Source organism: Mesorhizobium sp. AR10, from assembly GCF_024746795.1.
Taxonomy (GTDB): domain Bacteria; phylum Pseudomonadota; class Alphaproteobacteria; order Rhizobiales; family Rhizobiaceae; genus Mesorhizobium.
In genome coordinates this window covers 1405534-1850546 of the sequence record NZ_CP080524.1, presented here as the reverse complement: position 1 = coordinate 1850546, position 445013 = coordinate 1405534, and the positions used below count along the sequence as shown (strand labels likewise).

At 62.0% G+C, this 445013-nt stretch carries 441 protein-coding genes, 3 tRNA genes, 1 other RNA gene, 7 pseudogenes and 2 riboswitches (2 of these 454 only partly in view); of the genes and pseudogenes, 199 read left to right on the top strand and 253 right to left on the bottom strand.

What is annotated here, in order from left to right:
- Both LHFGNBLO_RS12475 and LHFGNBLO_RS12470 read left to right on the top strand, forming a co-directional pair.
- On the top strand, positions 1 to 111 hold the final stretch of the coding sequence (locus LHFGNBLO_RS12475) for a YqaA family protein (RefSeq protein ID WP_258607622.1). It extends 477 nt beyond the left edge of the window; only the last 111 of its 588 coding nucleotides appear in the window; its start codon lies beyond the left edge, outside the window; it ends in the stop codon at positions 109 to 111.
- A gap of 93 nt (positions 112 to 204) precedes the next feature.
- Positions 205 to 723 carry a disulfide bond formation protein B gene (locus tag LHFGNBLO_RS12470; RefSeq protein ID WP_258607621.1) on the top strand — a complete coding sequence of 173 codons (519 nt, stop codon included), beginning with the start codon at positions 205 to 207 and terminating at the stop codon, positions 721 to 723.
- A 152-nt stretch (positions 724 to 875) separates the two neighbouring features.
- On the opposite strand, the gene LHFGNBLO_RS12465 is transcribed toward LHFGNBLO_RS12470, so the two are convergent.
- On the bottom strand, positions 876 to 1433 hold the full coding sequence (locus LHFGNBLO_RS12465; RefSeq protein ID WP_127259847.1) for an HNH endonuclease: 558 nt from the start codon (positions 1431 to 1433) through the stop codon (positions 876 to 878).
- A gap of 129 nt (positions 1434 to 1562) precedes the next feature.
- Positions 1563 to 2204 carry a DNA-3-methyladenine glycosylase family protein gene (locus LHFGNBLO_RS12460; protein ID WP_258607618.1) on the bottom strand — a complete coding sequence of 214 codons (642 nt, stop codon included), beginning with the start codon at positions 2202 to 2204 and terminating at the stop codon, positions 1563 to 1565.
- A 91-nt stretch (positions 2205 to 2295) separates the two neighbouring features.
- Between LHFGNBLO_RS12460 and gluQRS the strand changes: the two genes are divergently transcribed.
- Positions 2296 to 3171, top strand: coding sequence for a tRNA glutamyl-Q(34) synthetase GluQRS (gene gluQRS / locus LHFGNBLO_RS12455; protein ID WP_258607616.1), 876 nt, complete (start codon positions 2296 to 2298; stop codon positions 3169 to 3171).
- Here the strand turns inward: gluQRS and LHFGNBLO_RS12450 are convergent, their stop codons facing one another.
- Positions 3172 to 3459: a hypothetical protein gene (locus LHFGNBLO_RS12450; RefSeq protein WP_258607614.1), complete on the bottom strand. Its 288-nt coding sequence runs from the start codon at positions 3457 to 3459 to the stop codon at positions 3172 to 3174.
- A gap of 161 nt (positions 3460 to 3620) precedes the next feature.
- Between LHFGNBLO_RS12450 and LHFGNBLO_RS12445 the strand changes: the two genes are divergently transcribed.
- On the top strand, positions 3621 to 4499 hold the full coding sequence (locus tag LHFGNBLO_RS12445; protein ID WP_258607612.1) for a DMT family transporter: 879 nt from the start codon (positions 3621 to 3623) through the stop codon (positions 4497 to 4499).
- 113 nt (positions 4500 to 4612) lie between these two features.
- Here the strand turns inward: LHFGNBLO_RS12445 and LHFGNBLO_RS12440 are convergent, their stop codons facing one another.
- Positions 4613 to 5473 carry a YihY/virulence factor BrkB family protein gene (locus tag LHFGNBLO_RS12440; RefSeq protein ID WP_258607604.1) on the bottom strand — a complete coding sequence of 287 codons (861 nt, stop codon included), beginning with the start codon at positions 5471 to 5473 and terminating at the stop codon, positions 4613 to 4615.
- Positions 5474 to 5521: 48 nt separating this feature from the next.
- Here LHFGNBLO_RS12440 and LHFGNBLO_RS12435 point away from each other — a divergent pair, with 48 nt between their 5' ends.
- From LHFGNBLO_RS12435 to LHFGNBLO_RS12405, 7 genes are all read left to right on the top strand, one after another.
- Positions 5522 to 6388 carry an SDR family oxidoreductase gene (locus tag LHFGNBLO_RS12435; RefSeq protein ID WP_258607602.1) on the top strand — a complete coding sequence of 289 codons (867 nt, stop codon included), beginning with the start codon at positions 5522 to 5524 and terminating at the stop codon, positions 6386 to 6388.
- A 24-nt stretch (positions 6389 to 6412) separates the two neighbouring features.
- Positions 6413 to 6604, top strand: coding sequence for a twin transmembrane helix small protein (locus tag LHFGNBLO_RS12430; protein WP_120016344.1), 192 nt, complete (start codon positions 6413 to 6415; stop codon positions 6602 to 6604).
- Between the two features lie 21 nt (positions 6605 to 6625).
- On the top strand, positions 6626 to 7207 hold the full coding sequence (locus LHFGNBLO_RS12425) for a cob(I)yrinic acid a,c-diamide adenosyltransferase (RefSeq protein WP_258607599.1): 582 nt from the start codon (positions 6626 to 6628) through the stop codon (positions 7205 to 7207).
- A 27-nt stretch (positions 7208 to 7234) separates the two neighbouring features.
- Positions 7235 to 8035 carry a rhomboid family intramembrane serine protease gene (locus tag LHFGNBLO_RS12420; protein ID WP_258607591.1) on the top strand — a complete coding sequence of 267 codons (801 nt, stop codon included), beginning with the start codon at positions 7235 to 7237 and terminating at the stop codon, positions 8033 to 8035.
- A 261-nt stretch (positions 8036 to 8296) separates the two neighbouring features.
- The gene (locus tag LHFGNBLO_RS12415; RefSeq protein WP_258607589.1) at positions 8297 to 9046 is read left to right on the top strand and encodes an electron transfer flavoprotein subunit beta/FixA family protein; all 750 of its coding nucleotides are present in this window, start codon (positions 8297 to 8299) and stop codon (positions 9044 to 9046) included.
- Positions 9047 to 9070: 24 nt separating this feature from the next.
- Positions 9071 to 10000, top strand: a complete 930-nt coding sequence (locus LHFGNBLO_RS12410) for an electron transfer flavoprotein subunit alpha/FixB family protein (RefSeq protein WP_258607587.1) — start codon at positions 9071 to 9073, stop codon at positions 9998 to 10000.
- A 117-nt stretch (positions 10001 to 10117) separates the two neighbouring features.
- Complete coding sequence (locus LHFGNBLO_RS12405) at positions 10118 to 10996, top strand: 3-hydroxybutyryl-CoA dehydrogenase (RefSeq protein ID WP_258607585.1); 879 nt, start codon at positions 10118 to 10120, stop codon at positions 10994 to 10996.
- A gap of 28 nt (positions 10997 to 11024) precedes the next feature.
- Here LHFGNBLO_RS12405 and LHFGNBLO_RS12400 read toward each other — a convergent pair whose 3' ends face one another.
- The 3 genes from LHFGNBLO_RS12400 to LHFGNBLO_RS12390 form a co-directional block, all read right to left on the bottom strand.
- Complete coding sequence (locus tag LHFGNBLO_RS12400; RefSeq protein ID WP_258607582.1) at positions 11025 to 12974, bottom strand: PAS domain S-box protein; 1950 nt, start codon at positions 12972 to 12974, stop codon at positions 11025 to 11027.
- 210 nt (positions 12975 to 13184) lie between these two features.
- Positions 13185 to 13823, bottom strand: coding sequence for an NrsF family protein (locus LHFGNBLO_RS12395; RefSeq protein WP_258607580.1), 639 nt, complete (start codon positions 13821 to 13823; stop codon positions 13185 to 13187).
- A 1-nt stretch (position 13824) separates the two neighbouring features.
- Positions 13825 to 14367, bottom strand: a complete 543-nt coding sequence (locus LHFGNBLO_RS12390; RefSeq protein ID WP_258607570.1) for a sigma-70 family RNA polymerase sigma factor — start codon at positions 14365 to 14367, stop codon at positions 13825 to 13827.
- A 203-nt stretch (positions 14368 to 14570) separates the two neighbouring features.
- Here LHFGNBLO_RS12390 and LHFGNBLO_RS12385 point away from each other — a divergent pair, with 203 nt between their 5' ends.
- From LHFGNBLO_RS12385 to LHFGNBLO_RS12375, 3 genes are all read left to right on the top strand, one after another.
- A complete protein-coding gene (locus tag LHFGNBLO_RS12385; RefSeq protein WP_258607563.1) occupies positions 14571 to 15578 on the top strand; it encodes an iron ABC transporter substrate-binding protein in 1008 nt (335 codons plus the stop codon).
- 171 nt (positions 15579 to 15749) lie between these two features.
- Positions 15750 to 17336, top strand: coding sequence for an ABC transporter permease (locus LHFGNBLO_RS12380; RefSeq protein ID WP_258607561.1), 1587 nt, complete (start codon positions 15750 to 15752; stop codon positions 17334 to 17336).
- A complete protein-coding gene (locus LHFGNBLO_RS12375; protein WP_258607559.1) occupies positions 17333 to 18415 on the top strand; it encodes an ABC transporter ATP-binding protein in 1083 nt (360 codons plus the stop codon). Before LHFGNBLO_RS12380 ends, LHFGNBLO_RS12375 begins: the two co-directional genes overlap by 4 nt.
- Positions 18416 to 18465: 50 nt before the next feature.
- Here LHFGNBLO_RS12375 and LHFGNBLO_RS12370 read toward each other — a convergent pair whose 3' ends face one another.
- From LHFGNBLO_RS12370 to tlpA, 5 genes are all read right to left on the bottom strand, one after another.
- Positions 18466 to 19527, bottom strand: coding sequence for a sn-glycerol-3-phosphate import ATP-binding protein UgpC (locus LHFGNBLO_RS12370; protein WP_258607557.1), 1062 nt, complete (start codon positions 19525 to 19527; stop codon positions 18466 to 18468).
- Between the two features lie 7 nt (positions 19528 to 19534).
- The gene (gene ugpE / locus LHFGNBLO_RS12365) at positions 19535 to 20383 is read right to left on the bottom strand and encodes a sn-glycerol-3-phosphate ABC transporter permease UgpE (RefSeq protein ID WP_258607555.1); all 849 of its coding nucleotides are present in this window, start codon (positions 20381 to 20383) and stop codon (positions 19535 to 19537) included.
- A gap of 9 nt (positions 20384 to 20392) precedes the next feature.
- Positions 20393 to 21277: a sn-glycerol-3-phosphate ABC transporter permease UgpA gene (gene ugpA, locus LHFGNBLO_RS12360; protein ID WP_258609696.1), complete on the bottom strand. Its 885-nt coding sequence runs from the start codon at positions 21275 to 21277 to the stop codon at positions 20393 to 20395.
- Positions 21278 to 21355: 78 nt separating this feature from the next.
- On the bottom strand, positions 21356 to 22666 hold the full coding sequence (ugpB, locus tag LHFGNBLO_RS12355) for a sn-glycerol-3-phosphate ABC transporter substrate-binding protein UgpB (protein ID WP_258607547.1): 1311 nt from the start codon (positions 22664 to 22666) through the stop codon (positions 21356 to 21358).
- Positions 22667 to 22885: 219 nt separating this feature from the next.
- On the bottom strand, positions 22886 to 23572 hold the full coding sequence (gene tlpA / locus LHFGNBLO_RS12350) for a thiol:disulfide interchange protein TlpA (protein ID WP_258607539.1): 687 nt from the start codon (positions 23570 to 23572) through the stop codon (positions 22886 to 22888).
- A 35-nt stretch (positions 23573 to 23607) separates the two neighbouring features.
- Here tlpA and argH point away from each other — a divergent pair, with 35 nt between their 5' ends.
- From argH to LHFGNBLO_RS12325, 5 genes are all read left to right on the top strand, one after another.
- Positions 23608 to 25008: an argininosuccinate lyase gene (gene argH, locus LHFGNBLO_RS12345; RefSeq protein ID WP_258607536.1), complete on the top strand. Its 1401-nt coding sequence runs from the start codon at positions 23608 to 23610 to the stop codon at positions 25006 to 25008.
- 69 nt (positions 25009 to 25077) lie between these two features.
- Positions 25078 to 25284, top strand: coding sequence for a hypothetical protein (locus LHFGNBLO_RS12340; RefSeq protein ID WP_258607535.1), 207 nt, complete (start codon positions 25078 to 25080; stop codon positions 25282 to 25284).
- A 19-nt stretch (positions 25285 to 25303) separates the two neighbouring features.
- The gene (gene lysA / locus LHFGNBLO_RS12335) at positions 25304 to 26572 is read left to right on the top strand and encodes a diaminopimelate decarboxylase (protein ID WP_258607533.1); all 1269 of its coding nucleotides are present in this window, start codon (positions 25304 to 25306) and stop codon (positions 26570 to 26572) included.
- Between the two features lie 47 nt (positions 26573 to 26619).
- Entirely contained in the window at positions 26620 to 27561 is a 942-nt protein-coding gene (locus LHFGNBLO_RS12330; RefSeq protein WP_258607532.1) for a threonine/serine dehydratase, read from the top strand.
- Positions 27562 to 27776: 215 nt separating this feature from the next.
- The gene (locus LHFGNBLO_RS12325; protein WP_258607531.1) at positions 27777 to 30383 is read left to right on the top strand and encodes a TIGR02302 family protein; all 2607 of its coding nucleotides are present in this window, start codon (positions 27777 to 27779) and stop codon (positions 30381 to 30383) included.
- 29 nt (positions 30384 to 30412) lie between these two features.
- Here LHFGNBLO_RS12325 and LHFGNBLO_RS12320 read toward each other — a convergent pair whose 3' ends face one another.
- Positions 30413 to 31312: a LysR family transcriptional regulator gene (locus LHFGNBLO_RS12320; RefSeq protein ID WP_258609695.1), complete on the bottom strand. Its 900-nt coding sequence runs from the start codon at positions 31310 to 31312 to the stop codon at positions 30413 to 30415.
- Between the two features lie 237 nt (positions 31313 to 31549).
- Here LHFGNBLO_RS12320 and LHFGNBLO_RS12315 point away from each other — a divergent pair, with 237 nt between their 5' ends.
- A complete protein-coding gene (locus LHFGNBLO_RS12315) occupies positions 31550 to 32497 on the top strand; it encodes a DMT family transporter (protein ID WP_258607529.1) in 948 nt (315 codons plus the stop codon).
- A gap of 6 nt (positions 32498 to 32503) precedes the next feature.
- On the opposite strand, the gene LHFGNBLO_RS12310 is transcribed toward LHFGNBLO_RS12315, so the two are convergent.
- The 3 genes from LHFGNBLO_RS12310 to LHFGNBLO_RS12300 all read right to left on the bottom strand — a co-directional run bounded on the left by LHFGNBLO_RS12310 (position 32504) and on the right by LHFGNBLO_RS12300 (position 34145).
- Positions 32504 to 32875: a response regulator gene (locus tag LHFGNBLO_RS12310; RefSeq protein ID WP_258607527.1), complete on the bottom strand. Its 372-nt coding sequence runs from the start codon at positions 32873 to 32875 to the stop codon at positions 32504 to 32506.
- Between the two features lie 64 nt (positions 32876 to 32939).
- On the bottom strand, positions 32940 to 33482 hold the full coding sequence (hpt, locus tag LHFGNBLO_RS12305) for a hypoxanthine phosphoribosyltransferase (RefSeq protein ID WP_258607525.1): 543 nt from the start codon (positions 33480 to 33482) through the stop codon (positions 32940 to 32942).
- 24 nt (positions 33483 to 33506) lie between these two features.
- Positions 33507 to 34145 carry a hypothetical protein gene (locus LHFGNBLO_RS12300; protein WP_258607524.1) on the bottom strand — a complete coding sequence of 213 codons (639 nt, stop codon included), beginning with the start codon at positions 34143 to 34145 and terminating at the stop codon, positions 33507 to 33509.
- A gap of 192 nt (positions 34146 to 34337) precedes the next feature.
- Here LHFGNBLO_RS12300 and ftsE point away from each other — a divergent pair, with 192 nt between their 5' ends.
- The 3 genes from ftsE (at position 34338) to LHFGNBLO_RS12285 (ending at position 36822) form a co-directional block, all read left to right on the top strand.
- Positions 34338 to 34997: a cell division ATP-binding protein FtsE gene (gene ftsE / locus LHFGNBLO_RS12295; protein WP_258607522.1), complete on the top strand. Its 660-nt coding sequence runs from the start codon at positions 34338 to 34340 to the stop codon at positions 34995 to 34997.
- Positions 34990 to 35979, top strand: coding sequence for a cell division protein FtsX (locus tag LHFGNBLO_RS12290; protein ID WP_258607520.1), 990 nt, complete (start codon positions 34990 to 34992; stop codon positions 35977 to 35979). The genes ftsE and LHFGNBLO_RS12290 overlap by 8 nt, the downstream gene beginning before the upstream one ends.
- A gap of 126 nt (positions 35980 to 36105) precedes the next feature.
- Positions 36106 to 36822 carry a YdcF family protein gene (locus LHFGNBLO_RS12285; RefSeq protein WP_258607518.1) on the top strand — a complete coding sequence of 239 codons (717 nt, stop codon included), beginning with the start codon at positions 36106 to 36108 and terminating at the stop codon, positions 36820 to 36822.
- A 15-nt stretch (positions 36823 to 36837) separates the two neighbouring features.
- On the opposite strand, the gene LHFGNBLO_RS12280 is transcribed toward LHFGNBLO_RS12285, so the two are convergent.
- Complete coding sequence (locus tag LHFGNBLO_RS12280) at positions 36838 to 37464, bottom strand: pyridoxamine 5'-phosphate oxidase family protein (protein ID WP_258607516.1); 627 nt, start codon at positions 37462 to 37464, stop codon at positions 36838 to 36840.
- Positions 37465 to 37575: 111 nt separating this feature from the next.
- Here LHFGNBLO_RS12280 and LHFGNBLO_RS12275 point away from each other — a divergent pair, with 111 nt between their 5' ends.
- Both LHFGNBLO_RS12275 and LHFGNBLO_RS12270 read left to right on the top strand, forming a co-directional pair.
- Complete coding sequence (locus tag LHFGNBLO_RS12275; RefSeq protein ID WP_258607509.1) at positions 37576 to 38487, top strand: LysR family transcriptional regulator; 912 nt, start codon at positions 37576 to 37578, stop codon at positions 38485 to 38487.
- Positions 38488 to 38600: 113 nt separating this feature from the next.
- A complete protein-coding gene (locus tag LHFGNBLO_RS12270; protein ID WP_258607507.1) occupies positions 38601 to 39395 on the top strand; it encodes a lysophospholipid acyltransferase family protein in 795 nt (264 codons plus the stop codon).
- A gap of 13 nt (positions 39396 to 39408) precedes the next feature.
- On the opposite strand, the gene LHFGNBLO_RS12265 is transcribed toward LHFGNBLO_RS12270, so the two are convergent.
- Together LHFGNBLO_RS12265 and LHFGNBLO_RS12260 are read right to left on the bottom strand one after the other, a co-directional pair.
- The gene (locus LHFGNBLO_RS12265) at positions 39409 to 40356 is read right to left on the bottom strand and encodes an aldo/keto reductase (RefSeq protein WP_258607505.1); all 948 of its coding nucleotides are present in this window, start codon (positions 40354 to 40356) and stop codon (positions 39409 to 39411) included.
- A 131-nt stretch (positions 40357 to 40487) separates the two neighbouring features.
- Positions 40488 to 41023, bottom strand: a pseudogene (locus LHFGNBLO_RS12260) (gamma-glutamylcyclotransferase).
- Positions 41024 to 41146: 123 nt separating this feature from the next.
- Between LHFGNBLO_RS12260 and LHFGNBLO_RS12255 the strand changes: the two are divergent.
- Together LHFGNBLO_RS12255 and LHFGNBLO_RS12250 are read left to right on the top strand one after the other, a co-directional pair.
- The gene (locus LHFGNBLO_RS12255; protein ID WP_258607503.1) at positions 41147 to 42145 is read left to right on the top strand and encodes a DUF2125 domain-containing protein; all 999 of its coding nucleotides are present in this window, start codon (positions 41147 to 41149) and stop codon (positions 42143 to 42145) included.
- 9 nt (positions 42146 to 42154) lie between these two features.
- Positions 42155 to 43078 carry a sugar kinase gene (locus tag LHFGNBLO_RS12250; RefSeq protein ID WP_258607501.1) on the top strand — a complete coding sequence of 308 codons (924 nt, stop codon included), beginning with the start codon at positions 42155 to 42157 and terminating at the stop codon, positions 43076 to 43078.
- A 5-nt stretch (positions 43079 to 43083) separates the two neighbouring features.
- Here LHFGNBLO_RS12250 and LHFGNBLO_RS12245 read toward each other — a convergent pair whose 3' ends face one another.
- Entirely contained in the window at positions 43084 to 44019 is a 936-nt protein-coding gene (locus LHFGNBLO_RS12245; RefSeq protein WP_258607499.1) for a prephenate/arogenate dehydrogenase family protein, read from the bottom strand.
- A gap of 4 nt (positions 44020 to 44023) precedes the next feature.
- Positions 44024 to 45133: a histidinol-phosphate transaminase gene (gene hisC / locus LHFGNBLO_RS12240; RefSeq protein WP_258607497.1), complete on the bottom strand. Its 1110-nt coding sequence runs from the start codon at positions 45131 to 45133 to the stop codon at positions 44024 to 44026.
- Positions 45134 to 45286: 153 nt separating this feature from the next.
- Positions 45287 to 45364: riboswitch (SAM riboswitch) on the top strand.
- An 88-nt stretch (positions 45365 to 45452) separates the two neighbouring features.
- On the opposite strand from hisC (LHFGNBLO_RS12240), the gene metX reads away from it, so the two are divergent.
- Together metX and metW are read left to right on the top strand one after the other, a co-directional pair.
- Positions 45453 to 46622 (top strand): homoserine O-acetyltransferase MetX, encoded by a 1170-nt coding sequence (metX, locus tag LHFGNBLO_RS12235; protein ID WP_258607487.1) that lies wholly within the window; start codon positions 45453 to 45455, stop codon positions 46620 to 46622.
- On the top strand, positions 46619 to 47233 hold the full coding sequence (metW, locus tag LHFGNBLO_RS12230) for a methionine biosynthesis protein MetW (protein ID WP_258607476.1): 615 nt from the start codon (positions 46619 to 46621) through the stop codon (positions 47231 to 47233). Before metX ends, metW begins: the two co-directional genes overlap by 4 nt.
- A 23-nt stretch (positions 47234 to 47256) precedes the next feature.
- On the opposite strand, the gene LHFGNBLO_RS12225 is transcribed toward metW, so the two are convergent.
- Positions 47257 to 47577, bottom strand: a complete 321-nt coding sequence (locus LHFGNBLO_RS12225) for a DUF1330 domain-containing protein (RefSeq protein WP_258607474.1) — start codon at positions 47575 to 47577, stop codon at positions 47257 to 47259.
- A gap of 352 nt (positions 47578 to 47929) precedes the next feature.
- On the opposite strand from LHFGNBLO_RS12225, the gene LHFGNBLO_RS12220 reads away from it, so the two are divergent.
- Positions 47930 to 48865: a glycosyltransferase family 2 protein gene (locus LHFGNBLO_RS12220; RefSeq protein WP_258607472.1), complete on the top strand. Its 936-nt coding sequence runs from the start codon at positions 47930 to 47932 to the stop codon at positions 48863 to 48865.
- Between the two features lie 57 nt (positions 48866 to 48922).
- Here LHFGNBLO_RS12220 and LHFGNBLO_RS12215 read toward each other — a convergent pair whose 3' ends face one another.
- The 3 genes from LHFGNBLO_RS12215 to LHFGNBLO_RS12205 form a co-directional block, all read right to left on the bottom strand.
- Positions 48923 to 49723, bottom strand: coding sequence for a DUF1194 domain-containing protein (locus LHFGNBLO_RS12215; protein WP_258607470.1), 801 nt, complete (start codon positions 49721 to 49723; stop codon positions 48923 to 48925).
- Positions 49724 to 49785: 62 nt separating this feature from the next.
- Positions 49786 to 51606, bottom strand: a complete 1821-nt coding sequence (locus tag LHFGNBLO_RS12210; protein WP_258607468.1) for an ABC transporter ATP-binding protein/permease — start codon at positions 51604 to 51606, stop codon at positions 49786 to 49788.
- A gap of 122 nt (positions 51607 to 51728) precedes the next feature.
- Positions 51729 to 52511 (bottom strand): class I SAM-dependent methyltransferase, encoded by a 783-nt coding sequence (locus LHFGNBLO_RS12205; protein ID WP_258609694.1) that lies wholly within the window; start codon positions 52509 to 52511, stop codon positions 51729 to 51731.
- Positions 52512 to 52615: 104 nt separating this feature from the next.
- On the opposite strand from LHFGNBLO_RS12205, the gene gloB reads away from it, so the two are divergent.
- Both gloB and LHFGNBLO_RS12195 read left to right on the top strand, forming a co-directional pair.
- The gene (gene gloB / locus LHFGNBLO_RS12200; protein ID WP_258607466.1) at positions 52616 to 53383 is read left to right on the top strand and encodes a hydroxyacylglutathione hydrolase; all 768 of its coding nucleotides are present in this window, start codon (positions 52616 to 52618) and stop codon (positions 53381 to 53383) included.
- Positions 53384 to 53443: 60 nt separating this feature from the next.
- Complete coding sequence (locus tag LHFGNBLO_RS12195) at positions 53444 to 53884, top strand: cupin domain-containing protein (protein ID WP_258607459.1); 441 nt, start codon at positions 53444 to 53446, stop codon at positions 53882 to 53884.
- On the opposite strand, the gene LHFGNBLO_RS12190 is transcribed toward LHFGNBLO_RS12195, so the two are convergent.
- From LHFGNBLO_RS12190 to LHFGNBLO_RS12180, 3 genes are all read right to left on the bottom strand, one after another.
- Positions 53859 to 54530 carry a lysoplasmalogenase gene (locus LHFGNBLO_RS12190; RefSeq protein WP_258607457.1) on the bottom strand — a complete coding sequence of 224 codons (672 nt, stop codon included), beginning with the start codon at positions 54528 to 54530 and terminating at the stop codon, positions 53859 to 53861. The two genes, LHFGNBLO_RS12195 and LHFGNBLO_RS12190, sit on opposite strands and share 26 nt — an antisense overlap.
- Positions 54527 to 55414 carry a DMT family transporter gene (locus LHFGNBLO_RS12185; protein WP_258607449.1) on the bottom strand — a complete coding sequence of 296 codons (888 nt, stop codon included), beginning with the start codon at positions 55412 to 55414 and terminating at the stop codon, positions 54527 to 54529. The genes LHFGNBLO_RS12190 and LHFGNBLO_RS12185 overlap by 4 nt, the downstream gene beginning before the upstream one ends.
- An 88-nt stretch (positions 55415 to 55502) precedes the next feature.
- On the bottom strand, positions 55503 to 56309 hold the full coding sequence (locus LHFGNBLO_RS12180; protein WP_258607442.1) for a DUF3108 domain-containing protein: 807 nt from the start codon (positions 56307 to 56309) through the stop codon (positions 55503 to 55505).
- Positions 56310 to 56565: 256 nt separating this feature from the next.
- Between LHFGNBLO_RS12180 and rpmB the strand changes: the two genes are divergently transcribed.
- The 3 genes from rpmB to LHFGNBLO_RS12165 all read left to right on the top strand — a co-directional run bounded on the left by rpmB (position 56566) and on the right by LHFGNBLO_RS12165 (position 58309).
- Positions 56566 to 56862 (top strand): 50S ribosomal protein L28, encoded by a 297-nt coding sequence (gene rpmB / locus LHFGNBLO_RS12175; RefSeq protein ID WP_258607440.1) that lies wholly within the window; start codon positions 56566 to 56568, stop codon positions 56860 to 56862.
- Between the two features lie 88 nt (positions 56863 to 56950).
- Positions 56951 to 57631: a queuosine precursor transporter gene (locus LHFGNBLO_RS12170; protein ID WP_258607428.1), complete on the top strand. Its 681-nt coding sequence runs from the start codon at positions 56951 to 56953 to the stop codon at positions 57629 to 57631.
- A 3-nt stretch (positions 57632 to 57634) separates the two neighbouring features.
- Positions 57635 to 58309 carry a hypothetical protein gene (locus LHFGNBLO_RS12165; RefSeq protein WP_258607420.1) on the top strand — a complete coding sequence of 225 codons (675 nt, stop codon included), beginning with the start codon at positions 57635 to 57637 and terminating at the stop codon, positions 58307 to 58309.
- Between the two features lie 13 nt (positions 58310 to 58322).
- Here the strand turns inward: LHFGNBLO_RS12165 and LHFGNBLO_RS12160 are convergent, their stop codons facing one another.
- The 4 genes from LHFGNBLO_RS12160 to LHFGNBLO_RS12145 all read right to left on the bottom strand — a co-directional run bounded on the left by LHFGNBLO_RS12160 (position 58323) and on the right by LHFGNBLO_RS12145 (position 63043).
- Positions 58323 to 59348 (bottom strand): esterase-like activity of phytase family protein, encoded by a 1026-nt coding sequence (locus tag LHFGNBLO_RS12160; protein WP_258607419.1) that lies wholly within the window; start codon positions 59346 to 59348, stop codon positions 58323 to 58325.
- Complete coding sequence (gene cobT / locus LHFGNBLO_RS12155) at positions 59345 to 61243, bottom strand: cobaltochelatase subunit CobT (RefSeq protein ID WP_258607417.1); 1899 nt, start codon at positions 61241 to 61243, stop codon at positions 59345 to 59347. The genes LHFGNBLO_RS12160 and cobT overlap by 4 nt, the downstream gene beginning before the upstream one ends.
- A 60-nt stretch (positions 61244 to 61303) precedes the next feature.
- On the bottom strand, positions 61304 to 62290 hold the full coding sequence (gene cobS / locus LHFGNBLO_RS12150) for a cobaltochelatase subunit CobS (RefSeq protein ID WP_258607406.1): 987 nt from the start codon (positions 62288 to 62290) through the stop codon (positions 61304 to 61306).
- Between the two features lie 123 nt (positions 62291 to 62413).
- The gene (locus LHFGNBLO_RS12145; protein WP_258607396.1) at positions 62414 to 63043 is read right to left on the bottom strand and encodes a J domain-containing protein; all 630 of its coding nucleotides are present in this window, start codon (positions 63041 to 63043) and stop codon (positions 62414 to 62416) included.
- Between the two features lie 135 nt (positions 63044 to 63178).
- On the opposite strand from LHFGNBLO_RS12145, the gene LHFGNBLO_RS12140 reads away from it, so the two are divergent.
- Entirely contained in the window at positions 63179 to 63481 is a 303-nt protein-coding gene (locus tag LHFGNBLO_RS12140; protein ID WP_258607394.1) for a BolA family protein, read from the top strand.
- A 7-nt stretch (positions 63482 to 63488) separates the two neighbouring features.
- Here LHFGNBLO_RS12140 and LHFGNBLO_RS12135 read toward each other — a convergent pair whose 3' ends face one another.
- From LHFGNBLO_RS12135 to LHFGNBLO_RS12125, 3 genes are read right to left on the bottom strand one after another with little or no spacing between them, the layout of a single operon-like run.
- The gene (locus tag LHFGNBLO_RS12135; RefSeq protein ID WP_258607392.1) at positions 63489 to 64382 is read right to left on the bottom strand and encodes an HlyC/CorC family transporter; all 894 of its coding nucleotides are present in this window, start codon (positions 64380 to 64382) and stop codon (positions 63489 to 63491) included.
- Positions 64379 to 65536, bottom strand: a complete 1158-nt coding sequence (gene aroB, locus LHFGNBLO_RS12130) for a 3-dehydroquinate synthase (protein WP_258607390.1) — start codon at positions 65534 to 65536, stop codon at positions 64379 to 64381. Before aroB ends, LHFGNBLO_RS12135 begins: the two co-directional genes overlap by 4 nt.
- Entirely contained in the window at positions 65533 to 66144 is a 612-nt protein-coding gene (locus tag LHFGNBLO_RS12125) for a shikimate kinase (RefSeq protein ID WP_258607381.1), read from the bottom strand. Before LHFGNBLO_RS12125 ends, aroB begins: the two co-directional genes overlap by 4 nt.
- A 201-nt stretch (positions 66145 to 66345) precedes the next feature.
- Here LHFGNBLO_RS12125 and LHFGNBLO_RS12120 point away from each other — a divergent pair, with 201 nt between their 5' ends.
- The 5 genes from LHFGNBLO_RS12120 (at position 66346) to LHFGNBLO_RS12100 (ending at position 70246) form a co-directional block, all read left to right on the top strand.
- Positions 66346 to 66498: a histidine kinase gene (locus LHFGNBLO_RS12120; protein WP_126058048.1), complete on the top strand. Its 153-nt coding sequence runs from the start codon at positions 66346 to 66348 to the stop codon at positions 66496 to 66498.
- A 27-nt stretch (positions 66499 to 66525) separates the two neighbouring features.
- The gene (locus LHFGNBLO_RS12115) at positions 66526 to 67443 is read left to right on the top strand and encodes a site-specific tyrosine recombinase XerD (RefSeq protein WP_258607366.1); all 918 of its coding nucleotides are present in this window, start codon (positions 66526 to 66528) and stop codon (positions 67441 to 67443) included.
- A gap of 99 nt (positions 67444 to 67542) precedes the next feature.
- The gene (locus tag LHFGNBLO_RS12110; protein WP_258607364.1) at positions 67543 to 68493 is read left to right on the top strand and encodes an acetyl-CoA carboxylase carboxyltransferase subunit alpha; all 951 of its coding nucleotides are present in this window, start codon (positions 67543 to 67545) and stop codon (positions 68491 to 68493) included.
- Between the two features lie 216 nt (positions 68494 to 68709).
- Positions 68710 to 69999 carry a L,D-transpeptidase family protein gene (locus LHFGNBLO_RS12105; RefSeq protein WP_258607353.1) on the top strand — a complete coding sequence of 430 codons (1290 nt, stop codon included), beginning with the start codon at positions 68710 to 68712 and terminating at the stop codon, positions 69997 to 69999.
- 10 nt (positions 70000 to 70009) lie between these two features.
- Complete coding sequence (locus LHFGNBLO_RS12100) at positions 70010 to 70246, top strand: sulfurtransferase TusA family protein (RefSeq protein ID WP_258607351.1); 237 nt, start codon at positions 70010 to 70012, stop codon at positions 70244 to 70246.
- 147 nt (positions 70247 to 70393) lie between these two features.
- On the opposite strand, the gene LHFGNBLO_RS12095 is transcribed toward LHFGNBLO_RS12100, so the two are convergent.
- Positions 70394 to 71494: a CobW family GTP-binding protein gene (locus LHFGNBLO_RS12095; protein WP_258607341.1), complete on the bottom strand. Its 1101-nt coding sequence runs from the start codon at positions 71492 to 71494 to the stop codon at positions 70394 to 70396.
- Positions 71495 to 72661, bottom strand: a complete 1167-nt coding sequence (locus LHFGNBLO_RS12090; protein WP_258607332.1) for a D-alanyl-D-alanine carboxypeptidase family protein — start codon at positions 72659 to 72661, stop codon at positions 71495 to 71497.
- A 217-nt stretch (positions 72662 to 72878) separates the two neighbouring features.
- On the opposite strand from LHFGNBLO_RS12090, the gene LHFGNBLO_RS12085 reads away from it, so the two are divergent.
- The 5 genes from LHFGNBLO_RS12085 (at position 72879) to LHFGNBLO_RS12065 (ending at position 79694) form a co-directional block, all read left to right on the top strand.
- Entirely contained in the window at positions 72879 to 74042 is a 1164-nt protein-coding gene (locus LHFGNBLO_RS12085) for a M20 aminoacylase family protein (protein WP_258607330.1), read from the top strand.
- Between the two features lie 141 nt (positions 74043 to 74183).
- A tRNA-Arg gene (locus tag LHFGNBLO_RS12080) sits at positions 74184 to 74260 on the top strand.
- A gap of 1202 nt (positions 74261 to 75462) precedes the next feature.
- On the top strand, positions 75463 to 76443 hold the full coding sequence (locus LHFGNBLO_RS12075; RefSeq protein WP_258607328.1) for a hypothetical protein: 981 nt from the start codon (positions 75463 to 75465) through the stop codon (positions 76441 to 76443).
- Positions 76440 to 78575 carry a hypothetical protein gene (locus LHFGNBLO_RS12070; protein ID WP_258607326.1) on the top strand — a complete coding sequence of 712 codons (2136 nt, stop codon included), beginning with the start codon at positions 76440 to 76442 and terminating at the stop codon, positions 78573 to 78575. Before LHFGNBLO_RS12075 ends, LHFGNBLO_RS12070 begins: the two co-directional genes overlap by 4 nt.
- A 189-nt stretch (positions 78576 to 78764) precedes the next feature.
- Positions 78765 to 79694, top strand: coding sequence for a hypothetical protein (locus LHFGNBLO_RS12065; RefSeq protein ID WP_258607324.1), 930 nt, complete (start codon positions 78765 to 78767; stop codon positions 79692 to 79694).
- Between the two features lie 984 nt (positions 79695 to 80678).
- Here the strand turns inward: LHFGNBLO_RS12065 and LHFGNBLO_RS12060 are convergent.
- The gene (locus LHFGNBLO_RS12060; protein ID WP_258607322.1) at positions 80679 to 81638 is read right to left on the bottom strand and encodes a glycosyltransferase family 2 protein; all 960 of its coding nucleotides are present in this window, start codon (positions 81636 to 81638) and stop codon (positions 80679 to 80681) included.
- 342 nt (positions 81639 to 81980) lie between these two features.
- On the opposite strand from LHFGNBLO_RS12060, the pseudogene LHFGNBLO_RS33650 reads away from it, so the two are divergent.
- The 3 genes and pseudogenes from LHFGNBLO_RS33650 to LHFGNBLO_RS33640 form a co-directional block, all read left to right on the top strand.
- Positions 81981 to 82124, top strand: a pseudogene (locus tag LHFGNBLO_RS33650) (dTDP-4-dehydrorhamnose 3,5-epimerase family protein); the annotation flags it as partial.
- Between the two features lie 67 nt (positions 82125 to 82191).
- Positions 82192 to 82401 carry a dTDP-4-dehydrorhamnose 3,5-epimerase family protein gene (locus LHFGNBLO_RS33645; protein ID WP_413774679.1) on the top strand — a complete coding sequence of 70 codons (210 nt, stop codon included), beginning with the start codon at positions 82192 to 82194 and terminating at the stop codon, positions 82399 to 82401.
- Positions 82328 to 82555, top strand: a complete 228-nt coding sequence (locus LHFGNBLO_RS33640; protein WP_413774678.1) for a dTDP-4-dehydrorhamnose 3,5-epimerase family protein — start codon at positions 82328 to 82330, stop codon at positions 82553 to 82555. The genes LHFGNBLO_RS33645 and LHFGNBLO_RS33640 overlap by 74 nt, the downstream gene beginning before the upstream one ends.
- Before the next feature lie 436 nt (positions 82556 to 82991).
- Here LHFGNBLO_RS33640 and LHFGNBLO_RS12050 read toward each other — a convergent pair whose 3' ends face one another.
- The gene (locus tag LHFGNBLO_RS12050; RefSeq protein ID WP_258607321.1) at positions 82992 to 83780 is read right to left on the bottom strand and encodes a hypothetical protein; all 789 of its coding nucleotides are present in this window, start codon (positions 83778 to 83780) and stop codon (positions 82992 to 82994) included.
- A 62-nt stretch (positions 83781 to 83842) separates the two neighbouring features.
- Positions 83843 to 84445 (bottom strand): glycosyltransferase, encoded by a 603-nt coding sequence (locus LHFGNBLO_RS12045; RefSeq protein ID WP_258609693.1) that lies wholly within the window; start codon positions 84443 to 84445, stop codon positions 83843 to 83845.
- Between the two features lie 266 nt (positions 84446 to 84711).
- Between LHFGNBLO_RS12045 and LHFGNBLO_RS12040 the strand changes: the two genes are divergently transcribed.
- The 6 genes and pseudogenes from LHFGNBLO_RS12040 to LHFGNBLO_RS12010 all read left to right on the top strand — a co-directional run bounded on the left by LHFGNBLO_RS12040 (position 84712) and on the right by LHFGNBLO_RS12010 (position 90344).
- The gene (locus LHFGNBLO_RS12040) at positions 84712 to 85131 is read left to right on the top strand and encodes a hypothetical protein (RefSeq protein ID WP_258607319.1); all 420 of its coding nucleotides are present in this window, start codon (positions 84712 to 84714) and stop codon (positions 85129 to 85131) included.
- Between the two features lie 72 nt (positions 85132 to 85203).
- Positions 85204 to 86556 carry an oligosaccharide flippase family protein gene (locus tag LHFGNBLO_RS12035; protein WP_258607317.1) on the top strand — a complete coding sequence of 451 codons (1353 nt, stop codon included), beginning with the start codon at positions 85204 to 85206 and terminating at the stop codon, positions 86554 to 86556.
- Positions 86557 to 86582: 26 nt separating this feature from the next.
- Positions 86583 to 87370, top strand: a pseudogene (locus LHFGNBLO_RS12030) (WecB/TagA/CpsF family glycosyltransferase).
- A gap of 69 nt (positions 87371 to 87439) precedes the next feature.
- Complete coding sequence (locus LHFGNBLO_RS12020) at positions 87440 to 88939, top strand: hypothetical protein (protein ID WP_258607313.1); 1500 nt, start codon at positions 87440 to 87442, stop codon at positions 88937 to 88939.
- Positions 88936 to 89328, top strand: coding sequence for a hypothetical protein (locus LHFGNBLO_RS12015; protein ID WP_258607311.1), 393 nt, complete (start codon positions 88936 to 88938; stop codon positions 89326 to 89328). Before LHFGNBLO_RS12020 ends, LHFGNBLO_RS12015 begins: the two co-directional genes overlap by 4 nt.
- A complete protein-coding gene (locus LHFGNBLO_RS12010) occupies positions 89328 to 90344 on the top strand; it encodes a glycosyltransferase (RefSeq protein ID WP_258607309.1) in 1017 nt (338 codons plus the stop codon). The genes LHFGNBLO_RS12015 and LHFGNBLO_RS12010 overlap by 1 nt, the downstream gene beginning before the upstream one ends.
- 142 nt (positions 90345 to 90486) lie before the next feature.
- On the opposite strand, the gene LHFGNBLO_RS33635 is transcribed toward LHFGNBLO_RS12010, so the two are convergent.
- From LHFGNBLO_RS33635 to LHFGNBLO_RS12005, 3 genes and pseudogenes are all read right to left on the bottom strand, one after another.
- The gene (locus LHFGNBLO_RS33635; protein ID WP_413774718.1) at positions 90487 to 90690 is read right to left on the bottom strand and encodes a DUF535 family protein; all 204 of its coding nucleotides are present in this window, start codon (positions 90688 to 90690) and stop codon (positions 90487 to 90489) included.
- A gap of 140 nt (positions 90691 to 90830) precedes the next feature.
- Positions 90831 to 90989 carry a DUF535 family protein gene (locus LHFGNBLO_RS33630; protein ID WP_413774677.1) on the bottom strand — a complete coding sequence of 53 codons (159 nt, stop codon included), beginning with the start codon at positions 90987 to 90989 and terminating at the stop codon, positions 90831 to 90833.
- 129 nt (positions 90990 to 91118) lie between these two features.
- Positions 91119 to 91400, bottom strand: a pseudogene (locus LHFGNBLO_RS12005) (ABC transporter ATP-binding protein); the annotation flags it as partial.
- 413 nt (positions 91401 to 91813) lie between these two features.
- Between LHFGNBLO_RS12005 and LHFGNBLO_RS12000 the strand changes: the two are divergent.
- Both LHFGNBLO_RS12000 and LHFGNBLO_RS11995 read left to right on the top strand, forming a co-directional pair.
- Positions 91814 to 92782, top strand: a complete 969-nt coding sequence (locus LHFGNBLO_RS12000) for a lipid kinase (protein WP_258607308.1) — start codon at positions 91814 to 91816, stop codon at positions 92780 to 92782.
- Between the two features lie 86 nt (positions 92783 to 92868).
- Positions 92869 to 93144, top strand: a complete 276-nt coding sequence (locus tag LHFGNBLO_RS11995) for a hypothetical protein (RefSeq protein WP_258607306.1) — start codon at positions 92869 to 92871, stop codon at positions 93142 to 93144.
- Here the strand turns inward: LHFGNBLO_RS11995 and LHFGNBLO_RS11990 are convergent.
- The 6 genes from LHFGNBLO_RS11990 to LHFGNBLO_RS11965 form a co-directional block, all read right to left on the bottom strand.
- Positions 93120 to 94124, bottom strand: coding sequence for an asparaginase (locus tag LHFGNBLO_RS11990; RefSeq protein WP_258607304.1), 1005 nt, complete (start codon positions 94122 to 94124; stop codon positions 93120 to 93122). The two genes, LHFGNBLO_RS11995 and LHFGNBLO_RS11990, sit on opposite strands and share 25 nt — an antisense overlap.
- A gap of 22 nt (positions 94125 to 94146) precedes the next feature.
- On the bottom strand, positions 94147 to 95625 hold the full coding sequence (locus tag LHFGNBLO_RS11985) for an aspartate ammonia-lyase (RefSeq protein WP_258607302.1): 1479 nt from the start codon (positions 95623 to 95625) through the stop codon (positions 94147 to 94149).
- Positions 95626 to 95671: 46 nt separating this feature from the next.
- Complete coding sequence (locus LHFGNBLO_RS11980) at positions 95672 to 96421, bottom strand: amino acid ABC transporter ATP-binding protein (protein WP_258607293.1); 750 nt, start codon at positions 96419 to 96421, stop codon at positions 95672 to 95674.
- A gap of 7 nt (positions 96422 to 96428) precedes the next feature.
- Positions 96429 to 97115, bottom strand: coding sequence for an amino acid ABC transporter permease (locus LHFGNBLO_RS11975; RefSeq protein WP_258607291.1), 687 nt, complete (start codon positions 97113 to 97115; stop codon positions 96429 to 96431).
- Positions 97116 to 97128: 13 nt separating this feature from the next.
- Positions 97129 to 97878 carry an amino acid ABC transporter permease gene (locus LHFGNBLO_RS11970; protein WP_258607289.1) on the bottom strand — a complete coding sequence of 250 codons (750 nt, stop codon included), beginning with the start codon at positions 97876 to 97878 and terminating at the stop codon, positions 97129 to 97131.
- 126 nt (positions 97879 to 98004) lie between these two features.
- On the bottom strand, positions 98005 to 99015 hold the full coding sequence (locus LHFGNBLO_RS11965; RefSeq protein WP_258607287.1) for a transporter substrate-binding domain-containing protein: 1011 nt from the start codon (positions 99013 to 99015) through the stop codon (positions 98005 to 98007).
- Between the two features lie 36 nt (positions 99016 to 99051).
- Between LHFGNBLO_RS11965 and LHFGNBLO_RS11960 the strand changes: the two genes are divergently transcribed.
- The 5 genes and pseudogenes from LHFGNBLO_RS11960 to LHFGNBLO_RS11940 all read left to right on the top strand — a co-directional run bounded on the left by LHFGNBLO_RS11960 (position 99052) and on the right by LHFGNBLO_RS11940 (position 105438).
- Positions 99052 to 100059, top strand: a complete 1008-nt coding sequence (locus tag LHFGNBLO_RS11960; protein ID WP_258607285.1) for a LysR family transcriptional regulator — start codon at positions 99052 to 99054, stop codon at positions 100057 to 100059.
- 475 nt (positions 100060 to 100534) lie between these two features.
- Positions 100535 to 100691, top strand: a pseudogene (locus tag LHFGNBLO_RS11955) (sugar phosphate nucleotidyltransferase); the annotation flags it as partial.
- 182 nt (positions 100692 to 100873) lie between these two features.
- Positions 100874 to 101374 (top strand): flavin reductase, encoded by a 501-nt coding sequence (locus LHFGNBLO_RS11950; RefSeq protein WP_258607283.1) that lies wholly within the window; start codon positions 100874 to 100876, stop codon positions 101372 to 101374.
- Positions 101375 to 102313: 939 nt separating this feature from the next.
- Complete coding sequence (locus LHFGNBLO_RS11945) at positions 102314 to 103081, top strand: LuxR C-terminal-related transcriptional regulator (RefSeq protein WP_258607274.1); 768 nt, start codon at positions 102314 to 102316, stop codon at positions 103079 to 103081.
- A gap of 1490 nt (positions 103082 to 104571) precedes the next feature.
- A complete protein-coding gene (locus tag LHFGNBLO_RS11940) occupies positions 104572 to 105438 on the top strand; it encodes a hypothetical protein (protein ID WP_258607272.1) in 867 nt (288 codons plus the stop codon).
- A gap of 241 nt (positions 105439 to 105679) precedes the next feature.
- Here the strand turns inward: LHFGNBLO_RS11940 and LHFGNBLO_RS11935 are convergent, their stop codons facing one another.
- Genes LHFGNBLO_RS11935 through LHFGNBLO_RS11920 form a run of 4 tightly spaced genes read right to left on the bottom strand, consistent with a single transcriptional unit; the run spans position 105680 to position 109044 of the window.
- Positions 105680 to 106429 (bottom strand): helix-turn-helix transcriptional regulator, encoded by a 750-nt coding sequence (locus tag LHFGNBLO_RS11935; protein ID WP_258607270.1) that lies wholly within the window; start codon positions 106427 to 106429, stop codon positions 105680 to 105682.
- On the bottom strand, positions 106426 to 107193 hold the full coding sequence (locus LHFGNBLO_RS11930) for an SDR family NAD(P)-dependent oxidoreductase (protein WP_258607268.1): 768 nt from the start codon (positions 107191 to 107193) through the stop codon (positions 106426 to 106428). The genes LHFGNBLO_RS11935 and LHFGNBLO_RS11930 overlap by 4 nt, the downstream gene beginning before the upstream one ends.
- A gap of 8 nt (positions 107194 to 107201) precedes the next feature.
- Positions 107202 to 108794 (bottom strand): GMC oxidoreductase, encoded by a 1593-nt coding sequence (locus LHFGNBLO_RS11925; RefSeq protein ID WP_258607267.1) that lies wholly within the window; start codon positions 108792 to 108794, stop codon positions 107202 to 107204.
- The gene (locus LHFGNBLO_RS11920; protein WP_258607265.1) at positions 108784 to 109044 is read right to left on the bottom strand and encodes an acyltransferase family protein; all 261 of its coding nucleotides are present in this window, start codon (positions 109042 to 109044) and stop codon (positions 108784 to 108786) included. The genes LHFGNBLO_RS11925 and LHFGNBLO_RS11920 overlap by 11 nt, the downstream gene beginning before the upstream one ends.
- A gap of 554 nt (positions 109045 to 109598) precedes the next feature.
- Here LHFGNBLO_RS11920 and LHFGNBLO_RS11915 point away from each other — a divergent pair.
- Together LHFGNBLO_RS11915 and LHFGNBLO_RS11910 are read left to right on the top strand one after the other, a co-directional pair.
- A complete protein-coding gene (locus tag LHFGNBLO_RS11915) occupies positions 109599 to 110345 on the top strand; it encodes an acyltransferase family protein (protein ID WP_258607263.1) in 747 nt (248 codons plus the stop codon).
- Between the two features lie 6 nt (positions 110346 to 110351).
- A complete protein-coding gene (locus LHFGNBLO_RS11910; protein WP_258607261.1) occupies positions 110352 to 110621 on the top strand; it encodes a hypothetical protein in 270 nt (89 codons plus the stop codon).
- A 21-nt stretch (positions 110622 to 110642) separates the two neighbouring features.
- Here LHFGNBLO_RS11910 and LHFGNBLO_RS11905 read toward each other — a convergent pair whose 3' ends face one another.
- From LHFGNBLO_RS11905 to LHFGNBLO_RS11895, 3 genes are all read right to left on the bottom strand, one after another.
- Entirely contained in the window at positions 110643 to 111119 is a 477-nt protein-coding gene (locus LHFGNBLO_RS11905) for a VanZ family protein (RefSeq protein WP_258607259.1), read from the bottom strand.
- On the bottom strand, positions 111113 to 111754 hold the full coding sequence (locus LHFGNBLO_RS11900; protein ID WP_258607257.1) for an oligosaccharide flippase family protein: 642 nt from the start codon (positions 111752 to 111754) through the stop codon (positions 111113 to 111115). The genes LHFGNBLO_RS11905 and LHFGNBLO_RS11900 overlap by 7 nt, the downstream gene beginning before the upstream one ends.
- Positions 111755 to 111884: 130 nt before the next feature.
- Entirely contained in the window at positions 111885 to 118379 is a 6495-nt protein-coding gene (locus LHFGNBLO_RS11895) for a type I polyketide synthase (protein WP_258607255.1), read from the bottom strand.
- A gap of 353 nt (positions 118380 to 118732) precedes the next feature.
- Between LHFGNBLO_RS11895 and LHFGNBLO_RS11890 the strand changes: the two genes are divergently transcribed.
- Positions 118733 to 123352: a MupA/Atu3671 family FMN-dependent luciferase-like monooxygenase gene (locus LHFGNBLO_RS11890; RefSeq protein ID WP_258607252.1), complete on the top strand. Its 4620-nt coding sequence runs from the start codon at positions 118733 to 118735 to the stop codon at positions 123350 to 123352.
- Complete coding sequence (locus tag LHFGNBLO_RS11885; RefSeq protein ID WP_258609692.1) at positions 123352 to 124074, top strand: 4'-phosphopantetheinyl transferase family protein; 723 nt, start codon at positions 123352 to 123354, stop codon at positions 124072 to 124074. The genes LHFGNBLO_RS11890 and LHFGNBLO_RS11885 overlap by 1 nt, the downstream gene beginning before the upstream one ends.
- Here the strand turns inward: LHFGNBLO_RS11885 and LHFGNBLO_RS11880 are convergent.
- Entirely contained in the window at positions 124060 to 124860 is an 801-nt protein-coding gene (locus LHFGNBLO_RS11880; RefSeq protein ID WP_258607243.1) for a WecB/TagA/CpsF family glycosyltransferase, read from the bottom strand. The genes LHFGNBLO_RS11885 and LHFGNBLO_RS11880 overlap by 15 nt on opposite strands.
- A gap of 294 nt (positions 124861 to 125154) precedes the next feature.
- Here LHFGNBLO_RS11880 and LHFGNBLO_RS11875 point away from each other — a divergent pair, with 294 nt between their 5' ends.
- Together LHFGNBLO_RS11875 and LHFGNBLO_RS11870 are read left to right on the top strand one after the other, a co-directional pair.
- Positions 125155 to 126345: a glycosyltransferase family 2 protein gene (locus tag LHFGNBLO_RS11875; protein WP_258607241.1), complete on the top strand. Its 1191-nt coding sequence runs from the start codon at positions 125155 to 125157 to the stop codon at positions 126343 to 126345.
- Between the two features lie 180 nt (positions 126346 to 126525).
- On the top strand, positions 126526 to 127869 hold the full coding sequence (locus LHFGNBLO_RS11870; RefSeq protein WP_258607239.1) for an exopolysaccharide biosynthesis polyprenyl glycosylphosphotransferase: 1344 nt from the start codon (positions 126526 to 126528) through the stop codon (positions 127867 to 127869).
- A 173-nt stretch (positions 127870 to 128042) separates the two neighbouring features.
- On the opposite strand, the gene LHFGNBLO_RS11865 is transcribed toward LHFGNBLO_RS11870, so the two are convergent.
- On the bottom strand, positions 128043 to 129080 hold the full coding sequence (locus tag LHFGNBLO_RS11865; protein WP_258607230.1) for a glycosyltransferase: 1038 nt from the start codon (positions 129078 to 129080) through the stop codon (positions 128043 to 128045).
- Between the two features lie 120 nt (positions 129081 to 129200).
- Here LHFGNBLO_RS11865 and LHFGNBLO_RS11860 point away from each other — a divergent pair, with 120 nt between their 5' ends.
- Together LHFGNBLO_RS11860 and LHFGNBLO_RS11855 are read left to right on the top strand one after the other, a co-directional pair.
- Positions 129201 to 129449, top strand: a complete 249-nt coding sequence (locus LHFGNBLO_RS11860) for a hypothetical protein (RefSeq protein WP_258607223.1) — start codon at positions 129201 to 129203, stop codon at positions 129447 to 129449.
- 268 nt (positions 129450 to 129717) lie between these two features.
- Positions 129718 to 131088 (top strand): glycosyltransferase, encoded by a 1371-nt coding sequence (locus LHFGNBLO_RS11855; RefSeq protein ID WP_258607221.1) that lies wholly within the window; start codon positions 129718 to 129720, stop codon positions 131086 to 131088.
- Between the two features lie 406 nt (positions 131089 to 131494).
- On the opposite strand, the gene LHFGNBLO_RS11850 is transcribed toward LHFGNBLO_RS11855, so the two are convergent.
- The 7 genes from LHFGNBLO_RS11850 to LHFGNBLO_RS11820 all read right to left on the bottom strand — a co-directional run bounded on the left by LHFGNBLO_RS11850 (position 131495) and on the right by LHFGNBLO_RS11820 (position 139352).
- Positions 131495 to 132331 carry an ExeA family protein gene (locus tag LHFGNBLO_RS11850; protein ID WP_258607211.1) on the bottom strand — a complete coding sequence of 279 codons (837 nt, stop codon included), beginning with the start codon at positions 132329 to 132331 and terminating at the stop codon, positions 131495 to 131497.
- 67 nt (positions 132332 to 132398) lie between these two features.
- Complete coding sequence (locus tag LHFGNBLO_RS11845; protein WP_258607210.1) at positions 132399 to 133175, bottom strand: hypothetical protein; 777 nt, start codon at positions 133173 to 133175, stop codon at positions 132399 to 132401.
- Between the two features lie 38 nt (positions 133176 to 133213).
- Positions 133214 to 134746: a GumC family protein gene (locus LHFGNBLO_RS11840; RefSeq protein ID WP_258607208.1), complete on the bottom strand. Its 1533-nt coding sequence runs from the start codon at positions 134744 to 134746 to the stop codon at positions 133214 to 133216.
- Positions 134743 to 135978, bottom strand: coding sequence for a polysaccharide biosynthesis/export family protein (locus LHFGNBLO_RS11835; protein WP_258607206.1), 1236 nt, complete (start codon positions 135976 to 135978; stop codon positions 134743 to 134745). Before LHFGNBLO_RS11835 ends, LHFGNBLO_RS11840 begins: the two co-directional genes overlap by 4 nt.
- Positions 135979 to 136389: 411 nt before the next feature.
- Positions 136390 to 137781, bottom strand: coding sequence for a chromate efflux transporter (gene chrA / locus LHFGNBLO_RS11830; protein WP_258607197.1), 1392 nt, complete (start codon positions 137779 to 137781; stop codon positions 136390 to 136392).
- The gene (locus tag LHFGNBLO_RS11825) at positions 137778 to 138596 is read right to left on the bottom strand and encodes a chromate resistance protein ChrB domain-containing protein (RefSeq protein ID WP_258607189.1); all 819 of its coding nucleotides are present in this window, start codon (positions 138594 to 138596) and stop codon (positions 137778 to 137780) included. The genes chrA and LHFGNBLO_RS11825 overlap by 4 nt, the downstream gene beginning before the upstream one ends.
- 219 nt (positions 138597 to 138815) lie before the next feature.
- The gene (locus LHFGNBLO_RS11820; protein WP_258607186.1) at positions 138816 to 139352 is read right to left on the bottom strand and encodes a TetR/AcrR family transcriptional regulator; all 537 of its coding nucleotides are present in this window, start codon (positions 139350 to 139352) and stop codon (positions 138816 to 138818) included.
- A gap of 151 nt (positions 139353 to 139503) precedes the next feature.
- On the opposite strand from LHFGNBLO_RS11820, the gene LHFGNBLO_RS11815 reads away from it, so the two are divergent.
- A complete protein-coding gene (locus LHFGNBLO_RS11815; protein WP_258607184.1) occupies positions 139504 to 140784 on the top strand; it encodes an efflux RND transporter periplasmic adaptor subunit in 1281 nt (426 codons plus the stop codon).
- Positions 140781 to 143864, top strand: a complete 3084-nt coding sequence (locus tag LHFGNBLO_RS11810; protein WP_258607181.1) for an efflux RND transporter permease subunit — start codon at positions 140781 to 140783, stop codon at positions 143862 to 143864. The genes LHFGNBLO_RS11815 and LHFGNBLO_RS11810 overlap by 4 nt, the downstream gene beginning before the upstream one ends.
- Positions 143865 to 144002: 138 nt before the next feature.
- Here the strand turns inward: LHFGNBLO_RS11810 and LHFGNBLO_RS11805 are convergent, their stop codons facing one another.
- On the bottom strand, positions 144003 to 144461 hold the full coding sequence (locus LHFGNBLO_RS11805) for a L,D-transpeptidase (RefSeq protein ID WP_258607175.1): 459 nt from the start codon (positions 144459 to 144461) through the stop codon (positions 144003 to 144005).
- Between the two features lie 350 nt (positions 144462 to 144811).
- Between LHFGNBLO_RS11805 and LHFGNBLO_RS11800 the strand changes: the two genes are divergently transcribed.
- Together LHFGNBLO_RS11800 and LHFGNBLO_RS11795 are read left to right on the top strand one after the other, a co-directional pair.
- Positions 144812 to 145156 carry a hypothetical protein gene (locus tag LHFGNBLO_RS11800; protein WP_258607173.1) on the top strand — a complete coding sequence of 115 codons (345 nt, stop codon included), beginning with the start codon at positions 144812 to 144814 and terminating at the stop codon, positions 145154 to 145156.
- A 17-nt stretch (positions 145157 to 145173) separates the two neighbouring features.
- Positions 145174 to 145341 carry a hypothetical protein gene (locus tag LHFGNBLO_RS11795; protein ID WP_258607171.1) on the top strand — a complete coding sequence of 56 codons (168 nt, stop codon included), beginning with the start codon at positions 145174 to 145176 and terminating at the stop codon, positions 145339 to 145341.
- Positions 145342 to 145348: 7 nt separating this feature from the next.
- Here LHFGNBLO_RS11795 and LHFGNBLO_RS11790 read toward each other — a convergent pair whose 3' ends face one another.
- A complete protein-coding gene (locus LHFGNBLO_RS11790; protein ID WP_258607169.1) occupies positions 145349 to 146035 on the bottom strand; it encodes a response regulator transcription factor in 687 nt (228 codons plus the stop codon).
- Positions 146036 to 146081: 46 nt separating this feature from the next.
- Here LHFGNBLO_RS11790 and LHFGNBLO_RS11785 point away from each other — a divergent pair, with 46 nt between their 5' ends.
- Positions 146082 to 146864 carry a response regulator gene (locus LHFGNBLO_RS11785; RefSeq protein ID WP_258609690.1) on the top strand — a complete coding sequence of 261 codons (783 nt, stop codon included), beginning with the start codon at positions 146082 to 146084 and terminating at the stop codon, positions 146862 to 146864.
- Positions 146865 to 147032: 168 nt separating this feature from the next.
- Positions 147033 to 149123: a hybrid sensor histidine kinase/response regulator gene (locus tag LHFGNBLO_RS11780; RefSeq protein WP_258607167.1), complete on the top strand. Its 2091-nt coding sequence runs from the start codon at positions 147033 to 147035 to the stop codon at positions 149121 to 149123.
- Positions 149124 to 149334: 211 nt separating this feature from the next.
- Here LHFGNBLO_RS11780 and LHFGNBLO_RS11775 read toward each other — a convergent pair whose 3' ends face one another.
- Complete coding sequence (locus LHFGNBLO_RS11775; RefSeq protein WP_258607160.1) at positions 149335 to 149745, bottom strand: hypothetical protein; 411 nt, start codon at positions 149743 to 149745, stop codon at positions 149335 to 149337.
- A 508-nt stretch (positions 149746 to 150253) separates the two neighbouring features.
- On the opposite strand from LHFGNBLO_RS11775, the gene LHFGNBLO_RS11770 reads away from it, so the two are divergent.
- A complete protein-coding gene (locus LHFGNBLO_RS11770) occupies positions 150254 to 151456 on the top strand; it encodes an aromatic ring-hydroxylating oxygenase subunit alpha (RefSeq protein ID WP_258607158.1) in 1203 nt (400 codons plus the stop codon).
- 68 nt (positions 151457 to 151524) lie between these two features.
- On the opposite strand, the pseudogene hisC (LHFGNBLO_RS11765) reads toward LHFGNBLO_RS11770, so the two are convergent.
- Positions 151525 to 152590: pseudogene (gene hisC / locus LHFGNBLO_RS11765) on the bottom strand (histidinol-phosphate transaminase).
- 220 nt (positions 152591 to 152810) lie between these two features.
- Complete coding sequence (locus LHFGNBLO_RS11760; RefSeq protein WP_258607157.1) at positions 152811 to 154229, bottom strand: aminotransferase; 1419 nt, start codon at positions 154227 to 154229, stop codon at positions 152811 to 152813.
- Between the two features lie 269 nt (positions 154230 to 154498).
- Here LHFGNBLO_RS11760 and LHFGNBLO_RS11755 point away from each other — a divergent pair, with 269 nt between their 5' ends.
- Genes LHFGNBLO_RS11755 through LHFGNBLO_RS11745 form a run of 3 tightly spaced genes read left to right on the top strand, consistent with a single transcriptional unit; the run spans position 154499 to position 157348 of the window.
- The gene (locus tag LHFGNBLO_RS11755; protein ID WP_258607156.1) at positions 154499 to 155416 is read left to right on the top strand and encodes an ABC transporter permease; all 918 of its coding nucleotides are present in this window, start codon (positions 154499 to 154501) and stop codon (positions 155414 to 155416) included.
- Positions 155413 to 156237 carry an ABC transporter permease gene (locus tag LHFGNBLO_RS11750; RefSeq protein ID WP_258607155.1) on the top strand — a complete coding sequence of 275 codons (825 nt, stop codon included), beginning with the start codon at positions 155413 to 155415 and terminating at the stop codon, positions 156235 to 156237. The genes LHFGNBLO_RS11755 and LHFGNBLO_RS11750 overlap by 4 nt, the downstream gene beginning before the upstream one ends.
- Before the next feature lie 37 nt (positions 156238 to 156274).
- Positions 156275 to 157348, top strand: coding sequence for an ABC transporter ATP-binding protein (locus tag LHFGNBLO_RS11745; RefSeq protein ID WP_258607153.1), 1074 nt, complete (start codon positions 156275 to 156277; stop codon positions 157346 to 157348).
- On the opposite strand, the gene LHFGNBLO_RS11740 is transcribed toward LHFGNBLO_RS11745, so the two are convergent.
- The 5 genes from LHFGNBLO_RS11740 to LHFGNBLO_RS11720 all read right to left on the bottom strand — a co-directional run bounded on the left by LHFGNBLO_RS11740 (position 157312) and on the right by LHFGNBLO_RS11720 (position 162442).
- Positions 157312 to 158622 (bottom strand): flavin monoamine oxidase family protein, encoded by a 1311-nt coding sequence (locus LHFGNBLO_RS11740; RefSeq protein WP_258607151.1) that lies wholly within the window; start codon positions 158620 to 158622, stop codon positions 157312 to 157314. The two genes, LHFGNBLO_RS11745 and LHFGNBLO_RS11740, sit on opposite strands and share 37 nt — an antisense overlap.
- Positions 158619 to 159695, bottom strand: coding sequence for an extracellular solute-binding protein (locus LHFGNBLO_RS11735; RefSeq protein WP_258607149.1), 1077 nt, complete (start codon positions 159693 to 159695; stop codon positions 158619 to 158621). Before LHFGNBLO_RS11735 ends, LHFGNBLO_RS11740 begins: the two co-directional genes overlap by 4 nt.
- Positions 159696 to 159807: 112 nt before the next feature.
- Positions 159808 to 160887, bottom strand: a complete 1080-nt coding sequence (locus LHFGNBLO_RS11730; RefSeq protein WP_258607147.1) for an ABC transporter substrate-binding protein — start codon at positions 160885 to 160887, stop codon at positions 159808 to 159810.
- A gap of 31 nt (positions 160888 to 160918) precedes the next feature.
- A complete protein-coding gene (betI, locus tag LHFGNBLO_RS11725; RefSeq protein WP_413774675.1) occupies positions 160919 to 161635 on the bottom strand; it encodes a transcriptional regulator BetI in 717 nt (238 codons plus the stop codon).
- Positions 161636 to 161641: 6 nt separating this feature from the next.
- On the bottom strand, positions 161642 to 162442 hold the full coding sequence (locus tag LHFGNBLO_RS11720) for a class I SAM-dependent methyltransferase (protein ID WP_258607144.1): 801 nt from the start codon (positions 162440 to 162442) through the stop codon (positions 161642 to 161644).
- A 199-nt stretch (positions 162443 to 162641) separates the two neighbouring features.
- On the opposite strand from LHFGNBLO_RS11720, the gene LHFGNBLO_RS11715 reads away from it, so the two are divergent.
- The 4 genes from LHFGNBLO_RS11715 to LHFGNBLO_RS11700 are packed head-to-tail and all read left to right on the top strand — an operon-like array spanning position 162642 to position 167321.
- Positions 162642 to 164261 carry a phytoene desaturase family protein gene (locus LHFGNBLO_RS11715; RefSeq protein WP_258607143.1) on the top strand — a complete coding sequence of 540 codons (1620 nt, stop codon included), beginning with the start codon at positions 162642 to 162644 and terminating at the stop codon, positions 164259 to 164261.
- Entirely contained in the window at positions 164248 to 165810 is a 1563-nt protein-coding gene (locus LHFGNBLO_RS11710) for a phytoene desaturase family protein (protein WP_258607142.1), read from the top strand. The genes LHFGNBLO_RS11715 and LHFGNBLO_RS11710 overlap by 14 nt, the downstream gene beginning before the upstream one ends.
- A gap of 3 nt (positions 165811 to 165813) precedes the next feature.
- A complete protein-coding gene (locus LHFGNBLO_RS11705; protein ID WP_258607141.1) occupies positions 165814 to 167073 on the top strand; it encodes an aminomethyltransferase family protein in 1260 nt (419 codons plus the stop codon).
- Positions 167074 to 167075: 2 nt separating this feature from the next.
- Complete coding sequence (locus tag LHFGNBLO_RS11700) at positions 167076 to 167321, top strand: hypothetical protein (RefSeq protein WP_258607140.1); 246 nt, start codon at positions 167076 to 167078, stop codon at positions 167319 to 167321.
- Between the two features lie 8 nt (positions 167322 to 167329).
- Here the strand turns inward: LHFGNBLO_RS11700 and LHFGNBLO_RS11695 are convergent, their stop codons facing one another.
- The 4 genes from LHFGNBLO_RS11695 to LHFGNBLO_RS11680 form a co-directional block, all read right to left on the bottom strand.
- Entirely contained in the window at positions 167330 to 168388 is a 1059-nt protein-coding gene (locus tag LHFGNBLO_RS11695) for a dipeptidase (protein WP_258607139.1), read from the bottom strand.
- A 166-nt stretch (positions 168389 to 168554) separates the two neighbouring features.
- Positions 168555 to 168854: a GNAT family N-acetyltransferase gene (locus LHFGNBLO_RS11690; RefSeq protein WP_258607138.1), complete on the bottom strand. Its 300-nt coding sequence runs from the start codon at positions 168852 to 168854 to the stop codon at positions 168555 to 168557.
- Between the two features lie 3 nt (positions 168855 to 168857).
- A complete protein-coding gene (locus tag LHFGNBLO_RS11685) occupies positions 168858 to 169481 on the bottom strand; it encodes an alpha/beta hydrolase (RefSeq protein ID WP_258607137.1) in 624 nt (207 codons plus the stop codon).
- A 10-nt stretch (positions 169482 to 169491) separates the two neighbouring features.
- Positions 169492 to 170424, bottom strand: coding sequence for a VOC family protein (locus LHFGNBLO_RS11680; RefSeq protein ID WP_258607136.1), 933 nt, complete (start codon positions 170422 to 170424; stop codon positions 169492 to 169494).
- A gap of 232 nt (positions 170425 to 170656) precedes the next feature.
- Here LHFGNBLO_RS11680 and LHFGNBLO_RS11675 point away from each other — a divergent pair, with 232 nt between their 5' ends.
- Positions 170657 to 172234, top strand: a complete 1578-nt coding sequence (locus LHFGNBLO_RS11675) for an alkaline phosphatase family protein (RefSeq protein ID WP_258607129.1) — start codon at positions 170657 to 170659, stop codon at positions 172232 to 172234.
- A 59-nt stretch (positions 172235 to 172293) separates the two neighbouring features.
- Here the strand turns inward: LHFGNBLO_RS11675 and LHFGNBLO_RS11670 are convergent, their stop codons facing one another.
- Entirely contained in the window at positions 172294 to 173631 is a 1338-nt protein-coding gene (locus LHFGNBLO_RS11670) for a PRC-barrel domain-containing protein (RefSeq protein WP_258607119.1), read from the bottom strand.
- Between the two features lie 273 nt (positions 173632 to 173904).
- Between LHFGNBLO_RS11670 and LHFGNBLO_RS11665 the strand changes: the two genes are divergently transcribed.
- Positions 173905 to 174825 carry a diacylglycerol/lipid kinase family protein gene (locus LHFGNBLO_RS11665; protein ID WP_258607118.1) on the top strand — a complete coding sequence of 307 codons (921 nt, stop codon included), beginning with the start codon at positions 173905 to 173907 and terminating at the stop codon, positions 174823 to 174825.
- 26 nt (positions 174826 to 174851) lie between these two features.
- Here LHFGNBLO_RS11665 and LHFGNBLO_RS11660 read toward each other — a convergent pair whose 3' ends face one another.
- Positions 174852 to 175028 carry a hypothetical protein gene (locus LHFGNBLO_RS11660; RefSeq protein ID WP_258607116.1) on the bottom strand — a complete coding sequence of 59 codons (177 nt, stop codon included), beginning with the start codon at positions 175026 to 175028 and terminating at the stop codon, positions 174852 to 174854.
- A gap of 151 nt (positions 175029 to 175179) precedes the next feature.
- Between LHFGNBLO_RS11660 and LHFGNBLO_RS11655 the strand changes: the two genes are divergently transcribed.
- Complete coding sequence (locus LHFGNBLO_RS11655; protein ID WP_258607114.1) at positions 175180 to 176712, top strand: sensor histidine kinase; 1533 nt, start codon at positions 175180 to 175182, stop codon at positions 176710 to 176712.
- An 88-nt stretch (positions 176713 to 176800) separates the two neighbouring features.
- Here LHFGNBLO_RS11655 and LHFGNBLO_RS11650 read toward each other — a convergent pair whose 3' ends face one another.
- From LHFGNBLO_RS11650 to LHFGNBLO_RS11640, 3 genes are all read right to left on the bottom strand, one after another.
- Complete coding sequence (locus LHFGNBLO_RS11650) at positions 176801 to 177259, bottom strand: hypothetical protein (RefSeq protein ID WP_258607104.1); 459 nt, start codon at positions 177257 to 177259, stop codon at positions 176801 to 176803.
- A gap of 11 nt (positions 177260 to 177270) precedes the next feature.
- Positions 177271 to 177597, bottom strand: a complete 327-nt coding sequence (locus tag LHFGNBLO_RS11645) for a DUF883 family protein (protein WP_258607102.1) — start codon at positions 177595 to 177597, stop codon at positions 177271 to 177273.
- 152 nt (positions 177598 to 177749) lie between these two features.
- Positions 177750 to 178511 (bottom strand): Crp/Fnr family transcriptional regulator, encoded by a 762-nt coding sequence (locus LHFGNBLO_RS11640; protein ID WP_258607100.1) that lies wholly within the window; start codon positions 178509 to 178511, stop codon positions 177750 to 177752.
- A gap of 215 nt (positions 178512 to 178726) precedes the next feature.
- Here LHFGNBLO_RS11640 and LHFGNBLO_RS11635 point away from each other — a divergent pair, with 215 nt between their 5' ends.
- Positions 178727 to 179047, top strand: a complete 321-nt coding sequence (locus tag LHFGNBLO_RS11635; protein ID WP_413774717.1) for a response regulator — start codon at positions 178727 to 178729, stop codon at positions 179045 to 179047.
- Between the two features lie 54 nt (positions 179048 to 179101).
- Here the strand turns inward: LHFGNBLO_RS11635 and LHFGNBLO_RS11630 are convergent, their stop codons facing one another.
- Together LHFGNBLO_RS11630 and LHFGNBLO_RS11625 are read right to left on the bottom strand one after the other, a co-directional pair.
- A complete protein-coding gene (locus tag LHFGNBLO_RS11630) occupies positions 179102 to 179653 on the bottom strand; it encodes a sigma-70 family RNA polymerase sigma factor (protein ID WP_258607097.1) in 552 nt (183 codons plus the stop codon).
- A 3-nt stretch (positions 179654 to 179656) separates the two neighbouring features.
- Positions 179657 to 179860 (bottom strand): NepR family anti-sigma factor, encoded by a 204-nt coding sequence (locus LHFGNBLO_RS11625; RefSeq protein WP_258609688.1) that lies wholly within the window; start codon positions 179858 to 179860, stop codon positions 179657 to 179659.
- A gap of 217 nt (positions 179861 to 180077) precedes the next feature.
- On the opposite strand from LHFGNBLO_RS11625, the gene LHFGNBLO_RS11620 reads away from it, so the two are divergent.
- From LHFGNBLO_RS11620 to LHFGNBLO_RS11595, 6 genes are all read left to right on the top strand, one after another.
- The gene (locus LHFGNBLO_RS11620) at positions 180078 to 180872 is read left to right on the top strand and encodes a response regulator (RefSeq protein WP_258607095.1); all 795 of its coding nucleotides are present in this window, start codon (positions 180078 to 180080) and stop codon (positions 180870 to 180872) included.
- A gap of 217 nt (positions 180873 to 181089) precedes the next feature.
- A complete protein-coding gene (locus LHFGNBLO_RS11615) occupies positions 181090 to 181257 on the top strand; it encodes a DUF1328 domain-containing protein (RefSeq protein WP_091578592.1) in 168 nt (55 codons plus the stop codon).
- Between the two features lie 150 nt (positions 181258 to 181407).
- A complete protein-coding gene (locus tag LHFGNBLO_RS11610) occupies positions 181408 to 182439 on the top strand; it encodes a sensor histidine kinase (RefSeq protein ID WP_258607092.1) in 1032 nt (343 codons plus the stop codon).
- A 172-nt stretch (positions 182440 to 182611) separates the two neighbouring features.
- A complete protein-coding gene (locus LHFGNBLO_RS11605; RefSeq protein ID WP_258607090.1) occupies positions 182612 to 182794 on the top strand; it encodes a hypothetical protein in 183 nt (60 codons plus the stop codon).
- 155 nt (positions 182795 to 182949) lie between these two features.
- Positions 182950 to 183276: a hypothetical protein gene (locus LHFGNBLO_RS11600; protein WP_258607088.1), complete on the top strand. Its 327-nt coding sequence runs from the start codon at positions 182950 to 182952 to the stop codon at positions 183274 to 183276.
- A 71-nt stretch (positions 183277 to 183347) separates the two neighbouring features.
- Entirely contained in the window at positions 183348 to 183590 is a 243-nt protein-coding gene (locus LHFGNBLO_RS11595; protein ID WP_258607086.1) for a YMGG-like glycine zipper-containing protein, read from the top strand.
- A 91-nt stretch (positions 183591 to 183681) separates the two neighbouring features.
- Here LHFGNBLO_RS11595 and LHFGNBLO_RS11590 read toward each other — a convergent pair whose 3' ends face one another.
- The 4 genes from LHFGNBLO_RS11590 to xylF form a co-directional block, all read right to left on the bottom strand.
- The gene (locus LHFGNBLO_RS11590; protein ID WP_258607084.1) at positions 183682 to 185304 is read right to left on the bottom strand and encodes a CHASE domain-containing protein; all 1623 of its coding nucleotides are present in this window, start codon (positions 185302 to 185304) and stop codon (positions 183682 to 183684) included.
- A 150-nt stretch (positions 185305 to 185454) separates the two neighbouring features.
- Positions 185455 to 186252, bottom strand: a complete 798-nt coding sequence (locus tag LHFGNBLO_RS11585) for an ATP-binding cassette domain-containing protein (RefSeq protein WP_258607069.1) — start codon at positions 186250 to 186252, stop codon at positions 185455 to 185457.
- Positions 186253 to 186266: 14 nt separating this feature from the next.
- Positions 186267 to 187595: a sugar ABC transporter permease gene (locus LHFGNBLO_RS11580; RefSeq protein WP_258607060.1), complete on the bottom strand. Its 1329-nt coding sequence runs from the start codon at positions 187593 to 187595 to the stop codon at positions 186267 to 186269.
- 149 nt (positions 187596 to 187744) lie between these two features.
- Positions 187745 to 188785: a D-xylose ABC transporter substrate-binding protein gene (gene xylF, locus LHFGNBLO_RS11575; RefSeq protein ID WP_258607059.1), complete on the bottom strand. Its 1041-nt coding sequence runs from the start codon at positions 188783 to 188785 to the stop codon at positions 187745 to 187747.
- 373 nt (positions 188786 to 189158) lie between these two features.
- Between xylF and LHFGNBLO_RS11570 the strand changes: the two genes are divergently transcribed.
- Positions 189159 to 190403 (top strand): ROK family protein, encoded by a 1245-nt coding sequence (locus tag LHFGNBLO_RS11570; protein ID WP_258607049.1) that lies wholly within the window; start codon positions 189159 to 189161, stop codon positions 190401 to 190403.
- A gap of 15 nt (positions 190404 to 190418) precedes the next feature.
- On the opposite strand, the gene phoB is transcribed toward LHFGNBLO_RS11570, so the two are convergent.
- From phoB to LHFGNBLO_RS11530, 8 genes are all read right to left on the bottom strand, one after another.
- A complete protein-coding gene (phoB, locus tag LHFGNBLO_RS11565; RefSeq protein WP_010911896.1) occupies positions 190419 to 191108 on the bottom strand; it encodes a phosphate regulon transcriptional regulator PhoB in 690 nt (229 codons plus the stop codon).
- A 16-nt stretch (positions 191109 to 191124) separates the two neighbouring features.
- Complete coding sequence (phoU, locus tag LHFGNBLO_RS11560; RefSeq protein ID WP_258607047.1) at positions 191125 to 191832, bottom strand: phosphate signaling complex protein PhoU; 708 nt, start codon at positions 191830 to 191832, stop codon at positions 191125 to 191127.
- 41 nt (positions 191833 to 191873) lie between these two features.
- Positions 191874 to 192698: a phosphate ABC transporter ATP-binding protein PstB gene (gene pstB, locus LHFGNBLO_RS11555; RefSeq protein WP_258607045.1), complete on the bottom strand. Its 825-nt coding sequence runs from the start codon at positions 192696 to 192698 to the stop codon at positions 191874 to 191876.
- 17 nt (positions 192699 to 192715) lie between these two features.
- The gene (pstA, locus tag LHFGNBLO_RS11550) at positions 192716 to 194032 is read right to left on the bottom strand and encodes a phosphate ABC transporter permease PstA (RefSeq protein ID WP_258607036.1); all 1317 of its coding nucleotides are present in this window, start codon (positions 194030 to 194032) and stop codon (positions 192716 to 192718) included.
- Positions 194029 to 195495: a phosphate ABC transporter permease subunit PstC gene (gene pstC, locus LHFGNBLO_RS11545; protein ID WP_258607034.1), complete on the bottom strand. Its 1467-nt coding sequence runs from the start codon at positions 195493 to 195495 to the stop codon at positions 194029 to 194031. Before pstC ends, pstA begins: the two co-directional genes overlap by 4 nt.
- A 98-nt stretch (positions 195496 to 195593) precedes the next feature.
- Entirely contained in the window at positions 195594 to 196622 is a 1029-nt protein-coding gene (locus tag LHFGNBLO_RS11540) for a substrate-binding domain-containing protein (RefSeq protein WP_258607032.1), read from the bottom strand.
- A gap of 522 nt (positions 196623 to 197144) precedes the next feature.
- Complete coding sequence (locus LHFGNBLO_RS11535) at positions 197145 to 201368, bottom strand: PAS domain-containing protein (RefSeq protein ID WP_258607030.1); 4224 nt, start codon at positions 201366 to 201368, stop codon at positions 197145 to 197147.
- A 590-nt stretch (positions 201369 to 201958) separates the two neighbouring features.
- Complete coding sequence (locus LHFGNBLO_RS11530) at positions 201959 to 202195, bottom strand: hypothetical protein (protein ID WP_258607019.1); 237 nt, start codon at positions 202193 to 202195, stop codon at positions 201959 to 201961.
- 126 nt (positions 202196 to 202321) lie between these two features.
- Between LHFGNBLO_RS11530 and LHFGNBLO_RS11525 the strand changes: the two genes are divergently transcribed.
- Positions 202322 to 202537 (top strand): hypothetical protein, encoded by a 216-nt coding sequence (locus tag LHFGNBLO_RS11525; protein ID WP_258607016.1) that lies wholly within the window; start codon positions 202322 to 202324, stop codon positions 202535 to 202537.
- Positions 202538 to 202636: 99 nt separating this feature from the next.
- Here the strand turns inward: LHFGNBLO_RS11525 and LHFGNBLO_RS11520 are convergent, their stop codons facing one another.
- The 8 genes from LHFGNBLO_RS11520 to LHFGNBLO_RS11485 all read right to left on the bottom strand — a co-directional run bounded on the left by LHFGNBLO_RS11520 (position 202637) and on the right by LHFGNBLO_RS11485 (position 210374).
- On the bottom strand, positions 202637 to 203008 hold the full coding sequence (locus LHFGNBLO_RS11520; protein ID WP_258607014.1) for a hypothetical protein: 372 nt from the start codon (positions 203006 to 203008) through the stop codon (positions 202637 to 202639).
- A gap of 325 nt (positions 203009 to 203333) precedes the next feature.
- Complete coding sequence (locus LHFGNBLO_RS11515) at positions 203334 to 204212, bottom strand: glutathione S-transferase family protein (RefSeq protein ID WP_258607012.1); 879 nt, start codon at positions 204210 to 204212, stop codon at positions 203334 to 203336.
- Positions 204213 to 204240: 28 nt separating this feature from the next.
- The gene (locus tag LHFGNBLO_RS11510; RefSeq protein WP_258607010.1) at positions 204241 to 204822 is read right to left on the bottom strand and encodes a VOC family protein; all 582 of its coding nucleotides are present in this window, start codon (positions 204820 to 204822) and stop codon (positions 204241 to 204243) included.
- 238 nt (positions 204823 to 205060) lie between these two features.
- The gene (locus tag LHFGNBLO_RS11505) at positions 205061 to 206086 is read right to left on the bottom strand and encodes a PIN domain-containing protein (protein ID WP_258607008.1); all 1026 of its coding nucleotides are present in this window, start codon (positions 206084 to 206086) and stop codon (positions 205061 to 205063) included.
- Between the two features lie 780 nt (positions 206087 to 206866).
- Positions 206867 to 208846 carry an acyltransferase family protein gene (locus tag LHFGNBLO_RS11500; RefSeq protein ID WP_258606999.1) on the bottom strand — a complete coding sequence of 660 codons (1980 nt, stop codon included), beginning with the start codon at positions 208844 to 208846 and terminating at the stop codon, positions 206867 to 206869.
- 563 nt (positions 208847 to 209409) lie between these two features.
- A tRNA-Glu gene (locus LHFGNBLO_RS11495) sits at positions 209410 to 209484 on the bottom strand.
- 90 nt (positions 209485 to 209574) lie between these two features.
- Positions 209575 to 209982: a VOC family protein gene (locus tag LHFGNBLO_RS11490; RefSeq protein WP_258606997.1), complete on the bottom strand. Its 408-nt coding sequence runs from the start codon at positions 209980 to 209982 to the stop codon at positions 209575 to 209577.
- 14 nt (positions 209983 to 209996) lie between these two features.
- On the bottom strand, positions 209997 to 210374 hold the full coding sequence (locus tag LHFGNBLO_RS11485; protein WP_258606995.1) for a fimbrial protein: 378 nt from the start codon (positions 210372 to 210374) through the stop codon (positions 209997 to 209999).
- 25 nt (positions 210375 to 210399) lie between these two features.
- On the opposite strand from LHFGNBLO_RS11485, the gene LHFGNBLO_RS11480 reads away from it, so the two are divergent.
- Together LHFGNBLO_RS11480 and rpoH are read left to right on the top strand one after the other, a co-directional pair.
- Complete coding sequence (locus tag LHFGNBLO_RS11480) at positions 210400 to 211455, top strand: RluA family pseudouridine synthase (protein WP_258606993.1); 1056 nt, start codon at positions 210400 to 210402, stop codon at positions 211453 to 211455.
- A gap of 189 nt (positions 211456 to 211644) precedes the next feature.
- On the top strand, positions 211645 to 212556 hold the full coding sequence (gene rpoH / locus LHFGNBLO_RS11475) for an RNA polymerase sigma factor RpoH (protein WP_258606991.1): 912 nt from the start codon (positions 211645 to 211647) through the stop codon (positions 212554 to 212556).
- Between the two features lie 202 nt (positions 212557 to 212758).
- On the opposite strand, the gene LHFGNBLO_RS11470 is transcribed toward rpoH, so the two are convergent.
- The 4 genes from LHFGNBLO_RS11470 to LHFGNBLO_RS11455 all read right to left on the bottom strand — a co-directional run bounded on the left by LHFGNBLO_RS11470 (position 212759) and on the right by LHFGNBLO_RS11455 (position 215316).
- Positions 212759 to 213631 (bottom strand): MBL fold metallo-hydrolase, encoded by an 873-nt coding sequence (locus tag LHFGNBLO_RS11470; protein WP_258606989.1) that lies wholly within the window; start codon positions 213629 to 213631, stop codon positions 212759 to 212761.
- Positions 213632 to 213779: 148 nt separating this feature from the next.
- Entirely contained in the window at positions 213780 to 214439 is a 660-nt protein-coding gene (locus tag LHFGNBLO_RS11465; protein ID WP_258606987.1) for a peroxiredoxin, read from the bottom strand.
- Positions 214440 to 214657: 218 nt separating this feature from the next.
- On the bottom strand, positions 214658 to 215023 hold the full coding sequence (locus LHFGNBLO_RS11460; RefSeq protein ID WP_258606986.1) for a cell division protein ZapA: 366 nt from the start codon (positions 215021 to 215023) through the stop codon (positions 214658 to 214660).
- 20 nt (positions 215024 to 215043) lie between these two features.
- A complete protein-coding gene (locus LHFGNBLO_RS11455) occupies positions 215044 to 215316 on the bottom strand; it encodes a DUF4164 domain-containing protein (protein WP_258606984.1) in 273 nt (90 codons plus the stop codon).
- A gap of 260 nt (positions 215317 to 215576) precedes the next feature.
- On the opposite strand from LHFGNBLO_RS11455, the gene tkt reads away from it, so the two are divergent.
- From tkt to LHFGNBLO_RS11420, 7 genes are all read left to right on the top strand, one after another.
- The gene (tkt, locus tag LHFGNBLO_RS11450; RefSeq protein WP_258606982.1) at positions 215577 to 217568 is read left to right on the top strand and encodes a transketolase; all 1992 of its coding nucleotides are present in this window, start codon (positions 215577 to 215579) and stop codon (positions 217566 to 217568) included.
- A gap of 156 nt (positions 217569 to 217724) precedes the next feature.
- Positions 217725 to 218735: a type I glyceraldehyde-3-phosphate dehydrogenase gene (gap, locus tag LHFGNBLO_RS11445; RefSeq protein ID WP_258606980.1), complete on the top strand. Its 1011-nt coding sequence runs from the start codon at positions 217725 to 217727 to the stop codon at positions 218733 to 218735.
- A gap of 208 nt (positions 218736 to 218943) precedes the next feature.
- The gene (locus LHFGNBLO_RS11440; protein WP_258606973.1) at positions 218944 to 220833 is read left to right on the top strand and encodes a potassium/proton antiporter; all 1890 of its coding nucleotides are present in this window, start codon (positions 218944 to 218946) and stop codon (positions 220831 to 220833) included.
- A 112-nt stretch (positions 220834 to 220945) separates the two neighbouring features.
- Positions 220946 to 222142 (top strand): phosphoglycerate kinase, encoded by a 1197-nt coding sequence (locus tag LHFGNBLO_RS11435; protein ID WP_258606971.1) that lies wholly within the window; start codon positions 220946 to 220948, stop codon positions 222140 to 222142.
- 85 nt (positions 222143 to 222227) lie between these two features.
- On the top strand, positions 222228 to 223253 hold the full coding sequence (locus LHFGNBLO_RS11430) for a class I fructose-bisphosphate aldolase (RefSeq protein ID WP_258606970.1): 1026 nt from the start codon (positions 222228 to 222230) through the stop codon (positions 223251 to 223253).
- Positions 223254 to 223382: 129 nt separating this feature from the next.
- Positions 223383 to 224120: a DUF899 domain-containing protein gene (locus LHFGNBLO_RS11425; protein WP_258606968.1), complete on the top strand. Its 738-nt coding sequence runs from the start codon at positions 223383 to 223385 to the stop codon at positions 224118 to 224120.
- A gap of 61 nt (positions 224121 to 224181) precedes the next feature.
- Positions 224182 to 224910 carry an SGNH/GDSL hydrolase family protein gene (locus tag LHFGNBLO_RS11420; RefSeq protein WP_258606966.1) on the top strand — a complete coding sequence of 243 codons (729 nt, stop codon included), beginning with the start codon at positions 224182 to 224184 and terminating at the stop codon, positions 224908 to 224910.
- Between the two features lie 22 nt (positions 224911 to 224932).
- Here the strand turns inward: LHFGNBLO_RS11420 and LHFGNBLO_RS11415 are convergent, their stop codons facing one another.
- The 3 genes from LHFGNBLO_RS11415 to LHFGNBLO_RS11405 all read right to left on the bottom strand — a co-directional run bounded on the left by LHFGNBLO_RS11415 (position 224933) and on the right by LHFGNBLO_RS11405 (position 227749).
- Positions 224933 to 225115 carry a hypothetical protein gene (locus tag LHFGNBLO_RS11415; protein WP_258610056.1) on the bottom strand — a complete coding sequence of 61 codons (183 nt, stop codon included), beginning with the start codon at positions 225113 to 225115 and terminating at the stop codon, positions 224933 to 224935.
- Between the two features lie 67 nt (positions 225116 to 225182).
- Entirely contained in the window at positions 225183 to 226724 is a 1542-nt protein-coding gene (locus tag LHFGNBLO_RS11410; protein WP_258606964.1) for an ArnT family glycosyltransferase, read from the bottom strand.
- A 71-nt stretch (positions 226725 to 226795) separates the two neighbouring features.
- Positions 226796 to 227749 carry a ring-cleaving dioxygenase gene (locus LHFGNBLO_RS11405; RefSeq protein WP_258606962.1) on the bottom strand — a complete coding sequence of 318 codons (954 nt, stop codon included), beginning with the start codon at positions 227747 to 227749 and terminating at the stop codon, positions 226796 to 226798.
- A 279-nt stretch (positions 227750 to 228028) separates the two neighbouring features.
- On the opposite strand from LHFGNBLO_RS11405, the gene LHFGNBLO_RS11400 reads away from it, so the two are divergent.
- The 5 genes from LHFGNBLO_RS11400 to LHFGNBLO_RS11380 all read left to right on the top strand — a co-directional run bounded on the left by LHFGNBLO_RS11400 (position 228029) and on the right by LHFGNBLO_RS11380 (position 230515).
- The gene (locus LHFGNBLO_RS11400; protein ID WP_258606960.1) at positions 228029 to 228196 is read left to right on the top strand and encodes a hypothetical protein; all 168 of its coding nucleotides are present in this window, start codon (positions 228029 to 228031) and stop codon (positions 228194 to 228196) included.
- A gap of 84 nt (positions 228197 to 228280) precedes the next feature.
- On the top strand, positions 228281 to 228871 hold the full coding sequence (locus LHFGNBLO_RS11395) for a DJ-1/PfpI family protein (protein ID WP_258606959.1): 591 nt from the start codon (positions 228281 to 228283) through the stop codon (positions 228869 to 228871).
- A gap of 53 nt (positions 228872 to 228924) precedes the next feature.
- Entirely contained in the window at positions 228925 to 229290 is a 366-nt protein-coding gene (locus LHFGNBLO_RS11390) for a VOC family protein (protein ID WP_258606957.1), read from the top strand.
- 21 nt (positions 229291 to 229311) lie between these two features.
- Complete coding sequence (locus tag LHFGNBLO_RS11385) at positions 229312 to 229722, top strand: hypothetical protein (RefSeq protein WP_258606955.1); 411 nt, start codon at positions 229312 to 229314, stop codon at positions 229720 to 229722.
- A gap of 73 nt (positions 229723 to 229795) precedes the next feature.
- Entirely contained in the window at positions 229796 to 230515 is a 720-nt protein-coding gene (locus LHFGNBLO_RS11380; RefSeq protein WP_258606953.1) for a helix-turn-helix transcriptional regulator, read from the top strand.
- A gap of 145 nt (positions 230516 to 230660) precedes the next feature.
- Here LHFGNBLO_RS11380 and LHFGNBLO_RS11375 read toward each other — a convergent pair whose 3' ends face one another.
- The 3 genes from LHFGNBLO_RS11375 to LHFGNBLO_RS11365 form a co-directional block, all read right to left on the bottom strand.
- Positions 230661 to 231356: a DUF1013 domain-containing protein gene (locus tag LHFGNBLO_RS11375; RefSeq protein ID WP_258606951.1), complete on the bottom strand. Its 696-nt coding sequence runs from the start codon at positions 231354 to 231356 to the stop codon at positions 230661 to 230663.
- Between the two features lie 288 nt (positions 231357 to 231644).
- Complete coding sequence (locus LHFGNBLO_RS11370) at positions 231645 to 231785, bottom strand: DUF1127 domain-containing protein (protein ID WP_258606949.1); 141 nt, start codon at positions 231783 to 231785, stop codon at positions 231645 to 231647.
- Between the two features lie 218 nt (positions 231786 to 232003).
- Entirely contained in the window at positions 232004 to 233014 is a 1011-nt protein-coding gene (locus tag LHFGNBLO_RS11365) for an NAD(P)H-quinone oxidoreductase (RefSeq protein ID WP_258606948.1), read from the bottom strand.
- A 131-nt stretch (positions 233015 to 233145) separates the two neighbouring features.
- On the opposite strand from LHFGNBLO_RS11365, the gene LHFGNBLO_RS11360 reads away from it, so the two are divergent.
- From LHFGNBLO_RS11360 to LHFGNBLO_RS11345, 4 genes are all read left to right on the top strand, one after another.
- A complete protein-coding gene (locus tag LHFGNBLO_RS11360; protein WP_258606946.1) occupies positions 233146 to 233340 on the top strand; it encodes a DUF1192 family protein in 195 nt (64 codons plus the stop codon).
- 103 nt (positions 233341 to 233443) lie between these two features.
- Complete coding sequence (locus tag LHFGNBLO_RS11355; protein WP_258606945.1) at positions 233444 to 234679, top strand: MFS transporter; 1236 nt, start codon at positions 233444 to 233446, stop codon at positions 234677 to 234679.
- A 44-nt stretch (positions 234680 to 234723) separates the two neighbouring features.
- A complete protein-coding gene (locus tag LHFGNBLO_RS11350; RefSeq protein WP_258606943.1) occupies positions 234724 to 234987 on the top strand; it encodes an ArsR/SmtB family transcription factor in 264 nt (87 codons plus the stop codon).
- 66 nt (positions 234988 to 235053) lie between these two features.
- Entirely contained in the window at positions 235054 to 235443 is a 390-nt protein-coding gene (locus LHFGNBLO_RS11345; RefSeq protein WP_258606935.1) for a hypothetical protein, read from the top strand.
- Between the two features lie 134 nt (positions 235444 to 235577).
- Here LHFGNBLO_RS11345 and LHFGNBLO_RS11340 read toward each other — a convergent pair whose 3' ends face one another.
- Both LHFGNBLO_RS11340 and LHFGNBLO_RS11335 read right to left on the bottom strand, forming a co-directional pair.
- Positions 235578 to 236234, bottom strand: coding sequence for a glutathione S-transferase family protein (locus LHFGNBLO_RS11340; RefSeq protein WP_258606933.1), 657 nt, complete (start codon positions 236232 to 236234; stop codon positions 235578 to 235580).
- A 105-nt stretch (positions 236235 to 236339) separates the two neighbouring features.
- The gene (locus LHFGNBLO_RS11335) at positions 236340 to 237176 is read right to left on the bottom strand and encodes an alpha/beta fold hydrolase (RefSeq protein WP_258606931.1); all 837 of its coding nucleotides are present in this window, start codon (positions 237174 to 237176) and stop codon (positions 236340 to 236342) included.
- Between the two features lie 102 nt (positions 237177 to 237278).
- Between LHFGNBLO_RS11335 and LHFGNBLO_RS11330 the strand changes: the two genes are divergently transcribed.
- The 3 genes from LHFGNBLO_RS11330 to LHFGNBLO_RS11320 all read left to right on the top strand — a co-directional run bounded on the left by LHFGNBLO_RS11330 (position 237279) and on the right by LHFGNBLO_RS11320 (position 238758).
- Positions 237279 to 237806, top strand: a complete 528-nt coding sequence (locus LHFGNBLO_RS11330; protein ID WP_258606929.1) for a winged helix-turn-helix transcriptional regulator — start codon at positions 237279 to 237281, stop codon at positions 237804 to 237806.
- A gap of 79 nt (positions 237807 to 237885) precedes the next feature.
- Entirely contained in the window at positions 237886 to 238125 is a 240-nt protein-coding gene (locus tag LHFGNBLO_RS11325) for a hypothetical protein (protein ID WP_258606928.1), read from the top strand.
- A 201-nt stretch (positions 238126 to 238326) separates the two neighbouring features.
- On the top strand, positions 238327 to 238758 hold the full coding sequence (locus LHFGNBLO_RS11320) for a GlcG/HbpS family heme-binding protein (RefSeq protein WP_258606926.1): 432 nt from the start codon (positions 238327 to 238329) through the stop codon (positions 238756 to 238758).
- 166 nt (positions 238759 to 238924) lie between these two features.
- Here the strand turns inward: LHFGNBLO_RS11320 and LHFGNBLO_RS11315 are convergent, their stop codons facing one another.
- The 4 genes from LHFGNBLO_RS11315 to LHFGNBLO_RS11300 all read right to left on the bottom strand — a co-directional run bounded on the left by LHFGNBLO_RS11315 (position 238925) and on the right by LHFGNBLO_RS11300 (position 241821).
- Positions 238925 to 239326, bottom strand: coding sequence for a hypothetical protein (locus tag LHFGNBLO_RS11315; protein ID WP_258606924.1), 402 nt, complete (start codon positions 239324 to 239326; stop codon positions 238925 to 238927).
- A gap of 166 nt (positions 239327 to 239492) precedes the next feature.
- Positions 239493 to 240446: an agmatinase gene (locus tag LHFGNBLO_RS11310; protein ID WP_258606922.1), complete on the bottom strand. Its 954-nt coding sequence runs from the start codon at positions 240444 to 240446 to the stop codon at positions 239493 to 239495.
- Between the two features lie 331 nt (positions 240447 to 240777).
- On the bottom strand, positions 240778 to 240960 hold the full coding sequence (gene rpmF, locus LHFGNBLO_RS11305; RefSeq protein ID WP_006203806.1) for a 50S ribosomal protein L32: 183 nt from the start codon (positions 240958 to 240960) through the stop codon (positions 240778 to 240780).
- Between the two features lie 150 nt (positions 240961 to 241110).
- Positions 241111 to 241821 (bottom strand): biosynthetic peptidoglycan transglycosylase, encoded by a 711-nt coding sequence (locus LHFGNBLO_RS11300; RefSeq protein ID WP_258609686.1) that lies wholly within the window; start codon positions 241819 to 241821, stop codon positions 241111 to 241113.
- Positions 241822 to 241951: 130 nt separating this feature from the next.
- Between LHFGNBLO_RS11300 and LHFGNBLO_RS11295 the strand changes: the two genes are divergently transcribed.
- Positions 241952 to 242869, top strand: coding sequence for a polyprenyl synthetase family protein (locus tag LHFGNBLO_RS11295; protein WP_258606879.1), 918 nt, complete (start codon positions 241952 to 241954; stop codon positions 242867 to 242869).
- A 107-nt stretch (positions 242870 to 242976) separates the two neighbouring features.
- Here LHFGNBLO_RS11295 and LHFGNBLO_RS11290 read toward each other — a convergent pair whose 3' ends face one another.
- Entirely contained in the window at positions 242977 to 244701 is a 1725-nt protein-coding gene (locus LHFGNBLO_RS11290; protein WP_258606877.1) for an amidohydrolase, read from the bottom strand.
- A gap of 180 nt (positions 244702 to 244881) precedes the next feature.
- Here LHFGNBLO_RS11290 and LHFGNBLO_RS11285 point away from each other — a divergent pair, with 180 nt between their 5' ends.
- Complete coding sequence (locus tag LHFGNBLO_RS11285; RefSeq protein ID WP_258606875.1) at positions 244882 to 247242, top strand: response regulator; 2361 nt, start codon at positions 244882 to 244884, stop codon at positions 247240 to 247242.
- 18 nt (positions 247243 to 247260) lie between these two features.
- Here LHFGNBLO_RS11285 and LHFGNBLO_RS11280 read toward each other — a convergent pair whose 3' ends face one another.
- From LHFGNBLO_RS11280 to LHFGNBLO_RS11260, 5 genes are all read right to left on the bottom strand, one after another.
- Positions 247261 to 248034, bottom strand: coding sequence for a Stf0 family sulfotransferase (locus tag LHFGNBLO_RS11280; protein ID WP_258606873.1), 774 nt, complete (start codon positions 248032 to 248034; stop codon positions 247261 to 247263).
- A 25-nt stretch (positions 248035 to 248059) separates the two neighbouring features.
- The gene (locus LHFGNBLO_RS11275) at positions 248060 to 248611 is read right to left on the bottom strand and encodes a chloramphenicol phosphotransferase CPT family protein (protein ID WP_258606871.1); all 552 of its coding nucleotides are present in this window, start codon (positions 248609 to 248611) and stop codon (positions 248060 to 248062) included.
- Between the two features lie 26 nt (positions 248612 to 248637).
- A complete protein-coding gene (locus LHFGNBLO_RS11270; RefSeq protein WP_258606869.1) occupies positions 248638 to 249465 on the bottom strand; it encodes a lytic transglycosylase domain-containing protein in 828 nt (275 codons plus the stop codon).
- 175 nt (positions 249466 to 249640) lie between these two features.
- A complete protein-coding gene (gene ispG, locus LHFGNBLO_RS11265) occupies positions 249641 to 250894 on the bottom strand; it encodes a flavodoxin-dependent (E)-4-hydroxy-3-methylbut-2-enyl-diphosphate synthase (protein ID WP_258606867.1) in 1254 nt (417 codons plus the stop codon).
- A gap of 343 nt (positions 250895 to 251237) precedes the next feature.
- Entirely contained in the window at positions 251238 to 251417 is a 180-nt protein-coding gene (locus LHFGNBLO_RS11260) for a YdcH family protein (protein ID WP_095487303.1), read from the bottom strand.
- Between the two features lie 240 nt (positions 251418 to 251657).
- Between LHFGNBLO_RS11260 and LHFGNBLO_RS11255 the strand changes: the two genes are divergently transcribed.
- Positions 251658 to 251861 carry a YdcH family protein gene (locus tag LHFGNBLO_RS11255; RefSeq protein ID WP_258606863.1) on the top strand — a complete coding sequence of 68 codons (204 nt, stop codon included), beginning with the start codon at positions 251658 to 251660 and terminating at the stop codon, positions 251859 to 251861.
- Between the two features lie 36 nt (positions 251862 to 251897).
- Here LHFGNBLO_RS11255 and LHFGNBLO_RS11250 read toward each other — a convergent pair whose 3' ends face one another.
- Entirely contained in the window at positions 251898 to 252701 is an 804-nt protein-coding gene (locus LHFGNBLO_RS11250) for an IclR family transcriptional regulator (RefSeq protein ID WP_258606861.1), read from the bottom strand.
- Positions 252702 to 252824: 123 nt separating this feature from the next.
- Between LHFGNBLO_RS11250 and LHFGNBLO_RS11245 the strand changes: the two genes are divergently transcribed.
- The 10 genes from LHFGNBLO_RS11245 to LHFGNBLO_RS11200 all read left to right on the top strand — a co-directional run bounded on the left by LHFGNBLO_RS11245 (position 252825) and on the right by LHFGNBLO_RS11200 (position 259693).
- Positions 252825 to 253706: a transporter substrate-binding domain-containing protein gene (locus LHFGNBLO_RS11245; RefSeq protein ID WP_258606859.1), complete on the top strand. Its 882-nt coding sequence runs from the start codon at positions 252825 to 252827 to the stop codon at positions 253704 to 253706.
- Between the two features lie 70 nt (positions 253707 to 253776).
- Positions 253777 to 254442: an amino acid ABC transporter permease gene (locus LHFGNBLO_RS11240; protein WP_258606857.1), complete on the top strand. Its 666-nt coding sequence runs from the start codon at positions 253777 to 253779 to the stop codon at positions 254440 to 254442.
- Position 254443: 1 nt separating this feature from the next.
- The gene (locus LHFGNBLO_RS11235; RefSeq protein WP_258606855.1) at positions 254444 to 254917 is read left to right on the top strand and encodes an ABC transporter permease subunit; all 474 of its coding nucleotides are present in this window, start codon (positions 254444 to 254446) and stop codon (positions 254915 to 254917) included.
- On the top strand, positions 254880 to 255026 hold the full coding sequence (locus tag LHFGNBLO_RS11230; protein WP_245469342.1) for a hypothetical protein: 147 nt from the start codon (positions 254880 to 254882) through the stop codon (positions 255024 to 255026). The genes LHFGNBLO_RS11235 and LHFGNBLO_RS11230 overlap by 38 nt, the downstream gene beginning before the upstream one ends.
- Before the next feature lie 4 nt (positions 255027 to 255030).
- The gene (locus LHFGNBLO_RS11225; RefSeq protein WP_258606851.1) at positions 255031 to 255819 is read left to right on the top strand and encodes an amino acid ABC transporter ATP-binding protein; all 789 of its coding nucleotides are present in this window, start codon (positions 255031 to 255033) and stop codon (positions 255817 to 255819) included.
- A 37-nt stretch (positions 255820 to 255856) separates the two neighbouring features.
- Entirely contained in the window at positions 255857 to 256318 is a 462-nt protein-coding gene (locus tag LHFGNBLO_RS11220) for a RidA family protein (protein WP_258606849.1), read from the top strand.
- 26 nt (positions 256319 to 256344) lie between these two features.
- Complete coding sequence (locus LHFGNBLO_RS11215) at positions 256345 to 257550, top strand: aminotransferase class V-fold PLP-dependent enzyme (protein WP_258606846.1); 1206 nt, start codon at positions 256345 to 256347, stop codon at positions 257548 to 257550.
- A gap of 116 nt (positions 257551 to 257666) precedes the next feature.
- Positions 257667 to 258020, top strand: coding sequence for a cupin domain-containing protein (locus LHFGNBLO_RS11210; RefSeq protein ID WP_258606844.1), 354 nt, complete (start codon positions 257667 to 257669; stop codon positions 258018 to 258020).
- A 102-nt stretch (positions 258021 to 258122) separates the two neighbouring features.
- On the top strand, positions 258123 to 258620 hold the full coding sequence (gene purE / locus LHFGNBLO_RS11205) for a 5-(carboxyamino)imidazole ribonucleotide mutase (RefSeq protein WP_258606843.1): 498 nt from the start codon (positions 258123 to 258125) through the stop codon (positions 258618 to 258620).
- Positions 258617 to 259693, top strand: coding sequence for a 5-(carboxyamino)imidazole ribonucleotide synthase (locus tag LHFGNBLO_RS11200; RefSeq protein ID WP_258606837.1), 1077 nt, complete (start codon positions 258617 to 258619; stop codon positions 259691 to 259693). Before purE ends, LHFGNBLO_RS11200 begins: the two co-directional genes overlap by 4 nt.
- An 8-nt stretch (positions 259694 to 259701) precedes the next feature.
- Here the strand turns inward: LHFGNBLO_RS11200 and LHFGNBLO_RS11195 are convergent, their stop codons facing one another.
- Complete coding sequence (locus LHFGNBLO_RS11195; protein WP_258606835.1) at positions 259702 to 260124, bottom strand: lysozyme inhibitor LprI family protein; 423 nt, start codon at positions 260122 to 260124, stop codon at positions 259702 to 259704.
- 293 nt (positions 260125 to 260417) lie between these two features.
- On the opposite strand from LHFGNBLO_RS11195, the gene ykgO reads away from it, so the two are divergent.
- The 3 genes from ykgO (at position 260418) to LHFGNBLO_RS11180 (ending at position 262502) form a co-directional block, all read left to right on the top strand.
- Positions 260418 to 260543: a type B 50S ribosomal protein L36 gene (ykgO, locus tag LHFGNBLO_RS11190; RefSeq protein ID WP_006203764.1), complete on the top strand. Its 126-nt coding sequence runs from the start codon at positions 260418 to 260420 to the stop codon at positions 260541 to 260543.
- A 112-nt stretch (positions 260544 to 260655) separates the two neighbouring features.
- Entirely contained in the window at positions 260656 to 261237 is a 582-nt protein-coding gene (locus tag LHFGNBLO_RS11185; RefSeq protein ID WP_258606830.1) for a tetratricopeptide repeat protein, read from the top strand.
- Between the two features lie 197 nt (positions 261238 to 261434).
- Positions 261435 to 262502: an alpha/beta fold hydrolase gene (locus tag LHFGNBLO_RS11180; RefSeq protein WP_258606828.1), complete on the top strand. Its 1068-nt coding sequence runs from the start codon at positions 261435 to 261437 to the stop codon at positions 262500 to 262502.
- 9 nt (positions 262503 to 262511) lie between these two features.
- Here the strand turns inward: LHFGNBLO_RS11180 and pyk are convergent, their stop codons facing one another.
- Both pyk and LHFGNBLO_RS11170 read right to left on the bottom strand, forming a co-directional pair.
- Entirely contained in the window at positions 262512 to 263948 is a 1437-nt protein-coding gene (gene pyk / locus LHFGNBLO_RS11175) for a pyruvate kinase (RefSeq protein WP_258606827.1), read from the bottom strand.
- On the bottom strand, positions 263945 to 264433 hold the full coding sequence (locus LHFGNBLO_RS11170; RefSeq protein WP_413774716.1) for a DUF1036 domain-containing protein: 489 nt from the start codon (positions 264431 to 264433) through the stop codon (positions 263945 to 263947). Before LHFGNBLO_RS11170 ends, pyk begins: the two co-directional genes overlap by 4 nt.
- A 245-nt stretch (positions 264434 to 264678) precedes the next feature.
- Here LHFGNBLO_RS11170 and LHFGNBLO_RS11165 point away from each other — a divergent pair, with 245 nt between their 5' ends.
- From LHFGNBLO_RS11165 to LHFGNBLO_RS11155, 3 genes are all read left to right on the top strand, one after another.
- Positions 264679 to 265476 (top strand): N-formylglutamate amidohydrolase, encoded by a 798-nt coding sequence (locus LHFGNBLO_RS11165; RefSeq protein WP_258606825.1) that lies wholly within the window; start codon positions 264679 to 264681, stop codon positions 265474 to 265476.
- 28 nt (positions 265477 to 265504) lie between these two features.
- On the top strand, positions 265505 to 265813 hold the full coding sequence (locus LHFGNBLO_RS11160) for a DUF1244 domain-containing protein (RefSeq protein WP_258606823.1): 309 nt from the start codon (positions 265505 to 265507) through the stop codon (positions 265811 to 265813).
- 123 nt (positions 265814 to 265936) lie between these two features.
- Positions 265937 to 267118, top strand: coding sequence for an MFS transporter (locus LHFGNBLO_RS11155; protein ID WP_258606821.1), 1182 nt, complete (start codon positions 265937 to 265939; stop codon positions 267116 to 267118).
- On the opposite strand, the gene LHFGNBLO_RS11150 is transcribed toward LHFGNBLO_RS11155, so the two are convergent.
- Positions 267076 to 267990 (bottom strand): LysR family transcriptional regulator, encoded by a 915-nt coding sequence (locus LHFGNBLO_RS11150; protein WP_258606820.1) that lies wholly within the window; start codon positions 267988 to 267990, stop codon positions 267076 to 267078. The genes LHFGNBLO_RS11155 and LHFGNBLO_RS11150 overlap by 43 nt on opposite strands.
- A 114-nt stretch (positions 267991 to 268104) precedes the next feature.
- On the opposite strand from LHFGNBLO_RS11150, the gene LHFGNBLO_RS11145 reads away from it, so the two are divergent.
- Together LHFGNBLO_RS11145 and LHFGNBLO_RS11140 are read left to right on the top strand one after the other, a co-directional pair.
- Positions 268105 to 268305 carry a DUF680 domain-containing protein gene (locus tag LHFGNBLO_RS11145; RefSeq protein ID WP_258606818.1) on the top strand — a complete coding sequence of 67 codons (201 nt, stop codon included), beginning with the start codon at positions 268105 to 268107 and terminating at the stop codon, positions 268303 to 268305.
- A 48-nt stretch (positions 268306 to 268353) separates the two neighbouring features.
- A complete protein-coding gene (locus LHFGNBLO_RS11140) occupies positions 268354 to 269319 on the top strand; it encodes an SDR family oxidoreductase (RefSeq protein WP_258606816.1) in 966 nt (321 codons plus the stop codon).
- A 76-nt stretch (positions 269320 to 269395) separates the two neighbouring features.
- Here the strand turns inward: LHFGNBLO_RS11140 and LHFGNBLO_RS11135 are convergent, their stop codons facing one another.
- The 7 genes from LHFGNBLO_RS11135 to LHFGNBLO_RS11105 all read right to left on the bottom strand — a co-directional run bounded on the left by LHFGNBLO_RS11135 (position 269396) and on the right by LHFGNBLO_RS11105 (position 279240).
- Positions 269396 to 269554 carry a DUF3309 domain-containing protein gene (locus tag LHFGNBLO_RS11135; RefSeq protein WP_258606814.1) on the bottom strand — a complete coding sequence of 53 codons (159 nt, stop codon included), beginning with the start codon at positions 269552 to 269554 and terminating at the stop codon, positions 269396 to 269398.
- A 107-nt stretch (positions 269555 to 269661) separates the two neighbouring features.
- Positions 269662 to 272838: an efflux RND transporter permease subunit gene (locus tag LHFGNBLO_RS11130; protein WP_258606812.1), complete on the bottom strand. Its 3177-nt coding sequence runs from the start codon at positions 272836 to 272838 to the stop codon at positions 269662 to 269664.
- An 81-nt stretch (positions 272839 to 272919) separates the two neighbouring features.
- Positions 272920 to 274098, bottom strand: coding sequence for an efflux RND transporter periplasmic adaptor subunit (locus LHFGNBLO_RS11125; RefSeq protein WP_258609682.1), 1179 nt, complete (start codon positions 274096 to 274098; stop codon positions 272920 to 272922).
- A 311-nt stretch (positions 274099 to 274409) separates the two neighbouring features.
- The gene (locus LHFGNBLO_RS11120) at positions 274410 to 275831 is read right to left on the bottom strand and encodes a coniferyl aldehyde dehydrogenase (protein ID WP_258606810.1); all 1422 of its coding nucleotides are present in this window, start codon (positions 275829 to 275831) and stop codon (positions 274410 to 274412) included.
- A 123-nt stretch (positions 275832 to 275954) separates the two neighbouring features.
- A complete protein-coding gene (locus LHFGNBLO_RS11115) occupies positions 275955 to 277085 on the bottom strand; it encodes a patatin-like phospholipase family protein (protein WP_258606808.1) in 1131 nt (376 codons plus the stop codon).
- 44 nt (positions 277086 to 277129) lie between these two features.
- On the bottom strand, positions 277130 to 277912 hold the full coding sequence (locus tag LHFGNBLO_RS11110; RefSeq protein WP_258606806.1) for a 3-hydroxybutyrate dehydrogenase: 783 nt from the start codon (positions 277910 to 277912) through the stop codon (positions 277130 to 277132).
- Between the two features lie 239 nt (positions 277913 to 278151).
- Positions 278152 to 279240, bottom strand: a complete 1089-nt coding sequence (locus LHFGNBLO_RS11105; RefSeq protein WP_258606804.1) for a citrate synthase/methylcitrate synthase — start codon at positions 279238 to 279240, stop codon at positions 278152 to 278154.
- Positions 279241 to 279331: 91 nt separating this feature from the next.
- On the opposite strand from LHFGNBLO_RS11105, the gene LHFGNBLO_RS11100 reads away from it, so the two are divergent.
- On the top strand, positions 279332 to 280471 hold the full coding sequence (locus LHFGNBLO_RS11100; protein WP_258606801.1) for a citrate synthase: 1140 nt from the start codon (positions 279332 to 279334) through the stop codon (positions 280469 to 280471).
- A gap of 54 nt (positions 280472 to 280525) precedes the next feature.
- Here the strand turns inward: LHFGNBLO_RS11100 and phaR are convergent, their stop codons facing one another.
- Positions 280526 to 281137, bottom strand: coding sequence for a polyhydroxyalkanoate synthesis repressor PhaR (gene phaR, locus LHFGNBLO_RS11095; RefSeq protein ID WP_258606798.1), 612 nt, complete (start codon positions 281135 to 281137; stop codon positions 280526 to 280528).
- 303 nt (positions 281138 to 281440) lie between these two features.
- Here phaR and LHFGNBLO_RS11090 point away from each other — a divergent pair, with 303 nt between their 5' ends.
- Both LHFGNBLO_RS11090 and phbB read left to right on the top strand, forming a co-directional pair.
- Complete coding sequence (locus tag LHFGNBLO_RS11090; protein ID WP_258606796.1) at positions 281441 to 282625, top strand: acetyl-CoA C-acetyltransferase; 1185 nt, start codon at positions 281441 to 281443, stop codon at positions 282623 to 282625.
- Positions 282626 to 282710: 85 nt separating this feature from the next.
- Complete coding sequence (gene phbB / locus LHFGNBLO_RS11085) at positions 282711 to 283436, top strand: acetoacetyl-CoA reductase (protein ID WP_258606794.1); 726 nt, start codon at positions 282711 to 282713, stop codon at positions 283434 to 283436.
- Between the two features lie 97 nt (positions 283437 to 283533).
- Here phbB and LHFGNBLO_RS11080 read toward each other — a convergent pair whose 3' ends face one another.
- Positions 283534 to 284778 (bottom strand): FAD-dependent monooxygenase, encoded by a 1245-nt coding sequence (locus LHFGNBLO_RS11080; RefSeq protein WP_258606792.1) that lies wholly within the window; start codon positions 284776 to 284778, stop codon positions 283534 to 283536.
- Between the two features lie 81 nt (positions 284779 to 284859).
- Here LHFGNBLO_RS11080 and LHFGNBLO_RS11075 point away from each other — a divergent pair, with 81 nt between their 5' ends.
- The 5 genes from LHFGNBLO_RS11075 (at position 284860) to LHFGNBLO_RS11055 (ending at position 291511) form a co-directional block, all read left to right on the top strand.
- Positions 284860 to 285438, top strand: a complete 579-nt coding sequence (locus LHFGNBLO_RS11075; RefSeq protein ID WP_258606790.1) for a TetR family transcriptional regulator — start codon at positions 284860 to 284862, stop codon at positions 285436 to 285438.
- Positions 285439 to 286122: 684 nt separating this feature from the next.
- Entirely contained in the window at positions 286123 to 289560 is a 3438-nt protein-coding gene (locus LHFGNBLO_RS11070; protein ID WP_258606788.1) for a helicase-related protein, read from the top strand.
- 15 nt (positions 289561 to 289575) lie between these two features.
- Positions 289576 to 289974, top strand: coding sequence for an RNA-binding S4 domain-containing protein (locus tag LHFGNBLO_RS11065; protein ID WP_258606786.1), 399 nt, complete (start codon positions 289576 to 289578; stop codon positions 289972 to 289974).
- 246 nt (positions 289975 to 290220) lie between these two features.
- Positions 290221 to 290559 (top strand): ferredoxin FdxA, encoded by a 339-nt coding sequence (gene fdxA, locus LHFGNBLO_RS11060; RefSeq protein ID WP_258606784.1) that lies wholly within the window; start codon positions 290221 to 290223, stop codon positions 290557 to 290559.
- A 370-nt stretch (positions 290560 to 290929) separates the two neighbouring features.
- On the top strand, positions 290930 to 291511 hold the full coding sequence (locus LHFGNBLO_RS11055) for a CarD family transcriptional regulator (RefSeq protein WP_258606782.1): 582 nt from the start codon (positions 290930 to 290932) through the stop codon (positions 291509 to 291511).
- A 69-nt stretch (positions 291512 to 291580) separates the two neighbouring features.
- On the opposite strand, the gene LHFGNBLO_RS11050 is transcribed toward LHFGNBLO_RS11055, so the two are convergent.
- The 3 genes from LHFGNBLO_RS11050 to LHFGNBLO_RS11040 all read right to left on the bottom strand — a co-directional run bounded on the left by LHFGNBLO_RS11050 (position 291581) and on the right by LHFGNBLO_RS11040 (position 293959).
- Positions 291581 to 292342, bottom strand: coding sequence for an amino acid ABC transporter ATP-binding protein (locus tag LHFGNBLO_RS11050; RefSeq protein ID WP_258606780.1), 762 nt, complete (start codon positions 292340 to 292342; stop codon positions 291581 to 291583).
- On the bottom strand, positions 292339 to 293019 hold the full coding sequence (locus LHFGNBLO_RS11045) for an amino acid ABC transporter permease (protein WP_258606778.1): 681 nt from the start codon (positions 293017 to 293019) through the stop codon (positions 292339 to 292341). Before LHFGNBLO_RS11045 ends, LHFGNBLO_RS11050 begins: the two co-directional genes overlap by 4 nt.
- A 166-nt stretch (positions 293020 to 293185) precedes the next feature.
- A complete protein-coding gene (locus LHFGNBLO_RS11040; protein ID WP_258606768.1) occupies positions 293186 to 293959 on the bottom strand; it encodes an amino acid ABC transporter substrate-binding protein in 774 nt (257 codons plus the stop codon).
- Between the two features lie 340 nt (positions 293960 to 294299).
- Between LHFGNBLO_RS11040 and LHFGNBLO_RS11035 the strand changes: the two genes are divergently transcribed.
- Positions 294300 to 295157 (top strand): RNA polymerase factor sigma-32, encoded by an 858-nt coding sequence (locus LHFGNBLO_RS11035; protein WP_258606766.1) that lies wholly within the window; start codon positions 294300 to 294302, stop codon positions 295155 to 295157.
- 32 nt (positions 295158 to 295189) lie between these two features.
- Here the strand turns inward: LHFGNBLO_RS11035 and LHFGNBLO_RS11030 are convergent, their stop codons facing one another.
- From LHFGNBLO_RS11030 to thiB, 4 genes are all read right to left on the bottom strand, one after another.
- Entirely contained in the window at positions 295190 to 296596 is a 1407-nt protein-coding gene (locus tag LHFGNBLO_RS11030; RefSeq protein ID WP_258609681.1) for a M48 family metalloprotease, read from the bottom strand.
- Positions 296597 to 296939: 343 nt separating this feature from the next.
- Positions 296940 to 297719: a thiamine ABC transporter ATP-binding protein gene (thiQ, locus tag LHFGNBLO_RS11025; RefSeq protein WP_258606764.1), complete on the bottom strand. Its 780-nt coding sequence runs from the start codon at positions 297717 to 297719 to the stop codon at positions 296940 to 296942.
- Positions 297716 to 299329 carry a thiamine/thiamine pyrophosphate ABC transporter permease gene (gene thiP, locus LHFGNBLO_RS11020; RefSeq protein ID WP_258606762.1) on the bottom strand — a complete coding sequence of 538 codons (1614 nt, stop codon included), beginning with the start codon at positions 299327 to 299329 and terminating at the stop codon, positions 297716 to 297718. The genes thiQ and thiP overlap by 4 nt, the downstream gene beginning before the upstream one ends.
- An 8-nt stretch (positions 299330 to 299337) precedes the next feature.
- Positions 299338 to 300336, bottom strand: coding sequence for a thiamine ABC transporter substrate binding subunit (thiB, locus tag LHFGNBLO_RS11015; RefSeq protein ID WP_258606760.1), 999 nt, complete (start codon positions 300334 to 300336; stop codon positions 299338 to 299340).
- Positions 300337 to 300379: 43 nt separating this feature from the next.
- A riboswitch (TPP riboswitch) is annotated at positions 300380 to 300494 on the bottom strand.
- Positions 300495 to 300596: 102 nt separating this feature from the next.
- On the opposite strand from thiB, the gene LHFGNBLO_RS11010 reads away from it, so the two are divergent.
- Together LHFGNBLO_RS11010 and LHFGNBLO_RS11005 are read left to right on the top strand one after the other, a co-directional pair.
- The gene (locus LHFGNBLO_RS11010) at positions 300597 to 301241 is read left to right on the top strand and encodes a thiamine diphosphokinase (RefSeq protein ID WP_258606752.1); all 645 of its coding nucleotides are present in this window, start codon (positions 300597 to 300599) and stop codon (positions 301239 to 301241) included.
- Between the two features lies 1 nt (position 301242).
- Positions 301243 to 303063, top strand: a complete 1821-nt coding sequence (locus tag LHFGNBLO_RS11005; RefSeq protein WP_258606744.1) for an ABC-F family ATP-binding cassette domain-containing protein — start codon at positions 301243 to 301245, stop codon at positions 303061 to 303063.
- A gap of 27 nt (positions 303064 to 303090) precedes the next feature.
- On the opposite strand, the gene LHFGNBLO_RS11000 is transcribed toward LHFGNBLO_RS11005, so the two are convergent.
- The 3 genes from LHFGNBLO_RS11000 to LHFGNBLO_RS10990 all read right to left on the bottom strand — a co-directional run bounded on the left by LHFGNBLO_RS11000 (position 303091) and on the right by LHFGNBLO_RS10990 (position 307191).
- Positions 303091 to 304029, bottom strand: coding sequence for a homocysteine S-methyltransferase family protein (locus LHFGNBLO_RS11000; protein ID WP_258606743.1), 939 nt, complete (start codon positions 304027 to 304029; stop codon positions 303091 to 303093).
- A 154-nt stretch (positions 304030 to 304183) separates the two neighbouring features.
- Positions 304184 to 305818, bottom strand: coding sequence for a hypothetical protein (locus tag LHFGNBLO_RS10995; protein ID WP_258606733.1), 1635 nt, complete (start codon positions 305816 to 305818; stop codon positions 304184 to 304186).
- A 74-nt stretch (positions 305819 to 305892) separates the two neighbouring features.
- Positions 305893 to 307191, bottom strand: a complete 1299-nt coding sequence (locus LHFGNBLO_RS10990; protein ID WP_258606731.1) for an adenylosuccinate synthase — start codon at positions 307189 to 307191, stop codon at positions 305893 to 305895.
- 216 nt (positions 307192 to 307407) lie between these two features.
- On the opposite strand from LHFGNBLO_RS10990, the gene LHFGNBLO_RS10985 reads away from it, so the two are divergent.
- Positions 307408 to 308367 (top strand): DMT family transporter, encoded by a 960-nt coding sequence (locus LHFGNBLO_RS10985; RefSeq protein WP_258606729.1) that lies wholly within the window; start codon positions 307408 to 307410, stop codon positions 308365 to 308367.
- 44 nt (positions 308368 to 308411) lie between these two features.
- Here the strand turns inward: LHFGNBLO_RS10985 and serA are convergent, their stop codons facing one another.
- The 5 genes from serA to glmM all read right to left on the bottom strand — a co-directional run bounded on the left by serA (position 308412) and on the right by glmM (position 315102).
- A complete protein-coding gene (gene serA / locus LHFGNBLO_RS10980; protein WP_258606727.1) occupies positions 308412 to 310010 on the bottom strand; it encodes a phosphoglycerate dehydrogenase in 1599 nt (532 codons plus the stop codon).
- A gap of 173 nt (positions 310011 to 310183) precedes the next feature.
- Positions 310184 to 311359, bottom strand: a complete 1176-nt coding sequence (locus LHFGNBLO_RS10975) for a phosphoserine transaminase (protein WP_258606725.1) — start codon at positions 311357 to 311359, stop codon at positions 310184 to 310186.
- Between the two features lie 242 nt (positions 311360 to 311601).
- Positions 311602 to 312462, bottom strand: coding sequence for an outer membrane protein (locus LHFGNBLO_RS10970; protein WP_258606723.1), 861 nt, complete (start codon positions 312460 to 312462; stop codon positions 311602 to 311604).
- Between the two features lie 208 nt (positions 312463 to 312670).
- A complete protein-coding gene (locus LHFGNBLO_RS10965) occupies positions 312671 to 313519 on the bottom strand; it encodes an outer membrane protein (protein ID WP_258606721.1) in 849 nt (282 codons plus the stop codon).
- 230 nt (positions 313520 to 313749) lie between these two features.
- A complete protein-coding gene (glmM, locus tag LHFGNBLO_RS10960; RefSeq protein ID WP_258606719.1) occupies positions 313750 to 315102 on the bottom strand; it encodes a phosphoglucosamine mutase in 1353 nt (450 codons plus the stop codon).
- Positions 315103 to 315477: 375 nt separating this feature from the next.
- Here glmM and LHFGNBLO_RS10955 point away from each other — a divergent pair.
- Positions 315478 to 316186 (top strand): annotated as a pseudogene (locus tag LHFGNBLO_RS10955) (hypothetical protein).
- 70 nt (positions 316187 to 316256) lie between these two features.
- Here LHFGNBLO_RS10955 and ppk2 read toward each other — a convergent pair.
- From ppk2 to ybgC, 11 genes are all read right to left on the bottom strand, one after another.
- Entirely contained in the window at positions 316257 to 317186 is a 930-nt protein-coding gene (gene ppk2, locus LHFGNBLO_RS10950) for a polyphosphate kinase 2 (RefSeq protein WP_258606709.1), read from the bottom strand.
- Positions 317187 to 317357: 171 nt separating this feature from the next.
- Positions 317358 to 319286, bottom strand: a complete 1929-nt coding sequence (ftsH, locus tag LHFGNBLO_RS10945; RefSeq protein WP_258606696.1) for an ATP-dependent zinc metalloprotease FtsH — start codon at positions 319284 to 319286, stop codon at positions 317358 to 317360.
- 121 nt (positions 319287 to 319407) lie between these two features.
- Positions 319408 to 320775, bottom strand: a complete 1368-nt coding sequence (gene tilS, locus LHFGNBLO_RS10940; RefSeq protein WP_258606691.1) for a tRNA lysidine(34) synthetase TilS — start codon at positions 320773 to 320775, stop codon at positions 319408 to 319410.
- 57 nt (positions 320776 to 320832) lie between these two features.
- Positions 320833 to 321915, bottom strand: a complete 1083-nt coding sequence (ybgF, locus tag LHFGNBLO_RS10935) for a tol-pal system protein YbgF (RefSeq protein WP_258606690.1) — start codon at positions 321913 to 321915, stop codon at positions 320833 to 320835.
- A 283-nt stretch (positions 321916 to 322198) separates the two neighbouring features.
- Entirely contained in the window at positions 322199 to 322705 is a 507-nt protein-coding gene (pal, locus tag LHFGNBLO_RS10930; RefSeq protein ID WP_258606689.1) for a peptidoglycan-associated lipoprotein Pal, read from the bottom strand.
- An 82-nt stretch (positions 322706 to 322787) separates the two neighbouring features.
- Positions 322788 to 323228 (bottom strand): four helix bundle protein, encoded by a 441-nt coding sequence (locus LHFGNBLO_RS10925; RefSeq protein WP_258609680.1) that lies wholly within the window; start codon positions 323226 to 323228, stop codon positions 322788 to 322790.
- 118 nt (positions 323229 to 323346) lie between these two features.
- A complete protein-coding gene (gene tolB / locus LHFGNBLO_RS10920) occupies positions 323347 to 324630 on the bottom strand; it encodes a Tol-Pal system beta propeller repeat protein TolB (protein WP_258609679.1) in 1284 nt (427 codons plus the stop codon).
- 67 nt (positions 324631 to 324697) lie between these two features.
- Positions 324698 to 325855 carry an energy transducer TonB gene (locus LHFGNBLO_RS10915; RefSeq protein WP_258606688.1) on the bottom strand — a complete coding sequence of 386 codons (1158 nt, stop codon included), beginning with the start codon at positions 325853 to 325855 and terminating at the stop codon, positions 324698 to 324700.
- A 7-nt stretch (positions 325856 to 325862) separates the two neighbouring features.
- Positions 325863 to 326315: a protein TolR gene (gene tolR / locus LHFGNBLO_RS10910; protein ID WP_258606687.1), complete on the bottom strand. Its 453-nt coding sequence runs from the start codon at positions 326313 to 326315 to the stop codon at positions 325863 to 325865.
- Between the two features lie 11 nt (positions 326316 to 326326).
- Positions 326327 to 327037 (bottom strand): protein TolQ, encoded by a 711-nt coding sequence (gene tolQ / locus LHFGNBLO_RS10905; protein ID WP_258606686.1) that lies wholly within the window; start codon positions 327035 to 327037, stop codon positions 326327 to 326329.
- A 313-nt stretch (positions 327038 to 327350) separates the two neighbouring features.
- Positions 327351 to 327824 carry a tol-pal system-associated acyl-CoA thioesterase gene (gene ybgC / locus LHFGNBLO_RS10900; RefSeq protein ID WP_258606685.1) on the bottom strand — a complete coding sequence of 158 codons (474 nt, stop codon included), beginning with the start codon at positions 327822 to 327824 and terminating at the stop codon, positions 327351 to 327353.
- Positions 327825 to 327945: 121 nt separating this feature from the next.
- On the opposite strand from ybgC, the gene LHFGNBLO_RS10895 reads away from it, so the two are divergent.
- Positions 327946 to 329196 carry a glycoside hydrolase family 5 protein gene (locus LHFGNBLO_RS10895; protein WP_258606684.1) on the top strand — a complete coding sequence of 417 codons (1251 nt, stop codon included), beginning with the start codon at positions 327946 to 327948 and terminating at the stop codon, positions 329194 to 329196.
- Positions 329197 to 329202: 6 nt separating this feature from the next.
- Here LHFGNBLO_RS10895 and LHFGNBLO_RS10890 read toward each other — a convergent pair whose 3' ends face one another.
- The 5 genes from LHFGNBLO_RS10890 to LHFGNBLO_RS10870 all read right to left on the bottom strand — a co-directional run bounded on the left by LHFGNBLO_RS10890 (position 329203) and on the right by LHFGNBLO_RS10870 (position 333191).
- Entirely contained in the window at positions 329203 to 330105 is a 903-nt protein-coding gene (locus LHFGNBLO_RS10890; RefSeq protein ID WP_258606683.1) for a metallophosphoesterase, read from the bottom strand.
- A gap of 129 nt (positions 330106 to 330234) precedes the next feature.
- On the bottom strand, positions 330235 to 331272 hold the full coding sequence (ruvB, locus tag LHFGNBLO_RS10885) for a Holliday junction branch migration DNA helicase RuvB (protein WP_258606682.1): 1038 nt from the start codon (positions 331270 to 331272) through the stop codon (positions 330235 to 330237).
- A gap of 43 nt (positions 331273 to 331315) precedes the next feature.
- A complete protein-coding gene (gene ruvA, locus LHFGNBLO_RS10880; protein WP_258606681.1) occupies positions 331316 to 331936 on the bottom strand; it encodes a Holliday junction branch migration protein RuvA in 621 nt (206 codons plus the stop codon).
- A 27-nt stretch (positions 331937 to 331963) separates the two neighbouring features.
- Positions 331964 to 332473 carry a crossover junction endodeoxyribonuclease RuvC gene (gene ruvC, locus LHFGNBLO_RS10875; protein WP_258606680.1) on the bottom strand — a complete coding sequence of 170 codons (510 nt, stop codon included), beginning with the start codon at positions 332471 to 332473 and terminating at the stop codon, positions 331964 to 331966.
- Between the two features lie 190 nt (positions 332474 to 332663).
- A complete protein-coding gene (locus tag LHFGNBLO_RS10870; protein ID WP_258606679.1) occupies positions 332664 to 333191 on the bottom strand; it encodes a DUF1465 family protein in 528 nt (175 codons plus the stop codon).
- Between the two features lie 560 nt (positions 333192 to 333751).
- On the opposite strand from LHFGNBLO_RS10870, the gene LHFGNBLO_RS10865 reads away from it, so the two are divergent.
- The gene (locus tag LHFGNBLO_RS10865) at positions 333752 to 334303 is read left to right on the top strand and encodes a DUF2269 domain-containing protein (protein ID WP_258606678.1); all 552 of its coding nucleotides are present in this window, start codon (positions 333752 to 333754) and stop codon (positions 334301 to 334303) included.
- Between the two features lie 76 nt (positions 334304 to 334379).
- On the opposite strand, the gene LHFGNBLO_RS10860 is transcribed toward LHFGNBLO_RS10865, so the two are convergent.
- Both LHFGNBLO_RS10860 and LHFGNBLO_RS10855 read right to left on the bottom strand, forming a co-directional pair.
- A complete protein-coding gene (locus tag LHFGNBLO_RS10860; protein ID WP_258606677.1) occupies positions 334380 to 335150 on the bottom strand; it encodes a sulfite exporter TauE/SafE family protein in 771 nt (256 codons plus the stop codon).
- Positions 335151 to 335245: 95 nt separating this feature from the next.
- Positions 335246 to 335698 carry an Lrp/AsnC family transcriptional regulator gene (locus LHFGNBLO_RS10855; RefSeq protein WP_258606676.1) on the bottom strand — a complete coding sequence of 151 codons (453 nt, stop codon included), beginning with the start codon at positions 335696 to 335698 and terminating at the stop codon, positions 335246 to 335248.
- 132 nt (positions 335699 to 335830) lie between these two features.
- Here LHFGNBLO_RS10855 and LHFGNBLO_RS10850 point away from each other — a divergent pair, with 132 nt between their 5' ends.
- From LHFGNBLO_RS10850 to LHFGNBLO_RS10810, 9 genes are all read left to right on the top strand, one after another.
- Positions 335831 to 336736, top strand: coding sequence for a DMT family transporter (locus LHFGNBLO_RS10850; RefSeq protein ID WP_258606675.1), 906 nt, complete (start codon positions 335831 to 335833; stop codon positions 336734 to 336736).
- 178 nt (positions 336737 to 336914) lie between these two features.
- Positions 336915 to 337562: a thiamine phosphate synthase gene (locus tag LHFGNBLO_RS10845; protein ID WP_258606674.1), complete on the top strand. Its 648-nt coding sequence runs from the start codon at positions 336915 to 336917 to the stop codon at positions 337560 to 337562.
- A gap of 49 nt (positions 337563 to 337611) precedes the next feature.
- Positions 337612 to 338610, top strand: a complete 999-nt coding sequence (locus LHFGNBLO_RS10840; protein ID WP_258606673.1) for a tetratricopeptide repeat protein — start codon at positions 337612 to 337614, stop codon at positions 338608 to 338610.
- A gap of 170 nt (positions 338611 to 338780) precedes the next feature.
- A complete protein-coding gene (efp, locus tag LHFGNBLO_RS10835) occupies positions 338781 to 339347 on the top strand; it encodes an elongation factor P (protein WP_258606672.1) in 567 nt (188 codons plus the stop codon).
- An 85-nt stretch (positions 339348 to 339432) separates the two neighbouring features.
- Complete coding sequence (locus LHFGNBLO_RS10830) at positions 339433 to 340233, top strand: inositol monophosphatase family protein (protein WP_258606671.1); 801 nt, start codon at positions 339433 to 339435, stop codon at positions 340231 to 340233.
- Between the two features lie 107 nt (positions 340234 to 340340).
- Complete coding sequence (trhA, locus tag LHFGNBLO_RS10825) at positions 340341 to 341033, top strand: PAQR family membrane homeostasis protein TrhA (RefSeq protein WP_258606670.1); 693 nt, start codon at positions 340341 to 340343, stop codon at positions 341031 to 341033.
- A gap of 207 nt (positions 341034 to 341240) precedes the next feature.
- Complete coding sequence (locus LHFGNBLO_RS10820) at positions 341241 to 342266, top strand: MotA/TolQ/ExbB proton channel family protein (RefSeq protein ID WP_258606669.1); 1026 nt, start codon at positions 341241 to 341243, stop codon at positions 342264 to 342266.
- Between the two features lies 1 nt (position 342267).
- Positions 342268 to 343299, top strand: a complete 1032-nt coding sequence (locus LHFGNBLO_RS10815; RefSeq protein WP_258606668.1) for a peptidoglycan -binding protein — start codon at positions 342268 to 342270, stop codon at positions 343297 to 343299.
- A 241-nt stretch (positions 343300 to 343540) separates the two neighbouring features.
- The gene (locus LHFGNBLO_RS10810) at positions 343541 to 343966 is read left to right on the top strand and encodes a hypothetical protein (RefSeq protein ID WP_258606667.1); all 426 of its coding nucleotides are present in this window, start codon (positions 343541 to 343543) and stop codon (positions 343964 to 343966) included.
- Between the two features lie 68 nt (positions 343967 to 344034).
- Here the strand turns inward: LHFGNBLO_RS10810 and LHFGNBLO_RS10805 are convergent, their stop codons facing one another.
- Positions 344035 to 344388, bottom strand: coding sequence for a DUF1304 domain-containing protein (locus tag LHFGNBLO_RS10805; RefSeq protein ID WP_258606666.1), 354 nt, complete (start codon positions 344386 to 344388; stop codon positions 344035 to 344037).
- 162 nt (positions 344389 to 344550) lie between these two features.
- Between LHFGNBLO_RS10805 and LHFGNBLO_RS10800 the strand changes: the two genes are divergently transcribed.
- The 3 genes from LHFGNBLO_RS10800 to LHFGNBLO_RS10790 all read left to right on the top strand — a co-directional run bounded on the left by LHFGNBLO_RS10800 (position 344551) and on the right by LHFGNBLO_RS10790 (position 347836).
- Positions 344551 to 346035: a carboxypeptidase M32 gene (locus tag LHFGNBLO_RS10800; RefSeq protein WP_258606665.1), complete on the top strand. Its 1485-nt coding sequence runs from the start codon at positions 344551 to 344553 to the stop codon at positions 346033 to 346035.
- 497 nt (positions 346036 to 346532) lie between these two features.
- Entirely contained in the window at positions 346533 to 347012 is a 480-nt protein-coding gene (locus LHFGNBLO_RS10795) for a GlcG/HbpS family heme-binding protein (protein WP_258606664.1), read from the top strand.
- Positions 347013 to 347068: 56 nt separating this feature from the next.
- Positions 347069 to 347836, top strand: coding sequence for a hypothetical protein (locus LHFGNBLO_RS10790; RefSeq protein WP_258606663.1), 768 nt, complete (start codon positions 347069 to 347071; stop codon positions 347834 to 347836).
- Between the two features lie 51 nt (positions 347837 to 347887).
- On the opposite strand, the gene LHFGNBLO_RS10785 is transcribed toward LHFGNBLO_RS10790, so the two are convergent.
- On the bottom strand, positions 347888 to 348832 hold the full coding sequence (locus LHFGNBLO_RS10785) for a LysR substrate-binding domain-containing protein (RefSeq protein ID WP_258606662.1): 945 nt from the start codon (positions 348830 to 348832) through the stop codon (positions 347888 to 347890).
- A gap of 262 nt (positions 348833 to 349094) precedes the next feature.
- Here LHFGNBLO_RS10785 and LHFGNBLO_RS10780 point away from each other — a divergent pair, with 262 nt between their 5' ends.
- The gene (locus LHFGNBLO_RS10780; RefSeq protein ID WP_258606661.1) at positions 349095 to 350141 is read left to right on the top strand and encodes a Kelch repeat-containing protein; all 1047 of its coding nucleotides are present in this window, start codon (positions 349095 to 349097) and stop codon (positions 350139 to 350141) included.
- A gap of 93 nt (positions 350142 to 350234) precedes the next feature.
- On the opposite strand, the gene LHFGNBLO_RS10775 is transcribed toward LHFGNBLO_RS10780, so the two are convergent.
- Positions 350235 to 352037: an ABC transporter transmembrane domain-containing protein gene (locus LHFGNBLO_RS10775; RefSeq protein WP_258606660.1), complete on the bottom strand. Its 1803-nt coding sequence runs from the start codon at positions 352035 to 352037 to the stop codon at positions 350235 to 350237.
- A 215-nt stretch (positions 352038 to 352252) separates the two neighbouring features.
- Between LHFGNBLO_RS10775 and rpmE the strand changes: the two genes are divergently transcribed.
- Complete coding sequence (gene rpmE / locus LHFGNBLO_RS10770) at positions 352253 to 352474, top strand: 50S ribosomal protein L31 (RefSeq protein ID WP_006327661.1); 222 nt, start codon at positions 352253 to 352255, stop codon at positions 352472 to 352474.
- 54 nt (positions 352475 to 352528) lie between these two features.
- On the opposite strand, the gene LHFGNBLO_RS10765 is transcribed toward rpmE, so the two are convergent.
- Positions 352529 to 353236 (bottom strand): hypothetical protein, encoded by a 708-nt coding sequence (locus LHFGNBLO_RS10765; RefSeq protein ID WP_258606659.1) that lies wholly within the window; start codon positions 353234 to 353236, stop codon positions 352529 to 352531.
- A gap of 51 nt (positions 353237 to 353287) precedes the next feature.
- Here LHFGNBLO_RS10765 and LHFGNBLO_RS10760 point away from each other — a divergent pair, with 51 nt between their 5' ends.
- Positions 353288 to 354445 carry a helix-turn-helix domain-containing protein gene (locus tag LHFGNBLO_RS10760; RefSeq protein WP_258606658.1) on the top strand — a complete coding sequence of 386 codons (1158 nt, stop codon included), beginning with the start codon at positions 353288 to 353290 and terminating at the stop codon, positions 354443 to 354445.
- Between the two features lie 36 nt (positions 354446 to 354481).
- Here LHFGNBLO_RS10760 and LHFGNBLO_RS10755 read toward each other — a convergent pair whose 3' ends face one another.
- Complete coding sequence (locus LHFGNBLO_RS10755; RefSeq protein WP_258606657.1) at positions 354482 to 355117, bottom strand: TetR/AcrR family transcriptional regulator; 636 nt, start codon at positions 355115 to 355117, stop codon at positions 354482 to 354484.
- A 112-nt stretch (positions 355118 to 355229) separates the two neighbouring features.
- On the opposite strand from LHFGNBLO_RS10755, the gene LHFGNBLO_RS10750 reads away from it, so the two are divergent.
- Positions 355230 to 356063 carry an NAD(P)H-binding protein gene (locus tag LHFGNBLO_RS10750; protein ID WP_258606656.1) on the top strand — a complete coding sequence of 278 codons (834 nt, stop codon included), beginning with the start codon at positions 355230 to 355232 and terminating at the stop codon, positions 356061 to 356063.
- Between the two features lies 1 nt (position 356064).
- The gene (locus LHFGNBLO_RS10745; RefSeq protein WP_258606655.1) at positions 356065 to 356544 is read left to right on the top strand and encodes a DUF1772 domain-containing protein; all 480 of its coding nucleotides are present in this window, start codon (positions 356065 to 356067) and stop codon (positions 356542 to 356544) included.
- A 32-nt stretch (positions 356545 to 356576) separates the two neighbouring features.
- On the opposite strand, the gene LHFGNBLO_RS10740 is transcribed toward LHFGNBLO_RS10745, so the two are convergent.
- The 7 genes from LHFGNBLO_RS10740 to ssrS all read right to left on the bottom strand — a co-directional run bounded on the left by LHFGNBLO_RS10740 (position 356577) and on the right by ssrS (position 361050).
- Positions 356577 to 356888 carry a SelT/SelW/SelH family protein gene (locus LHFGNBLO_RS10740; RefSeq protein ID WP_258606654.1) on the bottom strand — a complete coding sequence of 104 codons (312 nt, stop codon included), beginning with the start codon at positions 356886 to 356888 and terminating at the stop codon, positions 356577 to 356579.
- Positions 356885 to 357634: a YebC/PmpR family DNA-binding transcriptional regulator gene (locus LHFGNBLO_RS10735; RefSeq protein ID WP_258606653.1), complete on the bottom strand. Its 750-nt coding sequence runs from the start codon at positions 357632 to 357634 to the stop codon at positions 356885 to 356887. Before LHFGNBLO_RS10735 ends, LHFGNBLO_RS10740 begins: the two co-directional genes overlap by 4 nt.
- A gap of 244 nt (positions 357635 to 357878) precedes the next feature.
- Positions 357879 to 358646 carry a TerC family protein gene (locus LHFGNBLO_RS10730; RefSeq protein ID WP_258606652.1) on the bottom strand — a complete coding sequence of 256 codons (768 nt, stop codon included), beginning with the start codon at positions 358644 to 358646 and terminating at the stop codon, positions 357879 to 357881.
- A 76-nt stretch (positions 358647 to 358722) separates the two neighbouring features.
- A complete protein-coding gene (locus tag LHFGNBLO_RS10725; protein WP_258606651.1) occupies positions 358723 to 359547 on the bottom strand; it encodes a YmdB family metallophosphoesterase in 825 nt (274 codons plus the stop codon).
- A gap of 55 nt (positions 359548 to 359602) precedes the next feature.
- Positions 359603 to 360133 carry a DUF3592 domain-containing protein gene (locus LHFGNBLO_RS10720; protein ID WP_258606650.1) on the bottom strand — a complete coding sequence of 177 codons (531 nt, stop codon included), beginning with the start codon at positions 360131 to 360133 and terminating at the stop codon, positions 359603 to 359605.
- A 78-nt stretch (positions 360134 to 360211) separates the two neighbouring features.
- Positions 360212 to 360796, bottom strand: a complete 585-nt coding sequence (locus tag LHFGNBLO_RS10715; protein ID WP_258606649.1) for a 5-formyltetrahydrofolate cyclo-ligase — start codon at positions 360794 to 360796, stop codon at positions 360212 to 360214.
- 98 nt (positions 360797 to 360894) lie between these two features.
- A non-coding RNA gene (ssrS, locus tag LHFGNBLO_RS10710) (6S RNA) lies at positions 360895 to 361050 on the bottom strand.
- A gap of 171 nt (positions 361051 to 361221) precedes the next feature.
- Here ssrS and LHFGNBLO_RS10705 point away from each other — a divergent pair.
- From LHFGNBLO_RS10705 to msrB, 5 genes are all read left to right on the top strand, one after another.
- Positions 361222 to 362061 carry an AAA family ATPase gene (locus LHFGNBLO_RS10705; RefSeq protein ID WP_258606648.1) on the top strand — a complete coding sequence of 280 codons (840 nt, stop codon included), beginning with the start codon at positions 361222 to 361224 and terminating at the stop codon, positions 362059 to 362061.
- A gap of 245 nt (positions 362062 to 362306) precedes the next feature.
- A complete protein-coding gene (locus LHFGNBLO_RS10700; RefSeq protein WP_258606647.1) occupies positions 362307 to 362753 on the top strand; it encodes a GNAT family N-acetyltransferase in 447 nt (148 codons plus the stop codon).
- Positions 362754 to 362761: 8 nt separating this feature from the next.
- Positions 362762 to 363952 (top strand): vWA domain-containing protein, encoded by a 1191-nt coding sequence (locus LHFGNBLO_RS10695; protein WP_258606646.1) that lies wholly within the window; start codon positions 362762 to 362764, stop codon positions 363950 to 363952.
- Between the two features lie 22 nt (positions 363953 to 363974).
- Complete coding sequence (locus LHFGNBLO_RS10690; RefSeq protein ID WP_258606645.1) at positions 363975 to 364772, top strand: MBL fold metallo-hydrolase; 798 nt, start codon at positions 363975 to 363977, stop codon at positions 364770 to 364772.
- A gap of 112 nt (positions 364773 to 364884) precedes the next feature.
- Positions 364885 to 365289 carry a peptide-methionine (R)-S-oxide reductase MsrB gene (msrB, locus tag LHFGNBLO_RS10685; RefSeq protein WP_258606644.1) on the top strand — a complete coding sequence of 135 codons (405 nt, stop codon included), beginning with the start codon at positions 364885 to 364887 and terminating at the stop codon, positions 365287 to 365289.
- 162 nt (positions 365290 to 365451) lie between these two features.
- Here msrB and LHFGNBLO_RS10680 read toward each other — a convergent pair whose 3' ends face one another.
- On the bottom strand, positions 365452 to 365796 hold the full coding sequence (locus tag LHFGNBLO_RS10680) for a hypothetical protein (protein ID WP_258606643.1): 345 nt from the start codon (positions 365794 to 365796) through the stop codon (positions 365452 to 365454).
- A gap of 215 nt (positions 365797 to 366011) precedes the next feature.
- On the opposite strand from LHFGNBLO_RS10680, the gene LHFGNBLO_RS10675 reads away from it, so the two are divergent.
- The gene (locus LHFGNBLO_RS10675; RefSeq protein WP_258606642.1) at positions 366012 to 366521 is read left to right on the top strand and encodes an arsenate reductase ArsC; all 510 of its coding nucleotides are present in this window, start codon (positions 366012 to 366014) and stop codon (positions 366519 to 366521) included.
- Between the two features lie 80 nt (positions 366522 to 366601).
- Here LHFGNBLO_RS10675 and LHFGNBLO_RS10670 read toward each other — a convergent pair whose 3' ends face one another.
- The 10 genes from LHFGNBLO_RS10670 to LHFGNBLO_RS10620 form a co-directional block, all read right to left on the bottom strand.
- Positions 366602 to 367051 (bottom strand): DUF4268 domain-containing protein, encoded by a 450-nt coding sequence (locus LHFGNBLO_RS10670; RefSeq protein ID WP_258606641.1) that lies wholly within the window; start codon positions 367049 to 367051, stop codon positions 366602 to 366604.
- 180 nt (positions 367052 to 367231) lie between these two features.
- Entirely contained in the window at positions 367232 to 367492 is a 261-nt protein-coding gene (locus LHFGNBLO_RS10665) for a DUF2312 domain-containing protein (protein WP_023800031.1), read from the bottom strand.
- A 252-nt stretch (positions 367493 to 367744) separates the two neighbouring features.
- Positions 367745 to 371203 carry a pyruvate carboxylase gene (pyc, locus tag LHFGNBLO_RS10660; RefSeq protein ID WP_258606640.1) on the bottom strand — a complete coding sequence of 1153 codons (3459 nt, stop codon included), beginning with the start codon at positions 371201 to 371203 and terminating at the stop codon, positions 367745 to 367747.
- Between the two features lie 292 nt (positions 371204 to 371495).
- Complete coding sequence (locus LHFGNBLO_RS10655; RefSeq protein WP_258606639.1) at positions 371496 to 372614, bottom strand: branched-chain amino acid ABC transporter substrate-binding protein; 1119 nt, start codon at positions 372612 to 372614, stop codon at positions 371496 to 371498.
- 139 nt (positions 372615 to 372753) lie between these two features.
- A complete protein-coding gene (locus LHFGNBLO_RS10650; protein WP_258606638.1) occupies positions 372754 to 373101 on the bottom strand; it encodes a DUF6867 family protein in 348 nt (115 codons plus the stop codon).
- Between the two features lie 112 nt (positions 373102 to 373213).
- Entirely contained in the window at positions 373214 to 373942 is a 729-nt protein-coding gene (locus LHFGNBLO_RS10645; protein WP_258606637.1) for an ABC transporter ATP-binding protein, read from the bottom strand.
- Positions 373942 to 375462 (bottom strand): ATP-binding cassette domain-containing protein, encoded by a 1521-nt coding sequence (locus LHFGNBLO_RS10640; protein WP_258606636.1) that lies wholly within the window; start codon positions 375460 to 375462, stop codon positions 373942 to 373944. The genes LHFGNBLO_RS10645 and LHFGNBLO_RS10640 overlap by 1 nt, the downstream gene beginning before the upstream one ends.
- Complete coding sequence (livM, locus tag LHFGNBLO_RS10635) at positions 375462 to 376886, bottom strand: high-affinity branched-chain amino acid ABC transporter permease LivM (protein WP_258606635.1); 1425 nt, start codon at positions 376884 to 376886, stop codon at positions 375462 to 375464. The genes LHFGNBLO_RS10640 and livM overlap by 1 nt, the downstream gene beginning before the upstream one ends.
- 4 nt (positions 376887 to 376890) lie before the next feature.
- Entirely contained in the window at positions 376891 to 377793 is a 903-nt protein-coding gene (locus LHFGNBLO_RS10630) for a branched-chain amino acid ABC transporter permease (RefSeq protein ID WP_258606634.1), read from the bottom strand.
- A 446-nt stretch (positions 377794 to 378239) separates the two neighbouring features.
- Positions 378240 to 378626, bottom strand: a complete 387-nt coding sequence (locus LHFGNBLO_RS10620) for an ectoine synthase (RefSeq protein ID WP_258606633.1) — start codon at positions 378624 to 378626, stop codon at positions 378240 to 378242.
- A 100-nt stretch (positions 378627 to 378726) separates the two neighbouring features.
- On the opposite strand from LHFGNBLO_RS10620, the gene LHFGNBLO_RS10615 reads away from it, so the two are divergent.
- A complete protein-coding gene (locus tag LHFGNBLO_RS10615) occupies positions 378727 to 379629 on the top strand; it encodes a LysR substrate-binding domain-containing protein (protein ID WP_258606632.1) in 903 nt (300 codons plus the stop codon).
- A 1-nt stretch (position 379630) separates the two neighbouring features.
- Here the strand turns inward: LHFGNBLO_RS10615 and LHFGNBLO_RS10610 are convergent, their stop codons facing one another.
- The 4 genes from LHFGNBLO_RS10610 to LHFGNBLO_RS10595 form a co-directional block, all read right to left on the bottom strand.
- Positions 379631 to 380632 carry a 4-hydroxyproline epimerase gene (locus LHFGNBLO_RS10610; protein WP_258606631.1) on the bottom strand — a complete coding sequence of 334 codons (1002 nt, stop codon included), beginning with the start codon at positions 380630 to 380632 and terminating at the stop codon, positions 379631 to 379633.
- Between the two features lie 13 nt (positions 380633 to 380645).
- Positions 380646 to 381881: an NAD(P)/FAD-dependent oxidoreductase gene (locus LHFGNBLO_RS10605; protein WP_258609677.1), complete on the bottom strand. Its 1236-nt coding sequence runs from the start codon at positions 381879 to 381881 to the stop codon at positions 380646 to 380648.
- Between the two features lie 14 nt (positions 381882 to 381895).
- Complete coding sequence (locus LHFGNBLO_RS10600) at positions 381896 to 382246, bottom strand: GNAT family N-acetyltransferase (protein ID WP_258606630.1); 351 nt, start codon at positions 382244 to 382246, stop codon at positions 381896 to 381898.
- Positions 382247 to 382352: 106 nt separating this feature from the next.
- Positions 382353 to 383246 (bottom strand): dihydrodipicolinate synthase family protein, encoded by an 894-nt coding sequence (locus LHFGNBLO_RS10595; protein ID WP_258606629.1) that lies wholly within the window; start codon positions 383244 to 383246, stop codon positions 382353 to 382355.
- 69 nt (positions 383247 to 383315) lie between these two features.
- Here LHFGNBLO_RS10595 and LHFGNBLO_RS10590 point away from each other — a divergent pair, with 69 nt between their 5' ends.
- A complete protein-coding gene (locus LHFGNBLO_RS10590; RefSeq protein WP_258606628.1) occupies positions 383316 to 384008 on the top strand; it encodes a GntR family transcriptional regulator in 693 nt (230 codons plus the stop codon).
- A gap of 3 nt (positions 384009 to 384011) precedes the next feature.
- Here LHFGNBLO_RS10590 and LHFGNBLO_RS10585 read toward each other — a convergent pair whose 3' ends face one another.
- Positions 384012 to 384389 carry a winged helix-turn-helix transcriptional regulator gene (locus tag LHFGNBLO_RS10585; RefSeq protein ID WP_258606627.1) on the bottom strand — a complete coding sequence of 126 codons (378 nt, stop codon included), beginning with the start codon at positions 384387 to 384389 and terminating at the stop codon, positions 384012 to 384014.
- 86 nt (positions 384390 to 384475) lie between these two features.
- On the opposite strand from LHFGNBLO_RS10585, the gene LHFGNBLO_RS10580 reads away from it, so the two are divergent.
- Positions 384476 to 384805 carry a nuclear transport factor 2 family protein gene (locus LHFGNBLO_RS10580; protein WP_258606626.1) on the top strand — a complete coding sequence of 110 codons (330 nt, stop codon included), beginning with the start codon at positions 384476 to 384478 and terminating at the stop codon, positions 384803 to 384805.
- 49 nt (positions 384806 to 384854) lie between these two features.
- On the opposite strand, the gene LHFGNBLO_RS10575 is transcribed toward LHFGNBLO_RS10580, so the two are convergent.
- Positions 384855 to 385058, bottom strand: coding sequence for a hypothetical protein (locus LHFGNBLO_RS10575; protein ID WP_258606625.1), 204 nt, complete (start codon positions 385056 to 385058; stop codon positions 384855 to 384857).
- Positions 385059 to 385375: 317 nt separating this feature from the next.
- Positions 385376 to 386872 (bottom strand): CoA-acylating methylmalonate-semialdehyde dehydrogenase, encoded by a 1497-nt coding sequence (locus LHFGNBLO_RS10570; RefSeq protein WP_258606624.1) that lies wholly within the window; start codon positions 386870 to 386872, stop codon positions 385376 to 385378.
- A gap of 378 nt (positions 386873 to 387250) precedes the next feature.
- On the opposite strand from LHFGNBLO_RS10570, the gene LHFGNBLO_RS10565 reads away from it, so the two are divergent.
- From LHFGNBLO_RS10565 to LHFGNBLO_RS10555, 3 genes are all read left to right on the top strand, one after another.
- Complete coding sequence (locus LHFGNBLO_RS10565) at positions 387251 to 388132, top strand: LysR family transcriptional regulator (RefSeq protein ID WP_258606623.1); 882 nt, start codon at positions 387251 to 387253, stop codon at positions 388130 to 388132.
- 137 nt (positions 388133 to 388269) lie between these two features.
- Positions 388270 to 388710 carry a hypothetical protein gene (locus LHFGNBLO_RS10560; protein ID WP_258606622.1) on the top strand — a complete coding sequence of 147 codons (441 nt, stop codon included), beginning with the start codon at positions 388270 to 388272 and terminating at the stop codon, positions 388708 to 388710.
- Entirely contained in the window at positions 388707 to 390866 is a 2160-nt protein-coding gene (locus LHFGNBLO_RS10555; RefSeq protein ID WP_258606621.1) for a phospholipase D-like domain-containing protein, read from the top strand. Before LHFGNBLO_RS10560 ends, LHFGNBLO_RS10555 begins: the two co-directional genes overlap by 4 nt.
- Positions 390867 to 390870: 4 nt before the next feature.
- On the opposite strand, the gene LHFGNBLO_RS10550 is transcribed toward LHFGNBLO_RS10555, so the two are convergent.
- From LHFGNBLO_RS10550 to rsfS, 8 genes are all read right to left on the bottom strand, one after another.
- A complete protein-coding gene (locus LHFGNBLO_RS10550) occupies positions 390871 to 392127 on the bottom strand; it encodes a D-amino acid dehydrogenase (RefSeq protein WP_258606620.1) in 1257 nt (418 codons plus the stop codon).
- Between the two features lie 155 nt (positions 392128 to 392282).
- Positions 392283 to 393434 carry an alanine racemase gene (gene alr, locus LHFGNBLO_RS10545; protein ID WP_258606619.1) on the bottom strand — a complete coding sequence of 384 codons (1152 nt, stop codon included), beginning with the start codon at positions 393432 to 393434 and terminating at the stop codon, positions 392283 to 392285.
- Between the two features lie 81 nt (positions 393435 to 393515).
- The gene (locus tag LHFGNBLO_RS10540) at positions 393516 to 394037 is read right to left on the bottom strand and encodes an RNA pyrophosphohydrolase (protein ID WP_258606618.1); all 522 of its coding nucleotides are present in this window, start codon (positions 394035 to 394037) and stop codon (positions 393516 to 393518) included.
- Positions 394038 to 394041: 4 nt separating this feature from the next.
- Positions 394042 to 395217, bottom strand: coding sequence for a divergent polysaccharide deacetylase family protein (locus LHFGNBLO_RS10535; protein WP_258606617.1), 1176 nt, complete (start codon positions 395215 to 395217; stop codon positions 394042 to 394044).
- Between the two features lie 210 nt (positions 395218 to 395427).
- The gene (locus LHFGNBLO_RS10530) at positions 395428 to 396753 is read right to left on the bottom strand and encodes a S41 family peptidase (protein WP_258606616.1); all 1326 of its coding nucleotides are present in this window, start codon (positions 396751 to 396753) and stop codon (positions 395428 to 395430) included.
- 1 nt (position 396754) lies between these two features.
- Positions 396755 to 398086, bottom strand: coding sequence for a murein hydrolase activator EnvC family protein (locus tag LHFGNBLO_RS10525; RefSeq protein WP_258606615.1), 1332 nt, complete (start codon positions 398084 to 398086; stop codon positions 396755 to 396757).
- A gap of 125 nt (positions 398087 to 398211) precedes the next feature.
- On the bottom strand, positions 398212 to 398694 hold the full coding sequence (rlmH, locus tag LHFGNBLO_RS10520; RefSeq protein WP_258606614.1) for a 23S rRNA (pseudouridine(1915)-N(3))-methyltransferase RlmH: 483 nt from the start codon (positions 398692 to 398694) through the stop codon (positions 398212 to 398214).
- Between the two features lie 28 nt (positions 398695 to 398722).
- A complete protein-coding gene (gene rsfS / locus LHFGNBLO_RS10515) occupies positions 398723 to 399100 on the bottom strand; it encodes a ribosome silencing factor (protein ID WP_006327558.1) in 378 nt (125 codons plus the stop codon).
- 243 nt (positions 399101 to 399343) lie between these two features.
- Here rsfS and LHFGNBLO_RS10510 point away from each other — a divergent pair, with 243 nt between their 5' ends.
- The gene (locus tag LHFGNBLO_RS10510) at positions 399344 to 400198 is read left to right on the top strand and encodes a mechanosensitive ion channel family protein (protein WP_258606613.1); all 855 of its coding nucleotides are present in this window, start codon (positions 399344 to 399346) and stop codon (positions 400196 to 400198) included.
- 78 nt (positions 400199 to 400276) lie between these two features.
- On the opposite strand, the gene LHFGNBLO_RS10505 is transcribed toward LHFGNBLO_RS10510, so the two are convergent.
- The 5 genes from LHFGNBLO_RS10505 to obgE form a co-directional block, all read right to left on the bottom strand.
- Positions 400277 to 401572 carry an MFS transporter gene (locus LHFGNBLO_RS10505; RefSeq protein ID WP_258606612.1) on the bottom strand — a complete coding sequence of 432 codons (1296 nt, stop codon included), beginning with the start codon at positions 401570 to 401572 and terminating at the stop codon, positions 400277 to 400279.
- 68 nt (positions 401573 to 401640) lie between these two features.
- A complete protein-coding gene (locus tag LHFGNBLO_RS10500) occupies positions 401641 to 402228 on the bottom strand; it encodes a nicotinate-nucleotide adenylyltransferase (protein WP_413774714.1) in 588 nt (195 codons plus the stop codon).
- A 251-nt stretch (positions 402229 to 402479) separates the two neighbouring features.
- Positions 402480 to 403766 (bottom strand): glutamate-5-semialdehyde dehydrogenase, encoded by a 1287-nt coding sequence (locus LHFGNBLO_RS10495; protein ID WP_258606610.1) that lies wholly within the window; start codon positions 403764 to 403766, stop codon positions 402480 to 402482.
- A 3-nt stretch (positions 403767 to 403769) separates the two neighbouring features.
- Positions 403770 to 404933 (bottom strand): glutamate 5-kinase, encoded by a 1164-nt coding sequence (gene proB, locus LHFGNBLO_RS10490; protein WP_258606609.1) that lies wholly within the window; start codon positions 404931 to 404933, stop codon positions 403770 to 403772.
- Between the two features lie 2 nt (positions 404934 to 404935).
- The gene (gene obgE, locus LHFGNBLO_RS10485) at positions 404936 to 405967 is read right to left on the bottom strand and encodes a GTPase ObgE (RefSeq protein WP_258606608.1); all 1032 of its coding nucleotides are present in this window, start codon (positions 405965 to 405967) and stop codon (positions 404936 to 404938) included.
- Positions 405968 to 406185: 218 nt separating this feature from the next.
- Between obgE and LHFGNBLO_RS10480 the strand changes: the two genes are divergently transcribed.
- The gene (locus tag LHFGNBLO_RS10480; RefSeq protein ID WP_258606607.1) at positions 406186 to 407049 is read left to right on the top strand and encodes an endonuclease/exonuclease/phosphatase family protein; all 864 of its coding nucleotides are present in this window, start codon (positions 406186 to 406188) and stop codon (positions 407047 to 407049) included.
- Positions 407050 to 407244: 195 nt separating this feature from the next.
- Here the strand turns inward: LHFGNBLO_RS10480 and LHFGNBLO_RS10475 are convergent, their stop codons facing one another.
- The 3 genes from LHFGNBLO_RS10475 to LHFGNBLO_RS10465 all read right to left on the bottom strand — a co-directional run bounded on the left by LHFGNBLO_RS10475 (position 407245) and on the right by LHFGNBLO_RS10465 (position 409022).
- Entirely contained in the window at positions 407245 to 407832 is a 588-nt protein-coding gene (locus tag LHFGNBLO_RS10475; RefSeq protein ID WP_258606606.1) for a GNAT family N-acetyltransferase, read from the bottom strand.
- 116 nt (positions 407833 to 407948) lie between these two features.
- Positions 407949 to 408218 carry a 50S ribosomal protein L27 gene (gene rpmA, locus LHFGNBLO_RS10470; RefSeq protein ID WP_258606605.1) on the bottom strand — a complete coding sequence of 90 codons (270 nt, stop codon included), beginning with the start codon at positions 408216 to 408218 and terminating at the stop codon, positions 407949 to 407951.
- Positions 408219 to 408317: 99 nt separating this feature from the next.
- Complete coding sequence (locus LHFGNBLO_RS10465) at positions 408318 to 409022, bottom strand: 50S ribosomal protein L21 (protein WP_258606604.1); 705 nt, start codon at positions 409020 to 409022, stop codon at positions 408318 to 408320.
- Positions 409023 to 409355: 333 nt separating this feature from the next.
- Between LHFGNBLO_RS10465 and LHFGNBLO_RS10460 the strand changes: the two genes are divergently transcribed.
- Both LHFGNBLO_RS10460 and LHFGNBLO_RS10455 read left to right on the top strand, forming a co-directional pair.
- A tRNA-Ser gene (locus LHFGNBLO_RS10460) sits at positions 409356 to 409445 on the top strand.
- A 171-nt stretch (positions 409446 to 409616) separates the two neighbouring features.
- Positions 409617 to 410906, top strand: coding sequence for a tyrosine-type recombinase/integrase (locus tag LHFGNBLO_RS10455; RefSeq protein ID WP_258606603.1), 1290 nt, complete (start codon positions 409617 to 409619; stop codon positions 410904 to 410906).
- Positions 410907 to 411165: 259 nt separating this feature from the next.
- Here the strand turns inward: LHFGNBLO_RS10455 and LHFGNBLO_RS10450 are convergent, their stop codons facing one another.
- Positions 411166 to 411429 carry a hypothetical protein gene (locus tag LHFGNBLO_RS10450; protein ID WP_258606602.1) on the bottom strand — a complete coding sequence of 88 codons (264 nt, stop codon included), beginning with the start codon at positions 411427 to 411429 and terminating at the stop codon, positions 411166 to 411168.
- A 16-nt stretch (positions 411430 to 411445) separates the two neighbouring features.
- Positions 411446 to 411667 (bottom strand): hypothetical protein, encoded by a 222-nt coding sequence (locus tag LHFGNBLO_RS10445; protein ID WP_258606601.1) that lies wholly within the window; start codon positions 411665 to 411667, stop codon positions 411446 to 411448.
- Between the two features lie 109 nt (positions 411668 to 411776).
- Here LHFGNBLO_RS10445 and LHFGNBLO_RS10440 point away from each other — a divergent pair, with 109 nt between their 5' ends.
- From LHFGNBLO_RS10440 to LHFGNBLO_RS10430, 3 genes are read left to right on the top strand one after another with little or no spacing between them, the layout of a single operon-like run.
- Complete coding sequence (locus LHFGNBLO_RS10440) at positions 411777 to 411947, top strand: hypothetical protein (protein ID WP_258606600.1); 171 nt, start codon at positions 411777 to 411779, stop codon at positions 411945 to 411947.
- A gap of 11 nt (positions 411948 to 411958) precedes the next feature.
- Entirely contained in the window at positions 411959 to 412717 is a 759-nt protein-coding gene (locus LHFGNBLO_RS10435) for a hypothetical protein (RefSeq protein WP_258606599.1), read from the top strand.
- On the top strand, positions 412707 to 413831 hold the full coding sequence (locus tag LHFGNBLO_RS10430; protein ID WP_258606598.1) for a pentapeptide repeat-containing protein: 1125 nt from the start codon (positions 412707 to 412709) through the stop codon (positions 413829 to 413831). The genes LHFGNBLO_RS10435 and LHFGNBLO_RS10430 overlap by 11 nt, the downstream gene beginning before the upstream one ends.
- Before the next feature lie 396 nt (positions 413832 to 414227).
- Here the strand turns inward: LHFGNBLO_RS10430 and LHFGNBLO_RS10425 are convergent, their stop codons facing one another.
- From LHFGNBLO_RS10425 to LHFGNBLO_RS10415, 3 genes are read right to left on the bottom strand one after another with little or no spacing between them, the layout of a single operon-like run.
- Complete coding sequence (locus LHFGNBLO_RS10425; protein WP_258606597.1) at positions 414228 to 414728, bottom strand: hypothetical protein; 501 nt, start codon at positions 414726 to 414728, stop codon at positions 414228 to 414230.
- Positions 414721 to 414939, bottom strand: coding sequence for a hypothetical protein (locus tag LHFGNBLO_RS10420; protein ID WP_258606596.1), 219 nt, complete (start codon positions 414937 to 414939; stop codon positions 414721 to 414723). The genes LHFGNBLO_RS10425 and LHFGNBLO_RS10420 overlap by 8 nt, the downstream gene beginning before the upstream one ends.
- Positions 414936 to 415109, bottom strand: coding sequence for a hypothetical protein (locus LHFGNBLO_RS10415; RefSeq protein ID WP_258606595.1), 174 nt, complete (start codon positions 415107 to 415109; stop codon positions 414936 to 414938). Before LHFGNBLO_RS10415 ends, LHFGNBLO_RS10420 begins: the two co-directional genes overlap by 4 nt.
- A gap of 299 nt (positions 415110 to 415408) precedes the next feature.
- Here LHFGNBLO_RS10415 and LHFGNBLO_RS10410 point away from each other — a divergent pair, with 299 nt between their 5' ends.
- Positions 415409 to 416137, top strand: a complete 729-nt coding sequence (locus LHFGNBLO_RS10410; protein ID WP_258606594.1) for a hypothetical protein — start codon at positions 415409 to 415411, stop codon at positions 416135 to 416137.
- Between the two features lie 296 nt (positions 416138 to 416433).
- Here the strand turns inward: LHFGNBLO_RS10410 and LHFGNBLO_RS10405 are convergent, their stop codons facing one another.
- Complete coding sequence (locus tag LHFGNBLO_RS10405; protein ID WP_258606593.1) at positions 416434 to 416994, bottom strand: recombinase family protein; 561 nt, start codon at positions 416992 to 416994, stop codon at positions 416434 to 416436.
- Positions 416995 to 417442: 448 nt separating this feature from the next.
- Here LHFGNBLO_RS10405 and LHFGNBLO_RS10400 point away from each other — a divergent pair, with 448 nt between their 5' ends.
- Positions 417443 to 418744 carry a hypothetical protein gene (locus tag LHFGNBLO_RS10400; RefSeq protein WP_258606592.1) on the top strand — a complete coding sequence of 434 codons (1302 nt, stop codon included), beginning with the start codon at positions 417443 to 417445 and terminating at the stop codon, positions 418742 to 418744.
- 361 nt (positions 418745 to 419105) lie between these two features.
- Here LHFGNBLO_RS10400 and LHFGNBLO_RS10395 read toward each other — a convergent pair whose 3' ends face one another.
- From LHFGNBLO_RS10395 to LHFGNBLO_RS10380, 4 genes are all read right to left on the bottom strand, one after another.
- A complete protein-coding gene (locus LHFGNBLO_RS10395; RefSeq protein ID WP_258606591.1) occupies positions 419106 to 422321 on the bottom strand; it encodes a primase-helicase family protein in 3216 nt (1071 codons plus the stop codon).
- Positions 422322 to 422617: 296 nt separating this feature from the next.
- Positions 422618 to 422884 (bottom strand): hypothetical protein, encoded by a 267-nt coding sequence (locus LHFGNBLO_RS10390; protein ID WP_258606589.1) that lies wholly within the window; start codon positions 422882 to 422884, stop codon positions 422618 to 422620.
- Positions 422885 to 422935: 51 nt separating this feature from the next.
- Positions 422936 to 423301: a hypothetical protein gene (locus tag LHFGNBLO_RS10385; protein ID WP_258606587.1), complete on the bottom strand. Its 366-nt coding sequence runs from the start codon at positions 423299 to 423301 to the stop codon at positions 422936 to 422938.
- Positions 423298 to 423714, bottom strand: a complete 417-nt coding sequence (locus LHFGNBLO_RS10380) for a hypothetical protein (RefSeq protein ID WP_258606585.1) — start codon at positions 423712 to 423714, stop codon at positions 423298 to 423300. The genes LHFGNBLO_RS10385 and LHFGNBLO_RS10380 overlap by 4 nt, the downstream gene beginning before the upstream one ends.
- 307 nt (positions 423715 to 424021) lie before the next feature.
- On the opposite strand from LHFGNBLO_RS10380, the gene LHFGNBLO_RS10375 reads away from it, so the two are divergent.
- Positions 424022 to 425896: a DUF4209 domain-containing protein gene (locus LHFGNBLO_RS10375; protein WP_258606584.1), complete on the top strand. Its 1875-nt coding sequence runs from the start codon at positions 424022 to 424024 to the stop codon at positions 425894 to 425896.
- A 706-nt stretch (positions 425897 to 426602) separates the two neighbouring features.
- On the opposite strand, the gene LHFGNBLO_RS10370 is transcribed toward LHFGNBLO_RS10375, so the two are convergent.
- Positions 426603 to 426989: a hypothetical protein gene (locus LHFGNBLO_RS10370; RefSeq protein WP_258606582.1), complete on the bottom strand. Its 387-nt coding sequence runs from the start codon at positions 426987 to 426989 to the stop codon at positions 426603 to 426605.
- A 24-nt stretch (positions 426990 to 427013) separates the two neighbouring features.
- The gene (locus LHFGNBLO_RS10365) at positions 427014 to 427181 is read right to left on the bottom strand and encodes a hypothetical protein (RefSeq protein ID WP_258606580.1); all 168 of its coding nucleotides are present in this window, start codon (positions 427179 to 427181) and stop codon (positions 427014 to 427016) included.
- 784 nt (positions 427182 to 427965) lie between these two features.
- On the opposite strand from LHFGNBLO_RS10365, the gene LHFGNBLO_RS10360 reads away from it, so the two are divergent.
- From LHFGNBLO_RS10360 to LHFGNBLO_RS10350, 3 genes are read left to right on the top strand one after another with little or no spacing between them, the layout of a single operon-like run.
- Positions 427966 to 428133: a hypothetical protein gene (locus tag LHFGNBLO_RS10360; protein ID WP_258606578.1), complete on the top strand. Its 168-nt coding sequence runs from the start codon at positions 427966 to 427968 to the stop codon at positions 428131 to 428133.
- Positions 428130 to 428312, top strand: coding sequence for a hypothetical protein (locus LHFGNBLO_RS10355; protein WP_258606577.1), 183 nt, complete (start codon positions 428130 to 428132; stop codon positions 428310 to 428312). The genes LHFGNBLO_RS10360 and LHFGNBLO_RS10355 overlap by 4 nt, the downstream gene beginning before the upstream one ends.
- A gap of 31 nt (positions 428313 to 428343) precedes the next feature.
- Positions 428344 to 428628 carry a DUF1330 domain-containing protein gene (locus LHFGNBLO_RS10350; protein ID WP_258606575.1) on the top strand — a complete coding sequence of 95 codons (285 nt, stop codon included), beginning with the start codon at positions 428344 to 428346 and terminating at the stop codon, positions 428626 to 428628.
- Positions 428629 to 428633: 5 nt separating this feature from the next.
- On the opposite strand, the gene LHFGNBLO_RS10345 is transcribed toward LHFGNBLO_RS10350, so the two are convergent.
- The 6 genes from LHFGNBLO_RS10345 to LHFGNBLO_RS10320 all read right to left on the bottom strand — a co-directional run bounded on the left by LHFGNBLO_RS10345 (position 428634) and on the right by LHFGNBLO_RS10320 (position 431985).
- Positions 428634 to 428801 carry a hypothetical protein gene (locus LHFGNBLO_RS10345; protein ID WP_258606574.1) on the bottom strand — a complete coding sequence of 56 codons (168 nt, stop codon included), beginning with the start codon at positions 428799 to 428801 and terminating at the stop codon, positions 428634 to 428636.
- Positions 428798 to 429025 carry a hypothetical protein gene (locus LHFGNBLO_RS10340; protein ID WP_258606572.1) on the bottom strand — a complete coding sequence of 76 codons (228 nt, stop codon included), beginning with the start codon at positions 429023 to 429025 and terminating at the stop codon, positions 428798 to 428800. The genes LHFGNBLO_RS10345 and LHFGNBLO_RS10340 overlap by 4 nt, the downstream gene beginning before the upstream one ends.
- Before the next feature lie 94 nt (positions 429026 to 429119).
- On the bottom strand, positions 429120 to 429305 hold the full coding sequence (locus LHFGNBLO_RS10335; RefSeq protein WP_258606571.1) for a hypothetical protein: 186 nt from the start codon (positions 429303 to 429305) through the stop codon (positions 429120 to 429122).
- Positions 429306 to 430691: 1386 nt separating this feature from the next.
- Entirely contained in the window at positions 430692 to 430970 is a 279-nt protein-coding gene (locus LHFGNBLO_RS10330; protein ID WP_258606570.1) for a hypothetical protein, read from the bottom strand.
- A complete protein-coding gene (locus LHFGNBLO_RS10325) occupies positions 430967 to 431200 on the bottom strand; it encodes a hypothetical protein (protein WP_258606569.1) in 234 nt (77 codons plus the stop codon). Before LHFGNBLO_RS10325 ends, LHFGNBLO_RS10330 begins: the two co-directional genes overlap by 4 nt.
- A complete protein-coding gene (locus LHFGNBLO_RS10320) occupies positions 431197 to 431985 on the bottom strand; it encodes a hypothetical protein (RefSeq protein WP_258606568.1) in 789 nt (262 codons plus the stop codon). Before LHFGNBLO_RS10320 ends, LHFGNBLO_RS10325 begins: the two co-directional genes overlap by 4 nt.
- A gap of 132 nt (positions 431986 to 432117) precedes the next feature.
- On the opposite strand from LHFGNBLO_RS10320, the gene LHFGNBLO_RS10315 reads away from it, so the two are divergent.
- Positions 432118 to 432252 carry a hypothetical protein gene (locus LHFGNBLO_RS10315; protein ID WP_258606566.1) on the top strand — a complete coding sequence of 45 codons (135 nt, stop codon included), beginning with the start codon at positions 432118 to 432120 and terminating at the stop codon, positions 432250 to 432252.
- Between the two features lie 3 nt (positions 432253 to 432255).
- On the opposite strand, the gene LHFGNBLO_RS10310 is transcribed toward LHFGNBLO_RS10315, so the two are convergent.
- On the bottom strand, positions 432256 to 433155 hold the full coding sequence (locus LHFGNBLO_RS10310) for a hypothetical protein (RefSeq protein WP_258606565.1): 900 nt from the start codon (positions 433153 to 433155) through the stop codon (positions 432256 to 432258).
- Positions 433156 to 433321: 166 nt separating this feature from the next.
- Between LHFGNBLO_RS10310 and LHFGNBLO_RS10305 the strand changes: the two genes are divergently transcribed.
- Together LHFGNBLO_RS10305 and LHFGNBLO_RS10300 are read left to right on the top strand one after the other, a co-directional pair.
- The gene (locus tag LHFGNBLO_RS10305; protein WP_258606563.1) at positions 433322 to 433588 is read left to right on the top strand and encodes a hypothetical protein; all 267 of its coding nucleotides are present in this window, start codon (positions 433322 to 433324) and stop codon (positions 433586 to 433588) included.
- Between the two features lie 540 nt (positions 433589 to 434128).
- Complete coding sequence (locus LHFGNBLO_RS10300; protein ID WP_258606562.1) at positions 434129 to 434446, top strand: hypothetical protein; 318 nt, start codon at positions 434129 to 434131, stop codon at positions 434444 to 434446.
- A 163-nt stretch (positions 434447 to 434609) separates the two neighbouring features.
- On the opposite strand, the gene LHFGNBLO_RS10295 is transcribed toward LHFGNBLO_RS10300, so the two are convergent.
- The 5 genes from LHFGNBLO_RS10295 to LHFGNBLO_RS10275 form a co-directional block, all read right to left on the bottom strand.
- Positions 434610 to 435266: a hypothetical protein gene (locus LHFGNBLO_RS10295; RefSeq protein ID WP_258606560.1), complete on the bottom strand. Its 657-nt coding sequence runs from the start codon at positions 435264 to 435266 to the stop codon at positions 434610 to 434612.
- A gap of 2 nt (positions 435267 to 435268) precedes the next feature.
- Entirely contained in the window at positions 435269 to 435589 is a 321-nt protein-coding gene (locus LHFGNBLO_RS10290) for a hypothetical protein (protein ID WP_258606558.1), read from the bottom strand.
- Between the two features lie 193 nt (positions 435590 to 435782).
- Positions 435783 to 437912 carry a hypothetical protein gene (locus LHFGNBLO_RS10285; RefSeq protein ID WP_258606556.1) on the bottom strand — a complete coding sequence of 710 codons (2130 nt, stop codon included), beginning with the start codon at positions 437910 to 437912 and terminating at the stop codon, positions 435783 to 435785.
- Positions 437912 to 439291 (bottom strand): hypothetical protein, encoded by a 1380-nt coding sequence (locus LHFGNBLO_RS10280; protein ID WP_258606554.1) that lies wholly within the window; start codon positions 439289 to 439291, stop codon positions 437912 to 437914. Before LHFGNBLO_RS10280 ends, LHFGNBLO_RS10285 begins: the two co-directional genes overlap by 1 nt.
- Positions 439288 to 439845, bottom strand: a complete 558-nt coding sequence (locus LHFGNBLO_RS10275; RefSeq protein WP_258606552.1) for a hypothetical protein — start codon at positions 439843 to 439845, stop codon at positions 439288 to 439290. Before LHFGNBLO_RS10275 ends, LHFGNBLO_RS10280 begins: the two co-directional genes overlap by 4 nt.
- Before the next feature lie 435 nt (positions 439846 to 440280).
- On the opposite strand from LHFGNBLO_RS10275, the gene LHFGNBLO_RS10270 reads away from it, so the two are divergent.
- The gene (locus LHFGNBLO_RS10270; protein WP_258606551.1) at positions 440281 to 440541 is read left to right on the top strand and encodes a hypothetical protein; all 261 of its coding nucleotides are present in this window, start codon (positions 440281 to 440283) and stop codon (positions 440539 to 440541) included.
- Between the two features lie 53 nt (positions 440542 to 440594).
- Here LHFGNBLO_RS10270 and LHFGNBLO_RS33625 read toward each other — a convergent pair whose 3' ends face one another.
- The 8 genes from LHFGNBLO_RS33625 to LHFGNBLO_RS10235 form a co-directional block, all read right to left on the bottom strand.
- Positions 440595 to 440729: a plasmid mobilization protein gene (locus LHFGNBLO_RS33625; protein ID WP_413774713.1), complete on the bottom strand. Its 135-nt coding sequence runs from the start codon at positions 440727 to 440729 to the stop codon at positions 440595 to 440597.
- 336 nt (positions 440730 to 441065) lie between these two features.
- A complete protein-coding gene (locus LHFGNBLO_RS10265; protein ID WP_258606550.1) occupies positions 441066 to 441368 on the bottom strand; it encodes a hypothetical protein in 303 nt (100 codons plus the stop codon).
- Between the two features lie 262 nt (positions 441369 to 441630).
- On the bottom strand, positions 441631 to 442116 hold the full coding sequence (locus tag LHFGNBLO_RS10260; RefSeq protein WP_258606548.1) for a hypothetical protein: 486 nt from the start codon (positions 442114 to 442116) through the stop codon (positions 441631 to 441633).
- Between the two features lies 1 nt (position 442117).
- The gene (locus tag LHFGNBLO_RS10255; protein ID WP_258606547.1) at positions 442118 to 442642 is read right to left on the bottom strand and encodes an HNH endonuclease; all 525 of its coding nucleotides are present in this window, start codon (positions 442640 to 442642) and stop codon (positions 442118 to 442120) included.
- A complete protein-coding gene (locus LHFGNBLO_RS10250; RefSeq protein ID WP_258606545.1) occupies positions 442642 to 442854 on the bottom strand; it encodes a hypothetical protein in 213 nt (70 codons plus the stop codon). The genes LHFGNBLO_RS10255 and LHFGNBLO_RS10250 overlap by 1 nt, the downstream gene beginning before the upstream one ends.
- Before the next feature lie 9 nt (positions 442855 to 442863).
- Positions 442864 to 443037, bottom strand: coding sequence for a helix-turn-helix domain-containing protein (locus LHFGNBLO_RS10245; protein ID WP_258606544.1), 174 nt, complete (start codon positions 443035 to 443037; stop codon positions 442864 to 442866).
- A 101-nt stretch (positions 443038 to 443138) separates the two neighbouring features.
- The gene (locus tag LHFGNBLO_RS10240) at positions 443139 to 443981 is read right to left on the bottom strand and encodes a hypothetical protein (RefSeq protein ID WP_258606542.1); all 843 of its coding nucleotides are present in this window, start codon (positions 443979 to 443981) and stop codon (positions 443139 to 443141) included.
- A 94-nt stretch (positions 443982 to 444075) separates the two neighbouring features.
- Positions 444076 to 445013 carry the 3' portion of a tyrosine-type recombinase/integrase gene (locus LHFGNBLO_RS10235; protein ID WP_258606541.1) on the bottom strand. 271 nt of this gene lie beyond the right edge of the window, so 938 of the gene's 1209 nt are visible here — the last part of the coding sequence; its start codon lies beyond the right edge, outside the window; its stop codon occupies positions 444076 to 444078.

Below are 445013 nucleotides of genomic sequence, written 5' to 3'. Positions count from 1 at the left end.
CGCTATGGCGAGCCGATCCGCGAGTTCATCGAAAAGCGCCTCGGCCTGATCGCAGGCGCCGGCGCCGCCGCCCTGATTTTGCTCTATATCGTCGTCAAATACGCGTTCTGATGCATGTCGCCTAAAAATGCGCAGCGGTTTTGGGAAAACGGCATGCATAAAACGAGGCTGAGCGCGGCGGCGAACTGAACGGACGATAGATCAATGACAGCGACCATGAATGCCGACACCGGGCGCCAGCGGACACGGACGGCGTTGTTTCTCGCAGTCGCCATGGCTGGCACCGTCGGCTCCGCACTGGCCTTCCAGTATATCGGCGGCTACATCCCCTGCCATCTCTGCCTGGAGCAACGCACCCCCTACTATGTCGGCGTGCCGTTGATGCTGCTGGCCGTGTTGGCGTCGGCGCTGCACGCCCCTGCTTGGCTGACTCGTGGCCTGCTGGCTGTCGGTGGCCTGCTGATGCTGTATGGCCTCTATCTCGGCGTCTATCACTCCGGTGTCGAATGGGCGTGGTGGGCGGGTCCGACCGATTGCACCGCGGGTGCCGGCCCGGTAGACACCGGCGGCAAGGGCGTGCTCGACGCGCTCGACAAATTCGTGCCGCCCTCCTGCGACAAGGCGGCACTGCGCATCCTCGGCCTCTCGCTGGCCGGCTGGAACGCCATCGCCAGCTTCATCCTGGCCGCCGTCGCCTTCCGCAGCGCGCTTTCACGCGACTGAATTAGCGCGACGCAGAGTTCGCGCAAAAATTCGGCAGGCTGAGTCGGATGGCGCGGCTTTCGAGAACCGGAGCGGAGCGTACTCAAGTACGTGAGCACCGGAAGCGCAGAAAGCTGCGTCAGGCGGCCAGCATGGCGGATTTCTGCCGAACTCTATGGTTCGAGTTCGACATCCCAGTAGAGATAATCCATCCAGCTTTCATGCAGATGGTTGGGCGGGAACAACCGGCCGTTGTTGTGCAGGTCGTGCACCGTCGGCTGGAAGGGTTTTTGCAGCGGCCACATCTTCGCGTGGGCCGGCATCATGCCACCCTTCCTGAGATTGCAGGGCGAGCAGGCGGCAACGACATTTTCCCACGTCGTCGCGCCGCCGCGATGGCGGGGAACGACATGGTCGAAGGTCAGGTCCTCCGGCGTGCCGCAATACTGACACTGGAAGCGGTCGCGCAGAAAGACGTTGAAGCGGGTGAAGGCCGGATGCCGGGACGGCTTCACATAGGCCTTCAGGCTGACGACGCTCGGCAGCTTCATCGAGAAGGTCGGAGAGGATACGGCATGCTCGTATTCGGCGACGATGTTCACCCGGTCGAGGAACACTGCCTTGATGGCGTCCTGCCATGACCAGAGCGACAGAGGGTAATAGCTGAGCGGACGGTAATCCGCATTCAGCACCAGCGCTGGAAGCCCATCCGGAGATACGGCAACCGTCACGTCCTGGACCTCCTTGGCTCTTGAACCGATCGGCGCGGATACTGTAAGCCCGACATGACAGGGATGTGAAGCGGCATGTCGGCCAAATGACACGCCAAAAGCGCATGATTTTAAAGCTTTTTTGCGATTTCAGGCGGGAGGCGCGGCGTCTCTGCCCTTCAATTCGCGATAATAGGCCCAGAAAAGCCGCGATGCGACACCCCGCCACGGGCTCCATGATTCGGCCAGCTGGATCAGCGTTTTCTCCGGCGGACGCGGCTCGATGCCGAGCGCGTGACCGACAGCCGTTTGTAGCGCGACATCACGCGCCGGGAAAATATCGGGGTGGCCGGCGGCAAACAGAAGATAGACTTCCGCCGTCCACGGACCGATGCCCGGCACCTTGGTCATCGCCGCGATCGCCTCGCCGGCATCGAGCAAGCAGAGATGATCGAGGTCGAGACCATCGGCCACGGCCTGGGCGATGGCGATCAGGCCGCGCTGCTTCGGCCGCGACAGCCCGGCCTCGCGAAACATGCCCTCCTCAGCGATAAGGATCGCGTGCGGTGTCAGCGGATCGACGAGTTTTGTCAGCCGGCCGAAAATGGCGTCGGCGCTGGCGCGGGAGACCTGCTGCGAGACGATGATCGAGGCGAGGCTCCTGAACCCGGGTTCGGACAGCCTGAGCGGCACGTCGCCGGCCATGCCGCGAACCATTTCAAGGCGCGGATCGATCAGGCAAAGCGCCTCGAGACCTCGCGAAATGTCGTCGAGCGTGGCGATGCGTTGCATGGATGCTTGTTCCCGGCGCAGAATGGCAGATGAAACCAGGCGCAAGGTAGAATTGGCGAAAGCGCCCGACAACCCGATTGCTGCCTGAGAGATGACGCTCCTGACATTCCGCTTCGCGCCGAGCCCGAATGGCGAACTGCATCTCGGCCACGCCTATTCGGCGCTGCTCAACCAAAAACTGGCAAGGGCGGCGGGCGGGCGCCTGCTGCTGCGTGTCGAGGACATCGACACGACACGCTGCACCCCGGAATTCGAAGCGGGTATCTTTCGCGACTTGGAGTGGCTCGGGCTTGATTGGGAAGAGCCGGTCCGCCGCCAGTCCGACCATTTCACGGACTATCAGAGCGTGCTCGACCGGTTGATCCGCGAAGAACTCGTCTACCCGGCCTTCATGAGCCGAGGCGACATCAGAGCCTTCATTGCCGACAGCGAAAAGCGCGGTCGCGACTGGCCGCGCGACCCGGACGGCGTGCCGCTCTATCCAGCCACCGACAAGACGTTGCCGATGACAGAGCGCAAGCGGCGGATCGCCGAAGGGGCGCCCTTCGCCTGGCGGCTGGATGTCGAGGCTGCGATGGCGCGCGTCGGCAAGGACCTGTCATGGAGCGAATTTTCCGACGAGACGCTTTCTTCAACACGTGCGGTGGAGGCCCGGCCGCAGGACTGGGGGGACGTGATCGTGGCGCGACGCGAAATCCCGACCAGCTATCATCTCGCCGTCGTCGTCGACGACGCGCTGCAAGGCATCAGCCACGTCGTGCGCGGCCAGGACCTGTTTTCCGCCACCGGAGTGCAACGCCTGCTTCAGGAAATCCTCGGCCTCAAGCAGCCACGCTACTTGCACCATCGTCTCATCCTAGGACCGGACGGACGAAAGCTGTCGAAGAGTCTTGGGGACACCGGTCTTGCTGCCCTCAGGCAGGCAGGCGCATCGCCTGACGATGTCAGGCGGCTCGTCGGGCTGTAATCACCAGCGGGCGAGCCCTGCCTTGACCAGCGCTAGCGTGCTGATGAAGGTGAAGGCGCCGCCCAAGCCCCAGCCGACCGCGAGCTTGAGATCTCTCAGGACGATGCCATGTTCATTTGCCACCATGACCGCCAGGAAGAAGCCGAGCGTGAACAGCAGCGTGTTGCCGGTCGAGCCGAAGCCGTCATCCTTCATGATGGCGTCGAGCGCCGTACCGAAGAAGAAGCCGAAGACGGCGACGCTCGCAACTGTCATCAGCAGCCAACTTGTATCGAGATGCAAAAGCATGTTCGCCCGCTCCTGTCGAAGCCGAAACGCCATCCTGTGACGCCACCCGTTAAATTCGAATGAGCTTATAAATCAATTGTTTCGTTTTGCTTGCTGGTTTGAAGCGCATTAGAGCAGTCGCGGTAGTGATCCTTTCACCCAACACGCGGCGGTCCGGCAAAATGCACAGTCTCAAGCGGTTCATCCCCGCCTCTTTTGTCGTCCTGTGGGCGACCGGCTTCATCGGCGCGCGCTATGCCATGCCGTGGGCGGAGCCCTTCACTTTCCTGGCCGTGCGCTTCGTTCTGGCGGCCGTCCTGCTGGCCGGCCTGATGGTCGTGCTCGGCTCGAAGAGAGCAACCCGCGCGGAGGCGCTTCATGCAACGGGCGCCGGCATTCTGATGCATGGCGTCTATCTCGGCGCCGTGTTCTGGGCGATCCACAGAGGCATGCCAGCCGGGATTTCTGCTCTGATCGTCGGCTTGCAGCCGTTGGTCACCGCTGTGCTCGCCGGCAGGTTTCTCGGCGAGACCATACTGCCGCGTCATTGGGCCGGCCTTGCAGTCGGCCTTGTCGGCGCAATCATCGTGCTTTGGCCGAAACTCGGCGCTCTCGGCGGCGGTGTGACGGCGGAGACGCTGATCGCCTCGCTTGTCTCGGTGCTGGGCATGAGCGCTGGCACGATCTGGCAAAAGCGCTTCGCCTCCGGTGGCGATCTCGTGGCGGCGACCATGTGGCAATATGTCGGCGGCGCCTCGCTGATGGCCTTGGCTTCGCTCGCCTTCGAGACACGCACGGTCACCGTCAACGGCGAACTGATCTTTGCCATGGCATGGCTGGTGCTGGTGCTGTCGATCGGCGCCATCTTCCTGTTGATGGTGATGATCCGCGACGGCGAGATGTCGAAAGTCGCGTCACTGTTCTACCTGGTTCCGGCCGTCACCGCGGTCATCGCCTGGGCCCTTTTCGGCGAACAGCTCAATCTTGTCCAGATTGCCGGCATGGCGATCGCCACGCTCGGCGTTGGGCTGGCAACCGCTCGGCCCGCCAGGGAGAACTGAGGAATTGAAGAACTGAAGAATTGGAGAAAAAGCACACAGCGCTGGATGGCCGCTTTTTCCTCAATTCCTCAATTCCTCAATTCTCCAGTTCTTCAATTCCTCAATCGCCGGACTCAGCCGACGCGGGCGCGCGCCTCGAGATAGCGGCTGATCGCGGCGTTGAGCTCGCCGCCGAGGATGAAGATCGCCGAGAGCATGTAGAGGAAGACCACCGCGATCATGATCGAGGCGAGGCCGGCATAGGTGGTCACATAGGACGAGAAATGATCGAGATAGGTGGCGAAGACGGTCGAACCGACAAGCCATGCCGCCAGTGTGAAGATGATGCCGGGCACGATCGAGACGAAGCGGCGCCTGCCCGCCGGCAGCCAGAAATGCACGGCAAACAGCCCGCCGACGATGACCACCGAGGCGATGACGTAACGCCATAGCGTGATCGTGCCCATATAGGGCTTGATCCCTTCGATATGTGCTTCGGCGAGCCGCGCCAGCAACGGCGCGAGCACCAGCAGCACGCTGATCGCCAGGAACCCTGCCGTGGCGATCAAAACGAAAATGATGCTCTGCACCCGGCGGTAGATGATGCCGCGCGTCTCGGACACACGATAGGCTCGGTTGAGCGAGGTGCGCAGCGCCTCGATGCCGTTCGAGGCGAAGTAGGCGGCAAGCAGCACGCCGTAGGTCAAAAGGTCGGTGCGCCGAACAGTGAGCACGTTGAGCACCTCGCGCGCGATCGGCTTGGCGATCTGCTCAGGCCAGGTGTCGAAGACGAGGTGCACGGCCGTGTCGGAGAAGGCCTGCGCGCCGAGGAAGCTGGCCAGCGTCGTGGCGAAAATCAGAAACGGGAACAGTGCCATCAACGACGTGATCGCCAGATGACTGGCCATTGCCCAGCCGTCGTCGGTGTTGAAATGGCCAAGCGCGTCATAGAGCACGCGGCGCAGGGCGACAATCTTCCGCAACAAGAACCGCATTCCCTTCGATTGTCTCGACGTCGCGAATATGGGAAGGGATTGCGGCAAATGGCAACCCTAGGTCAAACGACAATTCCTCATGGAGCCGCGTTGCGCACGATCATCGTCACCGGCGCCTCTTCCGGGATAGGCGCTTATTGCGCCCGGGCGCTCAAGACGGAGGGCTGGCGGGTGTTCGCGACGGCGCGCAAACCCAGCGACATTGCCGCGCTCGAGGCCGATGGCATCGAGGCGTTCTATCTCGACTACCGTGAACCCAACTCCATCGAGGCGCTGGTGGCCTCGGTGCTCGAGCGGACGGGCGGACGGCTCGATGCCCTGTTCAACAATGGCGCCTACGCACAGCCCGGTGCGGTGGAAGACCTGCCGGTAGCCGCACTCAGGGAACAATTCGAGGCAAATGTCTTCGGCTGGCACGACCTTACCCGCCGTATCGTGCCGGCGATGCGCAGCCAGGGCCATGGTCGGCTCGTCCACTGCTCCTCGATCCTCGGGCTGACGCCGGTTCGCTTTCGCGGCGCCTATTCGGCATCGAAGCACGCGCTCGAAGGGCTGATGCTGTGCATGCATCAGGAGCTCCAGGGCAGCGGCATCCACGTCTCACTGATCGAGCCGGGGCCGGTGACATCGAAGATCGCCAGCAATGCGTTGTTCTGGTTCCTCAGGAATATCGACCACGAGAACTCCGTCCACCGTGTCGACTACGAGGCGCAATTGGCACGGCTGCGGGCCGGCGGCAGCGTATCGGGGCTGAAACCCGGGCCGGAGGTGGTTCATGCGGCCCTGCGCCATGCGCTTCTGTCGCGGCGCCCGCGACCGCACTATGTGGTAACAGTGCCGGCCAGAATCGGCGTGATCCTCAAACGCATATTGCCGGCATCGATGCTCTACCGCTTGCTTGCCAAACGCGCCTGAACGCAATCGAACTGGGAACAGACTATGGCAACCGTCTTCAATGTCCTCGCCGTCCTCGTCATGGTCGCCGTGGTGATCGTGCTTATCCGCGGCCTCATCAACATGATGCGCGGCGGCGACGGCATGACCTCGAACAAGCTGATGCAGGCGCGTGTGCTCTTGCAGTTCGTGGCATTGGTGCTGATCCTGCTGGCGGTGTATTTCACCCGCAAGTGACGGCATTTCGGGAGGCAAGCCGTGGTCAAGCTCAACAAGATCTACACTCGCACCGGCGACGACGGCACCACCGGCCTCGGCACCGGTGAACGGCGGCTGAAATCCGATCTGCGCATCGACGCCTATGGCACGGTCGACGAAGCCAATGCCTGCATCGGCATGGCCCGCGTCCACACCGCTTCAACCCATCCGTCGATCGACGCGATGCTCAGCCGCATCCAGAACGACCTTTTCGACCTCGGCGCCGATCTGGCCGTGCCTGAGGACGGCAAGCCGCTCGGCTATGAGCCGCTGCGCATCATCGTCTCGCAGACCGACCGTGTCGAAAAGGACATCGACTTGCTCAACAAGGATCTGCAGCCGCTCAAATCCTTCGTCCTGAACGGCGGCACGCCGGCCGCCGCCGCCCTTCACCTCGCCCGCACGGTGGCGCGGCGGGCCGAGCGCATCATGGTGGCGCTGGCGCAGGACCCGCGCGAACACGTCAACCGCGAGGCCATAAAATACATCAACCGGGTGTCGGATTTTCTGTTCGTCGCCGCGCGTGCGGTCAATGACAACGGAAACGCCGACGTGTTATGGGTTCCCGGCAAGAACCGCTGAATTTTGCCGAAGCGGGAGGGGTCCCAGTTGTTCATCCCGCTCTACGACACCAACAGGCTGCGGCATATCCGGCTGCAATATGTGACGATCAGCCTGATTGCGGTCAACACGCTCATCTACCTCGCCACATCGCTCGGCGGTGAGGCTTTCTCAAACGCCGCAGTGCTCGGCCTCGGTTTTATTCCGTCCGTCGTTCACGACAGGGTGGAACTGGCCCCGCAATTTGTGGTCATCCCCGAGAGCCTGAGCTACCTCACCTATTCCTTCCTGCATGCCGATATTTTCCACCTCGGTGGCAACATGCTGTTCCTGTGGGTGTTCGGCGACAATGTCGAAGATGCGCTCGGCCATATCCGCTATCTCATCTTCTACTTGGCTTGCGCCATCGCCGGTGCCTTCTTCCAGGGGCTGGTGGCGTGGGACTCGCAAGTGCCGTTGATCGGCGCCTCAGGCGCCATCGCCGGCGTGGTCGCCGCCTACCTGATCCTCTATCCCAGGGTGAAAGTATGGGTGCTGGCCTTTGCCCGCATTCCGCTGCGCATCCCGGCCTTCATCCCGCTGATCCTGTGGATCCTGTTTCAAATCGTGATGTTTGCCGCCGGCGGCGAGGACCAGATTTCCTGGGCCTGCCATATAGGCGGCATCATCGCCGGGGCCGTGCTGGTGCTTGTCTTGCGCAGGCGTGGCGTACAGCTGCTTCGTGGGGACGACGAGGCCGTTGCGGTCATGGAACAGACGCCCGTCTCTGCCGGGCCGGTCGCAAACGATCCGCCCGCTGCCCAACCGGCGCCGCGCTGGGGGCGAGGAAGCACTGCCAGCCCGGACTGAACCGATTTGAGTGCGCTACAGATATTGACGAGCAGGGTTGTCGCAACTACGGAAGCGCCACCGTTGAGCATGATCCCGAAAAGTGGAAACCGGTTTTCGGAAAAGATCATGCTCAAACAAAAGATAGAGCCCCATCCCGATTCCATCGGGATGGAACAGGCTCTAGGCTAGAATTCCGTCCGGAATGTCGGCTTTCGACAACTCTGAAGGGCCACACGCTGCTATAGCGCGCCCAACTATCTCAGGAGAGGTGACAGGAAAATGAAGATCCTTGTGCCCGTGAAGCGGGTTGTGGATGCGAATGTTAAGGTTCGCGTCAAGGCTGACGGTTCGGCGGTGGAACTGGCCAACGTCAAGATGGCGATGAACCCGTTCGACGAGATCGCGGTCGAAGAGGCGATCCGGCTGAAGGAAGCCGGCAAGGCCGACGAGATCATCGTCGTCTCGATCGGACTGCAGCAGGCGCAGGAGACCTTGCGCACCGCACTCGCCATGGGTGCCGACCGCGCCATCCTGGTCAAGACCGACGAGCAGACCGAGCCGCTGGGCGTTGCCAAGGTGCTGAAGGGTGTCGTCGAGGCGGAGAAGCCCGGCCTCGTCATTCTCGGCAAGCAGGCGATCGACGACGATTCGAACCAGACCGGCCAGATGCTGGCCGCATTGCTGGGCTGGGCGCAGGGCACCTTCGCTTCCAAGATCGTGCTCGACGGCGACAAGGCCAAGGTGACACGCGAAGTCGATGGCGGCCTGCAGACGGTGGAACTGAAGATGCCGGCGATCGTGACGGCCGATCTGCGCCTCAACCAGCCGCGCTATGCCTCGCTGCCCAACATCATGAAGGCCAAGAAGAAGCAGCTCGACGAGAAGAGCCCTGCCGACTACGGCGCCGACGTCAAGCCGCGCCTGAAAGTGCTCAAGACCGAAGAGCCGAGCGGCCGCAAGGCAGGCGTCAAGGTCAAGAGCGTCGCCGAACTGGTCGACAAGCTCAAGAATGAAGCCGGCGTGCTGTAAGCGATCGGAAAAGGAGACAAGAACATGGCTATTCTTCTGATTGCCGAACACGACAATTCGACGCTTTCCGACCAGACCGCCAAGGCGCTGTCGGCAGCGCTGCAGATCGGTTCGGACGTGCATGTGCTGGTTGCCGGCAAGGGCGCCAAGCCGGCAGCCGACGCCGCTGCCAAGCTCAAGGGCGTGACCAAGGTGCTGCTGGCCGATGCCGATGAACTGGCCGAGCGCCTCGCCGAACCGATGGCCGCACTCGTCGTTTCGCTGGCCGGTTTCTATGACACGATCATCGCGCCGGCGACCTCGTCGGGCAAGAATGTCGCGCCGCGCGTGGCAGCCCTGCTCGATGTCGCGCAGGTGTCCGAAATCATCGAGGTGGTGTCGCCCGACACCTTCAAGCGGCCGATCTATGCCGGCAACGCCATCCAGACGGTGCAGTCGACCGACGCCAAGAAGGTCATCACCGTGCGCACCGCTTCCTTCCAGGCGGCTCCCGAGGGCGGCTCGGCAGCGGTCGAGGCCGTCAAGGCCGCAAGCGATCCCGGCCTGTCCTCCTTCGTCGAGAACAAGCTCTCCGAGACCGACCGTCCGGAACTGACCTCGGCCAAGATCATCATCTCGGGCGGCCGCGCGCTGGGTTCGGCGGAAAAATTCCAGGAAGTCATTTTGCCGGTCGCCGACAAGCTCGGTGCCGCCGTCGGTGCCTCCCGCGCCGCGGTCGATGCCGGCTATGCGCCGAACGACTGGCAGGTCGGCCAGACCGGCAAGGTGGTCGCCCCCGATCTCTACATCGCCGTCGGCATCTCCGGCGCCATCCAGCACCTCGCCGGCATGAAGGATTCGAAGGTCATCGTCGCCATCAACAAGGACGAGGAAGCGCCGATCTTCCAGGTCGCCGACTACGGCCTCGTCGGCGACCTTTTCGTCATTCTGCCGGAACTGCAAAAGGCGCTTTGACGCTTTCTCCCAAAGCGTATTAAATTGTGAAGGGTGGGGTAGACGAAGCTGCCCCACCCTTTTAGTTTGCACCGCACAAAAAGCAGGCCGCAAAGGCCTTAGGACGGGATCGGTGTAATGAGCAAGATCGAGACGATCGGCATCATCGGCGCGGGCCAGATGGGCGGTGGCATCGCCCATGTCTCCGCGCTCTCGGGCTACAAGGTGCTGATCTACGACATTTCACCCGATCGCATCGAAAAGGGTATCGCCACGATCAGCGGCAACATGGCCCGCCAAGTCGGCTCCGGCAAGCTTGAGGAAAAGGTCCGCAACGACGCGATGGCGCGCATTGTGGCCGCCCCCGCCATGGCCGACCTTGCGGGTGCTGATCTGGTGATCGAAGCGGCGACCGAGGACGAGACGGTCAAGCGCAAGATCTACGCCCAGCTTTGCCCGCAGCTCAATCCTGAAGCGATCCTGGCGACGAACACCTCGTCGATCTCGATCACTCGCCTTGCCGCCCAAACCGACCGGCCGGAACGCTTCATCGGCATCCATTTCATGAACCCGGTGCCGCTGATGAAGCTGGTCGAACTGGTGCGCGGCATCGCCACAGAGGACCAGACCTTCGAGGCGGCAAAGACCTATGTGAAGCAGCTCGACAAGACGATCACCGTCTCGGAGGATTTTCCCGCCTTCATCGTCAACCGCATCCTGTTGCCGATGATCAACGAGGCTATCTACACGCTCTACGAGGGTGTCGGTTCGGTCGACGCCATCGACACCGCCATGAGGCTCGGCGCCAACCATCCGATGGGACCGCTGCAGCTTGCCGATTTCATCGGCCTCGACACCTGCCTGTCGATCATGCAGGTGCTGCATGATGGCCTGTCGGATTCGAAATACCGCCCCTGCCCGCTGCTGGTGAAATATGTCGAGGCCGGCTGGCTAGGCCGCAAGACCGGACGCGGCTTCTACGACTATCGCGGCGAACATCCCGTTCCAACGCGCTAGACCAACAAACAAGAAGCGCTGCGCGTCCTTACGACGCCACGGCGAGCGGCGCTGGTGCCTTTGTGCTGTCGCCGCTTGTGTCGGCCTCGTCTGGCGCCATGGAAACGCATCCACGGCCGGCGGCCTTGGCTGCATAACAAGCGGCGTCGGCCCGCGCGATGATCTCGTCGACTTCGCCGCAGCCGGCGCGGATCGGCGTCAACCCGACGCTGGCGCCAATCGAGTGAGGCCGGTCATCCCAGGTGAAATCCAGGCTGCGGATCGCTTTGATGATGGATCGCGCGATATGGGTGGCGCCGGCAGCCGAGCCTGACTTCAGGATGACCGCGAATTCGTCGCCTCCCAGGCGGGCAACGATGTCTTCCGGACCGAGGGCGCCACGGATGGCGTCGGCAACCTGCTTGAGCAAGGCATCGCCGGCAGCGTGACCACCGGTATCGTTGACCTGCTTGAAATGGTCGAGATCGATGAACATGAACTGATGCTCGCCCCCGACCGACCTTGTCGCGTCGGCCGTACCGGCCTTGCGGCTCTGATCGATCAGCTCCTCCATGGTGCGGATGAAGCTCGAGCGATTGGCGAGGCCGGTGAGCGCATCATGGGCGGCGGCATAGGCGAGCTGGCGCTGCAAGGCGCGCGCATCGGTGAAGTCCTGAAAGACGATGACCAGGCCGCAGAACTCGTTCCGGTCGTTCATGATCGGCGATACGACCTGCCGGATGCTGCATCGCGTGTCGTCGCGCCGGATGAGGACTGCGCGGCTGTTCTGGTCGGCAGGGCCGGAGCCACCGATCGCCGGTCGCGTCACGCTGATCCTTTGGCCGGTTTCCTCGTCGACCGCCCAGTAGACATGGCCAAGCGTCTTGCCGAGCGCCTCGCTGCCTTCAACACCGGTCAGCTTTTCGGCAACCGGATTCATGAAGGTGACACGGTTTGCCGCATCGGTGCAGATGACGGCGTCGCCGATCGATTGCAGCGTTACCCGAAGGCGCTCCTTCTCATCGGCCAGCATCGCCGCCGAGACGATGAGGCGCGCTTCGGCCTGCTTACGTTGGGTGATATCGGTCAGGCTGCCGATGGCCCTGATCAGGCGCCCTTCGCTGTCGCGCTCCAGCGCCTTGCCGCGGTCGAGGATCCAGATCCAGTGGCCATCTTTATGGCGCATCCTGAATTCGGCTTCGAAGTACTGCGTTTTGCCGTCCAGATGGGCGCGATCGGCCTCGGCGACGACCTCACGGTCGTCCGGATGGATCATCGTCAGCCAGAGGTCGGGATCGCCGTCCAGCTCGCCATTCGCATAGCCCAGCATCTCCACCCAGGTAGCGGAATAGGTCGTGCCGCCCTTGCGCATGTCGAGGTCCCAGACACCTTGGCCGGCGCTGGCCAGTGCGAAATTCCAGCGCGTTTCGGCTTCGGCTATGCGCGCCTCGGACTGCTTGCGCGCGTCGATGTCCTCGATCTGGGAAACGAGGTAGAGCGGACGGCCGCTGCCTTCTTCGCGAATGACGGAGCCGGCAAGCTGGGCCCAGACGGGTGTTCCGTCCTTCCTGAGGTAGCGCTTTTCGAAGCGGAAGGAATCGACCTTGCCCTCTCTCAGCTTCTCCATCGTTTCCTTGCCGATCTGCAGATCGTCAGGATGCGTGATCTGAAAGAAGGTCAGCGTCTCGAGCTCCTCACGGGCATAGTCGAGCATGGCGGCGAAGGCGGGATTGGTCTGGATAATGCGACCGTCGAGGCCAACGATGACGACACCGATCGCCGAATCTTCCATGGCGCGGCGGAAGCGCTGCTCGCTCTCGGCGATCTGCCGGCGATCGTCCACGATCCGACGGATGAACAAGATCAAAATGAAAACCGCGCCCGCGGCAATCGTGACCGATATCTGCAGACAGAGCTTCAGGGCTTCGGCACTGACGTCCAGCCGCGACAACGGGACGGACACGGCCACCGCGCAAAAGCTGACAGCCAGCAGCGCCAAAGCTGCGCGCCTATTAGGTCCCAAGCCCTTCGATTCTTGCCATGTCACGATGTGTGCGATCCCCATGCATAGTCGCATGTCCCCGCGAAAACCTTGGATGATCGATTTTAAGGAAAGGTTGCGCCGGCGGCATTGACGATATGATTTACCGGCAAACAATTGCCGGCATGATTAAGGATCGGTATCTATCGGTTCCGGTCGCAGGCCGTCTTACCAGCGCACGAAAAGCCGCCCGCCGAGCCCGCCGAGCGCGGCAAGGATGACGATCGCGATCGTGTACCAGGTGGCGACGAAAAGCGGCGAGTCGTCGACGCAGTGCGCGGCATAGAAGGTCGCCGACAGCCCACCGGCGAGCAGGCCGGCCACCGTGCCGGCAAGCACCGGCCGCGTCGGAGCGCCATGGTTCAGCGCCCAAAGGAAGATGGCGAGCGGGCCAATGCCGATCAGCGGGATGAAAATCATGCAGACAGGCATGTTGGTGCCGACGAGCCGCGTGCCCCATTGCGCCTCCGGCACCACGAAGAGTTCCAGAATGACGGCCACCACTACCAGCAACGGCGCGGCGATCATTCCGGTCGCCGCCTTGCCTGTCGACGCACCGGGCGTCGACAGCGCCTGGATCAGGGCAAAGGCGCTGACGGCAAGCACGATGGTGAAGACGAATTTGGCGAGGAAGCGCATCGTATGCATGGCCGTAGCAATGTCGTGACGTGGACCGATCGTCAGCCAGAAAACCACCGCTGCGATCACCACGGCAGCACCGGCGGCCATCCGCCAGGCCGAGCGCAACGGCATCGCCTTGTTGCGGGCATCGGCGTCGAGCGCCTTGATGAGATCGTCCGTCCTCATATCATTGTCGCCCGGTCCCGAATCGCTTGGCAATGGCGGCAAGTCCGCGATGCAGCGATACGCGCACCGCAGTCTCGCTAATGCCGAATTTCGCCGCCGTCTCGCCGATGGAACGGCCTTCGACAGACACGGCAGAGACCACGGAGCGCTGCGCCGGCGGCAGGCTGTCCAGCGCCCGGGTGATGTCGCGCTCGCTGACGGTCTCGGCTTCCGGCTCGGCGAAGGTCTCGGCGATGTCGTCGATCTCGATCTCGATGCGCCGCCCGCGCCGCCGAAAGGCATCGATCAGCTTGAAACGCGCTATGGCATAGACCCAAGGCAGCACCGCCAAATCCTGGCGCCAGGTGTGCCGTTTCACATGAATGGCCAGCAAGGTTTCCTGCACGACATCCTCGGGATCCACTCCGCCCTGTACGATCTTGCGCCTGACAAAGCCGCGAACGAGAGCGGCGGTCCGGTGCAGAAAGTCGGCGTAAGCCCTTTCGTCTCCCGCGATCGCGGCCCGCAGCAGCCGGGAGAGTTCGGCTTCGTCCTTGCCGGTCACAAGAGTTCACTCCCCGATATTCGCGTCTCGGCGCTGATTTGTTACGTGGCCGGCGAAATAATGTCCAAGCCAAACTACCGCAAAATCACGAAAGTTTGCGCCTGGCGACCGATTGAAGCAGTCCATCAATGTTGACTATCCTTGTCATGTATAGGTAGGTGCGCACGTGCCAAACCAAGACCACCAAGATGGAGGACGACGCGATGAAATACGCTCTTTCCACCCTTGCCGGCGCCGCAGCGCTGGCAATCAGCATGGCCATCGGCCCGGCGATGGCGCAGGATGACGGCATCGTCGTCTACAACGCCCAGCACGAGAGCCTGACCAAGGCGTGGGCGGAAGGATTCACCAAGGAAACGGGCATCAAGGTCACCGTCCGCAACGGCGGCGACAGCGATTTCTCCAACCAGATCGTCGCGGAAGGCGCTTCCTCCCCTGCCGACGTGTTCCTGACGGAAAACTCACCGGCCATGGTGCTGGTCGAGACATCAGGCCTGTTCGCACCGGTCGATGCCGACACGCTGGCGCAGGTTCCCCAGGATTTCCAACCGGCCAGCGGCAAATGGGTCGGCGTCGCCGCGCGCAGCACCGTCTTTGCCTACAACAAGACCAAGCTGACCGCAGACCAGCTGCCCAAGTCGATGCTCGATCTCGCCGATCCGAGCTGGAAGGGACGTTGGGCCGCATCGCCTTCCGGGGCTGATTTCCAGGCGATCGTCAGTGCTTTGCTCCAGCTCAAGGGCGAGGCCGCCACGGCGGACTGGCTGAAGGCGATGAAGGAGAACTTCACCGCCTACAAGGGCAACAGCACGGTGATGAAGGCGGTCAATGCCGGTGAGATCGAAGGCGGCGTGATCTATCACTATTACTATTTCGGCGATCAGGCCAAGACCGGCGAGAACAGCAAGAACGTCGAACTGCACTATTTCAAGAACCAGGATCCGGGCGCTTTCGTCTCGATCTCCGGCGGCGGCGTGCTGGCCTCGAGCAAGCACCCGAAGGAAGCCCAGGCCTTCCTGAAATGGGTCACCGGCAAGGGTGGCCAGGACGTGCTGAAGACCGGTGATTCCTTCGAATACGCCGTCGCCAAAGGCGCGGAGTCCAATCCGAAGCTGGTGCCGCTGGCCGACCTGCAGGCACCGAAGGTCGATCCGACGACGCTGAACTCGAAGAAGGTGACCGATCTGATGACGGCAGCCGGCTTGCTTTAGTCCGCGTTCGTCCTAAAAGGGCAACGACTGCGCTCCTGCGGCAATTCGCTTTCCGCAGGAGCGCTCTGTTTTCGAGATGGCATTCGTCCATGACGACAAGCTGCATTTCCGGCCGCGCTTGCGGTCCTTCAGCTGCCGCTACCGGGCGGCAGCGGCACGGCGCCTGAGCTGATGCAGCCTGCGGTCGATCTTGCGCGTTCAGGCTTGCCGACCGACAGGACGGTCGGGCGATCGACGCGGCGGCGGCCCATGTCCTGGATTTTGCTCGCCGCCATTCTCGTCTCGCTGCTTTCACTGCTGCCGCTTGCCTTCATCGTCTGGGTCGCGGTGCAGACCGGCTGGGGAACCGTCTCAGCCCTGGTCTTCCGGCCGCGCGTCGGCGAACTGCTGGTCAACACCGTCCTGCTGGTGCTGCTTTCCGTTCCAATCTCCATCGTGCTTTCGGTGGCACTGGCCTGGCTGACCGAGCGCAGCGACCTGCCAGGTGCCCGCCTTTGGGCCTGGCTGGCGGTGGCGCCGCTCGCCGTCCCGGCCTTCGTGCACAGCTATGCCTGGGTCACCATGGTGCCGGGGCTGCACGGCCTGTGGGCCGGCGTTCTGGTTTCCGTCATCGCTTATTTTCCGTTCCTCTATCTGCCGGTGTCAGCGGCTTTGCGCCGGCTTGATCCCGCCCTCGAGGACGCCGCGGCAGCGCTTGGCCTCGACCCCTGGCGCGTGTTCAGGCGTGTCGTGCTGCCGCAGCTGAGGCTCGCCATCTGCGGCGGCTCGCTGCTGGTCGGCCTGCACCTGCTGGCTGAATACGGGCTCTACGTGTTCATCCGTTTCGACACCTTCACCACGGCGATCGTCGACCAGTTCCAGTCGACCTTCAATGGACCTGCCGCCAACATGCTGGCCGGCGTGCTGGTAACCTGCTGCTTTGTGCTGCTCGGCCTGGAGGTGCTTGTGCGCGGCCAGGAGCGCTATGCCCGCGTCGGCTCGGGCGCCGCGCGCCACCAGCAACGCGCAAGCCTCGGCCGCGCCACGATCCCTTGCCTGGCGCTGCCGGTCATCACCACGCTGCTGGCGCTTGGCGTTCCGTTCGTCACCATCGGCCGCTGGCTTGCGGCCGGGGGCGCCGACGTCTGGCGTTTCGACGAGATAGGCCTCGCACTCGGCCAGACGCTGCTTCTGGCGCTCGCCGGCGCGCTGCTCGCCACAGTCGCCGCCATGCCGATGGCGTGGATCTCGATCCGCGCGCCGGGTCCGCTGCAGCGCCTTCTGGAGGGCTGCAACTACATTGTCGGCTCGCTGCCCGGCGTCGTCATAGCCCTGGCGCTGGTGACCATTGCCGTGCGCATCGCCCTGCCGCTCTATCAGACGCTGTTCACGATCCTTGTCGCTTATGCCCTGATGTTCCTGCCGCGCGCCCTGATCAGTCTTCGGGCGTCGATCGCACAGGCGCCGGTCGAGCTCGAACGCGCCGCCGGCAGCCTCGGCCGATCGCCGCTCAAGGCGCTGTGGTCGACGACGATCCGCCTGTCGGCGCCGGGGGCGGCGGCGGGCATGGCGCTGGTCGCGCTCGGCATCATGAACGAGCTGACCGCCACCCAGATGCTGGCGCCCAACGGCACCCGCACACTGGCGATGGCATTCTGGTCCTACAGTGGCGAGATCGACTATGCGTCGGCCGCGCCCTACGCTTTCATCATGGTGGCGATGTCGCTGCCTCTGACATGGCTGCTCTATGTCCAATCGAAGCGGATGGCCGGACGATGAGCTTTCTCGAACTCAGCGGCGTGCACAAGCACTATGGCCCGGTGGCGGCACTGGCCGGCGTCGATCTCGGCGTGATCAGCGGCAGCCGCACGGCGATCGTCGGACCGTCGGGCTGTGGCAAGACGACCTTGCTGCGCCTGATCGCCGGCTTCGAGGCCCCGGACCAGGGCCGCATCGTGCTCGACGGCCAGCTACTGGCCAATGGCGGCACCGCTGTTCCGGCGCATCGCCGCGGTATCGGTCTGGTGGCGCAAGACGGCGCCCTGTTCCCGCATCTGACCATTGCCGACAATATCGGCTTCGGCATGGGGCGCCACGAGAACAAGCGCAGCGAGCGCATCATCGAACTCGCCTACATCGTCGGGCTGGACAAGGCGATCCTGAAACGCCGCCCGCACGAGCTTTCCGGCGGCCAGCAGCAGCGCGTGGCGCTGGCCCGCGCCATGGCGATGAAGCCACGGCTGATGCTGCTCGACGAGCCGTTCTCGGCGCTCGACACCGGGCTGCGCGCCTCGATGCGCAAGGCGGTGGCCGAACTTCTGGAAGCCGCAGGGATCACCACCATACTGGTGACCCACGACCAGGCCGAGGCGCTCTCCTTTGCCAGCCAGGTCGCAGTCATGCGCGATGGCAAATTTTCGCAGGTCGGCACGCCACGCGAACTCTATCTCAAGCCGAAAGACCGGATGATCGCCGAATTCCTCGGCGACGCCATCATCCTGCCGGCAAAGATATCAGGCGGTTTTGCCAACTCGCCGCTTGGCCGCATCGCCGTCGACACCAGCGAGCGGCGCGATCTCGCCCGCATCATGCTGCGGCCCGAGCAGATACTGCTGAAACGAACGTCGCGCGAAGGCATGTCGGGCACGCCGGAGATGCTGTTCGGTGAAGTGACGGACTCCGAATTCGCCGGCTCGATGTGCACCATCGCCGTGCGGCTCCTGAACAGTGCCGATCCGCCGGACGCCGCCGCGATCGGCAACACGCCATTGATCCTGCGCAAGCCCGGCATGGACGCCCCTGCCGTCGGCGAAATCGTTCGGCTGACCGTGTCGGGCAAGGCGCATGTCTTTGCCTGAGGGCTGTTGCGCGTACCTGTAACCTGCTGGTCAGCGCTTAGAGGCAGTCCTCAATCGACCCGCTTCCCCGCACCGTCGAACCAATGCAGCTTTTCGGTCCTGGCCACGACCCGCAACTGGTCGCCGGGCTTGGCTGTTGCACGGCCGGCAACACGCACGACGATACGGTTGCCGCCTGCCGCGCAGTGAAGGAAGCTCTCGGCTCCCACCGGTTCGACCGCCTCGACCATTGCCGGCAGGATGAGCGCGCCGGACGATGCCTCGGCGCCGAAGGTGACGTCGGCATCCTCGGGGCGGAAGCCAAGCGTGGCAGCGTTCGCAGGGGCAAAGTCAATCGTCTTGCCATCAGTCAGCGCCGGACCAGCCGGCCCTTGCGAAAGGGGCAGAAGATTCATCGGCGGTGCGCCGATGAAGGAGGCGACGAAGGTCGAGGCCGGCTTCTCGTAAATGTCGAGTGGCGCGCCGGTCTGCTCGACCAATCCGGCGTTCATCACGACGAGGATATCGGCCAGGGTCATCGCCTCCAATTGATCGTGGGTGACGTAGACCGAGGTGACACCGAGCGAGCGCTGCAGATTCTTGATTTCGACCCGCATCTGGCCGCGCAGTTTGGCGTCGAGATTGCTGAGCGGCTCGTCGAAAAGGAAGACTTTCGGATTGCGCACGATGGCACGCCCCATGGCGACGCGCTGGCGCTGGCCGCCGGAAAGCTCGCGCGGGCGCCGGTCAAGCAGCGCCGAGAGTTCGAGCACCCTGGCAGTCGAGCGGACCCTGCTGTCGATCTCGTCCTTCGGCGTGCCGCGGTTGCGCAACCCGTAGGCCATGTTGTCGTAGACCTTCATATGCGGGTAGAGCGCATAGTTTTGGAACACCATTGCAATGTCGCGCTCGGTCGGGCCGATGGTGTTGACGATCTTGCCGTCGATGGCGACCGTACCGGAAGAAATGGTCTCCAGCCCGGCAATCATCCGCAGCAGCGTGGACTTGCCGCAGCCGGACGGGCCAACCAGCACGCAAAGCTCCTTGTCGGGAATGGCTATGGAGACGCCCTTCACGGCTTCGACGCCGCTGGGATAGACCTTCTTCACATCCTTCAGATCAACGGTCGCCATCAGCTTCTCACTTTTCGGAATCGACCAGTCCGCGCACGAACCAGCGTTGCATCAGCACCACGATCAGGATCGGCGGCAGGATGGCCAGCATCGCGGTGACCATGACCAGATGCCATTGGGTATCGGCATCGGCGAAGGAAACCATCTTTCTCAGCGCGATGACGATGGTGTTCATGTCGTTGCTGTTGGTGACGAGCAGCGGCCACAGATACTGCGTCCAACCGTAGATGAAGAGGATGACGAACAGCGCCGCGATGTTGGTGCGCGACAGCGGCAACAGGATGTCGAAAAAGAAGCGCCATGGCCCGGCGCCGTCGACACGCGCCGCTTCCACCAGTTCCCCTGGAATGGTCATGAAGAACTGGCGGAACAACAGCGTTGCGGTGGCTGAGGCGATCAGCGGGATGATCAGGCCGGCATAGGTGTCGATCATGCCGAGATCGACCATCACCTTGTAGGTCGGCAGGATGCGCACCTCGACGGGAAGCATCAGGGTGATGAAGATCAGCCAGAAGAACACCATGCGCAGCGGAAAACGGAAGAACACGATCGCATAGGCCGACAGGATCGAGATGAAAATCTTTCCCACGGCGATGCCGAGCGCCATGATCGTAGTGTTGAGCAGCAAGCGGCCGACACTGACCCCACCGATACGGCCGACACCGCCGAACAGTGCCTCGCTGTAATTGTTCCAGAACTGGTCGCCGGGCAACAGCGGCAATGGCGGCTTGAGGATGGTTTGCAGCGTCTGTGTGGAGGCGACGAAGGTGTAGTAGATCGGGAAGGCGACGATCAGTATGCCGAGGATCAGCACGGCGTGGGCGATGAAGGTGCGAAGCGAGGACTGGCCGATCATCGCTCGCCCTCAGCCGTAGTGGACTTTGCGTTCCACATAGCGGAACTGGATGGCCGTGAGCGAGATGACGATGACCATCAGAATGACCGACTGCGCCGCCGAGTCGCCGAGGATCAGATTGACGAAACCGTCATTGTAGACCTTGTAGACCAGCGTCTCGGTCGTTTTTCCCGGCCCGCCGCCGGTAACGGCATGAACGATGCCGAAGGTGTCGAACAGGGCATAGACGGTGTTGACCACAAGCAGGAAAAAGGTCGTCGGCGCAAGCAGCGGGAAGACGATGGTCCAGAAGCGCTTCGTCTCTCCGGCGCCGTCCATGGCAGCCGCCTCGATCAGCGTCTTCGGCACCGCTTGCAGCCCGGCGACGAAGAACAGGAAATTGTAGCTGATCTGCTTCCAGGCAGCCGCAGACACCAGCAGGATCATGGCGTGGTCACCGTTGAGCAACGGGTCCCAGTCGATGCCGAGACCTCTCAGGGCGTAGGCCAGCGAACCGATCGATGGGTTGAACAGGAACAGCCACAACATGCCGGCAATCGCCGGCGCCACCGCATACGGCCAGATCATCAGCGTGCGATAGAGGCCTTTGCCGCGCACCACCTTCTCGGCCATGACGGCAAGCAGCAGTGCCACCCCCATGGCGACGATCGCTGTCGCCAGCGAAAACACCACCGTGACCTTGATCGAATTGAGGTAGGCCGGGTCGGCCAGAACCTTTCGGAAATTGGCAAGACCGACGAACTTGCTCTTCAGCCCGAACGGATCTTCTCTGAGCATCGACTGGTAGAGCGCCTGACCGGTCGGCCAGTAGAAAAAAATCAGCGTAATGGCGAGTTGCGGCGCCACCAGCAGGTAAGGCAGGATCTTGTTGGGAAAGACGACGCGTGGAGACAGGGTGATTTCCCTCGCTATTCAGGAAGTCGTCCACGCAGGTCTGCGTGGACGAGATTCATTCAACTGAGACAAATCGCTTCAGTTCCCGATCGCTTCCTGGATAGCCTTGTTGCCGCGTGCGACCGCGTTGTCGAGCGCCTGCTGGGCAGTCTGCTGACCGGCCAGCATCTTCTCGAACTCCTCGTTCTCGATGTCGCGCACCTGCGGCAAGTTGATGAGGCGCACGCCCTTCGAATTCTCGGTCGGCGCCTTGCCCAGCATCTGCAGGATCGGCGTCTCCCGGCCGGGGTTCTTGTCATAGAAGCCGGACTTCTTGGTTGCCTCGTAGGCAGCGAGCGTCACCGGCAGGTAACCTGACTTCTGATGCAGATATTCCTGCACTTCAGTCTTGGACAGGTAGGAGAAGAACGCCGCGACGCCCTTGTATTCCTCGTCCGATTTGTCGCCGAACACCCACAGGCTGGCTCCGCCCGGCGTGGTGTTCTGCGGCGCCCCCTTGGCGTCGGTATCATAGGGAAGCTGGCCGATGCCGTAGTTCATGCCCGACTTGACGATGTCACCGAGGCCACCCGACGATTCGGTGAAGATGCCGCATTCGCCGGCGAGGAATATCTGTTTGGCTTCGGAGGTGCGGCCGCCATATTTGAAGGTGCCGTCCTTGGCCAGGTCGGCTAGCGCCTGGAAATGGTTGACGAAGATCGGCGCATTGATCTTGAGTTCGACGTCGGTGCCGGCAAGTCCGTTCTGGTTGGTGCCATAGGAAACGTCGTTCCAGGCGGCGAAAGCCTCGAGGTGGATCCAGGTCAGCCAGGTCGAGGTATAGCCGCAGGAGGCGGCGCCGCTCGCCTTGATCTTCTTGGCTGCTTCCCACACCTCGTTCCAGGTCTTGGGCGGGTTGTTCACATCAAGCCCGGCCTTCTGGAAGATATCCTTGTTGTAGTAGAGGATTGGCGAGGAGGAATTGTAGGGGAAGGACAGCATGGTGCCGTCCGGCTTCGAATAATAGCCGACGATGCCAGGCAAATACTGGCTCTTGTCGAAGGTCATGCCGGCGCTGGTCAGCACATCGGCCACCGGTTTGATCGCGCCTTCGGCGGCCATCATGACGCCGGTACCCACGTCGAACACCTGGATAATATCGGGCGCTTGACCTGCACGAAAGGCAGCGATGCCGGCATTCAGTGTCTCGGGATAAGTACCCTTGAACACGGGGAGGATCTCATAGTCGCTCTGGCTGGCATTGAAATCCTTGGCGATCTTGTCGACAACCTCGGCATTGGCGCCCGTCATGGCATGCCACCAGCTGATCTGGGTGACGGCGAAGGCCGAGGTGGTGGAAAGCAGGGTCAAGGTGGCGGCAACACCGGCCGCGAAGCCGAACAACTTCATGTTTCATCTCCCGTTTGTCATTGGCGAAAGGGGCACTCCCGCAACGGCAATATGTGTCGCACGTGACGATCGGACAACGGTTTTGTTGCTGTTTTATGAAATTCATATCCGGCTAAAATAGCGTTCCATCGTCCCGGAGGAGGATGGAGAGAAATACCAAGCCGGCTCAACGATCCATGGACATGGCAGATCCGTCGACGATCGCCGACCGCTCTGCACTCAGCCTGATGGGCTCAGCGCCGCCTCGACCAGCCGCTTGGCGTCCGGTCCGGACCATTCGGCCGGGCCGTTCATATGGGCGATCAGGCAGCCCTCACCGTCGATCAGCATCGTGACCGGCAGGCCGAGCGCCAGGCCGCGCGTCTTGACGTCGTTGAACAGCGCTATCGTCGGATCTCGATAATAACCGAGCGCCTCGACGCCGATATCCCCGAGGAACTTCTTCGGCTTGGTATCGTCGCCGGTATCGACATTGACGGCAACGACCTGAAAGGCATCGCTGCCCATCTCCTTCTGCAGCGCGTCGAGCGCCGGCATTTCGGCGCGGCAGGGCGCGCACCATGTCGCCCACAGATTGAGCAGCAGCGTCTTGCCAGCATGGTCGGCGATCGTCATCGGCTTGCCGTCGGGATCGTTGAAGGCGAGGCTTTTCAGCGATTGCGGCGGGTCGGCCGGCAAAAGCGCGGCTACCTGGCCGGTGGCCGCGGCGGCAACCTTCCTGGCGCGGTCGGTCTTGGCGGCGCAGGCGACATCGTCCTTGCTGTCGCCGACAGCGACTTGTGCCGGAGCGTTGTTGCCAGAACCGCTCTCGCTGACATATACCGCGACCGCGCCGGCCAGCACGCCCGCCACCAAAGCGGCGAGGATCAGGCGCGGGGCCGGGAAAAATCTATTGCCGTCTGCCATTTTCTGAATACTGCTCCGGAGCACGGGTTATAGCGATGAGCGACAAGAAGGCCAGCAACCAGATGTGGGGCGGACGTTTTGCCTCGGGTCCGGCCGCGATCATGGAAGCGATCAACGCGTCGATCGGCTTCGACCGCAAACTCTACGCGCAGGATATCAGAGGCTCGATCGCCCACAGCGAAATGCTGGCGCAAACGGGCATTGTTTCGGCGGCCGATCAAGAAAAAATCGCTCACGGGCTGAACACGATCCTGGCAGAGATCGAGGCCGGCACATTCGAGTTCTCGACCCGGCTGGAAGACATCCACATGAATGTCGAGGCCCGCCTTGCCGACCTGATCGGCCCGGCCGCCGGACGCCTGCACACCGCCCGCTCGCGTAACGACCAGGTGGCAGTGGACCTCAGGCTCTGGGTAAAGGACGAATGCTTCCGCGTCGCCGAGGCGCTGAAGGGCCTGATCGCGGCCTTCCTGGAACGCGCCGAGGAGCATGCGGCGACGGTGATGCCGGGCTTCACCCACATGCAGGCAGCACAGCCGGTTACCTTTGGCCACCACTGCATGGCCTATGTCGAGATGTTTTCGCGCGACCTGTCGCGCGTCCGCGACGCCATCGAGCGGATGGACGAAAGCCCATTGGGCGCAGCCGCCCTTGCCGGCACCAGCTTCCCCATTGACCGGCACCAGACGGCGAAGAGCCTTGGCTTTCGCGAGCCGATGCGCAATTCGCTCGACAGCGTTTCCGATCGCGATTTCGCGCTCGAATTCCTGGCCCTGGCGGCAATCTGCGCCACGCATCTGTCGCGGCTGGCCGAAGAGATCATCATCTGGTCGACGCCGCAATTCGGCTTCGTCAGGCTGTCGGACAGCTTCTCCACCGGCTCGTCGATCATGCCGCAGAAGAAGAACCCCGATGCAGCCGAACTGGTGCGTGGCAAGACCGGCCGCGTCACCGGCCATCTGGTCGGCCTGCTGACGGTGATGAAGGGCATGCCGCTGACCTATGGCAAGGACATGCAGGAAGACAAGGAATCCGTCTTCGATGCCGCCGAGACGCTCGACCTGATGCTGGCGGCGATGACCGGCATGGTGCGCGACATGACGGTCAACGCCGTGGCCATGAAGAAGGCTGCCGGCGCCGGCTATTCGACCGCGACCGATCTTGCCGACTGGCTGGTGCGCACCCTCGGCCTGCCATTCCGCGAGGCACATCACGTAACCGGCCGCGCCGTGGCGCTGGCCGAAGACAAGAAGGTCGGGCTCGACAAGCTCTCGCTGGAAGATCTGCAGTCCATCCACCCCGGCATCACCGCCGACATCTTCTCGGTGCTTGCGGTGCAGAATTCGGTGAAGAGCCGCGTCAGCTTCGGCGGCACCGCGCCGTCGGAAGTGAGGAAGCAGATCCGCTATTGGAAAAAGCAGCTGGCCAAAGCCTAGGCCGGGGTGCAATGCGCCGAAAACTCGGCTAGAAGCAGCGGCGGACAAGAGTTTCGGACGGATGGATCGATGACCGGAAGCAGGATTTTGGTGACGCTGACGCTGCTGGCGGCGATGGCGGCCGTTACGGCCTGCGGCAGGAAGGCCGGTCTCGACACGCCTTATGAGGCCGCCGTGCAGGCGCGCAAGGATGCCGAGAGGGCCAAGCAAGCTGTGCCGCCGGAGCCGGAAAAACCGGTCGAGGACAAGAAGTTCATTCTCGACCCGCTGCTCTGACCTTTTCGGAACCACTCTCGTGAACCATTTCGACTACCGCGACGGCGTGCTGCATGCCGAGGACGTGGCGATTTCAGACATCGCCGCGAGCGTCTGCACACCATTCTACTGCTATTCGACGGCGACGCTGACCAGGCATTTCCGCGTCTTCGCCGAGGCCTTTGCCGGGCTCGACACGCTGGTCTGCTACGCCATGAAGGCGAATTCCAACCAGGCGGTGCTGAGAACGCTGGCCAGACTTGGCGCCGGCGCCGACGTGGTCTCGGAAGGCGAATTGCGCCGCGCATTGGCCGCCGGCATTCCGGCGAACAAGATCCTGTTTTCGGGCGTCGGCAAGACCGCGCGCGAAATGGACCTTGCGCTTGCCGCCGGCATCCTCTGCTTCAACGTCGAATCCGAACCTGAACTCGAACTGCTCTCGGCGCGCGCCACGGCACTGGGCAAGGTGGCATCGATCTCACTGCGCATCAACCCGGATGTCGATGCCAGGACCCACAAGAAGATCTCGACCGGCAAGGCCGAGAACAAGTTCGGTATTCCGTGGCAGAAAGCGCGGCAGGTCTATGCCCGCGCAGCACTTCTGCCGGGCATCAAGATCACCGGCATCGACACCCATATCGGCAGCCAGATCACCGAGCTGCAGCCCTTCGACGACGCCTTCGCATTGCTCGTCGACCTGGTCGGCGCCTTGCGTGCCGACGGGCATGCCATCGAGCATGTCGATCTCGGCGGTGGCCTCGGCATCCCCTACCGCGTCGATAACAGTCCGCCGCCTTTGCCCGACGCCTATGCGCAGATCGTCAGGAAGCATGTCACCAAGCTCGGGCTGAAGGTGATGTTCGAGCCGGGCCGGCTGATCGTCGGCAATGCCGGCATTCTTGTCTCGGAAGTGATCTTCGTGAAGGAAGGCGACGCTAAGAATTTCCTGGTCGTCGATGCCGCCATGAACGATCTGATCCGGCCGACGCTCTACGATGCCTTCCATGACATCAAGCCGGTGGTGCAGCAGCCCGCCGCGGCGCCGCGCATGATGGTCGACGTGGTCGGTCCGGTCTGCGAGACCGGCGACTATCTCGGCCTCGACCGCGACCTCCCCAGGCTGAAGTCCGGCGACCTGATCGCCATTGCCACCGCCGGCGCCTATGGCGCGGTGCAGGCCGGCACCTACAACACGCGCCTGCTGGTAGCAGAGGTTCTGGTCGATGGCGACCGCTTCCATGTCGTGCGCCCGCGCCAGACTTATGAAGAGCTGATCGGGCTGGATTCGCTGCCCGACTGGTTGGAATAGACCACGGTTCCCGAACCGAAGGTCCGCTCAACCTCCAGGAGCAAGCCATGTCGAACGGCAGCACCATTACCCGTGAACGCATCGCCGCAATGGAGCCGCGCATCCGGCCTTTCGTGCGCCACACGCCGGTGTTGCGCGTCGACATGGTGGATTTTGATCGTCCGCAAATGGCGGTCGACCTGAAACTCGAATGCCTGCAGCACTCCGGCTCGTTCAAGGCGCGCGGCGCCTTCACCAATCTTCTCGAGCGGTCGGTGCCCAAGGCCGGCGTTGTCGCGGCATCGGGCGGCAACCATGGCGCAGCCGTCGCCTATGCCGCCATGCGGCTCGGCCACAAGGCGACCATCTTCGTTCCCGAAGTCAGCCCGCCGGCCAAGCTGGAGCGCATCCGCAGCTACGGCGCCGATCTGGTTGTCGGCGGCGCGCGCTATGCCGAGGCCCTGGCTGCCAGCGAAAGCTTTGCCCAAAAAACCGGCGCACTGCAGATCCACGCCTTCAACCAGGAGGAAACGCTGGTCGGACAAGACACGCTTGGGCTCGAGATCGAGGCCGACCTGCCGGAACTCGACACGCTGCTGGTCGCCGTCGGCGGCGGCGGCCTGATCGGCGGCATCGCCGCCTGGTTCGCCGGCCGCATCAGGATCATCGCCGTCGAGCCCGAGGGCGCGCCGACGCTCCACCGCGCCTTCGAGGCCGGCCGGCCGGTCGATGCGCCGGCGGAAGGTGTCGCCGCCGATTCGCTGGCGCCCAAGCGCGTCGGCGAAATGATGTTTCCGATCGCCGAGGCCTTCGTCGAACGCTCGATACTGGTCAGCGACGACGACATCATCGCCGCGCAGGCGGCGTTGTGGAACCGGGTGCGAATCATCTCCGAGCCGGGTGGCGCAGCCGCCTTTGCGGCGATCCTGTCAGGCCGCTATGCACCGTCGCCTGGCGAGCGCATCGCCGTGCTGGTCTGCGGTGCAAACGCAAATCCCGCGAAATTCTAGAGCCTGATCCACCCCGATAGGATCGGGATGGGTCCTATCTCTTTGTTTGGCCATGATCTTTTCCAAGGATCTGTCTCGACTTCTCGGGATCATGGTCTGGTTGCGGACGATGCAACCTCAGTTCACGTTTTCAAAACCCGCCTCGCCTTTGCCGTGTTTGCTGGTATTCTTCGAGTCATGAGGTTCGGGCCATCCCGCCCGGACAGGAAGGGCCGATGACGCAGCAACGACCCACTTCCAGCAGCGATCGCGGCCTGGCCGGGCGCCTTGCCTTGAGCCGGCTGGCGACGCGAGTCGCGATGATGGTCGAGCGTGGCTGGCCGTTGCTGCTGCCGTTGGTCATCGTCGCCAGCCTGTTCCTTAGCGTCTCCTGGCTTGGCCTGTTCCCTCGCCTGCCCGACATGGCGCGCATTGGTCTCGTCGCGGCATTCGGCTTCGCCGGCCTTACGGCGCTCTATCCGCTGCGTTTCTTCAAGATGCCGACCGCTGCCGAGATCGATCGGCGGATCGAAGCCGCCAACAACTTGCTCCACAGCCCGGTGCTGGTGCAGACCGACCGGCCGAGTGGCAAGGAAAGCGGGTTTTCGCAAGCGCTGTGGCGCGAACATCAGAAACGCATGGCGGATCAGCTCGGCAACCTCGGCGCCGACCTGCCGCGCGCCCATGTCCCGGAACGTGACCCGTGGGGGCTACGCGCCGTGGCGGCGCTTTTGTTGGTCACCGCTTTTGCCTTTTCTTTCGGACCATCGGGCGGCAGGATAGGCGACGGCTTCAGTGCTCACGCCGCGCGCGACGCGGTGCCGCCGCGCATCGATGCCTGGGTGACGCCGCCTGCCTATACTGGCAAGCCACCGGTATTCCTTACTGCCCCGGTCTTCCTCGATGCCAATGCCAATCAGGCGGCCCCCATCTTCACCGTGCCGCAGGGCAGCGACATCTCGCTGCGCGTCACCGGCGGTTCGGGCGAAGAAACGCTGAGCTACGCCGACGCCGGCGGCAACGCCCGCGCCATCGACCCGACCGGACCGCAGGCCACCACCGCCAAGCCTGTGGCAAGCGCGGCCACGCCCAAGTTGCGCCAGTTCACCGGCAAGCTGACGGCCGACGGCACGCTGACGCTGAAATCGGGCGAAGACGACCTCGGTCGCTGGGCTTTCGCGGTGATCCCTGACAAGCCGCCGCAGATCCGCTTCGTCGGCCAGCCAAAACGCGCCGCCAACGGCGCCTTCGAACTCAATTACCAGATCGACGACGACTATGGCGCGGCTACCGCCAACGCGGTTATCGCGCTGGCCGACCCGCAGGCGCCCAACGCCCATCCGCTCTATGGCCCACCCGAAATGCCGCTGACACTGCCGCGCCGCGGCGGCAAGGCGAACGCCGCCAAGACCACCAAGGATCTGACCGAGCATGTCTGGGCCGGCGGCAACATCAAGCTGTCGCTCGTGGCCACCGACGATGCCGGACATACCGCAACCAGCGAAACCAAGACGCTGGTGATGCCGGAGCGGCCTTTCTCCAATCCGCTGGCAAGGGCCGTGATCGAGCAGCGCCGCATGCTGGCGCTCGACGCCAATGCCAAGAAGCGCGTGCTCGACCTGATGGACGCGATCACACTGCGGCCCGAGGACACGTTCGACAACATGGCGCACTACCTCGCCATCATGAGCGCCCGCAGCCGGCTGAAGATGGCCGACAACGACGACAAGCTGCGCAGCGAAGTGTCCTATCTCTGGGAAATCGCGCTCGGTATCGAGGAAGGCAACCTGTCGGCGGCTGAGAAGCGGCTGCGCCAGGCGCAGCAGGCGCTGCAGGACGCGATCAAGAACGGCGCCAGCGACGAAGAAATCGACAAGGCGATGAAGGAACTGCGCGAGGCGATGAACCAGTTCCTGCAGGAATTCGCAGCGCGCGCGCAGCAGAACCCGAATGCGCCGCAGATGCAGCAGAACGGCCAAGAGCTACGCCAGAGCGATATCGATCGCATGATGGACCAGATCGAGAATCTGGCGAAGTCCGGCGATCGCGACAAGGCGCAGGAACTGCTTTCGCAACTGCAGGACATGATGAACAATCTGCAGGCCGGACGCCAGCAGCAAGGCAATCAGCAAGACAGCGAGATGCGCCAGCAGATGGACAAGCTCGGCGAGATCATGCGGCGCCAGCAGGAGATGATGAACGACACCTTCCGCATGGACCAGATGCAGCGTGGCCAGCGCCAGCGCGGAGAGAACCGCGACGAACAGCTCGGCGAAAACGGCGGACAGGACCAGGACCAGCCCGGCCCGGGTGACGATCCGCTCGGCCAGCCGAAGCCGATGACGCCCCAAGAATTCGCCGAGGCGCTGAAGCAGTTGCAGGAAGGTCAGGGCAAACTGCAAAGTGACCTCGAACAGCTGAAGAAGGGGCTCGAAGGCATGGGCCTTGAGCCCAGCGAGGGGTTTGGCGAGGCCGGCAAATCGATGGGCAATGCCGAACAGGCGCTCGGCGAAGGCGAAGGCGACCAGGCCGTCGGTCACCAGGGCCGCGCGCTGGAAGCGCTGCGCAAGGGCGCCAAGGACATGATGAAGCAGTTGCAGGCCATGCAGGGCGACCAGGGCGGCAGTGAGCAAGGCGGCCGCCAACAGAATGCCGATCGTGATCCGCTCGGACGCCCCCGCGCCAGCGACGGTCCCGATTTCGGCGATTCGGTAAAGGTGCCGGACGAGATCGACGTGCAACGTGCCCGCCAGATTCTGGAAGCGATCCGGAAGCGGCTCGGCAATGCGCTCAGCCCCGACATCGAACGCAGCTATCTCGAGCGGCTGCTTGAGCTGAAATAACCCACCGCTATCCGTTTCAACGCGGCGTCTTAGGGCGAGGTCGGGTCCGTTCCCGACGTCGGCCAAACGCCTGGCTTGTTGATGAACGCCTCGCGGATCGCTTCTTCCATGCCGTCGATAGCTTCGCCGGAAACGGTCGGATTGCGGTGCAGGACGACATTCGAGGAGTCGATATCGCCGAAACCATCGGCAGCGCTAAGCTCGCGGCAGCCGGCCGGAATGTTGCTGCGCGAGATCGGCGCGATCGCCAGTCCGGAGGTAACAGCGAGCGTCAGGCCGCCATTGGTGTCGCTGGTATAGGCGACGCGGTAGCCGACGCCGCGCTGCTCCAGCGACTTGATGGCGAAGTCGCGGCACCAGCCGTCGCGATTGTAGAGAGCGATCGGCACCGGCCGCTCCTCATGCATGTGATGCAATGTCGACGTTACCCACACCGTCGGATCGCGCATCAGCACCTCGCCACCCGAAAGACCTTCCCACTCGAACACCACCGCGAGATCGAGGTCGCCTGCAGCGAGCGCCCGCATCTGCGAGCCGGAATGGGCATAGCGCACCGTGACCTCGACCTGCGGATGGCGCTTGGCGAAGGCACCAAGCGCGCGCGACAGGATCGAGTGGCCGTATTCCGCCGGGATGCCGATACGGACCGGTCCGCCGAGCGGCGGCGCCGCCATCGATGCCTCGGTCTCGTCGAGCAGTGAAACGATGCGCCTGGCGTTGGCAATGAGTTCGCCGCCGCGGCGCGTCAGCACCACGCCGCGCGAACCACGCGCGAACAGACTATCGCCGACCATGCCTTCGAGCTTCTTCATCTGCATCGAGACCGCCGACTGGGTGCGGCCGGCCTGCGCCGCCGCCTTGGTGAAATTGCCGGTCTCGGCCACGGCGACGAAGGTGCGCAGGAGATCGCTGTCGAGCGTAGGCTTCATGGTGCCGCCATAAGAAAATCTGATCGCAGGCATCATTCCAATTCGTTTGCAACATGTCAAACGTCGGATGATAGTCAGCTCACCCATTGGACATGCGGTTGCGAAATCAGCCGCGGACCAATCGAAAAGTCCTCACTCGTGCCCGCTGCCCGAAACGGTGGCGGGTTCTTTTTCTCCTGACAGCCGCCGGCATGTGGATGTGATACGGATTGGCGAGGATTTCAGTCTGGAAAGACCATGCAGAACCGCATCCTTCTCGGTATTTTCTGCCTCTGCGTCGGCGTCGCAGTGTTTTCGCTGCAGGACGCACTGATCAAGGATATTTCCGGGGCCTATCCAGTCACCGAAGCGATCGCCATCCGCGCCATCGTCGCCATGCCGATCCTTCTTGCCGTCGTTCACCTGGACACCGGTGTTGGCGCCATCTTCGCCGAAAGCATCGGCTTCCTGACGGTCCGGGCGCTGATCATGTTCGGGGCTTATGGCACCTATTATCTGGCGCTGCCGGCACTGCCGCTGGCCGACGCGGTGGCGCTGTTCTTCACCACGCCGCTGTTTATCCTGCTGCTGGCCGGTCCCTATCTCGGCGAGCGCGTCTCATGGAAAAGCCTGGTGTCGGTGGCGGCCGGCATGATCGGCGTCGTCATCATGCTGCGTCCCGGCGCCAGCGTGTTCGAATGGGCGGGGCTGCTGTCGCTGTTTTCGGCAGCGCTTTATGCCTTGTCGCAATTGATGGCACGCAAGGTCAGCGTCACGGTGACCGCGCCGGTGATGACCTTCTATCAGAACGGCGTCTATCTCGCCGGCGCGCTTCTGATCGCCGGGCTTTTCATGGCGCTCGGCATCGAACACGCCGCCCATCCAAGCCTCGAGTTCCTGGTCAGGCCCTGGACCTGGCCAACGACGATCGATTTCCTGAAAATGGCCGCCTGCGGCGTCATCGCCTCGGCCGGCATGCTGCTCCTGTCCCAGGCCTACCGCCTGGCGCCGGCCAACAGCGTCGCCACCTTCGAATACACCGGCATCATCTGGTCGCCGCTGTGGGGGTTGCTGTTCTTCGCCGAAGTGCCGCAGTCGACAACCGTGATCGGTGCGGCCCTCATCGTCGGCGCTGGTCTGTTCGCGCTGAATGCCGGCCGGCGCAAGGAGAGGGGCGCGGCGTTTGCCGCGAGCGATCCTGCCTGACCGCAGTCAGGCGAAGCAGGCAAGCGCCCGTTCGACACGGGCGCGGATTTCGGCCAGCGTGAACGGCTTCTGCACGACGTCGAGAATGACGCCGTTCAACTCCTCGGCACGCTCGCGCTGGTCGGCATAGCCGGTCATCAGCATGATCTTCATCGCCGGAAATTGGGCTGCGGCCGCCTTGGCCATTTCGATGCCGTCCATCTCCGGCATACGGATGTCGGAGACGACAAGATCGTAGCCGCCAAGTGCTACGCGGATCAGGGCGAGCCCTTGCGCGCCGTCGGCGGCGATGTCGACGCTATGCCCCGCGCGTTCGAACGCGCGGGCGGCCAGGGTGCGGACGGACTCATCGTCCTCGACGATTAGAAGCTTTGCCATGGCGCGATACTTGGCGAGGAAAAGTTGACTTTTCCTGAACCGCCAACGGCATCACAGACGAAATCTAGGCATCACCTTTGACGATGCCGACGAACGGCAATTCGCGAAAGGCGTGGGCGACATCCATGCCATAGCCGACGACGAAATAATCGGGGCAGTCGAAGCCGACATAGTCGGCGTTGAGCGCGGTCTGGCGGCGCATGCGCTTGTCGAGCAGCACTGCAATGGCACAACTCTTGGCGCCGCGCGACAGCATCAGCTCGCGGGTGAAAGACAACGTCTTACCCGATTCAAGGATGTCGTCGATCAACAGCACGTCGCGGCCGGCGACCTCATTGTCGATGTCGCGCAGCACTCTCACTTCGCCGCTGGTGGTGCCGGCGCCGTAGCTGGAAATGAAGATGAACTCGACCTCGGGCGACAGGCCGACATCGTGCATGGCACGAATGAGGTCGGCCGCGAAGATGAAGGATCCCTTCAGCACCGAAATCACCAGCAGGTCATGGTAATCGTGCCCGGCGATCTCCTTGGCGAGCTCCAGATTCCGCCGCGCGATGGCGGACGCCGAAAACAGGACTTCGATGTCCTTGCCGCGTACGACTGGCATTTTCCGCCTTCCCAGAATGGTCGCCTAGTTGGCGAAGGTGACCGACACGGTCCTTACCCCGTTTCTAGGCAGGTCGAGCCGGCTGGCAAAGCCAAATCTTTCGCCCGGCGCCAATGAACGGTTGGATGTCCCCAACGTATAGCGGGTGATGTGGCTGTCATTTCCGGTGACCCGGATTTCCAGCGGTGGCAACTGCGCGGCCTTCGCCCCGTCATTGGCGGCTTCGCCATCGACAAACAGGACCGGACTGGGACCGGACGCATCGACGCGGGAGGTGACGCCTGAAATGCTGAGTGCAGCGCCAGCCTGTTGCTCGGCTGCCCAGAACGGCTGTTGGCGCACCAGCGCGTGGCCACCCGAGACCCAGAAGGCGGCAAGTGCTGCGCCGACACCGGCGATCCAGAAGATCGGTCCGCCGCGCGCGGCCGGAGGCCGGCCCAATGCGGCTTCCGGCTTGCGCAGCATATCCATGCCTTCGAGCGTCGGCGCGGCAATGTCGCGTGGAAGCGGCGGCACGGCTTCCGCCTTCAGAGCAAAGCGCGGCAGCACTTCATAATCGGCATCGATGACGTCGGTTGGCGGACCCCGCAATTCCGATGCGGCGGCTGGTCCGGTCATGATTTCGCCGGAAACCGGGCGCGCGGTTCGATCCTCAGCCATCACGGCCCCAGTATTGCAGCACTTGTTCGCTCTTCGTTTCTTTTGCGTAAAGGGAAATGGTTAACGCTTCCCCACCGGAAACCCTGTGCCAAACCGAAAAGGCTCGAAAATTAACCAAGGGTTAACCATGCCGGCCGATGGTCATTTCCAGGAAAAGGCTGGCTCGTTGCCGCCAAGAGTTTCAGGTCGTCGAACGTGATCCGCTTCGAAAATGTCGGCCTCCGCTATGGCATGGGTCCGGAAATCCTCCGCGACATCTCCCTGCACATTCCGGAGCGCTCCTTCCAGTTCCTGAGCGGGCCTTCGGGCGCCGGCAAGACGACGTTGCTGCGCCTGTTGTTCATGTCGCTGAAGCCGACGCGCGGCCTAATCACCATCTTCGGCAAGGACCGCTCGCGCATTTCGCGAAACGAACTGCCGCATCTGAGGCGCCGCATCGGCGTCGTGTTCCAGGATTTTCGCCTGCTCGACCACATGACCACCTATGAGAATGTGGCGCTGCCGCTGCGCGTGCGCGGGCGCGAGGAAGCGAGCTACCGCACCGACGTCACCGAGCTGCTGAAATGGGTCGGCCTCGGCGAGCGCATGCATGTGCTGCCACCGGTGCTGTCCGGTGGTGAAAAACAACGCGCCGCGATCGCCCGGGCGCTCATCGAACAGCCCGAGATCCTGCTTGCCGACGAGCCGACCGGCAATGTCGATCCGCCACTGGCGCGCAGGCTTTTGCGGCTATTCATCGAGCTCAACCGGCTGGGCACCGCGGTGGTGATCGCAACCCACGATCTCGGCCTGATGGAGCAGGTCGACGCGCGGCGCATGATCCTGGCCGGCGGAAGGCTCGATATCTATGACTGACCTTTCCGCCGACCATCCCCGCGATCAGCCCATCGAGGAGGCCGAGGCGAAGCCGCGCGCCCAGCGCAAGATGGCGCCGATCGTCCCGGCGCAGAACATCGCCGGCCGGGCATTGGTGCTGGTCATCGCCATCATGACCTTCCTGTCGTGCCTGACCTTCGGCGCGGTCACGCTGGTGCGCGACACCGCCTCGGTCTGGGAGAACCAGATTTCGCGAGAGGCGACGATCCAGATCAAACCCGTCGACGGCCTCGACATGGAAGCTGCACTTGCTCAGGCGTCGCAACTCGCCAGCGAGTTCCCCGGCGTTAAGGCTACCCGGATCATCGACCGCGACGCAACGGCACGTCTGCTGGAGCCGTGGCTGGGCTCGGGCCTGAACATCGATGAACTGCCGGTGCCGCGTTTGATCATCGTCACCATCGACGAGAGCAGCCCGCCCGATTTCGCCGCCATGCGCGCGGCGATCACGCCCAAGCTGCCGAGTGCATCACTTGACGATCATCGCACCTGGGTCGACCGGCTGGTCGCCATGGCCCGCACGACGGTGACCATCGGCATCGCCGTACTGGCGCTGATGCTGTCGGCGACCGTGCTGACCGTGGTGTTCGCGACGCGCGGCGCCATGGCCGGCAACGGCCACATCATCGAGGTGCTGCATTTCGTCGGCGCCGAGGCGCGCTTCATCGCGCGGGAATTTCGCCGGCATTTCCTCGTCACCGGCATGAAGGGCGCGGCCGCTGGCGGCGCCGCAGCGATACTCGTCTTCGTCGTCTTTTCCTGGTGGTCGTCGCGCAACATGGCAACGCCTCAGGCCGATCAGGCGACCGCCTTGTTCGGCAATTTCGCCATCGGATCGGCAGGCTATCTCGGCGTCGGCCTGATGGTGCTGGTGATCGGCGCACTGACGGCGGCGACGTCGCACGCCACTGTCGTCGCCTATCTCAGCGACATCGATGTTCGCCAACCGGATGGAGGCTAATGCATGTCGCCCAACAGTGCACAGCGGTCTTGGGACAACGACATGCAGCCCAGGAGCTATCACGGATGAAAACTGCCGTAACGCAATGTGAGCTTCCAAAGGCCACATTTCAGGATTAACCATAGGATGATGGACGCGCGGAATTCAACCGGAACGGCTGGACAGATGCCAGTGGTGGTTGCCCGTTCGCGTGAGCGCGGCCGAATGATGGCTGCGCTGCGCATTTCCGCTCTCTTCCTGCTTCTGCTTGTGGCGCTGTTTGCCGGTGGCTTCGGCTGGTTTGCCAACACGGTCAGCCATCTGACGACCCCGGCCAATCCCGCAAAGGCCGACGCCATCATCGTGCTCACCGGTGGTCAGTCGCGCCTTGATGCAGCAATCGATCTGCTGGCCTCCGGCAAGGGCGAGCGGCTGCTGATCAGCGGCGTTCATCCTTCGGCCAGCCGCCGCCAGCTTCAGGCCGCGACCGGCGGCAACAAGGCGCTGTTTTCCTGCTGTGTCGACATCGACCGCGCCGCGCTCGACACGATCGGCAATGCCGAGGAAAGCGCCAAATGGGTGGAGAGCCACGCCTACGGCACCGTCATCCTCGTCACCAACAACTACCACATGCCGCGCAGCCTGCTGGAGATGGGCCGGCTGCTGCACGGCGCCAGGCTCGAACCCTATCCGGTGGTCAACACCAATCTCGGCAATGGCGGCTGGCTGACCAAGCCCGAGGCGCTGCGCGTGCTGCTGACCGAGTACAGCAAATATCTGCTGGCGCTGGCGCGCGGCATCGTGCCGGTTCGCCAAACCGGCGGCAGCATCGCGCTGGCCGAGGTTTCAACAGTCAAGCGCTGACTGTATCGGCGCAGATCATCCGCCAACGCCCGATGCTCCACCCAGGCGCGCGACCTCCTGTTCGAGGCGCTCTATCCGCCTGTCACGTTCGGCAAGCGCTGCGGCCACGTCGGCCGCTTCGAAGCGCTGCGGAATATGCTGCGAGCAGTTGGAATCCCAGGCCGAGACCGTGAATAGGATGACCTGCTCGGGACGTGCCTTGTAGTCCTGCGGCATCAGCTTTGCCGTCAGTTCGGCGTCGTCTTCGACGACGCGTGCCGAGCCCCAGATCTTGATGCGCTGCCGATGGGCGTAGTCGATCAGGAACAGGAAAGCCTGCGGGTTGTCGTCCAGATTGCCCTGGGTGATGAACTGCCTGTTGCCGGCAAAGTCCGTGAAGCCGATCGTCTGCTCGTCAAGTACCTTGAGGAAGCCGGCAGGCCCGCCGCGGTGCTGGATGTAGGGCTGGCCGTCGCCGTTGGCCGTCGACAGGAAGACGCTGGTCTGCGCCTCGATGAAGGCGGCGAGGTCGGGCGTGATCTCAGCCTGCCAGCCACCACGTTCCTCGACGCGGGCATAGGCCTGCCGGGAGCCCTTGCGGGTCTGGATCGCCTTGACGGTTGGCGTGAAGGCGACGTCGCTGGTGAAGGCATGAGCGTTCATGGAAACTCCTCCAAGGCAAACTGCCGGTGTTACCCGTCAGAGATAGAGCCTTCCATCTTTTCAATGTAGGTGACATACCTGCCACTTGTCCTTCCACTTTCCGGAAGAATGATGGATCGTCTCGAAGCCATGTCGCTTTTCGTTGCCGCCGTGGAGGCCGGCAGCCTTTCCGCTGCCGGGCGTCGTTTCGGTGTCCCGCTGGCGACAGTCAGCCGCAAGGTCTCCGACCTGGAGCGGCAACTGAAAACACGCCTCTTGAACCGCTCGACGCGGCAGCTGACGCTGACCGATGCCGGTCACGCCTATCTCGTCGCCTGCCGTCGCATTCTGGGTGAGGTCGGCGAGGCCGAGCGCGCCGCCGCCGGCGAATACAGCGCGCCTACGGGCGAACTGATCATCACCGCGCCGATCGTCTTTGGCCGCCTGCATGTGCTGCCGGTCGTCACCGAATTCCTTGCGGCCTACCCCGATGTGGACATCCAGCTGACGCTCGCGGACCGGATAACCCAGCTGATCGAGGAACACATCGATCTCGCCATCCGCATCGGCGAGCTTCCCGATAGCACCATGGTCGCAACCCGCGTCGGCTCGATCCGTCGCGTCGTTTGCGCGAGCCCGGCCTATCTGACCGAACACGGCACGCCGAAGACCCCAAAAGACCTTGCAGCGCACAGCTGCATCAGCTTCGAGGGGCCTGCCGCGCTCGCCACATGGACCTTTGGCACGGACAAGGCCGAACTCACTGTTCCGATCCGCTCGCGGCTTCGCGTCAACACCGCCGAAGCTGCGATCGATGCCGCGATTGCCGGCGTTGGCATGACGCGGGTGCTTTCCTACCAGATATCAGCTGCGGTCCGGTCGGGCGCGCTCTATCCCGTGCTGGAAGCGTTCGAGCCTGCGCCGTGGCCCGTCAGCCTTGTGCATGCCGGCCAGGGCCTGCTGCCGGTGAAGCTGCGTGCGTTCCTCGATTTCGCCGCCCCGCGCGTGAAGGAGCGGCTGGCGCAGGCGACATGGCGGAGCTGATGAACGCAATAGCGGTTCATCGCAGGCCCGGAGCGATCTCCGGCCACTGCGCCGTTTCCTTTTTCCCCGCGCTTGGTGTAACCAACGCACACCTCCTCACCGGGCCCTCCCGCATGCTCCTTATCCGCTCGCTGGCGTTCAACCTCGTCTTCTATGTCAATCTGATCGTCCAGATGGTTGTCTGGACGCCCTACTACTTCCTGTCGCCGCGTCACCGTGCCTGGTTCGTGCCGAAATTCTGGTCGCGCACCAGCCTTTGGCTCTATGAGAAGATCGCCGGGACCAGAAGCGAGATCACCGGCCAGGAAAACCTGCCCGAGGGTTCCTTCATCCTGGCGCCGAAGCATCAGTCCTTCTGGGACGCGATCGCCTTCTTCCCTTTCCTCAACGATCCGCTCTACATCCTGAAGCGCGAGCTGACCTGGATCCCGTTCTTCGGCTGGTACATCCTGAAAATGCGGATGATCCCGGTCCATCGAGGCAGCCGTTCCAAGGCGCTGAAGGCTGTGGTCGCGGCAACCAGGCAGGAGATGGCACGCAATCCGCGCCAGCTCATCATCTACCCGGAAGGCACAAGGCGTCCGCCGGGCGACGAGCCAGCCTACAAATACGGCATCGTCGAGCTCTATACACAGCTTGGCGTTCCTGTGGTGCCGGTCGCCCATGTCGCCGGCCTCTATTGGCCGCGCCGGAAGTTCCTGCGCTTTCCCGGCACGATCAAGGCGCGCTTCCTGCCGCCGATCCCCCCTGGATTGGACAAGGAAGAATTCATGGAGCGGCTGATCGGCGATACGGAAGCCGCCTGCGACCAGCTCCTCATCGAAGCGTCACAGGCGCCGAACCCGCCGGCTATGCCGCCGACGGCAGTGAAGCGGTTGAGCGAGCTGGCCGCGGCCGCAAAAGCCTGACATCAGACCCCGACTACGCGCTCGCTCTGTCGAGTTCGGCCACATCTTCCGAGCTGAGGTTCAGCGCAGCGGCGCGCACGAGGCTGTCGACCTGCTCCAGCGTCGTAGCGCTGGCGATCGGCGCGGTGATGGCGGGTCGTGCCATCACCCAGGCGAGCGCCACTTCCGCCTGCTTGGCGGAGTGACGCGCCGACACTGCGTCGAGCGCGGCAAGGATGCGCATACCGCGCGCATTGAGATAGCCCTTAACGCCGCCGCCACGCGCGCTTTTGCCGAGATCGGCTTCGCTGCGGTACTTGCCGCTCAAGAACCCCTTGGCGAGGCTGAAATAGGTGATGACGCCGAGACCTTCGTCTGCACACAAATCATGCAGCTGCCCATCGAGCGACGAGCGATCGTACAAATTGTATTCCGGCTGCAGCACTTCGTAGCGCGGCAGGCCGCGCAGGCTTGCGACATCCAGCGCGGCGCGCAACTGGCCGGCGTCGAGATTGGAAGCGCCGACGTGGCGGATCTTGCCTTTGGCGAGCAGCGTCTGGTAGGCGCCGAGCGTTTCCTCGTACGGGGTGGTCGGGTCCGGCCAGTGCGACAGATAGAGATCGACGACATCGGTCTGCAGCCGCTTCAACGAGGCATCGATAGCCTTTTCGATATAGGCGGCGGAGAGGTCCTTCTTGCCTTGCCCCATATCCGAACCGACCTTGGTGATGACGACAACCTTGTCACGATTGCCGCGGCTTTTCATCCATTTGCCGATGATGGTCTCGGACTCACCGCCAGTGTGGCCGGCGATCCAGCGCGAATAGGCATCGGCGGTGTCGATGGCGTTGAGGCCGCCGCCGAAAAACCGGTCGAGCAGGTCGAAGGAGGTTTTTTCGTCGGCGGTCCAGCCAAAGACGTTGCCGCCCAGAACCAGCGGCGCGATGGAAAGGTCGGTGTGACCGAGACGGCGTTTCTGCAAGATTGATCTCCGTAGTGCTCTGGGGGATGGATCGGGTGAAAGCCCCTGGCGGACGTCAGGTCCGGAGCCTAACCTAGGTCTGGCCCCGGCGACGTCAAAGGCCTGGTCGCGTTTTCCAACCAGCCAGGGCTTCACAAAGGCGCGACTTGCCGCGCCACCTCTTCCAACCAATGGTCGCGGATGCCCAGCGCCTCGAGATGCTCCAGCGTGTTGAGCACATAGTCTTCGTTCTTTCCGGACTGGCCAACGGCGCCGCGAACGATATCAGCCGCATCGGCCTCATCGAGCCCACCCGCATACTGTTCATGGTGACGGTCGACGATGTAGGTGACTGCCTCGACAGGCTCGCCCCCATTCGTCCCGGCCTTGTCGAGGCGGACGGAGAGTACGCGCTCAAGATAGACATTGGTGACCAGTTCACGCTCGCGCAGATAGGCAATGACCTCGCCGCGCAAATCGCCGGGCACGCGAAAGGCCAGCCCGATGCAGGAGCACCATGGTCGAGGCCGAGCACCAGCCCTGGCCGCTCGCGCGTTCCGCGATGCACGAAGGAATAGACGCAGAGCGACCGGCGGTAGCCGTACAGGCGCGCGCGCCGCGTCTCGACATGCGCGAATCCCGGTCGCCAGATCAGTGACCCGTAGCCAAAAACCCAAAAATCGCCCATATCGCCGAGCCTGATGCACTAGAGTGACGACACCGCACCGGAATCGGTGTTGTTCTGCCTACCTTTTTGCTGGGCGTAAAACGACAGCCCGCTCACCACATTCGCGTTAACGAGAGCCGCAGCATGACGTCAAGTGACGAGCGCCCGCCGAATTTCCGCCGCCGCCTGTTCTGGCTTGCCGCTTTCATCGTCGTGCTGTTCGGCATCTACAGTGGCGGCTGGTTCTATCTGGCGGACAGGGTCAAAAGCGAAGCCGACAGCGCGGTGGCAGCGCTCAACGGCAACGGCATCGAGGCCGGGTGCGCCAATCTCACGGTCAGCGGCTACCCGCTCAGCTTTGCCGTTTCCTGCGACAACATGGCTTACGAGGATGACGCCAGGAACATTGCCGCCTCGACCGGCAGCTTCAATGCCGTCGCACAGATCACGCAGCCCTTGTCGCCTGTCGCCGACCTGCGGGGACCGCTCAGAACCTCGGTCCCCGGCATGGTGCCGTTGTGGATCAACTGGGACAATCTGCAGGCCAGCGTGAACCTGTCCTGGCCCTTGCCCCGGCGCATTTCACTGCAGGCCGAAGGCCTTTCCGGCCAGACCGATCCGGCCGACGACACCGACCCCGTAGAGCTGTTCAGTGCCGGAACGGCGGCGGGGCAACTGCGTCCTAACGGCGGGGACGTCGACTATACCGGCAGCTTTGCCGATCTCGAAATCGACCCCGAAGCGATCGGCGGACGCGTGCTGCCGCCGCTCGACGGCAGCGGCGACGCGACGCTCAAGAACGGCGTGGCGCTGATCAAGACGCAGACCAAGAGTCTGCGTGGCCAGGCGGTCGATATCCGCAAGCTCGATCTGTCGTCGGGAACCGCGCGCATCACCGTTTCCGGCCCGGTGTCGGTCGATGCCGAAGGCCTTGTCAACGCCGAGCTGACGATCAAGCTGAAGGATCCGAAAGCCGTGGCCGCAATCCTTGCCACCGCCATTCCTGAGCAGAAAGGCCCGATCGAACAGGGCTTTGCCGGCCTGGCACTGCTCGGCAACGAACCGTCAATGCCGCTCAGGATCGTCAAGGGCAAGGCCTCGCTCGGCTTCATCCCGCTGGGCAAGATCAAGCCGGTCGAATAGCACAGTCTCATGAACAGACCCGTGAACCTCCTCAGCGTTGGCGCCCTGACGCTCGACACGATCCTTCGCGTCGATACACTGCCCGCGCATCAGGGCAAGTTCATCGCCTCGGACGGCGTCCAGATCGCCGCAGGCATGGCATCGAGCGCTGCCTGTGCGGCACGCCGGCTCGGTGCAGAGGTATCGCTGTGGGCGAGCGCGGGCGATGATGCCGTCGGCGACCAACTGATCGCCGGGATCGAGGCTGAAGGCGTCGATTGCGGATTTGTCCGGCGCGTCGTCGGTGCCCGATCGGCGCTGTCCTCCATCCTGGTCGATGCCCATGGCGAGCGCATCATCGTGCCTTTCTATGACAAGCGCGCCCAGGCCGATCCCGAGAAGCTGCCTGCCACCGACCTCTCCGCATTCGACGCCGTGCTGGTCGATGTGCGCTGGCCGGGCGCTGCCTCCCTGGCTCTGACTGCGGCGCGAGCCACCAGCCGTCCAGCCATACTCGACGCCGACACCGCACCGCTCGACGTGCTGGAACGCCTGTTTCCGCTGGCGTCGCACATTGTCGCATCGGAGCCGGCGGCGCGCATCCTCTGCGGCAAGGAGCTTAGCCCGGAACAGGCCTGTGAAGCCCTGGCGCGACGCACCGATGCCCTCGTCGCGGTAACGGGCGGCGCGGCGGGAAGCTGGTGGTTCGACCGCTCCGCCGGATCCGTGCGCCATGTCGCCGCGCCAAGGATCAAGGCGGTGGACACGCTGGCTGCCGGCGACGTGTTCCACGGCGCCTTTGCCGTCGGATTGGCGGAAGCCATGCCGGTCGAACACGCGTTGCGCTTTGCCAGCGCCGCCGCGGCGCTCAAATGCCTGCGCTTTGGCGGCAGGCTGGGCGCGCCCGACAGGACCGAGACGCTGGCGATGATGGCGGCTCACTGGCCTGCCTGAAAAACTCAGCCCTTTGCCGGGTGCTCGACGGCCTGGCGTCCGAAATCGGGAACGTCGATGTCCTGGCCGGCCTCGATGATCGAGCGGCGCACGGCGCGGGTGCGGGTGAACAGGTCGAACAGCTTTTCGCCGTCGCCCCAGCGGATCGCCCGCTGCAGCGAGGCGAGGTCTTCCGAAAACCGCGCCAGCATTTCGAGGATGGCATCCTTGTTGTGCAGGCAGACGTCCCGCCACATGGTCGGATCGGAGGCGGCGAGACGGGTGAAGTCGCGAAAACCCGAGGCTGAATATTTGATGACTTCGGACTTGGTCACCGACTGCAGATCGTCGGCGGTGCCGACGATGTTGTAGGCGATGATGTGCGGCAGATGCGAGACGATGGCCAGCGTCATGTCGTGATGCTGGGGGTCCATCGTGTCGATGTTGGAGCCGCAGCGCCGCCAGAATTCCGAGAGCTTTTCCAACGCGTCTGGATCAGTGTCGGGCAACGGCGTGAAGATGCACCAGCGGTTCTCGAACAGATCGGCGAAACCGGCATCCGGTCCCGATTTTTCGGTACCGGCCAGCGGATGGCCGGGAATGAAGTGCACGCCATCGGGCACATGCGGCTGCATTTGCGCGATGACCGATGCCTTGGTCGAGCCGACATCGGTGAGGATGGCGCCTGGCTTCAGCGCCGGGGCGATTTCGGCGGCGACCGCGCCCGAAGAGCCGACCGGCACCGAAACGATGACCAAATCGGCATCGCGGACCGCCTCTTTCGCATCCGTGGTGTAGGAATCGCCAAGGCCAAGTTCGCGCGCTCGCGCCAGCGTCGCAGCGCTTCGGGTCGAGATGGCGATGTGACGGGCCAGCCCCTCGCGGCGGATGATTCGGGCCAGCGACGAGCCGATCAGGCCGATACCGACCAGCGCGATCTTTTCGAACATCGGTGATGTCATTGCTTCAGCTTTTCAGAAATGTCGTGAGAGCGGCGACAACGCCGCGATTGGCCTCTTCGGTGCCGATGCTCATGCGCAGCGCATTCGGAAAACCGTAGCCGGAAACGCGCCGCAAAATATAACCGCGCTGGCTCAGATATTCGTCTGCCGCAGCCGCCGAATGCTTCTGGTCGTCGGCGAAGTGGATGAGGATGAAATTGCCGACGCTCGGCGTCACCCGCAGTCCAAGCCTGGTCAATTCCTCGCTCAGCCAGGCCAACCAGGTCTCGTTATGGGCGACGCTGCGCTCGACATGGGCGCGGTCGCGGATCGCGGCTATGCCGGCCTCGATCGCCGTCGCGTTGACGTTGAAGGGACCGCGCACGCGGTTGATCGCGTCGACGATATGCGTCGGCGCATACATCCAGCCGATCCGCGCGCCGCCAAGACCGATCTTGGAGAAGGTGCGAGTCATGACCGCATTCTCGGCGCCGCCCACCAGTTCGATGCCGGCTTCATAGTCGTTGCGGCGGACATATTCGGCATAGGCGGCATCCAGCACCAGAAGCACGTTCCGGGGCAGGCCGGCATGCAGGCGGCGCACCTCCTGGAACGGCACATAGGTGCCGGTCGGGTTGTTGGGGTTGGCGAGGAAAACAATCTTGGTGCGCGGCGTCACCGCGGCAAGGATCGCATCGATGTCGGCGCGCTCGTCGGTCTCCTTGACCGATACCGGGACGGCACCAGCCGACTGGATGTAGATCTTGTAGACCATGAAGGCGTGTTCGGTGAAAATTGCTTCATCGCCGGGCGCGAGATAGGTCTGCGCCAGCAGGCCGAGAATCTCGTCCGAACCGTTGGAACAGATGATGTTCGCCGGGTTGAGGCCGTGCACCTCGGCGATCGCCTCGCGCAGCCGCCTGGCGGTGCCGTCGGGATAGATGTCGAGCTTTCCAGCAATCTCCCGCGCCGCCTCTATCGCCTTCGGCGAGGGACCGAGCGGGTTCTCGTTCGACGACAGCTTGTAGACCTTGGCGACACCGGCGGGTGCGGCGCTCTTGCCCGGCACATAGGCTTCGATGTCCATGATGCCCGCGCGGGGCGTTGGCCGTGCCTGATCCGGTCTCTGGTTCATGTCGCAAAATCCGTCGAGAATGCTTCCGCTGGCGAGAATGCTTCCGCCGAGAAGCCGCTGCGGAAATACAAGCCGTGGCCCGGAATGTCGAGAGGTGGCAGTGGTGCGGGCGGCTGACCGTTGACGCCCGCACGCGTCCGCCCTAGAAGAGATACCAACTTCCGTGGTGATTTGGCCGGTCGGCTTGCAGCCACGTTAAACAACTTGCTAAAGGGCCGTTTGCATCCTGTAACCGGCTTTGCGAAGGCACTGCCGGTTTTTTGTTGTCCGCGACCGGCCGGACGACGACCGCATCGATGCGGAATGTAAGAGAGACGTAATGGCCGCTCTGCGCGCTGGAAAGACCAACAACGAGGCCGACGCACCGTCGAGCCCAGTGTTGCGTTTCGGCGCCGACAAGCCGCTCAAGCTCGACGCGGGCACACTGCTGTCGCCGTTCCAGATCGCCTACCAAACCTACGGCACGCTCAACGACGCCCGCTCCAACGCCATCCTCGTCTGCCATGCGCTAACCGGCGACCAGCACGTCGCCAGCACCAATCCGGTGACCGGCAAGCCGGGCTGGTGGGAAGTGCTGATCGGCCCCGGCAAGATCATCGACACCAACCGCTTCTTCGTCATCTGCTCCAACGTCATCGGCGGCTGCCTTGGCTCCACCGGCCCGGCTTCGACCAATCCCGCCACCGGCAAGCCCTATGGGCTCGACCTGCCGATCATCACCATCCGCGACATGGTCCGGGCGCAATTGATGCTGGTCGACCATTTCGGCATTGAGAAGCTGTTCTCGGTGCTTGGCGGCTCGATGGGCGGCATGCAGGTGCTGGAATGGGCGTCGAGCTATCCGGAGCGCGTCTTCTCGGCGCTGCCGATCGCCACCGGCGCGCGTCATTCCTCGCAGAACATCGCCTTCCACGAGGTCGGCCGGCAAGCTGTCATGGCCGATCCGGACTGGCATGGCGGCAAATATTTCGAGCATGGCAAGCGCCCGGAAAAGGGGCTGGCGGTGGCGCGCATGGCCGCCCACATCACCTATCTGTCGGAAGCCGCCCTGCACCGGAAGTTCGGCCGCAACCTGCAGGACCGCGAAGCGCTCACCTTCGGTTTCGACGCCGACTTCCAGATCGAAAGCTATCTGCGTCATCAGGGCATGACCTTCGTCGATCGCTTCGACGCCAACTCCTATCTCTACATGACCCGTTCCATGGACTATTTCGACCTCGCCGCCGACCACGGTGGGCGGCTGGCCGACGCCTTCGCCGGCACCAGAACCCGCTTCTGCCTGGTCTCCTTCACCAGCGATTGGCTGTTCCCGACCGAGGAGAGCCGTTCGATCGTCCATGCGCTGAACGCCGCCGGCGCATCCGTATCCTTCGTCGAGATCGACACCGACCGCGGCCATGACGCCTTCCTGCTCGACGAGCCGGAACTGTTCGCCGCCATCAACGGCTTCATCGGCTCAGCCGCGCGGGCGAGAGGGCTCGCCTTATGAGCGTGAACCGCGCCCAGCGCGTCGACCTCGAAGTCGTCGCCGATCTCATCCCGCCGCAATCGCGAGTGCTGGACGTCGGCTCCGGCGACGGCTTGCTGCTTGAATTGCTGCAGGACACCAAGCAGGTCGACGGCCGCGGGCTGGAGCTGTCGCAGCGCGGCGTCAACGAATGCGTGGCGCGCGGCCTCAGCGTCATCCAGGGCGACGCCGACAAGGACCTCGAATTCTATCCCGACAAGGGCTTTGATTTCGTCGTCCTGTCGCAGACCTTGCAGGCGACCCGCAACCCGAAGCTGGTGCTCGACGAACTGCTCAGGATCGGCAACCGCGCCATCGTCTCCTTCCCCAATTTCGGCCACTGGCGGGTGCGCCTGTCGCTGTTCCTCAACGGGCGGATGCCGGTGACCAAGGACCTGCCCTACTCCTGGTACGACACGCCCAACATCCATTTCTGCACCATCCGCGACTTCGTCAATCTGTGCGACGAGCTCGGCGCGACGGTCGAGAGGGCAACCGCGCTCGACGGCAACGGCCAGAAGATCGGCCTGTCGATGCCGTGGTGGTTCTGGAATTTCTTCGGCCAGCAAGCGGTGTTTCTGCTGAAGCGATAGCGGAAGCCTGCCGGCCCACGTGCCTATTCCAGAACATCCGTGGCTTTGTGCGGATGCCGGACGCCATCAGCGAAAACCACATCGGAGCGCGAGTTGTCGGTGCGCAACGCCAGGATCTCCTGATAGGCCCGCGAATGATACCATCCGCGTGCATGCTCCCTGTCGGGAAACTCGATGACAATCAGATGCCCTGGCCAGTCGTTTTCGATCACCTCCACATCGCCGCCATGGACCAGAAACCGGCCGCCGAAAGGTTCGAGCGTGGCATCGATCTTCTGCAGATATTCGACGATCTGCGGACCCATTGTGGCTTGGCGCATATGGGCAACGGCGTATGCGGTCATGGCTGAACTCCCTGTTGGATCGAAGCCGAAACAACCGGCTTCATGAGGGCAATCTGCCTGGACCTTGAACGCCGGTCGATTACGTCGGGAGTAATAGGTATGTTTACATTTTTGCCGGCGATGAAGATATCTTCCGCAAACCGTTTGGGGATTCCCAGCCGGTAGGCGGTGTGGCAATTGAGGCGCTGGTTATGGAATTCGCCGGGCCGGACAGGTTCCGCTCAACACTTTGTGATGACACGACGGCTGCTTTTTTGTAGCGTCGATTCGAACGCAATTCCGGGGCGGGCCATGGAAGGCGAGCATCAAATCTATCCGATCCCTGCAGAATCCGGGGCATAGCGAAAGCCATATGCCCCGAAAGACGGACCAAGCTCCTCTCATCACGGTGATCACGCCGACCCACAATCGACGTGATCAGGTCGTGCGCGCCGTGGAGAGCGTGCTGGCGCAGAACCTCACCCGCTTCGAGCATATCGTCGTCGATGACGGCTCGACCGATGCGACGGCGGCGGCGCTGGCCCGCATTCACGATCCGCGCCTCATCTATGTCGGCGCGAAATGGCGGGGTGCCAATGCGGCCCGCAATGCCGGCATCGAGCGAGCCCGGGCTCCCATCGTGACCTTCCTCGATTCCGACGACGTCTACTTGCCAGACCGGCTGCAGCGAACGCTAGCGCGCTTCGACGAAAATCCGTCGCTCGAAGTCCTGATCAGTTCGTTCGTGTCCGTTAAGGGTGGTCGCAGCACCAAATGCGTCAACCGCGAGGCCTTCCTGACCGGAAACTCGCTGGAAAGAGCTTTGGTCGCACAGGCCATCTTCATCGCCGGCTCCGCGATTACCGCGCGGCGCGAGTCCCTGCTGGCGATTGGCGGCTACGACAGCGACATCGCGCGCATGCAGGATCGCGAATTGCTGCTGCGCTTTGCCCGGCGCAGTGGGGCGCAGCTGTCCGAGGACATCGACTGGAAAAAATACAATTCGGAGAATTCCATTTCCGGCCAGCGCGACGGCTATGTCGAAGCCTATGCAAACCTGATCTGCAAACACCCCTATATCGTCGACCGCTATCCCGACATTCCGCCTTACATGATCGCGCGCCAGATCATCGCAGACGCGATGAAAGGCAGGGTTTCGCAGGCATTCGCCGGTTATCTGGCCAATCGCTCGTCGAAGGCGCTTGGCTACTCGCTGCCGCAACTGCTGCGCGGATACGTCGGTGGCCGGCGCTGGCGCCGCGATCTCTACGTTGAGTTTCGCGACAAATACGGTGCCCGGCCCGCCTAGACCAAGGATCCCGAACCGAAGGTTCGGAAAAGATCTGGTTCAACAAGAACATAGACCTTATCGATCGAGCTCGGGAAAATACGGATCTGAAAAAAACCGGCGGTCGCGTTCGCCCTGCAGACAGTCGATGGGCGCCGTTGCATCGATCCGGACCATTGTGGGATCGGCAATGCCGCTCACCTCGAGAATCAGCTTGCGGCGTATGGCGGTCGTGAATTCGGAAGCCGCATAGATCGGCAGCACGAAGGAACCCGGCCCGCCGATGACGCAGTCGGCATAGTACCGGTCGAGATGGCTGAAGGTCGGCGACGGGCTGATCAGGATCGGCAAGCCGTTGATGACGATTCCCTTCGCCAGCGCCGCATCGCGGGTCGCTGCTACGGGCAGCCCGATATTGTTGGGGCCGTCGCCTGAAATGTCGATGACGCTGCGCTCTCCCTCGAAGGCGGTTGCCTCGAACAGCATGGCGCCGAAGGCGAGCGCGCCGGAAATCGAGGTGCCGCGAAAGCTCCGGAACGGGCGGGCTTCGACCTTGTCGGCGAAAGCGTTGGCGCTCTCACTGCTGTCGATGACCTGCCAGGCAATGACCGCATCGTCGCGGATGGTGCCCGCCCATTCGAAGTAGGTGAGCGCGATGCGGCCGGTGGACCCGGAGCGCACGGCCTTGATGAAGTCGGGATGGCGCAACGCTGCGACATAGCCGGCGCGCTGCAAGGCGAACTCATTTTCATCCATCGACTGCGAGATGTCTACCGCCAGCACCAGTTCGACATCGACGGCAATGGCGTCGGCCGGGGCAGCCACAGGCGTTGCCGGAGGGCAGGCAAGGCAGGCAAGCAGGCTGAGGGTCTCAAGCATCGCCGCACCAGGATGTTTCCATCCGGAATCTTGGCCGTGATCGCGGCGAAATAAAGCCGCTTCTATTTCTTTCGCTGGGTGACGGCCGGCGGTGGCTCGATCGCACCGGCCCTGACACGGACAGGTTTAAGCGTTGAACCGCCGGTATCCCTCACGATCGTCAAGGAGCGTGGAAAGAAATGCCTGTTATGCTGGCCGCGCCCGATGTTGAGGATTGCGGCACCGGCGAGGCGCGTCTCCAGCATCGCCAGTACCCGCCGCAGCGTCGCCCCGTCGAACGTATCCAGCGCCTCGTCGATGATCACCCATTTGGGCCGCAGCAGAGCGAGCCTGGCAAAGGCAAGCAGGCGCTGCTCGTCATCGCCCAACTCACGCTCCCATCGCGCCGAACGGTCGAGCGAGGACGACAGACGCTCAAGACCGACCTCGGCAAGCACCGCCGAGATGTCGGCATCCGTCGTGACCGCGCCATCGGCGTGGTTGAGCACCTCGCGAAGGGTGCCGAGCGGGAAATAGGGGGTGCGCGGCACGAAAGCCGGCGCCTCTGCGGCCGGCATGCCGATACGCCCGCTTCCCCACGGCCACAGACCGGCAAGCGCGCGAAAGAACAGCGTCTTGCCGGCGCCCGGCTCTCCGGTGATCATGACGCGCTCGCCGACGCGGATTTCGACATGCGGCTCCGCGAGCTTCGCGCATCCGTCCGCCGAGGCAACCTCAAGCTTCTCGAATGTCAGGCTGCCGTCCGGGTTTTCGCCGAACGCGATGCGGCTTTCAGCGCGATGGAGCACATCGGTTTCAGCAAGCGCGATGCGGAAGTCGGCGACGCGCATCAGCGTGGCGCGCCAATCGGCGATGCCACCGATGTTGTTGATGAACCAACGCAGGGATGAATGAACCTGGTTGAAGGCGCCGACCGCCATCATCAGCCCGCCGAAGCTGATATCGCCGGCGAAATAGACCGGCGATGCGACGAGGATCGGTGCGACGACGGTGATCCAGCCATAGGTATCGGTTACCCAGGACAGATTGATCTGGGCGCTGTAGATGCGCCGCATGGCGCCGAGCACCGTGCCGAGATCGAGTTCAAGCCGCCGTTTCGCGTCGGCCTCGCCATGGGCAAGCGCGATGGCGTCGACATTCTCGTTGACGCGGACCATCGAGGAGCGCAGCTCCGCCTCGCGCGCGTAGCGATCGCTGTTCAGGCGAATGAGCGGCCGTCCGACCAGCCAGCTCAGCCAGGAGGCTATGCCGGCATAAAGGATCGCGGCCCACACCATGTAGCCCGGTATCGCCAGCGAATGGCCGCCGATATGAAAGACGAAGCCGGAAGACAGCGTCCACAAGACGCCGACGAAGGAGGCAAGCAGGATGAGCGACTGCAGCAGACCAACGCCGAGATCGGTCGAAAGGTCGGAAAGGTGGCCGGCGTCCTGCTGCATGCGCTGATCGGGATTGACGCCGATGGCGCCGGCATTCGCGAGCCGGAAAGCGCGCGTCGGCCGCATCCATTCGTCGATCAGGTCGAGCGTCAGCCCCTCGCGCAGCTTCAGCCGGATCATCTGGTTGAGCCAGGTCTGACCGACATTGAGCACCAAGAGACCGCCGGCGATGCCTGCAAAGACGAGAAGCTGATGCAGGAAACCCTGCATGTCGCGCCGTGCCAGCGCGTCGTAGAAAGGCTGGTTCCAGCGATTGAGCAGAACCTGCCCGATCGACGTTGCGACAATGACGGCGACGATACCGATGCAGACCCAAAGCAGCTGTTTGCGTACCGGCGATGTCTTCAGCGCCAGCCTGATTGTCCCCAGCTGTTCGCGGAGACTGGTGTCGATCGGCGCGGCAACAGGCACGGTGCTGGCCTTGTCGTCGCGATGATCAGCCATGAGTGAGATCCTTGCATTCGGGAGCAGTGCTGAAACCGGTCACAGGCTTTGACGGCGCATGCCCTTCAACCGGGCCACGAACCCGTTCCCGACAGATAGGGTCGGAACAAGCACAACCACGATCACGAACGTGTCAACCGCGGGGTCGACGGCGTTGCGTCTTCGGCCAGCCGGCCGAGCCTGGTGGCGCCTTGCGGCGAGAGAACCGGCACGAAGACGCGGCGGGAGGCACGCTGGGCGACCGGCACGCCTTGATAGAGCCGCTTCTGCGCCTCGACCACGATGACACCGGAAAAGATTGGCCAGAACCGCCGGCCGACGCGTTCCAGCACATTGTGGAACTGCATCAGGAAGCGCCGCCGGGACGGCGGGAAGAACAGGGCATCGGACCATGCCGCCGGCGTGAAATTCGTTTCGCGCAGCAATTCGGTGAGCTGGCCGCGCGAGAAGGGCCGGCCATTGCCGAATGGCGTATGTTCGAACCGGGCCCAGACACCGCGGCGGTTGGGCACGACGATGACGACACGGCCGGCGGGCGACAGAACCCGCCAGATCTCGTTCAGCGTCTCGCGCGGATTCTCGACATGTTCGAGCGAATGGACAAGCAGCATGCGGTCGATGCAGGAATCGACCAACGGCAGTTCCTCGTCGAAGACGAGTGCCGTCGCGGTCGGACCGGTCGCCGGCCAGACCACCGCGCCTTGCGTCGCCGGCATGAAGGCGAAGACGCGCTCCGCATCGGCGCCGAACCGTTCCAGCCACGGCAAGGTGTAGCCGAGGCCGACCAGCCGCTCATTGGGCACAACAGCCCATATCGAGGACAGCGCCATGGTGATCGAGCGTTCGGCCAGGCGCCCGAGCGTTGTTGAATAGAAGGAGCGGAGATCAACGATATCGGAATGCATGGGCGGGACGGTAGCCGCGATGCTCATCGAGTTCAACAAACCTGAATTCTGGATGACATTGGCGGGCAAGCGCCCTATGTCTGCGGCGACAAGGGAGAGATGAGATGCCGGTCGAAATCGAACAGTTCATGTGCCGCAGCGACAATTTCGGCGTGCTGGTGCGTGACCCCAAAAGCGGCCAGACCGCGATCATCGATGCGCCCGAGGAAGCGCCGATCCTGGCCGCGATCAAGCGCACCGGCTGGACGCCGACGATGATCCTGACCACCCACCACCATGTCGACCATGTCGAGGCCAACCTGGCGCTGAAGGAGCGGTTCAAGCTGCGCATCGTCGGGCCGGAGGCGGAACAGGCAAAGATCCCCGGCATCGACGAGACCGTCGAGCACGGTTCGATCGTCTATCTCGGCGAGGAGAAGATCGATGTCATCGCCACGCCCGGCCACACGGCAGGGCATGTCTCCTATCATCTGCCGGCGTCGAAAGTGGCCTTCACCGCCGATACGCTGTTCGCGCTCGGTTGTGGACGGCTGTTCGAATGCAAGCCGCCGGTGATGTACGATTCGCTGAAGAAGCTCGCAGCCCTTCCGGCTGAGACGGTCGTCTATTGCGGCCATGAATACACGCTCGCCAATGCCCGCTTCGCGCTGACCGTCGACCCGACCAATTCGGCGCTGAAGGAACGTGCAGCCAGGATCGAGGCGCTGCGTGCCGACGGCAAGCAGACGCTGCCGACCACGATCGACGAGGAGCTGTCGACCAATCCGTTCCTGCGCTGGCACGACCCGGCAATCCGCAAGCATCTCGGCATGGAGACGGCCTCCGACGCCGACGTGTTCGCCGAAATCCGCAAGCGCAAGGACAATTTCTGAGCGCGATGGTATTTTCGAACGCCATCTTGTTTTGGACCCCCCCATCTTGTTTTGAAAGCAATGACGAGTTCCGCTGAAATCATCGCCATCCTCGGCCTTAGACCGCATCCGGAAGGCGGCTGGTATGCCGAGACCTTTCGCGACGGTGCGGAAGGGGGGCGTGGTCATTCGACCGCGATCTATTTCCTACTGGAGCAGGACCAGTTGTCGGCGTGGCACCGGGTCAAGGACGCGGCCGAGGTCTGGCACTTCTATGCCGGCGCCCCGCTGGCGCTGTCGATGCACCAGGAAGACAGTTCCGTCATCGAGCAGGTGCTCGGCACGGCATTGGCCGCTGGCGAGCGGCCGCAGATCGTCGTGCCGGCGGGCTGGTGGCAGTCGGCGCGCAGCCTCGGCGAATGGACGCTGGTCGGCTGCACCGTAGCGCCGGGCTTCGATTTCGCGGCCTTCGAGATGGCCGAGCCGGGCTGGAGTCCTATGCCAGCAGGAAGCCCAGGGTGATCCCCAACTGGGCGGCGTAGTAAAGCGTCCAGACCGCGTGGCGCACCCAGGCGCGGTGCGGCGAGATGGCGGGCATCAGGAACTTCTCCGTGGCAAGCAACCCGTCGGACGCCATGAACAGCACGGCGCCGCCGATGACCCAGAGATTGCTCGTGGTCAGTGCTGAAATGCCCATTGCAAGGATTGCCGCGACATAGACGCTGACCGGAACACGCAGGCCCGGACCGACGCGACGCCAAAGTGCGAAAAGCATGACGAGCCCGAACACGACCATCGCCACGGCAATTGCTCCACGCCAGGACTCGGCGCCGAGCAATCCTGCTCCGCCGCGAGAGCGCAGGAACAGCGCGACATAGGCAAAATGCGCGGCAAGAAAACTGGCCAAACCGCCGAGAAAAGCCTTGTCGCCGTCGCGCGACAGGAAGGCGTCGCCGATGGCGCTGAGCACCAGCGCCACGACCAGCAGCCATAGGCCGCCCTGCAGCAACGCCAGCACGCCGAGCATCGCCACGGCCAGCGTCTTGACCACTGAGCGCGCAAGTGTCGGCCGCATGTCCAGGGTGAAGGCGTAGATCACCGCCGCGACCAGCGAAAACGCCAGCGTAGCATTGGCGTTGGCGTCGATGCCGCCGGGAAACGGCATCATGCCTTGGCCCCGCTCGCCGCCGGTTTGCGCAAGAACAGCGATTTCGCCGCCAGCGCTGCCCCGCCGGTGATGAGCACGCAAGCAGCAAGAATGCGCAACGACGGCTCGGCGACGCCGGCTGATATCAGCACCAGGGTCGATAGCAGCGGTGCGGCATAGCTCGCCGCCCCCAGCACCTGGATGTTGCCGCGCTTGACGCCGATATCCCAGGCGTAGAAGGCCGCGCCCACTGGCATCAGCCCGAGGCCAAGCACGGCCAGCCACTGGCCGAGGCCGTCAGGCAGCACCGTCTGTTCCAGCACAAGGTGGCAGACGAACGAAAGCGCTGCCGTCGCCGCGCAGAACCAGGTGACGATGCTGGTCGGCACCGAGGGGAACCTACGCGACAACAGCGAATAGGACGACCACAGCACCGCGCAGACGGCGGCCATCGCATAGCCGAAGGCATAACGCGCATCGAAGGCAAGTCCGCCGCCCTTGGTGACGATCAGGACGGTGCCAGCGAGGCCAAGCAATGCGCCGACGACATGGTTCCAGGCCAGCTTTTCGCCCGGCATCAGCGCCGACCCGAGCACGATCAGGAGTGGCCACAGATAGGCGATCAGGCTGGCCTCCGCCGCCGGCGCGTTGCGCAGCGCGGTGAAGTAGAAGAAGTGGTAGCCGAACAGACCGGCAATGCCGATCACCCAGACTTGTGGCGGTACCCTCTGGCTGTTGCCGGCGGCCGGCGTGAGCAGCCGCGCGACAAGCCCGACGCCGGTGCCGATGGTGAAGGTGATGGCCGAAAGCAGGAACGGCGGCACCTCGCCGGACGCATCCGTCAACAGGGCCAGCAGCGCCCACATGGCCACCGCCGAAAAGCCGATCAGTGTTGCGCGCCCCATGCCCGTCTCCGGCGGCGCACGATGGCGCCTCTGGCAATTCCAGGAAAAGTGTCTGACGGTTTTCCGTCCGGAATTGCGTAAAAACAAACTAGTTTATTGCTTCGAAACGCCCAGCGCTGACGGTCAGGGTGCCGATTTGCGTGCCGACCGTGGCGTGGATCGGCGCATATACGCCGGTTTGGCCGAGCGGTGCAAACGTCACCATCATGCGGCTGCGGTTCTTGAGATAATTCAGCGCCTTGCGGCCCTTGCGGTAGCCCGCCACCGGCTGAAAACCCATCCTGCAGGTGACCGTATCGCCCTTGTAGCCGGGCACCGAGATCGACCCTTTCGAATCATAGGTCAGCGTCAAATTGGCGCGCATCTCGCCGTCGTAGAACTTCACCGTGCGCCCGCAGACCTTGTCGAGGCTGTCGGCATGGATGACCGTGGCGGCCATCGGATCGAGCACCGATGCCAGGTCGCTGCTGCCCAACGGCACCCAGCTCTTGGGATCGCCCTTCTTCGGCGCCGGGATGACCTGGGTGGCGGTAACAGCGCCATTGGCAAAACGGATATCGACCACCGAAGCCTTCTTGCCCGACGTATAGTCGGCGCGGAAGGCCTGCGGCCGCATCTGTTTGCCCGAAATGGTGCCTTTCGACGAGATCGTGCCCTGCGTGTCGTCGAACAGTTTGGCGAGGCCGGCGCTGGAGACGCTGCCATCGATCGAATAGGTGTTGCCTTCGTAGTGGCTGGAAAATGTCGCCCTCGCCACCGAAAGACCGAGGATCGACACCGTATACTCGCCCTTGAAGGATTGCGGTGGGGCGGCAGGCGCTGGCGTGGCGGCGGCCGTTGCCGTGGGCAAGGCAACGGCAAGCAAGGCAACAAGAGCAGGTGACGGACGAAGCATGGCGGGGATCGGTCCTCGATTTTTCAGTCGGAGGCGGGCAACTCCAGACTGGCATGTCCCTGTGCGATCGCTTATAGGCTGAATTTCGGCCTTTATGTGAAAGGCGCCGCTATCCCACTGGGGAGCCGGAGCTTGACGCATTGGCGAAATGCAACTATGGAACGCCAACTTTTCCAAAAGGCCGCCTGACCGAAACCGCGCGCCACCCGGCGCGGGTACAAAGGTTTGGCCAGACCGAGAACTGAAGGTTAGAACCATGTCCCGCACCTGCGAACTCACTGCCAAGGCAGTTATGTCCGGCAACAATGTGAGCCACGCCAACAACAAGACCAAGCGTCGCTTCCTGCCGAATCTCGTCAATGTGACGCTGATTTCGGAAGCGCTGAACCAGAACGTGCGCCTGCGCATTTCGGCCAACGCGCTGCGTTCGGTCGAACATCGCGGTGGCCTTGATGCGTTCCTGGCCAAAGCCGACGCCAAGGAACTGTCGCAGCGCGCGCGCCTGCTGAAGAAGCAGATCGCCAAGAAGCTGGCCGAGCAGACCGCCGCTTAATCTTTCAGGCGGGGGACAACCGCCTTCCAAGGAGCGTAGTCCGCAGGTCGGGCAGCGCTTCGCTGGTTCCATTACCCAGGATAAAAAAATGAATTCCTTCTCGCGATACCTGCCCTTCGTGGCCGCCATGGCGCTTGTCGTGGTGGCGTCGAACATCCTCGTGCAGTTCCCGATGCAGGGCCAGGTCGGAGGACTGTCGCTTGCCGACATCCTGACCTGGGGTGCCTTCACCTATCCCTTCTCCTTCCTGGTCACCGACCTTGCCAACCGCCGCTACGGCCCCGCCGTGGCGCGCAGGATCGTCTTTGTCGGCTTCATGACGGCGGTGGTCTGCTCGATCCTCATCCCGCCCTTCCTGTTCCGCCACGGCCTGATCGAATTCGAGACCGCCGCCGACCGCCTGGTGCGCATTGCGGCTGCGTCCGGTGCGGCGTTCCTGATCGCGCAACTGCTCGACGTGACCGTGTTCAACCGGCTGCGCCGGCAGAGCTGGTGGCGCGCGCCGATCCTCGGCACGCTGGTCGGCTCGGTGTTCGACACCGTCGTGTTCTTCACCATCGCCTTTTCTGCGGCCTTCGCCTTCGCCGGCCCGAACGACGGCTTTGCGCTCGAAGCCGCGCCGCTGATGGGCGTGCTGCCGGTCGAAACCATGCGCTGGATCTCCTGGGCGCTCGGCGACCTTTCGGTCAAGCTGATCATTGCCGTTGTCGCGCTGATCCCCTATCGGCTGCTTGCCGCTCGTTGGAGCCAGCCGGCGGTCGCGGTATAGGTCGTGATCCCCTGGGTCCAGCTCGACTCAGCAAAAACGCCGGATGGCGAACAGGAATTGCGCCTGAAGCGGCGCGGCACTGAATTCTCGATCATGCTCGGCTCGAATGAGTTGATGAACAGCCGCCTCAGCGGTTCCGAGGAAGCGCTGGCGAGATTGTCTTGCAAAAGGATTGGCGATCGTCAGCAACCAAGGATCCTGATCGGTGGCCTTGGCATGGGTTTTACGCTGCGTGCCGCCCTCGCCGCGCTGCGCGACGATGCCAGCATTGTTGTCGCGGAGTTGGTGCCGGCGGTCGTTGCCTGGGCGCGCGGCCCGATGGCCGAGGTGTTCGGCGGCTGTCTCGACGATCCCCGCGTCAGCATTCGCGAGACCGATGTCGCGCAGATCATACGCTCGGATGCGTCGGCCTGGGATGCCATCCTGCTCGACGTCGACAACGGTCCCGAAGGGATTGTCCACAAGGCCAACGATGCGCTCTATGGCGCGGCCGGCCTGAACGCCGCACGCGCCGCACTCAAGCCCGGCGGCGTGCTGGCGGTCTGGTCGCAAGGCCCTGACTCAGGCTTCACGCGGCGGCTCAAGCAGGTGGGTTTCGCGGTCGAGGAGGTCAAGGTGCGGGCCAACGGCAAGCGTGGGGCGCGCCACGTCATCTGGATCGCGGCCAACCCGGCATAGGCTTCGCCGGCCCTCAATCCTGGTGCAGGATGAATTCCAGATAGAGATTGCGTTGCAGGATCGAGTGGTTGTCGTCGGAGACCAACGACACCATCAGCGCGCCGTCGTCGCGAACCCACACGTCGAGGCCTTCCATATTGTCGATCTGGTAGGCCATGTCGGCTTCCATCAGCACCGGCCCGTCGGCGACGGCGCCCTTCTCGACGCTTTCGCCATAGATGCGCCGCAGCCGCATCTTCACGCCGCCGGCCATCGAAAAACTGCGCTCGAGAAGCAAAAGGTCGCCATCCGGCAGGAAGGCACCATCGGTGATGTCGAACTCGCCATTGCGCTTGACGGTGAAGACACCCTTGTGCGGCCCCTCGATGATTGCTGCATAGATGTTGCCGGCCTTGTCCAGGCTCTTTTCCGACACCACCACCAGCCCGCCCTCATGCTGGCCATAGGGATTGGCATGGGTGACGGTCTCGAAGCCGCGGTTCTGCCGAATCTCCCAGGCCGGAACCAGAAAATCCAATTGCCTGAACGGCGCCTTCATCTCGTCCGGGTCGATCTTGAACTGGGCGACGCGCTGGTTGCGCTCAAACCCGACAGTGGCGATGCCGTCCTTCACGGCGAGGCCTTCGGCGTCGACCTCCCATTTCTTGACGATCGGCTGACCCGATCTGTCGACCATCTGCTGCATGCGGAAATTCTGGATGCCCGAGGGGCGCTTGTCGGCGTCGTGGACCAGCGTGCCGAAGAACCAGAAACCGGTGTCGGCGACGCCGATGAATTCACCGCCGGGTTTGAGAAAGCGGAAAGCCGACAACGCACCGAAATCGCGCGAGGACGAGGTCATTTCCAGCCCGCCGACAAATTCCAGCGGCCCGAATTGTTTCTCGGCGCGGCCGATCTGGAACTCGCTGATCGGCCGGGCGGAAATCTCGATCGGCTCGACCGAAGTCGGCCCGGCAGCGATGGCCGGCCACCAGGCCACACCGAACAACGCGGTGGCGGCGAAAAGCGTTTGCCGAAAACCGCCGCGCGAAAAGATCATCCGGCGCGCCGCATCCCGCCACGCCGGGTCTCGCGTGCGCTTTCCTCGCCGAACAGCGAGGCCAGCTGCTCGGTCATCGCGCCGGCCAGTTCCTCGGCATCGACAATGGTGACGGCACGACGGTAGTAGCGGGTGACGTCATGGCCAATGCCGATGGCGAGCAGCTCGACCGGCGAGCGCGTCTCGATCAGCTCGATGACGGCGCGCAGATGCCGTTCGAGATAATTGCCCGGATTGACCGACAGCGTCGAATCGTCGACCGGCGCACCGTCCGAAATCATCATCAGGATCTTGCGTTGCTCCGGCCGGGCGATCAGGCGGTTGTGCGCCCACAGCAACGCCTCGCCGTCGATGTTTTCCTTGAGCAGGCCTTCGCGCATCATCAGGCCGAGATTGCGGCGTGCCCGCCGCCATGGATGGTCGGCGGACTTGTAGATGATGTGGCGCAGATCGTTGAGGCGCCCCGGGTTCGGCGGCTTGCCGTCCTTCAGCCATTTCTCGCGCGCCTGCCCGCCCTTCCAGGCACGGGTGGTGAAGCCGAGGATTTCGACCGAGACGCCGCAGCGTTCCAGCGTGCGCGCCAGGATGTCGGCGCAGGTGGCGGCCACCGTGATTGGCCGGCCGCGCATCGAGCCCGAATTGTCGAGCACCAGCGTCACCACCGTGTCGCGGAATTTCGTGTCGCGTTCCTGCTTGAAGGACAGCGGCTGCATCGGATCGATGACAATGCGCACCAGCCGCGCCGGATCGAGATAGCCCTCTTCGAGATCGAAATCCCAGGAACGGTTCTGCTGCGCCATCAGCCGGCGCTGCAGCCGGTTGGCCAGCCGGCCGACGACGCCGGAAAGATTGGCAAGCTGCTTGTCGAGGAAGGCGCGCAAGCGATCCAGCTCTTCCTCTTCGCACAGTTCCTCGGCGCCCACCGTCTCGTCGAAGGCGGTCGTGAAAACCTTGTAGTCGATCTCCTTCGGCAGATTGGTGAAGGGATTGTCGTTGCGGCGCGCCTCGCCGGGGGTCTCGGCATCGGCGTCGTCATCGTCCGACAAATCGTCGGCGGTGGCGTCGGACGCCTCGGTCTCGGCCGACTGCTCGTCATCGGCGGAGGCGTCGGTATCATCGGATTGCGACTGCTCGGAGCCGGAATCGTCCTCGCCGCCCTCCTCGCTCTGCTCCTCGCCTTGCGGCTGGTTGTCGTCATTGTCCTCGGAGTCTTCCGTCTCCTGGTCGTCGCCGAGTTCCTCGGCCATTTCCATGGAAGCCAGCATCTCGCGCACGACACGCGCGAAAGCCTGCTGGTCGTCGAGCTTTGCCGACAACCCGTCGAGATCGGCGGCAGCCTTTTCCTCGACCCACGGGCGCCAAAGGTCGACCAGCCGCTCGCCGCTCTTCGGCACGGCGCGGCCGGTCAGCTTTTCGCGCACCATCAGGGCCAGCGCTTCCTCGATCGGCGCGTCGGCCTTGTCCTTGACGTCGATGAGGTTGGCCCTGGCGTATTTGTCCTCGAGCATCGAGCCGATATTGTCGGCGACGCCCTGCATGGCGCGGGAACCGATCGCCTCGACGCGAGCCTGTTCGACCGCATCATAGACGGCCCGAGCCAGCTTGCCCTCCGGCGCCAGCTTGGTGTGGATGCGTGCGTCGTGGCAGGCGCGCTTCAGCGCCATGGAATCGCCGAGGCCGCGGGTAATGGCGATGTCGGCCTTCGACGCTTTCTTCGGCAATTCGGGCAGCCGGGCGCGGTTGCCGGCCAGCGCCGGCCGGTCCTTGGCGAAACCGACTTCGAGTTCCTTGTCGCCGGCGATGGCGCGCATGCAGACGGTGACGGCGCGCTTGAAGCCGTCGGCTTCAGACCCCGTCTTCGACTTGTTGCGCGTGTTGTCGCCCGGACCCGCCATCAATTATCCCTGGAGCACGATCTTGTCCGGAAAGTCATGCGACTTCCCGAAACCATGCTCTTAGCCCAGCACCACGTTTGCGGCCGATTCGGGCAGATCTTCGCCGAAGGCACGCTGGTAGAACTCGGCAACCACCGAGCGTTCCAGCTCGTCGCATTTGTTGAGGAAGGTCAGCCGGAACGCCATGCCGATATTGCCGAATATCTCGGCATTCTCGGCCCAGGTGATGACCGTACGCGGGCTCATGACGGTCGACAGATCGCCGTTGATGAAGGCCGAACGGGTCATGTCGGCGACACGCACCATCTTGTTGACGATGTCCTTGCCCTTGGCGTCGCGATAGTGCTTGGCCTTGGCCAGCACGATCGCGACTTCATTGTCGTGCGGCAGATAGTTCAGCGTCGTGACGATCGACCAGCGATCCATCTGCGCCTGGTTGATCTGCTGGGTGCCGTGATAGAGCCCGGTGGTATCGCCCAGGCCGACTGTGTTGGCAGTCGAAAACAGCCGGAAGGCCGGGTGTGGACGGATGACCCGGCTCTGGTCGAGCAGCGTCAGCCGGCCCGATGATTCCAGCACGCGCTGGATCACGAACATCACGTCCGGACGGCCGGCGTCATACTCGTCGAAGCACAGCGCGACATTGTGCTGGTAGGCCCAGGGCAGGATGCCGTCGCGGAATTCGGTGATCTGCAGCCCGTCCTTGACGACGATCGCGTCCTTGCCGACGAGGTCGATACGGCTGACATGGCTGTCGAGGTTGACGCGCACGCAAGGCCAGTTGAGACGGGCGGCGACCTGTTCGATATGGGTGGACTTGCCGGTGCCGTGATAGCCCGAGACCATGACGCGGCGGTTATAGGCAAAGCCGGCAAGGATCGCCATCGTCGTGTTCTTGTCGAACAGATAGTCCGGATCGATGTCGGGCACATGTTCGCTGGTCACCGAATAGGCCGGCACCACCATCTTGGACTCGAAGCCGAATTTCTCCTTCACCGACACCGTGGTGTCGGGCAGGTTGGCGATGTCGCGATCGACCTTGTTCATCTCTATCAACGTCTCCACGGGCGAAACGCCTGATTTCGCCGGCAATCTATTTTGTTCGGGGGCGGTCTTAGAGCCTTTTCCAACCTTATGAAAGTTGGAAAACGACACAAACCGTAAGGTCGCTCAGCACAAACCTGCCTGCTTGAGCACGCGATAGGCCTGCAGCACATCGCGGAACCGGTCTTCCGAACCTCTGTCGCCACCATTCGCATCCGGATGATGGCGCTTCACCAGTTCCTTATACCGCGCCTTGATATCCTTGCCAGTCGCCTTTGTATCAAGGCCAAGCGTTTCCAGCGCCTTGGCCTCAAGCGGCTTGGCCTTGCGCTCGCGCGCCTCGCGCGGGTCCTTCGGACCTTTGAACAGGTCGAACGGGTCGCGCATGCGGTTATAATAGCCGGCACGGCCGGAGCGCTGCTGGGCGAAATCGGGTGAGGACCGCGTCGAAGCGCCGTTGACGCCCATCTTCCATGTCGGCCGGTGGCCAGTCATCGCTTCCTTCTGGAAGCGGGCGATCTCGGTATCGGGGACACCGGAGAAATAGTTGAAGCCCTTGTTGTACTCGCGCACATGGTCGAAGCAGAACTGAAAATACTCGCCTTCCTTCATGCGCCCGACCGGCGCACGATGAGTGCCGGCCTCCTTGCAGCCGTCCCACTGGCAGATCGGCGAGCGCGACTTGAGCTCCGCATCCTTGTCGGGGCGGACCCGAATCTTCTCGAAATATTTGGGATACGGTTTCATCTCACCCATTTATGGGCTGTTCGCTACTGCGAAACAAGAATTGACATTTTCACGATGATCGCCCTAACCGCTGAATCGCGGCATAAAACCGGCGAATGGCGAATTTAATGGCGGCAGCCATAGATGTGGGGCGGAGAAGCGACGATGTCCATACAGGCAACGATGGAAGACAAGCTGAACAAGGCGTTTTCGCCGGAGCGGCTGGTTATCGTCAATGAAAGCCATCTTCATGCCGGCCATCACCACCACGGCTCCGACCATCACGGTGCCTATGACGGCACGGGCGAGACGCATTTCCGTGTCCGCATCGTCTCGCCAACCTTTGCCGGCATGAGCCGCATCGACCGCCACCGTGCCGTCAACGAGCTTCTGGCGGACGAGTTGAAGGCCGGCGTGCATGCGCTGGCGATCGAGCCGGCGGCACCGGGCGAAAAGACACGCTGGTGAAGCGGCGTTAGGCTTCGCCGGCCGGCTTGATCCGCAGCTTTGCGATGCGGTTCTTGTCGCGCTTCATGACGGTGAAGCGCTTGCCATGAAAGGTGAAAGCCTGCTTCTCCTCCGGGATCGACTGCGTCTCGTGGATGACGAGGCCGGCAATGGTGGTGGCTTCCTCGTCCGGCAGGTTCCAGTCGAGCGCCCGGTTCAGGTCGCGGATCGGCACGTTGCCGTCAACGACTATGGAACCGTCGGCCTCCTGCTTGACGCCCTGGATCTCGACATCGTGCTCGTCGGCGATCTCGCCGACGATCTCCTCGATGATATCCTCCAGCGTTACCAGCCCTTCGACCTCGCCATATTCGTCGACGACAATGGCGAAATGCGCCTTGCGGCGCAGAAAGGCGTTGAGCTGTTCCTGCAGCGTCGTGGTGTCGGGCACGAACCAAGGCTTTGAGGCGATCTTCATCACGTCGATCTTGGAAAAATCATTGCCGACATCGTTCAGCGCGCGCAGCAGGTCCTTGGCGTGCAGCACGCCGACGATGTTGTCGAGCGAGCCCTTCCAAAGGGGCATGCGCGTGTGCGGGCTCTGCAGGATTTCGCGCACCACCGTTTCCGACGCATTATCGGCATTGACCGAACGCATATTGGTGCGGTGGACCATGATGTCGGACACTTCGAGCTCTTCGAGATCGAACAACCCGCCGATGCGGTCGCGATCCTCGCGCACCACCTGGCCGTCACGGCGAAAATCATCGACGGCGCCGCGCAATTCGTCATGCGCCGACCGCTGCGGCTCGATGGGCAGCAACTCGTAGCCGAACAAGGCGAGAAAACGTGCACGAAACCCAAGGACCAGCAGACCGAGGGCGGCAAGCACGGCAGCGACGATCCAGCCGGCTTCGTTCATCCCCGGCCTTCCCCCAAACCCGAACGGTTCCCTTTTAGGCCTCGATGGTTCTCTTTCAGGAAGGACAAGACTTCCGACGCCGGCACGTCCCTGGCGATGAAAGACTGGCCGATGCCGCGCGTCAGGATAAAGGTTAGCGCGCCGCGCGACACCTTCTTGTCCTGGGTGATGAACGAGAACAGCGCCTCGGCATCGGGCAGCTCACCTGGGATATCGGCCATCCGCCATGGCAGGCCGACGGCGCGAAGATGCGTCTCGACACGCGCCGCATCGTCGGGGCTCGCCAGGTTGAGCCTGGACGAAAAGCGATATGCCAGCGCCATTCCGATCGCGACGCCCTCGCCATGGACGAGGCGGGTGCCGTCATATTGCGTCGCGGCCTCCAGCGCATGGCCAAAGGTGTGACCAAGATTGAGCAGCGCACGGTCGCCGGTCTCGAATTCGTCACGCGCCACGACATCGGCCTTGGCGCGGCAGGCTTCGGCGATCGCCTGCGCTCGCTCCGGACCGCCGGCAAACACTTGGCTCCAGTTCTCCTCCAGCCAGGCGAAAAAGTCCGGGCGGTCGATCAGCCCATATTTGGCAAGCTCGGCATAGCCGGCGCGAAATTCCCGGATCGGCAGTGTGTCGAGCACCTCGGTGTCGGCCAGCACCAACTTCGGTTGATGGAAGACGCCAACGAGGTTCTTGCCGCGCGCACTGTTGATGCCGGTCTTGCCGCCGACCGAGGAATCGACCTGCGCCAGCAGCGAGGTCGGTATCTGCACGAAATTCATGCCGCGGCGCACGATGCCGGCGGCAAAACCGGCAAGGTCGCCGATGACGCCGCCGCCAAGCGCGATGACGACATCGCCGCGCTCCAGACGGGCGGCGAGCACACCGTCGACCACCTCCTCGAGATGCGCAAAGCTCTTGGTCTTTTCGCCGGCCGGCAGCGTGATGACGGCAGGCTGGATGCCACCCTTTTCGAGACCGGCCTTCAGCGTTTCGAGGTGTGCTGCGGCGACGTTGTCGTCGGTGACCACCGCTGCCCGCGTGCCCGGCAGGCGGCGCGAAATCTCGACGCCGGCGCGCGACAGCAGGCCTGCGCCGATCAGGATGTCATAGGCGCGGTCGCCAAGCCCGACCTCGACGGTGACTGCATCGGCGCTCACGACCGCGCCTCGCCCAGCGTAGTGGCCGCTGGAAGACCGAAATGTCCGTAAAGCGCCTCGACAACTTCGGCCGCAATGACCTCCTTGCGATCGTCGCGGGTCGGCACGGTGACATTTGCCTCGGCGTAGATCGGATAACGCTCGGCCATCAGCCGCTCGAGCACGGCGCGGGGATCGGAACTTTTCAGCAGCGGCCGGTTCTGCTTCTTGGAAACCCGTTCCATCAACAGGTCGATCTCGGCCTTCAGCCATACCGACACGCCATGGCTCGTGATCGCCTCACGCGTCTGCGCATTCATGAAGGCGCCGCCGCCGGTCGACAGCACCTGCGGGCCGTTTTCCAGCACGCGCAGGATGACGCGCTGCTCCAGCGCCCGGAACTCCGTCTCGCCATAGCGCTCGAACAGTTCAGGCACGGTCATGCGCGACACGCTTTCGATCTCCTGGTCGCTGTCGATGAAGGGCAGTGCCAGCATTGCCGCCACCTTGCGGCCGACCGCCGTCTTGCCGGCGCCCATCAGTCCGACAAACACGACGGAACGGTTGCCCAACCGGTCGAGCAGTGCGGCATGGCTCTCGCCGGGAGGATTTGCTGGTAGCGCGTTCATACGAGCCCTCTTTGCCGGCGTATCGACATCAAAAGCCTGTTTGCGTCAAGCATGGCGCCCTTCGCAGGTCCCGGAAAAGTGTTGCGCGGTTTTCCGGTTGGGACCTGCGTCGAACAAACCCTTCGTCCTTGAATTGGCCGGATTGACGTCTCATAAGGGCACAGGGTTTGGAAACGCAAAACACGAAGACGGGCGAGATTGATGCCGACACTGTTTCGCTTTGTCGTGACGCTCACGATTCTCGCTGGCATTGCCTATGGTACGATGTTCGCGCTGGCGATGTTCGTCGAGCCGAAAAAGGCCGAGATGAGCGTTCGCATCCCTCCGGAAAAGCTGAACCCCAAGAAGAACTGACCCAAAAGAAAAACTGTCCCCAAGAAAATGAACAGCGCCGCCCGCATCGAAGCCTTTCTCGAAATGATGAGCGCCGAGCGCGGTGCCGCTGAAAACACGCTTTCCTCCTATCGTCGCGACCTCGAGGATGCCTCGAGTGAGATCCGCGGTGGCCTTGCCGCTGCTGCCGCCGCCGATATCCGCGCCTATCTCGACGACATCGCCGCCCGCGGCTTTGCCGCCACCTCGCAGGCGCGAAAACTGTCGGCGATCCGCCAGTTCTTCAAATTCCTTTATGCCGAAGGCCTACGCAGCGACGACCCGACCGGCACGCTGGACAGCCCGAAGAAGGGCCGGCCGCTGCCGAAGACGATGAGCGAGGCCGATACCGGCCGGCTGATCGACCGCGCCGCACTGGAGGCAATGGATGCCTCGTTGGGTAATAGTGACAATCTGGCGGCGCTGCGCCTGCATGCACTTGTCGAGGTGCTCTACGCCACCGGCTTGCGCGTTTCCGAACTGGTCGGCCTGCTGGTGACCGTGGCCCAGCGCGATGACCGCTTCTTCATGGTACGCGGCAAGGGCGACAAGGAACGCATGGTGCCGCTCTCGATCAAGGCGCGCACGGCGATGCGGGCATGGCTCACCGCCCGGGCAACGGTGCCGGCTTTTGCAGACAGCCCGTTCCTGTTTCCAGCAGCCTCCGACAGCGGCTATCTCTCCAGGCAGGTCTTTGCCCGCGACCTGAAGGGCCTCGCTGCCAGGGCCGGCATCGCCGCGGCCAAAATATCGCCGCACGTGCTGCGCCATGCTTTTGCCAGCCATCTCTTGCAGAACGGCGCAGATCTCAGGGCCGTGCAGCAACTGCTTGGCCATGCCGACATCTCGACGACGCAGATTTACACGCATGTGCTGGAGGAGCGGTTGGTGCGGCTGGTCAACGATCATCACCCGCTTGCCGACTAGGCCTCATATCGTTATGTGAGAACGACGTTCCACCGCGCGGAGCCTATGATTTCAGGGTTCCGCCAGTCATTGCCTTCCGACGTATCGGTCCGCTCAAGAATGTACAATTACCTCGATTTCGAAAAGCCGGTGCAGGATCTCGAAGGCAAGATCCTCGAACTGAAGAAGCTTGCCGAGAATGGCGAGGCCGTCGATGTCGGCGACGAGATCAGCCGTCTTGAGAAACGCTCGCGCGACGCGCTGCGCGAGGCCTACAAGGCGCTGACTCCGTGGCAGAAGGTGCAGGTGGCGCGCCATCCCGACAGGCCGCACTGTGTCGACTACATCAAGGGCCTGTTCAACGATTTCACGCCGCTCGCCGGCGACCGCAATTTCGGCGAGGACCAGGCGATCGTCGGCGGCTTTGCCCGTTTCCGCGGCGAACCGGTGGCGATCATTGGCCAGGAGAAGGGCTCGGACACGACCAGCCGGCTCAAGCATAATTTCGGTTCGGTGCGGCCGGAGGGCTACCGGAAGGCGGTGCGGCTGATGGAACTCGCCGACCGCTTCAATATCCCGCTGCTGACGCTGGTCGACACCGCCGGCGCCTATCCCGGCGTCGGCGCCGAGGAGCGCGGCCAGGCGGAAGCCATTGCCCGCTCGACCTCGGCCTGCCTCGGCCTGAAAGTGCCGTCGATCTCGGTGGTCATCGGCGAAGGCGGCTCTGGCGGCGCCATAGCTATCGCCACCGCCAACCGTGTCTACATGCTTGAACACGCCATCTATTCGGTGATCTCGCCGGAGGGCGCTGCCTCGATCCTGTGGCGCGACACCACCCGTTCGAAGGACGCGGCGACCAACATGAAGATCACCGCCCAGGATCTTCTGGAACTGAAGATCATCGATGCCATCATTCCCGAGCCGCTCGGTGGCGCCCATCGTGGCGCCGAAACGGTGATTGCCGCCACCGGCGACCTCATTGCCAAGACGATGAAGGAGTTTTCCGGCGCCAATACCGATTTTCGCGAACATCGGCGCGAAAAGTACCTGGCGATGGGCCGCAGCCTTTGATTTCAGGGGTTCCCACGCGGCAATGTGGCGACTTGGAGCAATTTCGCCACAAAAATGCCGCTGCATTCGGCTCAATGAAATTGCCGTAAGGGGAAGCGTCCAACGCTTGCGGTAAGGAATTTTCAAGGTTAACGGGCTTAGGCTCCTTCAATGTTCAGCGTGCGGCCCGGCGATGCCCAAGCCTGTGGCTCCGAGAGAAAAGACATAGTCGTACCCATGTTTGCCAAGTTTGCCCGCACTGGACTACTGATCGCCGCGCTCGGCGTCGCCGGCTGCACCGATTCCTCGATGAAGGATTTTGCCCCGGAGGCCAACAAGCCGCTGCCGGACAAGATCCTGGCCGATATGAAGGCCAAGGGCATGGTCCGCACCTCGTCGGTGATGGCCCGCATCTTCAAGGAAGAAGGCAAGCTCGAAATCTGGAAGGCCAAGACAAGCGGCCGCTACGACCTGGTCGCCAGCTACGATATCTGCAAATGGTCGGGCAAGCTCGGGCCTAAATTCACCGAAGGCGACCGCCAGGCGCCGGAAGGTTTTTATACGGTCCGCCCGCAACAGATGAATCCGCGGTCGAACTATCATTTGTCCTTCAACATCGGCTATCCGAACGCCTATGACCGCGCCAACGGCCGCACCGGTTCCAATCTGATGGTTCACGGCGCCTGTTCGTCGTCGGGCTGCTATTCGATGACCGACGCGCAGATCGAGCAGATCTATGCCTTCGGCCGCGACGCCTTCCAGGGCGGACAGACCGAATTCCAGATCCAGGCCTTTCCGTTCCGCATGACGGCCGCCAACATGGCGCGCTATCGCAACGATCCGAACTACGATTTCTGGAAGATGCTGAAGGTCGGCTACGACAATTTCGAGATCACCAAGGTGCCGCCGAAGGTCGATGTCTGCGAGAAGCGCTATGTCTTCAACCAGGTGGCCCCGGAAGGTACGGCTTTCAATCCGACCGGCCTTTGCCCTTCCACCACGCAACCGGATTCGCTGAAGAGCGCCTACAATGCCTACCAGAGCAGCTATGACGCGGCGTTCACCGGCGCGGTCAAGGCCTCCGTGCCGGCGCCCAAGCCGACCATCGCCGGCATCAAGGAAGCCAGCATCGTTTCCGACTGGTCGAAGCGTCGCGCCCGTGGTGAACGCGTGCCGATCGACCCGCCGTCGCTCAACGCCGACGGCTCGGTAATGGAGACGGCGCGTATGGGCCGCATCGATTCGCCGGCCGGCCGCAAGATGGCTGCGCTCGACGCGGAGAAAGCGGCCAAGCGCAAGGCCGAGGAACAGAGGCTTGCCGCCATCGAGGCCGCGAAAGCCGCCAAGGAGGCCGCCAAGGCCCAGGCATTGGCCGAAGCGGAAGCCGCCAAGCAGGCTGCCCAGCAGCCGGTCACCACCGCGGGCGTAGAGGCGGCCGAGCCGGTAGCCGAAACGCAGGCCGCGAGCGCCGACGAAGGTAGGGTGACGAAGCTGAAGAAGAAGCTTCTCGGCATGTTCGGCGGCTGAGGTTTGGACCTTGGCCGAGCACACCTATGATCTCAAGGGGCTGAACTGCCCGCTTCCAGTCCTCAAGGCCAAGAAGCGGCTGGCGACGATGCAGCCGGGCAGCCGGCTATGGTTAGAGACCACTGATCCGCTCGCCGTCATCGACATTCCGGCTTTCTGCTCCGACGACGGCCACCAATTGATTGAAACGGCAGCGGTACCCGGCGGCCACCGCTTTCTGGTCGAACGCGGCGAACTGCAAGCTTAGACCATGATCCCGAACCGAAGGTCCGCGTTAGCGAAAAGTGGAAACCGGTTTTTGCTTCGCTGACCTTCGGTTCGGAAAAGATCATGGTCAAACAAAAAGATAGAGCCGCCCCATCCCGCTTCCATCGGGATGGAACAGGCTCTAGGATCAACGGCCGGCGATGGCCAGCGGGTTGTTTTCCAGCGCCGCGCGGTCCGGCGTGTCGATCGACGGCCGGTTGGTGAAGGCGGCAAACAGCCGGCGGACATAGTCTTCCGGTATATCAAGCGTGATCAGCACCAGCCTTGTACCGCGTTGGCCGTCCGGCCAGGACGGCAGCTGCGCCGGCGGATGCAGGATCTTCTGCACACCGTGGACGACGAGTGGCCGCGACGGGTCTTCTTGCAACTCGATGACGCCCTTCATGCGCAGCAGCCGCTCGCCATGCGCCGAGCGCAACAGGTCGAGGAACATCTCGATCGCCGAAAACGGCACCGGCCCGTCATGGACGAGCGAATAGGAGCGCACGCGGGAATCGTGACGACGACCATCATGGTCGTGGTCATGATCGCCATGGTGATGATCGTGGTCATGAGCGGCTTCTTCACCTAGCCAGCGCCGCACGTCGGCGGATTTGGTCGCCGGATTGTAGAGGCCACAATCGAACAGCGCCGCCACGCCGGTCAGACTGTCGCCGGCATCGAGCACCGCGGCACCCGGATTGATCAGCCGCAACCGGGCCCGCAACGCCTCGACATCGCCGGGATCGGTAGCCAGATCGGCCTTGGTCAGCACGATGCGGTCGGCGACGGCCACCTGCTTCACCGCCTCGACATGGGCATCGAGCGTCGCATTGCCGTTGACCGCGTCGACCAGCGTGATGACGCCGTCAAGCCGGAAGGCCTGGACCAGCGCCGGATGCGCCATGATCGACTGCAGCACCGGCGCCGGATCGGCAAGGCCGGTGGTCTCGACGACGACGCGGGCAAGCCGGGCGATGCGGCCGGTCTGCAGCCGGTCGACGAGGTCGGCCAGCGTGTCGACCAGTTCGCCGCGCACCGTGCAGCAGAGACAGCCGTCGGAAAGCTGGATGATGCCGTCGGAGGCCTGCTCGACCAGCAGATGGTCGATCGCCACCTCACCGAATTCGTTGATGATGACCGCGGTGTCGACGAGGGCGGGATCCTTCAGCAGCCGGTTGAGCAGCGTCGTCTTGCCGGCGCCGAGGAAACCGGTGAGCACCGAGACGGGAATGGGAAAATTCGCCACCTAGTTCGCTACCTTGACCGGCTGATCGCCTTGCGCGGCCTTGATGCCGGCAGGCGCCGTCGGATCGCCACCAGCCGGCGGCGGCACGTCGGGCCGCCAGGTCGGGATCGGCACGTCGGCATATTCCTGGCCGGCCTGGTCGATCATGGCCTTCGGCGTTGGTCCGGTGGCGCCGCCGAGGCCGACGACGACCAGCGTCGGCACATGGTCAAGCTTTTGCTGATAGGGCGATTTGGGCACGTCCTTGCCGGGGGGCGGTGCGGCCTCCGACTGCTCCTGCGGCGCCTTCTTTTTGCAGATCTCGTCACGCAAGTCGTTGGGCGAAATGGTGTCGCCGTAGGCAGGCAGCGCGGCGATGGCCGAACCGGCAGCGGGCGTGTCAAAACCCTGGTCAAGCAGTTTCGCCGCGGTCTCGGCCCGGGTGACAGCCGATTTTTCGCCGAGCACCACGGCGACCAGCGTGCGCCCGTCGCGCGTTGCCGAGCCGATCATGTTGAAGCCCGAGGGGCAGACGAAGCCCGTCTTCATGCCGTCGGCGCCCGGATAGCGACCGATCAGCAAATTGTAATTCGAGATCGCCTTCTTGCCGACGGCGAGACCTTCGATCGAGAACCAGGGGGCGTATTGCGGAAATTCATGGCGGATCGCCATCACCAGCAGGGCAAGGTCGCGCGCCGTCGTATACTGGTCCGGCGAATAGAGCCCGTTCGGATTGACGTAGTGCGTGCCGGTCATGCCGAGCCGGCGCGCCTCGGTGTTCATGCGATCGGCGAACGCGGCTTGCGAGCCGCCGATATTCTCGCCGACGGCCATGGCGATGTCGTTGGCCGATTTGACCAGCATCATCTTCAGCGCATTGTCGAGCCGCATGACCGAGCCCGGCTTGAAGCCCATCTTGCTCGGCGGCTCGCCGGCGGAATGTTTCGTCACCTTGATCGGCGAATCGAGCTGGACCTCACCGGCCGCAATGGCGCGGAAGGTCACATAAGCGGTCATCAGCTTGGTCAGCGAAGCCGGATACCAGCGCTTGAAGGCATCCTGATGCTGGAGGATCTTGCCGCTCGTCAGGTCGAACAGGATCGTCGGATTGGCGAGGGCCGGTCCGGCCAACCCAGACAGCGCCACAGCGCCTGCCAGCAATAGTTTGAGGAAATGCCTGTGCCGCATGATGGAATCCGAAATCGCCTCTTGCCGTAGTCGCCCCTGGCTCCGTAAGATTTGATTACGGGATCGCCAGCCTAATGGGATCCGACCCTCAGTCCCCGGACCACATTGTTTGCGGTGCTATTTACCCTATGTGACGCCAAGATGGCAAAGCGCCTGACAATCACAATTGCAAAGCAGCAGGCCGAACCGTCTGCTCCAACAGCGAGATGGAACCATTATGCCGATTCTGAACCGCGCCGCCGAAATGCAGGATGAGGTTGCCGGCTGGCGCCGCCATCTGCATCAGACGCCAGAGCTGAATTTCGACGTCTTCCAGACCGCCGCCTTCGTCACCGAGAAGCTGAAGGCTTTCGGCTGCGACGACGTGGTGACGGGCCTCGGCAAGACCGGCGTCGTCGGCATCATCCACGGCCGCAAGGGCGCGGGCGCGACAATCGGCCTGCGCGCCGACATGGACGCGCTGCCGATCAACGAAATCACCGGCAAACCTTACGCCTCGACCGTTGCCGGCAAGATGCACGCCTGCGGCCATGACGGTCACACGGCAATGCTGCTGGGTGCCACCAAATATCTGACGGAGACGCGCAATTTTGCCGGCTCCGTGGCGGTGATCTTCCAGCCGGCCGAAGAAGGCGGCGGCGGCGGCAACGAGATGGTCAAGGACGGCATGATGGAGCGTTTCGACATCTCCAAGGTGTTCGGCATGCACAATATGCCGGGCCTGCCGGTCGGCCAGTTTGCCATCAGGCCGGGCCCGATCATGGCGGCGACCGCCGAGTTCACCATCACCGTCAAAGGCAAGGGCGGCCATGCGGCGATGCCGCACGGCACGATCGACCCGATCGTCATCACCAGCCAGCTTGTCGGCGCACTGCAGACGATTGCCTCGCGCAGCACCGATCCGGTCGAGGCCGTGGTGGTGTCGGTGACGAAATTCCACGCCGGCGACGCCTACAACGTCATTCCCGAGACCGCCGAGATCGCCGGCACGGTGCGCACGCTGAAGAAGGAGATCGCCAGGAAGGCGGAGGAGCGCATCCGTGCCATTTGCGCGGGAATAGCCACCGCTTTCGGTGCGACCATAGAGGTCGACTATGACGCCAACTATCCGGTGACCTTCAACCATGCGGAAGAAACCGTCTTTGCCGGCGATGTCGCGGCTGATGTCGCCGGCGACGCCCAGGTGCACCGCGCCATCCAGCCGGTGATGGGCGGCGAGGATTTCTCCTACATGCTGGAGGCGCGGCCAGGCGCGTTCATCTTCATCGGCAACGGCGATACGGCTGGTCTCCACCACCCGGCCTACGACTTCAACGACGAGGTCATCCCGCACGGCATGAGCTATTGGGTGAAGCTTGCGGAAACGGCGCTGGCCGCTTAGCGCCGGTGGCGTGCGCGAGATCCGGGCACGCCAGTATCGATCTGATGTGAAGACCACAGCACGGCCCGAAAACAACCGGATGATTGCGTGCCGACCGCCTCTTGGCGAAATGATCCGAAGCGGTTATGTGTCGGGCCGCGTGGTCCCGTAGCTCAGTAGGATAGAGCGGCAGATTCCTAATCTGTAGGTCACAGGTTCGATTCCTGTCGGGATCACCACGTTTTCAAGGACTTAGCGAGAAACCACCGTACCTTTTCTACGAGATTTTTGCGAAATTAGTACGGCAAATTTCGTAGACCTTCAGACTTCGGGCACGCCTGCCCCCTGGGACCAAAGGACCTAAATCCGCTGCGAAGCGGGGCCATTGGATGCCCAATAAGGTTGGCATCGGTGTTCCCAATCATCCTTGCCCGTCTTTCTGACGCACGGAATTAAGGGCGGCAGCCGGCTCAGCCTCGACGTCTGCTGGTCACCGCAGATTCAAATCATGGAGGCGCAACCACTGATACCGAGATTCACTTAGTGGTGGGCATCGGAATGGAGAATTCGTCTCGAAGCGAAACGGCACGATAATCCTGGTCCACAACAATCCCGCTCGATACCCCCAAGCATGTTGGATCAGATGTTCGACGCCTCGATCTAAATACAAAGTCAATGGCTTACGAGTTTCCCCACCGGTGCAACGGTAGTGAGCAGATGCAATTGTCGCGCGACGGCATTGTTTGGGGCAAGACATGCGCCCTTCTCTGCCCCACAATGCAGCGTCGATTTTGCGCCACTGCACCCTTTGACGAACCTGCAGGCCGCGGTGCGGAAACGTCGGATCGCACATTGCGGCGGCGCATTGGATTTGCGAGCACCACCCTTGTGTTGCCGGCACTACCGCCGCCGCTTACACATCTCAAAGCCCCGGAATGGCTCCCGTTTTCGCAAACGAAAACAATGTGCAGACAACAATTTACCGAGCAAAGCGAGGTGCGAGCGGAAGCTCACTCTTTCACGCCTCTCCATCGGGTCAGCGATCGAACTCCAGGCGCGTTCGTCGTCGCGCCGCCCGACTAGCCCGCTGTCCAGGAAAAGAACGGAAAGACCTTGTTCGGCAAGCCGTCGGCCTATTACTCCGCCGCCCATGCCGGCTCCGACAACGATGACGTCCCAGTCTCTGTTGGCGATTTCGGATATCAACGCCCGTTCCGTAATGCTGTCGTGATGGCTGCCAAGGCACTTTGTGAAGCTCCGCTTCCGAGCCTCTTGGACAATGTTTCGCGGGCATTTGGTGGTGGAAGCTGCTCTCGAATATCTCCATTCGTATACAGTTCTTGAAACGATACCTATACTGAACGGTGGGTTTGTTCGACCCGTGGCATAAGGGGCACGCTCCCGTCTCAAAACACCAACGGCGTTGAGGCTATCAAGGCGAATGCTGACGCGAATTCGAAACCGCAGCTCTGCACTTTTCTTCCTATTGGCTTCTGCATACGGGTTGTCGCGCTGCAGTGCGCCGGCGCCGCTCGACGAGGTTGCCGTTGACGCTCTTTATGCATCGCCACTCGCTCGACCTGCCGGCGCGATGAGCGTCTTCCATCTGGGCCACAGCCTTGTTGGCCGGGATATGCCGGCGATGCTGCAGCAGCTGGCGGACGACGGTCATCGGTATGAAAGCCAGCTCGGATGGGGAACGACGTTGAAAGCGCATTGGGGGGACGCGCCCATCAACGGCTCCGAGACGGAAAACGCCCACCCGCGTTATCGGGCCGCAGACGAAGCTGCCGAGAGCGGCGAGTATGACGCTTTCGTCATGACTGAGATGGTCGAGATTCGTGATGCCATCAAATACTACGATAGCTGGGACTACGTCAGCCGATGGGCCCGGCGCGCCTGGGGAGGCAACGCCGCGACACGCGTCTACCTGTATGAAACATGGCATGCAATCGACAGCCCCGAGGGATGGCTCGAACGCCTTGATCTGGACCTTTCCAGGTATTGGGAAAATGAGATCCTGCGGCGTGCGCTGGCCGTGAGAGGAATGGAGCAACCCATCTACGTCATTCCAGCGGGGCAGGTTCTGGCGCGGTTCGTCCGAACTGTCGAGGCGCGCGCGGGTGTTGACGGGCTTGCAAGCAAGGAGGACCTTTTTGCGTTGAACGAGAATGGCGAGCAGGACATGATCCACCTCAACGACATCGGCGCCTATCTCGTCGCGCTGACCCACTACGCCGTGCTCTACCACCGCAGCCCGGTCGGGCTCCCCCACCAACTCCGGCTGGCCGACGGGAGCATGGCCGACCCACCTGGCCAGAACGCCGCACGTCTTATGCAAGAGGTGGTCTGGCAAGTCGTAACGACCTATCCTAAGACTGGATTGAAACAGTATGCCGGGACGGAGCCCATATCTGATTGACTAAGTGCGTCGTTGTCGGGATAGCTATCTCGGTATTCAGCCTCGTGGTCTTCGCGAAAATTTCGCGAGGGCAGGATGATCCGGTCGCTGAGCAGACGCCCATCAGCGCGCAAAGCGTTGGTCGAGAGAATACGGTTGGAGCGCTTCGCGGTCTGTCCAGCCCACCTCTTGGCATGGGGCTGAATGGTATAGTGGACTGGTCCTCGGAACAGCCGTTCATCGACATCATGAAAACTGCGCGCCCATGGACGGGCCACCTTCCGCACCAGTGGGGCGGCTGGAACCTGGAGGATTTCGCCTCGCGCGGTTATCTCGATAAGGACGGATGGCTGACTTCGATTCCAAAGGATCTCGAGGGCGTTTCGACTCTCATCCTTACCGACCTGCCGCCGGAGGCGGTTTCTGTCAACGGGCGTTATCGCATGACCTACAAAGGCCAGGGCGCGATGCGCATAGAAGGCCGCGCCAGACATGTAAGACGCGAAGGCGACGCGATCTGGTTCGAGGCCGTTGCAGGGCCTGGCAATCTGGTAATTACGATCACCAGCACGGATCCGCACGGCACCGGCGACTACATTCGCGACATCGAGATCGTAAAAGAAGAAAACATCCCTCTGCATGAGGTCGGAGCCAAATTCAATCCGGACTGGATCAAACGAATCGAAGACCTGCGGGTTCTTCGCTTCATGGAGTGGATGGGTACCAACGACTCGACCGCCTCCGAGTGGAGCGAGCGTCCTCAGGTAAACGATTATACTTACGCGCAGATCGGAGCGCCGGTGGAGATCATGGTCGCGCTGGCCAACCAGATCGGCGCCGATCCCTGGTTCACGCTTCCGCATATGGCAACCGACGAGTACATGCGCCGCTTCGCCGAATATGTCCGCGACAATCTCGACCCAACACTGAAAGCGCACGTCGAATATTCAAACGAAGTCTGGAACTGGCAATTCCAGCAAGCGCATTGGGCGGAAGCTCAGGCACTGAAAAGATGGAAGCAAGATTCGAAGTGGGTCGAGTTCTACGGCATGCGTGCCGCACAAATGGCGCAGATTTGGGACGAGGTTTTCGGCGAGCAGGTGGATGATCGCCTGGTTAAGATCATTTCCACGCAGACGGGATGGATCGGTCTCGAGGAGGCGGTTCTCACCACGCCGCTTTGGGTCGCGGAGGATCCCGCCCGCAATCGTCCGGCCGCAAGCTATTTCGATTCCTATGCGGTGACCGGCTATTTCGCCGGCAGTCTTGGCAATGATTCAAAGGCGCCGATTGTCAAAAAATGGATCGAGGATAGTCGAGCGGCCGCGGTGGCGGGCTCGGAAAGGCAGAACCTTACGGGAACGGCGCGCGACGCTTATGTCGAAGAGCACGCATATGACGGAGCGGTGGCTCTTGCCGCGCGGGAACTTCGCGACGGCTCGGTCACCGGCGACAAACAGGATACGGTCGGCGAACTGATCGCAACGATCTTTTCCTACCACCGCGAGGTGGCGCGCAAACACGGTCTTGATCTCATTATGTATGAGGGGGGCACGCATGTCGTCGCCCTCGGCGCTTGGGTTGATGACCCCGTACTGACGCCGTTCTTCATTCATCTCAACTATACGGCCGAGATGGGCGCGCTATATCAAACACTTCTTGAGGGCTGGAAGGGCGCTGGAGGCACCCTCTTCAACGCCTTTGTCGACGTGTCCGCTCCAAGCAAATGGGGGAGTTGGGGCGCCCTGAGGCATCTGAGCGACGAAAATCCGCGTTGGGACGCGCTTGCAGCATTCAATGGAGGGACGCCCGGCTGGTGGGAATCGCGCCACCCCGAAACCTTTCTCCACGGCGTGACGATAAGAGCCGCTCCCGGCGAAAAAAGGATTGAAGGGACAACGAAGGCAGACATCCTGATCGGCAGCAACGGCGACGATCTGCTGGTGGGAGGCGGTGGTTCGGATAGACTGAACGGCGGATCGGGCGATGACGCAGCCGTCCTGCCTGGCCATTCGTCCAACTATGTGTTCGACCGCCAAGGGGAAATGCTCACGGCCACGGCCGGTCACGCGGTTACGACGCTCTACAGTGTGGAAACGTTGCTATTTTCGGATGAGCCCGACCGACGCTTGCCAACCGTCGAGTTGCGTTAGCGTGACTGTGCAACACCGCGATCCGCTTTTAGCAGATGGTTGTTGCCCCAAGATCGTCGGCCGCACACCGAAAAGTGCTCGCGCCGGCGCCAATATAATCGCTTGATTTCGTTGGCGAAGTGAATAGCAGTTGAGCTATAGACGTAGCCGCGGCCAGTTAAACACGAAGTAGACAGAGGCATTTTTCGCATGTCGGGAATTCAATTTGCGGTCGCGTGTGAAAAACCGAAGGCCTTAGAGCGTTTTGCGTCTTCATCGGCGGTTCTTTCCATTCTGATTGTCGGCCAAGTCTGTTTTGCCTCGCAGGCGCTGGCCGCCGAGCGTTCCTTGAACGTCCGTGTCATCGAGTCCGGTCACAGCCTGACGGACCCTATCCCCCCCATGCTGACGCGGATGGTCGAGGCGGCCGGGGGCAGCAGTGTTGTCGTGGCTCAGTCGACAACTCCCGGAAGCCCGATGGAATGGCGATGGGAGCACAGCACGCAGGCCCCCGACGCGCGGATTGATATCGCTGACTATGAGATTCTCGTAACGACCGAACGCGTGCCCCTCTCAAACACCATGCCGTGGCACGACTCGGAGAAAGCGGCGCTTCGCTGGTTCGTACACGCCTGGACCAACGGAAATGGCGGCAGGGGTGCCGAGACGGTGCTCTATGCGACATGGGTGGGCATCGACAGCGGCCCGGAAGCCCAGAACCCCTACAATGATCCGGAGGCCCATATTCCGTGGCCAGAACGCCTGCCGCTCGAGATCGATCGCTGGGAAAAGATCGCCGACTATGTGAACGCAAACAGGCCGGCCGGGTCAGCGCCTATGCGCATAATTCCTGGCCCCCAGATCATGGCGGCGATCCATGATGCCCTTGCAGACGGTTCGGCTCCCGGCTTGACCAACATTTCCGACCTGTTCAGCGATAATATCCACATCAACGATTTGGGCGCATATGCGATATCGTTGGCTCATTTTGCCGTCGTCTATGGTCGCGACCCGCGCGACCTGCCGGCAAATCTCGGTCAACCTGAGCCGCCGAGCCAGGCCCTTGCCGATTGGTTGCAGGAGCTTGTTTGGACGACTGTCACGTCCTACGAGCGATCGGGTGTGACAGGAGCGCGCTGAGACGAAAGTCTCGCGGTCGCCTTCCGACTATTTGTATTCGATGATCGACTGCTTTCTTCCGGTCAGTCTGCACATGTGGAGTTTCAAGCCCCCTATCGTTCGGGGAATTTTCCCAGGACGGAATAGAACGCCGCGCTCCAGCTTGGCCCGCTGTGCACACCCTCCCGCAGGGCAAGCCTCAAGACGTTCAGCGGGGGCTGCCCACTGACAGGGGGATAGCCAGGCCCCAAATAATCGCGCGGTGAAATTGGCGCTGCCATATTCGGCGCGGAGAATGGCGATGAAGCCAGGAGACCTCAGCGAAAGCATGCCCGGCGCGGAGCTTGCGTCGCCACCACTGCGTAAATCGGCTGATGTTCGCATCATGCCAGGTCATTCCTCGTCAAGCCGCCAGATGCCCGGTCTCCCTGACGCAGGCGAACGCATAACTCCGGTTCTTCACCGGCGATCAGGTCGGATCTGAACCCGCCTACCTCGCGAAAGCTCTCGACGCGCACCATGAAGTCGCCGCCGCATTCGGTGATTGCTCCTGTCGGTCCGTCCCATTCCGGGTCGCAAAGCGCATTGTAGACGGACCTCTCCGGGTATCGTTCGCGACGCCGGCCACAGACCAGCGCGACATCCGGATGCGTTGCGAGAAAACCGCGTGCGGTCTCGATCCAATTCTCCCGCAGGCTACAATCCCCATCCAGGAATTGTAGCAGCGTTGTTGCCGGATGCGCTTCCAGGAGCGCTTCGACACCGGCATTGCGCGCGCGGCCGTAAAAGGAATGTCGGTGGCCAGCGCTACGACGCTGGCACCCAGCTCCCGCGCAGCTTCCACACTGCCGTCCGTGGAGCCAGAGTCCACATAGACTGCGTGCTCCACGAGAGAGCCGAGAGAGCCGAGCGAGTCGGTCAGACGCCCGCCCTCATTGCGCCCGATGACGACAAATCCGACCTGATCGGTCGACGGGTCGCCTTGGTCGGTTTGTTTGGATGGCGTCATGGCCTACCGAAAAAAAAGTTGTGTCGAACAAAATCGCGCAGCAGGTGCGGTGGGTCCTCGTTCTTTCGCCCCGTCAAAATCTGGCGAACGCGCCATCCCATGTATCCGGCGATCCAGGCCAGATTTGCCATAAAGGCATAGCGTCTGCCGTGGTTCTTGGTGAAGTAGCGCTTGCGCGATTCGAACCAGTAGCTAGGACGGCGCGCCTTCTTGCCTTCACGTCGACTCACGCCGGTTGACTGGCCCACAAAGTGAATGACCCGGCTCTGCGGAACATGCCAGCACTGCCAGTTCGCCCGCGCGGCGCGCAGGCAGAAGTCAAGTTCCTCGTAATAGAGGAAATATTCCTCATCCATGAGGCCCACCGCCTCGAACACATCGCGCCGCACAAGCATGCAGGCGCCTGAGACCCAGCCCACGCGGGAGGGCTCTTCCGGCAGGTCGGGTGGTACTACGCGCCACCGGCTGAGAAGATTGGACACTAGGCCGGTCTTGATCTCGGCCTCGAACTCGCTGGCGACTGAAAGAAAGCGGAACGCGCAGGCTTGAGGTGTTCCGTCCGGGTCTTCCAGCCGGCTTCCGGCAATGCCTATGGCAGGATCGGTCTTTAGAAATTCGAGCAGGCGGGCGACGGCCCCAGGGCGCGCCACGGTGTCCGGGTTGAGTAACAGATAGAATTCTGGCTTCCCGTAGGTCGACCCTATGGCTTCGATGCCGCGGTTGTTTGCGTAGGCGAACCCACCATTGATCGCGAGCGGCAGCAACGAAATCCGTCGCTGCAAATCCCGCGTTTCGATCTCGGCCGTAAGCACTGGGACCGAATCGTCCCCAGACGCACCGTCCACCACCATGATATGTGTGTCGGCCGGCAATGTCGGGTCATCGAGAAGCGCAGCCAGGCACTCGATCGTAAGATCGGCCGTCCGGTAATTCACCACGATGATCGCCAGTTCCACGATTTTGGGTCTCCGAATTACGCGACTCTCAAGTGTGCCCAAGGCGACCTGTCGATATAGACTCAACTCTCATAGGAGAACTCGTACTTTTGGTACAGCGCGTGCATAGCCGAGCTTCAGGTGTTCTTGGGGATCAGAGTGTGTGCGTAAACCACAAAAAAATGTCTCCTATTTGGGACGTGAGACGCCTTCGCTAATGCCGCGGCTGGTTCAATTTGCTTCACTGTGACGTGGTGGGCGATGATCTGTATCGTGTCCGGACGGCTCATCTGGTTGTGGTAAGCGAACCTGGCGGGTAGACTCAGTGAAAAGGACAACCTATGGTGTCTAGTCTGGTATCGAATGATTAAGCAAACAGAGTTGGCCGGGGTGGTAATTGTGACGCCTCGGCTGTTCGAAGACCATCGAGGCGGTTTCTCTGAAACCTACAATGCCCGAACGATGTCAGCCGCCGGAATAGTGTTCGTGCAGGACAATCAATCGATGTCCCGGCAAGCCGGAACGATCCGCGGCCTTCACTTTCAGTCACCACCGCACGCGCAGGCTGAAGCTCATGCGCGTCGTGCGAGGGCGCGCGCTCGACGTGGCGGTGGATATCCGGGCCGGCTCTCTGACGTTTGGAAGGTCGATCAGCGTGGAACTCTCCGCCGCCAACAGACAACAGGTGTTCATACCGGCCGGGTTCCTGCATGGATTTATCACGTTCGAGGACGACACGGAGGTCTTCTACAAAATGCACGGACTACTACGAGCCGGACTGTGACCGAGGCGTGCGGTTCAACGATCCGGATCTGGGGATAGAGTGGGGAATCACGCCGGAGGCGGCAATCCTGTCCGAAAAAGACAGCCGGGCGCCTCTTCTGACGGATATACAGAATCCGTTCGCATGGGGGACGACAAAGTTAAGCTGCTTGTGACCGGTGGAGCCGGCTTCATTGGCTCGGCTGTGGTTCGAGGCTGAACGCGAGGTATCGATGAAAGCCATCAACGAACCGAAAGCGAGCCAATGGTAGGCTAAGCCGGTTCCGACACCGGAAATTAGAATTATCAACCCATCGGCCGCCGCGGCGATGTAAGAGACGGCACGCAAACTGATGTTCAAGTCGGCATGATCTTGCGCGGAGCCCAAGCGACCCGTTGCATCATAGTGCGTGTACATGTACGCCCCGCTACCAACACCTCACGTTAGCATATTATTAACCACAGAAGCAAGGCTTGCCCGTGGAATGTATGGACTGGGTGTGTCGCTAACGCCACTTTTGATCGCGGTTCATGTGTAGCGTTGAGGCACAGTGCCACTGCCGCAGGCTCGTTTGCTTGCGATCGAACCGGCGTCGCGGAGCCGTTGGCGGGTTAGGCTGATGGCGTGAGGTCGAACCACCCACAGTGCGCTGCATAGGCACGGGCATCAACGTCCGTGGGACGCGCCATTCCGAGGCGGGTAGTCCTGCTGCTGGCATTTTGCCATCTCGCGCGTGCCAGATGGAGGCCATGCCAGGAGATCTTCAGTATGGGACTCCAGAGAGGGAGTTGGGCGCGCCACTTCCTTCTTACGTAGTGGTAACCAGCAGCGAAATGTTCGTCGAGTTGATCATGGAAGCGGTCATTGTGCACCAAGGGCAATGACATGACATAACTCCCAAGGCCAGCGGCCTGCGCCGTCTGCACAATGTCGGTGCCATACATGTGGAAATGCGGCAGATTCTCGTCGAACCTCAGCCCCTTGCTCTTGCGCATGATGATTATCAATTCGTCATAGCTTTGCACCCGTACCGGCTCGATCGAGACCCTACCGACGATGCTCCCGAGGGAAGTAGCCCAGACCGGACCGAAGCCGACAAAATCCAAGTCGACGCCATAGGCTCCGAGGAGCGCCCAATCCGGATCGTGTTTCGACAAGTCGGCAATGCGGGCGCGCAACAAACCGTCCCAACCCAACGGCAGATAGACATCCTGGTGGGCGAAAACGACGATGTCTGCATCGATGGCGTCGAGCAGACGATTGTAGGCAATTGACGCCGAGGGCGCGCCGGTTTCGACGTGAACGGCAACATGTCCCCCCTCGATCATCGGCGATCGCTTGAGATTGGCGTTGAGGATATCGGCACTGTTGCTGGCAACTGCAACCGCGATGTCAGTCATGAGTCTATTCCTTCGTAATGAGGATGGAGCGTTCGGCGGTGTCGTCTCTTTTAGTGTGCCGTTCATCTGGCAGCGGCAGCGAATTGAGCCGCCAGTTTCTTTGCTTCTGCGTCGACGTCATGACGAGCAAAAACGCGCTCGCGGGCCGCGATGCCCATGACCGCAAGCCGCTCGCGCGGCGTATCAGCCAGCGAAAGGATTGCCGATGCGAGCATCGCACTATCTCCAGCGGGGACGAGCCAACCGCTTGTGCCAGGCAGCGCGAGTTCGGGAATTCCTGCAATGTAGGTCGCGACCACTGGCCGGCCGGCCGCCATGGCCTCTATTATCACCATCGGAAGGCCTTCTGCAAAACTTGGCATGATCAGTGCATGCGCATGGGCCAGTTCGGAGCGGACTCGGTCCTCGTCAACCCATCCGGTGATGGTCACATGCTTACCAAGGCTCCGTGACTGAATCGCCGCTTCAATTTCTTGGCGCAAATCTCCGTCGCCGACAAGCGTGAGATGGGTGTCGGGATGCTTCGGAAGCGCTTTGGCCAGCGCTTCGACAAGCAATATCTGGCCTTTCTGCTCGACGAACCTGCCGATTGCGACCAGCCGGAGTCCTTTGACAGGCAATGGTGCTGGCTCGCGATAGAGCGCTCGCTCGAGGCCACAGTGCACGACCCGGAGTTTTCCCAATCTTCATAGTCGGTCCATCGGTAGAGTTGGCTGCGCCCGAAAGAACTGACCGCCACGGCAAACACGGCTTTGCGGATCTTTTCGTCCAGCCCAATGGCGGCAGGCGCATCAAATTCTTCGGGTCCATGAACGGTGAAGCTGTATGGTGGGCCGCCCAGCGCGCGCACCATCATCGCGACGGTCGTGGCGTTGGTGCCGAAATGCGCATGGACATGATCGACACCCAGTTCCCTACATCGTGAGACGATGTGGCACGCCTCGGCGAAATAGGCCATGCGGTGGATCACGCCGCGCCCGGATCCCCGCTCGCCAGCCTTGGCCAACCGCCACGCCACCATGCTCGGTCGCGGTGCCTTTACAATCGTCGCCAGGGCACGGTAGAGAAGCCGAACCTTCCCGACAGTGAGGATATGTTCAGTGCGGTCATGCTCCACGAGATCGGCCGGATCGACGAGTTGGTCGCGATTGTGACGCATTGCAAATCGGTGTATATCAAATCCGAGTTTCTCCAGGGCATTGATATTGATCTCGCGTCGGATGAAACTGTGGGAGGGCTGCGGATAGGTGTTGACGATGTAGGCGATCTTCAAGTGCCGTCCCCGGTTGGGCCTATGATTGATATCGTTCCGCCATCACGGGCCATGCTGGTTATTCCGCCCTATGACTGACGAGGGACACGGGCAAACTATCTCTGCGGCGGCTGATGAAGACAGCTTGGTGTGCGAAGTTCGCGTATACTTATGAAGCTGATCTGGCAACTCCTGCGCGGAGAGGGTCTGTTCACGCGCGTGATGCGCAGCTCGATGTGGGCGACCTCCGGCTATAGCGCCTCGCAGATTATCCGGCTTGCCTCCAATCTGATTCTGACACGGCTTCTGTTCCCAGAGGCTTTTGGGTTGATGGCGCTCGTGTCGGTCTGCATGACTGGGCTGGCAATGTTCTCCGACCTCGGAATCGGAGCCTCGATCATGCAGAGCAAGCGTGGCGATGATCCGGACTTTCTCAACACTGCCTGGACGGTGCAGGTAGCACGCGGCTTGTGCCTGTGGCTCGCCATGTGCATTCTCGCTTGGCCTGTCGCCAGCTTCTACGGCCAGCCGATTTTGCTGCAGCTATTACCCGTCGCGGGACTGACATTGCTCATCGGCGGGTTCAATCCAACCCGGGTGGAAACTGCCAATCGCCATCTCCAGCTAGGTCGAGTGATCTTGCTCGATCTGATCAGCCAGGTCGTGGGCATCGCCGCAACGATCGGACTCGCATGGGCAACGCAAACGGTTTGGGGACTCGCCATCGGCGGCGTCGTTGGCACCGCAGCTAGGCTGGCTCTTATGCACTGGTTCTTGGCGGGAGCAATCAATCGGTTTCACTGGAAACGGCGTGACGCGCATGAATTGATCCATTTCGGGAAATGGATATTCTTCAGCACCATATTCGGCTTCATGTTGGCGCAAGGAGACAGGGCTATATTGGGCAAGTATATCGACATAGAGATGCTTGGAATCTACAACGTCGGATACTTTCTCGCGAGTGCCCCTCTGCTGCTCGGCGGAGCCGTTACGGGACGTATTCTGATCCCTCTCTACAGGGAACTTCCTTCGATTTTGACGCAGGGAAAGATCGGGCGGATCCGATTGATGCGTTCGGGTCTGACGGGCGGAATACTGTTCCTCCAGTTCGGGATGGCGTTTGCCGGCGTCGCCTTAGTGGGGCTGCTTTACGACCCGCGTTACAGCATTGCGGGACCGATAGCGGTCATCATATCGGTCATCCAGATCCCTCTCATCATCGGATTGACGTACGATCAGGCTGCGCTCGCAGCCGGGGACTCGAAGAATTACTTCTACGCCATCGCAATTCGAGCGGTTGTTCAAACGACGTCCTTCATCATCGGGGCTGAGCTCGCAGGACTACCCGGAGCCATGATCGGACATTGCGTGGCGACTGTCATGCTCCATGCCGTGACCATATGGCTGGCGCGCAAATACAATGTTTGGGACCCGCTTCATGACGCGGCCTATGCGATCGTCGGCATCGTCCTGAGTGGCGCTGTGCTTTACTTGAACCAGAGCAGTATAATTTCGCTCTTCTAAGTGTCTTGGTTGACGTGGGTAGCGAGATGGGTTCAACGACAAGCGGCATTTTTGCGACCGGACGGAAAAAATCGTTCCCGAGAAATTCTTTCCTTGGTGCGCCTTTCGATGACTTGAGATTCGACGAGGTTGTCGAATTGCTTGAAAGTCCTGAGATTGGGGATAAGTTTCGTTATGTAGTTACCCCAAACGTTGACCATGTCGTAAGAATGGATCAGTCGAAGCAGCTTTCTCAGTATTATGATCGAGCTTGGCTTTCCCTCTGTGACAGCAAGCCTATTGCTATTTTATCCCAAGCCCTGTCATTAAACCTGCCTCATGTGACAGGGTGTGACCTCACTGTGGCGCTTTTTAGATCTGTGATTCGCCACTCGGATCATATAGCAATTATCGCCGCTAATGAGCAGATCGTTAGCGATATCCGACGTGCCTTCCCAGAAATCGTGTTCCGGACGCATATACCGCCTTTGAACGTCTCTACAGATATTGAAGCGTTCGAGCGTTATGTAGAATTCGCCAAAGAAGGCCGCGATCGCTTCATTTTCATAGCTATAGGATCACCGCAATCGGAGAGAATTGCGTTCGAGGTTTCAAGAGATCCTAACTCAAGCGGCGTGGGATTGTGTATCGGCGCGGCTCTGGAGTTTTTAGTTGGCACAAAGAAGGGGCACCACTATGGATGCGAAAGGTCGGGCTGGAATGGCTTCGCCGGTTCGCTTCAGAACTCCGCCGCCTTTGGCGATACGCATACTCACTCTTGCCTCTTGTTCGCCTGTTCCTCGAGGAAGTAAGGGGACATTGGGGGCGGCCCTGATACTGGGCTAAGGCTAGTGTGAATAGCAGCGATCATGACGGCGACGGTGCTAAATACAGGTGAATTTGAATGCCGAACACCTTCGCATATTTCATGCTACTGATCTGGCCGGTTGTCATGCTCGCCATGTTCCGTCGTCTTTCGATGGAGCGCGCTCTGATCTGGTCAATTCTTGGTGGATATCTTCTTCTACCCCCGATTGCAGGATTCGACGCGCCGCTGGTTCCTCTCTTGGACAAATTTTCTATACCCAACGTGACCGCTTTCGCAATCTGCACGCTCCTGCTCGGACAAAGAATATCGGTCCTGCCGGTTTCCAGGGTTGGCCGCCTGCTTCTTTTACTTTTCATCGCCACGCCGATCGTCACCGTATTTACCAATACCGAACCCATTCTCTTCGCCGTTGGAGGGCTTCCGGGGCTGCGTATCTATGATTCATTCTCCTCGGCGGCAAGCCATGCCATTACAATTCTTCCGTTCTTTCTCGCGCGCAAGTTGCTCGCCACGGAGCGGGCGCAGCATGAAATTCTCGTCGCACTGGTCGTGGCGGGGCTCGCCTACTCGATCCCGATGTTAATCGAGGTACGGCTCAGCCCGCAGATGAACGTGTGGTTCTACGGATTCTTCCAGCACGGTTTTGACCAAATGATGCGTTATGGAGGTTTCCGTCCGATAGTCTTCCTGGAACACGGACTGTGGGTTGCGTTTTTCGCGCTGATGACATTCGCAGCCGCAGTTGCGCTTTCGCGCCTGCAAAGTCAGGAGAAGCGCTCCCGCTATGTCTTCGTAGCGCTTTACCTCGGCGTGGTACTTGTCCTTTGCAAGAGCGCCGGCCCGTTGATATACGCGCTTGGTCTGATGCCTCTCATCATTTTCGGCGGGCGCAAGCTCCAGATCCGTGTCGCCGCATTACTAGCCTTGGTTGTCGTTGCCTATCCACTCTTGCGCGGCTGGGGTATCGTTCCAGTTGAGGCGATTGTTTCGCTAGTCAGTTCGATTGATACAGAGCGGGCAGGATCGCTTCAATTCCGAATCGACAATGAAGAAATGCTGCTCGCCCACGCAAGGGATAAGGCAATGTTCGGTTGGGGCGCGTGGGAACGCAACTTTGTCTTCGACTATGCAACCGGCTACAAAGTGACGACCGTTGATGGGCGCTGGATCATTGTCATGGGAGTAAATGGATGGTTCGGATACCTGAGCGAATTTGGCCTATTGGCCCTGCCGCTGCTGTTGCTGGCGCGGCAGGCAGGCAGGTTGCCAAAGAACGCTCTGTCTCGATATGCCGGGCCGCTGTCGCTGATCTTTGCAGCTAACCTAGTCGACTTGCTCCCCAATGCGACGTTGGTTCCGTTTACCTGGCTGCTTGGCGGCGCGATGCTCGGATACGCAGAGGCGCTGAAAGCAAGGGGGTCATCCGAGCCCGAACTGCGTCGCAGCCACGGCTTCAGGCGGGCCTCGGCACCTGGGCTGCCCGGTGTTCGATCACTTCGAAGAGCGGGTGATCTGATCTCGTCGTTCACCGCCGCGTTGTTCCTGCGAAACCGCCATTTGGTGACCAGGTGTTGAATCGACGCCCGAGGGTCCTTGTCATCGTAGAGGCGGCAAATCCCGAGTGGGTTAGCGTACCGTTCGTCGGGTGGTCACTGGCCCATGCGCTTAGGGAAGTCACGGACGCCCATATCGCAATGGAAGCCTCGGCGGCTATCCAGACGATGGCTCGGACCACGAGCGCGGACGGGGCATGGATCATCACTCTGGGCCTTTTCGGCTGGGTGGGCTACACTGCCGAATTCGGGCTGACGGCACTGCCCGTGGTAGCGCCCGGGCGCGAGGCGCTGCGGCAGAAGATGGCAGGCGCTTTGCTGGGCGAAGCGGAGCGCCTGGCGCAGACGCGGGCAGAGGCCGGGGCGGACATGGCAAGCGCGCGGCCGCGCGTCAGGTGCACGGTGATCTGATGGCGCTAACGGTGGATATCGGGGTCTTCGCCCATGACGAGGCGGAGGGCATCGCGGCAATGGTCGCCCGCCTCGCCGCGCAGGATGTCCTGCACACGAGCGGACTCGCCGCGCGCGTGCTGATCCTCGCCAACGGCTGCACCGATGGCACTGCAGCGCGCGCGACGGCGGCGGCAGGGCCGGGCATCGAAGTGGTCGATCTGCCCGAGGCCGGCAAGTCACGCACTTGGAACCGTTTCGTGCACGACTTATCCCGCGCCGAAGCCGATGTACTGATCTTTTGCGATGCCGATATAACGTTCAGCACTCCGGACGCGCTGAGCCGGTTGGTCGGCGGTCTTGGCGCGCGTCCCGGGCTTTGGGTGCTGAACAGCCAGCCCCTGAAGGACATTGTTGTTCATCCCGAAGGTTTACGGCTGTTGGACCAGCTGATCGCCGCTGCCGGGGGCGGGCTGGACGATTGGAAGACCGCGGTCTGCGGTTCGCTTTATGTCATGCCCGCTGACCGGGCTCGGCGCTTCCATCTGCCCGCCGGTCTCCCGGTCGAGGATGGTTTTTTGCGCGCCATGGTTCTGACCGATACCCTGACCGCGCCCGAAGATTTCACGCGAATCGACGGGCTGGCCGGGGCGTTCCACATCTACGCGTCTGAACGCACGATCCCGGCACTGATCCGGCACCAGACGCGGATCATCATCGGATCGGCGATCAATGCGGCCTGTTTCGCGGATATTGCCGCTTTGCCAGGTGCCCACCGGGCCGCCGCTCTGGCCGCGGCCGGGGCCGATCCGGACTGGCTGTCGGGCGTGATCCGCGCCCGCTTGCCGCGATTCCCCTACGGCTTTGTGCCTTTCGGTCTTCTGACTAAGAGATTGGCTAGGCTGGCCGCCCGGCCGCGCAATCTGTTGCGCCCCGAACGCGTTGCGGTAGCGCTGATGGGCTTTGGCTTCGATCTGATCGTCTACTTGCGAGCGCAAGGGGCGATGCTGCGAGGTCATGGGGCGGGATTCTGGTAGCGAATTTCGCGGGATGAATATAAAGGCCCAAGATTGGCATCCACATAAGGCCATAGACGCTATCGCTCTGCGCCTCCGACCCTAACGACTGCGCCGCCGAAGACGGCAAGCCTTGATCGTCTGTAGTTGCCCGTGCTTTCCGTTAGCGAAGGTGAGGACCGCCTGCCTTCGTGTGACCAGAAACACGTTCGCACAGTTGGGTTTCGATCTCGTCCAACATCGCATACCGCCGGCGGTACATAGCCCGCTTCCTCGCGGGAATTTCGTCACCTTGCCTGCGACCGGCTTCGACCGGCAACTCGAAAAAGCCATTCCTCCTGTCGATTGCTCCGCGCTCCCACCAGATTTCATCGTAGTCCAGCTATAAGTTGTGGCCGTCCGCCGCGCTCTTTCTCACGTAGGTCGAGCGCATGGAATGGTTGCTGCCAGCGACAGCATAGATGCGCGACACGCCTAGAGACCTGCAGAACACCTTGAATATCTCGATCAGGAATCGCGCGGCCTCATTCCGGAGGACGCTTTCGTGAAGCGCCGATAGCGATCGAGGACGTTATCCTCGGCCCGCCCCTGAAAGCCGCCGATATAGGCTACCCTCTCGCTGCCTTCGCAAGCGAGATTGAAGGCGAGAGAACAGCCGGTCGACATCTTCCCACAGACTAATGACTAGCAACCCTTCATTCAGCAGCCAATGGGGCTGATCGAGCGTGATGCGATACCGCGAACCGATGGAATTCCAGCTGATCAGGTCGGCCACATCGGGGCAGCGGTATCTCAGAGCCCGAGAAAAGTCAGGAGTGGCCATTCGCTGTGCAAGAAGGCGGATGCGCCCTTCTGCGATACGCCATCGACGATGACTGAAAGCCCCCAGACGATGGTCAGGTTAATGGCCTCGATCGCCATGGACGAAAGCGCGAGCGCGATCAGCACGCCACGGAACATCGATATGAAGTGCATGAGAACCGCCACCGGTCCCGTGGTGGGCAGCGGCTGGTAGGGAATGTTAAGCGGCCGGATCAGCGTTTCGAAGGGACGGTAGATCGCATCTGAAATTGACATGGCCACTCGGGTCAAAATCGGAAGGAGGGCGGGACTCAGCTATGCGGGCCGGGATAGGGTCAGCTACCGGCTGCAATCTCAAGTAGAACATCTTGGCCAAAAGTCAGGACATTTGCGACCGTCCGCCGAAAAGATCAAACTTAGGCTTCCCGGTTCTCCGAAAACTCGTGTTGAAAATCGCAGCCTTGGCGGGATCCGCACGATTGCTTCGCCAGTTGGCTTTTGACCCAATGCCGACGGCTGGACACCGGCGAGGAACGATCACTGCGAGTCGGGAACGCTGGTTCCGCTGAATGTCGGCTTTCAAGACACGATATCGCTGCCGGATTGACCGGATCGGGTCAAAAGCGTCGGTTGCGGTCGAAATCTCGAAGCAGCCACCTTATGTGGGTGAGCTATGGACCGATCTTTGAATGAGCAAATTAGCTAAAAGGCGCGCATTGCTGCTGCTCAATCCCAAGGCGCGGCGCGGCCAGGAGCTGATCGCGCCAATTGTGGAGCGGCTGGAGCGAGGCCGGCTTTCCGTCACCGTCGAGACGTTCGAGGCGTTGCCTGAGATCGCTCGTGACATCGTTCGCTTACGCCAAACAGCCGATCTTGTTATTGTGTGCGGTGGCGATGGTTCGGTGTCGTCGGCGGCGATGGCGGTCATGGAAAGCGGCCTGCCGATGGGCATTATTCCTATGGGAACCGCAAATGACCTCGCCCGTACACTCAATATTCCGAGAAATCTTCTGCAGGCCGCCGATGTGATCGCGCGAGGCCGAACCCGGCTGATCGATGTCGGCACGGTCAATGGTCATGCCTTTTTCAACGTCGCGAGTATCGGACTCAGCACTGAATTGGCGCAGGGTCTTGATCCCACTCTGAAGAAGCGTTTCGGCAGACTTGGCTATGCGCTGGCGGCGATGAAAGTGTTGACCCGGGCCATGCGGTTTCACGCGAAGATTACCGAGAAAGGCGCGGCGATCGAAGTCGAAACCTACCAGATCGCGGTTGGAAACGGTCGGCACTATGGCGGCGGCAACGTCGTGGAAGAGACGGCTGAGATCGATGACGGGCATCTCGATCTCTATAGCTTGGAAATGACCAACCTCTGGAAGCTGGCGCTGATGCTCCGCTCGTTCCGTTCTGGAACGCATGGCGCCTGGCGTGAGGTGCGCACGGCCAGGTGCGTCGAGTTCGACATCGAGACGGAGAAGCCGATGCCGGTTAACACCGATGGTGAGATTGTCACCTCGACGCCGGCCCATTTCAAAGTTCACCCAAAGGCGATCTCGGTCTTCGCGCCTCCGACCGTGGGCATTCCACGCCGCACGGAAATGTCTCGTCGAGCAATCGGCGCAGACCTCGAATTGTCGGACGATCATCCCCGGAGTTGACGCCGGGCTGATGCTGGTGCCGCTTTATCTGGGGCCTGTGCCAGACCCGGGAACTTGATGTTGGACACCAGGCGGCTGCCACGCTCGTGACCCGCAATCTGATCACCGCCACAGCCGTGTCCGTGGTCCATACGGCCGCCATGATTGCAAGCGGTGGCGTTATCGCCGTCAATCGATGGCTCGGACCCATGTTCATCTCACACACTGATCCGCACCCGTTGATGCGTAGTGCATTGATCCGGTGTCCCGCCGGCATGGCCGCCAGCCGCGAGCCTGACGCCTGCCGGAAGTTCACTGTCGCCTACAAACGGCCGGTTTCGGATCAGGTTTGTGACATTCAATATGTCGCAAATATTCGCTGAATCTCATTGCGGTCTGTCGTTCGTGCCAGCGCCAGGCCAAGCAGAATCCGCGCCTTCTGTGGCGTCAGATTGTCCGCCGCGATGATTCCAATGGCGCGATGTCTGGCACTGTCCAGAGCGCGGCCGCTTCCGGCACGAGATGATTGCAGCGCCATAACACCCTTCGCGATGGCGTCTTCAAGCGCCGCGACCTCCGCCGGCGTGCCCATTCCCGGCGCGAAGCCGGCAAGCACGATGCCCATCGCACCGGCGTCGGCGAACGCATTTATCGCCGTCCCGTCCGAGCCGGCGTAGCTGTAGGCGATGTCGACGCGCGGCATGTTCTCGATGTCGGCGACGGAGAATTCACTGTCTGCCGTGTGGAGCCTCTCGGGCTTGCGATAGTAGACCACGGCGTCGCCATCGACCTGGCCCAATATGCCAAAGTCCGGGCTCTGAAAGGCGTGCAGGCGGAAAGTCGACCGCTTCGTGACCTCTCGCGCCGCATGGATTTCGTCGTTGAGTACGACCAGCACGCCTCGGCCGCGCGACGCGGGAGCCACCGCAACCCTGATAGCGTTGACCAGGTTTGCCTGTGCGTCTGATGAAAGACCGTTGAGTGGGCGCTGCGACCCGACGACAACCACCGGAATTGTCAGCTTGAGGGTGAGCGACAGACAGTAGGCGGTTTCCTCCAGTGTCGCCGTGCCGTGGCCGATGATGATGCCCGCTGGTTTCGGATCGTCACCGGCCACCTTGGTGCAGAGAAGCACCAGATCCCGCCAGTCGCCGGACCCCACGTCCGTGCTCTCGATGTTCTTGAAACGAACCGGCCTTACCCGAGCCAGATCGTCCAAAGCAGGCAGCACCGCAACGATGTCGTCAGCGTGAAGTCTCTTGTCGTTGTTTCCGTAGTCCAGGACGTCGAATGGATCCTTGCCGATTGACGCGATCGTGCCGCCGGCTCCGATGAAAGCCACCTCGGGTATTGGTTTTGCCATGCGCTATCGTTCTTCCGTCGGATCAGCCGCCGAGTGCGCCCTGCTGCGCAAGACGGCGATATTTCTGGATCACGGTTTGATAGCGCAAAGGATCGGCGAAAAGCGAGACCTCAAAAAGCTCTTCGGCCTCTCCCCGTGACAGAAGTGCCATCTGAACCGCAGCGTCCTTGACGGGCAGTCCCCGCTCGGCAGCGAAGCGGGCCACCGATCCGGCTTTCGGATAATCGAAGACAGCCGCGATTGCGGTGGAAAGCGCAAGCGAACCTTCCGCCGCCGCGCGGCACGTCGCCTCATTGGCGGCTATGCCGGCAATGCATTTCGAAACGAGCAACGGTATCGCCCGGTTGAGCAATACGATCGACTCGGTCACAGCATTCAGGATGATCGACTCCCACACATTGAGGTCGAGTTCGCCCTCGCAGGCACGCGTGACGGTGGCGTCGTTGCCGAGGACGCGAAAATAGACCTGAATGGCCATCTCCGGGATGACCGGGTTGATCTTGCCCGGCATGATTGACGATCCCGGTTGTACGGCAGGCAAGGTGATCTCAGAAAAGCCGGCGCGCGGGCCCGAGGACATGAGACGCAGGTCGTTACACATCTTTGCCATCGACAACGCCAGGGATTTCAATGCGCCAGAAATCGACATCCATTGATCTGCATTCTGCAGTGCGTCGAACAAGTTCTCCTCCGGCTCCAACGTCAGCTGGGTGATACGACTCAGCTCGACGTAGACGGCCGCCTTGTAGCCCGGCAGCGCGCCGAACTCTGTGCCGACCGCGGTGGCCCCCAGCGGCAAGTGAAGACATTTGGCCTTGGCGATTTCCAGGTCCCGCAACGCTCGCTGGAAGTTGTGTCGGTAGCCTGAGATCTGCTGGCCGAGTGTGATCGGCAGCGCATCCTGGAAGCAGGTCCGGGAAAGCTTTATCACGCTTGCGAACTCGACCTCCTTCGCGGCGAGTGCATCAACCAGGCCCGACACTGTGGGTTCGAGCTGCGTCAGTAGCCGGTAAACAGTGATTTTCATCGCCGACGGAATGACGTCATTCGTCGATTGGGCCATGTTCACGTCTGTATTCGGATGGACATGGTCATAACCCTTACGGCCGCTCAGCGCTTCGTTGGCACGGTTTGCAATCACCTCATTCACATTCATGTTCGCGGCCGTGCCGCCGCCACCGTGATAGATGTCGACGGAAAACTGCGAAGCCTCGAAATTGTCCAGCCAATAGTCGCCGGCCTCGATGATCGCCGCCGCGGCCTCTTTGGAAAGCCCCCCAACCGCCAGATTGGCGAGTGCAGCAGCCTGTTTGATCTGAATGATGCTTTCGGTGAAGCCCGGAATGTCGGCGATGGTCTTGCCGGAGATGGCAAAGTTCTCGTGTGCCCGCACCGTCTGGATGCCGTAATAGTGGGTGTTGTCGATGCGGCGGCTGCCGAGCGCATCGGTCTCGATGCGCTCGCCGGCAATGTCTGTCGGCCCGGGCGAAGTCTCGTTCATGTCGATTTCCCTGGTTTGGATGGAGGCGGCCCGCGTCTCTGCCGTTTCAGAGGACCTTGTCCAAAAACTCTATGGTCCGAGGATCCCGGGGATTTTCGAAAAACGCCTTCGGCTCGCCCTGTTCGACGATCACCCCCTTGTCGGTGAAATAGATGCGGTTGGCGGCCTCGCGGGCAAATCGCATCTCATGGGTGACCAGGATGCAGGTCATGCCGTCCTCGGCGACCTTTCTGACGGCACTCAGTACTTCCTTGACCATTTCGGGATCGAGCGCCGCCGTCACCTCGTCGAACAGGATCACTTCGGGCTGCATGCACAGGGCGCGCGCGATCGCCACACGCTGCTGTTGGCCGCCGGAAAGTTCCCCTGGATACGAGAGCGCCTTTTCCGGCAGACGCATCCCAGCGAGAAGATCCTTTGCCCGTTCCTCGACTTGCCTGCGCGGCTCCCCGAGTACCTGGATCGGCGCCATTGCAACGTTCTCCAACACGGTCTTGTGCGGGAACAGGTTGTACTGCTGGAACACCATGCCGACGCGATGCCTCAGCGCCACCTTGTCCACCTTGGGATCGGTGACCGTGATGTCGCCGACGGTGATCACACCGTGATCCACTGATGTCAGGCCGTTGATCGTCCGCAGGATCGTCGACTTGCCGGAGCCCGACGGTCCAATGATCGCCACCACCTCGCCCTTGGCGACGTTGAGGTCGACTCCACGCAGCACCTCAATGCTGCCGAAGGCCTTGCGCACGCCTCTCAAGGAGACAAGTGCGCCATCTTGGGTTACCGATCGCATGAAAACCTCACACAGTTTGGAAGCGGCGCTCGAGCGCGGCGCTGACGCGGGAAATCGGATAGGCGTAGAGAAAGAACATTGTGAGCAAGGTGAGGTACATCGGGATCAGAAACCCGGGCTGCACCTCGGACTGCACCGCCGCCTGGGTGCGGGCCAGAGCTTCGTCGACGCCGACGATCGACGCCAGCGGCGTTGCCGTGATGAGCAGCGCGTAAAGGTTCATCCACGGCGGCAGCATGCGCGTAACGCATTGCGGCAGGATGATGCGAAACAGGGTGACCGTCCTGGAATAGCCGAGCGCTTCGGCCGCCTCCCACTGCCCCTTTGGGATCGAGCCGATCGCGCCGCGCACGATCTCGGAAAAATTCGCCGCAACCGGCACGCTGAAGCCGAGCGTCGCGCGCAGCCAGCTTGGCACGTTGTAAGTGACGCCGGACACGGTAAACGAATATGGCATCAGGAAGATGCAGTAGAACAGGAGCACCAGCCAGGGCGCGTTGCGAAACAGCTGGGTGGCAAGGCGGGAGATCCTGCCGATCAGCCGGACATGCGATATCTGCCCGAACCCCAGGAATACGCCCGCCGCCGTGCCGAGCGTGATTGCCAGAATGCTCATCAGGATGTTGAGGGCGAAGCCCCATAGCACGAAGGGCAGCCAGCGAAAGATATCGGCAAAGATCGTGGTTTCTGACATCGGGGTAATCCGTTCAGTTCGCGCCGAAGCCGGGCAGGCGCATCGCCGCCTGCACGCGGCCGATGATCCACACCACGATGCCAGTGAGCAGCAGATAGATGGCCAGCATGACGTTCATCATCTCGAATGTATTGAGGGAGTCCGACCAGATCTGGTTGGACACGTAGAGCAGTTCCGCCACGCCGATCGCGTAGGCCACGGTCGTCGACTTGGTGAGGTCGACCAGATTGTTGGCAAGCGATGCAAAAGAGAAGCGCAACCCCAGCGGCACGACGACGTAGCGAAACGCCTTGAAGCGCGAATAGCCAAGCGCTAGCGCCGCTTCCTCATACGAGTTGTGCACCGCACCGAGACCGGAGCGGAACGTCTCGATGTTGAAGGCACCGGCATAGAGGGAGAGCGCGATCACCGCCCAGGTGAAATTGCCGATCAGGGGCACCGGCAGGCCGATGGCGTTCTGGCCGACAGGCATCAGGCTGCCAACCGCGAAATAGAAGAAATACATCTGCACGAGCAAGGGCGTGTTGCGGATGAGCGCCACATAAGCACGGACAAGCATGGCCGCCGGACCGCGTGATAGCGCCAGCACGGCTGCGCCGCCGCCGCCGATCAGGATGCTGAAAAACGTGCAGATGACGATCAAAGCGCAAGTCGTCATGAGCCCCGTCACGAAGCGCTCGAAATCGAAGGCGTCGTAGAGGATCGTCAGGTTGATGCCTGACGCCTTTAGATCGAGCGCATATTGACGAAACATTTCGAGCATTGTCCGCTCCCCTGGAGAGGTGTCCGGTTCCTCCCGTGGGGAACCGGACGCTTGATCAGAGCACGACGCCGAGAGGTGGAGTTATGTCTTCGGATCGCTCATGCTCGACCGGCACGGATGGCCGTCTCACTCCGCCGGCAGGTGGTCCTTCAGCGCCTCGTGCATTTTGCGCAGATATGCGGATTCGGCGATGCCATTGGCCTTCTCCAGTTCGAGAAGCTTGCCCGAGCGATGCCAGTTGGCGATGGCGCCGGAGACCAGCACGCCCCAGGGCTTATCGAGATCGTTCAGCCGGACGGCGATGCCCCACGGTGCGTCATCTTGGGTCGGCAGCGACATGTGATAGTCCGCCCATTTTGGGTCGGCGAGCATCACGTTGATCATATTGTCATCGGACAGGACGCCGATGCAGCGGCCCTGTTGGAACGCGCTGTCGACTTCCGCGGTGCCGGCGAAGGCCAAGAGTTCAATCTTGAACTTTTCCTGCGCGGGCTTGTTGTACCAGGCTCCCTGGATTGCGCAGATGGTCTGGCCAGCCACCTCTTCCCACTTCGTCGCCGTCACCTTTTTCGGCAGGAGAACGTTGTAGCCGGACGAGTAGTAGTTCGGGTGTACGAAGCCCACCACTCGCCGGCGTTCGGCGTTGTCGGTGGCCGAGGCAATCATCAGGTCGATCTGTCCCTGGGCGAGGAATTCGAAGCGGTTGGCCGAGTTGACCTTCACGATTTCGACCTTGGCGCCGAGGAGTTCGCCGAGCGCGTTGGCGAGGTCAACTTCCATGCCGGCGAAGCTGCCGTCGGGAGCCCGATACGACCAAGGTTTATAGTCGTCCTTGGTCCCGACTTTCAGCACCTTGGCCGCCTCCACCTTGCACAAGGTATCGTCACCGCAGTCGAGAGTCTGGGCGCGAGCTCCAGCCACCCCAAGGCCAATCGCAAGTCCGAAAGCAAGTGTCTTCAAAACGCGCATTTTCATCTCCGTTGAGAGTGTTCCATTATCTCGCGCTTCCGCGAAGCCACGGCTTCGAGGGCGCTTTCTTGCTCTGTTTATTGTTGAGAGGCCTTCGCTCGATTCCGGCAGCGGCCTTCGCAATAGGGATGCAGCTTTGGGCGCTTCGCTGCAATTGATTTTTGGCATAAGAAGAGAGATTAATGCCAAATATGACTTTGGATTATGATGATGATAAAGCAGATGAAGGGCAGCCTAGACCTCAGGACGCTTGAAATCGTGGCTGCCGTGATCCACACCGGCAGCATGAGCGCGGCCGGATCGCGCTTTGGCCTGACCCAATCAGCCGTGTCCCAGGCTGTTCGCCGAGCCGAGAAGGAAATCGGCGCGACGCTCCTGCATCGCGACCGGCGGCCCCTCCTCCCTACCCATGCCGGCAGCGTACTGGCAGGTCAGGCCGAGGAAGTCATGCAGCGGGTCAACCGGGTGGTCGAGACAGTGCGGGCCGCCGCCGCAATGCCGGAGCGCCTGGACCTGCGCCTGGGCCTCGTCGACTCTTTCGCGGGCACGATCGGCGCCTATCTCGTCAAGGAACTGGTGGACGGCGCACTCGCGCTGCGATTGACCGCCTGGTCAGGACTGGCCTTCTCCCACACAGAGGCGCTCATGCGTCGCGCTATCGACGCAGCCGTCACCTCGGACCCGATGGAGGGTCTCGACGACATCCTCCGCTACCCGCTGTTTCGGGAGCCCTATCTGCTGCTCGTCCCGAAAGACGTTGGTCCATATTGCAAAGACCAAGACCTACGCGAAATATTCTCCCGTCATCATCTCATACGCCACAGCGCGCGGTCGCATAGCGGCGCGCATGTCGACCGGCATTTGCGCAGGCTTGGGCTGGAGCCGCCACGCATGCTCGAGTTCGACACCTCGGACTCGCTTTTGGCAATGGTGGCGACCGGGGTTGGCGTCGCCATCACAACGCCGCTTTGCCTGCTTCAAGGAGTTGCCTATGCCAACGGCGTCGAAGTGTTACCCCTGCCTGGCCCGGGATTTTCCCGCCAACTGACATTCGTTACCCGTCGGGAGGAGTTCGGGACGCTGGGCCCCCGCATTGCCGAACTTGCCCGCAACCTCGTCAGAGTGCGCGCGTTGCCGCAGTTCGTGAAGCTGGCGCCTTGGATCGAACCCAGGCTCGACTGGATGATGTCAGGCGTCGAACCTGGTTCCTGACAGCATCGGTTTGCATTGCCGAATACGGCGAAGGTCTGCCACCTGGCCGAGCTCTCTCATCTGGGTTTCTGCCCCGGTCACCAGGCAACCCCAATGACCGTGGCCGCTGGACAGTTCGTCTGAAGCCGTGGCTCAAGGTGCCTTCTGGTCGGCTTCGTCACGACTTTTCAACATTGCCCTCCACCTCAACGTCTCCTGGGCGCCTAATCCGACAGCTGAGTGGGGTAGCACTCCGTACGCCATTGGGTGACCTCCCTGGAGGAAAGGCGGATGGGATCGTGCAAAAGGAGTTGATCCCGCTCATGCCGTACGCGTGATACTGACTGCGCTGGAATTTGCTCTGAGCGCGAGACCCCAGAGCTGGCATCGGCATTTAGCGTAAAGGCACAGTTGTAATGAGAAAAGGCAACAATCATCCAATCTATGCTCAGACTATTCTTTGTGGAATTGATCTCTTGGTATTTCGAGACATCCTATGAAAGGGATCATCCTGGCAGGGGGAAATGGTCTCGATTTCGAAGCAACTGCTACCGAAATTTGACAAGCCGATGATCTACTATCCTCTCGGGGCGCTAATGCTCGTAGGCATCCGAGACATCCTAGGCGTCGCGACACCGCGCGACCTCGAGCGGGCCCCAGCGCGCCAAAGGCGTACGGCGTGGCCTCGTCGCGGCTCGATACGTCGAAGATCATTCAGCAGTTCGGCACCCAACCTACAGATTGGCGGACGAACGTCGCAGTTGTCATCGATCGGTTGGAAGATCGGTCGAACCTGCGGCCGTGCGATAGCGGAGAAGCCAAGGAGCGAAACGCAATGCTCATGAGGAATGCCGTCGAACCGCGCAGTTACCGCGAGGCCATGAGCCTTTTCGCGGGAGCAGTCCAAATCTTGACGACCGACGGAAGCGCCGGCCGGCGCGGCGCTACGGTGATTGCGGCCTGCTCGGTTTCCGACGAGCCGCCGACCGTACTGGTTTGCCTCAGCCGCAAGAGCGCCAGGAACGATCTGTTCGCGGCAAACGGTGTCTTCGCCCTAAACACACTCGGTGCTCCGCATGCCGATCTCGCTCATGCCTTTTCCGGCATGACCGATCTCGATCAGCAGCAGCGATTTGCCTTTGGCACCTGGACGACTCTCGCCAGCGGCGCGCCGGTCTTGGAAGATGCAATTTCCACCTTCGACTGCGAGGTGACGGAAACCCGGGAGGTCGCGACACACCGGGTGCTGTTCGGCCGTGTCATTGGCCTTCGCTTTCGCCATGCCGACGGACTGGACCCGCTGATCTATCACAAGCGCGGCTACCACGTGCTCTGATCCGCTCGGCGACGTGCCGACGCGGTTTGCCGTTGGGTCACGCTTGCAAGCGCTGAGAATCCGACGGCGAGCGCAATCGCCGCCAATAGGGCAGATCGAGGCGGATTGAACGGCGAAGAATGAAGTGCCCGACGCCGCGGAGCGGCAATTCGGACCTCAACAGCGAGTGAGTGATCACGAAGCCGCTGATCACGAAAAGATTGCCACTCCCGCCTCACCCATCACGACGATCGACAGCACATCGGTCGGCACAATATCGATATGAGACCCACGCAACGCGTGAAACAGGCAAACTGCCATCGCGGCGATCCTGCGGAGTCCATCTATGAAGGTGGAGCGACTCTGCATGGCTTCCAATGTGAAATGAGCCACAAGCCCGACAAGGGCTGTTCGTCTGGTCTAGTACAAAAGTTTCGGCCATTCTTGATCGATTTCCGGCCACGGCAGCATCGAAGATGCTGTTGTCACGCAGAATTCAGACGCCGGCCTGCCTATTGGCTGTTTGCGAGCGTGTCGGAAACGCGCGCCTGGAGTGCCATCACAAGAGCCGATTGCCGAATATGCCCGGCAGATCCTCGCCGCGACGAAGCGATGACAGGAACCACCAAAGAAAATTTCACACGCCTTTCGGCTGCGCGGCGTACAATTGATCTACGCCTTTTGGATAAAATTCGATGCAAGTTTGCCTGATCCAATAGCAGATTGCTGACAAAAACGCGGGATACCCACACAGATCTAAACCTTTCTTGCTATTTCGCATCACCCGCGAAAGTTGTAGTCCTGTATGAAGAAGGGGTTACATAGGACGGTTAAACCAAGAAAAAGCGTGAAACGAGTTTGGTGTATTGCCCCTCAGGGTCACACTGACCCGCAATACTTACAACTGGATTAGGGGAGTAGCGACCTGGTGCAGGTCGCGCAAATAAGGGGTAGGCAAGTATGGACACGCAACATTCATATGAAAATGGGGAGTCACTTTCTAGAATCACAGACAGGGGCAATCCGGAGACAGCTCCACCAGCGGTGGGCGAAAAGAGTCTCGTGATCGTCAATAGCAAACCCTTGGATCGGGAATGTCTCGCGCAGGCCTTGATAAGACACAGACTCGGCCTGAGTGTTCTGAACTGCGCGTCAATCGAGCAATGGCGATCGGTCCAGGATCAGCATCCGCCGCTCGGCGCGGTCCTTTACAATCTCGGGAACCGAAAGGTCACAGAGACCGAGGAGACCAACAAAATCGTCAAGCTCACTGCCGAACTCGGCAAAGTCCCGGTAGTGATCCTCGCGGATTCCGATGACTTCATACAGGTCCTCAAAGCCTTGGAGATTGGAGCCAGGGGCTACATCCTGACCTCGGTCGACATCAACGTTTGTGTGGAAGCGCTGGAACTGGCTGTTGTAGGCGGGGTTTTCATCCCAGCAAGCAGCATCCTGGCAGTCAAGCATCTGATCGAAACTGGATCTTCCAAGACGCGGGAACTGAGCGACATGTTCACCCCGCGCCAGACGGAGGTGGTCACGGCGCTTCGAAAAGGAAAGGCGAACAAGATTATCGCCTACGAACTTCAACTTCGGGAAAGCACCGTAAAGGTTCATATTCGAAATATTATGAAAAAACTAAGGGCCACGAATAGAACGGAGGTCGTCTACAAGATGAATGACTTCTATCCTGCCGAAAATATGAATACCGGGGTAGATTTGTCCTGATACCCGAAACGTACAATTTTTCTCGCGGAGAGTCTGCTTCTCGCGGCGGGTGACAACTTTCGGTTGAGCTAAACGAAAGTTTTTGCCTGCCGCAGTAAGCAGAAAGTACACCTTCTGCCGGCTTCCCTGTCGAGATCGAGAGGGGGCAACATGTTGAATGCTCACGCGCAGCGTTGGACTTCAGTGAACGCAGCCAGCGCCATTCAACGCACGAGCTAAATGTCGTTGCCGGATACGGATCCACTCCGTCATATTGGTTGAGCCCCGGTCGACCGCACTTCCGGCTTGGTTCCAATAGAACGGAGCCTCTTGGCTAGCGACTGGTCGGATCATCAAGGAAGCATATCTCGTCACGGTATCGGTCCGACCATCCTTCCGGCCAGCAATTGTCGGAGCAGATTCACAACCTGCTGATCGCCAACGGGCGAGTTCGATGTACTTCCAGACGTTAACCTCGATTCAATGCCGCATATCGCTGACCGGACGCGAGCAGGAGTTGGGCAGCGCCGGGTAGATCACTTGGGGGACGTCCTGCATATTGAGTATTTCGGAAAGGGCGATCAAAATCATTTTGATTCCATACACCGAAAGCTGGACTTTGTTCGACTACCAGACAGTGGTATGAGCATTAAGGGATCGTCAGCTACGTCTTTGAATTCTGTTGATTGGGCAATTTTGCCTATTTGATGCACATGAAAATGGAGTCACAACAGTCGGGATCATGGAACCCTTGGGTGGCTCTATGCAAATTCATGCTGTCACCTCCGCAAACCGTCATCTCTATACGGAGGAGTTGGCTGCGTTTTTTTCATGCCCGGCCCGCTACAACATGTCTGTCGAGGAAAAGTGGCCGTGCGTATCGGAGCAGTGGTTTCGGCCGGTCCATTCTTGTCCACCGCGGGCGGTACAAGCCATTCGTAGAAGAAGAAGTCCACATGAGGGAGATTGCGTTCATGCTGCCTGATCGAGACACTCGGCTCGCCCTGAGAGCTATTGGCTCTGTGCTCGGACGCGTTACGACGACCGCGAGATCCCCCAATCTTGAAGCCCTTGTGGACATGGTCGGTCTCGCCCTCTGGGAACCGAACGAAGTAGCAGCCCGGCGAGGCTTCATGTACAGGGTCCATCCCAAGAAGCCCGAAGATCAGGCCAATTCCAAGTAGCCCTCCTGCGAGGGCTGCCGTCAGACCTTTGAAATGATGGCGAGATATCGCCAAATCCTGGGCGCAACATCAGTCAATCCTTGGCGAGGCATCGGCGAGCCATGCCTGTGGCGGAAAGCCCGTCGATCCCTCAACCACTATGACTCGGACTTCGACTCACGGCGTACGAAGCAAGAGTGCCTCGACCTAGCTCTAGCACTTATTGGTGTGCTCTCCTTGCACGCGATTCCCAATAGCGTGGCTGCTAACCATGCGATGCGCTGATAGATTTCAAACCAGCTGCATCTCGACATCAAATTCGTCGAAGGCATGCGCTTGCATCGGCAGATGTGGGACGGCTATCTCAAATGCGTTCTCAGGCGGGGCAAAGAGCCAATTCCGTTCGGCGCCCGCTACCATCCCGGAGATCTCGGGTTCGACCTACAATTGATCGATGCCGATGCGGAAATCGACGAGAGCATGCTCGCAAACTACGACATCATCTTCTGCCCCGCCGATGCCCGCGATACACTTCATATCGCGCGTCTTGGAGTGAAGGTCGGCGTGAAGGTCGTCTACAGCATCGAGTACGTGCTGAAAACACGTCTACAAATCGTGGGATTTAGCGGGAAGTCCGGTTTTGCGCGCCGGGCCTACGGCATGTTGTGGCACCTACGGCAGGAGATACGGCGACGGCGGGCGTTCCGCCTCGCCACTGCGATCCAGGCCAATGGCTATCCGGCTGCAGCATCATACGGTCGGCTCAATCCGAAAACGATGATGTATCTGGACAACCGGATGCGTCCGGCGTTGTTCGCCAACGAGATGGAAATGCGTTCTAGGTCCGAACGGCTGTTCTCGGGCGCGCCGCTGCGTTTGATCCATTCGGGCCGTCTCGAACCTATGAGGCCGCAGGATCTCGTGCCCTTCGCGTGCTTTCTGAGGGCCCCGAGGCGTCGACTTCACCCTCGACATCTTCGGCGACGGCAGCTTGCGCGAGGAAATCGCCCGGGGGAATCGAAAGGCAAGGCCTCTCACAGGTCACGCTTCACGCGTCGGTTGATTTCGAGACCGTGCTGGTACCGTGGAACCGGAGCAAGGCCGACCTTTTCCTCAGCTGCCACCGACAGTCGGATCCATCCTGCACCTATCTCGAAAGCATGGGGTGCGGATTGGCAATTGCTGGCTATGACAACGCGATGTGGTCGGCACTGAAGACCGAGTCCGGTGGCGGCTGGTCCGTGCCGATGGGCGAAGTCGAAAAGCTCGCCGACCTGATCGCCGCGCTGTCAGTCAGCTCGCCGGGTCGAGATTGTCCGCCGCGCCGAATCCGCACTTGAATTCGCGAAGGCGCGGCGTAACCGAGTTTGCCGCTCGGATGCAGCATCTGCGGTCGGCAATCGGTTGAGACTTCGACAGCTCCAGCTGGATGACGCTCGCTGGGACACTCGAGTAGTCATGTGGGCCCCCGTATAGGGAAGACATTCGTCGCGCCTGCCGACTTTCTCGTGCTCTCCAGATACTTGGCGGCTGCCGCTGTTCTGTTTCGCGCGTTGAGTTTGCTGATGATGTTATGAACGTGAACTTTAATCGTGTTCTCGGAGAGGCTGAAGCGTAGCGCGATCACGCTATTGGAGCAGCCCATAGACACCATCTCCAGCACTTGCAACTCACGTTCCGTTAGAGCGGCAATGGTCGGCGGCGACAGCCCTCCGGAAGCGATGTCCGCGGCGCCGTTGCGGGCTGGCCTGAGACTGAGACGCGCCACGGAGATCGGCACGAACTCGCCGCCTCTCAGCAGAAGCCGAAACGCGAGAAGCCAGATCTCGAGCGGCAGATTCATCGCGAGAATACCATGGACCAGGCCGTTCGCCACGACGTGCAGTACCGCGCTCGAGGTCTGTTTGGCGTTCTCGACCACCACCACGATGCGGCTACCATGCGATCCAAGCAGCAACATCTCCAGTTCGGTCGCTTCGGTGATGCATGCCTCTTGAATCAGCACCGCGCGAGGCAGGGGATCAAATTCGGCTAAGGACCCCGCTATGGTGCCCGCATGGTGAATGGCCAAAAGCGGAAACTCGTTCATAACCGAGGCGATGTTGCAGTCTGGAATAAATCCATCTCTTCCAACGAGCAAAAGCGATATTGCGCCGCTCCGGCTGCGTTGTCCTCTTTCAGTCGTCTCTGGATCATCGGAGATCATGCGAGGCGCATCAGGGGTGCTTGGCGTCGAAGGATCCTCTCCACGATTCGTCGCTTAAGCGACCGCGCCTGGGCCATCTGGCAGTCACGTTCGAAGGTCGCGCCATTGATTCCTCGGTCGTTGCATAGGGCGAGTTCCACACCCCAGCGCGCAGCAACCGCAGGGTCGAGTCCGACGGGCAAGCCCATCCGCGTTGCCAAAATGCCCGGCATCCAGGTTGTAACGATGATGTTCGGAAACCGATCTGCAAGGTCCGCCACGAGAGCACGCGAAAACGTACGCAGCGCGCCCTTCGAAACGCTGTATGCGCCGGCACAGGGCTGGGGTGCCAAATCGGCGAAGCTGCCGACATTGACGATCCGCCCATGGCCGAGCTGGATCATCGTCCGCAGTGCAGCATGCGTGGCGTTGACCGCTCCACCCAGATTGATCGAAACACAGGCCATAAAGTCTTCCGGCCCTTCATCGATAAAATCCCGCCGCGGGTGGATCGCGGCGTTGTTGACGAGAATCGTCGGCGCTCCAACCTTGCTCCTGATCTCGGAGAACGCGTCGGCAACGGCCCGACTATCGCTGACGTCGACGGCCATCGGCGAAAAAGGGGCGCCCTCGGCCATCGCTGCCGTCGTTCGCAGATCGTCCAGGTTCCTTCCCAGTCCTGCCACAGCGATCCCGCGCCGGGTGAACTCGACCGAGAGGGCGCGGCCCAACCCGACGCCTGCACCGGTGACGACTGCGACCGCATTCTGTTCCCATATGTACATGTCTTGCCTCACACTGGCGCCATCTGAAGTGCCTGCTGCCTACGCAGAGCCGATATTCTGTCCGCGACGCGCAAGGCGTTCGCGGCGATCGTCAGGCTCGGGTTTATTCCAAGCGAGGTCGGCATGAAGGACGCATCGGCCACGTAGAGATTGCTGACACCGTGGACGCGGCAGTCTCGGTCGAGCACGCTCTCGGCGGGATCGTTCCCGAAGCGCAGCGTACCGCAGCAGTGGGCAAGGTCGAGATGGGGCTCGAACCTCAGCCACATCGTGCGGTGTCCGACAAGGCTCCTTTTGACAATACGCCGATACAGACGCCGGCGCTCCTGCAATTCCGGCGCGTAGTTGTAAGTGAAACGGATCCGCTCGGGATCTTCGGGATCGAGGAGCACGCGATTGTCCCGATATGGCAAATCTTCGATGATCCCAGAGAATATCTTGGCACTGCCGAAGATTCGGGCTGCGAAATAGGCCGGGATGCGCGTGGCCTCCCGGAGAAACCGGAGATGCCGTAATGGCGACCGGTCAAAGACGCCGTTGAGATAGTGGACGATCATACCATAGGAGGCATCGACCCCGATCGCCTGCAACGCGCCGAAGCGACGGCCCTCATGATGGTAGAAGTCGCGCAGCGCCAGCGCCTTGCTGGCTCCTCGCGATCGGGAGCCGCTGGCCGGCCAGATGGCGACCATCTCAGTTAGATGGAACATCAGGTTTCGGCCGACGAGATCGTTATCGTTGCCGAAGCCGTTCGGCCAGATCTCGCTGCGTGATGCCAGCAGAAGTTTCGGAGAACCAAGTGCGCCCGCCGCAAGTACGTAAGAGCGAGCGCGAAGGGTCCGTGGCTTCCCGCCCTGGAGAACTTCGAGATGGGTAACCCGATCGCGCGTCCCGCAAATCGCCTGGACCTCGCACATATCGAGCAGCACGGCGTTGCCGGTTTGGAGAGCGGGCTCGACGCCCGCTGTACGCCCATCGAGCTTGCATCGACGCGGACATTTATGCCCGAAGCACAGCTTGCAGCCCGGCAGCAACCGGACGCCCATGTGGACATGGTATGGGTGAAGCCCGTTCTTGCGGAAACTGTCGGCCATGGCCTGATCGTCTTCGGATAGCGGCGGCGGCGTGCGCATCGTATCTACGTCATTCGACAGTGGGACCGGATCGCCGCAGACTTCGTAAAGCCGCTCCGCCTCTTCGTAATAGGGCCGTAGCTCGCTGAAGCGAACTGGCCAGCCGCCCGTGGGGTGCGGTAGATCGGGACCATCGTCGATGTCGTGTGTCTCAGGCCGCTCCAGCGTGGCCGCATAGAAGGAGGATGAGCCGCCGACTCCGGAACCTATCGCTCCGAAGAGACGGGTCTCCTTTCCGTCCAGGGTCGCGACCACCGGCTTGGGCCAGAGACCCCTGATCTGTCGGGCGGAAGGGTCCTCCAAATCAGTGCGGAGATAATGTTGCTCGCGGGTGTGCCCGGATGGGCCCTTTTCGACGAAGAGCACGGACAGCCCCAGCTCCGCAAGCCGACGACCGATCGTACCTCCACCAATGCCGGTGCCAATCACGATGACGTCCCATTCCTTTTCAAGGGCGTTAGCGGTCATGAAGGCTCGCAGCTGTGGAAGCAGGTCGCTGACTGTCCGAACATAGGATGCCGCCGATCAGGAATCCGGCCACGACAAAGAAGAAATCGACACCGACGACCCCCCCTGCGATGGATGCCGGGGCGAAGTGGTAGAGCACCACAGACACAACGGCGATGCCACGCAGGCCATCGATCTGGCTGATGTTGCCTGCGGCCTCGCCAATCTCCAGGGGTCGTCTAAGTCCGAGCGCGATCAGGCTTGCATTCATCGAAGGCTACCGGCATTGATGCGGGCGCGGTTCGGCAGTCCAAACTTGTGGCAATTCTCCCGGACGCCGCTGGAAAGTCGCACAGCATTTCTCTCCGTTCACCTTTCCTGGCAAACCTACGGCGTAGCGCGGAAACAGCGCTAGATGGGAAATATCGACATATGGTCATCCATTCGCAGTAGGTGACGTCCGGCCGCCTGCGCCTCTGCCTTGCACCATCGACAACACGCTGACGTCGGACCTCGGAGACGGTCGCCAGCAATGTGGCCTGTATGCCGGCCGAGAGCACAATGACATACCCTTTTGCTTAGGCCGGAATATTTCTGTGGCGTTGTCCCGTAGCACGCACCCGCGATAGCAAGATCAGCGATGAACGAAAAAACCCTTCTACCCTGCATGGCAGTTGGGTGGCGCCTCCCGACGTGAACCGCTCGTGAACCGCTATCGACGTTGATCCCGCATGGGGCGGGAGTTTGCGTATGACGGCCTAGACAGAGCATCAGAGCAGTTCGGGCGAAATCCCCTCCCTGAACGGGATACGCGCCGTCTTCATCGTGCTGCTGTCGCACGCTGGCTTCGAACGTTTCGTGCCCGGCGGGCTCGGCGTCACGATCTTCTTCTTTCTCAGCGGGTATCTGATCACAACCCTGCTTATTCGCGAGCATGCAAGGTTCGGTTCGATCGACATTTACGCCTTCTGTGTCCGCAGGTTCTTTCGGCTGATGCCGCCGCTTCTCGTTACCCTCGACATCGCCTACGTCCTGACCTTTGCCGACATTCCCGGGCAACATCACCCTCGAAGGCTTTGCTTCGCAGCTCCTATATTTCGCCAACTATCTCGAGATTTTCTTCCAGGGGGCCGAGCGCATCCGACCGGTACCGGTGTGCTCTGGTCGCTTGCGGTCGAAGAGCACTTCTACCTGGTCTTTCCAGTACTGATGAGCATCGCCTTCGCCACCGGCATCGGCGACCGCGCGAAGATCCTCTTCGGCGCCGCCATCTGCATTCTGGTGCTCGGATGGCGCTCCTATCTCGTCTACGGTATCGGAAGTCCGGACCTATTTCGCGTCGGACACACGGATCGACTCGATCGTGTACGGATGCATCCTTGCCTTCTGTCTTTGGCCGCCAAAGATGCGCCAAGCGGACGGTGGACGCATGACAGTCGGCGAGCGGCACTGCTGCTCCTGTTGACCTTGGTCAATCGCGATCCACAGTTCCGCGAGACATTGCGCTACTCGATGCAGGGAATTGCTCTGATGCCAATTTTCTATTTGGCAATCATGAAGCCTCAGAGCTGACCGTTTGTGCTCCTGAACAGCCGCATCGCGGTGTGGATCGGGATCTATTCCTACTCGATCTATCTCATCCATCGCGTAATCATCGTTGCGCTGGTTGACAACAATCCCGTGCTCGGCGAACAGCCTGTCGTGCTGAGCGCCCTCGCCTTCATCCTGTCGTTTGCGTTCGCGGCCTTGGTCGATCGTTACGTCGACAGCCACTTCCGGCAGCAAAGAGCGGCGTTTCATCGGACCCCGACCGTCGAGCCTGCGCCGGTGAAGCGGGCTGCGGCCTAGATCTAGGGGGCCGTGGGCTTCTCAAAGAGCGCGGCGGCGTTCCGCCAGCAGGACCAGCACCCGCCCGACGTACAGGCCGGCCAGTGCCCCGAGAGCCTTGAGTCCGACATCCGCGGTACGCGCGTGACGATCAGCAGTCAGCAACTGCAACGCCTCAAGCACGAGAACCATACCGAGGACAAACAGGATCAGCCGCGGCCATTGTCCGGGGTAGGCAGCCGCCGCGAGAATGCCGAAGGCAATGGTTGCGGCCGCGCGCTCGACATCCGCGCCAAAGGGCGTGTCAGGACGGAGGGAAAGCGGCCAGAGGGTCAGAGCCGCGATTGCCGCCGTTGTCGCCCAGAAGGCAATACGCCAGAGGATAGGTGCGTATTTCCGCGCCGATCGTTGGTGCACGGGTTGTCGACCGTCACGGGCATCAGGTGCGCTTTGGCCGGTGGCCGCCGGCAGCTTGCCTGCATCGGGCCTGACGGCAATCGGCCGGCCTCGGGTCACCATGCTGCTCTCATCAAAATCCGCCCCGGACGCGGTCGAACCGCCACAACCAGTCCGACCGCCTGGGCGGCCAGTTCGACCACCGCGAGTTGACGCTGATTCAGGTGGCGGTCGCTCGACATCGACTTCGTTGACTGAAAGCCGAGGATCACCGTTGAGAGTGCCATTATCGCAATGATCGCAGGCAGGTCGGGTGCGACGTAGGCAGAACTTGCGGAAAACCATCCGTTCTCCGCCGCGCGCGCGACGAAAAAGGCGCACATTGAGCAGGCGGCCCAGATCACCACGCCTCTGATGATCTGGAGCGTCCATGCCGTATCGAGGAATATCTGTTCGTCACCGCGCTTGTTCTGGATCACGGCCTGCCGAAGGCCGACGTCGCAAAGCATCGCAGCGACCACCTGAACGATCGTTGCGATCGCCATGACGCCGAACATCTCCGGCACCAGAAGCCGCGTCATGATGAGGCTGGAAAGCAGCCGCAATCCGTAGCCCGACACATAGGCAGCCATGGACCAGCCGGCGGCCTGGAGGATGCGGAGACGCAAGCCGCCCCGCGTTTCCGGAGGAACCGGTTCCTGAACTGCGGCTGGCGTCGCCCGCTTGAACAGGCCGTTATCTGGCGTCGCCATCACCATCGGCAGATCGTCGGGTCGACCCAACGCCACGATCCCGGAATTCCTTCCACGAATGCCGGTAGCAAGGCCATCCCGACCGCCGCGGCGATAGAGCGCCGGTGGAATTTTGGTTTGCAGGTCGACGGCATCTCTAACCCGGCACCGCGTCGTGTTTCACATCGACCTTGGTCGGACCTGAAGAAGCGGAAAGAGGCGAAGATGACCTCAACGATTGCTCGATAGTCCGCCTCATGTCTTCGGCGAGCACGCGGACATTGGGCTCGAGTACCATCGTGTCGTGATCGCCCGGCACTTCGAGGATCTCGACGTTTTCGACATGAACACCCCATCCGTTGTCATCGAGAACCAAGTTGCGGTTGGCCATCAACCGGCGGCCACCGGGCAGATGGTAATGGACGACGGGCCGCGGGCGAAACACGGTGACCGGGCAGTCCGAAGGTGCCACCGCGTAGCGTGACAGCGCCCGCCGGAAGGCAGCTTCGATCCGATCATTGTCGAACTGTTCGGCGAGAGCCGCGGGCGGCGACGCTTCGGCTTTGCGCTTCCGGCGCATTTCCTTGCGCCACTCGGTCCGATTCTTGAGCCATAGTTTGAAATAGGAAAGGCGGCTCCGGCGCAGGTCCTGCGACTTCATTGCCAGCTTGTCGAAGCGGCTCAGCGACGGCTGTGTAGGTTGCGGCGTGTCCAGCATGATGACATGCGGCACGACTTCCCCGCTCTCACGCAATTGGCGCGCCATTTCGAAAGCCGTGATGCCGCCACCGGAGTAGCCGGCCAAGAGATAGGGCCCGCGGGGGCGGACCGTGCGGATTTCTGCGATGTAGTCCGCCGCCATATCTTCGAAGGCCTCGTGCGGCGCCATGTCTCCGTAGAGACCGCGCGCCTGTAACCCGTAGACCGGGCGATCAGCGCCGAGATGGAGAGCGAGGTAGCGCAGGTTCAGGACATTGCCGAACATGCCCGCGCAGATAAAGAGCGGGACGGCGTCGGGGTTCCTGCCCGGATGCATTGTGGTCAGGTGGACGCATCGCGTGGTTGCAGTCGTCGGCGCCGTTTCCAATTCGACTCCGTCACGAAGCGTCGGCGCCTGTTCGGCAATCAACTGAGCGCATTGTGCGATCGTAGGTGCAGAGAACAGGATAGAGATCGGCAGGTCGACGCCGAACGACTTCTTGATCATGCGGAACAGTCGTACGGCAATGAGGGAATGCCCGCCGAGATCGAAGAAGCTGTCGTCCATGCCGACCTTTGCGACGCCGAGCAGATCTTGCCAGAATCCCGCGAGCGTGGCTTCAACTGAATTTCTGGGCGCAATGAATTCCGAGGACACGTCGGGGCGCTCGAACGCAGTACCGGTCTCGACGGCCTTGATCGCGACCGAGGATACGCCGGCACAGAGTGTCGCCAGATCGATAGAGCTGATGATCGGCTGGGTCTGCCCCGATCCGAGTGCGCGCAGAAGTGCATCCGTGCCTTCGGTCGGAAGGATCCCCTGCCTGACCTGCGATGCCAGCTTCAACATCGCTGCGGAAGGTGCCCGGCTAGCCTCGATAGAGGCAGGTGCGACACTTGTGGACTTGGTCTCCACGAATGCGCTGTCTCCATCGAGCTTCTTCATCAAGAAGCGTTCGGCGACAAACACGACATTCCCGTTCTCGTCCGAGATCACTATGTCGAAAGCCGCATAGTCCGTCCCATAGTCGCTGCTTTGGACGAGTGAGACATGGCTGAAAAGCCGTTCGGGCAATTGTCCGTAAAATTGGGCAGTCCCATAGGAAACCGGCGCCCACAACACGTCGGAACTGCCGAAGGTCTCGACCAGTTGCATGGCGAACCCTGTCGCGATGTCCAGGAGTGCCGGATGAATGAGCGTGCCGTCCACAATATCCGCACGGTGCTCGGGTCGGAGGCTCACTTCGGCGAGCGCTTCGGATGGGCCGAAACTTGTTGAGCGAAGGACCTGCCAACGCTCTCCGAAGCGGATGTGACGCTCCTGGGCCGACGGAAGATTCGTATTGTCAGCAGCGACAAGCGGTTCGGCCAGCCGTTTCCGAACGGCTGCGATATCGAGTCGGAGAGACGGAGTTCCCGAGTGCAGTTCGAGCGCCGCCTCCGCATGCTTTGCAAAACTTGCGGGCACGCCTGGCACGCCGGCCCTGACGGTGACGCGCCAACCGTCGCCATCGCGCCGGAGAGCTGTCTGCACGACCCTGGTCGTTCCGTCCGGCACGACAAGCGGCTTCAGCATGACGAGATTTTTCAACAGAAGCCCATCGCCGAGCCCATGCTCTCGCGCCGCTTGGGCGATGAGTTCGAAGTAAGCGGTCCCTGGAAGGATTGCCTCGCCCGAGACCAGCCGATGCTCGTCGAGCATCCAATGCGTCTGCGGACCAATCTCGGCCTCAAGCCAGAAATCGCCGCTATCGTCCTGCACCCAACGATCGTGGAACGGTCCGTTCGCGGGCGTATCTGTCTCTACTCTGCGCCGGTTCTGAAGACCCGTACCGCGAGCCGCAAGGCCGACCTCGTTCCAAATGCCCCAGTGAAGGGCAATGGTTTTGCGTCGGGACAGCCCCGCGCAACTCTCTGCGTAAGCGTCAAGATAGGCATTGGCGGCGACGTAGTCGGCCTGGCCAGGCGGCGCGGTAATCGTACTTGTCGACGAGAACAGCACGAGAAAATCGATGTCGATGTCGCGCAGAACCTCGTCGAGCACGCGGGTCCCCAGCAGCTTTGGAGCAAGCACCGCCTCGATCCGCTCCATCGATTTCATCTGCATCAGCGCGTCGTCGACCAAGCCAGCCGTATGGAAGACGCCGTCGAGCCGGCCGAAACACCGGATCGCGTCGGCTACCGCGGCCGCCATGGATTCGGCATTTGTCGCGTCTGCCTGGAGATACATCAGCTCGGCGCCTCCCGCCTCGAGGTCGAGAATAGTCTCGATTCCGCGCCTGACCTGGTCTGGTTCGTTCTGATGCCGATAGGCTTGCCACTTCTCGCGCGGAGGCAGGCTCGTGCGGCCGACAAGCACCGACTTTGCACCGAACCGTCTGGCGAGATCGCCTGCGAGCGCCGTCGCGATACCGCCTAGTCCACCTGTGAAGAGATAGACCCCACCCTGTTTGACGAGGTCCACTCCTGCGGCGGGGTGACACAAGGGAAGGCGGCCATGCGAGCGGGTCCAACGCTTGGCGTTGCGGTATGCGACCACTTCCGACGCTGGTTCGCCGACGAGATCGGACCACAGCAACTCGTCAACACCAACCTCGAAGGCGCCTGGGTGCGCCTTCCGGAAGGCTCGGCGCCACGCGGGGCCGGCCTCTGCAACAGCCTCGATGTCGATAAGCCTCACCGTCGCTCCGGGGATCTCGCGCGGTATAACCAGGCCCGGACCGAGCACCGTGGCTTTTTCCGGGTGCGGCAGGGGCTCCCCTGCCACCCGCTGCATGCCGTCGGTGACGACGGTGAAGTGTATCTGGTCCTTGATTTCGATCTCGCCGAAGGCTTGCGCGAGATGGAGCAGACTGTAGAAGCCGTGCTCCTGGTTGCGGTGGAAGAGGTTCGAGCCTGCTCGCGCCGCTTTGGTCGGCGTCAGCAACCACAGATGGACGAGGCGCGAGGGCAGGCGATCATCCGACGCCAGGCTCTGCAGAAGGGCTCCATATCCGGCCAGGCCGTGCTCGGGACAGATTACATAGTCCGCGGCGGAACGCCGGACGAACGCATCGCCGCACGAGACGGTCGTGACCTCGTGGCCGTGTTTTCGAAGCTTGTCGACAAGGCGCGCTCCGGTTCCGTGATCGTCGAGGAAGACCAGCCAGTTCCGTTGCGTCGGTTCGATCCCCGGGTCCAGGTCCGGCAGCGATTGTTTCCACACCGGGCGATAGCCCCAGCGGACCATATCCGGTTCCTTGACGAACTCGGGTTCGGACTCGGTTGCCTTTGTCGGCTTGGGTGGATCGATAAAGTAGCGATTTCGCTGGAACGAATATGTCGGAAGGCTCTGGCGTTGCCGAGGACCACCATCCCAGAAGAGCGAGTGTTCGACCGGCAGTCCGCACAATGCGGCTCGTCCCAGAGCAGACAGGAAATGAAGTCTGTCATCGCACGCCTCGCCCGGATGAGGCAGGCTGTTGATGATCTGATCGCCTGACAGCGATCCTTGTGCCTTTGCAAGCGACGACAATGTCTTGCCGGGCCCGACGTCGATATAGACGCGCCCCGGACTCTTCGTCACCTTTGACATGCCCTCGGCGAAAAGCACAGTCGAGCGCAGGTGGCGAACCCAGTAGATGGGATCCGTCGCCTGCTCGTTCGTCAGCCATTCGCCAGTCAGGTTGGAGACGACTGGGAGCTTCGGCGCGCGCAGCGTCAACGAGCGAAGAAATGCCTCCCACCGCGGCAGGATCGCGTCCAGCATGCGCGAATGCGCGGCGATATCGATGGGTATACGCGACGGGCTGATGTCGCGTGCTTCAAGCGTGGCCGCGAAGCTTTCGAGGAGGTTGTCCGGTCCTGAGACGACCGACAGGCCGGGCGCGTTGAGCGCCGCAATGTCCAGTGTATCGGGCAAGATGGCACGCAGGTCATCGCCGGAAAGCGGCACGCTCAGCATCCCTCCGCGGGGAACCGCGTCAAAGAGTTCACCGCGCAGACGAACAAGACGCACCGCGTCCCTGAAATCGAAGACGCCGGCAATGCAGGCGGCAGCGTTCTCGCCCATCGAGTGGCCAATCAGCGCAGACGGCTTCACGCCGGCGCGCATCCATAGCCGAGCAATTGCCACCTCGACGATGAGAATGGCAGGCAGTTGCACCGAAGGTTTGAGAAAGGGGTCTACGTTCCCGCTCGGATCCTGGTCACCGAACCACGCCTCGCGTATCTCCCCCGCAGCGTCGTCCGCTAGATACGCAAGCCCCTCGTCGACCGTCGCCCTGAAGAAGGCGTCGAGTCGGTAGAGGTCGGCTGCCATCTTTTTGTGCTGCACGCCGCCTCCGGGGAAAAGGAACACTGCCCCGGCATCGGCATCGGCATCGGCTTCGAGCTTTCTCTGAGAGATCGAGCGTTGTGACTCGGCAAGTGCCGCGATTGCGTTCTCGCGGTCGCGTACTGCTATCAGGCGGTTATGCTCGAAGCGCTTCCGGCCAGCCCAAAGGGTATAGGCGACGTCTCCGATCGGTATCTCGGGGTTTGTTTGAAGCCAGTGCGACAGCGTCGTCGCGGATCGCTCCAGGGTCGACTGCTGGCGGGCCGACAGCGCCAGCAACACCGGCCCGCCGGAACTCGGCTCGCCCGAAGAACGATACGGAGACTGCTCAAGAATAGCATGGGCGTTCGTACCGCCGACGCCCAGCGAGTTGACTGCTGCGCGACGACGGCCTTCGATCTGCGGCCACTTTGTGAGTTCACTGCAGACGACGAATGGGTTCGAAGCGAAGTTGATCGCCGGATTGGGGCGCTCGAAGCCGAGCGTCGGCGGTATCTCTCCATGCTTTATCGCAAGCGCGGTCTTGATCAGGCTGACGACGCCCGCAGCCGTATCGAGATGACCGATGTTCGACTTGACGGACCCAATGTGGCAGAAGCTGCGACGGTCGGTGCTCTGTCGGAACGCCTGAGTCAGCGCTTCGATTTCGATTGGATCTCCTAGCGCCGTGCCTGTGCCGTGGCATTCCACGTACTGGATCATGTCGGCGCTAATGCCGGCCAGCGCCTGAGCTTCGACGATCGCTGCGGCTTGGCCGCCGACGCTCGGCGCCAGATAGCTGGCCTTGCTACCACCATCGTTGTTGATTGCCGTCGCCTTGATGACGGCATGGATTTGGTCGCCTTGCTCGAGCGCATCGGCAAGCCGGCGCAACGCAACGACGCCGACGCCGCTGCCGAACACGGTGCCGCCCGCACGATGGTCAAAGGCACGGCAGTGGCCGTCGGGCGAAAGGATCTCACCCTCTTGGTACAGATAGCCCCGCCTGTGGGGCAATTCTATGGTGACGCCTCCGGCAAGCGCCATGTCGCATTCGCCATTGAGCAAGCTCTGGCAGGCAAAATGGACTGCTACGAGCGAGGTCGAGCAAGCGGTTTGAACGTTCACGCTTGGGCCGCACAGGTCGAACATGAAGGACGCGCGAGTGGCGAGGAAGTCCTTGTCGTTTCCGGTGTGCCTGAGCAGGAACATGCCCACTTGGTCGACCAGCGTGCGGTTTGCGCAGACGTTAAAGTAGAAGTAGCTGCCCATGCCGCAGCCGGCAAAGACGCCGATCGGTCCGGAGGCGGTCTCCGGGACGCGCCCCGCATCCTCAATTGCTTCCCAGGCGCATTCAAGGAACTGGCGATGCTGGGGGTCCATGATTGCAGCTTCCTTCGGGCTAAGTCCGAAGAACTCCGCGTCGAACATTTCCATGTCCGGCAGTTCAGCCGTTCGAGGCACGTAGTGGGGATGATGGATACGCTCGGCCCGCTCCCCGGCGGCGGCAAGCTCCTCGGCGCTCAGGGTCCGGATCGACTCGGTACCCGAGCGAAGATTGTTCCAGAACTCGTCGACGGTGCGCGCACCTGGCACGCGCAGCGCCATGCCGACTATGGCGATGTCATTGGGACCATTTCCGTCAGTGTTGTTGAGCATAACGAGATCGCCGGACTGCTTTGCGTGCTGTTAGGCGCGAACGGGTGTACGCTGCCCTGGAAACGTGCCCCGCACTGCGCGTCAGCCGTGCGAGAAGGCAGTGGCAACAGTGGCAGCACCTCCCGATTTGTCCCTCGCAGACTTGCAATCACAATTACTCCTTTCGGCGAGATTGCGTGAACACCCGCCCCCCAAAATGGGTATGGCCCAAGACGAGTGGCCCAAGCTGCCCGAACTCGTCATCCTTATGTTGGAAAAACCCGCGGATTGACCGTCTCCGGCTCTACCGTCTTGTATCGTCTTCACAGTGAGCCAGACCTTCCGAGCACCCAGACCTTCCGAGCACGGTGTCCATGAGAAAATTCAGCAGTCTGCTTGTCGGCGAGAATGCACTTCTTGTTCAATGCGCTGAAACCCTGCTTCGCGACGGCGGCAGCATCGTCGCGATCGCTACGGAATCGGTCGTCGTGAGGGACTGGGCCGTGGGGCGGGATATCGTGGTGATCGATTCCGGCGCCGATCTCGCATCCCGGATCGTACCTTTCGAGTACGATTGGCTTTTCAGTATCGGCTATCTGAGAATGCTTCCTGACAGTGTATGGGGGCGTGCTCGGTGCGGCGCCGTCAACTTTCATGACGGCGAGCTGCCCGAACTCGCCGGTCTGAACACGCCCAGTTGGAGTCTCCTGGAAGGCCGCCCGATGCACGGTGTGACCTGGCACGAGATCACCTCCGGCGTCGACGAAGGAGACATATTGGCGGCCCAAGCGTTCGAGACCTCCCCGGACGAGACGGTCCTGACCTTGAACGCAAAATGCTTTGAGGCAGGGATCTCCACCTTCACGCAGCTTACCCAGAACATTGCCGCTGGGACGATGCCCCGCAGCAGGCAGGATCTTTCCCGGCGGTCGTACTACGCTCGCAACAGCCGCCCTCCCGCGGCAGGCACCCTCTGCTTCAGCGAACCCGCGGAACGGCTGTCGCGACTGGTTCGCGCTCTTAGCTTCGGGCATGGCTACGCCAATCCGCTCGTGACGCCAAAGGTCCTGACATCGAGCGGGCCCTACACGGTGTCGGCGCTGACCATTGTCGACGAAGGTGTGGCGGCACGACCTGGCGAGGTGATCGCGATACGTGACAAGGGCGCGGTGATCGCCACCGCCGATGCGGCGGTCCTCATCGAGGCCTCGGCGCTGACTTCAAATGGCGTCATGCCGATCAGTGACGCGGTGAGGCCGGGTGACTTGCTCCCGTTGCTCGATGAGGACTGGCGCGCCACACTCGGCGTTGCCCTATCGCGGGTCCTCCCGCATGAGCACGTGTTCCGAAAATGGATCGCTCGCGCGCAGGATATCGATCTCGATGGAATTGGCCGCGCCGATGCGACAGCCGAGCCACGATACGGTTCGATCCCCCTTCGGCTTCCAGAAGGATCGACACCCGAAGAGCGAGCGGGGCTTGCGCTCGCCTATCTGGCCCGGATATCCGGCCAACCCGCTTTTGACGTCGCTTTCACGAACGACGATCTGCTGGCGTTCTGCGACGCCCATAGGGGATACTTCGCCCAGACTGTTCCCCTTCGCGTCGAGGTTGGGCAAGATAGCGGCGCCGGTCTCTTTTTAGCAGAAATGGCCGAGGCAATTGCCGAGGCGGGTAGACGGCTCACTTATCCTGCCGACCTCATCGAGCGCACTCCGAACCTCGTTGTGCCTCATCTTTCTGTCGGCCTCCGGCTGACAGCCAAGCCGGAACAGGCCGGAGCGATAAGCGGATGCGCCCTGACGTTCGTGATTGCTGACGGCGAAAATCGCCTTGTCTATGATCCAGCGAGACTATCAGGGGACAGAGCGCGCGAGATTGCGAGCCGCCTCGACATCTGCGCATCATTGCTCGACAGGCAAGCCCCGCTCAGCGCCATGCCGGTCATGACGGACGTCGAGCTGCAGAAAGTCCTCTACGACCTCAACAGAACCGAACGCACCTACGATAGCACGATCTGCATACATGACCTTGTCAAGCGTCAGTCTGCACTTACACCCGATGCAATCGCGGTAAGTTTTCGCGGGTCAGGGATCACGTATCGCGAACTCGAGAACCGTTCGGATCGCATCGCGAACGCCCTCGTCGCACGCGGCGCCGGTCCGGACGTCATCATCGGACTCCATCTGCCCCGCGGGATCGACCTCGTGGTTGGAGCCTATGCGATCCTCAAGTCGGGCGGGGCGTATCTTCCGCTCGATCCGGCGTTCCCCTCAAATCGGCTAAAGCTCATGGTGGAGGATAGCGCAACGGAACTGGTTGTGACCAGCCACGCCCTCGATGGCAATCTAGCCGGCGGCCCAGCACGCTTCGTCTGCATCGAGGACCTCGCCAGAGAAACAAATGCTACGGCCGAGACACGCAATCATACCGTCTCGCAGAACCTCGCCTATGTGATCTACACTTCCGGCTCGACTGGGCGCCCCAAGGGGGTGATGGTCGAGCACCGAAACGTCGTCAACTTCTTTGCTGGGATGGACGACCTAATCCCGCGTTCGCAGGATCGGCAGGACGCCTGGCTGGCCGTGACGAGCTTGTCCTTCGACATCTCGGTGCTCGAGATCTTCTGGACGCTTTCGCGCGGCTTCAAGGTCGTAGTCCATTCCAGTGAGCTCGACCATGCAAAGTTGGCGAAAGCGAAGCTCTCCACCCCGATGGATTTCTCCCTGTTCTATTGGGGCAACGACGACGGCGTCGGACCTGAAAAATATCGGACCCTGCTCGACGGCGCGCGTTTCGCGGACAGCAACGGGTTCCAGGCAATCTGGACTCCCGAGCGGCATTTCCATGCCTTCGGCGGACCATATCCAAACCCTGCCGTGACTGGTGCCGCCGTTGCGGCCGTTACCAGAAATCTTGCAATCCGCGCCGGAAGCTGCGTGCTACCGCTGCATCATCCCGCTCGCGTCGCTGAGGAATGGGCAGTTGTGGACAACCTCAGCAACGGGCGCGTAGGCATCGCTTTCGCCTCCGGATGGATGCCAGAAGATTTTGTGCTCCGCCCCGAGAATGCTCCACCGAACAACAAGGCAGCGCTGCTGCGCGACATCGAAACGGTCCGAAAGCTCTGGCGCGGCGAGACGGTGACCTTCGAGTACGGCGCCGGCAAAGTGGACGTTGTGACTCAGCCACGTCCGATGAGCAAGGAGCTGCCGGTCTGGGTGACCACCGCCGGCAATCCGGACACCTATCGCGACGCCGCCCGACTGGGAGCCCATGTTCTCACCCATCTGCTCGGACAGTCGATCGACGAACTGGCGGAGAAGATCAGGATCTACCGCAAAGCACTGGAGGAGGCGGGCCGAAATCCGGCGGACTACAAGGTCACGGTCATGCTGCACACGCTGGTCGGCAGCGACCGCGAGCAGGTCCGCGGTCTCGCGCGAGGTCCCATGAAGGAATATCTGCGCAGCGCGGCGGCTCTCATCAAACAGTACGCCTGGGCTTTCCCCGCATTCAAGAAACCGTCCGGGATCGCCAATCCGATGGAGATCGACCTGCAGACATTGTCTTCCGATGAGATGGACGCGATCCTGGAGTTCGCCTTTGAGCGCTACTTCGAAGACAGCGGCCTGTTCGGAACAGTCGAGGATGCGGTCGCCCGCGTCGAGCAACTCGATGCTATTGGAGTTGACGAGATCGCCTGTCTCATCGATTTCGGCCTGCCATCGCAGACCGTCCTGGACGCGCTCACACCGCTTGCTCAAGTGGTATCGAGTTCGCGCACAGTGGGTGTCGCCGATTCCATTCATCATAGCCTGGCCACCGACATCCACCGCGAGGGGGTTACCCATCTCCAGTGCACACCGTCGATGGCGAGCATGTTCCTGGGTGATCCCGAGGACCATTCGGCCCTCCGTCAGGTGCGTCATCTCTTCATCGGCGGAGAACCACTCAAAAGGTCGCTAGTATCTGAGCTTCGTCAGGCAACGTCGGCGACAGTCGAGAACATGTACGGTCCCACCGAGACGACGATATGGTCATCCACTGTTAGGGCTACGACTAGTGGCGACGTTGTGCCGCTCGGCATACCGATCGCGAATACACAATTCTACGTGCTCGACAAGTTCAGCCAGCCGGTGCCGCCCGGTACGCCGGGCGAGCTTTACATCGGCGGCGACGGCGTTACGCGCGGCTACCTCAATCGCGACGAACTGACTCGCGAACGGTTTCTTCCCAACCCGTTTGCGGACGGACACATTTACCGCACCGGCGACCTCGTCCGGCTTGCAAAGGACGACAGTTTCGAGTTCATCGGCCGTACCGACAATCAGGTGAAGATCCGCGGCAACAGGATCGAACTCGGCGAGATCGAGGCGAGAATCGCGGCATTTCCGGGGGTGTGCGATGCGGTAGTTACCGTGCGCGAGGACCGGCCGGGCGACAAGAGCGTCGTCGCCTACCTCCGGGCGACCAGTTCCGTACCGATCGACGCGCTGCGCAACTATCTCGCGACCGAACTGCCCGAATACATGATTCCCTCGCACTACGTTTTGCTCGACGCGTTTCCGCTAACGCCCAACGCCAAGGTCGACCGGGCCAAGCTGCCGAAGCCGGACGCCAAGGCCGTCTTGATAGAAACGAATATCGATGACGACAGAGCAATCCATGGCGAGTTCGAGTCGGTGATCGCTGATGCATTCCAGCGGACTCTCGGGCTACCTCGCGTTGGTCGACACGATAATTTCTTTGCCCTTGGCGGCCATTCTCTTCTCGCGGTTCAGATGCATCGCGAGTTGAAGGCCGGTGCGGCGCCCGCCTTGACGATCACCGACCTGTTTCGGTTCCCCACGGTCGCCGGTCTCGCCAACCACATCGCTGGGCGCGCCGACACGGGCCGCCAGCTAGACAAGGTGGCCGAGCGAGCGGCAGCTCGACGGGCAGCGCTTGAGACCCGGCGATCCGCCTTCGCCCGGACATCGATTTCGGCTTGATGGATCGACACCTGCAGCGAGAATCGTCGCGGACGGTGCGTTCGCCCAACGACAGCGACACGCTTTCGGCTAGCGCCGGGCTTCTTGATCCAGCAGTCCGATTTCGCTCCTGTGCGATCGCCTCGGTCGAGCCTGGCTCTGTCCATCCCGCCGAGGCAGCGTGCTTGCCGGCGACGGCCGTTGAAAGCCGGCGGCGGGAGTTCGCTGCCGGTCGAGCCTGCGCTGCCGAGGCCATGAAGGCGCTCGGACTGCCTCTCGAGCCCATCGGTACCGCCACCGATCGAAGCCCCGTCTGGCCGGAGGGCATCGTCGGGTCGATCAGCCATTCGGGGAGCATCGCCGGCGCATCGGTTGCCTTGCGCTCCAGCGGCATCCGTGCCATCGGCCTGGACATCGAAGAATTGCTACCGCTCGACGAGGAGCTCTATCCGGAGATCTGTGTCGAAGAGGAGCGTGCCTGGCTGGCGACCCGTCCGCCTTCCGAGCGAGGCCTGCTCGCCAAGGCGATATTCTGCGCGAAAGAGGCGTCCTACAAATGCCAATATTCGCTCAGCCGGCAGATATTGGAGTTCGCGGCGCTCCGTGTAGAACTCGACCTGCCACAACATCGCTTTTCGGCATATTTTCTGGAGGAGGTCGCCCCCTTTGCTGTCAGGGACAGACTGGTCGGTCGAATCTGGATCTCAGCGGGTCACATTGTTGCAGCGTTAGCGGTGCGGTGACGCTCGGAAAAGCTTTGCGCTGGAGTGGCGTCCCATGACTTCTCGCCAGAAGAGCATAGTCAACGGCAAGGCGCCGAAGACGTAGCGACGCCACAGCCGCTTCGGGTCTGTGATCATACGATAAAGCCATTCGAGGCTGAGCTTTTGCATCCACATTGGCGCCCGCTTCTTGGCGCCGACGAGGAACTCCAAGGAGGCCCCGACGCAGAGTCCGATGCCCGTCGCCGAAGACTCTCTGGACAGCATGTGGGCGATCTTCTCGGATTGCGGGCTGCCAACGGCGATGAAGATGAAGCTTGCTTTTTCGCGTAAGGCGAACTCGACGCAGTCCCGCTGCGCCTGTGAATTCTTCAAGAGGCCCAGGGGTGGCACATGGATCCTGAAGTCCACACCCGGATATCCGGCGCGAACGGCCTCTCCGATCTCCCTGTTTCCCACGATGAGCGAGATCCTGTCAGCCTTCTGGATGACGGTCCTGAACAGACTGACCGTAAGGTCCGACCCCGTCACATGCGTCATCTCCCGCGACCGGGCGTGCGCGAAGAGGGAGATGGGCTTGCTGTCGCAGAGGGCCAACCAGGCGTCCTCGTAGTAAGGCCGCAAATATGGTTCGCGATTTAGCCTTACCACGTGGTCGGCGTTCGGCGTGACGATGTAGCGGAACCGACTGTTCGGATCGGCCCTTGCAACCAGATCTACGACGGCGACTCGCTCGATCTGGTCGAAAGGCGCGTTGAGAAAATATTGACGCTGCCCCAGTCCGGCCGGATGATGATCAATATCCATACTCGTCACCGATCTTCTTCAATAAGACTTTCTGAACGAGCGAAGAATGCCGTCCCGCGCGATTGGTTTCACTTTCACTTAATCGTGAGTTAACCATCTTTGTCTTGCGGGCAACAAGCAAGTCGCGGGCATCAAAAAGGGGTAGGGCACATCGAAACTCCCCCGCCGAACGGCGGTCGCGCTTATGGGGACTGCGCCAAATTCCGGAGGACGAGAAAGAATTGAGAGCTTTCCGCAATGTGCGCGTGCTTGTCAGATGCTTGTCGAACAATCGGTTCCGAGGTGACATTGTCTATGCAACTCGTACTGTGGCTTCTGGCCTTCAGCCTTTCTGCACTGCTGGCGATTCCAACCGTCATCTACGCGGTGGAATGTATCGCAGGCAGCTTGCCGGTGCGGCCCAAGCTGCGGAAAGCCGATACGTTGCGGCCGCTCGTCGCCATCCTGGTTCCAGCGCATGATGAGATGTCCGGCATCGACGCGACGCTGAAGAGCATCCTCAACCAGATGCGCGAAGGCGATAGGCTGCTTGTCGTCGCCGACAATTGCACGGACAATACGGCAGCGATTGCGCGTGCGGCGGGCGCAGAGGTCTTGGAGCGGTCCGATTCAGTGAATCGCGGCAAAGGCTATGCAGTCGACTTCGGACTGGTGTATCTGGCGCTCTCGCCCCCCCCCGTGGTTGTCTTCGTCGACGCGGATTGCACGCTCGTCGACGGCACTCTCGACGAACTTGCTCGCCTCGTCTCTACGACCGGACGACCGGTCCAGTCCTGCTACCTGATGTCCACGCCGGCCGGACAAAAAGGCAATCTTGGCATTGCCGAGTTCGCATTTCGCGTGAAGAATCTCGTCCGTCCGCGCGGCCTGAGCCGGTTCGGGCTGCCATGCCTGCTTACCGGAACTGGCATGGCGCTGCCTTGGGCGTTGGTCGGGAAGGTGCAGTTTGCCCATCACCACCTCGTCGAGGATATGAAGCTCGGCCTCGATCTCGCCGCGGCTGGACACGCGCCTGTCTGCTGCGAGACTGCCGGAGTGCGCAGTTTCTTCCCCGAGACTGTCTCCGGTACGTTCTCGCAACGAAGTCGCTGGGAGAGTGGTCACCTTTCGATGGTGATGGCCTGCCTGCCTCGCCTCTTCACCCGTCGGACCCTTGGCAACCGCGATTGCCTTGTCATGACGCTCGACATCCTGGTGCCGCCGCTGACCCTGCTCGCATACGCGCAGGCCTTCGCGATCGCGGCTGGACTGCTCGTTGCGCTGTTCGAATTCGGCCGAGGGCCTCTCACGATCGGGATCGCAAGCGCGTTTCTCCTCGCCACGTCCACCGCCATCGCATGGGCTGCACATGGCCGCGATGTCGTGCCTGTCGAGGCCGTTCTCAAAATCCCTGGCTACATGGTGGGAAAGGCCCGAATTTATTACCGCCTGGTATCCGGTCGGATGGAACAAGTTTGGGTCAGGACGGATCGAACGCGTGTCTAGATTGTGGATCAATGCATCTGGTTGCGACGCGATGGGGCGATTGGTGTTGTCGAAAGTTATGTGTGGTGGGATTCTTGAAATTGGGACTGCCTAAAAATGTCAACTACTGTCGAATTGGCCCGCCGGTACTTAATTTCTTCTAGGAACGCGAAACGGCGTCGTGGATTCAGCCATGGCTCCATGGCCTATACCATCGCCCTGATCGATTTCGTGATCGTACTCGCTTGCTCGGTCGTCGGCGTCTTCACCTACCACTATGCGGCTTTTGGCGTGTTCTCGGATCCAACCATGAATGTTGGGATCGGCTTGCTGACTGCCGCAATCTTCGTGCTCGCCATGAGTTGCCTGCACGCGTACGCCTATGCCGAGTTTTCCTCCGTCAGCCACCAGGTATTGCTGATCTGCCTTCTCGTTCCGACCGTGCTTGCCTTCCTCTTGGCGGTCATCTTCTTTCTCAAGCTTGGCGATACCTTCTCACGCGGAGCGATCCTGCATCTCGCCACGCTGTCGATCGTATCGCTCATCGGCATACGGATCGTCTGGCGACGATGCCTTTCAACTGCCGTCTCGGCCGCATGGCTACGTCCGAAGAACGCCTTCTTCATCTGTCCAGAAAGCATGTCGCTCGACGGACTGCAGAGGTTCACGCAGAACGGTGGATTGCGGATCGCGCAAGTCACACGGTTTCCAACGGCTGACGAACCGATAAGCCAACTGCGCGATCGCTTCTCGACGATCAATGGCTCCAGCGACATCGACGAAATTGTGATCGTCTGGCGGGACGCTCCCGAGCATCACCTGGAGGAGATGCTTCTCGAGCTGCGGCGACTGCCGCTTCCCGTTAAGGTCGTGTTCGATAGCTTCACCGGCTCGGTCGTCTCCTGCCATTCCGAGAGCATCGGCTCCGTCATCGCGTTCCAGGTGCAGAGCCCACCGCTCTACCTTGCGGAACGCGCAGCGAAGCGCATCTTCGACATCACCTTCTCGCTGGTCGCGCTCGTACTTCTGTCCCCCGTGTTCCTGATCGTCGCGGCGGCAATCAAGATCGACAGTGCCGGTCCCGTATTCTTCCTGCAACGCCGGCGGGGCCACGCGAACCGGCTGTTCCGAATCGTGAAGTTCCGCAGTATGACCGTGATGGAAGACGGTGACGAGATACGACAGGCTACACGCTTGGACCTGCGCGTCACTCGTGTCGGCGCATTTATCCGGGCCTTGAGCATCGACGAATTGCCGCAGTTCTGGAATGTCCTGCGCGGGGAGATGTCGGTTGTTGGACCCCGCCCGCATGCTGTCGTCCACGATGACGTCTACGACCGGCTCATCGAGGAGTATGCCGCACGGCGCCATGTCAAGCCCGGTATCACTGGGTGGGCTCAGACCAGGGGATACAGGGGCGAGACGCCAACTGTCGAAGCGATGGAACAGAGAGTGTTTCACGACCTCTGGTACATGGACAACTGGTCGTTCTGGCTTGATATCAAAATCGTGGTGCGGACGATCTTCACGCTGCGCGGAGCCTGAGTGGACGAAGGGCGCATCCCGGCGGTCAGGACGTTTTCAGCATAGTCGAAATCGTGCCTGAAACAACGAGAAGATGCAGCGTTCAGGACGAGGCCTTTCCCCGCACAAGCGGATCGACAAGGCGGCTTGAAGCCGCTTCGGCGGCTTGAAGACCAGGCGTCCGCGATCACTGTCTATTTGTATTCAATGATCCGCTGGTGACGGCCCAGGGCGCGGTTGGAAAAGAATGTCGCTGCACCCTTGAACTCGGCAAACTTGCCGAGCACGTCGAAGAAAGCGTTGCGCCAGCTCTCTCTGCTCACGCCACCCTCCCGTGCTGCGATCCGGATGACCTGGATCGGGTAGAGCACAAGGATTCCAAGCGCTGCCGGGTGCAGTGTGAATCCGGCTAGCATTGCCAACGGGAGAACCCCTCCCCAACCGAGTGATCTCCACAGGTTCCGGCGCCAGATGCCAAAAGGCGATGCCCAGTGGAGCGTCGAGACTTCGGCGAAGGCATATCCTGCGCGCATGTTGCGACGCCACCACTGATGGATGCGGGTCATGTCGGCGTCGTGCAGCGTCATCTCCGCCTCCAACCGCCAAATGATCCAGCCACGGGCGCGAAGCCGCACGCATAGCTCTGGCTCCTCGCCAGCAATCAATGAACTTGCATAACCGCCAGCATCACGCAGCGCGGAAACACGCATGAAGACGTCGCCTCCGCACTCGAGGACGGGTCCCGGCGCTCCGTCCCACTCGCGGTCGCACAAAGCGTTGTAGACTGACCGTTCAATCCGGCGCTCGCGACGGCGTCCGAAGACCCCGGCAACGTCGTTGCGCGACTCCAAAAAGCGGTTTGCTCTATTGATCCAAGCGCTATCGAGCAGACAATCACCGTCTATGAACTGAATGAACTGCAGTCCCGGCCAGCACTTCAAGGCGGCACGCCAGCCCGCGTTCCGGGCGCGACCCGCGGTAAAGGGCTCTTGCATGTCGAGTCTGACGACATGCGCGTTCAAACATGCGGCCATGGCGGGGCTGCCGTCTCGCGACCCTGAGTCAACATACACCGTATTCCATGCATGGGGACCGAGCGACTTCAGGCAATCGACCAAACGCTGCCCTTCGTTACGGCCGATCACCACCACCGCGAAAACCGGTTGCGACGGATGGTTCTCCGGGCTTGGCCGGCAGGACTGCAATCTATCGGAATCAGCGATTGCGTTCATGCGAAAAGCCACCTCGCCAAGATTGGCACCCTTTCCCCCGGCCTTGCGCACCAGACGCTGTTGTGGCCTGCCGCAAGCATGTATACGGCAGGCGTCCACTTCGACCGATGTAGAGGTACAATGCACATCTTGACGATCCTCGCGTTTGTCGCCGCGCTGATCCTCGGGCTGTTCTTCCGCTCCTTGGTGGTCGTCGCGTTCGCCGGCGTGTTTGTTGCAGCCCTCTTCGTGTTCGGTCCCGAGTTCGGCCTTTCGCCGGTGTCGGCATCATTGTTCGCGGTCATTGCCATCAACATTGGTTATCTGGCCGGCGCGTTGCTGGCCTGGTGCCGTTCCCGACCGTCCGGCACGGATCCCCTGGACAAGTAGGCCATCCACATTGGGTCGATTCGCTGGACTTGCCGCGTAACCGGCTCTCGACTGCAACGAGAAAGCCATCGGCAGCCCGAGAGCAGGGAGCAGTTTCAGAACGTCGCGTCTTCTTCATCGATCACTCATGCGGCAACCGGCGGCATCCACGCGGACTCCCAATGCCGGAAACTAGGTCCGTCATCGCCCAACATGACCGCACCGGACAATTGCCGTCAGGTAATCCCTTTGGATGAATCGGCGGCACATGATTCAGTCTGATAATTCAATGGTCTGGCCGTGGCTGTCGGACGCGCCGACGTGGCAGAACGGGAAACATATGCGGATCGCGTACCTAACGAACCAGTATCCGGCGACGAGCCACACTTTCATAAGGCGTGAGATCGCTGCGCTGGAGGCGAATGGCCATTCGGTTCTGCGCTATGCGGTCCGGCGCGCACCCCAAATCCTCAATGACCCAGCAGACGTAGAGGAGTTGGCGAAGACCCTCCATGTCCTTTCCCTGGACTCAATCTCTTTGATTGCGCTCGCAACAAAGAGTGCATTCGCCAGCCCGCGCCGCGCGATCGACGCCGCGTTCTCGGCTCTGCGCTTTTCTTCCGCCTCGAAGCGCGGTGTTCTACGTCACTTGGCGTACTATATCGAAGCGCTCGTGATCGCGGCGTGGTGCCGACAGGCAGGGGCCGAACATCTGCATGTGCATTTCGGCACCAATCCGGCGACGGTGGGGGCGCTCGTCAGTGAGCTGACCCGCATTCCATTCAGCTTCACGGTTCACGGTCCCGAGGAGTTCGACCGCGCGCAGGAGCACAGTCTTGGGGCGAAGATAGCGAAGGCCTGCTTCGTGGCCGCCGTCAGCAGTTTCGGGCGCAGCCAACTTATGCGGTGGGCCGCGTTCGACGACTGGGCCAAGATCCATGTCGTCCATTGCGGGCTGGACCGGGCCTATCTCGATGAACCGGGCGTCCCGATCTTGAGTGCGCCTGCCTTTCTCTGCGTGGCTCGCCTCTCGGAGCAGAAAGGCCATTTCGTGCTGCTGAAGGCTGCCGCCATGCTGCGCGATCGCGGCGTGCCATTTCGCTTGACCCTCGCCGGTGACGGCCCTCTGCGTGGCGCGATCGAGGCGGCAATCCGCGACCTCGATCTTGGTGATATCGTCAGGCTCACGGGCTGGATGGGTCAGGCGGAAATACGCCAACAGATCCACATGTCGCGGGCGATGGTGCTGCCGAGCTTTGCCGAGGGCCTGCCCGTCGTCCTGATGGAGAGCATGGCGCTGCGTCGGCCCGTCATCTCGACCTATGTCGCGGGCATTCCAGAACTTGTGCGCAGCGACGCCGGCTGGCTGATCCCGGCCGGCGACCCGGCGGCGCTGTGCGACGCGATGCATGCTGCGGCCACCGCCGATGAGGCGACGTTGCGATGTATGGGTGAGCAGGCCCGGCAGAGGGTTATCGCCCGCCATGATGTGGCGCTGTCCGCCAGCCTCATTGAGCGGCACATCATCCGCGGCAGAGTAGGAAGCATCGCTCGGGAGCCTTCATCCCCGCACGCCGGGCAACCTGTGCGCGCTGATGCTGTGTCGGATGAAGTCTCCGAAGACGTGCGGCGGCGCGCCGCTCACGCGACCCCGCACTAGGTGCTTGGTGCGGGATATGATGTGGCCGACTAACCACGCGATGTCTGTCAGCACCCGATAGTTCTTTCCGTAGTGCTTCAGGAAATAGCGACTGCGCGACTGGAACCAGTAGGCCGGGCGGCGTGGTAGGGCGACATTGCGTGATGTGACCCCCGTCGATCTCCCGACCAGATGGACGACGCGGCTTTGGGGGAAATGGTGGCTGGACCAACCGGCCTTCGCCGCCCGCATGCAGAGATCGACTTCGTAGTAGAGGAAATAGTCTTCATCGAAGACGCCGACGTCACGCAGCACTTGTGATCTTACGATCATGCACGCCCCGGAGACCCAGTCCACTCGAACGGGTGGCGAGTTTGAAGACTTCTGTCACAAATGTGATGCTCCTGTACAACGGACCGACGCAGCGCTACGTGAGGGCAAGCTGCGGCTCGCTCCGAAACACGCCGTGGCGGCTGCGATCCTTGACCACTTCTCGCACGAGACTCAAGTTCACCGCGGCCCCTCCGCGTCCATAGGCATATGCCAGGCAACGATCGGCGAGGATGTTGATCTGCCGCGGGATGCCCTCGGTCGACTGCGCGATCAGTCGACGCGCTCCCTCATTGATGATCGCCGGATCGCCACCGACGAAGCAAAGCCGATGGTCGATATAGTCGTTGACCTCCGACAGCATGAGCTTGGGGAGATGAAAGTCAGACGAGACGCGCTGCGCGAACTGTCGGAGTTGGGCCGAGCTGAGCGTCTCGCTCAATTCAGGCTGCCCAACGAGGATCAGTTGCATCATCATTGATGCAGAATTGATGTTGGACAGCATCCGAAGCTCTTCGAGCCGGGCCGGCTGCAGGTTCTGCGCCTCGTCGATGATCAGGACGACGCGACCGCCGCTTTCGGCCACGTCCCGTACGAAGTCGCAGAAGCTCTTGTACATGGCTGCGTAGGACGACCCTGTGATCGGCTGGTTGAAGGCCAGCAGTAGCCACTCGAACAGATTGTCGTCGCTGCGCGGCGTGTGGCTTATGACGGCCACATGCAGGTGTTGGGCGACATTGCCCAGAAGGTGCTGGATCAGCGTGGTCTTGCCTGAGCCGATCGCACCGGTGACTACTGTGAAGCCGGCCTGGTTGACGATCCCATATTCGAGCATCGACAGCGCCATCGAATGGGCACGGCTAAAATAGAGAAATCTCGGATCGGGAACGATCGAGAATGGCATCTCACGAAAGTTGAAGTAAGAGGCGTACATCCCAGTCTCCGAAATTCAGTTCAAGCGAGTGCCGAGAAGGGCAGACGGAAGCTGGAGCCAAGGCACCTCAAAGTCCGTGCCTCCCGCCTTTGTTCAAGACGAACTGCACACCATCGCGGCTACCAATGAAACGTTTGCAGAACTCTACGTCGGCAAGGGTCGTCAGTCCTTCGGCAAGCACCACGACGAACGAATCCGCAAGGCGCAGGTAGGACATCCCGTTGTCCGATGTCAGCAGCGGCGACAGGTCGACGACCAGGACAGTTGCCTCGTCTTCGAAGCCCCCGCGCAGAAGGTTTAGCAACGCTTCGCGGCCCTCTTGCTCGGCATTTGCAAGCGTCATCACCTGGAGGGGGACATCGCGCACCTGAACCGACGTCAGGAAGGAGGACTCGAGCAATCCCTGTTCCGGAAGACCCAGGTAGCGTCGCACGGCCGGGTTCTGAGTGTTGGCGTCGAGCAGGATCACCCGCTGTGCACGGATGCGGCTGAAGCTGAAGGCAAGGTTGACCGCCATTGCAGTGGCACCGCATCCGCGTGTCGGACCACAGACCGCCACGATGTGCCGGCCGGACTTGTGCTGATGCTGCGTGAGCTGGTTGCGAAGGATGTCGTAGTAGCGCGTCGGAGTGGCATTTGGTTCGAACGCGACGACACGATTCCGGCTGAGCAGATCTTCGTCCAGCTTTGTGACGTCTGGGTTGCCCAGGTTCGTCTGCGAGTCGTTCGCAGGCCTCGGCTTTTTCTCGCGCCGAAGGGCAAAGTCGTGGGCCAGCGATCCGCGGAAGCCCGGGACCGGAGTGCTTTCCTTGGCCCGCTGCAGGGCTCTCGTGATCGTATCCATGGACTTCCTGCTACATCCTTATGCAAGCGACCCGAACTTCATGTAGTGGCCCTGCGGTCGATCCCAATCGCGCGGGCGATATAGCTGAGCACCGTTTCCAGGCGCGACATCGGCGTCTTCGCCGGAACCCAGTTGGGAATGACCACGAGGGTGGATCCGGCTAGCGCCGCCTTCAGGTCGAACGTCCCCCGGATCGTCCGCTGCAGGTTGTCGCCGAGATAGAGACCACCTGCACCCATGGCGAGGGCGCCACCCATCACGAGAAGCAGCAGGCGCGTGCGGCTTGGAGACGACGGATATCGCGGCGTTTCAGGTTCTTCGAGAACCTGGACATGGCCTGTGGAATTGTCGCGCTCCAGCCGTTCACCGGTGCGCGCGGTCGAAAGTCTGCCTCGCATCTCGTCGAGATTGCGCTGCAGCGTTTCGCGTTCCCGTTCGATCGCTTCGAGCCGCGCGCCAACGGCGGGTGCGCGGGCGATGATCGCCTGCAGCAACGCGATCCGCTCGTTCACTTCGGCTCGCTTGGCGACGAGGGATCCGTGACGAGCCTTCGCGATCTTGACCCGTTCCGCGACGAGAGCCATTTCCGGTGTGAGATTCTGATCGACGACTTCCGGGCTGGGTACCGACGCGCTTGCGATTTTTTGGCGCATGCCTTCGATCTTTTTCGAAAGTGCGCGGATCTCCGGGTGTGCGTCCGAATAGGTCAATGACTTCGTGGCCAGTTCCGACTCCAGCTCCGCCAGCTGGGTCCGATCGCGCACGGCCGCTTCCGGGCGCTGTAGGCGGAGCTCTGCCTCCAGAAGACGCAGCTCCTGATCGAGCGTGGCGATAGACTGGTCGAGGCTTGTCAGTTCGCGATCCTTTTCCTGGATTTCGTTTTCCACGCCTTCTACCCGCGCCGGCAGGGCGTCGGAGTTCTGCTCAAAGAAGGCGTTCCAGTCGGCCGCGCGCGCTTTCATCATGCCGGCCATGTTGTCGACCTCACGGGACAGGAACTCCGACATCTCGGATGCGCGCTGGATGCGCAGCCCACGGCTTTCCTGGATGATCATGCTGACCAGTTCGGCGACGGTCGCCGAAGCCTGTTCGGCTGTCGCGCCAGTAAAACCGATCCGCATTGCGGCCGTTCCCGAGTAACGGTCCGATGGCTCGGTCACCATGGTGTTGATAGAGATATTCTGGCGTATCAACTGAGCCAGCTTGGTCTCCGACATGGTGTTTCGCAGTCCGGGAAACAGGTGGATCTTCTCCGCAAGCGCAAGGAGCTTGTCGCGCGCAAGCACGCGCTGTTCGACAAACTGCAGGTGCTCGGTTGCGACGGTCGAGGGAACAAGGGACGTCGGCGACTGGGGCGCCTCGATGAGAATCTGCGCCTCGGACTGGTAGCTGCGGGGCAGAGCGAGGAACGCGCCAGCCCCGATCGCCACGGTGGCTACAGCAGGACCGATGACCCAAAGCGGTCGTTTCAGGAAAGCCTCGATATAATAGATCGCGTTTCGAAGGATCTGGTCGATCATAGGCTGTTGCGTCGTCGCATGCAGATCGGGGTTCGATGGCGCGCCGCTCACTGGACTATCTCGTTTTGCAACCCTGCATCGTCGATACTCGATGTGGACACCCCGCTGGCCATCGGGGCAGTCGCGCCCCCGTAGCCCACGCGAATGATATCGCCGGGTTCGACGGCTGTCCGTTCCGTCGCCTCGAACTCGACTGGCCTGTTGTCGACGGACCGGACGATGCTGAAGGTTGGCGGGCGTGTTGTTGCCTCGGCAGCGGTCGACGGACCCGAGGCGACGAGCCGCAGGATCCGGTTGTTGTCAGCGAGCCGCGATGAGACTGCCTCCCAGTCGCGCTCGACATCTCGCCCTTCGACCTCGAGGCTGGTCTTCCGCTCCTGAAGACTGGTGTCGAAACGGGACAGTTCGGCGGACAGTTCGAGTTGCGTTGTCAGGATATCGACATTGAGCTCGAGCTGATCGCCGCGCAGCTCCGTGATCCCGCCTTCCAGTTCAAGCGCCTGGGCCTCGTTGGCGTAGCCCCGTGAGACGAGTTTTGTCACGGCGTTGAAGCGGTGCTCGGCGATCTCGACGCGCCGGCTCAATGTCTCCGCCTGTTGGCGCTGGGCCGTGATAGCCTGTCGGCGAATTTGAATGTCTTGCTCATGCGCCGTGCGCAGGATCGCGGCTTCGGACCGCCTTGCCGCGAGAATCTGGCGCTCACGCAACAGAGAGGGGGACTCTTTACCCACCTCCCCCACGAGATCCTTGCCGTCAATTTCCGCCTTGATCCGCGCGGCCTGCGCCGCAAGCGCCTCCAGGCGCGCGGTGTCGCGCGCGATCTCGCCCCGGATCGACACAATCCGCTCCTCGTTGGAAGCCGTATCCGCATCGCGCTGGAGTCCACCCGCTACGCTGACACCGTGAAGAACGATCATACCCGGTCGGAATGGATAGGCGCCCGGGGTGGCCACTTCGCCGGTAACATAGACCGTTTGGGTACGCTCCTCACTGGGCTGCAGCATGACAGTGAGGTCTATGCCTTCCTTGAAGTATTTCTTCAGGTGCTCCTGCAGCGTCTGTTCCAGTTCAGGGGCCGTCATGCCCGCCGCCTTCAGATGACCGACGAGCGGAAGCGACAGCCAGCCGTCCGGGCCGATCGTCGCGGTACGGCGCAGGCTCGGCTCAACCGAAGTCCAGACCTCGATCCGGTCGTTGGCTTCGATCCGATAAAGCTCCTGTGCGGAAGCACAAAAGCTGATCAAGGCAGGGATCAATCCCAGAAGACTGGGTAGCAGGCGCATGACGAACTCCGGTCCGATGGCAAATCTCGACGGCATCTCCGGACAGAGAATAGGAGGCGTCTTACCCCACAGGAACGAAGCACAATGACGTAGCCCGATGAAGCTTCGGCTACTCAGATAGGACAATAGATGGGAATTAATTGCTACCGCGCTGCCGAGTACGCCGACAACGTCGGCTCTATACTTTGAATTTGGGGCCGTTCTGTCCTCAGATACGCACCTCACCGGTCTTGAGGCGCCAACGCCCTACACCTTTCGGCTAACGCCGCTTGTCCGAACGGGGCAGGATCGTGTCTTCTCATTTGATCAGGTGGTCGACGGCACCAGAATGGTCGGCTCCGTTGGCGTCTTCTCCGTGGGCAGCTTTCGAGAACATCGGACGCGCCGCGGCAGTGCCCAGCGGCGCGACCGCTACCCAGGCAGAGCCAGCAGGGCCATCCCCGCCAGCGCCGATCCCGCCAGCGTCGGCAGCATGCCGATCTTCAACCTCAGCATGGCAACCATCGCGGCGGCCGCCAGCAGCGCGGCGCGCCAATCGATAGAGGAGAACACCGGGATCTCGGTTCCAAGACCGATGCTCCGTACCTCGCCGAAGATGACATGCAGCGCAAACCACAAAGCAAGGTTCAACACGACGCCGACGACAGCCGCCGTGATCGCGCTCAAGGCTGCCGAGATCGCCTTGTTCTCGCGCAGCGCTTCGATGTAGGGGGCGCCGAGAAATATCCAGAAGAAGCACGGCACAAACGTCACCCAGATCGTCAGCATCGCGCCGAGCGATCCGGCGAGCAGCGGGCTCATTGCACCGGCGTGCCGGTAGGCGGCGACAAAACCGACGAATTGCAGCACCAGGATGAGCGGGCCCGGCGTCGTCTCGGCAAGGCCGAGGCCGTCGACCATTTCGCCAGGGGCGAGCCAGCCGAACGACGACACGGCGGCTTGCGCGACATAGGAGAGAGCCGCATAGGCGCCGCCGAAGGTGACGACCGCCATGAGACTGAAGAACCCGCCTATCTGCGTCCACACACTGGCAGAGCCGGTCAGCGCTGAGATCAGCACGACGGGTCCGAGCCAGATCGGCAGCCAGATCGCGATTGTGCGCGGCGCATGCCATTTCGTGGGCCTGGTGTGGGCGAGTTCGCCACGCTCGAACATCAGGTCGACCGCCCCGCGGACATCGGGCAAATTGCCTTTGCCGTGCGCCGCTCCGGAAAATGGCACCGGCGCGAAGCGGTTGCCGATCCAGCCAGTCAGGCCTGCAGCCAGAATGATGAGCGGAAACGGCAGCTTGACGACATAGATGGCGAGGAAGGCGGCCACCGCGATCGCTACCATGACCCGGTTCTTGAGCGCCCGCTTGCCGATGCGGATGACCGCCTCGACGACGACGGCAAGCACGGCCGCCTTGACGCCGAAGAACAGCGCTTCGATGACAGGCGCATCGTTATAGAGCACGTAGAAGATGCTCAGCCCCAGCATGACGAAAGCGCCCGGCAACACGAACAGGATGCCGGCAACGAGGCCGCCAACGGTCCTGTGCAGCAGCCAGCCGATATAGATGGCGAGCTGCTGCGCCTCCGGACCGGGCAGCAGCATGCAATAGTTGAGCGCATGCAGGAATCGCTGCTCGCCGATCCAGCGGCGCTCCTCGACCAGCTCCTTGTGCATCAGCGCGATCTGCCCGGCCGGCCCGCCGAAGGAGAGCAGGCCGATCTTCGCCCACAGTCTCGCCGCCTGCCTGAGGGTCGGTGTGGCTGGAGCCTCAGTGGCCTGCGCGTTGTTGTCTGCGACAATGGCGTTCATGGTGCTTTGCCCAGGCTTGGCCAATTGTGCGTTTCATCGGTGGCATCGCGACACCATCTGAAAAACGCGTCGTAAAGCAGCATGCCGGCCTCAAGCTGTTCGAGGTCGTCGCGAAACATCCGCGACAGACCGAGCGAAGCGGCGAGAAATCCCGCCGCTTGCGGTATGAGGTCGAGGCGTGCGGTGTCGGCCGCACGCACGATCAAGGCGAAGTGGTCGAGCGCCTCGGACCGCAGCCCGAACTCCTCGATCATCGTGTCGAACGTGCAGCGCTCGCCGCGATGGCTCCAGAACACATTGTCGATGTCGAAGGCAACCGCCCCGAACCGATCGGCGACCACCACCACCTCGGCGGGTTCGACGAACAGAAACACCGCCGAAGGATCAACGAAACGACGGATCAGCCAGGGGCAGGCAACGCGGTCGATCTTGGGCCGAGCGCGCGTCACCCAGACCGTGCTACCCTTGTCGTCGCGGCGCGGTATCTTGTCGGTCTTGACCAGAAGCCCTTTGGCCGCGAGCCAGGCCTCGAAGCCGCCTTCGAGCGATTCAGCGGCGATGCCCTCGTGGCGCAGCCAAGCGGCGACGCCTTGCGAAAGCTTTTGCCCTTTCTGACAGATGACAACGACCCGGGCCCCGGTGAACTCGGCCGCCCAGGTCGAAACGGTCTTGAAATCGCGCCGGCACGACGCCGGCAGCAGGCGCGGATCGGCATCATAATCCTCGTCGATGCGGACATCGACGAGGACTGGCGCGTCCGGCAGGCCGACGAGTCGTGAAAGCTGCGGTACGGTGATTGCGGTTGTTGATGGCATGGCGTCCACCTCCTGAAATGAGAGTTTGGACGCGATCGTTGGGCTGACGCCTCACGGGGTCGTCGCGAAGGAACCCCTTGCCATAATGCTGGATCGATCGCCTGCGATTGTCAAGGAAGGAGCTACGCTCCAGGTAGTGTTACGCCGTGATCACGATCGCGGTGTGGGAAGGTCGCGATACGCCTTGCAGCCACACATTCGGCTGGCTGGCGCGGCAATTCATCCCGCAATCTCCAGCAGGGACGATACGACCAGCCGGCGTTCGTCGGCCGAGAGAACATCCGCATCGAACAGGTTCATGCTGCGCAGCCCCTCGATGGCGAGGAAGCAGATCAGCAGTGCCTTGAGGTCCGGCGTCTCTCCCTTCAGCCGCTCGAACAGCTGCCGCTTGAAGGTTTTTATCGGCGTCATGAAATCGGGATCCTCGGCGATCGCCGAAAAGATCCAGGACGCCGACGGCTGCGTATCTTCGCAATCCTTGGCCGACAGCCTGATATAGGCGGCAAGCAGGCTTTCGCCGCTGGTGCCACCCTCGGCAGTGGTTTCCAGCGCCGCTTCGAACTCGTGCAGATAGTCCTGCACCAACGCCTGCAGCAACTTCGCCTTGGTCGGGAAATTGTACAACAGGCCGCCTTTCGACACGCCAGCGCGGCTGGCGACTGCGTCCAGCGACAGGCTGCCGGGACCGGTCACGCGCGCCACGTCGGCGGCGGCGGCGAGTATCCTGTCACGCGAATTGGTTCTGCGAGCTTTCATCGATCCGTCCCCCTTACATTAGCCTAGGCGGAATTGACAAGACCGTCCAGACGGTACAGTAAGATCGCCGTCAATTTGAAATCGGGACCTTCTAGCGATATGTGTCCCGATATCCGACCGTTATGTCGGGTGCCGGCCGAGGGGACTGCTCGTGATCAAGCGCTTTATTATCGCCTTCATTCTACTCGTGCTGGTGTGCGGCGGCATCGTCGGCTTCAACATACTGCGTGACAACGGCATCAAGCAGTACTTTGCTACCATGAAGCCGCCGGCGGCGACGGTGTCGACAGTCGTCGTCAAGCCGACAGAGTGGACGCCGGGCATCGAGGCGATCGGCACGGTCAGTGCCGTACGCGGCGTGGATCTGACCGTCGAAACCACCGGCATCGTCAGGCAGATCCTCTTCCACGCCAATCAGAAGGTTGCCGACGGCGCGGTCCTCCTGCAACTCGACGACGCCGTCGAGCGGGCAGATCTAGAAGCGACGAAGGCGCAAGTGGCGGTCGTCCAGACGGCGCTGACGCGCGCCATCGAACTGCAGCGGCGCGGCGTTAATCCGGAAGCTACGCTCGACACGGCGCGTGCAACCGCAGCCGCCACCGAAGCCCAAGTGGCCAAACTGCAGGCTGTGCTCGACCAGAAGCGGTTGACGGCGCCTTTCAGCGGCACGGTAGGTATCCCGAAAATTGACCTCGGCCAGTATCTCGCGCCAGGTACCGCGGTGGTAACCTTGCAGGACCTGGACACGATGCGGGTCGATTTCTCGGTTCCAGAACAGCAGCTTCCGTTGCTCAAGATCGATCAGATAGTGCGGCTGGGCATTGGTGGCGGCGACATGCCCTTCGCCGGCAAGATCCGCGGCATCGACCCCAAGATCGATCCCGCGAGCCGGCTTGTCACCATCCGGGCAGAGGTCGCCAACACCGAAGGCAAGCTGACGCCTGGCCAGTTCGTGCAGGTGCGCGTCGAATTGCCCGAGGAAAACAACGTGGTGGCGGTGCCGCAGACGGCGCTGACGTCCAGCCTCTATGGCGACTTCGTCTTTGTCGTGCGTCCGGCCAAGGCCGCCGAGGTCGGCGGCGCAGCACCCGCGGCCAAGCCGGAAGAAAAACCTGCGGCGGAGGCTGCCAAGCCGGCAGCGGATGCTGCAAAACCCGCTACAGATGCTCCCGCGGCAAAGCCCGAGGAAAAGCCGGCGGCCGACCCTGCCAAACCGGGAGCGGAAGAACAGAAGCCGGAACTGGTGCTGGCGCAGGTGTTCGTCAAGCCGGGTCGCCGCAACGCTGGCCTGGTCGAGATTCTGGAAGGCATTGCCCCCGGTGACGAAGTCGTCACCGCCGGCCAGAACCGGCTCTACAACGGCATGTCCGTCGCCGTCGACAACACGATCGACCCGACCAAGCCGGTCAATCTACAGGCAGCCCAGCAATGAGCTTCTCCGACATCTTCATCCGCCGTCCGGTCCTCTCGACCGTGCTCGCCTGCATGATCCTGCTCCTGGGCTTCCAGGGCATCTTCAACCTTTCGATCCGGCAGTATCCGAAGGTCGAGGAAACGGCCATCACGATCACGACTGCCTATCCGGGAGCCAGTGCCGATCTGATCCAGGGCTTCATTTCAGCGCCGATCGCCCGCGCCGTCGCCTCGACCGAGAACATCGATTACGTCACCTCGGCCAGCCGTCCATCCTCGAGCACCGTGACGGTGCAGATGAAACTCGGCTCCAATCCCGATGTCGCGCTGACCGAAGTGCTGTCGAAGGTGCAGGGCGTGCGCGGCACCTTGCCGGACGCAGCCAAGGACCCGGTGATCGTCAAGGGTACCGGCGATCAGTTCGCGATGATGTACATCTCGATGCAGAATCCGAACATGACGAAGGAGCAGTTGACCGAATATATCGAGCGCGTCATCCGACCCCGCATGTCCACGGTCGAAGGCGTTGCCGACGTACAGATATTCGGCGCCCAGGAATATTCGATGCGCGTCTGGATCGACCCGGTGAAGCTTGCCGCGCGCGGCGTAACCGCGGCGGACGTGCTGACCGCCATCAATGATTCGAATTTCCTCTCTGCCCCCGGCAATACCCAGAACGAATACGTCGTCTCCTCGATCACCGTGCGCTCGACGCTGCAGACGCCGGAGGCTTTCGCCGAGCTCCCGCTGCGTTCGAAGGACGGCAATGTGGTAAGGTTGCGCGACGTCGCGATTGTCAAGCTTGCCGCGGCGAACACCGATACCAGGGTCAGCTTCAACGGCAAACCGGGCACGTTTCTCGCTATCTTCCCGACGCCGGCCGCCAACCCGCTGACCACAGCGGCAGCGATCCACAAGATCGTGCCGACGATACAAGAGACGCTGCCGAAAGGCATGACGATCGAGATCGTCTACGATTCGACCGAACAGATCAGCGCTTCGATCGAAGAGGTGTTCAAGACCATCGCCGAGGCGGTCGCCATCGTCATCGTCGTCATCCTGCTCTTCCTTGGCTCGTTCCGCTCGGTGCTGATGCCGATCGTCACCATTCCGCTGTCGCTGATCGGCGTCTGCTTCCTCCTGTATTCGCTCGGTTACTCGATCAACCTCTTGTCATTGCTCGCCATGGTGTTGGCGATCGGCCTGGTTGTCGACGACGCCATTGTGGTGGTGGAAAACATTCATCGCCACATGGAAGAAGATCACATGTCGCCGATGCAGGCAGCCTTCAACGGCATGCGCGAGATTGCGTCTGCCATCGTCGCCATGACGGTGACGCTGGCCGCCGTGTTCGCGCCGCTGGCCTTCACCGGTGGCCTGACAGGCGCGTTGTTCCGCGAATTCGCGGTGACGCTTGCCGGCTCGGTGGTGTTATCGGGTATCGTTGCCATCACCATCACGCCGATGATGTCGGCACGCCTGCTCAAGGCCGGCGCGCCCGGCCGCTTCCAGCGCATAGTCGACAACACCTTCGGGCGCGTCGAGCGCGTCTACGAGCGGCTGGTCAGCGGTTCGCTGAAATATCGCCCGGTGACGCTGATGATCGTCATCGCTCTGGTCGCCGTGACCGGCTTTGCCTTCACCAAGACTTCTAGCGAACTGGCGCCGGAGGAAGATCAGGGCTTCCTGCTGTCGATTGTCACCGCGCCGCGCTATGCGACGTCGGACTATACCGAGACCTACGTCAATCAGATCCTCGGCCTGGTCAAGGACATACCCGAAACGCGGGCGCAATTCTCGGCTGTCGCGTTCGGCGGCCAGACCAACGGCGCATTCGTCGGCTTTGCCTTCAAGGACTGGGCCGAGCGCGCGCGCAGTTCGAAGGAGATCCAGGAGGACATTCAGGGCCGGCTCGGCAAGGTCGCCGGCGTAGAGGCTTTCGTCTTCGCGCCACCAACGCTGCCCGGCTCCGGCGGCGGCCTGCCGATCACCATGGTGGTGCGTTCGACCGGAAGTGCTTCCGAGGTGTACGAGGCGGCCGAGCAGATCAAGAACAAGGCGCAGGCCTCCGGCCGCTTCATCGTCGTGCAGAATTCAATGTCCTTTGATGCGCCGCAGGTGACGGTGACCATTGACCGCGACCGTGCCGCGGCACTCAACCTGCCGATCGCGGAAATAGGCCGCACGCTGACACTTCTGGTCGGTGGCGCCGAAGTGGCGCAGTTCGACCGCGATTCCAACAGTTACGACATCATCCCGCAGGTGCCGCAGGAGTTCCGTGACAATCCCGAGAAGCTGGCCCAGTATTTCGTGCGCAGCGCCTCTGACGAGATGGTGCCGCTTTCTTCCGTGGTGAAGATCTCGACCAACGCATCACCGGCCGCCATCGAGCAGTTCAACCAGCTGAACTCAGCGACGATTTCAGCACTTCCGTTGCCCGGCGTCACCACCGGCGACGGGTTGAAAGCTATCGAGGACATCGCCAAGGAGAGCCTGCCCGACACCTTCTTCATCGACTATTCGGGCCAGTCGCGGCAGGAGAAGGAACAGGGCAGCACGATCATGATCGCCTTCGCGGCCGCCATCCTCGTCATCTACCTGGTGCTTGCGGCGCAGTTCGAAAGCTTCCGTGACCCGCTGATCATCATGATGGCGGTGCCGCTGTCGATCTTCGGTGCGATCGTGCCGCTCAATCTGGGGCTGGGGACGCTGAACATCTACACGCAGGTCGGCCTGATCACGCTGATCGGCCTGATCACCAAGCACGGCATCCTGCTGGTCGAGTTTGCCAACCAGCAGCGCGAGAAGCACAAGATGTCGCGCAGCGAGGCGATTATCGCCTCGGCCAAGGTCCGGCTGCGGCCGATCCTGATGACGACGGCGGCGATGGCGCTCGGCGTGGTGCCGCTGATCACCTCCAGCGGCGCAGGTGCTGCGGCGCGCTATTCGATGGGTCTGGTGATCTTCACCGGCATCCTGGTGGGAACCATGTTCACGCTGTTCGTGGTGCCGATGTTCTACACCATCATCGCCAGCAAGGACCTGCCGCATCACGCTGAAAAGCCGGACCCGAAGCTCATGCCGGTGCCGGTGGACTAAAAAAAGAGGCCGGGATTTCCCGGCCTCTTTTTTTGGCTGAGTTGACTTACCGCAAAAGCCGATTGGTGCTTCTGACGGGAGCCGAAACCGAAGTGCGCAACAGCTTGTTGACGCTTCCCGGCCGGCTCCAACCACAGCCTACTTGACGATGACGATGCTCGTGTTGGCCGGGCCGAAGACCTCGACCAGCTGATAGAAGTCGGCGGCGTGGACCGGATGCAGCCGCACGCAGCCATGCGACGCCGGCTGTCCGAGACGCTTGATGGCATTGGTCGCATGCACGGCGTAACCGCCGCTGAAGAAGACCGAGTGCGGCATCGGCGCGTTGTCGTATTTCTTCGAGAACCACATTTCATGCATGCGGGTCGGCTTGAACGAGCCGGTTGGCGTGACATGCGCCTTGTCGCCGGTCGAGACCTTCCAGGCGAAGGTCGGCCGGCCGTCGACCATCACTTCCATGGTCTGCTGCGAAAGCGAGACACGCGCCACGATCTGATTGGCGGCGTGGGCAGCGCCATTGCCGGCACCGACAAGAAGCGTTGCGCCCATCAGGGCGGCGGCGACGTTGATGAGCTTGGCGGAAATGGCAGTGTACATGATGTCCCCCTGTTTTGCCGGCCCGGCCGGCTCCAATTCGATGACCGGCTTATCCCAAGGTCGTGTTTCGAGCTGACTTCGCTTGATGCTCGTTTGTGTTTCGAATCTGTTTCCTAAGGTTAACGAGAAAGGTCCGTAAAGGAGGGGCAAGCCAGCACAATTACCGTCGACCTCCCATGATCAAAAGCCCGATTGCCATGAAACGAGGGTGCGAATCTCTCTTGTATGAAAGACATTTGAGTTGGCTCGAAACCAAGCTGCAACACAGCGGGGCCTGGGCGGCATGATCTGGATACGGGCCGACGGCACAGTTGACCCAACGAAAACAGCCACACCAAACGAAGATGAACATGAAATCGAACGCCCCTTTCTGGCTCCTCAGGATAGGCATCGTCGCAGTCATCGCGGGCAGCGTCGGCACGGTCGCTGGCAATCCGATGACGACGCTTGCGACCCTGAGCACGGGTGAGGTTTCAACGCTGCATGCGGCGCTGTTCATCGCCATGGTCTGGATTGTTTCCAGTCTGCGCATCAACCGGCTCAAGGCCCTCTGGCGGGTCGGCTTTGGACTGAAGAGGATGCGCGACCCCTCCGGCTACTTGCTGCCGAGAGGACCGAAGGCCCGCGCCGCGACGGGGGGCTCCGTTGAGCGGCGCGGGCGCTTCGAGGATATCCTGAAGCACCGACAAATCTGATTTTGGGGAACGGACAGATGAACACGAAATTTGCTGTTTCAGTACTTTCAGCACTGCTCTACGCGCAAGGCCTGCTCGGCTTTGCTGGTCTCGCCACCGTGCTGCTGAGAGACCGCGCCCATGCCAGCGAGATCGTCGTAGCCAGCGAATTGCCATCGGGACCATCGCTGCTCGTGGTGCGCTGAGTTGCCGTCAGTCGGCGCGCTGCGTCGGCGGATCGAACCGGTAGCCGGCGCCGCGTATGGTGGTGATGGTTTCGGTGTCGAGCTTGCGGCGCAACCGCACGATGCGCGAATCGATCGAGCGGTCGAAGGCATCGGCATTTTCGGCGGGCGCGGCGGCGATGATGTCGTCGCGCGTCAGCACCTTGCGCGGACTGGCCAGGAACAATCTCAGCAACGCCACCTGGCCCGGCGACAGCTGCTCTTCCGTGCCCGAGCGGTGCATGACAATGGCCGACCGGAGGTCGACGGTCGCATTTTCCAGCACGATCAACTCCTGGCTGCTCCTGCCGCGCCGCGCCAGCAGGCCGCCGATGCGGGCAGCGAGTTCCCTGACATTGAGCGGGCTCTCAATGACGTCGGCGGCGCCGAGTTCAAGCGCCAGCACCTTGTCGACCAGGTCGGCCGGCCGGCAGATCAGGATGAAATCGGGCCCGCCTTCGCCGCCATGCCGTCTGAGCAGGTCTCGTCCCTCCGCCTGGCTGAGGCTGTCGCCGACAATGACGATGTCGATGCCCTTTGCCGAAAGCAGCGATTCGGCCTCCCACGGCTGACGCGCCTCGCGCACGTCATGGCCGCGCCGCTCGAGATGATCGGCGAGATCGGTGGCCACCGTTTCGGCGACGGAAACAAGCGCGATGACGGATCGTGCAGCCATATTTTCCTACTGTTCCCCTCGCAACCCGAGATGAGTACTGGACATGATGTTTATACCCAATCTACTTTCCGCTGAAAGTGGGAGCGAGAGCATAGTGCGGGCACGAATTGTCATCGTCGAGGACGAGCCCGATCTGAGGGACGCGGTTGCCGAATATCTCGGCGCCAGCGGCTACGATGTGGCCACGGCGGAAAGCGCCGCAGAAGCCCGGACCTTGCTGGAAACACAGTCGTTTCACCTGGCCATACTCGACATCGCCATGCCTGGCGAGGACGGACTTTCGTTCGGCCGCTGGCTGCGCTCGAAAATGCCGATCGGCATCATCTATGCCACCGCCGCCGGCACCGCGCTCGACCGCATCGTCGGGCTGGAACTTGGTGCCGACGATTATATCGTCAAGCCCTACGAATTGCGTGAAGTGCTGGCGCGGGTGCGCAGCGTGCTGCGCCGCGTTCCGCAACCGACCGAGCCACCACAGGGCGCCAAGGCCGATACAGGCGCCGGCCGCCGTTTCATGACCTTCGGCTCGTTCCAGGCCGATCTCGACGGCAGGCTTGTCACCGGCGTGAACGGCGCGGTCATCGACATGGCCAAGAGCGAGTTCGACGTGCTGGAGGTTTTCCTGACCCGCGCCAACCGGCTGTTGACGCGGGCGGCCATCTCCGAGGCGATCGGCTTCGTCGAAGACCCGGAATCGTCACGCGCGGTCGACATCCGCATCATGCGGCTGAGAAAGAAGATCGAGGCGGATCCGGCCAATCCGAAATTCCTGCGCACGGTGCGCGGCGAAGGCTATATCTTCTCGCTGCCGACCGGTGACGGGCACTGAGCGGCGCGACGCGCCTGGACCATGATCCCGAAAAGTGGAACCCGGTTTTCGGAAAAGATCATGGGCCAAACAAGAAGCAAGATAGAGCCCCATCCCGGTTCCATCGGGATGGATCAGGCTCTATGTGGGGGTTGACCACACCAGCGCGACCCTGGATGACTGCTGACCATGACTGCTGAACCAGCACGCACGGATACGCAAGGCGCCCGGCAGGGCGCGGCGATGGCGGCCGTCCGTGTCGTGCGCCGGCTCCGTGAGGCCGGCGATTGGCAGCGCGACATGGAAGGCATCCTCGAGACGCTCTGCAGCGCCATGGACTGCCAGCGCGGCATCCTGTTCCGGCTGCGCGAATTGCCCGGCCAGGGATTCGCCCAGTCGGTCTCAGCCTATTGGATCGATCCCCGTTTTGGCGGCGAGCTGGCAGCACCGACGGTCATCATGCAGTCGATCGTCAATACGGACCCGCTGCTGGAGCGACTGGCGGAAGATGAGCGGCAAGGCAAGGTCTTCGCCGGACATACACGCGATCTCGAAGGTTTCTTGAGAACGGATTTTGAAAAGCAGCACATCAAGTCGTTCCTGTCGGTGTCGGTCTTCGCGCACGGCCATCTGTGGGGCACGCTCGCCGTCAACGACTGTGTGGACGAGCGCCAATGGAGCGAAGAGGAAGAGGCGACCCTGCACATCATTGCGCTGGCCATCGGGGATGCCATCGAACGGTCGCCGTCCGATGCCCATGCCAGCGAAGTCATCCGCCGCACCATGTTGCAGGCCTCGCTCGACGCCATCATCGTCATCGACGAGACCGGCTCGATCATCGAATTCAATCCGGCTGCCGAAAAGATGTTCGGTTTCCAGCGCAACGACATCCTCGGCAAGGATCTCCTCGATACGGTCGTGCCGGAATACTATCGCAAGGGCTATGCGTCGGGCGCCGAGTACATGACGGGCCGTGGCGCGCCGATGGTCGGCCAGCGGCTCGAAACCGTTACCCAGAATGCCGCCGGCGAAGTGTTTCCGATCGAGTTGACGGCAACCGAGATGCGGGTCGCCGATCGCCGCCTGATCTTCGGCTCGATCCGCGACCTGCGCGACAAGCTGCGCGCCGAGGAAGAGATCGGCCGCCAGCGCGAAAAGCTGCACCAGAACGAGAAGATGGCGGCAATGGGCTCGCTGCTTGCCGGCGTGTCGCACGAGCTCAACAACCCACTGGCCGTGGTCGTCGCCCAATCGACGCTGTTGCACGAATTCGCTTCCGACCCCCAGACCAAGGTGCGCGCCGAGAAAGTGCGCGCCGCCGCCGAGCGCTGCGGCCGCATCGTCAAGAGCTTCCTGTCGATGGTCCGCCTGCATCCCGCGACCCAGGCCGAGACCGATCTCAACCAGGTAATCCGCGCCGCACTCGAAGTGACCGCCTATGGCGCCAGATCAAGCGGCATCATCATCGACACCGATTTCGCCAGCGGCCCGCTGCTGGCCATGGCCGATGCCGACCACGTGACACAGGTGGCCGCCAACTTCCTCATCAACAGCCAGCACGCCCTGGCCGGCATTGCCGGCGACCGGCTGATCAAGGTGCGGACATTCCGCAGCGACCGCGGCAATCCCGGATTTTCGGTCGAAGACAACGGACCGGGCGTGCCGGAAGCGATCCGCTCGCGCATATTCGAATCCTATTTCACCACCAAGCCGGTCGGCGTCGGCACAGGCATAGGCTTGTCGATCTCGAAATCGATCATCGAGCGCCACAATGGCAATGTCTGGTTCGAGGAGGTGTCGCCGAAGGGCGCGCGTTTCGTCGTCCAGTTGCCGGCGATCACAGCGGGCGTCGCCGCTGCCGGCGACAATCCGGCCCGGTCGAGCGGATTGCGCCACGCTTTGATCATCGACGACGAGCCGGATGTCGCTGCCTCGCTTTCCGACATACTGGAATTGATGGGCATCAAGTCGCGGATCGTGGCGGCCTGGACATCGGCTACTGCGATCTTGACCGGCCACATGCCGCCCGACATCGTCTTTTCCGACCTGCGCATGCCCGGTACCAGCGGCATCGCCGTCTATCGTGAACTGCTCGCCGAACGGCCGGCCCTGGCGCGGCGCTTCGTGCTGGTCACCGGCGATCTGATCGGCGCGAAAGCCGAGATCGAGGCATTGCCGGCGCCGCAGCGACCGCAAATCCTGGAAAAGCCTTTCAGCACGCTGGACGTCCGCGGCGTGCTCTCGGCCATTGCCGAGCAGGCCGCGGCAGACAGACCATGATCCCGAACCTTGGGTTCGGAAAAGATCATGGTCAGATGGAAATAGGGTCCATTCCGACACAGTAGGATGGATCAGGCTCCAGTATCCCAAAAAAGAGGCTCCCGACCGACGATGCGGCGGGAGCCTGACTGAGCGCTGGAGGCGCGCCCCGGGGAGGTCAAAGCATGATCGCGAAGCAGGGAAATGTTTCGCAGATCATGCTTCAACAAGATCAGAAGACGTTCGGCGTGTTGCTCATCGGTGTGGCATTCGCGATCATGCGGATCGCGCGGTCCTTGTGCTTGCCGGACTGCGCGGCGATGACGCGCAGGCAATCCGCGCTCTCGGCGCCCCAAGCCTGACCCTTGCAGGCAAAATCGATCTCCGGCATCGGCAGACGCGCGGTCTTGACGGTGGTCGTCGCGCCATCGACGACGTTCGCGGGCGGGTTGAGCGAAGCGAAGGCCGGACCGACCGTCGGCGTGAAGGCCATGCCGACGAAAGCGCAAGCGCCCAGCATCATGAACATCGCCATCGGATGGTCGCTGGCGCGCTGGCGCAGCGCCAGCTTCGGGCGTCGGTCGTTGCGCTCCGGAGCCTGGAAGCGGCGGTCGCTGTTGGCGGTCTGAACTTTCGCGTGCATCGTGGTTTCCCTTCGTTTTTTCTTTTCTTCTATGAAGCGAACTTAATCGCGCTTGGTAACGAACGAATGATGCGCATCGCCGGCCCCTGTAACAGTCAAGAAACAAGACAACGGGCATGTTCGGCCATGCGCCGATGGTCGGGGTTCGTTCTCAAAACTGTTTCGCGTGCGCGATCAGCATGTTGTCGCGGTCACAGGCAGCAAAGCCCGCATCCGCTCGCTCGAATATGACCCATCTCACACTCCTGAAAAAATCGCGGGATGGCATCCATTTTTCTGTGCAAAGCGGGGGTCATTTTGCCGTCACGGCGAATGCCGTTCCTCACGCAATACGCCCGTTTCACAACCCGAGTTAACGCTCGGAAATCCCCGGATTTTCTGCTGCCGCACCGGTGCCGAACGCACGCAAAGCTGACGGGCTGAAGATCGCCAATTTCCACAAGCCATTGCATTTCAATGCAAAATATGATTATATTGAATGAGTATTCAACAAAAAGAAGAGCTATCCATGAACCCGCATCTCCGTGACGTGGCGATCCCCAACGATTGGGACCGGCGGGGCTTGCCGGGCTGGAGTTATCACTCCGACGCCCTTCTCGAACTCGAGAAGGAATACGTCTTCCGCAACCATTGGCAGATCGCCGGTCATGTCTCCGACGTGCCGAACGCCGGCGATTATCTGACCATGGACGTGGTTGGCGAACGGGCCTTGATCGTGCGCGGCAAGGACGGCGTCGTGCGCGCCTTCAACAACATGTGCCGTCATCGCGGCAGCCGCGTGGTCGCCGACAGCCACGGCAACTGCAAGAACGCATTGGTCTGCCCGTTCCATGGCTGGGTCTACAATCTCGACGGCACGCTGCGCGGAGCGGCGCGTCCGCGCTCCTTCCCCGATCTCGACAAGACCGAATTCGGCCTGATGCCGCTCGACCTCGAAATCTGGATGGGCTTCATCTTCATTCGTTTCCGCAAGGGCGGCCCGCAGCCGTCCGTGGCAGAGCTGCTGAAGCCGATCGAAGCCGAGATGGCCCACTACGGCGTCGCCGACATGGTGCCGTCCTGGGGCATCTGGACCCAGAAGACCCCGGTCAACTGGAAGTCGGTGCGCGACGTCGACAATGAAGGCTACCACGTCGCCATGGCGCATCCGGCACTGCAGGATCTCTATGGCGCGACCTATTTCGACGAGCCGTTCATCAACGGCGTGTCGCGTTCCTTTGCAACCTACAACCCACATGCCGGACGGCGCTGGAGCGTCGGCCAGTACATCAAGCACGCGCCGGCGGCGGAGCACCTGCCGGAGCACCTGCGCAAGGCCTGGATCTACTACGGCATGTTCCCGAACAACGCGCTGTCGATCATGCCGGAATCGGTGCAGTTCTACCAGGAGTTCCCGCTGTCGACCGGCGAGACGCTGCTGCGCGGCGCCATCTACCGCTATCCCGACGAGACCAGGGAACAGGCGGCGGCACGCTACCTCGCCTACCGCATCGATCGCGACACCATGAACGAGGACGTTCAGCTTTCGGTGTGGTCGAACGAATCCATGCTGTCCGAAGCGTTCGAGGGGTTCTACCTCTCCGATCTCGAATATGGCGTGCGCACCCACCACGACCATCTGCGCAAGCAGATCCCGGTTCTGGGACTTGAGACGGCGCCGGATGAGAAGGAGATGTGGAACCTCAATGAGGCCATGCGGTCGCAGGTGTAGGCAACTTTAGCTTCTCTAGTGGCGGGGTGCGGATTGATGCGAGCTTGATGGACGCCAGATGCGGTGGATCAGGCAGGCTCGCTCTCCAAGATGTCCGATAGGGTCGACAACAGCCGGTCAATTTGCCCGTCTGTGCCCACGGTTATCCGCAGATAGTCGGAGATGCGCGGGAAAATGGCGGACGATCACTGCCCGTTGGCGAAGCGCGGCGGCCAGCGCCGCGCCCTCATACGCCGGATGACGCGCGAAGACAAAGTTGGCGGAAGACGGCAGCACTTCGAAGCCAAGCCGGACCAGTCCGCGGTTAAGCCGCTCTCGGGCTTCGATCACGCGAACTCGGCTCTGTTGAAAATAGACTTCGTCCTCAAGGGAGGCGATGGCGCCGGCTTGGGCGGGTCGGCCAAGAGGATAGGAATTGAAGCTGTCCTTCACCCGGGTGAGCGCCTCGATCAGGTCGGCGTCGCCGATCGCATAGCCAACCCGCAGCCCGGCCAAAGCCCGCGACTTGGACATTGTCTGAACGACCAAAAGGTTCGGGTGGGAGGCGACTAGCGGAATCGCGGTCTCGGCGCCGAAATCGACATAGGCCTCGTCGATCACCACGGGAGCGTCGGGATGTTCCTCCAGCAGGGTAGTGATCTCAGCCCGTGACAGCGCAACCCCTGTTGGCGCATTCGGATTGGGTACGATGAGCGCGCCGGCCGGCCGGCGATAGTCGGCAACGCGGATTTGCATCGCTTGATCGAGCGGCACGGCCTCGTAGGTGATGCCAAACAGGCAGCAATAGACCGGGTAGAAACTGTAGGTAATGTCCGGGAAGAGCAACGGCGCATCATGCTTCAGCAGAGCGGTGAAGACATGGGCTAGCACCTCGTCCGAGCCGTTGCCGACGAACACTTGTTCGGGTCGCACTTGGTGGTAGGTGGCCAAAGCAGCTCGCAGCGCAGTGGCCTGTGGGTCCGGATATAGACGCAGCGTATCAGTCGCCTCGTCGCGAATCGCTTCCAACACGCGTGGGGAAGGGCCAAATGGACTTTCATTGGTGTTGAGCTTGACCAGCTCCACCATGCGGGGCTGTTCGCCTGGCACGTAGGGCCTCAGATCGTGCGTCAAGCGGCTCCAGAAACGGCTCATTTCTCTGTCCAGATCTCATCGAAGCAGCAGCGCGGCGGGTGCCTTGACGGACGCCCAATCGGAATTTGGTCGGGATAGCGGACTCTGGCAAGCCGTCCACCCATCAGATTTATGGCCTGGCACTAAGCAGCATCGCTGCCATGCCCTCCGCTGGCTCCGGGTGTTCGCAACTCAAAAAGGCCGAATCGTTGGCTCTTTGCCGACCGAAGCCGGACGTTGCTCACCCCCGCCACACGCCTTCCCGGCGCAGATCGTCCATTGTCCGCGAAATGCCTTCGCGCAGGATCGCGACGATATCGTCGATCTGCTCTCGCGAGATGATCAACGGCGGCGACATCACGCACATGTTGATCAGCGGCCGGACCAGCAGGCCGAGTTCATGGCAATGCGCATCGATGCGTTTGCCTACATCCTTGTCCAACTGCAGCGGATCCCTGCTTTCACGGTCGGCGACACATTCGACGCAACCCATCAACCCCATGCCGCGCACCTCGCCGACCAGTGGCAATTCCTCCAGCGTCTTCAGTTGCGCCTGGAAATAGGGCGCGACCGCGCGTGTATGGGCGAGCACGCCTTCTTCGAGGATGTCGAGGTTCTTCAGCGCCACCGCGCAGCCGACCGGGTGGCTGGTGTAGGTCAGGCCGTGACCGAACATGGCGTCCGGATGGTTGGAGCGGCGTATTTCCGTCAGCAGCCGTTCAGAGATGATGACGCCGCCGAGCGGAAAATAGCCTGACGTCACGCCCTTGGCGAACGTGATCATGTCCGGATCGATGCCGAACACCTCGCCGGAAGCAAAGACATGGCCAAGCCGGCCGAAGGCGGTCACCACCTCGTCGGAGACATAGAGGATGTCGTTGTCGCGGCAGATCTCGCGGATGCGCTTGAGATAGCCGTCCGGTGGCACGATGACGCCACCCGATGCCTGCACCGGTTCGCCGACGAAAGCGCCTATCTTGTCGGCGCCGACGCGGGCAACCGTATCGCGGAATTGATCGACCAGGAAATCGGTGAAGGCGGCAATGCTCATGTCTTTCGGCCGGCGGAACGGATCGGGCGAGGACAGTTTGACGACCAGATCGTCGGCGCCGTCCATCCAGTCGCGGTCGCGTGGACGTCCGTTGAGCGAGGCCGACAGATAGGTCGAGCCATGATAGGCGCCGCCCCGGCTCAGGATCAGCTTCTTTTCCGGCCGTCCCCGCACATTGTTGTAGAACTGCATGAACCGCAGCGCTGTCTCTACGGCGGAAGAGCCGCCGGTGGTGAAGAAGACATGGCTGAGATCGCCCGGCGCATGGCCGGCGATGCGCATGGCAAGTTCCGCCGACGGCGCGTTCATCGTGTACCAAGGGGTATTGTAGGACAGCGTCATCGCCTGGTCGTACATCACCTTGGCCAGTTCCTCGCGGCGGTGGCCGACATTGATGCACCACATGCCGGCCGGCCCGTCGATCAGCCTTTTGCCTGAAGCGTCAGTGATGTAGATGCCGTCGCCCTCGCCGATCAGCGCACGCGCCTCGGCGCCGACCGAGCCGGCGAACGGCCAGGGCTGGACGAGATGGCGCTTGGCCAGTTCGACGGCATCCTCGGTGCCAGCCCCAGCCGTTTCAGTCGCCCTCAAATCTCTTGCAGCCGCCATCTTCGCCTCGCATCATTTCGGAGTAATTTTCGTCGGACACGAATCGAAGCGCCAAGCGGCAGAAAAGCAGCCTTTCTTCACTTCATTTTGAATGTCCGTTCAATCAATATTGCAGAATTAGCGCTTGATTTCAATCCACGGATGCGCGCATGATAAAAGAAAGCCGGCAAGCATGGGGAATGGCCGGCGCCAGAGCCTGTTCTAGACAATGGGAACCGCATGGCGGGACAGTTCGAGCCAGCAACCGCAATCACGCCAGGAGCCCTGCAATGACGGCGGCGGCTGAAGGGGCGCCCCCGTTGCGCATGACGCGGGCCAAGCGAAACGCCCTTCTGCAGTCCGAACCCGTCCAGGGCTTGGCCCTGATCAGCCCGACTTTCCTCTATGCACTTATCCTTCTGGTGGCGCCGATCCTGGTGGTCATCGCCCACTCTTTCTGGACCCAGAACTACCTCACCATCGACCACACCTTCACGCTGGAAAACTACCGGGTCGCGCTGACCGAACCGATCTATCGCGACCTCTTGTGGCGCTCGCTCTACATCTCGCTGACGGTGAGCTTCTTCACGGTGGTGCTCGCCTACCCGATCGCCTACTTCATCTCGTTCCACGGCGGCCGCCACAAGAGCCTGTGGCTGTTCCTCATCACCATCCCGTTCTGGACCAGCTACCTGCTGCGCGTGATGTCGTGGAAGGTCATCCTCGGCTACAACGGCGTGCTCAATTCCGGCCTGATGGGCCTTGGCGTCATTGACGAGCCGTCGACCGCGCTGCTTTACAATTCGACCGCAGTCATCATCACGCTGACCCACGCCTGGGCGGCGTTCGCCATCCTGCCGATCTTCGTCTCGCTGGAAAAGATCGACCGGACGCTGGTCGAGGCGGCCAAGGACCTCGGCGACGGACCCTTGCGCTCCTTCCTGCGCGTCACGCTGCCCTTGTCGGTACCCGGCATCATCTCGGCGGCGCTGATCGTCATGATCCCGACGGTCGGCGACTATGTCACGCCGAAGCTTGTCGGCGGCAAGGACGGCGTCATGATCGCCAACGCCATCCAGGCGCAGTTCGGCAAGGCGTCCAACTGGCCGCTGGGCGCGGCACTTTCCGTCACCACCATGCTGATCGTGACACTGATGGCGGGCGCCACCGTGCTGATCATCCGCGCCGCCCAGAGGCTGGCGCGATGACAGCGGCGCGGCGTTTCCTGGCCAGTGGCTGGCTGTCGACCTATGCGTTTCTCTACGTCGTCTTCCTCTATCTGCCGGTAATCTTCCTGCCGATCTTCTCGCTCAACACCTCCGCGACGCCGAAATTTCCGCTCTCCGGCTTCACGCTCAAATGGTATCAGGACCTGCCGCGCACCCCGGCACTGCTCGACGCCGCCTGGAACAGCCTGATCGTCGGTGTGTCGGCCTCCATCCTGGCTACCGTTCTTGGCATCCTCGCCGCCCGCTCGATAACCCGCTACCGCTATCCCGGCCGCCGCGCCATCAACGGCCTGATCATGGCGCCGCTGGTGCTGCCGGAAATCATCGTCGCCATCTCCATGCTTTTGGTGATGCTGCAACTGGGTTTGAGCCTGTCGCTGTTCACCGTGGTGCTCGGCCATGTCCTGGTCTGCATTCCCTATTCGATGACGGTACTCACCTCCGGCTTCGAAGGTTTCGACCGCAGTCTGGAAGAAGCCTCCGCTGACCTCGGCGAAAGTGCCTTCGGCACTTTTCGACGCGTGACGCTGCCGATGGTGGCGCCGGCCATCATTTCCAGCCTGCTTGTCTGTTTCACCATTTCGCTGGATGAATTCGTCATCTCCTTCTTCCTCACCGGCACCGAGACGACGCTGCCGATCTACATCTGGGGCCAGTTGCGCTTTGCGGCGAAGCTGCCTGGCGTGCTGGCGCTGGGCACGCTTTTGCTGATTGCCTCCTTCCTGCTGATGACCGTCGCCGAAATCCTGCGCCGCCGCGCGGCAAAACGCACCCAGAACGAGGGAGGCCTTTATGCCTGAGCGGCCCCAAGCCGAACGGCTCCAATCCGAGCGACCAATGATCGAGATCAAGAGCGTTACCCGCAGCTACGGTGCGTTCAAGGCGCTGGACGACGCCTCGCTGATCATAAAGGAGGGCGAGTTCTTCTCGCTGCTCGGCCCGTCCGGCTGCGGCAAGACCACGCTGTTGCGCATGATTGCCGGCTTCGACAATACGACCACCGGTTCGATCTCGGTCGGCGGCCAGTCGATGGAAGGCATCCCGGCCAATCGCCGGCCGACCAACATGGTGTTCCAGAGCTATGCCATCTTCCCGCATCTCAATGTCGAGCAGAACGTTGCCTATGGGCTGAAGCGGCTGAGGCTGGAGGGATCGGAGGAAAAGCGTCGCGTCGAGGAAGCACTGGCGCAAGTTTCCCTGAGCGGCCTCGGCAAGCGTCTCGCCACCGAGCTTTCCGGCGGCCAGCGGCAGCGCGTCGCCTTGGCTCGGGCGCTGGTGATGCGCCCCAAGGTGCTTTTGCTTGACGAGCCGCTGTCGGCGCTGGACAAGAAGCTGCGCGAACAGATGCAGGTCGAATTGCGCCGACTGCAACAAGCCGTCGGCATCACCTTCGTCCTGGTCACCCACGACCAGTATGAGGCGCTGGCCATGTCCGACCGCATCGCGGTGATGTTCGGCGGCAGGATCGCGCAGGTCGCCTCGCCCAAGGAAATTTACCAACGGCCAGTCAACCGCCAGGTGGCCGACTTTCTCGGCGGCATGAATTTCGTCAAGGCCCAAATCGTCGAGGAGAACGGCGCATCGCTGGTCGTCGACACGCTCGGCTTCGGCCGGATCAAAACGGACAAACCCAAAGTGTTCGTCCGCAATGGCGGCGCAGCGACGCTGGGCATCCGGCCAGAGCGACTGCGTGTGCTATGGGACAATGCGACGGCCAAATTCGAGGTCGCCGGCAAGGTGGTCGAGCGCCATTATTTCGGCGAGATCACCCATTTGATCGTCGAGATACCGGGGCTGGAAAAACCGCTGTCGGTGACCGAAACCAACGATTTCGGCGCCGACGACATCCCGGTCGGCACCTCGATCCGCCTCGCCTACGACCCCGAGGCTTTGGTGGCGATGGCGGACTGAAGCTCGGCGATGATCCTTCGCGCGGCGAAGCGCCCGGCGACGATGGCGCCTTCGATATAGCCGGGAAATGACGGCGACAGTTCCGACGCAGCAAAATACATTGGCGGTGAACCGGCCAGGATTGTCGGCTCGGCGTCGACGGCCGTCACATCGGTGATGAGGTCGCTATAGGCGCCGCCGCTCCAGCGATCATGCGTCCAGTCGCGATAGCTGAGATCGAGAATGCCGGCGGCCTCGGTGCCGAGCGCTTCCGCCAGCCTTGCCGTCAGCTCGGCGCGCAACGCCGCATCGCCCAGGTCACGCCAGCGCAGGGCCAGCGGCCCGCCGACGAAAACCACCAGCGCGGCATGATCGTCGTCCTTGCTGACGTCGCATGCAAACAGGCCCGGCAGATCGCGCCACATCACCATGCCGCTCAACCCCCTGGCGCGCCAGAACGCCTTGCCATAGCGCACCAGCACCTTGATCACCGCGCCGCTTTCCCAGACGTCGAGCGCGCTCCTCAGGGGCATCGGCAAGGGCGGCGCGAAATCCAGCTTCGAGGCCATCATCGGCGGCACGGCGATCAACACCGTCTGGGCTTCGATGGCGCCCGCCACTGACGCAACACGAACCCCTCCCGGCCCATGCTCGATCGCTGTGACCGGCACATTCAAGCGTACCCGGTCGCCGAGATCGCGCGCCAGATCGTCGGCCAGCGAGTGCATGGTTTCGCGGACGAAATACTGCAGTTCCGACACTTCGTTGGTGATCCGGCGGTCATTGTCGATCAGGTGCCACAGCGGCATCTTTTCCAGCGCCTGGCACCACAGGCCCTCGATCATCGATCGGAAGACCGCCTTGACCTCGTCGGCGTCATTCTGGCCATCGAGCCATGCGGCGACCGTCAAACCGGCAATGGCTGGATCGTCAGGGGCGATCATGTTCATCCGATCGCGGATCGCCATCGAGGCGAGATAGGTTCGCTCGGCTTGCATGCCGCTCATCTGCGGCTGCGCCACGAACTCGCCTTCGATATGGGCTTCGACCAGCGTCTTGCCGCGCGCGTGCACAAGCGCCATCAGCTCGGGCATATCTTCGCACAGAAACTGGCCGCCGCTGTCGATGCGCTCACCAAGCCTGTTGTGTCTGGACTCTACGCGCCCACCGACACGGTCGCGCGCTTCTAGCAGCAGAAAATCGATGCCGGCTTTCTTCAGCTCGAGCGCCGCCGACAGGCCAGTGAAGCCGGCGCCGACAATGACGACATCGGTTGTCTCGTCCCCGCTCTTCAATAGCCGGCCTTGATCTTCTCGAATTCGTCGATCATCCGCTGCTTGAGCTCCGGCGCCACCGGCTGCTGGAACAATGTCTTGTCGAGGAACCTGTCGAGATTGTCGAAACCGCGCTCAGTCAGGATCTTGGAATCGATCGCCGCCATGCCGGCGCCGTTGCCGTGTCCGTAACCGAATGTCTTGACCATATAGTCCGAGACACCGGGCGCGTTGACCGAGCTCAGGAAATCATAGGCCTGGTCGAGATGCCCCGGCGCATCCTTCATCAGCACATAGCCGCACACCCAGGTGGATATGCCTTCCTTGGTGTCGCGGTTCATGGCGATCGGCACGCCCTGGCCCTTGAGCGTGACGAAGGTCTCGTTCCAGCCCCAGGCGAGGTCGACCTCATTGCCGGAGAAGGCCTGGTTGATGTCGGTGTCATCGGTCCAGTAGAAGCGGATGTTCTTGTGCACGTCGCGCAGGAAAGCCGATGCCTCCTTGAACTGTGCATCGGTCATCCTGGTCCAGTCCTTGAGGCCGATGACCAGGCTCGCCAGCGCATAGGCGTCGTCGACATTGTCGCCGATGGTGACGCGCCCCTTGAATTTCGGATCGGCAAAAATCCTCAGCGACTGCGCCTGTTCCGGCGACACTGTGTCGGTGCGATAGAGCAGCGACGTGTTGCCCCAGTCGAACGGCATGAACCAGGCCTTGCCGTCGGCGGTGGTGGCGAGATCCTTCATCGCCATGATGCCGGCATTGAGGTCCTTCCAGCCGGTGATGCGGCTGGTGTCGAGCGGCTGCAGCATGCCGGCCTCGCGCCACTTCACCACGCTTTGCGAGCAAGGATGGGCGATATCGGTCTTGAAGCCGGCCCGCATCTTCTGGAAGGCTTCGTCCTCATCGCCGAAGAAAGCGAAGGTCGGTTCCGTGCCGTATTTGGCGGCGTAAGCGGGATGAAGCAACGGATCCTCATAGCCCGACCAGTCGAACACGACGAGGTCGCCACCGCTTTCGGGTAGCGCGTAAACCGCACCGGCGCCAATCGTGCAAGCGGCGGCAAGGACAATGCGGCGAAGCATGGAATTCATGGCGCGAAACTCCTCATCACGGGAGACGATGCGACGTTAGGAAAATTCCGGGACTTTGGCGAGCCCGTCCGCCCGCCATATCGGCAGGCAGACAAGCCAGGCGAAACAGAGGTCAATAGCCAGCTTTGATCTTCTCGAATTCGGCGATCATCTTGAGCTTGAGATCCGACGGAACCGGCGCCTGGAACAGCGTCTTGTCGACGAATTTCTCCACGTCGTCGTAGCCCTTTTCCTTCAGTATGGCCTGGTCGACACCGGCCATGCCCTTGGCGTTGGCCTGGCCATAGCCCCAGTCCTTGACCAGCACCTTGGCGATTTCCGGATCGTCGACCGCGTTCAGAAAGTCATAGGCTTTGTCGACATTGCCCGGCGCGTCCTTGAACAGCACATAGCCGCAGACCCAGGTCGAAATGCCCTCGTCGGTGTCCTTCTTGGCCTTGATCGGCGCGCCGGCAGCCACCGCCTGCACCGTCGCGTCGTTCCACGCCCAGGCGAGATCGACCTCGCCGCCGCTCATCGCCTGGACGATGTCGGTGGTATCGGTCCAATAGGTGCGCACATTCTTGTGCACCTCGCGCAGGAAGTCGGATGCCTGCTTGAACTGGTCGTCCGTCATCTTGGTCCAGTCCTTGACCCCGATCGCCAGCGAGGCCAGCGCATAGGCATCGTCGACATTGTCGCCGATCGAAACCCGGCCCTGGAACTTGGGATCGGCAAAGGCCTTCAGCGACTGCACGTCCTTGGCGTCGATCTTGTCGGAGTTGTAGGTAAGCTGCGTGTTGCCCCAGTCCCACGGCATGAACCAGGCCTTGCCGTCTTCGGTGGTGGCCAGATTCTTCATCGCCATGATGCCGGGATTGAGGTCTTTCCAGCCGGTGATCTTCGACGTGTCGAGCGGCTGCAGCAGTCCCGCCTCACGCCATTTCACCACGCTTTGCGAACAGGGATGGCCGAGATCGGCCTTGAAGCCGGAGCGGACTTTTTGGAACGCCTCTTCCTCGTCGCCGAAGAAGGTGAAGGTCGGCGAGTCGCCGTTCTTCTCGACATATTTCGGATGGAAGCTGGGATCCTCATAACCGGACCAGTCGAACACGATCAGGTCCTTGTCGGCGGCAACCGCCAACGCTGCCGCCGAAGCGGCCAGCGCGCCAGTCAGTGCCAGTGTCAGTGTCAGGCGTCGGGTCATTTTCATTGACGTTCCATCCTCTTTATCTTCGATTGTTTCATGCCGGCTTGGGACCGCCGGCTGTTGCCCACGGATAGTGGTTCGGAAATGCCGCCGACAGGAATTCGTTTGCCGCCTGCAGCGCGGTCTCGCGGGTGACGTCTTCGGTCCCCATCATCAACCGCAGCCACAGGCCCTCCAGCATGGCGCTGAGCGCCAGCGCCATGACTTGCGGCTCATAGGCATAGCCACCGCTCTGTTTCAGCGTCGCGCAGAGGTCGATGAAGATGTTCTGATAGGCCGCGTCGCGCGCGCCGCACAACGCCTGATAGGTCGGACGCGACTTGGCCTCGCCCCAGAAGGCGCACCAGGCGGCCAGCTTGCGCTTGTTGCAGATCGAGCGGTCGAAATCAGCGGCGACCAGAGCCCGCAATTGGCGGGCGGGATCATCGCCCGCCTTCTGCAGGGCGCTGCGCCAGTGCGCCGAATACTCGTCATACATGTACTGCAAGGTAGCGACGAGCAGCTTTTCCTTGCTCTCGAAATGGAAGTTGACGATGCCGCGCGATAGCCCCGCGCCGTCGGCGACATCGGCCATCGTTGTCTCCGCATAGCCGCGCTTGGCCAGCGAATCGATCGTCGCCTCGATCAGCTGAAGCTGCCGGACCTCCTTCGACGCCTTGCGGCCGCGTTTTTCGGATTCGTTTTTCTGCGCTGCTTCAAGGAGGGCTTCCCTGGCCTCTGCTGTCTTCATGGGCGTGATGGTCTCCAGCATCGCCGGCTAGCCAATCGCATCCGGCTTCCACCCGCGAAGATGAGTGGGACGGTGTTCACCGCTGTCAAGCACCTTCTGCATGGCTTCCCAGGTTCGTATGTTCTTGTCGACATAAGCTGCCCCGACCACAGCCGCGACCGTCGAATAGAGCGGGCCTTTGAGGCGGTTCAACTCGTCGCGCGCGACGTCGCGATACCAGGGGTTGCGGTCGCGCACGGTGACATCGGCAAAGCCGGCCCGGCGCATCGCCTGCGCATAGCGTGTAGGCGATGCCATGGCGAAGGACAGCCCTTCCGCCGCGATATAGGCCTTCATCTCCGGCGACGGTTCACCGTCATGCGAGATCATCCAGTTCGACGCCGCAAAGGCGCCGCCCGGCTTCAGCACGCGGAAGATCTCGGCGAACATGGCGTCCTTGTCGCGCACATGCAACAGCGCGTCCTTGGAAAAGACGGCATCGAAGGCACCGCCGGCAAAAGGCAGCGGCCCTGGCGGTGCCTGGACAAAACTGGCGCGGTCGCCGAGCCCGCGTGCCACAGCCCGCGACCTGGCCGTGTCGATCACCGGCCGCTCGACATCGAAACCGGTGGCGTGCGCTGCGCCATGACGCTCGATCAGATGCAGCGTGATGCCGCCCGAGCCGCAGCCAATGTCGAGGATCGTCTTGCCCTTGAGCGCGAGGCCTTCGACGACTCGGTCGACCTCGTCTGGCCCGCCCGGCGACAGATAGCCGTCGCCCCACAGCGCCTCGAGGAAGCGGATGGCAGCGTCGTCATACTCCGGCTCGGCATCTGCCGTTTCGATCATCAGACCTCAGTCCCAACCCTCGAAAGTCCACGTCGGAATGCTGGCAAAGCCTAGCGCATAAAAGGGAAAACGCAACATCATTTGTTGAACATTCATTCAGAATGGCTGGACAGATTGGCCGTTGCCGTGCCAAATTCCGCGCATTCGGGGAGCGATCACACAAAAATGAAGGGTCGAGCACAATGAAGGCTGGGCGCGGATGAAGGCTTGGGACGCGATCATTATCGGCGGCGGTCACAACGGGCTAGTCAATGCCTGCTATCTGCAGCGCGCCGGGCTCGATGTGCTGGTGGTCGAGAAGAACGACTGGGTCGGCGGTGCCGCCACCAGCAGGGAATTGACGCCCGGCTTTCTCTACTCCAACTGCTCCTATGTCTGTTCGCTGTTTCGCCCCGAGATCATGCGCGACCTCGAACTGCCGCGCTTCGGCCTGCAGGTGATCTCCTATGAGGGCGGCGCGGTGTTTACCCGCGACGGCGATTACCTCGCCAACTACCGCGACCATGACGCCCACCGCCGCGAGTTCGCCCGCTTCTCGAAGCGCGATGCCGAGGCCTATGACCGCTACGCCCGCGACGTGACGCGGCAGTGCCGCTTCATCCAGCCGCTACTGATGCGCACCGCACCCGATCCGACCAGCTTTCGGCCGCGCGACATCGGAGAACTGCTGTATCTCGGCAGGAAGTTCGCCGGTCTTTCGGCCGAGGAAATGGCACTGACGCTGCGCTTCTGGACCATGTCGATCTCGGAATTCCTCGACGAATACTTCGAGACCGATGTCATCAAGGCGAATTTCGCGCTGTCCGGCATCATCGGCACGGCGCTCGGGCCCATGTCGCCGGGCACCGCCTATGTGCTGCTGCACCACTATATGGGCGAGGTCGACGGCTCGGTCGGCGCCTGGGGCTATGCGCGCGGCGGCATGGGCGCCGTCACCAAGGCGCTCGCCGCTTCCTTCCAGGCCTCGGGCGGCACCATCCGCACCGGCGCCGAGGTCGACCATGTGTTGATCCGGCGCGGCAAGGCCAAAGGCGTGGTGCTGGCCGGTGGCGAGGAGATCTACGGCAAGCTGGTCGTCTCCAACGCCGACGTGAAGCGAACCTTCCTCAAGCTGGTCGAGGAAAAGGAACTGCCCGAAATCTTCCTGCGCCGGGTGAAGAACTTCAAGATCCGCGGCTCGTCCGGCAAGGTCAACATCGCGCTCGATTCATTGCCCGAATTCCCGGCGCTGCCGAAGGATTCGCCGGTCTATCGCGGCGACATGCATTTCACCGATTCGATGGAGCGCATGGAGCGCGCCTATGACGACTGGAAGGTCGGGCGCTGGTCGGCAGACCCCTTCCTCGACATGGTGATCCCGACGACGCTCGACCCGACCATGGCTCCATCAGGCAAGCATTTCATGAGCTGCTTCGTGCAGTACGCGCCGCCGAAGGTGAACGGCCACGACTGGACCGACGCCGATCGCGACGGCTTTGCCGAGAGCGTGATTGCGCAGATCGCCGACTACTCGCCCGGCTTCCGCGACCGCATCGTCCACATGGAGGTGCGCACGCCGCGCGAGATCGAGGCCGAGGTCGGCCTCACCGAAGGCAACATCTTCCAGGGCGAGCTGACCTTCGATCAGCTGCTGTTCAACCGTCCCGTGCCGGGTTACGCGCAATACCGCTCGCCAGTGGGTGGGCTCTATATGTGCGGTTCCTCGACCCATCCCGGCGGCGGCGTCATGGGCGCACCGGGCCGCAATGCCGCGGCCGAAATCCTGCGCGACCTCGCCAAGTCAACCTCCCATATGAGCCCCGCCCATGACGTCATTTGATGCCATCATAATCGGCGGCGGCCACAACGGCCTCGTCGCCGCGGCCGCGTTGGCAAAGAGCGGCCGCAAGGTGCTGGTATTGGAAGCCGCCGGCGATGTCGGTGGCGCCGCGCGCACCGAGGAATTCGCACCAGGCTTTCGGGTCTCCTCAATCGCCCATGTGCTGAACCGTCTGCATCCCGATGTGGTGAAAACGCTGGAGCTGGAAAAGCACGGGCTGGAGATGACGCGCGGCTTCGTGCCGTCGGTCGCGCTGACGAAGGACGGCCCGCCACTTGTGCTGCATGGCGCCTATGGCGAGGTGCTGACCGGCGCCAGTCCCTCTGAGCACTCCGCTTGGAAGGAACTGCGTGCCCAGCTGTTGCGCTATGCCGGTATACTGAAGCCGTTCCTCGCACGTCGCCCGCCCGATCTCGGAGGCATATCACTCGCCGAGACGGCGGCGCTCGGCCAGACCGCGCTGGCGCTGAAGAAGCTCGGCAAGGAAGACATGCGCGATTTCCTGCGCGTGCTGTTGATGAACGTCGCCGACCTGCTCGACGAGCAGCTTGCCGATATCAGGCTTAAGGGCCTGCTTGCCTTCGATGCGACTCTCGGCAGCCATCTCGGCCCCCACTCGCCGACCTCGCTGCTCGGCCTCTACTATCGGCTGGCGGGCGAGACCGGCGGCGCTGCCGGCGCACAGATCCTGCCGAAAGGCGGTATGGGCGCAGTCATCGGCGCCATCCGTGCATCGGCGGAGCAGGCCGGCGTCACCATCCGCACGGCGACGCCGGTGGCAGAGATCATCGTCGATAAAGGCCGCGCCGTCGGCGTCGCCCTCGACAGCGGCGAGGCGCTGCGCGCCAGGGCGATCGTCTCCACCATCAATCCGGCGACCACCATCCTCGACCTTGTCGGGCCGCGCGAGATCGACACCGGCTTCGTTCGCAAGGTGAAAAACATCCGCATGAAAGGCGATGCGGCCAAGCTCAATCTGGCGCTTGACGGGCCGCCGCAATTTACTGGCGTCGATGCCGCCGGCCACAAGGGCCGTCTCGTCATCGCGCCCTCGCCCGACCACGTCGAGCGTGCCTTCAACCCGTCGAAATATGGCGAGTTCTCGCCTGAGCCGGTGATGGAGATCACGTTGCCCAGCATCGCCGATCCGTCGCTCGCGCCCGCTGGCGCCTGCGTGCTTTCGGCCGTCGTGCAATACGCGCCCTATGCGCTGAAAGAGGGCTGGAGCGCCGGCAAGCCGAAATTCCTTGGGGCGATCATGGCTCAGCTCGAGGCCTATGCACCGGGGATCGGCAAGAGCGTGCGTCATGCCGAACTGCTGACGCCGGCCGACATCGAGACGCGCTACCGGATGCCCGGCGGTCACTGGCACCACGGCGAACTGCAGGCCGATCAGATGCTGATGTCGCGGCCCGTATCCGGCTGGTCGGGCTACGACACGCCGATCGAAGGGCTGTTCCTGGCCGGCGCCGGCTCGCATCCGGGCGGCGGCGTCTCCGGCGCACCCGGCTTGAACGCCGCCAAGCGCATCATCGCGATGAAGGGATAGGCCATGGCGCAAGCGACCAGGAAGAAACCCAGCGCGGCAAAGACGAGCCCGATCGTCCCCGCTCGCATCGCGGCGCAATCGCATTTCCGCACCTTGCGGCTCGGCACGCCGTTCCAGCCGCGCATCGACGCGCTGGCCAGGACCCAGGACTGGTACAATTGGGCCGGCTACCGAGCCCCGCATTCGCTGTGGGACGAGGAGCTCGAATATTTCGCCATCCGCAGCCAGGCCGCTTTGTTCGACATCTCGCCGATGACCAAATACCGCATCGAGGGTCCGGACGCCGAGGCCTTCCTCAACCGGGTCACGCTGCGCGATGTGGCGAAGCTCAAACCCGGCCGCGTCCATTACACCGCCTGGTGCGACGATGAGGGTTTCGTCCTCGATGACGGCACGCTGTTCCGCCTGTCGCCGACACGGTTCCGGCTGTGTTCGCAGGAGCGGCATCTGCCCTGGCTGCTCGACAGCGCCATCGGCTTCGACGTGGTCGTAGAGGAAGAAACCGAGGCCGTCGCCGGTCTGGCATTGCAAGGGCCGACGTCATTCGCCTTGCTGCGCGATGCCGGCTTCGCCGGCGTCGAAAAACTCCGGGTGTTCGACCTTGCCGAGTTTCCGCATGACGGCGGTACCGTCACCATCTCGCGTACCGGCTTCACCGGCGATCTCGGCTACGAACTGTTCGTGCCCTCGGGCAAAGCGCTGAGCCTGTGGGACCGGCTGATGGCGGCGGGCGAATTGCGCGGCATCCGCGCCATCGGCTACACGGCCTTGAATCGCGCCCGGCTGGAGGCTGGGCTGATCGTCGCCAATGCAGATTTCACCACCTCCGAGCATGCCATCCGCGCCGACCGCCTGCGCATGCCGGACGAGATCGGTCTCGGCTTCATGATCGACCTGGAAAAGGGCCATTTCAACGGCCGCCGCGCCATCCTCGAAGCCCGTGCAAAACGCAAGCTGCGGCATGTGCTGGTCGGGCTGGAGATCGAAGGCAACATCCCCGCCGAACACGCCATCGTCTACTACAAGAAAAGCCAGGAGGTCGGGCTGGTCAGCGCCGCCATGTGGTCGCCGATGGCCAAGCGCAACATCGCCATTGCCTCGCTGGTGCGGCCATACGGTGATACCATTGTTGAAGACCTCTGGGTCGAGATCTACGCCATGCGCGAGCTGCAGTACCAAAAGCTGATGAAGCGGGCCAAGGTGGTGGCGCGGCCATTCATCAAGCTCGACCGCCGCACCGCCAATCCGCCGGCGGATTTCTGACCATGACCGACGAGGCCGAACGCGAAGCCGCCGAGCAGTGGGAGCTGGTCAACACGCCGCTCGGCGAAAAATGGTCGGGCCGCACGCGCTATGCTGCCGCCATGTTCTTCTACAAGCGCGGCGAGATGAGTGCCGAAACGCTTGAGGTCTATCGCATCTGCGCGCGGCTGGATTCAGAAAACCCATTGCCGATCGTCCGCGATCGCGGCGTCGGCCAGTACTGGTTGAAGCGTATGGGTTTCGAATAGCGTCGGCTCTACCCAATCGTCTTTTCCAGCATGCCGAGCCAATTGCGGTAGGCGATCTTCTCGATCAGCGCGCGCCCAAAGCCGCGCGCGGCAAGCGCATCGATCAGCTTCGGCAGGCCGGCCACGTCTCCGATGACGGCCGGGATCATGGCGCCGTCGAAATCCGAGCCCAGCCCGACGCCGCCCTCGCCCAGCGCCTGCAGCAGCGAATCGACGTGGCGCACCATGATGTCGAGGCTGGTATCGGCGTTCATCCTGCCGTCTTCGCGCAGGAAGCCGGTGGCAAAGTTCAGCCCGACCATGCCGCCGGACTCGCGGATCGCGCCGAGCTGCCAGTCGGTGAGGTTGCGCGAATGGCCGCAGATCGCATGCACGTTGGAATGCGTGGCGACCAGCGGCGCGTCGCTGATCGCAGCGACATCGCGAAAGCCCTTCTCGTTGAGATGCGAGAGGTCGATCATGATCTTGAGTTGGTTGCAGGCTTTCACCAATGCCTTGCCGGCATCGGTGAGGCCGGGCCCGGTATCGGGCGATGACGGGAAGCGGAACGGCACGCCATTGCCGAAGGCGTTCGGACGACTCCAGACGATGCCGAGCGAGCGCAAGCCGGCGGCGTGCAGCACGTCGAGCAGGGTGAGCTCGGGATCGATCGCCTCGACGCCTTCGATGTGGAACACCGCAGCGATCGACCCTTTCGCCATGGCGTTGCGCACGTCACCGGCGCTGCGGCAAACGGTGAGCGCCGAAGCCCGCTCCAGCCTGTACAGGATCGAGGCCATGGCGATGGTGGAAGCGAGCGCATCGGCGCGGGGAAGCTCGGGCGGCAACGGCTCGTTGTCGCTTGGGGCCGGTGGCACCGCGGTGCGCTTCGATTTCTCGACCGGCGGCGGGAAGATCGCAAACATGCCGCCGGCAAAGCCGCCCTTCCTGGCGCGCGGCAGGTCGATATGGCCGCCCTGCGTCCCCTCGATGAACAGCTTTTCGACATCGGTGTCTTTCGCCTGATAGAGCCTGAGCAGCGTGTCGTTGTGGCCGTCGAAGACGGGGACGAGATCGGATTCGGTCATCAGGGAGCCATTCATTTCAAGTGGTGGGCCGGAGACGGACAGCCAGTCCGTAGGCGATACGTCTAATTAGGCAAGATGCGCGAGCTGCGCAAATGCCAGAGACGTTACCCCTTTGTGGCTGTCCGCTCTCCACCGGCATCCGAGCGCCAAGGTGCGCGAATTGAACCTACTGTTTCAGCACATCGGCCCATTCGCTGTGGCGGCGGAACTGGGCATTGGCGAACGGACAGAGCGGGATGATCTTCTTGCCTGCCGCGCGCGCATCCTCGACGGCGCGGGTGACGAGGCGAAGTCCCGCGCCCTGGCCGCGAAACACATCCGGCACCTCGGTGTGATCGATGATGATCTGGTGTTCGCCGATCTTGGTGAAGGTCATCTCCGCCTCTGCACCATCGGGCCCGCGTAGGACATAGCGGCCCTTGGAACCGCGATCCTCGAGTTCGATTTCCGGCAATTGGTCAGGCATCGCTCAGGCTCCTTCAACCGGCACGGCGGCGAAGAACCGCCGCGCCGCTTCGATCTCGTTTGGCCGCACTTCGTGGCCACCCTCATGCCATTCCACTGTGACATCGGCGCCATCGGCACGCAAATAGACCTCAAGCCGCGTCGTCAGGTTCGGCGGGCAGATCGGGTCACGCTTGCCGGCGGTGATCAGGATGCGGCGGCCGGCGAGACTGCCCTTCACTTCCGGCTCGAACGGGATCAGCGGATGCATCAGCACCACCGCGTCGAACAATGCCGGCCCTGCAAACACCACAGAGGCCAATATGTTGGCACCGTTGGAATAGCCGAGGCCGAGCACCGACGACGGCTTTGCCGCCTCGACATGCGCCTTGACGAAGTCCGCCATCTTTTCCGTCGCCCGCGCCAGGTCGTCCATATCGTAGACGCCCTCGCCGGTGCGGCGAAAGAAGCGCGCAGCACCTTGTTCCGAAACATCGCCGCGCGGCGAGATGATGGTTGCTTGCGGCGCCAGATCGCGCCCCAGCGACAGAAGCTGGCTCTCGTCTGCCCCGGTGCCGTGGAAGACAAAGAGCAGCGGGCCGCCGGGCGAACCGGGCAGCACTTTGTGGATGTAAGCGTCCTTGCTCATGACCTGATCCTCAATCTTCCAGCTTCTGCAGATGTTGTTCGAGATAGGGCCTCAGATGCTGGTGCTGTGACGGCAGCTTGAGCGCCTCGCCGAGATGGGCTGTATCCTCGTCGCGGTCGAAGCCCGGCTCGTTGGTGGCGACTTCGAACAGAACGCCGCCGGGCGTACGGAAATAGATCGCCCAGAAATAGTCGCGGTCGATCACCGGTGTCACCTGATAGCCTGTGTCCATCAGCGCCTTGCGCACTTCGAGCTGTTTGGCGCGGTTCTCGACGGCGAAGGCGACATGGTGGACGGAGCCGGCGCCGAGATTGGCAAAGCCGACACCCGGCAGCGAGTCGATATCGACGACATCGGCGCCGTTGCCGTTCTTGACCGCCAGCCGGCTGACGCTTCCCGACCGGTCGATCTCCTCATAGCCCATGAACTTCAACAGCTCTTCGGTGGCGCCGCCGTCCTTCAGCCGTAGCGATACCGAGTGAAAGCCGCGGATCGCCTGGTCGGAGGGGATGCCGCCTTTCACCCATGGTGCTCTGGTGTCCGCCTTATCTTCGACCAGCGCAAAGCCGTCACCGTCCGGACCGGCGAAGGCAAGCCGCTTTTCACCGAATGTCTCCTCACGGGACAACCCCGCGACGCCCTCGTCGGCAAACCGTTTTTCCCAATAGGCGAGCGTGCCTTCGGGCACCGAGTAGACCGTAGTGCCGACTTCGCCGACGCCGTGACGACCCTTGCCGATGTTCGGGAACGGAAAATAGGTCATCACCGAACCGGGCGTGCCGAGCTCGTCGGCATAGTAGAGGTGGTAGACATCCGGCGCATCGAAATTGACGGTCTTCTTGACCCGGCGCAGGCCGAGTTTCCTTGTGAAGAATTCATTGTTCTGGCGCGCATCCCTGGCCATCGAGGTGACGTGATGCAGGCCCTTGATCTGGTCGAGCATTTTCCTGCTCCTTCCTTGGTGCTTGTGCGGCCCTTGCCGCTGTCCACGCCAATATGAGAACGCGACCGCCCCAGGCAAAGGCGGCAAACGCAGAATAGACTGTACTTTAATAGTGAACAATGTCGCATCTTTTGTTCACTATTTGGCAAATCCGTCAGGCTTGCATCGCCGTCAAAATTCGGCTCCATGAGCGGCGCGCTTCTGGGGGCCGGATGGGATGAGGATACCGCGATTGGCTGACAAAAACAGACGCCCGAATGTTCTTCTGATCACGTGCGACCAGTGGCGTGGCGACTGCCTGTCGGTTGCCGGTCACCCTGTGGTGAAGACACCGAATGCCGATGCGTTGGCCGCCGAAGGCGTGCTGTTTCGACAGCACTATGGCGGTGCAGCACCGTGTTCGCCGGCGCGCGCTTGCCTCTACACCGGCCTCTACCAGATGAACAACCGCGTCTGCCGCAATGGTACACCGCTCGATGCCCGCCATGACAACATCGCGCTCCAGGCACGCAGCCTCGGCTATGATCCGACGCTGTTCGGCTACACCGACGTATCGCTTGATCCGCGCACGCTGGCGCCCGGCGATCCCCGGTTGAAAACCTATGAAGGCGTGCTGCCGGGGTTTACGGTCCGACAGCTTCTTCCCGAGCATCAGAAGCCCTGGCTGTCCTGGCTCAAGGCGCGCGGTGTCAATGCCAGCGCCGGCTTTCCCGACATCCACCGCCCGGTAGACGAGGTCGCCGGCAGCGAGTCCAATCCGGTTGCCAATGCACCGCCGATCTATTCGAAGGACGAAACGCCAGCAGCTTTCCTGACCGGCGAATTCACCCGCTGGCTCGGCGAACAGGAGCGTGAAGCGCGGTGGTTCGCGCACATCTCCTTCCTCAGTCCGCACCCACCCTTCATCGTGCCTGAGCCCTACAACACCAGATACGATCCGGCCGATGGTCCAGCCTTCCGCCGTTCCGGTAGCTGGCAGGGCGAGGCGGAGAGCCATCCCTATCTCAGTTACGATATGGACCGGCAACAGCGGGCCAAATTCCGCCCCGGCACTGAGGGCAAGGTGCGCGACTGGGGTGACGACAATTTCCGCCGCATCCGCGCGCTCTATTACGGCATGATCTCGGAGGTCGACGCGCAACTCGGCCGCATCTGGCAAGCGGTCAAGGCGGCGGGAGCGTGGGACGATACCATCATCGTCCTGACCTCCGACCATGCCGAGATGATGGGCGATCATTTCATGCTGGGCAAGGGCGGCTTCTTCGACGGCAGTTTCCACATCCCGCTGATCATCCGCGACCCGCGCCACGGCAAGGCGGCCGGTATCAGCATCGACCACTTCACCGAGGCGGTGGACATTTTTCCAACTTTGCTCGACCTGCTTGGCGAGGAACCGCCCCCGCATCTCGACGGATGCTCATTGAAACCGTTTGTGCTTGGCAGCAAGCCGCAAGCCTGGCGCGACGCCGCGCATTGGGAGTTCGATTTCCGCTCGATTGCCGACGGTGACGCCGAGCGGCATTTCGGTATCGCTTCGCGCCAGTGCAACCTCGCCGTCATCCGCACGCAAGAATTCAAATATGTGCATTTCGGCGGGGGCCTGCCGCCGCTGCTTTTCGACCTGGTGAAGGACCCGGGCGAGCTGAACAATGTAGCGACCGATCCGGCCTATCTCGCGGTGCGGCTGGAGTTTGCCGAAGGGCTGCTCGCCTGGCGGGCCGAGCATCTCGACCAGTCGCTGGCGCTGGCAGAGCTGACCGGGGACGGCGTTGCCGGCCATATCGCGGGCCTGTCATTTTCCGGCACGTGATAGCCGCCTAATAAAAGGTCCGCGCCGTGGCGGCGCGGACCTTTCGTGGCTGAAACTAACTACCGCAAGAGCAGACGCTGCTCGTCGCGCTTCTCGGCATAGCTGCCCTGGTCATAGGCGGCCTGTGCCTGGAGCTGTTCCTTGGTGAAGGCCGTGTAGAGGTACTTCTTGCCGTCCTTGTCGGTCATGAATTTGAGATTGTCCATGCCGACCGCCACTTCCTTCTCGCCTATGCCGAGGAAGCCGCCGACATCGACGATCACCGCGTCGGGCTTGCTGTCGGGCGCCAGCACGACATCGCCGATCTCGCCGACCTTGACATCGTTGGCGCCGTAGACGGTCGTGCCTTTCAGATCGTCACCGCGGATTTCGCCGACCGGCATTTCAGTCAGCGTCGATTTGTCGATCGCTGCTGTTTCAGTCGGGTCGGTGGCTTTCGCATCAGGCGTCGTCGCAGCGGGAGCCTCCGCGGTCTTATCCGCCGGTGCCGGCGCAGCCGTATCAGCGGGGGCAACAGTCATTGGCGCTGGCGCCGCGACGTCGTTGGATGCCGTGGTCGGCGGGGCCGGATCATAGGCCTTGCGATCGAAGTCCGGCAGCCCCTGCAGCTCCTCCTTGGTGGCCTTGGCCACCAGCCAGCGGTCGCCGTTCTTCTCGGCCCACTCGGCCTTGGCGAAATCATAGGCAACGCTCTTTTCACCCATGCCGAGGAAACCGCCGACGCCGATGATCAGCGATTGCGCTTTGCCGTCCTTGGTCAGGACGATATCGTTGACGTCGCCGATAGTCTGCGCGTCGTCACCGGCGCCATTGTAAACGCTTTCGCCGACGATGTTGGTAGCGAGATTACCGTCGGCGCGGACCACAGGTTCGGCCGGCGCGGCATTCAAGTCGGCAGGTTGCTGTGGTGCGTTTTGTGCAGTGTCGGTGGCAGCCGGCGCGGTTGCGTCTGTCGCCGCTGCCGGGGCCGGACCGTATGGTTTGCTGTCGAAGTCCGGCTGAGCCGTCAACTCTTCCTTGGTCGTCTGGGCGACCAGCCAGCGGTCGCCATTCTTCTCGGCCCATTGCAGCTTGCCGTAGTCGAAAGCGACGTTCTTCGCGCCGATGCCGAGAAAGCCGCCGACGCCAATCACAACGGACTTCGCCTGGCCGCTTGCGTCAAAGACAACGTCGCTGACCATGCCGATATTCTCGGCATCGTCACCAGTGCCATTGTAGACCGATTCACCGATGATGTTGGTGACAATGCTGCCCTCGGCAGCCGGCACCGTAACCGCCGGAGCGGCGTCCTGGACGGCGGGCGCCTCGGCAGGCGCCGTGGTCGTTGCCGTCTGCGCCCAGGCGCCGGTTGCGATCAGTGTCGCGAGTGCTGTCGTGGCTAAAAGATTGCGGATCATGATGGTGTCTCCTCGTGCGTGATCTCATGCACGCCGCTCCCGGTTGAACCATCGGACGCGGCATCTGCTACAGGTTCACAACGTCGTGACCACGCTGTTGTTCCGACAAAAATGCACCCATGCATGTCCCCAACTTTGCCAGTCGGAGGCGTCCCGCCCCGTGAAATCGCAGTAGATTTCGCGGCGCCTGCGGGAACCTTTTTTCCGTAGGTCCGTTTCAGCCTTTGGCTGGGCTTGTCCCGGCCCGATGGTTGCTGAGAATACGGAGTGGACATGCGATTTGCAGCGGTGCTGAACCGGGACGGCGGCACCTTGCGTACGACCGATCTTTCCGCTTTCTCCGACCGTATGCGCCAGACGCTTGAAGCGGCCGGTCATTCTATCGATATCGACATCGTCGCCGGCAGGGACATCGTCGCAACGCTGGACACAGTCGCTTCACGGCGCGGTGTTGACGTCGTGCTGGCCGGCGGCGGCGATGGCACCATTTCGGCCGCCGCGGCTCGGCTGATGGACGGCAAGAAGGCCTTGGCCATACTGCCGGCGGGCACCATGAACCTTTTCGCCCGCGGGCTTGGTATCCCGCAGACCCTCGACGCGGCCTTGAAATCATTCGCCGACGGCCAGGTCATCGCAGTCGACATGGCCAGCGCCAACGGCCGGCCTTTCATCCATCAATTTTCGATCGGCATCCATGCCAGGATGGTGCAGCTTCGCCAGAACATGGAATTTGGTTCGAGGTTGGGAAAGATACGCGCATCGGTCCGGGCCGCCTGGGCGACGATCAAAAACCCGCCGGCAATGAGAGTAACTTTGACCGTCGGCAAAGCCGAGATCCAGACGCGCATCACCGGCATCGGTATCACCAACAATCTTTTTGGCGAGGGCCATCTGCCCTATGCCGACAATCCGGCCGGCGGTGTACTCGGCATCTATGTCACTGTGGCGCGGCAGCGCAGCGAGCTGATGAAATTCTTCTTCAACGTGGCGCGAGGCAAATGGCGCGACAACGAGCATGTCGAGATTCATCAGGCCGACAGGGCAATCCTGAAAATCCATTCGGCAGCCAAGAAATTCCGCGCCGTCATCGATGGCGAACTGGTTAGGCTTGATCGGGAAACGATCATCGAAATCCATCCGGGCGCGCTGAACGTGCTGGTGCCGGCGCGTGCCGCACACGCCAAGGCCGCGTGATGCCTGGCGTCATGAAGCCGCAAGCACTAGCTGTCGGGTGTCTGCCCCTGGTCGGCGGGTGTGTTGGTGTCGATCATCTCGCCATAGATTTCGGCGATGCCCCAGGCGACGAATATCAGAAGCAGCGCAGCAATCAGAATTCGAAGGCCATGTCGCCCCCACCCTCCCTGACGGGCTTTGTTTCCAGGAATGATCTTGACCATGGTCGGCCTACATATCGTTTGGCACCGGCTGGCGTGTCCGGCAGAACATGGTCGGGTAACGATTGCCCATTACAAAAGTTCCGGATCCTGAGGGCATCGGCGAACCGGTGGCGCGGTGGGGGAAGAACGCAGGCAAGGCTTTGGGGGCTTGGTGGATAACAAGGTACGGAAGGCACCGGGTCTGCCGGTCGACGTACGTCGCGCGGTCAGGGCGCAGGACCGGCTTGCGGTGCTTCACGGTCTTGACGCATTCGACACGATGGCAGAGCCCGATTTCGATCGCATTGGCAGTCTTGCCGCTGCGTTGATGCAAGTGCCTATCGCGCTGGTCACGCTGCTCGATGTCGAGCGGCAATGGTTCAAATCCTGTGTCGGCCTGAACGAGACCGAAATCGCCACCGAGATATCTTTTTGCGCGCATGCGATCGCTGCCGGTGACGAGCCTATGGTGGTGACCAATGCAAGTGTCGACCCGCGCTTTTCAGGCAATCCGCTGGTTACTGGCGAGCATCATATCCGCTTCTATGCCGGAGCACCGATGGTGGTGGCCGGCGCCCGGATCGGCACGGTGTGCGTGCTCGATCGAAAGCCGCACGCAACTCCGTCTCCTGCCCAACTCGATCAGCTGAAGGCCCTGGCCGGCCTCGCCGCCAGCCTGTTCGCGCTGAAGGACGCCACCCGCAGCGGCGCCATCGCCGAGGCAGCGCTGGTGCGCGAGGAAAAGCGCCGTGCCATTGCGCTCGATGCCGCCTCGCTCGCCAGCTGGGCATGGGATATCCGCACCGACATGATTGAATGCGATGTCCTGTTGCCCGAGCTGTTCAACCTGCCGACCTCGAACCGGCTGCGTGCACGCGACATTCTTGGCGCCATCGACCCGCGCGACGTCTACCAGACCGAGACGCGCTTCCGCGATGCCCTGACCGGCAGCGACGACTATTTCGGCGAGTATCGCGTCAAAGGCTTCAATCCGCCGCGATGGATTGCCACGCGCGGCCGTGTCATCGAGCGCGATGGAGAGGGCAAGCCGACGCTGATCTTCGGCGTCAACTACGACATCACCGAACGCAAGCTCGGTGACGAGCGGCAACGGCTGTTGCTGCGCGAGCTGAACCATCGCGTCAAGAACACACTGGCGACCGTCCAAGCGCTGGCGACGCAGACCGTTCGCCATGCCCGCCAGCCAAGCGAATTCCTCGAAGCTTTCGGCGCCAGGTTGCAGGCGTTGGGCGCCGCCCACAATCTATTGTCAGATCGCGAATGGCGCGGCATCGGTATTCGCGAACTCGTGCAGATCGAGGTGAAACCGTTCGACTCCGCCTCGCAGCCGCGCATGGCGATCACCGGCGCCGACCTCCTGCTTTCGCCCGACCAGGCATTGGGGCTCGGCCTGATCCTGCATGAATTGGCCAGCAACGCGCTGCAATACGGATCGCTGTCGGTGGCTTCGGGGAAGGTCGATCTCGACTGGAAGACACAAGGCAAGAAAGGCGCGCGGCGCTTGATACTGACCTGGCGCGAAAGCGGCGGCCCGCAGGTCGCTTCACCTGAACGTCACGGCTTCGGCTCGATCCTGATCCGGCGCAGCCTGGCCAAGGTCATCTCCAGCGAGGTGACCCACGAATTCCGCCCCGAGGGAGTGTTCGCCGAAATATCGATGCCTCTGGAAGACCTGTCGAAGTGACCGACCATGATCCCGAACTGAAGGTCAGCATAGCAAAAAGTTGAAGCCGGTTTTCGGAAGAGATCATGCGAACAGGAAGATCCCTGTGTTACTTCTCGTCGCTGCCGTCATCCGCGCGAGGTTTCGTGTTTTCGCGATAGATGGCATAGGCGGCGAGCGCCACCGCCGGGCCGAGAACCACACCCAAACCGCCCTTCCCCTTGAGCAGTGCCGGCAGCACGGCGAGCGCTGCGGTGATGCCGATCGCCTTCATGTCGGCATTTCGCCGCCTGGCGCGGCGCCGTGCGCGTGAACCTGCCGATATCCAATGGATGAGCAGAATTAGCCCGGCGACCACAAGGAAGCCTACCCCAAAGCCGATAGACGCTAACATCGGACCATAGAGGCCTGCTGCCCAGATGTAAGCCGCCCCGATGAGAAACCCGAGGCCGCAAAATGCTGCGAGCGCAGCGATCGCATAGACAATGGCTGCCGTGCGCGCGCGGCGTATGGCAGCTACGGTTTCGCCAGAGGCGAGGGCCGAGATCAGCGTTGCCAGCATTCCCATCTGGACAGGGATTATCGCCGCGCGAGAAGCGCGAAGAGAAAGCCGACGCCGGCTGCGATCGCCAGTGACGTCACCGGCTTCTCGCGCACGCTCGCCATCATCTGCGCTTCGATATCCTTGGCGTTGCTGCGCAAGCTGTCGAAGGCGGCTTCGCCCTGGGCGCGCAGTTGCTCGACGCCTTCGGTAGCGGCGCGCCGGGCCGTCCCATAGCCATGCTCACCGGTCTTGGCCAATTGCTTGGTGAGCTTTTCGATATCGGCCTTCAATTGCCTGATGTCGGCTTCGAGATCCGAATTGGCCCGGCTTTCACCAGCGGTTTTTCCAGCGGCAGTTGCCATTGCTTAACTCCTTGCGTTTGCTTGGTTTCAAACGCCTGATGCACGTCAAGGTTCCGAAGATACGCTCTGAGGTTTCCAAATCGGAACAGGGTCCATGAAAAGACCTTTCTCGACGCGAGTCCAGCCCGGGCCGAATGTCGCGGCCGCGGCCCTCAGATCAGGGGCCGGCGTCCTTCGCTCAACCCTTCCCAGCGCGCGAGCCCCTTGAGCCCGTCACTGTCGATCACTTCGCAACCGCCATCGCGCCAGTTGATCAGCTTGCGGTCGATCAGCTTGCGGATCGTCTTGTTGGTGTGGACCAGCGACAGACCGAGTGTATCGGCAATGTGCTGCTGTGTGATCGGGATCCGGACAGGGGCCTTGCCGTTGAGCCCAACCACTGCGGCGCGGCTGGCAATGAAGGCGATGAGATAGGCGGTGCGCTCGACAGCGCTGCGCCTGCCGATGCTGAGCAGGTTCTCGTCCAGCATGCGCTCCTCCCGCGACGCGATCCAGGTGATGTCGTAGGCAAGGCCCGGATGGTTGCGATAGAGTTCGTGCAGGTTTTCGCGCTCGAAGACGCACAGCAGCATCGGCGACAGCGCCTCGACCGAGTGCTGCATTTCGCCCAGCAGGCTGCCCTGCAAGCCGATGAGATCGCCTGGCATGGAGTAATTCAGGATCTGGCGGCGGCCATCCGACAGCAATTTGTAGCGGAAGGCCCAGCCCGACAGCACCGTGTAGAGGTGGGCGCTGTGGCTGCCCTCGACCAGAACCGTGGCGCCCTTGTCGACGGCCAGTTCGCCCTTCTTGAACTTGCTGACGAAGACGAGTTCCTGCTTCTCGAACTCCCGGAACACCGGCAACGGCCGCAGCGGGCAATTCTCGCACGGATATTGACGGCTGGAGAAGGAACGACCTTTTTGGCCAGACATTTCGACCCCTCTTCGAAAGCCTCCTCAGAAGGAGGCTGACTGCAAACGTCCTGCCAGGAACGAGGTTCCGCCGTCCGCCATTGGCATGTCTTTTTTAAATGACAGGATGCCAAATAGCGATCATGACTCCCTACGTTTCAAGGAGACTTCGCCACGTGCGCCCATTGCTTGACGGACTGCGGATTCTTGTCCTGGAGGATGAGTTCCTGATCGCGATGGATGTCGAGCAGCTTTGCCGCGACTATGGCGCCGGCGAGGTTGTCATCGCCCGCGATCTGTCCGAGATCGATCAGCAGAAGATTGACACGCGATTCGACGCGGCCATCGTCGACCTCATGCTGGGCGGTGCGTCAACGCGCGATTTCGCCTTACAGCTGCGCCAATCGGGCGTGCCTTTCGTTTTCGCCTCGGGCTATTCGGACGCGGACGAAATCCAGGCGTCCTTTCCGGGCGTCAGGCTGGTCACCAAGCCCTATTCGGGAGACGATCTCGTCGAGGCGGTGGCGGCGGCCTGTGGACGTCGGTCTGCGGCGTGATGCTGCTCGCACACCGGTTCACCCTCGGGTCAAGCCCGGCCCACGCCGTCGCGATCAGGCGGCGTTCGATCCCGTCACCTGAGCCGAGATTGCATCCGGGCCATACTCGTCTTCACCCGAAATCTTCAGGATTTCCTGCAGCCGCGTGCGGGCACGGCTGACGCGGCTCTTGATCGTTCCGACCGCGCAGCCGCAGATCTCGGCGGCTTCCTCGTAGGAAAAACCCGACGCACCGATGAGGATGATTGCCTCCCGCTGATCTTCGGGCAATTGCTCGAGCGCGCCGCGAAAATCCTTGAGATCGAGCTGACCGTGCTGGGCCGGATGAACAGCGAGCCTGGCCGTCATGATGCCGTCGCTGTCCTGCACCTCACGGCCGCGTTTGCGCATCTGCGAATAGAATTCATTGCGCAGGATGGTGAACAGCCATGCCTTGAGATTGGTGCCCGGCTGGAAGCTTTCATGCTTGTCCCAGGCCTTGACCAGCGTTTCCTGCACCAGATCGTCGGCCTTGTCGGCATTTTGCGTCAGCGATACGGCAAAAGCCCGCAGGCTCGGGATCGAGCCGAGCAGATCGGTCTTGAAGCCCTGGGAGACGGCCGCCATGTCTCAGTCCTTTTTCTGTGCGGGTTCGGCCTGCTCCAGCTGGCTGAGCAGCTGAGAGAAGCGATCCGGCACATTGTCGGAGACAAGCTCGTCGTAATATTGCTTGAGTTTGCGGCCAATTTCCGAGTTCGGCCCGAGCGGGTCACCGGAAGCAGCCCGGCGCCTGTCTGCAGCGCCAGCCATTGTATCTTTCGTCATTTCCTTCATTTCGCCCTTATTCCCAGCACCCGAGCCGCTCTCCAACACATAACACAAGGCAAGCGGCACCTTCGTCTGGTTGCCCATCCCGATCCCGAAACGTCTTCGTCTTGCATTAGTTCCACAGCAACGGAACTTTTTGCGAAAACCGGCGTTTGTGTCTTCGGGGCTTGCAATCAGCTTGACCTGGAATCTATGCAATCGCGTCATCTGAGGGAGACGTCTCATGAGCCTATCTGCAACCATCGCTCCGCACCTGCCGTTCCTGCGCCGCTTCTCGCGCGCTGTTTCCGGATCACAGGAGAGTGGCGACGCGCTGGTCGCCGCGATGCTCGAAGCCATCATCGCCGATGTCGACATCTTTCCGGAAGCATCGAACGACCGCATCGCACTTTATAAGGTCTTCGCCAAGCTCTTCACCTCGATCGCCATCCGCGTGCCGCAGGAGCAGGCGCAGTCGGCGTGGGAACAGCGCGCCGCGGCCAATCTCAATGCAATTGCGCCGCGCCCCCGCCAGGCCTTCCTGCTGGTGGCCGTCGAAGGCTTCAGTGAAGACGAGGCGGCGGAGATTCTCGATGTCGGCGACCGTGAATTCTCCGAACTTCTCGCACAGGCGAGCAACGAGATTTCCCGCCAGGTGGCAACCGATGTGCTGATCATCGAGGACGAGCCGCTGATCGCCATGGACATCGAGGAAATGGTCGAAAGCCTCGGCCATCGCGTCGTCGGAACGGCGCGCACCCACGCCGAAGCGGTTATGATGTTCGGCAAGACGCGACCAAGGATGGTGCTGGCCGATATCCAGCTTGCCGACGGCAGTTCAGGCATCGATGCAGTGAATGAGATCCTGTCGTCGACATCGGTGCCGGTGATCTTCATCACCGCCTTTCCCGAGCGCCTGTTGACCGGCGAGCGGCCGGAACCGGCCTTCCTCGTCACCAAGCCGTTCAATCCGGACATGGTCAAGGCTCTGATCAGCCAGGCACTATTTTTCGACCGCCAAGCGAAAGCCGCCGCCTAGAGCGCCTTGCCGCCAGTATCCTGCATGGAATGACGCCTGACGCCAATACCACTCGGTGCGATGCATCGAATGGGGTTATTGGCGTCGAGCTTCGCAGCGTCCTTTGGGCCTGCGATATCGACCCGACAATGATTCCAGGGGATCGTCTTTTTCGGTAAATGGTGGAACAAACGGCAACGAACCACGTTTTCTTACACCATTTTGATGGAGATGGATCATGCTTTACTGGGCGCTCGTATTCCTCGTCGTGGCGATCATCGCTGGCGCGCTTGGTTTCGGCGGCATCGCCGGCACCTCGGCCGGCATAGCGCAGATATTGTTCTTCATCTTTCTCGCCTTCCTGATCATCTCGCTTCTCGCCGGCTTGTTCAAACGGGCGTCGTGAAGAACCGCGACTGAACACTGGAAGCCGCACCCCTCAAACGGTTTCCAGCCACCGCCGGGCGGTGTCCTCACCGGATGCCGCCCGGCGGACCGTTTTTGGAACCCATTTCGGAATGAACCGTTCAGCCTGAGTTGGGTAGACAGGTGATGGATGCGTTCCCAAGCCGGAGACATGAACGAGCAGAGTGATGAGATCATCGCTTTGCATCCGGCCGAAAGCGGCATGCAACTTGGCCGAGCTCTTCTCCACGCCCTGCACAATGCCGGCATTTCCGTTCTCTACCAGGACCGCGAATTGAAGACGGTATGGGCGCGCAATATGCGCGCGCCATGGGCTGCCGACACCGCCGACAGCAACGGCATACTGCCGCCGGCGCTGGCAGCGCGCATCGGCGCTGCCAAACGCGACGTCATCGCGTCCGGCAATACGGAACGCCTTGAACTCAGCGTCCCGACCGACGACGGCATGCGCTGGTTCCAGGTGTGGATCGATGCCGATCATGGCGATGGCGGCGACGTCCAGGGCGTTGTCACCACCATGGTTGAGACAACCGAGCAGAAACGCCGCGAGCAAACGCTGAAGACCTTGCTGCGCGAGGTCAGCCACCGCTCGAAGAACCTCCTGGCTATCATCCAGAGCATCGCCACCCAGACCGGCCGCTACTCGGAAACAGTCGGTGATTTCCTCACACGCTTTCGCGGTCGGTTGCAATCGCTGGCCTCATCCCAGGACCTGGTAACATCATCCAACTGGCGTGGAGCGGCCCTTCGCGAACTCGTGGCCGGCCAGGTCGGCCGCTACGGTGGCGACCCAGCGCGCAGCCTGCGTTTCCGGGGCGAGAATCCATATCTCAATCCCAATGCCGCTTTGCATATCGGCTTGGCGATGCATGAACTCGCCGTCAATTCGGTGAGTTACGGCGCCCTGTCGCGACCGGACGGCTTCGTCGAGGTGACAGCCAATCTGACGTCCGCTTCGGCCGACAAGCCTGCTTTGTCGCTGACCTGGGCCGAAACCATCGGAGCCAACGACAATCAGCGGCGCAACGAGAAGCGCTTTGGCAGCGTTGCGCTCGAACGCGTCGTGCCCTCCTCTTTGAACGGTACGGCGACGCTTGAGATCACCAGCGATCGTCTCGAATACCGCCTCGTCGTCCCACATGGCAATTTCGAGACGGACTGATCAAATAGATGATGCCGACTGATCGAATAGATGATGACCGCTTTGAAAAAGCGCGCGCATAATAGCAGTGCAATTTAACCAGCTGTTCACCATAAAGTCCGATGCTGTTTTTCCCAGATACTGCCGATGCACCGGACATTTCGGCCATGGTTTGCAGCGTAATATGGGAGGAATGGTCTTGACGGTTGCCGATATGAACAGGCTGGAGCAGGCCGCCCGTGTCTCGATGGGCGGATTTCAGGACCTTGAAGCATCTGCCTTGCCCTCGCCGCGTATTTCGCATCCGTCACTTCGCTTCGTCGTCATCGCGCTTGTCGCGGTCCTCGTGTTGATCGCGGCATTCCAGTTGAACTGATCGGAATCTGGACGTCTTCGCACCGGTCTCTGCGCTGCAACGAATAGGCTGACACGCCTGTAGCTTTCCCAAACTGGCAATTGTTCAGCCTCACGCCGCCGTCGCAGGAACTTTGGCGAATGTAGCCCGTTCTTATGGCGAGAGGACTTGCCGTTATGGAACATATTGCTGCTTTGCTGTTGGTCATTGGCTGTTCGAACAACATGACCGAATGCCGCGAACTGCCGGTGCCGGTGAGTGTTTTCGAAACCGTTGCCGAATGCACTGCCGAACGTCCTTTTGCCTTGAGCGACCTGCAGGGCCAGGCACCGCACATCGTGGCCGAATGCCTTGCCGTCGATCCGGCGCTGGAAGACGATTACGACCAGGTCGTCTGGAACGTAAGCCCGGACGGCACGCTTGCCGCTTCTCTGGAAGTCTCCAACCTTGTGGTTGCTTCAAACGACACACGCACCGAAAAAGACTATATTAGCCAACAATAAAATCGAGCGGGCAAAGGCCGTTATTTCATGCTAGATGACGGCTGGAAGGACACAAAGCGAGGAGTGACTCTATGCGGAAAATGATTATTGCCATGGTTGCCGTGATCGCAGTCAGCGGTTGCAGCACGACCGAGCAGGACGTTGGTGTCGGCGCTGGTGTCGGCGCGCTGGCCGGCGGCCTGATTGGCGGCGGCAGGGGTGCGCTGATCGGCGCAGCTGTCGGTGCCGGCTCCGGTCTGCTGGTGCGCAACCTGCGCAATGGCTATTGCCAGTATCGCGACAACCGCGGCCGTCTCTACACGGCTCGCTGCTGATCCGTATCAGAACGCGTCAATCAACGCGGAGACCGGCTGAGCCGGTCTCCGTTTGTTTTGTGTTTGGGAATGACCCGCTTGCGGCGGAATTTCAGGCCGACAGCGGAATCCTGATTTCCACATTCAGCCCGTCAGCACGAAAATCGCGCTTGATCGTGCCCCGCAATTCGCGCGTGACATTGAGGTCGATCAGTTTGGTGCCGAAGCCGGTTTTTGCTGGCGGTTCGAGCTTCGTCTGCCCGGCCTCGCGCCAGTTGAGAGCCAGTGTCCTGTCAGGTCCGCGCCCTTCCATCGACCAGTCGACCTTGAGCGCGCCAACCGAATTGCCGGCTTCGCCATATTTCAGCGCATTCGTTGCCAGTTCATGAAAGGTCAAGCCAAGCGCCTGCGTCGTCGTCTCATCGAGAAGAACCTCCGGCCCTGACAAAATTCCTTCGGGAAGCTCCTTTCCGAACACCTGGCCAAGCTCGATGCGCAAGAGATCGCCGAGATCGGCTTTCTGCCAGCGCGAGCGCGTCAGCATGTCCTGGGAAGCCGCCATCGCCTGCAGTCGGGCCGAGAAGGACGCCGAGAATTCGTTGACATCGGTGGCACGCGACGCCGTCTGGCGAGCGATCGCCAGCACCCGCGTGATCGAGTTCTTGATGCGATGCTTCATTTCCTGCAGCATCAGGTCTTTTTCGATCAGGCTCTTTTCGGTTGTTTCGTGCAGCAGCGACACCGCGTCATAGGCCCGCTCCTGATAACGAGCCACCAGCGCAATGGCGCCTGCCAGCATCAGGCCGAACAGGCCGAGCATCACCGGAATGGCGCGCGAGGAGGGTGGCGAGAAGGCGCTTGTCGGCCTGAACAGGACGGTCCATGGACGACCGGCCACGGTGATCTCGCGCGTGACCAGAAGCCGGTCGCCGAAGATTGCAACCGGCGGCGTTTCCGATTGGAACAAGAGATTGCCGGCATCCACCTTGCCATCAAAGATTTCCGTGTTGACCGGCAGCAGCGGCGCCCGGCTAAGCGCGGTCTGGAACAGATCGCGGGCGCGGAAGGCCGCATAGAGAAAGCCTGAGGTCGAGGATCTCGACGCATTGATGACGTCCGGCGCGGTTTCGACATTGAGCCGGACGAAAACCAGGAACCCGGTAAAGGTCTGCGCAGCGCCGGTACCCTGACCGAGTTGGAGGAGTCCGCTCGCGTGCTGCTGATCGTCAGCCATCGCCTTTTCGATTGCCTCCCGCCGCACCGGTTCGGTGAACATGTCAAAGCCGATGCTCGACTGGTTGGATGGGTCCAGCGGCTCGAACATGAAGATGGGCGTGCGCCACGGCAGCGTCGTGTCCGGATAGACCGCATGGGCGACGCCATGGTCGTGCAGGATGTCGCGCTCGACCGCCGCCTCGTCACCGGTTTTCGCCAACCGGAGAAAGCCGATGCCGCGCAGGCCGGCAAAATTTTTGTCGACATCGAGCGCGTTGAAGAACGCCTTGAACTCGCTTTGCGAAATGTCGCCATTGCGGGCGTCGAACAGCGCCCGGCTCGAGCGCAGCAGCGACAGATGCAGGTCGATGCGGCTCTCTATCCGGTTGAGCGCGTCGTCCGCCGTCGCCGCGAACTTGATGCGCGCCGCTTCCTGCGTGGCAAAATAGGCGAATCCCGCCATCGTCAGGCTGATGAGCGCGACGGCAATGAAGGCGACGATCGGGAAAAACTTCTTCAACGGAGGATGCGGCCCATGACGGTTTCGGGCCTTTATGGGCAAGTCCCCGCGGCAACACAATGGCGCGGCCAAATCATCGTGACGGCTGGCATATCACATCGCCGAGAATTAGCCGGCTTACTAGACGTGGTCAGGCCAGAGACAGCACCTTCAGGCGGCGATCTTGAGCGCGCCCGGCCCGGGAATGGCGCCGGGCGGACATTTGCCCAGGATGATCATGCCGAGCACCTCGTCCTGGGTAACATCGGTGGTGCGCGCCGTGCCCACGACCTGGCCGTTCTTCATCACGCAGACACGGTCGGCGAGTTCGAACACATCATGAATGTCGTGGCTGATCAGGAAGATGCCGATGCCGTCGGCCTTGAGCTGCTTGACCAGTTCGCCGACCTGCGCCGTTTCCTGCGGCCCGAGTGCCGCCGTCGGCTCGTCCATGATCAGGATGCGGGCATTGAACAGGATGGCGCGCGCAATCGCCACCGACTGCCGCTGGCCGCCCGACAGCTTTACCACCGGCTCCTTGAAGCGTTGGAAGCGCGGATTGAGCCTGCCCATCACCTTGCGGGCCTCGGCCTCCATGGCGACGTCATCGAGCGTGCCCCAGCCGGTCATCAGCTCGCGGCCGAGGAAGAGGTTGGCGGCGGCGTCGACATTGTCGGCAAGCGCCAGCGTCTGGTAGATCGTCTCGATGCCATATTTCTTGGCATCGCGTGGATTGGAGATCGCGGCCTCCTGGCCATTGACGAAGATCTGCCCCGCGTCGCGTTTGTAGGCGCCCGACAGGATCTTGATCAGCGTCGATTTGCCTGCGCCGTTGTGGCCGAGCAGCGCCATGACCTCGCCCGGGAAAAGATCGACGGAGGCATCGTCGACCGCGCGAATGCCGCCGAAGGCGATCGAGATGTTGCGCATGTCGATCAGCGGCGTGCCTGTGGGAGCAGTTTTTTCCATGATCGTTCTCCTCCCTAGACCCGCTTGCGGTAGACGGTGTCGAGCCAGACGGCAACGACGAGCACCGCGCCGACGACTATGCTCTGCAGCGGCGAGTCGATGCCGAGCAGCACCATTCCCGACTGCAGCGACTGCATCAGCAGCGCCCCGAGCATGGCGCCCATCACCGTTCCGGCGCCGCCCGCCAGCGACGTGCCGCCGATGACGGCAGCAGCGATGACCAGGAGTTCGTCCAGCGTGCCCAGCGCATTGGTCGACGCGTTGAGACGGGCCGACGAGATCGCCGCGCTGATCGCGGCCAACACGCCCATGATCATGAACACCTTCATGGTCACCCAGCGTGTGTTGATGCCGGCAAGTTCGGCGGCCTCCGGATTACCGCCAATGGCGAAGACATAGCGGCCGAAGCGGGTGCGCTTGGTGATGAAGGTCATGACGATGCCGACGGTGATCGCCATCAGCACCGGTATGGCGATGCCATGGGCGATGAACAAACCGCCTTCGGGAAGGGTGATGCCGTTCTGCAGGGCGTACTGGCGCACGATGCCGATCGGCCAGGGATAGGAATTGGCGATCCAGACGGCGCCAAGAATGGCAACGCAAGCAACCACGCCAAGCAAGGTCTCGGCCCACACGGGACGCAACGGGAACTTGAACCGTTTGCGCTGCGACCGGCCGTTGAGCAGCGCGAAGGCAACCGCCGCACAAGCGACGACGCCGACGATCCAGCTGGCAGTGGCGCCGATCGAACCCCGTGGTCCGCCGCCCATGAGCTGGAAGGTGGCGTCGAGTGGCGCGACCGTGCGCCCGTTGGTTACCAGCCAGGCTGCGCCGCGCCAGACCAGCAGGCCGCCCAGCGTTACGATGAAGGCAGGAACTTCGAGATAGGCTATGATGAAGCCCTGGAATGCGCCGATCAGGAGACCGAGCACCACGCCGGCGGTCAGCGCGATGATCCAGAGCCAGGGATCTCCAAGTTGGAAGCCGATGACGCGAATGAGGAATTCGGCCTGTGCCACGCCCATGATCATACCGATCACGCCTTCGACGGAACCAACCGAAAGGTCGATGTTGCGCATGACGATGACCAGCACCATGCCGGTCGCCATGATCGCGACCGAGGAGGTCTGCACCGACAGGTTCCAGAGATTGCGCGGCGTCAGGAAAAGCCCGCCCGACAGGATGTGAATGCCCACCCAGATGACGAGCAACGCGCCCACCATGCCGAGCATGCGCGTGTCGAGCTCGGTTGCCTTGAGGAAGCGTCCGACGGTGCTGAGTTCGGATGCACGCGCCCGGTCTGCCGGCGTATTGGCGACCGGCGTGTTGGCAGTGTCGGTCATGATGTCCTCCCACCGGTTTGCCGTCTGGCGCGGATGCCGGAAACACGATGCTATTTGCTTTCCGCAGTCATTTGAAGCGGAAAGCCCCTTGAGAAACGCCGCGGCTTTGGAGCCGCGGCGCCGAGATCGAACCGGGATCCGGTTCGGTTTTAGTTACAGGCCGCGACGCTGCCCGCGGCGACGCCCGCACAGACCTCGTCCTTCTTGATCCAGCCGGCATCGATGACGACGTTGAGGTTGTCCTTGGTGATCGCGATCGGCGTCAGGAACAGCGAGTTGGTCTCGTTGCCGCCAGGCGTCGTGAACTTCACGGCGTTCGGGATCTTGTCGAGCGCAGTGCCAGCGGCCAGCTGCGAGGCGATCTCGGCGGCGTTCTTGCCGAGTTCGCGTGCATCCTTCCACACCGACACGGTCTGCGTGCCCAATGCAACGCGGTTCAGTGCGGCATGGTCGCCATCCTGGCCCGACACCGGAACCGATCCTGCCAGCCCTTGCGCCGTCAGAGCGGCGACGACACCGCCGGCGGTGCCGTCATTGGCTGCAACCACCGCATCGACCTTGTTGTCGTTGGCGGTCAGGAACTGCTCCATGTTCTTCTGGGCGTTGGCCGGCAGCCAGCCGTCCGTATAGGCCTCGCCGACATTCTTGATCTTGCCGCTGTCGATGGCGTCCTTCAGCACTTCCATGGAGCCGGCGAACAGGAAATCGGCATTCGGATCGGCACCCGAGCCCTTGATGAAGACGTAATTGCCTTCCGGCTTCACCTTGAACACTTCGCGGGCCTGCATGCGGCCGACTTCCTTGTTGTCGAAGGTCAGATAGAACACATCCTTGTTTTCGATCAGCCGGTCATAGCCGACGACCGGGATGCCTTCATCCAGCGCCTTCTGCACCGCCGGCCCGATGGCCGAGGCGTCCTGCGCAAGGATGATGAGCGCGTTGGCGCCTTGCGAAATCAGGCTCTCGACGTCGGTCAGCTGCTTGCCGGGATTGGACTGCGCGTCGGCGGAAATATACTTGTCGCCGGCGGCCTCGATCGCCGCTTTCATCGCGGCTTCGTCGGTCTTCCAACGCTCTTCCTGGAAGTTCGACCACGAAACGCCAATGACCTTGTCCTTCGCCTGGGCGACCGACGCGAGCGTCAGCGACATGGCGACACCCGCCAGGATGGCGGCTGCGAATCTCTTCATAATATCCTCCCTGCGCCGCGTGCGGCGCGACCAAACTGGCCCGAAGGCCGGCACAAGGCTCTATTTTTTCGAGCCCCGAAAAAATACTGATCTAACACCAGAGCACTGTCAACATCGATTCTGATGGATTTTGATGTGCTGGTGACTTTTTTTCGAGGCTCGGAATAAATAATGACAGGCTCCCCTGCTTCTGCCAATATTTGCTACGGCGTGTCGCCCAAAGTGCGCAGTGGTTTTGGGATGACGACACGCACAGGAACTATACCCTAAAATGCGTCGCGTGAGTCCATTCAGACGCAACGCACTTTAGGCGTCGCCGACGGCCTATACGATCAAGAGAGGCCGCGACGACGACCGGGAGGAAGACAGAACCATGTCGGTTGGAATCCGCCACGACGACTTGCGCCGGCGCAACCGGGCGATGGTGCTTTCGGCCGTGCGCCGGGCCGGCCAGCCGTCGCGCACGGAGATCGCCGCAACCACCGGTCTCAGCCATTCGACCATATCGGCGATTTCCTCGGACCTAATCGGGGAAGGCATCCTGGCCGAGAGCAAGGCCAGCGAGGCTGTCGCGCTGAAACGCGGCCGCCCGCAAGTCGGCCTTGGCCTCAATCCGGAAGCCGCGGCGGTCATGACCGTGGTGCTGTCGCTCAACTTCCTTTCCGTCGCCGTCATCGACTATGCCGGCCAGCTGGTCGCCGAGGAACAGCGCCGGCTGGACACGCTGAGCATGCCGCGCGACGAACTGATCGGGGAATGCGTCGCCATCGTCCGCCGCCGGCTCGAAGACGCCGATCTCGACGTCCACAGCATCGCCCGCATTGCGATGGGCATTCAGGGCATCACCGATTCCCACGCGCGCGCCATGCTGTGGTCACCGATCACGCCGCTGACCGACATTGCTTTCGCCGACATACTGGAGGCCGAATTCGGCATTCCGGCCACGATGGAAAACGACTGCAACATGATGGCGGTGGCGCTGCAGTGGCGCGATCCCGACCGCTACCGTGACGACTTCATCGCCATCCTGCTCTCGCACGGCATCGGCATGGGGCTGGTGCTGAAGGGAGAGTTGTTCACCGGCACCCATTCCTCGGGCGGCGAGTTCGGCCATATGATCCATCGCCCGGGCGGCGCGCTTTGCCGTTGTGGGCGGCGCGGCTGCGTCGAGGCCTATGCCGGCAACTACGCCATCTGGCGCAACGCCAGGCAATTGGGCGAGGACGCCGAGCCGGTCGCCGACGTCAGCGACGCCGACATGCGAACTCTGGCAGCTGCGGCACGTGAGAAAGACGGGCCGGAGCGCGAGGCCTACCGCAAGGCTGGTGAAGCGCTGGGCTTCGGTCTCGGCAGCCTGTTTGCGCTGATCGATCCGGCGCCGGTCGCCATGGTCGGCGTCAGCGCCGCCGCTTTCGACCTGATCGAGCCGGCACTGCGCGAGGCCATCGCCCAGACGGCCGGCGGCCAGCATTCGAAATCGATCTCCTTCGACACCGAGCCGAATGAACTGCCGCTGATCCGCGAAGGCTGCGCCATGCGGGCGCTGAGCTTCGTCGACCAGGAGATTTTCGCACCAGGCGCGCAGGCCCGAACGGTCACCGGAAAGAACGTGGCCTGAATTCAAACCGGGCGACTAGTCTTCCCTGATCGCGTATCCCGCACCACGGATCGTCCGGATGACGTCGGGCATGCGGCCATTGTTGACCGCCTTGCGCAGCCTGCCGACATGCACATCCACCGTGCGTTCGTCGATGTAGATCGTCTCACCCCAGACATTGTCGAGCAGTTGGCTGCGCGAGAACACCCGGCCGGGATGCCGCATCATGAATTCGAGCAGCCGGAATTCGGTCGGCCCGAGCCGGATTTCGCTCTTCTTGCGATAGACCCGGTGCGATTCGCGATCGAGCACGATATCGCCGACCTTCAGCACACTGGACAGCACTTCCGGCTTGGCGCGACGCAGCAACGCCTTCACCCTGGCCATGAATTCCGGCGTCGAGAACGGTTTGACCAGATAGTCGTCGGCCCCCGTCGAGAGGCCGCGCACCCGGTCGCTCTCCTCGCCGCGCGCGGTCAGCATGATGATCGGCAGCCGTTCGGTTTCCGGCCGCATCCTGAGGCGCCGACAAAGCTCGATGCCGGAAACCGCTGGCACCATCCAGTCCAGCACCAGAAGATCGGGGACGTTTTCCTGCAGCCGGATTTCAGCCTCGTCGCCGCGCGTCACCACCTCGACCTGGTAGCCCTCGGATTCGAGATTGTAGCGGAGCAGCACGCCTAGCGGCTCCTCGTCCTCCACCACCATGATGCGTGGCGCGATCATCGACTGGTCACCCCTGTCATGCCGCCGGCGCGGACATCGCCGTTTCGTCCTGCTTGGGACGATTGGCAGGCAATTGTGAACCGGTCAGCACATAGTAGGCGTTTTCGGCGATGTTGGTGACATGGTCGCCGATGCGCTCGAGATTCTTGGCGCAGAACAACAGATGCGTGCATGCGGTGATGTTGCGCGGGTCTTCCATCATGTAGGTCAAAAGCTCGCGAAACACCGAGGTGTATTTGACGTCGATGCGCTCGTCGTTGTTCCTGAGCGTGGCGAGCGCTGCTGCGTCCGCGGCTGCATATTCCTCGATGACCCCTTGCACCTGGACCAGCACCAGCTGCGCCATCACATCGATGGAGTGCGAGAGGTCGCGCGGCGTGACGCTGAGGCCGACGGTGCCGACGCGCTTGGCGATGTTCTTGGCAAGGTCGCCGATACGTTCGAGATCGCCAGCCATGCGGATCGAGCCGACGACCGCACGCAGGTCGTTGGCCATCGGCTGGCGCTTGGCGATTAGCGTGATGGCGCGGTCGTCGAGCTCGCGCTGACGCGCATCCATGATGGCGTCGTCGGAAACGACACGCTGCGCCAATGCGTTGTCCGAATTGAGCAGCGCCTTGGTCGAGCCGCTGACCATCGAGCGGGCCAGGTCGCCCATGTCGCGGATCAGCTGGCTGATCTGCTCCAGATCCTCATCGAACGACGCGACGGTATGTTCACCCATGATCTTCGTCCTCGTGTCTGAAACTTCGCTGTCAGAACCGCTCAGCCGAACCGGCCGGTGATGTAGTCCTGGGTGCGCTTGTCGTCGGGGTTGGTGAACATCTTGTCGGTGGCGCCCTCCTCGACCAGATAGCCGAGATGGAACATCGCCGTGCGCTGCGACACGCGCGCCGCCTGCTGCATCGAGTGGGTGACGATGACGATCGTGTAGTTCTGGCGCAGTTCGTCGATTAGTTCCTCGACGCGAGCCGTGGCGATCGGATCGAGTGCCGAACAGGGCTCGTCCATCAGGATCACCTCGGGCGACACGGCGATGGCGCGCGCGATGCACAGACGTTGCTGCTGGCCGCCGGAAAGGCCGGTGCCTGCCTCCTGCAAGCGGTCTTTGACCTCGTTCCAGATCGCCGCCTTCTTCAGACTCGATTCGACGATCTGGTCCATGTCAGCCTTACGCTTTGCCAGTCCGTGGATGCGCGGGCCATAGGCGACGTTCTCATAGATCGACTTCGGGAACGGATTGGGCTTCTGGAACACCATGCCGACACGCGCCCTGAGTTCGACGACGTCGATGTTCTTGTCGTAGATATCCTCTTCGTCCAGCGTGATCTTGCCGGTCACCCGCGCCGAGTCGATTGTGTCGTTCATGCGGTTGAGGCAACGCAGGAAGGTGGACTTGCCGCAACCGGAGGGGCCGATCAGCGCCGTCACCTGGTTGAGGCGGACGTCGAGATTGACGTCGAACAGCGCCTGCTTGTCGCCGTAGAACACGCCGACCTTGTCGCCGCGCATCTTGATCACTTCGTTCGACTTGGCGTTCATTTTGTCGCCCACTGCGTTTTCAAGGGACTGTTCGGTCATGATGTTCATACCAAAATGCCTTTTTTCTACCAGCGCCGCTCGAACCGACGCCGAAGCACGATTGCGGTGATGTTCATGGCCATGAGGAAGACGAGCAGGATGATGATGGCGCCCGACATACGCTCGACGAAGGCGCGTTCGGCCTCGTTCGCCCACATATAGATCTGCACCGGCAGCGCGGTGGCCGGATCGAAAGGTGTCGTCGGATAATCGGCGACGAAGGCGACCATGCCGATCAGCAGCAGCGGCGCGGTTTCACCGAGCGCACGCGCCAGGCCGATGATGGTGCCGGTAAGGATGCCGGGGGCGGCAAGCGGCAGGATGTGGTGGAACACCATCTGCATCTTGGAGGCGCCGAGACCAAGCGCTGCCGAGCGGATCGACGGCGGCACGGCGGCAAGGGCAGCGCGCGTCGCGATGATGATCGTCGGCAGCGTCATCAGCGTCAGCACAAGGCCGCCGACGAAGGCGGCGGAGCGCGGCATGCCGAGGAAGTTGATGAAGACCGCAAGGCCGAGCAGACCGAAGACGATCGAAGGCACCGCGGCCAGATTGTTGATGTTGACTTCGATCAGGTCGGTGAAGCGGTTCTTCTTGGCGAACTCCTCCAGATAGATGGAGGCGGCGACGCCGATCGGCAGCGCCAGCAGCAGCACGATCACCATCATGTAGAACGAGCCGATGATCGCCACGCCCATGCCTGAGGTTTCCGGGCGGCTGGAGGCACCATAGGTGAACAGGCCGGTGTTGAAATGCTCTGCCATTGCGCCGTCGGCCCTGAGCTTGTTCATCCAGGCGATCTGCTGGTCGGAAACCTTGCGGCGTGCTTCCTCGACGCCGAGGTCGATCTGGCCCTTGAAGGCCGAGTCGAGATTGGCGGCAGCGAGAATGTTGACGTCGCGCGTCAAGCCGATCACCGACGGATCGGCGGCGACGATGTCGCGCAACTGGACGCGGGCGCCCTCGGACAGGAAGCCCTTGAGCTTCTGGATCGTCGGCTTGTCGTCGGGATTGATGCCGAGCTTGGCGATCAGTGCCTTTTCGGCAAGCTTGGGATAGTTCGCCTTGATCAGCACGCTCGGATCGGTGGCGCGCTTGTTGGAGGGATCGATCACCTTCTCGTCGAAGGAGATCGGCAGCGACACCGTCGTCTGCCAGAAGGCGGTGTAGCCCTTCGAGACGATGGTGATCAGCATGATGGCCAGGAATGCCAGGCCGACGGAAATCGCCATGACTCCGTAGATGCGGAAGCGGCGTTCGGCGGCGTAGCGGGCCTTCAGGCCGATGTCGCGGCGGGGATGCGCAACGGCACCCGCCATCGTGTCCATGGGGATGTCGGTCATTCGTACTGCTCCCGGTACTTGCGCACGATGTAGAGCGCGACGATGTTCATCACCAGCGTCAGCGCGAACAGTGTCAGGCCGAGCGCGAAGGCGACCAGCGTCTGCGGAGAATTGAACTCGAGATCGCCCGTCAGCTGATTGACGATCTTGACGGTGATGGTCGTCATCGCCTCGAACGGGTTGATGGTGAGATTGGCGGCGACGCCCGCCGCCAGCACGACGATCATCGTTTCGCCGATGGCGCGCGAGGCGGTCAACAGGATGGCGCCGACGATGCCGGGAAGTGCTGCCGGCAGGATGACGCGCTTGATCGTCTCGGAACGCGTCGCACCGAGGCCGAGCGAGCCGTCGCGCATGGCGCGCGGCACCGCGGTGATGATGTCGTCGGACAGCGAGGACACGACCGGGATCAGCATGACACCCATGACCAGGCCGGCGGTGAAGATGCTCTGGCCCTGGATGAAGGGCGAACCGCCGGTGAGCGCCGCGGACAGGTCGCGCAGGAACGGCCCGAGCGTGACGACCGCGAAGATGCCGTAGACGATGGTCGGTATGCCGGCGAGCAGTTCAAGCGCCGGCTTGACCACCGAGCGCACCTTGGGCGACGCATACTCGGCCATATAGACCGCCGACATCAGCCCGACCGGCACCGCCACCAGCAGTGCGACGGCGGCGATATAGAGCGTGCCGGCCAGAAGCGGAATCAGACCGAACTGGCCCTGGCTGCCGCCCGAACCGGCTGCGGCGAAACGCGGATCCCAAACCGTGCCGAAGAAGAAACTCATCGGCGACACGCTTTCGAAAAAGGTGATCGTCTGGAACAGCATCGAAAGCACGATCCCGACGGTGGTCAGGATGGCGATGGTCGAGGCGGCGAGCAGCCCCCACAGCATCAGCTTCTCGACATTGTTGCGCGCCCTTGCACGCGGTGCGATCTGCCTGAGGGCATAGAAGGCGCCGGCGATCGACAAAATGAGGATGACGGCAGCACCGAACAGGCCGAGCCTGTCCTGGACCTGGTTCGCCTCGACGGCGATCGGGATCATGTAATCCTGTGTATCGCTTGCCAGTGCCACACCCTTAGCGGCGAGCAGCGGCTGCAATTCGGCGAAGGTGGCGGGCAGCGCGGCCTGTGTGTTGGCATCAAGCTTGCGCAGGCCTTTGGCCAGGCTCTTCACCAGGCTCACGTCGAGCGCCTCGCTGGCAACCTTGCTGTCGACGGTGCGCTCGGGCAAGGCAGCGTGAATGTGCCGGTCGAGATAGACGGAAGAGCCAATGGTCCAGACGACAAGCAGCAGAACGGCGGGCAGGACAGCAAGCAGGAAAGCCCACCAGCCGTGATAGTGGGCACGCGAATGCGGCTTGACCCGACCATCATCCTGCACGGCGGCACGCTGCCGGCCGATGAAGAATGCAACCAGGCCGATGGCAATGACAATGGCGAGTACGAGCAAGGAAGACATGGACCCACCCCAAGGAAAACTCTGGTCGCAGCCGCCATTGCGGCGTGCAGCGAAATCAGGGCGCGGGTTTTGGCCCGCGCCCTGATCCGGTAGTTTGACTACATCGACTTTCCGGCTGCGAAAGCATCACGCTGGGCCTGACGCTCGGCGTCCGGAGCAGCAACGAGGCCGTATTCGGCGAGCGGGCTTTCCGGTCCGACCATCTGGTCGTCAAGGAAGAACTCGACATATTCCTTGAGGCCGGGAACGACGCCGAGATGCGCCTTCTTCACGTAGAAGAACAGCGGGCGCGATACCGGATACGTGCCGCCAGCGATGGTCTCGGTCGAAGGTACGATGCCTTCCACGGTTGCGACCTTCAGCTTGTCGGCATTGTTTTCGTAGAAGGCGAGGCCGAACACGCCGACGCCGGTCTTGTTGGAGTCGATGCGGGCGAGCGTCTCGGTATAGTCGCCATCGATGTCGACAGCCTTGCCGTCCTTGCGGATGGCGATGCAGGTCTTGCCGATCTCCTTGTCGTCGGCAATGCCGGCGGCCTTCAGAGCATCCTTGTCGCAGCCGGCATCGAGAAGCTTGGTCTCGAACACTTCGCGCGTGCCGTGCTTTTCGCCAGGAATGTAGGCAGCGATATCCCAGTCGGGCAGCTTCGGATTGACCTGGCTCCACTTGGTGTTCGGATTGTCGACAAGCTTGCCGTCGACGACGAGCTTGGCGGCGAGCGCCTTGTAGATGTCGGCGGGAACCAGCGCCCAGTCCGGACCCTTGATGTCGGTGGCGAAGACGATGCCGTCATAGCCGATACGGACTTCCTGGACTTCCTTCACGCCGGCGTCGACGCAGGACTGGAGTTCGTCCGCCTTGATCGGGCGCGAGGAGTTGGCGATGTCGATCGTGTCTTCGCCGACGCCCTTGCAGAATTCCTTGATGCCGGCGCCGCTGCCGCCGGATTCGACCACCGGGGTCTTGAAGTTGGTAAAGGTTTCACCGAACTGCTCGGCGACGATCTTGGCATAGGGTAGCACGGTCGACGACCCGGCGACCTGAATCTGGTCGCGCGCGGCGGCGAAGCCGGACGACGCGGCGAGCGCAAGCGCCGCGGCCGACGCCGTAAGGAGGAATTTCTTCATGTGGCCTGCTCCTGTTCGGAAGATGGTCTCTCGGCGCCAGTGTCTGTAAGCGCCCGCTGAGGCCAATAGCCCCCGATTATTACAGTCGCATGACAGTTTCGTGTCAGCCCGGTAACGTCGCACAGGCGTGTCGAAAACGGCAGCCGGCCAACCTCGGCAAGGCGGCCGCAGTTTGCCGCGGGAATCAGGGACTTGCGCGATTCCGGCCAGCATTTCCCCCGGCAATCGCCGCAACCGGCGTTGGAAAAGAAAAACCGGGCGGGAGCGCGTTGCCCGTGGCCAGAGCATATCGTGGCCGAACCATCGCCGAAAACAGGTCCGTTGGGGTAGATTTGATCCTGTTTCTTGCCGGCGGTCGCTTGCTCCCGCCCGTAACTGAAGGGGCGGATTCGATACGACCATTGTCCCGGCTGGGCGCGCCCATTGATATGGTGCGATCGCACCATGGTGTTTCGCGCAGGCGCGCTGCCGAATCTCCAGCGATCTTTCTACGCGGTTGGCGAAACACGCCCGACGGTGGTCCTATCCTGCGCTGCGCTGGACTTCGCCGCCAGTGCCGACCCAGCGCTCGACCTTTTCAAGCAAGGCCCTGGGGCTGATCGGCTTGGGCAGATAGTCATCCATGCCGGCTTCCAGACAGCGTTCACGATCGCCCTTCAGCGCGTGCGCGGTGACGCCGACGATGGGGATATGCGTGCCCGTTTCCTCCTCCAGCCGGCGAATTGCGGCCGTTGCTTCGAGACCGCTCATCTCCGGCATCGAGACATCCATCAGGATCATGCGCGGATTGAGCCTGCCATAGGCATCGAGCGCCTTGCGGCCGTTGCCGACGATTTCGAAACTGTAGCCGGTTTCGCCGATTATCTGGGTGAACACCATCTGGTTCACTTCATTGTCCTCGGCAACGAGGATATCGAGCCTGCGCTCGTCACCCAAGGCCCGAGCGCGGGCCCGAACCGGCGGTGGTTGCAGCAAGGCCCGTGCCGATGCGGCAAAGGGCTGCTGCACCGGCGGTGGCTCCGCTGTACCGTCGCCGGAACCGCCGCTCGCCGCCGGCAGCACGCGGCCGCCATTCGTATTGTGATGGTGGCGCTGGATGGTGGCGACCAGTGTCTCCAGCAGCACCGAGGAACGCGCCGGCTTGATCAGCTGCGCGTCGATACCAAGATCGCGGTAGCTGGTGTTGGCGAGAGACTGGTCGACGGATGTCAGCATGATGATCGGCGTATCGGTGAGGCCGGCAGTGTTGCGCACGATCCGCGCCATTTCAGCGCCGCTCATCTCCGGCATCTGGTAATCGAGCACGACGCAGTCGACTGGCACGCCATAGGCGGCAGCGGCGATAAGCACCTGCAACCCTTCGGCGCCGCTTTCCGCCGCGCAGGAATCGAAGGTCCACGATGTCATCTGCTCGCTCAGGATCGAGCGGTTGACGGCATTGTCGTCGACGATCAGCACCCGTGCGCCGGTCACGTCCACCGGCATGATCCGTCGTCCTGTCTGTTCCCCGGCTCTCGGCAGGGTGACGGCGAACCAGAAGGTCGAGCCCTTGCCTTCGGCACTCTCCACGCCGATCTCGCCGCCCATGAGGTCGACGAGCCGCGAAGTGATGGCAAGGCCAAGACCGGTGCCTTCGTGCCGTCTCGTCGACGTCGTATCGACCTGGCTGAATTTCTCGAAGACGAGCCCCAGCTTCTCCTCCGGAATGCCGATGCCGGTGTCGGTGACCGAGATGGTGAGCTTTGTTCCGGTCGGAACCCTTCGCCCGGTCACGTCGACCAGCACATGGCCTTCGTCGGTGAACTTCACCGCATTGCCGACCAGGTTGGTGACGATCTGCCTGATGCGGCCGACATCGCCGATGAACAGGCTTTCCAGACCGGGTTCGATGCGCACGATGAGCTCGAGGTCCTTCTCCTTGGCGCGTGTCGACACCAGCGTCGCAACGTCCTCGATCGCCTCGGGAAGGTTGAAGGGCGCCGGATCGAGCACTAATTGGCCGGCGTCGATCTTGGAGAAATCCAGGATGTCGTTGATGATGGTCAAAAGCGCATTGCCCGACTTGACGATGATGTCGGTAAACGTCTTCTGCTTCGGGTCGAGATCGGATTTGGCCAAAAGCTCGGCCATGCCGAGCACGCCATTCATCGGGGTGCGGATCTCGTGACTCATATTGGCCAGGAATTCCGATTTGGCACGGTCGGCAAGCACGGCGCGCTGCCGCGCCTCGCGCAATTCGGCCTCGCGCTGCTTCAGTTCGGTGATGTCGGTGGTCGATCCGATCAGATAGAGCGAGCCGTCGGACGCGATCATTGCGCCCTTGCGCGCGAACTGGTGGCGGACAATGCCGTCGGCCAGCGTCACGGTCTCTTCGACCTCCTGGGTTTCGCCGGTGCGCAGCACGGCGAGATCGCCATTGACGAACGCTTCGCCATCCTGCCCGAAAATCTCGATGTCGGTCTTGCCGATCGCATCGTCCCTGCTGAAGCCGGTGAGATCGCACCAGCCCTTGTTGACGTAGAACACCCTGAGGTCCGAGCGCTTGGCGTAGATCGACACCGGCACGTTGTCGATGAGGCTGCGGAACACCTCGTTCTCGCGCATGCTTTCTTCCAGCGCGTGTTCGCGCGCCTTGACCTCGGTGATGTCGGTGCTGGAGCCGACCAGATGCACCGACCCGTCCAGCGCCACCAGACGGCTCTTGCGCGTCATCAATTGCCGCAGTGTACCGTCGCGATGGGTGACGGGCTCTTCTATTTCCTTGCCGTGACCGGTGACGAGAACCTCGGTGTCGTCATGGCTGTAGCCTTCGGCCTCGTCGGTGCCGAACAACTGGCGATCGGTTCGGCCGATGACCTCTTCCTTGGCGATGCCGGTCAGGGCGCACCAGGCCTTGTTGACGAATTCGATGCTGAGATCGTCGGCCTTGATGAAGGCGGCAACCGGCAGTTCGTCCATCACGTGCCGGAACAGGTCGATCTGGCGCATGCTCTCATGCAACGCCTTTTCGCGGCTCTTGATCTCTGAGATGTCGACACGCACGCCGATGAAGGTGCCGTCGTCGGTCCGCATGTCGTAGACCTGATACCAGCGGCCGTCGGGATTGAGACGCTCGTAGGATGAGTTGGGCATACGGTAGCGGGCGAGAATGCCGTCGAGCCAGCGCTCGGGATCGCTGTCGTACAGTTTGTCGACTTCGGGATCGCCACAGACGCGGAAATAGCCGACCGAATGGCCCAACTCCAGCGCCTCGCGGAAGGTGCGGCCAGGTTGCCATACCGGCTTCAGGGCGGGCAGCGTGTCCTGCAGCTTGTGGTTGGCGAAGACGAAATTGTCGTCGCGGTCGTAGATGATGACGGCAGCCGGTAGCGATTCCAGCACGGTGGCGAGATTCTTGCGGGCGTCCTCGGCTTCCGTCTCGCGGCGCTTCATGTCGGAAATATCGAAGATGAAGCCGGCGACATAGTTGCGGCCGCTTGCCATGCTGACGCGGTTTTTCCGGACGATGCGCGAGCGCCCGATGCCGGCGAACGCGAAGTTCTCCTCCACTTCGTAAGGTTTGCCGCTCGCCAGGACCTGCCTTTCGCTTTCCTCGAACTGCACCACCTCCTGCGGCGTGACGAAATCGCCGCCGAGCTTGCCCAGCATCGCCTGCGGCGTTTGTCCGAACAGGGCGGAGAACGCCTCGTTGACGAACACGAAGCGCAGATTGTCGTCCTTGACGAAGATCGGGTCCTTGACGCCGTTGATCACCGCCTCGGCCAGCCGCGACTTCTCCAGCGCTTCGGCGAGTTTTGCCTCGCGATCCTTCATCTCCGTAATGTCGACATAGGAAATGAGCCGCTTGCCGCCGGCAAGCGGTGCCATCGACGAGATCAGCGTGCGGCCGTCATTGCGCGGGAACTGCCGCGATCCGGCCGTACCCGCCCGGATTTCCGCCTCGCGCTCGGCGATATGCCGCTGCCATGCCGCTTCTTCGAATCCATAAGGGTCGATATCGCGGCTGGCATCCATGAGGTCACGGAAGCTGCAGCCGATCTCGGCGCGCCGGGCATCGATCTGCCAGAAATCGTAGAAGGCGCGATTGATGACTTCCACGCGCAGGTCCGCATCGAGGACGAGGACACCGATCGGCATCTGATCGACCATCGTGCGAAGATTGGCGAAGGTTTCGGCGGTCCTGGCGTTGGCGCTCTCGGTCTCGGCATCGCCACGCTTGGCGTCCATTGCGCTGCCTGACCACGGAACGCTTTGCTCCTGCGTCTGCCTCAGCTCGTCGAACGCCTCGGCCAGCGCCGTGACATTGCGGCCAATGCCGCGATAGCCGGCAAATTTCCCCTCGGTATCGAAACGGGGAAAGCCGGTGATGCAGACCCAGCGGCAGCCAACGCGGCCGCCTTTCAATTCGTAGGCGAAATCACGAAACGGCCGATGCGCCTGCAGATCCTCCAGATGCGCGGCAGCATTGCGATCGCCGTCCAGCATCTGCTTGAGGAAGTCGAAGCGAAACCGGCCAAGAATGCTGGCGGGATCGATGCCGGTGGCGGCCTGATAGTTTTCCGAAACCCAGGAAAAGCGCAACTCGGCGTCAGTCTCCCAGATCCAGTCCGCGCCGGCTTCGACCAGTTGGCGCAACGCCTCGGTCGAATCTATGTGTCCTGTGAACGATGGCGCGCCGTCGCCATGTGCTGCCTTGCGCGGGGCCCGCTTGCTGCGTGTCCCCGCTGTCCCTGCTTCTTCCGCCATGCCGTCCCCGAAACCAAGGCCGAACCTTCCCCGCGGTTCGCCGACGGAATGTGCCCGAGAAGCATTAATGATCCGCTAACCATAACGGATTGCAATCATCAGGAAACAGCAACTGGAACTGCGCCAATGCCGCCGGTTGTCGGCGGGACCGCAGCCGCGTTATAAGTCACATAGGGGTGTTGCTAATGTTCGGCCGGATTCTGCCTTTTTTTCTGTGCGTGATGCTGCTTTTCGGCAGCGGTTGCGCACGCAGCTATGACGGCACGGTGGTCATCCCCCGACCGCTCGACGTCAGGCGGTTTTGGGACAGAGATCCGTCGCAGACACGAGCGAGTCAATTGCAGATGGAGACGGGCGTCTTTCCCGTAGCGCCGCAGGAGCCAAGAACGTTGGAGCCCCGCAGGGCCGCTACAACCAGCAAACAGACAAGGCGCGTGACCAGGCTCTCCAACCCGCCCAACCTGTCTTCCGAGCCGGCGGACCCGCTGACATGCAGGAATGTCAGCCAACCCGGCAAGCGGATCCGCATGGTCTGCGAATAGCTGCCAGGCTGACGTGCGAACGCTCGACAGCGTTCTTTGAAGAGGCGATCAAAGCGACGCTGCGCCCTTGACGGGTTCCTTGGCGCCAAGCTTGTCCAGCGCCATACGCACCTGGCGCAGTTCGTCCTGCCAGCCGTCATCGTCGCCCATCGGGCTTTCCGACGCGGCCCGCTGCAACCCCCGAGCCTCGGATTCGATGTCGCGAAGCCTGGCGATTTTTTCTTCGGTGGTCAGGGATTCGTCTTCGACGATCTCCTGCACCTTCATTTCCCTGAACGTGACCATGGCGATTGCTCCTGGTTGACCGCCTTCACAACGCGATGATCGGCAAGAGCGTTCCAGGCAGGCTCCGTCGCTGCCGGTTGAAACCTTCCTCGGCATTCCGCGTTGTGTGAGCAAAGGAGACCGAAGATGTCTATTCACTTCACCGTCTCTGGCCTGACGAGAAACCTGTTCCACTCACTCGGACTGGACCATGAGCGGGCGCCGAGATCCCTGACGCCTGAGCAAAGCCTGTTGCTGGAATGCTATCTGGCCGGCCAGATTCCGGAATCAGCCTGGAACGACTATGTCTTCGAGACGCCGGAACTGGCACGGCATGTCAATGCGAGGCGCAGCCACCACTGACCCCAAACCGGATCAGGCTCTGCCGCTCTGAGACGATGCCGCATCGGCCCGCCCGGAAACGAGCGGGCTTTCTGCATGTGGCGTCCGGCTATTGCCCGGCTATTGCTTTGGCGAGGCGAATTGCAAGGTGAAAACATTGCCTGCAATGCCTTGAGCAAGTGCCGGCGAAAAACTCAACGGCAGGCAATTTTGGAGAGCCGCGGTTGCCGCGTCGACAAACGCCTGGCGCGCCTTTGCGTCGCCGGCGACCTTGATGGCCCTCGGCCGGGGCGGGCCGATCAGCGTACCGTCGCGCTTGAAGCTGAAGCTCAAGGTGACGGTGGAATTTCCGGCATCGGCCGGCGGGCTCCAGCACGCCTGGATCGCAGCGCCGACATCCCCCATGGTGTTGAGCGTCGCGGCATTCGATTGACAGGTTGCACCCGCCAACAGTGCGCCCGCAATCGCAGACAGTCCTGCAGCGCGTTTCATTGCAAAGCCCTCGTCCTCCAGCCAGTCGGCAGCCCGCAAGGGACAACCCCGATTGATGATAGTGTCGACGCAGGCAATGACAATATGTCTCCTCAGGAACTTGATACCGAAGTCCGCTCGCCATCTCTTGGTCAAAATCGCCGAAAAGCAAAAAGGCCGGCACAGGGCCGACCTTTCCTTCCACCTTGGCATCCGCGCCAGTACATCCGTGGTCACGAGTTGAAGGTGAACTGTCCGTCAGTAGATAGGGTTTTGGTTAACGAATCCTTACCCTCGACGGCCGGTTCCACAGGCCGCGCGCCAGGAAAAAGCAACCGTTGCCGCGTCACGCCTTGGCCTGCGACTTCACATAGGTGATGTAGCCGCGCACGTCGCCGGCCGGCTCGGCATAGGCCTTGCCGAGCGTCTTCTCCATCGCCGCCATGTACTCCTTCGCCCATTTGGGCAGCGCGTAGTCGACGACGGCCAGAAATTCGAGCGTCGCCGCCAGCCGAATGTCGGCGATCGACGGGTTCTTGCCGCCGATGAACGGCTTGCCGTCCCGGAAGAAGGTGTGAAAGACCTCCAGCGGCTCGGCAATCGCCGCCATGGCGGCTTTCTGGGCCTCCGATTTCCTGTCGGGATGGGCGTCGCTGTGGCCGACCTCGCCGGCATATTGCGGGAAGCCGAGCGCCGGATAGGTGGCGCGCGCCACATAGGGGTAGAGCGTGCCGATCAGGTAGAACATGGCGCTGTCGATCATCGCCCGCTTGGCCGGCGCCTTCGGGTAGAATTTCTCCAGCCCATGCTTGTTGGCGAGATATTGCATGATGGCGCAGCTTTCCCACAGCACACCTCTCGGCAGGCCCTTGTCCTCGATCATCGGCGTCAGATGGGCCGGGTTGCGCGCCATGTACTCGGGTGAGCGCGTATGGCCCCAGGCGTCGATTTCGGCAGCGTCGAAGCCGGCCGCGCGTGCAAAGACACGAACGGTCATGTTGTTGACGCTCGGCTTCAGCATGCTGAGCTTCAGCGCCGGCTTCTTCGCCGGCTTCGCCTTGGCTTTCGCGGCCGGTTTGGCAGTTGCCTTGGCCGCCGCTTTCGCTGCCGGCTTGGCGGAAACTTTCGACGCTGCCTTGGCCGCAGGCTTTGCTGCTTTCGTGGCCGGCTTGGCTACTGCCTTGGCGGCAGGCTTCTTCGCACTCTTGGTCGCTGTCTTTGCCATCGTGTTCCTCCTTTTTATTGGCTTGTCGTCAATATGGATTCTTCGGCGCCCGGTCGTCCGACAAGGTTGCACGGGAACGCTCGACGAGCGCCTGGATCGCGTCGGCGAGATGCACTTCGGCGATATTGTAGTCGCCGCGCGCGACGCGGACCTTGTGGGCTTCCATCAGCACGTCGGCATGGCTGAAGCCCGCCGGCGGCTCGAAACGGTAGGAGGCAAGCTCGATCAGCAGGCCGAGCGGATCCTCGAAATAGATCGAATCCATGAAGCCGCGATCCTTGACGCCGCTGTGCTTGATGGCGCGCTCGTCGAGCCGGGCGACCGCCTGCAGGAAGGTGACGCGCGACACCGAAAAGGCGATGTGGTGGACGCAGCCCGGATCGGTCGGCGTGCGCCGCTTGACCGCCGTGCGGCTCTCATCGGTGAAGATGGTGATCAGCCTTCCGTCGCCCGGATCGAAATAGAGATGACTTTCCTTGGCCTTGTCGAGGTTGGGTTGCTCGAAGATGAACGGCATGCCGAGCACGCCCTCCCAGAAGTCGATGGAGGTCTGGCGCCCGGCGCCGACCAGCGTGATGTGATGAACGCCTTGCGATTGCAGTTTCTGCATTGGCCCTCTCCCTGGCATCTCCTCGCCCCCGGAACGAGCTTCGATCTCTGGCCGCGGTATGCCGTCGCCGACCACGCCAGGCGCGGGGCAAATGTGCGTGCTTGGCGACTTTTCCGATCCGTTCCCCGGCGTTCTGCGCGCCGTCCTGAGCCTTTGGCTCATGCTTGTAACGTGATGCTAATTCAATTGGGGGCGGTGCGCCAGGACCGACAAATCCGAGAATCACCAAGGCACGGCGCTAGGTATCGAGCATGTCCCAGTCATCCCCTAAGACCCAACGGAGCGCTGACAACTTGCCGTTGACCATACCCCATTCAAAATCGCTCCAAGGCCCAAGATTATCAGGGTCGTGCTTCTCCTCCACCATTGTAGCGGCTTTTAATGCTCCCTCCCATATTGTATCCAAAATCACTTTGCTTTTGTTTTTGGCCTTGTCGTATTCAGCTCTTGGCAAGAGCTTGATCTTTCCACTATCAACGCGAACGCGTCTGTTCCAATGTCGGTTGTACCAAACTTGATCAGTCAGCAGATCGATCGACTCGATTATCTCTGACAGCCGACGCGGCTCCTCCATCCACTCAAGTTCAAATTTAACGTCTTCCAAAAGCTCGGAAGCGATTTCATTAAGGAACTCGCCAAGCCGGGTGGAATAGGTGGAATTTTCATCCGCGAACATATTTGCAATATCAGGGTGAGGCAGCCGATTGTCGCCAGTTGGATCACCAAAATCCTTGAAATTATGAGTGATGAACGCATGCTTGTTAGACGCAATCTGTTTCAGATGCTCGGCATAAACCTCGATTATCATTGCATCTGCGATGCTGTTTTTCTGACGATGAAATGGAGCTCGTTGCTCAAGACCGCGTTCGCTTGCGGCAATCTTCACCAAGTCGGACGTTTCGATAATGTCAGATCGCTCGAAAAGTTTTTCGATCAACCCGACGTCTTCGTTGCCAGCATCGCTTAGAGTTATGATCTTGTGGTCAATCTCGTGAAGTTGCGACAGCGTCTCGGCCTTCTTCGCATCGTCGGAGAACTGATCTACGGCTTCACGAACCCGACGAAACACGCTCGATAGATTACGCTTGCTATCATCAGTGACGCGCTGCTTGTTGCGTGAAAATTCTTCAACGACTATCCGCGGCACGATAAGTGCAATTTCTTCTTGTTCGACCAGTTCCCGAAGAGCATGAAGAATCGTCTGCTGGCGGTAGTCTTTCGCCATGTCTAGCCACACGCATGTGTCGATGAGGATATGGATCATTGTTAGCGTCCGATGGTTCTCCGCATCTTTGACAGGCATTTCCGAGAGATTAAAGCCCCATCCTTACCGCCTATCTCTGTCCAGGACACTCGCGGACGATCCGGCGCACCCCGATGCCCAAGGGGCGAGGCGTAACACACGCCTACGGGGTCGGAAAACGAGAAGGGCGGCTCTTGCGAACCGCCCGACCGTTAGAGATATGCCACCATGAAGGTGACGACTGCGAGGAAGAAGCGGGCACTGACCCGAATTCTAATCCCCTTCCCATACAGGACGATTATGTCCATGGGGCTGGCTCCATATAAGAGCCGGGCGCGCACCAGCAGTTAAACTGGGATGCAGATCGATCTGCACGAAAATTCTCCTGCGTTTGAAGCAGGGTGTGCGCCGCTTTTGATGCGACGAATTCGCTCGCGTTTGATGCGAGGTGTCTGCACTGCTTTTGAGGCAGTGAAATGATGCGCCCAGTTACGTTGGCGATCCGGATTGTTCGTCTAGCTTGTCCTACGATTTCCAGGCGGTTGGCCGTTTGGCTCCGCGTCAAGGGTACCTAGGAGGCCGTTCAAGTTCATTTTCATTTTCAAAGTACCTGAGTCGCCCTCCAGCTACAACGACTACAGCTACGCCGCATCAAAAATAGCGAAATGCCCTACTGCTCGCGTGTGCAATGGGAGAAGAATCACAAAGGGTCAAGGGGGCTCGCTACATTCCGACAACCTTCGCAGCAGGCTGGTTTCGTCTCACCCAAACGCCGCCACTGCGGTCTGCCAATTCGAATCGTCATAAATGCCCTTGCGCCCGACGCTCAAGCAGGTCCCCTTCAATTGTTCTTTGTGTCGAACCACCGAGAAATCCCCTTATCTCCGGACTGAAGAGCATCGCCGCCTGAAAGCTGATATGATTGTCGTCGGTGAAGGCCAGCTTGCCCTCAATGAAGCCGTGACAGACTTTGACGTCACAAACACGCGAGGAAATGTCCAGGAACTGGACATTCGGGAGCGCCCGGAGGTCGTCGACAATGCCGCCATAGGCGGCGGTGATCCGCCTGAACTCCGCCATATGGACGACAGGGTTGAATGCATGCCCATACCATGCGGCCCGGGCAGCAGGATTGGCGCCGAATAAGTCAGAGTTGGCTGTGGACAGCACGAACAGGAACTGCTTTTCGGGGTAGCGTTCGACCAGCGTGAATAGGCCTTCCCTCATTGCAGTAATACCGTCGACGATTTTTCGATTTGAATTGTAGTAGCGATCGACCAGCGCAGCCTGACGCCAGTAGATAGGAACAATCACACTCTTGACCCCCGGCCTTGCGTCAAAAAAATCTGTCGTGAGCCGGTTCATGTATTGGTACTTTTTCTCTTCGCCCCACTTGCCGAAGTCCAGAAGCGGTCGATAGCCAGTGTCCGAAATCTGGTAACCCGCGCGACCGACCTCCGCAGCGTTTTGGAAGATGGCGGCAGCGACAGCATTGGCGTGACTATCGCCGATGATGACAAAATCAGGCGATTGGTGGGCCGCCCCTCGGACGCAGAGGGTATCGATGTCACGCCTGTCTCGATAGACATAGCCGCATTCACGCCACGGCCCTTGATGAGCGCGCTTGCTTGCAAGAATCTGGATATCCTTCGGCACCCGTGATGGAAATCCCAGCGATTCGCGCGCAGCCCAGCCCGCCGCAGCGAGCAAGGCCATTGAGGTTGCGGTGGCCAGAAACAGCTGCGGTCGGCGCAACGTCCCATCACGGCGCCGACCCGGTCGCTCGATGAATCGCCAGGAAAGAAAAGCTATAGCGATCGAGAAGGCGACGATAAAGATCCTTTGATAGAAACTCAACTCAATATAGTAATACCTCATAAAGACAACGATTGGCCAATGCCATAGATAAAGAGAATAGCTGATCAATCCGACGAATCGAAGAAGTGGGTTCGACAACAGCTCTGTGAAAGGAGCAGTAGATTGGCCGAGACCCGAATGAATGATCAGTGCGGCACCCAGTACCGGTGGCAACGCCATAATGCCAGGGAAAGGGGTTTCGGCTGTGTAGGAGATTACGGGTGCCAGAATGAGCCCGAGACCCGCAAAAGATTCCCAACCCGCAACCCGCCTGCGGGGAGCAGGGACGAGTTCGAAGGCCAATAGCGAGCCGACCAGTAATTCCCATGCGCGAGTTGGGAGAAGGTAGAATGCCGCCATCGGAGTTTGCCTGACGCCATAAGCGGCGAGACCCAAGGAGGCCACCGCCGCCAACAGGCAGAGTGCAGCCGCATATCTCCAGAGCCCCAATCGATAAACGACGAGCAGCCCGATTGGGAAGAGTACGTAGAATTGTTCCTCGACCGAAAGGGACCACGTGTGCAGCAGCGGCTTCAGCTCCGCTGCCCCGTTGAAATAGTCGTTGCTTTCGATCCAGAAAAACACGTTTGAAGACATCAGGGCCGACCAAAGGGCGCTCCCCCCGAAGTCCTCCAAGTCCTCGGGCAACATAAAAACCAGAGCGACCACCATTGTTACGACGACGGTTGCAAGATAGGCCGGGATTATCCGGCGAATTCGCCGCTCATAGAATGAAGCCACGCTGTATTTGTGCTGCTCGATATCATCAACAATGATCTTGGTGATGAGATAACCAGAAATGACAAAAAAAACGTCGACACCGACGTATCCACCGCCAAAGAGGGGGAACCCTGCATGAAAAAGCACCACGGGAAGGACGGCAACCGCTCTCAGGCCATCGATATCAGCGCGATATTTTATCATGTTCCTGCCGACGGTCGGACCCTTTACCCGACATCCTCCGGATGAGCGGCTCTTCGGGGCAAGATTGACGCCAGGGACGGGCATTGGCAAGCCCGAACCTCGCCGCGGAAGGCCGAACTTCCGTGTCGCGGGTGGTCGCCGTGCCGCGTTGTGTCGGCTGTAAAAGTAGCAACGGCAAAGTTTGCCGTTACTACTTCCCTTCTCGGCGCCGCGGTCGACGCCCGCCCACCGGCGGCCTTCGCTGGCCCATGTAGTGCGCTGCTACTTCTTCACCGCGGCCGAAGGCGTTGGCCGTCTGCCGCTGCTGGTGTCAGATAATCTCCCGGATCGTTTCTTCTCGCAGCACGGAATTTTGAAAAGCAGCCGGGCGTCCGACAGTGCTCGCCTACGGATATTCGACGTATTCGGTCCTGCGTTCTTCTCCGAACGGTCGTGCCTGACGTCGAGGCGTCCAAGGCGTGGCTGGAAGCCCATTAAGGCAGACTGAGTGCTGCGCAGCGGTGCATTTCGGGTCCCTTATCGGGACCGCAAATCTCGGATTGTCGTCATGTTGTTGATATTGCTGGTACGCCCAAGGGGAATCGAACCCCTGTTCCCGCCGTGAGAGGGCGGTGTCCTGACCGCTAGACGATGGGCGCGTTCAAGAACCGGCGATATAGGCTGACGGCTGGGAAAAAGCAACGGGGCTGCGGACAATCAGTTGTGCCGGGGAATTGCCGGTCGCGGGCCTAGCGTTTCGGCTCGATCAGGTCCCAGAGATTTCCATAGAGATCGGCGAAAACCGCGACTGTACCGTAGGGCTCATGGCGCGGTGCTTCGCGGAACTCGACGCCGTTTTCGAGCATCGCCGCATGGTCGCGGGCAAAATCAGCGGTTTCGAGGAACAGAAAGACCCGGCCGCCAGTCTGGTTGCCGATGCGGCTTTTCTGCGCCTCGTCGGACGCTTCGGCCAGAAGCAGCCGCGCGCCTTGCCCGTTCGCCGGGGTCACCGTGACCCAGCGCTTGCTCTCGCCGAGATCGATGTCGTCGGTGAGGACAAAGCCAAGCTTGCCGACATACCAGGAGATCGCCTCGTCATAGTCCGCGACGACGAGCGCGACTGTGGCAATGCTGCGATGTGCTGCAAACCCGGTCATCTGTTGCGGCCCAGTTATCTGTTGCGGATCGCAAAACGGCCGACGATGCGGCGCTCAGCGATGTCGTAGACAAAGACCGTACGGCTGCCGTCGGCGAGCTCGGCGTCGATGGAGATGCGGTTGCCGGACAGCGACTGGCTGACGATTTTCGCGCCGACCGGCAACACGATGTCGCCCGTCAGCGGTTCGCCGGCGGGCACCGGGATGTCGCTGGCCAGCGGCGGGTTGGCGGGAGGCGCGTTGCGGGCTTTGTAGACAAGGGCTGCGATCACCACCATAAGGGCGAGGAACAGCAGGCCAAGATTGATGGCCATGAAGCGCACGAGTTTCTTCCGCACGCTTTCGACCCCGGGGTCGAGCGGTTTTTCCTCGTCTTCGTCGGCAAGGGCCATGGCAAAACATTCCGGAACTTTTTCGATGAGCGCTCATAACGAAGAGACCCCCAAATTAATAGGGGATGAATTGACCGAGGGTGTATCGACCGTCCTGGAAGCAGGCACTGATGCGGCCGGCCAGCGGCTCGACCAGTGGCTGGCGGGTCAACTCGGCCCGGACATGTCGCGCAGCCGGGTGCAGATGCTGATCAGGCAGGGCGCGGTCAAGATTGGCGGCAAGCCGGTCGACGAGACGAAGCGCAAGATGGCGGCCGGCGACCGCGTGTCGGTCGACATGCCGGAACCCGAGCCGGCCTCGCCGCAAGGCGAGGCGATCACGCTCGATGTTCTCCACGAGGACAACGAGCTGATCGTCATCAACAAGCCGGCGGGGCTGGTCGTGCATCCCGGCGCCGGCAACTGGACCGGAACGCTGGTCAACGCGCTGATCCACCATTGCGGCGACAGCCTTTCCGGCATTGGCGGCGTGAGACGGCCGGGCATCGTCCACCGCCTAGACAAGGAGACCAGCGGCGTGATGGTCGTCGCCAAGACCGATCGTGCCCACAAGTCGCTGTCGGAGGCGTTTGCCGATCATGGCCTGACCGGCGATCTCGAACGCGCCTATCTGGCGCTGGTCTGGGGCATACCGACGAGGCCGACGGGAAAGGTCGATGCGCCGCTTGGCCGCGCCGCCGACCGCGTGCGCCGCGCCGTGGTGCCCGCAGGGCGCGACGACGCCCGCCACGCGATCACCCATTTCACCGTGCTCGAGCGCTTTGGCGAACAGCAACAGGAATTTGCCACGGCGAGCATGGTCGAATGCCGGTTGGAAACCGGCCGCACCCATCAGATCCGCGTCCACATGGCCCATATCGGCCATCCGGTGGTCGGCGACCCCGATTATGGCCAGGCCTTTCGCACCAAGGCCAACCGGCTACCCGAGCCGTTGAAGGGCGAGGTAAAGGCATTTCCACGACAAGCTTTGCATGCCCGCCTCCTTGCATTTCGCCATCCCACTACCCATTTATCCCTACGGTTCGAAGCACCACTACCGAGGGATATGGAGGCACTCGTCGAAGGCTTTCGCAAGCTCTGAACCCAACCATCAAAAACCTGACCGGCGTTGTTCACTTTGGCGTGACACACTGTTTCGTGTTGAACAAATGCCTGTCTTTTCTGGTTTTGTTCCTATATAAATTCGTTGTCGCGGATGAGCCTTTTGGCGTCCGCGTCACATGCCCGCCGCGTTTCGGGGGCATCACTCCAAGAGAGAGGGGGCGCTATCATGGCCCAGTCACTACCCAGCATTGTTTCCGGCGAAGGCGGCCTCAGCCGCTACCTGGAAGAAATCCGCCGCTTTCCGATGCTTCAGCCGCAGGAAGAGTACATGCTCGCCAAGCGTTACGCTGAGCATGAGGACACCACGGCTGCGCACAAGCTCGTCACCAGCCACCTTCGGCTGGTTGCCAAGATCGCCATGGGCTATCGCGGCTACGGCCTGCCGATCGGCGAGGTGATCTCGGAAGGCAATGTCGGCCTGATGCAGGCCGTCAAGAAATTCGAACCGGAGCGTGGCTTCCGCCTCGCCACCTACGCCATGTGGTGGATCAAGGCCTCGATCCAGGAATACATCCTGCGCTCGTGGAGCCTGGTCAAGATGGGCACCACCGCCAACCAGAAGCGCCTGTTCTTCAACCTGCGCAAGGTGAAGGGCAAGATCCAGGCGCTCGACGATGGCGACCTGAAGCCCGATCAGATCACCGAGATCGCCACAAGGCTGAACGTGTCGGAAGCGGAAGTCGTGTCGATGAACCGCCGCCTGTCGGGTGACGCTTCGCTCAACGCGCCGATCCGCGCCAGCGAAGGTGAATCCGGCGAATGGCAGGACTGGCTGGTCGACGACCACGAAAGCCAGGAAGAGATGCTGATCGAGCAGGACGAGCTGGAGAACCGGCGCGAAATGCTGTCCGGCGCTCTTGCCGTGCTCAACGAACGCGAGCGGCGCATCTTCGAGGCGCGCCGCCTGGCCGAGGAGCCGCTGACACTGGAAGAACTGTCGTCCGAGTTCGACATCAGCCGCGAGCGCGTGCGCCAGATCGAGGTGCGCGCCTTCGAGAAGGTGCAGGACGCGGTCAAGGCCGCGGCCAAGCGCCAGATGCAGGCGCTGCGCACCATCGAAGTCCAGCCGGCGGCGTAACGCAAGCATCGGCAACGAAATAGAACGGCGGCGTCAGGAAACTGACGCCGCTTTTTCTTTGTTGGTTCGGTGGTTGGTGAGAAGCCGAGGCGACATCCGATCTCCCTCCTTGCGGGGAAGATTGGCGATTTCGCCGACGACGCCTACTCCGGAACGTTGAGTCCCGGCAGGCAGCATCGACTCCCGCCCTGAACCCGACCCGTCAAAGGCTATCCAGCGGAATCTTCAGGTAGCGGCGGCCATTGGATTCCGGTTCCGGCAGGCGGCCGCCATTCATGTTGACCTGCAGCGCATGCAGGATCAGCCTTGGCATCGGCAGCGTCCTGTCGCGGGCCTCGCGCAAGGCGACGAAGTCGGCCTCTGTCCGGCTTGCCACGAGATGGATATTTGCAGTCTTCTGCTCCGCAACCGTGCTCTCCCAACGGGCTTCGCGGCCTCCCGCCTGGTAATCGTGGCCGACGAAAACACGGGTCGCGTCCGGCAGTGCCAGAATATCCTGGATCGAGTGCCACAGCCGCGCCGCGCTGCCGCCGGGAAAGTCGGTTCTTGCCGTGCCGCTGTCGGGCATGAACAGCGTGTCGTGGACGAAGGCGGCGTCGCCGATCACATAGGTGATCGACGCCAGCGTATGGCCCGGCGAAAAAAGCACCCTTGCCGGAATGTTGCCGACCGAAAAGACTTCATCGGCCGCAAACAGCCTGTCCCATTGCGAGCCGTCGGCGCGAAATTCCGGCCAGTTGTAGATGACCTTCCACAAGTCCTGGACATCGGCGATCCTCTCGCCGATCGCCGTCGGGGCTCCGGTCTTTCCCCTGAGATAATACGCCGCCGAAAAGTGGTCGGCATGCGGATGGGTGTCGAGGATCCACTCCACCTCCAGCCCGTTCTCGCTGATGAAAGCGAGTACGGCGTCGGCATTCTTCGTGCCCGTTGCGCCGGACTTCTCATCGAAGTCGAGGATCGGGTCGATGATGGCGCATCGCCGCGTCGCCATGTCGGCGACCACATACTGGATGGCGCCCGTCGGCTTGTCGTAGAAGCCGGTGACCTCTGGCCTGGCCGATGCTGCGCTCAATCCGGCCCCCTCACCTCCCGCTCGGACAGGAATGATTTTCTCTGCCTGAGCCAAAGAAGAGCATGGTTGTCTCGGTTCGACGCAGTCAAGCACCCCATGCCTCGCGGAGGCAAGAGAGTCGAAAATCCTTCCCAAACTTGTTGGCCGTTCAGGCAGTCGGCTGCTTGGTCTTCCTCAGATAGGGCAGGATCGTGTCGTAGGCGCCGAAACGCTTGATCGCATCCTCGTTGGAGACGGCGGCGGTGATGATGACATCCTCCCCCTGCTTCCAGTTCGCCGGCGTCGCCACCTGGTGCTTGGCCGTCAGCTGGATGGAATCGATGACGCGCAGGATTTCATCGAAGTTGCGGCCGGTCGTCATCGGATAGGTGAGCACCAGCTTGATCTTCTTGTCGGGGCCGATGACGTAGACCGAACGCACCGTGGCATTGTCGGCGGGCGTGCGGCCTTCCGACGTCTCGCCAGCCCCGGCCGGCAGCATTTCGTAGAGCTTGGCGACCTTGAGGTCCTTGTCGCCGATCAGCGGATAGTTCACCGAATGGCCGGTCGCCGTCTTGATGTCAGCCTGCCATTTTTCATGACTCACGACCGGATCGACGGAAATGCCGATGATCTTGACGTTGCGCTTCTTGAACTCGCCTTCTAGCCCGGCCATCGTGCCAAGCTCGGTCGTGCAGACCGGCGTAAAATTCTTCGGATGGCTGAAAAGCACCGCCCAGCCGTCGCCGATCCATTGGTGAAAGCCGATCGGCCCTTGCGTGGTCTCGGCAGTGAAGTCCGGCGCGATATCGTTGATACGAAGGCTCATGGCACACTCCCCTTGTAAACAGATGCTTTTGTAGACAGATGCCGTCGGCAGGGAGAGCATCGGGCAACAGGCAATGCCGCCATCAAGACGCCCACCCTCCGGCGTGCTGCATCTTAGCGCAAAAATTCAGGCTGCGAGATAATTTGAAACTCTTGTCGGCGGCGCCATGAGCATTTTCATGCTGCCGAGGTCACCGACTGCGCATCGCTTGCGCGGCGTCAGGCCTTCTTCACCGCCAGGCTCGTCGCCAGATCTTCCATGCGCTGGGCCAGCGCGCCAAGCGCACCGGTCAGCACGGAATCGTTCTTGTCGGCCTTGGTCAGGGCGTCGTCGCGCGTCTTGCGCAGCGTCAGCACTTCGCTTTCCATGCCTTTGACGCGCTTTTGCAGTTCAGAAAGCTCGTCCATGACCATGATGCCGGCCATGACGGTCAGCCGCTGGTCGCCGATCTCGCCAAACGAATCCTTCAGATGCGAGACATAGCGGTCGAAGCGCTCGGCAAGGTCGATCAGGTGTTCTTCCTGGCCCTCATCGCAGGCCATTCGATACTGCTTGCCATCGATGGAAACCGTGACTTGTGCCATTGGCCTTACCTGTCCAGCCCCTATCTGTCCAACACAGCGCGGATGGTTTCCATGGCGGTCACCAGTCGGCGCGACACTTCCTTGTTGGCGTCTTCCAGCCGTTCGGCGCGAGCTTCAGAATTGTCGAGTTCCTGCGCCAGCCGCGAACGATCGGCGTTCATGCGCTGCACCTCGGCCTCGGATTCGGAATAATCCCGCTCATGCTCGAGCTTGGCCGCAACGGCGTTTTCCAGCCCATCGATGGCCTTGCCCAGCCTGGCGATGACTTCCTTGAGTGTTGTTTCCCCGGTCATGGCCTTCGTCCTGTGCCCTGCCCATCACCGAATCATTCGCATTCAGAACGCGTTATCCAGGAAACATTAGGCGCCGTGTGAAGGTGACGTCAACAAAGCTCTCGAGACTGTCCCCCGCTATCGCTAATGTACTGGGATCGCCACCATCACAAGACCGGCAAAAACGCACCGGTTTGTTGACTAAAAAGCCGCGCCTGCTATGTGTCGCGCACCTTTTCAAAGGCTCTCCCAAGGCCCCAAACCCCCACATTGGAGGAAGCATGACCTCGCGTGAACAACATGACCGGATGGCCAATGCGATCCGTTTTCTCTCCATGGATGCCGTCGAGAAGGCCCAGTCCGGCCACCCGGGCCTGCCCATGGGCTGCGCCGACATCGCCACGGTGCTGTTCACGCGCTTCCTGAAATACGATGCGAAGGCCCCGCACTGGGCCGACCGCGACCGCTTCATCCTGTCGGCCGGCCACGGATCGATGCTGCTCTATTCACTGCTCTATCTGACCGGTTACGAAGACATCACCCTCGACCAGATCAAGAGCTTCCGCCAATTGGGGTCGAAGACAGCGGGCCATCCGGAATACGGCCATGCCGCCGGCATCGAGACGACGACCGGCCCGCTCGGCCAGGGTCTCGCCAATTCGGTCGGCTTCGCGCTCGGCGAGCGCATCATGAACGCCGCCTTCGGCAACGACCTCGTCAACCACTACACCTATGTGCTGGCTGGCGACGGCTGTCTGATGGAAGGCATTTCGCAGGAGGCCATCACGCTTGCCGGCCATCTCAAGCTCAACAAGCTGATCGTCTTCTGGGACAACAACAACATCTCGATCGACGGCCCGGTCTCGCTGGCCGACAACACCGACCAGGTCGCACGCTTCCAGGCGTCGGGCTGGAACGCCAGCCACATCGACGGCCAGGACCCCGAAGCGATTGCCTATGCCATCGAGGCGGCCCGCCACTCCGACAAGCCGACGATGATTGCCTGCAAGACGACCATCGGCTTCGGCGCGCCGACCAAGGCCGGCACCAACAAGGCGCACGGCTCCCCGCTCGGCGCCGACGAGATCGCCGGTGCCAGGAAATTCTTCGGCTGGGATTCGCCTCCCTTCGAAGTTCCCGCCGACATCCTCGACGCGTGGCGTGGCGCCGGCAAGACCGGCGTCAAGGCACGCACCGACTGGGAGGGCCGCCTCGCCAAGGCCGATGCCAAGCTGAAGGCTGAGTTCGAACGCCGCATCGGTGGCACGCTGCCGGCGAATTTCGACGCCGTCATCGCCGACTACAAGAAGAAGCTGAGCGCCGACAAGCCGAAGGTCGCCACCCGCAAATCGTCGGAAATGGCGCTCGAAATCATCAACGGCGCCATCCCGGAAACCATTGGCGGCTCGGCCGACCTGACCGGCTCCAACAACACCAAGACCAGCCAGACCAAGAACATCACATCGGACGACTACGGCCAGCGCTATGTCCACTACGGCATCCGCGAACACGGCATGGCGGCTGCGCTCAACGGCTTGACGCTGCATGGCGGCCTCGTCGCCTATGGCGGCACCTTCATGTGCTTCTCCGACTATGCCCGTCCGGCGATGCGGCTTGCCTCGCTGATGGGCATCCGTTCGATCTTCGTCATGACCCATGATTCCATCGGTCTGGGTGAAGACGGCCCGACCCACCAGCCGGTCGAGCATCTGGCCGCACTGCGCGCCATTCCCAACCACAATGTCTTCCGCCCGGCCGACGCGGTCGAGGCCGCCGAATGCTGGCAGCTGGCCATCGAATCGGAAAAGACGCCGTCGACGCTGGCGCTGACCCGGCAGAACCTGCCGACGGTGCGCACCGAATTCGTGACCAAGAACCTCAGCGGCTACGGCGCCTATGAGCTGGCCGCCGCCAGCGGCGATGCAGCGGTGACGATCTTTGCTTCGGGCTCCGAGGTCGAGATTGCGCTGGCCGCGCGCGAGGCATTGGAGAAACACGGCCATCCGACCCGCGTCGTCTCGGTTCCCTGTTTCGAACTGTTCGACAAGCAGAGCGCCGACTATCGCAAGAAGACGATCGGCTCGGCGCCGCTGAAGATCGCCATCGAAGCCGGCATTCGCCAGGGTTGGGATCATTTCATCGGCACCGACGGCATCTTCATCGGCATGACCGGCTTCGGCGCCTCCGGCACGATCGAACAGCTCTATCCGCATTTCGGCATCACCGCCGAAGCGACGGTGAAGGCGGCGGAAGCCCGCCTGCACGGCAAGTAAGGGATTGAGGCTGGCCCGCGAAACTGCTTCAGGCTATTTCGCGGGCTGGCTCAACCTAATCGATTTAAATCCATGCCTTCCATGGCTGGATTCTTTGCCCGTCCGCCGCTATGAAGCTGCGGACCAATTTGCCTTCCAGCTCCCAGGGAGAGAAAAATGACTGTCAGAGTTGCCATCAACGGATTCGGCCGCATCGGCCGCAACATCCTGCGCGCCATCCACGAATCCGGCCGCAAGGACATCGATGTCATCGCCGTCAACGACCTCGGCCCGGTCGAGACCAATGCGCATCTGCTGCGCTATGACAGCGTGCATGGCCGCTTCCCGCATGAAGTGTCGGTTTCCGGCGACCAGATCACCGTAGGCAAGGAAACATTCAAGGTCACCGCGATCAAGGATCCGACGCAACTGCCGTGGAAGGAACTCGGCATCGACATCGCGCTCGAATGCACCGGCATCTTCACCGCCCGCGACAAGGCCGCCGCGCACCTGACCGCCGGCGCCAAGCGCGTCATCGTCTCGGCCCCGGCCGAAGGCGCCGACCTCACCGTCGTCTATGGCATCAACCACGACCAGCTGACCAAGGACCACATCGTCATCTCGAACGCCTCTTGCACCACCAACTGCCTGGCGCCGCTGGCAGCGGTCCTGCACGAGACCGTCGGTATCGAGAAGGGCATGATGACGACGATCCATTCCTATACCGGCGACCAGCCGACGCTGGACACCATGCACAAGGATCTCTACCGCGCCCGTGCCGCTGCCCTGTCGCAGATCCCGACCTCGACCGGCGCGGCCAAGGCGATCGGCCTTGTGCTGCCCGACCTCAAGGGCAAGCTCGACGGCATCTCGATCCGCGTGCCGACCCCGAACGTCTCGGTCGTCGATTTCAAGTTCATCGCCAAGCGTTCGACCACCGTCCAGGAAATCAACGACGCGGTGATCGCAGCCTCCAACGGCAAGCTCAAGGGCATCCTCGGCGTCACCCATCATCCGAACGTCTCGATCGACTTCAACCACGATCCGCGTTCCTCGATCATGGCGCTCGACCAGACCAAGGTGATGGACGGCAACTTCGTTTCGGTTCTGTCCTGGTACGACAATGAATGGGGCTTCTCCAACCGCATGGGCGACACATCAGTCGCCTTCGGCAAGACCATCGCCTGATCGCAAAACCATCTTTGCGCGACCTGAAACGCCCGGCTTTGTCCGGGCGTTTTTTTATCGGCACATCGTACAGCGCTCCTTGAGCGCCAAACCGCCAGAAAATCAGCGGCATAGACCAAAAAACCACCCTCCCGCCTTGCGCTGGCCATGCCTTCGCCCCACTCTCCCGTAAATCGGGAGAAAGAGGAATTCGAGGGGCAAATCACGGATGGAGCATGCGATCTATCTCGTCACGCTGGTTGGCACCGCGCTTGTCGTTGCCGCGGCGTTTTCGAGCCTGATCGCTTTCCGCTTCGGCGCCCCTCTCCTGCTGCTGTTTCTGTGCATCGGTCTGGCCACCGGAACCGACGGCCTCGGCATCGAGTTCGACAATGCCCGGGTGGCCTATTTTGCCGGCTCACTGGCGCTCGCCGTGATCCTGTTCGATTCCGGTTTTGGCACGCCGCTCAACGCCTTGCGGCAGGCAGCCGGCCCGGCGCTGTCGCTGGCGACCGTCGGCGTCATGTTGACCACCGGCCTGTTCGGCGCCGCCGCCCACTACATGCTCGATCTCACCTGGCTGGAATCCTTCCTGCTCGGCGCCGCCGTTGCCTCGACCGATGCCGCGGCGGTGTTCTTCCTCTTGCGCGCCGGCGAAATCAATCTGCGCGAGCGGGTGCGGGCGACGCTTGAGGTCGAATCCGGCACCAATGACCCGATTGCCATCTTCCTTACCATCACGCTGGTCGAGATCATCGCCGTCAACGCCAATCCCGAGGCCAAGGTGCTGGTCACCGACCTCGTCCTCGGCTTCCTTCTCAACATGGGGATCGGCGCCATCGTCGGCATTCTGGGCGGCCTCGCCATCGTGCGCCTCGTCGATCGCCTCAATCTCGATCACGGCCTGTTGCCGATCTTCGTGCTGACACTGTCGCTGATGGTGTTCGCCGCCGCTGGCGCCATCGGTGGCTCCGGCTTTCTGGCGGTCTATCTCGCCGGCCTGGTTGCCGGCAATTCCGACATCCGCGCCGTCACCATTCTCAAGCGCTTCCAGGACGGCATGTCGTGGCTGGCGCAGATCATCATGTTCCTGATCCTCGGCCTGTTCGCGACGCCATCGCAATTTCCAGCGATCATGGTGCCGGCGGTGCTGCTCGGCCTGTTCCTGATATTCATCGCCCGGCCGGTCGCCGTCTGGCTCTGCCTGATCCCGTTTCGCCTGCCGCGCCCCGAGGTCGCCTTCGTCTCCTGGGTCGGCCTGCGCGGCGCCGTCTCCATCCTGCTCGCCATCACCCCGCTGCTCGGTGGCCTGGAGAACGGCCGCCTCATCTTCAACATCGCCTTCATTGTCGTGCTGGTGTCGCTGGTCATCCAGGGTTGGACCGTCGGACCCCTGGCGCGCCGTCTCGGCCTGATCGTGCCGGCGCGGCTGGGACCACTGGACAAGGTCGAGCTCGAACTGCCGGGCTCCGCCCATCACGAGCTTCTCGCCTACCGTGTAGCACCTGGCAGTCCGGTGGCGCGCGGCGAACGCATCCCGCGCTGGGCGCGGCCGTCGCTGGTGTTGCGCGACGGACGCTCGATGCGCTTCCAGGACATGGGCCGGCTCGCCGCCGGCGATCAGGTCTATATCTTCGTGCCGGACCGTTATCCGCGCCTGCTTGACAAGCTGTTTGCCAGCCGCGCCGTGGTCGATCCCGAGGATGCGGATTTCTTCGGCGCCTTTGCCGTCGATCCGGCGCGCTCGGCCGCCGAGCTGGAAACCGCCTATGCGCCTGGCCTGACCGAGGCGGAACGCAAGCTCACCGTCGGCGCCCTGGTGACGGCGCGGCTTGGCGGCCACGCCGAATATGCCGACCGCGTGCTGCTTGGTCCGATCGAACTGATCGTCCGCGACGTCGACGACAAGGGCAAGATCACTGGCCTCGGCCTTTCCTTCGAGCCGACCGCACCGGTGGCGCGGGTGCCGGTTTTCCTGAGCGCCGGCGAAATCGGCGACCGCGTCAGTGCCTTTGTTCGCAACTGGCGCAATCCGACCGAGACGCAGATTGCCGAGACGCAGGCAGAGGTGGAACCTGCTCCGCAGCCAGTGGTGGAAAAGTCACAAAGCGAGAGCTGACCGCTCCCGGCACCAGCCGCCGGGTCATATTTTCCGTGAAGCCCTGTCGCAGGTCTTGCATCGTCGTTGGCGCGGGGTAAGGTCCCGGCGATTTTTCGCGAAAGGGACCAGCATGGCCGGCTTCAAGACACTGGACGACATCGGCAACATCAGCGGCAAGCGAGTGCTGGTGCGCGTCGACCTCAACGTTCCCGTCGCTGAGGGCAAAGTCACCGACGCCACCCGCATCGAGCGCATCGCACCGACCATCGCCGAGCTTTCCGGCAAGGGCGCCAAGGTCATCCTGCTCGCTCATTTCGGCCGACCCAAGGATGGTCCCTCACCCGAATTCTCGCTTGAACCGATCGCCAAGGCGACGGCTGAGGTGCTCGGCCGCCCCGTCGGCTTTGCACCCGACTGCATCGGCGACATAGCCGCGAGTGCGGTTGCCGCCATGAACAAGGGCGACGTGCTGCTGCTTGAAAACACCCGCTTCTACAAGGCCGAGGAGAAGAACGACCCGTCCTTCACCGAAAAGCTCGCCGCCAATGGCGACATCTTCGTCAACGACGCCTTCTCGGCCGCGCACCGCGCACATTCGTCGACGGAAGGGCTGGCGCATCTGCTGCCGGCCTTCGCCGGCCGCACCATGCAAGCCGAACTCGACGCACTGGAAAAGGGTCTCGGCAATCCCGTCCGTCCCGTCGTCGCCATTGTCGGTGGCGCCAAGGTTTCGAGCAAGATCGACCTGCTGATGAACCTGGTGAAGAAGGTCGACGCGCTGGTCATCGGCGGCGGCATGGCCAACACTTTCCTCGCCGCGCGCGGCACCGATGTCGGCAAATCGCTGTGCGAGCATGATCTGGCCCCGACCGCCAAGCAGATCATGATCGAGGCGGCCGAGGCCGGCTGCGCCATCATCCTGCCGGTCGACGGCGTCGTCGCCAAGGAGTTCAAGGCCGGCGCCGCCAGCCAGACCCTCGCCATATCAGACGTGCCTGCCGACGGCATGATCCTCGATGTGGGCGCGAAGACGGTGAAAACCATTGCCGAATGGATCGACCGCGCCGCGACGCTGGTCTGGAACGGGCCACTCGGCGCGTTCGAGATCGAGCCGTTCGATCATGCGACGGTGGCCGCTGCCAAGCACGCTGCGGCGCGCACCAAGGCCGGCAAGCTGGTCTCGGTCGCCGGCGGCGGCGATACGGTGGCGGCGCTCAACCATGCCGGCGTCGCCGACGACTTCACCTATGTCTCGACCGCCGGCGGCGCCTTCCTTGAGTGGATGGAAGGCAAGCCGCTGCCCGGCGTCGACGTGCTGAAGAAGTAAGGCAAGGCGATTCACGCTTTCCGGCGCCATTCCTTTGGCGGTAGTGTTCTGCCAGGCGCGGAACAACCGTTTCAGGAGAAGCAGAATGAGCGAACGTCTCGAAGACATTGCCGCCGCGATCGTGGCCGATGGCAAGGGCCTGCTGGCCGCCGACGAAAGCTCCGGCACCATCAAGAAGCGTTTCGACGTCATCGGCGTCGAATCCACCGCCGACAGCCGTCGCGACTATCGCGAGATGATGTTCCGCGCTTCCGACGCGATGACCAGATACATCTCCGGCGTCATCCTCTACGATGAGACCATCCGCCAGAAGGCGGCTGACGGCACGCCGCTGGTCGACATCATCAAGGCGGCCGGCGCCATCCCCGGCATCAAGGTCGACGCCGGCGCCAAGCCGCTGGCCGGCTTTCCTGGCGACACCATTACCGAAGGCCTCGACGGCCTGCGCGAACGCCTCGCCGACTACTACAAGCTCGGCGCCCGCTTCGCCAAATGGCGCGCGGTGATCGACATCGACACAGGCAAGGGCGTGCCATCCGCCACCTCGATCGGCTCGAACGCCCATGCGCTCGCCCGCTATGCAGCACTCTGCCAGGAGGCCGGCATCGTGCCGATCGTCGAGCCAGAGGTGCTGATGGACGGCGCCCACGACATCGACACCTGCTACGAGATCTCGAAGGCGACGCTGACGAAACTCTACACCGAGCTCTACGCCGCCCGCGTTGTGCTGGAAGGCACGATCCTGAAGCCGAACATGGTCCTCGCCGGCAAGAAATCGGGTAAGGTGAGCAGCCCCGAGGAAGTCGCCGAAAGGACGATCAAGCTGTTCCGCGAGACGGTGCCGTCAGCAGTACCGGGCATCGCCTTCCTCTCTGGCGGACAATCGGACGAGGAAGCGACAGCCAACCTCAATGCCATCAACGCCATCGGCCCGCATCCATGGAAGCTGACCTTCTCCTACGGCCGCGCCTTGCAGGCAGCACCGCAGAAGGCGTGGAGCGGCAAGGCGGCAAACGTCGCCGCCGGCCAGGCCGCCTTTGCCCATCGCGCCCGCATGAACCATCTGGCAGCACTTGGGAAATGGCAGGCGAGCCTGGAACAAGCGGCCTGACCGGAAATCTGCGGCGTCCGGATCCGTGTGGCCGGATTTTGTGTGCCCTGAAAATCGCTCCAAAAAAGCGACGGTCGTGTCGGCTTGCGTCGAGCCCGAACGTCCTTGGGTTCGAAGAGGAGCAGATTCATGTCGAACAACAAGGCCGTTTCCCGGGAAGACTGGTTTGAAGCACACAAATCGCATCTGGCGCGCGAGAAGGAATTGACGCGGTTTCGTGACCGCATCGCCGCGGAGCGGCGCGAATTGCCCTGGCTGAAGATCAGGAAGGATTATGTTTTCGAGACCGAGCAGGGGCCGAAGAAACTGGCCGACCTGTTCAAAAGCAAAAGTCAGCTGATCGTCTACCACTTCATGTTCGGGCCGGGTGTCGATTACCGCTGCGAGGGCTGTTCGTTTCTCGCCGATCACATTGACGGCGCCAACCAGCATCTCAGGCATCACGATGTATCGCTGGTCGTGATCTCTCGCGCGCCGCTGGCCGAACTGCTCCCGTACAAGCAGCGCATGGGCTGGAAATTTGACTGGGTGTCGTCCTACGCCTCGGACTTCAACTTCGACATGCAGGTTTCCTTCACCGACAAGCAGATTGCGTCGGGCGACACCGTCTACAATTTCGAACAGCGCGCCCTGAAGTCGAAGGACCTGCCCGGCGCCAGCGTGTTCTACCGGGATGAGGCCGGCGACATCTTCCTGACCTTCATGACACGCGCGCGCGGCGGCGACCCGCTGATCGGCGCCTACCACTATCTCGACATGACGCCGAAGGGTCGTAACGAAACCGGCCCCTATCGTGGCCTGATGGACTGGGTGCGGCTGCACGACGAGTACGCAGACACGTCGGAACGGGAGAACTGTTGCAGCTGACGTGAAAAGGCAGCCACTGCGTCGTTCACCTGCGGCCCCACATGCGCTAAAGGCTGGTATAATGCAGCGCCTTTTCGTCCTCCTCACCTGGCTCGCCTTCCCGGTTTACATCTGGCAGGGGCTTGGCGTGCGCCGCCGCACCACGCGCATGCTGCCGGCGCAAGGTCCGGTCATGCACGATCTCGCCGGCAAGACGCCGGCGGTCTCGCTTCTTGTGTTGGGCGATTCCTCCGCCGCCTCTGTCGGCATCGGCAATTCCGAGAACGGGCTCGCCGCGCAGCTGGCCGATCTGATTTCGCAACGCACCGACCGCGCCGTGCGCTGGCGGGCGGCCGGCTTCAATTCGGCAACCTCAGGCCAGATCCGCGACCACGTGTTACCCAACCTGTCGGCCGATCCGTGGACGCATATCGTGCTTGCCATCGGCACCAATGACGCCAAGAATTTTCATTCGGTGCCGCGCTTCAAGAAGGAGTTTGGCGGCCTGCTCTACGCGCTGCGCGCCAAATGGCCGGAGGCGCGCGTCGTGTGGTCGCCGGTGCTGGAATTCACCCGGGCGCCGGCAATGCCGCCGCTGCTCGGCAAGATCCTGGAAATCCGTGCCGTCGAGATGAACCGGATGGGCGAGCGCCTTTGCTTCGAGCGCGGCGCGGTGCCGGCACCACGCCTGCCGATCACCGACCCCGAGGCCGGTTTTGCGTCGGACGGATTTCATGCCTCGGAGGCCGGCTACCGGGCCTGGGCGGAGCATCTCGTCAGGCTGGTACTGGGTGAGCAACATCCCGCGTAGCAGGCGGAAGGCCGGCTCCAACCTATGTCCAATGCCCCAGCACCGCCGTGATCGAAATCGCCGCCATGGCCAGCAGCGCCAGCTTCCAGAAATCGCTGCGCCGCTTCAGCCCCGGCCAGCCGAGCGGCTTGATCAGCTGGATGACCATCATGGCGATGATGACGAGCGCGAGGAGTTTCGACATGCCGCCTTTGACCAGCATCATGGCCGGCTGTCAAAACCTGCTTCCAGAACAACGCCGCAGCCAGGACGTCCCATACCTTGCAGGGAGCCTAGGGGCCGCTCTGCGGGATGCAGGATCGCGCAGCCCGCAGATCGTAGATCCTAACCGTAGGCGCGACATAGCCATAGTCACCGTATGGTTTCGAGAATTGCGCCGCGATATGGCCATCGAGGCAACGGAACATGCCGGCAAGGTCATATATCCTCGGATCCTGCTCTCTCAACTCTCCGCCACGCAGGTATCGTTGAAATTTCAGCGATACGAGGTAGCCGACTGACGAAAGGTCACGATAGTCCTCGGTTTTCGGTGCCGGCTCTCCCATTGGATAATCCACCGCGAAACGTGTGACGCCTTGCTTTTCAAGGAAGCGCATTGCTGCAAAGCGGGTATCGTTTTGCCAGTCCATGTTCGCGACATAGGCAGTGCCGGCATTGGCGCTCGCGATGATGGCGACAAGCCCAAGTCCGGCGCCGACCAAGCGGCTTCGGGGCGCAATCGCCCTGGAACAGGCGATGCCAGCCGCCAGCAGGAGATAGACAACAACCGGCAAAACGTAGCGCATGAAGCCGACCAGTTTGAGCGGCGACAGTTCGAGCAGGAAGAGCCAGAGAAAAGCCGCGCCCGCATAGGCAGCGACATGTTTGTTCCGGTCGGCGAAGATGGCCATGGCGATCGCCCCTAGCGCGATAGCCGCCGTCGGTCCGGTGAGACTGGGGATCAGATGGTAGCGAAAGTGTGTAAGCCCATAGCCGTCCCAGAACCATTCCTTGAGATCGTGACCCCGTTCAGCGTGCTTCAGTTCCTCGACGAGGCCTTTGATCACGGTTGAAAGCCCGCTTCCGGCTTCAGTCAAAAGCGACACGCCGAATATCGCGACGATGGTGAGCACGTCCGTGGCGGCAATGATGATGCCTTGTCTGGGGTCAAGTCTGCAGTAGACGATCGCCACGATGAAGAGACCGAGGCTGTTCACGGCGCCCACATATTTCGCCGCTACGGCGAGCCCTAGCGCAAATCCGAAGTAGAGAAGATTGAATGTGGTTGCCTGCTCCTTCAACCGCACCAGTGCATGCAGCCCGACGCAGATGGCGAAGATCAGGACCGCATCTTCCTTGAAATAGTGCGCGTGAACCGCGATGGCCGGCGACACCGCGAAAACACAGGTCCACAGAAAGGCGTTGAGGTCGTCCGCGTATCGTCGCAGAACGAGATAGAAGAGGACGCTTGCCCCGACACAGGCCAAGGCGCTGACGCTCCGGCCGGCCAGCAGAAAGCCATGCTCATTGGAAGCACCGGAAAGCCATGCGGCGACCCGGGCCAACACGATCATCAAAGGAGGATGCGCGTAATTGTGGTGCTGCCCCGCGGCAAACAGCACTTTGCGGGGCTCGTCCGGCTGGACGCCGAGCGGGAAGTCGATGTTGTAAAAGGCAAGCGATGCCGAGATCGCCACCAGCAACAAAACGGCCAGCGTCCTGGCATCAGACCTCTGTGCCATTCCGGCCCAGCCGGCCGGCTTGATGAGCCGGCCGACCGTCATGGGCTGATCGGGTGCGTGAGGCGTTTCGACATGCCGCTTTTTGACCAGCATCCCGGCCCGCTGTCAAAGCGCTCCGTTATTTCATCCGCGGCCCGCTGCCAGCCGGCCAGGGCTGTGGGCCACTATGCCAGCGTCTTGAGGCCGGCCTCGATCGACGCCCGCTTCGGTTCGAGGAAAGGTGGCAGGGCCAGTCTCTCGCCCAGCGTCTCCAGCGGCTCGTCGGCTGTGAAGCCCGGTCCGTCGGTTGCAATCTCGAACAATATGCCGTTCGGCTCACGGAAATAGAGCGAGCGGAAATAGTAGCGTTCGACCTCGCCGCTTGACGGCAGGCGAAACTCGGCCAACCGCGCTGTCCATTGATGCAGCGTTTCCTGGTCCGGAGCCCGGAATGCAACGTGGTGGACCGCACCCGCCCCTTGCCTGGCCGGTGCAAGGCCAGGCTGCACCGCGACATGAAGTTCCGCAGCCGGCCCGCCTTCTCCCATCTCGAAGACATGAACCTGACCTTGACCGTCCGGTGAGGCATAGTCCCGCACTTTGCGCATGTTCATCACCCGGGTCACCACCGCTTCGGTGTTGGTGATGTCGGGAACGCTGATGACGATGGGCCCGAGCCCGCGTATCTGGTGCTCGGCTGGGACCGGGCTTTGCGCCCAGGGGCGGCTGTCGCCCTTGCCGCCATCGCTGACAAGGCGAAGGCGCTGACCCTCGGGGTCTTCGAAATCAAGCGACAGGTAGCCGCCGATGTCGCCGATCTCTTCGGTCGCGATGCCCTCGCCGGCCAGGCGCTGCTTCCACCAGGCAAGACTTTCGTGGCTGCCGACCCGCAGGCCTGTCCGGATGATGCTGTGGGTGCCGCGCCGTTCGCGTCCAACCGGCCAATCGAAGAAGGTAAGGTCGGTGCCCGGTGTCGCCTCTCCATCGGCGTAGAAAAGGTGATAGGCTGATGTGTCGTCCTGGTTCACCGTCTTCTTGACCAGCCGCAGGCCCAAGGTCTTCGTGTAGAAGCGAAGGTTTCCGGGGGCATTCGCGGTGATTGCCGTCAGATGGTGAATTCCTGTCAGTTGCAGGCTCATGGTCGTCTCCCCAGGTCGTGGACCTGTTCTCTCTCGAAAATTGTTCTTCCTCCATATCAGAACCCCGACCCTGTCGCTGAAGGCCGCAAACGCCGACAGTCTGTCGCTGGAAGCTGAACGACCTTCACCTTAGCCGTCACTCCTAGTGAACAATCGGCGCTCCTCAAACGCAACGCTGGCACGAGCGGCAAGGCTCGCCAAAAGTCCTGAAAGCTCCTGACAGACTGCTGTCAGGAGGGGTGTGAGATAGTGCCTCCATCGGAAAAGAGGAGAGTCGTCATGAACGGTTTTACGATCCTGAGCAGCGTACAGCACTACGTCGGCAAGATCCGGACGATGCGCAACGAAATCCGCACACAGCGTTTCATGAACTCACTGCCGGCGGACATCCGCAAGGACATCGGCTGGCCGGATATGTATGACGGCCGCCACATCCGCGGCAATTGAGGTGATTTTTGCCCGCAACAGTTGGATGCGGGCGTCGCAGCACCCAGATAACAGGTCCGGCGTGCACGAGGATGGAGCGAGCATATGCCTGAACAGAAGGTCATCGGTGTGCTTTTCATCGATCGCTTCGCCGACTGGGAGTACGGCTTGCTGGCGGCGTCGGCAGTCGAATGGTTCGGTGCTCGCACCGTGTCGCTGACGCCGGACGGCAAGCAGGTGACCTCGGCCAGCGGCTTCAGGCTGACGCCCGATCGCTCCGCCGAGGCCGAGGAGAATGCCGATCTCGACGCTGTGGCGGTCATCGGCTCCGACCAGTGGACCAGCGATGCGCCACCGGACGTGTCCGGATTACTGACAGCGGTTGCAACCCGCGGCGGCGTGGTCGGCGGCATCTGCGCCGGCACGCTGGCGCTGGCTCGCGCCGGCCTGTTCGACAAGGTCAAACACACCAGCAACGGTCGCGACTGGATCAACGAAAACGAGGCAGGCTACGTTGGCGCCGAGAACTATCAGGACGTGCCCTATGCCGTGGCCGACGGTCGCGTCGTTTCCGCGCCTGGCTCGGCTCCTGGCACGTTCGCGCTGGCTTATTTGAAGACGCTCTATCCCGAAAGAGGCAGCGATCTCGCGCAGATGCGTGCGTTGTTCGCCAAGGAGTATGCTGAAGGCTCCTGACAGTATGGTGTCAGGAGCAGCATGCGATAGTGCAGCGGTGTCAGGAGAGAGATATGACCTTCATTCCCGCAAAAGCATCGGCATGGTTCGAGATACCGGTCACTGACATGGACCGGTCGCGGACTTTCTACGCCTCGGTGCTGCAGAACGAACTGGCACTCGAAGAGAGTGGTCCAAACCCTATCGCCATGTTCACCGCCCAGGAACGAATGGCGTCCGGGCACATCTATCCCGGAAAACAAGCAGCACCCGGAACCGGGCCGACCATTCATTTGTCGGTCGCAGCGCCCATCGAAGACGCGATGGCGCGGGTGACACAAAATGGCGGCCAGGTCGTCTCGCCGGCGATCTCCATCCCAGCCGGCACATTCGCCTATTGCCTCGACCCCGACGGCAACAGTTTCAGCCTTTTTGTATAAAGTGAGATTGGAGCCAGGCGCATGGTGAAAAGCTGGAATGACAAGCTGAACACGCCCGGCATCCACGCCGTCAAGCCGACGCCGCGCACGATGGCCGATGTCATCGAAGGCCAACCGATGCTGGTGCCGACAGCACGGCAAGTCGATGACTTCATCCGCACAATTCCCAAGGGCGTCGACATGGATGTCCGTGCCCTGCGCACCGCGCTCGCCATCGAGCACGGTGCCGAAGTGACATGTCCGGTCACCCTCGGCTATCATCTGCGCACTGTCGCCGAGGCTGCCAACGAGGATCTCGAACGCGGCATGACGTTGAACGACATTGCGCCATTCTGGCGGGTGCTCGACGCGAAAACGCCGACCACCAAGAAACTGTCCTTCGGCGCGGCATTCGTCGCCGCGCAGCGCAAGCGCGAAGGTCTGGAACCATAGTGCATGTCGCCCAAAAGTGGGAACCGGTTTTGGGACCACGACATGCATAAGAACAACACCGAGGAACCATACGATGCGCCGCGCCGACAGGCTCTTCCAGATCGTGCAGCATTTGCGCGGAGGCCGTCTGGTCACCGCCCAGAAGCTGGGCACGTGGCTCGAGGTTTCCGAGCGAACCATCTACCGCGACATCGCCGATCTGCAGTCGACCGGGGTGCCGATCGACGGCGAGGCCGGCGTCGGCTACATGATGAGAGAGGGTTTCGACCTTCCGCCGCTGATGTTCACGCGTGACGAGATCGTGGCGCTGGTCGCCGGCGCCCGTATGGTGCGCGCCTTCGGCGGTGCCGCCATGGCACGCGCCGCTGAAGAGGCGCTGGTCAAGATCGGCGCCGTGCTACCCGACGCCGAAAAGGACCGCATTGCCCGCACCGAAATCCACACGCCGATGTGGGTGGTGAGCGATGCCGCGCGCGAGGCGATCGACCTGATCGAGCGTGCCGTCGAGAAACGCCAGGTGCTGACCATCGACTATAGCGACGAGGCCGGCCGCGGCACCGCCCGCGACATCCGCCCGTTGGGCCTGTGGTTCTGGGGCAAAGTGTGGACGCTGGTCGCCTGGTGCGAGATGCGCGACGATTTCCGCGCCTTCCGCATCGATCGCATCGCTTCGGTGGTCATCGCAGGTCGCGTCTTCAAGCCGGAGCGCGGCAAGCAGCTTGGCGATTTCTACCGTGCGGTGGAGCGCAGCGAGGACTATGGCATGGCACCGGACCGCGCGGCGCGGACCTGACGCCGCTAGATCCTGCCAATAAAAAGCCCGCTCGAAGCGGGCTTTTTTCTAAGGTCGGCGCTTGCCCTTCGCTATGGCTTCGGGCGCTCGTCGTTTCAATCGACAAATCGTTGTCGATTGATCGGCCTACGGCCGACCTCTCCTCTCACTCCTCGTCGTCCGCATCCTTGTCTTTCGACTTCAAGGCCGAAAGCTTGGCGAAGACGGCGTTGGCGTCGAGTTCGGCGTCCTCGTCCTTCGGCTTCTCCGGCGCCGGCACCAGCCGTTCGGTCAAGGCCGCCGGCAGCAGCGTGTCGCCGACCGGTTGAGGCTGCTCGCGGCCACGCGAGGCGCGGTTGACTTCCATATCGAGGTCGATCTGCGAGGCCAGGCCCAGCGTCACCGGGTCCATCGGCTGCAGATTGGCCGAATTCCAGTGCTTTCGGTCACGGATCTGATCGATCGTCGACTTGGTCGTGCCGACCAGGCGCGAGATCTGCGCGTCCTTCAACTCGGGATGGTTGCGCACCAGCCAGAGAATGGCGTTGGGTCGGTCCTGGCGCTTGGACAGTGGCGTGTAGCGCGGGCCCTTGCGCTTGGATTCCGGCACCCGCACCTTGGGGTCGGACAGCTTCAGCCGCTGGTTCGGGTCCTTCTCGGCGCGCGCGATCTCGTCGCGGCTCAGCTGGCCGGTCATGATCGGGTCCATGCCCTTGATGCCTTGCGCCGATTCGCCGTCGGCGATCGCCTTGACCTCGAGCGGGTGCAGCCCGCAGAACTGCGCGATCTGCTCGAAGGACAGCGCGGTGTTGTCGACCAGCCAGACGGCAGTCGCCTTGGGCATCAGCAGCGTATTGGCCATTGCAAAAATCCTTCTCGTTCGCCCGCGTTCCCGCGCGGGCGGTGGGTTAAGCCACCAAAATGGGAAATTCGCGGTCTGTATAACCGCTCTCTTGCCATTTCGCAACGTTTTTGGAAGGCGCGCCGCCAGCACGATGTGGGGCCGGCCAAAGCCATGGACCCAGCGCCCAAAAAGACAAAACCCGCCGGACGGGGTCCAGCGGGTTCGGAACCGGTGACGGGAAACCCGTCTGCTGCGGCTCTGGCTTATACGGCATGGCCCGGTCTTCGGACGGGACCATGCTAGAAATCAAATCACTTTGCGGGCGATCTTCTCGATGTCGGCGCGGTTGATGCCGAGATCGTTCAGCTCACGGGCGTTGAGCTTGTTCAGCTCGCGCACGGTCTCATTGTACATGCGCCAGTTACGGAAAGCGCGGATCGGGTTCATGATAGTCCTCCATTCGTGGGATCGTTCGTTTCGATGCCGCTTAGATAGGCACCGCTGCCCAGGAATTGAACAGACGCTTTTGCATGGCGGCAATGCAATTGTGCATTGCAGCATTAAGCCTTTGTTCAGCTTGTTTGCGGTGACGCGAACGCCCGGGACGTCGAGATTCAGATCAGGCCGCCATTTGCCAGTCGACATCACCTGAACATCGATACGGCCTAGCCGACATCGAGCACGATCTTGCCGATATGCTCGCCGTCCTCCATCCGCTCATGCGCCCGCCAGGCTTCCTTGAGCGGGAAGATCATGTCCATGACCGGCGCCACCTTGCGGGTGCCGAGCAGCGGCCACACCTGGGCCTCCAGAGCGGCGGCGATTGCCGCCTTGAACTCGACCGTGCGGGGCCGCAGCGTCGAACCGGTATGCGTCAGCCGCTTGACCATGATCTTCGAGAAGTCGGCGTTCGCCACCGCGCCGCTTTGCACGGCGATCTGGACGATGCGCCCTTCCACCGCAGCGGCTTCGTAATTGCGCGCCACATAGTCGCCGCCGACCATGTCGAGGATGACATTGGCGCCCTTGCCCCCGGTTGCCTCCTTGACCGCGGCGACGAAATCCTCGTCGCGGTAGTTGATCGCCTGGTCGGCGCCGAGCTTCAGGCAGGCGTCGCATTTCTCCTTGGTTCCGGCGGTGGTGACGACATACGCACCGAAGGCGGACGCCAGCTGGATCGCTGTGGTGCCGATCCCCGACGAGCCGCCGTGAACGAGCAGCGTCTCGCCCCGCTTCAGGCCGCCGCGCTCGAACACATTGTGCCAGACGGTGAAGTAGTTTTCCGGCACCGCTGCCGCCTCGGTGTGGGTAAAGCCGGCGGGCAGCGGCAGCACGCTGCCGGTGTGAACCTTGACATATTCGGCATAGCCGCCGCCGGGCGTCAGCGCGCAGACGCGGTCGCCGACACGCCAGCGCGATATTTCGTCGCCAAGCGCTGCAACTTCACCCGATGCTTCGAGGCCCGGCAGGTCCGATGCGCCGGGCGGCGGCGGATAGGCGCCCTTGCGCTGCTGGACGTCAGGTCGGTTGACACCGGCGGCGCGCACCCGGATCAGGATCTCACCCGGACCGGGCATCGGCACGTCGCGGGTTTCCGGTTTCAGCACCCGTGGCCCCCCGGGCTCCGAGATCGCGATGGCCGTCATATTCGCCGGAATTTTTTGTCCGCTCGCCATGAATTTTCCCGTCTCGCTCCGCCAGCTTGTGGCCGGCTGCCAGTCTCTTGCCGGCTATTTGCATCCACGCCCCTGCCCTATGTATGCTCATTGCCAGATCAGGCAAATGGCCAAATCAGGGAGGAGCGACGATGGCGATCTTCGACGACGAACCCAAGAAGAAAGCCCGACCGCATGAAATCGGGCAGGATCTGTCGCTGCTTTCGCTCAGCGAACTGTCCGAGCGCATCGGCATCCTGCGCGACGAGATTGCCCGGCTGGAAGCAGAACTTAGGACCAAGGACACCACCAAGTCGGCAGCCGAGGCGCTGTTTCGCCGCGGGTAATTTCAAAAGCTGATTGAGCGCCGCCGAAAAGCCCGAATACGATCGTCTTCAGACCCGGCGCCTTCCCAAACACCTGCGCCACGAACCCCAGCCGGATCAAAACATGTTCGCAACCTACCGACCGATCCTCTCGTTGCTGCGCGGCACCGCTTTCCTGCTGGCGGCATCCGGGCTGCACGGCCTGCTGTTGCCGCTGCGCGGTCAGCTCGAAGGCTTCTCGACGGCGTCGCTCGGCCTGATGGGCACGGCCTGGGCCGGCGGCTTCGTCACCGGCTGCTTCTTTGCGCCGCGCATCGTGCGCCGCGCCGGCCACGTCAGGGCCTTCGGCGCTTTCGCCGCGTCGGGAGCCATCGTCGCGCTGCTCACCGGTCTGATCATCGACGAATATGTCTGGATCCTGCTGCGCGCCTTCACCGGCTTCACCATGGCCGGCGCCTTCATGGTCATCGAAAGCTGGCTGAACGAAAAAGCCACCAACGAGAACCGTGGCACCGTCTTCGGGCTTTACATGATGGTCACCTATGCCTCGATCATGGGCGGCCAGATGATCGTCGCCGGCGGTGACGTGAAGTCGGCCTCGCTGTTCATGATCACCGGCATATTGTTCTGCCTGTCGCTGATCCCAACCGCCGTCTCGTCGGCTTCGCATCCCAAGCCGCTGCAGGACGTGTCGCTCGACATCAAGGGGCTTTATGCCAATTCGCCGGTGTCGGCGATCGCCTGCCTTTTGATCGGCATCGCCAATGGTGCCTGGGGTACGCTCGGCGCCGTCTATGGCGCCCGCATCGGCATTTCCACGGCCGAGATCGCGCTGATGATGAGCCTGGTGGTCGTCGCCGGCGCCGCTATGCAGCTTCCGGCCGGACGTCTGTCCGACAAGACCGACCGTCGTTTTGTGCTGGCGGGCGCGGCCGTCGGCGCGGCGCTGTTTGCCCTCGCCATCTTCCTGTTCGAACCGCGCTCCAGCGTCTTCGTCCTTGTCTTCACCGCCGCCTATGGTGCCTTCGCCTACACGCTCTATTCGATCGCCGTAGCGCATGCCAACGACCACGCGCGCGCCGAGGATTTCGTCAAAGTGTCGGGCGGCCTGCTGCTGCTCTATGGTTTCGGCACCATGATCGGACCGTTGCTGGCCGCAGGCCTGATGGGCTGGATGCGGCCCGAGGGCCTGTTCCTTGCGACGGCTCTCGCGCATCTGTGCCTGGCGGGCTATACGCTGCTGCGCATCAGCCGCCGCGCGCCGGTGCCGATCGAAGATCGCGATGCCTTCAAGACGCAACCGGCCGACCGCTCGGTGACGCCGGAAGCATTGCGGCTCGACCCGCGCAGAAAAGATTGAAACCAATGGTTGAGATTCGGAAAGCTTTGCCTCACAAATAAGGTATGATTTTTTCCGACGCCTTCCTGGCGATTGCCGATCCCAACCGGCGCCATCTTCTTGAGGAGCTCCGGCGCGGTCCAAAGACCGTCAACGAACTGGCGGCCGGTCTGCCGGTGTCCCGTCCGGCCGTTTCGCAGCATCTGAAGGTGCTGCTCGAGGCTGGCCTTGTTCACGCCAAGGCCGAAGGCACAAGGCGTGTCTATACTGTCAGCAATGCCGGCTTCCTGAAACTAAACATCTGGCTAGACCAGTTCTGGGAAGCATAGCAGCTCAAGTCTCGCAGATCCTCATTGAAGCAGCGCAAATCGGTTTCATGACAGGAGGAACAATCGATGAGACGCGAAGTGATTCTCGGCGCATTGACTGCGGTCAATCTGGCTTTGCTCGCCGGGCTCGGGCTGACACAAATTCTGCCGGCGAAAGCGCAAGACGGCGCCGGCATCCTGCGCGGCAGCGGGCTTGAGATCGTCGATCGCGAGGGCCGGCTGCGCTCCAGCATCTCCATTCAGCCGGCTGTAGCCGGTGAGGCCGAAACCGTGCTGTTCCGCCTGATCCCCCAGAATGGTCAGCCATCCGTCAAGATCAGCGCCTCGATCAGCAGCGCCGGGTTGAGTTTCGTCGGCGGCGACGACGAGAGCTACATCATCCTCGAAGCGGACGGACCCGAAAGCCGGCTCAAGATGGTGGAGCCGGACGGCCGCGAGAAGCTGGTCGCGCCATAGGCAGCAGTCGGGCTTCCGGCGCGAGAAGGTTGTGAAGCCTCGTCGGCCAGCGACGCGCGAAGGCCGCTCCATAATGTGACGCCGGGCGGGGTCGGGTCGAGCTGGGCGCGACCGTGCAGCATGGAGGCAACGTCCTAACCGTTGTTGTAGGGAAACAACTTGAAATAGGGCTGCGCCTCCTCGATCACGCGGGCGACCGACGGGCGCTGCAGCAACCGGTCGTGGTAGTGCTTCACAGAAGGATAATTGTCGCCGAGCGGCTCGACCTTGTTGGCGTAGAACAGCGCAGGTGCTGCGGCACAGTCGGCCATGGTAAAGGCCTCGCCGGTCGCCCATGTTTTCGACTGCATATCCTGTTCGACGATGGCATAGGAGCCGCGCAACTGGGCGCGAGCCTGCTCGACACCGAATGGATCGGTCTTGTCCTGCGGCCGCAGCCGGTCACCGACGATCTTCTGCATCGGCTCCTGCAGATAGAAATCATAGAAGCGGTCGGCCTGGCGGACTGCCAGCGCTAGGTCGATGTCGGTGGGGATGAGCTCGATCGGTCCGGGATAGTGCGCGGCCAGATACTCGATGACAACAGTTGATTCCAGCACCGTGCGGTCGCGTGCATCGTCACGCAGCGCCGGCATCTTTCCCGTCGGCGATACCTTCAGGAATGCCGCGCGCGACTGCTCATTGCCGAGGTCGACGACGACCGATGTGAACGGGGTGCCGTTCTCGTAGAGCGCGATCAGCGGTTTCCAGCAGAAGGATGCCAGTGGGTGGAGATGCATCGTCAAGGACATTGTCTTGCTCGTCTCTTTTTCTTGGTTCGCAGATTTGGCCTTGCCTCGCGAAGAGCTACTTAACTATTGCCATGGACTGTGGAGGGCAAGGTTCAGCTCGGGCAGCTACGTGGCTAGAGTGTGGGCGACGATAGCAGCGACGATAGTTGTCCAATCGTCGGGATGCAGTTCGTGGCCGCCGCCTTCGATACGAACAAGCCTGGCGTCGGCAACCGCGTCGACAAGTGCTGCGCCATGCTCGACCGGAAAGATCGGATCCGACGTTCCGTGGATGACGAGGAGCGGCGCCTTCATTTCGTGCAGACGCCCTTTCCAGTCCTCGCCGCCTTTAACCATGAAATGATTGGTCGCACTCAGAAACCCGCCGGACCGGTCGTAATCCTGTTCGACGAACGCCCTTGTCCCCGTCTCGTCGAATGGATGCATGGTGCTGGCGATGGCGTGTGCGTCCTTGACGATGAAGTCGATCACCTGGCCACGGTCCGACCAGTCGACATCAGCGCCTTCGGCCGAGTGCTCCATGTAAGCCGCGGTCGTCCCGGGCAGATGGGACGTGTCTGTCCCCACGGGCGAACTGCTGATCACCGTCAGCGACGCGACGCGCGACGGGTGCTTCAGCGCCACAAGTTGCGCGATCATTCCGCCCATCGACATGCCGACAACATGCGCCTTGCGTATGTCGTGGTTGTCGAGAACACGGATGGCATCGTCGGCCATGTCGTCGAATGAATAGGGCGGCTCGCCCGGCGCATATTTGGTCGAGAGGCCGGTATCGCGATTGTCATAGCGGATTACGAAAAGACCCGTGCCGGCCAGCTTCCTGCAGAGCGCCTCGGGCCACCATAGCATGGAAGCCATGGCGCCCATGATCAGCAGCATCGCCGGATGCGCGGGATCGCCAAAGGCCTGGGACACGATTTCGGCTTCTACAGTCTTGTTCATGGAAATCTCCTCTCCCGGCGTCTCAAACTGATTGTATTTTGCAATCAGTTGCACGATATTAAAACTGATACGATAATGCAACCAGTTTTTCAGGAGAGTCGGATGAACATCGATCGCCGGTCCGGATGCCCGATCAATCTCTCACTGGAGGTGTTTGGCGATCGCTGGAGCCTGATCATCCTTCGCGACATGATCTTCGGCGGCAAACGCCATTTTCGCGAACTGCTCAACGGTTCGATCGAAGGCATCGCCTCCAACATCCTCGCCGACCGGCTGAAGCGGCTGATGGAGCTCGGTATGCTGACCAAGGCCGACGATCCCAGCCACAAGCAGAAGGCGATCTACAGCCTGACCGACATGGCCATCACGCTGGTGCCGATCCTGGCGCATCTCGGAGCCTGGGGCCGCGTCTGGCTGCCCACAAGCGAGGAACTCTCGATCCGCGCCGAGCTTCTGGAAAAGGGCGGCCCGCCGATGTGGGAGCGGTTCATGGACGAACTGCGCCACGAGCATCTGGGGACACCTGCCGACGCTTCGGCGGGCACCTCCGTTCGTGCCACCTTGCAGGCCGGATTCGAGGCGGTGGTCGCCCGCAAGGCGCTGAGCGCCGGCCGCGACCCGGCCTCCTGAGCAACTTATTTTGCCATTTGCAGGTCGGCTCTGCTATCAAGTGGCTGAAAATCATAATTTACGGGATTGGAAAACGCTCTTGGTTGAGAACTCTAAGGATACTGCCCGCGCGCGGGCCGATTCGCGTTTCAAGAAGCAGGAAGAAGCAGCCACCGTCCGCCAGAAGGCGATGGCGGAATATGTCGCCGAGAGCGACGCCCGCCAGGCCAAGACCAACAAGCTGAGGGCGCTGCGCCTCGCCAAGGAAGCGGAAGACCTCGCCAATGCGCCTGCGGCCCCGGTGAAGAAGCCGGCGCGCGCCAAGAAAAAAATCGCTTAAGCAGGGCTCCGTCAGCAGCAGCAGATCTGGAAGCGGCAACGCGGCAACGCCATATCAGGATGGTGCCTGCCAACGGCACGATCCGGACCATGTCACCACCTTCCACCTCGCCCCTTCACGCGAAGCAATTTCAACCGTAACCGGGATTTTATATCTCCCGCTCCCGGTCAATGAATCACGTGTTTCAACAGGAGACTCCCCATGACCGCACTGACGCTAGACAAAGCCATTGAGATCATCGACGCCGCCTTCGCCAAAGGTGCCGAGCTCAAACTCAAGCCGCTGGGCGTCTCCGTGCTCGATGCCGGCGCCCATCTGGTCGCTTTCCAGCGTCAGGACGGCGCCTCGTTCCTGCGTCCGCAAATGTCGGCCGGCAAGGCCTATGGCGCGCTCGCCATCGGCATGGGCTCGCGCCGCGTCGAGGCTTTCGCCAAGGAACGCCCGCATCTGGTCGCCGGCATCTCCGACGTGTCCGGCGGACGCGTCCTGCCGGTCGTCGGCGGCGTGCTGATCCGCGACAAATCAGGTGCAGTTATCGGCGCCGTCGGCATTTCCGGCGACACCTCGGACAATGACGAGGCCGCGGCCATCGCCGGCATCGAGGCGGCCGGTTTCACGGCAGACCCCGGCTGACCGCTACTCGGCACCGGCCTAGGGTGTGTGCTGAGATTCAGGTCAGGCCGAGCCGAGAATGGCGGATTCCGAGAACCGGAACGGAGCGTACTTTTCGGTACGTGAGTACCGGAAGCGCAGGAAGCCGGCATTCGCAGGCCGGCATCACCTGAATATCAGCATACCCTCAGTTCACATTGATGTCCCTGCTGGCCGACCGCATCGACACGGAGAAGCCGGCCAGGACGTCGAACAGGGCGATGAGCATCAGCGTGAAGAAAACGGAGTGCGTCGCACCTTTCACCAGCAGGAACTCAACCAGGAACGCCACGAAGACCAGGGTCGACAGCAGATGGTCCATGATCGACGCGTTTGTCGTGCGCACCGACTTCACCATTTCGACGAAGAGGAAGATCAGCCCGATCAGCACCATCAGGTCGCCCTGCGTCATCGAGAACACCCCGCCCGACATCATCCTGAACGAGAAGACTTCGCTCGCCCACGGATCGTCGCCGCCGCCGAATATTCCCAGAAGTCCGAGGTTGTAGAGCACGAAAGGCACGATCAGCAGCGGAATGGCACCGAACATATGACGGCTCCGGGTTGGACAGCCTTTCTCTAGTATGCGCCCGGCGCCCGCCGTCAAGAATTTTCGTACGCAACCGCAAACACGGAAAAAAACCGCGCGAAACAACGACGTCAGCCGGAATTGCCCAGCTGACATCCAATAAGCCTGACGTCCAACAAGCCAGGGCTCAGCGTTTGAACTGGCCGGCGCGTACGGCGGCACCAATGACGTTGAGGATGATGTTGCCGGCGGTTATCGAGGTGATCTCGTTGATGTCGCGGGCAGGCGCGATCTCGACGATGTCCACGCCGACGACGCGTCCCTTGGCGAACAGCCCTTTGATCAGTTCGATCGTCTGCCGGTAGCTGACGCCGCCAGGCGACGGTCCCTCGACCGCCGGCATCACAGCCGGATCCAGGCCGTCAGCGTCGATGGTGAGATAGTAGCGGCCGCTATCCGGGATGCGCTTGAGCAGCGCCGCGGTGCCGATATCCTGCCATTCATTGGCGGTGATGATGTTGGACCCGTATGCGCGCGCCGCTTCGACTTCTTCCATGCGTGCACTGCCCTGGCCCCGAATGCCGAGCTGAAAGATCTTGTCGATATGCGCCATTTCGGAGGCCCGGCGGATGGTACTGGAGTACCCCTCCCTTACGCCGTTGACGTTGTCGCGCCAGTCGAGATGGGCGTCGAGTTGCACCAGCGTGATCGGTCCTTCGCCGTCGAGAGCCCGGAAAATCGGAATCGGAATGCCGTGGTCACCGCCGATGGTGATCGGCAGCGCTCCAGCTGCACGGATCTTGCGGATCGCTGCTTCGGCCCGCTTGTAGTGCCCGACATGGTCGGCGGCGTTGCCGGCAATGTCGCCAACGTCGACCACGCTGATGTCCTGGCCGTCGAACACAGTGCCGCCAATGTCGAAATCATAGCGGTCGAGCCCCAGGCTGATGCGCGGCGAGGCGCGCCGCACAGCGGTCGGCGCATTGGTCTGGTCGTTGATCAGCTCGTCGATCGTATAGGGATCGCCGTAGGGCATTCCGATGATGGCGACGTCGGCCTTCAGCGTATCGAGGTCCTCGACCAGCGGAAAGTTCATGAATGTCTGGAAGACATCGCGCGGCGCGGTAGTGAGTTTGGTCATACGGTCCCTCTGTCGTCAGGCCTTTGTGGTCATCCGCCGCACCAAAGATCAGGATGCGGCCGTGTGCCTCAGCCGCGCCGAGATCGTGCCGGCAAGGCATTCAGACCCAATACAGCACCGCGACCGAGGTGAATATCGCCACCGGCGTTTGGTCTTTGGCATAGGAGCGGGGGGCGCGGCGCGGTGTTGCGGCCTATGGACTCTAGTACCGCGCATGAGAATTGGCTGCAGCCGCCCGCATGGGGCTGCGCGACCCGAAGATGGACGCCAAACGCAAAAAGACCGGCCAAAGGCCGGTCTTTTTGGCAATCACAACCGTCGAAAGCTGGTCTCAGCTTTCCTTCGGCTCCAGAACCTGGCGGCCACGATACATGCCGGTCTTCAGGTCGATATGGTGCGGACGGCGCATTTCGCCGGAATTCTTGTCCTCGACATAGGTCGGGGCCTTGAGCGCGTCGGCCGAGCGGCGCATGCCGCGCTTGGACGGAGAGGTTTTTCGTTTCGGTACGGCCATGGATATGCTCCACTACATGGTCAAAAAAGCCCCGCCCGCCCTCGTGAAAGGGCCGTGTCAGGGGCCGGAATCTGAGAAAGTCGGGTGCCTATACACGCCTGATGCCGTTTTGGCCAGCACTGCAGTGAATTTTTTTGAAGCCGGCTGGGGCTACTGAAGGCAGCCGACATAGGCGCCGGACCTGCCGGCGCGCCGCTCGATCAGGGCGGCCAGCCGCCGCAGCCCTGGGCCGGGCTTGGCCGGGTTGCGTGTGATCGGGTTTGGCAAGGTGACGGCCAGCAGCGCCGCCTGCCGTCGCGACAGCTGTTTTGCCGAAACGCCGAAATGATGCTGGGCGGCGGCCTCGATGCCATAGATGCCCGGGCCCCATTCGGCGATGTTGAGATAGATTTCCATGATCCGCCGTTTCGACAGCACCGCGTCGAAATAGACGGCCAGCGGCAGTTCGACGACCTTGCGGACCGTGCCAAGCGGCCGCGACCAGAGATAAAGGTTCTTCACGGTCTGCATGGTGATGGTCGAGGCGCCGCGCGTCGCTTCGCCGGCGATCGCGTCATCGACGACGCCGCGCAATTCTCCAAGATCGACGCCGCGATGGGAACAGAACTGGCCGTCCTCGGACATGATCACCGAATATGCCAACACGGGCGACACGTCGTCGATCGAAACCCAGCGCCGGTCATAGCCGGAAAACGTCGCCAGATCCTTCAGCATCAATGTCGAAACCGGATGCACGAAGAACGGCATATACAGGACCGTCAGTACCGCCGGTATCAGCGCGAGCACGGCGGCGATAGTGATGCCGCGCCGGACCCAGCGTTTGAGACCGATGCGGTTGCCGCCTTTCGGTCTCGCCGCCATATCCAGCCCTTCGGTTTCGTGATCGACGATCGGTTCCGCCAAGCCGCCCCACTCGCGCTTATTCCCCGCTCCGGCATAATGGCGCTTGGCTTCTTGCGCAACGTCTGAGTGTCGGCTACCGGTCCCGGCCATGACGAAAGACGATCAAATGGCGTTCGAATTGGCGCTTGGCGCGCGGGCGGCTCCGCTCGAGGCGCTGCTGCGGCGGCTTCTCGACGGGCGAACGCTTTCAGGCGAAATCGCCCGGCCGGAGCGCCTGATGGCGGCAATGCGCCACGGTGTGCTGAACGGCGGCAAGCGCCTGCGCCCCTTCCTGGTCATGGAAAGTGCGGCACTGTTCTCCGCCGATGGCGAGGCGGCACTGCGCGTGGCGGCAGCGCTCGAATGCGTGCATTGCTATTCGCTGATCCATGACGATCTGCCGGCCATGGACGATGACGATCTGCGCCGCGGCCAGCCAACCGTGCACAAGGCTTTCGACGAGGCCACCGCGATCCTTGCCGGCGACGCCTTGCTGACCCTTGCTTTTGATATCCTCGCCGACGAGGCGACGGCCCTGCCGGCAGAGCGCAGGGCAGCCCTGGTGCTGGCGCTCACCCGCGCCGCCGGCGCCGGCGGCATGGTCGGCGGTCAGACACTCGACCTCGAAGCCGAGCGCAACCGGCCGGACGAGGCCGGCATCATCCGGCTTCAAGCGATGAAGACCGGCGCGCTGATCCGCTTCGCCTGCGAGGCGGGCGCCATCGTCGCCGGCGCAGCACCGCAAGACCGTGACAGGCTGGCTGAATTCGGCTCGGCGATCGGACTTGCCTTCCAGCTTGCCGACGACCTGCTCGATCTGACGGCCGATATCAGCCAGATGGGCAAGGCGACCGGCAAGGACGCCGCCGCCGGCAAGGCGACGCTGGTGGCGCTGCACGGCGCGAACTGGGCGCGGCAGCAGCTTCACGGCCTCGTCGACCAGGCCCATGCGCTGCTCGAACCCTATGGCGAACAGGCGGTGCTTCTGAAAGCCGCGGCAAAATTCGTGGCCGCCCGCAACAACTGACGTGCGGCCAATTGGATGCCCGAAACCGTTTTCGGAATTTGTCCGCTTTGCCCTGCCTTGCTTGGAGTCACACTCGTTCAAAGGGTCGAGCTCAGGAGTAGAGCCACTCAAACTGCATCGAAGGCCATCAGCCACGCGTCAGGGAGTTGTCGCTTGGCGCAGTAGCGCTGCAACCGGCCGCGGGTCTTTTCTCCACGACCCAAGCCTAGATACCGAACGGCGTTGCGCCAGTAGATATTCTGCAACTGGTCCGGCGTGAAGCCGGCGAGACGAAGTTGGGCGTCGAGATTTGCGAGATAGTTGTTGTTGTCGAGTTCCTTGGCGATCATGGTCCAGTCGGTGCCGTACATGAGGTGGCGCACGTCCGGATCGTAGGCAATGCGGAACGCTTCCAAACGGCGGCGGATTTCAGGGCGCTCTTCTTCTTGGCTATCCGGGATAGTCAGTTCGCTCAGATAGCCCAAATCGGCGAACAGGAATTCACGACCGTCGTTCCTGATAGTCTCGCCGATAATGTCCTCCCATACGGCGCCTGAGTATTTATCTTTCTCGCATCTTAGTCCTTGAGGCGCGTTGTCCCCAATGTCGAGTGCCTCGTCGAAGCCGCCGAAATGCGCAAGATTGATCCGAAGGCGAGTATACTTCGGGTTAGCAAGCACTTTCCGCCACCACTCGGGGCTTGCACGATGCCCATAGCCGCAAAGTGAACCAAGGCTGTTTTCGGCATGCGCGATGATCGGCACATCTTCGGCCGCGCACCAATCGTATAGTTCCATAAGCGCGCGTTCAATGTGCTTGCCGCTTGCGCCTTTTGGCTCTTCCGGAACCTTGAGTTCGCCGTTCTCAATGGGCTGAAATCCCATTGGCGGATAGAGTTTGACGCCGACGAAGCCGCAGTCGTTGATAGCGTGCTTGACCAGCTTCAACACGTTGCGGTCTTCTGCTGAGCGGCGCGGATCGAAGCCCACCATGCTGTGCATGTGCACATCGCTAGACCGCGCTATGGTAACCTGAAGCGCATCCATGACATCCACTTGTTCGGCGATGGACGAGATTGGCGCCTTGCCCAACCAACCATGCATATCGAGAAAGCTCGGCGTGATCATCTGCACGCAGCGCCTGTCTGCGAAGACCCGGATATATTCCCGTGCGATGGCCTCACGGCTGCCCAGCAGCAGACGAGCGAAATCGATAAAACGTGCTATTTTCGAACCCTTGCCCTTTAGGTTTCGGGCCACCCCAACCGCTTGAGCTTTGCTAAGCGGCTCGGCCCGTGCCTTGGCCGTCATAAGGCCGGCTTCGGCGTAGATCTGGTCGAGCAGCGCAGGATAGTCGGCCTGGTCGCCGGCGATCGATTGAACGACTTTGTTTGGCGCGCGCTGGCTTTGATCAAGGGTCAGCAGTGCATCTGCCACCGCCTCGGTCTGGCGGTTGTCCAAGTCTTCGGGCTTTTCCATCGGCTGACGGCGGCGCAGATTGGCGGCTTCTCGCTTCGCGGTAATCGCACTGGCACTGAGGATCAAAACCAGCAGCACAACCAGCGCATCGACAATACCGCCGGCTCGAGCAGCTTTTAGTTCCGGGAAGACCTCCTCCCGGTGCTCACCCAGCACGACATATCTGACAAAGCCTTCAACTGACACATCCGAAGCATTGAAGAGATGGCAGTGGACATCGATGATGTTGCCGCGCCCGTCTGCAACGCAGAGGCCTGGGGGCAGCGGCCACGATGCGCAGCCGGGCAGTATCGCGGCGGTTGCTGCACCACCCAGCCACTGCAGCAGCATCCGTCGATTTGGGATGCCCTCGGCATCCCCAACCAAGCTGCCCATTTGGCCGCCCCCCGGTTCCACCAGGACAATGTGCGTCAAAAAAGACCTGCTGTCGATCTATCCAACCCAGCTCCAGGAAAGGACAATTCTCTGGGTCGGCCCGCACGCACGAACGAAATTTTAATGCAAATGAAGCCTAATCCCGGCCATTAAAATGATGCGTATGTGTTGGGGTTGCGCATGCCGGAATATTCTTTCTTCATTCGCTCGATCCGGATACGCTATCTCTCGGGATTGCTGATTTTCGCGCTGGCTTCCGCCGCCATCATGTTTGCGCTGAACCGCGTGAATTCTTTCCGACACGACATCGATGCGCTTAGCAGCAATCTGGTTACCTTTGGCCGGGACCTGCGCAACGCGACCAGTTTCGCCGAAACCACCGGCACCGCCTGGCGGACCGAAACCCGCGACGGTCTCGCCGCCGCGGCACGCGGCCATTCCGAACGCCTGACCGGCGAGATCGAAACGCTCACCGCCGAGATTGCCGCGATAAAGCCGCGCCTCTCGAACAAGACCGTCAACGAACTCGATTCCGCCTCCGTCAACGGCGATCTGTTCTGGTCGACGCGCGACATGGTGCGCAATTTCAACCTGATGTCGGTGGCGCAAAAGGTCGATGAATGGAGCTACCGGGAGATCCGCAACCAGAACGATCTTTTTGCCCAGCCGATGCTGATCCGGGCCCGCACCGCCATGGACGTCGAACGCCATCTGGCCGACGCCGCCAGCGACAGGTTGCTGTTGTGGGCGAGCGGCCTTTTGTTCGCCGTCCTTGCCATTGTCGCCCTGTGGATTTTCCGGCCGATGGAAAAGGCGATCCGCCGCGCCTTCACCGAATCCGCAGAGTCGCTGTTCAAGGCCGAGGCCGCCGACCGCGCCAAATCCGAATTCCTGGCCAATATGAGCCATGAGATCCGCACGCCGATGAACGGCGTGCTGGGTATGGCCGAACTGCTCGCCAAGACCGATCTGACCTCGCGCCAGAAGACCTTCACCGATGTCATCGTCAAATCCGGCAACGCGCTGCTGACCATCATCAACGACATCCTCGATTTCTCGAAAATCAATGCCGGCCAGCTGACGCTCGATCCGGCTCCCTTCCGCCTTGCCGAAGCAGTCGAGGACGTGGCGACCCTGGTATCGGCGCGCGTTGCCGAAAAAAACCTCGAACTGATCGTCCGCGTCGATCCGCGCCTGCCGGCCTTTGTCGTCGGAGATGCCGGACGGTTCCGCCAGATCGTCACCAACCTGCTCGGCAATGCGGTGAAGTTCACCGAAAAGGGCCATGTGCTGGTCGACGTCGGCGGCGAAGCCGTCAATGGCCTGGTCCAGCTCAAGGTCCGCGTCGAAGATACCGGCATCGGCATTCCGGCCGAAAAACTGCAGAACGTTTTCGAAAAATTCGCGCAGGTCGACGGGTCGTCGACGCGCCGCCATGAAGGCACCGGCCTCGGCCTCGCCATCGCCGCCCGCCTCGTCGACCTGATGGGCGGCAAGATCGGCGTCGAAAGCGAAATCGGCCGCGGCTCCGTCTTCTGGTTCGCAGTGCCGGTACCCTCGCATCAACAGGACGCCCGCGACGAAATCGTGCCGGTCGACGTCACCGGCGCCCGCGTTCTGGTCATCGACGACAATCCGGTCAACCGTGAGATCCTGCTCGAGCAGTTGAGAAGCTGGAGCTTCGACTGCGCCGCCGCTGAAAGCGGCGCTGTCGGCCTGGCGTTCCTCGATCGGGCCACCCAGTTGGGGGCTGCCGTCGACTGTATCATCCTCGATTACCAGATGCCCGGCATGAACGGCGCCGATGTCGCCAGGGCAATCGCCGCCGACAGCCGCCTGGCCGCCATTCCGGTCGTGTTGCTGACCTCGGTCGACCAGGTCGATTTCGGCAAGATGGTCATCGATTTCGGTATCGCCGCGTATTTGACCAAGCCGGCACGCTCGGCCATCCTGCTCGGCACCGTCATCTCGGTCATCCAGAAAGCCCGCGCACAGGTCGGCAAGGCACAGGTCGGCAAGGCACTGTTCGTTCGCGAACCCGTCGTCCCTCAGGCAGCACCCTCGGCGCCGCCGCCTGCCTTCACGGTCATCCGCGGTCCGGCGATGCCGGCAAATGTCGCGCCGGAATCCACTGCCACGCCGAACGGTCCGATCGATATCCTCATTGCCGAGGACAATGACGTGAACCAGCTGGTTTTCGGCCAGATCCTCAACGGTCTCGGCCTGAGCTACCGCATCGCCGGCAACGGCCGCACGGCGGTCGAGATGTACCGGGCGCTGCGGCCCAAGCTGATCCTGATGGATGTTTCCATGCCGGAGATGAACGGTTACGAGGCGACCCGCGCCATCCGGGCAATCGAGGCCGCGACAGGCAGCCATACACCGATCATCGGCGTCACCGCGCACGCGCTGAAGGGCGACCGCGACAAATGCATCGAGGCCGGCATGGACGACTATCTGCCCAAGCCGGTTTCGCCCGATCGCCTCGGCACCAAGATCGGCACCTGGCTCAGTGAGACGGTGGTGGCGAAGACGGCATAGCCCACGTCTGCCGATGCTTCAGACGGCTGCGTCCAAATGATAGCGGCGCATCCAATCGAGGCTTGTCTCGTCGGAGAGCTTTGCAACGCCGGGCCGTACATCGTCGGCATTCGGCACTTGAACTCCCAGGGCTTCGCAGATGAGCACCAAGGTCGCAGCCGGATTGCTTGAAAGACGCTCATAGCCAACCCGCAGCGGGGTTATGCGTTGTTCTTCGAACCAGATGTTCCAGGCCGCATCGTAGGTCTCGAGTTCAGTGAACTGACGTTTGATCCGCGCGAAATCATATTGGGGTTCTCTCGCCGGTGCGAGCCTTTCGATCTCGGTTCCGTCGGGAGCGATATGCCAAAGACCGGTTTGCTCTGCTTTGACCAGGGAGACAGCCTGCGCAAGCTTGTTCTCTCGGGAGAGGTGTATGTAGAGAACATGGCCAAATGCTCTTTCAAAACGCGCCTTGTCGGATGAAAGTCCTGGGAAAATCTGGTCGAGGATTGCCGAAAGCTCATCCAGATTTTCTCTCATCAAACGAAGGCCGAAGACACCCGTTCCGCCCGTGCCAGCGGCGATCGCCGCATTGAGATAAGCGGCATTGAATTCCAGCTCGTTCATCGTGTTGCGATCGGGCAGATTCCAGTCTTCAGCCCACTCTGAAACGTCCTGCCGCCGATAGAATGAGTGAGGATTGCCGGCCGTCTTCGTGGACGCCAGAAGATGACACAGCAAAGTGCTTCCGGTTCTCGGCGTACCGCAGATAATGTATCCGTCAAACATCCTGCGGCCTTTGTCGCTCATCGCAGGCCGGCCAGTCCATGGCCGCCTATAGTCGAAATTCTTGCTGGATGCGACGGGCGCATTCGAGCGGCGTGAGCCGACTGGTGTCGACTTCGAGATCATAGCGGATGCCCTTGTGGACGCGGTCATACTGCCAGCGTGCCAGACCTGGCCGCCTGTCCGCCCGCTGCATTTCGCGGGCCTCGAGGACGTCCAGCGGCGCCAGGATGGCGACCAGGTAGAGATCAAAATCCGACAGCAGCCGCTGATACTCCGGCATCTCGCCATTGCAGAGCACGTCGTCGACAATGAGGCTGTTTCCTTGTCTTGCCATGGCGGCAATGGCGTGCCGCATCCCTTGCAAGGTTCGCCGGCCAACCGGCCCACTCTTGATTGACACCGACGGCTTGCCATCCTCTCTTGTGGTTTCATAGGAAAACCCGTCGGCATGGTCCTGCAAGGCCTCCGGCAGCATCTCGATGAACGCATCCATCTGGACGTGCAGGAACGGCTCGCGCGTCAGCGTTTGCAACGCCCTGGCGATCGAGCTCTTGCCGGCGCTGCCGACGCCATTGAGCAGGACGATTTTGGCAGTCATCTTCAACGCCCGCCCTTCCGAAAGCTCTACCGATTCCGCACCACAATGCAGGCGCCGCCGATGCTCTTCAGTTTCTGGCAAATGACGTTGGCGCGGGCGCGATCGTCGACGCCGATCCGGACCGCATAGATGCCGCGCCGGCCGATCGGCGTGCGCACGCGACTGACGACGGGATCATGACCGCTGAGCATGGCCGGGAACCGGCCTCTCACTCTGATCCATTGATTGATCGCCGCACCGCGACGGAAATTGCCTGCCACCTGGACACCCCACGGCTTCACATTGATCGACGCCATCGCCACGGTCGTCGACATGATGACCGGCAGCTTGCGGCAAGCAACCGCAAAACTCGTTTTCTTGTCGAGCGGCTGAATGGTGCCGGCATAGGCGGTGTCGGTGAACTTGTCGGCCGGCTCGCCCATGATGTCGAAAACATAGCTCTCGGTCTCCATCGGCAGAAAGCCGCCGGAACTCAACCAGCGCGACACCCGGCTCTCGCCGGCATTGTAGGCGGCAGCCGCCAGACCGAGATTGCCAAAGCCGGTTCTCATTTCAGCGAGGTATTTCGCCGAGGCCGGTATCGCCTGGCCGATGTCGAAGGAATTGGCGAGACCGCGCATCTTGGCGGTACCCGGCATGAACTGGGCGATGCCCTCGGCGCCGACCGGGCTGACCGCGTTCGGATCGAAGCGGCTTTCCTTCCAGATCAGCCGGGCGAAGAAATCCTTCGGCAGGCCGTTTTGCTCGGCATGCGCCTCGATCAGGTCGCAGACCCGGCCGATCAATTTTTTCGCGGCCGATTGCGGCGGATCGGCCTGAGCCGCGCTGCTCCACAGAAGCCAGATGGAAACCAAGGAAACAATAAGCGCGAGGACGTGCGCCGGCCTCTGAGGCCATGTTGAAAACCGCTCCGGTGAGCCAGATGATGGTGGCTTCGAGAACCGGCGCGGAGCGGACATGTGGTCCGTGAGCACCGGAAGCGGAGAAGACGCCTTCAGGTGGCCGCCGGAGTGGATTTTCGGCATGGGCTCATTCCGCTGCGGCCTTGCCGTGTTGCCCGAACCGCTGCTCGATATAATCGGCGACCATCTTCTCGAAGTCGGCGGCGATCGACGGGCCACGCAGTGTTGCCGCCTTCTTGCCATCGACGAACACCGGCGCCGTCGGCGTCTCGCCGGTACCGGGCAGCGAAATGCCGATATCGGCGTGCTTGGATTCCCCAGGCCCGTTGACGATGCAGCCCATCACCGCGACCTTGAGGTTCTCGACGCCGGGATATTTTTCACGCCACACCGGCATGTTCTTCCTGAGATCGGCCTGGATGTTCTGCGCGAGTTCCTGGAACACGGTCGATGTCGTGCGGCCGCAACCGGGACAGGCGGCGACGATCGGCACGAACTGCCGGAAGCCCATGGTCTGCAACAGTTCCTGCGACACCCGCACCTCGCGTGTGCGGTCGCCATTCGGCTCCGGCGTCAGCGAGATGCGGATGGTGTCGCCAATACCTTGCTGGAGAAGAATGCCCATCGCGGCGGACGAGGCGACGATGCCTTTCGAACCCATGCCGGCCTCTGTCAGGCCAAGATGCAGCGCGTGGTTGGAGCGCGTGGCAAGCTCGGTATAGACGGCGATCAGGTCCTGTACGCCGCTGACCTTGGCCGAGAGGATGATCTTCTCGCGGCCAAGGCCGATCTCCTCGGCCATCTCCGCCGACAGGATCGCCGACTGCACGATCGCTTCGCGGGTGACTTCCTGTGCGGTCAGCGGAAAGCCTTGCGCCTGGTTGTCGTCCATGAGCCGGGTCAGAAGTTCCTGGTCGAGCGAACCCCAATTGACCCCGATGCGCACCGGCTTGTCGTACTTGATCGCCATCTCGACGATATCAGCAAACTGCCGATCCTTCTTGTCCTTGAAGCCGACATTGCCGGGGTTGATGCGGTATTTGGCCAGCGCCTCGGCACAAGCCGGATGATCTGCCAGCAGCTTGTGGCCGATATAATGGAAATCGCCGACCAACGGCACGTCGATGCCGAGCCTTTGCAAGCGGTCGCGAATGGCCGGCACGGCGGCAGCGCTCTCGTCGCGGTCGACGGTGATGCGCACGATTTCGGAGCCGGCGCGATGCAGCGCCGCAACTTGCGCGACGGTCTGGTCGATATCGGCGGTATCGGTGTTGGTCATCGATTGCACGACGACCGGTGCGCCGCCGCCGACGATCACGCCGCCGACATCGACGCCAACCGAGGTGCGGCGCGGGAAAGGAGAAGAAAAATATCCGGTCATGGCCGGCCGCCTTTATCTCTGAACGCCGTACGTCCACTTGGACGCACAAAGTACGCTCCAACAATCTGAATCCGCGCATCGTACGTTTTCGAAACCCAAGTCCGTTTTCGGGCCGATGCGTCAAGGTTCGGGCATGAGGTGGAGGAGCAAAGATAGCTTGTCAATGGCGACAGGTCGCCACTGGCCGATCAAATCGCTGACAGGCGCGCAACCGCGCCCCTCACCGGGACGCGGTCTGAAGCATCGATTTCGGAAATTTAGTCCCAAAGACAACCACTTCCGGCGACAGCACCTGCCGCCGGCAAGACAATCCGCGCGAAGCGGCTATCTCAGATGTCGAGGGTCAATGTGTCGTCGGTTTCGCTTTCAGTTTTTCAATCTCGTCCTTGAGTGCCAGCTTGCGCCGCTTGAGATTCACGATTTCGAGGTCGTCGACCGATGGATGGTTCATCGCATCATCGATTTCGCGTTCGATGTCGCCGTGTTTCCGCTGCAACTCATCAAGATGGGATGCAAGAGACATGATTGGTTCTCCCTTTCATGGTTTCCTCGATTGCAGCCGCCAAGGCGCGTCCACCGCAGGCTCGCTTCTGTGACGGCATGGTGACAGTCTGCCACCATCCGGCATTGATGTCGAATGCTGCGTGGTAGCATTCCACGACAATGTGAAATGTGATATGGGCTGCGCGCCGGTTGCAAAAAGACGCCGGACCCGCCCAATCAGGCCCATTTTTGGGCGCCGCAGACGTGCAGACGGTAGAGAATGTCCGACCAGGAACAGGCTGATGTCCGCCTCGAATTTTCCCGCCTGAAGCAGGAGCATGCCGATTTCGACGCGGCCATCAATGCGATGATCGCCATGGGCTGCGATCCCCTGCAGATCCAGCGCATGAAGAAGAAGAAGCTTTTCCTGAAGGACCGGCTGATGGCGCTGGAAGACAAGATCATCCCAGACATCATCGCGTGAACGGCATTTTCCCGGCTTGCATCCGAGCAAGGCCGCCTATCCCGCGATCGAGAGCTTTCTTGCGCGTTCACGCAACAGGGTGATGAGCTCGCCGGTCTTCTCCTTTGAGGTGTCGATGGGGACCACCAGGCACATCGTCGCCTCGACCTTGCCTGAGGCCGAAAGCACCGGGGCGGCAAGGCATTTTGTGTAAGCGTCGACAAGGCCCGACGTGACGCAATAGCCGGCCGTCTCGGCGACGGCTATGTCGGCGATGAAGTCGTCCAACTTCAGCTTGCGACCATCCGGCAGCACGAGATCGTCTTTGGACACCATGTCTTCGATCACGGCCCGTTCGAAACCCGCCAGAAGCAGCCGTCCCGAAGCGGTCCAGGGGAGTGGTATCTGCAAACCTGTGGCCGAGCTGATCCGGAACGGCCTTGTGCCCGGACTTGAGTGAACGATCGTGTAGCGGCCGCTTTGCAGCATGCACAATTCGGAGGTCTCACCAGTCTCGCGCGACAGATTGTCGACCTCCTGACGCCCTCTCCTGAGCAGGTCGTTGCCTCGCACATAGTCCATTCCGTAGAGATAGAGCTTCTTGCCGAAGTAGACGCGATTGCCGTCACCGGCCATTTCCAGCAGGCCTGCATCCACCAGCGAGCGCACCAGCGTATAGGTCGTCGAGCGCGGCGCATTCACGCCCTTGGCGAGGTCGCCAATGCCGATCGCGCGCTGGGTCGTGTGCAGAAACTCCAGAATCTGAAGCACCCGGGTGAGGCCCTTCTCGCGGGAGCTCGAAATCTTGTCTTCGTCCGGCACGAGATCCAGACGAGCTGCCAAGGCATTGCCATCTTGCATTTTCGATTCCTGATGTTAGTATCTGTCTTGTATAGGGTACATGTGTCTTTTGTAAGAGACAACTAGCAAAATCAACTGATGCATGTGTCTGCAAAGGGGAACACACACGAAAAGGAGGTCGCAGTGAACGACACATCCAAGAGACGTGATTTTCTGAAACTGGGAATGGCCGGGCTCGCAACCGCTGGCGTGATGAGCGCGGCAACAGCGGTCGATGTTCAGAAGGCGGCTGCCCAGGCGGCACCCGACAGCCTGCTGCGCACCGTTCTCGAGCGCGGCAAGGTGATCGTCGGCACCGGCAGCACCAACGCACCCTGGCACTTCGAAAACGACGCCGGCGAACTCGTCGGCATGGACATCACCATGGGGCGGATTCTCGCCAAGGGACTTTTTGACGATCCGACCAAGGTCGAATTCGTCATGCAGGATCCGGCGCAGCGCATTCCCAATGTGACCACCAACAAGGTCGACATCACCATCCAGTTCATGACCATGAGCGCCCAGCGTTCGCAGCTGATCAACTTCTCCCGACCCTACTACGTCGAAGGCGTCGCTCTGCTGACCCTGCCGACTGCCGAGAACAAGACCTTCGACAAACTGCTTACCGGCGGTGCCGCGACGCGGATTTCCATCCTGCAGAACGTCGATGCCGAAGCGTCTGTTCACATCGTGCTGCCGGAATCGCAGGTGATGCAGATAGACACCCAGGCCAACGTCTTGCAGGCCTTGGAATCGAAGCGCGTCGACGCGGCAGCGGTCGATCTGTCCACGGTACGCTGGCTCGCCTCGCGCAATCCGGACAAGTACTTCGACGCCGGCAAGAGCTGGTTCTCGATGCTTTACGGCGCAGCCCTGCGGCAAGGCGATCTCGACTGGCTGACCTTCGTCAACCAGACTTTCACCATCGCCATGTTCGGCCACGAAACGGCGCTCTACGACGCGGCGTTCAAGGATTACTTCGGGCAGGAGCCGCCGGCACGCCACCCGGGTTTCCCGGTCATCTGATGTAATCAGGCGGAAGGGCGTATCCAGTGCCCTTCCGCCTCCCGACGGCCCTCGGCACTAAGGCGGACGCATGGGCTATGCCCTCAATTTCAACCTGATCTGGCGGCATTTCGACAAGCTCTGGGGCGGGCTGCTGCTCAGCCTCGAACTCGCCGTCATCTCGATCGCCATCGGCATCGTCATCGGGCTGGTTCTGGCGGTCTGGTACGTTTCGGCCGGACGCGTGGTCCGGGGCGTCATTGCCGCCTATGTCGAATTCATCCGCAACGTGCCGCTGATCCTGCTCGTCTACCTCGTCTTTTACGGCCTGCCGACCGTAATCGATGTCGCCTACAGCGCCCAGACCTCGTTCGTCGCGACGCTGTCGCTCTACAGCGGCGCCTATCTGGTCGAGGTGTTTCGCTCAGGGCTGGAAGCGGTGCCGCGCGGCCAGATGGACGCCGGCAAGGCGATTGGCCTGACGCCGTGGCAACGGCTGCTGCATGTGCGCCTGCCGACGATGCTGCGCATAACGCTGCCGGCACTTTCCAACACTTTCATATCGCTGTTCAAGGACACGTCCGTTGCGTCGGTCATCTCGGTGCCCGAACTGACCTACGGCGCCCAATGGATCAACTTCAACACCTTCCGCATCGTCGAGGTCTACCTCGTCGTGACGGCGATGTACCTGTTGACCGGCTACGCGCTGCTTTTTGCGCTTCGGCTTGTCGAACGCCGGTTCAGGGCGGCGCGCTAGCATGCTGACCCAGATCGCTTACGCCTTGCCTTTCCTGGCCCAGGGTTTCGCCTTGACGCTGTGGGTGTCGCTGCTGGTCGTGGTCTTCTCGCTCGTGGCCGGCGTGATGATGGGTGTCGGCCTTGTCTATGGCCCTGCGCCCTTGCGCTGGGTGGTGCGTATCTTCAGCGACACCATCCGCGGCATTCCGATCCTGGTGCTGATCTTCTTCGTCTATTACGGCCTGCCTGCCGTCGGGATCCATCTGGAGTCGTTCTGGGCGGCCGTGCTGGCGCTCACTCTCTTCAAGACGGCGCAGGTCGTCGAATATTTGCGCGGCGCGATCGGCTCGATACCGAAAGGGCAGTCGGAAGCCGCCATGGCGATCGGGCTCACCTTTAGCCACCGATGCGGTCAAGGGCAGCGCGCTGGTCTCGCTGCTTGGCATCACCGACCTGATGCAGGCCATCAATCAGGTCATCGGCCGCACCTATGAGGCGATGCCGCTCTATATCCTCGGCGCGCTCATTTATTTCGCGGTCAACTACGCCCTCTCTCTGGCCAGCAGGCGGCTGGAGCGGCGTTTCTCCTTCATTCGGGAATAGCAAGATGCCCACACCTGCCAACCTCGCACTTCTCGATGTCTCCGATGTGTCCAAGGCCTTCGGTGCCGTCGCAGTGCTGCGCTCCGTCAGCCTGCAGGTGACTCGCGGCGAAGTGGTGACCGTCATCGGGCCTTCCGGCAGCGGCAAGACCACGCTGCTGCGCTGCGTCAACTTCCTCGAAAGCTACGACAAGGGCTCCATCCGCATAGACGGCAAGGAGGTTGGCTACCGCGAGACGGGGGGACGCCAGCGTCGCAGCGAGCGCGACCTGGCCGCGATGCGCGCCGAGACCGGCATGGTGTTCCAGAGCTTCAACCTGTTTCCGCATCTGACGGCGGCCGGCAACATCATGCTCGGCCTGCGCAAGGTGCGCGGCAAGAGCGAAGCCGAGGCGCGCGCCATTGCCGAGCACTGGCTTGGCCGGGTCGGCCTCTCCCACAAGGCCGACAGCCTGCCGGCCGAGCTTTCCGGCGGCCAGCAGCAGCGCGTCGGTATCGCGCGCGCCGTGGCGATGGAGCCAAAGATCCTGCTGCTCGACGAAATAACCTCCGCGCTTGATCCCGAACTCGTCGGCGAGGTGCTCGAAGTCGTGCGCAGCCTGGCCGAAGACGGCATGACGATGCTGATGGTCACGCATGAAATGGCTTTTGCGCGCGACGCCTCGAGCCGCATCGTCTTCATGGCCGATGGCGGCGTCAGCGCGGTTGGCCCGCCTGCCGAGATTCTCGCGGCAGGTTTCGACAACGAACGCCTACGCAGCTTCCTGGCGCGGTTCCGCGCCTCGCATTTCTGACATCGAACAGCGAAAGCTGTTGCAAGGAGCATTTTTTATGACGCCCTACATCCGGCTCGCCAACTTGGGCCTGAAGTTGCCCGAGCCGCCGAGACCCATCGCCAACTTCGTCACTCACGCCGAAAGCGGACGGCTGATCTTCCTGTCCGGCCAGGGGCCATTGCGCGCCGATGGCACGCTCTACACCGGCAAGGTGGGCGACGATGTCACGGTCGAGGAAGCCTATGGCCATGCCCGTCTCACCGGCTTGAACCTGCTCGCTGTCATGCACGCAGCCGCGGGCGACCTCGGCCGCATCGTGCGCATCGTCAAGCTGCTTGGCTTCGTCAATGCTATCCCGACGTTCAGCGACCACCCCAAGGTGGTCAACGGCTGTTCCGATCTTTTTGCCGATGTTTTCGATAATATCGGCGGGCACGCCCGCTCGGCAATCGGCGTCGGCTCCTTGCCGGGCAACATCACGGTCGAAATCGAGGCGGTCGTCGAGATCGCCGCCTGAATTCTTGCCAATAGGAATATCGAGAGATGACGATCTACTCCGCTGACCGCTCCAACACGACAATCCGCGAACGGCTCGGCCTCCGCCCGATCATCAACGTTTCCGGCACGATGACGACGCTCGGCGCCTCGATCATCGTCCCGGAAGCCATACGTGCAATGTCGGACATCGCTTCACAATGGGTGGAGATGGATGATTTGCAGCGCGCTGCCAGCACGATCATCGCGCGCCTCACCGGCGGCGAAGCCGGCTTCATCACCGCTTGCTGCGCCAGCGGCATCACCATGGCGATTGCCGGCACCATGACCGGCACCAACCTTCTCGCCATCGAGCGGCTGCCTGACAACACCGAGAGCCTCAAGTCCGAGGTCATCGTTCAGCTTGGCCATATCGTCAACTACGGCGCACCGATCGACCAGTCGATCCGGCTGGCCGGAGCCAAGACCATACCGGCCGGCACGGTCAGCGTGACGCAGGACTATCACGTGCGCGACGCGATCTGTGAACGCACTGCGGCAGGCCTCTATGTCGTTGCCCATCACACGGTGCAATACGGCATGCTGTCGCTCGAGGAGTTCTGCGAGATCTGCCACGCCAAGGGCGTCCCGGTGATCGTCGACGCCGCCTCGGAATACGATCTGCGCAGCTTTCTCGCACGCGGCGCCGACATCGTCATCTACAGCGGGCACAAATTCCTCTCGGGACCGACAAGCGGCATCGTCACAGGTCGCAAGGATCTGGTGCGGACCGCTTATCTGCAGAACCGTGGCGTCGCACGGGCGATGAAGGTCGGCAAGGAAAGCATCGCCGGCACCATGGCGGCACTCGAGGCATGGGAAAAGCGCGACCATGCCGGCATCCGCCAGCGGGAAGACGTGGCGCTGCATCTTTGGAGAGATACATTGCAGGGCCTGCCCGGCATCGTCGCACACATCATTCCCGATCCGACGGCCAATCCACTCGACCGCCTTCAGGTGTTCGTGGCGCCGGAGAGCAGGTTCACCGCTGCCGGTCTTGCCTCGGCGCTGGCCGCCGGCTCGCCTCCTATCATTGTGCGTAACCACGAGGTCGAGCGCGGCCATTTCTTCCTCGACCCCTGCAATCTTCATCCCGGCGAGGCAGAGATCGTCGCTGAACGCCTGCGGGCCGTGCTGAGCGCGGCTGACCGTCCGACGGATGCCATGAAAGCGGCTCGCAAGGACTCTTCCGGCGCCTTGCGCTGGCCGGATTAGCCGCGGCGGCCGGGTCGCACGCCGGCGCATAGCATCCGTGTTGCCGGCGCCGGGTGCATCAGCTATCTGACCCGGGCAACCAACGCCGCCCGGTAGAGTCCAAACGGAGCCCAATGATGACAGACAAGACCATCCTCAAATTCGGCGCCGTCGACAACGCCGAGGCCGGCGACCTCGCGGGCTGGGTCGTGGTCGAGGGCAAGCCGACCATGAAGACCGCCGTCCAGCACACCACGGCGGACGGCAAGGTGTTGTCCGGAACGTGGCAGGCGACCCCCGGCACATATCACGCCACCTACAGCGACTATGAGTTCGTGCACATGATCGCCGGTCGCATCGTCATCACGCCCGACGGCGGCGCCCCTGTCGAAGTCGGCCCCGGCGATGCCTTCGTGGTGGAAGCCGATTTCAAGGGAACATGGAAGATCATCGAGCCGGTGACCAAGCATTTCGTCGTCAGGGTCGACTGATCCACCGCAGCGCGCGCCTTTGTCTGGACCGCCAGGTGCTTGTTCCTTGCAGCACTGCGCGAATTCCGCTAATGCGCGCCTTTGCCGCCGGGGAGCAAAAGCTTGGACGATAATCGCGCCGACGTCGCCATCATCATGGGCAGCCAGTCCGACTGGGCGACGATGCGCCATGCCGCCGAAACGCTGGAGGCGCTGGGCATCCCGCACCATCGGCTGATCATCTCGGCCCACCGCACCCCCGACCGGCTGTATGACTTCGCCAAGGGTGCCAAGGCGGCCGGCTATAAGGTGATCATTGCCGGGGCCGGCGGCGCCGCGCATTTGCCCGGCATGACGGCGGCGATGACGCCGCTGCCGGTTTTCGGCGTGCCGGTGGAATCGAAGGCGCTGTCCGGAAAGGACTCGCTGCTCTCCATCGTCCAGATGCCGGCCGGCATTCCGGTCGGCACTCTGGCCATCGGCAAGGCCGGTGCCGCCAACGCCGCCCTGCTGGCCGCTGCCGTCCTGGCGCTGAACGACGAAAGACTTGCAGCGCGGCTCGACGCCTGGCGTGCCACACAGACCGCCAAGGTCGCCGCCGAGCCGACGGACGCGCCGTGAGCTTGCCGGCGGGGTCGACCATCGGCATCATTGGCGGCGGCCAGCTCGGCCGCATGCTGGCCATGGCAGCGGCGCGCCTAGGCTACCGCACGGTCGTACTGGAGCCGCAAGCCGACTGTCCGGCCGCACAGCTTGCCAACCGGCAGATAACAGCCGCCTATGACGATACCGCCGCCCTCGCCGAACTGGCTGCGGCCAGCGCCGTCGTCACCTACGAATTCGAAAACGTTCCGGTCGCGGCCGCCAATTCGCTTGCCGCCACGGTCCCGGTCTATCCGCCGGCGCGCGCGCTGGAAGTGGCGCAAGACCGCATGGCGGAGAAGAAATTCCTCAACGGCATCGGCATACCAACCGCCGATTTCTGCCCCGTCGACAATGACGACGAACTGACGGCGGCGCTGAAAAAGTTCGACGGCAGCGGCATATTGAAGACCCGGCGCATGGGCTATGACGGCAAGGGCCAGCGAGTCTTCCGCAACATGGAAGCGGGCGGCTTTGCCGGCACCTGCGAGACGATGGGCAACGTGCCGCTGATCCTCGAATCCTTCGTCGCCTTCGAGCGCGAGATTTCGGTGATCGCGGCGCGTGGGCTGGACGGTTCGCTCGCTGCCTACGATCCAGCCGAGAATGTCCACCGCCACGGCATCCTTCACACCTCGACCCTGCCGGCCGGAATAAAATCCGAGACAGCGGCTGCGGCGCAGGCCGCGGCGGCAAAGATACTTGCAGCACTCGATTATGTCGGCGTCATCGGCGTCGAGTTCTTTGTCCTTGCCGATGGGTCGCTGCTGGCCAATGAAATCGCGCCACGCGTCCACAATTCCGGCCACTGGACGGAAGCCGCCTGCATCGTCTCGCAATTCGAACAGCATATTCGCGCGGTCGCCGGGCTGCCGCTGGGAAATCCCGGCCGCCATTCCAACTGTGTCATGGAAAACCTGATCGGCGACGATATCCTGCGCGTTCCGGCCCTGCTCGCCGAGCCCGATCTGATGCTGCATCTCTACGGCAAGGCCGAGGCGCGCCCTGGCCGCAAGATGGGACATTTCACCCAGACCAGCCGGCGCGGCTGACATTTCCTTTATTGTGGGTCGTCGCCCTCGTCCTCGTCAGGGCTGGCGCAGCTGGCATCGCCTTCCTCGCAGTTTGCACCGGAGGTAAGCTGCTTGATGCGATCATTGGTCAACCGCGTCAGGCATTCCGAAACCTCCATCGGATGGATGGAACCGCCCTCGCTGTCCGCTGTCGAATAGGCGCACTCGGCGTCGCGGAAAATTATCCACGCGCGCTGCGCTGTTTGCAGCAGCTTGTTCGTCTTGTCGTCATTGCGACCGACCAGATCCTTGTAGGCCTTGTTGAGCCTGGCGTCGGCCGCGCCATAGTCGGCACCGGCACAGATGGTCATCATCTGCTGGCTGTCGTCGTTGCGGTCGCAATCGTCCGCATGGGCGGCCGAGGCTGCCGCCAGGACGACGAGAAAGGCGGGCAGAAAAATTCGGCGCATGATGACCTCCAATCGCTTTGCGCATGACCCCGAAAATCTGAAGCGATTTCGGAAAGGGTCATGCGCCAAATCAAAGCTGCAACATCATTCCAGCCGGCCCTTGGCCATGCAAGGATGCGAGGCGCTGATGGCGGATATTTGATGGCGCGGGCCGTTCACATCGTCTATCCGGCATGCTTGCGGTTGACAGGGACAAGGCTCCTCGTTTATGAGCCACGCAAGTTCAAAGGCGCGCTTTCCGAGCGCGCCTTAATAATTCGGCCCGGACCGGGCCCAGACCGACGGGCAAGACCATGAAGATCAAGAATTCGCTCAAGGCGCTGAAGGCGCGTCACCGCGACAACCAGCTGGTTCGCCGCAAGGGACGCATCTACATCATCAACAAGACCGCCCCGCGCTACAAGGCGCGCCAGGGCTGAGTTTTCGGCCGGAGGCCATTGCCTCCGTCCAAATGATGTTTATTGCCGGCTTGCCGGCCCTTTCACGCTAAATTCAGTTTGACGATCCGCCGTCCGGGGTTAGATTCCGGCGATGCGGATTCTTTTTGCATTTCTAACCAGCCTTTTCCTCTCCAGCGCTGTCTTGCCCGCCTGGGCGGACGACCCGGTCGATCCACCGGTTGCCGTGACGAAAGAAGCCCGGATCGACCAGCTGTTCGCCGATCTGAAGCGCGAGCGCAATGAAAAGGCTGCCGAGCGCATTTCCGGGCGTATCTGGAGCGAGTGGTTCCAGTCCGGCAGCGCCTCGGTCGACTTGATGATGCAATGGTCGCAAAAGGCCATCGAGAACCAGAAGTTCGACGTCGCGCTCGATTTCCTCGATCAGGTGGTGACCTTGCAGCCGACCTATGCCGAAGGCTGGAACCGGCGCGCCACCGTGCACTACATGATGAAGAACTTCGGAAAATCGATGTCGGACATCGACCGTACGCTGCAATTGGAGCCGCGCCATTTCGGCGCGCTTTCGGGCTTGGCGCAGATCATGGCCGTAACCGGCCACAAGCAGTCGGCGCTCGATGCCTGGCAGCGTGTGCTGGGCATCTACCCGATGATGCGCAACGCCCAGGATCAGGTCGCCACGCTTTCTGAAGAGCTTGCCGGCGAAGGCATTTGATGCTCCCTGTCACGCAGCCGGGATATGCTGAGATTCAGGTCAGGCCGGTCGAGAATGTGGGGCACCGAGAACCGGCACGGAGCGTACTTTTGGGTACGTGAGTACCCGAAGCGCAGGAGCCCGACGTTCGCACGCCGGCCTCACCTGTATATCAGCATGTCCCTGAACTAATTTCGCTTCGGCCCGTATATCTCCCCATGAACCTGACCTACGCCGCATTCGCCTTCCTGATGGCGCTTTTGTTCACTCTTGCCGGCGTCACACGCGCCGGTTCGTGGCTGATCGAGCGCCGCAATCCGGCCGTCGGCGACTTCGCCGACATCGATGGCGCTCGCATCCATTATGTCCATGTCCCGGCGCCCGCCAATGCCGAACTGCCGCCGATCGTCTTCATCCACGGCGCCAGCGCCAATCTCAGGGATCAGATGCTGCCGCTGCGGCCACTGCTCGAGGGCCGCGCCGAAATGCTGTTCTTCGACCGCCCGGGTTTCGGCTGGTCAGGGCGCGGTCCCGGCAACAACGAAACCCCGTCGGCGCAGGCCAACACCCTCGCAGCGCTGATGGACCGTCTCGGCATCAAGAAGGCGATCATCGTCGGCCATTCTTTCGGCGGCGCCGTGACGTCAGCCTTCGGCCGAGAACACCTGGACAGGACGCTTGGCCTCGTCTTTGTCTCGCCCGTCAGCCATCCCTGGCCGGGCGGCGCAACGTCCTGGTATTACAATTTGACTACTCTTCCGATCGTCGGCTGGCTGTTTTCCGAGACGCTGACCTATCCGGCGGGAACGCTGCAGATGGATGACGCCACCACCTGCGTCTTTGCCCCAAACAAGGTGCCGGACAACTATGTCGCCGAGGCTTCGATCCCGCTGGTGCTCAGGCCCCGCGCTTTTCGCTCCAACGCCACCGATGTCGCGGGGCTTTATCGCTACGCGCTTGACGCTTCGCCGCACTATCGCGAGATCAAGGCGCCGACCGTGGTCATCTCGGGCGACCGCGACAAGGTGGTCTACGCGACCATCCATTCGATCGGCCTCGTCCGCGATATCCCCGGCGCCGAACTGGTCTGGGTGCACAATCTCGGCCACAAGCCGGACTGGATCGCGCCCGATCTGGTCATAGGCGCGATCGAGAAAGCGGCCCGCAGGGATGTTGACCTGCAGGCGATGGCAAAGACCGTGGAGGCGCGGATCGCCGGCGACGCCTACGGCGCCGGCAAATGCGCCGACATCAAAGTGCCCGAGGCCGAACTGGCGCCAACCTAGACCCTGATCCTAGTGGCCGGCCTGCGTGTCCGACCCGATATATGCGATGCGCAGCATATTGGTCGAACCCGGTGTCCGCAGAGGCACGCCCGCCGTGATGATGACGCGGTCGCCCGGCTTGCCGAACCCTTCCTCCAGGGCGATGCGGCAGGCGCGGTCGACCATGTCGTCGAGGTCGCTGGCATCCGGCGAAACCACGCAATGCGTGCCCCACAACAGCGACAGCCGCCGCGCCGTGTTGAGGATCGGCGACAGTGCGACGATCGGCACCTGCGGACGCTCGCGCGCGGCGCGCAGGCCGGTGGTGCCGGAGGCCGTATAAGTAATGATCGCCGAAAGTTTCAGCGTTTCGGCGATTTCGCGGGCGGCCAGCGAAATCGCGTCGGCGCCGGTCGCTTCCGGCTCCGAGCGTTGCGCGTTGATGATGCCGGCATAGGTCGGATCGGTTTCCACCTTGGTGGCGATACGGTTCATCATCGCCACCGCCTCGACCGGATAGGCGCCGGCCGCGGACTCCGCGGAAAGCATGATCGCATCGGCGCCTTCGAACACGGCGATCGACACATCCGAGACTTCGGCGCGGGTCGGCACCGGCGCGGTGATCATCGATTCCAGCATCTGCGTGGCGACCACCACCGGCTTGCCGGCGCGCCGCGCGGCGCGGGTGATCTGCTTCTGGATGCCGGGCACGGCTTCGAGCGGCATCTCGACGCCGAGATCGCCGCGGGCGACCATCAGCGCGTCCGAGAGTTCGATGATCTCGGCCAGCCGGGCGACAGCCTGCGGCTTTTCGATCTTCGCCATGATAAGCGCCCGGCCGCGCGCGATCTTGCGGGCTTCCGCCAGATCCTCAGGCCGCTGCACGAACGACAGCGCTACCCAGTCGACGCCGGTGGCCAGCACCGCATCGAGATCCTTGCGATCCTTGTCGGTCAGCGCGCCGACCGGCAGGTCGGTGTCGGGCAGGCTGACGCCCTTCTTGTCGGAAATGGTGGTACCGGCAACGACGGTGCAGACGATCGCCTTGCCGTCGCTCTTCACCGCCTTCAGCTCGAGCTTGCCGTCGTCGATCAACAGACGGTCACCGGCCTCGACCGAGCTCAGGATTTCTGGATGCGGCAGATAGACCCTTGTCGACGTGCCGGGTTCCGGATTGTCGTCGAGCGTGAAGGTCTGGCCCTCGGTCAGCACTTCCTTGCCGTTGGCGAACTTGCCGACGCGCAGCTTGGGCCCTTGCAGGTCGGCGAGAATGCCGATGGGACGACCGACTGCTTCTTCGACGGTGCGGATGCGGCCGACGAGCGTGCGCATCAGCTCGTGATCGGTGTGGCTCATATTGATGCGGAATACATCGGCGCCGGCTTCGAAAAGCTTCTTCAGCATTTCCTCGGAAGAGGATGCCGGACCGATGGTGGCGAGGATCTTGACCTTGCGGCTGCGTCTCATTGACTGTTTGTTCCCGGGGCGGCTGGGGCGCCCCCCGTTGCGGGTTCATCGGTCAGCTGGACCATCCAGCTTGCCTGTTCACCCGTGTCATATTCCTGGAATCCGGCGCGCTGGAAGCCCCGGGCGACGCAATCGGTAACGCCGGCGATCTTGAACTCTTTTTCGGCCACGCACATGTTGATCGGGCCATCCCAACGCCCGCCACGCTCGGCGTCTTCTGCATAAAGATAGTAAAACCTTGATGACAGCGGCCCTTCGATCAGCGTCTTGCAGCTCGACCCTTCGATGTGCCACCAGCCCTCGGTGATCCAGCCGGCCTTGGCGCGATAGCCAATGCCGACGCCGACCAGGTTCTGCGTCGCGTTGCAGACGCGGAAGTCGGCGCGGGCGGGCGAGGCCGCAACCATCGCGGACAGGCCGACAGCGAGGCTCAGGAGCGGCATGGCGAAGGCGTAGCGCACGCGCGGCCTGCCGGCGCAACCCATCCTGAAATCCCTCAACAACCACATTTGCATCTCTCAGCGCCCCTTTTCGGAAAAGTCCGGGCGCATGTCAACGCGCCGTTCTGTCCAAATCCAATCGATTTAGAATGGCCCCCGGCGCACGCTCTGTCGCACTTCGCCGGATTTTCGCAGAAACCGTGGCCAAACAACGGCATTGCGCAAGCGTCCTCTTCGTGGAATGACGATACCACCCTCCCCCGAAGCCAGCGAACAGACATCTTCAGCCGATGACCCGATCCACAGTTTTCGCGCCTTTCGATATCGTCGAAGGCGACCGCAAGCGCGGCATCGTGCTGTTGGCCGATCATGCCCGTCGCGACCTGCCGGAGGACTACGGCAGCCTCGGACTGCCGGCGGCGGAGTTCGAGCGCCACATCGCCTACGATATCGGCGTCGAGGCGGTGACCCGCGAACTGGCGGCGATGCTCGGCGTGCCGGCGGTGATCGCCAATTTTTCGCGGCTGCTGATCGACCCCAATCGCGGCGAGGACGACCCGACGCTGATTCGCCAACTCTATGATGGCACCGTCGTACCGGGGAACTATCCCATCGCGCCGGAAGAACGGGAAAGACGGCTGGACCGCTTCTACCGGCCCTACCATGACGCGGTCGGCGCCATGATCGCTTCCGTCGCCCAAGCTTCCACGCACGCGCCCTTCATCTTCTCGGTGCATTCCTTCACGCCGGCCATGCAGGGATTTGTGCGGCCGTGGCATGTCGGCATCTTGTGGGACCTCGACGACCGGGTGGCGCGGCCGCTGATCGACATGCTGGCGGCCGACGAAGATCTCATCGTCGGCGACAACGAGCCCTATGACGGCGCCTTGCGCGGCGACACCATGTTCAAGCATGCCATCGTCAACGGCTTTGCCCATGCATTGATCGAGATCCGCCAGGATCTGATTGCCGACCGGAAGGGCGCGATCGCATGGGCCGAACGGCTGGCGCCGATCGTTGACGCGATCGAGCGTCGTCCCGATATACATGCGGTGAAGATGTTCGGCTCGCGCACCGGGCCGCTTTGACAGAGGCCCGAGGAGACCCACGAAGACAATGACCGAACTCAGCGACGAGCAACAACGCGATTTCGAAGCCGCCGCCTTCCGCCGGCTGCTGGCGCATCTGCGCGAACGCAGCGACGTCCAGAACATCGACCTGATGAATCTCGCCGGCTTCTGCCGCAACTGCCTGTCCAACTGGTATCGCGATGCGGCGGAAGCCGAGGGTGTCGACATCAGCAAGGATCAGTCGCGCGAAATCGTCTACGGCATGCCCTATGCCGAATGGCAGGCGCTCAACCAGACCGAGGCCTCCGACGCCAAGAAGGCCGAATTCGAGGCAAGGCGGCCCAAGGATCATTAGGGTCGATCAACATTCCTTATCGGCCTATGCTTGGCCCAAGCACTTCCGGCTGGGAATGCTTGACTGAGAATTGAATCGATCTAATTTGCCGTTCAAGGCCATTTTTGCAGCGGATTCGACCCGATGGATGCCCAAAACCCTATGCAAACCGCCATTCGCGGGCGATGGGCCGTAGCCAGCATCTTCCTCGCCAACGGCTTCCTGACCGGCAGCTGGGCGCCACAGATCCCGGTGTTCCTGACCCGACTCGACATCTCGAAGTTCACGCTCGGCCTGCTGATCCTGCTGTTTGGCGCCGGCGCCGTTGCGGCCATGACATGGTGCGGCCATCTGATCTCCAGGCATAGTTCGCGCACCGTGCTGCGCTGGTTCGGCCTGTGCGGCAGCATCGGCCTGCTGGTTGTGGCGCTGGCCCCCAATGTGCCGCTGGCGGCCATCGCCATGTTCATCTTCGGCGGTTCGATCGGCGGCATGGACGTCGCCATGAACGCCAATGCGGTGGCCGTGGAACGGCGGTTGTCGCGCGCCATCATGTCGTCCTCGCACGGCTTCTGGAGCCTTGGCGGTTTCGCCGGCGGCGCTCTCGGCGGCTTCGCCATCCAGAATTACGGCCACCTCCCCCATGCGGCGGTGGTGACGGTCATCGCCTTTGCCGTGATCGCTTTTGCCGTCCGCCACCTGATCGCCGAGGACAAGCCTGCGGCGGCCGAGCATCACAAATTCTCGCTACCGGCCAATCCGCTGGTCTATCTGGTCGGGCTGATGGCGCTGCTGACGATGATCTCCGAAGGCGCGGTGCTCGATTGGGCAGCGCTCTACCTTCGCCAGGAACTCGGTGCCGACCTTGCCATCGCCGGCCTCGCCTATGCCGCCTTTTCCGGGGTCATGGCCATCATGCGCTTCCTCGGCGACGGGGTGCGTAACCGCTTCGGTGCGGTGATGACGCTGCGCGTCTCGGCGCTTGTCGCCGCCGCCGGCATGCTGGTCGCCGGCCTGTCGCCCTCGCCGTGGCTCGCCATCGCCGCCTTTGCCTTTTGCGGCTTCGGCATCGCCAACATGGTGCCGATCATCTTTTCGGCCGGCGGCAACCAGGAAGGCATGTCGCCTGGCACCGGCATGAGCGTGGTCACCACCATGGGCTATTCCGGCATTCTGGTGGCGCCGTCGGCGATCGGCTTCGTTGCCGAGCACTCAAGCTTCGGTCCGATCTTCGTCGCCCTGTCAGGGCTGCTGATCGTCGTCCTGCTGATGGCCGGGCTCGCTCACCGCGCCGAATTCGCGCCCGAGCCCGCGCCGGCCGAATAGCGCTTCAACTCCTCATAGAGGAAATCCGCGACACGACGGATGCGCACGCTGGTGCGCACATCGCGATGCATGGCCAGCCACACCGGCAGCGTCGGCAGCTTGAGGCCCGGCAGAACCCTTTCCACCAGCGGATCGCGGTCGATGAGCGGCTCCTGGCCGAAGCCGATGCCGTTTCCTGCCCGCACCGCCTCCCACAGCACGATCTGGTTGTCGGCCCTGAAGCGGAAAGCGCTGCGGCTGAGCGAGACGCCGAACTCGGCAAAGCCTCTGATGATCTCGTCGCTGCGGTCGAAGCCGATCAGGTCATGCCCGAGAAGGTCGCGGGGCTCAAGCGGTCGACCCCGCTGCTCGAGATAGGATTTTGCCGCGCAGGCGTGCAGCGGAATGTCGGTGACCTTGCGCGCCACCAGCTCGTTCTGCGCCGGCTTGACCATGCGTATGGCGATATCGGCATCGCGGCGCAAAAGGTTCTCGACCTGGTTCGAGGCGACGATCTCGACCTCGATGCCAGGCTCCTCCAAGCCGAGCCGTGCCGTCATCTCCGGCAGAACATAGGCCGCCACCACCTCGCTGGCGGCAATGCGCACCGTGCCCTCGATCGCCTCGACAGATCCCAGCGCCAATAGCGAAAAGGCGCTCGCCTGCTCGCTCACCGCTCTGCCGCGCTCGAACAGCGTGCTGCCCGCCTCCGTCAGCGCATAGCCGCGCCGCCCGCGCCGGAACAGCGTGACGCCGAGCGCCTGTTCGAGCTCGCCGATGTGACGGCCGAGCGTCGGCTGGCTTGCGGATAGCTTTCGCGCCGCGGCCGACAGGCTGCCGGTTTCCGCCACGGTGACGAAACTCTTGATCAGGTTCCAGTCGATCTCACTCATTCATTTATGAATATCAAAACGCCAATCACAGTCAATTTCTATTCGATCGCGAGGCGATCATATTCCGGCTGCAGACACCAAAACGGACTGCAAACACCAACCAGGAGAACTCAAATGACCAAGATCGCTCTCACCGCCGCCGCCATCCTCATCGCCGCCAACGCCGCTTTTGCCGGCAGCGACAAGTTTGGCTCGGACACATTCAACCAGCCGACTGTGGCCAGCATCGACAACACGATCACCAGGTCGATCGAGAAGTCGGACACCCAGAAGCCGGTCGTCCAGGGCAGCAACCGCGACCTCTTCGGCCGCTGATCGCGCCTCCCGAGCCGACCACGAAATTCCAGATCAGGAGTACTTGAAATGACCAAGATCGCAATTCTGGGTGCCAATGGCCGGCTCGGCCGCGTTGTCGCCAAAGCCTTCATCGATGCCGGCTTCGACGTCCGCGCCATCACCCGCAGCGGCAAGGTGCCGGCAGAACTCGAGGGCGCCACCGCCATTGCCGGAGACGCGCTCGACCGTGAAGCGCTAATCCACGCCACGCAAGGTGTCGACATCATCTTCAACGGTCTCAACCCGATCTACACCGACTGGGGCAAATGCCTGCCGATGGCGGAAAACGTCATGGCCGCCTGTCATGCGAACGGCACGCTGCATCTCTTCCCCGGCACCGTTTACAACTACGGCTCGCCGATGCCTCAGGTGGTCACCGAAGACACGCCGTTCCGCCCGACGACCGAGAAGGGCCGCATCCGCTGCGCCATGGAGGCACTGTTTCGCCGCGAGGCCGATGCCGGCCGCGTCCGCACCATTATTCTTAGAGCTGGCGATTTCTTCGGCGGCACCGGCAGCGGATCATGGTTCGACCTGGTCGTCGCCGCCAAGATGAGCAAGGGCGTCTATACTGCGCCCGGTCCAGCCAACCTCGTACATGAATGGGCCTATCTGCCGGACTTCGCCGTGGGTTTCGTCGGACTGGCGCGCAATCTCGACAAGCTCGGCTTCTACGAAGCACTCAACTTCCCCGGCCACCCCGTCACCGATCTCGAGATCAAGGCTGCGGCCGAGAAGGCGCTCGGACGCACGCTGAAATTGTCTTTCATGCCCTGGTGGGTGCTGCGCGCCGGCAGCCCCTTCGTGGCGATGTGGCGCGAAATCGTCTCGATGTCGTATCTGCGCTTCGAACCGCACCGGCTCGTTTCCGATCGGCTGGAAGACATCGTCGGCGAAATCCCCCACACCCCGCTGGACGAAGCCGTCTCGCAGGCCCTGAACGACATCGGTATAGCGACCGTGGACAAGGCAGATAGCCGCAAGGCCGCCTGACGGATCGTCTGATGAACAAAGCCACGCAAGCCCAAAGGCTTGCGTGGCCCTTGTCGTTGCGTTGGCGTCTGGGCTCTCAGATCCTGCCCATCAACAGCAGTATCAAAAGCACCACCAGGACGACGCCGATGATTCCGGAGGGACCATAGCCCCATGACCGCGAATGCGGCCAGCTCGGCACCGCGCCGATCAGGACGAGAATGAGAACGATGATGAGGATGGTGCTGATCGGCATGAGAAATTCCCGCTTTGCGTGCTGCTGCAATGACGGAACAATGCAAAAGGCCGCCCGGTTGTTCCCCGGGCGGCCTTTTTAGTCTGGCCAAAGAAAGCCAATCAGGTCTATTCGGCGGCCTTCGGGAAAGCGACTGCCGGCTCGTCCAGACGGCCCGGTGTTGCCGAAGCCCCTGTGGCCGCAACCGTTTTTTTGTCGCGCCGGAACAATCGACGGAAAAATGCATGGAAGCGGCTATTCTTGCTGCGTGTGAACACCATCAGCATCGATGGTGTCACCACCAGCGTCAGCAAGGTCGCGAAGGACAGGCCAAAGACAATCGCCGAGGACAGCGAAATCCACCATTGCGTCGACGGCGCATTGATCGTCGTCTCGTGATGGAAGATTTCGAGACCGAGGCCGAAGGCGATCGGCAGCACGCCAAGGATCGCCGACACCGCCGTCAGCACCACCGGCCGGGCACGTTCGCGACAGGTCTGCAGCACCGCGTCCATCTTGTCCCAGCCTTCTTCGCGCAGCCGGTCATAGGTGTCGATCAGCACGATGTTGTTGTTCACCACAACACCGGCCAGTGCGATGACGCCGATGCCCGACATGACGATGCCGAACGCCTCTCCTGTCAGCAGCAGCCCGAGGAACACGCCGATCGTCGCCATCACCACGCAGGACAGCACCATCAGCACGCTGGTAAACTTGTTGAACTGCATCAGAAGCACCAGGAAGATCAGGAAGATCGCCGCACCAAAGGCCTTGCTGAGGAAGGCGCTGGCCTCTGCGCTGTCCTCGTTCGAGCCGGCCAGCTTCCAGCGGATGCCGCTGCCCAGATCCATGTCGCTGACAGCCTGGGTGACCTCTTGCTGGACAGCCGCGACCTGGGCGCCGGCGGCAACGTTGGCCTGGACGACCACGGTGCGCGCGCCGTCGATGCGGTTGAGGATGCCAACCGTCGGCTCGGGCTTGCGCACGACGAAGTTCGAGATCGGCACCGAGCCTTGCGAGGTCTGCACCCTGAGTTCGTCGAGTGTAGACAAGGTGCGCCGGTCTTCGGGCAGGCGCAGCCTGATGTCGACGGCGTCGTCCGATCCGGCCGGCCGGTACTCGCTGAGTTTCAACCCGTTCGTCACCAATTGCACCACGGTGCCGACCGAGGTCGGGCTGATGCCATACTGGGCCGCCTTGGCGCGATCGACCTCGAGCGCCCAGTCGACGCCGGGCGGTGGCAAGCCATCGGATATGTCGATGACGCCGGGCACCTTGGCAATGCGCGCCGCGACATCGCGAGCCTTGTCGTCCAGCCCTTTCGGGTCGACGGCCGAAAGCCTGATCTGGATCGGCTTGCCGGTGGGCGGGCCGGCTTCCGGCACACGGACCTCGACGTCGACGCCGGGAATCCCGGCCATGACGCCGCGCAACTCGTCCAGGATATGGTTCGCCGATTTGCGCTCGCGCCAGTCGATGAATTCGTACTGGATGACGCCGACAACGTCCTCCGGGACGTCCTGGCCGCCGCCTTGCGTCTTGCCGACACGCGTATAGACGGACTTGACGCCCGGCCAGCCGAGCAGCCTGTCTTCAGCCGTCTTAGTGGCAGTGTCCATTTCGGCGAGCGAAAGATTGCCGCGGGCGTGCACGTAGAGCAGGCCGTAATCCGGTTCGACATTCGGGAAGAACTCGACACCGGCGCCGTATTTCGAATAGGCATAGCCGACACCGAACAGCAGCGCGACGGTGAGCAGCAGCACGGTGATGGGAAACCGCACCGCTTGCTTGACCACGGCCATGTACCAGCCGTCGCGGTTGTCACCCTCGTGATGCTGCGGCGCCTTGGCGAACAAGGCACCCAGCGTCGGCGCGAAGACCAGCGCATAGAGCATCGACGCCGAGAGCGTGACGATCAGAGTGATCGGCATGTATTTCATGAAGTCGCCGATGATACCCGGCCAGAACAACAGCGGCGAAAAGGCAGCGATACGCGTCATCGTCGCGGCGATGACCGGACCTGCCATACGCTTGGCGGCAAGCGCGAAGGCCTCTGCCTTTGGCATGCCTTCGCTCATGCGCCGCTCGGCGAACTCGGTGACGATGATGGCGTCGTCGACCAGCATGCCGACTGCCAGGATGAGGCTGAACAGCACGATCATGTTGATCGTGTAGCCCATCATCGCCAGCAGCAGGATGCCGATCAGGAACGACGATGGAATGGCGAGGCCAATCAGCAGCGATGCTCGGCCCGACAGCGCGTAGAGAATGACGACGAACACCAGGATCACGGCGATCATGACGTGGTTCTGCAGATCGCCGAGCAGCTGGTTGACGAAGACCGACTTGTCCTGCGTGTAGGTAACGTTCATGCCTTCCGGCATCGTCTTGACGAAGGCGTCGGACACGGCCCTCACCTTGGTGAGCGTGTCGATCAGATTTGCACCGATGCGCTTCTTGACTTCGATGGCAATGGCCGGCTTGCCATTGAGGCGAGTGATCGTCTCGGCGTCGGCGAAGGTTGAACGGATCGTCGCGATGTCCTTGGCCTGCACCACGGCATTGGGACCGGCGACCACGGGCAAGGCCGCCACATCCTCGGGCGTCTCGATCAGCGACGGTACCTTGACTGCATATTTGCCCTCCGAGCCTTCGATGTTGCCGGCAGCGACGAGGCTGTTGGAGGCGGCGACGCCAGCGATAAGCTGATCGAGCTGCAGCCCGTAGGAAGACAGTTTCATCGGATCGATCACGACTTCGACGAGATCGTCGCGTGAGCCCTGCAACGAGCCTTCTAGAACGCCGGGCACCTCCTCGATCCGGTCGCGCAATTCGCGCGCAGCGGCCGTCAGAACGCGCTCGGGCAACTCACCCGACAAGGTGACGACGAGAACGGGAAATTCGGAGATGTTGACTTCGGTGACAACAGGCTCTTCGGCCGCCTGCGGCAGGTCGGCCTTGCCGTCCTGCACCTTGCTGCGCGTGTCCTGCAGCGCCGTCGCCAGATTCGTCTGCGGCTGGAATTCGACCAGCACATAGCCGCCACCCTGGAAGGCGGCCGAACGCATCTCCTTGAGGCCCTTGAGGCTCTTCAGCTTGCTTTCCATCGGCCGCAGCAGAAGGCGCTCCGAATCCTCAGGCGAAATGCCCTGATAGATCAGGCTGACATACATCATCGGGATCGGAACATCGGGTTCCGCTTCCTTCGGCGTCGACTGATAGGCGACCCAGCCCGCAAGCAGAAGGAAGACCAGGACCGAGATGGTCAGTCGGGCATTGTTGATGGCAAGTTTGACGATATCCATGGCTAATGCCTGTTGCTGAATTTCAGGAGCTGCGTCGCAGCCGATTGTCCCCGCCCAGGGTCGACCCGTCGCAATGCGTGGCTACTGTGTCCCGGCGTTTGCTTCGCCCAGCAGCTTCTGGATCGTCGCCTGGTCGGCCTCGACCGGCTTGACCACTTCGCCTTCCTTGACCAGTTCCTGGCCGGCAACGATGACGCGAGCATCGGCTGGGATGCCGCCGAGCACCAGGCCCTTCGGCGAGTCGTCAACCAGGTCGATCGGGAAGAACACGACCTTGTTGTCCTTGTCGACGGCGCGAATGCCGAGATCGCCCTTGTCGCCGAGCGTCACCACCGAGCGCGGCAACATGACGGCGTCGGTCGGCTCGGCACTGAGCGCGATCTCGGCGGTCATGCCGGCGGGAATGGTGCCCTCGGGGTTGGGGACTGCGACCTCGATCCGGAAGGTGCGGGTGGCAGAGGACGCATCGCGGCTGATGTAGCGCACCGTGCCCTTGACCGTCTGGTCGTCGACCAGACGCACATTGGCCTCGTCGCCGAGCTTGATATAGCGCAGGTCGCGCTCGCTGACTTCGCCGCGCGCAATCACGGGATCGAGGCTGAGAATGGTTGCCACCTCGCCGCCTACCATGACGGAACTGCCAAGTTCCACCGGCACCCGGTCGATGACACCATCGAAGGGCGCTTTCACCTCATTTCGACCTAGCTCGGCTTGCATGGCTTCCAGCAGCGACTGCGCCAACGTCAGGCTGGAGCGGGCGTTGTCGAGCTGCAGCTTGGGCAGATTGCCGGTCTTGGCCAATCGCTCGGCAGCAGCAAGCTCTGCCTGGCGCTGGACAAGAAGCTGCTTGGCATTGCTGACCGCCGAAACCTTCTCCTCGGTGGCGAGCCTCAGCACGAGGTCGCCGGTCTTGACGCGCTGTCCCTGCTTGACCGGTAGCTGGTCGATGACGCCGGCGACGCGTGTCGCCAGAACCGCGCGCTTGTCGGCTTCGGTCAGTCCCGAAATGCGGATGGCGCGCGCATAGGTACGCCGGGGCGGGGTAATGACCGCGACCGTGCGCAACGGCGCCTTGGGCTCCGCTTCAGCCGTCTTGGGTTTGCCGGTCTCCGGCGTCTTGGGCTGCTCGGCATCCGCCGCCTTGGCCTTGTTGTCGGCGGAAGCGCTGCCGACGGACGAGAACTCGCCGGTTGTCATCCATGCGGCGAAGCCAATAAGCACAACAATGGCGGCAAGCTTGTGAAACCTGATTCTCGGCATCATCTTTTTTCCACTGCGCGGGGTTCGGCCAGGCCGCGTCTTGTTAACTCGGGGCGCGCTGCCGATATGGGTGCGCGCAAGGCCGTATTCAATTTGCCGTGATCGGCGAAGCGCGCTTCTACCTCAAAGTTGCATCGCAAAATAGTCAGAAAAGTTGATGGGTTATGGTGCCACCCGGTAAGCGCACCCGCCTTTCTCCGGCTTTGCCGCCGGGCCGCCCGCCTTCTCTGGGTCGAGAAGCTCCAGTGGCAGCAGACGTCAGGATGGTGCGGAACCTCTCGCGCATTCGAAGTGGAACACAGGCAGATCTGTCAGGTCATGAGCTTTAACAGCCGGAAAGCCCGCTCGAACATCTTGCCATAGGGCGGGCGCAGAAGGCTACCGGCACTCAGCCTGGACTGAAGGAACACAGGCTTTTCCTTGCTGAAGGTTCTGAAGCCCCATTCGCCGTGGTATGCCCCCATGCCGCTGGCGCCAACACCGCCGAAAGGCTGCCTTTCCTGCACCAGATGCAGCATGCAGTCGTTGATCGTGACGCCGCCGGCGATCGTTTCCCGCAGGATCCGTCTGCGGTTGCCGCGATCGCGGCCGAACCAATAGAGCGCCAGCGGACGTTCGGCCCGGTTCACGTGATCGATGGCATCGTCGACCGTGCCGTATTCGATGATGGGCAGCACCGGTCCGAAGATCTCTTCGCGCATCAGCCGCAGGTTTTCGCCGGCATTCCTGATCAGCGTCGGCGCCATCTTGCGGTTGGTCACACCGAGTTCCTCGTTGACCGGATTGACCTCGATGACATCGGCTCCGCTTTCGCGGGCTTCAGCGACCATCTCGCCGAGGCGCCGATGGTGTCGCTCGCTGATGATTGCCGTGTAGTCGCGATTGTCTCGCAAGCTCGGATAGAGCCGCGCCATCGCCGTCGCGAGCTTTGCGGCAACCATTGCACCCTGCCCTTGCGGAACCAGCAGATAGTCGGGTGCGATGCAGGTCTGGCCGGCGTTCAGCAGCTTGCCATAGGCGACATTGGCCACCGCCCCGTCGAGATCGCAAGACGCGTCGAAAATCGCCGGTGACTTGCCACCGAGTTCGAGCGTTACCGGCGTCAGATTGGCCGCCGCGGCCACCGCGACCTGACGACCGATGACGGTCGAGCCGGTGAACAGCAGATGATCGAAGGGCATCGACACGAATGCTTTTCCGACATCGGCGTCGCCGATGACGACGCTCATCTCGTCGGGAGCGAAATGCTCGCCGACCAGACGATCGAGCAGCGCGGAAAATTTCGGGGTCAGTTCAGAGGGTTTGATCAGAACGCGGTTGCCGGCGGCCAACGCAGCCGTTGCCGGCGCGATGGCGAGCTGAAAAGGGTAATTCCATGGCGACACGATCCCGACCACACCAACCGGTTGCGGCAGAAGACGGTTGCGGCCCGGCAGGAACGGCAGGCTGGTGGCGACACGGCGCTCCCGCATCCATCCCCGCAAATGCGCAAGTGCATGCCTGATCCCGGCGCGGACGACGAGCAATTCGGCAAGGCGCGTCTCCTCGGCCGACCGGCCGCCAAAATCGGCGTCGATCGCCGAGCATATCTCGGCCTCATGCTGCTCGGTCAGCGCCAAGAGGCGCTTGAGGCGATCCTTGCGGACGTCGAGGCCTGGAAAGGGCTCTTTCTCGAACGCTCCGCGCTGCAACCCGAGCCGCGCGCCAAGGGCATCCTGTCTGGTCTGCAGCATCGCAACCTCCCGTTTACGTCTAGGTAAGGTTACATCGCGCGGTGGGGCGAATCCAGCACTTCCCCGATTCCCCTGGGGAAGCACACGCCGCTTGGCAGCGGCATGCATCGAAAACGGGAATATTCAGGCCCGGCGGCGGGCCGTCTCCGGCTTCTTGCGCGCCGCAAGAAACTCCTTGACCCGACGGCCCGGCGCGGGACCGCGCACCGGCTTGAAGCCGTCGTCGAGTTCGCCGGAGAGATCCAGCGTCGGCCGTTTGCCGACGGCGTCGTAGTTCTCCTCCAGCCAGTCGCTGGCGGCGGTGCGGCCGAGGTCGCGCAGATAGGTCAGGAACGCCCATTCGGCATTGACCTTCGACGACGCCGACAGGTCCTTGAACGCCTCGTCGGCATCGATGCGGTGCATGCGGATGTCGCGGTATTCGCCCTGCGGCAGGCGGCCGGCGGCGATCAACTCCTTGACGAAGGCGATCGAGCGGAATTCGCGCAGCAGCCCGGCGTTGAAGGTGATCTCGTCGATGCGGTTCTGGATTTCGTTGGCGCTCTTCGGCGTTCCTTCGCGGACCACCGGATTGATCTGCACCAGAAGCACGTCCTCGGTCGCGGCCGTCTTGAAGAACGGATAAAGCGCCGGATTGCCGCCATAGCCGCCATCCCAGTAGGGCACGCCCTTGATTTCGACGGCGCGGAACAATTGCGGCAGGCAGGCCGACGCCATCACCGTGTCGAGGTCGATTTCGCCGTCCGAGAAGACGCGCAACTGCCCCGTCTCGACATTGGTCGCCGAGATGAACAGCTCCATCGATTTGCAGGCGCGCACATTCCTGAAATCGATCTCCTGTTTGACCACGTCGCGCAACGGGTTGAGCCCGAGCGGATTGGCGACATAGGGCGAGAACACCCGCGACATGGTGTCGAAGAAGAAATAGCCCGGCGTGTTCTCGATCGACCAGTTTCCCCAGGCCACGTCCCACGGCATGCGCTGCACCGGGCTGAACCGGCCTTTCGCCGCCACCGCGCGCCAGAAATCGTCGAGCTTCTGCCGTGCGCCTTCAACGCCGCCGCGCACGAAACCATCGGCCAGCGCCACCGCGTTCATGGCGCCGGCGCTGGTGCCGGAGACCGCCGCTATGTCGAGCCGCCCGTCCTCCAGCAGCCGGTCGAGCACGCCCCAGGAAAAGGCCCCGTGCGAGCCGCCGCCCTGCAGTGCTACGTTGATCTTCTTCGTTTCCTCCGCCTTGCCGTTTTTGGTCATGGCGTCGTCCTCGATCTGACTATCTGATTGGCTTCGAGCGCTGCTCACGCGGCGGTCCAGCCGCCGTCAACGGAGATATGCGTGCCGTTGATCTGCGCCGCCGCGTCCGAGCACAGGAACACTGCAGTGGCAGCGATCTGCTCGACCGTGACGAACTCCTTGGTCGGCTGCTTGTCGAGCATGACCTCGCGGACCACCGTCTCGCGATCCATCCTGTTAGCCTTCATCTGGTCGGGGATCTGCGCTTCGACCAGCGGTGTCAGCACATAGCCGGGGCAGATGGCATTGCAGGTGATCTTGTCGCGCGCCAGTTCCAGCGCGACCGTCTTGGTCAGACCCATGATGCCGTGCTTGGCCGAGACATAGGCCGACTTGAAAGGCGAGGCGACGAGGCCGTGGGCCGAGGCGATGTTGACGATCCGGCCGCCGCCGGCTTGTTTCATCAGCGGGATGGCGGCGGCGATGGTGTGGAAGGCCGACGACAGGTTGATGGCGATGATCGCATCCCACTTCTCGATCGGAAACGCTTCCACCGGCGCGACATGCTGGATGCCCGCATTGTTGACCAGGATGTCGACCGAGCCGAATGTCTCTGCGGCCTTCACCACCAGCGCCCGGCACTCGGCCGGTTTCGACATGTCGGCCTTGATGTAAGCGGCCTTCACTCCGTGCTGTTTGGCGATCGTGTCGGCGACGGCGTGATCGTCGGCCGTGTCGGAAAAGGAATTGACGACGATGCTATGACCTTCGGCAGCCAGCGCATGGGCGATGGCCAGACCGATGCCCGAAGTCGAGCCGGTGACGATGGCAGTTTTTCTGGTGGCCAAGGCGAAATCCTTCAATACGACTTCAGCATATGAGAATATTGCAGTGCAGCATATATGTCTTGTGCAACGCGGAAAAAGCGGCGCAGGTTTGGCAGCAACATGAAATTTCGGTCACGAAGACGTCATTTCCCCATTCACGCAGGGGAAGGGACCGGCAAGCCGGTGACCAAGACAATCAACGGCCCGCCTTGTCCCTCAATTTGTTGGGGAGTGTGCCTTTTGCATAAAGGAAGGCTGTCTCAGGCAACGAGGTCCGGCATCGGCCCGACATAGCGCGACTGCGGGCGGATCAGCCGTCCGGTCGTCTGCTGTTCACGCGCGTGGGCGATCCAGCCGGCGACACGCCCGGCGGCGAAAACATTGCTGAACGCCTCTTTTGGAAAACCCGCTGCCTCCAACAGCAACGCGGTGTAGAACTCGACATTGGTCTGGATCGAGCGCAACGGCTTGGCGACCCGCAGCACATCGAGCGCTGCCTGCTCCACTTTTTCGGCGAAGGCCAGCCGGCGGCCGGTTTCGCCCTCGCCGCCGAGTTGCCTCACGACCGCTTTCAGCACGTCGGCGCGCGGATCGCGTACGCGGTAGATGCGGTGGCCGAAGCCCATGATGCGTTCGCCATGGGCGATTTCGGCGCGCAGCCAGCCTGCCGCGTCGCCATGCGCCTCGATCGCGTCCAGCATCTCGATCACCGGGCCGGGCGCGCCGCCATGCAGCGGGCCCTTGAGTGCACCGAGCCCGGCCAATACCGCCGACGTCAGGCCGGCCTGCGTCGACGCGACCACGCGCGTCGCGAAAGTCGAGGCGTTGAGGCCATGATCGCAGACGGTCACCAGATAGGTGTCGAGCGCCTTCGCCAATGCCGGCGATGGAACGCAGCCATTGAGCATCCTCAGCATATCTCCGGCATGGTCGGCATGTGGGTCGGGTGCGATCGCCGGCGACCCACGCTTGATGCGCAGCAGGGCTGGCGTCAGCACCGCAGGCGCCGTGATTAGCCGCAGTGCGTCCGTCAAATTATCGCCGTCCGGCAGCAAGGCAATGCCGGCGCGCATCGCGCTGTAGATGTCGAGCGAAGCCAGGGAGGCAAGCGTGGGCTGAAGCCGAACGAAGACATCGCCGCGTGCCTGACCGATCTTCTGCACCAGGTCCGTATCGCCCGGAAGATCCTCGAAAAAGCCGTCCAGCAGCAGGCGAACCACCTGCGCATATTTCCAGCGGCCAGCCAGTTCCGGCAGCGCATGGCCCCGGATCGTCAGACGACCGCCGAGACCGTCGACATCGGAGAGCACTGTCTCTGCCGCCACCACGTCATCGAGCCCGTTTGTCATGGCTGTCTCCTTGACCAGTTTCTCACCGGAGATAATGGTGGGCGACCAAGCCATCAATCTTGATCAAGTGAATCAATGTCTAGAGGTCGATGTGTCTGAGTGGTTGACGCGGGAAGAAGCGCTGGAGCGCCTGAAAGTGCGAGCCCAGACGCTCTACGCCTATGTCAGCCGCGGGCGCATCGGCATGCGGCCAGATCGGGCCGATCCGCGCCGCAGCCAGTATCGTGCCGACGACATCGCGGCGCTGGCGACCCGCCGGGCGCGCGGCCGAAGTCCGTCGGCGATCGCCGAAAGTGCCATCGCCTGGGGTGAGCCGGCCATAGTTACCTCCATCTCGACCGTCGTGCACGGCCGCCTCATCTATCGCGGCCAGGACGCGGTTGCGCTCTCCGACACGGCGACGCTGGAGGAAACAGCAGAGCTGCTGTGGGCAGCAAATGGTCCTGTGTTGCTCATGTCGCCTGCCGCGCATGGCGGTCACGATGGCGGCCGGCCGGCTGCCTTCAGCGAATTGGCATTGCTAGCGGCCGCAGGCCGGCCCTCGCTCGGACGCAAACCTGCGTCGCTGCATCAGGACGCGGCCGGCGCCATCTGGGTTCTGGCTCGCGCCCTGGGAGCGGTCCCCGGAAGCGATGCCGTCCACGCAAGGCTGGCACAGGGCTGGTCCGTCGACGCGGCTGGGGCAGAGCTGATCCGCCGCGCGCTCATCCTGCTGGCCGATCATGAACTGAACACGTCGACCTTCGCCGCGCGTGTCGCCGCTTCGACCGGCGCGCCTGTTGCCGCTTGCCTGCTGGCCGGTCTCGCCACGCTTTCGGGACCGCGCCATGGCGGCGCTGCGGAAGCGGTGATGATGCTCGTCGAGGATGCAGACAGGCTAGGGCCGGACGCGGCTATCGGGCGCTGGCTTGGCCATGACCGGCCGCTGCCTGGATTTGGCCATCCGCTCTATCCCGAGGGCGATCCGCGTGCTGACACCCTGCTGGCCGTCGTCGATGTCGATCGGGGGCTTGTACGGCTGCGCGATGCGGCCTTTACGGCGACAGGCCTGCGCCCAAACATCGATTTCGCCTTGGCCGCACTGACCCGCAGCCTGTGCTTGCCGTCCGATGCGCCATTCCGCCTGTTCGCGCTCGGCCGCAGCGTCGGCTGGACCGCGCATGCCGTCGAACAGGTCACCAGCAACGGCCTGATCAGGCCGCGCGGCCGCTATGAGGGACCGTTGCCGTAGCTTTCCGATTTGCTGCACGTTGCACCGTCACCCCCAAGATCTTTCGATCTGCGATCACGACATGGTGTCGAGCTTGCGCTGCATGGCGGCGATCTGTTCCTTCAGCTCTTGAAGGTCGTCGGATTTCTCCGGCGCTTCTTTTCGGGTCGGCTCGGCCGGTGCTGCAGCAGCGCCATTCGAGCCGGCAGGCGGGAACGGCGTGAACAGGCGCATGGCGTTCTGGAACATTTCCATGTTGCGGCGCGTCTGCTCTTCCAGCGCCTTGATCGGCGTGGCGATCTTCATCATGTCGAGCGGCGATTTGCCGATCGCGCCCTTCATCTGTTCGCGGAAGCGTTCCTGCTCCTTGGAAAAGGCGATCATCGACTGTTCGAGGAAGCTCGGCACGATCATCTGCATTTGGTCGCCGTAGAAGGCGATCAGCTGCCGCAGGAACGGGATCGGCAGCATGTTCTGCCCATCCTTGTTCTCCAGTTCGAAGATGATCTGGGTCAGCACCGGATGAGTGATGTCGTCGCCGGTCTTGGCGTCCTGTACGGTGAACTCCTGGCCCTTCTTGACCATGTCGGCAAGGTCCTCGAGCGTCACATAGGTGCTGGTGCCCGTGTTGTAGAGACGGCGGTTAGCGTATTTCTTGATAATGATCGGATCGTCTTTCGCGGCCATCAGCATCCTCCCGGGGACCCCGACGCGCCTGTGTAAGCCGCCGGGAACGATTGCGCCATTTTTAAGGATATGCGCAAAAGCGTCACAATTCCAAGTGGTTTGTGCAGTGCGGCATCATTTTATGCTGCATGGCAGGCGGAATTTGCTGCGCAGCAAAGGTCGCGCCATCGCTAAGACCGTCGGCGACCTGCTTGCGGCGCATGGCCGGTATGCCCATTTCCGGTTTGACTTGGGTTCTGGAAAGGGCAAGAAAAGTCCTCAACGATACCAAAAAGAACAACACCTCGAAGTCTGGAGAAGAAAATGTCCGCTGCCAATTCCATCGTAATCGCCAGCGCGGCGCGCACGCCCGTCGGCTCGTTCAACGGCGCCTTCGCCGCCACACCGGCGCATGAGCTCGGTGCCATCGTCATCAGGGAACTGCTGTCGCGTGCCGGTGTCGAAGCAGCCGAGGTCGACGAGGTCATCCTCGGTCAGGTGCTGACCGCCGCTCAGGGCCAGAACCCCGCCCGCCAGGCCTCGATCAATGCCGGCCTGCCCAAGGAGACCACCGCCTGGGGTCTCAATCAGGTTTGCGGCTCGGGTCTGCGTGCCATCGCGCTCGGCATGCAGCAGATCGTCACCGGCGATGCCAAGGTGATCGTTGCCGGCGGGCAGGAATCGATGTCGCTTTCGGCACATGCCCAGCACCTGCGCGCCGGCGTCAAGATGGGCGACTACGAGATGATCGACACCATGATCAAGGACGGACTGTGGGATGCCTTCAATGGCTATCACATGGGCAACACGGCTGAGAATGTCGCTCGCCAGTTCCAGATCACCCGTGACGACCAGGACCAGTTTGCCGTTGCCTCGCAGAACAAGGCCGAGGCTGCGCAGAAAGCCGGCAAGTTCAAGGACGAGATCGTCGCCGTCACCATCAAGGGCAAGAAGGGCGACACCATTGTCGACCAGGACGAGTACATCCGCCACGGCGCCACGATCGACGCCATGACCAAGCTGAAGCCGGCTTTCGACAAGGACGGCACGGTGACCGCAGCCAACGCCTCCGGCATCAACGATGGCGCCGCCGGCGCGCTACTGATGAGCGAAGCGGAAGCCGTCAGGCGCGGCATCACCCCGCTGGCGCGCATCGTGTCCTGGGCCACCGCCGGCGTCGATCCGCAAATCATGGGCACCGGGCCCATTCCCGCGTCGCGCAAGGCCCTGGCCAGGGCTGGCTGGTCGATCGGCGATCTCGATCTTGTCGAGGCCAACGAGGCCTTTGCCGCACAGGCCTGCGCCGTCAACAAGGACATGGGCTGGGATCCTTCGATCGTCAACGTCAATGGCGGCGCCATCGCCATCGGGCACCCGATCGGTGCGTCCGGCGCCCGCGTCTTCAACACGCTGGTCTTCGAGATGCGCCGCCGTGGTGCCAAGAAGGGCCTTGCCACATTGTGCATCGGCGGCGGCATGGGTGTCGCCATGTGCGTCGAAGCCCTGTAGCGTTAACTGGGCGGCGCAAGCCGCCCGTTCTCTGTCCAGTGCCTGAAAAGCCCGACAACAGGGCGATATCAAAAAGGGGAAACGCATGAGCAAGGTTGCAATCGTCACAGGCGGATCGCGCGGCATTGGTGCGGCGATATCGATCGCATTGAAAAACGCCGGCTATTCCGTTGCCGCCAACTACGCCGGCAATGACGAGGCAGCGGCAAGATTCAAGGCTGAAACCGGCATCCCGGTCTACAAATGGTCGGTCGCCGACTATGACGCCTGCGCCGCCGGCATCAAGCAGGTCGAGGCCGATCTCGGCCCGGTTTCCGTGCTGGTCAACAATGCCGGCATCACCCGTGACGGCATGTTCCACAAGATGACCCGCGAGCAGTGGAAAGAGGTCATCGACACCAATCTGTCGGGCGTCTTCAACATGACGCATCCGCTTTGGGGCGGCATGCGCGACCGCAAGTTCGGCCGCGTCGTCACCATCTCGTCGATCAACGGCCAGAAGGGCCAGGCCGGACAGGTCAACTACTCCGCCGCCAAGGCCGGTGACATTGGTTTCAGCAAGGCGCTTGCACAGGAAGGTGCCCGCGCCGGCATCACCGTCAATGTCATCTGCCCCGGTTACATCGCCACCGAGATGGTCAAGGCGATCGACGAGAAGGTGCTCAACGAACGCATCATCCCGCAGATCCCCGTTGGCCGCCTTGGCGAACCGGAGGAGATCGCGCGCTGCGTGGTCTTCCTCGCTTCCGACGACGCCGGCTTCATCACCGGCTCGACCATAACTGCCAATGGCGGTCAATATTTCGCCTGAGGGCTTGGCGTCCCTCGCCGATAACGGATGTACCGGCCAACGGCCGGTACAGGTATGAACCCCACGAACGACGCAGGGAGCCTGACAATCTCGGCTGTCAGGCGGCAAGCTTCAGCCTTGGTTTGGCTGCAGGCACGGCGATTGGATCCGGCTGGCGCGAAGGTGCCGGCAGCCGGGCAAGGGGTGCGCGGCTGAGGCCTGACAATTTCAAGGCAATGCGACGCTTCAGGAATGGATTGAGGTTCAGCACCGACAGCACCAGATTGCGCACGAACCGCTTCACCGGATTGCGGGCAAGCGCCATGCCGGTCATCGTGCCCGCCAGTTCGAGTACCTCCTGGGCCGCCGGGCGTCGCAGCGTTTCGTAGAGGTCGAGCTCCGCTTCCGGGCGCACGCCGTTCACCACGTCGCCAAGCAACTGGCCAAGCACGACCGCGTCGATGATGCCGGTGTTCATGCCCTGCCCGCCGGCCGGGCTGTGCACATGCGCGGCATCACCCATAAGGAACAACCGGTCCTTGCGGTACGACCGGACCAGGCGGTGATGCACGCGAAAACGCGAGCTCCACGTCAGGTCGAGCACCCGGGTTCTTTCTTTGGTCGGTCGGCGGCTGTCGAGCAGCGCCTGGATGTCGGCGATCTCGGGCTTTTCCGGTGCGTCATCCATTGTTGCGACGACGCGGTACGTTCCGTCCGGAAGCGGCGCCACCACCACCAGCCCGGCTGGCGCAAAGAACAGCGACACTTCGGTCGGCCCAACCGGCCAGTCGAGACGAACATCGGCGAGTACGAACGAAGCGTCATAGGCCGCGCCGTCGAACTCGATGCCGGTCGACTTGCGCACCAGGCTGTGCATGCCGTCGCCACCAACGACGTAGCGTGCCGATATGAGTTTCTCGCGGCCGTTCTCGACCACCGTGACGCGCGCGCCGTCAGCGTCCTGGACAACCGCCTTGGCCTCGACCTCGCGGTGAATGACGCCGCCCAGGGCGGTGATCCGTTCGGCGAACACTTGCTCGGTCAGGTTCTGCGGCAGCATCAACAGATAGGGATGTCTTGACGGAAGCTTGCCGAAATCGAGCTTGAGGAGCGCCCGGTTGCGGTCGCGGATGACGAAATTTTCCAGCCTCAGGGCAAGTTCGCTCAGTCGCTGCGTGACGCCGAACGGCTCCAGCGACTCCAGCGTCTGCGCGTGAATGACGCCGGCGCGTGAGGTCTGAAGGCCTTGCGCCAGCCTGTCGATCAGAACGTGATCGACGCCGGCCTGGTGCAGCACGATGGACAGCGCCATGCCGGTCGGACCGGCGCCAATGATCAGGACTTCCGTTGAATCGGGCAGCATTTCTCTCTCCATTTATCAACACATGTTGACTTTCTAATCGACGCCATTGCATTTGTCAACAGTCGTTGGCATATGAATTCCATGATTGAGAATCAGCCGAAGAAAATCAGCAAGTCGGACCGCACGCGGGCCCATATCCTCGAGGCTGCGCGGCGGCTGTTCGCCGAGCACGGCTATGACGGTGCCTCCATCCGCGACGTCGCGGCGCAGGCCTCGATCGATCCGGCCATGGTGATCCGCTATTTCCGCAGCAAGGACGAGCTGTTCGCCAGGGCGGCGGTCGTCGACCTGCAATTGCCGGCACTTCAGGTGATCGACCGAACCGCCATCGGCGAAACACTGATCAGGCGTTTTCTCGAAATCTGGGAAGGTCCGGCCAGCGGTCCCGGCATGGCAATTCTGCTACGTTCGGCGACGTCGAACGAATTTGCCGCCGAAAAATTGCGCGAGGTGTTTGCCAACCAGGTGAGGCCAGTGCTTGCGGCGGTCAGCAACCCAGCGGACGCGGGTCGACGGGCCGGGCTCATTTCGAGCCAACTGCTGGGTTTGGCCCTGTGCCGATACTTGCTGCGGCTTCCGCCCGTGGTCGCCCTGGCCCACGACGAAATCATCCTGAACGTCGGCCCCACCTTGCAGCGCTATGCCATGGGAGACTGTTGAACCAGCCGTCCAGCATTGTTGGCCGGTCGTCGTGCAGCGACTGCGCCGAACGATGGACGCAGCGCCGATTTGTGCCGAAGCGAGACGCAGACGTTAACGCCGCTGCGCAGCCTGTGTGAAACCTGTTCCCAAGCCTGTGGATTCTCGGTGGAAAACCTGTTCACAACACAACATATTGGGGTGAACAAACCGGGAAAATTCGGCCAACGCCGATTCGTCGCCGTTTCGTTCCGCCTTTGACCGGAACGTTAACGGCGAAAGCCAAAAACGTCCGTCAAACGGTTAAGCTCGCGTTAGGAAAGATCAACAATTTCATAATCTTGCACCAGGCTCACCGGCTCGCCGCAATCCTTCTCCGGCAAAGGTTAACAGCGACGCTCGCCCTGCATGAATCGGGCCAGTTTCGACGATTCAGCATGTGGTGAGACTCACCTGTCAAAAATCCACATATAGCCGTGAACAAAACCTGAATCTGATCGAGTCAGTGATTCGTAGCCGATTCGTTCCAGACTCGTTCCAACTGTTAATTCGGGATGGATTGGGGGATCGGCCGGGAACTGCCAACCGGCTGATGGAACATTCCGCTTTCGCTTCGCGCGCGAAATCCCTATGTGTCGGCTGTCATACGCGCCATTCGAGGCGCGCTCCCGACAATGCGAGGCAGAAAGCCTTATTTCCAGGTCGATGAACATCCAACAGAAACACACTGAGCCGCTGATCCTGTCGGGCCGCGATGTGACCGCCGTTCTCGGTCCGACCAACACGGGAAAAACCCATCTCGCCATCGAACGCATGGTGGCGCATGAAACCGGCATCATCGGCCTGCCGTTGCGGCTGCTTGCCCGCGAGGTCTACGCACGCGTCTGCGAGAAGGTCGGCGCCCACAAGGTGGCACTCATCACCGGCGAGGAAAAGATCCAGCCGGCCGGCGCTCGCTATTCGGTCTGCACGGTGGAAGCCATGCCGCGCGAAACCGACGCCGCCTTCGTCGCCATCGACGAGGTGCAACTCGCCGGCGATCTCGAGCGCGGCCACATCTTCACCGATCGCATCCTGCATCTGCGCGGTCGCCAGGAAACGCTGCTGCTCGGTGCGGCCACCATGCACGGCATTCTCCAGCGCCTGCTGAAGGGCGTGTCGGTGGTGACGCGGCCGCGGCTGTCGCACCTCGCCTATGCCGGTTCGAAGAAGTTGACCCGCCTGCCCAGGCGCACGGCGATCGTCGCCTTTTCGGCCGACGAGGTCTATGCCATCGCCGAACTGATCCGCCGCCAGCAGGGCGGCGCTGCCGTCGTGCTCGGCGCGCTCAGCCCGCGTACCCGCAATGCACAGGTGGCGCTGTTCCAGTCAGGCGATGTCGACTACCTGATCGCCACCGATGCCATCGGCATGGGCCTCAACCTCGATCTCGATCACGTTGCCTTCGCCCAGAACCGCAAATTCGACGGCTACCAGTATCGCAACCTGACAGCGGCAGAGCTCGGCCAGATCGCCGGCCGCGCCGGCCGGCACTTGCGTGACGGCACCTTCGGCGTCACCGGCCAGGTCGATCCGCTGGACGATGAACTGGTCAAGCGGATCGAAGGGCACGAGTTCGATCCGGTGAAGGTGCTGCAGTGGCGCACCGCCCATTTCGACTTTGCCAACCTCGACGCGCTGAAGCGCTCGATCGAGACCAATGCGCCGGTCGAAGGCCTGACCCGGGCGCTGCCTGCGGTCGACGCTCAGGCCCTCGAATACCTGTCCCGCGACGAAGACATCCGGGCGCTGGCCACCGACGCCAAGCGCGTCGCGCTGTTGTGGGAAGCCTGCGCCCTGCCCGACTACCGGAAGATCGCGCCGGCCCAGCATGCCGACCTGATCGCCTCGATCTACATGGACCTCGCCAGGCATGGCCATGTCGACGAGAACTACATGGCCGAGCAGGTGCGCCGCGCCGACACCACCGAGGGCGACATCGACACGCTGTCGCACCGGATTGCCGAGATCCGCACCTGGACATTCGTGTCGAACCGGCCTGGCTGGCTGGCCGATCAGGCACACTGGCAGGAAAAGACGCGCGAAATCGAAGACAGATTGTCGGATGCGCTGCATGAGCGGTTGACGAAACGCTTCGTAGACCGCAGGACTTCCGTCCTCATGCGGCGCCTTAGAGAAAATACCATGCCTGAAGCCGAAATCAGCCCAACCGGAACCGTCCTCGTCGAAGGCCACCATGTCGGCGAGTTGCAAGGGTTCCGCTTCACCGCCGACCAGAGCGCCGGCGGCGAGGATGCCAAAGCAGTGCGCACAGCCGCGCAAAAGGCGCTTGCAGCCGAGTTCGAGGCGCGGGCCGAGCGCTTCGGCGCCTCGGCCAATGGCGACATTGCGCTGGGCTCGGACGGGACGCTGCGCTGGATCGGTGCGCCGATCGGCACGCTGGTTTCGGGCGACGAGGCCTTGAAGCCACGCCTGGTGCTGTTGGCCGACGAGCAACTCACCGGTCCCGCCCGCGACAAGGTCGCGGCGCGCGCCGAGCGTTTCGTCAATTTCCAGATCGAATCCCTGCTCAAGCCGCTGGTCGATCTCAAGAACGCCGATCAGATCACCGGTATCGGCCGCGGCATCGCCTTCCAGCTCGTCGAGCATTTCGGCCTCATCAACCGCCGCGATATCGCCGAGGAGATGAAGTCGCTCGACCAGGAAGGCCGCGCCGCCTTGCGCCGGCTCGGCGTGCGCTTCGGCGCCTACCATGTTTTCGTGCCGGCGCTGATCAAGCCCGCACCGGCCGGACTGGTGACGTTGCTGTGGGCACTGAAGAACGACGGCAAGGACAAGCCAGGGTTCGGCGATGTCGTCCACGCGCTGGCCTCCGGACGCACCTCGGTGGTCATCGATCCGGCTTTCGACAAGACCTTCTACAAGCTCGCCGGCTACCGCAATCTCGGCCGGCGCGCCGTGCGCATCGACATACTGGAGCGGCTGGCCGACCTGATCCGTCCCGCGACCAACTGGAAGCCGGGTCTCGGCCAGCGCCCCGACGGCGCCTATGACGGTCAGGCCTTCATGGTGACACCGCCGATGATGTCGATCCTCGGCGCCACCGCCGACGACATGGAAGAGATCCTCAAAGGCCTCGGCTACCGCGCCGAGCCGAAGCCGGCGGCGGAAGTCAAGGCGCGGCTCGAAGCGCAGGACAATGCGGCGCGTGAGGCGGCGGCGGCGAAGCTGGCGGCGGAAGAGGCTGCGCGAGCCGAGCAGGCCAGGGCGGCGGAAGCCGCGACTGCGCAAGCAACTGTCGAGGCGCCGGCCGAGGGTTCGGAGTCGGATGCGGCTGCCGTCGCAGAGGCTCCAGCCGAAATTGCTGTTGAACCCGACGCGGCAGCGGAGCCTGTCTCGGACGCTCAGCCGGAGACTTCAGCTGAGGTCACGGAAGACGCGCTGCCAGCAGCCGAAGCCGCAGCTGAAACGCCAGCGGAACCCGCAGCCGAACCAGACGTGGAACCCGAAACTGCCGAGGTTGAGGCCGCACCAGCAGAACCGGAGGCGGAAGCCGAAGCTGTCGAAGTTGAAACCGCATCGGCAGAACCGGTCGCCGAGACTTCACCGGCAAGCGAAGACACAACGGCCGAGCCAGCCGTGGTGGCGGAAGCCACCAGCGAAGCTGCGCCAGAGGCTGAAGAACCAAAACCCATCCTGTTGTGGCGGCAGGGTCGCTTCGACCAGCGTCCACGCAATCGTCAGCATGACAACCGTAGAGACAATCGCCCGCGCAATGGCCAGGCCGCGCGGAGCGATGCGCCGGCAGACGCCGCTGGCGGACAACCGGCAGGCACGCCGGGCGACCGGCCAGCCCATCAAGGTCGACGCGATCAGCGCGACGGCGCCGGCAAGCCGCGCTTCGACCGCAGCAAGTTCAAACCCAAGCCGCAGGGCGAGGGCGGCGAGCGCCGCGATGGCAAGCCGCAAGGCGAGCGTCCCGATCGTCGCGAAAACCGGCCCGAGTGGAAGGGCGGCAGGCCGGAAGGCAAAGGCGGCGCGCCCGCCTTTCAGCCGAAGCCGCGTGAGGAGCGCCCGGTGCGCTTCGACCCTGACTCACCCTTCGCCAAGCTCGCCGCATTGCGCGACCAGCTGAAGAAGTAGGCTCGGCTTACTCCGATGGTTGCCCCAACAGCCGCGAGAGACCGTCAACGCATCGACAAGTGGCTGTTCTTTTCACGCGCGGTGAAATCGCGTTCGCTGGCGGCGAAACTGGTGGTCGCCGGGCGCGTCCGCATCAATCGCGACAAAGCAGCGCAGGCCTCCGATATGGTCAAGCCTGGCGACGTTCTGACGATCACGTTGGAGCGGCGCATCTTCGTCTGGAAGGTGCTCGGCACGGGTGTGCGGCGTGGCCCTGCCGAGGAGGCGCGCCTGCTTTATGAGGACATGTCGCCGCCGCCGGTGCCGAAGAGCAAGGCCGTTCCGGATGCGATGCCCGCACTGCGCGACACCGGCAGCGGCCGCCCTACCAAGAAGGAACGCCGGCAGACCGACAGGCTGATCGGCGAGGACTAATGCATGTCTCCCAGAAGTGCGCAGCGGATTTGGGACAACGACATGCATGGAACAAGGATCTAAAGCGCGGATCTCTTCAAACGCGACATGCTTTGGAGAGGCGACCGGGCATCATCACGCCGGGCATCTGGAATTCCACTCCGGAAACACCGATATCAGTCGGAATGGCTGCCCTTGCCAGCGGCGGGCAAAGGCGTTACCTCACCAAAAAAGCCCAACAAAACTGGGGCATTCCGGAGCCGACCGATGACCTATGTCGTGACCGACAATTGCATAAAATGCAAATATATGGACTGCATCGAGGTCTGTCCGGTCGACTGCTTCTATGAAGGCGAGAACATGCTCGTCATTCATCCCGACGAGTGCATCGATTGCGGCGTCTGCGAACCGGAATGCCCAGCCGATGCGATCAAGCCCGACACCGAGCCGGGTCTTGAAAAGTGGCTGCAGGTCAACACCGAATACGCCGAGAAATGGCCCAACATCACCGCCAAGAAGGAGCCACCGGCCGACGCCAAATCGTTCGACGGCGAGGCCGGCAAGTTCGAGAAGTATTTCTCTGCCGAGCCCGGCGAAGGCGACTGACGACAGGGCCGGTCCGGCCGGCGTAACGTTGCGTAACAGGCGCGACACATTAACCGCCTTGACAGGCGGCGACGGCGCATGGCCTTCGCGTATGCAGCAAAACCTTGATTCTTCCGACTTTTTGTGCTACATCAGCTCAACATGCCGGTGACACAACGTCGATTTATGGCGCAAACGCCCCAAATCACTGAAAGGTGAATTTCTCAATCCGGACCAGAGCAATCTGGGGCAGGCGGTCGCAGTCTATGCGTTTGCCGGTCCCGGCTTTTCCGGTGAGTTCATCCGTTGTGCGGCTAACGATCGGTTCCCCCCGATCGAGCGAGTTCGGGCCGGCAGGACGCCGGCACCACAACAAGGAGTTCAGGGCGTAATGGCAACGATCACCCCGCAGAAGAAGTCCGCCGCGGCGCGTCATGGTTTCAAGACCGGCGAGTACATCGTCTATCCCGCGCACGGCGTCGGCCAGATCGTCTCGATCGACGAGCAGGAAGTTGCGGGCCACAAGCTGGAACTGTTCGTCATCGACTTCCAGAAGGACAAGATGCGCCTGAAGGTACCGGTCGCCAAGGCGACTTCCATCGGCATGCGCAAGCTGTCGGAAGAGGATTATGTCGAGCGCGCGCTGAAGGTCGTTCAGGGCCGCGCCCGCGTCAAGCGCACCATGTGGTCGCGCCGCGCCCAGGAGTATGATGCCAAGATCAACTCCGGCGACCTGATCTCGATCTCGGAAGTGGTGCGCGACCTCTACCGCGCCGACAACCAGCCGGAGCAGTCCTATTCCGAGCGTCAGCTCTACGAGGCGGCACTCGACCGCATGGCCCGCGAGATCGCGGCCGTCAACCGCATGTCGGAAACCGAAGCCGTGCGCCTCATCGAGGTGAACCTCAACAAGGGTCCGAAGCGCGGCGCCAAGGCCGACAATGAGGAATCCGAGCAGGAAGAAGCTGCCTGATCGTTTTCACCCGCGAATTCACGAAAAACCCGGCCTCGCGCCGGGTTTTTTGTTGGATTGCGCCAATCCTCAGGATGTCTCGCCTGCTTCCTGCTTCAGCGTCGCAATGAACCGCCTGGTGCGCTGATGTTCCGGATTGCTGAACAGCACCGCTGCCGGGCCTTTCTCGACGACAACGCCGGCGTCGAGAAACACCACTTCCTGCGCGATCTTGGAGGCGAGCCGCAGATCATGCGTCGCCATCACCATGGTCGTGCCCTCACTGGCAAGCTGGCCGAGCACGTCGACCACCTCCTGCGCCAGTTCCGGATCGAGCGCCGAGGTCGGTTCGTCGCACAAAAGCACTTTCGGTGACGGTGCCAGCGCCCGGGCAATCGCCACGCGCTGCTGTTGGCCGCCCGACAGGGTCGCCGGCCAGGCGTCGGCCTTGTGCGCCATGCCGACCTTTTCTAGCAGTGCGAGCGCCCGCTCGCGTGCCTTCTCTGTCGGCCATTTCAACACCGTGACCAGCCCTTCCATGACGTTCTCGATCGCCGTGCGATGCGGGAACAGCTGGAAATTCTGGAACACCATGCCGGTCTGCAGCCGCAGGCGCTGGATATCCCTGCTGGAGACCTTGGCGCCGGGACGGAATTCCAGCGTCTCGTCGCCGATGCGCACCGTGCCGGAGGTCGGGATCTCGAGCAGGTTGATGCAGCGCAGAAGCGTGCTCTTCCCCCCACCCGAAGGACCGACAAGGGCGGTGACGCTGCCTTCCTCGATGGTGACGGTCACCCCCTTCAGCACAAGGTTGTCGCCAAAGCGCTTTTCGATGCTGGTGAGGCCGATCATGAGCGCGCCTCCAGGAAGCCGCCATAGCGGTTGAGCCGCGTTTCCAGCCGGGTCTGCAGCGCCGACAGCACCGAGCTCAGGGCCAGATAGAGCGCCGCCGCCTCGACATAGAGGATCAGCGGCTCATAGGTGGTGGCGACGATGCGCTGTGCCGCCTGGAACATTTCCGGCACGGTGATGGCGGCGGCCAGCGACGTATCCTTGACCAGCGAGATGAAGGTGTTGGACAGCGGCGGCACCGCGACGCGCCCTGCCTGTGGGAGAATCGTGCGCCGCATCGCTTGGCTCCAGGTCATGCCGATCGAATAGGCCGCCTCCCACTGCCCCTTCGGCACCGAGCCGATGACGGCGCGGATGATTTCCGACGTATAGGCGCCGATGTTCAGCGTGAAACCGATCAGCGCTGCCGAAAAGGCGTCGAGCAGAATGCCGACCGAGGGCAGGCCGTAGAAGATCAGGAAGAGCTGCACCAGAAGCGGCGTGCCGCGGAAGATCCAGACATAGAAGCGGACCACGGCGACCAATGGCTTCGGGCCGAACAGCCGGATGAGCGCAGCACCCAGCCCAACGAACAGGCCGAGCGCAAACGACAGCAGCGTCAGCGGCACGGTGAAGATCAACGCCGCCCACAGCAGCGAGGGCAACGAGTCCAGCATCAATTGCAGCCAGTGGGGCACGAAAGGCATCTCCCTGCAGAATGGCCGGCCAAACCTGTCCGGGGCAGTATCCAAGCGCGACTACGCGGTCGTCATATCATTGCGAAAAGACGGCGGGTCGTCAGAGACGGCTCGCCGCGATGTAGGCCGTGCGGACCGGCGCCGGCCCCGCGCGATGAACGTGCGTTTACTTCGAAACGTCCTGGCCGAAATAGGTGTCGGCGATCTTCTGATAGCTGCCGTCGGCCTTGATGTCGGCCAACGCCTTGTTGATGGCGGCGACCAGTTCCGGATCGCCCTTGCGCACGATGACGCCTGAATAGTCGGCGTTTTCTTCCTGCGCGGCGATCTTCACATTGGCGTCGGGCTTGTGCTTCTTGAAGTCGAGGAAGGACAGGCTGTCGTTGATGGTGGCGTCGGCGCGGCCGGTCAGCAGCAGCTGGATCGACTGGTCGAAGCCGTCGGTGCCGACCAGTTCGGCGCCGTTGGTCTCGGCGAGCTTGCCGAAATTCGAGGTCAGCGACTGCGCCGCCTTCTTGCCCTTGAGGTCGGCGAAACCCTTGATGTCGGTGTTGTCGCCACGCACGATCAGCACCGCCTTGGAAGCGATATAGGGATCGGAGAAATCATACTTGGCCTTGCGCTCCTCGGTGATGCCGACCTCATTGATGACGGCATCATAGCGGTTGGCGTCGAGACCGGCGATCAGCCCATCCCATTTCCCTTCGAGAAACTCGGCCTTGACGCCAAGCTTCTTGGCGATCGCCTCGGCGATCTCGACGTCGAAGCCGACCAGCGCCCCGGAGGCATCATGATAGGTGAACGGCGCGTAGGTGCCTTCGGTGCCGACCTTGATGATTCCGGCCTGCTTGATCTGGTCGAGATTGGCGCCGGCATGGCCTGATGTAACGGCCAGAACCTGCAGCGTTCCGGCGATGATGAGTGAGCTGAGCCATTTCATTTTTGTGTGATCCCGTGCTTGGCCGGTGTCCGGCGCATTGTGAGAGCCGGAACCTGACAGATGCAGGCAGGCAAAATAAGGAACCAGATTTCAAAAATACGGCGCTTCTGAAATCCGATTCTCAAAACCACGTCAGCTGGCGCCATTCGGCCTCGTTTCGCGCGTTGCAACCTTCTTTCGGACAGCACAACCCACGCGACACAGGCGGCGGAACCATTCCCCGGCATGGCACGTTCTTGGCTGTTGTAGGGCGTGGTGTCACCATTTCAACCACCCGACGCCAAACCAGGGATCGCGGTCGCCAAGCCGTCCGCAATGCCCGTAACAGGGAGCGCGGCGCATGATGGAAGACACGGCAGGACGGATCATGGTCCGCACGGCAATGAAAGCTCCCTATCTCGAGCGCGACGAGGAGCACCTGCTGGCACTGCGCTGGAAGGAAGACCAGGACCAGCATGCGCTGCACCAGATCACCGTCGCGCACATGCGGCTGGTCATCTCCATGGCTTCGAAATTCCGTCACTACGGCCTGCCTTTGGGCGACCTGATCCAGGAAGGCCATGTCGGCCTGCTGGAGGCGGCGGCACGCTTCGAGCCGGAGCGCGAGGTGCGATTCTCGACCTATGCGACCTGGTGGATCCGCGCCTCGATGCAGGACTACATCCTGCGCAACTGGTCGATCGTGCGCGGTGGCACCAGTTCGGCGCAAAAGGCGCTGTTCTTCAACCTGCGGCGCCTGCGCGCCCGGCTGGCGCAAGGCGCCGAGCCGATCTCTAGCGCCACACTCTACCGCGAGGTGTCAGTGGCACTGGGCGTTTCCGAGGCCGATGTGGCAATGATGGATTCGCGCCTTTCGGCACCCGACAGTTCGCTCAATGCACCACTCACCGACGACGCCGGCACGACCGAGCGAATGGATTTCCTGGTTTCCGACGATCCCTTGCCCGACGAGATCGCCGGCGACACGATCGATGTCGAGCGCCGCTTGCTCTGGCTGAAGGCGGCGTTGCGCGCGCTCAATGCGCGCGAACTCAGGATCATCGAGGAACGCCGGCTGAGCGACGAGGGCGCGACACTGGAGTCGCTTGGCGAGACGCTAGGCATCTCCAAGGAACGTGTCCGCCAGATCGAGGCACGCGCCATGGAAAAACTCAAAGTAGCGCTGGTGGAGCAGAACCCGGAGTTCATGGCCGCCTGATTGCGGTGGCCTGAATTTACGGCGAAGCGGCTCTATTTGTCGGTGACGATCTTGACCTTGTCGCCGGCCGAAACGGCGGCACCCGGCGACATCGCATTGAGCACCCGGAACAGGTCGAGCTTGCGATCGACGCCGACCATCTGTGCCGAGAGCGAGCCCATGGTCTGCCCAGGCTGCACCGTGACGACGCGGATATGCAGCGGCTTCAGCGCCGCCTTCTCCGCCGCGCTCAGGATGCGGAAGGAGCCGCTGACCGAGCGCGCCACCGATTCCAGCGAGGTGCTGGCCGAAGGTGCAGCGGTGAGCAGCCGGTAGACCTGGCCGCCGGCGCGGATCACCGCGATGTCGAACTGCCAACCTTCGGCGCCGGCATGTGCGATCGCCGCCTCATTGCCGTTGATCGTCTCCTGACGCACGCTGCTGTCTTCGAGACCTGCCACCCAGCCACTGCGGATATAGTCGGTCAGCGAACGGCCCCTGTCGATCGAGACGCCGTCGAAGCGGATCGCTATGTCGCCCGGCCCGGTGGCCGTTACCGCCGCGGCCGAATTGTCGATGATGAAGCCGTCTGGCACCGAGAACGAGACGCCGAGACCTGGATGCATGAAGGTTTCGCCGCGCACATAGCCTTCCTCCGGCGTGTCGCCGTAGAGCAGGCCGTCTATGCCGGCAAGGAAGGAATCGCGGTCACGCGTACCGACGCCGGGCGCGCCGAACTGGCGGGCATGGCGCTGCGCCAGATCGATGCGCTGCGGCGTGTTGGGATGCGTCGCCAGGAAGTCGAGGCTGGCATCGGTGGCGCCACTGATCGAGCGGAAATCGGTATAGGCCGACATCGACTGCAGGAAGCGGCCGGCGGCATAGGGATCGTAGCCCGCCTCACCCACTGACTTGATGCCGATGGCGTCGGCCTCCAGCTCCTGGTTGCGCGAGAACTGGGCGAGCCTGAGCTTGCCGCGGATCAGCGCCGCCTTGGCGGTCGGGCTGTCGCCAAGCACGTCGGAGACGACCTTGGTCGCCAACCCTTCCTCGGCCTCCAACTGCTGCCGCTGCAGGCCGTGGTTCGCGGTGACGTGGCCCATCTCATGCGCGATGACGGCGGCGAGCTCGGCCGAATCATTGGCCAGCGCCAGCAGACCACGGGTGACGTAGAGATAGCCGCCTGGCAGTGCAAAAGCGTTGACGTTGGGCGAATTGAGGATGGTGATGCGATAGGTCTGGGTCGGATTGGCCGACACCACGGTCAGGCTGCCGACCACCTTGGCGACCATGCGCTCGAGCTTGGGGTCGGAATATTCGCCACCATAGGTCGCGAGGATGCGCGGGTGCTGCGCCTTCGCCAGCTCGGCAAGTTTGCTGTTGGCGGCCACATTGTCGACGGTGATCGGCTTGTCGGAAGGCTGGAAGCCGGATTCCTGCACGTCCGGAGGCGTGAACATCTGGCAGCTTGCCAGCGCCACGGCCAAGCCAGCCAACGCGAGAAAGCGCGCCAGCGGGTTCCATCGTATTCTGTCTGTGCCGGTCGGCAGAACAGCTTCCCTTCGGGTCACGGCGCATGATCGATCCCGAACCGAAGGTCCGCGCCCGCAAAAATCGCAATCGATTTTCGCTGGGGATCATGCACAAAATCAAAAACCTACAGCGTCCTGGCGTGCCCGAATGGACACGACGCTGTAGGGGCAAATCACGGCCTGTGCCGGACCAGTACTGGGCGGACCTAGCCACACTACTCTGACCATGGCAAGCAAGCGCAACACCACCTGAAGCCGGTTTGGCCGTAAATTATGTCCGCTTCCGGGCAACATCTCGTGATCCGCCCGAACCTGTGCCGATATAGCGCCGAAAGGCATCAGGGCCAGCCCCGGCGAAGAAATCGGCCGCCTCACCTGTCGCGGCAACCGTGCCATTGTCCAGAAATACCATGTTCTGACCGATGCGGCGCGCATCTTCCGGCTGATGGGTTACGAACAGCACCGTCATCTGCCGTTCGGCATGGACGCCGGCGACAAGGTCGAGCATGTCGTCGCGGAGCGCCGGCCCGAGCGAGGCGAAAGGCTCGTCCAGCAACAGCACCGGCCGGTCGCGCACCAGCACGCGAGCGAGTGCTACACGCTGCCGCTCGCCGCCCGACAGTTCGCGCGGCAGACGTCTTTCCTTGCCGGCAAGGCCGACCCGCTTCAGCGCCTCGGCTATTGCGGCGTGATCGGCCTCGGTCAGCCGCAGCGAAGGCGAGCGGCCGAGCCCGACATTCCGTTCCACCGAAAGATGGGCAAAAAGATTGTTCTCCTGGAATACCATCGACACCGGCCGTGCCGAAGGCGGCGCGGCGCTGACATCGACACCGCCGGTCAGCACGCGGCCCGATTGTGGCGTCTCGAAGCCGGCCACCAGATTGAGCAGCGTCGATTTTCCCGAACCGCTCGGCCCCATGATGGCGGTGATCTTCGACACGGCGAACTCGACATCGAAGACAAACGCCGCTTCGCCATAGCTGAACGAGACCTTGTCCAGCCGCACCGTCGCGCCTTTTTCGGCCCCGGCGTCCTTGTTGGCGGTCGTCATGATTTCTCTCCCCGTCCCAGCCAGTCCGCGGCCAGTACCAGCGCGAGACAAACCAGGCCGAGCAGCAGCGCCAGACCGGCTGCGTCGACAGTGCGGTAACTGCCCATGCGTGAGAGCAGCAGATAGGGCAGCGTCTGCACGGAATCGCTGCCGAACAGCGCAATGACGCCGAGATCGCCGAGCGACAGCGCCATGGCGAAGGCAAAGCCGGTGGCGAGTGGCCGCCGCAGCGACGGCCAGTCGACCAGCCTGAGCCGGCTCCAGCCGGAGATGCCGAGTTGCGCGCAAAGCCGTTCGTGGCGTTCGCTCGCCGCATCATAAGCCGGGCGGACGGCGCGAATGGCGAAAGGCATCGCCATCACCGCATTGACGGTGACGACCATTACCGGGGCGATGGCGAAAACGTCGCTGACCGTGCGCAACAGCAAAAACCAGCCGGCGCCGATGACGATGGGCGGCACGACGAGGACGAAGCCGGCGCCAGTATCGGTGGAATGTTCGAGCAGCGTGCTCGACCCACGGCGGCTCAACGCCAGCGCCCGCCGCGCCATGATGAGCGACAGCGACAGCGCCACCGAAAGCAGCGCCGACAGGAAGGCAAGCACGGCGCTGGTCAGCGTCGCCTGCCGCACCGCGCTCTCGCCGGCGAGGCGACCGAGATCGGCGCCAAGGCCTGACGTCACCGTGGCCACCATCGGCCCGGCGACGAACAGCAGTGCGAGGACGATCAAGGTGGCATTCAGCGCCGTCTCGGCTGCGCCGGCTGAAAGATACCGGCGCGATGCAACCGGCAGGTTGGCGTCACCGACGGTATTGGCGCCAAGCCGCATCAAGGCCAGCACCACGGCGAAGGTCAGCGCGATCTGCAGCAGCGTCAATGTCACCGCCCGCGCCGGGTCGAAATCGAAACGCAGCGCCTGGTAGATGGCAACCTCCAGTGTCGTCGCGGCCGGCCCGCCGCCCAGCGTCAGCACGATGGTGAAGGAGGTGATGCAGAGCATGAAGACAAGCCCGGCGATGCCCGGCAAGGCTGCGCGCAGCGTCGGCCATTCGATCAGCCGAAAGGCCGGCCTGGCCCCCATGCCAAGCTGGCTCGCCAGCCGCCACTGATCGGTCGGCACGGTCCCCAGCGCCTCAAGGAACAGCCGCGTTGCCAGTGGCAGATTGAAGAAGACATGCGCGACCAGGATGCCGGACAGGCCATAGATGCCTGGCCAGCTCTGGCCGCCTAGTGCGCCGAACATACCCGCGAAATAGCCGGCACGGCCGTAGAGCGCCAGAATGCCGAGTGCTGCGACGATGGCCGGCAAAGCCAGCGGTACGGCGAACAGCTGCAGGATAAAGCCCCGGCCGAAGAAGCGCGGATGCCGCGACAGGGCGCGCGCGACGAACAGCGCCGGGACGACCGAGAACAGCGTCGACAGCAAAGCTTGCCATAGCGTGAAGCGGGCAATGCGGAAGAGATAGGGATCGAAGGCCGACACAGCACCAGACAGGTCGCGCGTGCCTTCGAGGATGAGACCGGCGAACGCCCCGCCGATCAGCAGCGCGATTGCCGCAAGCGCGATGATGCCGGCGGTGACGCGGGGATCGGTCGAACGCGTCGGCATCCCCGCTCCTACTCGCTCATCACCGCCAGCCATTCGTCGACCCAGGCCTTGCGGTTGGTGGCGACCTCCTCAGGGCTGAACAGCAAGGTCTTGGTCGGCCTGACCAGTTTGTCGAAGGCCGGGTTGAGCGGCTTGTCGGTTTTCCCGGCCGGGAACATCCAGTTGGTCTCCGGAATGACATTCTGGAACCTCGGCCCGGTCATGAAGGCCAGGAACTTTTCCGCCAGCGGGTTCTTGGCGCCCGTGCTGGTGATGCCGGCAACCTCGATCTGCAGGTATTCGCCTTCCTCGAAGGACGCCGCCTGGTAGCGCTCGGTGTTCTCGGCAATCATGTGGTAGGCCGGCGACGTCGTGTAGGACAGCACCATGGGTGCCTCGCCTTTGGTGAACAGCCCATAGGCCTCGCTCCAGCCCGGCGTCACGGTCAGCACTTTTGCCCTCAACTTGGCCCAGGCTTCCGGCGCCTTGTCGCCATAGACCGACTTCACCCACAAAAGCAGGCCGAGGCCCGGCGTCGAGGTGCGCGGATCCTGGATGACGATCTTCTCGTCAGCATTGCCCTCGACCAATTCCTTGAGGCTCTTCGGCGGCGTCTTCAGCTTTTCGGTGTCGTAGACGACGGCGAAATAGCCATAGTCGAACGGCACGAAAATATCGTCGCTCCAACCGCCGGGCACGTTGACATCAGACACGGTGCCATGCGGCGAAAACAGGCCGGTGGCCCTGGCTTCGGCGGTGAGATTGGTGTCGAGGCCAAGCACGATGTCGGCCTTGGTCGCGGCTCCCTCCAGCTTGACGCGGTTGAGCAGCGCCACGCCGTCGGCGACCGAGACGAAGTCGAGCGTGCAGCCGCATTCGGCCTCGAACGCCTTCTTGACCTGTGGGCCAGGACCCCACTCGGCGGTGAAGCTCTCATAGGTGTAGACGGTGAGTTTTTCCTGGGCGGATGCCGGCCCGGACGTGGCGAGGACTACTGCTGAGATAAGGGAGTAAAAAAGCGTGCGCATCGGCGCCTCCTTCGTTCGCATTGAAAGGAATTGAGGCGTCGGGCTGTCCGAAACGTCTAATCCCTCCGCCGGTACAAACCGGATCAGGTTCAGCGGGTTGGCAGATTTGCCTCTCAGCCGGTCCGCGAAGATTGCGTCCGGCACCCCGTTAGAGCATTTCGACACATAGGCCCGGCCGATGTGTCGTGCAAGCGGAAGTTTGCCGGGTGCTGAAAGCGCAGCTTCCGTTTCGCAGGCAGGGCTGGTAAGGGCCACGAGATATGAGCACATTCACCATCCTGCTTGGCGGCGATCTCATCCGCACGCCGCTGCTCGATCGTCAGGTCGAGGGCACACGCATCGTTGCTGCCGACGCCGGCATCGGCCATGCGCGGATGCTGGGCGTGATGCCGGAACTCTGGGTCGGCGATTTCGATTCCGTGCCGGCGGACCTGCCGGCCGATCTGGCCGCTGTGCCGCGTCACGTGTTTCCGCCGGAAAAAGACCAGACCGACGGCGAATTGGCCATCGCCGCCGCACTCGAGCGCGGCGCGACCAGCCTGGTGCTTGCCGGCGCCTTCGGCGGCAAGCGCGCCGACCATGCCTTCCTGCATCTGGCGCTCAGCGTTCGACTGGCGGAAAGCGGCACGAAAGTGCTGTTGACCAGCGGCGCGCAGGAAGGCATCCCCTTGCTGCCCGGAAAGGCCGGTTTCTCCTATGCCGACGGCACGCTGTTTTCGATCCTCGGCTTCTCCGATCTTTCCGGCCTGACCGTTTCTGGCGCCAAATGGCCGCTGACCCATGTCGAGGTCGCGTTCGGTTCGTCGCTGACCATTTCCAACGAGGTCAAGGGCCGGCTCGAAATTGCGCTCGGCCACGGCCGCGCCCTGCTGCTCGCCCATCCTTTTCCGCTACCTGAAAGCTGACATGGCGCCGCCACTTCTCAATCTTGACGGGATAAAACTGACCTTCGGCGGCACCCCACTGCTCGACGGCGCTGCCTTGACCGCTTCGGCAGGCGACAAGATCGCCTTGGTCGGCCGCAACGGCTCGGGCAAGTCGACGCTGCTGAAGATCGCCGCCGGGTTGATCGAGCCGCAGGACGGCGAGCTGTTCCGCCAGCCTTCGGCGACCGTGCGCTACCTGCCGCAAGTGCCCGACATGGACGATTTCACCAGCGTCCGCGCCTATATCGAGGCCGGGCTCGGACCCGCCGACGATCCCTACCGCGCCACCTATCTGATGGAGCACCTCGGCCTGTCCGGCGAGGAACGGCCGAACGATCTCTCCGGCGGCGAGGCTCGGCGCGCCGCCCTTGCCCGCGTCATGGCTCCGGAGCCCGATATCCTTCTCCTCGATGAGCCGACCAACCATCTCGATCTGTCGGTGATCGAATGGCTGGAAGAGGAGCTTGCCCGCACCTCTTCGGCGCTGGTCGTCATCTCGCACGACCGCCGTTTCCTCGAGCGTGTGTCGCGCGCCACCATCTGGCTCGACCGCGGCCAGACCCGCAGACTGGACAAGGGTTTTGCTCATTTCGAGGAATGGCGCGACACGGTGCTGGAGGAAGAAGAGCGCGAGCAGCACAAGCTCGGCCGCCAGATCGTGCGCGAGGAGCACTGGCTGCGCTATGGCGTGACGGCGAGGCGCAAGCGCAATATGCGCCGGCTCGGCGAACTACAGACCATGCGCCAGCGTTTTCGTGGCCATCGCGGCGCCGAAGGTGCTGCAACCATGGTGGCCAGCGACGCCGCCGAATCCGGCAAGCTGGTGATCGAGGCCAGGAACATCGAGAAGAGCTTTGGCGACCTCACCGTGGTCAGGGCATTCTCGACCCGCATCCAGCGCGGCGACCGCGTCGGCCTGGTCGGGCCGAACGGCGCCGGCAAGACGACGCTGTTGAAGATGCTGACCGGCGAGATGAAGCCGGACGTCGGTTCGGTGCGGCTCGGCACCAATCTGGAGATCGCCACGCTCGACCAGAAGCGCGAAGCCGTCGACCCGCAGGAGACGCTGGCGCAGTATCTCACCGACGGGCGCGGCGAGAACCTCGTCATCAATGGCGAGCAGCGCCACGTCGTCTCCTACATGAAGGATTTCCTGTTCAAGCCGGAACAGGCGCGCACGCCGGTGCGCGAGCTTTCGGGCGGCGAGCGGGCCCGCCTGCTGCTGGCCCGCGTGCTGGCACGGCCGGCAAATCTGCTGGTGCTCGATGAGCCGACCAATGATCTCGACATGGAGACGCTTGAACTGCTGCAGGAACTGGTCGCCGGTTTCGCCGGCACCGCTATTCTGGTCAGCCATGACCGCGATTTCCTCGACCGCACCGTCACCAGCCTGATCGCGCCGGACGGCGATGGCCGCTGGATCGAATATGCCGGTGGTTATTCCGACATGCTGGCACAGCGCGGCGGCACCAGGCTCGACGACCGCAAGGCGCGGGCGAAGGCCGAGACCGGCGAAACGGTGGCACCAAGCAAGATCGAAACGGCTGCGCCGAAGGGCCCGGCGAAAAAGCTGTCGTTCAAGCAGAAATTTGCATTGGAATCGCTGCCGAAGAAGATCGAAGCGGTGACCGCTTCGATCTCGCGATTGGAGAACAACATCGCCGACCCCGCCTACTACGAGCGCGATCCCGCCTCGTTCCAGAAGACCATCGCCGCGCTCGACAAGGAGCGCGCCACTCTGGCCACCCTCGAAGAGGAATGGCTGGAACTGGAGATGCTGCGCGAGGAGATGGAAGGGTAAGTTCTAACTTCTCTGAATAGCCACCTGTCACAGGCAGGCATCGCAGATCGCGGCAATGTGCCTTGCATCCGTACCGCAGCAGCCGCCGAGCACGCCGATGTGGCCGAAACGGTCGCGCATCGCGCGATAGCGCCGGCCGAGGTCGACCGGATCGCCCGGATCGAGCTCGGTCGCCGCGTCAAGCTCGGCATGGCTCTTGGCGGACGCGTTGGCGCGCACGCCGCGAATGCGGCCCACCCAGCCTCCGCCGCTGGCAAGGACGGCGTCGAAATGGCTGGGATGCGCGCAGTTGATCATGAAATAGGCCGGTGCGCCGTCGGTTTCGTCGTCAACGGTTTCGATGGCATCTTTCAGGCTCTCGCCGGAAGGCAGGAGTCCATTCGTCTCGACGGTGAAGGAAATCACCGACTGAAGGCCCGATGCCATGGCGGCGCAGGCTATCCCGGCCGCCTCGTGCGAATAGGTCATGGTGATAGCGCTGACCATATCGGCGCCGGCATCGCGGAACGCCTTGATCTGGTTGATGTGGTAGTTTTCAGCTTCGGCCGTCGTCATGATCGCATCGACCCGGTAGCCATCCCCGCGCGGCCCGACCACCCCATCCACAAGGACGACCATCCCGCGCGCCGCGTAGGGCGCACCGAGCGCCCGTGCCCACGAGACAGCGTGCCGGTTTGCGGCCGACAGCGCCTTATCCGAGTAGCCGAGCTTCCCGCCCCAGTCGGGATTGGCGCGCCATGTCGGCGTGTCAAGCACGAAGCCGACGCCGCGCTGTTCGGCGATATCCAGGTACTGGCGAAAATAGCGGCCGAGCCTCTCTTTGCCTTCCTCCGTTGCAAGCAGGGGAAAAGCGGCAAAGAACGGCAGATCGAGCCCATCAAGGAAAACAAGCGACGTTTCGAGGCCGCCATCCGTCAGGAGAACGGTTTCGCCCAGCTCACGAAGATTGATCGTCGCACTGGTCATCGCCGTGCCCGATTTCGACCGGCCGTTTCCGCGAGTATAGCACCTGACGGCAATTTCGCCCATGTCGCCCAGCAGGCTGCGCGAACGCCGCGATCAGCACTCGACATGCTGTTCCAGGCTTCTGAGCTGTCGGGACCTTCGGGCCGAGCCTGCCTCAGCCCGCCGTCTTCGCCTGCCAGGCTTTCAGCGCCTCGTCGAACACCTTCTCGCCGGGAATGCCTTTTTCCATGGTCAGCAACGCCCGCCGTCCCGTCTTGTAGACGACCGGCACGTCGATCCAATCCTGCCCCCTGAGCAGGGTCAGATTGGCGTCTTCATCCGCCTTGGTGTCGTTGAGCGCGACCAGAAAAAAGCCATCGGCGATCTTGGCCGGAATGCCGATCAGCGGGCTGCCGGCATCCTGTTCCGAGCTCTTCATGGCGACGCGCAGGATGTTGTCGACACCGCCGCCGTCGAAGCCCTCGGGCGTCAGGAAGATCATCTCGATGATATGGCTGGCCGGCAAGGTCTGGTCGGTGTTGCGGCGGATGGTCATGCGCAACTGGATGTCCTTGCCGGGAATGGTCGCTTCGGCGCGGATCGCCGGCTCCGGCGGTAGATCGCCGCCAGGCGATTCCTGCACCAGCGACCAGACGATACTGCCGGGTTCGGCCGAGCCTTGAGCGGTACTGGTGCGCTCTTCGTAGAAGATCGCCTTCTGGCCGACCGGCAGCGTCGTTTCGGCAGGTGCTGCCGTTGGCGCGGCCGGTGCAGCGCCAGCGGCCGGCGCTGCAGCGTCGGCCGGCGCAGCCGGTGCGGCGCCCTCGGCAGGTGGCGTTGCAGGTGCGGCACCCGGTGTGGCGGGCGCAGCCGTGTCAGCGGGCGGCGTTACAGGCGCGGTGCCCGGTACAGCAGTCGTGGCCGCAGCATCCCCGGCAGGCGCAGCCGGCGTGGCTGGCGCAGGAGCGGCCGGCGGCGGCGTGGTCAGCGCGGCGACGGATTCGCCCTCGCCAATACCGCTTTGCCCGGCCGCGGGACCGGGATCGACCTCGCCACCCTCAGGCGTCAGGCGCTGGGTGAATTTCGTTCCCTCGGCGGTGACTGCCGCGGCCGGTGCCGCGGCATCGGCCGCCGGTTTGGCCGGGGCCGGTTTCACCAATGGTTCGGTGGTGGCGACTTTGTCTCCGCCGAGACCGAACATCGCACTGAACGCATCCTTGTTCAGCCAGATGCCGTAGCCGCCGCCGGCAACCACCAGCAACGCCCCAACGGCGGCAATCAGCCCGCCATAGCTGCGTTTGCGCTCGGCCGGGCGCAGGCGCTGGAAAGTATCGGCACCCGGATCGCCGTCATTGGCAAAGACATCGCCCTTGTCGTTCCGCGCTGCGTCGAAGTCCGGAAGACGGTTGTCGGCAGGGTCGAAAGGCGACGGCGCTTGCGACGCTTTTTGCCAGTTCGGTTCGGCCTTGGCAGCAGGAGCCGGCTGCAATGCCGGCTCGGTTTTCACCGGCGGCTTGGTGTGGCTGGACTGGTTCTTGTTGCGGTCAATTGAGGAGAAGATGTGTTCCAGTTCCGCAAGCGGATCGGATGCCGGCACGCTTTTGGCGTAGTCCCGCTCAACGCTTAAGATGGCGTCTTCCAGCGCGCGCTTCTGGCGGTCGGCGACCGATGGCGGCGGCGGCGGCGTGATGGCAGCGAGCTTGCCCGCGATCGTCGAGCGGGCCTTGTCATAGACTCTGGCGCGCACCTCAGGCGTCGTTTCGCCGAGACCGTCGATCGTCTTTTTCAGAACAGCGACAAAATCTGCCATGCTTCAGTTGACCTGCATTTTGTTTCTGGGCCGGCCCCCGCAAATCAGCCGTGGTGCCCGGAAAGGCTGAGAAACTAGTCTTGAAACGGATCGGTCACAAGTATCGTGTCGTCCCGTTCCGGGCTCGTGGACAGGAGCGCGACCGGCGCGCCGATCAGCTCCTCAATGTAACGGACATATTTGACGGCCTGGGCCGGCAGATCGTTCCAGCTTCTGGCGCCGGCGGTGGTGCCTTTCCACCCCTCCAGCGTCTCGTAGACCGGCTCGACCCGTGCCTGCGCACCCTGGCTGGCCGGCAGATAATCGATCGCTTCGCCGTCGAGGCGGTAGCCGGTGCAGACCCTGATCTCGTCGAGGCCATCGAGCACGTCGAGCTTGGTCAGCGCGATGCCGTTGATGCCGTTTACGGCGACGGCCTGGCGCACCAGCACCGCATCGAACCAGCCGCAGCGCCGCTTTCTGCCGGTGACGGTGCCGAATTCGTGGCCGCGCGTGCCGAGGAACTCGCCGACCTCGTTGTCCTGCTCGGTCGGGAACGGACCTTCGCCGACGCGCGTCGTATAGGCCTTGGTGATGCCGAGCACATAGCTGATGGCACCAGGGCCGACACCGGAACCGGGCGCCGCCTGACCGGCGACGGTGTTGGACGAGGTGACGAACGGATAGGTGCCGTGGTCGATGTCGAGCAACGTGCCTTGCGCACCCTCGAACAGGATGCGCTCACCGGCGCGGCGCTTGTCGTCAAGGATTTTCCAGACGCGGTCCATATAGGGCAGAATCTCATCGGCGACCGAGGTCAGCTCATGCATGATCGTCGCATGTGCCACCTCCGCATGACCAAGCCCGCGACGCAGCGCATTGTGGTGCGTCAGCAGCCTGTCAACCTTCAAGGGCAGCGTTTCCAAATCCGCCAAATCCATCACCCTGACCGCGCGCCGGCCCACCTTGTCTTCATAGGCGGGGCCGATGCCGCGACGGGTCGTGCCAATCTTCGTCCCGGAATTGGAGGCGGCGTCCTCGCGGAATCCATCCAGCTCCCGGTGCAGCGACAGGATAAGCGCGGTGTTTTCGGCTATTTTCAGGCGCTCTGGTGTCACCTCGACGCCTTGCGCCTTCAGTTTCGCCACCTCCGCGACGAAGGCGTGCGGATCGAAGACGACGCCATTGCCGATGATCGACAGCTTGCCTTGCCGCACCACACCGGACGGCAGCAGCGACAATTTGTAGACCTTGCCATCGACGACCAGCGTATGGCCGGCATTGTGGCCGCCCTGGAAGCGCACGACGACGTCGGCGCGTTCCGACAGCCAGTCGACGATCTTGCCCTTGCCCTCGTCGCCCCATTGCGAGCCGACGACCACCACATTGGCCATATTTCTATTCCCTTGAACGCCGCCGTGGCGGCTTGAAGACGGTTCGAAACGACAGGCCTCTATAACGTCAAGACCCGGCGAGTGCGACCATTCTTTGCCGCCGAAAACGCCTTGAGGCACAACAATTTTCAGCTTTGACATCATTTACTTGGCCGAGCCGCCGCAATAGGCCGGCAATGAACCACGACGCAATCTCTGCCCGGTCGGAATTTCGCCATGCATCGAAGCGCTTACATATTCCTGCTGGTGACCACCTTGCTGTGGGGCGGCAACTCGGTCGCCGGCAAGCTGGCGGTCGATCACATTTCGCCGATGACGCTGGTCTTCCTGCGCTGGGTTCTGGCGGTTTTGATCATGCTGCCGATCGGCTGGCGAACGCTGCGCGAAGACTGGCCGGTGGTGCGCCGGCACTGGATGCTGCTTGGCGGGCTCGGCGCCTGCGGCTTCACCGTCTTCAACGTGATCTTCTACGTGGCGCTCAACTACACCACCGCCATCAACGTCTCGATCGAGCAGGCGGCGATACCAATCGTCATCATCGTCGCCAATTTCGTGCTGTTTCGCCTGCGTGTGAACCGGGTGCAGATCGTCGGTGTCGTACTGACGATCGTCGGCGTCGTCCTCACCGCCAGCCATGGCGATCTGCGCCAGCTTCTGAAGCTGGATCTCAACTTCGGCGATGCCATCATGCTGGTGGCGGTGCTTTGTTATAGCTTCTATTCGGTGGGGTTGCGGCTGAAGCCGGCCATCCGCTGGCAGAGCCTGATGCTGACGCTGTCGATTGCGGCACTCGTCACATCGGTACCCTTTTTCCTCTGGGAAATGGCCGCAGGCAAGGTCACCCTTCCCGACGGACGCGGCTGGGCGGTCGCGATCTATACCGCCGTCGGCGTCTCGATCGTCTCGCAAATCTTCTATATCAGAGGCAACGAGCTGATAGGCGCCAACCGGGCTGGCCTGTTCATCAATCTTGTGCCGATCTTCGGCACGCTGCTGTCGGTGGTGCTCGTCGGTGAGAAGTTCCAGCTCTATCAGGCACTGGCGCTCGTGCTGGTGCTGGGCGGGATCGGGCTGGCCGAATACAGCGGGCGCAAGGCGGCGAGGCCGTCAAACAGCGGGAACATAAGCCCCGAAAAACAGAAAGGCGCGGACCAGGCCGCGCCATTCAATCCTTAGGTCCCGCGTTAGCGAAAGGTGGGGTCGGTTTTTGTAGGCCTGGCTCAGATCCCGCCGACGTCGAACTGCAGCCTCTTGGCCGAATCGATCGACTTGTGCGCCCGCACCTGTTCCAGCACCTTTTCCGGGAACGGCGCATCGAGATAGAGCAGCGCGATCGCGTCGCCGCCAGGCCGGTTGCGGCCGAGTTGGAAGTTGGCGATGTTGACGCCGTTCTCGCCGCAGACCGTGCCGAGCAGGCCGATGATGCCCGGCGCGTCGGCATTGGTCGTGTAGAGCATATGCTGGCCGACCTCGGCGTCGAGATTGATGCCCTTGATCTGGATGAAACGCGGCTTGCCATCGGAGAAGCATGTGCCTGCGATCGAGCGGGTCTTGTGCTCGGTCTTGACCGTCAGCTTGATGTAACCGTCGAACACACCCGACTTGTCGCGCTTGACCTCGGCGACGATGATGCCGCGCTCCTTCACCATGATCGGCGCCGATACCATGTTGACGTCGGAGACCTGCGGCCGGATCAGCCCGGCGAGGGTGGCGCTGATCAGCGCGCGCGTGTTCATTGTCGCGGTCGAGCCGTCGAACAGGATCTCGACCTCCTTGATCGGGTCTTCGGTGACCTGGCCGACAAAGGCGCCGAGCACTTCGGCCAGCTTGACGAAAGGTTTTAGCCGCGGCGCTTCCTCGGCGGTGATCGACGGCATGTTGATTGCGTTGGAAACGGCGCCCTTGATCAGATAGTCGGCCATCTGCTCGGCGACCTGCAGCGCGACATTTTCTTGCGCCTCGGTGGTCGAAGCGCCGAGATGCGGTGTGGCGACGACGTTTTCCATGCCGAACAGTTCATTCTTGTCCGCCGGCTCGACTTCGAACACATCAATGCCGGCGCCTGCAACCTTGCCGCTCTTCAGCGCCGCGATCAGGTCGGCCTCGACGACCAGCCCGCCGCGCGCACAGTTGATGATGCGCACGCCGGTCTTCATCTTGGCGATTGCCGCGGCGTCGATGATGTTGCGCGTCTTGTCGGTCAGCGGCGTGTGCAGAGTGATGAAGTCGGCACGGGCGAACAGCTCGTCGAGTTCGACCTTGTCGACGCCGAGTTCCTCGGCGCGGCTGTCCGATAGGAACGGGTCGAAAGCGACAACATGCATCTTCAGCCCGACGCCGCGCGTGGCGACGATCGAGCCGATATTGCCGCAGCCGATGATGCCAAGCGTCTTGCCGGTGATCTCGATACCCATGAAGCGGTTCTTTTCCCACTTGCCGGCATGGGTCGAGGCATTGGCTTCTGGAATCTGGCGGGCCAGCGCGAAGATCATGGCCACCGCATGCTCGGCGGTGGTGATCGAATTGCCGAACGGCGTGTTCATGACGATGATACCCTTGCGGCTCGCCGCCGGGATATCGACATTGTCGACGCCGATGCCGGCGCGGCCGACGACCTTCAGATTGGTGGCGGCGTTGATCAGCTTTTCGGTGACCTTGGTCGCCGAGCGGATGGCGAGGCCGTCATACTGGCCGATGACTTCGAGCAGCTTCTCCTTGTCCTTGCCGAGATCGGGCAAATAGTCGACCTCGACGCCACGATCCTTGAATATCTGCACGGCGGTGGGGGAAAGCTTGTCTGAGACGAGAACGCGGGGCATTGGCGTGATCCTTTGCGATTAACGTCCCTCCCCCTTGAGGGAAGGTCGGCGCGAAGCGCCGGGGTGGGGTCGGTGCGGCCGGACACGGCCAATCTTCTTTCGGTGGGACTTTGAGCCAAGTGGAGAGGACCCCACCCGGCCCTTCGGGCCACCCTCCCCTCAAGGGGGAGGGACTAAGCCGCAGCCTTGAGCGACGCCTTCTGCGTCGCAAACGCCCAGTCGAGCCAGGGCAGCAGCGCTTCGAGGTCGGCGGTCTCGACCGTCGCGCCGCACCAGATGCGCAGGCCGGGCGGCGCGTCGCGATAGGCACCGATGTCATAGGCGACGCCTTCCTTATCGAGCGCCGAGACCAGACCCTTGGCGAACGCCGCCTGCCCCTCGGCATCGAGCGCTGCGACAGCCGGGTCGGTGAAGGAAAGGCAGACCGAGGTGTTCGATCGCGTCGCCGGTTCGACGGCGAGATGGCCGAGCCACGAGGATTTGCGGACAAAACCGTCGAGAACGGCGGCATTGCCGTCGGCGCGGGCGACCAGCGCCTCGAGGCCGCCGATCGACTCCGCCCAGGCAAGCGCATCGAGATAGTCCTCGACGCACAGCATCGACGGCGTGTTGATGGTCTCACCCCTAAAGATGCCCTCGATCAGCTTGCCGCCCGAGGTCAGCCGGAAGATTTTCGGCAGCGGCCAGGCCGGCTTATAGGTTTCCAGCCGTTCGACAGCGCGTGGGCTGAGGATCAGCATACCATGCGCGCCCTCGCCGCCCAGCACCTTCTGCCAGGAGAAGGTGACGACATCGAGTTTTTCGAAATCGAGCTTTTGCGCGAAGGCCGCCGACGTTGCGTCGCAGATGGTCAGTCCCTTGCGCCCGGCCGGGATGAAATCGCCATTCGGCACGCGCACACCCGAAGTGGTGCCGTTCCAGGTGAAGACCACGTCGCGGTCGAAATCGATTTTCGTCAGGTCGGGCAGTTCGCCGTAGTCGGCCTCGATCCTGCGCACGTCGGCGAGCTTCAACTGCTTGACCACGTCGGCGACCCAGCCGGAGCCAAAACTCTCCCATGCGACCATGTCGACGCCGCGGGCACCGAGCAGCGACCACAGCGCCATTTCGACCGCGCCGGTGTCCGACGCTGGCACGATGCCGATGCGGTAATCTGGCGGAACCTGGAGAATCTCCCGCGTCAGCTCGATCGCCTGTTCGAGCTTGGTCTTGCCGATCTTGGCGCGGTGGGAGCGCCCAAGCGCAGCATCTTTCAGTGCCTCGACCGACCAGCCGGGGCGCTTTGCGCAGGGACCTGAGGAAAAATTGGGGTTTGCCGGGCGGAATTCGGGCTTCGTATGCGTCGTCATCGTGGTCTATCCTTCCAGATAGTGGCCCCTCGTTGGGGAGGGGTGGCCCACGGACGGCGATATTCTTTCAGGCTTCAGGCGTCAAGAGGAAAGTTTTTGTCGCTGGCAGGATACTACAGCGCAGCACATCCTTTTGGATGCGCAATAGACGCTGTAGCGGTTTGATCTGCTGCAGCAAAAATGCCTGGCTAAAAGCAAACGGCGGACCCGAAGGCCCGCCGCGCTGATTGGCTTCAGCAAACCTACCAGAGATCGTAGCGTACCCCCAGCTTGACCGTCTGGTAGTCGACACCCTTGCGGATGTTGAAGGCGCCGCCGTCATAGGCGACAAATTTGGCGCCCGGGGCCGAGAAGTACTCGTAGCCCAGGTCGACGGAAACATTCTTGGTGACCTGATAGGAAAACCCTGCACCGATCGAATAAGCGAGGCTGAATTGGCCCTCGGTGTCGGTTTCACCTTCATATCCCGCAGGGTCGTTACAGAAGAACCCTCCAGTGCCGGCTGAATTGACCGGTACTTCGACGCAATCGCGGGCGCCGATGCTCCTGTAATATTTGTTGTATGCGACACCGACCCCACCGCCAACATACGGAGTGAACCCAACATAGGTGCCGAGGTCGACATAGCCGTTGGCCATGACGCTGTAACCCTTGTTGGAAGCATTGTTGGAGAGATCGCACGGCTGTGAATCCGGGATGGAATTGATGTTGCCGAAGATGTCGGACTCGAGTGTCGTGCCGTCGCAAGTGGCTGCCAGCCTCGCATGTTCGCCGAATTTGTCGGTTGGAAGTATCCCGCCGTTGAGTTCGACTCGAAGATAGTCGTTGATATGATACCCCATACCGATGCTGCCTGTGAAAAGGCTGCTCTCATCGCTAAGGCTGTCAAACGGGCCGGTCACCGTTTCCGCATGCTCGAACGGATGGCTGAACGCGTAGCCGACGTCGCCGCGCAAATACCACCCCGAGCCGACTTCGACCGGCACATAGTCCGGCGCCTGGTCGACATAGATCGGCGGATCGTAGTCGGCCGCCAGCACGGGCGTCAGTGGCATAAGGACGATTGCGGCAAGCGCCAGTGCTATACGCATTTTGACTGTCATGGTCCCCGGCTCCCGAAATTGGCGCCATCAATCGCAAGCGCCGTTTCAGAGCATTGTTAACCATAGTGGTTAAGTGCCGGTTAAGGATAACGGGAAGTTACCGAATTGATTTCGATAGGTTTCCGCCTGCGGATTGGAAAATAGACCGCTCAAACGAAAACCGCCCGGCAAGAGCCGGGCGGTTCGCGAACTCCAGGATTTCGAAGTGCTACTTCGTGTAGACCGGTTCCGGCTCGGGCACATAGGGCTCCGGAGCGGGGGCACAGTCCGATCTGCCGAACTGGTAGCGCAGGCCGCCGCGCACTTCATGGACGTCGATGCCTTTGTCATAGCCCGGACCGACGTTGCTGTCCGAGGCATACTCGAACATCTTGCCGCCGTTGATGTGGCTGTAGCGATAGCCGAGATCGAGCTTGACCCGATCGGTCAGGCAGTAGGACGCGCCGGCCATGAGAGCGTAGGCAAAGCGCCAGTTCTTTCCGCCGCGATGTTCGAACTCGCCGTCGAGATCGGTGTTGTGCAGCGTATCCCACTTGACCCAGGCGCCGCCGATACCAGCGCCGACATAGGGCGTAACGCCGTGCCATTTGCCGATATCGATATAGGCGTTGGCCAGCAGCAGCATTGCCGAATAGGACGAGGTGTCGCTCGAGGTACAGGCAACTGGCGGAGCGCCGCAGAAGCCGCTGGTCGAGCCACGGAAATCCGAGCTGGACATCCAGTCGGCGGTCAGATCGGTGCGGAAATACTGGTTGATCTGGTAACCGACGCCGGCACCGGCCGAGAAGGCGCTCTTCAGCGACCCGCTGTCGAAGCTGCCGGGAATCTGGGGCGGCGCTGCATTGTAGGTGGTGTAATCGGCGCCACCGAACTTCGACCAGTGATAGTCGATATCGCCGCGAATGTACCACCCACCAAAATCGGCCGGCTGCTCGTAGGCGACCGGCGGCGGGGCCTGCTCGACCACGGGCGGCTCTATGAAATCGGCGGCGAATACCGGTCCGGCCATTCCCGCGAGCAGCGCGGCAAAGAGGGCCTTTCTTGCTGTATTGAACATACTTGTCACCCCTGAGAACCTCGGAACGTCGTGTCCGCCCGAATGTGATTGACCTCAGTTGTGGATAATGAATTGCAAAGGTTAAAAGGCGTTTAACCGTGTCGATTAACCACGAATCCATACAATTCTAGCGAGAGAACGCTGCCTGGCTGCAGTGCGGATTGCGTTCGACCGGAAAGGCAAAGCCCGCCATGAGGCGGGCTTTCGGGTTCGGGGTGATGCGCCTGGGATCAGGCGGCGCTGCGCGTTTCCGAAATGATGTCGACGATATCGTTGACGACGGCTTCGACCAGTTGCTGGTCGTCGCCTTCAGCCATGACGCGGATGAGTGGTTCCGTGCCGGAGGGCCGGATGACCAGGCGCCCTGCCTTGCCCAAACGATTGCGGGCATCTTCGATTGCCGCCTTGACCGGCGCCTCCTCAAGCGGCTTGCCACCGGAAATATGAACGTTCTTCAACAGCTGCGGCACCGGCTCGAACTTCTTCGATAGCTCGCTGACCGGTCGGTTCTGTCGCTTGATGCAGGCCAGCACCTGGAGCGCCGAGACAAGGCCGTCGCCGGTGGTCGAGAAATCGGAGAGCACGATGTGGCCCGACTGTTCGCCGCCGACATTCAGCCCGTGGGCACGCATATGCTCGACGACGTAGCGGTCGCCGACCTTGGTGCGGTGCAGTTGCAAATTCATGTCGCCGAGGAAGCGTTCGAGACCGAGATTGGACATCACCGTGGAGACGACGCCGCCACCGGCCAGCCGCCCGCTCTGATGCCAGGACTCGGCGATCAGCGCCATGATCTGGTCGCCGTCGACGATCGTGCCGTTCTCGTCGACGATGACCACGCGGTCGGCGTCGCCGTCGAGCGCGATGCCGATGTCGGCACGCACCTCGTGAACTTTTTTCTGCAGGCCGGCCGGATGGGTCGAGCCGCATTCCTTGTTGATGTTGAAGCCATTGGGCTCGACATTGATGGCGACAACCTCGGCGCCGAGTTCCCACAACGCCTCGGGGGCCACCTTGTAGGCTGCACCGTTTGCGCAATCGACAACGATCCTGAGGCCCGAAAGCGACATTGACCGCGGCAGCGTGCGCTTGGCGAATTCGATGTAGCGGTCATGCACGCCATCGACACGCTTGGCGCGGCCAAGCCCATCCGAATCGGCGAGCGCCAGCTCGATATCCTTGTCGAGCATTCCCTCGATGCGCTCCTCGATCTCGTCGGAGAGCTTGTAGCCATCGGGACCGAACAGTTTGATGCCGTTGTCGTAATAGGGATTGTGCGAGGCCGAGATCATCACGCCGATATCGGCGCGTAGCGAACGCACCAGCATGGCGACCGCGGGCGTCGGGATCGGGCCGAGCAGAAACACGTCCATGCCGGCTGCACACAGACCCGACACCATCGCGTTCTCGATCATATAGCCGGAAAGTCTTGTATCCTTGCCGAGCACAACGCGGTGGCGATGGCTGCCACGCTGGAACGAAAGGCCGGCGGCCATGCCGACCCTCATGGCGATCTCCGCCGTCATCGGAAACTTGTTGGCGCGTCCGCGAATGCCGTCCGTGCCGAAATAACGACCTGCCATGCTTTTACCAGAGTCCCTGCCCGTTTCTTCTACGCAGTATCAATGCCACAAATTGGGATGCTTCTAATCATCACAATGCATGATCATATGTTACCAATCCGTAGAAAATCATTTCTCCGGGCAATTCAAGTGATTCGACAGCCTATCACGACGATCCTGTCATACGGCAAGAACCAATTATGGCAGCTGCTCGGCGCAGTTGCATCCGTCAAGGCGCGCCTCGTTGGCAGCAAGGGCGGGCAACAATCTCATCACCCCATCGGGAGGAATGCACTTTCTGGCTGCATCCACGCCAGTTAGCATCTGGCGCAGCCGATCGTTGAGAGTTATTGATTTGCAAGGGACATCAATGGGCGGCAGCAACGGAGAAACGCCATGCTCATCCATCGACTTGCAACTTTGACGGGCTTTGCCGTCGTGACCTTGTTTCTGGCAGCGCCTGCCAATGCGCTGACCATGGCCGAGTGCAGCACCAAGTACAACGCGGCCAAGGATGCGGGGACGCTCAACGGGCAGACCTGGAATCAGTACCGCAAGGCCGAATGCGGCACCGAGGCCAGCGCTACCACCACGACGGACACCAAACCGGCCAAGAAGACGGCGAAGGCCACCGACGCTGCCAAGCCCGACACCAAGGCTGCCGCCACCGATGCGGCGCCGGGTCTGACGGCGAAGGAATGCAGCGCCAAATATCAGGCTGCAAAAGCTGCCGGCACGCTGAACGGCGTGAAGTGGAACGACTTCCGCAAGACCGAATGCGCCGCGGGCGGGCGGCAAGAAGTGGAATGATTTCCGCAAGAGCGAGTGCGGCGCCTCCGCATCCGACGACGACACCGTTCCGGCTGCCGATGAGGCAACCTATACCAGCGACCCCGAGAAGCCGTCAGTGGCCGCCCCCAAAGGCGTAAAGTTCCCGACAGCGATCTCGAAGAAATTTGCCAGCGAGACCCCGGCCAAGGGCCGCATGCACACTTGCCTCGAACTGTACTATGCCAACAAGGACGCCGATACGCTGGGCGGCCTCAAGTGGATCCAGAAGGGCGGCGGCTTCTACAGTCTCTGCAATGCCAAGCTGAAGAGCTGATTTCGCAAGCTTCGAACCTATCAGGAACCCCGCGGACCTGGTCCGCGGGGTTCTTGTTTGCGCTGAAGTCTCAATAGACGGTCGGTACCCAGTGCTGGCTGGTCTTGGGCGGACGGACATAGCCGTCGTCTTTCTGACGCGGGCTCAGCTTTATCTTTGCCGGGCGGATTTCCTTGTACGGAATCCGCGTCAGCAGATGACTGATGCAATTGAGCCTTGCCTTCTTCTTGTTGTCGGCATCTACGATGTTCCACGGCGACTGATCGGTGTCGGTGAATTTCTGCATCAGGTCCTTGGCCCGCGAATACTCGACCCAGTGTTCGCGCGACTTGAGGTCCATGGGTGACAGCTTCCAGCGCTTGATCGGATTGTCGATACGCTCCTTGAAGCGGCGTTCCTGTTCGTCGTCGCTGACCGAGAACCAGTATTTGATCAGGATGATACCGGACTTGATCAGCATCTCCTCGAACAGCGGGCAGGAGCGCAGGAACTCGCTGCATTCGTCGTCGGTGCAGAAGCCCATGACGCGCTCGACACCGGCGCGGTTGTACCAGGAACGGTCGAACAGCACGATCTCGCCCTTGCCGGGCAGGTGCGACACGTAGCGCTGGAAATACCATTGGCTGCGTTCGCGTTCAGTCGGCGTGCCCAGTGCCACGACACGGCAGACGCGTGGATTGAGGCTTTCGGTGATGCGCTTGATGACACCGCCCTTGCCAGCCGCGTCGCGGCCTTCAAAGATCACGACGACCTTCAATCCTTCCTTCTGCACCCAGTCCTGCAACTTGATCAGTTCGAATTGCAGCCGGACCAGTTCGTCGACATAACGGTAGGATTTTCCGATCTTGGCGTGCTTGGCTTTCTTCTTCTTTTTCTTGCCCACGCCGGCATCACCGTTCGGCAATGTCCAGGCTGCTTCCTTTGCCTCGCCCTCAACGGCGTCGAGATGGACGTCGCCTTCGACCGGTGCATTTCTGGCCTGCTTATCCTTCTTGCCCATGATCACCTCCCACGCGGCCCGACGACAGCCGACTAAATTCACTCAATACGGACTGTGAGGGGAGTCAAGAGAAGGGGTGCAACGGCTGCCCGGATGCAAACGTCTCGCGCCCGAAAAACAAAACGCCGCGGCAAAGCCGCGGCGTTTTCCAAATCAGTCTCCTGGCTGGACCTAGCTTGACGGCTGAGGCTCCATGCCACCTTCGGGCTCAGGACCCTTCTTGCGGCGGCTGCCGGACTTCGGCACGGCCGAACCGCGGCTTGGCGGCGTGTCGTCGCCGAGGTCGCGGGCGGGCTTGTGGCCGGCGATCAGCTGCTTGATCTCCTCGCCCGACAGCGTCTCGTATTCGAGCAACCCTTGCGCCAGCGCGATCCATTCCTTCTTCTTCTTGGTCAGGATGGTCCTCGCCGTCGAATAGGCCTCGTCGATCAGCCGGCGCACTTCGGCGTCGATGATCTGCGCCGTCTCTTCCGAGACGTTCTGCGTGCGCGCCACCGAGTGGCCGAGGAACACTTCTTCCTGGTTGTCGCCATAGGCGACGTGGCCGAGCTTGTCGGAGAAGCCCCAGCGCGTGACCATGGCGCGCGCCAGCTTGGTCGCCTGCTCGATGTCCGAGGAGGCGCCCGACGTAATGTTCTCCTTGCCGAACTTGAACTCCTCGGCGACGCGGCCGCCCATCATGATGGCGAGGCGCGAGATCATGTATTTGTAGCTCATCGAGTAGCGGTCGCCTTCCGGCAACTGCATGACCATGCCCAGCGCCCGGCCGCGCGGGATGATCGTCGCCTTGTGCAGCGGATCGGCCGACGGCACGTTCAGCGCCAGGATGGCGTGACCGGCCTCGTGATAGGCGGTGAGTTCCTTCTCGGCCTGGGTCATCGCCGACGAGCGGCGCTCGGCGCCCATCATGATCTTGTCCTTGGCGTCCTCGAATTCGGCCATGGTGACGAGACGCTTGTTGCGCCGCGCCGCCATAAGGGCGGATTCGTTGACGAGGTTCATCAGGTCGGCGCCGGAAAAGCCCGGCGTGCCGCGTGCGATCACCTTGAGGTCGACATTAGGCGCCAGCGGCACGTTGCGCACATGCACCTTCAGGATCTTCTCGCGGCCGACGATGTCGGGGTTCGGCACCACCACCTGGCGATCGAAGCGGCCCGGACGCAGCAGCGCCGGGTCGAGCACGTCAGGCCGGTTGGTGGCGGCGATCAGGATGATGCTCTCGTTGGATTCGAAACCGTCCATCTCGACCAGCAACTGGTTCAGCGTCTGCTCGCGTTCGTCATTGCCGCCGCCGAGGCCTGCGCCGCGATGGCGGCCGACCGCATCGATTTCGTCGATGAAGATGATGCAGGGCGCATTCTTCTTGGCCTGGTCGAACATGTCGCGGACGCGGCTCGCGCCGACACCGACGAACATCTCGACGAAGTCAGAGCCGGAAATGGTGAAGAACGGCACGTTGGCCTCGCCGGCGACCGAACGGGCAAGCAACGTCTTGCCGGTGCCGGGAGGGCCGACCAGCAGCACGCCGCGCGGAATCTTGCCGCCGAGGCGCTGGAACTTTTGCGGGTCGCGCAGGAACTCGACGATCTCTTCCAGATCTTCCTTGGCTTCGTCGACACCGGCGACATCCTGGAAGGTGACGCGGCCATGCGCTTCGGTCAAAAGCTTGGCCTTCGACTTGCCGAAACCCATGGCGCGACCGGAGCCCGACTGCATCTGGCGCATGAAGAATATCCAGACGCCAAGGATCAGGATCATCGGCAGCCAGGAGATGAGATAGCCAAACAGCGAGTTGGATCCGTCGGATTCAGGACGCGCATTGATGGTGACGTTCTTGTCCTGGAGTCGCGAAACCAGCGACGGATCGCCAGGCGAATAGGTCTGGAAGCCGGCGGAGCTGTCCGTATACGTACCGGAAATGCGGGCGCCCGCGATCGTCACCGTCTTGACCCGGCCCGCCGCGACATCCTGCAGGAACTGCGAATAGGCGACCTCGGTCGAGGCTCCACGCGTCTGCGGCGTCTGGAACAGGTTGAAGAGGGCGATGAGCAGGACCGCTATGATCGCCCAGAGCGCGAGGTTGCGATAGTTCGGATTCATCTATTGTCCCGTTGGCGTCCGCAGCCGGACACATGATGAGAGGAAGCTTGCGCCTAACATAGGGAGAGCGCTCCCCCTTGCCAAGCATAACAGCACGTCTGGGTTAAGCTTTCGCCCATGATCAACCGGCACTGTGGCGGCTGGAAGGCAGGGCTGGGACAGGCGGCGCGCCGATCAACCCGGCGACAGCGTTGGCCGGCGCCAGATCGAAGGACGGCAGGAAGCGGGCGAAGGGCGCAACGGCCGGGCATGCCGCGATTGCCGCCGGCGCGCCACTGTCCCCCGGAAAACCAAGGCATTCGTGCTCGCGCCACAGCGCCGGCTCGGCAGCAAGGGCGGCACGGACAAGGCTTGGCGGCGTGCCGTCTTCGGCAACTGCCCGCCGGGCGGCGCCAGCCGCCCCCAGTGGCGCAATCAAAAATACACCTGAAGTGTCGCCCAATGTGATCCGCCGGCGGCCGTCCCACAGGACAGTCCCTGCCGCCGGCACAGCAGGCAGGTCGCGGGATTCACGGTGCAGGAAGATGCCGGCTCGCCGCGCATCGACCACCGTCCGCGACAATGTGGCGCAAAGCGGCCCGGCCCCCATCCGGTTGAAAAGCGCTTCGCTGCGGGCCTGGTCCGGCAGAAAGGAGACGCCGCCGATAGCGGCCAGCAGGATGCGCAAGGCGTAGACGGCAGTTGGGGCGTCGCCGGATGCCGCAAAGCCGGGATCGAGGCGGACGAGGCCGGGGCTTGGCCGGCTGGCAAAGCTGCCGATCAGGGCGGCAGCGCGGTGCCCAAGCTGCTCCCGCTCGGTGGCGGCACGGGCTGCCATCGCCATCGCGTCGTCCCCGCGCTTTGCACCATTGTCTTCGGCAAGTGCTGCGCGGATGCGTGGCCGTTCAAAACGCTTGTCGGCATTGGTCGGATCCTCGGCCCAGCCGACATGTCGGCGCAGCAGGACTTCGCGCAGCGCCCCGCGCCGCACGCCGAGCAACGGCCGCACGATCCAGATCCGCCAATCGTACAAGGTGGCAGGCGCCATGCCGGCAAGGCCTCGTCCCGCCATTTCGACGAGCCCTCTGCCCTCATCCCGCGTGTGCCGCATCAGCACGGTCTCGGCCTGGTCGTCGGCGGTGTGGCCGGTCAGGATTAGGCCGATGCCTTCCGCCTGTGCAGCCTCGGCCAGCAGCCGGTAGCGCGCCTCGCGCGCCGCGGCAGGCAGGCCGGCCGACGGCTTGCGCGCGGACCAGACCAGGGTGCGATGCGCGATGCCGCGCTCGGCGCAAAGCTTGGCCACCGCCTCCGCCTCTGCTGCCGAACCCGGCCGCAAGGCGTGATCGATCGTCACCGCCAGCAGCTTCGTCGCCGGCGCGGTACGGTCGAGATGATCTTTGAGGAGAAGGAGAAGGGCGGTCGAGTCGCTGCCGCCGGACACGGCTGCTACAGCGCCGCTGGTAAAGTCGATCTGCGAAAAATCCGAAAGGTCAGGCTCGGTGTCGAGCATCAATGCATGTCGCCCAAAAGGGGTCCCGGTTTTGGGGCAACGACATGCAAGAAAGGACTAGCACGCCGCGAGCGCCCTTTCCTGCTTGACGCGTTCCTTGAGCGCGCCGGAAATGTCGGGATAGCGCTTGCCGATCTCGCTGAAAGTGGCGCAGGCGACATCGCGTTGTTTCAATCCGACCAGCGACACACCGAGCTTCAGCAGCATGTCGGGGGCCTTCTTGGCCTTTGGATAGTCCTTGCTGGCAGCGAGGAAGGTCTCGGCCGCGTCGCGGTATTTCTGCTGGCCGAGCAGCGATTCACCCAGCCAGTAATGCGCGTCCGCCGCCTTGGCGTCCTTGGGGAAGCGGGCGATGTGATCGCGAAAACCCTGCTCGGCAGTACCGTAGTCGCCCGACAGGATGAACTGATAGGAATTGCGGTAGAGCTCTTCCGGGTTGTTGGTGGAGGGCAGTGCCGCGACCGCCGTGCCGTCTGGCTTGCCGGGCTTGGTGCCCGCAGCCGGGGCCTCTGCCGCGGGAGCGGCAGTCTCCGCCGCCGGCGCGGTTGACTGGGTGTTGCCGCCGGCGTCGATCACGTTGCCGTTCTTGTCGACGGTGATGGTGCCGAACGTCTTCGGCGGAGTGCCCGGCACCGTGGTGCCGGGATCGCCCGTGGGCGATTCGATGATGACATCCTCGACGCTCTGGCCGCCGGCGGGCGGTGTGCCAGCATCGGCCGGCGCTTGCGTCGCCGGCGCCTCGGCGACGCTGTTGTCGGTATTCGTCGTGGTGTCCGACTTCTTCTGTGCCGGCGGCTGCTGCGCGCCCTGCGAACCGCCTTCCAACTGCTGGAAGCGGAACTCATTGTCTTCCTGCTGCTTGCGGATCTGCTCCTGCATCTGCAGCACCTGGAAGTTGAGCTCCTCGATCTTCCCGTTCATCTGCCGCAGCTGTTCCTCCAGCGCCGTGGTGGTGGCGCCATCCGACTGCTGCGCGATCTGTTGCTGATCCGGCTTCTTCTTTTCACCGAAAATGCCGAGGTTGGGGAGATGGAAGGAAAAGCCGCTCTCTGCTGGTTGCCCGGTGCTGCTAGCCGGAGCGGCGACGCTTGATACGAGCAGCAGCGCAAGCGTGCCGCTCAAGACCGATCTGAAATGCATGTGCCTCTCGCCGTGAAATTCGTTGTCTGCTCTGCGCCTTTCCGGTCGCGTAGACCGAGCAGGCACCCTCGGCTCTTAGCAGGACGTGAGACTTCGGCCAAATTTTGTTTCGATGGGCCAGATATGAAAAAGGCGGCCTTTTAGCCGCCTTTCACATAGAGGTGTTGTATTTTTGCCGACTTCAGCGCCGCGCGTTCTTTAGAACACCCAAAGGACGCTGAAGCTCTTTGATCTGGCGCATGATCCTTTCCGAAAATCGAAGCCGATTTTCGGGGTCATGCACTCAGGAACCGGCGCCGCTGAGGGTGGTGACGGCGCGGCGATTCTGCGACCAGCAGGAGATGTCGTCGCAAACCGCGACCGGACGCTCCTTACCGTAGGAAATGGTCTTCAGGCGCTGGGCGGAAACACCTTTCGCGACAAGGAAGTCGCGGGTGGCGGCGGCGCGGCGGGCGCCGAGGGCCAGATTGTATTCACGCGTGCCGCGTTCGTCGGCATGACCTTCGATGACGATGGCATACTGTCTGTACTGGTTCAGCCACGTCGCCTGGCGCGAAAGCGTCGTCTGCGCGTCGGCGCGGATCGAGGTCGAGTCCGTGTCGAAGAAGATACGGTCGCCGATGTTGACGGTGAAGTCCTGCGCTGAGCCCGGCGTTGCCGCCCCGGCGCCGTTGAGGCCAAGATCGGCGGCGCTGTTCGGGGTCTTCTTCGAGGCGCAACCGGTGATGGCGAGCATCGCGATCAGCGCGATCATCACCGGGTTTCTGGTAAGTGTTGCGATACGGCCCATGCCGCCTCTCCTTCGCATTTCGAGTGATTTCATTGATCACCCAGTAACCACGTTTGGGTTAACCGGCATTCAACAAACACGGTTAAGATTTGGTTTCGGCTGCCGTCCGCAACCTCATTGACCGATGGCCACAATGTGCGGGGACCATGGGCGGAAATACGGCCGAAACATGGAAAAAGGGGGAATTGAGGAATTGAGGAATTGAAGAACTGGAGAAAGAGGTCACCCCAGCCTTTCTCTGAGATTCACCAGCATTCCGTAGATATGGGCGTAGGATTTGCTGCCACTCGTCGAATTGCGGCTGTGTGATGTATTTGAGGTCGAACGCGTACGAGATCCATGTCTCAACTTCACTGCATGACCCCATGGCCATTGAAATGAACCGCGCGAATTCGGCCTTGGAATGGGTCTGCTTGGCAAATCCCTCAGCCAAATTAGCGCAAATCCCCTTGCTGGAGCGTCGCAATTGATCGGCCAGCGCGTATTGCTCGATTTTCGGAAACGCAAGCGTGGCGCTGTGGATTTCGAGAGAAACCGCATAAGCGCGCTTACAGACCTCTAAGTCCCTCGCTCGCCTAATATAGCTTCCTGTCTTTCCATCTCCTCAATTGTTCAATTCGTCATTTCTCCAATTCCTCTCTTTATTCCAGCAGCGGCGACCAGGCCGGATCGGAAGCGAAGTTCGCCGTCGGGATCGGCTGTTCGTTGCGCCCGGTGAGATCGACCGAAACCAGTTTCGGCCCGCCGGCAGAATCGCGGAAGAACATCAGCACCCGGCCGTTGGGCGCCCAGGTCGGTCCCTCCTGCTGGAAGCCCGTGGACAGGATACGCTCGCCCGAGCCGTCGGTCTTCATGACGCCGATCTGGAATTCGCCGCCGGTCTGCTTGGTGAAGGCGATGAGATCGCCGCGTGGCGACCACACCGGCGTCGAATAGACGCCGTCGCCGAAGGAGATGCGGTTCTGTCCCGAACCGTCGGCGCCCATCACATAGATCTGCGCCCGACCGCCGCGGTCGGAGGTGAACACCACCTGGCTGCCATCCGGCGAATAGGACGGCGAGGTATCGATGGCGGTCGAATTGGTCAGCCTGGTCGTCGAGCGGCTTCGCAGATCCATGGCGAAGATGTTGGAATTGCCGTCGTCGCGCAGCAGGCTCATGATCACCTTCTGGCCATCGGGCGAGAAGCGCGGCGCAAAGGTCATGCCGGGAAAATTGCCGACCAGTTCGCGCTGCCCGGTCTCGATCTGCAGGAGATAGACCCGCGGCTGGCCGCTTTCATAGGACATGTAGGTGATTTCCTGCCGGTTCGGCGAGAAACGCGGGGTCAACACGATCGACTTGCCGTCCGACAGATAGCGCACGTTGGCGCCGTCCTGGTCCATGATGGCGAGGCGCTTCCTGCGCGCGTTCTTGGCGCCCAATTCGTCGATGAAGACGACGCGTGTGTCGAAATAGCCTTTTTCGCCGGTCAGCCGCTCATAGATGGCGTCGGCTATGATGTGGGCGACACGCCTTGTGTTGGCGTCATTAGCGAAGAACTGCTCACCGGACATCTGCTGGCCGGCAAAGGTATCCCACAGCCGGTATTGGGCGCGGATGCGGCCGTCGGCCTCCTTGCCGACGCTGCCGGTCACCAGCGCCTGCGCGTTGATCACCTTCCAGTCGTCGAAGCGAGGCGTCGCATCCGGGTTCGCGATTTTCTCGATGAAGGCGCTCTTGTCGATCGGCGCGAACAGGCCGGAGCGTTTCAGATCGGCGCTGACGATCTCGGAGATCTGGGCGCCAAGCGCATCTCCGCCCTGAAAATCGGTGATGGCAATAGGCAATGGCTCGACATTGCCCTTGTTGACGTTGAGCTCGACAAGCGCCATCGCCGGCAAGGTGGCGGCAGCAGTCATACCCAACGCCATCGCGGTGATCATCAGGAGTGGCTTGAGGATGGATTTCATATCTTCTCGCTTCTCTTCAATGGTTCTGTGAGGGCCAGGCCTAGAGGCCAAGCATCTCCCTCGGATCGAAAGTGACCCGGACGTCGGCCCAGATGTCTTGTTTGCCGGCGGGAACCTGCAGGCCGGAAACATCGCATTTCTGGACCGCACGCACGGCACTTTCGTCGAACTGGCGGTTTCCGCTCGATGTTTCGACCGACGGGCGGCCGTCCAGCTTGCCGGAGGCATTGAGATTGAACCGGATCACAGCGACGAAATTCTCCGAACCCTCGACCCCCACCGGAAGGGTCCAACAACCGCCAAGCTGATCCTCCAAAACTCCCATCTCCGTCCTCGACAATTTCTGGCCCTGGTCCTTGTCGGCGCCAAGCGATGCCTGCTGGGTCGAGCGCTTGGCGCCGCCGCCAGATGGCTTCTGCTTGTCGAGAAGGGCGGAAATCTCGTCGGCGTTGAACTGCTTGTCGGCCGATTTCGGCTTGGATGAGGCTTCCTTGACCGGCTTGTCGGCGTCCTTGCGGTCCGGCGCCTTGGCGCTTTCGGCCTGGGCGGGCTGCGGCTTCGGCCGGGCTTGCGGCGCAGGCGCGGAATCCGGAAGCTGCGTCGCCTCGGCGGGCGGCTCCTTCGCAATCGCTTCCGCCACGGCATCCGGCTTGACCTCGGGCGTCGGCTCGATCGCGGCGGTCGTCTCCTGCGGCGGAGCCGGTGTCGGCTCCTTGGCCGGTGTCGGCTTGGGATCCGGCTGCTTGACCGGCTCCGGCTTCACCTCTTCCTTCGGCTGCGGAACCGGGGTCACCTCGGTCGCAGGAATCGGTTTCGGCTGCTCCTTCGGCTTCGGCACGTCCTCGGTCTTCGGCTTCTCGATCGGTGTCGGCGCAGGCGGCGGCGCAGAGGTGGTATCCACCGGCTTGGGCTTGGCTTCCGGCGTTATCGGCTTGTCGGTGTCGACACTGTTCTCGCCGACCTTCTGGGCGTCGGGCACGATATCCGGGCGCTGGGTCGGTAGTGGTGCCGGCTTTTCATGCACGACGGCCTTCTTGTCGCCCTGCAGAACTTGGGCGGTGGCCTCCATCGGGATGATCTCGACCGCCAGCGACTCGACATCGGATGCTGGAAGCGCAGTCGGCCCCGTCAGCGTGAACAGCCCGAAGGCAATCGCCGCTGCATGCAAGATCACCGATGTGGTGAGGCCGGTTCTCATCTTGCGTCTACTGATCCTGTTCCTGCAGCGAGACGAGGCCGATATTCTTGTACCCAGCGGCCGAGATGCGGGCCATCACCTTCATGGCTGTGCCATAGTCCGTGGCCTTGTCGCCGCGGATGAAAATGCGCTCGTCATAGCCGGTCTTCGAGATCGCCTGCAGCTTGGCCACCAGTTCGTCGATCGGGATTTCGGTTTCCTGCAGATAGATCTGGCCGGCAGAGTTGATGGAGACGGTGATCGGCTGCGTGTCGGCGTTCATCGCCTTGGCCTGCGTATCCGGCAGGTCGATCGGCACGCCGACCGTCAGCAAGGGTGCAGCGACCATGAAGATGATCAGCAGCACCAGCATCACGTCGACCATCGGCGTGACGTTGATCTCCGACATCAGCGCGTGGTGGCGGCCGCGCCGCCTGTGGCCGCGCCCGCCGCGTCCAGCAATGCCTACGGACATACCCATCTAGCTACTCCTCAGGCCTTCTGTGCGACTTTTTCATCGATTTGGCGCGAGAGTATGGCGGAGAACTCGTCGGAGAACCCCTCCATGCGCATCGCGATCTTATTCGCATCGGACGACAGCTTGTTGTAGGCGATGACGGCAGGAATGGCGGCGAGGAGGCCGATGGCCGTCGCCAGCAGCGCTTCGGCAATGCCGGGTGCGACCACCGACAGGCTGGTGTTCTTGGACGCGGCAATCGCCTGGAACGACGTCATGATACCGATCACGGTGCCGAACAGACCGATGAATGGCGCGGCCGAGCCAGTGGTGGCGAGAAAACCAAGCCGCCCTTCCAGCCGTTCCATCTCGCGGGTCAGTGCCAGATCCATCGCCTTGTCGATGCGGTTCTGCAGCCCGAGCGGCGATTTGGCGCCCTTCTCGAAGCTCTTCTTCCATTCGCGCATGGCAGCGACGAAGATCGCGCCCATGCCGGTGGTCTTGCGGTCGGCGAGTGTGCGGTAAAGCTCCTCCAGCGACTGTCCCGACCAGAACACCTGTTCGAAGCGATTGAGGGCGAGCCGCATGCGGGCGTAGGCGACGAGCTTGTCGACGATGATCGCCCAGGTCCAGATCGAGGCGCAGAGCAGCCCTATCATGACGAGCTTGACGACCCAGCCGGCCTGCATGAACAGGGCCCAAATCGATAAATGCGCGCCCGGTTCGGCGAGTGCGATATTTTCCATGGTTACGTCCTTAAGATTTTCCGGGCGTGGCTGGCGGCTGGCCCATGGGCATCCCTTGTGTCCGTTTGCGCAAAAAGCTCGCGGATTAACCCCAAATGCACCGATGGCGGCCTTTTCGGGGCAAATGTTGGTGAAAGGAAGGCGCTTGGATTCTTCCAATCTTCACCAATCTCTTCATGAACCGTTATGGTTAAGGATGGGTTAGGAAATAAGGCGCGGCGCATTGCCGCGCCCGGGCGCTCGCCGGCAATCGTCATTGCGCTCCGCAGGGCACAGCGAAAAAGTGGTGCCCGGATCGCTGGCGGCAGAATTCTTAGCTGCTTGCCTTGGGCATGAACGCTGCCACCCAGTCCCTGGGGAAGCGGCGCGGCCGGCCGTTCTCGCCGATGATCGCCGCCTCGACCCGCGCTTCGACCAGCACTTCATCGCCGCGCTTCAACTGCTGGGCCATGAAGATGCGGGCGCCGGAAATGTCGTCGGTGCGCGTGTCAATGGTCAGGATATCGTCGATGCGGGCCGGGCCACGGAAATCGATCTCCATGCGCCGCACCACCCAGACTATCTTTTCGCCGTGCTTGCCATCGGCAAGCTCGGTGTGATGGACGCCGGTCAGCCGAAGGTAGTCGGAACGGCCGCGCTCGAAGAATTCGAGATAGCGCGCATGGTAGACAACGCCGGAGAAATCGGTGTCGGCATAGTAGACCCGCGCCATCAGCCGGTGGCCGAATTCCGTCAGCGCGCCGGAAAGCCCGGCAGAGAGCGTCGCTGATTCACCATGATCGTCCATTGCGCTTTCCTTTTTGGGCCTGACCGGGCACCTAAAACGCGTCGCGCTTTTGGGTGTTTTTCTGTGCGCGTCGTTATCCCGCACTTTTGGGCGGCACGCACCAGCTTGGCGCAGGAACCGGATGGCACTGTTGACGGCGATGATCAAGACCTCGATGGCGGCGCTGCTTGTGCTGGCAGCATCGGCGCTGCCCGGGAACGCGGCAAGCTTTTCGATGAAGCGCGGCCTCAATCTCGACCAATGGACGACCTGGCCTGGCGAGGACAAATGGGGCGACCGGCAGGCCATCCTGCCCTATCCCGAATGGCGTAAATTTCTCAACGACAACGACCTCAAGGCACTAAAAAACGCCGGTTTTGACTTCCTGCGCATGCCGGTCGACCCGTCGCCTTTCCTCTCCGACCAGACACTAGCGCTGCGTGACGACCTCTATGCCAGCGTGCTGGACTCGGTGCGCATGATCAACCGCGCCGGGTTGAAAGTGATCGTCGACATGCACCTGATCCCGGCCGGCGGCAGCCGCAAGATCGGCATGGGTGAGGTGATGGACGATCCGTCTATTTTCGATGCCTATGTCGAGGTGGTGCGCAAGATGGCGCACACGCTTGCTACGGAAGATCCGGGCCAAATCGCCTTCGAGCCGATGAACGAGCCGATCGTCGATTGCGACACCGACGGCACCGGCCTGTGGCCGGATCGCCAGCAAAAACTGTTTGCGGCGGCGCGCTCCTCCGCCACCAAGCTGACGCTGATCCTGACCGGCGCCTGCTATTCCAACGCAGCCTCACTGGCGAAGGTCGACCCCAAGACCATCCCGGATGACAACATCATCTGGACCTTCCATTCCTATGATCCATTCCTGCTCACCCACCAGGGCGCGACCTGGGCCGGCGATTTCATCCCCTACGTGACCGGTCTGCCCTATCCGCTGACGGGAGTGCCGCGGGCTCAACTCAATGTAACGCTCGACACCATCCGCGCCAGGATCAAGGCCGAGGCGCCATGGTTGCGGCAGAGCGGCCTGCTCGCCTATCTCGACGAGCAGGTGGCCAGCATGGACAGCCCCGACAAACTGCTCGGCGTGATGGATGCCCCGTTCGACACGGTCGAGACCTGGGCGAAGACCAACGGCATCAAGCCGGAAAACATCACACTGGGCGAGTTCGGCATGATCCGCCAGGAATACGGCGATTCCTATGTGATGCCGGCCGAATATCGGGCCGCCTATGTCAAGGATATGATCGCGCGTGCCGAGGCGCACGGCTTCTCATGGTCGGTATGGAGCTATGGCGGCGCCTTCGGCATCGTCGACGCCTTCGATGGTGAAAAAGCCGAACCCGCCGTGATGGAAGCGATCAAGTCACTGCCTTGAGGGCGTTTAGGGCGAGCCAAGATCAATCGACACGATTTCCGGGCGCATACCAAAACGCACCGGCAGGATGCTAAAGCCCAGACCGCCGGAGACGATCAGGTTGCGATCGTGCTCGACGATATGGCCATAGGCATAGCGGTTACCGAACCGGGATGGCACGACCGGTGAATAACCGAACAGCCGCACTTGTCCGCCATGGGTGTGGCCGGACAGGGTCAACGAAACCTGCCACGGCACCTTCGGGAATATGTCCGGCTCATGCGCGAGCAGGATGACTGGAGACCGGTCGTTCACCTTCGCAAGGGTGCCACGGAGATCATCCAATCCCTTGAATCGGGTGCGGCCCCAGCCCGGTCGCAATGCGAGCTGGTCCGCAAGTCCGGCCAGCCAGAAGCCATGTCCGTCCTTTTCCAGGCGTACGACATCGTTCTCCAGCACCGGGATGCCGGCACGCTCGAGCGCAATGCGCGCTATCGTCGGCCCGGCCCCGGCCTGCTGCGCGGAACGATCATCCCACCAGTCGTGATTGCCAAGGATCGACCACACGCCGAGCGGCGCCTTGAGGCCGGACAGAGCCGGAGCCCATTCCGACGCATCGACCCAGTCCGAGACCAGGCGGGTACCGGCTGCGTAGTCGCCAAGCAGGACAATCAGATCCGGCTGCAATGCGTTCGCCTGCTCGACAAGCGAAGCGATCCGCTCAGGCGTCATCCAGGGACGGCAGGCATGGATGTCGGCAAGCGCAACGACGCGCAGCCGCAAACCCACCGGCCAATGTGGTGGCGTCAGGGAATAGCGCTTCACATGCGTCAACAGCATCGGCTCGATGCCGACCGCATAGGCACTGAGCGACACGGCCGATAGAAACGAGCTACCGATGAAGCGCAGGAAACCACGTCTGGTGATCAAGGTCAGCTCCGGCGGTTGTTGGGACCGACTGTCCCACAGCGCGAAGCCTCGTTAAAATCCGCAAATGCGCCGGCAAGCCGACCAGGATGAGGAGATTTTGCGCAGCAACGAAGCCGGCAGAGCTGGTCGCTATTCTTCCTGGAACAGGCTGATCTGCTGCTGCGCCAGATCCTTCGGCGCATCGAGGCCGAGATGCCGCCAGGCATTGGCCGTCAGCACGCGGCCGCGCGGCGTGCGCTGGATGAAACCCTGCTGGATCAGATAGGGCTCGATAATGTCCTCGATGGCGTCGCGCGGCTCGGAAAGCCCCGCCGCGATCGTCTCGATACCGACCGGCCCGCCGCCAAAGTTCCGCGCGATCATGGAGAGGTAGCGCCGGTCGAGCGCGTCGAGGCCGAGCGCATCGACCTCCAGCCGCGTCAGTGCCTCATCGGCGATCTGTCTGTCGACATGCCCGTCACCGGCCACGCTGGCGAAATCGCGCACGCGGCGCAGCAGCCGGCCGGCGATGCGCGGCGTGCCGCGCGCCCGGCGCGCAATCTCCAGCGCGCCATCGTCGCCGAGCGGCATGGCAAGGATGCGCGCGCCGCGCCGCACGATCTGCTCCAGTTCCTCGACCGAATAGAAATTGAGCCGCACCGGAATGCCGAAGCGGTCGCGCAGCGGGTTGGTCAGGAGGCCAAGGCGGGTGGTGGCGGCGACCAGCGTAAAGCGGGCGAGGTCGATCTTGACCGAGCGTGCCGCCGGTCCCTCGCCGATGATCAGGTCGAGCTGGAAATCCTCCATCGCCGGATAGAGGATTTCCTCCACCGCCGGATTGAGCCGGTGGATCTCGTCGATGAACAGCACGTCACGGTCTTCGAGATTGGTGAGGAGTGCCGCGAGATCGCCGGCCTTGGCGATGACCGGACCGGAGGTCGAGCGGAAATTGACGCCGAGCTCGCGCGCCATGATCTGCGCCAGCGTCGTCTTGCCTAGGCCGGGCGGCCCGACGAACAGCACATGGTCGAGCGCCTCGCTGCGCCCCTTGGCGGCCTCGATGAAGACCTTGAGATTGGCCCGCACCGCCGCCTGGCCGACGAAATCGTCAAGCGTTTGCGGCCGCAAGGTCTGCTCGGCGTCCTCGCCACGCTTGTCGGGCGCAATCAGTCGGGGCGAAAGGCTCATGCCGCCTTCCTTGCACAGGGGAGGGAACGGGACAAGCGACGCCTCACCGCGCCAGCTCCTTCAGGCCGAAGCGGATCAGCTTCGACGCATCCGCGTCTTCACCGGCGGTCTTCAGCGCCGCCGCCACCGCATTGGCGGCGGTGTCGCGCGAATAGCCGAGATTGACCAGCGCCGAGACGGCGTCGGTGATCGGCGCCGGCGCCACGCCTTCGCCGAGCTCCTGCTTCAGGCCGATGGTGCCGGAGGCAGAACCGGCATATGCCGGCGCCTTGTTCTTCAATTCGGTGACGATGCGCTCGGCCACCTTCTTGCCGACGCCCGGTGCGCGGCTGACCATCGCTATGTCGCGTAGCGCGATGGCATTGGCGAGATCGGCCGGCGCCAGCGTCGACAGGATGGCCAGCGCCACCTTGGCGCCGACGCCCTGCACATTGCTCATCAGCAGTCGGAACCACTCGCGCTCCAGCACCGACTGGAATCCGTAGAGCCGCAGCATGTCCTCGCGCACATAGGTCTCGATGAACAGCACCACCGCCTCGCCGGGCGCCGGCAGAGCCGCCAGCGTGCGGACCGAGCAATAAGCGACATAGCCGACGCCATGCACGTCGACGATGCAGAAATCCTCGTCGATTTCGTCCAGTGTACCCCTGAGTTTGCCGATCATTTGGGCTTGCCGATCATGCGTGACCCCTCATGCCAGCGCTGCCATCCGGTAGGCGACGCTCTGCCGGTGATGCGCATGGCAGATGGCGATGGCCAGCGCGTCGGCGGCATCGTCGGTGTCGAAAGTCGCCTTCGGCATCAACACCCTCACCATCATATGGATCTGTTTCTTGTCGCCATGGCCGACTCCGATCACCGCCTTCTTGATGGCGTTGGGCGCATATTCGGCAACCAGCAAACCCGCGCGCGCCGGAACCAGCATGGCGATGCCGCGCGCCTGGCCGAGTTTCAGCGTCGCTGCTGCGTCCTTGTTGACGAAGGTCTGCTCGACCGCAGCCTCGTGCGGCATGGCCGCATGCAGGATCTCGGTGAGCCCGTCATGTAATTGGCAAAGGCGCGTCGCCAACGCCGCCTTGTCGTCGGAACGCACGGTACCGGAGGCGACGAAGCGCAGCGAGTTGCCGAGGCTCTCGACGATGCCCCAGCCGGTGCGCCTGAGCCCCGGATCGATGCCGATTATGCGAATCGCTTCCCCCATCCGCCAAGTCTACCTCCGGCGGACAGCGATGCCAGTGAAATGTGAACAAACCAGAAACAACCCACCGCAACGGTGTGCAGGCTGCTTGATGGCGTGGTTTTCGAGAACCGGAGCGGAGCGTACTTGAGTACGTGAGCACCGGAAGCGCAGAAAGGCGATGTCCGTCAGAGTAGAATTATCAAGCAGGCCGTCAGCCGCGGGCGAAAGCCGTGTTTAGCAGCGTGATCTGGTCGGAAACCGGATTGACGCGGCGGGCCGCGGGCGGCGTGTCGACCATGGCGCCGCCGTAGATTTCCTCGTCCATGCGGCGCACCAGCGCCTGCAGCCGCAACGAGCGGGTGACGAGGTCGAGGAAATCCTTGGGCAATTCGGCCCAGCCGGCCGCTTCGTCATGCGCGGAAGCGGTGTCGAGACGCACCTTGGACTTTTCCGAAGCGACCTGGTCGCGGGTCATCTCGCCGGAATTCGCGGCCCGCTGCAAAAGCAGCCAGGAGGCGACCTGCATCAGCCTCGTGGTAAGCCGCATCGACTCGGCCGCATAGAGCGTCGCCGCCAGCCTGGACAGCTTCTTGGCCTCGGCCCGGCCCTTGCCGTCGAGATATTCGGCCGCCTGCTCGACCAGCCCCATGCCTTCCTGGTAAAGCGGCTTGAAGGATTGGGAGAAAACCCGGCGTTCCGCCAGTTTAATGGTTTTCGCGCCCTTCGAAGGCTCGTTCATCGATACGCCCCTGCAATACCCGCTGGCTGATTCGGCTTCATCACCGTCACGCCCGCACCCTAAACGACTGAGCTTTGAAAATGCGCTTCGTCACCGGCGAAGGCAAGCACATGTTTAACAAACGGTTAACGGCGCTGTTCCGGACGCCCTAGGGAAACGCGGACAAAAAAAGAGCCGCGGATAAGGCGGCTCTCAGGAGTTTAACAGGGAGGCGTCAAACGAAGTGGCTCCAACCACTCGGTAAGAATCCAGATAACTGGATGGCCATAGTAAACGCCTGTAAAGCTTAATGAAGCCTTAACGGCATCGATATTTTTCGATCGAGCGCTTCCCTTCTGTGCCGTAACAGCACAGCCGACCGACCTTTCAGGATCGCATCAGGGGCCCGCTCAGGCCTTCCACACCGTCGGTATTGCGGCTGCGCTGCGCAACGACGAAACAAACCGGCCTTGCGCGCGACATCGTTCCGAAACAGGCACCACGCTAAACGCCCATTCCTCAAAACGAGGCGGAGCGATCTTGCACCGTCTGCAATCATCAAGACATCCAGGGGAATAACCGTGGACTGGTACTCGATCGTCAAGTTTCTGCACATTGTTACGGCGACCATCTGGGTCGGCGGCGGCTTCACGCTGATGCTGCTAGGCGTGCTCGCCGATCGAGCCGGCAATCGCGAAAATGTGATGTTCATCATGCGCACCGTGGCCCAGCTGGGCAACAGGCTGTTCGCGCCGATGTCGATGCTGACGCTGCTTTTCGGCCTGGTCATGGCCTGGTTCTGGATCGGCTTTTCCAACCTGTGGATCGTCATCGCCCTTTTGGGCTTTGCGGCTGCCTTCTTGACCGGCACAGTTGTGTTCAAGCCAACCGCCGACAAGATGCTCGCCCTGGTCGAGAAAGAGGGGATCAGCCCGGCCGCCATGGATCTTGCGCGGCGCATGCTCGCCTTCGGCAAGATCGACTATGCGGTGATGTTGGTGGTGGTGGCCGACATGGTGCTGAAGCCGACCCTGGACGATGTCGCCATCCTTGGCGCTATGGTGGCGGTGCTGGCGGCCGGTGTCGCCATGGCATTTGGCGGCGCACGGCGGATGGCGCCAGCCCACGCGTGAACAAGCAGGTGACGGGCCCCAACGCTGTCACCGTCTAGACCCCGAAAACATCCGATCCATCGGGATGGATCAGGCTCTAAAGAAGGCCGGCGATCCCGTCCCACAGAAGTTTGACCGCGACGACCGCCACGGTCGCATAGGTGAAGGGGTAGAACAGTTCCGGCCGCATCCGCCGCACCAGCCAGGCGCCGGCGATGGTCGAGAGCGGCGCCAGTGGCACCAGCACCACCGATGCGGTCAGATTGGCGGTGTCGAACTGGCCGAGCGCGAAATAGGGCACGAGCTTCAGCGCGTTGGTGGCGGCGAAGAAGATCGCCGCGGTACCCGACAGCACTTTCGGATCGAGCCGTATCGGCAGCGCATAGACCTGGAAGGGTGGGCCGCCGACATGGGCGACGAAGCTGGTGAAGCCGGCGACCGCCCCCCAGATGGCGGCAGCGACGCGGTTGGGCGCCACCGCATGGTCGGCGCCGTGGCGAAACTGCAGATAAAGCCAGCGCAGCACGAAGATCAGGGCGACCGCGCCGACGATCAGCCGCACCATCTCCTCGGTAACGAGCGCCGCCGTCAGCCAGCCAAGACCGATGCCGATCACGGCGCCCGGCATCATGTCGACCAGCATCTTGCGGTCGTAGACGCCCCACCATGTCCACACAGAGACGATGTCCATCAGGCACAGAATCGGCAGCAGAATAGCGGCCGCCTGCACCGGCGGCATGGTCAGCGCCATCAAGGGCACGCCGACAAAGCCGACGGCTCCGCCGAAGCCGCCTTTCGACAGGCCGACAAGAATGACCGCCGGAATGGCGGCGGCATAAAACCAGGGATCGGCGAGCAGACCTGTCATGGAAGGGGAAGCTGGAGGGAAAGGCGTGAATTCTGGAATAGCCGAGAAACAATCCCGCCGCGACTGCAAAAATGGCGGCAGCGCGCCGGCACCGGTCACATGTTTGGCATGGGGCCGAGCGGTGGCGGCCGCCGCCGGATCGGCTGCGCCTTGATAATCGCGGTGCTGGTTTCGGCCTTGTCGGCGATACGATCGAGAATCCCGTCAAGGTCGCCGATCGAGCGCACAAAAAGGCGGGCGACGAAACAGTCATCGCCGGTGACCTTGTCGCATTCGCCAAACTCCGGGATCTCCTCGATCAGCTTCTGAACGATATGCAGCTTGCCAGGCAAGGGCCGGATGCGAACGATCGCCTGCAAGGAGTAGCCGAGCGCTTGCGGGTCGATCTCGATGGTGAAGGCCCTGATAACGCCGCGATCCTCGAGACGTCGAAGCCGTTCCGAGACACTCGGCGACGACAGCCCGACCTGCTGCGCCAGGTCCTTCAGCGAGGTTCGCGAATCCCTGACCAGGATATCCAGAAGACGTCGGTCCAGCTCATCCAGCATTTTGCATTCCTTAGGTGAAAGCAGGATGCACCTTAGATAATTAGGCTGTTATCGTATATCTCCTTTTACATTCCGTGGAAAGCGCCAATCCAACATGAGATTATGAAGCATCAATGGCTTTGGAGGTCTCTGATGGACAACACGGTACGCGGCACGATCGAGATGTCCGCCGCAATGGCGATCCTGGGTACGATCGGCTGGTTCGTCGTGCTCTCCGGCCAGCCCATCATGGACGTCGTGTTCTGGCGCTGCGCCTTCGGTGCGATAACGCTGCTGGTCATCTGTGCAGCCCTTGGGTTGCTGCGTGGCAGGTTGTCGCTGCGCATCATCGGCATCGCCGCTCTTGGCGGCGCTGCCATCGTCATCAACTGGCTGCTGCTGTTCAGTTCGTTTTCCCGCGCCTCGATCTCGATTGCCACCGCGGTCTACAACACCCAGCCCTTAATGCTGGTCGGCTTCGGCGCTTTTTTCTTCGGCGAACGGTTGACGCTGACAAAGCTGACCTGGCTTGGCATCGCCTTCGCCGGCATGGTGCTGATCGTGCAGGCCACGCCTGACGCAGGTGACGTCGGCACCGATTACTTTACCGGCATCGTGATGGCGCTGGTAGCGGCTTTCTTCTGGGCCGTCGCCGCCATCGTCACCAAGAAGCTCAAGGGCACACCGCCGCAGCTGATCGCTCTCATCCAAGTTTGCGTCGGCGTCGTCGTGCTCGCGCCGTTTGCCAATCTTTCCCAGCTTCCCACCGATGCCTGGAGCTGGAGCATGCTGGCGACGCTCGGCATCGTCCATACCGGCTTCATGTACATTTTGATGTATGGCGCCATCCAGAAGCTGCCGACGCATCTGCAGGGGTCGCTGTCCTTCATCTACCCCGTGGTCGCGATCCTGGTCGATGTCATTGCCTTCGGCCATCGGCTGCACCCGACCCAGATCGCCGGCGCCGCCGCCATCCTGATCGCCGCCGCCGGCATGAATCTCGGCTGGACGCTATGGAGGGCGAAGCCGTCGATCGAGGGTTCGCAAGCAATCAAGTGAGTCACCCCGCCGTGATCGTTCGCCAGCCGATATCGAGACAATCCAGGTAGAGTTGTTTTCCGCTGTTCGACGGCCAAATCGCGATCCTGCCTGCCCGCCTGTTCAAGGCGGGCTCTTTGCTCTATGCCGCAATCCAACCATCTTCGCCCGGCATAGGCGAAAACCGGGATCGAAACCAATGAATGACGCAACACCACCCAACCGCTGCCGCATCGTGCTGATCGCGCCGCCAGGCGCATCGGTGCAACGCATCGGCGCAGCCTTCGAGGGCGGCGACGTTGCGTCGCTGATCCTGCCCGAGAACGGCATGGACGAGGCCTCCTTCCAGGCCTTCGCCGAACAAATCGTGCCGCTGGCGCAGGCCGCCGGTGTCGCTGTCATCATTGCCGGCGATACCCGCATTGCCGGCCGCGTCCAGGCCGACGGCATCCATGTCGAGGTCGGCAAGGTCGAGCTCGCCGAGACGATCGAACACTTCCAAGCCAAGATGATGGTCGGCACAGGCGGCGCCAAGACCCGCGACGATGCGCTGGAGCTCGGCGAGACGCGGCCCGACTACATTTTCTTCGGCCGCTTCGGCTACGACAACAAGCCGGAGCCGCACCCCCGCAACCTGTCGCTTGGGCAATGGTGGGCGGACGTGATCCAGATCCCGTGCATCGTCATGGCCGGCTCCGACCTCGCCTCGGTGGAAGCGGTCGCCGCCACCGGTGCCGAATTCGTGGCACTGTCCAGCGCCGTCTTCGCCGATGGCGTCGATCCGAAGACGGCGGTGGGTAGCGCCAATGCGCTGCTCGACGAAACCGCACCGCGTTTCGAGGACTGACGTGCCGTCGCCAGTGCTTCCTCTTTGGGCTCTCGTTGCAGCCTTGGTGATGCAAGGCGCCGCCACCGCCGCGCAGACAGTTCCGCTGCCGCAGCCAAAGCCAGACACCGGCGTGCATACCGACAAGCCGATCGAAAAGCCGCTGCCGCAGCCCGCCACCACCGCCGAGCCCGCACCGCTGCCGTCGGCCGACGCCATCAATCCCGACCGTTTCGGCGCCAAGCCGTCGGACCCCGCCTACGGCGCCTTTCAACGCGGCCTCTACAAGACGGCCTACAACCTCGCGCTGATCCGCGCGGAAAACGGCGACCCGGTGGCGCAGACCCTGGTGGCCGAGATACTGTCACGCGGGCTCGGTGTACCGCTCAACGCGGCAGGGGCCGCGAAATGGTACGCGCTTGCCGCCGAACAGGGCATTCCGGAATCGCAATTCCAGTATGCGCTGATGCTGCTCGACGGCCGCTACGTCAAGAAGGACGAGAAGGAGGCCTATGCGCTGATGCAGGCGGCCGCCGAGGCCGGCAACCGGCTGGCGCAGTTCAATTTCGCGCAGCTGCTGGTCGCGCAGGACCCTGGTGACGCCGGCATCGCCAAGGCCGTCTCCTACTACGAGCGCGCCGCCGCCACCGGGCTTGCCGATGCGCAGTATGCGATGGCGCAGATCTATGCCAATGGCGCCGGCGGCAAGCCGCGCGACGACGCCCAGGCCCGCCGCCTGCTGGCGCAGGCCGCAAGGCAGAATTACGACACCGCGCAAATCGATCTTGCCGCCTGGATGATTGAGGGACGTGGCGGCCCGCGCGACCTGAAATCCGGCTTTGGCTGGATGAAACAGGCTGCCGAGGGCGGCAATGTCGCCGCCCAGAATCGCCTCGCCAAGCTCTATATGGGCGGCATCGGCACCGACCCGGATCTGATCCTGGCCGGCGCCTGGTACATCGTCGCCCGCCGCGCCGGGCTTATCGATCCGCAGATGGACGATTTTCTGCAGGGCCTGACCGACGACCAGACCAAGCAGGCGCTGCAGAAGGCGAACCGCCTGCCGTAAACCGCCCCGGACACTGAACATCCGGCAGCAACGCGGGTGGATATCAACGAGGAATTGGCCTTGCCGTCGTTCGGCCCCTCTTGCCTCGCTCCCTTGCCTCTTTGGGTGATTTGTGGTCTTGGAGGCCGAAATTCGCAGCGGCGAACATCTCATTCCGGATCAAAATCATCATGGCCAAGATCAATGGCAACGAAATCCGTCCCGGCAACGTCATCGAGCATGATGGCGGCCTTTGGGTGGCGGTCAGGACCAACACCGTCAAGCCCGGCAAGGGCGGCGCCTACAACCAGGTCGAACTGAAGAACCTGATCAACGGCACCAAGCTCAACGAGCGCTTCCGCTCGGCCGAGACCGTCGAGCAGATCCGTCTGGAGATGAAGGATTTCTCCTTTCTGTACGAGCAGGGCGACGCACTGGTGTTCATGGACACCGAGAGCTACGAGCAGCTCGAACTGCAAAAAGAGTTCGTCGGCGACCGTGCCGCCTTCCTCCAGGACGGCATGATGGTAACCGTCCAGCTCTATGACGAAAGGCCGATCGGCATTTCGCTTCCCGACCAGGTGACGCTGGCCATCACCGAGGCTGACCCGGTGGTGAAGGGTCAGACGGCGGCCTCGTCCTACAAGCCGGCGATACTGGAAAACGGCATCCGCGTGCTGGTGCCGCCCTTCATCGGCTCTGGCGAGCGCATCATCGTCGATACCAACGAAATCACTTACGTGCGCCGCGCCGACTGATGCATGTCGCCCAAAAGTGGCCCCGGTTTTGGGCCACCGACATGCTCGAGACAGAGCTCAAAGCGCAGCAGCAGGAAGAAGCACGATGGCACGCTCCGCACTTCTAAACGTCATGGTTCAGGCCGCCATGAAGGCCGGCCGTTCGCTGTCGCGCGACTTCGGCGAAGTGCAGAACCTGCAGGTCTCGATGAAGGGGCCGGGTGACTATGTCAGCCAGGCCGACCGCAAGGCCGAGGACATCCTGTTTGCCGAATTGTCGAAGGCGCGGCCAGGCTATGCCTTCCTGATGGAGGAGCGCGGCGTCATCGAAGGCGACGACGGCCAGCACCGCTGGATCGTCGATCCGCTCGACGGCACCACAAACTTCCTGCACGGCATTCCGCTCTTTGCCATCTCGATCGCGCTGGAGCGCCAGGGCCAGATCGTCGCCGGCGTCATCTACAATCCGGCGATGGACGAGCTCTACACCGCCGAACGCGGCGGCGGCGCCTTCATGAACGATCGCCGGCTGCGCGTCGCCGGCCGTACCAAGCTGGTCGACACGGTGATTGGCTGCGGCGTGCCGCATCTCGGGCACGGCCAGCACGGCAATTTCCTTGTCGAGCTGCGCAACGTGATGGCCGAGGTTTCCGGCATCCGCCGAATGGGCTCTGCCTCGCTCGATCTCGCTTACGTCGCCGCCGGCCGCATGGACGGGTTCTGGGAAGTCGGCCTGTCGGCCTGGGATGTCGCCGCCGGCATCTTGTTGATCCGCGAAGCGGGCGGCTTTGTCTCCGACATGGACGGCGGTCAGGACATGCTGGAAGGCGGCTCCGTCATCGCCGGCAACGAGGTCATTCACCGTGCGCTGTTGAAGACCGTGAAGAAGCCGGTCACGCCGCGCTGATACCACTAGGCCGGCGCGCGCTGATGCGCCGCAGTCGCAAAACCGCAACCAAAGCTTGAAATACTGTCCGGCGACTGCCCAGATATGGGTGATATGCAGGACCCTCGATGATCAACAGCCGGCCCGAATTGCAGATCGAAATCCCGTTTGTGGGTCGCTGGCACTATTCGCGCGCCGAGATGATCGCCGACGGCATCGTCCATGCGGTTGGCATCGTGCTGGCGATATCAGCTGGCTCGGCGCTGCTGGCGCTGGCCGCGTTCCATGCCGGCCCCGGCGAATATATCGCTGCCGCCTTCTACGTGGTTTCGCTGCTCACCGTGCTGTCGGTATCGCTGGCCTATAATCTGTGGCCGGTGTCGTCACCGGCAAAGTGGATCCTGAGGCGCTTCGACCATGCCGCGATCTATCTGTTGATCGCCGCGACCTACACGCCTTTCCTTGCCCAGCTCGACACCTCGCCGCTGGCCGTCTCGATGATTGTCCTTGTCTGGACCGCGGCAGTGATCGGCATCGCCATAAAAGTGTTTCTTCCTGGCCGCTTCGACCGGCTGGCGATCGTCTTCTATCTCGCCATCGGCTGGAGCGGCATCGTTCTGGTCAAGCCGCTCGTCGCGACATTGCCGACGACATCGATCGCACTCATCGTTGCCGGCGGCATCGTCTATTCCTGCGGTGTCATCTTCTTCGCCTGGAAGGGCCTGCGCTTCCACAATGCACTGTGGCACGGCTTTGTCGTCACTGGCGCCGGCCTGCATCTTGCCGCAATGGTCGATTGCCTGGTCATCAACCGGCTTTGACGCAGCATGTGACCCGGGAACCGAAAGGTTGCGGACAAGATCATCTGCCGAACCGGATTTTAGAGTGTTAGAGCGTCCTTTGCGCGTCCAGTCGGACGCGCGGCGCTCCAGTGGCAATATTGCCAAGCGCCATTCAATTTGGTCACAATTCCGTTTAGAGTCGCGAATTACTTGATCGACGGCAGCGGCATCGGAAACGGGGCACGGATGGCTTTTCTCAGATATTTCGGTGTGGGCAGGCGTTCCGACGTCCTGATTTACGACCCGCACAAACTGTCGAGCCCGCAGGTCTTTCTGTTGACCATGGTGATCTTCCTGGTCATCGTCGCCTTCATCGCCGCCATCCTGACACGCCAGATATCGAGCGCCTTCGTCACCAACCCCGGCCTCAACGGCCTGATCGTCGGCGTGCTGGTGATCGGCATCCTGCTTGCCTTCGCCCAGGTCGGACGCCTGTTTCGCGAAGTGCGCTGGGTCAACTCCTTCCGTGCCGGCTCCGAAACCACCGAACCGATACTGCTGGCGCCGATGAAGGCAATGATCGGCCGCTCGGCGTCGATAGCCTTCTCGACGACCTCGATGCGCACCATGCTTGATTCGATTGCCACCCGCCTCGACGAAAGCCGCGACACCTCGCGCTACCTCGTCGGGCTCCTGGTGTTCCTGGGCCTGCTCGGCACCTTCTGGGGCCTGCTCAACACGATCGGCTCGATCCGCGAAACCATCAATTCGCTCGATCCCGGCACGGGCGATGCCGCCGCGGTGCTCGATTCCCTGAAACAGGGGCTTTCGGCGCCGTTGGCCGGCATGGGCACAGCCTTCTCATCCTCGCTGTTCGGCCTCTCGGGCTCGCTGGTGCTCGGCTTCCTTGACCTGCAGGCCGGCCGTGCCCAGACGCGCTTCTACACCGAACTCGAAAACTGGCTGTCCTCGGTCACCGACCTGTCGCACGACATCGTCGTCTCCGATGCGGCCAAGACCGAGTCCTCCGACGAGATCCGCGTCTTGTCCGAAAGGCTGCGCAGCATGCAGGAAAACGGCGGCGGCTCCAATCCGCGCGTCGCCACAGCCATGGCCAATCTGGCCGACGGCATTTCGGGCCTGGTCAAGAACATGCGCTCCGAACAACAGATTATGCGCGACTGGGTCGAAGCGCAGTCCGACGAGCAGAAGGCGATGCGCAGCACGCTGGAGAAGATCGCCGACGCGCTGAAGAAGCAGGGAGTCCACTAGCATGGCTCTCGCCAGGGGCCGGCGCACCGATCGCCGCATCGACTACTGGCCAGGCTTCGTCGATGCGCTGTCGACGCTGCTCCTGGCTATCATGTTCCTGCTCACGGTCTTCGTGCTGGCGCAATTCCTGCTCGGTCGCGAAATCTCCGGCAAGGACACGGTGCTCAACCGCCTCAACTCGCAGATCAACGAACTGACCCAGCTTCTGGCGCTGGAACGCTCGACGACGCAGGACAAGGAAGATTCGCTCGCCAATCTGCAGGCGTCGCTGTCGGCGTCGGAAGCCGAAAAGAGCCGGCTCGAACAATTGCTGGCACAAGGCGCCGGTGCCGGCGACGCGGCCAACCAGCGCGCCACGGCGCTGAGCGGCGAACTCGAAGGCCAGCGCCAGATCAGCCAGCAGGCGCTGAGCCAGGTCGAAATCCTCAACCAGCAGATCGCCGCACTGCGCAAGCAGATCGGCGCGCTCGAGGATGCACTCGACGTCTCGGAAACCCGCGACCGCGACTCCAACACCAAGATCGCCGATCTCGGCCGTCGCCTCAACGTCGCGCTGGCGCAACGCGTGCAGGAGCTGAACCGCTACCGGTCCGACTTCTTCGGGCGCTTGCGCGAGATCCTCGCCGACCGCGAGAACATCCGCATTGTCGGCGACCGTTTCGTCTTCCAATCGGAGGTGCTTTTCCCCACCGGCTCCGAAGTGATCAACGATGCCGGCAAGGTCGAGATGAAGAAGCTCGCCGACGCCATCATCGAATTGCAGAAGGAGATCCCGCCGGAGATCAACTGGGTGCTGCGCGTCGATGGCCACACCGACAACAAGCCGCTGTCCGGTGCCGGCCGCTACCGCGACAACTGGGAATTGTCGACGGCACGCTCGACCTCGGTGGTGAAGTTCCTGATCGAGAACGGCGTGCCGGCCAACCGGCTGGTCGCTGCCGGCTTCGGCGAATTTCAGCCGCTCGATCCCGCCGACACCGAAGAGGCGCGCAACAAGAACCGCCGCATCGAGCTGAAGCTCACCGAACGGTGATGCAGATCACGCCAATTTGTTCAGCCGGCTCGGCGCTAGGGCACGAATATGAGGTCGACAAGGCCTGAAAAGATTATCTTTTTTTAATTACACTTCGCCACGGCACGCTCCTAGCGTCCGCCATGGGCCGAGAACCGCCGGCGATGTCTCCCATCATCGCGACGCGACGGAACCGGACGGCCCGTGGCCGGAAGACCGACGAGATAGTCGCCGCCTTCCCCAATAAGAGGAGGACGCAACCATGCGCTCTTTGAACACTCTCAGGACTGCAAGCCTCACCGCACTGCTCATCGCCGTTCCGCTCGCCGGCGCCTGCGCCGCCGGACACCACAAGGGCGCCCTTGATGAGTCTGCGCCGACCGACTTCACGGGTCCGCGCGTCACCAGCCTGATCGAACAGGTGAAGGGTGTCGACGAAGGCATCACCGACGCAAGGCAGGAGAAAACGATTACGCCGGCCGAGGCGCAAAGGCTGCACATGCGCGCCGCCCATATCAGCAAGGCAGCGACAAAAACGGCCGCCGCGGATCATGGCAGGATACCCGCAACGCAGTATCACGATTTGATGCGACGGCTCGACAATGTCGACCAGGCGCTCCGGGTTGACACCGGCACCAGCTTCTTGATGGGCGACGGCGCCGACGGCGGGCACTATCCGAACGGCTGATCACCTGACCAGAGGAAGGGACTGAGCACCTGGCGCCCAAGGGAACTCCGTCCCCCAGGGCGTCTTTTTCACCAGCCAAGCCAGAGCACGATCAGCGCCAGGACGGACGGCACGGTCTGGATGAACAGGATCTTCCTGCCGACCGTCGCCGCGCCGTAGAGGCCTGCAATGGCGACGCAAAGCAGAAAGAAGACTTTGATCTGGAAGCCGGCCTCGCCGAGATAAAGGCCCCAGATCAGGCCGGCGGCGAGAAAGCCGTTGTAAAGCCCCTGATTGGCGGCAAGCACTTTCGACGCGCTGGCGAATTCCGGCGTCAGGCTGAATGCCTTGTGGCCGCGCGGCGTATCCCACAGCACCATTTCGAGATAGACGATGTAAAGGTGGATCAGGGCCACCAGCCCGACCAGAATGTTGCCGACCATCTTGTCTCCCCTGCATCGCGGTCCTTTGCCGCCGGCCAGCATTCCACGCCCGCCGTCACCTCCGCAAGGTGCATCGCACCAAACCAACGGCAGACATGGGCTTCAGGGTTGCCAATGCTTGCGCATTGGTATCTTTTCCCGCCGTCCGATTCGGAACCCGTCATGTCCTTTCAAAAACTCGATGACCTCGGCCACAAGCTCGAAGCGCTGGAGCATGCGCTCGCCATCCTTGGCGCCGACGAGGCGACCCATATGGCTGTGGGCGGCGGCGAGAAGCGCGCCGAAGCGATGTCGGCTCTTGCCGGCATGCATCACGCCCGGGCGACGGCGCCGGAGATTGCCGATTGGATCGCGGCGGCCGAGCAGGAAACGCTGAACGAGGAGCAACAGGCAGCCGTCAGGGAATTCCGCCGCCAATACACCAACATGACCTGCCTGCCGGTTGAGTTCGTCGAGCGGCAGACGACGGCGCGCATGCGCTCCGAACAGCTCTGGCGCGATCTGCGCGCAAAGAACGACTGGGCGGGTTTCCTGCCGGCGCTTGAAGGCGTGGTAGCGCTGGTGCGCGAGGAAGCGGCACTCCGCGCCGACGTACTCGGCCTCGACCCCTACGACGCGCTGATGGAGCAATATGATCCCGGCAACCGCACAGCCGACATCACGCCGGTATTTGTTGAGCTGAAGACTTTCCTCAGAGGTTTTGTGCCGGAAGCGCTGGCCGTGCAGGAGGCGCGGCTCGGCAAGCGCCCGCTAAAACCGCTTTCGGGCCGCTATGCGATCGACAAACAGCGCGAGCTTGGCCTCGCCATGATGGCAGCGGTCGGCTTCGACCTCACCCATGGCTCGCTGTCGGTGTCGCATCATCCCTTCTGCGGCGGCGTGCCAAGCGACGTGCGCATCACCACCCGCTACAAGACCACGGATTTCCTGTCGGCGTTGATGGGCGTGCTGCACGAGACCGGCCATGCGCTATACGAGCAGAACCTGCCGGAGGCTTGGGCGCATTGGCCGCTGGGCAAGGCGCGCGGCATGGCGGTGCATGAAAGCCAGAGCCTGTTCGTAGAAAAGCAACTCGGCCGCAACCCGGCCTTCTGGCGCTGGGCACTGCCGGTGGTCGAAAGGCATCTCGGCGAGGCCTGGTCGATCGACGACATCCTGCCGCATGTGCACCGGGTCGAACGCGGCCTGATCCGCATCGACGCCGACGAGGTCACCTATCCGCTGCACGTCATCCTGCGCTACGAACTTGAACAGGAGCTGGTCTCCGGGCGGCTGGAAGTGGCAGACCTGCCCGAGGCCTGGGACGCCAAGATGCGTGAATACCTTGGCCTGTCCACCATCGACAACCCGGCTGACGGACCGATGCAGGACGGGCACTGGCCGGGTGCCGCCTTCGGCTATTTCCCCTCCTATGCGCTGGGCGCCATGATGGCGGCGCAGCAATGGTCGGCGCTGATGCGGGAGTACCCTTCCGCCGAGGGCGACCTGGCAAGGGGCGATTTTGCGGCAATCAACGACTGGCGCCGCGAACGGGTCTGGTCCCAAGGTTCGCGCTGGTCGACGCCGGATCTGCTCGAACGCGCCACCGGCGAGAAGCTCAATGCCACCTATTTCGTCAATCACCTGAAGCAGCGCTATGGCGGATGAAACGGCCATGGCGAGTTCACCAGATACGCCGAGCCGGAAGTCCGGATGATCGAGGCGATGCGGCTGGTCTAGGCTAGGACACCATTCGCTAAGTCGGCCTGTCGATGGGCCGCGGCTCCTACATCCCCGCTGCCCCAGTAACGTGATTGCCAGTTGCTCCGGTGACTGCAAGGACAAGGCCTTGCTTCTCGCCTCCAGCGAAGCAAACTGAGCCCGTTAGCTAGAGACAGCACAGCGTAAATTTCGGGCGCCATATGGCCGAACGGACTTGGCTATTGTCCGTACAAGCCCATTCTTTCACATCCCCAAATACTCCATTTCGGAATTCGTCATTCATTCGCGAGACGGGCAGACATATCCCTGTCCAGCAACCAACGGCACCCACTCTCAAATCCACCAAGGATTGATGAGCGCCCGCATGGTCTTCTCGTGAGGCGGCAGCGACCTTCGCTTCGTCTCGACGAAACAAGGTCGCATGACCAACGAAAGGTTCAAACATGTCTATGTCAAAATGGGCCGCCACCGCTGCAGCCATTGGCTTTCTCTCGGTTACCACCTCCGCATTTGCCGGCGACGCCGATGTTTATGGTCCCGACATCACTCTGTCGGAGGCCAAGCAGGTTGCCGCCGGCGCTGTAAAGGAATGCGCTGCCAACAAGTGGCTCATGGCCGTCGCCGTCGTCGATACGCACGGCGCCCTCGTCTACTACGAAAAGGCAGATAACACCGAGGTGGCGAGCGCCCAGATCGCCTTGGACAAGGCAACTTCGGCAGCCGTCTACAAGCGTCCGACACGCGACTTCTTCGATGTTACGGCCAAGATGGGCCCGTTCATGCTGAACATGGATCACGTCATCGCAGCGCCTGGCGGCATTCCGGTCATGAAGGACGGCAAGATCATCGGTGCGATCTCGGCTAGTGGCGGCACGGGCGCACAGGACGAGCAGTGCGCCAAGGCCGGCCTTGCCGGCTTTTGATCCTCGTTAGCGACGGCTCCGGACGGAGCTGCCGTACTTCCAAAGGAACCATTGAAATGATGAATCTCAAATCGCTGGGCAGCCGTCTTGCCGCGGCCGCCGCGCTCACCGTTGCGCTTGCATTGCCTTCGCTTGCAAACGCGGCCGAGCTTTACAGCGGAAGCAATTCCGATGTCCGCACGATTCTCTACTACAAGGCTTCGACGGTTGAGCTCTCCAAGTTCCTGCCAGCGGGCTGGGAACTCAGCCCGTTTACGACAGCACCTTCCGCCGGCGCCAACCTCCAGATTGAATTTGTGGATCAGCTTTATGCGGTGGATCCCAAGGGTACCGTCGGGGCTCCGTACCGCTATGTGCTTTTCGGCATCCCTGTTCACAAGACGGGAAGCAGTGAGAACGTGCTGATGTTGTTCGATGGCCTTTCGCGCGGTGGAGCCGGTCCTTACGGCATTGCCGAAACGGCCAACGACGAGATCAATCGTGGGGTTCACTATAGCTCGGGCCCGACGACGGTGAGCGAGACCTGGAATTTCGAAGGTGGCGGTGAGAAGGTCTCACTGCAAACGGAATTCGAACGTGGCCCGGTGACCCTGGAGAAGGGCGACAGTCACGTCTACTCGCAGCTCAAGCCAGAATTCTCGCGCATCTATCGCTACAATGAGGCCGCTGACGTTGTGAAGTCCGGCGACGCAAACCATCTCCGCAGCCTGTCCCTGAAGGCCGAAGGTGGAAAGTTGACCGCGCTGTTCGACGGCAGCGAGAGCCTTGTCTCGGTCGTATCGTTGCCTGTCTATTCCCGCGACATCTTTGTTCCGCAGCCCTGAGCTGCATTTTCTTTGGAGGGCGGCGGCCCCCCAAAAGGCTGCCGCTGCCTTCTAAGATTCTGCTGCGTCTGTGGCCTTCTCGTTGCAGGCAGATATCGGTGCGGGTTTGTTCTGCTTCATGAATGTTATGAGGGCAGCAAGGGCTGCGGGAATCTGTCGGCGGCTGGGATAGTACAAGTAAATCCCGGAGATCTGGGAACCCCACCCATCGAGGACGGTCACGACGCGCCCCGACCGCAGCTCATCTTGCAAAAGAACGGTTGGCACCAAGCCGATTCCGGCGCCTCCGGCAATTGCACTGGCAACCGCACGAAGATCGTTGGCCACGACGTGCATGCCGGCAGCGGGTTCGGCCTTCTCAGCCCCCTTCTGCAGGGTCCAGGGTTGGATTGTGCCGTCCCACGGGGATCGAAGGCGAACGCACCAATGATCCACGAGTGCGCTCGGCTCGCTGGGCTCGCCATGGGCCACCAGGTAATCTTTCGCAGCAAGAAGAACTTCGTTGAAGGGGTCGGCGATCCGAACGGCGATCATATCCTTCTCGATGCGTTCTCCGACCTGAACTCCCGCATCGATGCGGTGTTCCACGAGATCAAGGTGAAGATCATCGACGAGGATTTCGAGCTCGATTTCGGGGTGCTTTGTAAGAAAGCGTCCGATAAGAGGGGCTATCAGGACGGTTGTTGCAGTCCGTGAACCTAGAATTCTCAGTCGTCCGCCCGTAGCGTTGCGGAACTTGTTCAATCCATCGAGGACACTGTCCAGTCCGCTCAATATCGGGCCTATATTGACAAGAAGCTCTTCGCCCGCCGCGGTCAACGACACGCTACGGGTGGTTCGCGTGAGCAGTCTCACGCCGAGCTTCTCTTCCAGACCCCTCAGTGTTTGGCTGAAGCTGGGTAGCGACACCCCCAATGCGGCGGCGGCCTTGGTAAAGTTCAAGTGCCGAGCTGCTTCCGCGAAGGCGATGAGCTCCCGCAGTTCTGGCTTGTGCATTTGTCCTCCTCGCTGGGTCCTGCCGTCGATTGACGGTTCGGTACATGCTCAAGCTTCTATTTCCCGACCGGTGCAGCGTGGCAGGCCGAGCTTTCTGCCAAGGGAGCTCCGGGCTGGCGAGGTTAGCATTGTTTGGCGAGTCCAAAGGGTCCATTCCGTAATCGATAATTCTCATTGTTCATACGTTCAGTTACCTCCCGTTGCGAGACGAAGGCGCTCAGGCAATTCCAGGTCGACGCTAACCGCAACCGAGGAGCTCCCGATGAAGGCGAAATTGCTGGTTTCCACAGCGGTGATCGGTCTGGCACTCAATCTTGCGCCAGCGTTCGCCCAGGAGGGCACGTGGCAGATGGGAACGCCGATGCCAGAGCCTCAGAGCGAGAATTCCAGCGCTGTAGTAGGCAATCAGTGGTTCGTCATTGGCGGTATCGACGTGCCGGAGGTTATGCCCGTTGGCACAGTTGTGATGTATGACGAAAATACCAAGATCTGGTCGAAGAGAGCGGCAATGCCTGAGCCGGCCCATCATACTGCAACGGTGGCTTTTGACGGCAAAGTCTACGTGTTCGGTGGTTTCGTCGGTGAGCCGGGCACCAAAGAATGGCAACCGACCGCTGATGCCTTTGTATACGATCCGAAGATCGACAGCTGGTCCAAGCTTCCACCTATGCCAACTGCCCGCGGAGCGGCAGCGGCTGTGGTACTCGACGGAAAAATCTACGTCATCGGCGGCGCGCATGCCCATGAGCATGGCCGCGACATGAAGGAGCCCCTTTGGGCCGACGTTCCCAACATCGTCGGCAGGACTGTTGAGGTCTACGACCCCGCATCCAGAACTTGGACAAGCCGGGCTCCCATGCAGACCGGCCGCAATCACTTTCTCGCAGCTGCTGTCGGTGGGAAGATCTATGCGATTGACGGTCGAATTGGTCTGCCCTTCGTGACCAAGAGCGACGTCACCGATCTGGTCGAGGAATACGATTCCAAATCCGATTCCTGGACCTACAAAGGCCGTTCCCCCACACCGCGGGGCGGGGTGTCGGGCAGTGCCTACGGCGGGAAGATCTATGTGACGGGTGGTGAGTACCAGGACCCGGCGGGCAAGCGCACATTCTGGGCCTTTGAGGCCTACGATCCCGCAACCGACACGTGGCAGACCCTACCGCATATGCAGATTGCCCGCCACGGCTTCGTAGCCGGTTTCATTGGCAGCGAGTTCCATGTCGCCGGTGGCTCCTTCCAGTCCGACGGCATGCCGGGGATCAATGCTCAGATGAACACTCACGAGTTCTACACCGTACCCAAGTAGTTCATTTAATGCCGATCCCGATCCGCGCTCACAGCTGTTCGTAGGGCGGTGCAAAACCTCTGGCGGCAAACGATGAAACCGCTCTGGAAATGCCTACTCGGCCGCGCCTCTGAAGGCACTCGCCCCGGTTTCGAACTGCAGCTTGGCCAGCCGCGCATAGATGCCGCCCTTGGCGACAAGGCTCTGGTGGGTGCCTTCCTCGACGATGCGGCCGCCATCCATGACCAGGATCCGGTCGGCCTTCAGCACCGTCGCCAGCCGGTGGGCGATGACGATGGTGGTGCGACCCTGCATCAGCCGTTCCAGCGCCGTCTGCACCAGCGTCTCGCTTTCGGCATCGAGCGCCGAGGTCGCCTCGTCGAGCAGCAGGATCGGCGCGTCGCGCAGGATGGCACGAGCGATCGCCACGCGCTGGCGCTGGCCGCCGGACAGCGTCACTCCGCGTTCGCCAACCTGGCTGTCATAGCCTTTTTCGAGCTTCAGGATGAATTCGTCGGCGAGCGCATCCTTGGCCGCTGCTTCGATCTCGGCCTTGCTGGCGCCCGGCCGGCCAAAGCCGATATTTTCGCGCGCGGTCGCCGCAAAGATGGTGACATCCTGCGGCACGATGGCGATGCGCGCCCGTACTGCAGCGGGATCGGCCTCGCGAACGTCGACGCCGTCGATCACGATCCTGCCGGTCTCGGGATCGTAGAAGCGCAGGATCAGCGAAAATACCGTGCTCTTGCCGGCGCCTGAGGGACCGACGATCGCCACCGTCTCGCCGGGCATGACCTGAAAACTCAGGCCATGGACGGCGGCGCGGTCGGGCCGGGCCGGATAGGAGAAGGACACGCCCTCGAAGCCGATCGCGCCCTTGGCCGTTGCCGGCAACGGCTTGGGGTTGGCTGGCGACTGGATGGCAGGCTTTTCGGCCAGGATCTCGGTCAGCCGTTCGGCGGCACCGGCCGCCTGGGCAAGTTCGCCCCACACTTCCGAGAGCGCGCCGAGCGCCCCGGCAGCGAACACCGAATAGAGCAGGAACTGGCCGAGCGTGCCCGGCGACAGCGTGCCGACAAGCACGTCGCGCGAGCCGAACCACAGCACCGCCACGACAGAGGAAAAGATCATGAAGATGGCGAAGAAGGTGAGGAAGGAGCGCGCAAAGACCGAGGCCCGCGCCGCCTCGAAGGCAGCTTCCACGGCAGCCGAAAAATGGCCCGTGACCAATCTTTCGTTGGTGAAGGCCTGCAGCGTGCGCACCGCGCCGATCTGCTCGCTTGCATAGGCTGTCGCATTGGCAAGCGTGTCCTGCGCCAGCCGCGATTTGCGTCGCACCGAGCGGCCGAAGGCGACCAGCGGCAGCACGATCAACGGGATGGCGGCGATGACCAGCCCTGACAGTTTCGGGCTGGTGACGACCATCATCGCCACAGCCCCGAGGCCGAGGATGACGTTGCGCAGCGCCACCGAGGCGGTAGCCCCGACCGCCGATTTCACCTGCGTCGTGTCGGCGGCGAGCCGCGACACGATCTCGCCTGACTGTGCCGTGTCGAAGAAGGACGGCGACAGCGTCGTGACATGGCGGAACACATCGCTGCGGATATCGGCAACGACACGCTCGCCCAGCGTGATGACGAAATAGTAGCGGCCGGCCGACGCCGCGGCGAGCACGGCGGCCATCACCACCAGCATGGCGAAATATTCGGCGATGAAGCTGGAATCGGAAGCGGAAAAGCCGTGGTCGATCATGCGCCGCACGGCGAGCGGCAGCGCCAGCGTCGTTGCCGCGGCGACGACCAGCGAGACGACAGCACCAATGACCATCTTCCGGTAGCGGGTGATGTAGGGAAACAGGCGCCGCAGCGGCTCGAGCGAGCGCCGGCGCTCGTCTGCATCGCCGCTGATGTCCGCCATGACCGTTTCCTCTGGCCCCTTTGGGTATGCGCATCAATATGCGCTTGCCGCGGCCTTGTGATTCAATTCCGGCTGATGTATAGGCTCGCCGACCGTTTTAGAAGCCGTGGCTCCTCAATAGCTGCGGCTTCGAGTTTTAAAAAGGGGCGCATCGACGCAGGCTTCACGCCCGTCCGCCGCGCCACAAGCCACGAACAGAGCCCAGGATTAGAACAATGAAGACCGACATCCATCCCGATTACCACACCATCAAGGTCGTCATGACCGACGGCACCGAGTACATGACCCGTTCGACCTGGGGCAAGGAAGGCGATACGATGAACCTCGATATCGACCCCACCACGCACCCGGCCTGGACCGGCGGCCAGCAGACCTTGCTCGACCGCGGCGGCCGCCTGTCGAAGTTCAAGAAGCGTTTCGAAGGTTTCGGCCTCTAAGCCGTATCGGCCTTTCGCAGATCAGAAAAACCCGCCCTTTAGGCGGGTTTTTTGTTAGCGGATCGTGGCGCGAACGAAGTCACCCTTGATGATAACCGACGGTTTGGCGCCGGCAGTGTTGGCGATCGAGCTGTCGACGAACGACGCCGACGCCGTGACCGAGTAGCTGATCGGCACCTGCCGGCCGAAGGACAGCGTGGCATCCAGCGCCTTGCCGGTAATCGCAATGTTCTCGTCCTGCCTGACGCTCCCGAAGGCGAGATAGACTTTCAGCGCCTCGCCCTTGAGATCGACGGTCGAAGCATGTCCGTCGAGCGAAACATCGGCCGCCTTGCCATTTATGGCGATGGCGGAGAAATTGCCTGTCATGTTGGCGCGCAGCGCCGCCTGGTCGATCGACACCGAACTCTCGGGTTGGATATTGGCGGTGATCTCGACCACGCAGTCCGAGGGATCCAGCCATGAGGACGGTGCGACGTCGATATGGAGGGTCGAAGCCTCTCGCTTCATGTCGCTGGCCGACAGGCAGTCATTGGCAAACCAGCTCGAATACCAGCTTGCAAACCAGCCTTCGCGCCGGCTCTTGATCAACGCATGATACGGTGCGGTGGTCGAAGTGGTGAGCCGGACGGAACTCGCTTCGCCGGTGATGACGACGGCGGTCACACCGGCGAGATCCAGCGCCTTCCCGGCGTCACCGGTCGTCGGCGACGCCAGGGCAATGCTGGCAAATGGCAGCAAGGCGAGAATTGCGGATTTCATTATTGTCTCCGATCATGAGTGGCGATCCCGACTGGACCGTGCGCTGTCGAAATGATCTGGAACGTCGATTTTCGCGACCTTGATCACGATCCGGGACGACCGCGAACGCAATCCAGGTCATTGTCGGTCGCTATCCGCTTCGGAACCACACTTGCGATCATGATCTTCATCCCCTTGCCCTTCGTCGTCGCGCTGCTGCTCGTCATCCTGCTCGTCCGGATGATCCGGCGCGGCGAAGCCGATCCGCGCGAAAACTTCTTCTTCCTGCTGCTGATGGCCGCCTATGCCGCGCAGTCGGTACTGATCGGATTGCGCTGGGGTTATGATCTCAGGGCCATCATGCCGTTCCAGGCGGTGCTGGCGACGCTGATCGCGCCGCTTGCCTGGGTCGCTTTCAGTGGCCTGACGAAAGAACGATCGGAACATCGCCTGACACGGCTATGGCCGCATCTGTTGCCGGCCTGCCTGGTTGCCGTGCTGCTGGTCTTCTGGCGCGAGCCGGTCGGACCTGTGATCATGCTCGTTTTCCTGTCGTATGGCCTTGCCCTTCTATGGCTTGCTCTGGCCGGCCCGGACGGTCTTGCCGAATCTCGCCTCGATGGTGTCTTGCGGTCCTACCGGGCGCTGCTGGTGACGACGCTGGCGATCCTGGCGTCGCCGGTCACCGACATCATCATCAGCCTCGACCTCGAATGGACCGGCGGCGCTCATTCTGGCGCAGTGATTGCCGCCGGCAACGTCCTGGCGCTGCTGCTGCTCGGCGGCGCGGCCGCGGTCGCCAGCGAAGCCGCCGCTGTTGACGAGGAGGACGAGGAGGCGCCGCAAACCACGCCACGGGCAACCAGCGAAGACTCCGCCGTCGCGGCGGCGGTCGACGCGCTGATGCGGTCGAAAGAGCTCTACAAGGATGTCGATCTCAACCTCGGGCGCATCGCCAGACGGCTCGGCCTGCCGGCACGGCAAGTGTCGTCGGCCGTCAACCGCATCCACGGATCGAGCGTGTCGCAATATGTCAACAACCAGCGCATCGGCGAAGCCTGTCGGCTGCTGGCAGCGAGCGATGAGCCGATCACCCGCATCATGTTCGACGCCGGCTTCCTCAGCAAATCGAACTTCAACCGCGAGTTCCTGCGCGCGACCGGGCTCAGCCCGAAGGCCTGGCGGCAACAGAATCGGCCGCTGAGCGACGCGATGCAGGCACACCCTTGACCGGTCCGGACAAGTGAGCGGCAAGGCCGGTACGATCTATGCCCCGACAAGTTCCCGCAGCGCCATGCGCTTGTAGGCGGCGACCAAGTCGTCGCCTTCCTGCCGCCCGACCGAGATCGCCAGCCGCATGGCGGCCTCGCCCATCTGCCAGATGAGAAATGCCGTCGTTTCCAGTGCCACCGGATCGGCGGCGGGCTGCAGCCGCTTCAGCACCGCGGTGAGGAATTCGGCATTGGCGCGGCTGTCGGCGAGTTCGAGTTCGCGCAGCGCCTTGTCGGCCTGCGTGCCCGACCAGATGTCGCGCATCACCGGCTCGGCCAGGAACAGTCCGTAATAGATATCGACCAGTTCGGAAAATGCCCGCCGCAGGCCTTCGGCGTCGCTGACATCGGCCAGCGCCGCGGCGATGCAGGCCTGACTCTCGGCGGTGTAGCGTTCGGCCAGTGCCCAGATGATCGCCCGCTTGTCGGGGAAGAACTGGTAGAGCGAGCCTATCGAGACACCTGCCCTTTCCGCCACTTCCCCCATACGCATGGCGTCGCTGCCTTGCTCGGCGATCAGCGCCGAGGCGGCAGCCAGCATCCGCTCGACCCGCTCGCGGCTGCGTTGCTGGCTCGGCGCCCGGCGGGGTGAAGCGACCTGCTCGTTAGCCGGCGCGATGGGGCCTTCCATGATCGCCTCCTGAAAATTTGGCCAACAAATTGGCTTGACTCGGAAAATACGAGGGTTTATCACGTTTTGCAAATGTGAGGATTACTCATATTTTTAACGAGAGGAAACCGAAATGAACAACACGACAGGAAAACCGATATTGATCCTCGGCGGCACCGGCAAGATCGGCCGCCGCCTCGCCGAGCGGCTGATGGCGCGCGGCCTGCCGGTGCGCATCGGCTCGCGCTCCGGCACTCCATCTTTCGACTGGGAAGACAACGCGACCTGGGGGCCGGCAATACAAGGCGTGGGCGCCGTCTACATCAGCTACTATCCCGATCTTTCCGTGCCTGGTGCCGCCGAAGCAGTCGGCGCTTTCGCCAAGCTTGCCGTGCAAAACGGCATCGCGCGGCTGGTGCTGCTGTCGGGACGCGGCGAAACGGAGGCCCAGCGCGCCGAAGAGATGCTGAAGGCCTCCGGTGCCGACTGGACGATCCTGCGCTGTGCCTGGTTTGCCCAGAACTTCAGCGAGAGCTTTCTGCTTGACCCCTTGCTCGAAGGCGAGGTGGCGTTGCCCGTCGGCAATGTGGGGGAACCATTCGTCGATGCCGACGACATCGCCGACGCCGCCGTGACGGCGCTCACCCAGCAAGGGCATGTCGGCCAGCTTTATGAACTGACCGGACCGCGGCTGCTGAGTTTCGCCGACGCGATCGCCGAGATCGGCAAGGCCGCTGGCCGTAACATCCGCTTCAAGCAGATTTCGCATGCCGACTTCGCCGCCGCGATCGAAGCGCACGAGCTACCGGCCGAGTTTGCCTGGCTGCTCAACGAGCTGTTTACCGAGGTGCTCGACGGCCGCAATGAGGCGCTGACCGACGGCGTCCAGCGTGTGCTCGGCCGCGCGCCAAAAGACTTTTCCGACTATACAACCGAAACCGCCGCTTCCGGCATCTGGAGCAACTGACATGATCGCGAAACTTCTCCCCACCCTCATCTTCGTCGCCGCAATTGGCTCGGGCATCGTTGGCGGCGTTTTCTTCGCATTTTCCAATTTTATCATGTCGGGGCTGGCGCGCCTGCCTGCCGCAGGCGGCATCGCCGCCATGAATTCGATCAACATCACCGTCATTTCGCCGATGTTCATGACCGCGCTGTTTGGCACCGGGTTGATCTGCCTCGTCCTCGCCGTCAGCGCTATCATTGGCTGGAGCCAACCGGGCTCGCTCTGGCTTCTCGCCGGCGCCCTGATCTATGTCATCGGCAACCCGATCGTCACCATGGCCTTCAACGTGCCGCTCAACGATGCATTGGCCGCCGTCGATCCGGCCAGCGCAAACGGCGCCACTGTCTGGACCACCTATCTCAAGGACTGGGTGATGTGGAACCATGTCCGCACCATCACCGCCATCGTGGCGCTGGGCTGCTTCATTTTCGCGTGGCAGTGAATATGACCGATGAAAGCAAAAGACCCCGCTGCTTACGCGGGGTCTTTTGATTTATGGCCCTTGCGGTCGGCATGGCCGAGATCGCGGTCCGGATCGATGACGTCGCGGACCAATTGCTTGAGTTTCGCGGCATCAGGAAAGCCGCCGTCGCGCTTGCGGTCCCAGACCAGCGTGTCGTTGCAGCTGATGGTGAAGATGCCGCCGGTGCCGGGCACCAGCGTGACCTCGCCCAGATCGGTACCGAAGGTGGAGAGCAGTTCCTGCGCCATCCAGCCGGCCCGCAACAACCACTGGCACTGCGTGCAATAGGTGATGCGGATGGTGGGCAGTGGCTCTCCGCTCATGCCGCGCTGAGCTTCGCCATGGTCTCGTCGTCGACCTCGAAATTGGCGTAGACGCTCTGCACGTCGTCGTCGTCTTCGAGCGTGGCAACCAGCTTCATCAGCGACTGTGCCCGCTCCTCGTCGACCGCGATGTTGGTCTGCGGCTTCCAGATCGGCTTCACCGATTCCGCCTCGCCGAGCGCGCCTTCCAGCGCCTTCGACACCTCGCCGAGATTCTCGAAGGCACAATAGATCGTGTGGCCTTCCTCGTCGGACTGCACGTCGTCGGCGCCGGCTTCGATAGCCGCGTCCATGACCTTCTCGGCGCTGCCGGCCGAGGCCGGATAATAGATCTCGCCGGCGCGGTCCCACATGAACGACACCGAGCCGGTTTCGCCCATCGCCCCACCGGCCTTGGTGAAGGCGGCGCGCACATTCGAGGCCGAACGGTTGCGGTTGTCGGTCAGGGCTTCGACGATGACGGCGACGCCACCTGGACCATAGCCCTCATAACGCACGGCTTCGTAGTTTTCGGCATCACCCATCGAGGCCTTGTTGATGGCGCGCTGGATGTTGTCCTTCGGCATCGACACCGCCTTGGCGTTCTGCACGGCAAGGCGCAGGCGCGGGTTCATCGATGGATCGGGCGTCCCGCTCTTGGCGGCGACGGTGATTTCGCGCGCCAGCTTGGAAAACATTTTCGACCGCACCGCGTCCTGCCGGCCCTTGCGGTGCATGATGTTCTTGAACTGTGAATGGCCAGCCATGGCACCCCTGTCGTCTTCTCGGCTAGAGCAGCTTGCGGCCAGGCGGAATCACCCGGCGTTCTGCAAATGCTCGAATTCAAAATCTAGAACGTCCCTGATGCGTCCGGATGGACGCACGGCGCTCAAGTTGGAATGGCCGGCTTATAAATAAATCGGCTCAATTCGTCCAGCCGCGCCGTGTATGCGCTGCGGGCGTGCAGGATCGCCGCTTTTCATGCGGAGTCGACAGGCTGCCATGCCGAGGTCAGTGGCGGCCGCCAGGCTTTGGCTTCTTGCGGCGCCGCGTCAGCATGTTGAGCCCCTCGACCAGCGCCGAAAAACCCATGGCGGCGTAGATGTAGCCCTTGGGCACATGGTAACCCATGCCGTCGGCAATCAGCGTCATGCCGATCATCAGCAGGAAGCCCAGCGCCAGCATGACGATCGTCGGGTTCTTGGCGATGAAATTGGCTAGCGGCGCGGCCGCCAGCATCATCACGCTCACAGCCACGATCACCGCGATGTACATGATGGCGATCTCGTCGGTCATGCCGACCGCGGTGATGATCGAATCGATCGAGAAGACGAGGTCGAGCAGCAGGATCTGGAAGATGGCGCCGGCCAGCGAAAGCTGCAGCGTCTCGCCCATCATCGAATCCTGATGATCGTCGAGGTCGACCGTATGGTGGATTTCCTTGGTCGCTTTCCAGACAAGGAACAGGCCGCCGGCGATCAGGATCAGGTCGCGCCAGGAGAAGCCATGACCGAAGGCGGTGAACAACGGCGTCGTCAGCTGGACGATGATCGAGATGGTGGCAAGCAGCACCAGCCGCATGATCAGCGCCGCCGAGATGCCCAGCTTCCGGGCGCGGGCCCGCTGCGCTTCCGGCAATTTGTTGGTGAGGATAGAAATGAAGATCAGATTGTCGATACCGAGAACGATCTCCAGCACCACCAGCGTCAGCAACGCGACCCAGGCGGTCGGGTCATAGACGAAGGCGAAATAAGGCGCCAGAAACTCGATCAACTGCATTACGTCGTCCCCCGATGGCGTATCAATTTACATCAATGTCGCCGGCAGTTAGGTACTGCGCGCGCCCATATCAATGTCACGACCAGAAGGAAGGTGCCGTTTCCTCCAGCCGTGGCCCGCGGCGAAACGGCGCGATCTTCTCGGCAAGTCCGGTACGGTCGGAAATCTCGACACCAACGCCGCACAATGTCGCCGGTCCGGTCGCCGCCTCGAAACGCCCTTTCGGCACCTTTGACAGAAACCGGTTGAGCGGCTCTTCCTTGTCCATGCCGAGCGAGGAATCATAGTCGCCGCACATGCCGGAGTCGGACATATAGCCGGTGCCGCCATTGAGGATCTGGTGATCGCCTGTCGGCTGGTGGGTGTGGGTGCCGACGACGAGGCTGGCGCGGCCGTCGACGAAATGCGCAAAGCACATTTTCTCCGAGGTCGCCTCGGCATGGAAGTCGATGACCACCGCATCGGCCTGCTCGCCGAGCGGGCAGGCCGCCAGTTCGCGCTCGCCGGCCTGGAACGGATCGTCGAGTTCGGGATGCATGAACACCCGGCCCATGATGTTGGCGACCAGCACGCGCGCGCCGTTTTTGGCGATGTAGACGCCGGAGCCACGCCCCGGCGTCCCCTTGGGGAAATTGGACGGGCGCAAGAATCGCTCCTCGCGCGGCGCGAAAACCAGCGCGTCGCGCTGATCCCAGACATGGTTGCCGGTGGTGACGACATCGGCGCCGGCCGCAATCGTGTCGCGAAAGATCTCTTCGGTTATGCCGAAACCGCCGGCGGCGTTCTCGCCATTGACGACAACGAAATCGAGTTTGAAGTCCGAGATCAGCCCGGGAAGCTGTTCCCACACCGCTGTGCGTCCCGATTTGCCAACCATGTCGCCGAGGAAGAGAAGTCTCATGCTCCACTTCTATCCAGAGCCATGGACTATAGGCAAGCGGGTACCGCGATTGGTTCTAACGCCGGCCGAAAGTGGCGCGCTGCTGTTCGGACGGCTTTGCGCTCGCACCGGCACCGCGAACGGGCGATGGCGTCATAGGCGACGTGGACGGCGGGTTCCGTCCGCGTAGCCAGAAGAACCAGACATAGAAGGCGACGAAACCGCCGGTCGCGGCAAGCAGCAACAGTCCGCCGCGCCAGCCTTTCATGGCGGCGGTATCGAGGTTCGATGGATCGGCGGGGTCATAGTACAATTCTATCCTGTCGCCTTTGGACGCCTTGTAAAGACCGATATTTTTTCCCTTTCCGGACCAGGTCATCGGCGCGTCGTTGACCATGTAGGTGACGGCGACATTGATGCCGTCTGTGGTCAGGCCGTTCTCCTGCGTGTCAGTGTAGGGATTGGCATCCGTCACGGTGGCGACCGTCTGATGCCAGGCGATTTTGTGATGCAGGGAGGTTCCGATGATGTGCAGCCCCATAGCGAACAGCACTACCGCGATCAGAGCGAACGGCATCAGGAGGAAACGCATAAAGACAAAAGCCATGGCCGCCATCGACTCGGATTGTATTGCAGAAATACTGTCCGATAGACCTTAGAAACGCGTTAAGCCGATCGGAATCTTTCAAGGGATATCGAAGCGTCGCAACCCGCTTTCGGTGAGTATTTCCTGAATGACCACGTCATGCGGCTCGTCAGGCACCAGCGCCACCTCCTGGCAATCGAAGGCGATGCCGATCAGCCGCGGCGGCTGCCCCTTGTCCACCAGCCTGGCGATCGCACGGTCGTAATAGCCGGCGCCATATCCGATGCGGTGGCCGCGCGCGTCGAAGGCGGCGAGCGGCACCAGCATCACCGCGGGATCGAGCACCTCGGCTTCTTCATGCGGCCCGACGGTGCCGAAGCCCATCTCGACCATCGGCGCGCCGCGCACCAGTTCGCGAAAGACGATGGTGCTCTTGTCGAGAATGGCCGGCAGGCAAAGCCTTGCCCCTTGCTCGCGCAAGGCGAACATCAGCGGCCGCACGTCGACCTCCGAGCGCATCGGCCAGAAGCCGGACACGATCTGGCCCGGCTCGACCGCTAGATGATCGCGCGCCGTCTCGGCCATTTCGAGCGCCGCCTCCACCCGCCAGAACGCATCCAGCGCATCGCGGCGGCCGAGTGCTTCCTTGCGGAGGTGTTTTTTGAGTTCTTTTGGAGAGGTCATGGAGCCAAGGTAGAAAAGGTCGGATTTGAACGGAGGGGCAGGAACGACGTTTTCTACCGCATGATCCACCGAAATGTCAGTGGATGCTTGACCTTGAGTGACGATCCACACAACCGGTGGAGAGAGCGATCCCGGGAACCTACAAAGTAGGTGGGCGCCGTATGAGAAAACCCACGGGTCTTCCCAGGGACAGCTCCCTAGGGATCATTAAGGCCCCGGGGAAAATGTTCTCCTGCCGGGAAGCGCAGACCGTCACACCCAATATAGGCCGATGGTCGGCCAAGCGCCAGTGAGACAGGCATGCAAGGCGGCTTTATTCGCAACACGACCCTGCCACCCGAGCCCACGCCGAGCTCGCGACATCGGCGCGCCTTGCGCTGGCCAGTTCGCCTCCTTACGGTTGCCATAGTAACCAGGGAGCAAAAATGCGTTTCGAAGGCACGGCGGCCTACGTCGCCGACAAGGATCTGATGGTGGCTGTCAACGCGGCGATCGCACTGGAGCGGCCATTGCTGGTCAAGGGCGAGCCGGGTACCGGCAAGACCGAACTTGCAAGGCAGGTTGCAGCCGCACTTGGCCTCGACCTGATCGAATGGCACGTCAAGTCGACCACCAGGGCAAAGCAGGGCCTCTACGAATATGACGCCGTTTCGCGACTGCGCGACAGCCAGCTCGGCGATATCAGATTCAACGATATCAGGAACTACATCAAGCGCGGCAAGCTGTGGGAGGCCTTCGCCGCCGGCAAGAAGGTCGTGCTTCTGATCGACGAGATCGACAAGGCCGACATCGAATTTCCCAACGACCTGCTGCAGGAACTCGATAGGATGGAGTTCTTCGTCTACGAGACCGGCGAGACCATTCGCGCCGCGGTCAGGCCGATCGTCATCATCACCTCCAACAATGAAAAGGAGCTGCCGGACGCTTTCCTGCGCCGATGCTTCTTCCACTACATCCGCTTTCCCGACGTCGAGACACTGCACAAAATCGTCGAAGTCCACTATCCCGGCATCAAGCACAGCCTGGTGCGCGCGGCACTCACCCAGTTCTACGAGATCCGCGATGTTCCGGGGCTGAAGAAGAAGCCTTCGACCTCCGAAGCGCTCGACTGGATCAGGCTGCTGGTCGCCGACGACATCGCGCCGGAGGATCTGCGCGCCGACCCGAAGAATGCATTGCCCAAGCTTCATGGTGCGCTGCTGAAGAACGAACAGGACGTGCATCTGTTCGAGCGGCTGGCCTTTATGGCGAGAAGGCAGGGGTGAGGAGCGATCCGCGCAGCGGACGAAAGCCAACGATTTGGCTTTTCGGGCGACGAACGGTGAAGGCCCGGTCCGCCTTCGGGCGGATCGAAAGGTCCAGTGGACCTTTTCGAAGGGACTGAACGCCCGAAGGGCAGGGAGCCATAGCGAAGGGCCGGCCGGCCGGACAGCGGTTATCCCCTCGCTGGACCGTTGCCGCCAGGCCGCCACTGGAGCAGCTTCGGGGACGAAGCTTCGGAGGAAAATAAATGACCGAGATCACTGTCCGCCCATTGGCACAGTCCGACCATGCCGACTGGCAGCGCCTATGGACCGCTTACCTCACCTTCTATGAGACCAAGCTGCCGGAAGAGGTCTATGCCGTCACCTGGAAGCGGCTCTTCACGGCGGGCGAGTTCGAGCCGAAAGGCTTCATCGCCACCCTCGACGGCAAGGCCGTCGGCCTGACGCACTATCTCTATCACCGCTCCTGCTGGTCGCAGATAAACAACTGCTATTTGCAGGACCTGTTCGCCGACCCGGATGTGCGCGGCAAGGGCGTTGGTGCGGCTCTGATCGAGGCGGTGAAGCAGGAAGCCGGCAGGATCGGCGTCAAGAACGTCTACTGGATGACGCACGAGACCAACGCCACCGCGCGCAAGCTCTATGACTATGTGGCCCGGCGGACCGGCTTCATCGAGTATGATTTGTTGTAGATAGCGCGATGTTCATCCCCTTCTTCCTGGAACTGAAAGCTGCACGGGTCCCAGTTTCGCTGCGGGAATACCTGTCGCTGTTGGAAGGGCTGGAAGCCGGGCTGGTCGATTATGACGTCGAGGGTTTCTACTACCTCGCCCGCACCGCCCTGGTGAAGGACGAGCGCCATATCGACCGTTTCGACCAGGTGTTTGCGCACGTCTTCAAGGGCGTCGAGGCTTTGGCCGGGCCAGATGCGGTGGATATCGAGAACCTCCCGGAAGAATGGCTGCGCCGCTTGGCCGAAAAGCATTTGACCGACGACGAAAAAAAGCTGGTCGAAGCGCTTGGCGGTTTCGAAAAGCTGATGGAGACGCTGAAGAAACGGCTGGAGGAGCAGAAGGGCCGCCACCAGGGCGGCTCGAAATGGATCGGCACCGGCGGCACCTCGCCCTTCGGCGCCTATGGCTACAACCCCGAAGGCGTGCGCATCGGCCAGCATGAAAGCCGCAACCGCCGCGCGGTCAAGGTCTGGGACAGACGCGAGTTCAAGAATTTCGACGATGCCGTCGAGCTCGGCACTCGCAACATCAAGATCGCGCTGAAGCGCCTGCGCCGCTGGGTGCGCGAGGGCGCCGAGGAGGAGTTCGACCTGCCCGGCACCATCCAAGCCACCGCCGAGCACGGCTATCTCGACGTGCAGACGCGGCCGGAGCGGCGCAACGCCGTGAAGCTTTTGATGTTCTTCGATGTCGGCGGTTCGATGGACGATCATATCAGAAGCGTCGAGGAACTGTTTTCAGCCGCTCGCGCCGAGTTCCGCCAGCTCGAATACTTTTATTTCCACAACTGCCTCTACGAGGGCGTGTGGAAGGACAATCGCCGCCGCCTTGCGGAGGTCATCCCGACCTTCGACCTGCTCCACAAATACGGACCGGACTACAAGGTGATCGTCGTCGGCGACGCCTCAATGAGCCCTTACGAGCTCGCGCATGCCGGCGGTTCGGTCGAGCACTGGAACCCGGAGGCGGGCGCCGTCTGGCTGGCTCGCCTGCTGCAGCAATGGCCGAACGCGGTTTGGCTCAATCCGGAAAACCCTGAGAACTGGGGCTTTACCCATTCGATCGCCATGATCCGCGATATCTTCGGCGGTCGCATGTTTCCGCTGACCCTCGCCGGGCTGGAAGGTGCCACCAGGCAATTGTCGCGCAAGCATTGAATCGGCAAAAACGAGAAACCGCATGACCTGTTTCCTCTGCCTGCAATGTGGTGTCCAGTTCGCTCCGACCGAAGCGCCGCCGCACGACTGCCCGGTCTGCGAGGACGAGCGGCAATTTGTGCGCTGGGAGGGCCAGGCCTGGATCACGCCGCAAGAACTTGCCGCCGGGCATCGGCTTGTGATGAAGGACGATGCCGGCGTGCTCGCCCTCGGTATCGAGCCGCGCTTCGCCATCGGCCAGCGGGCGTTGCTGGCGCAGACGCCGGATGGCAATGTGCTGTGGGACTGCGTCTCGATGGTGACCGACGAGGCGGTAGCCGAGATCAACCGCCGAGGCGGCCTGGCGGCGATCGCCATCTCGCACTGCCACTTCTACTCGGCGATGGTCGAGTGGAGCGAGGCGCTTGGCGGTGTGCCGATCTATCTCCATGCTGACGACCGCCAGTGGATCATGCGGCCGCACCCGGCGATCATAAATTGGGAAGGCGAAACGCGCACTATCAACCCTTCGCTGACACTCATCCGCTGCGGCGGCCACTTTGCCGGCGGCCAAGTGTTGCACTGGAAGCGCAGCGGCGGCAACGCCGTGCTGTCCGGCGATATCCTGCAAGTGACGCCCACGCGTCGCCATGTCAGCTTCATGTACAGCTACCCGAACCACATTCCGCTCAACGCAGCAGCCGTGCGCCGCATCGCGGCTGCGCTGGAGCCGTTCGCATTCGACGACATCCACGGCGCATGGTGGCACCAGAACATCATCGGCGGCGCGAAAGCGGCATTCGCCACTTCGGTCGCGCGCTATCTCGCGGCGATTGCCTGAGAAGCCTTATGCGGCGCGATCGAAAATTCGGGCAAAACCCGTAACAAATGCCTATCTTGGTGCGAATATGAGGTTGCAATCAACAACGAGCCGGCAAGGCTGAGGAGATCAAATGGACACCCACACCTACCCTGTCACCCGCACCGATGCCGAATGGCGCGACCGGCTGACGCCAGAGCAATATGCTGTCATGCGCAACCATGGCACCGAGCGGCCGGGAAGCTGCGCACTGCTCTACGAGAAGCGCGCCGGCACCTTTTCCTGCGTCGGCTGCGATCAGCCCTTGTTTGAATCCAAGCTGAAATTCGAGAGCGGCACGGGCTGGCCAAGTTTCAACGATCCGGTCCCGGGTTCGGTCGAGAACACGGTCGATCGTAGCTACGGCATGGTCCGCACCGAATGCCACTGCGCCCGCTGCGGCAGCCATCTCGGCCACGTCTTCGACGACGGCCCGCCCCCGACCGGCCTGCGCTATTGCATCAACGGCGTGGCGCTCAAATTCGAGCCGGCGGCTTAGGAGCAATCCAGGAAAAGTGTGCAACGGTTTTCCGTCGGGAATTGCGCAAAAACAAAGAGCCGAAATTTGAGCGCTGGATCATCGTAGAAAGGGCGGCTGCGGCCGCCCTTTTTGTTTTGCGGGAAGGAAACACGACAAGCGATATGCGCCGTGTGTGCGCAGTCAGACCACGACCACCAGGATCAGCCACAATGTGGCGCCAAGCGTCATCAGCGTGGCCTTGGCGCCACGGACCTTTTCGGTGGTTCGCCAGACGGCGAGCGTGAGAAAGATGTTGTAAGGCACCGGCGCGAAATGCACCGCCAGAGCAACGCCGAGCGGCAGCTTCAGCCCGAGCAGGATGAGCGCGACTACCGACGCCGAGATGTTGATCGCCGTGCCGACAAGGACCAGATCATGCCAGAATAGCCGATCGAGCGGCACCGCGCCTTGCCAGCGCGCGCGAAAGAAGCCTGCCGCACGGCTTGCCTTGTCGCCTTCGCCTTCGAGGGGTTTTGGAGCATTCATCGGCACGGCCCTCCCTCATTCGCCAGATGCAGAAACGTCAAACGCGGCAAACCTGTCAACGGCAAGCGATCATTGGACTGAATGACTTGGCAGATTGTCATCAAACGGTCGCGAAACCTTTCTACTTCGCCCTTGTCGACATTTTTGGCAAAGCGGCGGCGTCCTGCCGGGATCTGCCGCCCAGTCATCCAGTCACCTGCAAGGGAGGTCTTGAGATGAACGACAATTTCTACAACGTCCTGTTTCTCTGCAATGCCAATGCTGCGCGCTCCATCATGGGGGAAGCCATCCTCAATCGGATCGGCACCGGCAGGTTCAAGGCCTTTTCCGCCGGTTCGCAACCGAAGGGCACGGTCAATCCCTATGCGCTGCAGCTGCTCGAAAGCCTCAAATACGATACCGGCTTCGCACGATCGAAAGGCTGGGACGAGTTCGCCGAGCCGGACGCACCGGAAATGAACTTCGTCTTCACGCTTTGCGATAGCACCGCCAATGAAACCTGTCCGGTCTGGCCTGGCCATCCGATGACCGCGCTCTGGTCGGTACCGGACCCGTCCAAGGCAGACGGCACCGAGGCCGAGCAGCACCTTGCCTTCGCCGATGCCTATCGCATGCTCAACAACCGCATCTCGCTGTTCGTCAATCTGCCGATGGATGCGCTCGACCATCTGGCGCTGCAACACCATCTCGACGAGATCGGTCGCGACGAGCCGAAGCCGAACTAAGGACCTCCGCCCGATTGGCCGATGCCGGGACGACCCGCTGACAAAGGCTGGCGAGGGCGAAAAGCAGCCGCCCCGCGAATTCATGAACCGGCTTCGCCACCCAGAACCTCGGCAACGGCGCGCTCGAAACGTGAGCATTCCGTCACCAGCCAGTCGGCCATCGCCGGCCAGTTGTCCTCGGCAAAACAGTTCACCCGCCACATCGAATTGATGCCGAGGCCCTCGCAACTCTGTTCCGGCCTTAGCTTCAGCCTGTCTTCGATCGCCGGTTGAAACGGCTTCAGCCGTGACCAGGCTTGCGTGGCGCCGAACTTCTCGTTGCGGCCGAAGAAGACGCCGACATGGTTCTGCGCCGGCGCGACATACATGGAAAGAACCAATGCGAAGTCGGGCATCCCGCGCTGCCAGAACCAGGGTCCGCGCCTCGCCATCAGGGCTCTTTCTTCCGGATGCCGTTCCGCGAACAGCGTCCAGAAGCTGCGTTGGCGGAATTCAGAGGCGCGGCGGGCGCCAAAGTCGAATTCGCTCATCGTTCGATGCCCGCTCCAGCATCACGCTCGGCCCGAGACTGTTTCGAAATTCGCTCCGGCGAGTCATATGGTGGTGGTTTCGAGAACCGGAGCGCAGCGGACTTTTGGGTCCGTCCGTGAGCACCGGAAGCGCAGAAAACGCCATCAGATGGCCGCCGGAGTAGAATTTCCAGACGGTCTCTAAACCATGCCGAGCGCGGCCTTGTACAGATCAAGGATGGTTTCCTCTTCCTGCCGTTCGGCCTGGTCCTTCTTGCGCAGCCGGATGATCGACCGCATCGCCTTGGTGTCGAAGCCGGTGCCCTTGGCCTCGGCGAACACTTCCTTGATGTCGTCGGCGATGGTCTTCTTCTCTTCCTCGAGCCGCTCGATGCGCTCGATGAAGGCGCGCAACTGGCCGGCGGCAACAGTCTGGCTGGTCTCGGTGATGTCGTCGGCCATTTTTCTCTCCGCGTCGTTTGGCTACCGGCGACTCGCAAAGGCGGCCGGCAAATTGGAGCGGGTTCGATGCCCGAGCAGGCGCGGCGGGTCAAGCCATTTATCGGTGCGGCATGGAGGGCTGGGCACGCCCTAAGGTGTGTTGAGATTCAGGTCAGGCCGAGCCGAGGAGCGGAGCGTACTTGAAGTACGTGAGCACCGGAAGCGCAGGAAGCCGCCGTTCGCAGGCCGGCATCACCTGAATGCCAGCGCACCTTACCCGAAGGCGATCAGCAGATCCTTCGCATCGATCTGGTCGCCGGCCTTGACCAGCACTTCGGCGATCGTGCCGTCACGCTCGGCATGCAAAGCGGTTTCCATCTTCATCGCCTCGATCGACAGCAGCACGTCGCCGGCCTTGACCGCCTGGCCGGCGGCAACGGCAAGCGCGGAGACGACGCCCGGCATCGGCGCCCCGACATGCGCCTCGTTGCCCGGCTCCGCCTTGCGCCGCGCCTTGGCGGCGGACGCGCCATGCGCCCGGTCCGGCACCTTCACCCGGCGTGGCTGGCCGTTGAGCTCGAAGAACACGGTGACCATGCCCTTCTCGTCGACATCGCCAATGGCCAGGCACCGCACCACCAGCGTCTTGCCCTTTTCGATGTCGACAAAGATCTCGTCTTCCGACTTCATGCCGTAGAAATAGGTCGGCGTCGGCAGCACGCTGACTGGCCCGTAGGTCTCCTGCGCGGCGGCGAAATCGGAAAACACTTTCGGATACATCAGCCAAGAGGCAAATTCGAATTCGCTGAGCTTGCGCTCGAGCTTCTCCTCGATCTCCTTGCGGCTAGCCTTGAGATCGGCTGGCTTGAGCAGCGAGCCGGGCCGCGCGGTGATCGGCTTGTCGCCCTTCAGCACCTTCTTCTGCAGCGCCTGCGGCCAGCCGCCCGGCGACTGGCCGAGATCGCCGCGCAACATCGACACCACCGAGTCCGGGAAGGCGATATCCCGGCCCGGATTCTCGACATCGGCGACGGTCAGATCCTGGCTCACCATCATCAGCGCCATGTCGCCGACGACCTTGGACGACGGCGTCACCTTGACGATGTCGCCGAACATCAGGTTGACGTCGTGATAGGTCTGCGCCACTTCGTGCCAGCGTGTCTCGAGCCCCAGCGAGCGCGCCTGCTCCTTCAGATTGGTGAATTGGCCGCCCGGCATCTCGTGCAGATAGACTTCCGACGCCGGTCCCTTCAGGTCGCTCTCGAAGGCAGCGTACTGGTTGCGCACCGCTTCCCAGTAGAACGAGATGTGCCGGATCCACTGCGGGTCGAGGCCCGGGTCGCGCTCGGTGCCCTTCAGCGCCTCGACGATCGAGCCCAGGCATGGTTGCGAGGTGTTGCCGGAGAAGGAATCCATGGCAGCGTCGATGGCGTCGACGCCGCTCTCCACCGCCGCCAGCACCGTCGCCGCCGATAGGCCCGACGTGTCGTGCGTGTGGAAATGGATCGGCAGATCGGTCGCCTCGCGCAGCGCCTTGAACAGGACGCGCGCAGCACTCGGCTTCAGCAGTCCGGCCATGTCCTTGACCGCGATGATATGCGCGCCGGCCGCCTGCAATTCGCTGGCCAGCCCGACATAGTATTTGAGGTCGTATTTGGCTCGCGCCGGATCGAGGATGTCGCCGGTATAACAAATCGCCGCTTCGATCAGCTTGCCCTCGGCGCCGACCGCATCCATGGCGACGCGCATGTTCTCGACCCAGTTCAGGCAGTCGAAGACGCGGAACAGGTCGATGCCACCGGCCGCCGCCTGTTTGACGAAATGCTGCACCACATTGTCGGGATAGTTGGTGTAGCCGACGCCGTTGGCGCCGCGCAGAAGCATCTGCAGCAACAAATTGGGCGCAGCCTCGCGCACCAGCAACAGCCGCTCCCACGGATCCTCGGTGAGGAAGCGCATGGCGACGTCGAACGTGGCGCCACCCCAGCATTCGAGCGAGAGCAGCTGCGGCAAGGCGCGCGCATAAGTGCCGGCAATGCCGGCGATGTCATGCGTGCGCATCCGGGTGGCGAGTAGCGACTGGTGCCCGTCGCGCATCGTCGTGTCGGTGACCAGCACCTCTGTCTGCTCGCGCATCCAGGCGGCGAACTTCTGCGGGCCGAGCGCATCGAACTTCTGCTTGCTACCGCCCGGCACGTGGCCGTTGAGATGGGGCACCACAGGTGCAGCCGCATCGGCCTTCGGCGTGGGCCGGCCGCGCGTCTCGGGATGGCCGTTGACGCTGACATCGGCGAGGTAGTTGAGCAGCTTGGTCGCGCGGTCCTGCCGCTTAACCTGCTGGAACAGCTCCGGCGTCGTGTCGATGAACTTTGTCGTGTAGGAGTTGTCGGCGAAACTCGGGTGATTGATGATCGCCTCAAGGAAGGTGAGGTTGGTCGCCACGCCGCGGATGCGGAACTCGCGCAGCGCCCGGTTCATGCGGGCGATGGTCTCGGCCGGCGTCGGCGCCCACGCCGTCACTTTCTCCAGCAGCGGATCGTAGAAACGGGTGATGACCGCGCCCGAATAGGCGGTGCCGCCATCGAGGCGGATGCCAAAGCCGGTGGCGCCGCGATAGGCGGTGATGCGGCCATAGTCCGGGATGAAATTGTGCTCGGGGTCTTCCGTGGTGATGCGGCACTGCAGTGCGTGGCCGTTCAGCCTGATGTCCTTCTGCGCCGGCACCCCCGATTCCGGCGTACCGATGGCGAAGCCGTCGAGGATGTGGATCTGCGCCTTGACGATATCGATGCCGGTCACCTGCTCGGTGACGGTGTGCTCGACCTGGATGCGCGGATTGACCTCGATGAAGTAGAATTTTCCGGTGTCGGCATCCTGCAGGAACTCGACCGTGCCGGCGCCTATATAACTGGTTTCGCGGGCGATCTTCAGCGCATGGCCGCAAAGCTCTTCGCGCTGTGACATGGCGAGGTAGGGCGCCGGCGCCCGCTCGACAACCTTCTGGTTGCGGCGCTGGATCGAACAGTCGCGCTCGAACAGATGGACGGCGTTGCCATGGGTGTCGCCAAGCACCTGTACCTCGACATGGCGCGCGCGCTCGATCAGCTTTTCGAGATAGACCTCGTCCTTGCCGAAGGCGGCTTTCGCCTCGCGCTTGCCTTCCATCACCTCACGGGCAAGGTCGGCCTCGGAGCGGATAGCGCGCATGCCGCGGCCGCCGCCGCCCCACGACGCCTTCAGCATCACCGGATAGCCGATCTCCTTGGCCAGTTTCTTGACCACGTCCATGTCGTCCGGCAACGGATCGGTGGCCGGGATGACCGGCACGCCGACAGCGATTGCCAGGTTGCGAGCGGCGACCTTGTTGCCGAGCCGGCGCATCGTGTCGGGCTTCGGTCCGATGAAGGTGATGCCGGCCTCGGCGCAGGCCTCGGCGAATTCCGGGCTTTCCGACAACAGCCCGTAGCCCGGATGGATGGCGTCGGCGCCCGAAAGCCTGACGACGCGGATCACCTCCTCGATCGACAGATAGCTTTCGATCGGCCCCATGTCCCGGTTGAGATGCGGCCCGCGCCCAACCTGGTAGCTTTCGTCGGCCTTGAAACGGTGCAGGGAATATTTGTCCTCCTCAGCCCAGATCGCCACGGTTTTGAGGCCAAGTTCATTGGCCGCGCGGAAGACGCGGATGGCGATTTCGGACCGGTTGGCGACAAGGATCTTCGTGATTGCCAAGGACTAGGCTCCAGACACGGAAGGAGGATGGGGCTAAGGCAATGATTAACGCGAAAATGCTGCAGTGCAAACAAAATCAAGAAATGACTAAACCGATTTAAAATCGATCCTTCGCGCGTCGGAGCGCCACGCGATTGCCCGAACGCGGCAGGGACGCTCAAAACTCCGATCCAAGCAGAACCTTCAGCCCGGCGCATCGAGGATCGCCTATGTTCTTGGATGGCTAGACGCCACGTGAAAAATGCCCGGCGCGTGGCGCGCCGGGCATTTTCGATTTCAGACGTTTGCCGGCTTATTGCTCGACGTAGGTGTACTTGCCGTCGTCACCCTTCTTCCAGTTGTACATGACGTAGTCGGGGCGGGTGATGTCGCCCTTCGCGTCATAGCCGATGTCGCCGATAGCCGTCTTCCACGGGCCACTCGCCTTGATCTCTGCTGCGACCTTCTGCGCGTCGTCGGAGGCGCCAACCTTGGCGGCGGCGGCGGCGACGATCTGCAGAGCAGCGTAAGAGTAGAGCGTGTAGGCTTCAGGCTCGAAACCGGCAGCGCGGAACTTCTCGACGAGTTCCTTGGCGTTCGGGTTCTTGCGCGGATCGGGAGCGAACGTCATCAGCGTGCCATCGACGGCGTCGCCGGCGATCGAGGCCAATTCGTTCGACACGATGCCGTCGCCGGACATGAACTGGGCCTTGAGGCCCTGGTCGGCGAGCTGGCGCATGATCAGGCCGGCTTCCGTGTGCAGGCCGCCGTAGTAGACGACAGTGACGCCGGCGTCCTTCATCTTGGCGATGAGCGCCGAGAAGTCCTTGTCGCCGACATTGATGCCTTCATACATGGCTTCGGTCACGCCATTGCCATTGAGCGCCTTCTTGGTTTCGTCGGCGAGACCCTGGCCATAAGGCGTCTTGTCGTGGACGACGGCGATCTTGCCATCCTTGAAGTTCTTGGCGAGATAGTCGCCGGCAACCTTGCCCTGCTGGTCGTCACGTCCGCAGGTGCGGAACGTGTTCCACAGGCCGCGCTCGGTCAGCTGCGGGTTGGTCGCCGAAGGCGTGATGACGAGGATGCCGTTCTCGGCATAGACATCCGACGCCGGGATGGTGACGCCAGAGTTGAAGTGACCAACGACATACTTGACGCCGTCGGCGACGAACTTGTTGGCAACCGAGATGCCCTGCTTAGGATCGGACACGTCGTCGCCGATCTCGAGCTTGATCTGCTCGCCATTGATGCCGCCGGCCGCGTTGATGTCGGCGGCAGCCTGTTCGGCACCCTTCTGCAACTGTGCGCCGAACGCTGCGTTCGGACCAGTGATCGGACCGGCGACGCCGATCAGGATGTCAGCCCACGCGTTGCCACTGAACGCGACAAGCGCGGTCACGGCGACGGCGGACAAAAGTGACTTTCTCATGTAAAACGCTCCCATTTACGGAGTGGGCGTGGATGATGCTTTCATGCGATGCCCACTCTTGCTCGCAGAAAGCGTACTTTGCCGATTTTCAGGCACTTGTCACGCCGATTCATCCCTGAAACGGCGTTAATCATGAACGTCAACCTTTCGGTTTCCAGCTCAAGAGCGAAGCTCTTTCGTAGAGCCAATTATACTGCGTCACCATCTGGTTGGTGCGCGTGTATTGATAGCCGACGAAGCCGACTATCAGCAGCACGATGGTATCGATGATGTAGTAATGCAGCGAAAACATCGTGCCATTGAACAGCGCGTGATGGATGAACCTTATGGCGATGCCGAGGCCGAGCATATAGGCGAACAGCTGGATGAAGCTGCGCCATGTCTGCGCGCAGGCCTTGCCGGTCATCCACGCCGCCCAGCCGCCAAGTAGGCAGGTGACGAAGAAGAACTGCCAGATCGAGGGTTCCTCGTAGAGAATGCCCTGCATGATGAAGACTCCCTAGCATGATCCCGAAAAGTTGCAGACTTTTCGGACAAAGATCATGCGACAAACAAACAACTTGGAGCGGAATACCGGATGCACACATTCCGCTCCAAACTCAGTGGTGGCCGCCTTCGAGGTAGGCGGCACGCACTTCCGGATTGGCGAGAAGTTCCTTGCCGGTACCACTCATCGTCACGTTGCCGTTGACCATGACATAGCCGCGGGTGGCGAGCTTCAGCGCGCCGAAGGCGTTCTGCTCGACCAGGAATACGGTCAGCCCTTGTGTGCGATTCAGTTCGCGGATGGCGTCGAAGATCTGCTTGACGATCAGCGGTGCCAGACCCAGCGACGGCTCGTCGAGCAAAAGCAGCTTCGGCCGCGCCATCAGCGCGCGTCCGATCGACAGCATCTGCTGCTCCCCGCCCGACAGCGTGCCACCGCGCTGGGCGATGCGCTCCTTGAGGCGCGGGAACAGCGTGAACACCTTCTCGACGTCCTCGTCATAGTGCTTGAGGTTGTCGAGGCTGGCGCCCATCTGCAGGTTTTCCATCACCGTCATGCGCGGGAAGATGCGGCGGCCCTCAGGCGACTGGGCGATGCGCATGCGCGCAATCTCGTGGGTCGGCATCTGGGTGATGTCGGTGCCTGCGAAGGTGATGGTGCCCGCGCGCGCCCGCGGCGCACCGAAGATGGTCATCATCAGCGTCGACTTGCCGGCGCCGTTCGCGCCGATCAGCGCGACGATCTCCCCCTCGTTGACGGTGACATCGACGCCGTTCAGCGCCCGGATGTTACCGTAATAGGTCTGGACGCCCTTGATATCGAGCAATGTTGTGCCGGCCATTATTTACGCCCTCCGCGCTTGCCGGCCGCAGGTGCGGCAGTCTTTCCGGGAGGATGGCTCGTCTCGACCTTGCCGGCATCGACGCGGCGCGAGAATTCCGTCTCCTTGCCGCTGGCGAGAAGCTTGGCCTGGCTGACCCACTCCTCCCGCGCGATGCGCCCGTCGAAGGCGAGATAGGCTTCCGCGGCCTCGACGTCGGACTTCTTCCACGCGGCGATCTGGTCGAAATGAAAGATGCCGTGCTGGTTCAGCTTCTTCTCGTTGACTATGCCGATCCCCTTGATCCGGGTCAGATTGTCGGCCTTGCCCGCGCGGGGCGCTGCGAGCCGGTTCGAAACTCCCGCAGCCTTCGAGGCCGGAGCCTTGCCCGCCGGCTTTGCCGCAGTGGCTTTCGCCGTGGGCGCTTTCGTCGTCGGTTTGGCTGCGGCAGTCGCGGACTTTGCCGCGGCAGATTTTGATTTGGCCGCGGGCACGCTGGCCAACGAGGCGGCCTTGCTTGCCGCCGCATTCGTCCGCGCGTCGACCTGAGCTGCTCTCGAGGCGCCCTTCGACACAGTGACGCGCTCGCCCTCGCTATGGCCGACCGTGTCGGTCACCGGGCCCGCCAACATCGAGGCCGAGGTGCCGGGTCCGTGCGCCGAGTCCGGACCGGTGTCCAGCTGCTCGATGACGTCTTCGTCGCCGACCTCGGTCAGCACCGCCTCGACCTCTTCATCGTCGACGCCGAGATAGGCAGCAATGACGCGCGGGTCGGTGCGAACCGACTGCGGGCTGCCGTCGGAGATCTTGCGCCCGTATTCGAGCACCACGACATGGTCGGAAATCTGCATGACCACTGACATGTCGTGCTCGATCAGGAGGATCGAGGTGCTGGTCTTGATGTCCATCAACAGTGCATTGAGTGCTGCCGATTCCTTTGGATTGAGGCCAGCGGCCGGCTCGTCGAGGCACAGAAGCTCGGGGCCTGTGCACATGGCGCGGGCAATTTCCAGACGCCGCTGCGCGCCATAGGGCAGGTCGCCAGCCGGATCGTCGGCACGGTCGACAAGATTGGCCTTCTCCAGCCAGTGCTTGGCCAGGTCGATCGATTCTGCCGAAGCCTTGCGGTAGCTGCTGAACCCGAACAGGCCGAGCATCGTATAGCCCGACGCCTTCATCAGCTTGTTGTGCTGGGCGACCAGAAGGTTTTCCAGGAGCGTCATGCCCGAGAACAGGCGGATGTTCTGGAAGGTGCGCGCCACCCTGGCACGCGCCGGTATCTCATGGTTCGGCAGGCGCTCGAGCAGGTAGCTCGAGCCGTCGCTCCGATTGAGCGTGATCATGCCTTCCGAAGGTTTGTAGAAACCGGTGATGCAGTTGAACACCGTGGTCTTGCCGGCGCCGTTCGGACCGATCAATGCGGTGATCTCGCCGCGCCTGGCCTGAAAGGACAGGTCGCCGATGGCGACCAGGCCGCCGAACTTCATCGACAGATGCTCGACCTGCAGGATGGCGTCATTCATGGATGGGCTCGTATTCATCAGCCGTGTCCTTCCTTGGTGAAGGACCCGGATACGGCCTTTCGCTTCTTGAGAAAGGCGGTCGGTTCGCGGCTGCCGACGAAGCCGCGCGGCTTCCACAGCATGACGATGACCATGGCCATGCCGAACAACAGCATGCGGTAGAGCTCCGGCGTAAAGTCGGGACCGAATCCCGGTATGATCGTGGTGTTGCCCCATGTCAGGCCGGTCTTGAGGAAGTCCAGCTCGCGCAGGATTTCCGTGCCGCCGATCATCACCATCGCCGCCACGGCGATGCCGCCCAACGAGCCCATGCCGCCGAGCACGACGATGGCCAGGATGATCGCCGATTCCAGGAACACGAAGGATTCCGGGCTGACGAAGCCTTGCCGCGCGGCAAAGAACGCGCCGGCAAAGCCACCGAACATGGCACCGGTGGCGAAAGCCGTGAGCTTGGTGGTGGTGGTGTTGATGCCGAGCGAACGGCAGGCGATCTCGTCCTCGCGCAGCGCTTCCCAGGCGCGGCCGACCGGCAGGCGGCGCAGCCTGATGGTGACGAACGCAGTGAGCAGACAGAGCAGCAGGATGAGATAGTAGAGGAATATCTTGTAGTAGGCGCCCGACTGGGCGATGCCGAGAACCTTGGAGATGTAGTTCGGGTCCGACACGTTGAACGACATGAGGCCGAAGAAAGAGACCTTTGGAATGCCGGAAATGCCGGCGGAGCCATTGGTCACCTCGCGCCAGTTGATCAGCACCAGCCGGATGATCTCGCCGAAGGCCAGCGTCACGATCGCCAGATAGTCGCCGCGCAGGCGCAGCACGGGAAAGCCGAGCATCACCCCCCAGAACGCGGCCATCAGGCCGGCGGCCGGCAGCAGGATCCAGAACGACAGACCGAAATGCGTGCCGAGCAGCGCATAGGCATAGGCGCCGACGGCGTAGAAGGCGACGTAGCCAAGGTCGAGCAGGCCGGCGAGACCGATAACGATATTCAGGCCCCATGCCAGCATCACATAGATCAGGATCTGAATGCCGAAATTATCGACCCATTTCAGCGAACCTTGGAAGCCGACCAGCATGACGATCACAATCGGATACAGGAACAGAACCGTGATGCCGATCGTGTTGAAGTTGCGGCGCACGAAGCCGGGTTCCGCGGCGACTGCCGGAGCCTGGGCCTTTTGTGCCTTGGCGCGCTCGAGTGCCGGTTGGGCGAAGCCGACATAGAGGAAGCGTCCACCGGCGGTGAGGAGCACCACTATGGCAAGCAGCCCCCAGCGTTGCACCAGGATCAGCTCGTTGGAGATGTTCTGGTCGGTCTTCAGGCCGATGAACAGCACGAACAGGCCGAGCGCTATGGCGCCGGCATAGAGCGCCTCGCGAAAGGCACGCTGGATGGGGCTGGCGACGACGTCGCTTTCCGGAGAAACGGTAACAGCCATGATCTCAGACCTTTTCGACTTCTGGCCGGCCCAGAATGCCGGACGGCAGGAAGATCAGCACGATCGCCAGGATGGAGAAGGCGGCGACGTCCTTGTAGTCGATGGAGAAATAGGCCGACCACATGCTCTCGATGAAGCCGATCAACAGCCCGCCGAGCACGGCGCCGGGCAGCGAGCCGATGCCGCCGAGCACGGCCGCGGTAAAGGCCTTCACACCGGGCGTGAAGCCGTCGGAAAACACCACCACGCCATAATACATCAGGAACAGCGTTCCGGCGACGGCGGCAAGGGCGGCGCCCATGATGAAGGTGATCGAGATGGTGCGGTCGACATCGACGCCAAGCAGCGCCGCCATCTTGCGGTCCTGCTCGCATGCGCGTTGCGCTCGACCAAGCGAGGTCCTGTTGACGAGATACCAGAACAGCGCCAGCAGGATCGCGGTGACCACGACGATGATGATCTGCTTCAGCGACACGCTGACGCCACCGATGGTGTAGACTTGGGACACCATCGGCGGGATCGGCTTGTTGCGCGGCCCTTGCGTCACCTGGACGAAATTGGACAGCGCGATCGACATGCCGATCGCGGTGATCAGCGGCGCCAGCCGGAACGAACCGCGCAGCGGCCGGTAGGCCACCTTCTCGATCGTCCAGTTGTAGAGGCTGGTGAGCAGCATCGCCACGATCATCATGATCAGCAGCGCGATGACGATCGGCACCGAGTAGAACAGAGCGCCGAGGATGAGGAAAACGATGAGGGCGGTGAAGGCACCGACCATGAAAATGTCGCCATGGGCGAAATTGATCATGCCGATGATGCCGTAGACCATCGTGTAGCCGATCGCGATCAGCCCATAGATCGATCCCAGCGTCAGCCCGTTGATAAGCTGCTGGACAAAGTACTGCATGCTGTCGTGGCTCCCCTGGAATGTCGCCCATGCAGACGCATTCCTTTTCGTATTTCCCCTAGTCGTAAAGTTTCGAGGCCGGATTGCAACGTGATTTTTCAATCGCGACGCGTGTTTTCTTGGCACGCCATCCGATTGCCCGTTTTTTCATATCCGGCCCCTGGACCATCGCGGACCCTATCATTGGCATAACGCAATGTCTTTGACGATTCAGCCGTATCATGCACCTCGTTTCGAAGAAATCACCGTCAAAATTAGGTGATGAGAGGGATTGTTGCGCTGTGAAAGCAATCCGTTTTTCACTTCGTTCGCTTCCGTTGGGTCAGGATTCCCCTTGGCTGACGGCGGATCCATGTGCAAACGGATCGCGGTCATCTATGAAAACGGTGGTCAATCCGGTCATGCGCGCCCGGCCGCCGATCGAGCGATGACCGCTTTGCCGGAACTCAGTAGGCCGAGCCGCTGTCCTGACCCAGGGCGTGCCGCTCGGTGCCCATCAAGGGAGGGTTGAACACACTGACCAGGATCATGTCGTTGGCCGCGTCCGCGCGCAGATAGTGGTCGTCATGTTCATCCAGCACATAGATCGTGCCAGGTTCGATACGGTGCACATGGCCGGACATGTCTTCAACCTCACCGGTGCCGGCAATGCAGTAGCAGGCCTCGAAATGCCGGCGGTAGTGGAGGCGCGATTCACTGCCTGCGCGCACCACCGTATGGCAGACGGTGAACCCCATGCCGTCTCGCTGCGTCAGCAGGCGATGGCTCGTGCCATTGCCCCAATCGACGAAGAAGTCAGATTTTTCTACATCAGCCAATTGTCTCGTAAACATGATCGCTCTCTCGAAAGCTATACTAAGTCTCAGAAATGCCAAAGCGAAGGCAGATTTTCAAATGATTGCTTCTCACGCGATATGTTAGTAAATTTTACAGATGGACTACATCCCGCTGAATGCCGTTCGCGCTTTCGAGGCGGCGGCTCGCCATCTGAGCTTTTCTGCTGCCGGCGAAGAGCTTCACGTGACCCACCCGGCCATCAGCCACCAGATCAGGCGGCTGGAGGAATGGCTGGGCGTATCGCTGTTTCATCGGGATGCACGCAAGGTGCGCCTGACCGAAGCCGGAGTGATCCTTCACGCCTCGGCGAGCGGCGCCCTCGCCGAGCTCGGCGCCACGTGCCGCCGCATTCGTCGCAATGCCGCCCTGGAAACCCTGTCTGTCGGCTGCATTCCCTCAATCGCCAGCCGCTGGCTGGTGCCGAGGCTGGCGGATTTTACCGCCCGTCACCCCGGCATCGGCATGAGGGTCGCCTACGCCAAGGCCGAGGAGAGGCTGGGCGACGGCCAGAACGACGTGCTGATCACGCTCGGCGCCGATCCATCTCCCGGCGTCACCAGTCTCAAGCTGTTTTCCCGTTTCAATCAACCGGTGTGCAGCCCCCATTATCTCGCCGGCAAGGATCATCTGCGCACGCCGGCCGGCATCGCCGTCGCCGATCTGCTGCACGACGAGACTAGAGAGGGCTGGCGCGAATGGTTTTTGGAGGCAGGATTGCCCAACGTGGATGTGGGCAACGGGCCGGTTTTCGCCGACTTCAACATTCTGGCGACGGCGGTCATCGCCGGTCACGGCGTGGCGCTCTGTCCGGTGGAAGTTTTTCGCGACGAGTTGAAGCGTGGCGATCTGATCGTTCTGTCGAAGGTCGCGACGAACCTCGACAAGGGCTACTTCCTGACGATGCTGGCGCATGCCTCACCGGCAGCGTTCAAATTCGCCGACTGGTTTCGCCAGGAGGTTTCGGCGGACACGGAGGCAGGCGAATCTCAAGCCGGGTAGATCACTTGACGACGAACCCATGCGCGAACGGATCGCGGTCGTCGATGAAGATCGTGTTCAGTCCGGTCATCCGCGCCCAGCCGCCGATCGAAGGAATGATCGCCGGCTTGCCCGCCACCGTGACCTCTTTCTCGACCCTGCCCTTGAACAACGAGCCGATGATCGATTCATGGACGAAGTCGTCGCCCGCCTTGAGCTTGCCCCTGGCGTGGAGCTGCGCCATCCGCGCCGAGGTGCCGGTGCCGCAAGGCGAGCGATCGATCGCCTTGTCGCCGTAGAAGACGGCGTTGCGGGCGTCCGCGCCAGCCACCGTCGGCGCACCGGTCCACAGCATATGCGACAGCCGGTTGATGCCGGGGTTCTCGGGATGCACGAAGGAATATTTCTCGTTGAGCCGATGCCGCACCACAGGGCTCCAGGCGATGAGGTCGCCGGCCGAATGGTCGGCCATGTCGCGATAATTCTTCTGCGGCTCGACGATGGCGTAGAAATTGCCGCCATAGGCGACATCGACGCTGATCTCGCCGAGCCCAGGGCATTCGACCGTCAGCCCCTCGGCATAGAGGAAGGACGGCACATTGGTGATGCGCACCTCCTCGACATACTCGCCAACCTGTTTGTATTCGGCGGTGACCAGGCCGGCCGGCGTATCCAGCCTGAGCATCCCCGGCGTCTTCGGCTTGATCAGCCCGTGTTCGATGGCCATCGTCACCGTGCCGATGGTGCCGTGACCGCACATCGGCAGGCAGCCCGAGGTTTCGATGAACAGGATGGCGATGTCGCAGTCCTCCCGCGTCGGCGGGTAGAGGATCGAGCCGGACATCACGTCATGACCGCGTGGCTCGAACATCAGCCCGGTGCGGATCCAGTCATACTCGGCCAGAAAATGCGCGCGCCGCTCCATCATCGTCGAGCCGTTGAGCAGCGGCCCGCCGCCGGCGACCAGCCGCACCGGATTGCCGCAGGTATGGCCGTCGATGCAGAAAAAGGAATGGCGTGCCATGGCTTGGACCCTGTCAGAAGCGGTTCGGAGAAAAGGCAGAAAGATCAAGCGAGGGATTTTGCCCGAGAATGAGCTCGCGGATCAACCGCCCGGTCGCTGCTGCCTGGGTCAGTCCGAGATGGCCGTGGCCGAAAGCATAGACCACCGACCGACCTTTTTGCGTGCGGCCGATGACGGGAAGCGAATCCGGCAGTGACGGACGAAACCCCATCCACTCGCGGCCGCCTGACGGATTGAGCCCCGGCAGAAAGAGTTGCGCCTTTTCGAGCAGCGCTTTCGAGCGGGCATAATTGGGCGGCCGCTCGATGCCGCCGAGCTCGACCGCGCCGCCAACGCGCACGCCGGTATCGAGCGGCGTGATGACGAAGCCATGGCCGGAAAAGATCAGCTGCCGCTTCACGTCGAAGGCGGTCTTCGGCAGCGTCGTGTTGTAGCCCCGCTCGGTCTCCAGCGGGATGCGATCGCCGAGATTTCTTGCCAGGAGATGCGACCACGCACCGGCGGCGATGACCAACTGTTTTGCCTGTCGCGTCGTGCCGTCGGCCAGCATCAGCGTCGCGCCATCCTGCATAGCTTCTACATGCTCGACCCGGACCTTTTCAAAACGCGCGCCTTTGCTCTGCGCATAAGCCCAGACCGCCTTACCAAGCAGCTTCGGGTCGGCGACGGTCTTCCATCCCGGCACGAACGTGCCCTTGATGAAGCGTGGGGACAGGCCTGGCTGCAAGGCTGCAAGATCACCGCCTTCGACATGGCGAAAGCCGATGCCGAACCGCTGCCTTGCCGCCCAGCCGGGCAGCGACGCCTTGAACTCCGCTTTGCTTTCATAGAGTTCGAGCGAGCCGTCCTCGTGCAGCATGTTTCCTGTGCCGGAGCGTGCCATCAACCCGGCCCATTCGGCCTCGGCAAGCCGCATCATCCCGGCTTGCGCAGCCAGGCCGGCCTCGTAGCGGTCGGTGCGCCCGGCGCGCCAGAAGCGGAACAGCCAGGGTAAAAGCTTCGGCAGATAGGCGGGCGGGATGCTGAGCGGGCCGAGCGGATCGGCAAGCCACTTCGGCAATTGCCGGATCATGCCCTTGTGGGCAAGCGGCAGCACGTCGGAAAAGGCGAAGGCGGCGGCATTGCCGGAGCTCGTCTCCTCGCAAATGCCCGTCCGATCGAAGATCGTGACGTTTCGTCCCGCCTCGGCCAGATAGGCGGCGGCACAGATGCCGATGATACCACCACCGACGATGGCGATATCCAACATCTGGGTTGACACCGTCACGACGGGATTTCTCCGGGGTTGAGGGCTTTCGTCATCAGCGGGTTCCGGTCGGACCGGACGGTCATCCAACCGAGGCTTTGATAAAACCCTTCTGCCTCCTTGGCGGCATTGACTTCAAGCCGCTCCAAGCCAAACCCGCGGGCATAGTTCTCGACCTCTTGCATAAGTATCCGGCCCAGGCCGCGCCGCTGCAGATTTGGTTCGATGGCAACAAGCCTGACGATGCCGAGACGCGGACCGGCAACGTCCAGTCTGGCAGTCCCTACCGGCGCGCCATCGCGCATGAGGAGCAGTGGATGGTTGCCCGCAAGACGGTCGTCGGGATGCCGTTCGTCATAGCCATCCAAGCCCCGACCCTCCCAAAGAACGCTCTTGCGAATACGGTGATATGCCGCCCAGTCTCCATCGCTTTCGACGCGCCTGAGATGGACCCGAGACGGCATACGACCTTCCTTAGAACGTCGGCAGCTTCGGCCGCACCGCCAGTGCATCCCTGACGATCTTCTCGACCGCCTTGCGGCGCTCGCCCGACAGCGGCTGGCGCGGCATGCGCACGCGGTCGTTGGTGTCGATCGCGAAGACTTCGGCGAGCTTGATGTTCTGCACCAGATAGGTCGACACGTCGAGGTCAAGCAGCGGCCGGAACCAGCGGTAGATGGCCAGCGCTTCCTCGCGGCGGCCCTGCTTCATCAACTGGTAGATGGCGACCGTCTCGCGCGGGAAGGCAGTGACCAGTCCGGCCACCCAGCCGATGGCGCCGACCGACAGCGCCTCGAACGCCAGATTGTCGACGCCGGTGAACAAATCATAGCGGTCGCCGAAGCGGTTGATAATCTCGGTCGAACGGCGGATGTCGTCGGAGGATTCCTTGATGGCGACGAAACGCTTGTCCGTCGCCAACTCTTCCATCTGGTCGACGGTGACGTCGACGCGGTAGGCCAGCCGGTTGGAGTAGATCATCACCGGCAGGTCGCCGGCCTCGGCGACAGCGCGCAAAGCCGCGACCGTCTCTTGCTCATTGGTGTGGTAGATCGGGCTCGGCACCACCATCAGCCCGTTGGCGCCCTCTTTGGCGGCACGACTCGCGATGCTTGCCGCCTCGCGGGTGCCGGCTTCGTTGACCGTCAGCAGGACCGGCTTCTTGCCGGCCACCTTCTGTGCCGTCTTGAGTACCTCGATCTTCTCGTCATGCGACAGCATCGGCCCTTCGCCGAGCGAGCCGCAGACGATGATGCCGTCGCAGCCGGCCTCCATCTGCAGCGCAAAGCAGCGCTCCATCTCGGTATGGTCGAGGCGGTCGTCCTCGGTGAATTTGGTCGTGACGGCGGGAAAAACTCCAGTCCACATGGTCATCTCTCCATCTGATATATCAGTGATATATCTTACACAAAAGCCGCTGTCAATACGGATTCCGCTATGATATATCCTGGATATATCAGGAGATGCACCTTGGCGTTGGTCGATGAAAGCCAGAGCTCCGAGCCGGTGGCGGCGAAAGCCTATCGTGTGCTCGAGCATATGATCGTGACGCTCGAACTGGCGCCGGCCAGCTTCGTCACCGAAGGCGCGCTGATCGAGAAGCTCGGGCTCGGCCGCACGCCGGTGCGCGAGGCGATCCAGCGGCTGGCCTGGGAAGGCTTGCTGGATGTCCGGCCGCGCGCCGGCATTGCCATTGCTCCGCTCCATTCCGGCGACTGGCTGCGCGTCCTCGACGCCCGGCGTGGTGTCGAGGTGGTGCTGGCCCGTTCGGCCGCCCGCTTCGTCACCCGCGAGGCCGCCGACCTGTTTCACGACGCGGCGCTCGCCATGCAGAAGGCGGTGATCGCGGGCAACGTGCTGGCCTTCATCCAGGCCGACAAGGCACTCGACGAGGCGCTGGCGCTGGCTGCCGACAATCCATATGCCGCGCGACTGGCGGCGCCCTTGCAGACCCACAGCCGTCGCTTCTGGTTCCGCTACAAGGCCGACACAGGTCTTGCCGAATCGGCCGAGCACCATGTCGCGCTGATCCGTTCGATCCTTGCCGGCGACGAGGAGGCCGCGGCCAAGGACGCCAAGCGCCTGATGGCACTGCTGCGCGGCCATGCCGAGGCGGCGGCCCGACGATAGCGCTCAGCCTTTGGCCGGCTCTTTGAGAGCTGCCCATTTCAGCAAGGCGTCGAGAGCCGGGCACAGTGCCTGGCCCCAGTCGGTCAGGCAGTACTCGACTTTCGGCGGCACCTGATGATGCACGATGCGGCGCACGATGCCGTCGGCCTCCATCTGTCTCAGCTGCTGGATCAGCATCTTCTGCGAGATCGCCGGGATCGCCCGTTCGAGATCGGAAAAGCGCAGCACCTTGCCGCCGAACAGGTGGAACAGGATGACCAGCTTCCAGCGGCCTTCGAGAATGCGCAGCACGTTCTCCACGCCGCTGGCCGCCGACAACGGCGTCAGCTCCTCATCCTTACTCTCAGGTAAGTACCTTACTTTTTCGTCGGTTCTTGTCATTTCTTCAGCATACCGCACTTTAGGGACCGGACAAGTGCCGCGGAAACTCGCGACTGCGGCCGGAACTGGAACCGGAGAACGAAACCATGATCGCAAAACTCCCTCAGCCGCTGACGGACTATTTTGCCGCCAAGAACAGGCATGACATCGACGCGATGCTCGTCCCCTTCTCGTCGGATGCTACGGTCCGGGACGAAGGCGAAACCCATCACGGCTCGGCCGCCATCCGCAGCTGGATGGAAGCAACGACGCGCAAATACCGGGTGACGGTCGAGGTTGCCGACGCTTTTGTCAGCGGCGATGCGTGGCGGATCGCCGGTATCGTTTCGGGCAATTTTTCGGGCAGTCCGGCAACGCTGCACTACGGTTTCACGCTGCATGACGACCGCATCACCCGGCTGGAGATCGGCGCATGACCATGTTGTAAAAATTTCCCGCGGCCGAGCAGGAATTTGTCGGCTGCGCTCAGGTGCCCGGCAACGCCGCTGTCGTTATCTCGCTCTGCCAGCCTTCGCCTGCCGAGACCACACAGCTTTGACCCCGCGTGTCAGTGGCGAGGATAGTCCAGGTGCCTTGGTCGGAAACGAAGACTTCCAGAACAACATTGGGATTGACCAAGCCGAGCGCGGTCACCTGTTCGTGAAACCTCTCGCCGAGTGCCTTGACCATGTCAGTTCGTGCAGCGCACTGCGAGGCAGCACCTGCCGGACCAGCGAGAGACGCTGAAGCTGCCAAACAAACCAAAGTCGCCATGAGACGTGTCATCTGGCACCTCCTTGCGCCTGACGGTATCCTCCGAAGCCGCCGCCATCACCGTTGATTGATCCGCCGCACCCCGCGCCGGGATTGCAATCCAGCTGCTCCCTGTCTGCCTAGTTCCATCACATTGGCGTTCGCGCGGATATGAACCGCGACACAGACACCAAAAATAAAAGACCCGGGCTTTTGGCCCGGGCCTTCTTGAACTCGATCGGTTGTCGTTCCGGTCAGTTCATCGTTGGGATGACGAACTCCGCACCGTCTTTCACACCGGACGGCCAGCGCGAGGTCACCGTCTTGGTCTTGGTGTAGAAGCGGAACGCATCCGGTCCGTGCTGGTTGAGGTCGCCGAAGGAAGAACCCTTCCAGCCGCCGAACGTGTAGTAGGCGATCGGCACCGGGATCGGCACGTTGACGCCGACCATGCCGACCTGGACGCGCGAAGCAAAGTCACGCGCCGCGTCGCCGTCGCGGGTGAAGATGGCGACGCCATTGCCCATTTCGTGGTCGTTGGCGAGCTTGATGGCGTTTTCGTAGGTCGGCGCGCGCACCACCGAGAGCACCGGCCCAAAGATCTCTTCCTTGTAGATGCGCATGTCGGCTGTCACATTGTCGAACAGGCAGCCGCCCATATAGTAGCCGTCTTCATAACCCTGCATGGAGAAGCCGCGGCCGTCGACGACCAGCTTGGCGCCTTCCTTGACGCCGATATCGACATAACCCTTGACCCGCTCCAGTGCCTGCGCCGTGACCAGCGGGCCGAAATCGGCGGAAGAGTCCGTCGACGGGCCGACCTTGAGGCCCTCGACGCGCGGGATCAGCTTTTCCATCAGTCGGTTGGCGGTGTCGTTGCCAACCGGGACGGCGACCGAGATCGCCATGCAGCGTTCGCCGGCCGAGCCGTAACCGGCGCCGATCAGCGCATCGACGGTCTGGTCCATGTCGGCGTCAGGCATGATGATCATGTGGTTCTTGGCGCCGCCGAAGCACTGCACGCGCTTGCCCGACGCGGTGCCGCGCGAATAGATGTACTGCGCGATCGGCGTCGAGCCGACAAAGCCGATGGCCTTGATGTCGGGATCGTCGAGGATGGCGTCGACCACGTCCTTGTCGCCGTTGACGACATTGAGGATGCCTGCCGGCAGGCCGGCCTCGATGAACAGTTCGGCAATGCGCATCGGCACGCCCGGATCGCGCTCGGAAGGCTTCAGGATGAAGGCATTGCCGCAGGCGATGGCCGGGGCGATCTTCCACAGTGGGATCATCGCCGGGAAATTGAACGGCGTGATGCCGGCGACGACGCCGAGCGCCTGGCGCATCGAATAGACGTCGATGCCGGGGCCGGCGCCATCGGTGAATTCGCCCTTCATCATGTGCGGCGCACCGATGCAGACCTCGACCACTTCGAGGCCGCGCTGGATGTCACCCTTGGCGTCGGCGATGGTCTTGCCGTGTTCGCGCGCCAGGATCTCGGCCAGCGCGTCATATTCCTTGGCAACCAGTTCGAGGAACTTCATCAGCACGCGCACGCGCCGCTGCGGATTGGTCGCCGCCCATTTGGGCTGTGCTTCCTTGGCGTTGGCGACGGCTGCACGCAGTTCGGCCTGAGACGCCAGCGCCACCGTGCCGCGCACCGTGCCGTCCATCGGCTGCATGACATCCTGCTTGCGGCCGCTGGTGCCGGCGACATGCTTGCCGCCGATGAAATGACCGTATTCGATCATGATTTCTCTCCCTTTGTTGTGATGAGGCATTGTCCGCCTTTGCACGATCGATGGCAACGCGAGCGAACACGCAACCGTTGTGCAGAAAATAGATAGCGGTAGCCGCCTGTGCATCAATTACCGCAAATGGTAGGGTGCGCTTGTCGTCACAGGAACTCTCAAGGTTGAGCTTCGTCGCACCCCCCTCTGTCCTGCCAGACATCTCCCCCTCAAGGGGGGAGATCGGCAGCTTCATCGCCGGCCCCTCCTTTGCTTCGTTGAAGATTTGCGAAGGCGGACATGACATCCAATCTCCCCCCTTGAGGGGGAGATGTCCGGCAGGACAGAGGGGGGTGGGCGGGAACGCGGCGCCTGATGCAACAATCTCGGACCATCCCCATGAACTGGGATGACGTCCGTATCTTCCTTGCCGTGGCCCGCGCCGGTCAGATCCTTGGCGCGGCCAAGCGGCTTGAGCTCAACCACGCCACCGTCTCGCGCCGCATTGCGGCACTCGAGGATGCGCTGCGGACAAAACTGTTTCGCCGGCTCACCACCGGCAGCGAGCTGACGCCGGCGGGCGAGCGTTTCCTCGACATTGCCGAGCGCATGGAGGGCGACATGATTGCCGCGCGCTCGACCGTGGCCGGCGAAGGCGACGATGTCTCCGGCACCGTGCGCATCGGCGCGCCGGATGGCTTCGGCGTCGCCTTCCTGGCCAAGCGCCTCGGCGAGCTGACCGCCCTTCACCGCGAGCTCACCATCCAGCTGGTGCCGGTGCCGCGTTCCTTCTCGCTGTCGAGACGCGAAGCCGATATCGCCATCACTGTCGAGCGGCCGACGGAAGGCAGGCTGGTGGCGGGAAAGCTGGTTGACTACACGCTCGGCCTGTTCGCGTCCCGCGCCTATGCCGAGGCGCATGGCTTGCCACAGACGGCCGCCGAGCTTGGCCAGCATACGCTGATCGGCTACGTGCCGGACCTCATCGTCAGCCCGTCGCTCGACTATGCGGCCGAGTTCAGCGCCGACTGGCGCACCAGCTTCGCCATTTCCTCGGCGCTCGGCCAGGCTGAGGCGGTGCGTTCGGGCGTCGGCATCGGCATCCTGCATACCTTCGTCGCCCGCTCGATGCCGGAGCTGCTGCCCGTCGACATCGTCGCGCCCATCCGTCGCGCCTACTGGCTGGTCTATCACGAATCGGTCAGGCCGCTGCGCCGCGTCCAGATCGTTGCCAACTTCATCACCGAGGCGGTGGAGCGGGAGCGTAGGCTGTTCGTGTAGGCTGCCGCCTCTTACCTTGCCACCAAATCCCGCCTTTCCCTTGCCACAAATTCAATGAGTGTGGCGGCAGGCGCGGGAATTGCCGCTGAGACGGTGGAGCGCCGGTGGGACATTTTCGGAAAGCTGGCGCGGAAAAAATGCGAGCCGTTCTTGCCATCCTGCCGCTGGTTTTCGTCTCGGCCTGCGCCAACCCATGGACGAAGGTGCCGGAATCAGAATTGCCCAAGCCGATCCGCACAGCGATGGCCCGCCCGTCACCCTTCGTCTTCGGCAATTATTGCGGCCCCGGCACCCGCACCGGCGACCTGTCGGCACGGCCGGTCAACCGCCTCGACGCCGCTTGCCAAACCCATGACGCCTGCTACATCGCCCGTCACAACCATTGCGACTGCGACGGCGCCCTTGTTACCTCGGCGAAAGCGATCCGCGATAGCAAGGCGACGCCAAGGAAGATGCGCGGCGAGGCAGAGCTTTTGATCGCCACTTTCGCACTTCCCGTCTGCAAGGTTTTTCCGCAAGGTTTCATGCCGCCGCGCGATCCCGGCCAGTTGAAGGCAATGAACGGTGCAGCGGGATGAACCGGGCCGCATGCATGGCCCTGTTCGGGCTGGCGCTCGCCGCTCTTGCCGGTTGCGCCGGTCCGCTCGGCCGCAATTCCTGCGATTTCTTCCCCGGCGAAAAGGATTGCGCGCGGCCCTCGCTGTCGGCCAAGGCATCGGGGCCGCAAGTCGCGGCCGCGCAATTTTTCGGCGACGCCAGCCCAAGCGACTACGAAAAGCGGTTTCTGGCGCTGCTCGCCCACAACCAGATTGGCGCCATGGACCGGGCGAACGGCACCGGTCCCTTCGGCCATGACCGTCACGACATCGCCAACAGCGACTTCCAGGCGACCTATCGGGCACTGGAACGCCTGGCGAAACCGATCGCCACTGAACAGGTGCCGCCGGCGAGTGGCAAAAAGGGCGAAGGCCATTTCGACGGTCGCTGGCGGGTGTCGCGGCAGACGCTGTACATCGACGCCGCCGCCCGGCCTTCTGGGCCCAAGACCTTCAGCTTTTCCGGCCTGCAGGCGCGTTCGGTCGAGATCGTGCTGCGCCAGGCAGGTCAGCAACCGGTCGACATCGGCGGCGCCTGTGACGGCGCGCTGGGGTTCCGTGCCGGCGGCCATTCGCGCACAATCGCCAAGGGCGCGGCATTTCGTTTCCGCCTGTCCGGGGGAGGCGTCACCGTCAGCCTGTTTCCAAGCGACGGCCTGAACCGCTGCGACCTCAATATCCGCTCCAGCCTTGCTCCGGCGGGCGCTCCGCTGACCATCCTTCGCGAAGATGTCGCCGACCCGGCGCTGGCTGCTTTCGACAGCCGCTACCAGCGCTGCCCGATCCCCGATCCGGCCGGCCTCGATGCGCTCGACCGTGTTTTCTACGCCAGCCGCTGGCTATCGCAGACCTGCGCCCTGCCGCTCGGAAAGCCGCGCCTGTTGCGCAAGTCGCGCGACGGCTTCAACGCCAAGGTCGAAGCGCTGATGGGCGCGGCGCTGCCCGACAGCGCCTTCGACAAGGGCGATCCCGAACTGCCGCTCGACTTCTCGCACGCACCAAGGCTCAAGCTGATCTGTCTGTCGTCGCTGGAGTTCAAGGCAGACTTTTCCGGCCGCATCATCGAGCGGCTGATCCGCCATCACGCCGCCCTTGGCACCAAGGTACGGATCATGGTGACCGACGTGCTGGAGCGCGAAAAGGACGACGCCATGCTGCACCGGCTGGCGGCCGAATTCCCCAATGTCGAGCTGCAGGAATACCGCTGGCGGGCGGACCGTGGCGCACCGATAGACGAGCAGCTGTCACAGCTGCACAAGACCCACCACGTCAAGATGCTGGCGACGCTGGCCGAAGATCCCGCCCGCTCACGTGTCATCATCGGCGGTCGAAACATCCATGACGGCTTCCTGTTTCACAAGCCTGTCGACCTGTCGCGCTATCCCAATCTCCAGCAGTATGGCGGGACCGACGGGCTGTCGCTGAACTACTATTCGAACTGGAGCGACTTCGACATCGAGATATCAGACCAGGCCACGGTCGAGACGCTCGCCGCGCACCTTTCGACGCTGTGGTTGCGCGATGCCGACACCAACATCGCCCGGCCCTTCTCCATTCCGGTTCGCGCCGGCGGCCAACGTCCGCAAGGCACGGCGCGCCATTTCATCTCCGTGCCCTACGCGGACGGGCATGCACTGGAGAGCTATTTCATAGAGCTGATCGACACCGCCCAACACCATATCGAGATCGTCAATCCCTATCTCAACCTGACGCCGAAGCTCGCCCAGGCCTTCGACCGGGCGCTGGCCCGCGGCGTCAAGGTCGACATTATCGGCCGCATCGACCTCAAGGGCGACATCGGCGGCAAGTTCCTCACCGCGCTCAACAAGCTGTTCGTCGAGAAATACGGCGACCGTATCAACATCCGCGAATTCAAGGCGCCGGATGTCGTGCTGCATTCCAAGATCATGATGATCGACGAAAGGTTGGTGACGATCTCGTCGGTCAACCTCAACAACCGCAGCTTCTTCCACGACTCAGAGAACGGCATGATGGTGCTCGACCCCGCCTTCTATCGCCGCATGCAGCCGATCTATGACGACTATGTCGCCCATTCGAACCCGGTCTCCACGAACGTGACGATTCCCTGGGCCTATCGGCTGCTGTTCAGCAAGGGCTGGGTGAAGGAGGCTTTCTAAAGCCCTACCTGACGTATCGTTCCGGTCCGAGGTCGCGCACGTTGATGTTGGGCACCCGGCTGGACATGATGTCGGCCAGGACCTTGGCCGAGCCGCAGGCCATGGTCCAGCCGAGCGTGCCGTGGCCGGTGTTGAGATAGAGATTGGAGAACTCGGTGCGGCCGATCAGCGGCGGCCCGTCTGGTGTCATTGGCCGCAACCCGCACCAGAAGGTCGCTGCCCGCATGTCGCCGCCGCCCGGAAACAGATCGCCGACCGAATGCTCGAGCGTGCGGCGCCGCGATTCATGCAGCCTGAGGTCGAAGCCTGAAATCTCCGCCGTGCCGCCGACGCGGATGCGATCGCCCAACCTGGTGATCGCCACCTTGTAGGTTTCGTCCATGATCGTGGATTCCGGGGCGGCGGCGGCGTCCTTGATCGGCACGGTGATCGAATAACCCTTGACCGGATAGACCGGGATCGGCCGTTTCAGCAGGCGCATGAACCGCGCCGAATAGCTGCCCATCGCCATCACATAGGCCTCGGCGACCCTCGAACCCTTGTCGGTGCTGATGCTGGTAATGCGGTTGCGATTCCGGATGACCCGCCTGATCGAGGTGCCGTATTCGAAGGTAACGCCGCGCGCCACGCACAGCTCGGCCAGACGGTCGGTGAACATCTTGCAGTCGCCGGTTTCGTCGCCCGGCAGCCGCAGGCCGCCGACGAACTTTTCACGCACGCCCGCCAGCGCCGGCTCCGCCCCGATGCAGCCCTCGGGATCGAGGACCTCGTAGGGAACGCCATATGTCTTCAGCACCTCGACATCGCCAGCCGTGCCGTCGAGCTGCTTTTGTGTGCGGAACAGCTGCAGCGTTCCCTTGGCCCGCTCGTCATAGGCGATGCCGGTCGTCTCGCGCAGCGCCTTCAGCGTGTCGCGGCTGTATTCGGCCAGTGGCACCATCCGCGCCTTGTTCACCGCGTAGCGTTCCGCCGTGCAGTTGCGCAGCATCTTGACCAGCCACACCCACAAATGCGGATCCAAGGCCGGCCGCACCACCAGCGGACCATGCTTCATCAGCAGCCATTTGATCGCCTTCAGCGGAATGCCGGGTCCGGCCCATGGTGAGGCGTAACCTGGTGAGACCTCGCCGGCATTGGCGAAGCTGGTTTCCAGCGCCGGACCCTTCTGGCGGTCGATCACTGTCACTTCGTGGCCGGCCTCGGCAAGGAAATAGGCTGTGGTGACCCCGATCACACCGCCGCCCAGCACCAGAATCTTCATCGTACCATTCTCCACGACGACGTCTTGTCAGGGCTTGAGGCCGAGATCGTCACTTTCTGTCTGCCGGATTTTGCGGCGTCCGCCAAGTGCCCGATGCATGTCGCCCAAAAGTGCGCAGCGGTTTTGGGATAACGACATGAACAAAAACAAAAAGCCTATCCGTTGAGATAGGTCCGGTAGAAGCGAGGTCCGAGGCTGGTCAGGATTTCATAGCCGATCGTGCCGGCATGACCGGCCGCGTCGTCGACGCTCTGCGACGGGCCCAGCAGTTCGACGAGGTCGCCTTCCGCAAGCCTGCCAAGAGGCAGCGCCGAAATGTCGAGGATGATCGAATCCATCGACACACGCCCAAGAAAAGGCAGTCGCACACCTTCGAACCAGGCGGCGGAAGCCGCACGGCGGTGCCAGCCATCGGCATAGCCAAGCGAGATCGTCGCTGCTCTCAGCGGGCCGGCGGCGCGAAACGCGTGGCCGTAGCCGACGCCGGCTCCCTCTTGGAGGCTGCGCGTCTGTATCACCTTCGCCTGCAGCCGCACCACCGGCAGCATCGGGTTGGGTTCGCTTGGCGTCGGGTTGATGCCGTAGAGCGCGGCACCCGGGCGGGCGAGGTCGAAATGAAAGGCCGGCCCCAGGAAAATGCCGGAGGAATTGGCTAGCGAAACACGGGCCTCGGGCAACATCTTGCGCAAGCGTTCGAACTCCAGCCACTGCCGCTCATTGGCCGGATGCTCCGGCTCGTCGGCGCAAGCGAGATGGCTCATCACCAGGGCGACGTCGATCCCGTCGAAGGCATGCGAATCGGCGGCAATCGCCTCGACCTCTGCGAGCGGCATACCGAGCCGTGACATGCCGCTGTCGACCTGTATTGCGGCCTTGAGCTTGCGGCCCGCTCGTTTGGCCCTGGCGCGCCAGGCTGCCAGTTGTCCGGTGCTGTTGATAACGGCATTCAGCTCCGCCTCCACTGCCTCGCCTTCGGCACCCGGCTGAATGCCGTTCAGCACATAGATCGCCGGCCGTGAACCGAGCGCTGTGCGCAGCAGGATGCCTTCGGCCAGATGCGCGACGAAGAAGGTGTCGCAGCCTTCGGCTGCCAATGCCCCTGCCACTTCGGCCCCGCCGAGCCCATAGCCGTCGGCCTTGACGACGCCGGCACAGGCTACGCCGCCAAGCAACACTTTCAGCCGCCGGTAATTCTCACAGAGCGCACCGAGATCGATGGTCAGGATGGCACCGGCTGCCGCCTCGCTGATCGGCTGCGAGCTGGTCTCATGCGCTTGACGCTGTGACTTTCCGGATGCGCTGCTCATCCCGGCCCCTTGGCTTCTGGCGTATCAATCTATCAGTAAGGACAGACCATGCGTGCCGCAACAGTGGCGCCTCCACGCCGGCTACGCCACCAGATGCCGGAACACCGCCACAACGTCCTCATAGACCTTGCGCTTGAACGGCACGATCAAGTCGGGCAGATCCTGCATCGGTCGCCACGCCCATTGATCGAACTCGGCCGTATGACCGCCCGGCGGCGGATTGATCTGGATCTCGCTCTCATCGCCCTGAAAGCGATAGGCAAACCATTTCTGCGTCTGGCCGCGATAACGCCCCTTGAAGGCGACGCCGACCAGATCAGCCGGCAAGTCGTAATTGATCCACTGCGGCGCCTCGGCCAGCAATGAGACCGAGCGCATGCCGGTTTCTTCGTAGAGTTCCCGTTCCGCCGCCTGCAGCGGTTCCTCGCCCTTGTCGATGCCGCCCTGCGGCATCTGCCAGAGCTGCGTCGTACCGGCGAATTCGCTGTCCGGTTCGGCGATGCGATGACCGACCCAAACCAGGCCGTCGCCATTGAGGATCATCAATCCGACACAGGGACGGTAAGGCAGCGTTTCTGGATCGACCGGTTTCTTCTTCGCCATGCCCTCAGCCTTTTTCCGGGTCGATGGCCACCGCCGAAATCGGCACGATCTCGATGCCGCGCTTCTTGGCCTCGGTCACCCAGGACGACACGGTGTCGACCGTCAGGTCGAAAGCCGAGCCGATGCCGATGGCATAGCCTTTCGCCCGCGCCGTGGCTTCCAGATCGTCCAGCTTCTTCAATATGGCGCCACGATCCTGCACGGCATCGATAGCGGCGTCGCCGCCGGCGAATGGCACGCCGTCCTTCAGCGCCAGCTCGGGCGCCAGGCTGCGCGCCGAAGATCCGTCGTCGACATAGGCCAGGCCGCGCTTGCCGAGTTCGGCCATGAATGGCCCCATCGCCGTCGCGTCGGCCGAAAAGCGCGCGCCCATATAGTTCATGACGCCGGTATAGTTGGTCGTCCGCGACAGCGCCCAGCGCAGATTCTTCAAATTCTCCTCCGGCGTCGCGGAAACCGTAAGCGTGTTGCGACCGGGATTGACGTTGGGATAGTCGAACGGTTCGAGCGGCACCTGCATGACAACTTCATGCCCGCTCTGCCGAGCCGCCTGCATCCAGCGCCCAATGCTGTTGCCTTGCGGCGCGAAAGCCAGCGTCACCTCGGCCGGCAGCTTGGCAATCGCCGCCTGGGTGCCGGTCTGCGACACGGCGAGCCCGCCGATGACGATCGCCACGCGCGCGCCGCGTGCCCCGGACCACGGCCGCGCGTAGACATCGAACGGCCGCCTGCCGTCGGCGGCACGGATCGGCAAGGGGCCGGTTTCGCTGGCTTCGATCAATGCCTTGTCGGGAAGATGCGCGATCTTCAGGTTCTGGCCGATCGTCGAAGGGTCGTGAATGACGATGGCCGCCTTGGGCGGACCGTCGCCCTCTTCCTTTTGCACATGGATGATCTGCGGCCCGTCTGTCTTGGCTGGCGTCTCCGCTTTGGGCACGGGCGGGGTCACCGGGGCTGGGGCGGGCTCTGCCGCCGCCGTCACCTTCGGTGTCGAGACCGCGACTTCCTGCGGCTTGCGGAACGGCTTCTCGCGCAGTGCGATCGCGCTGGAGACGCCGACTACCGCCAGCACGACAAGCGTGGCCGCAACCGCACCGGGGCTGATCCCTCGCCGCGCCGCGCGCGGCGGCCGGACGGCCTGTCCGAGCGGGCGTTCGATGTCCTTGCCGATATCAGCCAAGTCGCATCCCCGGGCGCATGGATCCGAAAAGTGGAAATACTTTTCAGACGGCGCAAATTCAAAAGTTGGCGCGTCCTTCGCGCCTTCCCAGGAGAAGCACCGCTACCGCTGCGGCCTCCCCCCGAATCAAACTGCCGGAACCTCGCGGTCCCGGCAGCATTGCATCGCTTCGGTCAGGCGGCCAGAGCTGTCTGCCTGGCCGATCGACCTTTACTGGTTGAGCACGGTTTTGTTCGGATTCGGCGGGAACGCCGGATCGGTCTTCTCGCCGCGCAGCAGCTGCTCGGCATAGATCAGTTGCAGGTCGTCCTTCGGATCCGGCGGCACATAGGCTGCGGAGCCCGAACCGGTTTCGCCCTCTTCGGCACCCTTGATATGGCCCTTGAGGTCCGATTCGCCGCGGGTCAGGTCCCTGCCCTGCAATTCCGGCGGCAAAGGCTGGTCGACCTTGATGTCGGGCGTGATGCCCTTGCCCTGGATCGACTTGCCGGACGGCGTGTAATAGAGCGCCGTCGTCAGACGCAGCGCGCCGTTCTCGCCGAGCGGGATGATGGTCTGCACCGAGCCCTTGCCGAAGGACTGCGTGCCGACCACCGTGGCGCGGCGCAGGTCCTGCAGCGCGCCGGCAACGATTTCCGACGCACTGGCCGAGCCGCCATTGACGAGCACGATCAGCGGCTTGGCGCCGATGTCGTCGCCGGGCCGGGCGTCGAAGCGGGTGACATCCTTCGGATCGCGGCCGCGGGTCGAGACGATCTCGCCACGGTCGAGGAAGGCGTCGGACACACTCACCGCCTGGTCGAGCAGACCACCTGGATTGAGGCGCAGATCGAGCACATAGCCCTTGAGCTTGTCGTTCGGCACCTGCTTCTTGATGGTGTCGATGGCGTTCTCGAGGTCGTCATAGGTCTTTTCGGTGAAGGAGGTGATCTTCATGTAGCCGATGTCGTTCTCGACCCGGAACTTGACCGCCTTTACCTTGATGATATCGCGCACCACCGTCAGCTCGATCGGCTTGTCGGCGCCCTGGCGCAGGATGGTGAGCTTGATCGGCGTGTTGACCAGGCCGCGCATCTTCTCGACCGCATCGTTGAGGGTCAGGCCGCGAACCTCTTCGCCGTCGATCTTGGCAATATAATCGCCGGCAAGCACGCCCGCCTTGGCGGCTGGTGTGTCGTCGATCGGCGTGATCACCTTGACCAGGTCGTTCTCCATGGTGACCTCGATGCCGAGGCCGCCGAACTCACCCTTGGTCTGGACGCGCATGTCCTGCGCCTGCTCGGCATTCATGTAGGAGGAATGCGGATCGAGCGAGGCAAGCATGCCGTTGATGGCGTTCTCGACCAGCGACTTGTCATCGGGCGGCGTCACATACTGCGCCCGCACGCGCTCGAAGATGTCGCCGAAGATCGCCAGTTGCTTGTAGGTCTCGGAGCCCGCAGCGTTCGCCGTCGAGCCCGGCGCGCCATAGACCAGGCTCATAGCGGATGCGCCCATCAGCGCACCGGCAAACAGAAGCGACAGTTTCCGCATCATTTCACGTCCTTCCAGAAAAACGGTCCGCCCACCATGGGGCCGGATCGACGGGTTTTCCATCCTTGCGGAACTCGACATAGAGTTCCGGCGTGGCATTTCCATTCTTCGAGGCCGAGGTGCTTGCTACCCGGGCCTCTCCCATCGCGCCGACCGGCTCTCCTGCGAGCACCGACTGGCCAGACGCGACGCTGATTCTGCTCATCCCCGCCAGAACGACATGATAGCCGTCCCCTGCGTTCAGGATCAAGAGTTGACCATAGGAGCGAAACGGCCCCGCATAAAGCACATTTCCATCCGCCGGTGCGGTGACGATGGCTCCCGATTGTGTCGCAACCATGTCGCCAAGCATCACCGCGCCGTTACCGTCATCGGCCCCGAAGCGCCGTTTGATCTTGCCGGTCACCGGCAGCGCGATCTGCCCCTGAAGCGCCGAAAAGGGGGCTGCGGCAGTAAGGCGGTTGCCTTCCGGCACCGGCAGCGACGCCAGTTCCGTCTGGGCCGGGACCGTGTCGCCCTCCGCTGTCTTTTGCTCGGCCGCCTTTGCCGCGGCCGCCGCCTTGCGGGCCTTGTCGGCCTCCAGCGAGGCGATCAGCTCCTTCATGCTGCCAGCCTTGGCCGCCAGCGCTTGCGCTCGCTGCTTCTCTGCGGCCAGCGCCGTTTGCGTATCCGCTGCGAGCTTCTGCTTGGCTTCAAGCAGCATGCCGAGCCGCTTCTTTTCCGCCGTCTGCTCGCCGACCGCTGCCGTCAGCCGTGCCCGCTCGGCCTCGATCGAAGCCGTCACCCGCGACTGCTCCTTGAGGTCGGCCAGCAATATGTCTGTCTGCTGGCGCAGTTCCGGCACCACGGCGCCGAGCAGGATGGCGCTGCGCACCGACGACAGCGCATCCTCGGGCTTGACCAGGATCGCCGGCGGCGGGTTGAGCCCCATGCGCTGCAGCGCGCCCAGTACTTCGGCCAGAACGTCGCGCCGCGCCAGCAGCGAAGCGCGGATTTTCTGTTCCTGGTCCTTCAGTCCTTCGAGCTTGGCGCCGATGTCCTCGATGTCCTGGCCAAGCTTCTGCTCGGTCATCGCTGACTGGATCAGCGCCGCGGTGATCGAGGCATGGTCCTTCTTGACCGTCGCTATGTCGGCGGCGAGCTTGGCCAGCCGCTCGGACGACAGCGTGATCTCTTTCGAGATCTGCTCGTATTCGGCCCGGCTCTGGTCGGGGTCGGGCGCCGTGTCGAGCGTGTTCTCTGCCCAGGCAGCGCCGAGCGACAACGCCAGTGCCGCCGCAGCGATGCCGCAGCGCGCGCGCCAGGAGCCCGTTCTTGATTTCCAGTCCTCAGACATTGAAGCCCGACTCTATGCGTGGCTTCGTTAACGAACAATCAACCATGTTCGAAACCCCGACCTCTTGGCGCATTCTCGCTGCGCATTGGGGCGGAAATCCGGGCGGCGGGTGAGAGTTCGCGACTTTACGAACGATGATAGGGGTGCCCCGAAAGAATTGTGGCTACCCTGTAGAGCTGCTCTCCCAGCATAACGCGAACCAGTTGGTGCGGCCAGGTCAGCGCGCCGAACGACACCATCAATTCGGCCTGATCGCGCAGCGACTGATCGTGGCCGTCGGCGCCGCCAATGGCGATGACCAGCGCCTTGCGGCCGCCGTCGCGCAACAGACCGATACGCCCAGCGAAATCCTCGGAGGAAAAATTCTTGCCGCGTTCATCGAGCAAGATCAGCGCTGTGCCTTGCTGCAGCTGTGTCTGCAGCTTCTGGCCTTCCTCGCGCCGGCGCTCATTGGCAGTCTGGGCGCGGCCTTCCGCAATCTCGACAAGCCCCGAGAATTCGAGCCCCACTGCCGGGCCGCTCTTGGCGAAGCGCTCGAAATAGCGGTCGGCAAGTTGCTTCTCAGGGCCGGCTTTCATCCGGCCCACGGCATGAACGGTAATCTTCATCCCTGCCTCGAAGAACAGCCTTGGCTGCTCAGTGGAGGGTCTCTTCCTCGAGATCCGGCGCCTGCCACATCTTTTCGAGATTGTAGAAGTCGCGGACTTCGGGACGGAAGACATGGACGATGATGTCGCCCGAATCGATCAGGACCCAGTCGGCGCCTGCCAGCCCCTCGACGCGCGCGGTGCCGAGGCCGGCATCCTTGAGCGCCTTGAGGAGATGATCGGCGACAGCCGAGACATGGCGGTGCGATCGGCCCGACGCGATGACCATATAGTCGCCGAGGCTCGATTTCCGCTGAATGTCGATTGAGACGATGTTTTCGGCCTTGGAGTCTTCCAGACTGGCAAGGACTGTCGTGATGGCGCGGGACACGGCGTCGTTTACGCTGATCCCGGCCGGCGAAGGCACGATGTCGGCCTTCTTCCGCAGTGCTGTTCTCAGTGTATTTCCTTTCGCAGCAAGAACAACCAAATCACCCCTGAAATCAGGTGACACCACTTAGATAGGCAGAGTTCCGTTGCAGTTTCAAGACGTCAGCCCAAACAGACGCGAACGCAGGACCGATCTTCCGGTTCCGCGTACCCAAGAAAAATCGGAACCCTTGGCACGTTGCAGGGGTTATCGGCACACCGACCAACCGGATTTCCAGACATGCCGATCGACCCCCAGAGCACTCTCCTCAGCGTGCAGGCCGCCCTTGCGCAACTCAGCACACTCATTGTTTCCTACTCCTTCTCGGCCATCGGCGCCGTCGTTCTTCTGGTTGGCGGCTATATAATCGCCGGCCTCGCCGAGCGCTCGATTTTCGCCGGCCTCGGCCATATCCATGGCTTCGACGCTACGCTCCGCCACTTCTTCTCGAAGATCGCCCGCTACACCATCCTGATTCTCGTCGTCATCATGGTGCTTGGCCAGTTCGGTGTGCAGACCGCCTCGATCATCGCCGCCATCGGGGCCATCGGCCTCGCCATCGGCCTGGCGCTGCAGGGCACGCTGCAGAACATTGCCGCCGGCATCATGCTCCTGGCGTTGCGGCCATTTCGCATCGGCGAATATGCCGAGGTGGGCGCCATTTCCGGAACGATCGAGGAAATAGGCTTGTTTGCCACCAGGCTGAGGACGGTCGACGGCGTCTATGTCCTCGCACCCAATTCCACCTTGTGGAACCAACCAGTCCGCAACTATTCGCGTAACGGCGTTCGCCGCAGCGACGTTACGCTGACCATTGGATCCTGGAACGATATCGATCTCGCGCAAAAGACGATGCTCGGCGTCGCCACCGACCGACGCGTCAAACGGGAGCCGGCGCCGATGGCCTTTGTGGCGACCGTCGGCGACAGCACCGTTGCCATCACCTTGCGCTACTGGACCTCGGCGGCAGATTTCTTCGCCACGCAGATCGATCTCACCAAACGCGCCAAGCAGGCCTTCGACGCCGAAGGCATATCTGTCCCCGCACCGCCGCCGGAAACGTCGCGGCAGGAGACTTCCACCACAAGACAATAGCCGAAACGACCAATTCCCAGTGCCGATCTAAAGCATGATCCCGAAAAGTGGGGGCCGGTTTTCGGAAAAGATCATGCTCTAAATGTCCGCACGGCGCGGCTCTTCCGGGGCGAAGGCAAGTTCCACCGGCAGCGGTGCTTGCGCCGTCATCGGCGCAAAGCTGCCGGTCTCGGCAGCGGGAACAGCCAGTGTGGTAGCCACCCGCCACAGCACGAACAGGCAAAAGGCGGCGGCGATGACGATTGCCACATAGATGAAGGCCTGCGTCCCGTAGATGGCGGAAAGCCCGGTGACGATGCCCGGCACGACGAAACCCGACAGCGACCAGGCAAACAGAAGCGAACTGGACAGCGCCACCATATCGTCCTTGCCGGCACGGTCGGCGGCATGCGCGCTGGCCAGCGAGTAGATCGATTCCGAGGCGCCGTCCCAGACCACATAGATCACCACCAGCGCCGCCAGCGTACTGCCGTCGAAGCCGATGGCCAACAGGCCTGCCGCAACCGCAAGCGCGGAAGCGGCGATCAGCACGTAGCGCCGATCGGTGCGGTCGGAAATCCAGCCGAGCGGAATCTGCAGGATCAGCGTGCCGACCGGCATCGCCGACAAGAGCAGCGCCACGTCGGCCTGGCTGTAACCCTTGGCCGTGGCATGGATCGGCGCGAAACCCGAAATCGCCATCGACAGGCCGCCGACGGCCAGCATGCCGGCGACGCCCACCGGCGAAATCCGCCAGGCCCGGCCGAGCGCGACGGATGCCGCTTGCGGCGCCGGCGGCTGCGCAAGTCTTGTCATTCCGACAGGAAGGATCGACAGCGCCGTGAAGGCGATGCCGACCAGCGGTGCCTCCGCCGTAGTGATGTCGATCAGCGCCAGCGTCGCATAGCCGACACCGAGTCCGGCGACATAGGCGACGTAGAAGAACGCCATGACCCTGCCGCGAATGGCGTTGGCGACGGCATCGTTCAACCAGCTTTGCGCCACGATGAAAAGACCGCAGATCGAGAAGCCGTAGAGCGCGCGGGCCGCAATCCACACGATGGGGTACGTCCCGGCGCCGACGACGGCGTTGGAGAGCGCGATCAATGCCGACAGCACCATGAACGCGCGGGCATGTCCAACCCTTCTGACGAGAGGCCCGGTCAGGATGCAGCCGGCAAGGCCGCCGGCCGAAAGCCCGGTGATGATCAACCCGGACCAGGTCGGATCGAATCCGGCGGCGCCGAGCCGGACCGGAATATAGGCGAACATCAGCCCGTTGCCGACGGCGATCAGCGCCATCGACACGATGACGCTGGCTATCGCGATCAGCGGCGTCGGCTGGTTGCCTGCTTCCGCGCCGGTTTCGAATTGGTCTTTCCTTGAAATCGCCATGCCTGGTCAGGATCGCTTACGAAATGGGCAAGCGCAGCCGCAAATGCGACATGGCCAGGCGGCTTGGCTCAGTCTTTTGCAGCTTTGCGGATGGCACTTGATGACAGCGACGAGCGCGGGCCGTGGATGAAGGTCCAGGCTGGCGCCTTCATGCGGGCAAGCCGCGGCGCATCGCCCTCGTCGATACGGGCGTAGTCGAAGGTCTTGGCCACGACCGACGACAGGAACGACAGCGTCGCCCCCGGACGGTCGATCACCGCGATCGGAAACGTCATCACGATCTGGCGCCAACGCTGCCAGCGGTGGAAGTCGCGCAGACTGTCGGCGCCCATGATCCAGACGAAGTCGACGCCGGGGTTGCGTGCCTTGACCAGCGCCAGCGTATCGGCGGTGAAACGGACATGGTGGGCGGCCTCGAAGGCGGAGACCTTGATTTTGGGGTTGCGGGCAATGCTCTCGGAAAGCTGCAGGCGCTCGGCCAGCGGCGCCAGCTCGCGCGTGCTCTTCAGCGGATTGCCCGGCGTTACCACCCACCACAGCTGGTCGAGCGCCAGACGCCTGAGCGCGATTTCGGCGACCAGCGCATGGCCGGCATGCGGCGGATTGAACGAGCCGCCGAACAGACCGACGGCCAGGCCTTTTTCAGCATGCGGCATCTTCAGGTAGTGGGCAGAAATGGCCGGCGGGGACGATGACAGCATGGTGCTAGTCGCCCCCCTCTGTCCTGCCGGACATCTCCCCCTCAAGGGGGGAGATTAGCAATTTCATTGACGGCACAAATACTGCGAAGCCCGTGATTGGCGAAATCGCAGGTGACGGCCGATCTCCCCCCTTGAGGGGGAGATGTCCGGCAGGACAGAGGGGGGTCGACGCGCGCAACGCCCTCAAGCTCGAACGACGAACAGCTTCAAGGCCTCACCTGCCCGGACCCGCGCACGCGGTATTTGAACGAAGTCAGTTGTTCGACGCCGACCGGCCCGCGCGCATGCATCTTGCCGGTGGCGATGCCGATCTCGGCGCCCATGCCGAATTCGCCGCCATCGGCGAACTGCGTCGAGGCGTTGTGCAACAGGATCGCCGAATCGATCTCGTTGAAGAAGCGTTCGACTGCATTTGCATCCTCAGCGACGATCGCCTCGGTGTGATGCGAGGAAAACGTCTCGATATGCTCGATCGCGCCGGCGACGCCGTCCACCAGCTTCACCGCGATGATGGCGTCGAGATATTCGGTCAACCAGTCGGCGTCGGTCGCCGGCTTTGCATCGAAAAACATCTTCAGCACTTCGGCATCGGCGTGGATCTCGCAGCCTGCCGCGCGCAGCGCGTCAAGGATCGGCACCAGATGTGTAGACGCGACGGCACGGTCGACCAGCAGAGTCTCGGCCGCGCCGCAGACACCGGTGCGCCGCATCTTGGCGTTGACGGCGATTTGCACCGCCATGTCGAGCTTGGCCGAGCGGTCGATGTAGAGATGGCAGATGCCTTCGAGATGGGCGAAGACCGGCACCCGTGCCTCGGTCTGCACACGCTCGACGAGGCTTTTTCCCCCACGCGGAATGATGACCTCGAGATTGCCGGAAAGCCCTTTCAGCATTTCGCCGACTGCGGCGCGATCGGTGGTCGGCACCAGCTGGATGGCATCTTCCGGCAGGCCGGCAACATTCAGCCCCTCGACCAGGCAGGCATGGATTGCGGCAGAAGAATTCAGCGAATCCGAGCCACCGCGCAGGATCACCGGATTGCCGGCCTTGAGGCAGAGTGCGCCGGCATCGGCCGTCACATTCGGCCGGCTCTCATAGATGACGCCGACGACACCGAGCGGCGTGCGCACGCGCTCGATATGCAGGCCGTTCGGCCGGTCCCATGCGGCGATCACGTCGCCGACCGGGTCGCGCAATGCGGCGATTTCGCTGACACCGTCGGCCATGGCGCGGATGCGGGCCGGGTTGAGCTTCAGCCGGTCCATGAACGAGGCGGACAGCCCCGACTTGTGGCCATTCGAGATATCGATGGCATTGGCGTCGAGAATGTCCTGCTCGCGGGCGATGATCGCCTGCGCCATGGCAATCAGCGCTGCGTTCTTGGCGGCGGTCGTGGCGACGGCCAGCGGTCGGGCGGCGGCACGCGCGCGGCGGCCGATATCGGCCATCAGCGCAGCGGTATCATCCCGGGATTTTTCATGCAGCTTCAGCATGGCTCATCCTCCGCTGGTTACTTGGTCACCAGCCAATACTTGGTCAGTAGGATGACTCACCACAAGATCATCGCGGTGGATCATCGCCGAACGCGCTTCGTAGCCAAGCACCGTTTCGATCTCGGTCGTCTTCAGGCCAGCGATCCTTACGGCATCGGCGGCATCGTAGGCAACCAGTCCGCGCGCGATCTCGCGGCCTTCGGGCGACAGGATCGCCACCGTATCGCCACGCGAAAAATTGCCGCTGACCAGTTTCACACCGGCCGGCAGCAGCGACTTGCCCGACAGCAACGCGCCGATCGCGCCGGCATCGACGGTCAGCCGCCCTGCCGGTTCGAGCTGCCCGGCGATCCACGTCTTGTAGCCCTTGACCGGATTGGCGCTCGGCCGGAAGAAGGTGGCGCGCTCGCCGCGCTCGATTGCCATCAGCGGCGACAGACGCGTACCGGCGGTGATGATCATGGCGGTGCCGGCAGCGGTGGCGATCTTCCCGGCATCGAGCTTTGTCCGCATGCCGCCGCGCGACAGCTCGGAAGCGGCAGCCCCCGCCATCGCTTCGATATCGGGCGTAATGCGGTCGACGATCGGAATGAATTTTGCGCCGGGGTCGCGCGCCGGCGGCGCGGTGTAGAGACCGTCGATATCGGAGAGCAGCACCAAAAGGTCGGCACCCATCATCGTCGCCACCCGCGCGGCCAGCCGATCGTTGTCGCCATAGCGGATTTCGGAGGTCGCCACCGTGTCGTTCTCGTTGATGACCGGCACCGCCTTCATCTTGAGCAAGGTGGAGATCGTCGCCCGCGCATTGAGGTAGCGTCGGCGCTCTTCGGTGTCGCCGAGCGTCAGCAGGATCTGGCCCGATTTCAGGCCGCCCTTGCCAAGCGCATCCGACCAGGCGCCGGCCAAAGCGATCTGCCCGACGGCGGCCGCCGCCTGGCTCTCCTCCAGCTTCAGCGCCCGCTTGCCGAGGCCGAGAATGGTGCGGCCAAGCGCGATGGCGCCGGAAGAGACGACAAGGATTTCAGCGCCGCCACCGGCCAGCACCGCAATATCGTCGGCGAGCGAGGCCAACCAGTCGCGCTTCAGGCCGCTCGTGCGGTCGACGAGCAGCGCCGAGCCGATCTTAACGGTGATGCGCCGGTATTTTTTCAGCGACTGCGCAACCATCGCTATCGGTCCCAGCGAGTCTCGACGGGAGTAGCCGTCGCATTGCGCGCTTCGGCCACCACCGACATCAACGCGCGCAACACCGCCTCGACACCCTCGCCCGTGACGGCCGAAAGCAGCATCGGCGCACGGCCGGCGGCGCGCTTCAGCGAGGCGACCTTCTTCTTGCGCGCATCGGCATCGAGGATGTCGACCTGGGAAAGGGCGACGATCTCGACCTTCTCGGTCAGCCCGTTGCCATAGGCATCGAGTTCGGCACGCACGGTCTTGTAGGCCTTGCCCGGATTTTCCTCCTGCGCCGAAACCAGGTGCAGCAGCACACGCGTGCGCTCGACATGGCCAAGGAAGCGGTCGCCGATACCGACGCCTTCATGCGCGCCTTCGATCAGGCCGGGAATGTCGGCGATGACGAATTCGCGCGCATCGATGCGGGCAACACCGAGGCCGGGATGCAGCGTGGTGAAGGGATAGTCGGCGATCTTCGGCTTGGCCGCGGTGACCGCCGCCAGAAAGGTCGACTTGCCGGCATTGGGCAAACCGACCAGGCCGGCATCGGCGATCAGCTTCAGCCTGAGCCAGACATTGAGCTCTTCGCCCGGCAGGCCGGGATTGGCGCGGCGCGGCGCCTGGTTGGTCGAAGTCTTGAAATGCTGGTTGCCGAAGCCGCCATTGCCGCCTTTGGCCAGTAGAAAGCGTTGGCCGACCACCGTCAGGTCGCAGATCAGCGTCTCATTGTCCTCGGCAAAGACCTGGGTTCCCGCCGGCACTTTCAGCGTCACGTCGGCACCCTTGGCGCCGGTCATATTGCGGCCCATGCCGTGGATGCCGGTCTTGGCCTTGAAATGCTGCTGGTAGCGATAGTCGATCAGCGTGTTCAGCCCATTGACGGCCTCCAGCCAGACATCGCCGCCACGTCCGCCATCGCCACCATCGGGCCCGCCGAACTCGATGAATTTTTCGCGCCGGAACGACACCGAACCGGCGCCGCCGTCGCCGGAGCGGATGTAGACCTTGGCTTGATCGAGAAATTTCATCGGATTTCGTAGTTTCTCTATTGGCCTTGCGGCATTGCTCTAAACCTTCGGCACTGCTCTAAACCAAGGTGGGGCGAAGGGCGAGGCCGTTTTGCGGCGGCAGCCCTGTGTGTTCGTTCGGGCCATGATGCCGACAAGTGGAAACCGGAAAAGATCATGGTCGAGAAGATACGCGCAAAGGACGCTGTAACACCTTGCCGGGCCGGGGAGATGGCGGAATGAGGGTTGTAACCTACAACATCCAATACGGCATCGGCCTCGACGGGCAATACGACGTCGGCCGCATCACTGACGCCGTGCGCGGCGCCGACGTGATCGCGCTGCAGGAGGTTACGCGCAACAACCCCAGGAACGGCAACCGCGACATGGTGGCCGAGCTCGTCGAGGCCCTGCCTGAATATTTCGCCGCCTATGGCAGCAATTTCGAGGTCAATGTCGGCTCGCGCATCGAGAACGGCCGGGCTCTCACGACAACCTTCCAGCTCGGCAACATGGTGCTGTCGAAAACTCCCATTCATCTATCGCGCAATCTGCTTTTGCCGCGCAGCCGCAGTTTCGAGGCGATGAACTTCCAGCGTGGCGCGCTGGAAGCGCTGATCGAGACGCCGCTCGGTTTCATCCGCTTCTACTCCACTCATCTCGACCATCGCAGCCCGGTCGAACGCACCAGCCAGATCCGATTTCTGCGCCAGCGCCTGTTGAACTATGCTCTCGAGGGAGGCGGTCTCTCAGGCATTCCCGAGATCGGTTTGCCGGACCTGCCCTATCCCGAAGCCTTCATCGTCCTGGGCGATTTCAACATGCTGCCCGGATCGCCCGAATATGTCGAACTCGCCGGCCGCCCGGATCATGAGTTCGGCATGCCGCTCACCGCCGATCTCGCCGTCGACGCCGCCCAGCGCCTCGACACACCCGATCTCGTCACCTGGGTCGATCCCAAACAACCCGACGATGTCAGCCGCCACAAACGCATCGACTATGTCTTTACCTCAGCCTCGCTCGCCGGATCGCTGAAGCGTCTGTGGGTCGACCGGCAAGCAGTCGGCTCGGACCACTTGCCGGTCTGGCTCGAGACCGCCTGACCCCGAGTTTGGTCCGCAATCTTTTTCGAACCTTTGACTAAAAGCTCAGCGTCGAGGTGTGTTGAGATTCAGGTCAAGCCGAGTCGAGAATGGTGGTTTCCGAGAACCGGAGCGGAGCGTACTTTTCGTACGTGAGCACCGGAAGCGCAGGAAACCGCCATTCGCAGGCCGGCATCACCTGAATATCGACACGCCTTAGAAGTGGACCCAGTTCCGCAGGCTGGTCCAGGTCTTGCGATCGAGACGGTAGCGCTCGACCGGCACCTGGCCGGCGACGATCGAGTTCAGCATGCCCTGGCCGGCATACTGGAAGCCGCATTTGTGGATGACGCGGCGCGAGGCCGGGTTGATGACCCGCGTCGAGGCATGCAGCACCTGGATCGTCGTCTTCTGGAAGGCGAGGTCGACCAGCGCGTGCGCGGCTTCCGTCGCATAGCCACGCTTCCAGTAGGGCTCGCCGATCCAGTAACCGAGCTCCAGCCCGCGATCGGTGGTGTTGAGGCCGGCGCAGCCGACGAAGACCTCGGTGCCGGCCAGCGTCAACGCATAGGCAATTCCCGCCCGGCGCGAAGCCGTCATGGCAAGAAAGGCGCGCGCCTCGGCCTCGCCATAGGGGTGCGGCATGCGGGCCAGCATTTCGGCGACATGCCGGTTGTCGGCGAGTGCGGCCAGTTGCTCGATATCGCTTTCGCGCGGCGCCCGCATCGCCAGCCGCTCGGTCGCCAGCACCGGGCAATCTATCGCGTAACTTTCGTCGTCTGTGTCTTCCGCTTCGGCAACCATGTCAGTCCTCCAGGCAAGAAAAAGGGGAGATGGAAACCCATCTCCCCTGATCCATTTCCTGGCTTGGCCAGACACCGGTTCCCGAGATGGGTGCCGGTGTTCTCGTACGGAACCGGCTACTCCGCTGCTTTCGTCATCGGGTTCACCGAGACGTAGGTTCGGCCGTTGGCTTTTTTGTTGAAGGTGACTGCGCCTGATTCGAGCGCAAAAAGGGTGTGATCCGTGCCCATGCCGACATTGACGCCGGGATGCCACGTGGTGCCGCGCTGACGAATAATGATGTTGCCCGGGATCACGGCTTCGCCGCCGAACTTCTTCACGCCGAGACGCTTGGAATGCGAGTCGCGACCATTGCGCGACGAACCGCCAGCTTTCTTGTGTGCCATCTAACTAACTCCGATGCGCCGCAAGGCGCTTGAATGGTCTTATGAACGCGTTCGCGTTCCGTTTCAAGTCGGATCCGGCGACGATTGCGCCGGATAATCTTACTTCTTCGCCAGTTCCTTGGCCTGCTCGCGCCAGTCCTTGATCTGCTCGGCGCTGAACGGCATGTGCTCGTCGATCTTGGCCACATCCTTGTCCGACAGCTTGGCGAGCTGCGCGAAGGTGATGATGCCCTGCTCGGCAAGATCCTTGGCGGCGACCGGGCCGATGCCCTTGATCACGGTCAGGTCGTCCGGCTCGCCCTTCGGCGCCTTGAACAGCGGCGCGGCGACGGCTTCAGCGGCCTTGGCCTCTGCCTTCGGGGCAGCCTCTGCCTTGGCTTCCTTCTTGGCCTTGGCCTCCTTCGGTGCAGCCTCGGCCTTCGCCTCGGGGGCAACCTCTGCCTTGGCCTTCGCCTCGGCCTTTACGGCCGCCTTCTTCGTCGGCTTGGCGCCAGCCAGCAGGATCTCGGCGATCCGCACGGTGGTCAAAAGCTGGCGATGGCCGATCTTGCGGCGCGAATTCTGCCGGCGACGCTTCTTGAAAGCGATGACGGTGCGGTTCTTGCCCTGCTCGACGACCTCGGCGGTGACCATCGCACCGTCGACGAACGGCGCGCCGAACGTGACATTCTCGCCCTCGCCATGCGCGAGCACGTGGCCGATTTCGACGATATCGCCGACCTGGGCTTCGACTTTTTCGATCTTCAGGAGATCGTTGGCGGCAACGCGATACTGCTTGCCACCCGTTTTAATGACTGCGAACATTTTTTGCCTTTCGCTGTTCGGTCGGCCTTGATGAACCGCTTCACGCGGTTCGGCCGTCTTTTTGTCAGTCTGCGGGTTCAAAAAACAAGCGGCGCGGAAGAACCCTCCACGCCGATTGCGCGCTGTCCCTAACCGAAGGTTCGTTGCAAGTCAAGGCAAACGGCCCGATTCCTTGCCTTGGCCGATTGGCCGGCATCGCCTGTCGAGGACGGGACGGCGTCAATCCCGGCAAGACCCTCGCAGCAAGCTGAATTTCCCGGCGGATTGGCCTTGTAACCTGCCCGCCCAGCCGTTATCTAATGCGCCGCGCCGGCAACGGCGGACCATGACCGCGGAGAGGTGGCAGAGTGGTCGAATGCACCGCACTCGAAATGCGGCATGGGTGCAAGCCCATCGGGGGTTCGAATCCCTCCCTCTCCGCCACATTTTGACCGCTAGTCTGACTCTCAACCTTTTGAAAAGACTGCCTTTATCGCCTGTAAGGCTGCAAGGTTCCGGTAACCAATTCGGGATTCTGCTCTGATTTTTGCTCTGGAAATTGCTATGGTCTCTGGCGGAGACGTGGTATTTCCGGTGCAGAGTCAGGAGTTCAGCATGGGTAAGCAGATAAAGCTAAAGCGGCGCGGCAAGGGCGGCATGCTGTACATGGTTAGGCACGTCCCGGTTGATTACAGAGGCGTCGAACCGCGCAAGGAGATTTGGGTCCCACTCAGCACGGATTCGGAAAGCCATGCGCAGCAAAAGGCGGCCCAGGTTTGGGAAAAGACCATTGCTGGCTGGGAGGCCAAAAAGGCCGGTGATACCGCCGATGCCGAGAAGGCATTTGAGGCCGCACAGAATTTGGCAAAGGCGCGAGGCTACCGCTGGCTGACGGCCGGCGAAGTCGCCAAACTCCCACGGGAGGAACTGCTACAGCGCGTTGAGGCCGTCTCGGTTCGCAAAGGTGAACCGGACAAGCTGGAGGCTGCGGCGCTGCTTGGTGGCGCTAAGGAGCCTCCGATCACGGTCACGCGGGCTTTGGCACTCTATTGGGAACTTGCGGCCGAAAACACACGTGGAATGAGCGAAGATCAGATTCGGCGGTGGAAGAATCCGCGCATCAAGGCGATCGGCAATTTCGTCGCCGTGGTCGGTGACAAGGTGCTTGCTGATATCACCCGGGACCATATGCTGGACTTTCGTGATTGGTGGTCGAAGCGCCTCGCCAAGGAAGAACTGACTCCGAATAGCGCAAACAAGGACATCGGCTATGTCGAATCGACCCTTCGGCTGGTCGAGGAAAAGAAGCGGCTTGGTCTGGCGCTCCCGCTCGGCAAGCTGACGTTCAAGGAGGATGACGACAAGACCCGCCCGCCATTCTCGGATAAGTGGATCAAGGGAAAGCTCCTAGAATCGGGCGCTCTCGATGGCCTCAATGCAGAAGCCAGGGCCGTCATCCATGCCATGGTGAACACCGGGGCGAGGCCGTCTGAGATCGTCGGGTTGCTCCCGCATCATATCCGCCTCGATGCCAATGTACCTCACATTGAAATCAAGGCCGAAGGAAAGAAGACCAAGAACAAAGACTCGAAGCGGACCATTCCACTGGTAGGGGTCAGTCTGGAGGCATTGCGGGCGTTCCCCGAAGGCTTTCCGACATATCGATTCAAGGACAAAATCAGCGACACCGTGAACAAGTTTCTCCGGGAAAACGAGTTGCTGGAGACAGCGGACCACTCGCTCTACTCGCTTCGCCACAGCTTTGAAGACCGAATGCTGCGTGCCAAGATCGACGAACGTATCCGCCGCGATCTGATGGGGCACAGCCTAGGCGGACGGCAACGTTATGGCGAGGGCGGCTCGCTAGAACATGCGGCGGAGCTTCTGGAGGCGATTGCCTACTAGGCGCGCCTCCAGACGCGGTGAGTTCCATGGATGTCCGATAGGCGCATAGGAAAAGTCGCGCGCCTCAAGCTCGCGACCAAGACGCGTTTCCAGACAACCGATGCACAGGAAACCCTCCTTCATCCCGCCTTTCGCCCAGAGCCGGTTGCGGACCATGTACCACTCCCAGCGGCCTTTGTGGCGACAGCCGCGCTTGCCAGTGCAGGGAGTAGTATCGCACCCGCAATCGGTACAAATGCTGCTCATCTCGTGGCCGGCTTTACAAGCCGAGATTCCGAGCCCCGCCCTCGTGAAAGGCGTCCATATACCGCCCGACAAAGCGGTGCATCCAATGAAGGTCAATCCCATACCTGTCTTCCACCGCTGCGAGCGCTTTAAGCTGGTTTGGCGTAACCTGTCTTCCGTTTCCTCGCTTCTCCATGGCCATATAGAGGGCGATACTATCGAGCTTGGTTTTCAGATCGACTATCTGGGCTCTCAGATGGGCAATCTCACCGGGTTCGCCGGGCGTCTTTGCAGTCATAAAATGCTCCTTTGGGTCAGGTTGTGTGGATGGGAATCCGGGCGGCGGCAATCGCCCTCGCCTTCGCGATGGGATCGCCGCTAATCAGCTTGGCTTCCGTGGTGGCGATTTCAGCCTCCAGCCTGTCGAAGATCGGGAGATAGACCGGGTCTGCGATTACCAGTTTTGCAACGGTCGAATGGGCTTTGCGGAGTCGGGCCAAGGTTCGGTCGGCATTGCTGTTGAGATTCGCGCGCAACTGCTTCGCCGGCAGGAATGCCAGCGGGAGACGGTAGGACGTTTGAACATGAGTACCCATACGCAACGGCTGCGCTTAGCGAAGTGCACAGTGTGCGTCAAGTTGTAAAATGGAAATTGCCTTGTTGTTTCAAATAGTTACGCAGCAGAATGCGAGGTCCATATCTAAGGCGCTTGTGTTGGTGGAAGGCAAGGCACTGGAAACCGGCTGGCTGCTGGTCAAGCGCCTGCGTGTGGTATCATGCGTCGATGCATTGCAGTTGATTCTTTGTCGCGCGTGAAGCGAGGACCTGTGAAGTTCAAATCGGAGCATGACAACCCTCTTCCCGATCTGGTGGAGTTGAAGACCAAGGTCTCGCCGAAAGAAGGCGACGATCACGCCCATGATCTTCTTGTCGAGCTGCGCGTGCACCCGTTCGAAATCGAAGAGACGATCGGATTTATTGCGGTTGAGATTTCCGAAGCGGTGCTGTCGGTTCAATTCACAGGGCTGGAGGTCGTGCCCCGGACGAAGCTGGGCAACCCCGTGATGGCAACGAAGGTCCGACAGGAAGTACAGCGCGAGCGGTCTGTAACGCAGACGGTAGACACCGAGAAAAACCGCTCAGCTAGCGCTTCAGGCGGTGCATCCATGACCGGCATCGACGGCAAGGTTGAGGGCAGTCGCGATTCCACCGAAAAGTCTGGTCAGTCGGTCGGCGAAAAGACGACCAGTACGGACGTGATCGAACGCCATCAGGTCAAGGCGATCGGCAACGACAACTGGAAGATCACCGGCGCGCCTCTGGACGGAGTGTATATCGATCATGAGCCATTGTGCGAGGTGACACCTGTTGCAGGCAAAAACCGCGTTGGTGTCGAAGCCGAACTTGTCGTCAAGCAAAAGCACGTGAAGGCCGAACTGATTACGGGCGGGGTCTGGTTTTCGTCCGTCAATCAAAAGAAAATTGCAAAAGTGCTTATAGCAAAGAGCCTTCACGCGGCGGGGTCCGACAAGCCGTTTGAGGGCAAGTTCGTATTCGGGAAGTCGCAGAGTTTCGATGAAGGATAGCCCATATCTCACTGGCATCCTTTCTGAGAGCCAAGTTGCCGCCCTTCAGTCCGTTGCCAAGGCTTCTGAAGCGCCCTTCGAACAAATGGTAAAGCTCGGAGGTCTGCAACCATCCCGTGACTTGCGGTTCGCCGATCTGCAAGGCGTCAACATCAGCGACTCCGATATCAGAGGTTTTGATTTCACTGGAGCCGATCTACGCGACTGCGTTGGCGTACGCTTCAAAATGGACAGCACAACCATTCTTGATGGCGCAGAATTGTCTGGGTCCATCTTCGCTGCCAAAGCCCGGCTGAATACCTATTTCGAATCCGACGAGCGCGCGCGAAAATTATTGACGACCGTCGCTCGCGGTGGATGGGTGGAGCAGATTGAATGGGCAGGCAAGAACCTGAGCAGTTCTGGAAAATACCACGATGTTGCGGTGCCGATCGTTGAAGAGCTTTTCTATCGAGCCGTCGACCCGTTCCTTAAGGCCGAACTTATGCGCTATGTCGCTCCGCGGCTTGGAAGCGACAAAGCGCTGCGGGAGATGCTTTTTGCGGCAATTTCGGACCAGCCTGACACGGTTACACTAGTCCGATCTGCGGCCAGTTTGCTGAAACGACATGGCATGGCGAGCGATACATCTGTTCGCCAAATCATGCTTTCATTGGTCGATTCTCCGAACAATGGCGTTCGCGAGAAAGCGGTTCAATTCATCATGCGTTCTCGGCCGGCTGCGAGCGAAATCGATTTGATAAGAGAGAAAGCCAAGGCCGGCGACAATCACTTCGGAGGGCTTTTTGTAGCCGAGACGGCGAGGCGGCTCGGTGACGATTATGATCTTGTAACGCGCGACCCAGGGAGCAACGCTACGTTCCCGCTCGGCACAATGATATCATCTCAAATCCGTTATCTGATTGCGCGGCGGTGGTTGCGTGCAGAATCGAGCCAAAACGAACAGAGCTTGTCGCTGGTACAGCGACGGGGCGGGCTGAATTACGCTAATACAAAAAAGATCGAAGAAAGAGCGCTGCGAGTGCAAGCCATGTGGGACAGATTGGCTGAACACGGCATTCATTTTCAACTCTTCCACGAGCCGATTGAAACAAGCCTGACGTTGAAGCACTAGATCAAAGCTTGACAGGTTTGCGGGTGCGTTTTCCCGGTCTCCGGAAGAAAAACGGCCGGCATCGCGTGCGAGTGCGATGCCAGCCAGTTTGCCGAAGCTTGCCTAACAGGGTTCCGGATTGGTTCGCCCGGCACAACGGCGTGGAACATCGGAATGCCGGGCTACCCGCCCCTGCGGACAGGCTTGGGGTTCGAATAGGTTGGCAGCCGACCCAGAAGGGAGAAAGCCGGCTGCCCGCGTCGTCACCGTCCCTGCACGGCAACTTGGCGTTCTCTGACTATGCGCTTGGCAGCCTGTCGGGCAGTACGGGGCGCGTGCCTGGGGGCGGTCGTCGTGGCGGCTTACGTGCCGGGCATGGAGTTACCGGCGCGACCGGTAATCCGGGGGTGAGGATGATCATTTCAGGTAGGGCCGGAGGTACAATTCAGCGTCCGCCATCTCCTGGCGGTCGGACAGAGTGGAATAGCCAGCGAGTCCTTTTTTCGCGCGCTGGAGGCGGTTGTCGAGTTCGACGCGAAGTTCCGGACGGAGGCCTTCCACCTTGGCAGGGTCCAATGCAGAGCCGGGACCAATCGGCCGCGCGGGTAGCGGTGCCGGTGGAGGGTTTGAATCGGACGCTTCGGCCGGCTCTCGTTCTGATTCAGAGGTCTTTCGAAAAGCCTCGCTTCCCAGCCACTCGTAGTTCTCAATATCGAGCGCGGATGCAAGCTGATCCCGCGTGCGACCGCCTAGGTATCTCTTCTGTTCGTAGGTCTCCGGGATCGGGTCAGGCTCGACTACTTCGTCGGGAATAGCTCCAGCGTGAGCCCAGTCAAGCCGCGTTTGAGGTTCAAGCGACTGGAGGTCCCTGCCCATTCTGACGCGCGCCTGCGCTTGGTTTTCACTCTGATCAGTCACGGTTGAAAATCTCCCTTTCAAGGGCAGCGGCCCGGCTCTTCGCGGAAAAAGCGAAATCGACGCACTCCCGTACAATGGTGGCCTCGCTCACCGATCTGGCCTTGGCTTCGGCTTTGATCAATTCTCTCAAACGGACCGGATATGAGGTTGCTAGGCGTGTTTCGTCGGCTGACTCACCGACGCGGACTCCGGGCTCACGATACTTGCTCATCGTGCGCCCCCTTGTTCAGGGATGCGTTTGCGCTGGGCGAAGTCGGCTTCGGCTGCACGTTGGACCACCTCGCGCAGCACCGATGAAACTGATCTTTGTTCTGAGGTCGCTCTGGCTGTCAGCCATGCAAGCTGGATTCGCTCCAGCGAAATGTTGATGCCCACCTTCATGGGGTTGTACCTTTATCTGTGGAGGAGAACCAAAGGATCGCGCCCCGCGAATGCCTTCAGTGAACCGAATATTACCACGATATAAACGAAAATGTCAAGAAAAACTGGTTCGTGGCCCACAACGACCGACTCATCTACTGAGTCAGTTCTGTTATCTGGACTCAACAGGTATGATCTATTGTTCCCCGTTTCTGCGTCGGTACCGGCTTGGGTCCCGTGGCTATCGCTCGCATCGAGCTTGCGGCAGATTAGGTCGTAGCGGTCCAATGGCCGCTGTTTGGCGGAGGCACCTAAAGGCAATGAGCAGAGCAAGTGTGAAGGTGCCACAGGGCTGGGGCGATGACGCCCTTACCGAATACCTTGATGAATATCGAGGCAACCAATACGCCACGTTCAACAACAAGCGTGCTGCCGTTGCCGATCTGATTAAGATCGATGCCCTGTTCAAGCAGCTACTGGACGGCCCGGTGAACCCTCGCCCGATGGCACCAATGGGGTTTTTCATGCGGGCGCACTCCGCATACCGCGCGGCGGCTGGAGCCGTGATGGCCGGTCAACTGTACGAGGCACAGGGGCTATTAAGGCTTTGCCTCGAACACGGTGCCTACGGCTTCTACATCGGCAGCGACAACGCCCGCTGGACCCGATGGCTGACTCGCAGCGATAGTGAAGCCGCGAAAAAGGTGGTCCGAAATGAGTTCACCGAAAGCAAGATCAGAAAACAGATCGCAGCAACTTCGGCCAAACTCGCGCAGCACTTTGGCACACTTTACGAAACACTGATCGACTTCGGCGCGCATCCGAATGAGCAGGGTTTCTCGTTGAGCACCAGTATCCGAAGAGTAGATGGAAACGTCCATCTCGATACGATCTATCTGCACGGCGACGGCCTGCCCCTTGACCTTGCGTTGAAGACCACAGCGCAGGTCGGCCTATGGGTGCTGCACATCGCGCAACTCCTCTATGCGGCAAGGTTCAAGCTGCTCGGAATCGAAACTGAATTGGCTGCGCTGCGTCAACGCTACTGAGGCGGTCAGAAGTTGAGCGCAGAGTGAATCACCCTGCGTGATTTAGGAATCGCATTCCTACATCATGAGGGAGAAACACCGGGCCGGGTAGGAACTACGGCATGGGTCCCCGATCGACCCTTTCGCAGAGCGTCGGCAAAAAAAAGGCGAAGCTTGCGCTTCGCCTTTTGGACCTGTGAGGCTGTTGCACGGCGTCGATTGCTGGAGCTAACCGATGTGGCATAGCAGCCAGTACAAGCCGAACCAGAAAACCAGTCGCATTGCTGCCGGGATAACGGGCATGTGGAGCCCCAGTCTTACGAGAGACGCAATGCGCGGTACACGCTGCGTTCGCTGATTTGCAGCCGAGCCGCAATGGCAGGCCGTGTCAGTCCTTCGGCGTCCAACTTGGTGATCGTATCGCACTTGCTCATGGCAGTCGGCTTGCGGCCCTTGTACTTGCCGTCGCGCCTGGCCTTCTCGATGCCGGCTTTTTGCCTTTCGAGCATCATTCCGCGCTCAAATTCGGCAAATCCTCCCATGAGCGTGAGCATGAGCTTACCGGTAGGCGTCCGCGTATCGATGCTGTCACCCTTGTTGAAGTCGAGGATCATGAGCGCAACACCGCGCTGCTCCAACTCCTCCACAATATTGAGCAGCTTTCCGATGCTCCTCGCAAGACGGTCAGCCTTGCAGACGGTCAGGATGTCCCCTTCCTCCAGTCGCTCCATGAGGCGATCGAACTGTTCCCTATGGCCAACGGCCGATGCGTGCTCCCGGTAGACCTTGCGACATCCGACCGCTTCCAAGGTCTTTACCTGCTCCTCCAGACCGGCTACCTGCTCAGCCGAAGACGTTCTTGCGTAACCCCACTGCATAGTTTAACTCCAGAACTGACAGGTGACTTTAAAGTACCTGACAAAACACTATCATGACAAAATATAAATACAACTCTATTGGCACGGATTCTCTGGCTTTGGTTAAGGGTATTTGGTATGACACTAGGGCCTGCTCTATTGGCAGATGCAGGGCCGCGTGATGCGCTGTACCGGGGTCCCTTGCTGTCCTCGGTCGAAATTTGGGAACTCGGAGCCGGCTCTAGTGTCGAGTCCTTGCGGGTAGGTCGTACGATGTCACAGAATTACATCACCTGATATATCAGATACATTTCGCGCCGCCCGCCGCGTGTGACCGTCGATTGCGGTTCTGGCTTGTGCCCGCGCACGGATCGTCGAGGCTCACCAATCCGTTTCTAAATCGCGCGATAAGTTTCGATGCCTTAATACCGACGTTGCAAACGCTCCTTCTGTGCCACAAAGATCGAACATGTCAGAATTACCCTCAGGTCCACATTCGTTCTATGAAGGTCGCCCAAAGGGGCCAGTCGATCTCGATAGCGTAGTCACTTGTATCGAAATTGATGGCAAACCTGCCAACCAACCAACGGCCCGTGTCCGCCTTGATGAAGGTTTGCGGGTACTCGTGGATTGGGCTGAAAAAATAGAGAATCCGGACTTCAACGTGATCGACAAGGACGTGCGCATCACTTTCGGGACCAGCGATCCGATCGAATTCTTCCTCACCAACCATCAGATGAACTTCGACAATCAAGAAGCGAAATTTGAAGCCGAGCCAACAAGAGAACCGGCACTGCTCTCTGGAAAGCCGTCCGATGGGGCTTTCGGTTTAATAGTGAACGGGCCAAGGCTCAACATTCCAAGGCAAGATGGCCTGACGTTCAAGAATGAAAATTTGAACGTGACCCTACACGCCTTCGACCACACGCATGCGCTCTATCAAGGGCGCGCACGGCTGCATATAGCGCAAGCAATAACGCACCATTTCTCAGCTAGTACGGCAGACGGCAAGCCGATGGACGGCTCAACCATGTTCGATCACGTCGGTCGGCTGGTCGCTTTTCTGGGCTTTGTGAAGGGTACTCGAATAGGGTTTGGGCAAGTACAGGGGAACCCGGAAATCAACGCTGATAGCTACCGGCTCCTGGGCTTCACAAAGCACGATCGGTTCGACTCCCCTGTGAACTGGTTTTATCGATCGTTGACGGCGGCCCTACCCGCACTTTTCGAAGGCTATGTCCGTCGCATCGCGACAACAGAAGGAAAGCGTACCCTTGGCCGAGCGATGCAGTATTACAAGGCTGGAAACTACACCAAGACCGATGCAACCGAAATCGCACTCCTAATGTCGGCTGCTGGCTTGGAGACAATGGCCTATCACGTCCTTTGTACGGAAGGAGGTTGGTCGAAGGCGCTGTTCAAGAATGCGACACTTGCCGATAAACTCCGAGCCTGCACCCGGCTTATGAAAATTACGGGTGATCCCACCGAAAAATCCGATGCCCTGAAAAAGATAGTGAAAGCGAAGAGTAGCGAGAAATATGACGGGTTCACGCTCCTTGCCGATTTTCGAAACGGCCTAACTCATGCGGGAGATTTTAGCTATACGGGAGAGGAACTGGGACACGCGTGGTTTGCGACACAATGGCTGTTGGAAGTCATGATTTTGACCTTCCTCGGATACACCGGCAAATATCAAGATAGGCGAAAGCAGCTAGGGGGTTGGGCAGGTGCCCAAGATGACTTGCCTATCGAGAAAAATAACGAGTGAGACACATACCATCTCAGCTCAACTCTGTGATGCGAACGCGAGCTAAAAGTTCGATAACGGATGAGCGCAGATTTTTCTGGACTCATCCGTGTCGCCATGGTGCTGGCGAGCGAGGCGGGCGGCATGGCTTTGTGGTCGAATGGTTTTCAGATTGAGTGCAGAAATTTCTACAGCGTGACTCCGTGGACTCCACGGACTCCAGGGTGTTTTGAAGTCATGCGGAGAAAAAGAATTTTCTAGGTCTCCCTCACCGGCTGCAGCGGCCGAATGCCCTTGCAGGCGTGGGTGCAAAATTTCGATTCCTGTAAGAGACCGCGGTTCATCGTGGAGTCCATGGGGTCCATGGAGTCGCCCGTCACGCTCACCGCCTGAAGAACGCGTTGATGAAGTCGTCGGCATTGGTCTCAACCCGAACGCGCTCATCCGGGTTGTTCCTGTCAACCACACGGATGAAGTCCTTCTCATCCTCGGTCGTTTCAGGATTGAGCGGAGTCCATTCCCGCTCGTAGGCGGTGATCATTTCCGGAAGCGGAGGCAACACGTAGTCCCGCCCTACACGTCCCGGCCGAGTGTCATCGATCTCCGCTTCGGTTCCCTTGAACTTGCTGACGAAGAACTTGCCGATCGTGCCTGGATCGGCAGGTCCGTCGTAAGGCTTCACTGCTGACCGATAGCTCTCGCGCACCATCTCCTTGGTGACCCTGATGGACTCTGTCAGCCACTTCTCGGCGGTGCGTTCGTCCAGAAGGTCAACGCCATCGCCCCCGGTAAAAGAGCCGGAGAGAAGTACGCCGCGAATCCACCGCTCATCGGCCGGGAGAGCGTTGATGATTTGATCAGCCAGTGCTGCCGTCTTCGGCGGATTGCGAAGGTCCACGGTGATGTCGAGATTGAGAAGATCGTGCAGCATGGCCGGAGCCGTCTCGCCGCCGTAAATTTCCGCCGCCAAAGTGTCGAAGTACGCCTTGTCTCCGATCCGAGCATCGCTCACGACGGTCGCTGCATAGCGGCGTTCGTCGGGCGTGGCGCGCACGACGCTCTTTGCATTGGAAATGATGATGAAACGCCGAAAGTCCCTCATCGGCACGGGATCGGCAAACTTGTTCTCCAGCAACATGGTGTCGCTGGTGATCTGGTCCTTCAAGGAACTGTCCGCCTCCTTGTCACCGCCCCACGAGCTTTCCTCCCCGATCACGAGCATCTTCCCGGCCATCTGGCCATTGAAGTTGCCGGTGAGGTGCTTGCGGTTGCTCACCTTCACACTATGGCGCAGCCCAAGGATTTGCTGGAGGGGAACGGTGAAGATGCTCTTGCCGGTGCCCTTCAAACCGCGAACCATCAAAGCCGTGCCTGGCTTCGTCTCTGGGTTCTGGAACAGGTCCGCCATCCATGTCATGTAGAACCGGAACAGGCGCATGTCGCCGTTGCATACGATGTGGAAGACGTGGCGCTGGTAGGCCATCCAGTCGCTCATTCCCGGTTCGATCGCGAGACCCTTGTACAGGTTGTAGTGTTCGCTCGGCGTGGGATCGATCGCACCGTGCCGATAGGGGTTGAAGACGACATCGGTGCGGTAGTCCCGGAGATGCGACTTCCGCCACAATGGGAACAGTGGTTCCATGTCGGAATTGGTGCCCACTTCCCAAGGCGCGAAGACCGTCTCGGCAGCGCGGATGGTCTTCCACCCGTCCTGCTCCTCGCGCTTCTGAACGATCATCACATCCGTCCCGCGTTCGACGATGGCGATCTCCTTGTTCATCGCCTCGATGCCAGCTTCCACAGTTTCGAAATGATAGGGCGATCTGGCCTTACCTTTTGCCTGCTTCGTGCGAAGATTCCGATAGTCCTCCCGCAAGCGCCCGATAGGCGTCCCGGTCAGCTTCTTGACCTCGGCAAGCACCCGCTCCGCCTCACGCTCACTGACGGCAACCAACTTCTTCAAGAGCGTCTGAACCTCTTCGTCAGGCGTCAGCTTGGTCATCTTTTCGGCGATCTCGAAGGCTTCGGCCAAGATCTCGGCCTGAGCCTGCTTTGCCGCCTCATCCGCCTCCAGCCGCTCCCTGATGAACTCCCGTGCGTTCTCTACCTCGGCAGCGAGATAGGAGTCGGACATGTACCTATCGATGTCGCTCTGCTCTCGACCGGGACCGCGTTCCGCCTTCTCAATCGACTGCCGGAGCCGCTGCACTATCGGACCAACTTCCGCGTCTGGTCCCTCGGTCGCGAAGTAGGAACAGAGCACTCGGAAACTCGGGTCGTGGTATCCAAGCTGGCCCGACCCATCGCCGAGCAGAGACAGGAAGAACTCGACACCACTGCCATCGGCAACATATGCCTCACCGGAAAAGTCATACGACAGCGCAATACCGCGCGCCTTTGCGATCTTCGCAATCGGCCGCTCCTCGGGCATGACGATCGGCAGTTCAAACAGCTTGCCGCCGTAGATACGGGAGAAGAACTCACCGCCCTTTGGATGGCGCGGGCTGTTGAAGAAACGCGTGATGTCCTTCGCGTTGTGGTCATAGTGGAAACCATGCGTCTCGCAGAATGCCTCGTAGGACGCCTTCCACACAGCGTTTGCACGTTCGCGGCTCTCAAACTGAGAGGTATCGAAAGCGGGCTTCAAGGGAATGATGACGCGGAACTTGTGCGTCCTCCCATCCTTCAAATGGCGATAACTGGAATACGTGCCGAAGGTGATGCCGAGCGCCCGCAACTTGGCCGCAGCTTCTTCTTCCGTCTGCCCGCCATCGAAGTCGAGACCGAGATATCCAACCGTCACGACGTTGCGAATCTTGCGTCGCGGCTTGCCGGTCTCAATATCTGTATCGAGAACGGCTCCGACGATGCCAGGACCCTCCTTCTTGTCACTCGCCAAGTGGTTGGCAATATGGCTATAGAGGCCGTGCACGTTGGCGAAGACGTTGATGGCCTTCTTCTTGAACTGATCATGCATCTTCGACGCGGCAAGCGGGTGCTCCAGAACACCGGGAGGGAAGTCGCCGGCGGAATTCCAATGATCGGGGACATCTGCATCCAACCCTGCCTCATCAGCGGAGCCCTCCAGCATCGCGTCGATCACTTGCTCGACTGTGCAGCGCCGAACCTGTGACCCTGCCTCCAGCGACCACCTACGCCCCGGCAATGGCACCTCCGGCGAAAGCTCTGGGTATTCGGCTGCAAGGTCGGAAATGAGCCGATCGACTTCGGCCGTCTCACCGTCCACGTGGACCACGAGAACAGGTCCGGCGGTTTCGCCGCGTGGCTGAAGGACAACGCCAAGGGACTTCACGCGATCGGGGATTGCCTGTCCTGGCGCAAACCAGAATGCAAGGGCAGCCGGACAGTAGACCCGGTCATGTGAAAGCGCGACGATATCGTGATCCCCGGCTTCAGCGAAAAAGGTGTCGATCTCGCCCACGTCGGGCACATGGACATCAAGCGTCGTGCCATCGGCGTTTGCATCGGCCCCGTCCTTCGACAGGGAAAGGAGACCGTCATAATTGGGATAGACCGTGGCGAGGAATTCGCTAGCCGTGATTGTGGTCGTATCAGCCGAAAGGTTGGGCTCAGACATAGAAATACTCCGAAGGCGCGCGCGGTCGATCACCGCGCTTGCGCACGTTGGTGTTGCCGCTGGTTTTCGGAGGAGGTGAACGTGACCGTCGAAAACGTGCGGGGCTATTGTCGAACTCGACGCCCCGCGCCTTGGTGAACTTGCCCGGCCGCTAGGCGGTAGCCATTGCAGCCGGGCATTTCGACGGCGTTCACACCTGACACATAGTCGCGTGTTCGGATCGAAACAACGGTTGAGTTAGAAACGCAGCGGGCGATTTGGCATCTAAGTATTTGAAATTGTTGCGGAAAAGTGAGTTAGAAACGCTCTTGCTCCAATTTCTCTAAGCCCTTGAATTCCTTCAGAATTCGCGTTCCTAACCGATGGCTATGGGTTCCATAGGGATCGGCTCCCAGAGATACAGAAAACTCTTCCTGCTCCCCTAGCGGCTTTTCAAAATCATAATTGCCGACCAGCACCACGCCGATCTTGTCGCCGTAGTGGAAGAAGAAGTGTGCTCGGGCCGTATGGTTGTGATCATCGCGGCGGCGGATGTAATCGCCGGCACAGAATGGCTTGCGCACGACGGCGTACGCAGAATCTTGCCAAAACGGGTCTGCATGATGTCGCGACCACTAGCCATTGGCCTCCTCCTCCGGAGCGTCCATTTGCATCGCGAACATTTCGCTTTCGAGGTTCTTGTGACGTAGGACTGCATCGACAAAAACTCGTGCGTCTTTGAGTTGGTCAACGCACTCGGCAAGCGTGACACCAGTCGCCGATAGCTCGAAATCTCCGAATCCGCCCATGCGCCAACGGATTTCCAGCACCACGATGTACCCACCGTCAGACACTCGGATTGCTGCGCACAACACGCGGAGGAATCCGACGCGGTTGCCAAGGATGGCGGCGGCCTTGTCGACGGTATCGCCTAACGGCAGCGCGAACCGCAGTCTCCGTTTGTGCGAGTGTTGCGTCGGTCTCCATTCCTGAGAAATCACTGGAATGCCCCCGCTCGGTTGCTCACCAGTCCAGAAGCGACCTTCGACGCTTCGACGACGCCAATCTTGGTCATGATCGCAACGGCCTTCGATTGCTCAGCTATCGCGGTCGCGATAGCACTAGGAGTCAGGGCTGCGAAGGCCGCTTGTAGTGTCGGGCGCGTTAGGGCGATCGAGACCTCGCGGGCCTCCTTGTATTGCGCGGCATATTCATTGTGCTCGATCGTGAAGGTGGCAGTGTACGCCGTTTCCAAAATGCGGATCGAGGCAAGCTTAATGCGGACCACGGCATCAATATCGCGATCGAGAAGCGCGTTCTCGGCTGCGGTCGCAACGCGACCAAAGGGCATCCGGAGTGCCAGGGCGATCGACTGCTCTGGCGAAAAGCTAATAGCATCCAAGTGCATGTTCATTCTTTCTGTCCATGCCCGCGACGGCTGCGCAGAAGCGGCCCGTGGGGCAGTTGATGTTTCGATGTGGAAAGGAAGCGACCCCGTCGCTGCGCGAATGGCCACCGACCATCGCAGGGGCACGACATCAAGGAGCGCCTTGGCGCTTGTCGTGCTATCCGCCGTGCCTTTAGGGCTCTGGCTGGAATTGGCATTATAAGGCCGAATTGGTTGCCGACCTACGAATTTCTTTGGCGGCTCAAATATAAGCCTCCGCACAACAGGTGTGCTAACACGGTAGGTGAAAACAGCGTAAGAAGGGCCCTGCTCAATGACTGATAACGAAAGCGCCGAGAAAAGAGAAATTCCCGGCGTTACTTTTGTGGTCTCGCTAGATGCATTTCAGCGCGAGGCTGTGAAAAACGCGATCGCTGCAACCGCCGTGGTGGACAGTAGCGACATCTATGCTCGCATTCGTGAGGCGATTGCCGCCGTCAAGGCAGCCGGGGATGCTGATAGCGAACAAGCGCTAGAGGTGCTTGGACAAATTGCAAACTACCATTTCGAACCAAATGATCGTGCCGAGCCGTTTCGTCCTATGGCGATCATGGACGGTCGCCGCTCACTTATCCCGACCGACCTGCTATCCGATCAGATCGGCGTACTGGTGAAGCTGGTGCCCGAGATTGGTCACCATGCACTTCGGGCAAGAGTCGCTGATGTGTGTTGGTTGCTAAACAAGAAGGATGCGATCTCAGGTTTGCAGGCCGTCTCATCGTATGTCGAGTGCATCAAGTTGGTTCTGGACGGAGAAGCCAAATTCGACTTCGATGAAACCAATCCCGCTAGTGTGCCGGCTGCTGAGTATTTGAAGCGGGCAACAATTGTTGCACGATCAATGGGATGGAAGCGAAGTGAATTCGACCCGTTGCGACAGATCATTGCTGACGTGTCGCAACGTGCGCTGGATACCGATGACGGATGGGGCTTCATTCAGATTGGCCCTATCAATTTGAGCAACCAAGTTTGGGAGTTTGCACGGACAGCACAGGCCGCTGAGATTTTGGCGGCAAGTGCCAAGCTCGGAGCTGATCATCCCGCCCGCCGCTCGCTGTGGGAACTTGCAGGGCAAGCCTATCTGCGTGCCAAAGACGTGGAAAACAGCAATCGTTGTTTGGTCGAAGCAGCCGAGACATACGTTGGAGATGCCGAGGCGCGTCCGGATTCCGCCGCCGTGCAGGTACATTTCCTCAACGATGCGATTCAAGCATTAAGACCCATACCGGGGACCGCCGATCGGCGGCGAGCTTTGCAGGACCGGTTAAATGCGATTCAGCCTCGGATAATGGACGAAATGTCCAGCTTCTCGCACAAAACGAATATCACTGACCTTGTGGAGGCGGCCGAAGCTGAGGTGCGCGGCAAACCGCTCGCACAAGTCATTCGTGCATTGCTTATGTGCGCGAAATCGCCCGACCCTGACGAACTGCGAGATGAGGCTTTAAAGGCAAGCCACGGGACGCTTGCGGCTTTATTCTCAACGACCGTGAGCGATCATCAAGGCCGAACCCGCTTCATAGCGCCCGGTCTCGACCTTGGCGGCCCGCCTGACGAAAATCAGGTCCGGTTCATGATCAATCGGCGTGACCACATTCGCCGCAGCCTTGTCGTATCGGGGAAGATCAATCCGATTCGGCGCATCCTTTGGGAGGAGCACTCCGTTTCCGTGGACGCGTTGTTGCCGCTTATGCGGGCAAGTCCCTTCGTGCCACCTCACCACGAGCATATCTTTGCAATCGGTGCAGCCAAGTTCATTGGTGGCGACGAACTTGAAGCCGCGCATCTAATCCTGCCGCAACTGGAAAACTCACTTCGCCACATCCTCAGTTTGTCCGGTGTCGAAACCAATCGCATCAATCAGGACGGCACACAGGAAGAGGCAATGCTTAGCCGTCTACTGAGTGACTTCCGGGAGCCTCTTCTACAGATCATGCCGGCCGCCATCATTCAGGAGATTGATCTCCTCTTCAATTTTCGAGGCGGACCATCGATACGCCATGAACTCGCCCACGGGAAAATGTCCGATGGCGAATTCTGGAGCCTGGACGTGACCTATTCGATATGGCTGGTTCTGCACATCGTCATTTTGCCAACGTTGACTTTATGGGATGATGTCGCGGCTGAGATGACGCGTCGTGGTCGATAATGTTGGTTCTCACGGCCCACCTTGCTCTGGTTTTTGCTCTGGCAAATGCACTGGTGGACTGGCTAAGTGGTTGAAATTACATAAGTGAACAATGCCGATGGCGGCCTCCCTCTCCGCCAAAGCCACCTGACAATCACTTGAAACTTAAGAGAATTTTGACTAGCGCGTTGGCTGTCCCCACTTCCTTCCCCGCTTAGACTGTTTGCCGGCCTGCAGTTCGGGCGCGGGAGGAGCCGGATTTGATGCCGGCTCCCCTGTTCGTACATCTAGGCAACAAAGTCTGGTTTAGGCGCCCTCGTCGGGTCTAGGGCTTTCGCTTCAAAATGTGAGCTTCCCGCACAAGGGAGGCCCAATTCTGCGCCCCAATTAAGGCGATAAGCTCGCGGGCTTGATCTTCCGTTATGCCGGTGTCTTCCACCAGACGGCGCACTACAAGGCTATTGTCCGCTTGCGACTTGCCTCGCTCGTCAACCATTTTACATCCCCTAGATTCGACCGAACGGGCGGGGTAGAAAATGGTTCCGGCGCAACCCAGCCCTAGGCGGCTGCACCGGGCCTGTCCCATTCCATCGAATGAAGCCGCTGCGAGATATGGTAGACTAAGCGAGAACGGCGTATGCTCTCTTGCCAGCCGGCAACCCATTTGCCGGTTAGGCCCGGTGGTCAAAACCCCAGCCCCCCGCTCTTGGCCGCTGGGCCGCTGCTGTCATTGCCTTCGCTTGAACTTGTCCGCTTCGGCGATGTAGCGCGTGAAGGCCGCTTCGACCCCGGCGACAGCCTCATCCTTGCTATCGACCGTTCCCCGGGCGCCGCCAGTATGCACCGTCCAGAACCATGTGCCGGCGGTCGGGCCGTGCATGGTCCTCATGATGCGTCCGACTTTGTCCTGCTGGAATGTCGCGGCGAAGTCGAACGGCGCCGTCTGGCCTCCGATGATGGTTCGCGCCCAGGCAAGCCAGACGCGGGCGCCTCGGCCATGAACGAACTTAAAGGCCTCGGCCTGCTTTTCGAACGTCTGGAGAATTGTGCTGCCGTCCACCACTTGGAAGCCGCGCTGATAGGCAAAGCGGACGGTGAGGCGATCGGCTGGCATCGCCCCGATATAGTGCGGCGCCCGTCAGCCCGCCAAGCCGTGGTCGTGGTAATGAACGATAGCGTCGAGAATCGCTTCATAGGCGCTGCCGTTGTCTTCGGTGATTTCGTTGCCGCTGATCCCCTGCTTTTCGGCATCGCGAAACAGCTTTTCAGTCGCCTTGGCCACCGAGATTATATCGGCACCGGCCATGGTCGGCACGTTGTCGGTAAGCCACTACAGCGCGCGTTTGTCTCAAATTGATCTCGATCAAATTCATACCCGTCGATGCATGTAAATTCGCATCCCATGACCGAAGTCGTTACGGATCTCCTCCAGGCGTGCAATGCGGAGAGGACCAAGGGCGCGGATTTCCCAACGATTTGGAAGAACGTGCTAAACGGCCATCCTTGCGTGAAAGGCTTGCCAATCCAAGACCGGGGCGAGGACGGGCCCATCTTGAGGATTCCCCTGACCACCGGTCAATTCCTCCTCTTCCTGGGCTCTCACTTTTCTCTCTTGTAGAGGGCAATCGCAGAGCCTCACCAGCGCGCGTTCTCGCCGGCCGCTGTCCAACGCCGGCTCGGTTTCGGGAGAGAGCGAGGGGCCTAGAGTTTTCCGGAGGCGGGCCGCTTTTAGGGGAAGCCCTTGAATAAAATTCGAATGAGCGCCCTACGGCAAACACTCAAAAGGTTCAAAAGGATCTGCCTCTGCAAAGCCTTCTGCTCGCGGCCCCACTGTTACCCAGCTGTTTTCAGTGAGAGCGCCGTCTGTTTCCCGTCTGTTTTGAGACGCGCATTTAAATAGCCTCAAGCTGTTGGTTTAGATGGGGATTCTTGAGTTAACTCCCCCTCGCGCGCGCCCGCGCGTATTGGTCGCGAAATGCCGCCGAAGGTAGGGGGCGCCGGCACTTGACGGAGAGTGGGTATGACGTATCGCGTCGGCACCAATATCCCCGATAGACCAACGACACCGCAAGGCGCATAGTTCGTTCATCATGTCGCTGCCTGAGCGCACCGATCTAGCGAACGACAATGGCACACCTGAAGACCATCTGGCGGCAGCTACTGCTGCCCTTTTCGCTTCGCTCAAGGAGTTGGACGCTTCCATTGAAGTGCTTGCCAGCAAGATCAAACCGCTTGCTGAGGGAGCGTCGCAGCGATGACCTACACGGTGGTTTGGTACGGGAAACAGGGCATCGTTGAAAAGACGCCCTTCGATACCGAGAAAGCGGCAAAGGACCACGCGCTGTCGACCTTTCCAGATCGAAAGTCCGGTATCGTAGCGGTGGAAGTTCGCAAAGACGACGGCACGGTTGTATTCAGCAAAGCAGGTGGCAGCTAAAGCCCAAAATCACGCTGGCGGGGAGCGAGCAATGCCCAAGACATACATCGTCGCGAGTATCAACGTCACCGATCCAGACGGTTTTGAAGAATACAAGAACGCGGCAGTGAAAGTTAGGAAGGAGGCCGGCGGCACGTTGCTGGTGAACGGCGGCCGGACTGAAGCCATCGAAGGCGCGTTCCATAACCGCATCGTGGTTATTGAGTTCGAGAGCATCGAAGCGGCACGCGCGGCGGCAGCGGGTTACTTAGCCTTGCGGCATACGCGCGGCACTTCGGCCCCGGATTATGATTCAGTTATCGTCGAAGGCGTATAACTCTTCTAGCGCCATTTCGGCCTCGGCCTGATTTCTTCGATCCGAGCGCCCTTGCCGATCGCTTCCACCATCGCTTCTGCCTCGGCTTTGTCCTTTGTAGTCAGGACATCACGCCACATCGGCTTTTCGAACACGCTCACGACGTAGGTTGTCACCGGCGGTTTGTCCGTCATTCCGTTGCCTTCCTGTAGGCATTCGGCGTGCTGTCCGGCGAGTAGATCAGCCCGACCGATTTGCCGCCGCACATGGCACATTTCAGTGTCGGAATGAGGTCGTCGGCCGTTGCCGGAGCATCTGGGCCGAACCGATCGCACAGCTTCACCAGGTCGAGCTTCTGGCTATGGTGGCAGGACGCATGGTGGCAGTGCGCCGTCACCGCCATCTTCGCATCGATCAAGCTTTGGAACGTCCAGCCCTTGCCCACGCGATCGATATAGCGTGGCGTCGGTCAGTCGGCCGAGCCAGCGTCGTGATAATGAACGATAGCTAGCCTAGCCTCCTGTCTGCAGGCCCAACAGCTTGGAGTCGCGTTCAACAGCTATCCGGCGCTCCCTGTCGTAGGCGTCATCGGTCTGCTCGCTGAAATATTCATGCTCCTGACGCATCCGATCAGCGCTCGCCTCTTTGCGCCCGCAGAGCCGATCGTAGACCTGACGGATCTTGGCAAATATGCTCATTAGCCCAACTCCTTGTCCTCTACCTTGCGCAGCTTCGGCTCAGATATAGCACCGATTTTGACATTCCGCACGAATCGGCGTGCGCTTCTACCGATTTGAAGGATGCCGGGGATCGAGGTCGGGTGCGGTCTAGGGGTGGGACGCGATCGAAGAGATTCGGCGCCTCTATCGCTAGTGTACGGGAACCTTTGCTGCAGTCGCGGTGTTCGGTCCACCATGACAAAGCTTTCAGACCTTGGACCGCCCGATTTTCCCAAACCACACGGGGCAAACGGGCACGATCATTTCCACACGTGTGCAGTCTGCGGCCAGCAAGTTGATCAACGCGACATCCGGCAAGTGATGTGGCACGAACAGCCGGATCACGAGCCGCTGGACCTTGACCAGTAACCAAAAAAAGCCCGCCAATGGGAAGGCGGGCAATTGGTATGGAGTAGCCAGATGCACCCTGGCGGCACATCAACGGCCGAATACGAGTTTTTTGCTAGCAAAGCGCCCGCCGCTCCCCAGGGGTCCAGTGAGCGACGGGCTGTTGCCTGCGAGCGCGGAACTGTAACTTGAACTTGGCCGCGATGGGCAGCATGCGGGTGCACGGTAAATGAAACATTAAAAAGCCCGCCGGCAGGAGCCAGCGGGAGGATCTGGAGTCGCCAGATTGGTCTGGCAGATCGAGAACGTTCAGACTCGGCTTTTGTTTCAGGAGTTGCTAAAGTACGGAACGTCCCATGGACATTGGCGGAACCGAACGGGGCCGATTTAGCCCTTTGCATTACGCTCTAAGACCTTGGCCTACCACTTAGGTAGGAGCCTTGCAAAGCGCGCGTTTTGCGTCGGCACCGCGCTACGGCGGCGCGGTTTCGGGAGAGAGCAAGGGGCTTAGAGTTTTCAGCAGGCGGACGTCCTGGCGACTAGGACTTTTTATCACCGTTTGGATTTGGCGCCGGTGCCTCTCGCACGTCTCGCGGTGGCGGATCGACATGTTGAGGCTCTGGCGATGCTTCCTTGTCGGGACGACGGACAGGGGTCTTCTTCGGGTCGGGCCTCGGTGGCGGTTCTTTGATCTTGGTTGGCATATCCCGTTAACCTGGATCGCCGGTCTCTTGTTCCCATGGATGGTGCTCATAGGCGAAAATGATTGCCATCTCGCTGATAGCCCCCGCCAAATGAAAAAGCCCGCTGCCAGGGAAAGCAGCGGGCGCTAAATTCGGGAGGAGATCGGGCAGCCCCTTTGCCCGCAAAACAACGGTACGCCTCGCTTAGCTGGATAATAAGCTCGCACCGGTTGAAGCTCTGCATATTCAAGCTGCGTGACTTTTCTGCAACAAGATAAAGAAGGCCCGCCACCGTGGGGGCAGCGGGCTTCAAGTGGCAATGTTTTGCACTTGATCAGAAATGGCCGTGCCAGCGCTGCCCCTCCTGTGGCACGTCCGGGTTGTTGGTCCAGGCGCAGGACTCACTTTCCGGCAGTTCCGCGTCGTGCTGCTCTTCGAGGTCGCAGTCGTCTTCCTCGCGGTCGTCGGTGCAGCAGACTTCGCGACCGCCAGCCAGCCAGGGTTCCAGATCCGGGTCGCCGTCCACAAAGTCGAGCAGGGAAATCAGGCGTTCAATCTCATCTTTGATTGAGCGGCGGACGGTCGGGTCCGAAAGGAGAGCGAGCGCGTTCACAGCCTCGCCCCCTTGATGCCTTCGTGGCTTTCGAGCGCATCAGTCACCGGCCCGAGAAGTTCGCGCGCTATGGTCAGAGCGTCTTCGATGCTCCCTGCCAGATTGGCGTCACCGCCGTTCTGAATGCTCCAGGCGGTTGCCTCGCAGACCTGCATTATTGCCGCCGCCTGAATGCAGCAAGCCATGATCTGGTCGGCGGTCATTTCCCTATGGTCGATAAGGCGGCTCATGATGCACCGCCTTCCGTCGCCATGCGGAGAACCGAGCCCGCGAAGTCAGAGCCCCACGTCAGCGCGCCGGGATAGGACATATTCCAGAGTGCATCGGCGAAGCGCCCCCAAGCGGCCAGCGCTTGCGCCTTGATCATGACGCCAGCCATGCCCGTCGCCGGCAGGGCCACGGCTTCGCTCACCAGATCGCCGAGATTGCGCATCGCAATTTCGCGCGCCGTCTTCGCCGCCTTGTAGCCGGATTGCTTCATGATCCGCGCACGGCGCGTTTCGTGGCGTTTAGCGATGGGTTGAAGCCGGCGGAGGCGAGCAAGCTCTTGCTCCCATTCGGCGCGACCACCGCCCCGGATGTTGCGCCTGTCGACGGTTCGTCCTCGCACGATGCGGCGCGCACGGTCGACACGCCAATCCATGTCGCGCGCCGACGCATATCTTTGATGCCGCAACGGCGCGCCGGGCTCATTGATGGCATAGCCTTGGAAGTCGCGGTCTATTTCGTCGCCTTCCCCGAGTAAGGCCGCAGGCGTCCTTGGCCAGCGCGGAGCCCAATCGGCTTCGATAGCATAGACCTTATCCCGTGCCCCGAGACAGGCGGCCTCCAGAGCGTGGAGACTATCGCCGAGTTCGATTAGGCGCGGGTTTTCGGCAGACATGGGATTTACTGCAGCCGCAACGTTGATGGTGGCGGCGGCAGTTGAAGCGGCTGCGAGACCAAGCAGCAGGCGGCGGCGGTTGATCTCGGGCATGCCTTCGGCGGCTGCCCGAACAGGAGTGTTCGGCATCATGTGGATTGCTCCATGGTTTAGTTGCTTGCCCTCTCACAATCTCATACAATGCAGTCAATCGTCAACTACATTGTATGAGGTTCGCACACCATGGTTAGAACGGCTCCGATTTCGTTTCGTATTGAACAGGGTTTGAAAGACGCCCTGGAGCAGGCGGCGAAGGATGACATGCGGTCGGTGTCGTCGATGGTCGAGAAGATCCTGACCATGCACCTGCGGGACAAGGGCTACCTACCGAAAGGCGCGGCGGCAGGAGCGCCTGACTAGTGCTCAGTCTGCTTCTGACCCTTTAAGCCGGTCCTGCCATTCCAAGTCGGTCAGCACCTCCGCCTCGACGGTTACGTTTTCCGCGAACTCCGCAGCATGCTCAGCAAGGAGTTTTCTTGCGGCGATGACTGCAGCTTGCTTGCCATAACATTCCTCGTGATATCGCCCAACGCTCGTTCCCACATGGTTGTCGTCCCACATGATGACATCAACCACGGCGTACCAGACGCCCTTGCCGACCCTGCGCCGCCGCAAAATCTCCAGGTGCTCATCAGCCATCTGCGCGACTGCTTGGTACAACGCACCGTGTTCCGGGAACGCCGCCCCACGGGTTCGCGCTTCATAGGCAAAGCCCTTAAGGCTTGGTTCCTTCAGCTCATCAATTGCGTGCGAAATCTTCCAGAGATCTGCGGTTGCCTCGTCGAGCGCATGCCTCGCATCAAATGTGAGAGGAGGCCGCTTCACGGAGATGCCCTTAGCTGATTTCAGTCTGTCCGAACTCGTCTTTGGCCAGATGTCTGCGGCAATGCGATCAAGCTCTGCCTTACCCAAGGTCCAGCGATGTTCTTCCTCTGCCCGCTTCTTCGAGAGCCTTGGCTGAAGCGCGACAACGGTACCGTTTGAGCCCGCTGGAGTGTGGGCGGCGTTGATGATGTCGCCAGCGGATCGAGTGAGACCCCTTCGAATATCTCCCACGGCATCGAAGGTCCAATACGACCCGTGTGCGCTCAGAATGCGCTGCGCCTTGGTTCCATCAATCTCCAGGACGACAGACGCCACTTTCTGGCGCGTTCCCGCGTACTGTGGCAGCGCGTCCTTTCCAAAGACCATCCCCTCTGCAAGCCGCCGCGACAAACGCAGAGGCTCGCCATCATCAGGAAAGAGATAGTGGCGGCTGGACATTGGTCTGGTCCTCTTCCCCGGGAGTTCGATCAGACATTACAGAATTGGGGTTCCATCGCCAGCGGGTTTTCCCTTTCGGCGCTCGGGCGCGGACGGAGTGCATACAGGTGTCTTGGGGAGGAACAAACTTCGCCCTTGCGAAGTTGATATATTAGCGGAGGCTAATATGCATGCGACTGTGGCCGCAGTTTTGGCTGCCAGGAATAACGAGGCGGAGATTCTTGGGGTATTGGATCTCGCCAACAAGGCTGACGCCAAAATCGAAGCAATTCGCTTGGGTGAGGCTATCCAGTTCGTCGCCAATGCCACGGTGCTGGGATATGATGTTCATGCAGCGATGGTCTTCTATGGAGAGCCGGGAACGCCAAGCCTCAGGGCGAAAGACTGCGAGGAGCTATGGGCAAAATACGGCGCGGCGCTGCTGCGACCATGAATGGCTCCCCTAGAGTTGCCGATCGCGGCGGCGGGACGCTTTTGCCTTTAGGTCCTCTCGGCAGGGCCACGCACGGGGAAGCCGGCATCATCGAGCAACGAGATGTCGCCCGACTGCGGCCTGAATCATCCCAATGCAATCCCCAATTGGTAGACTCCGACGATGCAACGGCAGCTAGTGCCTCCGCCGGGCCAAAGGAGGGAAATGCCCGCGCGGAGGAAACGATGTCTGTGCAAAAGGAAGACTATCGAACGAACAGGGCCGACTACGCGATTGCTGCGACGCATGGCCAAGCGACCACTGATGACGGCGATCGGGCTGAACTGCTGGCAAGAAAAAAGAAGTCCCTTTGGCTGAAAGATCGGCGATCCGCCAGATTGTCCGCACACCCGGCGGAAAGTTCGCCAGGACCGAAACCCAGACCGCGCGGATAGCGCGCCCGGCATGTCAGCTATAATACCGTGGCCATAGACCGACGCCGAGACAAGGCGCATAGTTCGCGGATGTCGCTGCCTCAACGCACCGATCTAGCGAACGACGATGGCAAACGCGAAGACCATCTGGCGGCCGCTATTGCTGCCCTTCACGCTGCCGTCAAAGGGCTGGATGCACCCTTTGAATTGCTGGCCAGCACGATCGAGCGCCTGCCGAGGGAGCGTCGCAGCGATGACCTACACGGTAGTGCCGATGTCCTTCGCCATCGCGAATGCCTTGGCCTTGCTTTTGGTCGTCAGAACCGTGTGGCTTCTCGAACACGCTCATGACAGCGGCACCGCGCCCGCTGCCTGCCGTGCTGCCGAAATCAGCGCTGATATAGCCTGCCGACTTGCGATGGCCTCGCAGGTGAACCGTCCGTGACGATAGAGACCATGGGCGGCGCCTTTGGCCGTTCCACCCCGGGCGCCATGCATACGGCAGACCGTTTTTCCACGTACGGCCGGCGCCATGCACTGCACGCCGCTGCGCTTACTCCTCGCATGGCATCTCGGGGCGGCATGGGCGCTTTGCATGGGGTTATCGGTCATTTTTCTTCAGCCGCCCCGCCCCCATGGGCCACGTTGCCAACAATGGCTTGCCCGCCCTTCTCAACGTTCACGCGCTCGACAATGACGCGCTGCTCTCCCTTGCTGCGATAGCGTTTCAGGGCTTCGACCTGGGCCACAAAGGTTCTGGCGAGGCGGTTCAAGGCTCTCTCTTGTGCCTCCCTCAACTCCCACGTCTTGGCTTGGCCCATGAACATGGCTGCATTCATCGTAGCCATGTGGATGGCCGCCATCTGGACTCCGAGAGTCGCCTCGATCTGGTCCTTCGGCCGGAGCCCGCATACCATCGACAGGGCATAATTCATGTCCCCCTCACGGACCACGTTGCCGACCTGGGCGGCCTTGGCCAGTGAATCGAGAGTACCGGCAAGGAAAGTGCCGGTATCGGCGCCCACAGCTTCCGCTAGCAGCTCATAACCCAGGTCAGGGTCTGGGTGATCGACAAAGAGCGAGGCAACAAGCTTGCCGTTGGCGTCTGCCTCGCTCATCGTGACTTTGACCTTCGGAACAGGCGGCTTGCTGGCGCGGCGCTTTTTGTAGGCGACCTGTGCTGCAATTTCCCGATCGGTCGGCTCATACGGCTTCTCGACGGCCTTCGCTATTTCGCCTTTCTTGGGCATCGGGACAACAGCCATTTTCAGTGCCTCACAAGGCCGAGATGTTCAACTCCGAACACCATGAGATCCGCGAGGGCGTTGGCTGCTTTGCTGAGTAGGTCCTGGCCCATGGCGTGATATAGGCCGGCGCCTTCGTAGTCTCCTTGCTCCCGGCATGCTTGGGCGAGAGCGTGGCAGCCTTGGCTGTAGGCAATGAAGTTGAACAGATCGGTGTCGGTCGCTGCTGTCGTCGTAAAGACCTCGGACAGGCTTTGCGCCAGTTCGGGGTCCATAACTGCGGACGCGGACTCCATTCGTTTTTCGACAAAGACCATGTAATCGGCAAGCGTTGGGATGGTCATCTGGCTACCGCTTTCTTTCTGTCATATCCTGCGTGACTTGGTTTGGAGCGGGCGAATGCAGATTGACCATGATCCGAAAGAGGCAAGCCGACCTCGCAGTGGCGGGCAGTGGGGCGATGTTGTCGCCGCTGCTCTCGGGGGTGCCTTGATCCTCTATTTGACGCGCAACCACGTTCTAGACCCTTATGTCTGTTCATGGCTGGGTCTGTGCTCTTGAGCCGGCAATGATGGCGCCGCGAGTGGTGGAGGCGATGAATTTTTCCATTGCCGAGACGGTATCGAGCGCCTTTTGATTTCGCCCCGCCGCAGCAATCGCCATCTTGATATTGTTTGGGTTGTCGGACAGCAAAAGCCCCGCCATGGATTTGGCCATGCTCTCGTCAATCTTTGACCCGTAGGCGCGAGCGCCGCGAACGAGAAGCCCGGTTGTCAGCCCCGCTTTCCAGTCGCCGGTTGCAAAGCCCGCTGCACCGCCGGCCGCGCTCGCCATGCCAAGTTCCTTCAACTGGCGGGCCGTGCTTGAATTCCCCATGGCGCCGCGCAACTGGTCCATGACGTTTTCAACGCGGGCGAAGCCTTCGAACTCGCGCGCCTTGTTTGGGCCTAGAGCAAGCTCGATTTTCTGCCTTGCTTCCGGTGTCCCATAAAGGCGGTCAATCACGTTGGTTTTGTCGCGAACCGTGTTGATGGTGTCCTTCAGTTGCGAGGCGAAACCAACCGCGAAAGCATCCCTTTCCTCGGTCGTCATCTTGGCCAGGGCCTGCTTCGTTTCTGGAATCGACTTGGACAGCCCGACAAATTTCTTGCCGGCCTCCAGGGCGTCCTCGGCGCCGAAGAAAGTCGCCGCGCCTTGGCGGGCGTTGGCGTATTGGGGCACCGCCTTATCAAGCTCGCCGCGAAGTGTTGCAGACAGGTTTTCGAGCGTCCCGGCCTCGCTGTCCCGCCCCTGCCTGCGGGCTGCTTTCGCCGCGTCGTCCAGCTCGCGCTTGGTGTAGTCCCAAAACTGCAGATCCGGATAGGCCGGCGCGCCCGTCTGCCCTGATCGGAATTGGACCTGACCGTCTGGCGTGAATGTCACCTTGGGCCGAAATGCGCCGTACCCTTCCGCGATAGCGCGGTCTTGTCCTTTCAGGGCAGCGGCTTTCATCGCACCAGCAATGGCCGGGCTTCCCGCAAGGCGCTCAAGCTCGGGAGTGATAACGCCACCAGAGCCCGCCTTGTAGGCGGCAGCATAGGCAGGCTTGTTGGCCTTCCTCGCTGCGGTCTTAAGCGATTCCTGTAGCGCTAGGTCGTCAGTATTGCCGCCCATTAGCCGGTCAATGAACCCGACAGATCGGGGCGCTTGTCCCGCAAATCGATCGCTGACTTTACGGTCAAAGAGGGCGCGTGCTTCCGGGTCATTGTTGGCGGCAGAACGCGCGAGCGCCCGCGATGCCTCGCCGCCCCTGTCCACATTGAGAAGGGGCTGGCCATTGAGGATTGCGGAAAACTCGTCCTGCTGGCTTAGGACAGGTGCGCCAAGATTGTTGCGGTCTGCCGTCATGGCTCTGCCAACCCGCTTTGCCGCCTCCTCCTCGGGTCGCAGAAGAGCGTTGATCCGCGGCCCTATGGTTTCCCCTATACCGCGTCCCATTGCATTGAGACCGGCCCCGATGCCGGGAAGCGCCAGGCCAATGCCGCCGCCAACAATGCCAGACGTTCCTACGTCGCCAGCATCGCCGCCGCGCATTGCAGAATCGGCCGAATTTATGAGGGCACTGCTGCCGCCGCTGAACAGCGTGCGCCCTAGCAGTGAATCGCCCGAGATGCCGAGCGCCTTCGCGCCCAACTCTGTGGCGCCAAGCCCGAGCATCGGGCCAACAGTGCCAGTTGCCGTTCCAAGAAATGAGGCGCCGGGATTTTCCCCCTGCACCTGGGCATTGCGGGCTGCCATCTCGTCGCGGACATCGCCGGCAGGCTCCCCCGACAGAAGCGAGCCAAGCCCGGCCGCAGTATCGAGGGTCACATTCTTGAAGGACGGCCCGACTACCGGAATCCCTTCAAGCGCGCTCATCGAAAAGGCGCCGGCCTTGTCGAGATATGGCGTTCTTGATGGCACGTTGGCCGGGTCATATTCGGAATGGATTGGAGCGCCGGGGACGAGCGAATTCTGCGGCTGCGACCAAGCGCCGGCTTTAGCCCGGGCAATGCCGGCCTGAGCTCGCGAGTTAGGGTCGTCAACGGGGGCAGAGGAGCCCCCGAGAGCCTTTAGCGCCGTTGCCTCGTCGGGCGCTTCGATTTCATAGGATGCGCCGTCAGGGCCTTGAAGTTCGAAGACCGGCATTACTGCTTCCTCCGGATACGAACGCCATTGCCCAAATCTTTCCAGCCGTCGCCGCTCATCGGTTGCGGATTGGTCATTCGCTCGATAACCCGCTTGCCGGCATCTGTGGTCGTGGCCGGCGAGCCGGGCGTATAGCCGCTAGACTGTCCGGCCTGTACACGCGCACGCTCCAGACCAGTTTTGATGACGCCTTCCAGATCATTGATGGCCTGCAGGTAATCCTGATCGCCGAGGCGCTGATTGCGCAGCCGGGAGATGGCGTCAGTGGCCTTGGTGCCTTCGATTTCCGTGATCTGGCCGGCGCCCTTGAGCATCTGGAACGCCTGCAGAAACGCTTGACCCTGCGTCTGATCGACAAGGGACTGAAAATCGACCTGCTCAGAGTTTCGAGCCGGCAATAGCCCTTGGATAAAGCCAGTCGAGCCCTCCCGGCCTTTGTGGGTTTTCATGCGTTCCAGAACGGACAAGGTCTGGTTGGCGTTCTGCTCGACGCGCGGCAGATCGAACGCCGCCCCAGCCTGGGCCTCGCCTAGTTTCTTCTGCGATGCCTCCCCAGCTAGATCCTTGGGAATGCGACCAACTGGCTGGCGCGTTACCGGATCGAGGATGATCCATTCGGTGCCGGCATCGATTTTGATCGGCGTCTTGGAAAGGGTCACACCATCCGGCATTTTCGTCTGAACAGCGTTGCCGTCCTTGCCGATCTGGATCAAAACCGGGTTGCCGTCCTTGTCCACGCCGGTTTGCGGCTGAAGGCCAAGCTCTGCCGCTCCACCGCGCGATTCCGGAAGTTTGCCCGAGAGAATGAAATTGCGCCCTTCTTCGGATTGCGGGTCCATCCCGTATTGCTGGGCCGCTTGCGCGCGCTGGTCGAACTCAGTCGGGCCGGTACCTTTCTGGCGCTGGAGGATGTAGGAGCGCAACGCGGGCTTGTCGGCCGCAAGGACAATAGCCGTGCCTTGGTCTAGCCCTTGCTGGGTCAGCCAATGAATGGTCTCGTTCTTGCCCTTCGAGTGCGGGTTAAAAATGCCCTGCAGAAAGTCGCCGATGCCTGATAGACCGCCCCCATTCGCGCCAGCGGGGGCCTGTGGCGCGCTTTGAGGGGCAGGCGCGCCCTGATTGATCTGCGGGGGCGTTGCCGGCCGTGGCTGGCCCGGAGGCGGCAACTGCGGCGATCCAATCGTCGGGCTAAGGCTGGCCCTCTGCTGCCTTGCCTGCATCAACAGCGCCGGGTCAGCATGGTCGCCAACTCGCGAGGGGGCGCCACCCGTGATGGCCTGAAGCGGGAACGGCTGCTGCGGCGCTCCGGCCGTGCTGAGCTGGTTCTGCTGCTGCCCGTTCGGGTTCAAGAGCGCGGCGAGGATTTGTTGAAGGGTCATTTGCCATCGTCCTTCATGTCCGCGTCCTGCCAATACCTGTCATCCGCATAGTCGTCGGGAACAGGCTGCATAACCTCGATCTCGTTCGACTTGGCGCGGATGGCTTTGATCGCCTTCCATTTGGACTGAATTTCAGCATTCAACCCCTTCAGTTCGGCCGGCCAGTTTGCCGGGTCAGAGCCGTGAAGCTGGACGGCTTCCTGCGCCAAGGCGAGCGCGTTGCGCTGCACGTGTTCCGGCATGATTTCGATGATGCGTCGGGAGGCTTCTCTCTTCACGAAGGCGGCCGGAACGACCGGCTTGACGTACGGCCTGACGGTAAGCTCGGTGCTCTCCAGAGCCTTGCGGATGAGCGGATTAAGGCCAAAATTGTCGTTTGGACGGGAGGCATAATCTGTCTCGTACCGCTCCCCCAGGCTGTCGGTAATGTCGGCCCTTACGATGAAACATTCCGGCTCGTCGGTTGCGGTGATGGACAGGATCTGATGCAGGCTGAGTCCCATCTTCTGGTACAGGCTCTGGCCGTCTGGCTCGGAGAGTTCCCAAGCGGTCATTCTATGCCGTCCTCTGATAAATCTTGTTGGTCGAACTCTGCTGCTCACCTCGTGAACGCCACGTCCCGGACAAAACCGTGCCGGCCCCGCCATCAACGTAGTATGCTGCGGTGGCACTCAAGCGCAGTGTGACAGCTGCATTTCTGACCGGCGTTGCGACGCAGTCAGCAGTGACGATATGGCCGATCGGGAAACTCGTGGCGTCCTGGGACGAGCCGACATAAACCGCCGCGACGGGGTCACCGGATATCGTTATCCCATCGCCTGCTAAAACCGATGCCATCGTGCGCCTCTCTAAGCTCGGCCTACGGGCGCGGGTTCAATCGCCCGGCCTGCCACCGTTATCGTGCCCTGGACAATCAGCGGGCCTTCCATGGACGCGCCGCTCTCTGGTCGAGCGCCACTGAACGCGTTCAACGTGCCGGAAATTCTGACATGGATCGGGAGACCTTCCGGTTCCAGCGCCGCTACATCGCCGGCAACGTGCAAGTCGCCCTCGATCGTTATCGTCTGCATTGCGTGACCTTCCCGTCAGCGGTTTCCGAAAGCGTGCTGCCGCGCCTCATGGCGCCGAGCGCTGAGCGTTGGTTGGTCACGCTGAAACCGAAGCCGCTGGGAAGGAGTTCGACGCCTGGCAGAGTGCCGGAGCGGGCATCAGCCACGATTGAGCCGATCGCCCGGCATTCGGCCCGATGAAGGCGCCAGAGCTGCATGAGGGTCATTGGAGGAGCGTGGATATAGGACATGGGCTAGGCCGCAATCCCTGTGACTTGGGAAGCAAGCTGGCGAATGAAATCGGACAGGCTGAGACCGCGCTGTCTCGCAGCCGCACGAAGGGCGCGCTTTTCCTCGGGCGAAACCCGGAGCCTAATATTTTCAACCATCGCGGCGCTTAAACGCATGGGGCGGATTTCTCCAGAAAGAATACGCGCCGATTCTATCAGGGGCCGCCCTTGCTTGGCATTCCAATTAATCGGAATAACCGGCACTACCGACATGCCCAAGCCGCTGTTATGCCGCTGTTCTCAGCGCTGCCTGCCTGGTATTTTCTGAGCCCTTCGACATCGCCGGCAACCACGAACGCGAGAGCGGCCGGATCTACTCGCCAAGGGGCTTTTGAATGCATCTGCTTGGCGATGCCGTAGCGCTTCCCCCATCGCGCTACAGTCTCGGGGCAAACACCAGCCAGGGCGGCGGCTTCCTTCAGGGTCAGCCATCTTCTATCCATGGCAGCCTCCGTCCTTTGCGGCCTTTTCCAGCAGATAGGCCGCAATGCTGATCGAGCGGACCGGCGAGGCTGGGCCGAACGTCCCCAAAAGATTCGATTCCGGCATGGTCTTTCGGGTCTCGCCTTTCGTCGGGCAGAGCGTGCGCTGTATCTTCAACAGGGCAGGGAACAGAGGCGCCAGCCGATGCGGCATCTTCTTGCCTTGGCGCCCGAGCCTCTTTGCCAGCCATAGCGCCTGCCGTTCGCTCTTCAGGGCGCCGACATCGACACCATGCTTGCGAAGCCAGTCCCGCAATGGATAGAGCGCGTCCGGCCATTCGTAGGAGCGGCAATCCTTGCTTGACGCCTTGAGGGCGTAGAGCGCTGCTCTTGAAGGCTTTCGTCCTTTCTTCCCTCCAAAGCCTCTTGCCGACGATGAGGGAACGCCTTCGTTTGCGATTTTGACGGTCTCAGTAAAAGTTTCAGTTTCAGTTTTGTTTTGGTCTCTGTCTCGGTCTCTGTCTGAGTCTAGTCTCTGTCTCTGTATATCGGAGTGCTCTGGAAGGGCTTTCATAGAGCTATCCCCTTCCGTTGCCAGAAAGGAATTTTGACCCTGTTAAACGGTCCTGTCCCGAAAGCTTATCTGTGACGGAAACGACGTTCGAGGTCCGCCCCTTATTCTCCAAACTCTCTTCAAGTTCGGCCTCTGCAACCTCGCGGATCGGGTCACTGTCCAATTCGGAAATAAGTCGCATCACGCCTTGAAGATGCTTCGGATTTGTCGTCGGGTTGTGACGAAACCACCGCAGAATGAAATACTCGAATTTCTTCGGGTCGTGAGCCACCAACTCGCAAGCCACCAGCGGCGCGCGAGCCGCCAGCACTCGTTCAACGGGCCAGTTAAGGTTCTCTGCGGCGTAGGCGTCGGGGAGCCGGAAGCACCCCGCGCTAGATTGATGCTCGCATGTGAGCAAATAGACGTAGAGCAGCCTGGAATCATCTGACTGGCTGCGGAACCTTGGTGAGCGCCACACCTTGGGGCTGATTTTGGAATAGTCACGCATCTTAGCAACCCTCCGCTAGACTAGCGGCAAAGTCGCCAAAATGCTGGCGCTCAGCTTCTATCCTGGCTGCTACTGCCTCATCGCGGGTTTCATAGTGACCGAGATTGACGGTGCGATTGTCGAGACCGATGTAGGCGCCCCATTTCGATCGAGCTGCACTGAAACTGACGCCAACCCTACCGCTGGAATTGGAACATCCAGGCCTACGGTTCCGCGCATTTTGAAGCGGCGTAGCTTCCCGCAGATTCTTCCATCGGTTGTCGGCGCGCATGCCGTTCTTATGGTCGACCTGATGGGTCGGCCATTTCCCGGTCATGATCAGCCAGATCACTCGGTGCGCCTTGTATAGGCGATAGTCGATCTCAATTTGGGTGTACCCTTCGCTCGTCCGCGTGCCTGCTAGGGCACCGCTGCAAATGCCCGGTCTGGCGACGCGCCAGTTCAACGCGCCGGTTTCGGGATTGTAGATCAGCAGCGCTCTGGCGCGCTCAGCCGTAAGGGCGGGCAACTTGGGGCGAGCGGCCATCAGCGCACCCCCAGTCCTGCCAAGCGGCAGAGTTCAAAAGCAGTTGCTGGAGGCACCCGAAAGCGGGCGGCAATGACTGCGATGGCGTATGAACCATCGTCAATGCGGATTGCCGTTCCGGAGTGATTTTGGTAGAAAGATGCCGCGACAGCATTCCTATCTACCGAGCCGCCGAGCCCTGCCAGGCCGGCGGCTTTGTCGTGGGTGGTCATCTCTCCACCTCACGATGCTAGGGGGAGGTTTTCGACGTAGCGGCGCAGATCTTCCACAAGGATCAATGTCCTTTTTCCGTTCTTGCGCGGTGTGATTTTGCCCTCGTTGAAGAGGCGATAAAGGGCAGAGCGCGATAGTCCCGTCATCTCGACTGCTTCTGGGATGGTGGCTGAAATTCTCATGTGCTTGCTTTCCTGTTGCTAGGAACACCCCTGAACAGCGGGGAATGCAGGCACAATATTTCTGAGGGGCGCTCGGCACACGCGAGCACAAACGGATTATTTTACAGAGGGTTATCGCTCCCTAAGGGAGCATTTGCTTTCGCAAGACGAGCCTGCTCTTGCTCCCTTTTGTGCGCTTTGTCGGCGCTTTTCACGCGTTTTATCTGTGCTGCAAGGGCAGCATCCGTTAAGTCCCTTTCTTCCCGAAAGGAGGAGGGGACTAAAGTGAGGAAAGCCCGCACGAAACGCGCGAACGGTGCCGGCTCAGTGCCATCGATATAAGGGGCGTGATGGAACCCGAAAGCCTTTGCCCATCCGACCAAAAGCAATATCAAACGCTCAGTGGCTGTCTGCCTACGATCGTTCCGGCTTTCGTCGGCGCGCCGCTGAATCTCATGTTCAGCCTTTGTGAGAGCAACGCGGAAGTTCATCGCCATTTCTCGAATCAGGTCCAGTCCGAAACGGACCGCATATGCCCCTTCGGGCGCCTGAAACAGCTGTCCGAAATCAGTCCACTCTTCCAATTCGCCTGTCAAAAACAGCAGATCCCCGCGCGCTGGCTGAATTCTCAAAGGTTCACTCGCCAGAGCCCGTTCTAGGATGGATTCCAATTCAGATGAGGCGTCTGAGCGAGGGTGATTTTCGTAGGCAATTGCCCAGATCGCTTTTGCGGCTTTGTCATACGCGGGCAGTAGGGCCTCGACATCGCGGTATGATTGCCACACGGTCTCTGTTCGCCTGTCCGCGAGATACGCGCGTCCGATAGCTGCCAAACGTTCCCTGGCCGGTCCAGGAAATACGCCATTGGCATAGGCCGCTTCCAGACTGCGCCATCCCTCGTGATCGACGGAGAAATCCGGGTCAGCACCGGAAAATGAGGCAAACGGTAATAAACTCTTCGCCATCGCAACACCTTCGCGATGCACCTGGGGGCCGCAGGGAAACCGGGAGGTGCTGCCCCGGCTTGTCGGATGGCCGTCCTATCCCTGCGGGTTCGTCCTAGGCCTTTCGGGCCTCATCTAAGTTCACAACATTTCCAACTTTCTTGGCGGCAAGGTAGTCAGCCCATGCCTGCATCAGCTTGCGGCGCTTCTCGATCGCGTCGGCTCTGCGATAGGCCCGTTCGACGGCGCTGCCGATCTCGTGCGCAAGCGCAGCCTCCGCGACCTCGCGAGGAAAATTCGTCTTGTCGCCAGCCCAGTCGCGGAATGATGACCGAAAACCGTGGACGGTAAACTCATCCACCTTCATCCGACCCAGAAGCATATCCATTGCGGAGGTCGAGAGGGGCTTGTCCTTGCCTTGGCCGGGAAAGACGTAGTCTGAGATTTTCGTCTCATAAAGGCTTTTGACGACCTCAAGTGCCCGCTTGGACAGTGGCACCCGATGTTCCTTGCCAGCTTTCATGCGCTTGGCAGGAACCGTCCAAACACCGGCATCGAAATCCAACTCAGGCCATTTAGCCCCATAGACCTCGCCGGACCGTGCTGTGGTCAGGATCAGGAATTCCAATGCCCGCGCTGCTATCGCTTCCGCGATTCGCAAACGAGCCACGAACGAGGGCACTTCTGGATAGGGCATGGCTGGATGATGACCGCGGGAAAGCTTCTTCCTGGCCGGCAGAACATTCTTGAGGTGGCCACGCCACAGAGCTGGGTTTTCTCCCGATCGCCAACCCTTGGTTTTGGCGAAGTCCAACACCCGCTCAATACGGCCTCGGAGCCGAGAGGCGGTTTCCGGCTTCTCACTCCAGATCGGCGTAAGCACTTCCAAAACGTCGTCGGTGCCGACCAAAGAGACCTTCTTCGGCCTCATGGGTTTGCAATATTCGAGAAGCGTCATTTTCCACTGCGCGCGATGCTTCTCGTTGCGCCACGAGCCTTCCATGGAAGCCAAGAACTTGTCGGCACAGTCGCCGAAATCCGGTTCCTCCTCCT

Coding starts and splice junctions, on each gene's coding strand:
- LHFGNBLO_RS12470 (WP_258607621.1), top strand. CDS start 205: ATGACAGCGACCATGAATGCCGACACCGGGCGCCAGCGGACACGGACG.
- LHFGNBLO_RS12460 (WP_258607618.1), bottom strand. CDS start 2,204: ATGCAACGCATCGCCACGCTCGACGACATTTCGCGAGGTCTCGAGGCG.
- gluQRS (WP_258607616.1), top strand. CDS start 2,296: ATGACGCTCCTGACATTCCGCTTCGCGCCGAGCCCGAATGGCGAACTG.
- LHFGNBLO_RS12450 (WP_258607614.1), bottom strand. CDS start 3,459: ATGCTTTTGCATCTCGATACAAGTTGGCTGCTGATGACAGTTGCGAGC.
- LHFGNBLO_RS12445 (WP_258607612.1), top strand. CDS start 3,621: ATGCACAGTCTCAAGCGGTTCATCCCCGCCTCTTTTGTCGTCCTGTGG.
- LHFGNBLO_RS12440 (WP_258607604.1), bottom strand. CDS start 5,473: ATGCGGTTCTTGTTGCGGAAGATTGTCGCCCTGCGCCGCGTGCTCTAT.
- LHFGNBLO_RS12435 (WP_258607602.1), top strand. CDS start 5,522: ATGGCAACCCTAGGTCAAACGACAATTCCTCATGGAGCCGCGTTGCGC.
- LHFGNBLO_RS12430 (WP_120016344.1), top strand. CDS start 6,413: ATGGCAACCGTCTTCAATGTCCTCGCCGTCCTCGTCATGGTCGCCGTG.
- LHFGNBLO_RS12415 (WP_258607589.1), top strand. CDS start 8,297: ATGAAGATCCTTGTGCCCGTGAAGCGGGTTGTGGATGCGAATGTTAAG.
- LHFGNBLO_RS12410 (WP_258607587.1), top strand. CDS start 9,071: ATGGCTATTCTTCTGATTGCCGAACACGACAATTCGACGCTTTCCGAC.
- LHFGNBLO_RS12405 (WP_258607585.1), top strand. CDS start 10,118: ATGAGCAAGATCGAGACGATCGGCATCATCGGCGCGGGCCAGATGGGC.
- LHFGNBLO_RS12395 (WP_258607580.1), bottom strand. CDS start 13,823: ATGAGGACGGACGATCTCATCAAGGCGCTCGACGCCGATGCCCGCAAC.
- LHFGNBLO_RS12385 (WP_258607563.1), top strand. CDS start 14,571: ATGAAATACGCTCTTTCCACCCTTGCCGGCGCCGCAGCGCTGGCAATC.
- LHFGNBLO_RS12380 (WP_258607561.1), top strand. CDS start 15,750: ATGCAGCCTGCGGTCGATCTTGCGCGTTCAGGCTTGCCGACCGACAGG.
- LHFGNBLO_RS12375 (WP_258607559.1), top strand. CDS start 17,333: ATGAGCTTTCTCGAACTCAGCGGCGTGCACAAGCACTATGGCCCGGTG.
- LHFGNBLO_RS12370 (WP_258607557.1), bottom strand. CDS start 19,527: ATGGCGACCGTTGATCTGAAGGATGTGAAGAAGGTCTATCCCAGCGGC.
- ugpE (WP_258607555.1), bottom strand. CDS start 20,383: ATGATCGGCCAGTCCTCGCTTCGCACCTTCATCGCCCACGCCGTGCTG.
- ugpB (WP_258607547.1), bottom strand. CDS start 22,666: ATGAAGTTGTTCGGCTTCGCGGCCGGTGTTGCCGCCACCTTGACCCTG.
- tlpA (WP_258607539.1), bottom strand. CDS start 23,572: ATGGCAGACGGCAATAGATTTTTCCCGGCCCCGCGCCTGATCCTCGCC.
- argH (WP_258607536.1), top strand. CDS start 23,608: ATGAGCGACAAGAAGGCCAGCAACCAGATGTGGGGCGGACGTTTTGCC.
- LHFGNBLO_RS12340 (WP_258607535.1), top strand. CDS start 25,078: ATGACCGGAAGCAGGATTTTGGTGACGCTGACGCTGCTGGCGGCGATG.
- LHFGNBLO_RS12330 (WP_258607532.1), top strand. CDS start 26,620: ATGTCGAACGGCAGCACCATTACCCGTGAACGCATCGCCGCAATGGAG.
- LHFGNBLO_RS12325 (WP_258607531.1), top strand. CDS start 27,777: ATGACGCAGCAACGACCCACTTCCAGCAGCGATCGCGGCCTGGCCGGG.
- LHFGNBLO_RS12320 (WP_258609695.1), bottom strand. CDS start 31,312: ATGAAGCCTACGCTCGACAGCGATCTCCTGCGCACCTTCGTCGCCGTG.
- LHFGNBLO_RS12315 (WP_258607529.1), top strand. CDS start 31,550: ATGCAGAACCGCATCCTTCTCGGTATTTTCTGCCTCTGCGTCGGCGTC.
- LHFGNBLO_RS12310 (WP_258607527.1), bottom strand. CDS start 32,875: ATGGCAAAGCTTCTAATCGTCGAGGACGATGAGTCCGTCCGCACCCTG.
- hpt (WP_258607525.1), bottom strand. CDS start 33,482: ATGCCAGTCGTACGCGGCAAGGACATCGAAGTCCTGTTTTCGGCGTCC.
- LHFGNBLO_RS12290 (WP_258607520.1), top strand. CDS start 34,990: ATGACTGACCTTTCCGCCGACCATCCCCGCGATCAGCCCATCGAGGAG.
- LHFGNBLO_RS12285 (WP_258607518.1), top strand. CDS start 36,106: ATGATGGACGCGCGGAATTCAACCGGAACGGCTGGACAGATGCCAGTG.
- LHFGNBLO_RS12280 (WP_258607516.1), bottom strand. CDS start 37,464: ATGAACGCTCATGCCTTCACCAGCGACGTCGCCTTCACGCCAACCGTC.
- LHFGNBLO_RS12275 (WP_258607509.1), top strand. CDS start 37,576: ATGGATCGTCTCGAAGCCATGTCGCTTTTCGTTGCCGCCGTGGAGGCC.
- LHFGNBLO_RS12270 (WP_258607507.1), top strand. CDS start 38,601: ATGCTCCTTATCCGCTCGCTGGCGTTCAACCTCGTCTTCTATGTCAAT.
- LHFGNBLO_RS12255 (WP_258607503.1), top strand. CDS start 41,147: ATGACGTCAAGTGACGAGCGCCCGCCGAATTTCCGCCGCCGCCTGTTC.
- LHFGNBLO_RS12250 (WP_258607501.1), top strand. CDS start 42,155: ATGAACAGACCCGTGAACCTCCTCAGCGTTGGCGCCCTGACGCTCGAC.
- LHFGNBLO_RS12245 (WP_258607499.1), bottom strand. CDS start 44,019: ATGACATCACCGATGTTCGAAAAGATCGCGCTGGTCGGTATCGGCCTG.
- hisC (WP_258607497.1), bottom strand. CDS start 45,133: ATGAACCAGAGACCGGATCAGGCACGGCCAACGCCCCGCGCGGGCATC.
- metX (WP_258607487.1), top strand. CDS start 45,453: ATGGCCGCTCTGCGCGCTGGAAAGACCAACAACGAGGCCGACGCACCG.
- metW (WP_258607476.1), top strand. CDS start 46,619: ATGAGCGTGAACCGCGCCCAGCGCGTCGACCTCGAAGTCGTCGCCGAT.
- LHFGNBLO_RS12225 (WP_258607474.1), bottom strand. CDS start 47,577: ATGACCGCATACGCCGTTGCCCATATGCGCCAAGCCACAATGGGTCCG.
- LHFGNBLO_RS12220 (WP_258607472.1), top strand. CDS start 47,930: ATGCCCCGAAAGACGGACCAAGCTCCTCTCATCACGGTGATCACGCCG.
- LHFGNBLO_RS12215 (WP_258607470.1), bottom strand. CDS start 49,723: ATGCTTGAGACCCTCAGCCTGCTTGCCTGCCTTGCCTGCCCTCCGGCA.
- LHFGNBLO_RS12210 (WP_258607468.1), bottom strand. CDS start 51,606: ATGGCTGATCATCGCGACGACAAGGCCAGCACCGTGCCTGTTGCCGCG.
- LHFGNBLO_RS12205 (WP_258609694.1), bottom strand. CDS start 52,511: ATGCATTCCGATATCGTTGATCTCCGCTCCTTCTATTCAACAACGCTC.
- gloB (WP_258607466.1), top strand. CDS start 52,616: ATGCCGGTCGAAATCGAACAGTTCATGTGCCGCAGCGACAATTTCGGC.
- LHFGNBLO_RS12195 (WP_258607459.1), top strand. CDS start 53,444: ATGACGAGTTCCGCTGAAATCATCGCCATCCTCGGCCTTAGACCGCAT.
- LHFGNBLO_RS12190 (WP_258607457.1), bottom strand. CDS start 54,530: ATGATGCCGTTTCCCGGCGGCATCGACGCCAACGCCAATGCTACGCTG.
- LHFGNBLO_RS12185 (WP_258607449.1), bottom strand. CDS start 55,414: ATGGGGCGCGCAACACTGATCGGCTTTTCGGCGGTGGCCATGTGGGCG.
- LHFGNBLO_RS12180 (WP_258607442.1), bottom strand. CDS start 56,309: ATGCTTCGTCCGTCACCTGCTCTTGTTGCCTTGCTTGCCGTTGCCTTG.
- rpmB (WP_258607440.1), top strand. CDS start 56,566: ATGTCCCGCACCTGCGAACTCACTGCCAAGGCAGTTATGTCCGGCAAC.
- LHFGNBLO_RS12170 (WP_258607428.1), top strand. CDS start 56,951: ATGAATTCCTTCTCGCGATACCTGCCCTTCGTGGCCGCCATGGCGCTT.
- LHFGNBLO_RS12160 (WP_258607419.1), bottom strand. CDS start 59,348: ATGATCTTTTCGCGCGGCGGTTTTCGGCAAACGCTTTTCGCCGCCACC.
- cobT (WP_258607417.1), bottom strand. CDS start 61,243: ATGGCGGGTCCGGGCGACAACACGCGCAACAAGTCGAAGACGGGGTCT.
- cobS (WP_258607406.1), bottom strand. CDS start 62,290: ATGAACAAGGTCGATCGCGACATCGCCAACCTGCCCGACACCACGGTG.
- LHFGNBLO_RS12145 (WP_258607396.1), bottom strand. CDS start 63,043: ATGGGTGAGATGAAACCGTATCCCAAATATTTCGAGAAGATTCGGGTC.
- LHFGNBLO_RS12140 (WP_258607394.1), top strand. CDS start 63,179: ATGTCCATACAGGCAACGATGGAAGACAAGCTGAACAAGGCGTTTTCG.
- LHFGNBLO_RS12135 (WP_258607392.1), bottom strand. CDS start 64,382: ATGAACGAAGCCGGCTGGATCGTCGCTGCCGTGCTTGCCGCCCTCGGT.
- LHFGNBLO_RS12125 (WP_258607381.1), bottom strand. CDS start 66,144: ATGAACGCGCTACCAGCAAATCCTCCCGGCGAGAGCCATGCCGCACTG.
- LHFGNBLO_RS12120 (WP_126058048.1), top strand. CDS start 66,346: ATGCCGACACTGTTTCGCTTTGTCGTGACGCTCACGATTCTCGCTGGC.
- LHFGNBLO_RS12115 (WP_258607366.1), top strand. CDS start 66,526: ATGAACAGCGCCGCCCGCATCGAAGCCTTTCTCGAAATGATGAGCGCC.
- LHFGNBLO_RS12110 (WP_258607364.1), top strand. CDS start 67,543: ATGTACAATTACCTCGATTTCGAAAAGCCGGTGCAGGATCTCGAAGGC.
- LHFGNBLO_RS12105 (WP_258607353.1), top strand. CDS start 68,710: ATGTTTGCCAAGTTTGCCCGCACTGGACTACTGATCGCCGCGCTCGGC.
- LHFGNBLO_RS12090 (WP_258607332.1), bottom strand. CDS start 72,661: ATGCGGCACAGGCATTTCCTCAAACTATTGCTGGCAGGCGCTGTGGCG.
- LHFGNBLO_RS12085 (WP_258607330.1), top strand. CDS start 72,879: ATGCCGATTCTGAACCGCGCCGCCGAAATGCAGGATGAGGTTGCCGGC.
- LHFGNBLO_RS12075 (WP_258607328.1), top strand. CDS start 75,463: ATGCTGACGCGAATTCGAAACCGCAGCTCTGCACTTTTCTTCCTATTG.
- LHFGNBLO_RS12065 (WP_258607324.1), top strand. CDS start 78,765: ATGTCGGGAATTCAATTTGCGGTCGCGTGTGAAAAACCGAAGGCCTTA.
- LHFGNBLO_RS33645 (WP_413774679.1), top strand. CDS start 82,192: ATGCGCGTCGTGCGAGGGCGCGCGCTCGACGTGGCGGTGGATATCCGG.
- LHFGNBLO_RS33640 (WP_413774678.1), top strand. CDS start 82,328: ATGGATTTATCACGTTCGAGGACGACACGGAGGTCTTCTACAAAATGC.
- LHFGNBLO_RS12050 (WP_258607321.1), bottom strand. CDS start 83,780: ATGACTGACATCGCGGTTGCAGTTGCCAGCAACAGTGCCGATATCCTC.
- LHFGNBLO_RS12035 (WP_258607317.1), top strand. CDS start 85,204: ATGAAGCTGATCTGGCAACTCCTGCGCGGAGAGGGTCTGTTCACGCGC.
- LHFGNBLO_RS12020 (WP_258607313.1), top strand. CDS start 87,440: ATGCCGAACACCTTCGCATATTTCATGCTACTGATCTGGCCGGTTGTC.
- LHFGNBLO_RS12010 (WP_258607309.1), top strand. CDS start 89,328: ATGGCGCTAACGGTGGATATCGGGGTCTTCGCCCATGACGAGGCGGAG.
- LHFGNBLO_RS33630 (WP_413774677.1), bottom strand. CDS start 90,989: ATGTCGACCGGCTGTTCTCTCGCCTTCAATCTCGCTTGCGAAGGCAGC.
- LHFGNBLO_RS12000 (WP_258607308.1), top strand. CDS start 91,814: ATGAGCAAATTAGCTAAAAGGCGCGCATTGCTGCTGCTCAATCCCAAG.
- LHFGNBLO_RS11990 (WP_258607304.1), bottom strand. CDS start 94,124: ATGGCAAAACCAATACCCGAGGTGGCTTTCATCGGAGCCGGCGGCACG.
- LHFGNBLO_RS11985 (WP_258607302.1), bottom strand. CDS start 95,625: ATGAACGAGACTTCGCCCGGGCCGACAGACATTGCCGGCGAGCGCATC.
- LHFGNBLO_RS11980 (WP_258607293.1), bottom strand. CDS start 96,421: ATGCGATCGGTAACCCAAGATGGCGCACTTGTCTCCTTGAGAGGCGTG.
- LHFGNBLO_RS11975 (WP_258607291.1), bottom strand. CDS start 97,115: ATGTCAGAAACCACGATCTTTGCCGATATCTTTCGCTGGCTGCCCTTC.
- LHFGNBLO_RS11970 (WP_258607289.1), bottom strand. CDS start 97,878: ATGCTCGAAATGTTTCGTCAATATGCGCTCGATCTAAAGGCGTCAGGC.
- LHFGNBLO_RS11965 (WP_258607287.1), bottom strand. CDS start 99,015: ATGCCAAAAATCAATTGCAGCGAAGCGCCCAAAGCTGCATCCCTATTG.
- LHFGNBLO_RS11960 (WP_258607285.1), top strand. CDS start 99,052: ATGATGATGATAAAGCAGATGAAGGGCAGCCTAGACCTCAGGACGCTT.
- LHFGNBLO_RS11950 (WP_258607283.1), top strand. CDS start 100,874: ATGCTCATGAGGAATGCCGTCGAACCGCGCAGTTACCGCGAGGCCATG.
- LHFGNBLO_RS11945 (WP_258607274.1), top strand. CDS start 102,314: ATGGACACGCAACATTCATATGAAAATGGGGAGTCACTTTCTAGAATC.
- LHFGNBLO_RS11940 (WP_258607272.1), top strand. CDS start 104,572: ATGTGGGACGGCTATCTCAAATGCGTTCTCAGGCGGGGCAAAGAGCCA.
- LHFGNBLO_RS11935 (WP_258607270.1), bottom strand. CDS start 106,429: ATGATCTCCGATGATCCAGAGACGACTGAAAGAGGACAACGCAGCCGG.
- LHFGNBLO_RS11930 (WP_258607268.1), bottom strand. CDS start 107,193: ATGTACATATGGGAACAGAATGCGGTCGCAGTCGTCACCGGTGCAGGC.
- LHFGNBLO_RS11925 (WP_258607267.1), bottom strand. CDS start 108,794: ATGACCGCTAACGCCCTTGAAAAGGAATGGGACGTCATCGTGATTGGC.
- LHFGNBLO_RS11920 (WP_258607265.1), bottom strand. CDS start 109,044: ATGAATGCAAGCCTGATCGCGCTCGGACTTAGACGACCCCTGGAGATT.
- LHFGNBLO_RS11905 (WP_258607259.1), bottom strand. CDS start 111,119: ATGGTGACCCGAGGCCGGCCGATTGCCGTCAGGCCCGATGCAGGCAAG.
- LHFGNBLO_RS11900 (WP_258607257.1), bottom strand. CDS start 111,754: ATGGTGATGGCGACGCCAGATAACGGCCTGTTCAAGCGGGCGACGCCA.
- LHFGNBLO_RS11895 (WP_258607255.1), bottom strand. CDS start 118,379: ATGCTCAACAACACTGACGGAAATGGTCCCAATGACATCGCCATAGTC.
- LHFGNBLO_RS11890 (WP_258607252.1), top strand. CDS start 118,733: ATGAGAAAATTCAGCAGTCTGCTTGTCGGCGAGAATGCACTTCTTGTT.
- LHFGNBLO_RS11885 (WP_258609692.1), top strand. CDS start 123,352: ATGGATCGACACCTGCAGCGAGAATCGTCGCGGACGGTGCGTTCGCCC.
- LHFGNBLO_RS11880 (WP_258607243.1), bottom strand. CDS start 124,860: ATGGATATTGATCATCATCCGGCCGGACTGGGGCAGCGTCAATATTTT.
- LHFGNBLO_RS11875 (WP_258607241.1), top strand. CDS start 125,155: ATGCAACTCGTACTGTGGCTTCTGGCCTTCAGCCTTTCTGCACTGCTG.
- LHFGNBLO_RS11870 (WP_258607239.1), top strand. CDS start 126,526: ATGGCCTATACCATCGCCCTGATCGATTTCGTGATCGTACTCGCTTGC.
- LHFGNBLO_RS11865 (WP_258607230.1), bottom strand. CDS start 129,080: ATGAACGCAATCGCTGATTCCGATAGATTGCAGTCCTGCCGGCCAAGC.
- LHFGNBLO_RS11860 (WP_258607223.1), top strand. CDS start 129,201: ATGCACATCTTGACGATCCTCGCGTTTGTCGCCGCGCTGATCCTCGGG.
- LHFGNBLO_RS11855 (WP_258607221.1), top strand. CDS start 129,718: ATGGTCTGGCCGTGGCTGTCGGACGCGCCGACGTGGCAGAACGGGAAA.
- LHFGNBLO_RS11850 (WP_258607211.1), bottom strand. CDS start 132,331: ATGTACGCCTCTTACTTCAACTTTCGTGAGATGCCATTCTCGATCGTT.
- LHFGNBLO_RS11845 (WP_258607210.1), bottom strand. CDS start 133,175: ATGGATACGATCACGAGAGCCCTGCAGCGGGCCAAGGAAAGCACTCCG.
- LHFGNBLO_RS11835 (WP_258607206.1), bottom strand. CDS start 135,978: ATGCGCCTGCTACCCAGTCTTCTGGGATTGATCCCTGCCTTGATCAGC.
- chrA (WP_258607197.1), bottom strand. CDS start 137,781: ATGAACGCCATTGTCGCAGACAACAACGCGCAGGCCACTGAGGCTCCA.
- LHFGNBLO_RS11825 (WP_258607189.1), bottom strand. CDS start 138,596: ATGCCATCAACAACCGCAATCACCGTACCGCAGCTTTCACGACTCGTC.
- LHFGNBLO_RS11820 (WP_258607186.1), bottom strand. CDS start 139,352: ATGAAAGCTCGCAGAACCAATTCGCGTGACAGGATACTCGCCGCCGCC.
- LHFGNBLO_RS11810 (WP_258607181.1), top strand. CDS start 140,781: ATGAGCTTCTCCGACATCTTCATCCGCCGTCCGGTCCTCTCGACCGTG.
- LHFGNBLO_RS11805 (WP_258607175.1), bottom strand. CDS start 144,461: ATGTACACTGCCATTTCCGCCAAGCTCATCAACGTCGCCGCCGCCCTG.
- LHFGNBLO_RS11800 (WP_258607173.1), top strand. CDS start 144,812: ATGAAATCGAACGCCCCTTTCTGGCTCCTCAGGATAGGCATCGTCGCA.
- LHFGNBLO_RS11795 (WP_258607171.1), top strand. CDS start 145,174: ATGAACACGAAATTTGCTGTTTCAGTACTTTCAGCACTGCTCTACGCG.
- LHFGNBLO_RS11790 (WP_258607169.1), bottom strand. CDS start 146,035: ATGGCTGCACGATCCGTCATCGCGCTTGTTTCCGTCGCCGAAACGGTG.
- LHFGNBLO_RS11785 (WP_258609690.1), top strand. CDS start 146,082: ATGTTTATACCCAATCTACTTTCCGCTGAAAGTGGGAGCGAGAGCATA.
- LHFGNBLO_RS11780 (WP_258607167.1), top strand. CDS start 147,033: ATGACTGCTGAACCAGCACGCACGGATACGCAAGGCGCCCGGCAGGGC.
- LHFGNBLO_RS11775 (WP_258607160.1), bottom strand. CDS start 149,745: ATGCACGCGAAAGTTCAGACCGCCAACAGCGACCGCCGCTTCCAGGCT.
- LHFGNBLO_RS11770 (WP_258607158.1), top strand. CDS start 150,254: ATGAACCCGCATCTCCGTGACGTGGCGATCCCCAACGATTGGGACCGG.
- LHFGNBLO_RS11760 (WP_258607157.1), bottom strand. CDS start 154,229: ATGGCGGCTGCAAGAGATTTGAGGGCGACTGAAACGGCTGGGGCTGGC.
- LHFGNBLO_RS11755 (WP_258607156.1), top strand. CDS start 154,499: ATGACGGCGGCGGCTGAAGGGGCGCCCCCGTTGCGCATGACGCGGGCC.
- LHFGNBLO_RS11750 (WP_258607155.1), top strand. CDS start 155,413: ATGACAGCGGCGCGGCGTTTCCTGGCCAGTGGCTGGCTGTCGACCTAT.
- LHFGNBLO_RS11745 (WP_258607153.1), top strand. CDS start 156,275: ATGATCGAGATCAAGAGCGTTACCCGCAGCTACGGTGCGTTCAAGGCG.
- LHFGNBLO_RS11735 (WP_258607149.1), bottom strand. CDS start 159,695: ATGAATTCCATGCTTCGCCGCATTGTCCTTGCCGCCGCTTGCACGATT.
- LHFGNBLO_RS11730 (WP_258607147.1), bottom strand. CDS start 160,887: ATGAAAATGACCCGACGCCTGACACTGACACTGGCACTGACTGGCGCG.
- betI (WP_413774675.1), bottom strand. CDS start 161,635: ATGCTGGAGACCATCACGCCCATGAAGACAGCAGAGGCCAGGGAAGCC.
- LHFGNBLO_RS11720 (WP_258607144.1), bottom strand. CDS start 162,442: ATGATCGAAACGGCAGATGCCGAGCCGGAGTATGACGACGCTGCCATC.
- LHFGNBLO_RS11715 (WP_258607143.1), top strand. CDS start 162,642: ATGAAGGCTTGGGACGCGATCATTATCGGCGGCGGTCACAACGGGCTA.
- LHFGNBLO_RS11710 (WP_258607142.1), top strand. CDS start 164,248: ATGACGTCATTTGATGCCATCATAATCGGCGGCGGCCACAACGGCCTC.
- LHFGNBLO_RS11705 (WP_258607141.1), top strand. CDS start 165,814: ATGGCGCAAGCGACCAGGAAGAAACCCAGCGCGGCAAAGACGAGCCCG.
- LHFGNBLO_RS11700 (WP_258607140.1), top strand. CDS start 167,076: ATGACCGACGAGGCCGAACGCGAAGCCGCCGAGCAGTGGGAGCTGGTC.
- LHFGNBLO_RS11695 (WP_258607139.1), bottom strand. CDS start 168,388: ATGACCGAATCCGATCTCGTCCCCGTCTTCGACGGCCACAACGACACG.
- LHFGNBLO_RS11690 (WP_258607138.1), bottom strand. CDS start 168,854: ATGCCTGACCAATTGCCGGAAATCGAACTCGAGGATCGCGGTTCCAAG.
- LHFGNBLO_RS11685 (WP_258607137.1), bottom strand. CDS start 169,481: ATGAGCAAGGACGCTTACATCCACAAAGTGCTGCCCGGTTCGCCCGGC.
- LHFGNBLO_RS11680 (WP_258607136.1), bottom strand. CDS start 170,424: ATGCTCGACCAGATCAAGGGCCTGCATCACGTCACCTCGATGGCCAGG.
- LHFGNBLO_RS11670 (WP_258607119.1), bottom strand. CDS start 173,631: ATGATCCGCAATCTTTTAGCCACGACAGCACTCGCGACACTGATCGCA.
- LHFGNBLO_RS11665 (WP_258607118.1), top strand. CDS start 173,905: ATGCGATTTGCAGCGGTGCTGAACCGGGACGGCGGCACCTTGCGTACG.
- LHFGNBLO_RS11660 (WP_258607116.1), bottom strand. CDS start 175,028: ATGGTCAAGATCATTCCTGGAAACAAAGCCCGTCAGGGAGGGTGGGGG.
- LHFGNBLO_RS11650 (WP_258607104.1), bottom strand. CDS start 177,259: ATGGGAATGCTGGCAACGCTGATCTCGGCCCTCGCCTCTGGCGAAACC.
- LHFGNBLO_RS11645 (WP_258607102.1), bottom strand. CDS start 177,597: ATGGCAACTGCCGCTGGAAAAACCGCTGGTGAAAGCCGGGCCAATTCG.
- LHFGNBLO_RS11640 (WP_258607100.1), bottom strand. CDS start 178,511: ATGTCTGGCCAAAAAGGTCGTTCCTTCTCCAGCCGTCAATATCCGTGC.
- LHFGNBLO_RS11635 (WP_413774717.1), top strand. CDS start 178,727: ATGGATGTCGAGCAGCTTTGCCGCGACTATGGCGCCGGCGAGGTTGTC.
- LHFGNBLO_RS11630 (WP_258607097.1), bottom strand. CDS start 179,653: ATGGCGGCCGTCTCCCAGGGCTTCAAGACCGATCTGCTCGGCTCGATC.
- LHFGNBLO_RS11625 (WP_258609688.1), bottom strand. CDS start 179,860: ATGAAGGAAATGACGAAAGATACAATGGCTGGCGCTGCAGACAGGCGC.
- LHFGNBLO_RS11620 (WP_258607095.1), top strand. CDS start 180,078: ATGAGCCTATCTGCAACCATCGCTCCGCACCTGCCGTTCCTGCGCCGC.
- LHFGNBLO_RS11615 (WP_091578592.1), top strand. CDS start 181,090: ATGCTTTACTGGGCGCTCGTATTCCTCGTCGTGGCGATCATCGCTGGC.
- LHFGNBLO_RS11610 (WP_258607092.1), top strand. CDS start 181,408: ATGCGTTCCCAAGCCGGAGACATGAACGAGCAGAGTGATGAGATCATC.
- LHFGNBLO_RS11605 (WP_258607090.1), top strand. CDS start 182,612: ATGGTCTTGACGGTTGCCGATATGAACAGGCTGGAGCAGGCCGCCCGT.
- LHFGNBLO_RS11600 (WP_258607088.1), top strand. CDS start 182,950: ATGGAACATATTGCTGCTTTGCTGTTGGTCATTGGCTGTTCGAACAAC.
- LHFGNBLO_RS11595 (WP_258607086.1), top strand. CDS start 183,348: ATGCGGAAAATGATTATTGCCATGGTTGCCGTGATCGCAGTCAGCGGT.
- LHFGNBLO_RS11585 (WP_258607069.1), bottom strand. CDS start 186,252: ATGGAAAAAACTGCTCCCACAGGCACGCCGCTGATCGACATGCGCAAC.
- LHFGNBLO_RS11580 (WP_258607060.1), bottom strand. CDS start 187,595: ATGACCGACACTGCCAACACGCCGGTCGCCAATACGCCGGCAGACCGG.
- xylF (WP_258607059.1), bottom strand. CDS start 188,785: ATGAAGAGATTCGCAGCCGCCATCCTGGCGGGTGTCGCCATGTCGCTG.
- LHFGNBLO_RS11570 (WP_258607049.1), top strand. CDS start 189,159: ATGTCGGTTGGAATCCGCCACGACGACTTGCGCCGGCGCAACCGGGCG.
- phoB (WP_010911896.1), bottom strand. CDS start 191,108: ATGATCGCGCCACGCATCATGGTGGTGGAGGACGAGGAGCCGCTAGGC.
- phoU (WP_258607047.1), bottom strand. CDS start 191,832: ATGGGTGAACATACCGTCGCGTCGTTCGATGAGGATCTGGAGCAGATC.
- pstB (WP_258607045.1), bottom strand. CDS start 192,698: ATGAACATCATGACCGAACAGTCCCTTGAAAACGCAGTGGGCGACAAA.
- pstA (WP_258607036.1), bottom strand. CDS start 194,032: ATGACCGACATCCCCATGGACACGATGGCGGGTGCCGTTGCGCATCCC.
- pstC (WP_258607034.1), bottom strand. CDS start 195,495: ATGTCTTCCTTGCTCGTACTCGCCATTGTCATTGCCATCGGCCTGGTT.
- LHFGNBLO_RS11540 (WP_258607032.1), bottom strand. CDS start 196,622: ATGAAGAAATTCCTCCTTACGGCGTCGGCCGCGGCGCTTGCGCTCGCC.
- LHFGNBLO_RS11535 (WP_258607030.1), bottom strand. CDS start 201,368: ATGGCGGAAGAAGCAGGGACAGCGGGGACACGCAGCAAGCGGGCCCCG.
- LHFGNBLO_RS11530 (WP_258607019.1), bottom strand. CDS start 202,195: ATGGTCACGTTCAGGGAAATGAAGGTGCAGGAGATCGTCGAAGACGAA.
- LHFGNBLO_RS11525 (WP_258607016.1), top strand. CDS start 202,322: ATGTCTATTCACTTCACCGTCTCTGGCCTGACGAGAAACCTGTTCCAC.
- LHFGNBLO_RS11520 (WP_258607014.1), bottom strand. CDS start 203,008: ATGAAACGCGCTGCAGGACTGTCTGCGATTGCGGGCGCACTGTTGGCG.
- LHFGNBLO_RS11515 (WP_258607012.1), bottom strand. CDS start 204,212: ATGGCAAAGACAGCGACCAAGAGTGCGAAGAAGCCTGCCGCCAAGGCA.
- LHFGNBLO_RS11510 (WP_258607010.1), bottom strand. CDS start 204,822: ATGCAGAAACTGCAATCGCAAGGCGTTCATCACATCACGCTGGTCGGC.
- LHFGNBLO_RS11505 (WP_258607008.1), bottom strand. CDS start 206,086: ATGATCCATATCCTCATCGACACATGCGTGTGGCTAGACATGGCGAAA.
- LHFGNBLO_RS11500 (WP_258606999.1), bottom strand. CDS start 208,846: ATGATAAAATATCGCGCTGATATCGATGGCCTGAGAGCGGTTGCCGTC.
- LHFGNBLO_RS11490 (WP_258606997.1), bottom strand. CDS start 209,982: ATGACCGGGTTTGCAGCACATCGCAGCATTGCCACAGTCGCGCTCGTC.
- LHFGNBLO_RS11485 (WP_258606995.1), bottom strand. CDS start 210,374: ATGGCCCTTGCCGACGAAGACGAGGAAAAACCGCTCGACCCCGGGGTC.
- LHFGNBLO_RS11480 (WP_258606993.1), top strand. CDS start 210,400: ATGAGCGCTCATAACGAAGAGACCCCCAAATTAATAGGGGATGAATTG.
- rpoH (WP_258606991.1), top strand. CDS start 211,645: ATGGCCCAGTCACTACCCAGCATTGTTTCCGGCGAAGGCGGCCTCAGC.
- LHFGNBLO_RS11465 (WP_258606987.1), bottom strand. CDS start 214,439: ATGAGCCTTCGTATCAACGATATCGCGCCGGACTTCACTGCCGAGACC.
- LHFGNBLO_RS11460 (WP_258606986.1), bottom strand. CDS start 215,023: ATGGCACAAGTCACGGTTTCCATCGATGGCAAGCAGTATCGAATGGCC.
- LHFGNBLO_RS11455 (WP_258606984.1), bottom strand. CDS start 215,316: ATGACCGGGGAAACAACACTCAAGGAAGTCATCGCCAGGCTGGGCAAG.
- tkt (WP_258606982.1), top strand. CDS start 215,577: ATGACCTCGCGTGAACAACATGACCGGATGGCCAATGCGATCCGTTTT.
- gap (WP_258606980.1), top strand. CDS start 217,725: ATGACTGTCAGAGTTGCCATCAACGGATTCGGCCGCATCGGCCGCAAC.
- LHFGNBLO_RS11440 (WP_258606973.1), top strand. CDS start 218,944: ATGGAGCATGCGATCTATCTCGTCACGCTGGTTGGCACCGCGCTTGTC.
- LHFGNBLO_RS11435 (WP_258606971.1), top strand. CDS start 220,946: ATGGCCGGCTTCAAGACACTGGACGACATCGGCAACATCAGCGGCAAG.
- LHFGNBLO_RS11430 (WP_258606970.1), top strand. CDS start 222,228: ATGAGCGAACGTCTCGAAGACATTGCCGCCGCGATCGTGGCCGATGGC.
- LHFGNBLO_RS11425 (WP_258606968.1), top strand. CDS start 223,383: ATGTCGAACAACAAGGCCGTTTCCCGGGAAGACTGGTTTGAAGCACAC.
- LHFGNBLO_RS11420 (WP_258606966.1), top strand. CDS start 224,182: ATGCAGCGCCTTTTCGTCCTCCTCACCTGGCTCGCCTTCCCGGTTTAC.
- LHFGNBLO_RS11415 (WP_258610056.1), bottom strand. CDS start 225,115: ATGATGCTGGTCAAAGGCGGCATGTCGAAACTCCTCGCGCTCGTCATC.
- LHFGNBLO_RS11410 (WP_258606964.1), bottom strand. CDS start 226,724: ATGCTGGTCAAAAAGCGGCATGTCGAAACGCCTCACGCACCCGATCAG.
- LHFGNBLO_RS11405 (WP_258606962.1), bottom strand. CDS start 227,749: ATGAGCCTGCAACTGACAGGAATTCACCATCTGACGGCAATCACCGCG.
- LHFGNBLO_RS11400 (WP_258606960.1), top strand. CDS start 228,029: ATGAACGGTTTTACGATCCTGAGCAGCGTACAGCACTACGTCGGCAAG.
- LHFGNBLO_RS11395 (WP_258606959.1), top strand. CDS start 228,281: ATGCCTGAACAGAAGGTCATCGGTGTGCTTTTCATCGATCGCTTCGCC.
- LHFGNBLO_RS11390 (WP_258606957.1), top strand. CDS start 228,925: ATGACCTTCATTCCCGCAAAAGCATCGGCATGGTTCGAGATACCGGTC.
- LHFGNBLO_RS11385 (WP_258606955.1), top strand. CDS start 229,312: ATGGTGAAAAGCTGGAATGACAAGCTGAACACGCCCGGCATCCACGCC.
- LHFGNBLO_RS11380 (WP_258606953.1), top strand. CDS start 229,796: ATGCGCCGCGCCGACAGGCTCTTCCAGATCGTGCAGCATTTGCGCGGA.
- LHFGNBLO_RS11375 (WP_258606951.1), bottom strand. CDS start 231,356: ATGGCCAATACGCTGCTGATGCCCAAGGCGACTGCCGTCTGGCTGGTC.
- LHFGNBLO_RS11370 (WP_258606949.1), bottom strand. CDS start 231,785: ATGAACCCGATCCGCGCTTTCCGTAACTGGCGCATGTACAATGAGACC.
- LHFGNBLO_RS11365 (WP_258606948.1), bottom strand. CDS start 233,014: ATGGCGAGCGGACAAAAAATTCCGGCGAATATGACGGCCATCGCGATC.
- LHFGNBLO_RS11360 (WP_258606946.1), top strand. CDS start 233,146: ATGGCGATCTTCGACGACGAACCCAAGAAGAAAGCCCGACCGCATGAA.
- LHFGNBLO_RS11355 (WP_258606945.1), top strand. CDS start 233,444: ATGTTCGCAACCTACCGACCGATCCTCTCGTTGCTGCGCGGCACCGCT.
- LHFGNBLO_RS11350 (WP_258606943.1), top strand. CDS start 234,724: ATGATTTTTTCCGACGCCTTCCTGGCGATTGCCGATCCCAACCGGCGC.
- LHFGNBLO_RS11345 (WP_258606935.1), top strand. CDS start 235,054: ATGAGACGCGAAGTGATTCTCGGCGCATTGACTGCGGTCAATCTGGCT.
- LHFGNBLO_RS11340 (WP_258606933.1), bottom strand. CDS start 236,234: ATGTCCTTGACGATGCATCTCCACCCACTGGCATCCTTCTGCTGGAAA.
- LHFGNBLO_RS11335 (WP_258606931.1), bottom strand. CDS start 237,176: ATGAACAAGACTGTAGAAGCCGAAATCGTGTCCCAGGCCTTTGGCGAT.
- LHFGNBLO_RS11330 (WP_258606929.1), top strand. CDS start 237,279: ATGAACATCGATCGCCGGTCCGGATGCCCGATCAATCTCTCACTGGAG.
- LHFGNBLO_RS11320 (WP_258606926.1), top strand. CDS start 238,327: ATGACCGCACTGACGCTAGACAAAGCCATTGAGATCATCGACGCCGCC.
- LHFGNBLO_RS11315 (WP_258606924.1), bottom strand. CDS start 239,326: ATGTTCGGTGCCATTCCGCTGCTGATCGTGCCTTTCGTGCTCTACAAC.
- LHFGNBLO_RS11310 (WP_258606922.1), bottom strand. CDS start 240,446: ATGACCAAACTCACTACCGCGCCGCGCGATGTCTTCCAGACATTCATG.
- rpmF (WP_006203806.1), bottom strand. CDS start 240,960: ATGGCCGTACCGAAACGAAAAACCTCTCCGTCCAAGCGCGGCATGCGC.
- LHFGNBLO_RS11300 (WP_258609686.1), bottom strand. CDS start 241,821: ATGGCGGCGAGACCGAAAGGCGGCAACCGCATCGGTCTCAAACGCTGG.
- LHFGNBLO_RS11295 (WP_258606879.1), top strand. CDS start 241,952: ATGACGAAAGACGATCAAATGGCGTTCGAATTGGCGCTTGGCGCGCGG.
- LHFGNBLO_RS11290 (WP_258606877.1), bottom strand. CDS start 244,701: ATGGGCAGCTTGGTTGGGGATGCCGAGGGCATCCCAAATCGACGGATG.
- LHFGNBLO_RS11285 (WP_258606875.1), top strand. CDS start 244,882: ATGCCGGAATATTCTTTCTTCATTCGCTCGATCCGGATACGCTATCTC.
- LHFGNBLO_RS11280 (WP_258606873.1), bottom strand. CDS start 248,034: ATGAGCGACAAAGGCCGCAGGATGTTTGACGGATACATTATCTGCGGT.
- LHFGNBLO_RS11275 (WP_258606871.1), bottom strand. CDS start 248,611: ATGACTGCCAAAATCGTCCTGCTCAATGGCGTCGGCAGCGCCGGCAAG.
- ispG (WP_258606867.1), bottom strand. CDS start 250,894: ATGACCGGATATTTTTCTTCTCCTTTCCCGCGCCGCACCTCGGTTGGC.
- LHFGNBLO_RS11260 (WP_095487303.1), bottom strand. CDS start 251,417: ATGTCTCTTGCATCCCATCTTGATGAGTTGCAGCGGAAACACGGCGAC.
- LHFGNBLO_RS11255 (WP_258606863.1), top strand. CDS start 251,658: ATGTCCGACCAGGAACAGGCTGATGTCCGCCTCGAATTTTCCCGCCTG.
- LHFGNBLO_RS11250 (WP_258606861.1), bottom strand. CDS start 252,701: ATGCAAGATGGCAATGCCTTGGCAGCTCGTCTGGATCTCGTGCCGGAC.
- LHFGNBLO_RS11240 (WP_258606857.1), top strand. CDS start 253,777: ATGGGCTATGCCCTCAATTTCAACCTGATCTGGCGGCATTTCGACAAG.
- LHFGNBLO_RS11235 (WP_258606855.1), top strand. CDS start 254,444: ATGCTGACCCAGATCGCTTACGCCTTGCCTTTCCTGGCCCAGGGTTTC.
- LHFGNBLO_RS11230 (WP_245469342.1), top strand. CDS start 254,880: ATGCAGGCCATCAATCAGGTCATCGGCCGCACCTATGAGGCGATGCCG.
- LHFGNBLO_RS11225 (WP_258606851.1), top strand. CDS start 255,031: ATGCCCACACCTGCCAACCTCGCACTTCTCGATGTCTCCGATGTGTCC.
- LHFGNBLO_RS11220 (WP_258606849.1), top strand. CDS start 255,857: ATGACGCCCTACATCCGGCTCGCCAACTTGGGCCTGAAGTTGCCCGAG.
- LHFGNBLO_RS11215 (WP_258606846.1), top strand. CDS start 256,345: ATGACGATCTACTCCGCTGACCGCTCCAACACGACAATCCGCGAACGG.
- LHFGNBLO_RS11210 (WP_258606844.1), top strand. CDS start 257,667: ATGACAGACAAGACCATCCTCAAATTCGGCGCCGTCGACAACGCCGAG.
- LHFGNBLO_RS11195 (WP_258606835.1), bottom strand. CDS start 260,124: ATGCGCCGAATTTTTCTGCCCGCCTTTCTCGTCGTCCTGGCGGCAGCC.
- ykgO (WP_006203764.1), top strand. CDS start 260,418: ATGAAGATCAAGAATTCGCTCAAGGCGCTGAAGGCGCGTCACCGCGAC.
- LHFGNBLO_RS11185 (WP_258606830.1), top strand. CDS start 260,656: ATGCGGATTCTTTTTGCATTTCTAACCAGCCTTTTCCTCTCCAGCGCT.
- LHFGNBLO_RS11180 (WP_258606828.1), top strand. CDS start 261,435: ATGAACCTGACCTACGCCGCATTCGCCTTCCTGATGGCGCTTTTGTTC.
- pyk (WP_258606827.1), bottom strand. CDS start 263,948: ATGAGACGCAGCCGCAAGGTCAAGATCCTCGCCACCATCGGTCCGGCA.
- LHFGNBLO_RS11170 (WP_413774716.1), bottom strand. CDS start 264,433: ATGGGTTGCGCCGGCAGGCCGCGCGTGCGCTACGCCTTCGCCATGCCG.
- LHFGNBLO_RS11165 (WP_258606825.1), top strand. CDS start 264,679: ATGACCCGATCCACAGTTTTCGCGCCTTTCGATATCGTCGAAGGCGAC.
- LHFGNBLO_RS11160 (WP_258606823.1), top strand. CDS start 265,505: ATGACCGAACTCAGCGACGAGCAACAACGCGATTTCGAAGCCGCCGCC.
- LHFGNBLO_RS11155 (WP_258606821.1), top strand. CDS start 265,937: ATGGATGCCCAAAACCCTATGCAAACCGCCATTCGCGGGCGATGGGCC.
- LHFGNBLO_RS11150 (WP_258606820.1), bottom strand. CDS start 267,990: ATGAGTGAGATCGACTGGAACCTGATCAAGAGTTTCGTCACCGTGGCG.
- LHFGNBLO_RS11145 (WP_258606818.1), top strand. CDS start 268,105: ATGACCAAGATCGCTCTCACCGCCGCCGCCATCCTCATCGCCGCCAAC.
- LHFGNBLO_RS11140 (WP_258606816.1), top strand. CDS start 268,354: ATGACCAAGATCGCAATTCTGGGTGCCAATGGCCGGCTCGGCCGCGTT.
- LHFGNBLO_RS11135 (WP_258606814.1), bottom strand. CDS start 269,554: ATGCCGATCAGCACCATCCTCATCATCGTTCTCATTCTCGTCCTGATC.
- LHFGNBLO_RS11130 (WP_258606812.1), bottom strand. CDS start 272,838: ATGGATATCGTCAAACTTGCCATCAACAATGCCCGACTGACCATCTCG.
- LHFGNBLO_RS11125 (WP_258609682.1), bottom strand. CDS start 274,098: ATGCCGAGAATCAGGTTTCACAAGCTTGCCGCCATTGTTGTGCTTATT.
- LHFGNBLO_RS11120 (WP_258606810.1), bottom strand. CDS start 275,831: ATGCTGCAGACCAGACAGGATGCCCTTGGCGCGCGGCTCGGGTTGCAG.
- LHFGNBLO_RS11115 (WP_258606808.1), bottom strand. CDS start 277,085: ATGACCAAAAACGGCAAGGCGGAGGAAACGAAGAAGATCAACGTAGCA.
- LHFGNBLO_RS11105 (WP_258606804.1), bottom strand. CDS start 279,240: ATGACAAACGGGCTCGATGACGTGGTGGCGGCAGAGACAGTGCTCTCC.
- phaR (WP_258606798.1), bottom strand. CDS start 281,137: ATGGCCGCGAAAGACGATCCGATCATTATCAAGAAATACGCTAACCGC.
- LHFGNBLO_RS11090 (WP_258606796.1), top strand. CDS start 281,441: ATGTCCGCTGCCAATTCCATCGTAATCGCCAGCGCGGCGCGCACGCCC.
- phbB (WP_258606794.1), top strand. CDS start 282,711: ATGAGCAAGGTTGCAATCGTCACAGGCGGATCGCGCGGCATTGGTGCG.
- LHFGNBLO_RS11080 (WP_258606792.1), bottom strand. CDS start 284,778: ATGCTGCCCGATTCAACGGAAGTCCTGATCATTGGCGCCGGTCCGACC.
- LHFGNBLO_RS11075 (WP_258606790.1), top strand. CDS start 284,860: ATGATTGAGAATCAGCCGAAGAAAATCAGCAAGTCGGACCGCACGCGG.
- LHFGNBLO_RS11070 (WP_258606788.1), top strand. CDS start 286,123: ATGAACATCCAACAGAAACACACTGAGCCGCTGATCCTGTCGGGCCGC.
- LHFGNBLO_RS11065 (WP_258606786.1), top strand. CDS start 289,576: ATGGTTGCCCCAACAGCCGCGAGAGACCGTCAACGCATCGACAAGTGG.
- fdxA (WP_258606784.1), top strand. CDS start 290,221: ATGACCTATGTCGTGACCGACAATTGCATAAAATGCAAATATATGGAC.
- LHFGNBLO_RS11055 (WP_258606782.1), top strand. CDS start 290,930: ATGGCAACGATCACCCCGCAGAAGAAGTCCGCCGCGGCGCGTCATGGT.
- LHFGNBLO_RS11050 (WP_258606780.1), bottom strand. CDS start 292,342: ATGATCGGCCTCACCAGCATCGAAAAGCGCTTTGGCGACAACCTTGTG.
- LHFGNBLO_RS11040 (WP_258606768.1), bottom strand. CDS start 293,959: ATGAAATGGCTCAGCTCACTCATCATCGCCGGAACGCTGCAGGTTCTG.
- LHFGNBLO_RS11035 (WP_258606766.1), top strand. CDS start 294,300: ATGATGGAAGACACGGCAGGACGGATCATGGTCCGCACGGCAATGAAA.
- LHFGNBLO_RS11030 (WP_258609681.1), bottom strand. CDS start 296,596: ATGTTCACGCCTCCGGACGTGCAGGAATCCGGCTTCCAGCCTTCCGAC.
- thiQ (WP_258606764.1), bottom strand. CDS start 297,719: ATGACGACCGCCAACAAGGACGCCGGGGCCGAAAAAGGCGCGACGGTG.
- thiP (WP_258606762.1), bottom strand. CDS start 299,329: ATGCCGACGCGTTCGACCGATCCCCGCGTCACCGCCGGCATCATCGCG.
- thiB (WP_258606760.1), bottom strand. CDS start 300,336: ATGCGCACGCTTTTTTACTCCCTTATCTCAGCAGTAGTCCTCGCCACG.
- LHFGNBLO_RS11010 (WP_258606752.1), top strand. CDS start 300,597: ATGAGCACATTCACCATCCTGCTTGGCGGCGATCTCATCCGCACGCCG.
- LHFGNBLO_RS11005 (WP_258606744.1), top strand. CDS start 301,243: ATGGCGCCGCCACTTCTCAATCTTGACGGGATAAAACTGACCTTCGGC.
- LHFGNBLO_RS11000 (WP_258606743.1), bottom strand. CDS start 304,029: ATGACCAGTGCGACGATCAATCTTCGTGAGCTGGGCGAAACCGTTCTC.
- LHFGNBLO_RS10995 (WP_258606733.1), bottom strand. CDS start 305,818: ATGGCAGATTTTGTCGCTGTTCTGAAAAAGACGATCGACGGTCTCGGC.
- LHFGNBLO_RS10990 (WP_258606731.1), bottom strand. CDS start 307,191: ATGGCCAATGTGGTGGTCGTCGGCTCGCAATGGGGCGACGAGGGCAAG.
- LHFGNBLO_RS10985 (WP_258606729.1), top strand. CDS start 307,408: ATGCATCGAAGCGCTTACATATTCCTGCTGGTGACCACCTTGCTGTGG.
- serA (WP_258606727.1), bottom strand. CDS start 310,010: ATGCCCCGCGTTCTCGTCTCAGACAAGCTTTCCCCCACCGCCGTGCAG.
- LHFGNBLO_RS10975 (WP_258606725.1), bottom strand. CDS start 311,359: ATGACGACGCATACGAAGCCCGAATTCCGCCCGGCAAACCCCAATTTT.
- LHFGNBLO_RS10970 (WP_258606723.1), bottom strand. CDS start 312,462: ATGACAGTCAAAATGCGTATAGCACTGGCGCTTGCCGCAATCGTCCTT.
- LHFGNBLO_RS10965 (WP_258606721.1), bottom strand. CDS start 313,519: ATGTTCAATACAGCAAGAAAGGCCCTCTTTGCCGCGCTGCTCGCGGGA.
- glmM (WP_258606719.1), bottom strand. CDS start 315,102: ATGGCAGGTCGTTATTTCGGCACGGACGGCATTCGCGGACGCGCCAAC.
- ppk2 (WP_258606709.1), bottom strand. CDS start 317,186: ATGGGCAAGAAGGATAAGCAGGCCAGAAATGCACCGGTCGAAGGCGAC.
- ftsH (WP_258606696.1), bottom strand. CDS start 319,286: ATGAATCCGAACTATCGCAACCTCGCGCTCTGGGCGATCATAGCGGTC.
- tilS (WP_258606691.1), bottom strand. CDS start 320,775: ATGCTCGACACCGAGCCTGACCTTTCGGATTTTTCGCAGATCGACTTT.
- ybgF (WP_258606690.1), bottom strand. CDS start 321,915: ATGCATTTCAGATCGGTCTTGAGCGGCACGCTTGCGCTGCTGCTCGTA.
- pal (WP_258606689.1), bottom strand. CDS start 322,705: ATGGGCCGTATCGCAACACTTACCAGAAACCCGGTGATGATCGCGCTG.
- tolB (WP_258609679.1), bottom strand. CDS start 324,630: ATGATCACCGCGATGGCGTTGGGTATGACTGCTGCCGCCACCTTGCCG.
- LHFGNBLO_RS10915 (WP_258606688.1), bottom strand. CDS start 325,855: ATGAGAACCGGCCTCACCACATCGGTGATCTTGCATGCAGCGGCGATT.
- tolR (WP_258606687.1), bottom strand. CDS start 326,315: ATGGGTATGTCCGTAGGCATTGCTGGACGCGGCGGGCGCGGCCACAGG.
- tolQ (WP_258606686.1), bottom strand. CDS start 327,037: ATGGAAAATATCGCACTCGCCGAACCGGGCGCGCATTTATCGATTTGG.
- ybgC (WP_258606685.1), bottom strand. CDS start 327,824: ATGGACGATCATGGTGAATCAGCGACGCTCTCTGCCGGGCTTTCCGGC.
- LHFGNBLO_RS10895 (WP_258606684.1), top strand. CDS start 327,946: ATGGCACTGTTGACGGCGATGATCAAGACCTCGATGGCGGCGCTGCTT.
- ruvB (WP_258606682.1), bottom strand. CDS start 331,272: ATGAGCCTTTCGCCCCGACTGATTGCGCCCGACAAGCGTGGCGAGGAC.
- ruvA (WP_258606681.1), bottom strand. CDS start 331,936: ATGATCGGCAAACTCAGGGGTACACTGGACGAAATCGACGAGGATTTC.
- ruvC (WP_258606680.1), bottom strand. CDS start 332,473: ATGGGGGAAGCGATTCGCATAATCGGCATCGATCCGGGGCTCAGGCGC.
- LHFGNBLO_RS10870 (WP_258606679.1), bottom strand. CDS start 333,191: ATGAACGAGCCTTCGAAGGGCGCGAAAACCATTAAACTGGCGGAACGC.
- LHFGNBLO_RS10860 (WP_258606677.1), bottom strand. CDS start 335,150: ATGACAGGTCTGCTCGCCGATCCCTGGTTTTATGCCGCCGCCATTCCG.
- LHFGNBLO_RS10855 (WP_258606676.1), bottom strand. CDS start 335,698: ATGCTGGATGAGCTGGACCGACGTCTTCTGGATATCCTGGTCAGGGAT.
- LHFGNBLO_RS10850 (WP_258606675.1), top strand. CDS start 335,831: ATGGACAACACGGTACGCGGCACGATCGAGATGTCCGCCGCAATGGCG.
- LHFGNBLO_RS10845 (WP_258606674.1), top strand. CDS start 336,915: ATGAATGACGCAACACCACCCAACCGCTGCCGCATCGTGCTGATCGCG.
- LHFGNBLO_RS10840 (WP_258606673.1), top strand. CDS start 337,612: ATGCAAGGCGCCGCCACCGCCGCGCAGACAGTTCCGCTGCCGCAGCCA.
- efp (WP_258606672.1), top strand. CDS start 338,781: ATGGCCAAGATCAATGGCAACGAAATCCGTCCCGGCAACGTCATCGAG.
- LHFGNBLO_RS10830 (WP_258606671.1), top strand. CDS start 339,433: ATGGCACGCTCCGCACTTCTAAACGTCATGGTTCAGGCCGCCATGAAG.
- trhA (WP_258606670.1), top strand. CDS start 340,341: ATGATCAACAGCCGGCCCGAATTGCAGATCGAAATCCCGTTTGTGGGT.
- LHFGNBLO_RS10820 (WP_258606669.1), top strand. CDS start 341,241: ATGGCTTTTCTCAGATATTTCGGTGTGGGCAGGCGTTCCGACGTCCTG.
- LHFGNBLO_RS10815 (WP_258606668.1), top strand. CDS start 342,268: ATGGCTCTCGCCAGGGGCCGGCGCACCGATCGCCGCATCGACTACTGG.
- LHFGNBLO_RS10810 (WP_258606667.1), top strand. CDS start 343,541: ATGCGCTCTTTGAACACTCTCAGGACTGCAAGCCTCACCGCACTGCTC.
- LHFGNBLO_RS10805 (WP_258606666.1), bottom strand. CDS start 344,388: ATGGTCGGCAACATTCTGGTCGGGCTGGTGGCCCTGATCCACCTTTAC.
- LHFGNBLO_RS10800 (WP_258606665.1), top strand. CDS start 344,551: ATGTCCTTTCAAAAACTCGATGACCTCGGCCACAAGCTCGAAGCGCTG.
- LHFGNBLO_RS10795 (WP_258606664.1), top strand. CDS start 346,533: ATGTCTATGTCAAAATGGGCCGCCACCGCTGCAGCCATTGGCTTTCTC.
- LHFGNBLO_RS10790 (WP_258606663.1), top strand. CDS start 347,069: ATGATGAATCTCAAATCGCTGGGCAGCCGTCTTGCCGCGGCCGCCGCG.
- LHFGNBLO_RS10785 (WP_258606662.1), bottom strand. CDS start 348,832: ATGCACAAGCCAGAACTGCGGGAGCTCATCGCCTTCGCGGAAGCAGCT.
- LHFGNBLO_RS10780 (WP_258606661.1), top strand. CDS start 349,095: ATGAAGGCGAAATTGCTGGTTTCCACAGCGGTGATCGGTCTGGCACTC.
- LHFGNBLO_RS10775 (WP_258606660.1), bottom strand. CDS start 352,037: ATGGCGGACATCAGCGGCGATGCAGACGAGCGCCGGCGCTCGCTCGAG.
- rpmE (WP_006327661.1), top strand. CDS start 352,253: ATGAAGACCGACATCCATCCCGATTACCACACCATCAAGGTCGTCATG.
- LHFGNBLO_RS10765 (WP_258606659.1), bottom strand. CDS start 353,236: ATGAAATCCGCAATTCTCGCCTTGCTGCCATTTGCCAGCATTGCCCTG.
- LHFGNBLO_RS10760 (WP_258606658.1), top strand. CDS start 353,288: ATGATCTGGAACGTCGATTTTCGCGACCTTGATCACGATCCGGGACGA.
- LHFGNBLO_RS10755 (WP_258606657.1), bottom strand. CDS start 355,117: ATGGAAGGCCCCATCGCGCCGGCTAACGAGCAGGTCGCTTCACCCCGC.
- LHFGNBLO_RS10750 (WP_258606656.1), top strand. CDS start 355,230: ATGAACAACACGACAGGAAAACCGATATTGATCCTCGGCGGCACCGGC.
- LHFGNBLO_RS10745 (WP_258606655.1), top strand. CDS start 356,065: ATGATCGCGAAACTTCTCCCCACCCTCATCTTCGTCGCCGCAATTGGC.
- LHFGNBLO_RS10740 (WP_258606654.1), bottom strand. CDS start 356,888: ATGAGCGGAGAGCCACTGCCCACCATCCGCATCACCTATTGCACGCAG.
- LHFGNBLO_RS10735 (WP_258606653.1), bottom strand. CDS start 357,634: ATGGCTGGCCATTCACAGTTCAAGAACATCATGCACCGCAAGGGCCGG.
- LHFGNBLO_RS10730 (WP_258606652.1), bottom strand. CDS start 358,646: ATGCAGTTGATCGAGTTTCTGGCGCCTTATTTCGCCTTCGTCTATGAC.
- LHFGNBLO_RS10725 (WP_258606651.1), bottom strand. CDS start 359,547: ATGAGACTTCTCTTCCTCGGCGACATGGTTGGCAAATCGGGACGCACA.
- LHFGNBLO_RS10720 (WP_258606650.1), bottom strand. CDS start 360,133: ATGGCTTTTGTCTTTATGCGTTTCCTCCTGATGCCGTTCGCTCTGATC.
- LHFGNBLO_RS10715 (WP_258606649.1), bottom strand. CDS start 360,796: ATGACCTCTCCAAAAGAACTCAAAAAACACCTCCGCAAGGAAGCACTC.
- LHFGNBLO_RS10705 (WP_258606648.1), top strand. CDS start 361,222: ATGCGTTTCGAAGGCACGGCGGCCTACGTCGCCGACAAGGATCTGATG.
- LHFGNBLO_RS10700 (WP_258606647.1), top strand. CDS start 362,307: ATGACCGAGATCACTGTCCGCCCATTGGCACAGTCCGACCATGCCGAC.
- LHFGNBLO_RS10695 (WP_258606646.1), top strand. CDS start 362,762: ATGTTCATCCCCTTCTTCCTGGAACTGAAAGCTGCACGGGTCCCAGTT.
- LHFGNBLO_RS10690 (WP_258606645.1), top strand. CDS start 363,975: ATGACCTGTTTCCTCTGCCTGCAATGTGGTGTCCAGTTCGCTCCGACC.
- msrB (WP_258606644.1), top strand. CDS start 364,885: ATGGACACCCACACCTACCCTGTCACCCGCACCGATGCCGAATGGCGC.
- LHFGNBLO_RS10680 (WP_258606643.1), bottom strand. CDS start 365,796: ATGAATGCTCCAAAACCCCTCGAAGGCGAAGGCGACAAGGCAAGCCGT.
- LHFGNBLO_RS10675 (WP_258606642.1), top strand. CDS start 366,012: ATGAACGACAATTTCTACAACGTCCTGTTTCTCTGCAATGCCAATGCT.
- LHFGNBLO_RS10670 (WP_258606641.1), bottom strand. CDS start 367,051: ATGAGCGAATTCGACTTTGGCGCCCGCCGCGCCTCTGAATTCCGCCAA.
- LHFGNBLO_RS10665 (WP_023800031.1), bottom strand. CDS start 367,492: ATGGCCGACGACATCACCGAGACCAGCCAGACTGTTGCCGCCGGCCAG.
- LHFGNBLO_RS10655 (WP_258606639.1), bottom strand. CDS start 372,614: ATGAGAAAGTCACTTTTGTCCGCCGTCGCCGTGACCGCGCTTGTCGCG.
- LHFGNBLO_RS10650 (WP_258606638.1), bottom strand. CDS start 373,101: ATGCAGGGCATTCTCTACGAGGAACCCTCGATCTGGCAGTTCTTCTTC.
- LHFGNBLO_RS10645 (WP_258606637.1), bottom strand. CDS start 373,942: ATGGCCGGCACAACATTGCTCGATATCAAGGGCGTCCAGACCTATTAC.
- LHFGNBLO_RS10640 (WP_258606636.1), bottom strand. CDS start 375,462: ATGAATACGAGCCCATCCATGAATGACGCCATCCTGCAGGTCGAGCAT.
- livM (WP_258606635.1), bottom strand. CDS start 376,886: ATGGCTGTTACCGTTTCTCCGGAAAGCGACGTCGTCGCCAGCCCCATC.
- LHFGNBLO_RS10630 (WP_258606634.1), bottom strand. CDS start 377,793: ATGCAGTACTTTGTCCAGCAGCTTATCAACGGGCTGACGCTGGGATCG.
- LHFGNBLO_RS10620 (WP_258606633.1), bottom strand. CDS start 378,626: ATGTTTACGAGACAATTGGCTGATGTAGAAAAATCTGACTTCTTCGTC.
- LHFGNBLO_RS10615 (WP_258606632.1), top strand. CDS start 378,727: ATGGACTACATCCCGCTGAATGCCGTTCGCGCTTTCGAGGCGGCGGCT.
- LHFGNBLO_RS10610 (WP_258606631.1), bottom strand. CDS start 380,632: ATGGCACGCCATTCCTTTTTCTGCATCGACGGCCATACCTGCGGCAAT.
- LHFGNBLO_RS10605 (WP_258609677.1), bottom strand. CDS start 381,881: ATGTTGGATATCGCCATCGTCGGTGGTGGTATCATCGGCATCTGTGCC.
- LHFGNBLO_RS10595 (WP_258606629.1), bottom strand. CDS start 383,246: ATGTGGACTGGAGTTTTTCCCGCCGTCACGACCAAATTCACCGAGGAC.
- LHFGNBLO_RS10590 (WP_258606628.1), top strand. CDS start 383,316: ATGATATATCCTGGATATATCAGGAGATGCACCTTGGCGTTGGTCGAT.
- LHFGNBLO_RS10585 (WP_258606627.1), bottom strand. CDS start 384,389: ATGACAAGAACCGACGAAAAAGTAAGGTACTTACCTGAGAGTAAGGAT.
- LHFGNBLO_RS10580 (WP_258606626.1), top strand. CDS start 384,476: ATGATCGCAAAACTCCCTCAGCCGCTGACGGACTATTTTGCCGCCAAG.
- LHFGNBLO_RS10575 (WP_258606625.1), bottom strand. CDS start 385,058: ATGGTCAAGGCACTCGGCGAGAGGTTTCACGAACAGGTGACCGCGCTC.
- LHFGNBLO_RS10570 (WP_258606624.1), bottom strand. CDS start 386,872: ATGATCGAATACGGTCATTTCATCGGCGGCAAGCATGTCGCCGGCACC.
- LHFGNBLO_RS10565 (WP_258606623.1), top strand. CDS start 387,251: ATGAACTGGGATGACGTCCGTATCTTCCTTGCCGTGGCCCGCGCCGGT.
- LHFGNBLO_RS10560 (WP_258606622.1), top strand. CDS start 388,270: ATGCGAGCCGTTCTTGCCATCCTGCCGCTGGTTTTCGTCTCGGCCTGC.
- LHFGNBLO_RS10555 (WP_258606621.1), top strand. CDS start 388,707: ATGAACCGGGCCGCATGCATGGCCCTGTTCGGGCTGGCGCTCGCCGCT.
- LHFGNBLO_RS10550 (WP_258606620.1), bottom strand. CDS start 392,127: ATGAAGATTCTGGTGCTGGGCGGCGGTGTGATCGGGGTCACCACAGCC.
- alr (WP_258606619.1), bottom strand. CDS start 393,434: ATGAGCAGCGCATCCGGAAAGTCACAGCGTCAAGCGCATGAGACCAGC.
- LHFGNBLO_RS10540 (WP_258606618.1), bottom strand. CDS start 394,037: ATGGCGAAGAAGAAACCGGTCGATCCAGAAACGCTGCCTTACCGTCCC.
- LHFGNBLO_RS10530 (WP_258606616.1), bottom strand. CDS start 396,753: ATGATGCGGAAACTGTCGCTTCTGTTTGCCGGTGCGCTGATGGGCGCA.
- LHFGNBLO_RS10525 (WP_258606615.1), bottom strand. CDS start 398,086: ATGTCTGAGGACTGGAAATCAAGAACGGGCTCCTGGCGCGCGCGCTGC.
- rlmH (WP_258606614.1), bottom strand. CDS start 398,694: ATGAAGATTACCGTTCATGCCGTGGGCCGGATGAAAGCCGGCCCTGAG.
- LHFGNBLO_RS10510 (WP_258606613.1), top strand. CDS start 399,344: ATGCCGATCGACCCCCAGAGCACTCTCCTCAGCGTGCAGGCCGCCCTT.
- LHFGNBLO_RS10505 (WP_258606612.1), bottom strand. CDS start 401,572: ATGGCGATTTCAAGGAAAGACCAATTCGAAACCGGCGCGGAAGCAGGC.
- LHFGNBLO_RS10500 (WP_413774714.1), bottom strand. CDS start 402,228: ATGCCGCATGCTGAAAAAGGCCTGGCCGTCGGTCTGTTCGGCGGCTCG.
- LHFGNBLO_RS10495 (WP_258606610.1), bottom strand. CDS start 403,766: ATGCTGAAGCTGCATGAAAAATCCCGGGATGATACCGCTGCGCTGATG.
- proB (WP_258606609.1), bottom strand. CDS start 404,933: ATGGTTGCGCAGTCGCTGAAAAAATACCGGCGCATCACCGTTAAGATC.
- obgE (WP_258606608.1), bottom strand. CDS start 405,967: ATGAAATTTCTCGATCAAGCCAAGGTCTACATCCGCTCCGGCGACGGC.
- LHFGNBLO_RS10480 (WP_258606607.1), top strand. CDS start 406,186: ATGAGGGTTGTAACCTACAACATCCAATACGGCATCGGCCTCGACGGG.
- LHFGNBLO_RS10475 (WP_258606606.1), bottom strand. CDS start 407,832: ATGGTTGCCGAAGCGGAAGACACAGACGACGAAAGTTACGCGATAGAT.
- rpmA (WP_258606605.1), bottom strand. CDS start 408,218: ATGGCACACAAGAAAGCTGGCGGTTCGTCGCGCAATGGTCGCGACTCG.
- LHFGNBLO_RS10465 (WP_258606604.1), bottom strand. CDS start 409,022: ATGTTCGCAGTCATTAAAACGGGTGGCAAGCAGTATCGCGTTGCCGCC.
- LHFGNBLO_RS10455 (WP_258606603.1), top strand. CDS start 409,617: ATGGGTAAGCAGATAAAGCTAAAGCGGCGCGGCAAGGGCGGCATGCTG.
- LHFGNBLO_RS10450 (WP_258606602.1), bottom strand. CDS start 411,429: ATGACTGCAAAGACGCCCGGCGAACCCGGTGAGATTGCCCATCTGAGA.
- LHFGNBLO_RS10440 (WP_258606600.1), top strand. CDS start 411,777: ATGGAAATTGCCTTGTTGTTTCAAATAGTTACGCAGCAGAATGCGAGG.
- LHFGNBLO_RS10430 (WP_258606598.1), top strand. CDS start 412,707: ATGAAGGATAGCCCATATCTCACTGGCATCCTTTCTGAGAGCCAAGTT.
- LHFGNBLO_RS10420 (WP_258606596.1), bottom strand. CDS start 414,939: ATGAGCAAGTATCGTGAGCCCGGAGTCCGCGTCGGTGAGTCAGCCGAC.
- LHFGNBLO_RS10415 (WP_258606595.1), bottom strand. CDS start 415,109: ATGAAGGTGGGCATCAACATTTCGCTGGAGCGAATCCAGCTTGCATGG.
- LHFGNBLO_RS10410 (WP_258606594.1), top strand. CDS start 415,409: ATGAGCAGAGCAAGTGTGAAGGTGCCACAGGGCTGGGGCGATGACGCC.
- LHFGNBLO_RS10405 (WP_258606593.1), bottom strand. CDS start 416,994: ATGCAGTGGGGTTACGCAAGAACGTCTTCGGCTGAGCAGGTAGCCGGT.
- LHFGNBLO_RS10400 (WP_258606592.1), top strand. CDS start 417,443: ATGTCAGAATTACCCTCAGGTCCACATTCGTTCTATGAAGGTCGCCCA.
- LHFGNBLO_RS10395 (WP_258606591.1), bottom strand. CDS start 422,321: ATGTCTGAGCCCAACCTTTCGGCTGATACGACCACAATCACGGCTAGC.
- LHFGNBLO_RS10380 (WP_258606585.1), bottom strand. CDS start 423,714: ATGAACATGCACTTGGATGCTATTAGCTTTTCGCCAGAGCAGTCGATC.
- LHFGNBLO_RS10375 (WP_258606584.1), top strand. CDS start 424,022: ATGACTGATAACGAAAGCGCCGAGAAAAGAGAAATTCCCGGCGTTACT.
- LHFGNBLO_RS10370 (WP_258606582.1), bottom strand. CDS start 426,989: ATGCCAGCCGATCGCCTCACCGTCCGCTTTGCCTATCAGCGCGGCTTC.
- LHFGNBLO_RS10365 (WP_258606580.1), bottom strand. CDS start 427,181: ATGGCCGGTGCCGATATAATCTCGGTGGCCAAGGCGACTGAAAAGCTG.
- LHFGNBLO_RS10360 (WP_258606578.1), top strand. CDS start 427,966: ATGTCGCTGCCTGAGCGCACCGATCTAGCGAACGACAATGGCACACCT.
- LHFGNBLO_RS10355 (WP_258606577.1), top strand. CDS start 428,130: ATGACCTACACGGTGGTTTGGTACGGGAAACAGGGCATCGTTGAAAAG.
- LHFGNBLO_RS10350 (WP_258606575.1), top strand. CDS start 428,344: ATGCCCAAGACATACATCGTCGCGAGTATCAACGTCACCGATCCAGAC.
- LHFGNBLO_RS10345 (WP_258606574.1), bottom strand. CDS start 428,801: ATGACGGACAAACCGCCGGTGACAACCTACGTCGTGAGCGTGTTCGAA.
- LHFGNBLO_RS10335 (WP_258606571.1), bottom strand. CDS start 429,305: ATGAGCATATTTGCCAAGATCCGTCAGGTCTACGATCGGCTCTGCGGG.
- LHFGNBLO_RS10325 (WP_258606569.1), bottom strand. CDS start 431,200: ATGAGCCGCCTTATCGACCATAGGGAAATGACCGCCGACCAGATCATG.
- LHFGNBLO_RS10320 (WP_258606568.1), bottom strand. CDS start 431,985: ATGATGCCGAACACTCCTGTTCGGGCAGCCGCCGAAGGCATGCCCGAG.
- LHFGNBLO_RS10310 (WP_258606565.1), bottom strand. CDS start 433,155: ATGTCCAGCCGCCACTATCTCTTTCCTGATGATGGCGAGCCTCTGCGT.
- LHFGNBLO_RS10305 (WP_258606563.1), top strand. CDS start 433,322: ATGCATGCGACTGTGGCCGCAGTTTTGGCTGCCAGGAATAACGAGGCG.
- LHFGNBLO_RS10300 (WP_258606562.1), top strand. CDS start 434,129: ATGGCAAACGCGAAGACCATCTGGCGGCCGCTATTGCTGCCCTTCACG.
- LHFGNBLO_RS10295 (WP_258606560.1), bottom strand. CDS start 435,266: ATGGCTGTTGTCCCGATGCCCAAGAAAGGCGAAATAGCGAAGGCCGTC.
- LHFGNBLO_RS10290 (WP_258606558.1), bottom strand. CDS start 435,589: ATGACCATCCCAACGCTTGCCGATTACATGGTCTTTGTCGAAAAACGA.
- LHFGNBLO_RS10285 (WP_258606556.1), bottom strand. CDS start 437,912: ATGCCGGTCTTCGAACTTCAAGGCCCTGACGGCGCATCCTATGAAATC.
- LHFGNBLO_RS10280 (WP_258606554.1), bottom strand. CDS start 439,291: ATGACCCTTCAACAAATCCTCGCCGCGCTCTTGAACCCGAACGGGCAG.
- LHFGNBLO_RS10275 (WP_258606552.1), bottom strand. CDS start 439,845: ATGACCGCTTGGGAACTCTCCGAGCCAGACGGCCAGAGCCTGTACCAG.
- LHFGNBLO_RS10270 (WP_258606551.1), top strand. CDS start 440,281: ATGGATCGGGAGACCTTCCGGTTCCAGCGCCGCTACATCGCCGGCAAC.
- LHFGNBLO_RS33625 (WP_413774713.1), bottom strand. CDS start 440,729: ATGGTTGAAAATATTAGGCTCCGGGTTTCGCCCGAGGAAAAGCGCGCC.
- LHFGNBLO_RS10260 (WP_258606548.1), bottom strand. CDS start 442,116: ATGCGTGACTATTCCAAAATCAGCCCCAAGGTGTGGCGCTCACCAAGG.
- LHFGNBLO_RS10255 (WP_258606547.1), bottom strand. CDS start 442,642: ATGGCCGCTCGCCCCAAGTTGCCCGCCCTTACGGCTGAGCGCGCCAGA.
- LHFGNBLO_RS10250 (WP_258606545.1), bottom strand. CDS start 442,854: ATGACCACCCACGACAAAGCCGCCGGCCTGGCAGGGCTCGGCGGCTCG.
- LHFGNBLO_RS10245 (WP_258606544.1), bottom strand. CDS start 443,037: ATGAGAATTTCAGCCACCATCCCAGAAGCAGTCGAGATGACGGGACTA.
- LHFGNBLO_RS10240 (WP_258606542.1), bottom strand. CDS start 443,981: ATGGCGAAGAGTTTATTACCGTTTGCCTCATTTTCCGGTGCTGACCCG.